The following is a 341,442-nucleotide window of genomic DNA, read 5'->3' on the forward strand; positions in this document are numbered from 1 at the left end:
TTTTCATCCTCAGGCGCTGTATCCATTCTCAGCTTAGGCTTGACTTCATTAATATCATTGGCAATCATAACAAGATCGCGTACAAACGTATCATTTTGTACACTTCCTCTTGCTTTAATCCACATACCTTTTTTTATAGCAGTCAGCAGCGCTGCATCTTCTTTATCGCGGGCAAACATTTTGACAAGCATTGAGCTCGTGTAGTCGGTAATTTTTATCGTAGCGAGAGTCCGGCCGCTTCTTAATTCTTTTGTTTCTGCATCAAACACGTATCCTTGGATCGTTGTCCTTCTCTCTTCATCCACAATCGTTTCCATAGGAACAACTTCCTCATCGTCTTTAATTTGATATCCGATGACGATTGGACCTGATGGAATTTCTCCTGCCTTGTCCTCTTCCTCTTTCTTCTGCATCTCCGTTAGGGCAGCAAGGGCGCGCTCCTGATCCTCAAGAAGCTTTTGTTCATTGAATTTCTGAAGGTCCGCTTCAGAAAACGTAACATCCGTATCGACTTGAAAAAGCGGAAAACCAAAAGATTGAAGACTTTCCTGGATTAGAGACGTGTATTTTCTTTTAATCGTAGCGGCTTCTGTATCATTTCTTGCGCAGATTATCAGTTTCGTCCCTGTTAATTTTGGAATCTGTTCGGACAGAAGGGATAAAACAGGAGGTGAAATTCCCTCAATCTCTTTTAAACTTGCCATCCAGTATTCCTGAAGAAGCGCTTCACTTGCTTCCGGATTTAGCACACTGATTGAAAACGTGACGGATGCTATGTGAGAGAATGCCTTAGCAAGACTCGAATGAAAAAGCTGGTACACTTCAAAAGGTAAAATAGTTGAAAGCTCAAAATTAAAATGCCACCTTTTTTGCTGCTTATGGACGGTAAGTTTCACGATCGAAGCATGCTGAAAATAAGGGACAATTTGATCATCCGTTAGCTGAAGCTGCTGGAGCAGCAGCTGAAATCTCTTACGTTGTTCAGATTGTATTTCTTCCACGTCTCCCGCTCCTTCCCTATCAAAATGGAAGGGTCTGACCGCTAGGCAGCCAAACCCTTCTTTATCTTTGTAGCTCAATTAAACCTGGATGTTGATTGCAGCTGGCAGGCGTTCGCTTATCCTTGGGCGGGCGGTGAGCCCCCTCCTCGCTTCACGACTGCAGGGTCTCACCTGTCCGGCTGCTCTAAAGCTCAAGTCTCACGTCTTTCGCACCAATCAACAGGTGTTAATAATCAACATCAGGCTTTAACATAGCCATAAATGTTTGTCTTCTGATTTTTTACAATTTGTATCATAGCCAGCTAAGTTTTTTAAAAGCCGGGAATTATTTGCCTAACAGACGGCTAATGGTCTCCGCAAGCTCGTCCATAGGAACATCCAGTTTCTCACCGGTTTTCCGTACTTTCAACTCAACGATATTCTCTTCCGCAAGCTTGCCCGCAGTAATACGGATTGGAAGTCCGATCAAATCTGAATCGGCAAACTTCACTCCCGCTCGTTCAGCACGGTCATCAAACAGGATGCTGTAATTCTTCCCAAGCTCCGTATAAACTCTTTCAGCCAATGCCACCTGGGCATCCGATTTCATATTGGCAGGAACAACATGCAGCTGGAATGGAGCAATCTGCTCAGGCCATACAATGCCATTTTCATCGTTGTACTGCTCTACGATCGCAGCAAGCGTTCTGGATACTCCAATTCCGTAGCAGCCCATGATCATCGGCTGGGAACGGCCGTTTTCATCCAGGTAGGAAGCGCCCATATCGACGGAATAGCGGGTACCCAATTTAAAAATGTGGCCGACTTCGATTCCGCGTGCAAATTTAATGGTCCCTTTTCCGTCAGGAGATGCGTCCCCTTCTTGAATAAAGCGCAGATCTGCGTATTGGCCAACCTGCAAATCACGCTCAGCATCCACAGATACATAGTGGAAACCCTCTTCATTTGCACCGCAAATGCCATTTACAATGGACTTAACAGCAGCATCAGCGACAACCTCTATTCCTTCTGGAACACCGATTGGACCTACAAATCCAATCGGACAGTTCAAGGCCTCTTTTGTTTCTTCAGGCGAAGCAAGTTCAACATTGCGTGCATCAAAAAGGTTTTTCACTTTAATATCATTAATCTCATGGTCTCCTCTTGCAAGAACGAGAACCAAACGATCATCTGCTTTGAATAGAAGAGATTTGATACATTTTTCCTTCTCCACTTCAAAGAATGCGGCCACTTCCTCAATGGTTTTTTGAGAAGGTGTTTCTCTTTTTTCCAAATCCCCGCAATCTTCATCGGAACGGATGTAATCGGCAGCTACAGGAGCCATCTCCACATTTGCAGCATAGCCTGATTGATCTGAGTATGCAATGGTATCTTCTCCAACTTCGGACAGGACCATGAATTCATGTGTATCTTTTCCGCCCATAGCTCCTGAGTCGGCAATTACGGCGCGGAAATTCAGTCCGCAGCGTTCGAAGATATTGCTGTAGGCTGTATACATTTTGTCATACATTACATCCAAACTCTCATAGGAGGAGTGGAAGGAATAAGCATCCTTCATAATAAACTCACGGCCTCGGAGAATTCCGAATCTAGGGCGTTTTTCATCCCTGAATTTCGACTGGATCTGGTAAAGAGCAAGAGGCAGTCTCTTGTAGGATTTCACTTCATCTCTTACAAGACTTGTAATCACCTCTTCATGAGTTGCTCCCAGAGCAAACTCCCGGCCATGTCTGTCTTTAAGCCTCATTAGCTCCGGTCCATATGAGTACCATCTTCCCGACTCCTGCCATAGCTCAGATTGCTGCATAGCCGGCATCAAAAGTTCGGACGCACCTGCTTTATTCATCTCATCCCTTACGATTTCCTGAATGTTTTGCAGCACCTTCTGCGCAAGCGGCAGATAGCTGTATATGCCGCTTGTGTTTTGACGGATGTAGCCTGCTCTCAGCAGCAGCTGATGGCTCTTAATGTCGGCATCAGCCGGAACTTCTCTCAATGTAGGAATAAACGTCAAACTTTGTTTCATCTAATTGCACCCCGTTTTAATAGATCGGCTAATTTTTATAAAAAGAATCTTTGAATATCATTCCACGTTACTACAAGCATAAGCAGCATGAGAAGGGCAAATCCGATAAAGTGAACGATGCCTTCCTTCTGACGGTCAATCGGCTTCCCGCGTACCGCTTCAACAAGGAAAAACATAAGCCGGCCTCCATCCAGTGCTGGAATGGGCAGCAGGTTCATAATCCCGAGATTGATGCTCAGAAGCGCTGTCCACCTTAAAAGGTTTTCAAAGCCGGATTGAGCAACCTGATCCGTCACATCGTAAATGCCTACAGGCCCTGATAGCATGTCAATAGAAAATTGACCGGTTACAAGCTTCCCAAGGCTCACAAGAATTTCTTTCGTATAAAACACGGTTTGGCTTGCCCCATTCTCAAGAGCTGTCAAAAAGCCCTTTTCCATAGGTGCGTAGGAACCTACACGGCCAATGACCTGCTCTCCGGCCTTTTCAGCTTTAGGAACGACCTGAATGGTTTGCGGCTTTCCATCTCTTTCAATGGCAAAAGACAGCTCCTTTTCAGGACTTGCACTAATGATTTTCGTTACATCTGTCCAAGTGGTAACAGGCTTGTCATTGATTGTTTTTATGACGTCCCCCTGCTTAATTCCAGATTGAATCGCAGCACCGTCTTTGGTCAGCTCGCCGAAAATCGGCTTATCCATAGGCGACCCCTGGATGAGTCCTAACCCAAATAAAACAACAAATGCAAGGACAAAATTCATTAATGGTCCGGCGATAATCGCTGCCGTTCTCTGTCCAAGCGTCTTGGAGCCGAATTGCCGGTCATAAGGAGCAATTTGGCTTTCCTGGCCATCTGCTACGAAGAAAGATTTCTCTGCGACAGTAAAATGCTGCAGCCGTTCCTCTTCACCCTGTTCATACCCTGTAATTTTCATCGCTTTTTCAACGTCCGCATGCTCTACTTCAATGATTCTTGCTTTCGGAAATTTTTCTTTATTGTTTAAAATAATTTTTTCGACTTCGTCTTTTTCATTGAATAGCAGTCCAATATGGTGGCCTGGTTTTACTTCAATCATTTCAGGATCTTCACCGGCCATTCTTACATAGCCTCCTATTGGAAGAAGACGGATCGTATAGAGTGTTTCATTTTTCCTATAAGAAAAGATCTTTGGTCCGAATCCGATTGCAAACTCACGGCATAAAATTCCGGCACGCTTGGCAAAAACCAAGTGGCCCAGTTCATGGAAAAATACTAGAGCTCCAAAAATCAGAATAAACGCGATGACCGTATTCACCTGCATACCACCTTTAGTTTAATAGGGACCGCACAAAAGCTCTGGCTTCCTGATCCGCATGCTGAATGGCTTCAAGATCCGGATTTCCAATCAGGCTGTGGGCCTCCAAAGTCCTCTCAATCCTATCCTCAATATCCAGAAATTCTATTCTTCCTGCTAGAAATTGAGCTACGGCTTCCTCGTTGGCCGCATTTAAAACGGTCGGCATTGTCCCTCCCATTTTACCTGATTCATAAGCAAAATGTAAGCATTTGAAGCGTGCGAAGTCAGGCTTTTCAAAATGAAGCTTTCCATGATCCCAAAGATTTAAGCGTTTTGTATTTTGTAATGGAAGCCGCGATGGATGTGTGAGAGCGTATTGAATAGGCACTTTCATATCCGGTGTACCAAGCTGGGCTTTTACGCTGCCGTCTTCAAATTCAACCATAGAGTGGATGATGCTTTCTTTATGGAGCAGTACGTCAATATTTGAATATGGAATTCCAAACAGCCAAAACGCTTCAATTACCTCAAGACCCTTATTCATCATTGTAGCCGAATCAATCGTGATTTTAGCCCCCATTGACCAGTTTGGGTGATTTAGCGCTTCTTCAACCGTAACCCCTCTTAATTCTTCTCTGGAGCGCTCACGAAAGCTCCCTCCAGAAGCTGTAAGGATCAGTCTGGTCACATCAGATAAATTTTCCCCTTGCAGACACTGAAAAATGGCGGAATGTTCACTATCCACCGGCAAAAGTGCCGTACCGTTTTTTCTGGCTGCCTCTGTAACGATATGTCCGGCTGTAACAAGGGTTTCTTTATTAGCCAAAGCAACGGTCTTTTTTGATTCAATCGCCTTTAATGTCGGTACCAATCCAATGCTTCCAAGAAGGGCATTGACTGTAATATCCGACTCCGTATACACAGCTGCTTCAATGTTTCCCTCTTCCCCGTAAGAAAACGATATGGCTTCTCCGCTGAATTCATCCTTCAGCCGGATGTAATCTTCTTTTTCTTTTACAGAGACAAACTTCGGCTTAAATTCTTTAATAGCTTCTCTTCCGGCTTCCAAGTTGGATCCAAATGTAATAGCCGATAACTCGAACTCTTCCGGATGCTCCCGGATCACTTCCAGGGTTTGAGTTCCGATTGATCCTGTAGCGCCTAAAAGACTGATTCTTTTCATGTTCGCTCACTCTCCAGTAGATCTCTTTTGTGTAATCGAAATTAAAATAGGACTAGCATGAAATGAAGGAGAGGAAGGACAAATAATAGACTGTCAAAGCGATCCAATATACCTCCGTGACCAGGAAGGATCTGTCCGGAGTCCTTCACATGATAATGCCTTTTTAGTGCTGACTCGACTAAATCGCCCACTTGTCCAAAAACAGACAAAAATACGGTGATTAAAGCGACAATGACATAGGAATGCACAATTGGCATTACCGCCTCAAAAATAATTGAAACAATCAGCGCGCAGAAAATACCTCCAAAAAAGCCCTCAATCGTTTTATTTGGACTTATTTCCGGCCACAGTTTGTGTTTTCCAATCGATTTCCCTATAAAATAAGCACCTGTGTCCGTAGCCCAGATAACTAGAAGAGCAAAAACGATAAATTCCAGCCCCAAAGCTCTTGTCTCGATAAAATAGTAAAATCCGATTCCGATATACATAACCGAGAGAAGTGAAAATCCTACATCATCAAATGAAAAGCGGTTTTTCGTTATGACGGTATATGTCAAAAAGAGCAGCACCCCTAGAAGGGCAACCTCTAATTTTGAAATATGTATGTTCCCAAGTACAATTATATGACTCGATGGAATGAGCAAGATCCACAAAAGCAGGACGCTGATAAGCCCCGGTATGCTTACCAGGTGAATTTTTTTCATCTTCAGCAGTTCGTACAGGCTGATTGTGCTTAAAATATAAATAGCAAAACTAAACGGGATGCCCCCCAGTATGACAAATGGCAGGAAAAGCGCTAGTGCCAGTACTGCTGTTATTATTCGCTGTATCATTTCTCTTCACCTTCTATACTCCGCCAAATCTGCGGCCCCTTTGCTGATATTCAGCGATTGCGTGGATTAAGTCTTCTTCTTTAAAATCAGGCCACAGGACATTTGTAAACCAAAATTCAGTATACGCGAGCTGCCATAGCATAAAGTTGCTGAGACGTATTTCTCCGCTCGTCCGAATCAGCAAATCCGGATCCTGCAGTGATTCTGTCATTAAATAAGAAGAAAAAAGCTCTTCGTTAATATCTTCTGTTCGTAACCTGCCATTTTTCGAGTCTTCGACAAGGTTTTGAATTCCTTTGACTATCTCTGTCCGGCTTCCGTAATTAAGAGCAAAATTTAAAACAAGACCTGTATTAGCCGAGGTTTCCCGAATCGCTTTCTCAACAGCACTTAGCGTGTGCTTTGGAAGACGGCTGGTTTCTCCCATAATCTTTACTTGGACGTTCTCTTCAATTAATTCAGGCAGAAATGTCGTTAAGAACTCCTCTGGCAGCTTCATTAAGTAATCCACTTCAATTTTAGGCCTTTTCCAATTTTCTGTTGAAAAAGCATAAAGTGTTAAAGCGCTCACACCAAGCCCGCTGGCAAGTTTAGTGATTTTTCTGACCACCTTCATCCCTTCATGATGGCCAGCCATTCTGGGAAGTGCCCGGTTTTTAGCCCATCTGCCATTCCCATCCATTATAATAGCGATGTGAGAAGGAATTGGTCCATCAATCACATCTTTTTTTGTGTATGTATGATTGGCGGAAGGCGAAACAGTCCTTCTGCCCCTTCTGAAAAAGTTAAGCATGTGATTCCTCCATCACCCGGCAGCTAATGGTTCTTAGCGATCCCTAGCCGTGTTAACAGTATTAACAAAAAAACCCCCTGTAAACGTTAGAGGGTCTTTTGCACACTTCTATTTTACATAGAAAAACGTTAAACTTCCATGATTTCTTTATCTTTGTCTTTAGCGATTTGATCCAGTTTGCTAATATAGCTGTCTGTAAGCTTTTGAACTTCATCAGAAAGACCGCGCAATTCATCTTCCGTCATGTCGCCATTTTTTTCTGCCTTTTTCAAATCATCATTTGCATCACGGCGGATATTGCGAATTCCAACCTTTGCTTCCTCTGCATACTTTTTAACAAGTTTGCCAAGCTCACGGCGTCTTTCTTCTGTAAGAGCGGGAATGGCAATACGTACAATCGTCCCGTCGTTAGTTGGATTCAGACCAAGATCTGCTTTCTGAATTGCTTTTTCAATGTCGCCAAGTGCGGATTTATCATAAGGAGTAATGATAAGCATGCGAGCTTCCGGAACACTGATTGAAGCAAGCTGGTTCACAGGTGTTGGTGCTCCGTAATATTCTACCGTAACTTTATCAAGCAGCGATGCACTTGCACGTCCTGCACGAACAGTAGCAAGCTCGCGCTGAAATGCAGAAACTGCTTTTTCCATTCTGTCTTTCGCCTGATTAATATGCTGGTTTGCCATATTATTTCCCCCTCACAATCGTTCCGATGTTTTCGCCAAGTACGGCTCTTTTAATATTTCCCTCTTCCATTATAGAGAAAACGATTAGTGCTATATCGTTATCCATGCAAAGAGATGATGCTGTAGAATCCATGACAGCAAGTCCGTCTTTCAGTACATCTAAGTAAGAAAGCTCTTCATACTTAACAGCACTTGCATCTTTAAGCGGATCTGCATTATATACGCCATCCACATTGTTTTTCGCCATAAGAATCACGTCTGCTTCAATTTCAGCTGCACGCAGCGCTGCTGTCGTATCGGTTGAAAAATACGGATTTCCTGTACCGGCTGCAAAAATGACAACACGCTTCTTCTCGAGGTGGCGGATGGCTTTTCTTCTGATATAAGGTTCTGCAACCTGTCTCATTTCAATGGAGGTTTGAACTCTAGTCTGAATGCCGAGATTTTCAAGGCTGTCCTGCAGCGCCAGGGAGTTCATGACGGTCGCAAGCATTCCCATATAATCCGCTGTCGCGCGGTCCATGCCCATTTCACTGCCGACTTTACCGCGCCAGATGTTTCCGCCGCCAACGACAACAGCTACTTCCACATCCATCTCTGCAATTTCCTTTACCTGTGTGGCAATGGATTTAATAACGCTCGGATTGATGCCAAACCCTTGAGGGCCTGCTAAAGCTTCTCCGCTTAATTTTAAGACGATGCGCTTATATTTAGGATTATTCATAATAGCCTCCAAATCATTTCATTAAAATTCCATTAAATAAGACAAGATGCTGATTTGCCAATCCCCCTCGCATTCAAGCTTAGGGGTGACAAAGAGTTCCTGTCTTGAAAAAACGGGAACACTGTCGTGTTCCCATTTTCATTACTTGTATAAATTCATTAAAGCAAAAGGATTATTTGCGGACTTGGTTCATAACTTCTTCAGCAAAGTTATCCTGGCGCTTTTCAATACCTTCTCCAACTTCGAAGCGGATGAAAGTTTTAACTTGAGCGTTATAAGAAGCAACAAATTGCTTCACTTTTTGATCTGGGTTTTTAACGAAGCTTTGGTCAAGAAGGCAGATATCTTCAAAGTACTTTCCAAGACGGCCTTCAACCATTTTAGCAACGATGTTTTCAGGTTTTCCTTCGTTAAGAGCCTGTTGAGTCAATACTTCGCGCTCGCGGTCAGCTTCTTCTTGAGAAACCTGGTCACGGCTGATGTATTTAGGGTTAACGGCAGCAACGTGCATAGCAACGTCTTTTGCAGCTCCCTCGTCTGTTGTTCCTTCAAGAACAGTTAGAACCGCAATACGGCCGCCCATGTGAAGGTATGCTCCGAAAGCATCACTGTCTGTTTTTGTAACAACTTCAAAGCGGCGAAGAGAGATTCTTTCACCGATTGTTGCTACAGCAGAATGAATGCGCTCTTCTACAGATGAACCATTGTCCATTTTGGAAGCAAGAGCTTCTTCAAGAGTAGCTGGTTTAGCAGTTAGAAGGTGTGATGCAAGCTCGCTGATAAGCGCTTTAAAGCCTTCGTTTTTCGCAACAAAATCTGTTTCCGAGTTTACTTCAAGAATAACAGCTTCGTTTCCTTCTGTTTTAACAGCAGCAAGACCTTCTGCCGCGATGCGGTCAGATTTTTTTGCAGCTTTCGCAATTCCTTTTTCACGAAGGTAATCAATTGCCTTGTCCAAATCACCGTTAGTTTCTGTCAGCGCTTTTTTGCAATCCATCATTCCTGCGCCAGTTTTTTCACGAAGTTCCTTAACCATTTGAGCAGTAACTGCCATGGGGAATTCCTCCTTAGAATTTAAAGTTATGTAAAGCAATACTTTTTCTTTTTAAAAAAAGGTGATAAAAGGCCTTACCCTCTTATCACCTTTTTGTTAGCTCATTAAGCAGTTGTTGTTTCTTCTTCAGCAGCTTCTTCGCCTTCGTTGCCTTGTTTAGCTTCAAGGATTGCGTCAGCCATTTTACCAGTAAGAAGTTTCACTGCACGGATTGCGTCATCATTTGCAGGGATAACGTGGTCAATCTCGTCTGGATCACAGTTAGTATCAACGATGCCAATGATCGGAATGTTCAATTTGTGTGCTTCTGCAACAGCGATGCGCTCTTTGCGAGGATCGATGATGAACAGAGCATCCGGAAGGGATTTCATATCTTTAATTCCGCCTAGGAATTTTTCAAGACGCTCAAGCTCTTTTTTAAGCTGAACAACTTCTTTTTTAGGCAGAACTTCGAAAGTACCGTCTTCCTGCATTTTTTCAATGTCTTTTAGACGCTTAATACGCTTTTGGATTGTTTCGAAGTTTGTTAGCGTTCCACCCAACCAGCGTTGGTTTACATAGTACATGCCTGAACGTTGAGCTTCTTCTTTAACAGAATCCTGAGCTTGTTTTTTTGTACCAACGAAAAGAATTTTACCGCCGTTAGCAGCCAATTCTTTTGTTACGTTGTACGCTTCTTCAACCTTTTTAACTGTCTTTTGAAGGTCGATGATGTAGATGCCGTTACGCTCTGTGAAGATGTAACGTTTCATTTTTGGGTTCCAGCGGCGTGTTTGGTGACCGAAGTGAACACCAGCTTCAAGCAATTGTTTCATTGAAATTACTGACATGTTAATTTTCCTCCTAATGGTTTTTCTCCTCCGCTTTACATCATTTCCAAGCAAAACTGACTGAACAGCACCGATGCTTGAATCTGTAAGCGTGTGTATTAACACCAAGAGAAAATATACCATAGTCAGAGATCTTAATCAAGCTTTTAATCACTAATTTTGCCGAAATTTAAGAAGAAGCTCGACCTCTGTTTTGCCTTTATTCGTTTTTTTTGCAATTTCTTCTATAGAATATCCTTTTTCATGCAGGGTGACAACCTCATCAGCATTTTTTAAGGCTGGTGAAGTCCACTCAATGGAATCTTCCATAACTTCAGCATGTTTAAGGTGTTCAGGAAGGAGTTCAACAGGGTCGGGTTCTTTACGGTCATGTTTCTTTTGATCAGGCTCTTCCTTTTTTTCAGTAATCGTTCCGGTTTTTCCTGGCGCAGAAGTTCGGTCCAGTTCTTTTAAAAAACGGTCATGCTCTTCCTTTTGTTCCAGCATGAAGGCTGCCAGCAGCTGTTCTGTCTCTTCAAGAATCGACTCCTGTTCATTCTTTGTCTGCTTCAAGGATGAGATTTTTGTAAATAGCAGCAAGATAAGATAAAAGGAAATGATATGAAGAAGGATGCTTGTGAAAGTAAGAATACCGTTCATGGTGACCCTCTTTCCGTCAATTTTCATAAAAAAATGAGGCGCTGCTGACATTTCTCCGAATTGAATGGAAATAAAATGTCTGTAACGCCCTGGTGTTTAATTCATGAATTTTTCCATAATTCTTCTTAATTTAAATAAAGCTTTGGAGTGAATCTGCGATATTCTCGATGTAGACAGGCCCATAACTTGTCCAATTTCTGTCAAGGTGAGTTCATCTTTATAAAATAAGGAAACGACCAGCTGTTCTTTTTCTGACAGCTCACTGATAACGTCTGAAAGCTGGCCGATCATCTCCTGTTTCAGTATGCTGTCCTCCGGTGTTTCGCTTCTGTCATCCTTAATGGCAATGCCCAAATAATCCCCATCATCATGGTCAGGCAGATACTCATCAATCGATAAAACATTTGCAAAAAAACCTTCATTGACGGCTGTAAGCACCTCGTCCTCTGAAATTCCCATTTCATGCGCAATTTCTAAAGGAGTCACATTTCTTAAATATTTTTGCTCCAATTTTTCGATGACGGTTTCTACCCGCTTCGCTTTTTCGCGCGAGCTTCTCGGCAGCCAGTCTTCTTTTCGAAGCCCATCAATAATTGCTCCCCTGATTCGAAAAGAAGCATAGGTGTCGAATTTCAAATCTCTTCCAGGATCGAATTTTTCAAGTGCATCATATAACCCATACAGGCCGAGACTCATCAAATCATCCCTGCTGACTGTCTTTGGAAGCCCTACAGAAATCCTTTGAACATGAAATGTAACAAGCGGTGTATACCTCCGGATCAGCGCATCTCCAGCTAAAGGATCTCTATTACTCACCCATTTTTTCCATATCTGCTGTTCTTCTTTGCCTGTCAATTGAGTCACAACCTTTCCCCCTAGTGTCTATGGCCTTTCTTACCCGCTTATATAATGGTTGTTCCTAAATTTACAGTGCGTATAGTCAGCAAAGAAGTAGCAGGATCAAATTCAATGGTTCTCCCGCTCGATCCGCCTGTTTCTGAGGAGATAAGCGGTATGGAATGGCAGGATAAAAGCTCTTTAACGGCTTCTATATTCCTTGGACCAATCCTCATCGTTTCATTTTGTGTTTTAAACGCGAACATCTGGGCACCGCCTGCCATTTTTGCTTTCAGCCGCGAACTGGGAGAACCCATTTTCTCAAGCTTCTTCAGCAAATCAAAGAAGGCGGTATCTGCATACTTATACCGGTTAAACTGTTCGTTCCTGGCCAAATCGGATGTCGGCAGCATAATGTGGGCCATTCCCGCATTTTTTCTGTCCTGGTCATAAAGCACAAGCCCCACACAGGAACCGAGCCCTGAAGTACGGAGCTTTATAGGAGATGCTGCAGCATTCATGTCAGCGATGCCGACTTTTATGATATTTGCTGTTTCAAGCTTCATCGCTTACACCAAGTGCACGGTAAAAGTGGTCAAATGATTCATAATCCGGCAGAAGGAAAAGATGTCCCTGAAATGAATGGCCATCCTGCCGGTCCTCCTCCCGGATCACAGTTTGAATCGATACCGCAAAGTCAGCCGCCTTCGAGAGTTCAATCAATCCCTCGCTAATTACAGCACCAAACATATCGATGGAAAAATCCGGGACCTCAGGTATAAATGAGAGCTTTGTCAAATCTGACAAAGAGGTTAAATAGGAGCCTATTAAAATATTGCCCAGTTCTATTAATGCAGATTTTCCGTATTCGCTATATGGGGGGATACTCAGATTTAATGAAGGTTTGCCGGTAATTTCCCGGACAAATTTCTCCGCCTGGGCAACCTCCATAATAAAGTACAGTGAACCTGAAATCTCTCCGGCTGCTTTTAAAAAAATACAAGCTACTTCTTTTTCAGCCCCGCCCATCACTTCCGTAAGTTCATTAAACGTTACTGTTTTAACATCCGGGACGTCCATGCCAATCTTTCGGCCAAGCATGAGGGATAGGGCTGTAGCAGAATGAGCCGCGCCTATATTCGCCATTTCTTTTAAGACATCTAGCTGTTCAAATTTAAGACTCATTCCCATCACGCTCCGCTGGATGCGGGCAATGAAGGTGAATGGAGTACTTCCTCCAGGTCGAGCATAATAATTAAACGTTTATCAACCTTGACAACTCCGCTGATATAATCCGTTTTAATGATACCCGCTACTTCCGGAGAAGGCTCAATCTGCTCAGCTCTTATATCAATGACGTCATTAGCTGCGTCAGCGATTAGACCGGCTTCTGTGTCATGAATCGAAACGACGATCATCCGTGTAAATTCCGTCGGTTCATACGAACCAAGTTCAAATCTTTCACGCAGATCAATAACAGGAGTTATGACTCCTCTTAAATTTAGCACTCCCGTAATATAAGAGGCTGTTCCAGGCACTCTTGTAATCGATTGCACCTTCTCAATCGATTTTACAAGCTCTACAGGAATACCGAATTCTTCCTCGCCTAACCGGAAAATAATGATTTTTTTTTCGATCGATTCATTTGTCTGCATGCTCAAAACATCCCCCGTCCTTATTTAATAAGTGCATTGCAGTCAACAATTAACGCCACTTCCCCATCTCCAAGGATGGTTGCTCCTGAAATAGCAAAGACTCCATTTAAATAGCTTCCCAGAGGTTTCAGAACAACTTCAAGCTGGCCGATAAACGAGTCTACAACGAGACCTGCAAGACGCTCGCCTTTTTTCACGACCACCATGGAAAGATATTCAGATTCCTCCGCTTCATCCTGAGGGACATCAAAAATCTGTTTTAAGAAAACAAGCGGAACAATTTTCCCTCTAAAATCAATGACCTTTTGGTTATGGGCATTCATAATATCTTCTTTCCGGATGACTGCCGTTTCAATGACAGATGAAATTGGAATCGCAAATTTCTCTTTTTCCAATTCGACGAGCAGGACTGAAATGATACTCAATGTTAATGGCAGCTGAACTGAGAACAAAGAGCCTTTGCCTTCCTCAGAGTCAACAGTTACGGAACCGCCTAAGGCTTCGATTGCACTTTTCACAACATCCAGTCCTACACCTCTTCCGGAGATATCTGAGATCTGTTCGGCAGTGGAAAAACCGGGAGCAAAAATCAGTTCATTAATTTGGCGCTCAGTCATCTCAAGGGATGATGCTTCTGTCACAATTCCTCTCTCTATTGCTCTGCGCAATACTTTTTCACGATTGATTCCCGCTCCGTCATCTGAAACTTCGATGAATACGTGATTTCCGCTATGGTATGCTTTTAGCTCAACTCGGCCTGTTTCAGATTTCGCTTTTCCTGCTCTTATTTCAGGAGCCTCGATTCCATGATCCATTGAATTGCGGATTAAATGGACAAGCGGATCCCCAATTTCATCAATAACGGTGCGATCCAGTTCCGTTTCTGCACCGGAGATATGAAGATCGATTTTTTTATTCAAATCCTTCGCAAGCTGTCTGACCATTCTCGGAAAGCGATTAAATACCGTTTCAATCGGTACCATTCTCATATTGAGAATGATGCTTTGCAAATCACCCGAGATTCTTGTCATCCTCTCAACTGTCTCCTGAAGTTCAGCATTTTTCAAATCCTTTGATATGGTTTCAAGCCGGCCTCTGTCGATGACCAATTCTTCAAATAAATTCATTAATATATCAAGACGGTCGATGTTGACCCGGATTGTTTTGGAACTTGATTTTGCCTTTTGTGCAGCTTCAGGTACAGCTTCAGGCACAGCGGCAAGCTCTGCTGATGCTCCCGCAGCTTCCTGTAATGCCGCGGCTGTTTCCTCTTGTGCTGCAAGATACTCTAAATTAATGGGCAGTGCTTCTGCCTTCTCTATCTCTGAAACTTTTAAAATACGGCTCTCGAGCTCTTCTTTGCTCATTTGCGTTAATATTGCCACAGAAAATTCATTTTCAAAGTTTTCTTCTTCCAGCTGATCGACAGAAGGAACACTTTTTACAATTTCACCGGCTTGATCAAGGATTTCAAATACCATGAATGCCCTGACAGCTTTTAGAAGACACCCTTCACGAAGCTGGACGGTCAGTTCAAATGCATGAAAGCCCTGCTCATTGGATTGCATAATTATGGTTTTTTGAAAATCATCATAGGACCCAAGTTTATTCTCACCTGAAACGGATGGTGAAAGAGCAATCTTCTCAGGAACATCTGAGCCATTCTCAATTGCCTTCAAACGGCTGACAACATGTTCCACATCTTTTTTTCCATCACCGCCATCAGCGATCGAGAAAACCATTTCTTCCAATAAATCAACGGCCGCAAAAACTGTATCAAGAAGAACAGGCGTCACTGAATTTTTTCCGTTGCGGATCGCATCCAGCACGTTCTCCATTTGATGAGTCAAATTTGCAAGATCTTCATAACCCATTGTGGCGCTCATTCCTTTTAGAGTATGAGCGGACCGGAAAATATCGTTTACAATGGATAAATTTTCAGGGCTTTTCTCAAGTTCGAGCAGCTTCTCGTTGCATGCCTGAAGATGCTCCTTGCTTTCTTCGATGAATATTTCTAAATATTGACTCATTTCCATCTGCTTTCGCCCCTTACGATTGTATATAGTGCATAATTTTTTCCGCTATATGGTCTACATGATCAATCGAATCTATCAATTTAGCACCAATTGCGCTCTTCGGCATTCCGAATACAACTGAAGTCTGTTCCGATTCCGCGATGGAAAGTGTATTTCCTTTTTCTTTTAATGAAGAAAGACCCTTTGTTCCATCGCTGCCCATCCCCGTCATAATGACGGCGATGTTCTTATGATGCTCGATTTCGCTTATTGACTCAAAAAGTACATCCACGGATGGGCGGTGGCCGTTCCGGATCGGTGTTTCCTCCACTTTTACATAAAGGCTTGTCCCCTTTTTAATTACGGTCAAATGGGAGCCTCCGGGAGCTATATACGCCGTTCCATTTTCTGCTTTTTCCCCATCAGCTGCTTCTTTCACTTGAATCTTGCTCATTTTATTCAGCCGGTCTGCAAGAGAAGCTGTAAATCCTTTAGGCATATGCTGGACAATAAAGACCGGTGCATTCAATTCAGAAGGGAGCTCCGGCAGAACCCTTTGGAGCGCTCTTGGTCCTCCAGTAGATGTACCAATGCAAATGATTTGATCATAATGTCGAAATTTGCTGTCAAAACTAGGATTTTTATCCCTTACAGTGGATATTTTACTATATTTTTCAAGGTAAAGGGGGGGATTTTGATTTTTTTTAGGGTCTAACGGCACAAATATTTTTGCATTCTTGGATTGAAGTACTTTTTCCCTCAGCTCGTCTCTGATTTTATGCAAATCCAGTGAGATTGAACCCGATGGCTTGGCAACAAAATCTACGGCACCGGTCTCTAATGCCCGGATTGTCGACTCAGCGCCTGACTGAGTCGTGGATGAGAGCATAATCACGGGTCTTGGAAATTTCTCCATGATTTCTTTTAATGCAGCCATACCGTCCATAACAGGCATTTCTACGTCCATTGTTACGACATCCGGTGAAAGCTTCTCGACCAGATTTAAAGCCTCCCTCCCGTTTTTTGCCGTTCCAATGACTTCAATGCCCTGAAAACCGTGCAGAAAATCTGAAATCATTTTTCTCATAAATGCCGAATCGTCAACAATTAATACCTTCATGTTATCCACCTTTTCCTGCCGTGCTGCTAAAAAGCGTTTTTAAGCGATCCATGAATAAGCTTGGCCGGCTTGTATTTTCAATGAAACCCTCATTCACTGCTAAAAATGATGCCGCTGCCTGGCGAATGGACCTCGAGTACTTGGCCTTAGGAAAGGACTGTGTAATAGGATTTCGTTTGATTACCGCTTGCATGACAGCAGGATCATCCGGTAAAATTCCAAGAAGCTTTGGCTCCTTTGAAAGAAATTTACTAAGGACTGACGAAATCCGTCCGTATGCATTTGCCCCCTCTTTTTCCGTCTTCGTTTTATTCATCATAATAGACATTCTTGTCTCAGGGCTGCTTAATAAAATGTGCTTTGCAGCAGAATAAGCATCCATTAAAGATGTTGGCTCAGGAGTTACGATTAAGAATACTTCATCGGCAGCAAGCAGAAATTGCAGACTCTCCTTTGTCATTCCCGCCCCCATGTCAAAGAATATAAAATCATACACTTTCGTGAGCTCATCCAATTCAAGAATAAAAGCATCCAGATGAGTGCCTTTTAGCTCAAAGAATTCATTAAATGCCCTTCCTCCGGGAATATAGTCGAAGCCGGAGGGGCTTTTTTCAATAATTTCATTAAAAGAAAGGTTTTTCTTCCAAAAATCCAAAATAGAATGCTCGGGACTTTCACCTAGAAGAATATCTACATTTCCCATTCCAATATCTAAATCAAACAGTAAAACCTTTTGCTCCAATCGAGACAGCTCCAAGCAAAAATTCACGGTAAAGCTGGATTTGCCTGTACCGCCTTTTCCGCTTGCAATCCCAATTGTTTTAGCACGGTTCGGCGTATCTTCTTTGGCTTTGGCTATCATTTGTCTGAGTCTCTCAGCCTGATCGTTCATGCTTGCCCCCCAGAATCATATCAACTAGTAAAGTTTCTTTAGCCGGTAATAGGTCATCAGGAACATTCTGGCCGGCCGTTATGCAGGCAATGCCCTTGTTTGATAATTTTGCAGCTTCATATAATGCCCCGAATGTATCTGTTTCATCAAGCTTTGTAAAAATCAGCTTATTTATTTGGAGGGGTTCAAATTGCTCGATAATATCCCGCATGTCTTTTTTCTTTGATGTTGCTGATAGCGTTAAAAAGATGTCCATATCCTGATCCATACCAATTAACGAGTGTAAATCTTGAATGTATTGGCCGTTCTTATAGTTTCTGCCGGCAGTATCAACAAAAACATGATCAATTTGTTCGAATTTCTTTTTTGCCTCTTCAAAATCTTCCCGGTTATAGCAAACCTCGATTTGGATATCCAGAATTTTCGCATAGGTTTTCAGCTGGTCGATCGCTGAAATACGATACGTATCTGTCGTAATAAACGCAACCGATTTCTGTCTGTTAATTAAGCAATCGGCTGCAAGCTTCGCAATGGTCGTCGTTTTACCGACACCTGTAGGTCCTGCAATCACGATAAACCGGCTTTGATACTCCATTCCATTAAAAGGCAAATCTCTCAGTCCATTGATCAGAATTTGACCCGCCTCTTTGCGGCATGCCTCTTCATTTTGATGATCCTTTGACTGGAACCAAAATGTTAGAAGCTCCTGGACTGTGTCATCCAGAATCTCAGAGCCGATTTCCTGCTCCTCCAATTCCTTGTAAATAACTTCAATGGGTTCAGGAAGTTTTAATGAGGAGCCTCCTGATGCAATTTTGCGGTACTCCAGCTTACCATCCCGAAGGTCTTTGCCGAGCAGCTGATCTTTCTCCCCCGGTAAAGGGGCAGCATTTTCTTTTTGAACCGGCTTTGTCTGCTCCTCTGTATCAGGATCTGCAGCAGCGAACACTTCAATTTGCTTTTTTGTAAATAAGCCAAGGAACCCGCCTTTTTCTACCGCTTTTGAATGGAGAATAACCGCATCCTGCCCGAGATCTTCCTTCACTCTTTTCATGGCTTCCTGCATCGTATCTGCTGTATATTTTTTTACTTTCATGCTACATTCACCACTCCTACGCTCTGGACTTCAACGTTCGATTCGAGTTCATTATAGGAAAGAACCGGTACAGCCGGAAAATACCGTTCCAGTAATTGCTTTACATACATTCTTACAGCCGGTGAACAAAGCAGCACAGGTGAGTTACCCTGTAAAGATAGCGATTCAATCTCTTTAGCTACCGACTCGATGATCGCCTGGGAAACTGAAGGGTCAAGAGATAGATAGTTTCCGTGTTCCGTTTGCTGAACACCCTCAGCGACCAGCTTTTCAACTCTTCCGGAAAGCGTCACGACTTTCAGCACTTGGCCATCTCCTGAAAATGCCTGAGTAATCTGTTTTGCCAGGGCCTGTCTGGCATACTCTGTTAAAATATCGCTGTCAGACGTCATTTTCCCATAGTCAGCCAGCGTTTCAAATATAACCGGCAAATTGCGAATGGACACATTCTCTTTCAAAAGATTGGATAATACTTTCTGAATATCACCAATTGATAGCGGGGAAGGCGTCACTTCGTCTACCAGTATTGGGTACGCTTCTTTTAAATGGTCAATAAGCTGCTTTGTTTCCTGCCGTCCCAGTAGCTCAGATGCATGTTTTTTTATGGTTTCTGTTATATGAGTGGAAACAACTGACGGCGGGTCCACTACTGTGTATCCATAAAGCTCTGCCTGATCTTTCATCGCTTCAGAGATCCATTTAGCAGGAAGGCCGAACGAAGGCTCAATCGTATCAATTCCTTCGATCGCATCTTCATCCGCTCCTGGTGCCATCGCAAGATAATGCTCAAGCAGCAAATCTCCCCTGGCTGCTTCGCTACCTTTAATTTTCAGCCTGTATTCATTTGGCTGGAGCTGGATGTTGTCTCTTATTCTCACAACTGGAATGACAATGCCCAGTTCGATGGCAAGCTGTCTTCTGATCATCACGATCCTGTCGAGCAAATCCCCTCCCTGCGAGCTATCTGCAAGCGGGATTAGTCCATAGCCGAACTCAAATTCTATCGGATCCATACTAAGAAGCTGTACGATGCTTTCCGGGCTTTTCATCTCTTCCGGATCAGGCTGCATCTCAAGCTCTGATTCAGGTACTTCTTTTAGCTTTTTCTGACTCTGCTGCATAACATAGGCTCCGAAGGCGAGCGCTCCCCCGATCGGCGCAGTAACCAAAAGGCCGATTGGAGTAAAGAGGCCGAGCATCATCATCGAACCTGCTGCCACATACATCATTTGCGGGTAGGCAAATAGCTGTTTGCTGATGTCTCCGCCAAGATTTCCTTCCGAAGCTGCTCTAGTAACAACAATTCCTGTAGCAGTGGAAATCAGCAGTGCTGGAATTTGGCTGACAATTCCATCCCCTACAGATAGCATCGTAAAATGGCTTGCTGCCTCTGCAAAAGGCATTCCCTGCTGGACGACACCAACAATCATACCGAAGATTAAGTTAATGATGACAATGATGATTCCCGCGATCGCATCTCCTTTTACGAACTTGCTCGCACCATCCATTGCTCCGTAAAAATCCGCTTCATTCCCTACTTTTTCTCTGCGGACTCTTGCTTCCTGCTCCGATATCATTCCTGCATTTAAATCAGCGTCAATACTCATTTGCTTACCAGGCATGGCATCAAGCGTAAACCGTGCTGCAACCTCGGAAACCCGCTCAGAGCCCTTTGTAATAACAACGAATTGGATAATCACCAAAATAATAAACACAACAAACCCTACAAGAACGTTTCCCCCGACTACAAATGTTCCGAAGGTCTCGACTACTTTTCCGCCTTCTCCATTTGAAAGAATGGCTCTCGTCGTGGAAACATTAAGCCCGAGTCTAAATAGAGTTAAGAGCAAAAGCAAAGAAGGAAATATGGAAAACTCAAGCGGTTCTCTCATATTCATGGTTGTTAGGAGCACCAGCAGTGCCAGAGAGATATTGCAAATAATCAGAAGGCTCAACAGCCATGTTGGAAACGGGATGATCAGCATGGCGACAATGAGCACAACGCTAAAAAGTACGGATAAATCTCTTGTTGACATGTTCCTTCCTCGCTTTCAATCTCACGAATTACATTTTATTTTTAAGCCTGTAAATATAGGCCAGTATTTCTGCTATGGTTTTGAAAAATTCCTCAGGAACCGCTTGTCCGATTTCAACCTGTGCATAAAGAGCTCTTGCCAGCGGCTTGTTTTCAATGGCTACTATATTGTGGCTTTTGGCAATTTCTTTAATTTTCTGTGCAACGAGATCCGCTCCTTTCGCTACAACAAAGGGGGCATCCATTTTTGATTCGTCATACTTCAGCGCAATCGCAAAATGTGTTGGATTCGTAATAATTACATCAGCGTCAGGAACGTCCTGCATCATTCTCCGCATGGCCATCTCTCTTTGTTTTTGCTTAATTTTTGATTTAATGAGCGGGTCGCCTTCGGATTTTTTGTATTCATCTTTTATATCCTGTTTCGACATCCGGATATTTTTCTCAAAATCGTATTTTTGATATAAATAGTCTAATAACGAAAGGAATAAAAGGGCTCCCCCTGCTGCCAGACCCATCTGTACGGTTAAGCTGCCAAGGAACTGCAGTGATTGTTCCACTGTCAGGTATGGCAATCGCAATATGTCACCCAGCCTAAGCCATATTACTGCCGCAGTAACCCCGCCTGTAAACAGGATCTTCAGGATTGATTTAAGAAATTCTACTAGTGCCCGGATTGAGTATATCCGTTTGAATCCTTTAAGCGGATCTATTTTTTCCAGTTTTGGCTGAATGCTTTCGGTTGAAAAAAGAAAGCCAACCTGTATATAGTTGCTGATTATACCTGCAGCAAGGGCGGCTCCCATAACCGGAGCGAGCAAAATGGCCGCTTCCATTGTGACGGACCCAAGCAGATTTTGAACACTTTCCTCTGTTACTTCGAGCATCATATAGTCATTAATGCTGCCGCGAACAAAACCTATGAGACGATCTCTGTAAAAAGCTCCGGCTACCATCAAGGTGAAAAATACGGCGAGCAAATTCACGGCCATATTTACATCGGCACTTTTGGCAACCTGTCCCTTTTTCCTTGAGTCCTGTCTTTTTTTCGGAGTGGCTTTCTCAGTTTTCTCACCTGAAAAAAACTGTATATCAAGTTTTATTAGCATTTTCCACTCCCCCAAGAAGCCTGACCAAATCTCTCATGGTTTCTGCCATCGTCTCAAAAAGTCCTTCCATCGTAAAAAACAAGGCCCCCATCACAATAATCAGTAAAATAAATGCACTCAGCATTTTCACAGGAAGCCCGACAACAAATATATTCATCTGCGGCACTGTCTTTGCTACAATCCCGAGTGCAATATCAATGATAAATAATGAACCGACGATCGGAAGTGACATTTGGAAAGCAATTAAAAACATCAGAGAAAAAGATTTGATGATGAATTCAGGAATGGCTTCGCTGTTTAAAGAAAAAGATACTGTTTCCGGCGGGATATATTGAAAACTGTAGTAAACCCCGTCCAAAAGCATATGATGAGCATTCAGGCTAAGCATGAACAGTAAAGCAAGTGTATTCAGAAGCTGTGCGATTAAAGGGCTCTGCGTTCCTGTTTGCGGATCGATAATATTGGCAATGGCAAATCCAATCTGAAAATCCATAAAACTGCCGGCAATCGTGATTCCAGAGAATATAAGGTATGCTATAAAACCAATCATCAATCCTGTAAAGACTTCTTTCAAAAGCAGCTGAAAATAAAACCCGTTGATTTCAAGCTCCTGCGGCTTCAATGTTTCATACATGATCAGTGCCAGAAAAAATGAAAAACCTGCTTTATGAAATGCCGGAATTGTCCGATATGAAAAGAGAGGCAGTGTAATCATAAAAGCAGACATTCTGGCAAATAATAATAGAAAAAAAGGATAATGGCTTATAAGTGACATATTAGCCTACAAACCGATCCAGATTGCCAAAAATACTGGATGCATAGGATACCAGTGTTGTGAGCATCCATGGTCCAAAAAAAATCAGTCCGACCATCACAGCTACTATTTTTGGAATAAATGCAAGAGTCTGTTCCTGAATTTGAGTAGTTGCCTGAAAAATACTGACCGCAAGACCAATAACCAATGCGACAAGCAGCAGCGGCCCGCAAATCAGCAGGGTAGTATAAACCGCTTTTTCAGCAATGGAAATGACCATCTCCGAACTCATTGATATTCCTCCTTAAAAACTTTGAAGCAGTGACTTAATCACCAAATACCAGCCATCAACGAGTACAAAGAGCAAAATCTTAAATGGCAGTGAAATCATAACGGGAGGAAGCATCATCATCCCCATCGACATTAGAATACTTGCTACGACCATGTCAATGACAAGGAATGGGATGAAGATCATAAAACCGATTTGAAAGGCTGTTTTAATTTCACTAATGGCATAGGCCGGAACCAGCGCAGTTATGGGGATGTCATCGACTGTTTTAGGTTTTTCGATGTTTGCATAATTTAAGAACAATTCCAGGTCTTTTTGTCTTGTATGTTTGCTCATGAATTCCTTAAATGGTTTTTCCGCTTTCACATACGCTTCTTCCAGCGTGATTTTCTCTTCCAATAATGGCGTGAGCGCCTGCTCGTTAGCCTCAGATAAAACAGGTCCCATAATAAAAAAAGTTAAAAACAGGGAAAGTCCAATCAGTACTTGATTTGGAGGCATTTGCTGCGTTGCAAGGGAAGTTCTGACAAAAGACAGGACAATGACAATCCTTGTAAAGCACGTAAACAGGATTAAGATGCTTGGTGCCAGAGATAACACGGTCAGCAATAGCAGCAGCTGAACGGAGGTGCTTACACTTTCGGCTTCCCCTGAACCCAATATCCCCATAAGCTCATTCATTTCTTCCAGTCCCTTTCCTGATCCACTCTTGTTCCTTTTGCTTTCTTTCTGATCCAAGTTCTTCAAGCTGCTTTTGAAGAGCTTGCTTAAAGGATGAACGATTCTTTTCTTCAGATTTAACTCCGATCGATTGAACTGCCTTTGATACGATCGTTTTTGCTCCCTGCAAATCGACACCTTTATCTTCATACTGACGAATAATCCGTTCCACTTCTTCTTCGTTTTCAATCACTTTAAGAAGCTGAATGGAATCCCCTACACCAACTAGAAGAATCTCTTCACCCGCTTTTACAAGCTGAATCGATCGGTTTTGACCTAAAGATGTTCCTCCCAGTGTCTGAAGATAATTCACTGGTTTCATCAGCTTGTTTCTTGATGAAATCAGCCTGAAAAGAATATAGATAAGACCGACTACGAAAAGAGTTGCAAAAATCATTTTTATGAAGTCCCACGCGGTAACCCCAGGCTTGTTTTCCACCTGGGGAGCAGGGACAGATTTCTCACTCTTTTTCTCCGAATCAGTCGTTTTATCCTTTTGCTGAAGATAATCCTGGACCGTGCCGTCTTTTTCGGCTGCCGCAGATATATGGTGTTGAAAAGGAGAAAAAACTGAGATTAGAAAAATAAGAGCGGCTGCTGTAATTTTCATCATTTTTTGCACGCTGCACACCGGCTTAGCTAAGTGATTTTTGAATAGCTTCAATTACGCGATCCGCTTGAAAGGGTTTAACGATAAAATCCTTCGCTCCAGCTTGAATGGCGTCGATTACCATAGCCTGCTGCCCCATTGCGGAACACATAATTACTTTGGCATTCGGATTTAATTTTTTAATTTCTTTCAAGGCTGTGATGCCGTCCATTTCAGGCATGGTGATATCCATCGTAACTAAATCAGGCTGATGTTCTTTATATTTTTCAACTGCCTGTGCACCATCCGCTGCTTCTCCTACTACATCAAATCCATTTTTAGAAAGAATATCCTTAATCATCATTCTCATAAATGCTGCATCGTCTACGATTAAAATTCTCTTTGCCATGTTTGCCACTCCCGTTTACTTAAGTTTATTTAGTCTGTCTTGCTGGCTGATAATATCTGTTACTCGAACTCCGAAGTTCTCGTCGATGACAACAACTTCGCCTTTTGCTACGATTTTACGGTTAATTAGTATGTCTACTGGCTCACCTGCAAGTTTATCAAGCTCAATAATGGAGCCTGAAGACAGCTCGAGGATTTCTTTAATGGACCGCTTAGTACGGCCAAGCTCTACGGTCACTTGCAGAGGTATATCCATCAGCAGGTCCAGATTTCTGCGATCACCGCTTAAAGATTGCATCGGCTCAAAGCTTGCAAATTCTGCCGGCTTCACATCATACTCAGGCTTAGGCGGATTGTAGGCAGGCTCAGGCTGCTTCGCATATTCCTGATAAGCGGCTCCGTTTGCGGCCTGATGTACAGGCTCTTTTTCAGGAGCAGGCGTCTGGACTTTCGGTTCAGCGGGTGCTGCCGGTGCCGGAGGATTCATCAATTCAAAAATAAGATCTTTTGCAAATTGCAGAGGAAGAACCTGCATTATGCTTGAGTCAATCAAGTTGCCCACCTTTAGCCGGAAAGACACCTTAATAATTAATTCTGAATCAGGAATGGCATCCGTTCCCTCTCCTGCGTTGATGTTCAATAGTTCAAGTTTAGGCGGACTGATATCTACTTTTTTGTTAAAAATGGTAGACATGCTTGTTGCAGCCGAACCCATCATTTGATTCATTGCTTCCTGAACGGCACTGATATGAATATCGCCTAGTGAGGGATCTGGATTAATTCCATCTCCTCCAATCATCAGGTCTGCAATAATCGCCGCATCATTTTGTTCAATTACAAGCAGATTACTGCCAGAGAATCCTTCCGTGTAAGTGACTTCGATGGCCACATAAGGCTGAGGAAACTCATGAGCAAGCTTGTTTTTTTCAATAATTGATACTTCTGGTGTGGTGATATCCACTTTTTGATTCAGTAAAGTGGATAAAGCGGTAGCAGAGCTCCCAAATGATATATTTCCAATTTCGCCGAGCGCATCAGCTTCCATTTCATCCAGATAATCTCCAACCTCTTTACCTTTAGCCGGTTCTTCTTCTAATCCAGTACCTTTAAGCAATGCATCGATTTCATCTTGTGATAGCATTTCATTACTCCCCATCTTCGTCACCCCCAAAATAGTGGTCAAGAATCTGCACAGCTAATTTGCGGTTTAATTTTCCAGGCTGTCCTGTATATTTTGGTTTGTCTCCTATTTTAATCAGGAGCGGCTGATCAATGGATTGATCCATTTGAATGATGTCTCCGGATTGCAGCTCCATAAATTCGTGAATGGTAATTTCAGAGGAACCTAATTCAGCTGAAACCGTAATATCTGTCAATTCAATCCGCTTTTGAAGAGCTTCTGTTTCCGCAGGGTTCCGTTCTTTCCTGTCTGACTGCATCCAGTAGTGAACGGATAGCTTTGGAATAATTGGCTCAAGAACGACATGCGGGATGCATAAATTAATCATTCCGCTGGTGTCTCCTACTTGGGCTGTCAGAGAGATGACAATAACCGTTTCATTTGGAGAAACCATTTGAATAAATTGCGGATTCACTTCAAATTCCTGCATCTCCGGCTCAATACTTGTAATTGAACTCCATGCCTCCCTGTAATTATCAAGGGATTTTTCGAAAAGATTGGACATAATTCTTGTTTCAATCTCTGTCAATGTATCAATCTTATTAAAACCAGATCCAATTCCGCCCATTACTCGATCCATCATTGCATAGGCGATGTTCGGGTTGACTTCCATGACAATCCGGCCTTCAAGAGGCTGAACTTGAAAAATATTCAAAATCGTCATCTTAGGCATCGAACGCACGAACTCTTCATATGGAACCTGATCAACGGATGCCACAGTAATCTGGATGTACGTTCTCAGCTGTGCAGAGAAATACGTAGTAAGAAGCCGGGCAAAGTTTTCATGGATCCGGGTAAGGCTTCTGATCTGATCTTTGGAAAAGCGCAGAGCTCTTTTAAAATCATACGTTTTGATTTTTTTCTCCGCTTCTTCTCTTTTAAGCTCTTCTGCATCCATTTCTCCTGTAGTAATGGCTGATAGAAGTGCATCAATTTCATTTTGCGATAATATTTCACCGGACATGACGTTACCTCCTTAAACAAATATTCATCATTGCAGGATGAAGGAGGTAGTGTAGACCTTCTCAACTTTTCCTTCTTGCATCAGATTGTTAATGCTTCCCATGATCGTTTTCTTTAACGATTCCTTGCCATTCTTTCCTGCAAGCTGTTTAGCGTTCATATTGCTTAATTCCGAGATGATGACATCCTTTACCTGAAACTCTCTTTTTTCAAGCTCTTCCTTTGCTTTCTTTGAATCTGTTTCTAACTTTAGGGAGATCCGGACGATATTCCCGCTTGCAAGATTTGTCGTAAGCTCAGGAACTTCAACAGAAGCCTCCACTATTTCATCAATGGTTGGCGCTCCTGATGTGTCTTTCTCAAAAAAATTAGTCATTACCGCTAATGCCGCAACTCCAATCAGCGTAATAGAGGTAATAATGATAAACATAATGGATAATAGCTTTTTATTCATTTTCCTGCTCCTTTAGCTTGTTCGTCATGGCTAAAAGGCCAATTTCCCGATAAAAATTTGTCATCCGCTCAATCACTTCTTCTTCTTTTTCTTTCACAATGAATTTTCTGCCGTTGGTTAAGGTAATAGCTGTATCAGGGAATGACTCTACTAACTCAATCTGTAAAGCATTTAAGTAAAATGGCTGTCCGGTTAAACGGGTCACTTTAATCATTAAGTTCAGGAACAGCTTAAAGAAGCTGTTCCCTGCCCCCATTCTTATCGTTTTAGATTCATAAGCTCCTGGAGAATTTCATCTGATGTCGTAATGATTTTCGTATTAGATTGAAATCCTCTTTGGGCAACAATCATTTCAGTGAATTCTTCTGAGAGATCTACGTTTGACATTTCAAGAGATCCAGCTTGTACTAAGCCGATTCCTGATTGACCAGGAGCAGCTACAACAGCTGTGCCTGAATTGGTAGTGGCGATATAAAGGTTGGAACCTGATTTTTCCAGACCTCCAACATTCGGGAATTTTGCTAACTCAATCGTTCCAGCAGTTTGTATGGCACCAGTTGAATCAACATATGAAACATTTCCATCTTGTCCAACACTCATGCTTTTGGCAGTAGTAGGAATCGTAATTTTTCCACCGCCCGTACTTTTTAGATATAACCCTTCGGACGTAACAATATCGCCCTTATTGTCTAAATAAAAGTTACCTGCTCTCGTATATAAAGGTGCACCGAATTTCCCAGTTTCAGCAACCTGAAAAAATCCATCCCCGGAAATAGCCAAATCTAAATTCCTTCCCGTCGTCTGCAGGCTTCCACCTGTGTGAATGGTATCGATTGAAGCAAGCTGTGAACCAAGTCCTACCTGACTTGGGTTTGTCCCTCCCATTGTTCCTGCTGGTGCACTCGCCCCAGTGATCGACTGGCTGTAAAGATCCTGAAATATCGTTCTGCCCTTCTTAAAACCGTAAGTATTCACATTTGAAATGTTATTCCCAATAACATCAAGCTTTGTCTGAAAGTTTTTCATTCCGCTTATTCCTGAATATAAAGATCTTAGCATTTTCAATTCCCCCATTTTTTTGTGGATGACTGCTTCAATCAGTCGGCAGCCAGGCTTCCCTTGACGGGTCCAGCCGTTAATCCAATAAGATTGTTCCGTTAATATTCGTAAAAATCTGAGACGCTGCTTCTTTTCGATTCATGGCAGTAATCAGCGTGGAATTTTTCACACTGATGATGAAGGCTCCTTCATTTGATAGAAAAAGCGCATCCTGAATACCCTTTTGCTTTGCTTCGGAAAGCCTGTCCTCCATCAAATTCCATTTTTCATCTGAGATGACAATGTTTCGCTCATCTAATCGTGCTCTAGCATGCTTGCTAATGGTCAGTTTTTCTTGAAAAAGAGTTTGAAAACTTGTGTCGTTTTGCTTTTTTTGAATGGGTCTGTATAGAGACAGCGGAAGGTGTTTGAGTTTTTCAATTCCATTTTCCATCCTTACTCGCTGCCTTTATCAGACACCTTAACGATTTCATCTTTATAAATGATCGTTCCATCCATCAGTTCGAGTGTCACTTCATTGTTTTTCTGACTGATTGCTTTAACAGTTTGTTTGCCTTCTTTAACAGCTGTATTTCCGTCATTGTCTGTTTCCTTGTATGAATAGGTAATTTCTTTTCCAATCAGTGTGCTGTACTGAAGTATGGAACTTCCTGACTGAGAGGTGATGAAATCCTGCATTGTTTTATTCATGTTGGTCATCTGTTCCAGGGATGAAAAGGAGGCCATTTGAGAGATAAATTCCTTGTCTTCCATTGGATTTAAAGGATCCTGGTTTTGAAGCTGACTCATCAGAATTTTCAGGAAATCATCCTTGCCAAGTACATCTGATGGTTTTCTTTCTTCCTTTTTGATACTTGAAAGCATAGAGGATGAATCAATTTTCGTTTCCAATTTTGTCACCTGCCATTATTCATTGTTTAATTCTTCTTTCAGGGAGTCCTCAAAAGATCGTTCGAGAGAATCGTCTTTAGGATTTTCACGATTTGAGTGCCCGCTGTGTCTGCCGCGTTCCCCTTGATCCTGAGGAAGATCTCTGCTTGGAGAAGTAAAGGATTGCAGCACTTCAATTTTTTCCATTTGTATATGCTGAGCTGTGAGGCCTTGTTTGAGTTGATGAAGATGGCTTTCAATCACTTCTTTGACCATTAAGCTTCCAGCGGTGAATTTAGCCATCCATTTCCCGTCGGACTGCATAATTTCAATTCGCAGTTCGCCTAAATGCTCAGGGTACAATTTAAGAAAAAGCTTCTCGGAACCATTTACAGCAATAAATTTACTTCTTGTAAGAAGCTGCTGAATCTGCTGAATCATATCTTCCTGATTAACCCTGTTTCCAGTAGGATCAGTTTTTATAAATAGCAAGAGCTGCTCGGGCTTGGCTAAAGGTGATTGAGTGGTGAAATTTGCGGTTTCATTGGATAAAGGATTGATTTTTTCAATTGTTGAAGATAAATGAGCGCCTGTTTCTGCTCCAGATGATAAGTGAACGCTTTTTCCTGATGCAGCAGATAATGGATAGGCTTTATTAATAGTTGAAGAAACGATATCAGCTGCAGAAGCCGCCGATTGCTGATGGACAGATCCTGTTTTTTTCAAAGCGCTCTGCATGAAAGCAGCAGCTGTATCAGGACCCGTTTTTTTCTCAGCAAGGCTTGTGAGCAAAGCTTTAAGCCCTGCCGGCAGCTGTCCTTCTTTTTCAAGTGAAGTCAAAACTTCAATTAGATGTCCTGCCTTGACTGGAGTCAGCCATTCGCTTAAATGGTGCTGTTTGTGATTGGCCCCGTTCTGCTGCAGCTCTGCATTGACTTTCAGGTTGCTATTCATAGCCGGAGCATTTTCCTGCGTTAAAAAAGCAAAGAGTTCTGAAGCAATGTTTTCCAGCTCATCGATCTTGTCTTCTTCCAGACTTCCTTCTTTCAATAAAGTATGAATCTGTTTCTGAAGCCCTTCCAAAAGAAGCAAAAGGGTTTCTTTTGTGATCGGAGCAATCGTTTGTTTATCAGCAGAATCGGGCAGCTGACTGCTCTCTGTTATTGCCCCTTCCATATTGGGAGGAGGAAATGCTCCGATTAACATTTGCTGAAATGAAAGACCGTTCAATGGATTGCTTCCGTTCATTTGAGCTGCAGGAGCAGCCATTTGGTTAATGGAACGAATCAACAATTATTCACCTCCTTTAGAATCAGCAAGCTTTCCAGTGTATAAAGCGGCGTTCTCTGGGCTCATTTTTTCAAGAATGGATGTTACTTGATCATCTTTTAAGGTATTGAGAATCTTCATCGCATCGTCTTCTCCAAGAAGCGGCAGGATGTTTGCTGCTTTACTGGCTGACATTCCTTCATAAAGTTTTGCAATATCCTTTTGATCTGCTTTCACTGAAGCTTTCTGTTCCAGCTGTGCTTTTAAGTCCTCTACTTCTTTAGAAAGACTTGCAATCTTTTTTTCTTTAAGCAATACGTCATTTTCCATCGCTTTTATTTCCTGTTTATGTGCAGAAATGGAAGCTGCCAGTTCTTTATTATCTTTTTCTGCCTTTTTCAGTTCACCGTTCGCAGGTACAGATTGGGAAGCCTGTCCTTCATTTTTTTGTGAAGTACCTGTTAGGCTCGATATCCATTCTGCGGCTGTTCCCGCTACATTAATTCCTGCAACAGATAGGATGATTGCTGCAAGTGTGACTGTGAAGAATAGAGGGATGAGGATGACGAAAAGAAACCACTGAAATTTACCGTATTCTTTTTTATTATTTTCCAACTTCCTTCACCTAGATTTCCCGGTACATGAACGATCGAATCGATAGGTCATCCATGCTCCTTGTATCGTTTTGTTTCTCCATTTCTTTATTCATTTCAATATGGCGTTCTTTCATTTTTTCGAACTTTCGGACTTCTGAGTTGCTTTCCATGAGTACTTCCTGCTTTTCCTGCATCTTGTTCCTGCTGACGATCACCAGTTTTTGATAGTGTTCAATCGCACGGTCCAGGTTTGTTACAAATTGCTGATAATGCCGGATTTCCTGCACAGCCATTCCGCTTGTTAATCGTTTCTTTGTGTTTTCTTCAAGAACTTCCTTTTTTTTCATAGAGTCATACAGCTTTTCTGCGGCTGTTTCAAAGTCCTGAACTGAGCGGTTGTATTCCGAAAGCCGCTGCTCTTTTTCGTTCTCCTTTAACTCAAGTATTTTTTGGAAACGAAATGTATATCCCATTAGTTAGTACTCATCTCCATTTTCGTAAATAGTTCATGCACACTTTCGTTAAGAGAAACATTTTCATGAACTTCCTGTTTTAAAAAAGCGAGAATCTCTGGGTACAGCCGAATTGCTTCATCAATTTCTGCTGATGAACCTCTTTTGTAGGCACCAATATTTATCAAATCCTCTGAATTCAGGTAAGTAGAAAGATATTCCCGAAGTTTACTTGCTGCATGTCTATGTTCGGATGGCACGAGCTGATTCATCACCCTGCTAATGCTTTTCAGGACATTAATCGCTGGAAACTGGCCCTTATTTGCAAGAGCCCGGTCAAGCACAAAGTGTCCGTCCAAGATTCCCCTGACCGTATCAGCAATAGGTTCATTCATGTCGTCCCCATCAACAAGCACGGTATAGAAAGCTGTAATCGATCCATTTTCATTTGTTCCTGTTCGTTCTAAAAGCTTTGGCAAGATAGCGAAAACAGAAGGTGTATACCCTTTAGTCGTAGGCGGCTCTCCGATAGCCAGTCCAATTTCACGCTGTGCCATCGCCACCCTTGTAACAGAATCCATCATAAGCATTACGTCTCTTCCTGTATCGCGGAAGTACTCAGCAATAGCTGTAGCTGTATAGGCAGCCTTCATCCTCATTAAAGCCGGCTGATCCGATGTCGCTACGACGACAATGGATCGCTTTAAGCCCTCAGGTCCCAGGTCACGTTCAATAAATTCCCGTACTTCCCGCCCGCGCTCCCCAACGAGTGCGATAACGTTTAAATCTGCTTTCGTATTTCGAGCAATCATTCCCATCAGGGTGCTTTTTCCAACCCCGCTCCCCGCAAAGATCCCTACCCGCTGGCCCTTGCCTACCGTTAAAAGTGAGTCAATAACTTTAACCCCCACCTCCATCGGCTCATGGATCGGCGGTCTTTTCATTGGATTGGGAGGTGATTGGTCGGACGCCACATAAGAAAGGCCTTTTGGAAGTGAGGCATCGTCCAGAGGCTTCCCGAGAGCATCCAGTACAGATCCGATCAGCGGAATCCCCGCCATTACACGAAGAGGTTCTTTTGTTGCCTCTACAATACTGCCCGGCGAAATATCTGATACGGGTGAGAATGGCATCAGCAAAACATTCTCATCTTTGAAACCAACTACTTCAGCCGGAATTCTTTTCGTCTTTCCCGCCCCTGTATGGATGTAGCATAAGTCCCCAATCGAACTTGCAGGACCTCTGGACTCAATCATTAAGCCGACCACTCTTTTAACCTTGCCGAATCGTTTATATGAATCAAGCATTTCCACAACGTTTAGCAGATCAGCCGCTTTCATGAAGTCTCCGCCTCTCCCAGTCTTTCCAGAAGCTGCTTTTCAAGCTGTTTAAGCTGAGTATCCACAGAAGCATCAATTCTGCCGAAGGACGTTTCTACGAAACAATCAAAAGGTGATAACCCGTCATCCATGTACAAAAACAATTCCTGCTCATTTGTGAGAAGCTGTTTTAACTCACCTTTCTGGGAGCGTACATATTCATATCGTTCCGGGTGTACAAAAATTTTGATTTCATCATAATCCTTTACTTCCTTTAGAAGCTGCTTCACGATATCAATCATTTGATCAGGCTGTTCATTTAAGTAGGTTCCGATGATTTTTTCCGCCATCTTCACAGCCAGTGCAACAATTGTTTCTTCTGCTGATTCTACTTTTTCCAGGTAATCTGCACGGGACAGCTCAACCAGTTGGTTTGCCTGATTTATAGCTTGGGAAACTTGTTGGTATCCATCTTCTCTGCCGTAAGCAAGACCTTCCTGGTAGCCTGACTGCCTTGCCTCTTCTTCTAAAGCCATTTTTTCATGTTCCCAATTTTGTTTTGCCATTTCAATTGATTGGAGCAGAGATTCTTCTTCAGCACGTGCATCCCTGATGATTTGCTCGCTTAATCTTTTCGCACGTTTGATTTGTTCAGATTCTTCTATCTCTTCCTGAAGTAAATGGGGATTCTCCATTTTCATAATTGGAACAATGGCAGCAGAGTCTGTCTGCTGGCTTGAGAATCGGGACTTGATAAGCTTAGACAATGATATCGTCTCCTCCGCCTCGGGCAACTACGATTTCACCATTCTCTTCCAGTCTGCGGATTACCCCAACAATTCTTGATTGAGATTCTTCAACATCTCTCAAACGGACAGGCCCCATATATTCCATCTCTTCCCTGAACGTTTCAGCCATTCTCGCAGACATGTTCTTAAAGACAATTTCTCTGACTTCTTCACTCGCCACTTTAAGTGACAGCTTAAGATCTTCATTATCAACATCACGTATTACACGCTGTATAGCGCGATTATCAAGTGTAACGATGTCTTCAAATACAAACATTCGTTTCTTTATTTCTTCCGCAAGTTCAGGATCCTGAATTTCAAGAGCATCCAGAATGGTTCTTTCCGTGCTTCGATCTACTCCATTCAGTACCTCAACCACCGCTTCGACTCCGCCTGTCTGGGTGTAGTCCTGGGTAAAGGCTGAAGACAATTTCTTCTCCAGTATTTGTTCCACCTCATAAATGATCTCAGGAGAAGTCCGATCCATTACAGCAATCCTCCTTGCTATGTCTGCCTGAACCTCTTGAGGAAGTTCGGAAAGAATTTGCCCTGCCTGAACCGGGTCCAGATAGGACAAAATCAATGAGATGGTTTGAGGGTGTTCATTTTGGATAAAATTAAGAATTTGAGTCGGTTCTGCTTTTCTTGCAAAGTCAAATGGCTTAACTTGAAGAGTGGAAGTTAGCCTGCTGATAATTGATGTTGCTCTCTCTTCACCAAGCGCCCGCTCCAGCACTTCCTTCGCATAGGCAATCCCACCTGAAGATATAAAGTCCTGAGCCATTGCAATTTCATGGAATTCTTCTAAAATATCTTCTTTCTTAATGGAATCAACGGTCCTTACTCCTGAGATTTCAAGAGTCAGCCGTTCAATTTCTTCCTCCGATAAATGTTTGTAAACAGAAGCAGACACATCCGGTCCAAGTGAGATTAAGAGAATGGCCGCTTTTTGTTTTCCTGATAGTTTTGTTTGATCCCGCCTTGCCACGTATCACATTCCTCCTTACTCTTCAGAGAGCCAGGTTCTGAGGAGCTTCGCAAAGTCTTCCGGCTTCTCTTTTGCCAGCTTTTCAAGCTGCTTTCTTCTTACCGTTGCTTCTGATTCCGATTCTTCGTTCACATCAGGTACATTAATTGGAATCGTAACCAGTTCTTCTTCATACTCGTACTCATCTTCTTTTCTTCTTTTTCGGAAGAGAAGGAAAATAAGCAATAGTATGACAGCCAGGAGCGCACCTCCGGCAATATATACCCACATAGGAATGGCGGGTGATGATGCATTATCAAGTGCTTGCATCTTTCCTGCGAATGGCTGAACAGATACAACAATCTTGCTTTCGATATCCTGATCTGAAATTGGATTCGCATTTGCATCTTTATTAATAGAAGTACGGACGATTGTAGACAGCATCTGCCTTATATCATCTACTCTTTCCTGTGGTATGGATCCGGGATTTTTAGGATTGGGAGGTTCAACCATTACCTGAATCCCCAAATCTCTTATTTTATATGGGCTTTCAACAATCTGTTTTTTTATTCTGTTAACCTCATTGTTGATCCGTTCTTCAGTCCGCTCGTAATTTCCATTACCGTTTTGAGCAGATTGTTCATAATTCGGAACGTCCCCTTCATTTGTTCCTGCTGTACCTCCGGCTGCCTGCGCACCGTCTCCGGTATAGGCTTCTGAAATACGCTCTGCGCTAACCTGGATTCCAGCCATATTCTCTTTATCCACAGGCTCGACTAAATTCTCTTCCCGGTTTTCCTGGGTAAAGTCAAGATCTGTTGTTACAGAAACAACTACTTTATCTTGACCGATCATCGTTCCAAGCATTTTCTGCACCTGCTGCTGCAAATCCCGCTCGATCCCCATCTTGATATCATGCTGGCTGGCATAATTGCTTACGGTTGGATCATTTTCCTTATTTTGGTCGAAATAGTTAAAATTATCGTCCATTATGACGATATTATCAGCAGGGAGATTCGGTACACTTTTAGATACGAGATGATAAAGAGCGTCCACTCTTGTCTGATCCAATTTATTCCCGGGCTTCATCGTCACTACTATGGAAGCAGAGGCTTGTTCTGCTTCCTCACCGACAAAGACAGTTTCCTGGGGGAGATTGATCATGACACTCGCATCCTTCACTCCCTCAATCCCTTTAATGAGGTTTGCAAGCTCTGTTTGGGTTGCCTTCAGTTTCAATACATCGAATTCATTGTCTGTCATCCCGAACCCGACATTTTGTCCAAAGAACGAATAGTCGATCGTACCGCTCTCCGGAAGTCCTTCGGCAGCAAGATCCACTTTCAAGCTGTTTACCATTTCAGCCGGTACGAGAATCGTCGTTCCGCTGTCTGCAATTTCAGATTGAACCCCTCTTCCGTCAAGTGTTTCTTTAATCTGCCCGGATTCTTCAAGTGTTAGTTCTTTATATAAAGGCACCAGATTCGGCCTGGATAAAAAGAAGGCCAGAACGGAAATCAGGATAACTGCTGCGAGGAAACTCCCAATCACCATTCCTTTTTGACCTTTTGATTTCCCCCTCCAGAACAGGAGGATTTTTTCACCTATTTCTTTAAGCTTTTGATTCATTCTTTCCGTTCCCCCGGTTCTGATGACGACTCAATGGCAGGCAGTGAAAGTCATCTTACATTTGCATGCGCATTACTTCCTGATAGGCTTCAATCGCTTTATTTCTCATTTCAATTGCTGATAATAAGGTTACACTTGCCTTTTCAGCGGCTATCATTACATCCTGCAATTCAACATTTTGTCCTTTTGCCAGTGCCCCAGTCATTTTATCCGACTCAAGCTGTGCACGGTTTACTTCATTCATAGCATTTTTCAGCATGTCTCCGAATTGGCCTGCCTGTGTTTGAGCCGGTGCCGCTGCCTTTGCCGCACCGTCCAAATTTTGAAGGGATATAGGAGTAATACCATTGATCATGAATTTTCACCTTACTTTCCAATTTCTAATGCCTTTAAAAGCATGTTTTTAGAGGCATTGAACACGGTTACGTTTGCCTCGTAAGAACGAGTACTGCTGATTAAATCCGTCATTTCTTTAAGCGGATCAACATTCGGCATCTTAACATAACCTTGCGCATCTGCATCCGGGTGCCCGGGATCATAAACTAATTTAAATGGTGATGAGTCATCACTGATTTTTGTAACCTGCACTCCGCTTCCGGCCTGGCCGGTTCCCGCTCTGGACAGCATAGAGGAAAAGCTGTCCTTCTCTTTTATTTCAACCATTTTCCGTTGGTAAGGCTGCCATTCCCCATCAACAAATTTTCCTCTTGTAGTCTCTGCATTCGCAATGTTTGAGGAAACAACATCCATTCTTAATCGCTGCGCAGTTAAAGCTGAGGCAGAGGTATTCAAGCTGTTAAAAATGGTCATCGATTATCTCCCTCCCGTCAAAACTGTCTGAAGCGATTTGAACTTCCCGTTTAATCTGTCAACAAGAGCGTTGTACTGAATTTGGTTTTTCGCAAGATCGGACATTTCCTGATCAATGTCCACACTATTGCCGTTCGAATGATAGGAGCTGTTTTTATTTTTAACTACAGCTCCTATTGTGGAGGCATTTGTAAATTCCAGGTGTCTTTGATCTGTCCTGGTTGCTTTTATAGAAGCCATCTCACTGTTTAAAACATTTTGAAAAGATACCTTTTTGGCTTTATATCCAGGGGTATCTGCATTGGCAATATTATTTGAAATCACTTTTTGCTGTATATTGGACGTTTTCAAGGCATTCTCAAGAGAAGTAATGGTATTTGAAAAGAGCAAAATTAAAACCCCCACAATAGTTCTAAGTCATTCGTATCTTATTCATGTCGAATTATGTTAAATCCATACTGTTATTGTAAATTTATATAGGCTCAAAGTCTATGAACTTCTTGTAAATTTTCGTCCTCATATTGTTCTATTTTTTGAACAGGACTTTAAACCTACATTTTGTAATTAAATTGAACTACAAAAATAAAAAGGCACCCGGAGAACGGGTGCCTTTTTACATCAATTTGATTTCAATCGCTCTAATTCAATGAGGAATTTGTCGTTAAGTACTTTAATGTATGTTCCTTTCATACCAAGGGAACGTGATTCGATTACTCCAGCACTTTCAAGCTTGCGAAGCGCATTTACGATTACAGATCGGGTAATTCCTACGCGGTCAGCAATTTTACTCGCTACCAGCAGTCCTTCATTTCCATTTAATTCCTCGAAAATGTGCTCGATTGCTTCAAGCTCACTGTATGATAGGGAGCTAATCGCCATTTGAACAACTGCCTTGCTTCTTGCTTCTACTTCAATTTCGTCAGCTTTCTCGCGAAGAATTTCCATTCCGACTACTGTTGCGCCATATTCAGCAAGAATCAGATCATCATCTTCAAATTGTGCTTCAAGACGGGCAAGAATCAATGTGCCCAGGCGCTCCCCGCCGCCAATGATTGGAACGATTGTCGTTAAACCATTTTTGAACAGATCACGGTTTTCAACTGGGAATGCCGTATATTCACTGAATACATCCAGATTGGAGGAAGTCTCAGAGACTTTGAATAAGTTTTTTGTGTACTCTTCAGGAAATTGGCGGTCTTCAAGCATTTGTTTCATACGTTCATGTTCAATCTGCTGATTGATGGCAAATCCAAGCAGCTTCCCTCTTCTGCTGACAATAAAGATATTCGCCTCGATTACTTCACTCAAAATTTCGGACATTTCTTTAAAGTTAACAGGCTTTCCTGCAGCTTTCTGCAGCATTGCATTGATCGTTCTCGTTTTCTCTAGTAAAGCCATGATTGGGTTTCCTCCTAAAAATAATCAATCTCTATAAGATAAATTGGCTTAAATCTTTATTGCTTGCGATTTTCCCCAGCTTTTCTTCAACATATTGCGGTGTAATCGTTATTTTGTCCATTGTTACATCCGGAGCTTCGAAGGATAGATCCTCCAGCAGCCGCTCGAGTATGGTATGTAGTCTGCGTGCACCAATATTATCTGTGTCCTGATTCACTTGAAAAGCAACCTCGGCAATCTTACGAATAGCTTCGTCTGAAAATTCAAGTTTTATACCTTCAGTTTCCAGCAGTGCTGTATATTGTTTTAAAAGTGCGTTATCCGGCTCAACAAGAATCCGGACAAAATCCTCTGTACTTAACTTTGAAAGCTCCACGCGGATTGGAAATCTCCCTTGCAGCTCCGGAATTAAGTCAGATGGCTTAGCCATATGAAAAGCACCTGCAGCGATAAATAGAACATGATCTGTTTTGACCGATCCATATTTCGTTACAACGGTTGATCCTTCAACAATTGGAAGGATATCGCGCTGTACGCCCTCTCTTGAAACATCAGCTGAGCCTCCGCCGCTGTTTTTCTTGGCAATTTTATCGATTTCATCAATAAATATGATTCCGGATTGTTCCGCACGGGTTACTGCCTCCTGTGTAGCTTCATCCATATCAATCAGCTTCTGTGCCTCTTCATTTTGAAGAACCTTTCGAGCTTCTTTTACAGTCAGCTTACGCTTTTTCGTTTTCTTAGGCATAAAACTGCTGAAGGCATCCTGCATGTTCATGCCCATCTGTTCCATACCCGACCCCTGAAGCATATCAAACATGGATGGCTGCTGTTCCTCAACGTCCACGGTTACATACTGATCCTCAAGTTCTCCGAGCTCCAGCTGATGAGCGATTTTTTTCCTTCTTTCATTCAAATTCGAATCGTCATCATTGGATGAAGGATGGTCCTGTTCTTGCGTTCCGCCAAAAAGCATTTCAAAAGGATTTTTAGTGGACTGATTTTTTCTGGATGAAGGAACGAGCAGCTCGACAAGCCTCCTGTTGGCATTTTCTGCGGCCGTACCCTTCACTTCGCTCATCTTTTCTTCTTTCACGATGCGAATAGAGCTCTCCATCAAATCTCTGACCATCGATTCGACATCACGGCCTACATAACCGACTTCGGTAAATTTTGTCGCTTCTATTTTGATGAAAGGCGCTCCGACAAGTTTGGCAATCCGTCTTGCAATTTCGGTTTTCCCGACTCCCGTAGGCCCAATCATCAAAATATTCTTCGGCACCACTTCATCCTTAAGTGATTCATCAAGAAGACTTCTGCGGTAACGGTTTCTTAATGCAACCGCTACAGCACGTTTCGCATCGTTTTGACCGACAATATACTGATCCAGACGCTCAACAATCTGACGGGGGGTTAATTGGTTTTTCATGGGTACCAATCCTTTCCTACAGCTCTTCTACAATCACATTGTCATTCGTATATACGCAGATTTCTCCTGCGATTCGGAGTGCTCCTTCAGCAATTTCTTTAGCTGACAAGCTTTCCCCGCTGTAGCGCTTTAAGGCTCTTCCTGCTGAAAGAGCATAGTTGCCTCCGGAACCGATAGCAAGGATGCCGTCATCAGGTTCGATGACTTCCCCTGTTCCTGAAATTAGGAGTAAATCTTCCTTGTTCATAACAATAAGCATCGCTTCAAGCCTTCTGAGAACTTTATCGCTTCTCCATTCCTTAGCAAGCTCTACTGCTGCGCGCTGAAGGTTGCCATTATATTCTTCGAGCCTGCCTTCAAACATCTCAAACAGAGTAAACGCATCTGCTACAGATCCTGCAAAACCGGCGATTACTTTTCCGTTAAATAATCTGCGGACTTTTCTTGCTGTATGCTTCATGACGACAGCATTGCCGAACGTTACCTGGCCGTCGCCTGCCATCGCATACCCGTCTTTATGGTGAATGGCAAATATTGTGGTTGCATGGAATTCACTCATGATCCATTCCTCCTCTAGTCAACAATTTACGCTCTAGGATGATGAGACATATATGTCTTCTTCAGCTGATCCTTAGAAACATGTGTATAAATTTGTGTGGAGGACAGGTGGGAATGACCCAGCAGCTCCTGAACACTTCGCAGGTCGGCACCTTCATTTAGCAGATGTGTGGCAAACGTATGGCGGAACATGTGCGGATGAATATGTAAGTTTGCTGCAGACTTTTTAACCAGCTCATTTAAGATATGCCGGATGCCTCCAGCTTTTAACGGATTTCCGCGATTGTTCAAAAAGATTGCATCATTCGGTGCGGCCTTTTGTATGAGCTGCTCGCGTCCATCTTTTAAATACAGCTCCAGAGCATCCTGGGCATAGCTGCCGAACGGGACATAGCGCTGCTTATTTCCCTTGCCGTTTACAAGAACTGTTCCCATATAAAGATCCGCATCCTGTTTTTTTAACCCTGCACACTCGCTCACCCTTATTCCCGTGCCATAAAGCATTTCGAGAAGGGCCTGATTCCTTTGGCCAAGCGGTGTGGAAAGGTCGGAAACTGAGAATAGCAGCTCCAGCTCTTTTTCATAAAGAAAAGTTGGAATCCTTCCCTCTTTTTTCGGAAGAGAAACAAGTGAAAACGGGTTATCATTCAGAAGTTTTTCACGGTTAAGAAACTTATAGAAGCTTCGGAGACTGGAAATCTTCTTAGAAATTGTTCGTCTTGCCAGTTTCATCTGATGAAGCTTTGTCAAATACAGTCTAATATCCTGGTAGGTCACAACATCAAGACCCGCAATTCCCTCTTCTTGCATAAAAAGGGCAAATTCTTCAATATTTGCAGAGTAATTCACAATTGTATATTGTGAATAGTTTTTCTCAATTTGTAAATATTCTACGAACAAAATTAAACTTTTCTTAACAATATCCATTTCTTCACCTCACAAGGGCGATTAAATGTTATCACATTGTAACCGCCCTTGCAATGAATATCAAATTGTTTTCGAAATTTTTTGAATTGTTTCCAGCGCTCTATTTGCATAAGCCTCGTAACGATCTTTCTTCACTTTGATTCTTTTAGGAAGTTCGGGAAAGATTCCAAAGTTAGCATTCATTGGCTGGAAATTGTCCGGATTAGCTGAAGTAATGTAGTTAGCCATACTTCCTAATGCCGTTTCAGCAGGAAGCACAGCAAGTTCTTTGCCCAGCACAAGATTTGCGGCGTTTATGCCGGCCAGAAGCCCTGAAGCCGCTGATTCTACATACCCTTCAACACCTGTCATTTGACCTGCAAAGAATAAATCTTCACGGTGTTTGGACTGGTAAGTAGGCTTTAACAGTTTTGGAGAATTAATAAATGTATTGCGGTGCATTACGCCATAGCGGACAATTTCTGCATTTTCAAGACCTGGGATGAGCTTTAGCACTTCTTTTTGAGGTCCCCATTTTAAATGTGTCTGAAAACCGACAATATTATATAGTGTTCCCGCTGCATCATCCTGTCTAAGCTGAACTACTGCATATGGACGCTTCCCTGTTTTCGGGTCTTCCAGTCCAACAGGCTTCATCGGTCCAAACAGCATGGTCTTCTTTCCGCGCTTAGCCATTACTTCGATCGGCATGCAGCCCTCAAAAAAGATTTCTTTTTCAAATTCCTTCAATGGAACGGTTTCAGCCTCAATGAGAGCTTCATAGAAACGGTCAAATTCTTCTTCTGTCATCGGACAATTTAAATATGCCGCTTCGCCCTTGTCATAGCGGGACTTTAAATACACTTTGTCCATATCAATGCTGTCTTTTTCGAGAATGGGTGCTGCCGCATCATAAAAATAGAAATAATCTTCTCCTGTGAGTTTTTGCAGCTCATCTGACAGTGCCTTTGAAGTAAGCGGGCCTGTTGCGATGATTGTTGGTCCCTCAGGGATATGAGTAACCTCTTCATTCATCACAGTCACATTTGGATGATTCTTAACCCGTTCCGTAACCAGCCCTGCAAATTCATGGCGATCGACGGCAAGTGCTCCTCCGGCAGGAACCGCACAATCATCTGCGGATTTAATAATAACCGAGTTTAACTGTCTCATTTCTTCTTTAAGCACTCCAACAGCATTTGTCAGTGCATTGCCTCTAAGTGAATTGCTGCATACAAGCTCAGCAAATTTGTCCGTATGATGAGCAGGTGTCTGCTTTACCGGCCTCATTTCATATAAGTTAACACGCACTCCTCTTTCTGCAAGCTGCCATGCTGCTTCGCTTCCGGCAAGACCTGCACCTATCACATTAACAGTAGATGGTTGACTCATATTGATTTTCCTCCTCGTGGGGTTTAGATAAAAGATCTGTTAAACCTGGGATGTTGATTTCCGCTGCTCAAAGGAGTCTCGCGCCTTCCGCTCCATTCAACAGGTATTAAAGCTTTAACAGAGCCTAAATAAAAAGAAGGTGAGCGAAAAGGCTCACCGTTACTTTTGCTGCTCTTCTTTGTAATCACAGGCTGTACATTGAACCTGAACACCTTTTTTCAGCTTCTTCTCAACCAGCATCGCTTCACAGCGCGGGCAGTTCCTTGCTATCGGCTTATCCCATGACAGGAAATCACACTCAGGATATCTGTCGCAGCCGTAAAATAGACGTTTCTTCTTGGATTTGCGTTCAACGACATTTCCTTTATCGCATTTAGGACAAGGAACTCCGATCTCTTTCACAATAGGCTTCGTATTGCGGCAGTCCGGGAAATTGGAGCATGCCATGAATTTACCGTAGCGGCCCATCTTGATAACCATTGGGTTGCCGCACTCTTCACAATCTACACCTGCATATTCCGGCTTGATTTCTACTTCTTCCATCTCGGTTTCGGCAATGATTATCCGTTTTTCAAAATCTTTGTAGAAATCATCTATAATTTTTACCCATTGGATATGGCCGTCTTCCACTTCATCCAGACTGTTTTCCATACGGGCTGTAAATTCGACATCAATAATTTCCGGAAAAAATTCCATAATCAGTTCAAGGACAATTTCTCCAAGCTCTGTCGGAATAAAGCGCTTGTTATCAAGTGATACATACCCTCTTTTTTGGATCGTATCCAGTGTAGGCGCATAGGTGGACGGTCTTCCGATTCCCTGCTCTTCAAGCGTTTTAACCAAACGTGCTTCCGTATACCTTGGAGGCGGCTGGGTAAAATGCTGAGCGGGCTCCGTATCTTTTGAAAATACTTCGTCACCTGCTGCAAGCTCCGGCAAGTAGCGGTCCTTTTCTTCTACCTGATCATCATTTCCTTCAACATATACTTTCATGAAGCCAGGAAATTTAACCTTTGACCCTGTAGCTCTGAAGACAACTCCATTATTATCTAAGTCTACGCTCATTGTGTCAAGTACAGCTGAAGCCATTTGGCTTGCTAAAAAGCGCTCCCAAATCAATTTGTATAGTCGGAGCTGGTCACGGCTCAAGTATTCCTTCATGGAGGATGGGTCTCTTAATGTAGATGTCGGACGAATGGCTTCATGGGCGTCCTGCGAATTGGAATTTTTCTTCGCGGCTTTCTTAACACCCAGATAGTCTTGTCCGTACTGCTGTTCAATGTATCCTGCTGCTTCAGTTTGAGCGGTTTCAGAAATTCTTGTGGAATCCGTTCTCATATATGTGATTAACCCGACGGTCCCCTCTTTGCCAAGATCAATTCCTTCATATAATTGCTGAGCAATCATCATCGTTTTCTTGGCTCTGAAATTCAGCTTCCGGGCAGCTTCCTGCTGTAAGGTGGATGTTGTAAACGGCACCGCAGGGTTGCGCTTTCTCTCTTTCTTTGTCACATTCGTCACGTTAAACGAATTACCCTTGATGCGGGATGTTACTTCTTTTACATCCTCTTCCGTTTTAAGCTCGCGTTTTTTACCGTCAATTCCGTAAAAAGATCCTTCGAATTGATCCTTGCCTTTGAAAAATTGGCTTTCTATTGTCCAGTACTCTTCAGGTATAAATGCATGGATCTCTTTTTCCCTGTCGATGATCAGCCGGAGAGCAACCGATTGAACCCGTCCTGCACTAAGACCTTTTTTAACTTTTTTCCAAAGAATCGGACTTATTTTATAGCCTACAAGCCGATCCAGTATTCTTCTCGCCTGCTGGGCATCCACCAAGTCCATATTAATCGCTCTTGGATGTTTAAAGGACTCTTTAATTGCGTCCTTTGTAATCTCATTGAATACAACCCGGCAGTCCGAATGGACATCAAGATCAAGGCTGTGGGCCAGATGCCAGGCAATTGCTTCCCCTTCGCGATCCGGGTCAGCCGCGAGATAGACTTTCTTTGCTTTTTTTGCAGCAGATTTTAATTCTTTTAATACATCGCCTTTTCCTCTGATCGTAATATATTTAGGCGCAAAGTTTTGTGTTACGTCCACACCAATTTGACTTTTCGGCAAATCGCGGACGTGTCCCATAGATGCTTTCACTTTAAATTTTTTCCCTAAATACTTCTCAATTGTTTTCGCTTTTGCTGGTGATTCTACAATAACCAGGTAATCCGACATCCTTATGTCCCCCTCAAGAGGTATTCTCTCTCTTTATCTAAAAATGAACCTTTCATTATTGGCTGTTACCCCAATAACGGGCAGGAGCTAAGTCTTGCTTCCGGGCAGTTACAGGCAGTGCTGCATCCTTTATTTCTACAGATGACAAGGAAGGATTTCCCTGCTCGTTAACGCCGGGTATACGTGTATAAAAGCTTTTTGAAAGCATTTTTATCTTTTCAAGTTAAATCCCCACTATTATTAAATATATATCATGCGTTTGTCAAACAGTAATTTCCCGCTTAATGGAATTTTATTCCTCATAGCTGCCGGATGCTCTTAATCCAATTCCGTAAAATTCTTCTAAAATATCCTCTGCAGTCATCACAAGTTTTGCCCCATCTTTAATCAATTCATTCGTCCCATCCGAGTTTCTATCCAAAATGCGGCCCGGAATAGCGAAAACATCCTTCCCCTGCTCCATAGCAAGCTGCGCTGTTATAAGGGAGCCGCTCCTTTGCTTAGCCTCTGCAATCAGCGTCCCGCTGCTTAATCCGCTGATTAGTCGGTTTCGTTCTGGAAAATGCCATTTTTGGGGCCTGATATGGGGAGCGTATTCTGAGATCAGGAGATGGTGATTGCTGATTTCATTTGCCAGACCCCGGTTGGAGGAGGGATAAATATGCTGAAATCCTCCCCCAAGCACTGCAATCGTTTTCCCTCCATTAACAATCGACACAGCGTGTGCCGCTGTATCAATGCCTTCAGCAAGCCCGCTGACTATGACGAATCCTTGTTTGATAAGAGGAATAAGAACCCTTTCCAGTGCTTCTCTGCCGTACTGCGTGGATTGTCTTGCTCCCGCAACTCCCAGTGATCTGCGATGCTGAAAAAGCCCAAGATCTCCTTTACAAAATAAGAATAGAGGCGGATCGGGTAGTTCTTTTAGAAGATCGGGATATAACGGGTCGAGAATGGTAAGGAAGCGGGTTTCTTGTTTTTCAAGGCTTGTTTGGATGTCTGGTATTTTTAATGAAGTAAAATCTTTGGAGAAGGCAGAATAATAGGAGGGGGTAACCAGTCCTAACGACTGGTACTCAGAGGGTTTCAGGCTTTGGAGAAGGCTGAAAGACCGGTCGAATGCATAGAGTTTTCTAAGCTTCGCAGCACGAATACCCCTGCAGTGAGAAATCAGGAGCAGTGTGTTTTGTATGCTGTTCACAAAAGCACCCTTTCTTTTTTTGCATACTAATAGAAACGGATGCTAAAGCACCCGTTTCTACTATTTAATTATTAGTGTGTTTTGCAGTTCTCATAAATGCCTTTTTCTTTCAGAACAGAAATCAGGGTTTCACCCATTACTGAAGGTGTATCCGCTACTTGAATGCCGCAAGCATTCATCGTTTTGACTTTTTCTTCAGCCGTTCCTTTTCCTCCAGAAATGATCGCACCTGCGTGGCCCATACGTTTTCCAGGAGGCGCTGTTTTTCCTCCGATGAAACCGACTACAGGTTTAGTCATGTTGGCCTTTACCCATTCAGCAGCTTCTTCCTCAGCTGTACCGCCGATTTCACCAATCATGATCACAGCATACGTTTCAGGATCTTCATTGAATGCTTTTAGAACATCGATAAAGTTTGTGCCGTTGACTGGATCTCCGCCGATTCCAACTGCTGAAGACTGCCCGATACCTGCCTGGGAAAGCTGGTGCACTGCTTCATATGTAAGCGTTCCTGAACGGGAAACAACTCCTACATGGCCTTTTGTATGAATGTAGCCTGGCATGATGCCGATTTTGCACTCGCCTGGTGTAATGACACCCGGGCAGTTAGGTCCTACAAGGCGTGTTTTTTTGCCTTCCATGTAGCGTTTAACCTTTACCATATCCATTACCGGGATATGCTCTGTAATACAAATAACAAGATCAAGCTCTGCGTCTACTGCTTCCATGATGGAGTCAGCTGCAAAAGGCGCAGGAACGTAAATGACGGATGCATTTGCACCTGTTTCATTTTTTGCGTCAATAACCGTATTGAAAACCGGCACTCCTTCAACCTCTGTGCCGCCTTTTCCAGGTGTCACGCCGCCGACAATTTTCGTGCCGTACTCAAGCATTTGCTTTGTATGGAAAAGAGCTGTTGAACCTGTAATACCCTGAACAATAACTTTTGTGTCTTTATTAACGAAAACACTCATTTTTATCCCCCGCCTTTCTTAGCCTACTAAAGAAACGATTTTTTGAGCTCCATCCGCCATGGACTCAGCTGCCGTAATATTCAATCCTGAATCTTTTAAAATCTGTTTGCCCAATTCTACGTTCGTGCCTTCCAGACGCACAACCAATGGAATTTCAAGGCCAACTTGCTTTGTTGCTTCCACTACTCCTTCAGCAATGATGTCGCATTTCATGATTCCGCCGAAAATGTTAACGAAAATGCCTTTTACATTTTGGTCGGACAAAATGATTTTGAAGGCTTCCGTAACTTTCTCAGCCGTCGCGCCGCCCCCAACATCAAGGAAGTTTGCGGGTTCTCCGCCGTAGTAGTTGATAATATCCATTGTAGCCATCGCAAGTCCGGCTCCGTTAACCATGCATCCGATCTTTCCATCTAATGAGATGTAGCTTAGGTCGTATTTGGATGCTTCAATTTCTTTAGCATCCTCTTCATCAAGATCTCTGTACTCCAGAACATCTTTTTGACGGTACAAAGAATTTGCATCGAAGTTCAGCTTAGCGTCAAGCGCCATGACTTTTCCGTCGCCTGTTACAACCAATGGGTTGATTTCTGCGATCGAACAATCTTTTTCTGTGAACGCTTTATATAGGCTCATCATAAATTTAGCCGCCTGTCCTACAAGCTCACGCGGGATGTTAATGTTGAATGCAATGCGGCGCGCCTGATACATTTGAAGGCCGACTGCCGGATCAACGGATTCTTTAAAAATTTTCTCTGGCGTTTTTTCAGCCACTTCTTCAATTTCTGTTCCGCCTTCTTCAGAAGCCATCAGAACGACTCTGGAGGAATCACGGTCCAGAACAAGGCCCACGTAATATTCCTTCTTAATGTCGCAGCCTTCCTCGATAAGCAAACGCTTAACTTCTTTACCTTCAGGACCTGTCTGATGGGTAATCAGTGTTTTCCCCAAGATTTCGCTTGCATATTCTTTTACCTCATCCAGATTTTTCGCAACCTTTACCCCGCCTGCTTTTCCGCGGCCGCCTGCATGAATCTGTGCTTTTACCACAGTTACCTGTGTTCCTAGTTCTTTTGCTGCTTCAACTGCTTCTTCAACAGTGAACGCGACTTTCCCGTTAGGCACTGCAACCCCATATTTTCTGAGGATTTCTTTTCCCTGGTACTCATGGATATTCATATCCCATCCTCCTAACCTATGTATCAGTTAAATTAGACTGCGCTTTCATTTTATAAAATAGTTGATTGGTTGTCTACCATTCCACTCAAAATCTTTAAATCCTTCGAAAAATTCGTAATCTTTCACCCTGAATTGTTTTTGTGAAAATATAAAAAATGTGACATCTAAGCCATACCAGTCCAGTCAATTTTTCTCCTTTAATTTGTCCAGCCTATAGATGTATGCAAAAATTTCGGCAACCACTGCATATAGGTCTTCCGGAATTTCCTGTTGAATTTCAAGGGATTGGAGGAGTGCTGCCAGGGAAGGATCTTCTTTGACAGGAACTCCGGCCTCCCTCGCCCTTAAGAGGATTTCATCCGCAATCAGCCCCTGCCCTTTAGCTGTTACCTTCGGAGCGCTCGCCCCGTTTCCCTCATACTTCAGAGCAATTGCCTTGCGCAGCTCCCTGTCCTTCATATTTTAAAATCAAATCCTTTCTTGGGAGTTTGATAGAGATCTGGTTCAGGAACTTTGCTCTTCTCTGTTCTTTTAAAGGAAATCCCTGAAAATTGATAGGGCAGATTTTGAAATTGAGCCTTTAACTCAGCAGCTGCACCGGCGGCCAGAGGACCCAGATCATGCTTTGAATGCACAACCGCTGTTACGATTCGGTTTTGAATTTGAACATCAGCCATAATGGAGCCAAGATTGGCAAGTTCCAGATAAAAAACGAGCTTGCAGAAGGCGGGGTCAATTTTCCCCTCAGAATCTTTCCTGAGCTGAAACTGAATCGATACATCAGAGAGGATGCGCTCATCCTGTATCGGAAAATGATGCCAGATTGTTGTTACTCCAGGCTGCTCTGTCTGAGAAAGCTGGATTCCATTCAGCTTCCGGGACAGCTTCTCTGCACTTTCTCCTGCAGCACCTTCCAAATCGGCGGCATCTGCCAGGAGGGATCTGAAGGCTGCATCCTTCAGCAAAGCGTCCTTTGAATGATCCTGTATCATGGTTAGGGATTTTTCAAGCATGGAAAACAGCCGGACGAGTTCTTTCGGCTGAGCCAGGACTTCAATCTCTTTGCCTTTATTCACCAGCCAGCTGCTTTCTTCTGAAGACAGCAATGTTTCTTGATCCACACCCCCCGTAAAAATAGTCCTGAGCATTTCTTCAGGATTGGGAGCGGTATTCAACTTTTTCAGAATTCCTGAGGCGTTTACATGGTCAGCCGACAGCGGCTCATCATTCCATTGGATGAGCTGATCCATCATCAGAGAGGCTTTTCGCTGTACGGGAGCGGCAAGAATGGCCTCAATGACCTGCCTTAATGCCTTGGGCTTCTCTTTGTGCAAATCCTGTCCTGCTAACTCTGAAGCCAGCAGCTGAAGATCATTTTTCAATGTTCCCCCTGTCAATGCTTCAAATAAAGCTGAAAGAGTATTACCAGTAATGGGAAGTCCGCGTTCAAATGCAGCCGTAACGGTTTTGAACCCATCAGCTTTCAAGCTCTCCGGCACGCTTTTAAGCCATTCTGCAGCTTCAGGCAGTTCATCTGCAGAAAAAGGAATATTTGCTCTTAGAAGGCGTTCTGCCAGCTGTGAATGCTCTTTGCCTGCAGAAGGAAGTCCCAGGCTGCGGTTAATGACTGCGGTTAGACGGTCCATATTTCCAGAGGTATCCAACTGTTCCCGTAATCTAAGCTTCGGAACTCCCGTTTTTGACAGAACTGCTGCCTCAAAAAGATATTCTGCCCCTTTTATCAGCGGCGCTTCAACAACAGCTAAAGCCTTGTTTGCACCAATCTGAATGAGTGCACGCTGATTTGGGTAGAGTTCACTTATCTTTCCGATGACGAGCTGGCCGTCTTTAAGCTGAAATGAGCCTGTCCCTTTAGCGGTTAATGTAGGCAGCAGAGCTGAGGTGATTCGATCCAACTGTTTTCACTCCTAATTTAAATGTTCTTTTACCGGACTGAACGTTTTTCGGTGATGGGGTGTGATGCCGAGAAGTCTTAAAGATTCCAGATGCACTGATGTTCCATAGCCCATATTCTGATCAAATCCATAGCCTGGATAAGCAATGGCGAGATCCTTCATGATCCTGTCCCTGGTCACTTTTGCCACAATCGAACCCGCCGCAATGGAAATGCTTCGTGCATCTCCTTTAATAATTTTTTCCTGCGGAATATCAAGCTCTACCTCCATCGCATCAATCAGAAGATAGTCAGGACTCAATTTCAGGTCATGTATGGCAAGCTTCATGGCCTTCTTAGCTGCCTGATAAATATTGATCTCGTCAATTTCATCCGCATCTACAATTCCCACACCAATCGCAAGTGCTTCTTTTTGAATGACGTCAAAAAAGAAATCTCTTTTCGCTTCCGATAGTTTCTTTGAATCGTTCAGTCCCTCCAAATAAAAATCTTCCGGAAGGATGACGGCACCCGCTACAACAGGACCCGCCAAGGGCCCTCTCCCTGCTTCGTCAATTCCCGCTATCGATGTAAATCCTTTGGAACGTGCTTCATATTCAAAGCTCTTTAACTCCTCAAAGGTTTCTTTCATTTTTGCTTTTTTTACAAGCCTTGCTTTATGACTTTCAGCAAGCTTTCTTACAGAGGCTCGGTCATCCCTGCTATATGTCTGAATAAGCGGGTCTTCAAAATTACGCACAGCAGAAAGAATGGCTTGAATTTCTTTAACGGTTTGCTTCATTTCATAAACTTCCTTCTTGATAGTATCGGTTTTTCGGCAAAAAAATAAAGACTCGCATCATGCAAGTCTCTTTATCATATCTCTTCTCCCGGTCTTTCGAAAGACAGGGGACCCAATTTTTCGGAACGGATTTCCCGCAGGACCAGCTCTGAGGTTTTGTCATAGTCGACTATGCCCCCGCTCATCATACAGCCTCTGCGATTGGCGATTTCATCAAACACCGCAACGATTTCCTCCGGAATTTCCTCAAATCCATAGCGCTCCTTAAGTCTCTCAGGATAATTCTCTCTTAAAAAATTCAGGGCATAGACTGTAATATCCTGAAGATTTAAAATGGTATCCTTAATTGCTCCAGTAACCGCAAGCTTATAGCCGACAAGCTGGTCCTCGAATTTCGGCCATAAAATACCCGGTGTATCCAGAAGCTCGATTTCTTTGCCAACCTTTACCCATTGCTGAGCTGTTGTAACACCTGGACGATCTCCTGTTTTGGCCATATTTTTCTTGGCCAGTCGATTAATCAGCGTCGATTTCCCTACATTGGGAATTCCGATAATGAGCGCTCTGATGGCGCGGGGCCGAACACCTTTTGCTTCAAGACGGTCCAGCTTCTCTTTTAAAACCAGCTTGGAAAGCGGAAGTATGTCCTTCAACCCTTTTCCAGACTGGGCATCCAGAGGAAGGGCATGCATTCCTTTTTCTTTAAAATAGCTGAGCCATTCTTTCGTTATTCTTGGATCCGCCATATCTGCTTTGTTGAGCAAAATGATACGAGGTTTGACTGAAACAATTTCATCAATCATCGGATTTCTAGATGAAAGAGGCAGCCTTGCATCCACCAATTCATAAACAATATCAATCAGCTTTAATTTTTCTGTTACCTGCCTCCTGGCTTTCGCCATATGGCCGGGAAACCATTGTATAGCCATTTTAACACCTTCCTTTACTTCACAATACGCATTTCAGGAAGCGGCCAGTAAACAACCCTTGCCTCTCCCATAATCTCCGACACCGGCACTGTGCCGATATGACGGCTGTCTTTGCTGATCCTTCGATTGTCCCCCATGACGAACACTTGCCCGTTTGGCACCTTTTTACGCCCTGTTATTTCTTCGAGAGTAAAGTTTTCAGTCAGCGGCGGGTCAATCAGCTCAGCTTTATACTCGTTTAAATAGGGTTCAGCTACCGGCCTGCCATTTATGTATAGCTGATCATACTTATATTCAACCGTATCTCCGGGAAGTCCAATGATTCTTTTAATATAATCCTCATCCTCTGAGGCATGAAACACAACAATGTCAAATCTCTTAGGGCCTGAAAGAGAGAAGCCCGCTTTGTTTACGATCATCCGGTCATACGAGTTAAGAGTAGGAAGCATGGATTCACCATCCACCACGACCGTGGAAAACAAAAAATGACGAATAATAAATGCGATGATAATGGCCAGTCCAATCGCTTTGAGCCATTCAAATATCTCTTTTCTTTCTTTAGTCAAACAGCTCACCATCCCAATCTTCAGCTAATTCTATTTTTGCACATCAGCGGTAAGTTAAAACCTCGATATTTGATGGGAACGGCAGAGCGCTTCAGTTTTTTTGCTTTTTAATGATGGATTTACCTTTATTATCTCATAAAAAAAGAGCTTGTTGCTTTAACAAGCTCTTTCTCTAATTTATCGGATTTCTTTAATACGGGCTTTCTTACCACGCAATTCACGCAAGTAGTAAAGCTTAGCACGGCGTACTTTACCGCGGCGAACGATTTCAAGATTAGCGATTTTAGGCGTGTGTACAGGGAATGTACGCTCAACACCAACACCGTAAGAAACTTTACGGACTGTGAATGTTTCGCTGATTCCACCACCACGACGCTTAATCACAACACCTTCAAAAAGCTGGATACGTTCACGTGTTCCCTCAACAACCTTAACGTGTACACGAACAGTGTCACCAGGACGGAACGCCGGAAGATCAGTTTTAAGCTGTTCTTTTGTGATTTCTTCAATTAGTTTTTGCATCGTATTCAACTCCTTCCAACAGATGCTCATTCCAATCTTATGCATTGCAGCGGAACATCTTAATAAGATTCACAGAAAATCAAAGATCTCTGCAAACCACAAAAGATATCTTATCATATTCTATCTTTCTTTTGCAACTGGAATTTCAGCGTTTTTTAAGCTTTTCTATATATTTCTGCTGCTTCTCAGACAGTTCATAGGTTTCAAGCAAATCCGGTCTCCGTTCGAAGGTCCGCTTCAAGGATTCCTGTTCGCGCCACTCATCAATCAGCTTATGATTGCCTGATATGAGAGTATCCGGCACTCTCATTCCTCTAAAATCCGCCGGACGGGTGTAATGGGGATGTTCAAGCAGGCCTGAGCTGAATGAATCAAGGACAGGGGAATCTTCATTGCCAAGTACTCCCGGCAGCAAACGGACAACACTGTCAGCAATCGTCATGGACGGAAGCTCTCCTCCTGTAAGGACAAAATCGCCGATTGAAATTTCATCTGTTACAAGATGCTGACGGATCCGCTCATCATATCCCTCGTAGTGCCCGCAAATAAAGACAAGGTGTTCCGCTTCAGCCAATTCTTCTGCTTTCTGCTGATTAAACCGCTCTCCCTGCGGACAGACAAGTATAACCCTCGGCTCGGCAGCCGACGTATCTTTAATTGCCTGCACCGCGTCGAAAATCGGCTGCGGCTTCAGAACCATTCCGGCACCGCCGCCGTATGGATAATCATCCACCGTTTGATGTTTGTTGTCTGCATAATCCCTGAAATTAATCACATTAAATTTTACTGCTTCTTTTTCCTGTGCTTTTTTCATGATGGAGTGATGGAGCACCCCTTCAAACATTTCAGGAAAAATAGACAGAAAATCAATCCTCATCATCAATCAAACCTTCCATCGGAGTGATGATAATTTTCTTTTCCGAAGGGTTAATCTCTTTAACGACTTGTTTAATATATGGAATCAGCAAATCTTTTTTACGGGGTCTTTTTATAACCCAAACATCATTAGCGCCAGGGGTTAGAATTTCTTTTACTTTTCCAATCTCTTTCCCATCATCCGTGAATACGATGCAATCGATGATTTCATGGAAATAGAATTCATTTTCATCCAGCTCTGAAAGTTCAGACTCCGGAATCTTGATTACCATTCCTTTATAGCCTTCTACATCATTTATGTTCGGATGTCCTTTAAAGGTCAGCAAGTCAAAGTTTTTATGCTTGCGGTAACTTTCGATTTCAACTTCTTTAGGGATCGTCGTCTGTTCGCCGAAAATAAAAATCTTTTTCCCCGGCTGGTAGCGCTCATCTGCAAAATCTGTGACAGAAATGACTCTCACTTCTCCGCGGATTCCATGGGTATTCACAATCTTTCCAACATTAAACCATTTACCTTCCATTATGTCACCTCAGCGTATTTCAGTAATGATTCCATCTGTAATAATGATGCTTCTTTCAGTGATAGAGCTTGTCCAGGAATTACCCACTTCAAGCTCGACAATTGCCTGTACTTCTTTTTCTTTCAGCTCGCTGCCGAGCGGCAGGGTATTCAGCTGATCAATTTGAAAGTCGACCATCTTTATTTTATCCTTGCGCTTTTCGATTTCTTTCTTATATTGCTGGCGCATTTCATTGCTTATGTTCGTTTTCTCGAGTTTTTTCAGCTGAAAATAAAGCTGATCGCACTCTCTCAGCAGCTGCTCCCGGTTTGAATTAAACCCGTCCTGCAATTTATTTCTGCTGTTCTCTGTCAAAACCTGCATAACCGATACCGTTTGCATGATCTTCACACGCCATCCACCCTTCAAACACACTCTCTCCATTTTATCATTTTTCGTATGTAAGAAGAAAGAGCGGACAAAAAGCTTAGAGCATAAAAAAAGACGGGGTTAATCCCCCGCCTTTTTCAAGTTAATCGTTTATTTCAAGCTGAATTCGTTTAGAGGATCTTGTCCCCGCTGCATACACAACGGAACGAACGGCTCTTGCAATTCTTCCCTGCTTGCCAATGACTTTTCCGACATCATCTCGGCTGACGGTGAGCCGGTACACAATGACCTTGCTCTGAACTTCCTCTTCAACCGAAACCGCAGCCGGATCATCCACAAGCGGCTTAACAATTGTTTCGATTAACCCGATCATCTGATTCATCTTACTTGTTCAATTTAGAATTATGGAATTTTTCCATGATTCCTTGTGCTGAGAACAGGTTACGAACTGTGTCAGATGGTTTTGCACCGTTTTGCATCCATTGAAGAGCCAAAGCTTCATCAATTTTCACTTCTGCAGGCTGAGCTACAGGATTGTAAGTTCCAACTGTTTCAATGAAACGTCCATCACGAGGAGAACGGGAATCTGCTACTACGATACGATAAAAAGGAGATTTTTTTGCTCCCATGCGTTTCAAACGAATTTTTACTGCCATTATTAAAGCACCTCCGAAAATAGTTCACAAGATAGTATATTATCAATGTTGCATTGGTTTGTAAAGTGTTTTTTCTTAACAGACCTAAAATTTACATGAATGGAAACTTCATGCCGCCTTTTCTCTTGCCTTTTGACATGCTTGTCATCTGTTTCATCATCTTTTTCATGTCTTCAAATTGCTTAAGCAGGCGGTTTACTTCAGGAACCGACGTGCCGCTTCCCTTCGCAATCCGCTTTCTGCGTCCGGCATTGATGACCTCCGGATGCTGCTTCTCTTCTTTTGTCATGGACTTGATAATCGCCTCAACATGACCGATTTGCTTTTCATCGACCTGAACGTTCTTAAGTCCCTTCATCTTTCCGGCACCAGGAATCATTCCAAGAAGTTCATCAAGCGGTCCCATGCTGCGGACCTGCCCAAGCTGTTCAAGAAAATCATCAAACGTAAAGCTCGCTGTTCTCATTTTCTGTTCAAGCTCTTTCGCCTTGTCTTCATCAACATTGGCCTGAGCCTTTTCAATCAGGGTGAGAACATCCCCCATTCCAAGGATCCTCGAAGCCATCCGTTCAGGGTGAAACGCCTCAATCGCATCGAGCTTTTCACCGAGACCCACATATTTAATAGGTGTTTCGGTTACCGCACGAATAGACAGGGCAGCACCGCCGCGCGTATCGCCGTCAAGCTTCGTTAGCACAACTCCGGTAAGTCCGAGGCGCTCGTTAAAGCTTTGGGCAACATTGACAGCATCCTGTCCGGTCATGGCATCAACCACAAGGAAAATTTCATCGGGATTTGCCAGTTCTTTTACCTGAGTCAGTTCGTCCATCAGATTTTCGTCAACATGAAGACGGCCGGCTGTATCAATCAGCACGTAATCATGGTGTTCCTGCCTCGCATGAGCGATTGCCTGCTTGGCAATTTCAACAGGACTAATCTGATCTCCAAGTGAAAAAACATCCATATTCAGCTGTTTACCAAGGGTTTCCAGCTGTTTAATTGCAGCCGGACGGTATATATCTGCAGCGACCAAAAGCGGTTTGCGGTTATGCTTCTTTCTAAGAAGATTAGCAAGTTTCCCCGTCGTCGTTGTCTTACCTGCCCCTTGCAGACCGACCATCATAATGACAGTCGGAGGTTTTTTCGCAACAGCAATTTTGCTTTGCTCTCCGCCCATCAATGCCGTTAATTCTTCCTTAACGACTTTAATAACCTGCTGTCCGGGAGTAAGACTCTGCATGACCTCCTGGCCTACAGCCCGCTCGCTTACGCGTTTGACAAAGTCTTTAACGACCTTGAAATTAACATCCGCTTCAAGCAGAGCAAGTCGGACTTCCCGCATCATTTCTTTTACATCGGCCTCGGAAACTTTTCCTTTGCCGCGAATCTTCGTTATGGTCTGCTGAAGCCGGTCGGCCAATCCTTCGAAAGCCATCTATACCGCCTCCTTATTCCAAATTATCCAGCGCTTCAAAAAGATCCAGCAGCTGTCCTTCGCGTTCCGTTTCAGACGCAAGTTCCTTAAGCTGTTTCATAATTGCATTGCGCTTCTGAAACTTATGAAGCAGCAGCAGCTTTTCTTCGTATTGCTCAAGCATCGCTTCCGTCCGTTTAATGTTATCATAAACGGCTTGTCTGCTGACGCTGTATTCTTCGGCAATTTCACCGAGGGAATAATCATCGAGATAATAAAGAGACATATAGCTCTTCTGCTTCGATGTAAGCAGTGACTGATAAAAATCAAAGAGGTAATTCATCCGCGTCGTTTTTTCTAAAATCACGGCTCTCTCCCCTTTTGTTAAGTGAAATGCCTTTACAACAATTACAGTTTACCGAGATTAAGACACCATGTCAAGTTTTTATCTTGACGAAAAGAAAAGCGGAGGCGGCTTGCCCAGCCGTGAGAGACGGTGGAGCCGGAACTGACAAAGTCGCTCTTTGACTTTGACAGGGCTGGCGAAGCAGCCGAACGGCTAGCCGCCGGAGCTGGACACAGAAACCAAGTTCGATAAGCCGCTTGATTATGCCCTGATCGTGGGAGGCCCATTATTCCGCTCAATATACTTTTTTATAACTCAGCAATTATCTTCCAATAGTCAGCAATTAATAAGCAAAAGTCAGCAATTAACTGCTTGATGTCAGCAATTATCCGCTAAATGTAAGAAATTCCCTTCAATAAGTCAGCGATTATTTAAAAACAGCCGTCATTGACCCCCAGACGAATGTAATTCTCCTCCTTGCAGACAACATATCGTGAAAAAACTGATCCTCTTTCTTATTTTTCACATTTGCTACCCTAAATTTAATCAGTTTACCCGTCTAATTAAAAAAGAAAGCCTGGCAGCCAGGCTTTCTTTACATAGTTAAGCTTCCTCTACCAAATCCGCGAACAGACCATATACATATTGCTGTGCGTTGAATTCCTGGAGGTCGTCTATTTTTTCTCCCAGACCTACGAACTTGACGGGAATGTCCAGTTCGTTGCGGATGGCGAGGACGATACCTCCTTTTGCGGTTCCATCGAGCTTGGTCAGGACAATTCCGGTTACGTTGGTGGATTGTGAAAATTGCTTGGCCTGGCTCATGGCGTTTTGTCCGGTTGTAGCATCAAGGACGAGCAGGACCTCGTGAGGGGCGCCTGGAATTTCACGTTCAATTACGCGTTTTACTTTTTCGAGCTCGCTCATTAAGTTCACTTTGTTTTGCAGCCTTCCAGCTGTATCACAAATCAGAACATCCGCTTTTCTCGCTTTGGCCGCCTGTACGGCATCAAACATGACTGCTGCGGGATCAGATCCTGCTGATTGCTTGATGACTGCAGTTCCTGTTCGCTGTCCCCACACTTCAAGCTGCTCGATCGCTCCGGCACGGAACGTATCTCCAGCTGCAAGGACGACGGATTTTCCTTCACTTTTGAATTTATTGGCGAGCTTTCCGATTGTCGTTGTTTTCCCTACTCCGTTAACGCCTACAACTAAAATAACATTCAGCTGGTTTTCTTTTATATTCAGCGCGGTAGAGGATTCTTTTCCATCATCATATATTTCAACAAGCTTTTCAGAAATGACGTCACGAACCTCGAGAGGATCCTGAATGTTGCGGAGCTTGACTTCAGTCTTAAGCTCTTCAATTAAATCCATGACGGTTGTGACGCCTACGTCAGCACTGATCAGAATTTCCTCAAGTTCTTCAAAGAATTCCTCATCTACTTTTCTAAAGCGTGAAACCAGTTCATTTACTCTTGAGGAAAAATTGGACCTTGTTTTCGTCAGGCCATCTTTAAATTTATTTGAAACGGAATCAGACTGCTTCGTTATGCTTTCTTTTAATTTTTTAAAAAAGCTCATTGGTTTTCTCCCCTTCACTTTGTTGTGGCAAATTCTTTGGAGTCTTCCAATCGGACTGATACGAGCTTGGATACTCCTGACTCCTGCATCGTAACTCCATACAGCACATCACATTCCTCCATCGTTCCTTTACGATGGGTTATGACAATGAATTGAGTCTGTTCGCTGAATTGTTTCAAGTACTGGGCAAACCGGTATACATTTGCTTCATCAAGGGCTGCTTCCACCTCATCAAGAATACAGAAAGGCACTGGTCTAACTTTTAGGATGGAGAATAAAAGCGCGATCGCAGTGAGCGCTCGCTCTCCGCCTGAAAGCAGGCTGAGATGCTGCAGTTTTTTCCCCGGAGGCTGGGCCACAATATCCACACCAGTATTCAATAAATCTTCAGGGTCCGACAGCCTAAGCTCAGCCCTTCCCCCTCCAAACAATGCTTGGAAGACAGACTCGAAATGGGATCGGATCTGCTCGAAGGTTGTGGAAAACCTTCGTTTCATCTCCCCATCCATTTCATCAATAACCTGGTGAAGCGTATTCTTAGCTTCAAGGAGGTCTTCCCGCTGATCATGGAGAAATTGATAGCGCTCTGAGACCCGCTCATACTCATCGATTGCACCGAGATTTACCGTGCCGAGCTCTTCAATGCCGCGCTTGATGAGTTTTACTTTTCTTCTTGCTTCTTCAGGCTCAAGAGTTAGCTCGTATCTCTCTTTTGCACGTTCAAATGTAAGCAGGTATTCCTGGCGCAGATGGTTCAGCTTCGTATCAAGCTCGATATCAAGGCGTGTAATTTTCAATTCTTCATCTTTGAGCCAATCCGAAATCTGCTTATAAATGCGCGAGCTTTCCTTCAGCTCATGCTCCATGCTTTCGAGCCTTTGCTGCAGGTTTGTACGCTCGGATTTTTTTTCAGCGATCATTTCGATCGTTTTATTCTTTTCGTTGAGTTTCTCTGTTGAAGCATTCGCAAGGGTTTGCTCCCCGCTCGTATTTGAGCTGACTTCAGTTGTCAAAAGCGACAGATCTTCCTCTGCTTCCTTCAGCCTTCTCAAGTTCTCGTCATGCTCTTCTTTTAAACGGCCGGCTTTTTCTGACACGTTTTCATAGGATTGCTGCTTGCCCGCCAGAATAATCTTCAGTTCAGTCAGTTCCTGCTGAAGCCCGGCCCTGGACTCCTGCTGCGTGCTTTTCAATGATGACAGTTTGCTTATTTCTGTATCCATTTGCTTAAGCTGAGCTGCCGTCTTCTCGATTAAGGCATTAAGTTCAGTTAAACGCGCTTCATTTTTTTGCCATTCGTGGTCGAATGATTCTTTTTCGGCATCGTAGATAGAAAGATGGTCATTTACATTTTTCACTTTCCATTCCGCTTCTTTTACGGCCGTTTGGAGCGTATTCAAATTGATCCGGAGCGCATCTCCTGCTTTTCTCAGCTCCTCAACTTGCTGTTCTTGCTCCTGCAATGAGGATTTTCGTTTTTTCACATCGGCTTCCAGCTCGGCTGTTTGGGTTTCCATTTCCTTCAGCTGAACAGCGATGGCTTCAAGCTCGCGGTTCCGGCTCAGCAAAGATCCGGTCTTTTGCTTTACAGCCCCGCCTGTCATCGACCCGCCAGGATTGACAACGTCTCCATCTAGCGTAACGATCCGGTACCTGAATTGAAGGATTTTTGACAGTTCATTAGCTCCTTTTAAATCCCTCGCTACGATGACAGCGCCAAGAAGGTTTTCCATGACTGCCGAATACCGGGAATCGAATACAGCAAGTTCTGATGCAATTCCTATAAAAGAAGAATGTTCGGAAAGCTTCATTTTGTCTGAAGTGCCGATTTTCCTGCTTTTCATGATTGAAAGCGGCAGGAATGTAGCCCGTCCGAAAGAGTTTTGCTTAAGATAGGCTATAGCGGACCTGGCTACTTTTTCATCCTCTGTCACAATGTGCTGCGAGGCGGCACCAAGCGCTATTTCTATAGCCGTTTCATATTCTTTTTCCGTTTTTAAAAGCTCGGCGATCGCTCCATGAATGCCGCTGAATCGTTCCCTTGACTTCAAAATCTCTTTTACTCCCTGGAAAAATCCGGAATAATCCTCCTGCATTGCTTCCAGCATTTCTTTGCGAGAGCGGATTTGCTGCAGGTATTGGTAGGCCTTATACAGCGCAGATTCGTTTTTGCTGTAAGAATCACGATCGGTTTCAAGCCTATTAAGTGCTCGCCGGAAAGCAGTGACTTGCTCATTCATGGCTTTCTCTGCCTCGGCAAATTCTTTTTGCAGTTTTTCTTTTTCCTCAGATAAGAGGCGGCGTTCCTGGAGATACTTGCTGTTGCCGTCCGAAAGTCTCTCATTTTTCACAGACTGCTGTCTAAGCTGCTCTGTTATGTAGGATGTTTCATTTTTTGCAGATGTTTGCTGGTTCAGTATATCGAAGTATTCGCTTTTTAGCCGTTCAATATCATGTTCGATATTACCATTCTGAGCATCAAGAAGGCTTTGCTTTTCTTTTACAAGCTGCTTTGCTTCTTTCATCTCCGCAGAAAGAAGAGCCACTTTTTCCGCTTCCAAATCCCTGTCCCTCGCGAGAAGTTCAATTTTCCCGCTCAACTCATCAATTAGCTGTTCTAGCTGGCCGCGGTTTGCCTGTGCGTTTTTTCTTCTCTCTTTTAAGACTTCTTTTCTCCCCTCGAGTTTTTCAAGCTCTTCGCTCGTTTGAAGGAGAATTTGCTGAAGGCTGTCAAGTGTCCCATCCAGCTCAGAAACTCTGCTGCGGGAATCACTGATGGCCATTTCCTGTTTTTGGACAGAAGCTGCAAGCTCGGTTTCTTTTTCCCGGGTGCTTTCAGCCGTTTTGGTCAAACTTGTCCACTTCTGGTGGAGCTCCTCAATATCATGTACCGTTAAGGCAACCTCAATCTGCTCGAGCTCCTCCTTTTTTTCCAAGTAATCTTTCGCAATCGATGCCTGAACTTTTAAAGGCTCTACCTGTCCTTCCAATTCGTGAAGAATATCCTGGACGCGATTCAGGTTATCATGTGTTTCGGATAATTTATGTTCGGCTTTCTTTTTTCTTGTTTTGTATTTCAGTACCCCGGCAGCTTCTTCAAAAATGCTTCGGCGCTCTTCTGCTTTGCTGCTCAGGATTTCTTCTACCTTCCCTTGGCTTATAATCGAAAAGGCTTCTTTCCCCAGTCCTGAATCCATAAATAAATCGACAATATCTTTTAGGCGGCAGGACTGCTTGTTGATGTAATATTCACTTTCTCCGGAACGGAATACTTTCCTCGTAATACTTACTTCATGAAAATCAATTGGCAAAAAATGATCTTCATTATCAAGGGTTAGTGTAACTTCTGCCAAATTGAGACCTCTTCTTGAGTCACTTCCTGCAAAAATGATATCCTCCATTTTACCGCCGCGGAGTGATTTTGCGGATTGCTCACCAAGAACCCAGCGGACCGCATCTGTAATATTGCTTTTACCGCTTCCGTTCGGTCCAACGACTGCTGTAACCCCTTTTACAAAATCAACACTTGCCCGATCTGCAAAGGATTTGAATCCTGCTATGTCCAATCGTTTGAGGAACATGTTGGGTCCTCCTTACCATCAGTAAATTCAAACATATTTTAACACAATCCTTTAGTTAAAAATATTAGTAACGCATCAAAAGCGGCCAGTATAATCCGCGGAATAAAGCATTCTAAACGATGATCCGAACATAAAAAAAAGCCGGCCCAGTACCAGGTCCCCTCCTGCCTTATCTTATCCGGCAGGCGGAGTCTGTCAAGCTGGGTCAGCCCATTTAAGGTTTCGTTTGCATTTTGGAGAGTGCTTCCTGAGCAGCATGCTGTTCTGCTTCTTTTTTGGAGCGGCCATTGCCAGTGCCCAGCACTTCGCCATCAAGAGAAACTACCGCCTCAAATTCCCTGTTGTGGGCAGGTCCTTTTTCGGTAAGTATTTTATACTCCAACGGTCCTTTTCCGTCTCTTTGCACAAGCTCCTGCAGCTGGCTTTTAAAATCCATCACATGAGAAAAAGCACCTTCGTTCACCTTAGGAAAAACATATTTTTCAAGAAAGACAACAACAGGATCGAGTCCTTTATCTAAATAAAGAGCTCCGATAAATGCCTCAAAAACATCAGCTAGAAGGGCAGGTCTTGCACGTCCACCAGTCATTTCTTCCCCTTTTCCAAGCAGGATAAGATTGCCGAATGACAGGTCATTTGCAAATGAAACGAGAGACGGTTCACATACAATGGCTGCCCGAAGCTTCGTCAAATCTCCCTCAGACATGGTTGGGTACTTTTTATAAAGAAATTGGGAAACGGTCAGTTCCAGCACGGCGTCTCCTAAAAATTCCAGTCGTTCATTGTCTTCATAAGGTTTTTTTCGATGCTCATTCACATACGATGAATGGGTGAAAGCTTGATAGAGCAGCTTTTCATTGGTAAACGTCTGTCCGACGCTTTCCTGAAACTGTTTAAATTCTTCCGCTTTTTTCGCGAAATTTCTTCTCTCTTTATAATGCGTATGCTTCTGCATAACTACCTCCATCATTACCAAAACAATTGGGCGGCTCCCTCCCTAAATAAAGGGAGAAAGCCCCGCTGCTGTGAGCGGGACTTCAACATACTTTACTGCTGGTTCTGTATGTAGTTAACAGCGTCACCCACTGTAGCGATTTTCTCTGCATCTTCATCAGAAATCTCCATATCGAACTCATCTTCAAGTTCCATTACAAGCTCAACTACATCCAGGGAATCAGCTCCGAGGTCATCTTTAAAAGAAGACTCCATCTTAATTTCAGAAGCATCGACTCCAAGGCGGTCAACGATGATCTTAGTTACACGATCTAAAACGTCTGCCATTACATTCACCTCCCCTCAAGTATTATAGTCAATTCAAGCTAAAAACACCAGTTTGATTTTAGAAATGTTCTACATGAACATTCCGCCGTTTACATGAAACGTTTGTCCGGTAATATAAGCGCTTTTTCCACTGGCAAGGAATGTAACTAAATCGGCGATATCCTGTCCCTCTCCGAATTTCGCAAGAGGAATTTGCTTAAGCATTTCTTCTTTTATTTCATCGGTAAGTTTTTCAGTCATATCCGTGGATATAAACCCTGGCGCTACGGCATTCACCGTAATATTTCTGGCGGCGAGCTCTTTTGCCGATGTTTTCGTAAGACCGATTACACCCGCTTTTGCCGCTACGTAATTGGCTTGCCCGGGATTGCCGGTTTCCCCTACCACTGACGTAATGTTAATGATGCGCCCGCTTCTTTGCTTCATCATTTGTCTGGTGACAGCCTTTGTGCAAAGAAATACACCTTTAAGATTGGTGTCCACTACATCGTCCCACTCATCCTCTTTCATTCTCATAAGCAGGTTATCTCTTGTGATACCGGCGTTATTAACAAGGATATCGAGGGTTCCGAAGCGGTCTGTAACTTCTTTCATCATATCTTTTACCGCATCCGCACTGGAAACATCCGCTTTAATAGCAATGGCTTCTCTGCCAAGAGCAGCAATTTCCTCTACCGTTTCCTTTGCTTTTGCTTCATTACCCGCAAAATTGACTGCTACGTTCGCTCCGTTTTTTGCAAGATCCAAAGCGATTGCCCGGCCTATTCCCCGGGAGGCGCCTGTTACTAGTGCTGTTTTGCCCGTTAGCATTATGCTTCCTCCTTAAGTGCTTCAATTGCAGCCTGAAGCGTATCCATATCGGATACAGACAGGGTTTTTACACTCCGGTCTATTTTTCTGATCAAGCCTGAAAGAACTTTGCCGGGACCAATTTCAACAAAGGTGTCCGCCCCTTGTTGAATCAATGTTTTAATTGATTCTTCCCAGCGCACGGGAGAATACAGCTGTCTAATTAATAGATCTTTAATCTGATTACCTTCCGTCTCCGGCTGTGCGGTTACGTTGGCGATTACAGGAACGGCTGTGTCTGATAGTGTCATGCCGTCAAGTACGTCTTTCAGTTTCTCTGCTGCCGGTTTCATTAATTGGGAATGAAACGGCCCGCTTACTTCAAGAGGAATCGCTCTTTTCGCTCCGGCTTCTTTTGCTTTCGCGGAAGCAAGCTCTACTCCTTTAGCTGTTCCGGAGATGACAATTTGACCTGGGCAATTTAAATTAGCGAGCTGAACGGAGTGCCCTTCATCCGTGACAGACTGCGTAATCTCTTCAAGAGGTCCCGCTTCCATACCCATGATTGCCGCCATAGCCCCCTGTCCGGAAGGAACGGCTTCATTCATAAACTCCCCGCGTTTCCGAACAGCAAGTACAGCATCTTCAAACGAAAGAACACCCGATGCTACAAGAGCGGAATACTCACCAAGGCTGTGCCCGGCTGTGAAATCAGGGGTAATCCCCTCTTTATCGAGAAGCTTCCAAGCAGCAATGCTTGCTGTAACAAGAGCAGGCTGTGCATTATATGTAAGAGTTAATTCTTCTTGCGGACCTTGAAGCATGATTTTGCTGAGCTGATCTTTCAATATTTCATCAGCTTTTTGAAAAATTTCTTTTCCTTCAGGGGTTTGTTCAGCGAAGTCCTGCCCCATCCCCACTGTTTGAGATCCCTGCCCGGGAAACACGAATGCAATTTTAGACATACTCTTCCCCTCCGTTGGTTATTCAGGATTTTGACGGCCGGCCATTGCGGCTCTGATCGTCCCTGATACATCATTTGAAATCATATCTCTTGTCTGGCGGACAGCGTTATAAACGGCATTTGCATCAGAAGATCCGTGCGCCTTTACTACTGGAGCATTTAATCCAAATAGAGCAGCACCGCCGTATTCCGAGTAATCCATTTGTGAACGGATCCCCTTCAATTTCGGTTTAAGAACCGCAGCTGCAAGCTTTGACGGCAAGTTACTGGTTAAAGCAGACTTAAGCATGGTGAAAACAGAAAGAGCGGTTCCTTCAATTGTTTTTAACGTGACGTTTCCAGTAAAACCATCGGTTACGACAACGTCAGCGGCACCTTCAAGAAGGTCTCTCGCTTCCACATTGCCTTTAAAATGAAGTCCGGAATCCTTCAGCTTGATAAAAGCCTGCTTCGTCAATTCATTTCCTTTTTTGTCTTCTGTTCCGACATTCAGAAGACCGACGGAAGGATTTTTTACGCCGCGGACTTTCTCTGCATAAACCGAGCCCATAATGGCATATTGCAGCAAATGCTCCGGCTTCGCATCGACGTTTGCACCCGCGTCCAGGAAAAGAAAGCCTTTCCCGTCCATAGTTGGAAGAGTTGGAGCAAGTGCGGGACGGTCAATACCGTCAATTCTGCCGACAATAAATAATCCCGCTGTCATTAGGGCACCTGTGTTGCCGGCAGAAATGCACGCATCCGCTCTTCCTTCCTTCACTTCATTGGCCATCAAAACCATTGAAGCATTTTTCTTTCTGCGAACCGCTCTGACCGGTTCATCTTCAGATTCGATGACCTCAGTTGTATGGATGACCTTGATTCGGTCATGCTCTGATAGATACTTGCTGATTTCGGCTTCATCACCAATCAGCGTTATCTCAATATCCGAGAAAGTATTTGCAGCCTTTAAAGCTCCTTCACAAAGAGACTGCGGGGCATTGTCGCCGCCCATTGCATCAATAGCGATTTTCATCAGTGAATCATCCTTTATCTAATGGTTGATTAGAGCGGTACATTTCAAAATCACCTGAAAACACCAGCTCGTTCCCTACATAGCTGCTAACACTCACCAACGTTCGTCCATTCAATCCGTTTACGCTCGCTACTCTTGCTTTCGATACTACGCGTTCCCCTTCCATTACCTGTCTGGTAAACCGGATATCCGCTTTTGCTGTCAACGCCAGTTCATCATTAATTACGGCAACGGCAAGGGAATTGGCCTGGGCAAATAAATGATGTCCCCTCGCAATTTGATTGCGCCGGAAAACATGCTCTTTTTTCACTTCAAAAATGGAAATAGCACTATGATCAAGTTCCAGGTCAATGATGTCTCCAATAATTTCTTCAGGAGGCAAAGCTTTTATTTCGTCCTCCAAAGAAGCTTGAGCTACTGATCGAATTCTCTCACGAAGCTCAGGTATACTCAGCTCCAGCCGGTCTAGACGAATTGTTTGAATACTAACTTGAAATTTATCTGAAAGCTCTTCATCCGTAATAAAAGGAGTATCATTTATCGTTTCCAGCAGCTGCTGCTGTCTGTCCTTTTTTGTTCTTTTCATGTTATAGGTTACACCATCCGCACTATTATGACTAGGTACTAATAGTAGTATATAATCTTAATAATCGGATTGCAAGAATGTTTTAATCCAGTTTTTCTCCCTCAAGAACCCCTGTTGATTCCAAGTATTTTCTAAGCCATTCATACTCAGGCTCATGCCAGAAGGCGTTGGAATTGATCAATTTTGCTGCATCGCCTCTTGCGGTTTCAAGAGCCCGGTAATCATGAACCATATCCGCCACTCTGAATTCCGGGACACCGCTTTGTTTTTTCCCAAAGAAATCACCTGGTCCGCGGAGTTCAAGATCCTTTTCTGACAGCACAAAGCCGTCATTCGTTTCCGTCATAATCTTCATGCGCTCTTTGCCCGTTTCTGATTTCGGATCAGCGAGCAAAATGCAATAGGATTGCTCACTCCCCCTGCCTACGCGTCCTCTCAGCTGATGGAGCTGTGACAATCCAAAGCGCTCTGCATCATAGATCACCATAATTGTAGCATTCGGGACATTGACCCCTACTTCCACGACGGTTGTTGAGACGAGAATTTGTGTCTGATTTTCACTGAATTCCCTCATCACAGCTTCCTTCTCATTTGGATGAAGACGGCCGTGCATGAGACCGACATTCCACGTTGGTGAAAAAGAATGAACAAGCATCGCATGTACGTCAATTGCATTCTGAACATCAAGCGTCTCTGATTCTTCAATCAACGGGCAGATCACATAAGCCTGTCTCCCTTTTTTCACCTCTTTATCTATAAAACCCAATATCCGGTCCAATAAGTTATGCTTTACCCAATACGTTTCAATCGTTTTTCTTCCTGCAGGCAGCTGGTCGATTACCGAAACATCCATTTCACCGAATGCGGTAATGGCAAGGGTCCTTGGGATAGGGGTTGCCGTCATAAAAAGGACATCCGGCGATTCCCCTTTTTCTCTCAGCACCCTCCTCTGATTCACTCCGAACCGATGCTGCTCATCCGTAATGACAAGCCCCAGATTCCGGAAGTTCACTTCATCCTGGATCAGGGCATGAGTTCCTACCAGTATTTGAATCTCTCCGACTGAGAGACGCTCCAGAAGTTCTCTTCTTTTTTTCCCTTTAACAGAGCTTGTTAAAAGAGCAACCGTGATATTGAGCGGCTCAAAGAGGGCGGCAAGGGAATTCGCATGCTGTTCGGCAAGGATCTCAGTCGGCACCATCAGCGCACTCTGATAGCCTGATAGAATGGCGGCATACATAGAAATAGCCGCTACTACGGTTTTCCCTGAACCGACATCTCCTTGAAGCAGGCGATTCATCCGATAAGGCGATTTCATATCCCCAAGAATCTCGTCCAGCACTTTCGCTTGAGCTTCCGTCAGTTTAAATGGAAGAGCTTCTGTAAAGACAGAGAGTCCTGCATCTGTGAATACATGTTCAATTCCTTTAGAGTTCTCTCTCTGGACTTTTCGCAATGCCTGCATTTTCAGCTGAAACATTAAAAATTCCTCATAAACAAATCTCCTTCTTGCATGCTTTAAATCAGCATGGCTAAGAGGCAAATGAATGGTTTTGATTGCTTCATGCTTCGGCATCAGCCTGTAGGCATCCCGAATTTGGGCAGGCAGGTTTTCCGGTATCTCCTCCCCGAAGTCTTTCAGCGCATTGACCACATGCTTCCTGAGCTGTTTGATCGTGACGGAGCCCTTAACCGTATATACCGGTTCTAAATCCTGCTTGGATACATGCGGGGAAAAGGAGATGTCCTGCAGGGTAATGGTTTGGCGGTTCTTGTCCCATTTTCCGCTCACCGTAACAACTTGATTGATCGAAAGCTGTTTTTTGTAAAAAGGACGGTTAAAACAGACAACACTTACCAGGTATCTTCCTGAAAGCAGCCTGAAGGTAAGCCTTGACTTTTTCTTCCCGTAATAAGCAAGAGAAGGCTCGCTATGAACCTTCCCCTCAACTGTAACTCTTTCATCATGCTGAACTTCAGCCAGGTCCCTCAGCCGGTAATCTTCATAGCGGTAAGGAAAATATTCAAGCAGGTCCTCGATGGTCCTGATCCCCATTTCAAGCAAAACGGATGCTGTCTCCTCTCCGATTCCTTTCAATACGGATACAGGCTGTTTGAGATTATGGCTCACGGCGATCCAAAGGGATGCCAAAGATTTTCGCCTCAAGTTCACGTCCCGTAGGTGTGGCAGCGAGACCTCCCTGTGCGGTTTCCCTTAATGCACTTGGCATGGATTGTCCAATTCTGTACATCGCATCAATAACCTCATCACATGGAATCCTGCTTGTTATTCCAGCAAGGGCCATATCTGCTGCGACCATCGCATTCGCTGCACCCATTGCATTTCTTTTGACGCATGGAACCTCCACAAGTCCGGCAACCGGATCACAGACAAGACCAAGCATATTTTTAAGCGTTATGGCCATTGCCTCTGCTGCCTGAGCCGGTGTCCCCCCCGCCATTTCTGTAATGGCAGCAGCAGCCATTCCGGCAGCAGAACCCACCTCGGCCTGACAGCCGCCAGCTGCACCTGAGATGGAGGCGTTGTTTGCTACGACAAACCCAAACGCTCCAGATGTAAATAGAAACTCAATCATTTCTTCTCTGGTCGGATGCAATTTATGTTTAACGGCAAAGAGCGTACCAGGTACAACCCCTGCAGAACCTGCGGTTGGCGTCGCACAGATCGTTCCCATTGCAGCGTTTACCTCATTCGTTGCTACCGCTTTGCTTACTGCATCTAAAATGGTTTCACCAGATAGAAAATTGCCTTTCTCAATATAAGCTTGCATCAGCACTGCGTCTCCCCCAGTTAGACCTGAATGGGATTTCACTCCTGCAAGACCTTTTTCTACTGCCTGTTCCATTACCTCAAGATTACGGTCCATCATGGAAAATACTTCATCACGGGTCTTTCCGGTTACTTCCATCTCCTGCTGAATCATGACTTCAGCAATTTTGCTATTCCTGCTCATTGCAAGCTCCACGAGCTCAGCTACATTTCGAAACATGATATTTCCTCCAATTTTCCAAAAGCGTAATATCCTAATCTGCTATTTTTGTAACCTGCAGAATATTTGGCAGCGTTTTCAATTCCTCAATAACCCCTATTTCAATATTCTGGTCCACTTCAATGGTCATAAGAGCAAGCTGGCCTTTTTCTTTTCTTGATACATTCATATGTCCAATATTAATGGCATGCTTCGCCAGAACGTTCGCAACACCTGCAATGGCACCATAGCGATCATTATGCATGACCAGAATGGCTGGATGGTTTCCTGACAGCTGCAGCAAAAAGCCGTTCAGTTCAGTTATTTCAATCTTGCCTCCGCCGATTGAGATGCCAACCAGTTCAAGCTGTCCGTGGTCATCGCCGATAATCACTCTAGCTGTATTTGGATGGTCAGTTACAGCTTCCTCTTCTAGAAAAGTGACTTTCATTCCATTTTCATCAGCTATTTGAAGAGATGTTTTGATGCGTTCATCAAAGGTATCGAAATCCAAAATGCCTCCGATTATGGCTACATCTGTTCCATGGCCTCGGTACGTCTTAGCAAAAGAACCGTAAAACGACACAGTCGCCCACTTCGGCTCCCTCCCAAACAAACTCCGGGCCACTCTGCCAATTCTTGCAGCTCCAGCTGTATGAGAGCTTGAAGGTCCAATCATAATCGGACCTATAATATCAAATACACTGCGATATTTCATGCATGGGTACCCCTCTCTTATGAAAGAAAACATCCTGTTACAGTTTGCTTTCAGTTTACCAGATTTCTTTTAAACCTGTATATGGCCGAATTCCGCTTGAACTGCCCGTTCCTTAAATTTTTTGTGTAACTCTAAGCAGGTACACAGCGGTCTTATACGGAATTTTCTCTGCGAAAATAATAAATAGGACCGCCTGTTACACAGACGGTCCTTTAAGCTGGATAACAGCTTTTTACTCGACAGAGAAAATGTAGGAGTATAGCGGCTGTTTGCCGTTATGCACTTCCACTTCAATATCACTGAAAATCGTTTCAACCTGCTTTACGAGCTCACTTACTTCCTCGTCGCTTGATTCACTTCCATAAAGAATGGTCAGAATGTCGTCTTCCTCACTGATCATTTCTTTAAGAAGGTTTAAAGCAGCTTGAACCTGTACTTTATCCTTCGTCACAATCTTTCCGTTCAAGATCCCCATAAAATCATTTTTGGAAATATCCATTCCATCAATTTGAGTATCACGAACGGCATAGGTGACTTGACCCGATTTAACATTTCCAAGAGCTTCAGTCATGACTTCTTCGTTTTCCTCAGGTTTAACACCAGGATTGAAAGAAAGCAGAGCAGACATTCCTTGAGGAACCGTTTTAGAAGGGATGACCAGCACATTTTCTTCCACAACTGATGCTGCCTGGCGCGCTGCCATGACAATATTTGAGTTGTTTGGAAGGATGATGATGTTTTCTGCATTTACTTTTTCAATGGCAGAAACAATATCCTCCGTGCTTGGATTCATCGTCTGGCCGCCTTCAATGACCTCATGGGCACCTATGCTTTTAAACAAGTCTGCAATTCCGGAACCCATAGAAACTGTGATGATGCCGTATTTTTCCTTCTGCTTTTTCGGTTTGGATGGCTGTGCTTTAGCTGATTCCCCTACAAGGCTGCTGTGCTGTTCACGCATATTTTCAATTTTCATGCTGATCAGACTTCCATACTTTTGTCCATATGACAGCACCTCGCCCGGGTGCTCCGCATGAATATGTATTTTCGCTACCTCATCGTCAGAAATCACAAGCAATGAATCTCCAAATTTGCTTAGATCATTACGGAACTGATCCTCTGAGAAGACTTTCTTCCCATCTTCAAAGCGAACCATGAACTCTGTGCAGTATCCGAACTCAATGTCTTCCGTATTGATATGAGCGTGAACATTTTTATGATGTTCGGCATTGACAAGATCATTCATAGACGGCAAAGCCATTGGAGTTCCAGGTACTTTCTCGCCTTTCAGTTCAGCAAGGAAGCCTTCATACACCAATACAAGACCTTGACCGCCGCTGTCTACGACACCCACTTCTTTCAATACAGGCAGCAAGTCCGGCGTCCGGTTCAATGAGGCCTTAGCTTCATCAAGAATCGCTTCCATCAGTTTGATCAGATCATCTTCATTTTTAGCTTCAGATACGGCTTTTCTTGCTGCATCCTTCGCTACAGTTAGGATCGTCCCCTCTACAGGCTTCATGACAGCTTTGTAGGCTGTATCCACACCGGTTTGAAGCGCCTGGGCAAAATCCTTCGCTGTAATCGTGCTTTTGCCCTCAATCGACTTCGAAAAGCCCCTGAACAGCTGGGAAAGGATGACCCCTGAATTTCCCCGTGCACCCATGAGCAGTCCTCTTGAGAGGGCTGTCCCTACTTTGCCAATATGGGCTTGGACATTTTTATGTACTTCCTTTGCTCCTGATGTCATAGACAGGTTCATATTAGTGCCTGTATCTCCATCTGGAACTGGAAAAACATTTAAGGCATCCACCATTTTGGCATTATTGGATAGATGGCTTGCACCTTGAGAAATCATTTCAGCAAAGCGCTCGCCGTCCAAATTTTTGATTGACACGATTTTTCCTCCTTACTACGGGTTCGTTACACGAACTCCCTGAACGAAAATATTTACTGAGTCTACAGCTAATCCAACCGTGTGATCAAGCGTATATTTCACTTTGGTCTGTACGTTGTGTGCTACCTCTGAAATTTTCGTTCCGTAGCTTACAATGATATACATATCGATGTGAATGCTGTCTTCTGCCTGACGCACGATGACACCCCTGCTGAAGTTTTCCTTGCGCAGGATGTCTGTAATTCCATCTTTAATCTGATTTTTGGAGGCCATTCCTACAATACCGTAGCAATCAATGGCGGCGCCGCCTGCTACCGTTCCAATTACTTCATTGGAGATATCGATTTGTCCGTATTTGGTGGTAAGTTCGATGGACATGCTATTTCCTCCCTTGTTTATCGGTCTATGAATTTCCTTCACTTTTCATGATGGCGTGTTCACAGTCTTGATGACCATACGCATGATAAAGCTATTTTACTATAGGCCGCGAAAATTTTAAAGGCATTGCTTAACAAGACGGCATAAAAGGCTCTTATTATTATAGAGCATAGCATCATCAGGTATGTCAAGGTGTTTTTCTTGAAGGAACGTATTTTTTAAATGATCCGGTTCCTGCCGCAAGGGAGCGGGTCCCATTATCCTTCTATTTATACCTTCCCCTAACGCCCCCATTCATAACCTCATTGAAAAATGTCCGCAAAGGAAAAAAACTTGACAAAGAATAGTTGCAATTCAAAAGGGGGTTATGGTAAATTATTAAGGTATCTCGTGAATAGAGACGTTTTTAACCGTATGAGCAATCATCAAAGATGGGCGTCTTTTATAAAAAGACAAACGGAACTGAAACGATAGCTTGCTACAAAAGAGGTTTTGCAAGGTGAGGAGGGAATATTATGGCACGTAAATGTGTAATTACAGGCAGAAAAACCCGCTCTGGCAATACACGTTCCCACGCAATGAACGCTAACAAGCGTACATGGGGAGCCAACGTTCAAAAAGTGCGCATCCTGGTTAACGGGAAGCCAAAACGTGTATACGTTTCAGCTCGCGCCCTTAAATCCGGTAAAGTGGAACGCGTATAATTGGAACGCCAATAAGATAGCCGTTCACGGCTGCAAAGAGGAAATGGCAGGTTAACCTGCATTTCCTCTTTTTTGGTTCCAAAAGAAAAAGATGCCCTCTTAAGAGCATCGTTCTGTTGGTTTGCACTTTAGAAAACAAGCGGATTTGCCTGTAAGTTTATGAGTCCTTTTTAAAAGAACCAAGCATTGCCCGAACTATTCCTCCCAAAAACTTTGGCAGTTTAATCGTATAGAACTTCATAGTTTCCCTCCTCAGCCCTTTCAATGATCTTTGAAATGGCCCCGCTCTTGCTGGCCTTATGTTTAGCATTCATCACTTTATATTCGTTTCATCCCGGCTTCTCACCATCATTAATATGCCGCTTTTAAACGAAACAGTACCGGTGTGATGAATCAGTTCATTACTAATACATAGTGTAGAACCAAAAGGAATATGCCGATTTTCAAGAGGATATTTAAAACCTTTTAATGTTAGTCCTTCTACATCTGACGCAACAGGGACAAACGACAGATATGGATAGGTTTCGCTTGCCTTGATTTCCTGGATTCCGGGAGGCAAAAGCTTAATAAAATTGAATCTGTCTTCCAATTCAATCGGAATGGAGCAATCAAATTCTTTCATTAATAAATAAATGTTTGCAAAAAAGTGGTCCAGTCTGCCGCCGGTTGCACCGTAGATGCGGATTCGTTCGGGCTGTTTGCTGATCGCCCAGTCAAGTGCAAGTTCTGTATCCGTTTTATCTTTTTCTGAAGGATAAATCTTAAGATTTTTATGTTTTGACTCCAGCTCCTCCCTTTCTCTGCCCGTTATGGAATCAAAATCTCCGATTGCTTCTTCCATTTTTAATCCTCTATCAGCGAGATAGACGACCCCTCTGTCCACTCCAACCCACGATACATCATGATGGTCGGCAGCCGTGAGGTCAGGAATCAGTCTCTCAGGCCCACCTGCAACTATGTATATGTATTTCAATTCCAATTCCCCCACTCTAATTTACATAATATTATTATTTAAATCTTATAAAAAGCGGCTTTCTATACCTTCATTTCCATTCAAATCGGACTGACTTTGGCCTGATTTCCGCTGCAGGTTGCAGGGCCGGCGGTGAGCCCAGCTTTGCCGCTGCGGAGTCTCACCTGTCCCGCTGGTCCCGCAGGCGTCTCTTGCCACTTCAATCAACAGGTGTTAAAAACAACAGCATCCTAAAAAATAGCCATTATAAAAAAACCCGGGAGGCTCATAAAGCGTCCCAGGCGGCAATTTCAATCATTTACTCTCAGGAGGACTATTTAAGTAGCATCCCGTATATCACGTATTGCTTTTTTCCGGTCAGGAAACCCATAGACTGCAGAACCGGCTACCAAAACATTAGCCCCTGCCTCCATGCAGGCTTTCGCATTGCCGGCATTTACACCGCCGTCAATTTGGATAAGGACAGATAAACCTTCCGCTTTAATCATGTCGGACAAAGCCTCAATTTTAGCGAGCATTTCCGGAATGAATACCTGTCCGCCAAACCCGGGATTAACCGTCATTAGCAATACATAATCCAGATCCTTTAATACATAGTCAAGCACATGGAGGGGTGTATGCGGGTTCAGCACCACTCCCGCTTTAACTCCCTTTGATTTAATATGCTGAATGGTCCGGTGAAGATGTGTACAGGCTTCTGCATGAACAGATATTAAATCTGCCCCAGCTTCAGCAAACTCATCAATGTATGAATCCGGATTCTCAATCATCAAATGCACATCTAAAGGGAGCTGCGTAACAGGGCGAACTGCTCTCACAATAAGCGGCCCAATTGTAATGTTCGGGACAAAATGCCCGTCCATTACATCGATATGAATCCAATCCGCCCCACCATGCTCAACATCCTCAATTTCTTCTTTAAGCTTTGAAAAATCCGCAGATAAAATAGATGGAGCGATATAAACCAACGTCAATACCTCGGCTTTCTGTCTTTAATTTCCTCTAGAAAACTTAAATAATGCTCATATCTGTAATCCTTGATTTCTCCGCTGTCAAGAGCGGCTTTCACCGCACACTTAGGTTCAGATACATGTGTGCAGCCTCTGAATTTGCAATCGCCGGCTCTCTCCCTCATTTCGGGAAAGCATTGGCTCAGGTCCTGGGCTTCAATATCTGTAAAATCAAGGGAACTGAATCCAGGTGTATCTGCCACAAGCCCATTATCTATTGTAATCAGTTCAACATGTCTCGTTGTATGCTTTCCCCGGCCAAGATGACTCGAAATGTCATCTGTCTTTAAAGCAAGATCCGGTTTAATCGCATTAAGCAATGATGATTTTCCAACTCCTGACTGACCTGCAAAAACCGATATTTTATTGTCGAACAGCGGTCCGAGAGAGGCAATGCCATCCATGCTTTCCGTGGAAGTCTGGAATACCTGGTATCCAGCTTCTTTATAATCCGCAGCAAACGAAAGAATTTCTTCTCTTTGAGCGGGATTGGAAATTAAATCAGTTTTGCTGATGCAAATAACCGGCTCAATAGAATTAGCTTCAACTAATACTAAGAAGCGATCCAGCAAAAGGGTACTGAAGGCTGGCTCAATGGCCGAAAAAACAAGAATGGCCTGATCCACATTCGAAATCGGAGGCCTGACCAGCTCGTTTTTTCTGGGCATGACCTCGAGAATCGTTCCTTCCAAATCATTATCCGCCTGATAAATGACTTCATCGCCGACCAGCGGGGTGATTTTGTTTTTTCTGAATAGCCCTCTGCCTCTGCACTGAACAAAACGATCTCCGTCTAAAACATAGTAAAAGCCGGCTAAAGCCTTCACAATCTTTCCTTCCGGCATACATTCCCTCCTTTAGTTTGGATAAGGTATCGTATCGTTATCAACGATTCGGCTGTTAACGGTTACTTGATAGTACGCATTCTGTCCAGGAGCGATTTTAAATTGGATCGTTCTCTTTTCAGGTGCTTTAATTTTAAACGTCGCTTCCGGTTCTGAGAAAGACCGCTCCGCATCATTAATCCAAATTTGAACTTCCTGTTCTTCCCCGGGTACAGCAGGCTCATACGGAATCTCAATTTCCTTGGATACCGTTGCTACTTCCTGCTGTTCTTTGCCAAGTGAAAAAACGACTTCGAGCCTTTCACCAGGCTTCAGCTTTTCTCCGGCTGCCGGGGTTTGGGAAATAACCTTGCCTGCGGGAACGGTATCAGAATACTCTTCCTTTTCTTTTAAAAGGATCCCTTTTTCCTGCGTATAGCTGTTTACATCATTCTGAGAGTAGCCATTTAAATCTTCCAGTAAAATTTCCTCCGGCCCTTTGCTGACTGTGAGCTTCACTTCATCCTCTGAAGGAATGACCTCCGTACCTGCCGAAGGCTCCTGGTCAATGACAAGTCCTGCCTCCTGGTCATCATTCATTTCCTCCACGATTACGTTCTTATAGCCTTTTCGTTCAAGCAATTCTTTTGCTGTATCAATATCCCGGCCCTTCAAATCTTCAAGTTCAGTCATTTTTTTTCCGGTACTTTGATAGATTGTAACCATGGAGCCTTCCTTGGCCATTTTCCCACTCTCTGGATCTGTTTTCACGACATAATTTTCTGGAACGTCATCACTTGCCATCGATCTTTCCGTTACCCTGAAACCTGCTTCGCTTAACGTGTTGACCGCATCCCCGTATTCTTCACCTGAAACATCGGGGACTGAGACATCTTCAGGAAGCAGCAATGAGGGCACAATGGTGATGGCACTGACTCCTGCTGCCAGCAAAATAATAAAGACTGTAATGATAAAAACGGCAAATTTACTTTTTTTCTTCTTAGTCTTTTTAGGTTTTCCATCCTGTTTTGCTTCTTCATTCGCTTTACCGGGAGGCTGAGAATGATTGATCGTTTCGCTTTTATCTGAAAGATATTGATCTGTAATGACGGGAATAGCCTTTGTGGCTTCATCGTCTACAGGGATTTCATATCTCTTTTCATTGAGTCTGTCTGCATGTAAGGCTGTCCTTAAATCCTCTTCCATCTCTTCGGCAGAATCGTATCGATGAAAGGGATCCTTCGCCATAGCTTTTAATATGATATTAATCATGCTTTGGGGAATAGATGGATTCCAGCGCTCGGGTGATGGAGTTTCAGATTGCAGATGCTTTAGAGCGATTGAAACAGCCGATTCTCCATCATACGGAACCCTTCCTGTCAGCATTTCATATAGCACAATACCGAGTGAATAAAGATCTGATTTTTTAGTTGCCAAACCGCCCCGCGCCTGCTCCGGGGAAAGGTAGTGAACTGAACCAAGCACGGAGTTTGTATGTGTAATTGTCGCTGAACTAAGCGCCATGGCAATGCCAAAGTCCGTCACTTTCGCTCTTCCATCATGATCGATTAATATATTGTGCGGCTTTATGTCTCTGTGAACGATAAAATTCTCATGCGCATGTTCAATCGCTGATACAACCTGCACCATAATATCCAATGCCTCGGATGGGTGAAGAGGAGCATGATTTTGTATGTATTGTTTAAGGGTTGTACCCGCCACATATTCCATGACAATATAATAAATTCCGTTCTCTTCGCCCACATCGTATATACTCACAATGTTCGGATGATCCAGACTCGTCGTTGACTGTGCCTCACGCCGGAATCTTCTGATGAAATCCTCATCATTTGCAAAATCAAATCTCAGTACTTTAACCGCAACTTTTCGTTCCAGAATGACGTCCTGAGCAAGGTAGACATTCGCCATTCCTCCTCCGCCAATCACTTCAAGAATGCGATAGCGGCCGCTGATTCTCTTTCCGATTAGCAAGAAAGATCACCTTCCCCATCCCCGGAAGGCATAAGGACCATGGCAACCGAAATATTATCTTCTCCGCCATTTTCATTTGCAAGCCGAATCAGCTTGTCAGCAGAATCATTCAGAGCTGCACCTGATACGAGGATGTTTTCCATTTCAGTTTCACTTACTTTATTAGAAAGTCCATCTGAGCAAAGCAGCAGTGCATCTCCTTCTTCTGTGCAAAAGGATTTGATTTCCACCTGTACCCTAAGCTCAGTTCCCATCGCTCTCATCAGCACATTTTTACGGGGATGATGCTCAGCATCTTCCTTCGTAATTTCTCCGGAGCGGACGAGTTCATTGACAAGAGAGTGATCCTCGGTAATCTGTTTAAAACCGCTTGCATTAAAAAGGTAGCAGCGGCTGTCGCCGATATGCCCAATGGTGGCAAATGACCGGGTACAAATTGCACCGACAAATGTCGTTCCCATTCCGCTGCATTCAGGATGATGCAAGGCATGGTCAAACAGAAGCCGGTTGACTTCTTCAATTTTTCCTCTCAGCCACTTTTCCGCATCATCCGGTGTATGAATCCCTTCGGATTTTTCCCAAAATTCGCGGAATGCGGAAACGGCCATCGAGCTTGCTACATCGCCCGCTAAATGGCCTCCCATTCCGTCTGCTACTACGGCAAAAGCCGCTTGTTCCCTGTTAAAGAAAATACCTGTACAATCCTCATTATGAGAACGGACTTTACCTATGTCCGATCGAAAAGCAGTCTCCAAAAAAGGTCACCTCGTCTCTTCTTTCCGCTCCTTCGCCCTTAGCTGGCCGCATGCTGCGTCAATGTCGGAACCTTGCTCACGTCGAATCGTTACGTTTACACCGCGGTCTTTCAATGCTTTTTCAAACGCAAAAATTTGATCTCGAGGTGTCCGCACATAATCACGTTCCGGCACATAGTTCACAGGAATAAGGTTTACGTGGCATTTGATGCCTTTAATAAGGTCAGCCAATTCTTCTGCATGCTCCACCTGGTCGTTCACGCCGCCGAATAATCCATACTCAAATGAGATTCTGCGTCCCGTTTTGTTTACGTAATAACGAATGGATTCAATAAGATCAGGAAGCTTATAAGCCTTGTTGATCGGCATTAGACGGCTTCTGATTTCATTGTTTGGAGCGTGCAGGGAAAGGGCAAAGTTAATTTGCAGCTGTTCATCTGCAAATTTGTAGATTTTAGGAATAATTCCGCTTGTGGAAACAGTAATATGGCGTGCTCCAATGTTCAATCCTTTATCATGGTTGATGATTTTCAGGAAAGACATCATTGCATCATAGTTATCAAACGGTTCGCCGATTCCCATTATGACGACGGAGCTTACGCGTTCGCCAAGTTCATCAAGAGCCTTCTGTACTTTTACGACCTGAGCAACGATTTCTCCTGCTTCAAGGTTTCTTTTTAATCCGCCAATGGTTGATGCGCAGAACGTACAGCCGATCCGGCAGCCTACCTGAGTGGTAACACAGATGGAGTTTCCATACTCATGCTTCATCAATACCGTTTCAATTGAAGAACCGTCATGCAGCTCGAAAAGAAACTTCATTGTACCGTCGCCGGACGTTTGCTGGATTAGCGTCTTTAATGTGGTTAATGTGAATTGCTGTTCCAGTTTTTGACGCAGTTCTTTTGAGAGGTTCGACATCTCTTCAAAAGAAGTAACCCTTTTTATAAATAGCCAGTCGAAAATCTGCTGTGCACGGAACGCCTTCTCGCCATTTTCCTCGAGCCAGGTTTTAATTTCATGAAGTTCAAGGGAATAAATGGACGGCTTAGCAGCCGTTACTCCCTTTTTACCTTGTTGTGTTGTTGTTTTATTCAATGATTACACCTTCTTTTTTAATCTTGTGATGAAAAATCCATCTGTTTCAAAATAATGCGGAAGAATTTGCAGTTTTCCGCCGTTGATATATGGGTGAACCTTCTCAGGAAGGAGCTGTTTTAAGGAATGATCTTCTTCAAATTCAGGATGGGACGCCAGGAAATCAGCGATAACCTCTTCATTTTCTTCCTTATCAATTGTACAAGTACTATAGACCAGTGTACCACCTTTTTTAAGTAAACGCGAAACCGAATCCAGCAGCTCCTGCTGAATGGCAGAAAGCCTGTTAACATCATTGGCATTTTTTGCATATTTTATATCTGGCTTTCTTCTAATGACACCAAAGCCCGAGCATGGCGCATCCACTAAAATTTTGTCAAATTGAATACCACTGAGTTCTAGTGGAGCCTCCCTCGCATCCATGACTTGAGGAGAAATGTTGAGGAGCCCGGCTCTTTCAGCCTGTTCCTCAATTAGCTTCACTTTGTGTTTGTGAAGATCCAGTGAAACAATCTCACCAGTCCCTTCCATCAATTCAGCCATATGCAAAGACTTGCCCCCAGGTGCAGCACAAGCATCAAGGACTACTTCATTTTTGGCTGGACTTACAGCTCTTGCAGTAAGCATGGAGCTTTCATCCTGAATGGACAGTTTCCCTGCTTTATAAAGTCTGCTTTTAGAAATATTGCCTCTTTTCAGGATTACCGCATCTTCTGAAAGAACTCCTCGTGCTGCGTCGAAGGATTCTTCTGCCAGACCAGCAACTGCCTCTTCAACGGTAAGGTGCATCCGATTTACCCTTGCGGAAGCGACAGGAGGCTTCATATGAACTTCGCACATTTTCTGTGTATCATCCAGTCCATACTGATCCGCCCATTTTTTCACGAGCCAAACCGGGTGGCTTGTTTCAAGCGCCAAACGTTCAATAGGATCTTCAATTTCATTGAGTGAAGGCACTCCTTCTCTTTGAACAGCACGAAGGACTCCATTTACAAATCCGGCAATTCCTTTATGCCCTTTTTTCTTGGAGATTTCGACTGCCTCAAAAAAGATCGCCCTTTCCGGAATGCGGTCAAGATAGATCATTTGATAAAGGGACACTCTAAGCAAAATACGTACCCATAATTCCATTTTTTTTGCTTTCGAAGTAAAAGGCTCCAAATAATAATCAAGCGTTATTTTTCTTTGAAGTGTTCCATATACAAGCTCTGTGAATAAAGAAACGTCCTTAGATGACAAATTGCTTTTCTGGATGGTGGTGTTAAGCAGCAGGTTGCTATATGCCTGATTTTTCTCAATGGACATCAAGGCATCTACTGCCAATTCTCGTACATTTGCTGTTTTCATTTATTCACCAAGTTTCGTTCCGGGGGCAATCTGGCTGCCGCGCAAAAAGTCTTCCCCGCTCATTTTTTTCTTGCCTGCCGGCTGAAGCTCTACTATTTTTACGGCAGTGCCGTTTCCAGAAGCCACGACAAAACCATCTGAATCGATTCCAATCACCGTGCCCGGCTCAGATGGATTGGTGCTTTTCATTTTTTCTCCGCGCCAAATCTTCACTGTTTGTCCCTCTAAAGAGGTGAAAGCTACCGGCCAGGGATTTAAACCGCGAATATGGTTGTAAATTTCTTCGCCTGTTCTAGTCCAGTCGATCTTTTCCTGCTCGCGTTTAATATTGGATGCAAAAGTCGCCTTTGAATCATCCTGCTTTATCGGCTTCAGTTTGCCTTCCAGAAGCATCGGGAGTGTTTCAGCCAGTAGTTCTGTTCCGGCTTTGCTTAGTTTATCGTGCAATGTACCGACGTTATCTTCTTCTGTAATCACAACCTCAGCTTGTGTGAGGATATCACCCGCATCAAGTTTTTCGGCCATATACATAATTGTTATTCCCGTTTTTTCTTTCCCCTGTAAAATGGAATAATGAATGGGGGCGCCGCCGCGAAGTTCCGGCAGCAAGGAAGCATGGACGTTAATACAGCCGTGCTTTGGCGCTTCCAGCAGCTCATTCGGTAAAATTTGTCCGAATGCCGCTGTTACAACTAAATCCGGTTTCAGTGCCAGTACTTTGTCAAGATCCTTTTGATGGCGGATTTTTTCCGGCTGCAGGACCTCAATGCCATGCTTTAGCGCCTCTGTTTTGACTGGGGGAGGCGTCAGTTCTTTTTTGCGGCCTTTCGGACGGTCCGGCTGGGTGACAACACCGACTACATTATACCCTTCATCAACAAGCCTTCTTAAAACAGGAACAGAAAAATCAGGGGTTCCCATGAATACGATTCTAGTCATTTCATTCATCCTTCCATTTCCTCAAGCTCTCCGTCTTCATAATAGCGAAGAACTTTAGCAGTAAAAAGAGTGCCATCCAGATGATCGATTTCATGCTGAAGAGCTCTTGCCAAAAAACCATCTGCTTCAACAGTGAAAGGTTTTCCTTTCCGATTGAGCGCATGTACTTTCACATAATCCGCACGCTTGACTTCACCAAACAGTCCAGGGAAGCTCAAGCAGCCTTCAGGTCCAGTCTGTTCTCCGCGTGAGTTCATAATTTTTGGGTTGATTAATTCGATTTTTCCATAATCATCGCCAATGTCTACTACAGCGATTCGTTTTGCAATCCCCACTTGAGGGGCGGCTAATCCTACCCCATCTGCAGCGATCATTGTTTCATACATATCTTTAAGCAGCCTTGTAAGCTCCCTATCAAAAACCGTTACTTTCTCACAGGACTGCTCAAGAATTGGATCCGGGTGCTCTGCAATTTTCAGTATAGCCATAAAAGGTTCCTCCCTCACATTTTGAAGTGTTTACTCGGTGCCGCAGGGTTTCCTAGCTTTTGATGAAATATACGTAAGCCCTGATTACATATATAAAACCGGCAACGGCCGGTCTTAGGATGCTACATTAAAGTTGTTGGGTTCAAATCAATTGAAATAACGAGCTCATCTCTTGCCATTTCCTGCTGATAGCGATCCATCACTTTTTTCAGCGCAGGGATTAATTTTTCATCCCGCTTGTATTTTATCATGCATTGATAACGATATCTATTCTTGATCCTGGGTATCGGTGATGCAACAGGACCCAGCACTTTTGTATGGGAATCAAGGTTTTGTATAAGAAACTGTGCGATTGTTTCCATTACTGATGACGTTTTAAGCAAATCGGGATGTGATACATTGACAACCGCCACATAATAAAAAGGCGGATAGGCATGCTGCTTTCTTTCCATCATTTCCCTCTCATAAAACCCATCATAATCGTGATCTTTAGCGAGCTGGATACTGTAGTGATCCGGTGTATAGGATTGGATGACCACTTCACCGGTTAATTCATGCCTGCCCGCTCTGCCGCTTACCTGCGTTAGCAGCTGAAAGGTTTTCTCTGCAGCCCTGAAGTCCGGCAGGTGAAGCATCGTATCTGCGGCAAGAACTCCTACAAGCGTAACATTGGGAAAATCAAGACCCTTGGCAATCATTTGCGTTCCAAGCAGGATATCTGCTTTTCCTTCGCCAAATTGCCCCAGAAGCCGTTCATGGGCTCCTTTTCTTGAAGTTGTATCTACGTCCATTCGAATTACCCGTGCTTCCGGCAAGACCTTTGCAAGTTCTTCCTCCACCTTTTGAGTACCCGTTCCAAAAAAGCGGATATGCTCGCTGCTGCACTCTGGACATAAAGAAGGCATTGGTGCTTCATGTGCACAGTAGTGGCATTTTAGTTTATTTCCCTGACGGTGATAGGTCATGGAAATATCGCAGTTAGGACATTGAATGACATAGCCGCAATCCCTGCACATGACAAAGGCAGAAAAGCCCCTTCTGTTTAAAAACAGAACCGTTTGCTCTTTTCGGTCCAGCCTGAGCTGCAGCTGCTCGAAAAGATCGGAAGAAAACATCGAACGATTTCCATTTCGCAGCTCTTCTCTCATATCAACAACATTCACCTCAGGCAGTGCCCGGCTGTTGACCCGCTCCCTTAATGGAAGAAGATGATAAACCCCTTTGCTTGCCCTAGCAAACGATTCAAGGGATGGAGTCGCACTGCCTAATACAACCGGACAGCGGTAGCTTTCAGCTCTGTGAATTGCGACGTCACGGGCATGATATCTTGGGTTTTCTTCCTGTTTATAGCTTGATTCATGCTCCTCGTCAATTACAATGATTCCAAGGTTCTCAAAAGGGGCAAAAATAGCCGAGCGGGCACCGACGGCGAGCTGGACTTCCTTGCGCTGAATTTTCCGCCATTCATCGTATTTTTCTCCCGTCGACAACCCGCTGTGCAATACGGCGACTTTTGAACCGAACCGTCCTTTGAACCGATCTACCATTTGCGGGGTAAGAGAAATTTCAGGAACGAGCACAATGGCTTCCTTTCCTTCTTTCATGACGCGGTCGATGGCTTGAAGATACACTTCTGTTTTCCCGCTTCCGGTCACACCGTACATCATAAAGACATCATGCCTGGAAGCTTCAATTGAATCCAGAATTGGAGCAATAGCACTTTGCTGTTCACTGGTAAGCGCCATATTTTCTGTTGCCTTAAAGGTGCGATGCTCAAATGGATCACGATATACTTCCAGCCATTCTTCAGCCAGTATGCCTTTTTGAACAAGAGCTTTAATGGAAGAATCGCTTGCGTTCGCTCCGCTTTTCAAATCGGCTGCAGAGATCTCACTTTTTTGGGATGCAATAATATAATCAAGAGCAGCCTTTTGCCTGCCGGCTTTTGCAGGCATTTCCTCTGCAGTTTTTTTTAATGCTTCAAGATCTGCTGCAGGTTTCAAATACCGGACTTTTTTTTGCTTCCCCTTTTGTGCTACCTGGTAGACGACTTCTAAGCTGCCTTTTTTTATTTCCTTCTGCAACTCTGCAAAGAGATTGTGAGCTTCAGCCTCTTTCCAGGATATATCCCTGGTATTTTCAAATAACACAGCAAGTTCCGGGGGCAATTCACTGCTATTCCGGGTCAGGCAAATCCGTTTTTCATATTTTGCTTTCATGGCTGCAGGAAGCATGGCTTGAAAAGCAGAAATCTGGAAGCACAGGGTTTTTTCTGTAAGCCACTTTCCAAGTTCAAGCAATTCATCCGTTAATGCCGGCGTCAAATCAAAAATCTCTGAAATTTTTTTGAGCTTGTTTACCTCAGATGCTGATGCCACCTCGATAACAAAGCCCTGTACTTTACGCGGGCCAAACGGTACGATCACTCTGATTCCCGGTACAATGACATCCTCCCACTCTTCCGGAACTAAATAATCAAAAGGCCTGTCTGTCTGCATGGCAGGGACATCGACCACTACCCTTGCAATTTTCATTCTTCTTTCTCCAAACGCAGCATTGCAGCAGCCTCCAGCAAAATACTCTCAGCTACCTTATTCTTAGACATTAAAGGGAGCTCCTTACTGGTTCCATCTTTGCGGTGGATTGTGACCAGATTGGTATCAGCAGCAAAACCGGCTCCCTCAATCGTCACATTATTCGAGATGATCAAATCGAGATTTTTCTTCACAAGCTTATGCATCGCATATTCATGAACATTGTCTGTTTCAGCAGCAAAACCAACAAGAAGCTGATGCTGTTTTTTCTCACCGAGGGTTTTTAAAATATCAGCTGTACGTTCCATTTCAACGGATAGCGGACCTTCTTGTTTTTTCATTTTATGGGGCATAGGGTGTGCAGGCCTGTAATCAGCCACAGCAGCAGATTTAATGACAGCATCCTGCTGATCAAATCGTTCCATTACCTCGTTCAGCATTTCCTCAGCCGTTTGAACCCTTATCACAGCTGCTCCGTATGGATCCTCCAAATGGGATGGTCCGGTGACAAGCGTTACATCCGCCCCCATTTCCGCAGCCTTTTCAGCAAGTGCAAATCCCATCTTGCCCGTCGACCGGTTTGAGAAATACCTTACAGGATCAATGGGTTCCACGGTTGGACCGGCTGTAATTAAAACTTTTTTGCCTTTTAATGGTCCTCGTCCATCTATACGAAAGTAGCTTTGAATAAGGCGGACAATTTTTTCAGGCTCTTCAAGCCTGCCGCGTCCTACATATCCGCACGCTAAATATCCTTCGCTCGGTTCAATAAATCGAAATCCATCCTCATACAGCGTCTGGATATTTCTTTTTACTGCAGGGTGATCATACATATGTACGTTCATGGCCGGTGCAATCCATACTGGTGCCGTGGCAGCGAGCAGTGTTGTAGTCAGCATATCATCTGCCAGACCATTGGCAAGCTTTCCGATCACATTGGCGGTTGCCGGAGCGAGGACAATCAAATCCGCCCAGTCTGCTAAATCAATATGAGCAATAACGCTTGATTCTTTTTCATCAAACGTATCTGTATACACATCATGTCTTGAGAGCGCCTGAAAGGTCAGCGGTGCAACAAATTCACATGCCGAGGCAGTCATGATTACTTTTACATCATAACCAGCCTGGGTAAGCTTGCTTGTCAAGGCAGCTGCTTTGTATACGGCAATGCCTCCGCTTACTCCAAGCAGGATCTTTTTCTTATCTCCCATTGTAAACCCCCGCCATCATTGTTATTTGTCTATCATTTTACCAATGTTTCAAGGAATGCCAAAGCAGAAGACTTCATTAAATTTCTCTCCATAAAAAGAGGCCGCCCCATTGCAACCAGGCTGCCTTAAGCAGTTCGCCCTTCATAAAAGGGAGAAGAGCAAATGGCTTTCAGATTGAATGGGTCAGCCTTTCATAACGGCATATCAAGCAGGATCAGTTCTCTTCCTTATCGTAAAAAAGCAAGCCTGCATCGATTTCTTCCAAAGCTTTTCCTACAAATTTATGAGAAATCGGCTTTGTAATCTGCTGATCTTTGTAGATCTGCATTTCTCTTGCACGTTTGGATGCTACGGTTACAAGTGTGTATTTTGAATCAAGCTTATTCATTAACGAGTCAATAGAAGGATTTAACATAGGGTTTATTCGACCTCCGAAATTTTCTTTTTATACCATGGAGCAACACGTTCGCGGCGGCAATGCTCGGCCGTAACGATTGCTTTAATTCTGTCGCATGCCAGATTTACGTGATCATTTTCAACTACATAATCATAGGCATCCATCAGAAGGATTTCTTCTTTCGCTGCAAGCAGGCGGTTTTCAATAATATCCGCCGATTCCGTTCCGCGCGTCACAATCCGATTTTTTAATTCATCAAGGGAAGGCGGCATAAGGAAGATAAATAGTCCTTCCGGAAATGCTTTTCGCACCTGAAGGGCGCCCTGCACTTCAATTTCCAGGAAAACGTCTTTCCCTTCGCTAAGCGTCTTTTCAACATAATCCACAGGTGTTCCGTAGTAATTCCCTACGAATTCTGCCCATTCGAGCAGCTTATCATTCTTGATCATCTCTTCAAATTCCTCACGGGACTTAAAGAAATAATCGATGCCGTCAACTTCGCCGGTACGCGGCTTTCTTGTTGTTACGGATATGGAATAATGAAATTTTGTATCATCCTGAGAAAAAATCTCTTTTCTGACTGTCCCTTTTCCGACTCCCGAAGGACCTGAAAGGACAATGAGCAGTCCTCTTTCTTTCATAGCTTTCAATAACCCCTACCCTTCATCTGATAACTCTTCTTTATTTGAAAGTCTGTGTGCGACAGTTTCAGGCTGAACAGCAGATAGAATAATATGATCGCTGTCCATTACGACAACGGCCCTCGTTCTGCGTCCATACGTGGCGTCAATGAGCATGCCGCGGTCCCGGGCATCCTGGATAATTCTTTTAATAGGTGCAGATTCAGGACTGACAATGGAGATGATTCGATTAGCTGATACAATATTTCCAAAACCGATATTAATGAGTTTAATGTTCAACGTTTGCTCCCCCTATATGATACCAGCTCTAGTCTAGCCTGAAAAATGGCGGTCTAAACAGGCTCCTATTCTACGTTTTGGACCTGTTCCTTTATTTTTTCAATGGTACTTTTCAGCTCCACTGCAAATGCTGCAATTCGGCTGTCATTAGCTTTCGAACCAATGGTGTTGGCTTCCCGGTTCAGCTCCTGCACGATAAAATCGAGCTTTCTGCCAATTGCTTCACCTGAATGGAGTGCCTGGCTGAATTGCTGAAGATGACTGTATATTCGGGTGACTTCTTCCGTAATATCGGCTTTTTCGGCAAATATGGCTGCTTCAGTTAAAATTCTTGATTCATCCGCCTCTGTCTGCAGTAAATCCTTAAGCTTAGTGGAAAGCTTCTCCATATGGCTCTTTTGAACAGCCGGCGCAATTGCTTCGATTTGTTCTGCAGCCGCCCTTACATCATCCAGCCTTATTTCAATATCTTTAAGCAGATGCCGGCCTTCGCTCAGCCTCATCCCGCTAAGCTCAATAACCGCGGACTCAACTGTATCCAGAATTGCTTCAAGCAAACGGCTCTGGTCCCCGTGTTCTTCCTGTACTTGTACCACATCTTCTATTTTCAATAGACCATCCAATGTAAGCTGGTCATTAAAACCGTACCGTTCTTTCATTTTCGCTGCAGCCTCTGTCAGCTGATCGAGCAGATCCCAGTCAACACTGACAGTACGCTTAGCAATCGGCTCTCCGTCGATTGTTATGTATGCTTCTAATCGGCCCCTGCGTATCCGGCCGGAGATCACTTTTTTGATTTTATCCTCTACAGACATTAGTTGTCTAGGCATTTTTACACTAATCTCACAGAATCGATGGTTTACCGATTTCATTTCAACTGAGATCGTCCGCCCATCCTTTTCTTGAACGGCCCTTCCGAACCCTGTCATACTCGCAATCATGATTATCACTTCCATTTTCCAAGAGTGAATTGGAAATATATGATGTCCCTGCAAAACCTCGCTGCTGAAAGTTGTATGGGATAACGGTAAACAGCAGATGGATACAGAAAAAATAAAAAGGTAATAGGCGCGCTATTACCTTGTGAATTATATCATAACAAATTAGGATTTTCTTGTTAAAAGTGAGCCGGCCAGTAAAAATGTAGGAAGTGAGGCCATTCCAAGGATAAGAATCCAATCCCTAGGGATGATGGATACCGTTTTGAAGATCGGCTGAAGCGGCGGATAATAGATGACGACAAGCATAAGCAGGATGGATGAGGCAACCGCTCCCAGCAGGTATAAATTTTCAAATGGATTTCGGTCAAAAATGGATTTCTCACTGCGGCAGTCGAATACATGAATGAGCTGAGCCATAACGAGAGTTGAAAAAGCAACCGTCTGGGCATATGCCAGATTTTCAGGATCACGGTTATAGATAAACATGAAGGCAGCAAGCGTTGCTGCTCCAATTAAGAATCCCCTTGAAATCACTTTCCATCCAAGCTTTCTCGCAAATACCCCTTCTTTAGGATGACGAGGCTTGCGATTCATCAAATTCCCTTCAGGCTGATCCAGGCCGAGCGCCATTGCCGGCAGTCCGTCCGTCACCAAATTCACCCATAGGATTTGGATAGGCACTAAAGGAAGGGGAAGAGCAAGAATCATCGCAAACAGCATAACCAAGATTTCTCCTACATTGGATGCGAGCAGGTAACGGATGAATTTCCGGATGTTCTCGTATATGTTTCTTCCTTCACGGATCGCGGATTTAATAGTGGCAAAGTTGTCATCTGCCAGAACAAGCGCTGATGCTTCCTTCGCAACATCTGTCCCTGTAATGCCCATTGATATACCAATGTCTGCAGCTTTAATGGCAGGGGCATCATTCACACCGTCTCCTGTCATTGCCACGATATGGCCGCGTTTTTGAAAGGCTTTCACAATTTTAAGCTTATGTTCAGGTGAAACCCTTGCAAAAACATAGACATCCTCTACCACTTTCTCTAATTCATCAGAAGAAAGCTTGTTCAGTGCCGCCCCGTCCATAACCTTTCCGTTGTGAGGCAGAAGGTCAAGCTGCTTGGCTATAGCCCGTGCGGTAATAACATGATCGCCCGTAATCATGATCGTTTTGATGCCAGCAGCCCGGCATTCTTTAATTGCCTGCTTGACCTCAGGCCTTGGCGGATCAATCATTCCCTGAAGCCCGACAAATACTAAATCCTTTTCGGCATCCTCCTGCTTATACACCCGGTCCTTGCCTATTGGCTTGTAGGCAATGGCAATCGTTCTTAGCGCTTTGGACGCCATGCTCTCAATCGACTCTTTAATGCGCTGTTCATATTGTGAAGTCATAGATTGCTGACGGTCTTCCCAAAGAACCTGCCCTGCGATGCCAAGAAGGACGTCAGGTGCACCTTTTGTTACAACAAAACGCTTCCCCGCAGAGTCCTCTGCAATGACACTCATCATTTTCCTTGTGGAATCAAATGGGAACTCCTCGACAATCGTAAATTTCTTATTAAGCGATTCTCTTGTCATTCCAGCCTTCATTCCGGCAATCAGCAAAGCGCCTTCTGTCGGGTCCCCGTCAATCCTCTTTTCAGCTTCCGTTTCAGAAAATTCAGCTGTATTGCAAAGCATTCCGAACGTTAATATTTGCTGCAGCGCTTTTTCTTCTTTCAGGGCAACCGTTCTTTCCTTATACGTAAATTCCCCATTCACATCAAATCCCGTTCCTGATACCTTCCACTGCTTCCCGCCTGACCATATATCGGTTACGGTCATTTTATTTTGAGTCATCGTTCCGGTTTTATCTGAACAGATGACCGAAGCACACCCAAGCGTTTCCACCGCCGGCAGCTTCCGGACGATGGAACGCTGCTTAATCATCCGCTGTACACCAAGGGATAAAGCAACGGTGACAATAGCCGGCAAGCCCTCCGGTATGGCCGCTACCGCCAGGGAAACCCCTGCAAGGAACATGGAATATAAGCTGTGTCCTTGAATGACGCCCACGCCCACTACAAGAGCAGTCAATATAAGAGCGACCACGATCAAAATCTTTCCAAGCTGTTCAAGCCGTTTCTGCAGCGGCGTGTCCAAGGATTCAGCCGTCTGCAGCAAATCAGCAATTTGCCCCATTGCCGTTTTCATCCCTGTTGCTACGACCATCCCGATTCCGCTGCCTCTTGTTACAAGCGTCCCCATAAAGGCCATATTCGTTAAATCCCCGAGACCCGCTTCTTTTACCTGTAATGCTCCATTTGTTTTTTGCACGGGTACCGATTCTCCCGTCAATGCAGACTCCTCAATTTCCAGACTTTTTACGGATAATAGTCTCAGGTCGGCTCCAATTCTGTCCCCTGAAGTAAATTTTATAATATCTCCCGGCACTAATTCTCTGGAAGGAATCCTTCCCCACTCCCCATCCCTAAGACAGCTTACCTGTGGAGCAGAAAGCTGTTTCAGAGCTTCAAGAGATTTTTCAGCCCGCCTTTCCTGGAAATACCCCAGAATCCCATTCATAAGGACGATCGCCACAATCGCAACGGCATCAATGTATTCTCCTAAAAATGCAGAAATAATGGTAGCTCCAAGCAGGACGAGCACCATAAAATCTTTAAACTGACCCAAAAATAATAAAAGCGCGGAAGTCTTTTCCGCCTCCTGCAGCTCATTGTAGCCAAATTTACCATAGCGGGAATGGACCTCTCTGTCCGAAAGGCCTGTGTCCCGGTCGGTGTTAACGGACTCCGCCACATCCTGAATCTCCATCTCATGCCATTTCATGATCTGCATATGCACCCCTTGCTCCAATTTGGTCAAGCCCTTCTCTATCACCATCTTATTCAGACAAGCACAGAAAAATGACTTTTAAAAAAGGGGAGCCTTTTTATGCAGGACATTAGGCAGTAAAGGTATTTATAGTGAAAGATACCAGTCTAACACGTTATAATAGAGAGAAGCTTCCATAAGCAGCGTTATTTGCAGCAGCAAATACGGATCATTCATGGAAATGCAACTAGAGGGACAATCCTCTAAATCTTTACGAAACAGAGCAGGTGAAGGACATGTCGTTTGACGGAATATTTACATATGCCATGACAAAAGAGCTTCAGGGAAAGCTCGGGAATGGCAGAATCTCTAAAATATATCAGCCTTATAAAAATGAACTGATTCTTCAAATACGTTCAGGGGGCACCAATTATAAATTGCTGATTTCTGCGCATCCGAGTTATGCGAGGATTCACTTAACCAATGAAAATTATGATAACCCCTCCTCTCCTCCCATGTTTTGCATGCTGCTGAGAAAGCACCTGGAGGGCAGTGTCATTGAACAAATTGAGCAAAAGGATATGGAGCGGATCATTATTTTCCGTGTAAAAGCCCGCAGTGAACTGGGGGATGTCACCCATAAGGAACTGATTGTTGAAATCATGGGCCGCCACAGCAATATGGTGCTTGTTGATTCAGAACGGCAAATTATACTCGACAGCATTAAGCATCTCCCCCCTGCCGTCAACAGCTATCGTACCGTATTGCCTGGACATCCTTATGTGTTTCCTCCTAGCCAGGACAAAACGCCGCCTTTTGGTTTGGACGAGGAAACGATCTTAAAAAAGCTTGATTTCTATGGAGGTAAACTTGACAAACAGCTTGTAGAGCATTTTGCAGGTATTTCCCCGCTGCTGGCACGCGAGATTACTGAACGTTCAGGCATGGTCAATCGGGAAACCCTTCCTAAGGCATTTATAGAGACAATGAATCGTCTTCAGCAGGGCAGCTTGAATCCTGTCATGATTACAGGAAATGAAAAAGAAGCCTTTTATTTAACGGACCTCACCCATTTAAAAGGAGAAAGAAAATTTTTCGATTCCTTAAGCGGGCTTTTGGACAGATATTATTTCGGGAAAGCAGACCGCGACCGTGTTAAACAGCAGGGAAATGATCTGGAGCGGTTTCTTTCCAACGAACTGAAAAAAAATAAGTCAAAGATCAAAAAACTTCAACGGTCTCTAGTCGATGCGGAGGATGCAGAGAAATTCCAGCTATACGGGGAGCTGCTGACCGCCAATTTGTATTCTATGAAACGCGGAGATAGGCAAGCTGAAGTGTTGAATTATTATGATGAGAACGGAAGCACTATAACCATTGCACTGAGTCCTCAGAAAACCCCGTCTGAAAATGCTCAGAGCTATTTTACTAAGTATCAGAAGGCTAAAAAATCCATTGCCCATATCCATGAGCAATTAAGATTGGCAGGAGAGGAAATTGACTACTTGAATAATCTTCTGCAGCAAATAGAGTCTGCTTCCCCAAAAGATTTAGAAGAAATCCGCGAAGAGCTTCAGGATGGCGGTTATATGAAGAAGAAGATTTTGAAAAAGGGCAAGAAACCGAAAGTGGTCCTCCCCGTCCTAGAGCAGTATGCTGCATCAGACGGCACCGTCATCCTTGTCGGGAAAAACAACAAACAAAATGAATACTTAACCAACCGTGCTGCAGCGAGAGATGATACGTGGCTTCATACGAAGGACATTCCAGGCTCTCACGTTGTCATTAAATCCAAGGATCCAGCTGAGGAAACCATACTGGAAGCAGCCAATATTGCTTCCTATTACAGTAAGGCGAGAAGCTCCGCATCTGTTCCAGTTGACTTCACTCTCGTCCGCCATGTAAAAAAACCGAGCGGTTCAAAACCCGGCTTTGTGATCTATGACCATCAGCAAACCGTTTTTGTTACACCGGATCCCGATTTGGTGAAGCGGCTTAAACAATAGGCTAAGTTAAAGGATGATGTTGATTTTTTAAACCTGTTGATTGGACCTGCAAGTGATCGCCCGAAGAGGAAACCAAAAACCAAGCTTAACACCTAAACACTAAAAAAAGGAGCCTTCCCGGCTCCTTTTCCTGTTATTGATGATATACGCGTCTGCGCTTCACCAGCTGATAAATTTTTCTAATTGCATATAGTAAGATAAAGATTCCTATCACATTGATAAGAAATCCGATGATTGAACCGAAGATCCCCATGTTCGCAAGCAAGCTCCCGAACAGAAGACCCGCTAATCCGCCTGCTATCAGACCCTTCATGAGTGAACGGTTCTTCGCTTTAGAAACAGCAGAATTTTTACTGTTATTGTATTTGTTCACCTGCGGTTTTTTATCTAAAATGGAGGATCGGTTTCCAAATCCCCCGCTCTTCTTAAATCCTTTCGCTTCAACGGTTTTGACACCCTGATCTGGAATCAGGTTTGTTACCGGGGTAAAAAGCAGTGCAGCGGCTGTCATGGCTGCAATCAATTTCTTCATCATTCGTCATCTTCTCCTATCGGTCTGCAGACTGGGTATATGTTTCTTGCTTTTTCTGGATATACGACCGTATACCGGTCTTCAATTCTTTCTTCTAGCTTTTCCATTAAATCAGCATTGCTTGTCAGCTCCTGCTTATTCCTGCGGATAAATTCTTCCATTGAATATCTGACTGGTTTTCTCATAGCGATCCATTCCTTTCATTTCATCAAAATCAAAAGGGCGCCTTTACCATGCCGGTAAAAGCGCCCTGAATACAAAAATGCCTTTACCAACAATTTGGCAAAGGTCTCGCAAACAACAATATGCTGCCAATAAAGCCGGAGACGGTTATCTCGTAATGACGACTTTATTTGAACTGCTACTCCCCTTTGGAGTTCATATGAACTTATAAATCTATCATATAGGACTTCTGCCATTTTGTCAACTTGAGTATGGAAACAGTCAAAAAAGAGGGCTGTCCACATAGTCAGTTTTCAAAGCTCTGTTCGCATTCAAAGGCAGATTGATTTGGGCTGATTTCCGCTGCAGGTGCTTGCTTTGCGGGGGTCTCACCTTTTCCGCTGCTCTTAGCAAGGAGTCGCGCACCTTCCCCTCCAATCAGCCTATACAATAATTGTTCGAAAATGCTAAGTAAAAACCAAAACCCCCTGTATGCTCATTCAAAGCATTCAGGGGGTTTCATTCAATCCTATCCTCTTAGCAGGGGTTATTGGACAGCCCCCTCATATTTCTTGATTCGTTTTACGCTTTTGTCTTACCAGGTAACTCTGTTCAAGCAATTCAAAGGTTTCATCCTCTATACTGCCAATGAGCTTTGAACAGATTTCTTTAGCCATAGCCGGACTGGAACCGCCTGTATGTACGGAAACGGTCAGTTTTCCTTTAGAGGCACGCATGGGTACTTCAACATTTCCATCCTTCGCTTCATCAGCAATGTTCACTAGCTGCAGTGGATGAGTCTGTTCGGCTATGCATTTGTTTGCCAACCGGTCATCTGTTGCGGCAATGATTAAAAAGTAGCCATCCAAGTCTTCCTTTCTTATCTTCCGCTTAATCCACTGAATTTCCCCCGACAAATGAAGATCCCTTATTTCGCTCACTGCTTCAGGACTGATGACCGTGATGGCGGCCTCTTCCTTTAGAAATATCATAAGCCTGCGGTACGCGATTTTCCCGCCTCCGGCAATAAGGATAGGTTTTTCAGAAAAATTAATCATTAAAGGAATCACAGTCTCACCTCTGCTTCAGCAGAAGACGCCAGCAGCTTTTCTAACGCTTCTTGTACTCTCTTTATAAAAGCAGCTTGTACATGCTTTGAAAAACCTACGTATGAGCAAAGAATGATTTGTTTATCGGTTTTAAGCAAACTGATTTCTTTTTCAATTCCGTTCATGAGAAGACCGGTAAACAGCAAATAAGGGACAATATAGATTTTTTTTTCGGGAAACTCCTGAATCCTTTTTAAAACCTCTGAAAAAGAAGGCTCAGCCGCTGTTAAGTAGCATATGTTGACTTCGAGCCCCTCTGTCCGCTCCTCTACGCCTTTCGCTATTGCCCCTAAGTCCTTTTTTACATCCGGATCGGAGCTGCCTCTTCCTACAAGCAGAGCTCTGGCGTTTTCATGAGCAGGGAGCGGACTCAAGCGTTCAAGAATTGCTTCGGACATTTCCCCTTGAACGCCGATTGGCGCGCCATAGGAAACAGCTATATTAGGATGTTCTTTCATGACTGCTTCAAGCTCTTCGGGTATATCGGATTTCGCGTGGGCGGCTGTAAGCAGAAGTACAGGAATAACCGCTATAGAGTCTGCGCCTTTATTCAGGCACAATTCAAACCCGGTTTTTATATCCGGTTCTGCAAGTTCCAGAAAACAAATTTCCTGGATGGGTGCTTGCACGTGCTTTTTACATGCTGAAATAAATTCTATAGCCTCATCACGCGCTTTTTTCACGCGGCTTCCGTGGCATATATACAAAACAGCCTGCTTCATTTAGAGCGCCTCACTTACTTGAGAATCTGTCCTGTCCTCTTTGAACCATTTGAGCTGCTCACGGTATGTAACCACTTCTCCAATGATAATCATGCTCGGATTGGATATACCGCCCTGCTTTACAGCTTCATGGATGTCAGCCAGTGTTCCGGTTACGGTTCTTTGCTCATCCGTGCTCCCCCAGTGGATCACCGCTGCCGGAGTTTTAGCAGGCTTCCCATGGGCCAGGAGCTGTTCCTGTATATATGGCAGCTGACTGATCCCCATGTAAATGGCAAGGGTATCTACTCCCCCGGCTAAGCTTTTCCAGCGGCTGCTTTCTTCCTCCCCCTCTTTTCGGTGGCCGGTGATGAATGCAACACTTCCGCTCGCTTCCCTGTGGGTTACTGGAATTCCTGCATAGGCAGCAGCAGCAATTCCGGATGTAATTCCCGGAACCACTTCAAATTCGACTCCATGTTTGACAAGAGCTTCCGCTTCTTCTCCGCCGCGGCCGAAAACAAATGGATCTCCGCCCTTAAGCCTTGTTACTACATGGCCGCCTTTAGCAAATTTTATGAGGAACCGGTTAATGGTTTCCTGTTTCATTGTATGATAATCCGGCAGCTTTCCGCAGTAAATGAGGTCAGCGCCTTCTTTTGCGTGCTTTAGCAATTCTTTGTTTACAAGCCGGTCATATAAAATGGTATCGGCCTCCTGGATGCATCGCAGCCCTTTTACTGTAATCAGGTCTGGATCTCCCGGGCCTGCTCCCACGAGGTACACCTTCGACATTATCATCCCTCCCTTGAATGATTATACCGTACAAGGGGTTTCAAGTCCTTACTCGGAAATAGCCTTATGCATTTTTTAAGCTGACAAACTGTTTATCTTTTAAATAGTGGAGAACCTGATCTGCGCATTCAGAAGGATTGAATTCCCCGCTGTCGAGCACAATTTCCGGATGATCCGGTTTCTCGTAAGGGGAATCGATTCCTGTAAATCCTTTGATTTCTCCATTCCTTGCTTTTTTATATAGTCCTTTAGGATCCCGTTCTTCGCATTTTTCAAGTGAGCAATCTGTAAACACTTCAATAAATTCATCTGCGTCAAGAAGGTCACGCACCTGACTCCGGTCTTCCTTAAAAGGCGAAATGAAGGCTGTAATGACGACACTTCCAGCATCAGTAAACAGCTTGGATACTTCTCCGATTCTCCTAATATTTTCGCGGCGGTCACTGTCTGAAAACCCGAGATCCCCATTGAGGCCATGGCGGACATTGTCCCCGTCCAGCACATAAACCTGCACACCGTTTTCATAAAGCTTCCGCGCCAGTTCATTAGCAACTGTTGATTTGCCTGACCCCGATAACCCCGTAAACCAGATAACAAAACTATGATGGCCGTTCCGTTCTCTCCGCTCCTCTTTGGAAATAGACTGCTGGTGCCATGTAACATTAGCAGATTGTGTCATCGAACTTCCTCCGCTTCCGTCTGTGTCTCTCTCATTCCCTCAATCAGCACTTTGATGACCTCAGGCCTGCTGAATGTGCTTGGGGGAACTTCTCCCTTACGGAGCATCTCTCTTACTTTAGTACCAGAAAGAATCACCCGATGCTCCGGAGCGTGCGGACATGATTTGGTCGTCGCCATACCTTCGCATTTGCTGCAGTAAAAGCTGTGCTCAAAACGGAGCGGTGTAATGCCGATTTCTTCAGGTTTAAATTCGTCAAATATATACTGGGCATCATACGTACCGTAATAATCGCCGACACCTGCATGATCTCTTCCGACGATAAAATGAGTGCATCCATAATTTTTTCGTACCAATGCATGGAAAATCGCTTCTCTTGGACCCGCATATCTCATTGCAGCAGGGAACACCCCAAGAAATACCCGTTCCTTCGGATAGTATTCATCAAGAAGAACTCCATAGCTTTTCATTCTGATGGAGGCTGAAATGTCATCAGATTTGGTTTCCCCTACCAGCGGGTTTAAGTAGAGGCCATCGACGGTCTCAAGAGCCGTTTTCTGAATGTATTCATGCGCCCTGTGGACCGGGTTTCTCGTTTGGAATCCAACAATCGTTTTCCAGCCTTTTTGTTCAAACGCTGCTCTTGTTTCAGCCGGGACAAAATAGTGATCTGGAAAATCAGGCTGCGTCCGCTTTATGAGTGTGATATCTCCGCTAACGTAAAACTCTCCTCTTGAGAATAATTTTTTCACCCCAGGATGGTTCCGGTCAGAGGTTCTGTAGACGTTAATGGCTTCTTTTTCTTTATCCGGTTTGTAAATCTCCCCAATATCTATAAAACCATATTCTTCTCCCTCAAAAACAAGCTTTGCCTGATCTCCGCTGTTAAGTTCTGTAGCCTTCTTTTCAGAGATTGGAAGCGTAATAGGGATGGACCATACCGTTCCATCTGAGAGTTTCATTGTTTCTACTACACTGAGATAATCTTTTTCAGATAAAAATCCTGACAGCGGGCTATACCCTCCTATAGCGATAAGCTCCAAGTCACTTAATGCCATAGCATCCAGTTCGATCGTTTTCTCTAAAGATCCCACATCCATGCCCAAATCGGTTCGCTGTATTAGCTTTCCTCCATGCGGTGTTAAACTCATCTATAACTCCTCCTATTCAGATAAAACTACTTGGTTTCGAATTTAAATTCCTCCGCCTTGTTCATGCACAGAGCGCTTTTCTTTTTTTATTGCTTTCATTAAAGAGAGAACTCCAAGCGTTGCAACCATAATCGCAACGGCTGAAAATGTGGAATAAAAATCGGATTGTACAAACAGCTTAACCATGACGTACGAGATCGCCAGGCTCACCAGTGGCGAAACAATCCATACTTTTACGATTTTTTTCACGATGCCCTTTTGAAAAACAATTGCACCATTTTTAGCAGCCCCGGACGCCATGATGGATGTGGATGTCACCTGGGTTAAAGGCACGGGAAGACCGAATAGCGAGCTGATGGTGACAAGCAGAGCACCCGTACCCGAAATAACTATACCTTCTGTTTTCGAAAGTCTTGTTATTTTCTTCCCATTCGTCTCAAGGACCCGTCCGCCCAGAAGGACAGCACCCGCTGCTACGAAAAAGCCCCCAATCCATACCCCTTTGTTTACAGAAATAACTCCCGCCGCTACCAGCGGGCCGACAGCGTTGGCAACATTATTCATTCCAGCTGAGAATGCTTCAAAAAATCCTGCTGCAATCAAAAGATAAATCAGCAGCTTTCCCCCTCGGGCCTCTAGCCTGGAAAAAAGCGGCTTACATGCTCTGCATATAAAATAGGTAATAAAAAAGGCTGCCACTGGAATGATGACCCAGAACATCATGATGATTAGAACAGATTGGACATATAAAGCATGATAGGCGACCCCAACCCCGACTACCGCTCCAACTGTAACTTCACTTGTAGACAGCGGAATCCCCATCAAATTGGCCATAAATAACGAAATCGCAGCGGAGCCGATAACGACAAGCACAATTTGCATGGTGATCATCGACTGCGGAATAATGCCGGAGCTGATCGTTTTAACGACTTCTCCTCCCCCCAGTACAGCTCCCAGAATAACGCCTGCTCCGCATAGAAGGAGGGCTGCCATTCTGCGATTAATTGCCCCTGACCCGTATGCCACACCCATGGAAGCAGCCGCCCCGCTTGCCCCAATGTTCATCGCAAAAAACAAGCTGAGGATGATTGCGGCAGCTTCCATCATAATTGAGCCCTCAACCGTGCAGACCGCATTCTGTCTTTTGGCTGCCGTTCCAGCGGCCGGATCTTGCATCATTTACATTGATGGCAGGCTGGGTGCATGGCTTGCAACCGATGCTCGGGTATCCTTGATCATGGAGAACATTGTAGTCCAAGTCATTTTTGTGGGCATACCGCCATACATCTTTCCACGTCCAGTGAATAAGCGGGCAAATTTTAACATTTTCAAACTTATCATCCCGGTTCAGGAACTGGGTGTTTTTTCTTGAAGGGGATTGCTCTCTGCGCAATCCGGATATCCATGCCTTTTCGGTGCTCATTACCTCTCTGAGAGGAAGCACTTTCCTGATTCTGCAGCATTCATTCGGATTTCGCTTCCATAGTTCGTCCCCATGCTTTGCCGCCTGTTCAGCTACAGTTAAAGGCGGTTTTTTCAATAAAATATTTAAAGCAGGATACCGTGCCTTTACACGGCCAATCAAATCATAGGTTTCTTTGAAATGGAGCTCAGTATCTAAAAATACAATTCTCGCATCCTTTTTTATTTTCGATATGAGATCGATCAGAACAATCCCTTCAATACCGAAGCTGCATGCATAAACTAAATCGTCCTGATAATGAGAATACGCCCATTCCAGAACGTTAAGCGCTTCGACCGTTTTGTCATCATTTTCGAATTCTGGAGCGGTTTCTGTCCAATTTTCGAATGTCAGCATAAATTTACACTCCTCTTTTTTAAAACCAACGCAAAAAGGCAGGAACGCGCCGCTGCATAAACAAAGAGCAGGCAAACCGTTCCCGCCTCTAGTTTGTCTAGTCAGCGTACTCATATTGGATTTTTATTTCAGTCTGACTTTTTCATTTTTCTCAAGCTGAATGATCTTACCATCCTGGACAACCAGGGTGATGGATCCGTATTTCATTGCCTGAAGCATTTCTTTTAGCTTTCCGATAACTTCTTCAAGCTGATCCTGCTCCCCCACGGACAGCCCCTCCCCAATACAAAAATAAAAAGCCTTCCATTTTAGAAAGACTTGTGAGGTGTATTCCCCTTATCTCCCAAAATGGATTCCATTTTGCTGGATTTAGCACCTTGCTTTCAAGCAGGTTGCCGGGTTTCAAAGGGCCAGGTCCCTCCACCGCTCTGGATAAGTATGATGTGTTATTGATTTCAAATTTTAGCACAATTCGAACGATTGTCAACCCGAGTTATCGGGTAGGTTTTATAAAAAATCAAAATAGGTGCAAATTACCCAGTAATTTCTGCTGCTTAGAAATATCTTTGGCAGTAGGATACAATTAGCTTAAGAGGTGAAATGTATTGAAAAAGACGATTGTTTCATGGAGCGGAGGAAAAGACAGCACCATGATGCTTCACAGGCTTTTGCAAAACCCGGAATATCCTATCTCTGGACTTTTTACATCGATCAACCGGGTTGCCCGCAGCGTTCCTTTTCATGGAATCGGAGAGGATTTACTAAAAGATCAGGCAGCAAGCCTCCGCCTTCCTATTCAATTCTTAGAACTCTCACCATCTCCATCTAATAATGAATATGAGGAGAGCCTGGGCGAATTTCTAAAAAACTGTAAAGAAAATGAAATAACTCATGTTGCATTTGGGGACATCTTTTTAAAGGATCTTCGTAAATATAGAGAAGATCTGGTCACGGCCTGCGGTTTACAGGCTATTTTTCCTCTATGGGGAGAACAGACTGAATCTCTAGCCCGTCAGTTTATAAAGGATGGCTATAAAGCTTCCATTTGCGGAATAGATAAATCAAAGCTTCCATATTCTTTACTGGGACATCAATACAATAAATCATTTATTCAAACTATCGAAAAATCAGCCGATTCATGCGGAGAAAACGGGGAGTTTCATACCTTTGTGTACGGCGGACCGATTTTCAGCAGAGAGCTTTCATTTGGGACAGCCGGCACAGAAAACACATTTCCTGGTTTCCGGACACTTTTGCTGCAGCGGGAGGATAACACATGATTGGTAAAGCGTTCTTGTCACTGATTGGTTTTATGATGGCAGCAATCGGGTTTTCCTTTTCCATTTCATCAAAATGGAGCAAAGAGGAGCTGAATGAAATAAGAATAACCGCAGCTGGCGGCTTTAAGTTATTTGCTGCTGGCGGCTTATTATATTGGTCCATTCTGGAGAAGACCGTTCCTGAAAAACAAACGGCCCTTTTGTTTCACCTTAGCTTTCTTTTGATCGGCCTTGCCGGTTTTGCATTATCTGTCTTCATTTGGTTCGGTTAATGCAATAGGGAATTCCATGTAAAAGGATGTCCCTTCCTTATTGCTGACAACCCGAAGTTCACCATGATGATTTTCAATGATCTTTCTTGAAATAGAGAGACCCAGCCCTGTTCCATCATCCTTCATTGTAAAAAATGGATCGAATATATGAACGAGAACCTCAGGCTCAATTCCGCTCCCGTTATCCGAAAAAGATATTTGCACTACATCTCCGTATATGGCTGCTTTCACATCAACCTTTAGTTTTTTATTTATGGTCTTTGCCTGCTGGGCGTTAGCAAACAGATTCATAAATACTTGCAGAAGCTCCTCCTTGTTTCCGAGGATCGCTGTTTCAGGCAGTACCTTTTTACAGTCAATGATTAGATCCGTGTCATGAAGGAACGCTTCACTGTGCAGAAACTTTCCTAAATATCCCTTGAGAAAGTCTGACACATATAGAGTCTCAAATGGCAGCGCCTCCGTTTTTGATAACCTCAAAAAATCCGTAATAATACCGTTCGCACGATCGATCTCAGGAATAAGCAAAGCCGAAAACAGCCGGTTCATATCTGGACCGAGCTGTCCGCTGAGAAGCTGGAGATACCCCCGGACAGTTGTAAGGGGATTTCTGATCTCATGCGCGATTCCTGCTGCAATTCTCCCTGACATCGCCATTTTTTCAGCATCCTTCAAGTTATTCAGGAAATGAAATAATCCTGCTACCCTGCTTATACTCCCATCGTGCCTTCGTATGATATATGTATTAACGATTCCATAATTACGGTCCCATAATTCCCGATTGCGGATAGCCTGTCCGGTCTGGAGCGTTTCCAATATGGCAATCTGCTGATCAGGTATACGCAGCAGCTCCCTTATATGTGTACCGATCACGGCTTCAGGATCAGCCTTTAAATCGGCAGCCGACTGTCTGTTGCACAGTGTAATCTTTCCATCAGCATCAGTGATAACTAGATGATGCGGTATCAAATCAGCCAGCGGCGCAAGCTTCTCTTCCAGCTTTTCCAGCAGCTCTCCTTCTAAAGATGCAATGGTAAACGAACCTTCTTGTTCTGCTGCAGGCTGATGCCGATAAAATCTGCCTGATTCAGAATCCTTATACTCAAAAGCAAAAGGTATCGAATCTATTAGACGCTTATAAAATAAAAGTTCTTGTTGATCCTCGAATTCTTTCATTTCTTCCTCCAGCTTACATCATTCATCTTTTCCCATTATAAGGGAGGATCTCAGATCGTTCCAATGCTTTTTTCCAATCCCTGCAAAAAGAAAACCTCCTTCTATACCAAAAGGAGGCCTCCCCTGTTAAACAATTGAAATCGAAAGGTTTTCTCTAACACGAAACGCGGCTTCTGCCATATTGCGGAGGGATTGTATCGCCTCCTCTTCAGATCTCGTTTTCAGACCGCAGTCCGGATTAATCCAAAACCGGCCGGCCGGCAGAACGACGAGGCACTGCTCAATCACCTTTTCCATCTCAGCGGCTGAAGGAATTCGCGGGCTGTGTATATCATACACTCCTAGTCCGATCATTTTATCATAGCTGAACTCTTTAAAGGTGCTGATCATTTCGCCGCCGCCCCTTGATGTTTCAATGGATAGGACGTCAGCATCCATATCGGATATTGCGTCAATCATTTCTGAGAAATCACTATAGCACATATGAGTGTGAATCTGCGTATCAGCCCTCACATCCCAATGAGTCGCTCTGAATGCATTCACTGCCCATTCTGTATAAGCCGCCTGTTTGCTTTTTTTAAGCGGGAGACCCTCTCTAAACGCTGGTTCATCTATTTGAATCATGGAGATCCCGGCTTTTTCAAGCTCCAGCACTTCTTTTCTTAGAGCTGCTGCAATAAAGCTTGCAAGAACTTCGCTGCTTTGATCATCACGCGGGAAGGACCAGTTCAGAATCGTCACGGGACCTGTCAGCATCCCTTTTACAGGCTTATCCGACAGGGACTGCGAGTACAAAGCAAGCCCGGAGGTAATGGGTCCTCTCCAGCCGATGTCCCCAAAAATGATGGGTGGCTTTACCCCCCTGGAGCCGTAAGACTGGACCCAGCCATGTTTAGTAAAGGCAAAACCATCCAGGTTTTCACCGAAGTACTCAACCATATCATTCCGCTCGAATTCTCCATGCACGAGAACGTCCAGGCCTGCTTCCTCCTGAATCCCGATCCACCGCTTTGTTTCCCTTTTTACAAACACATCATATTCCTGTTTTGAAAGAAGGCCGTCCCGGAATCTCTTCCGCTGCTTTCTCACCTCTTTCGTCTGCGGAAAACTGCCGATTGTTGTCAACGGAAGCAATGGGAGCTGAAAGGCCTTTCTTTGAATTTCCTCTCTCTCGGAAAATGGCTGCTTCCTCTTGAAGGATTGAACCTGATCAGAGAGATTTTCAGATTTCCGATAGTTTGTTAAATCCTGATAGGCGTGATCCCATTCAAGAATTTTATTTTTAGCTTCCAAATCGCTGCTCCCTGCTAGGAGGACGCATTCCTCAAGTTTTTCTTTTGCGAAAGACAGATTGTTATAAAGACCTGCCGGAAGGCTGACTTCACCTTCTAGTGTCTCCGGTACATGAATGAGGCTGCAGGAGGGCTGGATCCATAGCTCGCAAGGCTTGATTTTATTTTGCAGAAACTCCATTAGTTTTAGTGATTCCGTCCCTTTAGCCCGCCATATGTTTCGCCCGTCAATCATTCCTGCTGCCAAAATTTTATCTGACGGAAATCTGTGCTTTTCCATTATGTCAATCGTATTTCCTCTTGTAAAATCAAGACCCCATCCGCTGACAGGCAAGGTCATTAACTGCTGATAAGCTTCAGGAGATTCAAAATACGTTTGTATGCAAATCTTAAGGCTGCTCACTTTCCCGTCCAAATCAGAATACATGGTCTGAATAATCGGGAAATCTTCGGAGGTTTCTTCATAAACAAATGCCGGTTCATCCACTTGAACGATTTGCGCGCCGTGTTCTTCCAGCTGCTGGAGAAGCTGGGCATATAGAGGCAGCAGCTTCTCTGCAGCCTTTTCAAGAGATTCATAGCCCTTAGAAAGCCGGATAAAGGTATAAGGACCGATGATGACAGGTTTTCCATCCGTCCATTCTTTTGCTTCAAGATAATGCTCAAGGGGTTTGTTAAAATTGAGCTTCGGCTCTGAGCCTTCCCACTCTGGTACGAGATAATGGTAATTCGTGTCAAACCACTTCGTCATCGCGCACGCTGTTGCGCGCTTCGATCCCCTTGCCATGGAAAAATAGCAGTCAATGGAGGACGGATTTTCTGTCCGGTGCCTTTCAGGAATCAGGTTAAACATCCAGGCCATATCAAGCATCGCATCGTAGAACGTAAAATCACCGACCGGGACAAGATCAATGCCCGCTTCTTTTTGCTTGCGGACGTTTTCAATCCTGAGTTCTTTCATTTTTGACAGGAAGACAGGCTCACTTATTTCTTTTTTCCAGAAAGACTCAAGCACCTTTTTCCATTCTCTATTCTGTCCTAAACGCGGATATCCTTGATTGCTGCTTTTCAGCTTCATTCAAATCTCTCTCCTTTCGTATTAAACAAAAAAAAAGACTGATCCTGATCTCCCTGTCTGCTCCATATACACTGGCACAGACAGGTCTGACTCGGTTCAGTCTAAAACGATCGATGACAAACATGAAAAAGAAACGGTAGCATCATGATCGTTTCCGCATCTCACCCCCCGAAGACAGAAAACTCCAAGGAATACAGGCAGGTCTCCTGGCTTATGCTTCAGTCTTTTCTGCGCCTTCCCATCCATTATGACAGTGGCTTTTTAGCAGAATCGTCAGCACGTACAGTTGCGGGGACAGCTCCGGATTAAAACCGGATTCCCTATTAAACCGCTAAAAGCGGTACCTGGTATTCCTCTACAATATGAAATTGATAGTTTCTTTTATAGCATATAAGGTTTCACAATTGCAAGAGTAATCTTTCTATTCAGACAGAGGTTTCCGCTCTCCATTCAATCGAGGAAGGATTCTTTCTCCATTGCTCAAGCTTTTTAAGATCCTCTTCTTTAATACGGCTTTCCTCCCTGGCTATCTGAATGAGGGTGGAATAGTCTGTCAATGTCCTGCAGGAAATCAGCTCTTCGCTGAAATTCTGATCAGCTGCGTCAAACTCATAGGTGAAAATAGCAGCAACACCCAATACATCCGCTCCTGCATCACGAAGTGCTTTGACGGTATGAATGGAGCTTCCGCCGGTTGAAATCAGGTCTTCAATGACGACTGCCCGGTCGTTCTCTCCAGCTATTCCCTCAATCATGTTGCCTTTCCCGTGTCCTTTGGCACTTCCGCGCACATAGCACATCGGCAGCCCGAGAATATCGCTGACAAGAGCGGCATGGGCAATCCCAGCCGTTGCCGTTCCGGCAATCAGGATAGCATCCGGATAATTTACCCGGATCACTTGTGCGAGACCTTCTGCTATCTCTTTTCGAATTTCCGGAAATGAAAGTGTTAATCGATTATCGCAGTAAATCGGGGATAGCATGCCGCTTGACCATGTAAACGGCTCATTTGGCTTCAGTGTGACCGCACCTATTTCCAGCAATGATTTTGCCATTTTCTCTTTCATATTTTTACACCCTCCCAGTCCATTTGCATCTTTATGTACGCATTCAGCGGATGTTCTTTTTGAGTAATGCTTCTTCCGGCAACTAAATAGGTTGAATTTTCATTGCGGGCCATCTCTGGTGTTGCGACTCTGGATTGATCCCCTTCCGCATCTCCTGACAGCCGGATCCCAGGCGTAATGGTCATAAAATCGGGGCCAAATTCCTTCTTGATCTGTTTTGACTCCCATACGCTGCATACAACGCCATCCAGGCCTGCTTGTTTAACAAGTGCTGAATAATGATGAACGGCCTCATCCACACTGCCATTAATAAGAAGCTCCTCGTTCATCACCCTCTGTGATGTACTGGTTAACTGAGTAACTCCGATCAAATGCGGCCGCTTCTGTCCTGCAGGAGTTCCTGAAATCAAGCCTTCCATCGCAGCCTCCATCATAGCGCGTCCTCCTGCAGCATGGACATTGACCATGTCCGGCTGAAGCGAAGCAAGTACCTTCATTGCTCTCTTTACGGTATTCGGTATATCATGAAGCTTTAAATCCAAAAAGACTTGATGGCCTTCCTCCTTCAGCCATTCAATCACAGCTGGACCTTCCTTATAAAAAAGCTCCATTCCGGTTTTTACATACAGCTTTTCACTGCCCATTCCCTTCAAAAAGCGGTCTGCTTCTGCTTTATTTTCAAAATCAAGCGCGATGATAATCGGGTTCCGGTGCATCCTCATGACTCCTTCCAATACACTCCCGAATATGGTTGAAACCATATTTTTTCAGCATTTCCGGAAGTTCGTCAATGATTTCTGAACAGATAAACGGATTGACAAAGTTCGCCGTTCCAACAGCAACCGCACTTGCACCGGCATATAAAAACTCTACTGCATCCTCTGCTGACTGAATGCCGCCCATTCCAATGATTGGGATGGACACAGCACGGCTGACCTCATAAATCATCCGGATCGCCACCGGCTTGATGGCAGGACCTGAAAGCCCCCCCGTTTTGTTAGCCAAAACGGGTCTGCCGGTTTTCAGGTCGAGCCGCATTCCAAGAAGTGTATTGATCATCGTTAAGCCGTCTGCTCCAGCCTGTTCCACTGCGATCGCAATCTCAGTAATACTCGTAACATTCGGAGACAGCTTGACATACACAGGCACGCTGGAAACACGTTTTACTGCCGCGGTCAAGTCAGCCGCCATCTTAGGGTCTGTACCAAATGCAATCCCCCCGGTTTTTACATTCGGGCAGGAAATATTCAATTCCAGTGCTGCTACATTTGGAGCCTGGCTGATTCTTTCCGCTACTTCCATGTAATCCTCCGTGCTTGATCCAGCTACATTAGCAATAATCGGTACATCAAAGGATTCAAGCCTTGGCAGCTCGTCCTGGATCACTCCCGCGAGACCGGGATTTTGAAGCCCGATTGCGTTCAGCATCCCGCCCGGCGTCTCTGCTACGCGCGGTGTTTCATTGCCGAATCTTGCTTCAGGTGTCGCTGCTTTTATCATGATGGCACCGAGCTTATTCAAATCATACAGAATGGAGAACTCCTTGCCGAAACCGAAGCACCCGGAAGCAGGCATGACTGGATTTTTCAGCGATAATCCCGGAAGTGTGATGTTCAGCATGAAAGAACCACCTCCCCCGCTCTAAATACCGGCCCGTCACAGCATACCTTTTTGTAGCCGTCGGGGTCATTCGGAACATGGCATACACAGGCAAAGCATGCCCCTATCCCGCACCCCATTCTCTCTTCAAGGGAAAGGTATACGTCCTTGTCTGAATACCTCGTTTCAAGAGCCTTAAGCATCGGTGTCGGACCGCAGGCGTATAAACGTTCAAACTGGATTTCGTGATAGCTGATGGCGTCTGTTACGAATCCTTTCACTCCCAAGCTGCCATCCGTTGTGGAAAAATAGGTATCTCCCAGTCTGGCAAACTCTTCTTTATAAAAGGACGCCTCTATGTTTTCAAAGCCTAATACATGGACAGGCACTGCTCCTATGGCTTTCAGCTGGCGCGAAAGTTCATACAGGGGAGGAACGCCGATGCCGCCTCCTGTAAGCAAAACCTTTTTTCCTTTTAAAGAACTGTCAATAGGAAACCCGTTTCCGAGCGGCCCGATGATGTCTGCTTTTTCTCCAGGTTTTTTTAAAGAAAGAAGTGCCGTGCCTTCCCCGCTTTTTCTGTAGATGATGGTAAATGTCTTGTCCTCACGGCTGATTCTGGCAATGCTGATTGGTCTTCTAAGAAGAGGGACAAATGTTTCCGATACTTTTACATGGACAAACTGGCCGGGCTTCGTCATTTGAAGGGTCAATTCTCCCTGAAGAACCAGTTCAAAAATATTTGCGGCAATTTCTCTATGCGAAACAATCAGCATGTCTTCTTTTCCGGTCATGAATAAACAGCCTCCCGTCCGGGATTCAGCTCCTGCATCGCTTCTGTCGAAAAGCTCATGGATTCAAGAACCTTTAATATCGCTTTCGCTGTATCCAGTGATGTCAGGCACGGCACACCGTTTTCAACGGATTCACGTCGGATTTTGAAGCCGTCTCTTGCCGGCTGTTTGCCTTTTGTCAATGTGTTGATGACAAATTGCGCTTCTCCGTTCCGGATCACATCCAGCAGGTTCGGCTGCTCACTGATTTTATTGACAATTTTTGAAGGAATGCCCGCTTCCTGCAGGTATTCGGCTGTTCCGCTTGTTGCAAGGATCTGGTAGCCGATCCGGTTAAACCGTCTTGCAATTTCCAGGCCTTCCGTTTTGTCTTTATCTGCTACGGTCAGAAGAACAGATCCATATTTATGAATTTGTATTCCGGATGCAACCAAACCTTTATACAAAGCCTTTTCAAGAGTGACGTCTTTCCCCATTACTTCCCCGGTGGATTTCATTTCCGGTCCAAGGGTAATGTCGACCATCCTTAGTTTTGCAAAGGAGAACACAGGCACCTTTACATATACACCAGCCTTCTCTTCAATCAGGCCCGTTTCATATCCCATGTCCCTTAGCTTGTGGCCTAAAACCACTTTCGTTGCAAGATTCGCCATAGGCACGCCGGTAATTTTGCTTAAAAACGGGACCGTTCTGCTTGACCGCGGGTTTACTTCCAGGACGAACACATCTTCTTTATAAATAACAAACTGGATATTCAGGAGGCCGGAGATATTCAGTCCTTTCGCAAGTGCGATCGTATGCTCAATGATTTTGTTTTTGCAGTCATCCGAAAGGGTTTGAGGAGGATATACCGCAATTGAGTCTCCGGAATGGACACCGGCTCTTTCAATATGCTCCATAATTCCCGGTATCACGATCGTCTCCCCGTCAGAGATCGCATCCACTTCAATTTCCTTGCCCGTTAAGTATTTGTCGATCAGGACGGGATGAGCTGGATTTACTTTCACCGCATTCTCCATGTAATAAAGCAATTCTTCTTCCCGATAGACAATTTCCATCGCTCTTCCTCCTAATACATAGGAAGGGCGGACGAGGACCGGGTAGCCAATTTCATTTGCAATGACAGCAGCTTCACGAGCCGATACAGCTGTTTTTCCTAGGGGCTGAGGAATCCCCAGGGTATTCAGTGTTTGCTCAAATTTATCCCGGTTTTCCGCCCGGTCCAAATCCTCCAAAGATGTTCCAAGAATTTTCACACCGCGTGCAGAGAGCTCATCGGCTAGATTAATGGCCGTCTGGCCCCCAAACTGCACGACCACACCGATCGGTTTTTCAAGTTCAATGACATGCATAACATCTTCAGCAGTGAGCGGTTCAAAGTAAAGCTTATCGGAGATGCTGAAATCGGTTGAAACCGTCTCTGGATTATTGTTAATAATAATTGCCTCATAGCCTGCTTCTTTTATCGCCCAGACCGAGTGAACCGTCGCATAGTCAAATTCTACTCCCTGACCGATGCGGATCGGGCCTGAGCCAAGAACGAGAACGCTCTCCCTGGTTGTTACCGCGGACTCATTTTCTTCTTCGTACGTACCGTAAAAATACGGTGTGGACGATTCAAATTCGGCAGCACACGTATCAACCATTTTATAAACAGGCAGGAGTCCCGATTGTTTTCTGAGCTCATAGATTTCTCTCTCATCCGTTGACCATAGATTTGCTATTGCCAGATCAGAGAAGCCATTTGCTTTAGCTTCGTAAAGAACGTCCAGATCATATGGGCGGTTCGCCACATGCTTTTCCAGAGCAATAATTCCGGTTAGCTTATTCAGGAAAAATAAATCAATCCGGCTCCACTCGTGCAGTGTTTCTGCTGAAACTTCTCTCCGAAGTGCTTCTGCAAGATAAAAGAGACGCTCATCTCCCGCTTTGCGGATTCTTTTTTCGATATGAAGGTCGTCAAGCTCTGCTGCACTTTTCAATTCAAGATGATGAACATCTGCTTCGAGTGAACGGACCGCTTTCAGCAGCGATTCCTCAAATGTTCTTCCAATCGCCATTACTTCACCTGTAGCCTTCATTTGGGTACCAAGCCATCTGTTGGCAGATTCGAATTTATCAAATGGCCAGCGCGGAATTTTTGTAACGATATAATCCAAGGCCGGTTCAAAGCAAGCGTATGTTTTGCCGGTAACCGGGTTCATCATTTCATCGAGTGTAAGACCCACGGCAATTTTCGCTGCCAGTTTCGCAATCGGATAGCCTGTTGCCTTAGAGGCAAGAGCAGATGACCGGCTTACCCTCGGGTTGACTTCGATAATGTAATATTGAAAGCTGTCCGGATCGAGTGCGAGCTGAACGTTGCAGCCGCCTTCTATTCCAAGGGCCCTGATAATTTTCAGCGAGACATTTCTTAACAGCTGATATTCCCTGTCGCTCAGCGTCTGTGAAGGTGCCACTACAATGCTGTCTCCAGTATGGATTCCGACAGGATCGAAGTTCTCCATGTTGCAGACGACAATCGCATGGTCCCCGCTGTCCCTCATGACTTCATATTCGATTTCCTTAAAGCCTGCGATGCTTTTTTCAAGAAGGCATTGTGTAACCGGACTTGCTTTTAATCCGTAAGCTACGATTTCGGCAAGCTCTTCCTCATTGCCGCAAATACCGCCGCCTGTGCCGCCTAGGGTAAATGCAGGCCGGACGATAATCGGATAGCCGATTACTTCAGCAAATGCGAAGGCTTCATCAATCGTATGAACAATTTCGCTATCCGGCACCGGCTCATTCAGTTCATTCATTAATCTTCGGAACAGGTCCCTGTCCTCTGCCTTTTGAATGGCCTCCAGACTCGTTCCGAGAATTTCCACGCCGCATTCCTCTAGAACACCGGATTGTGCAAGCTCAACCGCAAGATTCAGGCCGGTTTGACCGCCAAGTGTCGGAACGAGTGCATCCGGTCTCTCTTTGCGGATGATGTTGCTGACAAACTCTGCTGTTAAAGGTTCAATATAAACTTTATCGGCGATTTCCGTATCCGTCATGATTGTGGCAGGATTGGAATTGACGAGAACGACTTCATATCCTTCTTCCTTTAGTGCGATGCACGCCTGAGTCCCTGCATAATCAAATTCTGCAGCCTGGCCAATGACGATCGGTCCAGATCCAATAACTAGTATCTTCTTAATATCTACACGTTTTGGCATAGTCGGTTTCCTGCCTTTCCTGCTGATTCAATCAGTTCCATGAATTGGTCGAACAATCCGTTTGCGTCTTCCGGCCCAGGTGATGCCTCCGGGTGGTACTGCACTGTAAAGGCGGCATGCTGATTATGTTTTAAGCCTTCAATCGTCCGGTCATTTAATGCAATATGAGTAACAGCTAATTCCGTTTGTGCAAGTGAACTATCTCTTACTGTGTAGCCATGGTTTTGAGAAGTAATGGCTACTTTACCCGTTTCCAGATCCTTTACCGGGTGATTGGATCCCCTATGTCCGAATTTCATCTTTTCGGTATCTGCTCCGCATGCCAGAGCAAAAAGCTGATGTCCGAGGCAAATCCCGAATAAAGGGACTTTCCCTAAAACTCCCCTGATCATTTCAATGCCCTCTGGAACATCCTTTGGATCCCCAGGACCGTTTGAAAGCATGATGCCATCAGGATTAAGCTGAAGAATTTCTTCTGCAGAGGTATTAAACGGGACAACAACGACATCGCAATGCCTTTTATTTAATTCCCGGAGGATGCCGTGCTTCATCCCATAATCAACCAGCACGACTCTTCTGCCTCTTCCGGGACTTGCATAAGGGGTTTTCGCTGATACTCTTTCCACCTGGTTCACAGGCAGGCGCACAGCCCTTAACTTCTCTAAAATCGTATGAGGATCTGATTCACTTGAGCAAAGCGCTCCTTTTAGTGTCCCGTGGCTGCGGATGATTCTTGTGAGCCTTCTCGTATCAATCCCGGCAAGACCCGGGATATTTTTCATTTTCAAATACTCGTCTAGCGAATACTCGCTTCTCCAGTTAGATGGGTGGACCGCATGCTCTTTCACAATAAATCCTCCGGTAAATGGAGTGATTGTTTCAAAATCATCGCGGTTGATTCCGTAATTCCCAATCAGCGGATAGGTCATCGTTACAATCTGCCCGCAATAGGATGGGTCAGACAGAATCTCCTGATAACCGGTCATTCCGGTGTTGAACACGATTTCTCCAATTGATTCCCGTTCGCTTCCGAAGCCTTTTCCTGTAAAAATCGTTCCATCTTCAAGTATAAGCAATCGCTTCATGCCCGGACTCCCCTTTCATCGAATACCACGTTACCATTTGCAATGGTGAGAACCGGCCAGCCTGTGCAGCTCCAGCCTGCAAACGGTGTATTTTTCCCCTTTGAAACAAAGGTTTCAGGATCAATTTGCCTTTCGTCCGAGATGTTAATCATCACCAGATCTGCCGGCGCCCCCTCCTTCAAAGTTCCATAAGGCAATCCGAACGTTTTGGACGGCAGGATGGTCAGCCAGTTTAAAAGCTGCTGGAGCGTTGCCATTCCCGTTTTCACAAGGCTGGTATAAAGGAGCGGAAACGCCGTTTCCAGTCCTGTAATACCGAAGGGTGAGAGCTTCATCCCCTCCGCTTTTTCCTCAATCGTATGAGGAGCATGGTCTGTCGCGATAAAATCAATCGTTCCATCCAGCAGACCTTCAATTAATGCCTCTCGATCCTCTCTCCCCCTGAGCGGCGGATTCATTTTGAAATTCGGATCAAGGCCGGGAATATCTTCATCACACAAGATTAAATGATGAGGTGTAACTTCTGCGGTTACATTAATGCCTGCTCTCTTCGCATCTCTCACTGTGCGTACAGATTCCTTCGTGCTGATATGGCACACGTGATAATGGCAGCCAGCTGCTTCAGCGAGCAGAATATCTCTTGCAATATGTACAGATTCACAAACAGATGGAATCCCGTTTATCTGATATTTTTCGGAAAAAACACCTTCGTGGACCGATCCTTTATTAATGAGCGAATTATCCTCGCAGTGCGCCACAATGCTCATCCCCGCTTTAGCCGCCTCTTTCATCGCCTGCAGCATCATTCCTGCTTCCTGAACTCCGACGCCATCATCCGTGAGGGCAAATGCACCTGCTGCTTTTAATTCGCTAAAGCTGGTTAACTTTTTCCCAGCCTGCCTTTCTGTAATCGATGCATAAGGCAAAACTCTTACAGAGGCATTCTCGCGGATTTTCTCCATTAATGCTTCCATCTGCTCTTTATGATCTGGAACGGGGCGGGTATTTGGCATCGCTGCAATGGTTGTAAAACCTCCTTTTGCTGCTGCTTTCGTTCCCGTTTCAATCGTTTCTTTGTGTTCTCCCCCAGGCTCCCTTAAATGAACGTGAACATCAACAAAACCTGCTGACACAATGTGACCGGATGCATCGATTATTTCTTTCCCGCCTCTATGAATGGAATCGTCTATTTTTGCAATCTTTCCTTCTTCAATGAGAAGATCCTGAATATGAAACTTGCCTTCGCTGTTAAGTATGTTTGCCTGTTTAAGAATATAAGACATGGTGATCCTCTCCTCTTTTCAGCATTTTAGATTCAAGCGCTCTTGCCAGAACGGCCATCCTTACATATACTCCGTTTTCCATCTGTTTAAAAATTCTGGAGCGGCTGCACTCCACAAGACTGCTTTCGATTTCAACTCCCCGGTTAATTGGGGCAGGATGCATAATGATTCCGTGATCCTTCATATTTTTTTCCCTTTCAGCTGTTAATCCGTACCGGTCAAGGTAGGATTCCGTATCTGCTGCAGCAGTCGAAGCATGACGCTCATGCTGAATTCTTAAGAGCATCACAACATCCGAATTCTCTATTGCCTCATCAACAGAGACGCTGTGTCCGAAAGCATTAAGCGGATCCTGCCATTCAGGCGGGCCAGAGAAAAGAACATTCGCTCCAAGCCTTGTGAGCGTTTCAGCATTCGACCGGGCCACACGGCTGTGGCGGATGTCTCCGTGGATGCTTACGGTTAACCCTTTGAATCCGCCGAATTCTTCATGGATGGTCATCAGATCCAGCAGAGACTGTGTCGGATGATTTCCGCAGCCGTCCCCCGCATTTAGAATGGGAATGCCAACGTGTTCCTTTAAGCTTTCAAAATAACGGTCCATTGGATGTCTGATAATGACTGCGTCCGCTCCGATCGCCTCCAGTGTCCGGACTGTGTCATACAGAGTCTCGCCTTTCTGAACACTCGAGCTTTCGGCCTGAAAGTTCAGCACTTGAATTCCCAGTCTTTTTTCGGCAACCTCAAAACTAAACCGTGTCCTCGTACTGGGTTCAAAAAACAGATTTGCAGCAAATACCGGGTTTTCCTTCGGCGAAGGCAGATCCCCTGCTTTCATGCACTTTGCGTTATGAATGATTTCAAAGATTTCATCAATTCCGAGCTCAGACATGGTTAAAAGATGCTTCATCGTTCCATCCCCCTTTTGTTAGATCCTGTTTTCATTCAGCCAAAGAAACTGGTTCAAACAGACATGTTTAAAAGACCTAATAAAAACACCCTGAACAATCCGGTTCAGGGTGCAGGAAAACAGAAGGGCCATCAGGCCTTTCTTTACACCCTTTCAAGTCTCTCTGGACTTTATTTAAAAGGCGGTATATTAAGAGACAGCCGATTTCTTTTCCGTCTCGTTTTCAACTTTGCTTTCTGCATCAGGCTCATTGCCAGGCAAAACCATATTAAGGATCACTCCGATGATGGCGGCAAGCGCCATTCCGTGTAGCTCGAAGTTCTGGCCGATTTTTATCACAGCTCCACCGATTCCAATGACAAGGATAACAGATGAAATAATTAAATTCCGTTTGTCCCCAAGATCAATCTGGCTGTCAATCAGCATGCGCAGCCCTGATGAAGCGATAATTCCGAAAAGCAGGATGGAAACGCCCCCCATAACCGGGGTAGGAATTGAACTGATTAGTGCTGAAATTTTCCCGATAAATCCGAACGTAATGGCAAGAACAGCTGCCCCTCCCAGAACAAATACGCTGTATACTCTCGTGATCGCCAAAACTCCGATGTTTTCACCATATGTCGTGTTTGGAGGTCCCCCAATAAGGGCGGCGGCAAATGTAGCGAGCCCATCTCCCATGATGGAGCGGTGCAGCCCGGGCTTTTGAACCAAATCCCTTCCTACGACATTGCTTAGAACCATTTGATGTCCGATATGTTCAGAGAGCGTGACAAGCGCAACAGGCGCCATCAAGAGAAGAATCTGCCATGAAAACTGAGGCTGATAATCCACAAATGGAATGGTAAAGTTTGGAACCTGCAGCCAGCTTGCCTGGGCAACTTTGCTGAAATCCACTATGCCGATTGCCAGTGCATATAAGTAACCTGTAAAAATTCCAATCAGCACCGGAATCAGATTGAAAAACCCTTTGAAGTAAATCGAGCAGATAATCGTAACAGCTAGTGTAATGAGAGCAGCCGAGAAGTGAAGCAGACTATATTCACCAGCTGGGTTATTCGCAGCCATTCCGACCGCTGTACCTGCAAGACTAAGGCCGATAACAATGATCACCGGACCGACCACCACCGGCGGCATCAACCTTAAAATCCAGCGGTGTCCCGTCCCTTTAATGATCAAGGCGACTAGCGCATAGACAGCTCCTGCAAGCATACTGCCCACCATTGCTGCTCCAGGTCCTCCGCCGGTTTGTGCTGCTATTAGCGGGGCGATAAAGGCAAAAGAAGAACCAAGATAAGCCGGCACTTGAAATTTCGTAATCAGCAGGAAAATTAAGGTTCCAACTCCGCTTGAGATCAATGCGACGGCAGGATCCATCTTAACAAGGAATGGGACAAGGATCGTAGCCCCAAACATCGCAAACAAATGCTGGAAGCTAAGTGTGAGCCAAGTAGCCGGGTTGGGTTTATCGTGTATATCAAGAACAATTTTTTCGTTTTCTTTCATCATTTTCCCTCCTATTAAAAAACCTCTTTGCCTGAGAGCAAAGAGGTACACAGAAAGACAGGCATCCCTGTAAAGGAAGCATCTGTTTCCGGTTCTCTTTGCGGTCTCACGGGACTGCATTAAAAAGAACTAGCTATTTTTTTCAAAAATGGAGACTTGATCGCACTCATCAACCTCTGCCATCTCAACGACAATCTTCTCAGAGCTTGAGGTCGGAATGTTTTTCCCGACAAAATCAGCGCGGATCGGAAGCTCACGATGGCCTCTGTCAACCAATACCGCAAGCTGGATGGCTGCCGGCCTCCCGATATCAACAAGCGCATCCATGGCCGCACGTACCGTCCGCCCGGTATACAGCACATCATCCACAAGAATCACCTTTTTATCACGAATGGACTGCGGAATATCCGAGCCCCTGACAAGCGGCTCCTGACTGCTTGTTTTTTTCGTTAAATCATCCCGGTAAAGCGTAATATCGAGTTCCCCGATTGGAATATCCTTGCCTTCAATCTGGCGGATTTTTTCTGCAAGCCGGTTAGCGATATAGATTCCTCTTGTTTTAATCCCGATCAGCAGGCAGTCATCAATTCCTTTATTGCGTTCAATAATTTCATGGGCAATTCGGGTTAATGCTCTCCTGATTGCCTGTTCATCCAATACGACTGCTTTTTTTGACATTCTTACCTGCCTCCCTTCATTTAGGGCAAAAATAAAGCCCTCCTATCCTGCTGGGATAAGAGGGCATAGAAATTCATTGTATCATTACATCTGCCGTACCCTTCCCAGCCTCACAGGACTGCACTTAAAGGTTCTATTCAACTAATAGATATTATGGCAAATGCATGGCTTTCTGTCAATGCTTTATTTGTCGATTTGTGTTAAAAGCTTGCTAAAATACTCTGGAAGCGGTGCTTCAAATTCCAAATACTCACCGGACCTTGGATGAACGAATCCAAGAATTCCTGCATGAAGAGCCTGTCCTCCGATTGAAAGGGTTTTTCTTGGTCCGTATTTCGGGTCACCTGCCAGCGGGTAGCCAATGTACTTCATGTGAACGCGGATTTGATGAGTTCTTCCGGTTTCAAGCTGGCACTCGATGAAAGTATAATCTTTAAATCGTTCGAGAACTTTAAAGTGAGTAACAGCGTCACGGCTGTTTTCTCGTGTTACCGTCATACTTTGGCGATCCTGCTTATCACGGCCGATCGGGGCATCTACTGTTCCCTGGTCATGGGAGATGTTCCCGTGGACAAGCGCTTTATACCGTCTTGTAACGGTTTTTGCAACAAGCTGACTGACAAGTGATTCATGCGCTAAATCATTTTTGGCCACCATCAGCAGTCCTGAAGTGTCTTTGTCAATACGATGGACAATCCCCGGTCTTAAAACCCCGTTGATTCCTGATAAATCTTTGCAATGAGCCATCAGACCATTTACAAGTGTTCCAGTCAGATGACCTGGAGCCGGGTGAACAACCATCCCTTTTGGTTTGTTTACTACAAGAACATCACTGTCCTCATAAAATATTTCCAAATCCATTTCTTCCGCCTGAATATTTAATTCTTCAGGCTCTGGAATTTCAACTGTTATAAGATCGCCTTCTGCGCCTTTATAATTTGTTTTTACTGCATTGCCATTAACAAGAACCAGCCCGCTCTTCATCATCGACTGAATCTGCGTGCGGGACCATTCCTGATTTAACACGGAAAGTGTTTTATCAAGCCTGTCCCCGGCATGTTCATTTACTATCGTATATTCATGGATGTCCATTACAAGATTTGCCCCTCTTTTTTCTCATTTTTACTGTCAATCATCATTTGAATAAACAGCAGTGCGACTCCTACGCAAAGAGCAGAATCTGCAATATTGAAAATTGGGAAATTGTACGAGAAGATAAAAGTTTGCACAAAATCAACAACCTCCTGGTGGCGAACACGGTCAATAAAATTCCCAATGGCCCCGCCAAGCATTAATCCTAATGCAGCTCCCAGCAAGAGCGCTTTCGCTGCGAATTTTTGGATATAATACACAATCGCACCAATCACAACAAGCGTTACAATATAGAAGAACCACATCTGTCCCTGAAGAATTCCCCATGCCGCCCCTTCATTTCGATGGGACGTGATATAAAAGAAATTTTCGATGACAGGTATGCTTTCTCCAATTTCTAAGTTTTGAACAACCAGCCATTTTGTCAGCTGATCCAAACAAATAATAGCAATCGCAAGTATGTAGCTCACTAAACGCACGTACGTTCCCCCAACCATTCAAATTAGATACATTGAATTTTATCACAAAAAAATAAAAAGAGTAAGGAATAGCGGAAAAAACCGTTCAAATTCATGAACGGTTCTAAAACACCATCTCTCCTGTGCTTTGATCTTCATAATCGATTACTCCCGTATAGTCAAATGGAAGCGACTTTTTTTCATATTGGTCCTTATAAGAAAAATCATGAATGCTCCTTGCTGTCGGCAAAAACTTAAGACTGGCCAGAGGCAGCACTGCTCCCGTCTCTTCACAAATGCCATATAACCCGCTGTTCATTTTGTTCAGCGCATGCTCCACATCATGAAGCTCTTCTTTCACATGATACATGAGCGTTCCAGATAACGCCTCTGAATTCCCGTTATCAAAAAATGAATGGTGAAACAATCGCTCCTGAAGCTCCTCCCGCATTAATTCAAGCTCTTTTCTAATCGCAAAAAAATCATTGCTCAATGCGGCTCAACTCCTGCTGTAAGGTTTGTAAAAATAGTTTATCCTTTCAGCCGAACCTCACCCTGTTCATTTTTTTCCACGGATTTTTTATTGGGTTTGTCTGAGTGATTTGTCTGGCAAACCGTGGTTTTTTTGCCTGACTATTTGTCAGACAATCCGGTTTTTTTTGTTTGTCTGACTATTTTGTCAGACAAACCCATGTTTTCTTCGTTTGTCTGACTATTTTGTCTGACAAACCCATGTTTTCTCCGTTTGTCTGACTATTTTGTCTGACAAACCCATGTTTTCTCCGTTTGTCTGACTATTTTGTCTGACAAACCCAGTATTGCTTCGTTTGTCTGACTATTTTGTCTGACAAACCCAGTATTGCTTCGTTTGTCGACGATTTTGACTGACAAACCCAGTATTGCTTCGTTTGTCTGACTATTTTGTCTGACTACCCGTGGTTTTCTCCGTTTGTCTGACATATTTGTACCCTTCCTGCACCAGCGTCTTCGTCCCGCACACCATAATAAAAAGACCCGAATCAAATTCGGGTCTTTCACTTCAATTAGTTAGAGGCATATTCTTTTTCTACAATGCCAGCACAGCGGACGCAAAGTCCCGGGTGGTTTTGATCCTGACCAACCTCTGGTGTTACGATCCAGCAGCGTTCGCACGTTTCGCCTTCTGCTGCTTCAACTGTAATTTTTACGTTGCTGAATTCCTGAGCGTTTTCCGGTGCAGCACTTATATCTCCGCCAAGTTCAAAACCGGAGACGATAAAGAGCTGTTTAAGATCTTCTTCTACCGATTCAAGCAGGGATTTTGCTTTTTGGTCCGGATAAAGAGTAATTTTAGCCGTCAGGGATTTTCCGATGACTTTTTCATTCCTTGCTGTTTCAAGGGCTTTTAGTACATCGTCGCGAAGAGCCATGAATGCATCCCATTTCTCTTCCAGTGCTTCTGACTGTTCAATCTTGGTGCTTTCAGGCATATCCGTAAGCTGAACGCTTTCTGCTTTTTCAGACTCAATATGCTCCCAAACTTCATCTGCAGTATGCGGAAGAATTGGCGCCGTTAATTTGGTCAGAGCCATCAGGGTTTGATGGAGAACCGTTTGAATGGCGCGGCGGTCCGGATGATCCTTGCCCTCGATGTAAAGAACATCTTTCGCAAAATCCAGATAGAATGCACTCAATTCAATTGTGCAGAAGTTATGGACTGCATGATAGATAACGGCAAATTCATATTCATCATATGCTTTCTTTACTTTATCAATCAGTTTATTGAGTTTAACAAGCATGTATCTGTCAACATCCCGAAGGTTTTCCCATTCTACAGCATCCGCTGGAGTAAAGTCTGCAAGGTTTCCTAACAAGAAACGGAATGTGTTGCGGATTTTGCGGTACACCTCAGCCACTTGCTTCAGAATAGCATCGGATACCCGGACATCGGCCTGGTAGTCAACAGATGCTACCCATAGGCGAAGGATATCTCCGCCGAGCTGGTTCATGACTTTCGAAGGAACAACGACGTTCCCTACAGATTTACTCATTTTGCGGCCTTGGCCATCAAGAGCGAAGCCATGGCTTAACACTCCTTTATAAGGCGCTTTGCCTGTTACAGCTACAGCTGTGGATAAGGATGAGTTGAACCAGCCTCTATACTGATCCGATCCCTCAAGGTACAAGTCAGCTGGACGCTGCAGGTCGTCTCGTTCCTGCAGAACGGCTTGATGAGAAGATCCGGAATCAAACCATACATCCATAATATCCGTTTCACGTGTGAAAAGACCGTTCGGGCTTCCTTCATGAGAGAATCCTTCAGGCAGCAAATCCTTTGTTTCGCGCTCGAACCAAATATTCGATCCGTGCTGGCGGAACAAATCAGATACATGGCTGATCGTTTCATCCGTGATAATTGGTTCCCCGTTTTCAGCATAGAACACTGGAATTGGAACACCCCATGCGCGCTGTCTTGAAATACACCAGTCTCCGCGGTCTCTGACCATATTGAACAATCTTGTTTCACCCCAGGCCGGAACCCATTTCGTTTCTTTAACGGCATCAAGGAGTTCGCTGCGGAAATCTTTAATAGAAGCAAACCACTGTGCTGTCGCTCTGAAAATGACCGGTTTTTTCGTTCTCCAGTCATGCGGATAGGAGTGGGTGAAGAACTGAAGCTTGAGCAGAGCTCCGTTTTCCTGAAGCTTTTCAGTGATTGGCTTATTTGCTTCATCATAAAATAACCCTTCAAATCCTGGAGCTTCGCTTGTCATAACACCTTTTTCATCCACTGGGCAAAGAACATCCAGTCCGTACTTCTGACCTACGATGAAGTCATCCTCCCCATGCCCTGGAGCGGTATGAACGCAGCCTGTTCCTGCATCAGTCGTAATGTGGTCGCCGAGCACAACGAGGGATTCTCTTCCGTAAATCGGATGCTTTGCAGAGATTCTTTCCATCTCTTTCCCTTTAATCGTACGTACAAGTTCATGATTTTCCCATTCCAGCTCTTTTGCTACGGAATGAAGAAGCTCTGATGCGATGACATATTTTGATCCGTTTGCACGGACTACACTGTACTCCAGGTCAGGATGGACAGCGATTCCCAGGTTTGCCGGAATGGTCCAAGGAGTTGTTGTCCAGATGATGATCTTTTCATCTTCTTCAAGCACGCCTTTTCCATCTGCTACGTCAAAAGCAACAAAGATGGAAGGAGATTTTTTATCCTGATATTCAATCTCAGCTTCAGCAAGAGCTGATTCGCTGGACGGAGACCAGTATACTGGCTTTTTGCCTTTATAGATGTACCCTTTTTTAGCCATTTCGCCAAATACAAGGATTTGCTGTGCTTCATATTCAGGTTGCAGGGTTACGTATGGATTATCCCAATCTCCCCTTACTCCTAAACGTTTAAATTGCTCCCGCTGGCCATTGATCTGCTCCCATGCATACTCTTCGCAAAGCTTGCGGAATTCGGCAACAGACATTTCCTTGCGGTTTACTTTTTTATTTTTCGTCAATGCTGTTTCAATTGGAAGACCGTGCGTGTCCCAGCCGGGTACATAAGGGGCATTGTAGCCGCTCATGGATTTGTAGCGGACGATAAAATCCTTAAGGATTTTATTTAGAGCGTGGCCCATGTGGATATCTCCGTTTGCATATGGAGGTCCATCGTGCAGGATGAAGAGCGGGCGGTCTTTTGTATGCTCCTGAACCATTTTATAAATATTCATCTTTTCCCATTTTTCCTGCATTTCAGGTTCACGCTTTGGTAAATTTCCGCGCATCGGAAATTCTGTTTTAGGCATGAGCAGCGTATCTTTGTAATCCATTCTTTTTCCTCCTATGTGTAGGCACTTTTTAATAACCTTGACAAGCGGTTTGTATTGAAAAATCAAAATTGAATCTGAAAAATACAAAAAAGCCTTCTCATCCCTGGAAAGGGACGAGAAGGCTTGCTTCACGCGGTACCACCCTTATAGATGCAAAAACACATCCACTTAAGCATTCTTATCGGGAATGAGGCGCCCTCCTTACTCGTTCATTTCAGGAAGGAACTCAAGGGTGATCTTCATCTGAATTCTTTAGCCGGGCTCCCACCATCCCCGGTTCGCTTCGTAAAGGGTTCATTCAGACTACTTTCCCTGTCATCGTCGAGTCATATTTTGATTGTGCTCAAATTATATGCGAATTGCCATGAAAAAGTCAAGAACGGTATTTAGCTTCTTCTTCTTCACCTGTATAAATGCTGTCCACTTCATACTCAAGAAGATGATCCCAATCATCATTTTTCAAAAGATCCAGCTGTGCTTCAATCAGCATTTGGAATCGCGTCCGGAACACTTTGGACTGTTTTTTCAGCTCTTCAATTTCCATCGCTACCTTGCGGGATTTTGAAAGAGATTCATTGATGATGCGGTCAGCATTCTTTTCTGCTTCTTTAATTATAAGCTTTGATTCCTTTTGAGCGTTGCGCTTTACTTCTTCAGCGGTTTCCTGTGCAATCAGGATCGATTTATTTAATGTCTCTTCGATGACCGTATAGTGGCTCAGCCTTTCTTCCATCTCTGCAACACGGGTTTCGAATTCCTTTTTATCACGGAGCACCATTTCATAATCTTTAATAACCTGATCCAAAAATTCGTTTACTTCATCTTCGTCATAACCGCGGAATCCTTTATTAAATTCCTTATTATGAATATCAAGCGGTGTTAAAGGCACAAAGGCCACCTCCATATGTATCGTTTGCACTCCTGCATACCATTATAATTTATTATTCGGCAATTATGGGGCAAATCCTCCAAAATTCAAGATTATTTTTGCCTGCCGTAAAGAAGTCTGATTTTATCTTTTTTCGTGCGTCCTAAAATCTCTGTCACTTTGCTGCGGCCGAACCCTCTTACTGAAATTCTGTCGCCTTCCTGGCATTCCATCGATCCCTGCTCCGCAGTACGCCAATTTACTTTAACTTGTCCTGCCTGCAAAAGCGGCTGCACTTTCTGTCTTGAGATTCCATATATAGCCGCTATCACCGCATCCAGTCTGAGTGAGCTAACGGTAGAAGAGAATTCACTCCACTCATCATACTTGATGATCGCCTTTGAAAAATCAATTTTCTTCAGCTCAACCTTTGCTTTCCCAATCTCAGTCAGCTGCAGTCTTAAGAAATCGTCCATTTCTTCTGCAGCGACAAGCTGAATGTTCTCACCCTCGATCAATATATCTCCATATTTTGATCGTTTAAGGCCGATAGACATGAGAGCGCCGAGCACTTGCCTGTGTTCCAGGGTAATAAATTTTGAAGGGTAGCCTATTTGGAATAAGCTTAATGCAAAGTCTTCATGCTCCGGCTCCAAATACTCTGGATAAAGCAGGGCCCGTTTTCTTTCCGACTGAGGGGTACCTCCTTGAAAAGCCGCCTTTACTTCCTTTTGATCACCGATAAGAGAACGGACAATTTCCTGTTCCCTCGGGTCCAGAAAGTCAGTCAGCTTCGGGCTGTATGAGGAAAGAACATAATCCCTCCAGCCAATCACTTTCTCAATAAAATCACGTTCATCTTCTCTAAAATGCTGAAATAAATCTGTCATTTGCATCACCGCTTCATTAATTGGAAAAAGGGACTATGACGTCCCTTTCATTACGCAATCATATAGTATAGAGACCTCAATCCGCCTTGTGCCAGGTTTAGTACAAGGATCGCCGCTATTGGAGAGAGATCAATCATGCCTAGAGAAGGAATTATTCTGCGAAACGGTTCTAAAAAGGGTTCGCAAACCGACTCTAGAATTTGTCCGAATCTGCTCTCCTTGGCATTAGGAAACCAGGACATGAGAATATAAATGATGATGGCATACGAATATACCTGAAGCAAAGATCCTAATACTGAAAACACGATGTCCATTGTCCATTACCACCTTTGAGGTTCATCTTCAACTGCCAGTTCGGAGATGGTTCCTGATACGTCCACATTATCTGGAGTACAAAGAAAAATATTCATTCCGATTTTTTGGATATCTCCGCCAATTGCATATACAGTCCCGCTCAGGAAATCAACGATCCGTTTTGCCTGATCATGCTGAATACGCTGAAGATTAACAACAATCGCTCGGCGGTTTTTAAGCTGATCAGCTATATCCTGGGCTTCAGAGTATGCGCGAGGCTCACATAGGACTACTTTAGAGGATTTTTGAAGACTTTGCAAACTTACTACGTTTTGCTTTCCTTCTTTTCTTAGAGCTTGCGGATCGGGAGTCAAATATTCCTCCTCCTCCTCATAGCTTTGTTTATCATTATATTCATATTCCTCTTCATCAAGAGCAAAAAAATTCTTGAAGCGGTTTTTTATACTCATTTTGACACCTCCTGTAAATTATCCTACAAGAGAAGAGCCGATTCGGATGAAAGTAGCTCCCTCTTCAATGGCAATTATATAATCGTTTGACATTCCCATAGAAAGCTCTGTGCATGGTGCATAGGCCAGACCCAGGCCTTGCACTTCTTCCTTAAGCTCTCTCAGGCGCTGAAAAGTCCGGCGGATCGCTGAGGTGTCGTCAGTGTTGGGAGCCATCGTCATCAAACCGGCAATCTGAATGGACGGATATTCGCTGCATGCTCTGATAAATGAAATGGTTTCTTCCGGCTTCATTCCATGCTTGGATTCTTCACCGGATGTATTGACCTGAACAAAACATCGAACGGGTGCTTCTGCACGCTTATCGATCTCTTTAGCGAGGGAAAGGCGATCCAGTGAATGTATGTATGAAACCTTATCGATTATTTGTTTTACTTTTCTTGATTGCAGGGAACCGATAAAATGCCAAATTGCTTTATGGCCAATGAGTTCGTATTTCTCTGAAAGACCCTCATCCCGATTTTCTCCCAAATGAAGAATACCGGCTTCAATGGCCTCCTGGGCCCGCTCAGCTGTAACGTATTTGGTTACGGCAACGAGGTGGACTTCCTCAGGATTCCGGCCCGCCTGTCTGCAAGCTTTGATGATGTTCTCTTTGATGACAGACAGATTTTCTTTTACTTCCAATCAGGAGCCCTCCTCTTTCAATCCTATAAAGCCAATCATTCTGCCTGTCTTTCCATTGTCCCTGCGGTGTGAGAAAAACAATTGATCCTCACAGCTTGTACAACGGCCTGATACGGCAATATTTTCTCTATTTAATCCGGCTTTCACCAGCAACGCTTCGTTAAGTGCTTTCAGGTCAAGGAAATATTGACCTGCCCCCGCTTCCTTGTAAGGAACCTCTTCAACTGGGTCGAAATGCTTGTTGACTTCTTCGATTACACGTTCATCTACCTTGTAGCAGCATGAACCAATAGACGGCCCGATAACCGCATGAATCCGGTCTAATCGGGCACCTTCCGCTTCTATCCACCTGCTGATCATGGCTTGGCCAATGTTGAGGACGCTTCCTTTCCATCCGGCATGAGCCACTCCGATAAGATTCGCTGCCTCTTCATAAAAAAAGATTGGCACACAATCTGCGAAGGCAAGTGCAAGCATCGTATCTGCTTTATCTGTATAGATCCCGTCGGCAGCATGTATCGCAGCTTCGTATTCGAAAGCGCCGTCTCCACGATTTTCTTTCTCCGCTTTCACGATCCGGCTCCTGTGAACCTGATCTGCAAAGACCCAGTTCCGGAGCGGAATGGACGTTTCTAATGCACAGATTTTTCTATTAGCCACTACATCTGCGGGATCATCGTTTACATGAAGCCCCATATTTAAAGTGGAAAAATGAGAGGTGCTGACGCCTCCGTTTTTTACCGTAAATCCTGCAATGATAGAAGAATTGATTGTCGTAAAGCCGTCCAGGCTCAAAAAAGTCTCTCGATCCTTTATAAATGGCTCCATCATAATATCAATCTCCTTTTCGACAAAATCCCTAGATGAATGCTTTTATTTTACCACATCTTTCCCTTCAAGTTCATAAAATAAAGGGCAAAATTAATCATTTATGGCATTATTTCATGAGCTTTATTAAAGCGGAGTATCCTGAGAAGACATTCTTACTAAAATTACATCTTCCCCAATCTTTACTATGTTTCGCCATGGGATAACAAATTCCTCTTCTCTGCCGAAGAAACCCATCATTTTGCCCGGTCCGGTTATGATAATAGCCTGTATTTTTCCAGTTGTAACATTAATGTCGAAGTCTCCAATGCTTCCAAGTTTTTTCCCGTCTGACACATTTACAATATCCTTTGTTTGAAACTCGGAAATGTTCATCATGTTTACCGCTCCTCTCAAACAAGTCTTTTACTATTCAATGTATGAAAGGATTCGGTTAGTATTCGCACACAATCATTAGCAGGAGATTGGGTTTTAAAAAAAGCTTTGTTAAACCAGGCTGTTGATTGAGCATCTGCGGGGTCTCACCAGTCCCGTTGCTCTCAGCTCGGAGTCCAGCGCCCTCCACTCCAATCAACACTTGTTGTAAAATCAGCATAAATGTATAACATTGCCTAAATAAAAGGGGATCCTCCGTTTCCGGCAGGATCCCTCAGGCTTGTCCAGCTTACTGCTGAATATTTTTATTCATTTGCTTGATTGCTGCTTTTTCCAGCCTCGATACCTGTGCTTGGGAGATTCCTATTTCATCAGCAACCTCCATTTGTGTTTTACCTTGAAAAAACCGCTTTCTTAAAATGAGTTTTTCCCTATCGTTAAGTCGCCTCATTCCTTCCTTTAAGGCGAGCTCTTCGATCCACTGGATATCCCGGTTCCGCTCATCACTCAGCTGATCCATTACATAAATTGGATCGCCTCCGTCATTGTAAATCGGCTCGAATAATGAAACTGGATCCTGAATAGCATCAAGCGCGAAAACAATTTCTTCGTGGGGAACCTCAAGCACTTTTGCTATTTCTTCTGCGGATGGTTCTCTTGATGTCTGAGTCATCAGCTTTTCCCTCACCTGCAGGGCTTTATAGGCGATGTCCCTTAATGACCTGGAAACCCTAATCGGATTATTATCGCGCAAATAGCGTCTGATTTCCCCTATAATCATAGGCACAGCATAGGTTGAAAATTTCACATTCTGTCCCAGGTCGAAATTATCAATGGATTTCATAAGGCCAATACAGCCAACCTGAAACAAGTCATCGACAAATTCTCCTCTGTTGTTAAAACGCTGGATGACACTCAAGACAAGCCTGAGGTTTCCATTTACGAGTTTTTCTCTTGCTGAACTTTCCCCGCTTTGCATCTCTCTGAAGAGAATTCGCATTTCTTCATTTTTTAATACGGGAAGCTTTGACGTGTCTACTCCGCAAATCTCTACTTTATTTCGTGTCACATCTTTCCCTCCAGTCAGGAGCTGCTGTACAAAAAACAGTATTTCCTGGAGTTGGAAAAATATGCACATAGAAAAGACGCTAAAATTTCAAGAAAACTATTTTCCCCAAATAAAAAAAGGGTTTTTCGACCCTTTTTATTTAAAAATTTTTACACCATTTTATTAAATTCTTTTCTTAACCGTTTGATAATGCGCTTTTCCAGCCTCGAAATATACGATTGAGAGATCCCCAGCATATCGGCTACATCCTTTTGCGTTTTTTCTTCGCCGCCCTGTAAGCCAAACCGCAGCTCCATAATTTGCTTTTCCCTGTCGTTCAGCTGCTGAAGAGCTTTTAGGAGAAGCTTACGGTCAACATTTGCTTCGAGATCCTTCGTAATAATATCATCATCTGTTCCGAGAACATCCGATAGGAGAAGCTCATTTCCGTCCCAGTCAATATTGAGCGGTTCATCAAAAGAAACTTCGGATCGGATTTTATTGTTTCTTCTCAAATACATGAGGATTTCATTTTCGATGCATCTGGATGCATATGTAGCCAGTTTGATTTTCTTCTCAGGATTAAATGTGTTGACTGCCTTAATCAGACCAATCGTGCCGATGCTGATCAAGTCCTCGATATTAATACCTGTATTCTCAAATTTTCTGGCAATATAAACGACTAGCCGCAAGTTTCTTTCAATGAGGATTGCTCTGGCAGCCTGGTCTCCTGTTGGAAGCTTCTTTAGAAGGATTTCTTCCTCATCTTTATTAAGGGGGGGAGGCAGAGCCTCACTTCCTCCAATGTAATAAATCTCATCTGTCTTAAAGCCCAGCTTCGTTAATAATTTGTACCACCAATACGTCATTCTCAGCCTAAGGTTTTTCATCTTATTCCCCCTTCTAAAAGTCCAAAACGCGAGTAAACTTATTTAAGACACATGTGCAGATGATGGCCCCTGGAGCATTTGAGGATGAACAATGCAAGTGAAATCTCCATCAGCTGATAGCTGTGAGGAGCTTAAGCCGATAATGGCTTTTTTCACGTTTACTTCTTCTTTTTCTGTTTGAATTTTTAAAGAGTCCGGCTTTAGGCCGATAAGAAATTGATTTTGCTGTCCGACTCCCCTGTAAGGAATAATCCGTATTCTTAGCTGCCAATGATCATCCAGCTCAGGAGTATCGTCCAGAATATTTCCTGACATCACTTTGTCTGTTAAAGCTTTAGGGAGCAGCCCGGCAAGTTTGTCCGTATCTGCAATCATGACAGGCGTTCTTGTGATGGGATCAAATAGTTGATTTCCGCTGTCGATCAGTCCGGTCATTGGGAGAATTGTTTCTCCAAAGACGGCTGTTACCTTTACGATTTCATGATACTGGAGTTTTTTAACTTGCACGTCCTTTCCGCGCCCTGCTGAAAACAGCCAAAGCAGAGGAAAGCCAATAACAACAAAAATCCACGTAATCGGATCACCGAAGCCTGTTGTCTGGGTCATTAATATCCCATTGGTTAAATAGCTGTCTTGCTGCAGAAAATAATGGGCTCCAATAATTCCGCCTCCAAGAGCGAACGTTGAAAAGTAAAACATAAACCAGTTCTGCAAAAAGTATTTAAACCTTACAAAGCCAAAAGCAGACCAAACCATAAGGACAGAGATGAAAAGCTTTCCTGCAGGATGACTGAAGAACGGCCCAAGGGGTGTAAACATAAAAAGAATGATAGCTGAACCTATGAAACCGCCCAATAAAAGCCTATACCAAACTTTTGGCCTCTTCAGTAAGGAAGCAGTAAGCATCAGAAGAAACAGATCAAAAAGGAAATTAAGCATCCATATGACATCTAAATATACGGACAATGTCTAACCCTCTTCCATGACAGGTTCCAGATTGTCTAAATAGCAGGATATAGCCCTAAGTATAATGAGATCGTCCGAGGAAGTCTGTCAATTCATGAAGGGGAAAACAGTGTTTTTTTAAGGGGTTTTGTCGGAAGGGAAGGGTTCTTAGTTTAATCGTTTTATTCCTTTCTACAGGCGCAGGCTGGCTGGGTTGGCCTTTATTTTGGCTTATTTTATTTCATGCAAAAAGAGCCAGGCAGGTATGCCAGGCTCTTTTTAAAGGAATATTATCGTCTTCTGTTCCGGTTTCTAAGAAAAGTCGGAATATCCAGAGCATCATCAGGCTGCTGCTGGCGGGTATTTTCATTATAAGGTGATGGCTCCTCACGCTTCATATCGCGTTCCCGTTCACGCTTTTGGGGCATAGCCGGTTTAGGAGTTTGAGGTGCTTGCGTGCTTCCTCCAAAGCGAGGCTGTTTGCCAGGGTTAATTTCCTGTTCGCTGAACCCTGTTGCAATAACCGTTACGACGATTTCATCTTTCAGGTTTTCGTTAATAACAGATCCAAAGATCATGTTGACTTCCTGATCAGATGCGGATGCTACGATGTCTGCAGCTTCCTGAACTTCATAAAGACTTAGGTTTGTTCCGCCTGTGATGTTCATAAGAACGCCTTGTGCCCCATCAATGGACGTTTCAAGAAGCGGACTGGAAATCGCTTTTTTAGCAGCCTCTGCCGCTCTGCTTTCACCAGTTGCTACACCGATTCCCATTAGTGCGGACCCTCTGTTGGACATAATCGTTTTCACATCTGCGAAGTCAAGGTTAATTAGACCAGGAACCGCAATCAGGTCAGATATACCCTGTACACCCTGACGGAGAACGTTATCCGCTTCACGGAACGCTTCAAGCATTGGTGTATTCTTATCTACTATTTCAAGCAAGCGGTCATTTGGAATAACAATCAGCGTGTCTACTGATTCTTTCATTGAAGAAATTCCGCCTGATGCCTGCATCGCACGCTTTCTTCCCTCAAATGTGAATGGACGTGTAACAACACCAACTGTTAGTGCTCCTAGATCCTTGGCAATTTGAGCAATAACCGGAGCCGCTCCAGTTCCGGTTCCGCCGCCCATCCCTGCAGTAACAAAGACCATATCCGCACCGCGAAGTGCTTCTTCAATCTGCTCTTTGCTTTCTTCTGCAGCTTTTTTGCCTACTTCAGGGTTTGCACCTGCACCAAGCCCTCTTGTAAGCTTGGAACCTATTTGCATCTTCACTTCCGCTTTTGATAGATTTAATGCTTGTGCATCCGTATTAACGGCAATAAATTCTACCCCTTGAACACCATGTTCAATCATTCGGTTTACAGCGTTGTTTCCGCCTCCGCCTACCCCAATTACTTTTATGGTTGCAAGACCGTCAATATTCGTTTCAAACTCTAACATGCTTAATCCTCCTAATCCATCAATCACTTCTTGTTGATCTTTTTATTCAAAGAAGTAGCCGAAAAACTTTTTCACTTTGCTTTGTTTTTTTTCTTCATTTGTTTTTGGTTTGCTGCTGTTTCGCTGAGTCGGTTCCTCCCGGACAGCGGCTGCCTGTTCAGTATAGACTTCCTGTGAAACATTGGAGCCAATTCTTCTGCCTTGAATTTTAGCATTTTTATAAGCGAATTGTATGAGCCCGACTCCTGTCATATATCGGGGTTCTCTTACCCCGATATAATCAGGGCTTGCAATTCTCACACTGCTTTGCAGCATATCCTGGGCAAGTTCAAGAACTCCGGGCATGCTTACTGTTCCGCCAGTCAATACGAAACCTCCTGGAAGGTCTCTCACACCCAGCCTCATAAGCTCATGCTGGACCATCTCAAATAATTCTTCAAGTCTCGCTTCAATAATATCAGAGATTTCCAGTTGATTAAATTGCTGTTTTTGATCGGTTCCAATAATGGACACTTCGAATACTTCATCAGGTGAAGCAAGATCATAAAAAGCATGTCCATGTTTGACTTTAATTCTTTCCGCCTCTTCTGTTGCTGTACGAAGCCCGATGGAAAGATCTTTTGTCAAATGCTCCCCTCCGATTGGAAGGACGGAAGCAGTACGCAAATGCCCCTGCTCAAATAAAGCAATGGTTGTAGAGCCGCCGCCAATATCAATCATGGCAACTCCAAGATTTTTCTCGTCACGAGACAATGCTACAGAACCGGCAGCCAAAGGCTGAAGGCAGATGTCTGTTATTTCAAGCCCCGCCCTTTCAACACAGCGGAGCAGATTATGTAAGATTGTTTTGGAACCGGTAATGATTGTCCCTTCCATTTCAAGACGAACCCCGAGCATTCCGCGGGGATCATTTATCTCATCCAGACCGTCAACGATGAACTGACGGGGAATAACGTCAATAATTTCTCGTTCAGGAGGAATGGACATCACCTGAGCCGCTTCAATCACACGGCGGACATCTTCATTCGCTATTTCTCTGTTTTCACTTGAAACAGCAACCACTCCATGACAGTCCTGAAGATGTACATGGTTGCCTGCAACTCCCACAACCACTCTTTTCAGGGGAATTCCTACCATGCGTTCCGCTTGTTCCACGGCTTTTTTAATAGAATGAACGGTTTCGTCTATATCAACGATTGAACCTTTTTTTAATCCTTCTGATTTTACATTCCCCACACCGATTACGTTTAAAGCATCGTCGGCCATTTCCCCGATTATGACTTTAACACTGGATGTACCGATGTCGAGACTCACGAAGATTTCACTGTTGTTCATTCTATGGCACCTCCTTCTCTCTCTACATTTCCTATTCTATTATTTGATGGACAACTTTACAATCTGCAGCATGAACATTTTGAGACCGCGCATTGAACAGCTCGCTTCGCAGCCTTTAGAGCCCATGCCTATTGAATTTAAATTGGGTATTTCTTATGCACCCTGCTTGAATTCACTTTTTTCTTAGACATAAATGATGCTATAAGAAATTATTCGTCAAAAGATGCATTTTTCCCTCTACTTTAATCAACTTTTTTCACCTTTTGTCTGGAATCACTCCACTTTGAGATTAAAATCCTTCTGATGACCGCAATGTTTTGGAACAATCTTACTCCAAAGGCAAAAATCGCCACCAGATATAAGTCTACACCAAGATGGACACCTAGAAAAGCTAAAGCTGCAGCTAAGAGAATATTAAAGAAAAACCCAGATACGAATACCAGCTCATCATATATATTCTGCAGCTGGGCGCGTATTCCGCCAAGCAATGTATCAAGAGCAGCCAGGATCGCTATGGACAGGTAATTCGAATACTCAGCAGGGATTTTAAATTCTGTGGAAAAGCCCAGAGCAATTCCTAAAATCAGCCCAAGTACAGGCAGCCACATCAATTTCCTCCCCCTTTGCCGCTCTCATAGGGCTTCAATTCCCCCGTACGAATTTTCTTGTCGCTGCCGGGAACGACTATGTCTTCCCTGGGTTTCTCCGCTGTCAGCTTAATATTATCGACTGCAAACAAATCATGTGTGCTTGACACTTTAACTCTGTCAAAAAGCTTATTTGCATCCTTTGCGATGACTTTGATTTCAATTGGCAGTGTATCCAATTCATAGCCGTCCATCTTTGTCACTCCATTAATGTCTCTGATAACGGTTGTACTAGACACCCTGTGTCCATTAATGGAAATATGCTCTGCATCATATGTGTTTAGTTCGTTAATCAGTTTTCTAAGTAAATCAGGTGAGACAGATATCGTATTTTCCCCAATTAGGTCCTGGCTAAACAATGGCTCAAGACGGAGGTTCATTCCCTCCCCTTTTACTTCGGTTAAACCAGCTTGTATTTTGAGCTCATCCAGCGTTTTTTTTAAGGCTTGCTCCCGTTCTTCTCCTCCCATGGTGTCGTACGTATTCAGAAGCTTATCGTATTTCCTGATTTCCTCCAGAAGGTCTGATTGCTGCTTTTGCTCCTCTTTAAGCTGCTCTCTGATTTCCCACAGGTCTCTTGTATCCCTTGTAACAGGTTCCTTTATGGATAAAAATTGGACGGATAGCATAAATCCGAATAGACCCATGATGACGGTGTAGCCCATTATTTTCTTCCTGCCTGACACATTCTTTACTCCTTACTTTACATGAAAGATCAGGATTTCCTGTCACCCTGAAGTATTGAATTCATGGTAATCTCACTTTTCTTTTCCGATTTCACAACGATATTGTCATAAACAAGCTGTTCTGAAATGCCGCCGGATATCGTAAAAGCGCTGATCATGACGTCCGGATCTCCAATTGCTGAGATGACAAACGGTGCCGGAAACTGATTTCCGTCAACATTAATAACCGGCCCATTGCAGAAAATATACGAGTCTGCTGAAATTCGCTGGCCATTAATGGAAACAGCAGAAGCACCCGAAATAAGGAGCTCGTTGATGACTTTGAAAATATGGCTCTCATGAACGATGTAATTGTTGGCGTTTTCGTCCGCAGGTATGTATGAGGAATCTTCAAGGGTAATTTGAACACCTTCCCCTTTGACTCCAGTTTCGCCAACATACATTCTCAAGTTTTCAATTTGTTCAACTAGACCGCTGGCAGCCTGTTTATCCTTTTTAAGCTTTTTCTCATAATCCTGAACATTCTTTTGCTTTTTCTGCAGTGCTGCCTGAAGCTTCAGGTTTTTCTCTTCCTGTTCAATGAGGAGCTGTCTGGATTCATACTCTTTATCCCATTGTTCAGCTGACATGCTACCAGGCTTCTTCTCATTTGTCAGCTGATAAGAAAATGAAATTAGATAGCCTAGAACAAGCATGACAATGGAAAGCAGAACATACTTACTCTTGGGCTTCATTTAATTCTTCTCCCTGATCTTTTTTATCTTTGCTGTCTGAAGGTTTTTCAAAGGACTCGAAGTATGTCCCTACTTCCATATGAATGATCCCTTTAGTACCTGGTTTCAGCTGAGATACAATCGAAGGGTAGGCCTTAATTTTGTCTGCAATATTCCTAACAGATCCGCTGATTACATAGCCCTCGTTCATATAAAGCGTGATATGCCATGAATCATTCTTTTCCGGAGCATGATAGATTTCAGAAATGGATGATGCAATCGGCTTTGGGATTTGAAGCAGAGCGGAAGCCATTTCCTGAATTTGATCGGCATCCTTCCAATTGATTAAAATTGGAGCATCCGACGGAAGAGATTTTTCATCTGACTTCAATACAACTCCGTTTTCAAGGATTGGCATAAAGGAGCCGTTCTTTTCCGCATAAGCCACCCGTTTATACTCTTCGACCTGAAGTGTCACTTTATTGGGGAACGTCTTCAAAACCCGGGCAGATTTTATTTCTTTCATTTTTTTGATCTCTCTCTCTGCCTGCTCCCCGTTTAAATTCCAAAAGCCTGTCCCAATGGAAACCCCGCTCTGTTTTAAAATGGATTCACCGGTGGCATGAGCATTTCCGGCCACTTCAATAGCCGAAATTTTACTTAGGGGCGATTGGAAATAGACGACGAGAAGAATCAAAATAAAGAAAAGACAAAGAAATAAAGTAAGCCGCTTATTTGTTTTTTGTTTGCGCTGCTGTTTCAATTTAGGTATGCGGTCTTCGATCGAAACAATTTTTTCCTGTTCCATTCGATTATTCAAATTCCCAGTCACCCTTCATGAAATATTCACTCAAAACAGAATGGGAAATATAAACAAACGGCATACAAGGATGCCGTTTTACAATTTTCCTATATTAGTCATTATAGCACAATAGGCGGATATTTAAGAACATTCTTCAGGAATTTCGCCCGATAATTTCAACCTCGGTTTCAAGCTCTGTTCCGTACTGCTCCATAATCGTTTTTTTAATAAAAGCAATCAGATTCAATACATCCTCAGCAGTTGCCCCGCCTGCATTCACAATAAAATTGCCATGCATATCCGAAACCTGAGCTCCGCCGAGTTTATATCCTTTAAGGCCTGCTTTTTCCACCAATGCTCCTGCATATTCCGGAAGCGGGTTGCGGAATATGCTCCCTGCGCACGGGAAATTCCACGGCTGAGTATCTCTGCGGTAATCCTTATTTTTTTGCATGACTTTCACGATGTCCTCTTTAACTCCTGCTTCAAGCTTTAGAACAGCCTCCAGGCAAATCCCCGGTCGTTCCTTTTGAAGCAAAGAGGTCCGATAGGAAAAATTCAGTTCTTCATTCGTCAGCCAGTCCATTGTTCCGTCTTCAAACAGCACACGTGCTTTCACCAGGATTTTGCTCATATCAGAACCATGTGCTCCCGCATTCATATAAACAGCTCCGCCGATCGACCCGGGAATACCGCTTGCGAATTCAAGGCCGGAAAGCCCCTTTTTACTGATAATCGTAGCAAGCTTTATGACGGAGTAACCGCCGCCGACGGTCAGGATATCCCCATCAATTTCCATATGGTCCAGTCCATCTCCAAGCTTTATTACGACCCCTTCAATTCCTTGATCGGCTACCAGAAGGTTTGAGCCCCTTCCGATTGCCCGCCATTTTACGCCATGTTTTTTCACAATGCGTATAATGGTTTCAATACTCTCAATATCCTTCGGCTGCACCAAACAGTCTGCCGGTCCTCCAATTTTCATCGTCGTATGTTTGGATAAAGGCTCATTGACTAATACTTTCCCGATATCTGCCTGTTCCAGTTCTTTGATGACGTTTTCCATAATACCCTCCTATAAACAAAAAGAATCTTATTTTTTTACAGAAACTTCTTCAAGCAATTCCGCCAGTCTTGATGCTGCATCAGGCATCCCAATTTCTGAAGAAGCCGTTCTCATTGCAATAAGAATGGATTCCTCATTCATAATCTTATCCATTTCACGCAGAAGCGCCTTTCCATTCAGGTCTTTTTCCAGCATGAGTACAGCCGCACCCTTATCACTCAAGGACCTTGCGTTAACCTCCTGATGATTGGCTGTCACATAAGGACTTGGAATGAGAATGCTAGGCAGTCCCAGTGCAGTGATCTCAGCAATAGACGTGGCACCTGCACGCCCTACGATTAAATCCGTTCCAGCAAGGACTTCAGGCATGTTATGAATAAATGGCTTGATTATAACATTATCCGGCGAGCCAAGTGCTTTCGCTTCTTCCGCCACTTGGCTGTAATGGACCTCTCCTGTAACGTAGAGAACCTGGTAATCTCTTTTTCCAATCTCCGGAAGCACTTCGAGAATCGCTTTATTAATGGGTCTTGCACCCCGGCTTCCGCCAAAGACGAGTACAGATTTCCTTCCCGGCTGTAATCCGGCTGAAAGCTTGCCCTTCTCTCCGTTTACTCCAGCTACCTCTGAAGCCCGGGGATTGCCTGTCATGACGGCTTTATCAGCAGGAAAATAGCTTCTCGCTTCCTCAAAGCAAATGGCAACCTTATCAGCGTACCTTGAAAGAAATTTATTCGTTAAACCAGGCAGGCTATTCTGCTCATGAATGACCGCAGGAATTTTCATTTTCGCCGCTGCGTAAACGACAGGCCCGCATACATATCCGCCTGTTCCAATGATAACATCCGGTTTAAATTCCTTTAAATAACGCTTACTCGTTTGAACACCCTTTAAGAACCTCATTACGGTCTTAACATTATCCATGGAAATCTTCCGTTTAAATCCTGTAATTTCAATGGCTTTAAAAGGAATGTTTTCTCGTTCAACGATCCTTTTTTCAAGACCTTTTTCTGTGCCTATATATAGAAATTCCGCATTCGGGTTTTTCTTTTTCATTTCCTTGATCAGAGCAAGTGCAGGATATATATGTCCTCCAGTACCGCCGCCGCTCACAGCTACCTTCATTTATGTTCCTCCTCACCCCGTTAAAAAAGGGGAAAATGGGATGGGCTGGCCCTATAGCTAAAGAATGCTCACACAGGAGCCATTCGTTTAAGCAGGGTCAGCCTCATCAAGTTTATATTCTATTTAATATTTTGCATATCTGCTGATATTTAGCAAGACCCCGATTCCCATCAGCATGAGCGTCAGGGAAGAACCGCCGTAGCTTAGAAACGGAAGGGTGATTCCGGTTACAGGCATCATTCCAGTGACCACCCCTATATTAATCATCACCTGAATGGCGACCATTGCAATGATTCCCACTGCCAGGAATGCTCCATATAAGTCAGGAGCGCCAAGTGCAATTCGGATTCCTCTCCATAACAGCAGGCAGAATAGAAGCAAGACCAGTGATCCGCCGATAAAACCTAATTCTTCAGATAAAATGGCAAAGATAAAATCTGTTTGCGGCTCAGGCAAGTAAAAAAACTTTTGCCTGCTTTGGCCCAGACCCATTCCGAACAATCCGCCAGGTCCAATGGCGTAAAGCGACTGAATGATTTGAAAACCGCTGCCCAATGGGTCCTGCCATGGATCCAGAAAAGACGTGATCCTTTTCATTCGGTAAGGAGCGGAAAGGACCAGAGCAGTAAATCCGCCAACACCAAGCAGTCCAAGAAATCCAAAGTGCCATATTCTCGCACCTGCCGTAAAGATCATGACAATACACGTTCCTACCATTACGGTTCCAGTACCAAGATCCGGCTGCAGCATGATCATGCCAAATGCAATAAACACAAGTCCTAATGAAGGAATCAAACCTTTTTTGAAGGACGTTATTTTTTTTTGATGTTCTGATAGATATTTAGCCAAAAAGATAATCATGGCAAACTTCATAAATTCAGAAGGCTGAATCGAAAATGCACCTACACCTATCCAGCTCCTGGATCCATTCCGTTCCATTCCAATCCCTGGAACCAAGACCGCAATCAGCAGTACAAAACAGATTAAAAGAATGATTTTTGCCCACGTTCTCCACGTCCAGTAGTCCACATTCATAATGAAGAACATCCCGGCAATACCTACTCCGGCAAAAAGGAGCTGCCTTTTTGCAAAGAAAAAGGAATCATCAAATTTATAATCTGCCCAGATTGCACTTGCACTGTAAACCATAATGAGACCAACCGTCAGAAGCAAAAGCGTCACAATAATCAATATAAAATCCGGAGTCGTCCTTTTCGCCGTCAAAGCCGCACACCTCTATTTCCTCTAAAGGTCAGGCTCTAACTGGTACGAGCCCTTATTCTAGCTTATGCACGGCGCGGACAAACATGTCTCCTCTTTGTTCAAATGTCTTATACTGATCCCAGCTTGCACATGCAGGAGAAAGCAAAACCACATCCCCCGCTTCAGAAAGTTCATAAGCCGCGCCGGCTGCCTGTTCCACATTATCGACACGATTAATCACTTCTATTCCGAGTTCTCTGCAAGTCTTCTCGAGCTTAGGGGCTGTCTCACCAAAGCTTATCAATGCCCGGACGTTTTTCATAGCCGGTTTGAGCTCATCAAACTCATTTCCCCTGTCCAGTCCGCCGGCAAGCAGAATGACAGGCTGATCAAATGCTTCCAGAGCTTTTGAGGTCGCAAGGATATTCGTTGCTTTGGAGTCATTATAAAATTTACGGTCTTTCAAGGTACGTACAAACTGCAATCTGTGAACAACACCTGAAAAAGAAGTAAGGACGCTGCAGATTGCCTCATTTGAACAGCCTCTTGTTTTCACCAGCGAAACCGCAGCAAGGATATTCTCCAGATTGTGTTTCCCTGGAAGGACCACCTCGTTGACAGCGATAATACGCTCCTCGTTGTACCAAATTGCATCCTCATGAATAAACGCACCATGATCCAGCTTTTGTTTTACCGAAAAATAAAATTTAGTTCCCTGCGTCTCCTCAGAAAGTCTGCACACTTCCTTATCATCTGCATTTATGACTGCAGCATCTGCGGAGGTTAAATTTTCGTAGATCTTGCCTTTTGCCTGAGCGTAGGCATCTCTCGTTCCATGGTAATCCAAATGAGCATCAAATAAGTTCAAGATGACAGCTGCAGAAGGCTTGAATGAAAGGGTGCCCTGAAGCTGAAAAGATGAAAGCTCCATTACGATGACCTGATCAGACTTCGCTTTTTCTGCGACTTCACAGGCAACCGTACCAATATTTCCGGCAATAAGGGGGTTCTTTCCGTCTTTCTTCAGCATTTCATAAACGAGCGTAGTTGTCGTTGTTTTTCCATTTGATCCTGTTATTCCAAGGATGTCAGCTTCTGAAATCTCATATGCCAGCTCCACCTCTGTAATAACCGGAATGCCCTGATCCGCTGCCTGAAGCAGGATCGGATTTGAATAAGGAATACCAGGATTTTTCACAATCATCTCAATCTGCCGGTCGGCAAGCAAGTTTTGAGGATGGCTGCCGCATACAACATGTATTCCCAGCTCATGTAATTCCTTCGCTGCTTCATTTTCTTCAAACGGCTTCATATCATTTACCGTCACTGCAGCTCCGAGTTTATTAAGCAGTTTCGCTGCAGCAAGGCCGCTTTTAGCCAGCCCTAATACAAGTACAGGTTTCTTTTGATAGGATTCAATGGTTTTCACTTACATCCACACCTCAATATATATTCCGATCATGGCAAAAATTAATCCTACAGTCCAAAATGTCACAACCACACGCCATTCCGACCATCCGGAAAGTTCATAGTGATGGTGAAGCGGACTCATTTTAAATACTCTTTTTCCTGTTGTTTTAAAACTAATAACCTGAATGATGACTGACAGTGTCTCAAGAACAAAGATTCCGCCAATCAGAACAAGCAGAATTTCAAGCTTCGTCAAAATGGCCACGGTCACAATCGCACCGCCTAAAGCAAGCGATCCCGTGTCACCCATAAACACTTTCGCAGGATGGGCATTAAAAACAAGGAATCCAAGTACTGCCCCTGCAACAGCGACTGAAAAAATCGCCACATCATACTGAGACTGATTCCAGGCTAAAATGGCAAATGCACCAAATGCAATCGCAGCCGTTCCTGAAAGAAGTCCGTCAAGTCCGTCTGTAAGATTAACTGCATTAGATCCGCCGACAAGCATGAATACGATTAATAAAACATAGGCCCAGCCAAGATCGAATCCAAATTCTGTTCCCGGGACTCTAATTTCTGTTGAAAAGTTGTATTGCCTGAATACAAGATAAAAAACAATGGCAATCATGATCTGGCCAATAAGCTTCTGCTTGGAGGTCAGACCCAAATTGCGCTTCATGACCACTTTTATAAAATCATCGAGAAAGCCCAGGACGCCATATCCGAAGGTAACAAAAATCAGAAGCCACATTTCTACACTTGGCTCTGAAAATTTCCCAGTCATAACCAGCGTCGTCACGATAATGGATAGAATAATCATAATTCCGCCCATCGTCGGCGTCCCTGATTTTTTCATATGGGATTTCGGTCCTTCATCCCTTATGCTTTGTCCAAATTTCAATCTTCTTAAAAATGGAATAAAGATAGGAGAAAGCAGGACGCTTATTAAAAACCCCATCATAATGGTAAATAAAATGACTTGCTCAAGCACTGCGTTTTCCTCCTTCAAGCTCCATCCTTGTCTCTTTGAGACCATCATATGCTTCTGCTGATCTAATATGTTTACAACGATTTAACATTTCCATTTTCTTCACTGCTCTCTTTCATGATCTTGCGCTGCGCTCTGACTGATTTTCAGGGTGCTGATGGCTTTCAGTGCCACTTCCCTGTCATCAAAATCATAAATTTTGTCACCTATTTGCTGATACGTTTCATGCCCTTTTCCTGCGATGAGGACTACATCACCAGGACGTGCATTTGCAGCAGCGAAATAAATCGCCTGCTCTCTGTTAGCGATAGAATGGTAATAGGAATTCCGAACCCCATTTTCCATATCGGCCAGAATCGCAAGGGCATCCTCGCTTCTTGGATTATCCGATGTAAAGATTGGTTCGTCTGCATATTTCACAGCAATCTGAGCCATGATGGGCCTCTTCGTTTTGTCGCGTTCCCCGCCGCAGCCTACAACAACAAAAGTACGCCCGGAAGAAAACTGCTGGATGGTTGTCAGCACATTTTCAAGACTGTCCGGGGTATGTGCATAATCAACAATAACCGTAAATGGCTGACCGGCATCTACAAGCTCAAATCTCCCTCTTACACCATCTGCTTTCTCAAGAGCAGCAGCCGCTGTTTCTAGTGAGATGCCAGATGCTAAGCAAGCACCGATTGCAGCAAGGACATTGTACACACTGAATTTACCGATGAGTTTCAGTTTCATCGTTCGCGAACCGTATGGAGTTTGCAGGAGAAAAGCCGTTCCGCTTGACGTCATTTTTATATCAGAAGCCATAATATCCGCCTTCTGATCAATACCATAGGTAAGAATATGGGCTGCCGTCATGCTTTTGTATTCCTCAGTAGCAGGGTCATCCTGATTTAGAACCGCAAATTTAGGGTTTTGATGGTTAAAAGTATTTCCAAGCTGGGAAAACAGCAGACCTTTCGCCTGTTTATAAGCATCCATCGTTCCATGATAATCAAGGTGATCCTGTGTAAGATTTGTAAATACAGCCACATCATAGTCGCACCCATGGGCTCTGCCCATATGAAGGGCATGAGAGGATACTTCCATTACGGCATTCGATACCCCTGAATCTGCCATTCTTTTAAAAGTCTTTTGCAGAGTCAGACTTTCCGGGGTAGTGTTTCTAACTTCCAGGGTTTCATCCCCGATTTTTATGTACATCGTGCCAATCATACCGGTTTTCTTTCCGGCAGACTGCATAACCATATCAATTAAATGGGCGGTTGTTGTTTTCCCATTTGTGCCGGTCACTCCAATTAAATGAAGTTTCTGGGTCGGCTGTCCGTAAAATGCATCTGCAAGTACAGCCATCGCTCTGCTTGAATCAGGTACGATGATGACAGGTACAGGAAGATCCAGCTCTCTCTCTGCGATAACAGCGGCGGCTCCCATGTCTACTGCCTGCCTTGCGAAATGATGGCCATCTACCGTGTATCCTTTAATACAGATAAACAGGCTTCCTTTTCCTGCATTTCTAGAATCCATCTCTATCGATTCAATGTCAGGATCCTCGCTTACATTTATTTTTCCAAAATGCAAACGGGAAAGCAAATCAGTCAACTTCATCCTTATCAAACCTCTCAATTCACACTCTTTAAGATAACATTATGCGTTTTATGCATACAGTTCATATTTTATCTCACTTCCTAGAAAAGAGCCATGATTAATTTAGAAAAGCAGTGTACCCTTTGGAATCGCAGGATATAATGCAAGTACCATTCTGATTAAACTAACCAAATGCCCCTCCGTACAGGTTCCTGACAGGAGCCATCCTTTATCGGAACGCAGACTCTGGCTGATCAAACCAAAAAAATCAGTCCGGCAAAGCTTTGACTGCGCTCAACCAGACTGATTCGCCTTTAGACAACAGCTAATCCACTATTTAAGGATTGATATGAAAAAGTGCCGCTTTAGGATATCCGCTTATCCATGGACGAGCGGCATTGCTCCAAGGTGGGCTTCACTTGCGGGTGTTTTTTAAATAAAACCGGATTATGGGTTTCCCATAAATACACGTATAGACGAACCCTCTTTAACCTTCGTTCCAGCTGCCGGTGATTGCTGGACTACAACCTCGCCGTTGCCCGCTACATCAAATTTGACATTCAAAAGCTGTTCTCTCAGTTCATCCATTTCCATCCCTAAAAGATTCGGAACCTCAACGGACTTTATGTCTCCCCATTTGTATACTTTATCCATCTGATCTTTACGCGGCTTAACACCCATTTCAGGAAGGCTGTCTCTCATAATATTGCCGACAATCGGAGCTGCCACCGTTCCCCCGAATTGAACAGTTCCTTTTGGATTATCAACGGCTACATAGACGACAAGTTCTGGATCATCTGCTGGAGCAAAGCCAATGAAGGAAACGATGAAATTGTTTTTTAAATAAACTCCATTGCTTACCTTCTGGGCTGTTCCTGTTTTCCCTCCTACCCTGTACCCTTCTACAAAAGCATTTTTACCTGTCCCGCCAGCTACTACGCTTTCCAGCGCGTATCGGATTTTCTTGGAGGTTTCTTCAGAAATGACTCTGCGCTTCTCTACTGGAGCTTTTTTGCTCGTTACTTTTCCGGTCACTGGGTCAACCAGCTCTTTTGCTACGTACGGAGTATATAAAATCCCTCCATTAACCGCAGCTGAAACAGCGGCTACCTGCTGAATCGGGGTTACCGAAACTCCCTGTCCAAATGCTGTTGTTGCCTGTTCCACTGGTCCGACTCTGTCAAGATTAAAAAGAATTCCTCTTCCCTCACCTTGCAGATCAATTCCCGTTTTTTGGCCAAATCCGAAATCCTTAATATATTTGAACAGCTTTTCTTTCCCTAAGCGCTGACCCAATGCAACAAATCCTGGGTTGCAGGAATTCTGAACAACTTCCAAAAAACTCTGCGAACCGTGTCCGCCCCTCTTCCAGCACTTCAGTCTGGCTCCCGCTACCTCAATCGATCCAGGATCATGAAAATGATCGTGCTCCAAATCGACCTTTTGTTCCTCTAATGCTGCAGCGAGAGTAATAATTTTAAATGTAGATCCGGGCTCATATGTGCTCCATACAGGCAAATTGCGGTTGTATACAATTGGTTTTACATCTTGATAATGAGCGGGATCAAAATCCGGCCTTGAAGACATCCCCAGAATTTCACCATTTTTCGGATTCATGGCAATTGCAATCATTCCATCGGGGTTATATTGTGCCTGAGCAAGATCAAGCTCCCTCTCCATGATTGTCTGCACCTTGGAATCAATTGTAAGTTTCAGAGTCTGGCCGTCTGTTGGGGATTTATAATCATCCGCTTCATTCGGCATTCGTTTTCCTTTTGCATCTGAATAAAATTTAACAAAACCCTTTTCGCCTTTAAGCTCTTTATCATATACTGCTTCAAGTCCAAGCAGCCCCTGGTTATCAATCCCTGCGAATCCGAGTACATGAGATAGGTAGCTGCCATTCGGATAATATCGTTTACTGTCCTCTCCTATATAAACACCCTTAATGCCAAGAGCTCTGACCTCTCCCGCTTTTTCATGGGAAATTTTCCGGCCTTCCGGCTTCAGCGTGACAATCATTTCATTTTTTGTCAGAAAATCATACGCTTTCTTCGCAGTCATATTCAATACCGGCGCAAGCTTTTCTGCCGCTTCTGCAGGATTCTCCACCTGTCTTGGCACGGCATATACCGTAGGCGCACTGATATTTGTAGCAAGCTTTACACCATTCCTGTCCAAAATTTCTCCCCGTTCAGGTTCAAATGGAAGATTACGGCTCCACAAATCCTTTGCTCCTGCAGTCAGCTTATCACCGAGTATGAATTGGACATATCCGAGCCTTACATCTATCACAGCAAATACAAGCACACCTATCAGCAAAACAGCGGCAAGCCTTTTTCTGACGGTAACCTGAGATACCCGCACCAAACATCACTCCTTGTCTATGCTCCTCCCACTATATGCTTGTACAAAGGACAATAGAACAGGCCGGGGACTGCATCAGGAAAGCAATCAGTATCTCTTCATAAAAAGAGAGGCGTTTAATAAGTCGTGCTGAGAGGAAATGCTTGAACCAAAAACCCCCTGAACGCTTTGTGAGCATTCCGGGGGTTTTGGTTTTGACATAGGTACTATGAACAATTATGGGTTAGGCTGATTGGAGCGGAAGGTGCGCGACTCCTTGCTAAGAGCAGCGGGACAGGTGAGACCCCACAGGCGCTTGCGCCGCGGAGGCTCACCGCCCGCCCCGCTAAAGCTTGAGCATCCTGCAGCGGAAATTAGCCAAAACACATCCAATCTAAAAATGTGAGAGGAGCTATAAAACTGACTTTCCTGAACAGTACATCCCGTTTTATGAAGGCGGCTTTAATTCAACGGTTAAAAGAGTTTCCTTACTGACAATTGTCCCTTTAGGTATACTCTGCTTGGCTGAAAAACCCTGTCCGGAAAATGAAACTCTTAACTGAAGCAAGTCAGCCAGTTTCATAATATCCCGCTTGGACCATCCGGAAAGATCCGGCATTTTTACTTTTCCGCCCGTTTGCAGAAATACTCTTTCCCCTTTTGAAATCACAGTCCGCTCTGAAGGGGATTGGGCCTCAACAGAAGGACCGGAGCCAAGAATAAGTGGTTGATACGCACTTGATTCAAGAAGTTTGGCAGCATCCTTTGCGTTTTTCCCAATATAAGATTCCATCACTGGATCCTGCGCTTTAGGTGCAGAATCATTCTCTTTTCCTTTACCTTCTTCAGGCTGAATCTGCAAATACTGCAAACTGTTCTGCATAACTGTTTTAAAAATAGAGGAAACAGGCATCGATCCGATTTCAGTCGGCTCAAGCTCAGGCTGCTGGACAGCTACGTACACGAGCAGCTCCGGATCATCTTTTGGCGCCATTCCCATGAAGGAGAAAATGAAGTTTTCTTTTCCGCTCATATAGCGTCCGTTATCTCCAGGAATTTGTGCTGTACCCGTTTTCCCCGCTACATCATAGCCTTCAATCGCAAAAGGCTTACCGGTACCGTTTTTAGAAGTTACGACCTTCCCCATCAAATCGCGGACCTGAGCAGCCGTTGCTTCTGAAATAGGCCGGCTAATCTGCTTTGGTTCATTCTTTTTTATTACTTTATTAGCGTCGGCATCCACGATCTGATCAATCAGATATGGCTTCATCAGCTTGCCTCCATTGGCAATAGCGGTTGCAGCCTGAATTTGTTCAATGACCGTAGCTGTAGAACCCTGGCCGAATGAGGCGGTTGCCAATGAAATTTTACTGTCACTATTGATCGTACCGGCTTTCTCACCCGGCAGATCAATTCCTGTCTTTTGTCCAAAACCGAATTTCTTCATATAGCTGCTATAAGCATCCGGACCGAGTTTCATTGCCAGATTGATCATCGCTACATTTGATGAGCGCTCAAAGCCCTCATCATAGGTGATTGATCCCCAGCCGGTTTTATTATGGTCTTTAATAACCTTGCTGCCGATTTTATAGCTGCCGGATTTATAGGTTGAACTGCCTTTATACACACCCTGCTCTATAGCAGATGCCACAGTATACATTTTCATTGTTGATCCCGGCTCAATCGGGTATCCGATTATATCATTATTAAAATTGGAAATGTCTCTCGTGTTGGGATTAAAGCTGGGACGCTGGCTCATCGCTAAGATTTTGCCTGTCTTTGGATCTGCTACAACAGCCATAATTTTTTTCGGACTGTATTCTTTTACAGTCTGATTCATTGCATCCTCAAGGAAGGTCTGAATCTTTTGATCAAGCGTCAGATAAATATCGCTTCCATTATCGGGAGGTGTAATTTCATCACGTGTCCCAGGAAGCTTCCAGCCATAATGATCACTATTGTATTTTATGGATCCGTCCCTTTCCTGAAGGTAACTGTCCAGGCTTTTTTCAAGCCCCAGCATTCCAGTGGTAACGCCGTTCTCTTCATTTTTTTGAGCGTAGCCAATAATGTCAGAAGCGAAAACACCATTCGGATAAAAACGCTTTTGATTCTTCATAAAGGCAATACCTGGCAGCTTTAACTTTTCGATTTTAAGCTTTTCAGTTTGGCTTAAATTTCTTCCATCCGCACCAAACTCCACCTGCTTTGCATCTTTGTGAAGAATTTCAAGAGCTTTAGACGTGTCAATATCCAGAATCGGAGCAAGCTTTTCTGCTGTGGTTTCTTTATCTACCACATGCTGGGGCTTTTTGGGATCCGATGTCAATGACTCGTCAAGGATCGCTACGAGCGTATATGCTGACGTATCTTCCGCAATGGCTTCTCCGTTTCGATCGAGGATCGAGCCTCTCGACGCTTCCAGAATCTGCTTTTTTTCATATTTTTGTGCTGCGCGCGCAGCAAGCACCTGCCCATCAACTTGTCCAGTCAGCTGAATGTACAAAAATCTGCCTGTAATGATAAAGAAGAGCACCGCAAAAAATGTTGCTAATACGGCTGCTCCTCTATTCATGTTTTTATTCTTTTTCAGCATGCTCTAGTCCTGAACAACCTTTACGTTGTTTTTGTTAAGAGTCAGTCCAAGCTCTTTCGCTCTTTCCCAAATTCTCTCATAATTGCTCAATTCTTTCACTTGGATCTGCAGATCGGCATTTGTCTTGCCTTGAGCATCAACCTGTGCCTCCAGCTTTTGGATATCCATGCTGGCTTTATAGGAGGCCACACTGTTTGCGATAAGATGAATGCTCGCTGCTGCCAGTCCAAGGACAAAAAGGACAATCAGGACCTTTTCCCCTAGCGTAATCGGCAGTCTTCTTTTGACCGGCATTGCTTTTGGCTGAGACTGGGGCTGCGATTGGCGTGTCGTTTGTTCCTGTGCGCGCTGATTAACTTTAACAGCTAAATTACTCATGGCTGGACCTCCTCTTCTACCTTCTCATATTTTACTTTTGCTGATTTTCCATCAAAGGCTTTTCTCTCTATTTATCGGCCGATTATTTTATTTTTTCTGCAATTCTAAGTTTGGCGGAACGTGACCGGTTATTATCGGTCAGCTCCTCTTCAGCTGGCAGAATCGGCTTTCTCGTGACAAGTTTAATTTTCGGCTCAAATTCTTTTGGAATAACCGGCAGTCCTGGCGGAAGCTGCGGAAGCTCAGCCGCCTGTTTGAATGTCGTTTTGCAAATTCTGTCTTCAAGGGAATGGAACGTGATGACACTTATTCTCCCTTTCGGATTCAGAAGCTCAATAGACTGTTCAATCGCCTCTTCAAACACCTTCAGTTCATCATTGACAGCAATGCGGATCGCCTGGAAAATTCGTTTAGCCGGATGTCCTCCCGTACGTCTTGCAGGAGCTGGAATGCCATCCTTAATCAGTTCCACAAGCTCGCCCGTCGTTTTTATGGGTTCCTTTTCACGTCTTGCTTCAATTTTCCTGGCAATTTGCTTGGAAAATTTCTCTTCCCCATATCTGAAGAAGATTCTAACAAGATCTTCATAGCTCCAATGATTCACAACATCGTATGCGGACAAGTCAGATTGCTGATCCATTCTCATATCAAGGGGTGCATCATGGTGATAGCTGAAGCCCCTTTCAGGAGTATCCAGCTGCGGAGAGGAAACGCCTAAATCGAAGAGAATCCCGTCTACCTTTTCCACGCCTTGCTCTGCAAGCTTTTCTCTAATGTGCCTGAAATTGCTTTTGATGAGGATGGCCTGTCCTTCATATTCCGCAAGTTTGTGTTTTGCATTTTCAATGGCTGTGTCATCCTGGTCAAAAGCGAACAATCTGCCTTCTGAAGATAATTGTGAAAGCAGGTATTCACTGTGGCCTGCACCGCCAAGAGTGCAATCAACGTATGTACCGTTACGTTTAATATTCAGACCATCTACCGTTTCTTTCAGTAATACTGTTTTATGTTCAAACATGGATGAACCCACCTTTTTATCAAATTCGAATGATACAATATGCAGCCCGATTCGTATCCTTCGCAGCACATGCACAATGATTCATTATATATCAAAATCAATCATGTTTTCAGCAATTTCTGCGAAAGAGTCTTCCTGCTGGTCTATATAGTCTTCCCAAATCGGCTTGCTCCATAGTTCAATTCGATTTGATACCCCAATGACAACGCAATCTTTTTCAAGCTTAGCGTAATTCAGCAGAGGGGATGCAATATTAATCCGCCCCTGTTTATCCAGTTCACATTCAACTGCACCTGAAAAGAAGAATCGTGTAAACGCCCGAGCGTCTTTTTTAGTAAGCGGCAGAGTTTTGAGTTTATCTTCCATGATGATCCACTCTGTCATGGGATAGCCGAATAGACATTGGTCCAGCCCTCTTGTTAGGACAAATGACTCACCTAACCCATCACGGAATTTTGCTGGGACGATCATGCGGCCTTTTGCATCGATTGTGTGCTGATATTCCCCCATGAACATGCCTTGTCCCCACTCTCTCTCCCAAACTCACCACTTTCCCCCACTTATCTCCACTTCCCATTCTACACGTTTTGAAAACAAAAAAAAACCCTGTACAGCACAGGATTTTTAAAAAAATTACGTTAAATTTTGACAACCTTATGTTGATTATTAAAGGAATATGACAAACCTGCAAGATTTTGCGGGAATTGACTTCCGTACTTGTTTAAATAGTAATATATGTTCCAGATTCTTTCCTGCAGACTGCCTTCCGGAGAAATAGCCCATTCTGCCCTGTCAAATTTCGCTAAAATGTGATGGTGTTTCAATTCAATGTTCTTCTTGGTTTCTTTCTTCAACAGGTCTATTTGCCTAACGATGAACTGCTTGTTCTTATGAGAGTAAGCTTCCATACCGGGATATTCTCCAGCAATTTTATTTGTAAGCTGATCATGAATTCGGGTAATTTCACGAATAGCATCATCTGCCAGCCCATCAACTTCAATCTCCTGATTATTAATCAGCCACTGTTCCTTCATTTTAGCAAGGTTTCCGTTTAATGCTTCAGGGATGCCCACTTGAATATCCTTCAAGTCAGTTTCGATTGAACGCTCCAGAATGGTTACATTTAATCTTGGCACGACCGGCGGCATTTTAATATCCATTGTTTCAAAGGCGAGCTTCAATTCCGCCCAGTAGGAAAGCTCACCTGGACCCGCAATAAAAGCCAGAGTAGGGAGAACAAGCTCCTGCATAATCGGTCTTGTCACAACATTGTTGCTGAATTTCTCTGGACAGGCAGCTAACTCGCCCAAAAACTCCTGCTTTGTGAAGGAGATTCGATTTTCTTTATCTGCAAATCCGCCTGATTCGAGGCGCTGCATAAGAAGCCGCTCATCATCCGCTTCATAAAACAGGTTGGCACTTTCAAAAACCGTTTCGATAATGGGCGAGAATCCATTTTCTCTGATTATTTGCTGCTGATCCATTACACCCCGCGCAAGTTTATCATTTTTATGAATCATAGCAGAGAAATACTCTGTTTCAAGCTCACGAAGACCTGCGTCTGCAGACTGAATCAGCACAATCCCCTCTGAGCCAAATAGATCCATAATCAGCCATTCGAAAAATTCGGTATAAGTAGAGGACTTCTCCATATACATAGTGAGTTTCTTTAAAAGCCCTTTTGTATGCTGTGTTTCTCCAAAGGACTGAATGACTTCTTCCATCCACCTTTTACAGGCTGCGTGATCGAGTTCCGCATAGGCTACAGACCGCTTATTCAAATACCGCTGACTGATGGCTTTCTTTTTCACCCGATCATTTTTTTGAATATAAACATGATTGATTTCATCAAAATCATGGTCCTCACCCGCTACCCAAAACACGGGGATAACCGGAGATCCAATCTTCTCCTCCTGCTGTTTGGCCAAAGCAAGGATGGATATGACCTTATGAATGGTATATAGCGGACCGGTTAACAACCCAGCCTGCTGCCCGCCTACTACAACGGTGCTTTTCTCATCAAGCAGCCGTTCAATATTCCTCATTGCGGCAGGAGCCTGAAATTTTTCATTGTAGGATTTTAAATAAGAGCATAATTCTTCCCGGTTAAATGACCGCTTTAAAAGGTCATCACGCCTCTTCGTATAGACATCTTCCTGGCTGATGTCATAGTCAAAATATGTATGAATATCTAACGTTTTCTCAATCATTGCATTGACAAACGGATTCGCCGATTGCAGGGAGAACTCAAATATCTCCATGATGTACTTCCTTTCTCGGTTAAAAATGCATTCCGTCAAAAAGTATAGCACTTATTGATGGCTTTGTTAAAAAATACGTTTCGGTAAGCTAGTTGAGTTCATTCAGGATATAAAGACCGGCGCCATAAAACAATAAAATAAAGGACGCTATGAAATATACTAAGAAGGATAGTCTCCACATCTTTTTCAAAGCTTTCCTTGGCCTTTTCCATTTAGCCATCGCAAAGAATAGTATGAACACGAGGAACCAGCCAACCAAACTCCAGTACAAATAGATTAAGGAAGACATCTCCCAGATTGTGGTCATTTTTATATATACTGAGAAGAAAAAGAGGAACACACTTAAATCAGATGCAGCGAGCAAAGCCTTTTTCCCATTTCCAGTCACAGCTTTCAAAGTGAAGATTAACAGCACAAAGCATATAGCAGGTGCAAACGCTGCAGCACCGAGTAATACTGAAACTAGTCCCTTCACCAGCATCCGCTCCCCTTTAGTTGTTTTCCATTCCTTTTATTGCGTTCGTTAAGAACGAAAGAATTGGAGCCGTTATGTTTTTATCTGATGCCAAATCCAGGACATAGCCTGCTATTGCATCAATCTCAGTTTTTCTGCCCATACGCAAATCCTGAAGCATTGACGACACGTTATTGGATGTTGCTCTGCATATATCCTCTATTGTTTTCCACTGAGCGGCTTCATCCCCAAGTTCCAAAACCGGGAAAACCTCATCAAAAACTTGTTTTAGCAAAAGATGATAATGAGGATCTTCTATGAGCTGGCCATTACGGACATTGAGCAGCCCTGTAAGCGGATTAATGCATGCATTTACGAGCAGCTTTCCGGCAAGAATTTCATACCAGCCAGAACGATAGACAAACGGAAAATCCGCTGTGCTGAGAGATTCAATCATTTCACTGCCGGTTCCTTCTGGAAAGGGTGAGAAGATTGTAGTTCCGATGCCGTTTTCCTGAACTTCCCTTTCTCCTTTTTTTTCGGCGCCATGACTAACCGAGCCAGTGTAAATGGTGTGTCCTTTTAAATTAGACAAACTCTTAATGTGCCCCATTCCATTTTGTAAAAAGAGAAGGGTTTTTGGTTCTTCGGGGAAAAGATGATTGAGGATGCAAGGGAGGTGAAATTGCTTGACAGTCACAATCAGCAGATTCTCTTCATAATGCCTGGCAGAAGAAGCATGAGGATAACTGATTTCAGTTTTTCCATCTTTAATAACCGCAATCCCCTGATTTCGTATTTCGGCTGCCTGCGCTTCTGTATTTGTATAGACGGTAAGCTGATGATTCCGATTTAAATAGGCTGCAAATAATAAGCCAATCGCTCCGCCGCCAATTATTCCGACTTTCATATGGCAAGCCCCCTTTTTCCCTAATCATACCAAAAATTAATACAGCGAAACATCCGTTTGGTGCACTTCATGAAAAAAAGATGACCTGCCCTGCACACTAGCTGCAGGCAGCTTACTTGTGCAAGTATACAGGTCATCTCTTCCTAGTTAGACCGGATAAACCGGGTGCTTACGGTAAGGCAGCGGTTCTTCCTTTGATTCATATTGTTTAAACCGGATAATCAATTCCTGTCGCAGATCATCCGCTCCAACAATATGGTCAATAATCATTTCTGATGCAAGCCTGTATATATCGATTGTTTCTTTGTATTCCTGCTGCTTTTCCATCACATATTTCAGTCGTTCTTTTGGATCCTCTATTTCATTAATCTTATTGGAGTAAACCGCATTGACAGCGGCTTCAGGTCCCATTACGGCAATTTGCGCTGACGGAAGCGCAATGCAGCAATCCGGTTCAAATGCCGGACCTGACATCGCATATAACCCTGCTCCATATGCTTTCCTTACAATAACAGAAATTCTCGGCACGGTGGCAGAACTCATGGCTGCAATCATTTTTGCCCCGTGGCGGATGATTCCCGCTCTTTCCACTTTCGTTCCAATCATGAAACCTGGTACATCTGCAAGGAAAAGCAGCGGAATTTGAAAGGCATCACATAATGCAACAAACTTTGCCGCTTTATCAGCTGAATCCACGAAAAGCACCCCGCCTTTAACACGCGGCTGATTGGCAACAATGCCTACAGGCTTTCCGTCAATCCTGGCAAGTCCCGTGATTAACTCCTGTGCGAACAGCTTTTTAATTTCAAAAAAGCTGCCCCCATCGATCAATGAATCAATTGCGTCATACATATCAAATGGAGCATTTTGATTTTCCGGAATAATCGAAGACAGCAATTTTTCACTTACCGGAGCCGCCGGTTCTGTTTCGGTTGGCCTGTTTTTAAAATTAGCCGGAAAATACGTCAAGTATGTCCGGGCTTCAGCAATTGCTTCTTCCTCAGTAGATACGAGCACATCACCGCAGCCGCTTATACTGCAATGCATTCTGGCTCCTCCCATTTCCTCAAGCGATACCTTCTCCCCAATGACCTTCTCTGCCATGCGCGGCGAACCAAGATACATGGAAGCATTTCCTTCCACCATAATCACAATGTCACAGAATGCAGGAATATAAGCTCCTCCAGCTGCAGAAGGGCCAAATAGCAAACAAATCTGCGGAATCATTCCGGATAGCCTGACCTGATTATGAAAAATCTTTCCTGCGCCTCTCCGGTTTGGGAACATATCCAGCTGATCCGTAATTCTTGCTCCGGCTGAATCCACTAAGTACAGGAGCGGCACCATTAATTTTTCTGCCGTCTCCTGGATCCGGATAATTTTTTCGACAGTTCTTGCTCCCCAGGAACCTGCCTTAACTGTTGAATCGTTAGCCATCACACATACGGTTTGCCCGTGTATCTGTCCAATCGCCGTTACCACTCCATCAGCCGGAAGATCTCCTGCAAGGTGATTCGCAAACTTGCCGTCCTCCGAATACTGGCCATTATCAAAAAGCTGTTTCAGCCGGTCCCGGACAAAAAGTTTCCCCTGTTCTCGGGATTTATCATGATATTTTTGATGACCGCCTGCTTCTGCTTGAGCAATTTTTTGCTTTAATTGATCGTTCAGCTCTACCATTTTCATTGCAAAGCCCCCCTTAATCCTCTAGTAAAACGAGGACATCCCCTTCGTTTACGAAATCGCCCATTTGAACTTTTATTTCCTTAACTGTTCCTGAATAAGCAGACTCAACAGGAATCTCCATTTTCATTGATTCAAGCATCAGTAAATCCTGTCCCGATGCCACGGCTGCACCTGCTTCAACTAATACGTTTAATACTGTACCTGCCATGCTTGCTGTAACTTCTTTCATGTTTGTCCCATCCTTTACCCGACGATTTTTGATTTTTTTAATAATGATGTAGTGTACTGGCCTGATTTAAACTCTTCGTCCTTTATCACCTTTACAAACAAAGGCAAATTGGATTTAACCCCTTCGATTTGCATTCCTTTAAAAACTTCGGCCGCTTTTTCCATAGCTGCTTCACGAGTTTCACCATATACAACCGCTTTTGCGATTAGGGGATCATAAAATGGCGTAATTTGATTTCCTTCTGTATAGGTCCGGTCCAAAATGAAACCTGATGGCTCAGGGTATGTAAACACATTCAATTTTCCAGGTGACGGAATGAATTTTTCCGGGTCCTCTGCATAAAGTCTGAATTCAAATGCATGGCCAATTTTACGGATCTCACCCTGATTGAGGGGAAGAGTTTCTCCTCTGGCAGCCAGAATCTGCCACTTTACCAAATCCAGCCCTGTAATCATTTCAGTCACACGGTGCTCCACCTGCAGGCGGGTATTCATTTCAAGAAAATAAAATTGCTCCTGATCATCCATTATGAATTCGACGGTCCCCGCGTTCCTATAGCCCACATGGAGAGCTGCCTGAACGGCTGCTTTGCATATTTTTCCGCGTGTTTCTTCTGAAATACTTGGAGACGGCGCTTCTTCAATTACCTTTTGATTTCTGCGCTGAACCGAGCACTCCCTTTCATACAAGTGAACGATATTCCCATGCATATCCCCGAATATTTGAACTTCAATATGGCGGGACTCAGCAATATACTTTTCAATAAAAACCTCGTCATTACCGAAGTAAGCTTTTGCTCTGTTTTTGGCGGATGCATAGACTTTTTCAAGATCTGATTTTTCCTGGCAAAGATGCATGCCAATTCCGCCTCCGCCCCCGCTAGCTTTCAGCATCACAGGATAGCCGATTTGTTCTGCTTTCTCAGCAGCCTGCTCCAATGTGTCCAAACTAAGCTCACTGCCCGGCACTACGGGTATTCCTGCTTCCATCATGGTTTTTCTTGCAAGAACCTTATCGCCCATTTTTTCAATCACATCAGACGATGGTCCAATAAACAGTAATCCAAGTTCCTCTGTTTTTCGGACAAAATCACTATTCTCCGAGAGAAATCCATAACCCGGATGGATGGCATCTGCCCCTTCTCTCACCGCTAATTCCAAAATAGAATCTGCGAGAAGATATGATTTCCCTACAGGCGCCTCACCAATGCGGAAGGAATAATCCGCTTCCTTTACATACGGCAGGTCCTGATCCGCATCTGAAAAAATAGCAATCGTCTCAATCCCCATCTGCTTGCACGTTTCAATGATCCGCGAGGCAATTTCTCCCCTGTTTGCAATCAATACTTTTTTCAACGATTCCCACCCCCAGTTTAAAAAAGACCATCTTCAAATATATGTTTCTACAATATAATGCAATATCCTTTATTTTTTTGAAAGCGTTTCCTAACCCTTTGTGAAAAGTACTGAATACATGGTATAATGGGATTAGTCAATAAATTTAAAATTTTATTACTTTTCATCTGCATCAAGGGGGAAAAAATATGCATAAGGTTGAACGCCTTCTTATTAACTACAAAACACTTGAAGAGTTTAAAAGATTTAAAGAATACGGACTTCAAGAGCTATCCATGCTTGAGGATCTTGAAGGAAACATCATTGAGAATGACAGTGACTCCCCGTTTTACGGAATCTATTTCGGAGAAAAACTGGTTGCACGGATGAGTCTTTACAGAGTTGATAAAAAATTTGATCAATATTTTTCTCCACAGCAGGATTATTTAGAGCTTTGGAAGCTTGAGGTTCTTCCCGATTATCAGCGGGAGGGATATGGCCAATCCCTGGTGGAATTCGCAAAATCATTTAAGCTTCCGATCAAAACGAATCCACGTGTCAAATCCGCAGATTTCTGGAGTAAAATGAATTTCGAAGCTGTTAAATACGATATGGACCGGGATAAAGGGGAAAACCCGCTTCTCTGGTCGCCGGACGCCTCCCGCCATTCCTCTGAATCCGCTTAAACGAACAGGACCGCTCTCAACGAGCGGTCCTGTTCGTTAGTCCTGGCTATTTTTCTATTCTCTCAAGGTTCCCGTTTCGATCCATCTGAAACTTCACTTTACGGTTCCGTTCATCTTCCTGCGAAATGGCCATCTTTCTGGCACGATCCATAATTTCAATAAGCGACTGATAGTCTTCCTCCACTAGCAAGAGCTGATTCTGCAGAATCTGCTTTTCCTTCTCCAGAATCGTAACCTGCTGCTCAAGCTTCTGCACTTTATCCGAAAGAAGCTGGTTGCTTTCCTTTAAAACTCTCGCATCCTCTGAATCATCATAGGCTTCTAAAAATTTCACAATCTCTTTTATCGTCAGCCCGTTTTTGTCATCCGAAACGGACGTAATCTCCTTCGCTTCCTTAACAGGTTCCAATTTCCCTCTAGACTCCTTGCGAAGCCTTTTCGCATGATCAATTCCGGACTTATACTGTTTTCTCACATATGAATTCCACCTGAATCCGCACGCTGCGGCCGTCCTGGACAAATGTCTGCCCACCTCTTCAAAAGCAGCCAGCTGGGTCCCGCCCTCTCTAATATGGCGAAGCACCACTTCAGCAAGCAAAAGATCCTCATCCTGCGTCCAAGCATCCTGTCTTGTAGCCGTCATCCCCATTTCCCCCCAATATCGTTTTCATATACATATGCTGATGATAGATTCGATAGACTATGTACTAAAACAAAAGCGGAGTTGATATGGTGTGGACGTCAGGCTGCGGATCCAAAGGTTATTAAGAGACGAAGGAAATCCATTTTGCTAATGAACATCTCCAGGTTACAATTTTCCGGCCATAAAGGAGCATTCCCAAGCCTCCTTAATGCGGGAACTGAAAAATTCTTATTTCCTTTTAAAAAACAGATCCACCGCATGATGATGCTCTTCTTTTCCCCATAATCTTGCACATTGGCGAATTTCTTCTTCCATCCTCTCCCACAGCTGACTGCTTTTCAGCTTTCGTACTTGAATCGTTTTATAAGCCCTTGTAACAGCTGGATTTTTCGCTAGCATGGTTTTTATGTATTGCACTCCTTCTTCCTGGAAAATGGGTTCCGGCAATATTTCATCCAGGACTCCTTTTTGAAGGAGCTCATGAGCACCATATATGTTCGCTGAACATAGAAGACCGATGGCTTTGGATGAATCCACTCTTTCCATTAATAAAGAGCCGCCGCCCCAGCCGGTAGTAATCGATAGCGTTCCTTGAATAAAGCCCATACGGATTCCCTTTTTTGCATATCGGATATCCGCTGCCATTGCAAGCTCGCAGCCTCCACCTACAGCCGTTCCATTTATAAGAGCACAAACAGGTGCCGGGAACATAGCAAAACGGTAAAGAATCTTTCCCATTCTATGAAGCATCCTAAATGATTCCTCTTCTGTTTTTAAAGAATGGAACGCTGAAAGATCACCTCCTGAACAAAAGGCTGCGTCTCCGGATCCTGTCAGAATAAGCCCCCGCACTTGATCATCCTGTTCATACTGATCCAAAAAAGCTTCCAGTTCCTCCATTACACCAAAATCTATTGCATTCCGCTTCTCAGCACGATTAAGTCTTACTTCGATCATCCCATCTCCAACATCTGAAACAAGTACCTTGTTTTCCACGATAACCACCCCTGTTATGTATATAAAACTATTATATCACCGGGATTATGAAAACGGATTCATTTTGGTGCTTACCCTTTTGTATTGCAGGACAGAAACTGTGGTTTAACTGGCAGGCTGCTCCTGTCCTCGTTTGTCTGACTACTTTGTCTGACAAACCGCTCTTTGTCTCGTTCGTCTGACAATTTTGTCTGACAAGCTGCTCTTTTCCTCATTTGTCTGACTACTTTGTCTGACAAACCGCTCTTTTCCTCGTTTGTCTGACAACTTCGTCTGACAAACCGCTCTTTTCCTCGTTTGTCTGACTACTTTGTCTGACAAACCGCTCTTTTCATCGTTTGTCTGACTACTTTGTCTGACAAACCGCTCTTTTCCTCGTTTGTCTGACTACTTTGTCTGACAAACCGCTCTTTGTCTCGTTCGTCTGACAACTTCGTCTGACTAGCCACTCTTTTCCTCGTTTGTCTGACAACATCGTCTGACAAATCGCTCTTACCCTCGTTTGTCTGACTACTTTGTCTGACAAACCGCTCTTTTCATCGTTTGTCTGACTACTTTGTCTGACAAACCGTTCTTACCCTCGTTTGTCTGACAACTTCGTCTGACAAACCGCTCTTACCCTAGTTTGTCTGACAACTTCGTCTGACAATCCGCTCTTTTCCTCGTTTGTCTGACAACTTCTTCTGACAAGCCGCTCTTTTCCTCGTTTGTCTGACAACTTCGTCTGACAAGCCGCTCTTTTCCTCGTTTGTCTGACAACACAAATTCCAGACAACAAAAAACCCGCTCCGAAGCACTGGGCTTTGAGCGGGTTCTTTATGGTCTTATTTTTCCACTACTTCTTTTCCTTTGTATGTTCCGCAAGCTTTGCAGACACGGTGAGACAATTTCATATCACCGCAGTTAGGGCATACTACCATACCAGGCACTTGCAATTTGAAGTGTGTACGACGCAATCTTTTTCTTGTTTTAGAAGTTCTTCTAAAAGGTACAGCCATTCTTCCCACCTCCTTAAAGAGTGTTAAACTTACATGTACTGGATGAAGACGGCGTAAATCCGATCATCTGGTTTAAAGCTAAAAATCAGCCTTTAGCTTTCATTATTGTTATCGAAGAATTTGGCCAGTTCAGCCATTCTTGGATCCACTTTGTTTTTGTTTTCCTCTTCAGACACGACCTTCCAGTCCTTGCCTTCCTGAGGGGCGGCTCCTTCTTCGTTAACGCTGTCGCTGAAGACCTGCATTGGAATTTCGAGAAGAATCAATTCTTTAATTGCTGGAATTAAATCAACTTCATCGCTATCAAGCGTATGAATTTCTCCTTCAAGTTCCTCGTCATAGTCTGTCGGTTTCAATAGGTATACTTCAGTCGTCTCAATATGAAAAGGGAATCGAACATCTACAAGCGTTCTGGCACATGGAAGAGTCAAGACCCCTGTTACAGTCAGCTGAAACGTTGCTTTATCCGATTGGATCGCGGCTCTGCCGGTTACATGGACAGGCGAAATATCTCTCACGTCTTTATGCTCATTGATGAGCTCGGTGAGATCGATTTTCTCGTCCAATTCCAATCCTTTGCTTTGATATTGATATAACTGGTTGATTAACCATTTCATTAGGTATCACCTCAAGGCAACAAAGGTAATTATAGCTTTCACTATTCCATTTGTCAATATTTTTTCTTTACACTATAATATAGTCATTCAAGCCGTCTTTCCATACATGCCGGGCACAATATTCAGCATTATATCACACTTTCGCAGAAGTGTGTTTTATGTTGGATATACTGTATGAATACTCTACCATATGAATGACCCGGAATTCAAAATAAAGGAGCCACTCTAATTGAATATTTTAGGGCTTATTGTTGAATACAATCCTTTTCACAACGGACATTTATATCATATGCAGGAAGCAAAAAAGGCGGCTCAAGCCGATGTTACAATTGCCGTCATGAGCGGAACCTTCCTCCAACGAGGCGAGCCTGCTCTTTTGCCTAAATGGGAGCGTGCAAGAATGGCTCTGGAGGCAGGTGCTGACTTAGCAGTAGAGCTGCCTTACGTTTATTCTTCTCAAAAAGCAAGTACGTTCGCAAACGGGGCTGTTTCAATTTTGGATATGCTCGGTGCTTCTCATCTGTGCTTTGGCAGCGAGGATGGAAAAATTGAGCCTTTTTTCAATTCAATCAATCAAATCTCTCAACATGAAGAAAAATACAGGTCGAGCATTAAAGAATACATGAAACAGGGTCTGAGCTATCCAAAGGCTCTCTCCCTTTCATTTGAGGCCATCAATGGCTCTAAAGGAGATCTGGCTGATCTGACGAAACCGAACAATATACTTGGCTTTCAGTATGTTACCTCTATTCTTGAGCAAGGAAGTCCGATGAGGGCTCAAACCATCCAGCGGACTTCAGCGGGCTATCACGATGAAGAGCTTCCGTCAGGAAAAATCGCGAGTGCTACCAGTCTCCGCAAAGCCATTTTCAGCGGAAATGGAACGATAAATGAAATAAAGCCATTTGTTCCGGAATCCACGTATCGCATTCTATCCGGCTGGTCAAATGAGGGCAATCCATTCCTCAGCTGGGATCGATACTTTCCATATCTGCAATATAACGCTTTATCCATGACGGGTAAGGAGCTTTCTGAAATATATGAGGTCGAGGAAGGTTTGGAAAATCGTCTAAGGTCCGCCCTCAAAGAAAGCTCATCATTTCAGGAATTTATGGAACAGCTAAAAACTAAGCGGTATACATGGACAAGACTTCAGCGAATGTGTGTTCATGTGTTAATGAGAACGACAAATAGGCAGATGGAAGAAGCCGTAAATGGAGAACGAAGTCCTTATATTAGAGTTTTGGGGATGAACCCAACCGGGCAGCGTTATTTAGGAAGCATAAAAAAGAATGTGAAAGTGCCGTTAATCACGAATGTTCATTCATTTGAGCATCCAGCCCTCTCACTGGATATAAAAGCAGCAAATCTCTATGCAATGGGTTTTCCAAAACAAAGCAGGATCTCACGATTAAAAGCAGAGTATGCAACACCGCCTGTAAGAATTGGGTTTGACAAATAAACAGCCGCCAGTAAATGGCGGCTGTTATCTATTTAACCTTAAGCTGATCAAGGTAACTTACGGCATCGCTGAACCGGTCAACTGGAACAATTTTCATTTTGGTTTTGATGTCTTTCGCGGTTTTGACGGCTTCTTCATAATTCGAGCCTTTTTTACCGTTCTCGCTTGGAGCAAAAAAGATTTCGGCTCCTGATTTATCAGCTGCGACAATCTTTTGTGAAATCCCTCCAATTGGACCTACCTCGCCAGTTTCAGCGATCGTTCCTGTTCCGGCAATCTGATATCCTTTCGTATAATCCTCTTTCGTCAGCTGATCGTATATTTCAAGGCTCATCATAAGGCCAGCTGAAGGTCCGCCTATGTCCTCTGTATCGAGCTTAATGTCGGGATTCACGGTTACTTCTCTGTCTGTCATAAGGGTAATCCCTATACCCGCTCTAGATTGACCGCCTTTTGTTAAGCTTTCAGGAAATTTCGCAATGGCAACGGTGACGGTTCTTTTGCTGCCGCGGCGCTCGAAGGTAATCGAAACTTGATCTCCTTCTTTTTTCTTTTCTACATAACTGACGAATTCTTCTGAACTTTTTAGTACTTTTCCATCAACTTCGTATACTCTGTCTCCCGCCTTCAAGCTTTTTGCAGCTGGCATGCCTTTGATAAGCGAGTTTACATACACTCCGTTAAATTTGCTTGTCACTTCTTTCCCTGCCTTATGGTAGGCAAGGATCAGCGCAGATTCCTGGGAGCCTTCCATCAGCTTAAGCTGTCTATTCAAGTATTCCTCATCGGATTCTTCCGGTGCTTTGACCTGATTCATCGGGAGAATTTCAGCGTATTCATCGAATTGGGCTGCGAGATAGCCTAAAATGCTTGCCCTTCCTATACTTACAGTGGTAAGAGAAAAACTGCCTGCTGAATCGTATCCTCCATCCACTTTAATAATGGGTTCAAGAGCTGAAGCATTTCCGGGCTTTGTTACGTAATACGGTAATTTTATGTAGGAAATCGCCATGGCTATAATAATGCCGATGACAAAAGCCCGGATTGCCCCTTTTCGTTTATTCCTCATTCTGAGACTCCTTCCAATTGTCAATCAAAGAACGGATCGCCGGGAGGTTTTTTTGAGCCTCCACTTCTCCGCTTAAAATAATCTCTTGTATGTTCGTAAAAGACCTGGAGCTGAATTTCTCTACTTGGGGCCGTATCATGATGTCGGAGGCAACTGCACGGTGATGAACCAGTTCATCCTGCATAATATCAAGACTTTGAAGGATTACATCAAAAATCGATGTGATCGCTGCCTGTCTTTTTACAACGGAGACATCAACTGAAATAACCAGATCCGCTCCCATATCCCTTACAACGGATACCGGAACCCGGTCGACTACTCCCCCGTCAACAAGCATTCGGCCATCGATGATTTCCGGAACAAAAATTCCCGGAATGGCAATGCTCGCGCGGACGGCTTCTGCAACCGGACCTTTCGTGAATACTACTTTTTCACCTTTGCATAGGTCCGTAGCCACGATGGAAAGCGGGATATTCAAATCTTCAATATTATTGCCCTTTGTAAAAGCACGTATCAATCCTTTCACTTTTTCACCAGCAATAAAACCCATTTTAGGGATGGTCAGATCTAAATAATAGCTTCTTTTAAAGGCAGCAGCGATTTGATACAGACTTTTTATATCAAGCCCCGCTGCATAAAAGCTTCCAACAAGTGCTCCCATGCTGCTCCCGGCTATCATGTGAACCGGAATTCCCTCGTCCTTCAATACTTTCAATACACCGAGATGTGCAAATCCTCTCGCTCCCCCGGATCCGAGCGCCAAACCGATTTTAGGTTCCATGTTCACCAGCCCTCCTTAATCATTTAAAGGCAGATACTGAATCTTATGGTCTAAAATAGAAGGCTATTCTCGTATATTAAGGTAATGAAGAGGTACATGCCTGACAACTATTTTATCATTACACGGTTCTCGTTGTATAGAACATAGAGAGGGGGAGCCTGATGGGCCGTGAAAAGTGGAATACCCTGCTGATCGCATTTTTATTGCTTACGCTCACCGCTTCAATTATCTTGCATCCAAAGGCTTCTCTGGAGGCCTCAAGGGGCGGGCTGGAAGTTTGGTGGACCATAGTATTTCCTTCCCTGCTCCCTTTCTTTATCATTTCCGAGCTGCTCATAGGCTTCGGTGTTGTCCGGTTTGCCGGCGTTCTTCTTGAGCCAGTCATGAGGCCGCTGTTTAAGGTCCCTGGGTCGGGCGGATTTGTTTGGGCAATGGGAATTGCTTCTGGTTTTCCTGCAGGTGCAAAACTTACTTCCCGGCTGCGTAAAGAAAAGCAGCTAACCAGTATTGAAGCAGAACGGCTCGTATCCTTCACGAATTGTTCAAGTCCCCTTTTTATGTTTGCTGCCGTTTCTGTTGGAATATTTAAAAACCCGGCATTGGGCATTTTGCTCGCATCCGCTCATTATTTATCAAACCTGCTGGTAGGCATCCTCATGCAATTTCATGGAAGCCAAACAGAATCGAAAGATGAAGCAAGGGTCAAGAAACTCCCTTTCCCTTCATTTTCAGAGGCCTTTTCAGCACTTCATGAGACCCGGTTAAAAAATAAAAAGCCAATTGGAAAGATGCTTGGGGATGCTGTACTTGGATCTGTTCAAACGCTGCTAGTCATTGGCGGCTTTATCATACTCTTCTCCGTATTAACAAAAATTCTGGATATTGTTGGGTTTTCAAATATGGCTGCTGGGATTTTAAACCAGCTTTTCACTATATTCTCCCTCCCGGAAAGCCTTACAAAGCCACTGATAGCAGGTATTTTTGAAATTACACAAGGAAATATGGAGACAAGCAAGGCGAGTGCGGGACTGTTATCAAAAGTCATCATGGCGTCCTTTATTTTGGGATTCAGCGGTTTATCTGTTCAAGCTCAGGTTGCAAGCATTCTCGCCGAAACCGACATTCGCTTTTTTCCGTTTTTCATAGCCAGGATCATGCAGGGATTTCTGGCAGCCATTCTTACCTGGCTGCTATGGAAGCCGCTATATGTAAACCGGGGAGGCGTTTCATTAACGTATGCACCTTCACAAGGAACTGAAGGTCTGGAGCCATTTAGCCTTTTATTTTCATCCGGTCCGCTCATTACATTATTTTTCCTTGGCTTGTATATTTGGCTTTACTGGCGAAAACATGGGGCTTATTAAGAGTAGCGTGTCCTGCCGCAGCGCAGAAGTGACCCGCATCCTGCGGGCCCCCGGCACCTCAGATTGGACCAGGCGCTGAAGCGGGATAAATCAATTTATACAAAGAAAGAGGATACAGTAGTAAATAAGGGCAGAGAAAATCCTCCGCCCTCATTCTGCTTTATTGAATTTTTCCTTAAGGGCTTCTTCAACACACGGGGGGACAAGGTCCGAAATATCTCCGTTGTATTTTGCCACTTCCTTGACAATGCTTGAACTTAAGAATGAATATTGGTTGTTTGTCATCATAAAGAAGGTTTCAATTTTATCATCGAGCACCCTGTTCATGGATGTAATCTGCATTTCGTATTCAAAATCCGATACGGCTCTTAACCCTCTTAGAATCGCATTGGCATTCTTGCTTCTGGCGTAATCAATCAGTAAACCTTGAGAGGACTCTACCGTAACATTGGGAATATCCTTGGTTACTTCTTTTAATAACGCGCATCTCTCATCCACACTGAACAAAGAATTTTTAGATGAGTTGTTTAATACACAAACGTAAACCGTATCGAATATATTGGCTCCCCGTCTGATAATATCCATATGTCCAAGAGTAACCGGATCAAAACTACCTGAACAAACTGCTACACTTGCCATTACATTTCCCCCATTCTCCCATCGCCGTGTCTATAAATACTGACAGCAGCCATCCCATACTTCTCAAACTTTACTAATTCGAAGCTTCCAATTTGACCGGGCAATTCAACCTCCGTCCCATGCTCTGCAACGACAAAGCCGCCCTCTGTAAGAAGCTGTTCATCACTAATCTGTTCGATAAGCGCTTTCAATTTTTGTTGCTTATACGGCGGATCCAAAAACACCAATTGAAACTGCAGCTCTCTCTTAATAATCGCTTTAAGCGCCCGCTCTGCATCATTGCGATAAACCTCGGACTGATCCTGCAGCCTGCACGCCTCTAGATTGCTATGTATGGTTTGGATGGCTTTTGCGTCCCGGTCCACAAATATGCACCGTTCTGTGCCTCTGCTTAACGCTTCAATTCCGAGGCCGCCGCTTCCTCCAAAGAGATCAAGCGCGAGTCCTCCATCAAAATAAGGTCCGATCATATTAAAGATTGCTTCTTTGACCTTATCAGTCGTCGGTCTGGTCGACATCCCCGGAACTGCTTTTAAAGGTCTCCCTTTTAATGAACCTGATACAACTCTCATTTTCTATTCACCACTGCTTTACAAATTTCCTGTTTTTTCGCAAAGTCATCGTACCATAAAATAATGGGAGAGAAAAGGCAAGCCTTTTTAAGCATAAAAAAAAACCCCGCAGTAAAACCGCAGGGTCCCTCTAAACCAAAAGGCTAGAAGGAAAAGGGAGAGGAGAAACCGGAGGAAGAACTTATGGGGAAACGTAAGTCTTCTCCGCGGTTGGCAACAACATCATGAACGAGATGCTGTTAATAGAGAGTATGGCCTGCCTTTTACATTCCTATACATTTATTTCCTTCAATGGCGCAACTTTCAGATTCATGCTACATTTGATATGAAACCCATCTGCAAAAAAGGAGAGTATGTAATGGTACAGCGTTTTATCGAGCTTGGCGAAGGCTATTCAGATTTATATGAATTACTGGAAATTATCCGGTCCAATAAACATAGAATTACCTCATTTCTTGATCTATCAACGGTACATAATAATAAAAAGGTAACGACTGCAGGAGTTATCATGTCTCCAACAGATCCCGGAAATTTTCAGGCCATCTATATTTGCCGCGAAGGAATTATTGATCCCAGTGAAAAAGATACACAGCGCTACCGGCTTTTTCGTGATGCGGCTGAAGAATCCGGAAAGCCCGTCTACCAATTTGCTGTAAAATCTTCTTCTGTATTTCATGAACCCATTTTATATTATCAATACCTTACGGGAATTCTTCGGTTAAACCATATCCTTCCCCCATTAAAATAAAAAACGCAATCCGGGTTACTGGATTGCGTTTGGATTATAAACCCATTTTGTAATCATATTCCTTCGCTTTATCTTGCTTTTTCTCGAATTCGAGCTTGAGAAATGGCTTGTAAGAGGGTTCAACATGCTTTACAAAAGAGTAAGATGCGATTTTCTCTTTAAGCGCCTCATTTTGCTCCATATCACAGTACAGAACAACATATTTGAGCCTTCTGGAAATATAGTGAACGTTTCCAAAACGGCGAAGCATTTTAACCTGCTTCAATGAGTGCATCCATACAATTAGACCTTGTCTTTTTCCATCCATTTTTTCTCACCCTTTTTCACATGTCCAAGAAAAGTTTATCAAAGTTCTCACTCTTTCACAATATGCATCTGAAGGAGGAAAAAAAATTGCCAGCTGAACTTGACCTGATTTGGAAGGATTTTTTGGATCATATGTCTTCTGCGTCTGTTTTATCTTCAATACGTAAGGCAGTCATAACTGGAATCCCATTCCTATATATTACAGAAAATTCCTCATCAAGCAAAGAGCTGCTCAGGAGCCTGATTGATCAGGCTGCCAAAAAAGCCATGCTCCATAAAAAAGTTACGTACAAATCAGTTTTTGTACGTAATGATGGTCCTCTTTGGGTATATCGTCATCGTTTTTACGTCCCTCAGGAAAAAATGTTCTGCTGCGGAAATTTATGTACTGATTGTATCTTGAAAAATAAATAATAGGGGCGGATAACTTCCGCCCCTATGATCAGGAAACTTTGCAGCCGCAGCCTCCGCCAGAACCGCAGCCCCCGCCGCATGCTGAAAGGCTGTCAAAAAACGGATTTCCAGTCGGAACTTTCACATGTTCTGAAACTGCACTTCCCAGCTGGATGCTAATCTCATCCAGAAGGGTTTGGAGCTCAGTCTCAGCCCGTCTGAACGCAGCTACTTTCTCGTTTAAATCAAGTTCTCTTTTGATCTCCCGCATATCTTTTGAGATCTGTCTATAGTCAGGATGGTATTTTCCAAATCGCTGGACATCCTCGTATATGTCTTTTACTTTTACAAACCTGCTGACAATATCCTGTGCCGTTTGATCATTCTTCAAGTCTGCCAGACGCATGCGATAGGCTTCCGCAAGGTCCGACTGCAGGATCATTTCACTAATCTCGTCAGCCTGATCCAATATTTGCACACTCTCCATTGTTGCATAAACCAATGACAGCACCTCCAATGACCATTTTACCATGAAAAAGGCTGGAAGAGAACTATCCCCCTTTTGCAGCTAATCGACTTTAACCGTCAAGCTGCGAGGCTTATGGCTGATATCAGGCCTGTTATATGCATGAACATTCAGCAATATTTCATGATATCCTGTCTTTAAACCGGAAATTGAAAACGCAGGGGTCATGTATCGCTTCTCTTCATTCCCATCAATTGAAACGGTCACAAAAAGCTCTCCTTCTTTCATTTTTTGATCCGGCACGCCAAAATTTCCTTTAGGAACAAAACACTCTACATAGACGGTATCGCCTTTAACAAAATGATGAATAGAGTAACTTCCCTGCCTCAGTTCCAGAGCTTTTGCCTCAGCTCCTCCCGCGAAACCCTTCGGCCTGGGCTTATCATTTGTACAGCCAGCTGCCAAGAGTATGAGCATAAGAATAAGGATGGTCCTTGTCATAGGTGCACCTCCTTTTCTTACTAGGCTTTGCAATCTTGGACAAAACATGTAAAAAAAAGCTTAAGCGTTTTTGCTTAAGCTTTAATCCTGCTGCTTCATAGACTGAAACATACCAAGCATCATAGAAGCCATCTGAATGGAATTTGAGAATTGCGCTACCTTATGGGGAATGGTTTTCTGGTAATAATTCATCATAGCAAGATTCATTTCTTCCAGCGCTTGAGGATTGCGGGAAAGCTTTCGGTACCATTGAGGCTGTTCCCTGATAAATTTTGTGATTTCAGGCTTTGATTGGATGTACTCCTGGATTTCTTGTCTCATAGTTTAGTCCTTTCTGAAGGAAAAGGGTCTGCTCCCTCCGCTTGAAGATGAGCTCCCCGATCCTTTAGCAACCCCCAATGTTTCCAGCAGGTTCTGAACCGTCGAAACAGCATTGCTCATTTTGCTCAAGCTGATGTTCATTTCGTTTGCATCCATTTTTTTCACAGCGGAAAAAAGCTGTGTGACGAATCCTTTTCCATCATCCGTTTCTTTTTCTTCCTGAGTAGCGTCTTTATAATCGTTCCAATAAGCATCATTTTCGCCAAGCAAATACCAATTCTCATAGTATTCCTGCCATGTTTTTGTCCCTTTTTTCGCTTCTTCAATCATTTTAGGATGCTTTCGGACAAATTCCTTAAACTCCTCAACTTTCGGATGCAGCTTTTTCGTAGCCATTTGCCTCACCCCTTTTACTTACGCCTAGTATAATTTAAGCAAAAGGCACCCAATTGGTTCGCCTAAATTTTTCACACAGCCTTGTCATTCTGATAATATAAAAAGAAAACACCGAAAGGGATGCAGCAATGAACAAAGAACAGATGAAGCAGCAAACATTCGAGCTTATTGATCAGCTATCCCCCAATGAAACAGATGATTTTCTTCTGCTTCTTGAGGCAATGAAACGAAAAAATCAAAAAATCAGCAGTACATATATCGGGGCCCTTCTTCAGGCAGAAGGTCAAGATGGCGACGACGAATTTTCCGTAACCATACCGAATACAGCATTAATCCAAAACTCCCTGGATATAGTACATGGAGGAATCACAGCGACACTCGCTGATTCAGCCATGGGTACCCTTGCACATAAACTTTTACCCGCACATCTTGCAGCCGTCACTTCAGAGCTTAAAATCAATTATACAGCTCCAGGAATCGGTTCTTTCCTGACATGCAAAGCAAAGCTAATTCATAAAGGAACGAAAACACTGCTAATGGAATCGAGCATTTACAGGGAAGATGGGAAACTGATCGCATACAGCACGGCTACCTTTTTTATTATAGAAAGAAAAAAATGATAACCCGATGCGGTTATCATTTTTTACTTCCCTATGAAATCCTGTGTATAGTAATCTTTATAAACTCCGACTCCAAGATGGGTGAACTCTTTATTGAGCAATGCTTTCCTGTGACCTTCACTGTTCAGCCAGCCTTCTACAGAAGAAATACTGTCACTGTAGTGGGCAGCAATATTTTCACCTGCCGTTTGATAAGGAATTCGGTCCCGCTTTAACCGGTCAGCAAGAGTCCCCTGTGTGGGTGAATCATGAGCAAAATATTGCTGGTCTGCCATATCTTTGCTATGTGAAAACGCTGTTCGGGCCGTATTCGGGTCCCAGCTTAAAGGGGCCAATTCATGACGGTTTCGTATGACATTGGTAATATCTAATATTTGCCTCTCCTGCGCACGCTGAATATCCTTCTCCTCTTCTTCAGACACAGTCTTGGCATTAATCAGCTTTCCTCTGTAAACGACTTCATAGGGACGCTGTTTTATAAAGGTTTCTTTGTCGGTCGCGCGAATACTTGACAGTGTCCCATCAAACTTATCAATATAAAGCTGAATGATTGTCCCATCAGCTTCAATGGCAGGACGCGTATTCATATCTTCCTCTGATAGTTCGAATCGATATGAATTTCCATCATGCTCCATTGATAGCGAGGAAGAAATCGGTGCAGTCTGATAAACCTCGCTCAGCGGCTCACCCAGCTTATAAGGATTCATATTCACACCATTTCCGATCGCATAGACAGAAACCACTTTATCCGCCAGAACACCAATCTGTACGTATTGATTGTTTCCTCCATTGTAGATCCACCATTGATAATCATATTGTGATGGATCTTTCCTGGAAGGTTCCCCGAGTTCTTTAAGAACCTGTCCTGATGACTGGCCCATTAAAGAAAGCAGTCCTTTATCGGGCAGGTCAATAGCTTGATTGGGGGTATCTTCTTCATTTGAAAGCTGTAAATCTTTCTTTTCTTCTATTCGGTTAGGAGGCTGTTCTGCAAACTTAATAAATACGGTATAGGTACTTATAATAATGGCAATGACCAAAATGGATTTAAACAAACGTCTCAGCTAAATTACCCCCGCTTTTCATTTTAAATTAATCCTGCTGTTACAAGTCATTTAATCAGAAAAGACTTCCAATTTCAATAAATAAGGCGAAACTGTCATGTTATGGTTAAATAGTATGTCTAAAATGCTTGCATTTAATACCGATTTTCCCAAATGGACCCATATCCGGATTGAAAGTCTGACTGTTTCATACTATTATAAGAATATGGGATGAAAAGCGTTTACATAAGGGTGGAAGGGAGAATACGGTCTTATGAAATTCGAAGGAACAGGGCTTGACCAGCAAACCGCAGAATTAAGCAGGCTTGATTTTTTAATGGAGCAGCATGGATTAATTCGCGCCGGACAGTGGGACTATGAACGCGTTACCTATGATAAGAAAATGGAACAGCTGGGGGAAATTTATTATTTTAGGATTCAAGGCTATATTACAGAAGGTGAAGTGGGTGGAAGACACGCGGTTGTAAAATTATTAACACCCCTTCTGGGAAAGCATTATTATCCCCATGGCGTGGAATATGGCGAGGGAGAAGATTTTCCCGAACCGATTGTCCAATCCTGCGAAAACACCATTAAGCGTTTAAAAAAAGACTTGGAAGCGATTACGCTTTAAAAAGACAGAAGCCTTGCTTTTGTCTTTTTTACTTTGACAGGCTCCAGCTTAAATAGGATTTCTCCTTCCTATTACATATGAGACCGAGCCTGCTAAGAATGCCAATCGTCTTTACCTGTTCAATATGGCATTCTGTAGAAATGCATTTCACCCCTTTTTGTTCAAAAAGCCAATCAAAAAAATGGCTTACTGCCTCAAATCCATTCTCTTTTCGATAGTCAGGGTGAATACGAAAGTCAAAGTCTACAGTGCCATCTTGATCCGGCTTTGAATAAATGTAAAAATCTCCGATCATCTTCTTTTCCCTGTGGTGAATAATCAGCCAAATGCCCCAACCATACTCAGACCGGTCCTTCTCCAGTCTTTCTATGTAAAAAGGCAAAATTCCTTGACTCATTGATGAAGGCCAGTCCTCTGGAATGACAATAGGAGATCGCTTGGCCAGTTCCTTTTTATGCAGAATGAGCGACTTCGCCAAATCCAAGGAGCAGGGAATGAGCAGCAGCTCATCTGTTAGAATTTCCATCGCTTTCCCTCCTTTGCATTTAACCAAATAAAAAAGGGTTACAGAATTATATTCTGCACCCCCCTTGTATTATGTTAAAAGCCAGTAATTGCCTTAATGACGGGAACTGTTTCTCCCCCGCCATAAATAATGTATAAAAGCATATAAACAGTGACTCCTGTTATTGCTGTCGAAAACCAGATAATGCTTGTGATTGGTCCAAGCCTTCTATGGCGGATTATTTTTCGTTTGTAGCCGGACCAGATCGAGATAATTCCAAAAACTCCCCCTGAAGCTGCAAGAAAGATATGAAAGATTAAAAAGATTAAATAAAAAACTTTAACACTCGGGGGTCCTCCAAAGGCCGTATTTCCGTCGAAAACAGTTCTGGAAACGTAAACGATAAAAAAAACAAGCGCAAAAACACCGGCCCATGTCATCGCTTTACGATGAGCCTCTACACGGCGTTTAGCAATCAAATACCAGCCAATGGCAACAAATACGGCACTGATTACAATAAAGGCTGTGCTGATCGTTGGAAGAAGAGGCAAGTACATATGCAAAGACTCCTTTTATTTGAATGATGTCACAATCAAATGCGATGCTCTTTTTCTGAGAGGATTGCCTGCAGCTCCCGATTATCCTTTTCTCTTTCGATTCTTACCCACTTAAAGAAAATATATCCAAGAATCGTGCCGTAAACAGCCTCCTGGATGATTTTCATTAATATGCCCCCGAGCTGCTGATCCTCGGTTAACGGCATAGAAGTAAAAACTTCCGGGCCTGACAGGTTTAGCCCCGATAACATGTTTCCAGGTACACAGAGCGCCATTGCGTTCATCCAGGAAGCAGGATCGGAATAAGCTGCATAAAGCGGATCCTTTGCAAAAATGATCAGCGCACACGCAGGTGTCAGGAGAACACCATTAGCAAAAATATACCCTATTTTCATAAGGCTGGACATCTCGTCCGAATTTCCGCGTTTTCTAAATACAGGCCACCACATACATATGGATGTCAAAAAAATAAGACTCGTAGCGGCAGCGTGATAGACAGGATTAGTTTTGACAATATCGAATACGAGGGGTGTATGATACAAGGAAAAAATGCCATTAAACAAAATTAATGCCAGGATCGGCTGAGTCAAAAACATAAAAATCTGCCTGACTGGCGAACGCAGTAAAATCACATTCCAAATCCAGCCTGGTATCCCAATGATAAGCAGCGGTGTAACAACTAAATATACCAAGGCCATCTGAGTCATATGCACACTAAAAAGGATATGGCCCAGCAGATCAAGAGGACTTCCTTTCAAAATGTAAAGAAGTGCTAGTCCTCCATAAAATGAAGCTTTCTGCTGCCAGGATACTTCCTCAGAGTACTTAAACCATTTGTTTCGATGCCTGACTGCTGAAAAATACAATGCTGCAAGGATTCCTAATATAGCGAGATAATAAGGACTCCATAACGCCTCAAATCCGAACAATGCCAAATTTCCCAAAGATGTCTCCTCCTCCCGGCTGCCCGCAGAAGGCAATTAGTCCATCGAAGCGGCCGAACTTAGCAGCTTACAGCTAAGGAAAAATAGGATTTCTTCCTGCTAATTAGCCAGTAATCCATTCAGATGCAAATAAAACAAGATAAAGGCCTTCGGAGCAGCGGCAGGACGCCGCGCTTTTAGCATACATTACTAGAAGCGCCCTCCGCTTTTCTGCTTTGTACAGCTCCAGGCGCTAGCGCTTCGGCCGCTTCGCTCTCTCGGGCACGCAGGATGCGGGTCAGTTCTGCGTTGCGACAGGACGTCGCGCTCTTAGCAGAACATCCCCTTATTTGAACGCCTTTCGGTCGAGAGCTCCACCGTCTCTCAGCGCTGGGCAAGCGCCCTCCGCTTTTCTTTTTACCACCAGACGATTGTCATAAATGTGAGTACTGTTAGGGCGGCGACGAAGACTCCTGAGTATAGGAAAAGGGCAGGTGCTTCGTGGCCTTTGTGATTCATGTGCATGAAATAGTAGAGCTGGAAAGCGACCTGCACTAAGGCCAAAAGGATAATGAATGGTACGGTGAACCAATGCTCGATACCCTTATAACCAACTGCCATAAATGCCAGTACGGTTAAAAAGAGCATCATTCCAAATGATACAAGCTGATATTTCATGTCTTCAGCGTTTTTCCTTTTACGATAGGCAAGATCTACCTTTGGGTTACCTGAATTTTGATGTTGAGCCATTTACCCCACCATCCCCATTAAGTATACGACTGTGAAAATGAATACCCAGACTACATCAATGAAATGCCAGTAAAGACTGGCTACATAGAATTTAGGTGCGTTATATAGGCTTAATCCTCTCTTGCTGTTTCTTATGATAAGGGTCGCAATCCACAAAAGTCCAAAAGTTACGTGGGCTCCGTGCGTTCCTACAAGAGTGTAAAAGGCTGATCCAAAAGCATTTGTTGTAATGGTAAAATCCTTCTCGTGAACATAGTGATTAAATTCGTAAATTTCAAGTCCAAGGAACCCCGCACCAAGAAGCAACGTAATACCAAGCCAAATCTGCATTTGTTTAAAGTTAAAATTTTTCATATGGTACATTGCATAAACACTCGTCAAACTGCTTGTCAACAACAGCATGGTTGCGATAAATACAATAGGCAGTTCAAACAGTTCTTCCGGCGGCCCGCCTTTAGGTGATTGCCTAAGTGCCAGAAAAGTAGCAAACAGAGAGGCAAACAGGACAGTTTCTCCTCCTAGGAAAAGCCAAAAGCCCACAAATTTATTTTTTCCTTCAAGGGTTGCTTTTTCAGGAGATTCCGGGAAAGTTTCAGCTGTTAGCTTTTCTTCAGCATGCATTATGCCTTCACCCCTTTATCATCATCTTCAAGATCCTCTTTATGAATATGGAACCCGTGGTCATCCTTAACAGAACGCAGGAACATTGATGCAAGCGTTATCGAGAAGCCAATAAACAGGACAATAATTGCCCATGGCTCTTCCGTGCGGTACATGAGACCGAATGCTGCAACAAAAAGCCCGAATGCCATAATCAGCGGAACAATTGATGAGTTTGGCATATGGATATCTGACACAGGTTCAGCAGGTGTCATTCCTTTTTTCCCTGCCATTTTTTCAACCCACAAAGCGTCAAGACCGCGAACAAGCGGTGTTTGCTTGAAATTGTACTCAGGAGTCGGCGCTTCAACCGCCCATTCGAGTGTACGGCCATCTACCCAAGGATCTTTACCTGCCGCTTTTCCATTTATCGCCGTTATAACGATATTGTAGAGCATGACGATAACAGCTGCTGCCATGAATATAGCGCCCAGGGAGCTGACAAGGTTTCCTGTCTCCCAGCCTTGATTCGGCAGGAAGGTAAACACCCTTCTTGGCATTCCATAAAGACCTAGAAAATGCTGAATAAAAAACGTTAAGTGGAAGCCGAAAACAAATAGAACAAACGTAATTTTTCCGAGCGTTTCATTAAGAATTTTATTAAACATTAGCGGCCACCAGTAATGAACACCGGCAAAGAGAGCAAACACAACTCCGCCAACAATTACGTAATGAAAATGGGCCACTACAAAGTAACTGTCATGGTACTGGTAATCAGCTGCTGCACTTGCAAGCATAACCCCTGTTACTCCTCCAAGAACAAAGGAAGGAATGAAAGCTACTGACCAGAGCATTGCAGTTGTGTAGCGAATGATTCCGCCCCACATCGTGAAAAGCCAGTTGAATATCTTAATGCCGGTCGGAACGGCAATGGCCATCGTAGCTACAGCAAAAATCGCGTTGGCAATTGGCCCTAAACCCGTTGTAAACATATGATGGGCCCAAACCATAAATCCTAAAAATCCGATTAATACGGTCGCAAAAACCATAGAAGAATATCCAAACAATCTTTTCTTGGAGAAAACCGGAATGATATCAGAAAACATACCGAACGCAGGAAGAATTAATATGTATACTTCCGGGTGCCCGAAGATCCAGAACAAATGCTCCCAGATGACTGTATTTCCTCCTTTTTCTGCGGCAAAGAAGCTTGTGTCAAACAGACGGTCCATCATCATCAGAGCAAGCCCGACAGTAAGTGCTGGAAAGGCAAATAATATAAGTGCAGATGCAACAAAAGTAGTCCAGGTAAAAAGCGGCATTCTCATAAATGTCATTCCCGGGGCTCTCATGTTGATAATTGTTACAAGAAAGTTAATTCCGGCTGTTAATGTACCAATCCCGGATATTTGCAGCCCAAGTACATAAAAATCAATGCCATGCCCTGGAGAATAGAGAGATAAAGACGCGTAAGATGTCCATCCCGCATCAGGAGCTCCTCCTAAAAACCAGCTTAGATTCAAAAAAAGGCCGCCAAATAAGAAAAGCCAGAATCCCAGTGCATTTAAAAACGGGAATGCAACGTCGCGTGCTCCGATTTGCAGCGGCACGACCGCATTCATAAAAGCGAAAAGCAAAGGCATTGAAGCAAGAAAGATCATTGTCGTCCCATGCATCGTAATAATTTCATTGTATAATCCCGCCTGCAGAAAATCATTGCCGGGAACAGCCAGCTGAATACGAATCAGCAGCGCTTCAAGTCCCCCTATTAAAAAGAATAATCCACCTGCTGCAAGATACAATATTGCAATTTTTTTATGGTCAACAGTCGTTAAATAATCCCAAACTGTTGCACCGAACCCCTTCTTTTGAGCGATTGTACTCAAGTCAAACCCTCCCCTTTATTGCAGATTATTCAACCTTTAAACCCTTCATATATGCTGTAAGCGCTTCAATTTCTTGTCCGGATAATTTAGGGTATTTACCGGTCATCTTGTTGCCGGGCTTGTATTTTTCAGGATTTTCAAGCCATTTTTTTATGTTTTCATCCGTATGAGGCAAGATACCGGCCACTTTAGTTCGTTCACCAAAGTTGCCAAGATTAGGAGCTGTTCGCACTTCTTCTGGTCTCTCATCAGCAGGTGCTACAGCATGGCAGCCGATGCAGCTCTTTTCCTCAAAAAGCTGTTCCCCTTGTTTAGCAAGAGCAGTCGCAGCCTGAGGCTTGGCAGCTTTCATTTTATTTGTCCATTGATTAAATTCTTCCCGCGGTACCGCTTTCACTTTGAAGTCCATTAATGCGTGTGAAGGTCCGCAAAGCTCGGCACACTTGCCATACAAATACTCTCCAGCCTTATTGACTTTATCTGAATCAAATGTAAGCCAGAATTTGTTGACATTTTCCGTGTTCGTATCAATTTTCCCACCTGCAGAAGGAATCCAGAAAGAATGTTTTACATCGGATGCTTTTACACTGAAGTAAACCTTTTCATCTGTCGGTACGACTAAATCCTGACTCGTAATGATTTTGTAGTCAGGGTATTCAAATTCCCACCAGTATAGATTGGCGCGTACATTTACGACTAATGCATCCTCCGGCTTGCGGTTTTTCTCTTCCATTGGCTTTACATTCGCCAATTCAAAAGTTGCAGCAACAACCGGTACAGCTAATACAAGCAGAAGCAAAATCGGAATAACAGTCCATATAATTTCTAATCGCTGATTTCCCTCTACTTGTTCAGGTATTTTCTTTTCGTCCCCTTTTCGATGTCTGAAACGCACGATGACATAAAAGAATATAACAGTAACGACTGCAACGACCACTACCATAATAATAGTGCTTAAACTCATAATCCAAAATTGGTTCTCCGCTACCTCTCCAGCTGGCCGCAATGTTGAAAGGAACGGTTCTCCGCATCCGGTCATGACAAACGCTGCTAAGATGAACAAAGTCATCAGACGCCATGTTGTCCGCCATTTTTTCATAGCCAAATCAAACCCCTCTTCCAGTAATTTGGTTGTGTGACGTTTTAAACCTTTTGAATATTGCAAAAAATTTATTTATGGAAAATCCTTTTAAATAAAAGAATTTTTTACAGGGATAGGTATGAATAATGCGTGGCGGATACATACCGCCACGCCTATTCATTTATTAAACGATCGTGAAGAGGATCATAGATACGAAGAGGATCGTTAAATAGTTGAGTGAGTAAATAAACATCCATTTAGCCCAAACGAGGTCATCTTTTATTTTGAAGCCTGATAGTGCTAAAGCAATCCAGCCTACATTCAGCACGGTAGCCAAAATCAGAAATCCAATGCCAAGATCATAAAGATAGAATGGCAGCGGGAGAAGACAAGCTACCCAGACCATCATCTGTATTTTCGTCATAGCAAATCCGCGTACTACTGGAAGCATTGGTATATTAGCTGCCCGGTATTCTTCCACTCTTTTCATAGCAAGAGCCAGAAAATGCGGCGGCTGCCAGATAAACATAATCATGAACAGGACCATAGCCTGAACTGTAATATGCGGATCAACTGCCGTCCATCCAATCAGCGGCGGAACCGCGCCTGGTATGCTTCCAATTACAGTGTTGATTGTGTAGCGTCTTTTCGACCACATTGTATAGAGAAATACATACGAGAATACTCCAATTGCTCCGATAAATGCTGCCATCATCGTTGTCATGAGCAGGGCAGCCATTCCAAGTACAATTAGAAAAATCCCAATCCAAAGCGCTTGGTTTGGTTCATATTTACCGGTAACAGTCGGACGGTTTTTCGTCCTTTCCATGATCGGATCAATATCCCTGTCATAATAGTTATTTACTGCACATGAACCTGCCATGACAAGCGCAGATCCTACGAGCGCAAACACCACAGTATCAAGCGAAGCCAAAAAGCTTTGTCCGCTGAAATAAAAAGCGAGCCATAGCCCGGCAAAGGCTGTGATCATATTGGAATTAACAATTCCTATTTTTATGAGAGCCAGGAAGTCCTTCCAGGCGGAAGCCTTAGTGATCTCATGAGGACCTTGTTCGCTCATCGCTGTCTCGCCAGCTGTCCTCGAATTCGGCATAATACATCCTCCTTTGCTTATGGTGCCTTTGTGAAAAGCACCTCAAACCTGTTTCAACACAAACAATACAAGCCTGAATCTACTCATAATGATACAGGAAGTGTAACTGGAACAAAATGCTCTAAATGATTTAAACAAGAATTCGACAAATATTTATGGCTAATTTGTGAACATTTTGTGTCATTACCGTGAAAATTTGTGTGAATTTGAACAGGATCCAAGCCATTTTATTTTACCATAAAATGCGGAGGAATAAAGTTGGGCATTTCTTTTCGAAAAAAACCTTCTTTATTATTTCTAGCAAACTCTTTTCCATTTATCAACCTTTTTTCAAGTAATAGGTAAAATGACCGCTGTTTTTAAGCGTTTTGTGAACAATGTTCCGCTCTGGTTGTATTTTCCGCCTCTTTTTCTTACAATCAAAAGCGTATTATGTCAAAATACTATTAGGTCCATAATTGAATTGACTAGAAGAATAAGAAGGTGAATCATTTGAAGCGTGTTATCGCGTTGAAATGGCTGGCTGTCGTCACGACACTAGTTATGCTAGTTGTGCTGCTTGGCGGTGCATTAGTTACAAAAACCGGTTCAGGAATGGGCTGCGGGCGGTCCTGGCCCCTATGCCATGGGAAATTCGTTCTTCTTCCCAGTGACATCACTCCTCAGCTGTTAATAGAGTTAAGTCACAGAGCAGCAAGTGCAACTGCGGGTATTCTTGTTTTGGCCCTTGCCATTGCTTCCTGGAGGCTCATTGGACATATAAGGGAGACAAAGTTTTTAGCTGTCCTGTCTGTCGTTTTTCTTTTGCTTCAGGCACTGCTTGGTGCAGGAGCGGTCGTATGGGGGCAATCCAGTGCAATGAAAGCCATTCACTTCGGGGTGTCGCTTATTTCTTTTGCATCCGTTTTGATTCTCGCACTCCTCATTTTTGAGGTTGACAGAAAGTTTGACGCCAATCGTCTAATCATCGACAGGAAAATGAAATTTCATATGATTGGCGTACTTATTTACAGTTATATTGTCGTCTATACAGGGGCCTATGTCCGCCATAGGGGGGCAAGCCTTTCCTGTTCCAGCTGGCCTCTATGCAATGATGGTTCCGCTATGCCTATGCGATTCCAGGAATGGGTGCAGATGGGCCATAGGTTTGCTGCGGGACTGATATTTGTTTGGATTGCCTATGCAGCCTGGCAGGCAATCAAGCATTACAAGCATCAAAAGGTTGTATACTGGGGATGGATTATTTGCTTCATTCTCGTATCCCTCCAGGCCACTTCAGGTGCTCTTATCGTCCTGACTCAGCTAAATCTTGCCATTGCTTTGGCACATGCTGTTTTCATATCATGTTTGTTCGGGGTATTAAGCTACTTCCTCCTGCTTGTATCAAGAAGCAATGCAAACATAAAAAAACAATAAGCAAAGGGATGCCCCGAAAAGGCATCCCTCTTATTTTTCATTTTTAAATAGATTAATTACTTTTTTCCTCTGCTCCTGATGATCAACGGCCGGAGCAGGGTAATCTTTTCCTATCATGCAGGAACTCTTACTTTGTTCTTCCTCAGACATTTTCCATGGCTCATGTATATATGATGACGGAACCTCTCTGAGTTCACTCACATATTTGCGTATGTATTCCCCATCACGATCAAACCTCTTAGACTGGGTAACAGGGTTGAATACTCTGAAATATGGAACAGCATCCGTTCCAACAGAAGCCGCCCATTGCCAGCCGCCAATGTTCGATCCGGGATCATAATCCACGAGCTTGGCAGCAAAGTATTCTTCTCCAAGACGCCAGTCAATCATTAAATCCTTCGTCAAAAAGGACGCAGTAATCATCCGCAGCCGATTATGCATCCAGCCCTCCTGATTGAGCTGTCTCATCCCTGCATCCACAATCGGGTACCCTGTATTGCCCTCTTTCCAGGCTTGCAGCATCCGGTCATCCTGATTCCATTGAATAGATCTGTATGCTTCCAGAAACTCCTGATTCTTCGTTTCGGGATGGCGAGCGTAAATCATTTGGTAAAAGTCCCTGAATGCCAGCTCTCTAATATATGCTTCTTTACTGTCCTCCTCCCCATCTGCTTGAGCGATGGCCGTGAAAACCGTTCTTGGTGAAATTGTACCTGTCTTTAAATACCTGGACATAAGGCTTGTGCCCTTTACAAATGGAATATTCCGACCATCAGGGTAATTCGCAAGCGCCTGCTCGATAAAATGTTTCAGCTGGGATCGGGCAGCTTTTTCTCCAATCTTCCAATCCATGCTTTCTGAACCGCCTGAAAGCTTTTCAATTTCTGATGCTGCCCTTTTTGAAATCTGTTTGGTTTTACGGACGTATTTACCAAGTTCATCGAAGGAGAGCTTTTTCACACCGGGCTTGTCCTTTTGCTTCCAAGCCTTGTAATAGGGCGCAAACACTTTATAAATGGAGCCATCCTTTTTCAATACTTCGTTTGGACCATGTATGTATGCATCCTGAAATGAATGAACACTAATCTCTCTATCTTTAAACCAATCTCTCATCTTCTGATCTCTTTCTTTCCCATATCCCGCTTCATCCAGATTAAAGAATACGGCCTCAGCATCAGCATGCTCTTTCAGCACCTGCTGAAACGCCTCATCTGTGTCCCCCTCTACAATCAGCAGCTCCGTTCCTAGCTTGCGGCATCTTTCACCAAAATCCTTGACTGTAGCCATAAAATACTGGAGCCTGAGGCTATTTTCCGATTCCTGAAAAAACCGGCGGTTCAGCTGGAACACAAATACAAGCTCACTTTTATTTTTCTTGCAATAAGTCAGCGCTTCTGAAAGCGCAAGGTGATCCTGCAAGCGAAAGTCTCTCCGGAACCATACAAGCACACTTCCCATCCTTAAAGCCTCCTCTCCCTCTATCCATTCCCTTTTGGAGACGATTGTAACGGAGCAATAGGGATTGCGTACAGAACGGATGTGCTGACATAGAAAAAGCAGCCAAATTGGCTGCTTTTCAAATTAATTGGATAGCTCTATTAATAAATCACCTGTTTGAATCGCTTCACCGTTGCTTACGTGGATCCCCTTTACAACACCGGTATAAGGCGCCTGTACAGTCGTTTCCATCTTCATCGCTTCCGTGATCATTAAATGGTCGCCTTTATTGACTTTTTCTCCGTTTTCAACAAGAACTTTAATAACTGTCCCCGGCATTGAAGCACCGATATGCTCCGGATTGGCATGGTCTGCTTTTGCCTTTGCGGCAACCGCAGATTTAATGCTCTCATCCTTAATTACGACTTCACGCGGCTGGCCATTCAGTTCGAAATAAACCACTCTTGTCCCATCTGCATGAGGCTCACCGATGGAGACAAGCTTAACGATCAAGGTCTTCCCTTGTTCAATTACCACTTCAACCTCTTCACCAAGCCTCATTCCATAAAGGAAGGTCGGTGTGTCCAAAACAGATACATCCCCGAATTGTTCGAACGTTTTTGCATAATCCAGGAACACTTTCGGATAAAGGGCATGGGCAATTGCTTCAAAGCTTGTTACAGGCCTATTCAATATCTGGAACAGCTCTTCCTTGCTCTTATCAAAGTCCACCGGTTTGAGAAGCTCCCCTGGACGCACTGTAATCGGCTCTTTGCCTTTCAGTATAATACGCTGCAATTCTTTCGGGAATCCGCCGTGAGGCTGTCCAAGATATCCTTCAAACAATTCAACGACAGAATCAGGGAAGTCAAGGGTATCTCCGCGCTCATAAATATCATCCTCTGTTAAATTGTTTTGGACCATAAATAGAGCAAGATCTCCAACTACCTTGGAGGATGGGGTAACTTTTACAATATCTCCGAAAAGTGCATTTACACGCTGATACATTTCTTTCACTTCGCCCCAGCGGTCTCCTAGGCCGACTGCCTTTGCCTGCTGCTGAAGATTGCTGTACTGTCCGCCCGGCATTTCATGCTGGTACACCTCTGTGTGCGGGGCAATCATGCCGCTTTCGAAGTCCTGATAATACTTGCGGGCACCTTCCCAGTAGTGGGACAGCTGCTCTAAAACTTCTACATTTAATTTAGGCTGGCGCTCCATGCCCGACAGCGCGTAATAAAATGTGCTGGCGCTTGGCTGAGAAGTTAATCCAGCCATTGAACTGACAGCTACATCCACAATGTCAACGCCTGCCTCTGCAGCCTTAGCATACATGAATGTACCGTTTCCGCTCGTGTCATGTGTATGCAAATGGATAGGAATATCTACAGTTTCCTTCAAAGCAGAGATCAAGTCATAGGCAGCCTGAGGCTTTAAAAGACCTGCCATATCTTTAATTGCAAGAATATGCGCTCCAGATTCTTCAAGCTCCTTCGCCAAATGCTTATAATAAGTCAAATCATACTTTCGGCGGGATGGATCCAGAATGTCACCTGTATAGCAAATTGCGGCTTCTGCAAGCTTTCCGCTGTCACGAACTGCATCAATGGCAAGCGTCATCCCTTTTACCCAGTTCAAACTGTCAAATATTCTGAATACATCGATTCCTGCATTTGATGATTTTTCAACAAATTCTTTGATAACGTTATCCGGATAGTTTTTGTAGCCAACTGCATTTGAAGCACGCAGCAGCATTTGCAGCAGGACATTCGGAACCTGCTTCCTAACTGTCAGCAAACGGTCCCAAGGATCTTCTTTCAGAAAGCGGTAGGCAACATCAAAAGTCGCTCCTCCCCACATTTCAAGAGAAAACAGCTCAGGAGCAAGCTTTGCAGTCGGCTCTGCAATTTTCTTAATATCAATTGTTCTTAGACGGGTTGCCAGCAGGGACTGATGTGCATCACGGAATGTCGTATCAGTAAGAAGAACTTGCGGCTGTTCCTTAATCCAGTTGACAAGGCCGTCTGCCCCGCGCTCTTCCAGAATATTTTTCGTTCCGGAAGGAAATTGCTCCAGACGGGAAATGTTAGGAATCGGAGGAGTTTCAAAAACCGGTTTCTTTTTCTTCCCGATACCTGGAAAGCCGTTAACTGTTACATTTCCAATATAGCTCAGCATCTTGGTTCCACGGTCTTTTCTTTTTGGGAAAATAAACAATTCTGGAGAGCTGTCAATAAACGTCGTATTGTATTCTCCGCTTAGAAACTGTTCATGCTTCACTACATTTTCCAGAAACGGAATGTTCGTTTTAATTCCGCGAATCCTGAATTCCTTCAAATTACGGACCATTTTTGAAGCAGCCTGTTCAAACGTTAATGCCCAAGTAGAAACCTTTACCAAAAGGGAATCATAGTATGGCGTAATGACCGCTCCCTGAAATCCATTTCCCGCATCAAGCCGGACGCCGAAACCTCCGCCTGAACGGTATACCATAATTTTTCCTGTATCCGGCATAAAGTTGTTTAATGGATCCTCTGTAGTTACACGGGATTGAATAGCGTAGCCGTTTGTATGTATATCCTCTTGTGATGGAATGCCAATCTCGCTGCTATTCAGAGCCAGGCCCTCAGCAACCATAAGCTGGGTTTGGACGATATCGATCCCAGTAATCATCTCTGTGATGGTATGTTCAACCTGGACTCGGGGATTAACCTCGATAAAATAAAATTCGCCGCCTGAAACAAGAAATTCAACAGTGCCAGCGTTCACGTATTCTACTTTTTTCATAAGTTTGACTGCTGCCTCACAAATGGACAGCCTGAAATCTTCGCTTAAGGAAACACTAGGTGCAACTTCAACAACTTTTTGATGACGTCTTTGGATAGAGCAGTCGCGCTCATATAAATGGACGATATTCCCATTCCGGTCACCAATAATCTGGACTTCAATATGTTTAGGATTTTCAATAAGCTTTTCAACATAGACTTCATCATTTCCGAAAGCAGCCTTCGCTTCGGACTTAGCGCGTTCAAATGATTCCTTCACGCTTGCTTTGGAACGGACAATCCTCATCCCGCGTCCGCCACCGCCTAGAGAGGCTTTAATAATGAAAGGATACCCGTGCTCTTCCCCGAATTTTACAACATCCTCTACATGGTCAACCGGCCCGTCGCTTCCAGGAATTACAGGTATGCCTGCTGCTTCAGCCTGGCTTCTTGCCTTAACTTTATCTCCAAACATATCTAAGTGCTTTGAATCAGGTCCTACAAAAATAATGCCTTCCTGCTCGCATCTTCTTGCAAAATGAATGTTTTCAGATAGAAAACCGTATCCGGGGTGAATCGCATCTACGTCATTAGCTTTTGCAATTTCAATAATCCCATCAATGTCCAGGTAGGCATCGATTGGTTTTTTCCCTTCTCCGATGAGATAAGCTTCATCCGCCTTGTACCGATGATAGGCCCCTGCATCCTCTTTTGAATAAATGGCAACGGTTCTAATATTCAACTCTGTACAAGCCCTGAAAACACGAATTGCAATTTCTCCCCTGTTAGCTACAAGCACTTTTTGGATTGTTTGCATGAGATATTTCTCCTCCTAAGGCAAAAATATTAGTATGTCACATAATTAAATAGTATATCACATTCTGTTATGCATCGGCTTCTGAATGTTTTGCTGTTTTTTCTTACTAACTGCTTTTTCAGCGCCTGTTTTGTATTTTTCTCTATAGTTTGTGAACATTGATACATTTACCAGTAATCCGGCTGAAATCATCAGAACAAGCATCGATGAGCCTCCATAGCTGATAAAAGGCAGTGTGACTCCTGTAATTGGAATTAAACCCGTCATCCCGCCAAGATTGATGCCAGCCTGAATGGCAATCATACTTGAAATCCCTATAGCCAATAACGTTCCAAATGCATCCTCGCATTTTCTTGCCACGTAAAACCCTTTAAAGATGAGCACCCCGAGCAGACTCAACACAAAGAGAACTCCAAATATCCCCAGCTCTTCAGCCACAATAGACATGATAAAATCCGTATGGGACTCCGGAAGATAGCCGTATTTTTGTACACTGTTTCCAAGGCCAAGACCGGTTATTCCGCCGGAACCGATGGCATAAAGGGAATTGGCAAGGTGATAACCCGCGTCCTTCTCCGTTCCAAACGGATCCGTAAATCCTTCAAATCTGGAGACACGCTCTTCGGTGATAAACTTGTCCGAATTCAAGAGAATAATAGGGCTGATCAAGGCTAGAAAAAGTAAGGCCAAAAGCACTAGCCCAATGATGCTTTTCCAGTTCATACCTGATGAAAATACCATGGTCATCATAATCAGAGCAATGATCATAGCCGTCCCCAGGTCGGGCTGAATCACAATTAATCCGCATATAAATGTTGTAAAAAAGAGCGGAGGCATAACCGCTTTTTTAAAGTTGTTTATGTATGCCTGTTTTTTCTCGTAAACCGCTGCAAGATAGATGATGACACTTAGTTTCACAAACTCAGCAGGCTGCATGGTGAAACCCGCAATTTTTATCCAGCTCTTTGCATTACCGGCTGTATGCCCATAGACAAATAGGATCAAAAGGAGCCCGACTGAAACAAACATTATGCCTTTTAGTAGTTTTTTAGTCAGTAAGATCCGATACGGGATCACAGCGACTGCAAGAAACGCGAGACCGCCGATGCAGACAAAAATAAGCTGTTTGTTAAAAAAATAAGCGCTATCCGAATTAAATCTGGTGACTGCTGAGATCATGCTGGAACTGTATACCATGACCAGACCAAACATACAAAGCAGAAAAACAGAAAAAATCAGAGTATAATCATATGATTTTAGGATTTTTTTAATCATAAACTCTCTTCCCTACTTTTTCAATTAATTCTTCTAAAAATTTTGTATTTTCGATTTATTTACCGGCGGAGAGAATGTTTCTCCCCTGTCTATCGTATCAGGGTAATCTACATCGCACAACGAACGAATGGAGCAAAAACAAGAGGAAAAGCATGGATTGGACCTGATACAAAAGTAATCCTTTAAAAGCTAAAAAAACCCAAACTATTGTCATCCAATCAGTTTGAGTTCTAGGTTTTATTTTTTCGTAAATGCCTCATGCAGAACAGATAACTCACGTTCAAGGGAATCCAGCAAAACTTTTCCTTCATGCTCAAACACCAGTCCAAGACGGACAGCGAAGTCAATTTCTCTGGATAAACCAAACATTTGTGTATCTAAAACCTCTTCATAAAGAGGGCATTGGGGCATGGTTAAATTGTCCATCTGAACCTTGATCAACTTCATGATTTTATCAGCGTCAGCTTTCAGCAGCGCAAGTGCCTTTTCACGATGATCAATCGCAATCTCAGAAGCCAAATGAATCCCTCCGTTCCCGAGCGATTACCTCTAATCTACCTATTAATATTAAAGGGAAAAAAGGAAAAAAGCAAGGTATAAGTGAAGGACAAAACATGCTTGCCTTCGCCAATTTCCAACATCGATCGGATTCATCTCATGACAAGCATAAAATAAGCGCTTATAATGTCAAATAGAGGAGTGATTAAATGACAGATATCATCCAAATTTCAGGGAAGGTTAAGTTCCCGATCACCATTGACCCAAGCGTCTGGATTTTCGATGACCGCAAAGCAGATCTTACCAGTTTCTTCTTAAAAACAGGAGAAACCCAAAATGAACAGGATGAATATACAAAGCAAATTTCAAAGCATTGGGACAGGGAAATTAAAGAAGGAAATGAAGCTCCCGCAGAACCTTTAAAAAACATTTTTAAGAAGCAGGAACTGGTTAATGGAACATTCGGGATCAGGTTCGCTCCTTTTCTATCTAACGCCGAGCTGGACGAAACCGCTTCAGCCGTTCAGATTATTGCTGAAGAGGATATAGTTGTCTTACCGCTGGAAAAAGCCAGAGAACTGATAGCTGCATTCAGTGAGGATGGAAAACCGCTAAAGAATGACGGCCCCATGCATTTGTATTACGGAGACGGTTCAAATCGGGACCGCCCGATTAAAGCAGTCCGTGAGATAATTATATTGTAAAAGGAAGGTGCCGGATGCAGGCACCTTCCTTTCTTTTAGGCTCTGTTAAAAGCCTGATGATGATTTTTAACACCTGTTGATTGGAGTGGAAGGCGCGAGACTCCGGGCTTTAGAGCAGCGGGACAGGTGAGACTCTGCAGGCGCATTGCGGCGACGAGGCTCACCGCCCGCCCAAGGATAAGCGAGCGCCTGCCAACTGAAATCACAGGCCAAGTTTAACAGAGCTTTCTCTTAAAGAAGATCTGCAGCAAGCTGTGCAAGTCCTGAGCGTTCACCTTTGACAAGTTTCACATGACCGGCGATTTGCTGCTCTTTAAATTTTTCGACCACATAAGTGAGACCGTTATTATACTCATCCAGGTACGGGTGATCAATTTGCTCCGGATCACCCATCAGCACAATTTTGCTTCTTTCCCCCACACGGGTAAGAATAGTCTTGACCTCATGCTTCGTAAGATTCTGCGCTTCGTCAATTATAATGTATTGATCCGGTATACTTCGGCCTCTTATATAAGTGAGAGCCTCCACTTCAATCGAACCCATACCAGCTAGAATAGCATCCAGCTCTCCAGGTTTTTTCGTATTAAATAGAAACTCAAGATTATCGTAAATTGGCTGCATCCAAGGGCGGAGCTTTTCTTCTTTTTCACCCGGCAAAAACCCGATGTCTTTTCCAACAGGAACAATTGGCCTCGCAACAAGGAGTTTCTTGAAGGTTCCCATATCCTCCGTTTGCAGAAGTCCGGCTGCAAGAGCAAGCAATGTCTTTCCTGTACCCGCCTTTCCAACGAGGGTTACGAGAGGCAGGTCATTTCTTAAAAGCAATTCAAGAGCCATTGTCTGCTGAACATTTCTAGGCCGGATCCCCCAAATATGATCATGATCCGTAAATAGTCTCTTTACTTTTTTACCAGTTTTATCCACCATACCAACCGCAGAAGCAGATCCGCCTAATGCATCCTTCATGACGACAAACTGATTCGGGTAAAACGGGTGATTGGTCACTTCCGTGAGTGTCAGTTCATTCTTTTCATAAAACCTGTCCAAATTTCCCCGGTCTATATACAAATCGAGGAAACCTGTATAGATATGATCAACCTCAACGACCCTGTCACTCAAAAAATCTTCAGCAATCAGTCCGAGTGCATCTGCTTTCACGCGAACCAATGTATCCTTGCTGACAATAATGACAGGCCGGCCATTTTCTTTTAATTTTTCCTCATTTGAGAGGTTATTGGCAACAGCCAATATCCGATTATCATTCGTCTTTTCAACAAATATATCCTGAAGTTCGTGAAAGGATCGATGATTTAATTCGATTCTTAGTGCTCCCCCATTGCGGAGCGGTATTTTTTCATGCAGTTTTCCCTGCTCACGCAGTCCGTCAATGAGCTTTGAAACCTGACGGGCATTTCGTCCAACTTCATCCATATAGCGTTTTTTGGAGTCTACTTCCTCCAGCACGACGGCTGGGATGACCACTTCATTGTCATCAAAAGAAAAAATTGAATTCGGATCTTGCAGCAAAACATTTGTGTCCAATACATAAACCTTATTCAATATTCCGCCTCCTAGTCCGCATATGGCGGCAACCGCCGCCTTCTCTCTCACCACTGCCTGTTCATAATCGATGCTAAAATATATGATTTTGTGAATAAAGATAGAAGGTTATTTAGACAATAAACTTAAAAGCCATTAAGAAGGAGTGCTCGTATGCTGAGATCCATACTATTTTTCGTTATTTCCGGCCTTTTCATGCTTACTGCATGCTCGGCCAATGAAAATTCACAAGGTGAAACATCCACTGATTATAAAACCAAACCCATCACAGTCAAAAACAGCATTGAAAGGCCCGTGGACCGCAAAACCGGCCAGCAAATTTCCAAGCATTTAGTTGAAATCGCCAACCGCGTTCCAGACGTAAATGATGCCACCGCTGTCGTCCTTGGCAAATATGCCATTGTCGGAATTGATGTAGAATCAGAACTAGACCGAAGCAAAGTGGAGTCAGTCAAATATTCAGTAACGGAAAGCCTGAAAAACGACCCTTACGGTGCAAATGCTGTCGTTGTGGCAGATGCAGACACAAACCAGCGAATCCGGCACTTAGCAAAAGAAATCCAGCAGGGCCGCCCTATTGGCGGGCTCTTGGACGAACTAGCTGCAATCGTCGGCCGGATAATGCCGGATGTACCTAATGATACGATGGATAACCAAGAAAAAGAACCAACTGAACAGGACAATGATCAACTGCCTAAAGATCAGCAGGATGAGCTGGATAAACACCAGAACGATGAATCCAATAAGGAATTGAAAAAGAACTAAATGGATAAAAGCTTAGCCAGAAAATTCTGACTAAGCTTTTTTCATGGCATCCATCACCTGCTGATCAAGGCGGGCCGCTGCTTTTTCATCATACGTCTTGGCATACTGAGGCTCATTTGAAATTCTTGAACCGTAAAACATCACATCCCGAACCTCCGAAATCTCAAGCTCAACCAGCGACAGCTTAAGCGGAACCCCCTCAAGCTTTTCAATTTTCACATGGGCATTCCCAATAATTGAGTATGCCGACTCATTTGCCAGAAGATTAATAACCGCAGCAGGATGCTTATGTATGTTCTCCAAAATGCGCGAACGCGTATCCAATGCGAAATAAAGCCTTTGGCGATCTGGAGCAAGCACCCATGAGATTGCATTTACATTCGGAGCCCCAGTCTCATGATCAATTGTTGATATGGTCACAAATCTTTCTTTTTGCAAAGCATCAAACAGCGGGTCAATCAGCTGAAGCTCTATCTTATTTGCCATATCCATCCCTCCAATGCCGCAGTATACCTCTATCATAACGATTTTTCATAAATGTTCCAATAAAAACAGTCCTTACAAAGAAACTTTTTCAGCCTGTGGTATAATCGGTTTATACAAACAGTTTAGAGGTGTTATCCATGAGAGTAAAATGCGTAATATGCGACCAAGTACACACAATAAATGACGAAACGCTGCTGGCTAAAAGGCTGCGGAACAGACCCATCCACACTTACACCTGCCCCGAATGCTACGAACGTATCGAAACTAAAACAAAAGAAAGACTAAGCACAGGAAACTTCAGGCTTTATCGCGACAAACAAACCGGAGATTTCCTGTCATGATCCTTCGCGGCGGACTCTCCGGTCTTGCCGGCGGCCTGGCTCTCGGCTTTTTTTTGAAATGGATTCAGATCGTCACAGGATTGAAAGTTTATACTCTGTTGCTTAATGTTGATTTTGTCTACTCTAACCCATTGCCAGAGTGGGTGGAATTTGTAATACACCTGATTGTAGCTATTTTTATAGGGATGGGATTTGGATTTGCAATAGAGAAGCTGCGGGTGATTGGCTTCTTGAAAACATACGGGGTTGCGCTGCTCATAACATTACCGGCTCTATTTTTATATTTCCCTCTTTCTATGCTGGCACGCAAGGAAGTTCCTTCTGTTTTTGATTTGGAGGCTTTTGGGTGGTGGGGGGTTGGGCATTTGGTGTTTGCGGGTGTAATGGCAGGAGTTAAGCGCGCAATGAAGAATACCAGCTAAATTTTGATTTGCATTTCGTTTTTAAAATAGTTAGAATCTAACATATAGCTTCTCCCTTTTGTATCTCCATTCTTTTTTAGCGCTGATTTGCTAAGCAGCTTACTTGCAGTAGAAACAGATGCCAATCCAGTGAATTCTCTGAATTGCCGATTGGTAATACAATAATCTTTCAGAAGGTAAAAATCCATAAGTGCAATTCTATGTGCATCCACTGATCGATCGAGACATATAGAGCAAACCCACGCTTTCCGCATACGCTTCATAGTCAACATTCTGCACCTTGAACATTCAACTCCGGACAAAATTTCGCTTTTGTTTATCTTGTAATATTCCAGCACTTCAAAATCTTTCTCTGCATGACTTTTTAATAGCATATCAATTATTGTCTGCTTACTTGTATTCATCCTTCCTGATAAAGCAGTTTCGAGCTCCTTAACCTTCGATAAAATCCCTCCAGCGTGAATAACTCGGTCTTCTACTATGTGATGCTCTTTACTTGTTTTTATAGCAGTTGTTGGGTTACTGATGATGACAATAGGAAATATCACAGGTTGTGATATTCTCTGATTTTTTAAAAATTGAATAAGAGCATTTTTCTGCCTTTCCACCTGCAAAATAGGGTCTGGAAAGCATTCCTCCATACCCTGTGAAATTCTAAGCAACTGTTTAAAAGATTGGTCAAAAATTAGTGTTCCCGAGAAGTTTTTCACCTCGAGTATAAAGATGCAATGATCCGAGATAATTAGGGTGTCCATCTGTAAGGAGGATGTATAAAAAGGAATATTGATATTATGCAGAATACTATATTTTTCAGAGGGTAATTGCTGCAGAAAATAATCAATGGACTCCTCACCTTTATATCCTGCTAAGCATTTTGCAAAATCTTCCTGAATCTGCTTCCGTTTTGAATGATTTTTATTCAGCCTCCTCAATAACGACTGTAATTTTAGTATTCGAATTGGGGTTCCTCTTTCTTTTACTACCACATCTTCCCTCCTGTTCACTATTATCACTCTTTATTAAAAAGTATATCTTAAACAATATGTTTAGACGAAACACCACTAAGCAGCTTTCTGAATGAAAAATGCGATTTTGCAGCGAGGCGGGGTAAAAATAACTCATTATTTAATTTGAATGAAGAATTTTTATGTAAATTGATATTTTTACTACCCTCCATAATATGTCGAGTGCCACCTGCTTTTTAGCCAATCTCTTACTCTATTTAGCCGTTCCATTTTTCTGTCCATTCGCATCGGTTATTTAGCCATTCCCCGCCATATTCTGGCCAGTGCCCCCTGCAATCTAGCCGTTCGCCCACTCTATTTAGCCGTTCCATTTTTTCTGTCCATTCGCATCGGTAATTTAGCCGTTCCCCTCCATTTTCTGTCCAGTGCCCCCTGCTTTTTAGCCGTTCTCGCTCTCTGTTTAGCCGTTCCATTTTTCTGTCCGTTCGAAGCTGTTATCCGGCCATTACCGGCCATATTCTGTCCATCGAATATAGTTCAAATAACAAAAAACCCCCCACTCCAAGAGTAAGGGGTCACAAATCACCGATAATTCCGAAACCGCTCCGGTTCTCTGCGCATTTGATCCTTCATGACGTCGATCAGTTCTTGCGGGAAACGGGTGCGGTATTCTTCTCCATGCTGAAGACAGGATATCCAGTACATTTCATCTTCGGTATGGAATGTAAGCTGTTCGATTCCGTGATCTTCCTGCAGGACGTTTTCAAAGAGTGCTGCGGTTTCGAGCGCTGATTGGTCGTCAGGACGGTCGAGGGCTACTACTTTTATAGTGAGCCAGTTGTAGAGGGCATCCTGGAGGGATCTCATGTAGATTGCTCCATCTTTTTGTGCCGATTGAGGCGGATTTTATAGATGATGAGGATGAGCGCTGCGATAATCAGACCTTCTGCAATGGGAAGAAATATAGCGAAGAAGGTTAGGAAGCTGCATCCTAAAAAGAGAAAGAAGTAAATAAGTGCTGCTTTGAGCGGCGGCAGTTTTTTGGAGAAGCCTAGTTTGAAGACGAGTATGGATAGCAGCAATATGACAGTAAACATGGCTTGTCCTCCACCAACGGGATCCATTGTTGTGTAGATGAATTTAGCCACGGGCCACATGCTGTTGTATACTTCGCTTGATTCCATTGCTGTTGCCCCCTTTTTACAGGATTTTCAAATATAAAAAATTGGTTTCTTTCAGAGTAGCAAAGAAACCAATTTCGGACAAGCATTTATTTAGTTTACAGACCAGAGAGTTTCTTTTTCTTTGCTGCTCTTTCACGTTCGTTTTTGTCGAGAATTTTCTTTCTCAAACGAATGGATTCAGGTGTAACTTCACAGTATTCATCATCATTCAGGTACTCAAGGGATTCCTCAAGTGTCATGATGCGAGGTTTTTTCATGGTTGTTGTTTGATCTTTTGTTGCTGAACGGACGTTTGTTTGCTGCTTCATTCTGCAGATGTTTACAACAAGGTCGCTGTCACGGTTATGTTCGCCGACGATCATTCCTTCGTAAACGTCTGTTCCTGGCTCAACAAAGATTACGCCGCGGTCTTCGATACCCATGATCCCGTAGCCTGATGATTTACCGTTCTCCATGGATACTAGAACACCTTGACGGCGTCCGCCAACCTGGCCAGTAGCCATTGGCTGGTAGCTGTCAAACGTGTGGTTGATGATTCCGTAACCGCGAGTCAGAGAAAGGAACTCAGTGGAGTATCCAATCAATCCGCGCGAAGGAACCATGAAGATCATTCTTACTTGGCCGTTACCGTTGTTGATCATGTCCTGCATTTCACCTTTGCGGGCACCGATGGATTCCATTACTGCGCCGGTGTAATCTTCAGGAACGTCGATTTGAACGCGTTCCACAGGCTCGCAGCGGACACCGTCAATTTCACGTACGATAACTTCAGGTTTAGACACTTGAAGCTCGTAGTTTTCACGGCGCATGTTTTCGATCAGGATGGAAAGGTGAAGCTCTCCGCGTCCTGAAACGGTCCATGCATCTGGAGAATCTGTGTTTTCTACGCGCAAGCTTACATCTGTTTGCAGCTGCTGCATGAGGCGCTCTTCAATTTTACGTGAAGTAACGAATTTACCTTCGCGTCCTGCAAACGGGCTGTTGTTTACAAGGAATGTCATTTGAAGAGTAGGCTCATCAATCCGCAGTACTGGAAGTGCTTCCTGGTGTTCAACCGGGCAGACCGTTTCACCTACGTTGATGTCTTCCATACCGGAAACAGCAACAAGGTCTCCAGCGCGTGCTTCTTCGATTTCGACACGCTTCAATCCTTGGAAACCAAAGATTTTCGTTACGCGGAAGTTTTTCGCTGTTCCGTCAAGCTTCATTAGGGAAACTTGCTGGCCAACTTGCATAGTCCCTCTGAAAACACGTCCAATTCCGATACGTCCAACATAGTCGTTGTAGTCCAGAAGAGCTACTTGGAATTGAAGAGGATCTTCACTATTATCAACCGGTGATGGGATGGTTTCCATGATGGATTCAAAGATGCACTCCATGTTTTCTTCCTGTTCAGCAGGATCCGGGTTCATGCTTGCGGTTCCGTTTACTGCGGATGCAAAGACAACCGGGAATTCAAGCTGATCTTCTGTAGCATCCAATTCGATGAACAAGTCGATAACTTCGTCTACAACTTCCTGCGGGCGGGCAGAGTCTTTATCGATTTTGTTTACTACTACGATTGGAGTCAGTTTTTGCTCCAAAGCTTTTTTCAAAACAAAGCGTGTTTGAGGCATACATCCTTCATATGCGTCGACAACAAGCAGAACGCCGTCAACCATTTTCATGATCCGCTCTACTTCACCGCCGAAATCAGCATGTCCTGGAGTGTCCAGGATGTTGATGCGAGTGTCTTTATATTGAATAGCCGTATTTTTGGCCAAGATTGTTATTCCGCGTTCACGTTCCAAATCATTGGAGTCCATGGCACGTTCAGCAACCTGCTCGTTTGCACGGAATGTTCCAGCTTGATGAAGCAGTTTGTCTACCAGCGTCGTTTTTCCATGGTCAACGTGGGCAATAATCGCAATATTGCGAAGATCGTTTCGAAGTTTCACAATTTCATCTCCTATAAATTCAAAATACCCTCGATATTATAACACACACTGCTGGTAAAATAGAAAGTTTTTAAGTAAACTTAGTTTGAAATCTTTTTTTATACGTTAGGGGATGCAGGAAATGAAGTCGGGAAAATGGATTTTTTTAGTACTGGCAGTGCTCGCTGCCGTTATGATGATGCTGATCGGAGTTTCTGTCGGATTCAGAAGTATACTCGGTGTGATTGCATCTATTATTGGATTATGTGCTGTAATGGGCTTCGGTTTTGCCAGGAAAAAGAAGATGCGTGAAAAAGGTCTGATTTAAAATAGGAAGGCCGCGGAACATATAGGTTCCGCGGCCTTTTTTCTATAACGGGAAAATCAGAATGGTGTAGTCTTCACCTTCGTTTTTCTCCATTTTAAATTGTTCAAACCCTGCTTTGCTTAAAAATTGAATCCAAGCCAAACGTTCAGCGGGGACTCCTGCAAAGAGCACTTTATGACCCTTTTCCTTCAATTCAGCTGCAATCATGCGAATGACTCGTTCACCTATTCCCTGACTTCTTTTGGATGGATGTACCAAAATGGTGCCAAGCCATGGCTTTTCATTAGATGGTGACCATTCGATTGAAAAGGTTATGGCTACAGGCTCTCCATTTGATTCCCAGATTCGCCATTCACCCTGATACATCTCGTATTTTTTCAAATACTCTTCAAGAAGACCCGGTTCCGTTTCTTCGCTGATCCATTCAGGACTCTCCTTTACGCATTGAAGCAAAAAAGAAAAATCTTCCTCCTGGTACATTCTTGCCGTCAGCATATTATGCTTTGTTCAAATAGGAATTCAGTATTTCTTCATGCAGCCCCGGTCTTGAGGCAAATACACTGTTCCGTTCTAATATGCTGATTGGCTCCCCGCTGACTGTAGTTGCTATGCCTCCCACTTCATGGAGTAAAACTAGACCGCCTGCGAAATCCCATGGGGCAAGCCTCATTGTGATGTAGCAATCCAGTCTTCCTGAAACAACATAGGCGAATTCCAGTGCTGCAGATCCGTATGAACGGGTACCTCTTGCATTCCTAACCAGGGGAGCCAAAACGGATGGATCAATTCTTTTGTTTTCCGTAACCCAGGTCGCATTCAGACCAATAATCGCTTCCTTCACTTCTCTGTGTTCAAGCTTTGGCAAAGGAGTGTCATCCATAAAAGCTCCTTCCCCTTTAAAAGCATGGTACAGTTCATCATGGACTACATCATAAATGAGACCAATCATTCCGGTTCCCTCTTCGTAAATACCGATCGAGATGGCAAAATTCCGCTGCTGATGCACGAAATTCATTGTTCCGTCTATTGGATCAATAATCCAGATGATCCCTTTGGAGTCCTCGATTTCATGTCCATATCCCTCTTCCCCCAGGATACGGTGATCGGGGTAGGTTTCTTTGATCCTGCTGATGAAAAATTGCTCTGTTTCTTTGTCCATGTTGGTAACGAGGTCGTTCGGATTGGATTTAGTTTGAATTGAAAGAGACGTTGCAAAGGAACCGCGGATTCTTTCTCCCGCTTCTCTAATCCAGCTTTTTGCATGATGATCAATATCTTTCCAATTAGTCATGATTAGCCTCTTTTCTATTGGGACTTAACGGTTACAGGCATTTTGGGCCTGTCCAAAATATGTATAGGTATGTAATAAAGGATACTGCAAGAAAAACACGAATTCAAGCCGAAAGGGGAGCATGCAAAGAGCCGGGCGCAGATAAAAACGAACCTTCTTAAGGTTCGTTTAACATCCTCAGGCTATGCCTGCAGCTTAAGCCATTCTCTTCTGAGTTTTTCAAGTCTTTGTTTGCTTTCTGATTTTTGATCTTCGTTGTTATCCTGCATCGCATCAAACAATGTAGCCAGTTCATAATCCAATTCAAGCTGGATTACACTGATACGATTTTTCAATTCTCTGGGCTGTGCGGCTTTAATGACCTGTTTCATCGAAAAACTCCCCTTTCATATCTTACTTATTTTATGAATAGCTTTCGAAAACCTGGGACCGATGAGATTTTGTATATCTTATGTTCATTAATAATGACAGGGAACATGGTGAAAAAAATTGTGTATCTACCTATATATAAAGCTTGTTTACAATACTTTACCACTTTGCAGTTACGATGAAACGTGCAACTTTATTGGAGCGCGCTGCCGGTTATGCTACAATATTTTTACTTATATTCAGGAGGTTTCTCACAGCTATGAAATTCACGGGTTTCACTCAAAAAGATTTTGAAGTATTCACGATAGATGGACTGGATCAGCGAATGGAGAAATTAATCGAGCAAGTACGCCCGAAGCTTGAAAGCCTTGGCGAGCATTTCAGTACAGAATTGTCCAGCTGGACAGGAGATGAAATGTTTCCGTATGTAGCAAAGCATGCACGGCGTTCCGTAAACCCGCCTGATGATACGTGGGTTGCTTTCGCCAGCAGCAAAAGAGGTTACAAAATGCTTCCCCATTTTCAGATCGGTTTATGGGAAACCCATATTTTCATCTGGTTTGCCATGATTTATGAAGCTCCCGCCAAAGTAAGCTTCGGAAAAGCGGCTGAAAAAAATCTTAATCAGATTTTACATGACATTCCGGAAAACTTTGTATGGTCCTCAGATCATACGAAGCCTGGAGCAGTTTCACAAAAAGAGCTTGGGAAAAAAGGGCTGAAAGAGATGGCTAAAAGGCTTCAGACGGTTAAAAAGGCTGAAATGCTCTGTGGTGTTCATTTCAGCAAGGAGGAAGCAGAATCCATGAATCCGGAAGAATTTCTGGATAAAGCAGAGCAATCATTAAAAACACTGCTGCCGCTCTATCAGCTGGCTCAAAAATCGTCTAACTAACAAAATCCCGGGTGCCCCCCGGGATTTTGTTTAAGGCATTTTTATTCGATTTCCATCTTCACTGTCTTTTGCTTTCTTTACAGTACGGTACGAAGAATAACCGCTTACCTCTTCAAATTCATCACAAAGGTTCTTCTCCTCTGCTTTACCTGGAACGATCTCCTTGAATCTGCGATAGCTGTTCATAAAATCTTCCCTGCTGATTCCCTGTTCATAGGCTTTTTCAACATTTTCGAAAAATTGAACGGCATCAATTATTTCTTCTGTGGACCAATCTGCAGAAAGCGGATATTGATAATCCATGTTCTCACCTCAATCTCTTTTGCCATTCCCCCATTGATTGCGGATGATTTCTCCCTCTTTCAACATTCTATCAAATAATTCCTGTACAGTGGGAATGTCGTATATTAGACCTGCGGACTGTCCGCTCCAGCCGAAACCTTCTGATCGATTTCCCTCATATATGTATTTTTTATTTGCCCGGCCATCAATATACTCTTTTAATCCTTCATAGCCTGATTTTAGTTCTTCAAGCTGGATAATATGGTCTGTCCATTCGTTCGCCAAGGCTCTGGCAGGAGCTCCAATGCTCTTTTTTATAAGCACTGTGTCTGTTTCACTGGAAGAAATTAAATCCTGCTTGTAGTGATGATGGGCATGGACACATTCTTTTACAGCAATAAATCTTGTCCCCATTTCAATTCCCTCTGCTCCAAAAGCAAGGGAGGCCATTAGCCCTCTTCCGTCGGCGATTCCCCCGGATGCAATAACTGGAATTGAGACCGCCCTTACAATTTGCGGAATCAGGACAAAGGTTCCGGTATCATTTCTCCCTAAATGACCGCCCCCTTCCTGTCCAACGGCTATAACTGCATCTGCCCCCATTTCTTCCGCTTTTTCCGCCTGCCTTCGCGCTGCAACCAATACAAGTTTTTTTATTGATGTTCCTTTTAGCTGTTCAAAAATAGGAGCCGGATTTCCTCCCGTCATGGAAATGACCTTTACTCCCTCTTGGATCGCTGCTTCAAGCATGCTGGAAAACGGCCTGCCATGCTGACCTATGGCAAAGTTCACACCAAACGGCTTGTCTGTTTTCAATCTCGTTTTACGAATTTCTTCCTTAAGTTCTTCTGGAGATCCTAGAGACATGGCTGTAATCTGGCCGAGGCCCCCGGCATTGGAGACAGCGGCTGCCAAATCAGAATATGCGAGATACGCTAGCCCCCCTTGAATGATCGGATATTTGATGCCGAGCAATTCCGTTACTTTCGTTTTCCAAATCATTTTCATCCCCCCTTTTATTCTTTTCGATAGAGAAGATTCGATTTCCTTTGACAAAGCCAGTCAAAATTTACTTTATAAAAATTCTCCCTAATGATATAATTCATGTGTTTTTATTAAGGACGTATTTCAGAAAAAGAAGGTGGAATGAACCATTGAACCAAAACCTGACACCGCTTTATACCGGGTTAAAAAAACACATTGACCGGAATCCCATTCAATTTCATATACCTGGGCACAAAAAAGGTGCCGGAATTGATCCAGATTTCAGAGAATACATCGGCGAAAACGCCCTTAAAATGGATCTGATTAATATAGGACCTCTTGATGATTTGCATTCTCCGAAGGGTATTATTAAAGAAGCCCAGGAGCTTGCTGCAGATGCATTTGGAGCTGATTTCACATTTTTCTCCGTTCAAGGAACGAGTGGAGCAATTATGACAATGGTTATGGCTGTCTGCAAGCCTGGAGATAAAATTATCGTCCCGAGAAACGTTCATAAATCCGTAATGACCGCTATTGTTTTCTCAGGTGCGGTTCCCGTTTTTATTCATCCTGAGGTTGATAAAGAGCTCGGTATATCTCACGGAATTACCACTGACTCTGTGCAGACGGCTCTGGATCAGCATCCTGATGCTAAGGGGGTCCTTGTCATAAACCCGACGTATTTTGGAATATCGGCAGACTTGAAAAAAATCGTCGAAATTGCCCATTCCTGCCATGTACCGGTTTTAGTAGATGAAGCACACGGTGTTCACATCCACTTCCACGAAGAGCTTCCAATGTCAGCGATGCAGGCAGGGGCTGACATGGCTGCAACAAGTGTTCATAAGCTAGGAGGGTCTATGACCCAAAGCTCGGTCCTAAACGTCAGAGAGGGGCTTGTGTCCGCTCAGAGGGTACAGTCGATTTTAAGTATGATGACAACAACCTCAACCTCCTACTTGCTGCTCGCTTCGCTTGATGTAGCCCGTAAGCGCCTGGCCATGGAGGGCAGAGAACTGATTGACCAAACCATTCAGCTTGCTCAAAAAGTGCGTCAGCAGTTAAACGCTATAGAAGATATTTATTGTGTAGGCAGCGAAATTCTCGGAACGAAGTCAACTTATGATTACGATCCGACAAAATTGATTATTTCAGTGAAGGAGCTTGGATTGACAGGCTATGACGTGGAGAAGTGGCTTCGGGAGAAATACAGAATTGAGGTTGAACTTTCCGATCTATATAATATCCTGTGCATCGTTACTCCTGGTGACACTGTAAAGGAAACAGATTTGCTCGTCGAAGCATTGACTGAACTATCAGACCGGTTCAAACACCGAGATCCGGGTCAAATCGAAGAAACCGCCGTGCTGCTGCCTGATATACCAGTGCTTGCCCTTACACCAAGGGATGCTTTTTATTCCGAAACAGAAATCGTGGACTTTAATGAATCCGCAGGCCGGATCATCGCTGAGTTTATTATGGTTTATCCTCCCGGGATCCCAATCTTTATTCCCGGTGAGATTATTACTGAAGATAATCTTGCCTATATTCAAAAAAACATGGAAGTCGGGCTGCCTGTTCAGGGACCTGAGGATCCTAACTTAAATTCTCTTCGGGTTATTAAAGAGCATAAAGCAATACGATAAGAGAACGAATCGAATCAATCGTGATAAATAAAAGCATGCGCCAGATTCAGCGCATGCTTTTCCCTTTTTATCTTAACCCCTTGTCATGTTTACCGTTTGATTTCTGTTTTTTCACACTCACAATTTAAGCATCTTCCGTACAAAGTGGAGACTTTTTCATCCTCAAAATGGCTGATTGTGCTGTTGCAATCCTGACAAACGATTGTTCCCATCTTCCCATCTCCTTTTCTTAAATGTAAGCGGTTTTAATAATTTGTTAGTTTTATATTATTATGTCACATTATATTCGTCAAGCATAAAAAGTATGTCACATTAATTTTATTTTGAGTGCCCTTTTTTCTCAATCAGTTCGATTGTTTCTCCATCGGGTCCCTCATAGAAAACTGTTTTCCATTCGTTCGGCAGCTTGAACGGTCCAAGAGCAGGCAGGAGTCTATTCTTTTCAAGCCGGTCAAGCCAATATTGGATAGACTCAACCTCCCACGCCAGATGAATGGCTTTTTCATTAAAAACGGCACTCTTATCCTCGATCAGTTCAAGCATTCCATTTGCACCATGCAGAAATACAAGGTTATCATCCAAAAAAGAGAACTCCGTTTCTTTATTTAAATCGAAGAAAAAGGTATAAAAATTCGTGGAAGCTTCCAGGTTTCGAACATTCAGCCCAATATGATGCACTTTCATCTTTTCCCCTTCTCTCATGGCAAAATAAGATTCATATCACCAAATTCATGCCATAAATAATTTTTCATTAAAGCTTCCTTATAGGCTTCTCCCAATAGATTTGGTTTAATGAAGGCACTCAGCATATCTAAATGGCTTGCTTCCGGTTCGTGAAAGCCTGTAAGCAGTCCGTCTACAGCCTTCCGGGCAAAGTTACGGGTAACATAAAGATTTGTAACCCCTTCCGTTCCATTTGGCAAACCCCCGTTTTCAGCTGCCGTTTCCAGTGCCCTTACAACTGTGGTTCCAACTGCTATAACCCTTCCCCCTTTAAGCTTTGTATCCAATACAGCTTTAGCCGTTTCCTCTGGCACTCGATAAGACTCGAAGTGTTTGGCAGGATCTGGCCATATGTCACCTCCAAAATAGCTTAAACCTGCATGAAGCTGCAAAAAGGCTATTTGAACTCCTTGAGACTTGAGCTGCTGCAGAAGCTTCCAGGTAAACGCTCTGCCTGCAGAAGGCATCTCAACTGAACCGGGCACAGAGGCATAAACCGTTTGATAGCTTTCCAGAGGCCATGGGTGCTGGATGTATTCGTAATCAACCGCTTTGCCAATTAAGTAGATTTCCTGGAGAAGCTCCACCCCGCTTTTTGAGAACTTCAACAGAATCAGCGGCCGTTCTATTCCTCTCCCGTAAATCACTGCTTCAAGTCTGTCATTAAATGTAATCGTATCTCCGATATTTGCTAATCCATCATATATGATTGCTTCCCAAATATGATCCGATACCTTCCTGCTCAGCCTGACCTCAACCTCTCCCTTCCTAAAGGTTCCCTTTAATACAGCAGGAATGGTTCGGCTGTTATTGAACACCAGTAGATCACCGGGCTTCAAAAAAGAGCCAATCTCCCTTAAAGATGAATGCCTTCTCATGCCGCTTTCCGCTTCGAGAACCAATAAACGGACTGCGTCTCTGCTCCCGGTTCTCTGTTCAGCCGGTTCTGCTGCATGGAGACTGTCTGGTATATGAAATGCCTGATGCTGAATAGTCATGCTCTTCCCTCCTTATAGCTGAAGGACTGGGCTTCAAATCGCTGTCCATTTATGAGTGCTGACTGATTTGATGCAAGATATAAGAAGATATCTAGATGATCCAGCGGATTGGCTAAATCATAATCACAATCAGGGACCGCTGTCCGGTGCATTTCCGTATCCATTTCACCGGGATCTACCATATTCATTCTTACCCCAGTATCTTTTAACTCATCAGCCCAGGTCTGTGTCATGCCTTCTACAGCGAATTTAGATATTCCATAGGCTCCCCACTCAGCAAAGCCTGTCTTTCCTGCTTCCGAAGTTAAGTTAATAATGCTGCCCTGCTGGCGGATCAGCATACCTGAGAGCACCCTTTTTGTCATTAAAAAGGGATTTAGTATGTTTACTTCAAGAACTTCTTTAAAGGCATTTTCTGTATAGTCTGCCAGTTGTAAAGGACCTGGTCCGAAAATAGAGGCATTATTGATAAGAACATCAATGTACCCGTAAGCCTCCTCTGCTAGGGATACGAAACGATCGGCTTCTTCAGCAATGGAGATATTCGCCTGGACGGCAAGAACTTCCCCTCCTAACTCAATTATTTCCCTTTCCAGTAAATTAAGCTCATGTTTCCCCCTCGCACACACTGCAATGCGTGCCCCTTTTTTCGCAAAAGTCAGCGCGAGTGCTCTTCCCAAACCTTTAGAGCCTCCAGTAATCATCACAGTCTTTTTCATAGTGATCTTTCCCCTCTTTATTTGATATAACTTTATTGTATTGGAATTAGAAGGGGATCACATCAGAATCAAGGTGCATCCATCTCTCATAAATTAGAACGGGAATTTCTCGGTCTTTTGATTGAGTCAATTTTAATTGTAAATATCAGATTATTTAGAATACAATGGAATAAACAGAGGATAGGGAGGACTGAAAGTGGGACAACATGCGAGCATCGTTATGAATGACAGGGAGCCAATCTCTTTAGAAATCATTTATAAATATATTGACTACTATAAAGGAATTACAGCCAAAACAGGGGAACAGCTTGGGTGGGAATACAGTGAGACTGCATTCCCATATGAAATCTGCCAGGAACATGAACGCTTGCTAATTTTAAGAAGTGTCCAGCCTGGCTTCAATCATATTTATATAGGAATCATCCAATCAGAAGATGAGTCTGCTGAAGCGGTGCAGATCTACCTGCCAGCCTCTTCTGCACATGGGGACAAAGGAAAGGCCAATGAATTGTGCAAATTCCTGGCAAAAAAAATGAAAGGTGAGCTGCATTTGTTTAATGGGAAGGTTATGCGGTTTACATAATGGTCTGCTGAATACAGGAAGCCTCCTGATGCGCACAGTGTCTTAGGAAAATCATCGTTCAATTGCTATAATTAAATTGACCTGGTATGTATGAAGGACAATGATAAAATACTTATGCAAAGGTTTTTATAAAACTTCCAATAAAACGAAACTTTTTTCCAGTTACTCCCGTTTATATTAATGAGAGTAACTTTTTTTAATTGAAAATCCCATTTTTCAATTCGGTAACATTTTGATGACATTTAAAGGAATGAGATGGGATTATGATAAAATGGGATTAATTTGAGACCGGAAATAGGACTGGGGAGGGATAAATCGTGTTTGCAGATAAAATGAATAAGTTCGATCGAATGTTTTTAGCAGTGATGATTGGGCCTGTTTTGTTTCTCTCTTCCTGCACGTTCCCGGGATTAATGTCCCAGACCTCAGGCACTTCCATCCAAACAAAAGATAAAGTGATTGTCTTTTTTTCAGACGGGGACAAAATTGAGGATGAAAAACAGTATTATGATGCGCTGCTGGCAATTAAAGAAAAATACCCGGTTGATTCCAAAAACTTCAAGGTGTATCAGGAGGAACAAAATAATCCTTTTGGCGTCCGTAAATATCCTTCCCTGCTTGTTATGGACAATAAAAAAGTAGTGATTCACATTGAAGGAATGGTCCAAACTAAAGAAGAAATATTAAAGCCGCTTCGAAAAGTTTTGAAGCATTAAAAAGACCTCCGCTTACGCAGAGGTCTTTTTGATGCAATTTATTTAATGATATGAATTGGGCTGCCAAGAGCGACCTCAGCAGCTTCCATCGTAATCTCTCCCAATGTTGGGTGAGCATGGATCGTCATTGCGATATCTTCCGCGGTCATTCCGGATTCGATTGCAAGTCCAAGTTCAGAAATCATGTCAGAAGCGTTCGCACCAGCGATTTGAGCTCCGATTACGATTCCGTCTTCTTTCGTTGTGATTAGCTTCATGAAGCCGTCTGTTTCATTAAGAGACAGAGCACGCCCATTAGCAGCGAATGGGAATTTGGCAGCTGTTACTTCAAGACCCTCTTCCTTCGCTTGAGCTTCTGTATATCCAACAGTAGCAAGTTCAGGCTCTGAGAATACAACTGCTGGAATTCCAAGATAGTCGATCTCAGAAGTTTCGCCAGCGATTACTTCTGCAGCAATTTTACCTTCATAAGAAGCTTTGTGCGCAAGAGGCGGTCCTTCAACAATATCACCAATTGCGAAAATGTTGGAAACGCTTGTGCGGCACTGTTTATCAATTTTGATAACGCCGCGGTCGCTCATTTCAACGCCTACTTGCTCAAGACCAAGTTCATCAGTGTTTGGACGGCGTCCTACTGTTACCAGTACGTAATCCGCTTCAACTGTTTGTTCTTCGCCTTTCACTTCAAATGTTACTTTCACGCCATTTTCTGTTTCTTCAACAGATTTAGCCATTGCTTTCGTATGGATGTCAACGTTCCCTTTTTTCTTCAGGTTGCGTTTAACTAGTGAGCTCATTTGTTTCTCGAAGCCCATTAAAATATCATCCAAAGCTTCAATAATCGTAACTTCAGTACCGAAGTTAGCATACGCCGTTCCAAGCTCAGTTCCGATGTAGCCTCCGCCGATTACAACCAATTTCTTCGGAACATCTTTAAGAGCAAGAGCGCCGGTAGAATGGATGACACGGTCAGAGTATTTGAATGCTGGTAGTTCGATCGGACGGGAACCCGTCGCAATGATTGCATTTTTAAATTTATAAGTTTGAGAAGAATTTTCATCCATTACTTTAATGGATTCGCCATCTACGAAGTATGCTTCTCCGCGGACGATTTCTACTTTGTTTCCTTTTAGAAGGCCTTCAACACCGCTCGTAAGCTTGTTGACAACACTGCCTTTCCATTCCTGAACCTTTGTAAAATCAACTTTTACGTTTTCAGCCGTGATTCCCATATCTTCGGAATGCTTAGCATTTTCGAAGCGGTGACCAGCTGAAATTAATGCTTTGGAAGGAATACATCCAACGTTTAGGCAAACTCCGCCTAGAGTTCCTTTTTCAACAATTGTTACTTTTTGTCCTAGCTGTGCAGCGCGGATGGCGGCTACATAGCCGCCAGGTCCCGCACCAATGACAAGAGTGTCAGTCTCAATAGGGAAATCTCCTACTACCATAGATTACGCCTCCATTAAAATAAGTTGTGGGTCGTTAAGCAAACGCTTGATGTGGTTCATTGCATTTTGTGCAGTAGCACCATCAATCATACGGTGGTCGAAGCTCAAGGAAAGAGCAAGAACTGGAGCTACAACAATTTCACCATCGCGTACAACAGCCTTTTCAGCAATACGGCCAATTCCAAGGATTGCTACCTCAGGATGGTTGATTACTGGAGTAAACCATTGTCCGCCGGCAGAACCGATGTTAGAGATTGTGCAGGATGCACCTTTCATTTCGGCACCGGAAAGTTTACCATCACGCGCTTTAACTGCAAGCTGATTGATCTCATCAGAGATTTCGAATACAGATTTGCGGTCAGCGTTCTTAACAACAGGTACTAGAAGACCTTTTTCAGTATCTGCAGCGATACCGATGTTGTAGTAGTGCTTTTGAACAATTTCGTCTGTGCTGTCATCAAGAGATGTATTAAGCACTGGGAACTTTTTCAGCGCAGAAGTAAGAGCTTTCACAACGTACGGTAAATATGTTAACTTAATACCCTGGTCTGCCGCAACACCTTTGAATTTTTTACGGTGTGCAACAAGCTCAGTAACATCAATTTCATCCATAAGCGTAACGTGAGGAGCCGTATGCTTGGAGTTTACCATTGCTTTAGCAATCGCTCTTCTCATGCCGGACATTTTTTCACGTGTTTCAGGAAGCTCGCCTTCCGGAATTGCTTGTGCAGCCGGTTTTGAATCTTGTTTAGATTCTTGTTTGCTTTCTTCTGCTGCTGGAGCTTCTGTTGGTTGCGCAGCTCCGCCTTTGCCGAATGCATCGATATCTTCTTTAGATACGCGTCCGTTTTTGCCGGATCCGTTTACTTGACGGATATCAATACCTTGCTCGCGTGCATATTTACGCACAGATGGCATAGCTACAATGCGTTTATTAGGGTCAGCTTCAACCTGATCCTGGCTTCCTGCACCTGTTTCAGCAGCAGGTTCTTGCTTAGGAGCTTCTTCTTTTTTCACATCTTGACCCGCTTCGCCTGTTGATTGAACCTGAGCCTCAGTTTTTTCTTCTTTTTTCTCATCGCTTCCATGATCGTCACCCTTGAATTTAAGGTTCTCGTAGCCTGGAGCGTCAAAAGTGATTAGAGTTTGTCCAACTGTTGCAACTGTTCCCTCATCAACTTTAAGTTCTAATACTTTTCCTTTTACAGGAGAAGGAATTTCAACGACTGCTTTATCGTTTTGCACTTCAGCTAGTACGTCGTCCTCTTCAATTTCGTCACCTGGCTTAACAAACCATTTTACGATCTCGCCTTCATGGATTCCTTCACCGATATCCGGCATTTTAAATTCGAATGACACGGTTTTTCAACCTCCCAGTTTTGTGTGATTTGCTATGAACGAAAAGAAACCAGCTTCACTGATTTCTTTTCGATTGCTGTTTCGTCCTGTTTGATTAAAATTCCAAAACTTTTTTAGCTGTTTCAATTACGTCTTTGTGGTTAGGCAGCCATACACCCTCTGCTTGAGAGAAAGGGAATACTGTATCAGAAGCTGTAACACGAAGAACAGGAGCTTCAAGGCTTAGGATAGCGCGGTCATTAATTTCAGCAACAACGTTTGCACCAACTCCAGCTTGCTTTTGAGCTTCTTGAACAACGATTGCACGGCCTGTTTTTTCAACAGAAGCAATAATTGTATCGATATCCAGCGGCTGAACTGTACGAAGGTCAATAACCTCTACGGATTTACCTTCTTTTTCAAGCTCTTCAGCTGCTTTAAGAGATTCATGAACCATTGCACCGTAAGTGATGATGGAAAGATCTGATCCTTCGCGTTTCACTTCAGCTTTTCCAAGTTCAATTGTGTACTCTTCTTCAGGAACTTCCTGACGGAAAGAGCGGTAAAGCTTCATGTGCTCAAGGAAGATAACCGGATCGTTATCACGAATAGCGGCAATTAAAAGTCCTTTTGCATCATAAGGCGTTGAAGGAATAACTACTTTTAGTCCAGGCTGTTGAGTCATAAGACCTTCCAGGCTGTCCGCATGCATTTCTGGAGTATGTACTCCTCCTCCAAACGGGGAACGGATTGTGACAGGAGATGTCCATCTTCCGCCAGAACGGTAACGCATACGTGCCATTTGGCCGGAAATGGAATCCATTACTTCATACACGAATCCGAAGAACTGAATTTCAGGTACTGGACGGTAGCCTTGAAGACCAAGTCCAAGTGCAAGACCTCCGATTCCAGATTCTGCAAGCGGAGTATCGAATACACGGTCTTCGCCAAATTCCTTCTGCAATCCTTCAGTCGCGCGGAAAACCCCGCCGTTTACGCCAACGTCTTCTCCAAATACTAGAACGTTTTCGTCATTTTTTAGTTCTGTGCGTAACGCATCAGTGATTGCCTGAATCATTGTCATTTGCGCCATGGCTTACTTCGACTCCTTCGCTTTATAAATTTCAAACTGCTCCTTGAGATTATTAGGCATTTCTTCGTACATAATGCCCATAAGGTCAGTTACTTTTTGTTTTGGATAATCGTCGGCTTTTTTGATTGCCTCTTTAATTTCTTCTTTTGCCTGTTCGATTACTTTATTTTCTTCCTCTTCGCTCCAAAGCTTTTTGCCTTCAAGGAACTTGCGGAAACGAACAAGCGGATCTTTTTCTTCCCACTCGTTTTCAATATCTTTTGTGCGGTAGCGTGTCGGGTCATCCCCAGCCATTGTATGTGGTCCATAACGGAACGTAAGGGTTTCAATCAATGTCGGGCCTTCTCCGCCGATTGCGCGTTTGCGTGCTTCAGCTGTAGCAGCGTAAACTGCAAGCGGGTCCATACCGTCAACTTGAATTCCTACAATTCCAGCCGCAACTGCTTTTTGAGCAATTGTACGTGCAGCAGATTGTTTTTCAACTGGAGTAGAAATTGCATAGCGGTTGTTTTGCACTACGAAAATTGCAGGAGCCTTAAATGCTCCGGCAAAGTTAATTCCTTCATAGAAATCACCTTGTGAAGCTCCGCCGTCCCCTGTATAAGTGATGGCAACTGCTTCTTTTCCACGCTTTTTCATTCCAAGCGCTACGCCGGCAGTCTGGATGTATTGAGCTCCAATGATAATTTGAGGAGACAATGCATATACATCTTCAGGCATTTGGTTGCCGTGGAAATGTCCGCGGGAGAATAGGAACGCTTGATAAAGCGGAAGACCATGCCAGATAATTTGAGGCACATCACGATAACCAGGAAGAATAAAGTCATCTTTTTCCAAGGCAAAATGGGAAGCGATCTGAGAAGCTTCCTGTCCGGCAGTCGGAGCATAGAAACCAAGACGTCCTTGACGGTTTAGAGAGATAGAACGCTGATCAAGAATACGCGTATAAACCATACGGCGCATAAGCTCTTTCAATTGATCATCAGATAGATCCGGCATTGCCGCTTCATTCACGACTTCGCCTTTTTCATTTAAAATTTGTAACGTTTGGAACTGCTCAGCAATCGCATCAAATTGCTTTTTGCCGTCTACAAGTGCAGATTTAGTTTTAGCAGCCATCTAAGTCACCTCTTCCTTTCATTTAGACAATTTTGATAGCAGAATGATTCCAGTCATATACAGATTTAGGATACCCTAAATTAAATCACAGACACATTTTTTTCAAACACATTCCACTACCATTTACCACATTAGAGCAACTTAAAACTTCAGGATATGTAAAGATTTAAGCTACGGAAACTGTATTAATTTTTTCAGAAGCAAAAATAATACAATACTAATAATACAAACATAGTTTACACCTCATAAAAACTGAAGTCAATCTGTTTACACAAGGTTTATTAAAGGAATTTGGCAAACTTTATTTTTACAAATAAATCCCATTTCAACAAACTGTATTAGTACAAATAAATAACCTGTACTACAATAGTAGCGTTTTCATTTTAAAAATATTCAGCTGTTGATTTACTCTGCAGACAATCTCTTGTCCTTGAAGTGCAGTGAGCTTCCTGTGCGCTTTGCATATGCGGGGTCTCACCTGTCACGCTGCCCCAGCATGAGTCTCGTACCTTCCGCTCCAATCAATCAGGTGTTAAAAAATGGTATCCATCTTAACCATGATCTTTCCCCAGACTTTTCTTTGGTTGTTGATTTGCGTTGCAGGCGCTCGCTTATCCTTGAACGGGCTGCTTGAGCCTCCTCGCCGCTATGCGCCTGCGGGGTCTCACCTGTCCCGCTGCTCCCGCAGTCTCGCGCCTTCCACTCCAATCAACAGGTGTTATAAATCCACACGGGGCTTTAACAGAGCCTAATAAAAAATGGACACTGTTGATAATTGCTGTTTGCACTCTGGGGACAAAACAGGATTTTGCCCTTTAAACCTATGTAAGGAAAGCGTTTCTACTATATACAGACAAAAACAAAGACTGTACAAATAAGGACGGCAGCCCCCGGATTTTGTTAACTTCCGGTGGCTTCCCTTCCATTCGCATCAGTCTCTTTATTGATCGACTTTAATATCAGCAGCCTTATAAAAAGCCTTTTTGGCTGTATTATACTGCTCTGTGTACTCATTGAACTTTTTATTCAATTCCATAACTTCTTTATAAGAGGCATTGATCTTACTGATATGCGCTTCCAGATCTTCAAGCTTCAGCTCTTTATTCTGGAACATCTTATACAGTTCTTCATCAAGTGCAATTGCCGATTTGTAGGATTTTGCAAGCTCGTTGTATGAATTATAACGGTCGTGCATGAGCTTTTTTAACTCATCTGCCTCTTTTTCAGCTTTGCCATCCTCAATTTTCCCAAGTGCTTCTTCTGCATCTTTAAATGCCTTTTCCGATTCTGCAATGCTTTTTTGCTCTGTTTCAATCCGGTCTTTTCGATCCGCCACTAATTTAAGCGCATCTCCGGAAAGTGTTTTAATTTTTTCAAAATCTTTCATGCCAAGAGCGATAATTTGGTTGTAAATCTTATTCTCCTTCTGTTCAAGTTCAAGAAGAGGTTGTTGCTCCTTCTTAAACGGGCTCTCTTTAGAGACTACATTTTCAAGCGCCTCATATGCCTGCTCGGATGGTGACGGCCCCATACAGCCTGTGAGAATGGAGCCTGATAAGGCCGCACTCATGCCAAACATTAGCCATTTATTCTTTTTCCGCACATTTAATCCCCCTTACTCTACAACTACTAACTATAAAATCTCTGTGCAAAGAACACAATACATCTCTGTAAAGTAATTGGCGAAAGCCTGCAAAAACAGGTAATTCGGCTGTCCTTTTCCTTTCATGGGTGGGACAAAACCCAAAAAGAAAAAAGAACTGGGCTAATGACTATACACATTTACCCCGCAAGCATATGTTATATCAGACGCTCAAGCAAGAGCGCTATTTTAAAGGAGGTTGTCAATATGTATTGTTATCCTGCTTACCCTGCATACGGCTGCGGTGGCTACGGCTACGGACGCACATTTGCTCTAATCGTTGTATTGTTTATCCTTTTAATCATCGTCGGTGCAGCATACCTCGGCGGAGGCTGCTAATTAGAAAAGCGGAAGGCGCTTGCTCAGCCCTGAAAGACGGTGGAGCTCTCGACCGAGGGGCCGCTTTTCAAAGGAAGTTCTGCTAAGAGCGCGGCGTCCTGCCGCAACGCAGAACTGACCCGCGTCCTGCGGGACCGAGAGAGCGAAGCGGCCGAAGGGCTAGCGCCTGGAGCTGGCAAAATAAACACCAAAGCACTCCTATTAAGGGGTGCTTATTCTAATGTATACGTGCAGACAATTAAACGGTGCTTGCTTAAAACGATCCCGAGGAATGGACAGCCCCCGCGCCTGAGCAAAACCACATACATGGAAAATTCAATCCTGCAATGGATTAATGTTCTTATGAAACGGTGTTAAAAATACAATAGAATCATCTTTCATTCAAAAAGCGGTTTCTATATAATGAAAAAGATACGGGTTGAAACGATGAAAGGAAGTGCTTGCAATGCTTACAAGCAAAGACATCATTAGAGAAGGCCATCCGACTTTGCGGGAGGCGGCAAAGGAAGTGTCGCTGCCTGCTTCTCAGGAAGATCGCCAAATACTTCAGGAGATGCTTGATTACTTAAAAAACAGCCAGAATCCTGAGATTGCCGAGAAACATGATCTCCGTCCTGGAGTCGGGCTTGCCGCCCCTCAGATAAATGTGGGAAAACGAATGATTGCCGTTCATTTTTCAGATGAAAACATTCAATACAGCTATGGACTGTTTAATCCGAAAATTATCAGCCATTCGGTTCAGCAAAGTTTTCTTGCAGAGGGAGAAGGCTGCCTTTCCGTTGACAGACCGGTTCCTGGGTATGTACCCCGATATGCAAAAGTAAGAGTAAAGGCCACGGCTTTAGATGGCAGCGAAGTGGATTTGCGGTTAAAAGGTCTGGCTGCGATTGTTTTTCAGCATGAGATTGATCATTTAAATGGTGTTATGTTCTATGATCACATGAACAGCAGCGAGCCATTTTCCATTCCAGAAGGTGCCATAGCTGTAGAAAGATAAAAGGGAGCCACATGCGGCTCCCCTTTGCATTATCCTTAATTTTTTTCCGGCGCAGATGATAGAAGGCCGAGTTCGTGAACAGCATACTGAATGCCGTCTTCATCCACAGGCTTTGTGATAAAATCCGCGATTTCCTTCAGTTTAGGATTGGCATTTCCCATCGCTACACCTGTTCCAACATATTTGATCATTTCCAGATCATTTAACTCGTCACCAAATGCATATATATCTTCTCTTTCAAATTTAAGACGTTCAACTAATTTTTTAATCCCTTCTGCCTTCGAGCCGCCCATCGGCAGAATATCAGTCGCCAGGTCATGCCAGCGAATGAAATGCAAATCCTTATATTGCTTGTATGCCTCTTCCTCTCCTGCCTTGCAGAAAAGCAGTGTCTGGTAGATTTCAGATTCTGTAAAAAAATCCGGATTTACTTCTGGATGGTCAAACTTTAAGGAGCCCATGCTTTCGCGAATAAAAGGATGATCTCCCTCCGATGCCATCATGGTTTCATGATTCATAAAAACAAGCGGATGTTTTGTTTGGGACGAGTAAGCCAAAACTTTCTCCAGCGTCTCCGTTTTCAGAGGATTTTTATAAATCACTTCCCCTTCAAATACCACAAATTGACCATTAAATGAAACAAAGGAATCGATTCCAAGTTCCTCCCGCAAATCTTTAAACATAAATGGAGCCCGTCCTGTAGCAATTGCTACATGGTGTCCTGCCCGGCGCAAATCATCAATCGTCTGTCTGGTTGATGCAGGTATTTTTTTATCATGGTCAAGCAGTGTCCCGTCAATATCAAAAAAAATCACTTTTTCATTCATCATCAGACTCTCCTCTTCCTGCTGCAATAAGCTTAATAAATGTCAGATATACTATAACAAAGTTTGCATATGCGGCAAAACAATAATTTCCGAGAAAAAACTTATCTTTTAATTTCCACGAATACCCATGAAAAAAAACCCGATTATCTCATATAATATAAGTAACAGAGATAAAGCACCGGATTGATGGATGATGGACAAGTTTTATGAAAAGGGGTGTTAAAATGCTTAGAAGACTCAGGAATAAACTCAAAGATCAGTGGAAACATTTGCTAAGAAAAAAGACAATCGCGTAGGGGTCAGACCTTTAAAGGGGTTCGGCCCCCTTTTCTTACGCGCCCGTTTCGAATATAATGTTAGAAGGCAATCTAACAAACGGTATCTAAGGAGAGATTTGGCAAATGATTTACAAAGTATACTTTCAGGAATCTGTACTAGAGGTACCTGTTCGGGAAAAGACACAAACACTCTACGTGCAAGGTGATTCTGAGCGCGATGTCCGACTTAAGCTTAAAGATCGGAATTATAATATTGAGTTTGTACAGCTGGTTGACAATTCTTATCTTCAATATGAAGAGAAGAGTGAAAATTATAAAGTATTGGAGCTATGATCAATGAAATTCGTTAAAAACGACCAAGTTGCCGTTTTTGCCCTCGGAGGTTTGGGTGAAATCGGAAAGAACACGTACGGTGTTCAATTTCAGGATGAAATCATTCTGATTGATGCAGGAATTAAATTCCCTGAAGAAGAGCTTCTCGGAATTGACTATGTTATTCCTGACTACACATATCTAGTAAAGAACGAAGACAAAATTAAAGGCTTATTTATTACGCACGGACACGAAGACCATATAGGCGGAATTCCATACCTTTTAAGACAGTTAAATATTCCGATATATGGCGGGAAGCTTGCACTTGGCCTAATTCGCAACAAATTAGAAGAGCACGGTTTGCTTAGAACTGCAAAGCTTCATGAAATTCAGGAAGAAGACGTGATTAAATTCAGAAAAACGTCTGTTACGTTCTTCCGCACAACTCACAGTATTCCGGATTCTTATGGAGTGGTTGTAAAAACACCTCCTGGAAGCATTGTACATACTGGAGATTTTAAGTTTGACTTTACTCCGGTAGGTGAACCTGCCAACTTAACGAAAATGGCTGAAATCGGCAAGGATGGCGTGCTTTGCCTCCTATCCGACAGTACAAACAGTGAAGTGCCTCATTTCACGATGTCGGAGCGCAAGGTTGGAGACAGCATCAACGAAATCTTCAGAAAAATTGATGGCCGTCTTATTTTTGCTACCTTCGCATCTAACATCCATCGCCTTCAGCAGGTGGTAGAGGCAGCGGTGATCAACAACCGTAAAGTGGCGGTATTCGGGCGCAGCATGGAAGCTGCCATTCAAATCGGACAAGATCTCGGCTATATCCAATGCCCTAAAGATACATTTATTGAACCAAATGCGATTAACCGGATGCCGGCTAACCGCGTCGTTATCCTGTGTACAGGAAGCCAGGGTGAACCAATGGCTGCCCTTTCCAGAATTGCGAACGGTACTCACCGTCAAATTCAGATCATCCAGGGAGATACGGTTGTCTTCTCATCTTCCCCTATTCCGGGTAATACAGTGAGCGTCAGCCGGACGATCAATAAGCTGTTCCGTGCGGGAGCAGAAGTCATTCACGGACCATTGAATGATATTCACACATCCGGACACGGCGGTCAGGAAGAGCAGAAATTAATGCTTCGCCTTATGAAGCCTAAATATTTCATGCCGATTCACGGGGAGCACCGCATGCAGAAAATGCATATGAAGCATGCTATGGATTGCGGTGTACCAGCTGAAAATTGCTTTATCATGGATAATGGTGAAGTATTGGCTCTTGGCGGAAGTGATGCCGGAGTAACAGGCAAAATTCCTTCGGGCTCCGTCTACATTGACGGAAGCGGAATTGGCGATATTGGGAACATTGTGCTTAGAGACCGCCGTATTCTATCCGAAGAAGGTCTTGTCATAGTCGTAGTAAGCATTAATATGAAAGACTTCAAAATCGCTGCAGGTCCAGATTTAATTTCCAGAGGATTCGTCTACATGAGAGAGTCCGGAGATTTGATTAACGATGCGCAGGATCTGATCACGAAACATCTTTCAAAAATTATGGACCGAAGAACAACTCAATGGTCTGAAATTAAAAATGAAATTACGGATACTCTTGCACCGTTCCTTTATGAAAAAACAAAACGCCGTCCGATGATCCTTCCGATCATTATGGAAGTTTAAAGAACATACGTGCATAACGAAAAAGCGGCCGCTCAATTGAGCGGCCGCTTTTTATTAATTTGCAGCAGAAGGTATGTCTTCGATAATCTTTTCAGAATCTCTTTTGACTCTTCCCTTACCTACCGAGAGAGCAAACAGAATTCCGGCCAGGACGAAAACCAATCCCGTTAAAAACGTAATGGAAAACGACGAAACCCACATATCTTTAATTGCTCCGATAAAGGCATTTTTTTGAGCCTCAGGAATCTTCAGTAATTCAGGATGAATCAAAATTCCAAATAACGCATTCGAATCAGGCGCCTGCCCTGAGCCCATTGAGAATTTCTGCTCCGCAATGGACTCCTGCAATGAGTGATTCATCACAGCATTGAGTACCGTTACACCAATGGTTCCTCCAATTGAACGGAAGAATGTTGAAGCGGATGTTACGGTTCCTAGCTGATGCTTAGGGAACTCATTCTGAACAGCGATCATGATGGTCGGCATCACAAGACCCATTCCCAGTCCTAGTACGACCATAAAAGTATAGGCAACCCACTGAGGTGTTCCTGTTCCCATTGTGCTCATCAAGAAAAATCCAATGGTTGTAATTGCCATTCCGGAAGTTAATACAGCGCGGAATGTCCATTTAAGCAATAGCCTTCCGCCAATGACGCTTGCCGCAATCAACGCGATCATCATCGGCGTCATTGTCGAGCCAGCTACTGTTGGCGAGACACCCATTATTCCCTGCATGAACATCGGTACAAACATGATGGCACCAAACATACCTAAGCCAAGCAGAAATCCAATCATATTCGTTGTAAAGAAAACTCGGTTCTTAAAAAGAGATAGTTCTAGAATCGGCTCCTCTGCTCGCTTCTCTGCAGCGATGAATAACCCTGTAAAAAGAATGGCCCCTGCAATTAACGCGATACTTGGAGCTGATATCCATTCAAACTTATCTCCGCCGAGAGAAAGCTCAAGCAATAAACAGACAAGCGCTGGAATGAGAGTCGCAATTCCAAGAAAATCAATTTTCGCCTTGCCTTTTCCTCTTATTACTTCGTGCTTCATTCCTGCAAAAATAAGAATAGCTGAAAGCAATCCGAACGGTACGTTAATAAGGAAAATCCAATGCCAGCTGATCGTATCAACGAGCAGCCCTCCAATAAACGGGCCAATAACTGAGCTTAATCCAAAAATTGCTCCAAATACACCTTGCCACTTTGCTCTTTGTTCAGCTGTAAAGATATCACCAATGATGGTTTGAGAGAGCGGCATGATCATTCCGCCGCCGATTCCCTGAAGGCCTCTGTATACAATCAGCTGTTCCATTGTTTCAGCTGTCGCACACAGGGCAGAAGCTATGATAAAAAGAATCGTACCAATTAAATAAAGCTTTCTTCTTCCAAATAAATCAGAAAGCTTTCCTGTTATTGGAATGACCGTTGTGGATGTAATTAGATAAGCCGTGGTAACCCATGCGAAAATTGAAAATCCATTAAGTTCGCCAATAATCGTCGGCATAGCCGTTCCGACAATTGTTTGTTCGAGCGCACTGAAAAACATTCCAATAATTAACCCTGTTAAAACTAACTTTCTATTAATGGCTGGCTCCATATATGTTCCTCCTATAGCGGCATAAGAATTTGATCCCGCGAATCTTCGATTGTTCCTATTTCATCTCTTATATGCTCCATCTTTTGGTCCAATAATTGAACCGCCATGGCAGCTTCATACAAATCCTGCTTTAAATAATCTGGTATCTCCCGTTCGAATTTATAAAAAATTTTATGTTCCAGACTTGCCCAAAAATCCATCGCTAAGGTCCTTAGCTGAATTTCAACTTTTACTTTTTTTACACCCTGCTTTAATGTAACGGGCACCTCTGCAATGTAGTGCATGCTTTGGTATCCATTTGGCTTCGGATTTTGGATATAGTCTTTTTTTTCAAGAATGGACATGTCCGTTCTTTCTTCGATCTGCTGCGCGACTAAGTATATGTCCTTAACGAAGGAACAGACAATCCGGACACCTGCAACATCCTGCAAATGGTCCGCTGCATTCATCAAGGTCGGCTCAATCCCTTTTCTTTTCAGCTTTCTGAAAATGCTATCCGGCTGCTTGATTCTTGCTTTGACATGCTCAATAGGATGATAGCTGCCTGAGATAAAAGCCTCTTCCTTAATCATGTTTATTTTTAATTTGCATTCATCAAGAGCGAATTTATATGGCATGAGAAAATCCCGCCACTGAGCCATTTCTGAATTCATTATTCTCTCTCCCGGCTGTTGAATTTTTTGAACGGAAGGTCTATAATTCATTTATACTGACCATCCAGTCATATTTTATATGACGGACGAGTTTCCGTCAATTACTTATCGATAAAATTGATTTATAATCATACTATGGTATAGCGAATTCCTGCTTTTCACCCTATTCTATATCAAGCTCATGCCCCACATGATAAGAATACCCAAACGGGACGCCTGATGAGGAAAAGACTGATGCTGGGTACATGAAACGTAAATCAGAAGCGATGTAAAGCAGTGTAAAACCATAAAAGGAGCCGGTTATGGAGCAGACAATTGATCGAATAAGAAATCTAGTAAAAACGCTACAGTCCTATGGAGTCAAAGCAGAACTTGTTCACCTCTCAAAAAACGGCAGCAAGCTTCCTGCTCCAGCTCCATTTAAAAACCTGAGTCCACTCGAGAAAGGTGTAAATGTCATTGAAGGATCGTGAGAAAATTATCATAAACAGCGCAATTAAATGCTTTTCTCAAAATGGTTATCATCAAACCTCTATTCAGGAGATTGCAGATGCTGCCGGAGTAGCAAAAGGCTCGATTTACAATTATTTTGGTTCAAAAGAGGATCTTCTGTTTTCGATTTTTCAGCATCACTTTGAAACTCTTTTCGAGAAAATGGATGAGCTGCATGAACCTGATGGAGATTACAGAGCAAGCTTTGAAAAGCAGCTATCAAGTATCTTTTATATCAATTCAACTCATAAAGAGGTACTCCATATGCAGATTAGGGAACAAATTATGAAGGAAAACAGCGAGCTGTTCCATTACATAAAAACGGTCAGACTGCGTCTGTTTGCCTGGTATTCTGAAAGGCTTGGAGAAGTATATGGGGCAGAGATTAAACCCTTTTTATATGATTTGGTTATTTTGCTTGAGGGAATGGTAAAAGAATTTTTGGTGCTGATGATCAAAGGAAAACAAACATTTCCGATTCCGGAGATGGGGCCGTATCTTCTGAAAAGAATGGATTACTTAATAAAGAGCTTCAATGAAACTGGAGATCAGCCTCTTATCCAGGAGGAAGAAGCAAAAATCATATTATCCGAGCTTAAATTAGCGGAAAACAAGCCAAAGCAGCGGATCAGCGACCTCCTCTCTTTATGGATTGGAGAGATTAAGGATGATGAAGATAAATTAAAGACTGCACTTGTCTCCTTAAAAGACGAATTAAATAAAAGCTCTGTAAATGAAATCATTATTGAAAGTCTGTATATGTACATCAATCAAATAGAAAACAAATCATGCCATTCTTATAAAAACGAACTGGATAAATGGTATGGATTATACAAAAAAACGAACTGACTGGTCAGTTCGTTTTTTTAAATCAAATCTTAACATGTTCAAATTTAGTAACATCAAATAGTCCGTTTACTGTAAGCTTAATTTCGGGAATGACAGGCAAGGCAAGAAAGGAAAGCATAACGAATGGGTTAAACGGTTCGTTAAAGCCAGTCTTCTTTAAAGCATGATGAATGTCTGTCATTCTTACAATGACTTCCTCAAAAGGCCTGTCTGACATCAGCCCGCCAATAGGAAGAGACAATTCAGCTAAAACCCTGCCTTCTTCATCCGCCACAACCATCCCGCCTTGAAGTTCCTCCAATCGGCTAATCGCTGCAAAAAGGGTTTTATCATTCGTTCCTGTCGCCATAATATGATGGGAGTCGTGAGAAATGGACACTGCGATGGATCCTGTTTTTAATTTAAATCCTTTCACTATGCCTACTCCGGCTTTCCCTGATGAGCGGTGACGCTCCACACAAACCAGCTTTAAATGATCGAGTTCAACGCTTGCATGAAAAACTCCCTCTGCTCCAGATGTTTCTTCCATTCGTTTTTTGGTGATTAGCTGATTGGGCAGGATTTCTATAATAGGTACTTTCTGATTTTTTTGAAGAGGCAAGGCGAGTTGTTCCTGATTAAAGGCACCGATATGAACCGTGTTTAACAGGCTCTCTTCATACGGCTCAGGAACCGGCCAGTCTTGGGAAATGAGGTTTCCATCTGATGCCCGCTCTTTTCCCAGTCTAAAGACATTCTTAATAGGCAGGCTTGTTAAATCATCCGTTAAAATGAAATCAGCCTCAAACCCTGGAGCAATTGCTCCCTTTTTCTGAAGACCGTAGCATTCCGCTGCGTTGATGGATGCCATTTGAATCGCCGTTAGCGGATCGATTCCTTTTTCAATTGCAAGTCTCACAAGATGGTCGATGCTTCCTTCTTCTTTTAACTCATCAAGATGTTTATCATCCGTACAAAGAATAAATCTTCTTGAATTCAGCGGAGTAACTGCCTGAATGACAGCAGGGAGATTTTGTGCTACAGATCCCTGTCTGATTTGAACATACATCCCTCTTCGAATTCTGTTTACCGCTTCCTCTGCAGAATTAACTTCATGATCGGTTTTTACACCCGCCGTCCTGTATAGATCAATAAGTTCGGAAGGCAATCCGGCAAGATGACCATCAATCGGCATTGAACGGCTTGAGGCCATATGGATTTTTTCCAGCATATCCTTATCGCCATTTACCAATGAAGGATAATCCATTACTTCCGCAAGACCTAATACCCTCGGATGATCTGCGAAAGGGACCAAATCAGGCATATGAAGGGTGGCTCCGCTCTCTTCAAAGCTTGCTGCCGGAACTGAAGATGGAAGCATGATCCTTACATCAAGCGGCAGATTTTCTGATTGTTCGAGCATAAACCGAATTCCATCTGTTCCAGATACATTCGCGATTTCATGAGGGTCAGCAATTACCGTCGTAACGCCATGCGGAAGAACAGCCTTTGCAAATTCAGAGGGAGTGACCATTGAGGATTCAATATGCACATGTGAATCTATAAACGAAGGAATCATATACATCCCTTTACCATCGATTATTTCTTTAGCAGCCCTGCGGCCGCAGCTAACAAATTCACCATTTTTTACCGCTACATCCATCTTTACAAGCTCGTGGTTGAAGACATCTGCTACAATGACATTCGTTATAAGCAGGTCCGCCATTTCTTTGCCTGAAGCAGCATCGTTTCTTTCTTTCATGTTTTCGATCGACATAAAAAAACCCCTCTCACAGATGAAATGACCGGGAGAAGAGCAGAATTTTGCCTCTATTCTTCTCGTAGTCAAACTCTTTACGGCAGTTTGGTAGAAACTTATGGACCTTATCTCCAAGATTATACGAGTATACATATTTTCATGAATATTTTGTTTTATGTTAATGGATTCACATAAGCGAGTCAATCATTTTTTTAATAAGCTCTGTTAAACTTGGCTGTTGATTGAAGCTAGCAGGCGCTGAGCTTTCCTTAGGGGGGGGGGCGGTTATAGCCTCCTCTTCGGTTCGCGGCTGCGGGGTCTCACCTGTCCTGCTGCTCCCACAGGAGTCTCGCCCTTCCACTCCAATCTACAGGTGTTAAAAATCAACTCCAGGTTTAACAGAGCCTTTCGAAAAAAAAACGCCCTTCAAATAGAGCGTTCGTTTGATTCTTATACATCCAATACTTTTCGTTCAAAACGGTCTATGTCGGAATCCGCTCCAATGACAATGAGAATATCATTGAGCTCGATTGCTTCCTCTGCTTGAGGCGAAACGATTATATCTTTGTTTCTTTTTATTGCTACTATATTGATTCCATAGTTAGCACGGATATCAAGGTTGATCAGTGTATTGCCTGCGAGCTTTTTGTTTGCAACAATCTCAACAATACTATGTTCATCTGAAAGTTCGAGGTAGTCCAGCACGTTATTGGAAATGATATTATGGGCAATCCTTCTTCCCATATCCCGTTCAGGATGGACAATTTTGTCTGCGCCGATTTTAGCGAGTACTTTTTCGTGATAATCATTTTGCGCTTTCACGGTAATGTTTTTTACACCCAGGTCTTTTAAAATCAAAGTTGTGAGAATACTCGCCTGAATATTTTCCCCGATGGCGACTATTACGTGGTCAAAATTACGGATTCCAAGGCTTTTCAATACCGCTTCATCTGTAGTGTCTCCCACTACTGCATGGGAGGCAATATTTGCGAATTCATTGACACGGTCTTCATCATTATCTATGGCCATCACTTCCATGCCTTCTTCACTTAATGCACGGCAAATACTGCCGCCAAAACGACCAAGCCCAATTACTGCAAATTCCTTTTTCATATGTATAGTCCCCTTTATGTAGGCATTGTAAAAAAGTTTATCATTCCGATTATTGAACTCCGCCACTTAATTTACTGGAGAAACTTTATTGTGGGGCCTTCTCGCTGTAAGGATAAATTCCAGCCTAACTGCCGTACAGCTTCAGCAAACGTGAAGCTATTTTTATAGTTATCCCCTTTTCCCCTGAGCTTACTAACCATATACCATTATCATAGCAAAAATTTGATGTCCTTTTATCAATAAACAAAATTATTAACAAACAATTTCAGTCTCAGTTTCCACCGCTGTCTTTAGCTTTCTCTGCATCTCTCCAATTCCCTTTGAACCCTTTAAGGGAAATTGCACCGATTTTCCAAAAACCTCTGATAGAATCCGGTCAAATTTCTTCCCGCCCAGCATAAAAATTTGATCTACATTATCCAATTTCTTTTTGTCCAGCTGATTTCGCAGATCTCGGATACTAATAATCTCAGGATGCTTCATCTGAAAAGCGAGATCGTAATTTCCCGGAACTAGTTCTTCTGGTTTTAAAAATCCATGCTTTGCAGAGAGGATAACCCAGGAAGAAAAAAAGGTGCGGGCATATGCTTGGCAGAGAGTGTGAAAAACACCGGTATAAGCGTACTGAGCCTGAACGGGTCCAAGTCCAGGCTGTTTATCCCAAATTTTCCGTTTCCCGCATGGAATAATGCATAATCTATTCATCCACTATAAGTCTCCTTCTTATTCTCAAGGTACTTCATCACTTCTGGAATCATATCCGAAATATCACTTGCAGTCATGGAGCGGGCTCCATATTTGCTTACCCACAGATCTGCCGTCTTTCCATGGATAAATACGGCATTTGCAGCTGCCTCTTTAACGTTTTGATGGGTGCACAAACAAGCGGTTAAAATTCCGGTAAGGGTATCCCCAGTTCCGCCTTTTGCAAGTGCAGAATTACCTGTCAGGTTCACTATCGCTTCACCATCAGGAAAGGCAATGATTGTATGCTCTCCCTTTAACAATAGGATAACATCATGTTCATCTGCATATTGAAGGGCAGCCTGGATCCGGCTGCTCTGAATTTCATTTACATTCAATCCTGTCATCCTGCTGAACTCACCTGGATGGGGAGTAAGAATTGGAGGTACTTCTCTTTTTTTATACTCCCGCTTTTGCAGAGCACCTGCGTCCAAAACTACTGGAAAATCTTCTTTCAGCAAGTTTTGGACTGCTTGTTCAATATAATTCTTGTTCTCTAATCCCGGTCCAATAGCGGCTGCTTTCAACTTTTCAGGGACAAACCCGCTAGCCGTTTTTTCAAGTCCGTCAAACTCGTATGTGGTTTCAGGGACTTCACCTGCCAATATTGCTGAAGCAAATTGGCTTGTCCCCATAATCAGCTTTCCAATACCGCTTCTCAGCGCTCCCTTCGCTGCGAGCATGGCGCTGCCGGGCATATGGTCACTCCCGGCTATGATATAGCCTGTACCGAAGCTTCCTTTATGAGCAAAGGGTGAAAAGGATGGCCATGCGTTCATTGCATCTTCCTCAGTCCATATCTTTAATTTGCTATCCTGGGGAAGTCCAATGGATACTGTCGACACTTTCCCATAATATGCTGTTGATGGAATCAAAATAGCGGATGGCTTGTATCCATGTAAACAAAATGTATAGTCCGCCCGGAACGCTTCACTTACCGAACCATGGTCAGCTTCCACTCCGGATGGTATGTCTATTGAAATTTTAAGTGCGTGCTTTTCGTTTAATCGTCTGACCCATACCTTTGCTTCTTCTCTCAAGGGCTGCTGGAAGCCAATACCAAAAAGCGCGTCAACGATAACATCACCTTCAATTGCATCCGCAAAGGGTGAAAAACCGCAGGCAGTTAAATAACGGAGATGCCGGCCTGCTGTTCCATCCTCTGCAGGAAGACCAAATGGAAAGAATAGCTTTGTCTGATAGCCGTTGAGAAGCAGGTACCTGGCCAAAACAATTCCATCACCGCCATTATTGCCTTTTCCTGCAGCAATGCAAATCTCCTGCTGCTTAGTAATCAGGGTGGAAATTTCTCTATACAGTCCAGCACCCGCATTTTCCATTAATGTAAATTCGCTTATTCCTCTTTCTTCTGCCTGCCTGTCTATAAGACGTATATTCTCTTTCGTATAGATAAACATGAACGAGCATCCCCTTCATGACAAAATATAGGTAACAACCAGCTTACATAAACTCTCGCTTTCTTGACCGCTGTAAGATCCTTTGCATGTTCAATCCAAGATATTTAAGTTCTCAAATTAAGCCGGCAGATGGTATTTTTAACTTCTTGCATCCTTGTATGATCATAGGACTATGCATGAGGATTATCTTATTAAAAGATATTATAGACTGCACCCGCTTTCTCCATAACAGTTCTATTCCCATATCCTGATTTAAAAAAACTGGTCCCAGCAGGGAACCAGTTAGTGAGACTAATCTAATTTAATTTTTTCAAGACCAAATTCTTCAAAATATTGATGATACTTTTCTTCTATTTCCATGAGCCGTTCAAAACGCTGTTCAGGGCTGTATGTATTCATCACCGTTTCTTCTTTCATTAAATCGCGGCGGGCGAGCAGAGCGCAAAGTTTATCCCAGAAGACTTCTTCCTCATAATCAGCAATAATGTCTTCCAGCTCCTCATCCAGCTGGCGGGAAGCATAGTATTCATCTTCCAGAGAATCATAATCTACTAAATGCTCCACACCGTATGATTTGGCAAAGGACAGGACATAATTTTCCAAATCGAAAAATTCATCCGCCTGCTCCTCGTGCTCTTCTCTTGCCCCAACCCAGGTTGAGAGGTAAAGCATCTTCAAAAGCGTATGATACTGCTGTTTCGTAAAGTTAATTTTCATAACGGATCCTCCCCCGAACCATAATGCTTTTATACCCTCATTAAATCACAATTGAGTGCTAAAAAGAAGTCAGACTGATGAAAAAACCTGTCCAGTTTATGGAATAAATTTTGGGTCACCTTACCAAGGCATATCCGTTCCGAACATTTCTGCCATTTTTTCAAATTCCTGCTTTCTATTCCTTCTTGCTTGGGCTCGTGCTTTTGCCGTTTCATTCAGCTGTTTTTCCATCTCCGTTTGAGGAATCACCTGAGGAACAGGCGTTGGCTTATTATTTGCATCTACAGCGACAAAGGTCAGGAAGCTTAACGCGCAGACATTGCGGTCACCTGAGAGCATATCCTCCGCGACCACTTTGACAAAGATCTCCATGGATGTTCTTCCGGTATAGGTCACGAATGCTTCCAAGCAAACAGAATGACCGACCATGATCGGATGCAAAAAATCAACAGAATCGGTGGAAGCCGTTACCACGAGCGTTCTTGAATGCCTTGTAGCAGCAATCGCAGCTACATCATCAATATAAGCCATCAGCCTTCCGCCAAAAAGAGTGCCATGATTGTTAGTATCCGGAGGCAGTACCATAGATGTTTTAACCACAAAAGATTCTTTACAGGTTTTAGTCGGAGTGTTCATATTTCATTCCCCTTTATTATAAAAAAATTTATCCAAATTTTATTATATCACTGTAAAAGCAATTCATACGATTTGACGGATTATTCAGCGTCCTGCCATTCTACTGATGGCGTTCTTATTTGGCATTGCACCTTTTTTTGCAATGCCTGGCATTCTTCCCTGGCATTCCACTATTTTTTTGCAATGCCTGGCATCCTTCCCTGGCATTCCACATTTTCTCTGCAATGCCTGGCATTCTTCCCTGGCATTCCACTTTCTCTCTGCAATGCCTGGCATTCTTCCCTGGCATTCCACTTTCTCTCTGCAATGCCTGGCATTCTTCCCTGGCATTCCACTTTTTCTCTGCAATGCCTGGCATTCTTCCCTGGCATTGCACCCTTTTCACGCAATGCCTGGCATCCTCCCCTGGCATTCCTTCTTTTTCACCCAATGCCTGGCATCCTTCCCTGGCATTGCACCCTTCTTATGCAATGCCTGGCATCCTTCCCTGGCATTCCTTCTTTTTCACCCAATGCCTGGCATCCTTCCCTGGCATTCCACTTTTTCTCCGTGATGCCTGCCATTTCATCATTTACTTCAATGTCAGTTTTTTTATGTATACATTTCTAGCAGCCTTACCTCAACATACTCACCAGCCAAAAACCAGGTCATTATACTCATTTTTTGTCGTAATTTGAAAAAAGCTTACTAAATCAGCTACCATATACAAATGGAGTGAAAGTTGAGGAATTGATATGAAAAGATGGATGGTCCTGTTTCTTTTAAATGGATTGATTTATTCTATGCTGATTTTATCAGTCATTCAGATTGGACATTTTCCCCAAAAGCCGTTTACCGTTCTTTCTGAATGGGTTGGGGCATTTTTAATAATCGCTGCTGCCGGTTCCGTTCTCAGATGGTTTAACCCTCGTGAGAAACAGCTTTTTTGGATTATGTTCTTAATTATGTTTACAGTGATAGGAATTGTTTTGTTTTTCCTTTTTTAGGACAAAGAGCGGGCTTAACCTCATAAGGTTAAGCCCGCTTTTATTCAACGATAATTTTCTTCCCTTGTTTTTTAGGAAAGCGTACACTTAGAATTCCACTGCGGTATTGTGCTTTCATGTCCTGTAAAATCGCGTTGCCGGGCAGCTCGATGGTCCGGATTGCCCCTTCCCATTTTGCTCCGTCTTTATTCTTCGGATCTGGGAAAAGCCTTATGATTAAATCCTGATTCTCTAGTTCCAAATCGATTTCCTCTTTTGATATACCGGGAATTTCCGCCTTAATGATATAGTGGGTCATCGTTTCTGTCATGTCCACTCCAAAGTACATCTTGTTTGGGTTTCGTGTAAAGATATCATCGATCGTATCAAGCAGAGATTTGGAGGGGCGGTTTTCGAAGAAATCATTGATCATCCTCATTGGTCCTGCATTCGGTCTATTTTTATCTTCCGGCATGACTTTAGCAGCTCCTATCCAATTGGTTTCTGCTATAGCCTATGCACTCTCCCCTTCATTTGCCCTTTTAATAAATCGTGATAATGCCAAAAGCGGATATACAAAGTCATAGCTTTCATAGTGTATATAAAATTGGCCGGCAAAGCCCTGTCCCTTAGGATAGTATGACGTCCAATCCGTTTTCCTTATATGGCTGATAAGGTAGCGAATTCCCCTTTCCACAGAAGGTGTTATCTTCTTGCTGCAGCAAAGGAGAGCTTCAATCGCCCAGGCGGTTTGGGTCAGGGTACTTGTTCCAAGCGGGACATAGTGATTCATGATATCGCTTTTACAGGATTCTCCCCAGCCGCCATCAGAATTCTGATGCTGCTCAAGCCATTGTTTTGCACGCTGGATGGGTGGAGAATCTTCTGAATATCCGGCTGCCGCAAGCCCTGTTACTGCAGCCCATGTTCCATATATATAGCAGATTCCCCATCTGGAATTCCATGACCCGTCCGTTTCCTGGTGTTTAAGGATCCACCTTATTCCTTTTTGAACAGCTGAATTCTCAGGATTAAGATTGGCAAACGTGCAAAGAAATTCAATTGTCCGCCCTGTTAAATCCGCTGATGATTCATCTGAAATGATGAATTCCGCTTTTTCAATTGGGACGAAGTGGACATATGGAGGGGCAGCATTTCGTTCAAAAGAGGCCCATCCCCCATCGCCATTCTGCATGGACAGCAGCCATTGCAGCCCTTTGTTCCATGCTTCCCGGCTTTGGAAATTTTCCGCTGCCTCTATTTTAATCGCCCTTAAAGAAGCTGTCGTATCATCTATATCCGGGTTCATTGTATTGATATCCGAAAAGCCCCAGCCTCCTGGTGCAGCTTTCGGATTGTGAATGACCCAGTCCCCATACTGTATATGCTGTTTTGAGCGCAAATACCGGTTTGCCTTTTGAATAATGGAGCCGCTTACGCCTGCTTCTTGAAGGGCATAGGAAAGAAGGGATGTATTCCATACGTGGGCTGTCGTATATTGCATATGCAGCCCTTCTGGAGTGACGGCCGCCATATTAATCAAACCTTGTACTGCCTTCGTAATTACAGGGTGCTCACGATCATATCCGAGTGACATGAGGGCAAATATCATTAAAAAGGTGCAGCTGAAATAGCTGTAAAGGGTTCCATCCGGTTCCAGCCTGTGAAGCATGTAGGTTTCCGCTTTTTTTAAAGCATCCTTCCTTAAGCGCCCTGGTCCGCCCGCCATTAGCTGAACACCGGAACCTACCATACCGAATAATCCCCTCCACTCGCTTGAACGGTAGGTCTCAAGCGGCTCCTCCCTGTTACCTTCCATAGCAGTTAGATCTGGGGATCCCTCTATTTTAATCTTAAATTTATTCGCAGCAGCTGTAAGAATAGGAATAAGATTAGCGCGTCCATATACAGAAAGGTCATAAATATTCACCGGGAAATTTTTTGGAAGAAGGATCGCTTCAATCGGTACGGACAACAGAGACGGCCATTCTGCCTGGGAGGTAAGGGCAAGCATTATTCTTGTAAAAAGTCCTGCTTTTCTTATCCCTCCCTTAGATATGATGTATCTTTTTGCCGCTATCATCTGAGGAGCCGTCTCCTCATAGTATCCTGAAAGCAGAAGAGCGTAATAGGCTTCAATAGCTGTTGATACATCTCCTTCTTCCTGATCATGGAACAGTCTCCATGATCCATCCCTCTCTTGTTTCCTTGCGATTCTTTCAGATAGGGAGTTCAATAGATCCGGTTTATATAGACGGAGTGCCTTTATAAGAACAATCATAAAACAATCCGTTTTGATTCCAGTTTCAAATAGATAGGACCAGGAACCGTTAGGCAGCTGCTCATTTTTCAGTTTTTCTGTCAGATATAACAGTTCAAGTTCCGCTTCCCGCTTCATGGCTACACACCTCTCCAATAGTCTATGTACATGTATATAAAGACCGCAAAAAATTTATGCATATCTGCACATAATGGATTAGTATTTTTTTCACAAATCTAATAAAATAAGGATAACCAAGCCAAAGGGGGCGGGAAAATGAAGGATTCAATAATGGGCGAAAATTCGCACAACCTATTACACTACTATTTCAATCAAACGAACGAAGCAATCGTTATTACGGAACTCACATCATTGGTACCCCTTGCTGCAAAATTCTATGATTTTAATGACAAGTCATGCAGCCTTCTTGGATACACAAGAGAAGAAATGAAAAAGCTTAACCCCATTACATTGTTCTTTGGGCATATTGATTCAGAAATTTTCCGCTCTATACAGAATCGCTTCGCCATTGAACGGGAAATTACGGTTGAAATGGAGCTGCTGACGAAACTCCAAACCAAAATCCCCGTTGAAGCGAATTGCTTCCTCATCAAAATGGACGGTAAAACGTTCATTTATTCTTCCATCAAAAAAATTTCAAGAAGGAAAAAGGAATTTGATCAACTGCTCTCAGAAAAGGAATTTTCTCATTCTATTTTAGATACGATTCAGGCATTCGTCGTTCTCCTGGAACCTGATGGAAGGATTGCGGATTGGAACCGCCATTGCACGTTTCACACAGGATATGCCTTTGAGGAAGCTGCAGGAAAATATATTTGGGATGTCATGCTTGAGAAGGAGGAGAGCAGGAATGCAAAGGATTTCTTTTCTCGGTCCGTTACCCCCTTCCCTGCCTTTCACGAAAATAACTGGGTGGGAAAAACAGGCGAAAAGATGATGATTCGGTGGTCTAATAAAGAAATTTTTGACCAAAATGGACAGGTTCAATATATTGTTTGTACAGGTATAGATTTGACTGAAAATAAGCTTTATGAGGAAAAATTGAAGGAAAGCAATGAGAAATTCAAGCGTCTTGTAGAACATAATCCAGATGGAATTATCATTTACCAGAATGCCAAGCTTACCTATATGAATTTAGAGGCTGAGAAAATGCTGGGGATGAATTGTATGCAGGCAGGCGGTTCTATATCCAATCTTCTTCACCCATCAGATCAAATAGTGGCACATGAAGCTCTGCATTCACTTATAAATCACGAGCAGGATGTCGCCGGTCCTATTGAACTCACCCTTACAAGAAGAGATGGAAGTTCAATTTCTATAGAAGCAAAAGGCATTTCTGACTGGAATCAGAACGATACTTCCGTCATCGTGGTTATGAGGGATATTTCGCCCCGCAAAAAAGCGGAACAGGAATTTCAGCACGCCTTTAACCAAATGCAGGATATCCTTTCCTCTTCAGTTGAGGGATTGCTCGGTATTGATGAACATCATCACGTCATCTTTGTTAATCAAGCCATGTTAAGCGCGATAAATATGAACCGGTCCGATATAATAGGGCAGTCAATCAAACCCTTGCTTCTGAAGTATACGGATTCTGCTTCAATTCATTCTCTCCTCGAAGAGAACCGCACAATCGAGGTGAAGATTGGGGATGGCCGAAAAAAGAGGCACTTGGAGCTGTCTGCTAATCCAATGAAAAATGAGCGCGGCCAGGTTATCACTTTTTATGACCAAACAGACAGGGTGCTTCTAGAAACGGCAAAAAACCGCTATTATGATGCAATAGCCTGCGGAATCACAGTGCAAAATTCGAATGGAACGATTGTTTTTGCTAATCAATGCGCTTCAGAAATATTAGGGTATGAAAGCTCTGATTTACTAAATATGAGTTCGTTAAATATTGAATGGAATGCAAAAGACGAAAATGGACGAGATTTAACCGGACAGGAGCATCCTTCCATGACAACGCTCTTAACGAAAAAAGAAATCTCACATTTCGTTATGGGAGTGTACAATCCGATTAGAGAAGAAAACCGCTGGATCCTAATTGATACCCGGATTTTATACGCCGATCAAAGTCAGGACATCGAATACATCATTGCTACTTTTCAGGATATTACAGAAAAAATCGAATTGGACAAGATGGTAAAAAGTCAGGAAAAGCTTGCTTTAGCAGGACGAATGGCTACTGCTGTAGCCCATGAAGTGAGAAACCCCCTGACCTCGGTTCTAGGATTTCTTCAGTTAATGGAAACCTCAGATGAGCTGAACAAAGACTATTTAAGAATCATGAAAAAAGATCTTGAACGCATTAAGCTTGTGACGAATGAATTCTTATCATTGGCTAAACCTGAGAGTATGGAGACTGTCAAGCTTGAATTAAAGGATGATATCCTCGTGCCTGTCGTTCACATTTTGATGCAGGACTTAAATGACCGGAACATAACATTTGAATTTTTTGAGGAGGAGAATGGTCCTTATTATGTTGAAGGGAAGCAGGAGTCTCTAAAACAAGTATTTTTAAATTTCCTTACGAATGCCATGGATGCGATTCCGAAAGAGGGCAGCATCCACCTTATCCTTTCCCATTTTGGTGAACATGTCCTCATCACCATTGAAGACACAGGCATTGGCATTGACCCAGAGCGCCTCCCTTTCCTTGGAGAGCCTTTCTATTCATTGAAAGAGAAAGGTACAGGACTTGGCCTTCTTATTTGCCGAAAAATTCTTGAAGAGCACAGGGGCCATTTCAGCATAGTGAGCAGCCCTGGTGAAGGTACAAAGGTAACGATTTTCATTCCTGCAGCCTCACAATCGGATTCGGAAACTGCATAATGAAAAAACAGGTCCGGCTCAAGTCCGGACCTGTTTTTTAAATTGTCTGAAGCGGTTCTTGGTCCCCTTTGCTGTTTTTCCTTTTTACGGCTGCCGCAGCCAGAAAAATACTTGCTTCAAATAAAAATGCCATTGGAATCAGCACAAATAACTGCGAGCTGAAATCAGGCGGAGTTATGACCGCCGACAAAATGGCCAAGACAAAGTAAACATATTTACGGTACTTTCTCATCATTCCTGGCGTGATCAGTCCAAGATTGGTTAAAAAGACGACGGCTGCCGGCAGTTCAAATAAAAAACCAAACGGCAAAACAATTTGAAAGAGAAAACCAAAATATTTTTCAGTTGTGAATAACGCGGTAAACAGACCATCCGACATATTTAAAAGAAAACCTAAGGCAGAAGGAAATACAACAAAGTATCCAAAACAAATACCTCCGGCAAATAAGATTCCAATTGCCGGTACAAACGCATAGACAGCTTTTTTCTCTTCAGTCGTTAAGGCTGGTCCAACGAATGCCCAGAGCTGATGGGCTGCTACCGGAAATACAGCAGCTATTGCCATTATGTTCGCCATACTAAAGTAAACCCACATAATTTCAGAAGGACCCAGTACAGTCAGCTTAATGTCCGTATCGATTAAAAACCAGCGATACAAATCATCTGCAAGAAAGAATCCGATTCCTAAAAAAACGGCATAAGCAATGCCTGTCAGGAGGAGCCTTTTTCTCAGTTCCTCCAAATGCCTTTGCCAGAAGGTCATTTGAGACATGGTGTTTTCCCTCCCTCCATAGGATGAGGCAATCCAATCAGACCTCCCCCTGATTACTCATTAACTTTTTATTTCATCACTCTTTTTAGAATCTTCATCTCTAATTGCTTCTCTCGTTCCATTCTTAAATTCCTTGAGTGCAGAACCAAAGGATCTTCCAATCTCAGGAAGTTTGGAAGGACCAAAAACAATCAGAGCAATAACCAATATTAAAATAAGACCTGGAACTCCAATATTTTGAATCATTTTGAATTTCCTCCCTAGAATAGACTATTATTTTCATGAATTACGAGTTCTGCCTTTCCATTTGGCACTTCACATTGCCAGAGCAATTCCTTCTTAGATGTTTCTTTTTCAATATTGTCTACCTTGTAAGCTGTCCACATTGATTTTTCTTTTGTTACTTCCAAAACGGCATATCCGTGGGCTGTGCTGTCAAAAAGTTTAATCCATGGATTTTCAATTTTGACGATGTTTTGGAGTTCCTTGAATAACACTTCTGCTGTTATTGTGCTGAGATCGGTCAGCTTTGTTCTTAAAAGGCTGATTAGCTCGCTAATGGCGTTCGCAGGCATAGGACTTGATGGATCCGGGATTTTATTCAGGATATTTCGGATCGACTCCCTCAGGTTGCTGGACGTCACTGAGCCTACCATTAGTTCAACCCCTATCTGTTTCTCATCCTTAAACAGACCGTAGTTGTCTCTCATTACTGATGCTTCAAATGTATGGAAGTCTCCCGTTAGGGCAATTAAATTGGAGATTCTGTTATCCGTAATGGTTTTGGCAATGACATCACGTTCATACGTATATCCATCCCACGCATCCAGATTAGCGAGTTTCCCAAGGATCTTTAACTGGGTAAGCTGCACTTCGTTTCCCCACAGCTTCCATTGCTGATTTGAAGTTTTCAGTTCATTTAAAAACCAGTCCAGCTGCGAAGCTCCAAGCATCGTTCTTTCAGAGCTGGATACATTTTCACAGCCTCTGGTTAAATAACGGTCCAGCGTTTCCTCTCCGCAAGGATGAGAACTTCTGTATAACCGCTGATCGGTCATTATAATTTTTGCCAGGTTTCCATAGGTAAACGAACGATAGATGCGGATGGACTCTTCAAAATTCTTTTCAGGATTAAACGGAACTCGAGCCGGCATATATTCATACCATGCCTGATTGGCTACCAGTCTCCGCTCCGGGTTTGAATTGGGATCATCGTCCGGTGCGACGGCGGGATAGTAAGTATCGTTTGCAAATTCATGGTCATCCCATGTTGCAATCATCGCATGCCGGCTGTGCAGTTTTTGAAGATTTGGATCCGTACGATATTTTTTATATAGCGTTCTGTAATCCTCCAGTGAGGATGCTTTAGGCTGACCGCTTGGCAAATCGATTTTTCTCGATGCCAGATTTCCCTGATATGCGGCATCTCCAACAGATTCATATATATAATCGCCAACATGGAGGAAAAATGCCAGGTCTTCATCTGCCAAATGCCCAAGGGCAGTAAAATGACCGTTTGTATAATCCTGGCAGGAAACATAGCCTAATTTTACACGCTGGATATCCGCCTGATTTTTTGGCAGTGTTTGAAAACGTCCTGTCTGGCTGACGTAGCCGTTCTTCGTAATAAAGCGGTAGTAGTAGATTTCAGAAGACTCTAGAAATCCGTCTAAGTCCACCCTCACGACTTGATCGTGTTCCTTCCAAATCGGTGAAAACCCTCTCGCATCCAAATTAGAAAAATCCTCTTGGCGGCTTACTTCAAACATGACAAAATTTCCTGCTTCAATAGCGGCGGAGAGATTTTCATTGCCTGCATTCTCTTTTTCCAGCCAATAAATTACATTCTCGCCAATTTGATTGTCTGTATAGCCCGTTTCTTTAACCGGGTCCACTCGGGTCCATATCATCGCCCCGGATTCAGTAGGATCACCAGATAATACAGCCTGTGGAAAACCTTCTCCAGCTTGATAAACAGGGACATATGGCGATGTTTCCGCTGCATGGGCTCTGGAAAGGATTCCAGTTAACCGGCCGGCACCTGATGCCTCTACTGCCACTACGGCTGAACCAGCTAAAAAGTATTTTAGAAATTTTCTTCTGTCCTGATCATAATCTCCATTAGAATCTTCAAACTTGTCCCGCATCATCGTGCCTCCTATAGCATTTTTCAATACTTCTTTATTCTGGATAGGAATCATGAAGGAGGCTTTACAAATAAATAACAAGCCTTTTAAAAGCTTGTTAAGGAAGGTAAATTTTTTGGTAAATAATTGAACAAGAGTAAAATAAAAACGGACAGCATCAGCTGTCCGTTCTATGTAAGCATGAATTATAATTTAGCCGAATCCTCTGCTTTTACAGATTGGCTCGGAATGGATGAATCGAAATTGACCGTGCTTGCAGAAGATGTACGGGTGTCATGTTCAGCAGTTATCGGATCTGTCAGCCCGGATCCGGCATCGGCTACTTTTGCTCCAACGTCCTTCATATCTCCTGCTGCTTCCTTAACATTGTTAAGAGCTTCCTGTGAGGTTGATGCGACTTCTGTTATTTTTTTAAACACACCGTTGTTCAAGCTTTCGTAAATATTTTGTGCATCACGGATAGCGGATTCCAGTGTGTTTCTTGCATTGTTAAATTGAGAAACAAATTGCTCTTTAACTTCGCCTGGATTGTCCTTGACATTTTGGACAATGCCAACTGTCGAATCTTTAATTCCGGCAGCACCTTTCGTTACCTTGCTTCGAGTTGTAGAATCCAGCATTGAAACAGCTCCACCTATAATAGCACCTAAAATCATTCCTCTGACTAGCTTGCTGTTCTTATCCTTTTGTCTTTTGCTATCCTGAATCGTAACTTGTGTCATTGCTTGAACTCCTCCTCTTAATCAATTTGTGTATTTTATACCCCTGGCCGCTAAACGATAAACAAGTAAAATTACTACATTTTATAAAAAGACGCAATAAAGTCTGGCCTAAGGTACCAGATGCCTGTCACCGGAGTCCAAGAGATACGTATTTCACTTCTAAATACTCTTCAATCCCTTGCCTGCCGCCCTCTCGGCCAAGACCGCTCTCCTTCATGCCTCCAAAGGGAGCCTGCGCAGTTGATGGAAGTCCATCGTTTAAGCCTACGATGCCGTATTGAAGAGCTTCTACGATCCGGATGCCCCTGGATATATTCTCGGTAAATACATAGGCAGCTAAACCGAAGGAAGAATTGTTTGCTCTCCTGATTGCTTCCTCCATATTCTTTACCCGGGTAACAGGTGCGACCGGACCAAACGTTTCTTCGTTCATGCAGAGCATTTCATCTGTAGCATCACTAATAATAACCGGCTCCATAAAATACCCTTTTAAATCTGGCAGGCTTTGAGGACTTTTTATTAGAGTTCCGCCTTTATTTTCAGCGTCATGCAGATGCTCTTTTACTTTATTAACTCCATCATCATCAATAAGAGGACCGATTGCAATCTCTTCATCCAGTCCGTTCCCAACCTTTAGGCTGAACACAGCCTGCTTAAACTTTTCCATAAACTCATCATAAACAGCCTCATGGACATAAGCCCGGTTGGTACAAATGCACGTTTGGCCTGAGTTGCGGAATTTTGAGGCAGCCATAGCCTGAGCAGCGCTATCGAGATCCGCATCATCCATTACAATGAACGGCGCATGTCCGCCAAGCTCAAGCGAGATTTTTTTCATCGTATCAGCTGAGCCTTTCATGAGCGTTTTCCCTACTTCGGTAGACCCGGTAAACGACAATTTTTTGACTCTTTCATCTGCCATCCAGGCTTCGGAAATTTCTTTAGATGAACCGGTGATAACATTTAAAACTCCTTTTGGGATTCCTGCTTCTTCTGCTAATTCAGCCAGTCTTAACGCTGTAAGCGGAGTAGAGGAAGCTGGCTTGACAACAGCTGTACAGCCTGCCGCCAGTGCTGGACCCACCTTTCTTGTAATCATTGCAGCCGGGAAATTCCACGGCGTGATTGCTGCAATGACCCCAACAGGCTGTTTGATAACAAATAAACGTTTATTAGCAGCAGACGCCGGAATGGTTTCTCCGTAAATTCGTTTTCCTTCCTCTGCATACCACTTTACAAAACTATTGGCATAGCCCACTTCTCCTATTGCTTCTTTAAGAGGTTTTCCTTGCTCCTTCGTCATGATTTCACCAATCTCATTCTGATGCTCTTTAATTAATGCGTGCCACTTTTCCAGGTATTCTGCCCTTTCATAGGCAGTTAGCGAAGACCATTCTGTAAGAGCATGATATGCTGCATCAACTGCCGCTTTTGCTTCCTTTTCGCCGCCTTTTGGTACAGATGCAATGATGTCTTTAGTTGCAGGATTTTCAACTTTTATCGTTTCCTCTGTATAAATCCACTCGCCATTTATGTATACCGGCCACTTTTTCAAATGAAACCCTCCCATGTATAATTGGACTTTCTATCTTTCTTCCACTAACCTGTATAATATTAAACATACATGCTGGTTATGACAAAGGAGGTGGCAAATCATAATGAAGCAATTTAAACTATGGAAAGCAGCTGGTGCTGTTGGCTTGATGGGGTTTCTTGCATGGAATGAATTTAGGAGATTCAAAAAAGAGCTGGGAAAATCCAGCTTATCTGAAAGAAATGCAAAGGTAAATATGAAGGATGAAGAAACCAATCCAAATCAAGATCGCTGAGGACCAATTATTAAATGATTACTCCATTTTCAGGAGAAAAGGCATTATATTTGAGAGATTTGTTCTGCTGAATGCTGATCAGCATTGTTTAGCTGGGCTGGTGTCAATTGGGTGATTTCTGCAAGCTTGGCCATGGTTTCAATTAACCTTTCCATTTGCAGTTTTATAGAGGCGGCGTGGTAGGAAATATCCAGCTGTTCGATGTTAGGATAATGGGAAGATGCTTTATAATAGGAATGATCGAAGCCCTTTTGTACTTCCTGCAGCTCACGCTCTCTTTCTTTCAGGCGGCTGCTTAATGAGAGCAATTCATTCACATTGATGCTAATTTCGAAAGGTAGGTTTGACGTGTTCATTGAAGTGATTCTCTCGCTTTCTCTTCTAGTTGGGCGGCAAGCTCGGCTAAACGGACTTCCTCATGCTGGAGTCCGGTGATCATTTGATTCATATGGTCGTATATTGTCGTAAATGCATCTGATGCTTCCTCCATGACCCGATTAAAACTTTCAGCGCTCTTCCCTTTCCAGTCATGGGCAGCCTCGGATACATGGTTCGTCGTCTGGTGAATGATACCAGTGAACTGGTCCATAATCTGAACTAATTCTCCCCTGAGCTGCTGCACCGCGTAGCAATCACCCTCTGTATTCATGACACTCCGCATTAGCTGATTGAAGCGATCCATCTCACTCACTGCCATTCACCTTCCATCTTCTTCTTTCTTCAAGTATAGGAGAAATTTTCAAGTTTGCACAACGGAAATTTGGATTATTATCTTTGATTACGTTAGAGAAGTTTTTGTCGAATGACGTCGAATTTATAGGTCTGCATTTCAATTACTGTGTATCTTACCTTATATTTATTAAGAGACCTATGTCCTATTTTGTATTTCCAAGCAAATTCAGGAGGGATCTCACAGGCTTGAATGTAAAACCACGGACTGATTATCATGTCTTTAATCCTACTATTTTTCCATATAAAGGAATTTATGTTTTGATTTCTTGAAAGCGAATTTGATCCTTTTTAGGAGTAATCGGCAGGTCTCTGACCAAAAAATCACCGTAAGACCGGGGAATTTCTGCATACATGATGACACGGTTTCCTTTTACGAAAACAATGATATTCATGTCTTCTCTTTGTTCCAGATTGCTTTCATTCTTGAATGGCATTCCAAGTTCTTTTTCTATTTCATCTTCTGTTGTATAAGGTCCAAATATATAGGCCTTTTCCCATGAAAAATCAGCTGCATGACTCAGCCTAAACTCTGATTTATGCAGATTCATCTCTGATCGTATGTCCTTTTTCAAAGATTGACTTTCTTTTACATTTTGGCTGCAGCCGGACACCGCTATGAAAAATAGAATTAGTAACGCTGTGACCCATTTCATATTAGATTCATTCCCCTCCCCTGCAGTCTAAACCCTATCGTACTATGATCTAGACGATTTTTCATTGGGGCGAAAGGGGGGAATTAATTTATGAGGCCTTAAGAGTTTTTTGTACGCCTCTCCCTAGAGAGTGCGGGATATCTTTTAGAACGGCTTATAGCATTTTCGGCAAATCTGCTCATGAAACTGGCGTTTATTTTTCGTACCGCAGCTGGTGCAGAAGATGACAAAAGAGTCAAAAGAACCAGTAAAGGCTAATCTCTCTCCCCGCTTCAATGCTTTAATACTAAATAGAATATCACCAGCAAGCATCAGTCCTGACAAGAATATCAATAAGGCTATCAACATAAGAGAACCCTCCCAAATGCAATTCACAAATCCATTTACCTTCTATATTTTACCATAAAATAAAGATGAACGAGCTATGAAAATAGCGTCTCTCATTCATTTATTTCTTTGCCAGCAAGTATCTGGAAAAGAAATTTCACGTAAACGATCATGCTCTTTCTGCAAACTTCCCCACCTACCGTTTAGACATTTCAGGTCGTCTGCGAATATACTGCAAGAGGCTCAAAAAGAAGGTGATAACATGGCAGCATATGAAGTGATTTTAGAAATAACAGGTGCCTGGATCCAAACGGCCGGGACAGCCATTGCAGCAATTGGGGAAACACTTGTGGCAGGGGAGGAGCCGGGATATAGCACAGGGGAAAAATTAGTCGTAATAGGAAACGGTGTCGAAGCTGCAGGCAATGCGCTTCAAGCAATAGCCCTGTCTTCCGATCTAAACCGCACGATGTCAAGCTTAGGTGCGTGGCTGCAGGCGGCTGGAAATACTGCAAATGCGGCAGCTGGAATCATTATTTTAAATGGAGATGAAAAGGCTGGATTGAAGCTTGATATTTTAGGCGATTCTGTCCAATCAGCCGGAGCTGCAATCGAAGCAAATTTTGTTGATGGAAGTCTTCCATTTGCTGGTTCGATTGTTATTGGTGAATATCTTATTTCCATTGGAGCAGCCCTTGAGGCCATAGGAGCTTATTATCTTCTAAAGGGAAAAAAGGTAAGCGGCGATGCATTCCAAGCATTCGCAAGCTATCTTGAATTTGCAGGTGCAGGAACTGTTGCTGCAGCGTTAACAAAAGGATTCGTATGGACGCAAAGGGACTATGGAGATGAAATTCTATATCGTTATCCCCCTACCTGACATTCAAGGAATCAGAATTTTTCATTATCTACCAGATCTTTCTTGATTTAAAAAATGCTGCTAAAATAGGACCTGACTAGGAAAGGGGTTCTATATGCAATCGAATAATGGATACCATGAAGAATTATTCCTCACCGGAAAGGAATATCCGGAAGCACATGTAATCCAGCGGCTCTCTCCAAAAGAATACATAGAGGTTCTTGTACTGCATGCTGCCAGGAGATTAAGCGAAAAATTCACGAGTTTAATAGAAAATGATCAATATAGCGAAATGACAAGGTTAGCTTCGGAATTATCCAGCCTCCTCAAGGATGTCGGGGATCAATTTTCGCTTCCGCTTTCCATGGTTACATACAATCGTGACGGAAAAGAAATGCCTTATTTTCAGGATTTCTTTCTTTCCCGCCTGAATTTACTGCATAACGAAAAACATTCAATTAAAAACTTCTTTAAAACCTTGAAATTTGAAATGCTTACAGCAGATTCTGCAGAGTTTATGGTTAGTTTTATCCGGATGTCCGGTCTTCAGCTCCTCATACAGCCGCTGCTTGAACTGGAACAAAGAGGAATTCCGGTACGAATTATTACATCAACTTATTTGGGGATTACAGAGGCAAAAGCATTACGAAGGTTACAGGGTTTCTCCAATGTAACAGTTCGGGTGCTTCCTTCGCAAACCGAGTCATTTCACACAAAAGCCTATTTGTTCCACCGGCATTCCGGTTTCCATAACGTCATCATCGGTTCATCCAACCTGTCTCATTCGGCCCTTATTAATGGGCATGAACTAAATGTAAAAATTCCTGATTCACCCTATTTCCCTGTTTTTGACCAAACAAAAAAGGTCTTTGATTCCACCTGGCAGGATCCGAAGTGTCTTCCTCTAACTGACGATTTGATTACAGAATACGAGTCCTATCAAAGAGCAAGAAATGATTACGAACAATTTGCCTATAAACAGGCTGCCGCTGCTGCAGAGGCTCCTGCTATATATACAACTGGCATCATACCGAATTCCATGCAAAAAAAAGCCCTGGAAAATTTGGTGAAGACCCGCAGCTCAGGCAACAGAAAAGGAGTCATTATTGCAGCAACCGGAACGGGTAAAACATACTTATCTGCGTTTGACGTAAAGGCAGTAAAACCAAACAGGCTGTTATTCATCGCCCACCGGGAAGAACTGCTTGATAATGCCATCTCTGCTTTTCAGAAGGTCATTCCCGATGCCTCGCTATATGGGAAAGTAACGGGAACACAGAAGCAATTTGATCACCGTTATGTTTTCAGTACTGTGCAATCCCTCCACCGGGAAAATAACTTGGTCCGATTCCATTCAGACTCTTTCGATTACATCATTATTGATGAATTTCATCATGCAGAAGCTCCTTCGTATAAAAGGGTGCTTGAATACTTTGAACCTGATTTTTTATTAGGTTTGACTGCAACACCAGAACGTCTGGACGGGAAAGATGTACTGGCCATTTGCGACCACAATGTTGTATATGAAATCAGGCTTCGTGACGCCCTGGAATCTGAATTGCTTGCACCCTTTCACTATTTTGGCGTTTCGGATCAAACAATCGATTATTCTTCCATTCCTCTTCGGAACGGACTGTATCAGGAGGATGCTCTAGTTAAAGCGTTAAGTACCAATCGCCGTACTGATTTTATTATTGAAATGATGGAACATTACGGATATGACGGTGACCGCCTGACTGGGCTTGGTTTCTGTACAAATATAGCCCATGCCAAATATATGAGTACAGAATTTAATGCAAGAGGATACGTGACTTCATTTCTCACAGGTGAGCACTCCATATCCTATCGGAAAGAAATGGTCAGTAAGCTGGAAGATGATCATCATCCGCTTCAGCTCATTTTTACAGTTGATATTTTCAATGAGGGAATTGATATACCAAAACTAAACTTGCTTTTATTCTTGCGGCCCACTGAATCATCTGCAATCTTCATTCAGCAGCTTGGACGCGGATTAAGGAAAGTACCAAGAAAAGAGTTTGTAACGGTGCTTGATTTTATCGGAAACTACCAGAAATCCTTCGTTGTTCCTCTTGCTCTTTCCGGCCAGATGAATCAGAGAGGATTTGACAAGGATTCGCTGAGAGTTGCCATCACCCATGAGTTTGCTGATCTTCCTGGCGGTTCGTACGTGGACCTTGATCCAATCACAAGAAAAGAAGTTCTCGATCGAATTGATTCCATCAAGATGAATTCTTCTGAAATGCTGAAAATGCTTTATCATCAATTCCGAAATGAACTGGGACGATCACCAGAAATTCTGGACTTTCTCTATTCTGAACAATCACCTAGCTTTGGGTACTTTGTACATAAATATGGGAAGTGGGTCAAGGTCAAGGAAAAAATGCAGGATCTTTCCCCATTTGACGAGGAGATTCTGAATGATCGCACCTTATTGTTCCTAATAGAGCGCCTTGAAAAAATGGTTCCCGTTAAATGGCCATATGAGCTGATTGCCTTGGAGCTCGCTTTCCTGCAAAAGGATGTACTGGCTGAGGATGTTACGAGGCACATGGAGAAAAGATTTGGAGTGCCTGTAAAATTTGCATCCCATCAGACGATCATCCAGCAGTCATTTTTAAGATTGAGCACACCGGATAAAAAAACAAAGCTCGTTATAGGGGAATCAGACGGTTCTGTTTTGAGGCTGAGAGAAGAGATTTTATCTCTATCAGAGAATCCCTATGTATATCAATACATTAAGGACCGTATTGATTATGGAATTATTGAATTTAGACGAATGTATCATCCTGAAAAGTTTTTAAAAGGAGACAAGCTCTCTCTTTATCAAAATTATACGAGAAACGATTTGATCTTTTTATTTGAAGCGGGAGTCGCGGAAGGAACATGGCGCGAGGGTGTAAGCAAAACAGGCTGCCATTACCTGCTGTTTATCAATTTGAACAAGTCTGACCGAGTGGAAAAGCACCTTCACTATCAAGACTATTTTATTGATCAAAAGCATTTCCACTGGCAAAGCCAAAACCAAACATCCCATTCTTCAACTGTAGGACAAAATTACATCCATCATAAAGAGCGAGGCATTCACATCCATTTGTTCGTAAGGAAATTTACTGAAATGCACGGTATGACTCTCCCATTTTCTTATCTTGGAGAAGTGGATTATGTCTCAAGTCATGGCGACAAGCCAATGAGCATTCGATGGCAGCTTCATCATGCCATTCCAGAAGATTTGTTTATGGACCTCGTCCGCTAAATTTTTTGAGTGTAACGTCTATTCCCTCTAACGGAGATTGGCACCCATTGTTGCCCCTATTAAAACAGGAAAACGACCCATATCATCTTATGGGCCGTTTTGCCTTTAAGTTCATATTCTTAAATTTTAATTTCTACCTTAGCTGTTTTCTTAAGCTCTTCTACCTTTTTTCCCAGTGCTTCGTTTTGCTTTTGCTGGGTCAGCTGCTGCTGGATTTGCGGTTTAACTTCCTCAAGCTTAGGCGGTTTTTGTCCGCCTTGTCCGCCCTGCTGTGCAAACTGGTTATAATATTCTTCAATCTCTTTGTCTGTTACTTTAGGGGCAGGAATTTCTTTTGATACATACTGGTTCATTTTAATGCTTTGAGCCACTTGCTCATTAAGCTGCTTTTCGTCCATTCCCTGCATCTTAAGTGCTTCCTGGAACTTTTTATCATCATTATTGTATTGTTTTTTAATTTCATCTATCTGCTTCTTTACTTCATCAGCAGATGCTTTGTAGCCTTTTTTATCAGCTTCCTGCATCAGGATATTCTGACCGACCAGCGTATTAACGGTCTGATCTTTAACTTGCTTTTCCGCTTCTTTTGAAGTTGGATCCTGGCCCATTTGCTGCATTTGCATTTGAGTGGAAGACAGAACACTATTGTAGTCGCTTCCTGTTATTGCCTTACCGTTCACTGTAGCGACTGTTTTCTTTTCATCTACTTTTTGAGCTTCCATTTTCTTCTGCATTTCTTCCATTTGCTTTTGCTGTTCTTTTTGGCTTGGCTGATCTGCTTTAGCCTGTTCTTCTGTTTTCTTAGGTTCTTCCTTTTTTGCCTGATCCTGAGCTCCGCATGCCGCCAAAACCATACTCATTAATCCTATGGTGAGAGGATACATTATTTTTTTCATCTTTTCTCCTCCTGCTGCGATAATATTTGAAAATAGCTTCATTTCGCATTGTATCGAACAGGCAATGAAAAAGAAACCATTTCCGTCCAAATGTTATCTCTTTGAAACGTTCTGTAATCTTGTAACAGTTTGCATGACAGAATAAGAGGCGGAATACATATTCCCGGCTCTGCCTTTTAGTTCCTATTGTTCAAGTGAAGGACGGTGGGAATATCTGCCGGCGCCCATTCCAATTCATTAAGCGCCTCCACAGCCGTCCATCTTAATTCTGCATGCTCCTTCGCTTCAGGATTTCCTGAAACAATGGATGCATGATAGGTTAATAAATTCACAATAACCTTGTCGTATTCGTGTAAAACATCCACAATTTTTTCTTTTACATGTATTCTGCACCCAAGCTCTTCTTCTATTTCACGAACAAGACTTTCTTCCGGGCTTTCCCCATCTTCAATTTTCCCGCCAGGAAACTCCCAATAGTCAGGCAGTGACATTTCAGGAGAACGCAGAGCGCATAGAATTTGGTTTTGATCATTATGTATGACCGCTCCTACGACTTTTACGGTTTTTTTCATTAAAAACTACCACCTTCAGTATTTTTTCTATTGAACACCTGTAAATATGAAAAATTTAAGTAATGGGCATTCCGGCAATGGTCCGGTTTTACTTTCATTTTATCATAATCTGTTTCTTCCAAATCGATGTATTCTATGAATGGTTAAGAGAAATCCTGTCTTGAATTCACATGAAAAGGCCGCCATATTCTCAATAGCTGCCTTCCTGCTTTTCTTCAATGAAAATCTTATAAAGCTGCCGGGGCCGGCCTTTTGTTTTCAGCTTTTCTTCCCCTGCCGCTGCTGCAATGCCTGCTTCTGTCCATTGCAGCAAGATCCGATGGGCCGTTCGTATTGTAACATTTAAAATGGAAGACATGTCCTGGGCTGTGTAAAATTCTTTTTCTGTACGATGCATTTTAGCGAGCATCCGCTCCAGATGGACGGCTGACATCCCTGCTCTTTTCGCTCTGTTTATCATTTCAGCATCGGAAGAGGAAAGCTGATACACCAGAGGACTTGCCATCTCAATTGGTCCAACTGCACTTTTATCCTCCCGTACAATAAAACATTGATTCATTCCATACTCTGATGCCTGTCTTAAAGCAATTCTCGAATGCTCACCAGCCTCGCTTGCCGTATACCCAAAGCCAATCCCCATTGAGAGCATCCTTTCGTACTTTTGTTTAGCTTCTTCAAGAATCGGAATAAATTTATAGCCTTCTGTTACACGTTCAAATGCTCCTCGTGTTGTGACAAAAACATAATGCTCTCCCCCTAAATAAGTAAGATGAGCCTCAAGGCTTTCTGCATAGTCCAAAATGTCAGCGTGGAGCTTAAGCTTTTCACGCTGATAATCGTGCTCTGATGAAGCACCTTCCCTAACACGTTTAAAATCACTAATTCGAATCGTGCCGATCACAATTTGGGCTTCAAGGCTTTTTCTTTTTTCCGAAGAGAGCAATGCACGCTCCAGTGCTACCACAATGTCTCCCTTTGTAGGTGTAACCCACTCTGCATGGATTCCTGCCATTTCAAGCTCCTCGGCAACTGACTTAATCCCTGTCAAAACCCCGGTGCACAATCCTGAATCTACATTATTTTTGTGTGTTTCAGCATTCGGGAGGTCTATCACTTTAATGATACTTGATGTTTCATCCAGTTCATGAAGCACAGACTCCACCTGTTGAGAGGATAAAGTATCAATTGATAGCTTTGACAGATCACCTGTTTTATTTTTCAACCTGTGCAGCGAACGATATAGACCTGAGCCTTTTAAAGGAATATAGTGAACTGGCAAATTAAATTTATATTCCTTGAATGCTTGCAGATACGGTTTTTTTCCAGAGAATAAAAGAATGTCTGTTTTCTCCATCAGTTCAGCTGCAAAAAGAGAAACATCCTCGACCCGGTCAGACAGTCTAAATATAGGCTTCAGGGAAGGGAAGTCTTTTATCGCTTTTCTAATATTCTCACCGACTTCATGCGGACCGATAATGCCAATGATTATTGGCTGTTTCAAATCTCTTTCCCCCTACTTAGCCGCAGTCCATTCGTTCAGCTGAGAATGAACGAATCGATCGTCATTTAAATGAGGATAGCTGATATAGACCCGGCTGATTTCTTCTGATTGTCCCGGACTTAGCTGTTCGGATTCATTCAGGCACCAGTTTCCCTTCAGTAATCCCTGTCGTTTCAAAACCTCATTAATTCCAGCAATACATCCGCTGAATTGATGGGCAGGATCAAAGAACGCGGCATTTGCATCCGTGATTTGTGTTCCCAGAGCAAATAGGTCTTTAAATCCCTCACCCGTTCGCCTTGCAATTTTGATCCTCTCAAGAAGCCCAACTGCCTGTTTTGTCCATACTGCCCAATGTCCGAGTAAGCCTCCGGCCACTTCCTTCTCTACGATTTGCCCATCTATATTGAAACGAAACAAGGTAAGCAGATCTGTCACAATACTGTCATCATTTCCGGTATAAAGAGCAATGTCTTTACACCTGCTTGAATGACAAACAGCACGTGCTACATCAAGTGTTTGATATCTGTTAAACGGAGCCATTTTTATTGCTGCCACTCCGGGAATCTCAGCCATTTCTCTCCAGAATTCGTATGAAAATATACGTCCCCCTACTGAAGGCTGCAGATAGAATCCGAATACAGGAAGAATTTCGCTAATTTGTCTAGTCCTCTCCATCAATTCGATTTCCGATTGATGAATCAATCCCCCGTTGCTTACAAGGACAAGATCGTAGCCAAGGCTCTTCGCTAGCTCTGCTTCATACAAAGCCTGCTCTGTAGGACCGCAAACACCAGCAATTTTCAAAAAAGGCCGGCTGATTTTTTCTGCTTCTTCAGCTGCCATCCGAAGAACTGGCTCAAGCAAATTGATACCGGGTTCACGGATTTCAAATTGAGTTGTATGAACTCCTACAGCGATTCCCCCTGCTCCGCTGGCCATATAATAGCGGGTAAGGGCTCGCTGGTGTTCTTCGTCAAGCTTCCGGTCAGCTGTTAACGCAAGTGGATGAGCCGGAATAACCGTTCCTTCCCTTAATAATGTCCATTTTGACTGATCCAAATTAATAGGCCCCCTGACGTTCCTGAAAATGAGTAGGTTTATTGATCGTTTCACCATTTGATTTCACCCATTCCGCAGTCCAATTGATCATTTGCAGCAGCGTCACACTTGGATAACCGAATAGCTGATGAGCTTTAGAAGCATTGCTGATTAACGCGGTCGTTTGTTCTTCCCCTATAAAAAGCGGCTTTTCATTAAATCTTTTCCCAAACTCCCCGGCAAGCCAGCGGATGCTGACCGTTTCCGGACCAGTCACATTAAGAATACAAGGGGGTGACTGACAGATGGATAAAGAACGGATTGCCATTTCGTTGGCATCCCCCTGCCATATTACATTAACCTGGCCCATCGTCACATCAATGGCTTTCCCAGATTTCACCGCTTTTGCTATTTCGAGTAAAACCCCATAACGCAGATCAATTGCATAATTCAAGCGAAAATGCACCATTGGAATCCCATATTGGTGGGAAAAATAAGTAAAAATCCGTTCTCTTCCCAGACTTGATTGCGCATATTCACCAACAGGTCCCGGATCATGTTCCTCTGTAGGTCCGCCTTTAAAAATTTCTGTAAGCGGATAAACATTTCCTGTTGAAAAGGAAACAATTCTTGAATTCCTATAGTGCTCGGCGATCCTGCCAGGCAAATAAGTATTCATAGCCCATGTAAAATGCTCATTCCCTTTCGTCCCAAATTTATTGCCCGCCATATAAATCACATTTTCTGATAAGGGCAATCCCTTTAGCTGCTCATCCTTCAAAAGATCAGCGGAAATTGTCTCCACTCCGTTCTTTTCAAGATCTGCTCTGACTTCACTCCCAGAAAAACGGGATACAGCAATGACCCGCTGCTTGCCTCCTCCGTCTTTGATTGCGTTTTTTGCAAGTTTAGCAAGCGTTGGCCCCATCTTTCCTCCTGCCCCGAGGATGATTACGTCCCCCTTCATTTTTTTCATTTCCTGCACGAGAGCGCCGGATGGACTTGTCATTCTCTCCTCAAGCTGCTGAATGGTTTTCATAGCTTTCCCTCCTCGACATTCACGAAATTTTCTGATTTATATACAGTTTACTATTTAGAGACATGTCTTTAATAGGTCTTTAATTCCAATATTCAATACTGGAATAGAGCATAAAAAAAACTGACCCAAAAGCCAGTCAATTCTTATCTCTTTTGACTGTTCGCTTCTGAGAGCAGTTTTTTTACAGTATTCAGTTTCGACCGGTAATGAATGATATTGGCATCCATTTGTTCTTTAAGGTGTTCAATAGAGTCGGTCGATGTCAAATGGCTGTCAGGATAATCAGAATCAAACATCGCATTAAGAATCCTCGTAGCTTCGGTAGCGGATACTTCTGCTTTTTCCACTTCGAGCTGAAGTCTTGAAAGCTCTTGATCTTTTTTCTTCATCCTATCCTCTCCAGGACCTTAAGGGATTTATTCATTTCCTGTTTAAGTTCAAGCCCGAGTTTTTTTAATTCTCTCTCTGTATGCTCGAGGTCTAATGCTGCCTTTTTTAATTGTATGGAAAAACGAGTATCAGCAAGGTCAGTTTTTGGAAAAATTAAACTTGTTTCCGGAAAAATATTTAGAAATTCCCCAACCTTGTCTGTTTTATAGAGAAGTACAGCAGCCTCCGCCGTCATTGGACTGCTTTGATTATTCGTTTCACCAATCATATCTGCCCCTCCTCCATTACAGCCTGCGGCGATTTTAATCTGCTGATTATCAATGTGTATTTATAGATACGATACCCTGTTTAATCAATAGGTCAAACAGGCTTTTTTAAGCTATTTTCAGTTTTGTTTGATATTTGTTTATTAAATGCCAATAACATCACACCTGCTGCAATAAAGCCAACGGCACCTATCAAGCCCAGGATTCGATTAGGGATCCACTCTAAAAGCATGCCTGCTCCAAACATAGAAATCCCTAAAATGGTGTTAGATAGTGTTGCAAGCAAGCCGAAAATGAGCCCCTGATGCATTTTCGGACATTCCTTCATAACCATGGAGTCAAAACAGGTATTCCCAATGCCTGAAGCAAATCCCATCATGATGAATAAGATAACAGCTGCAGCAGCGGATGCAGTACTGCTTAATAACCCAAGAAAAATTCCTTCTGCTATAAGGGCGCCCAATCCAATCTCAATATGGCGGCAATAGATCCGGGGACTCACGAGAAAGCTGAGCATAAGTCCTGCTCCGAGTGATCCGTAGAAGAGTCCTACACCAAACTCTCCAAGCCTATATTCCTTAATAGCGTAAACACTGATTAGTACATTATCGATCCCATTAAATAAAGGAATCGTTATTTCGAAGAGAAAAATGACTGCTAAAACCGGGGAAGTGTAGAGGAGCGTTCGATCGTTATTTCTCTGCTGAAAAGTTCAATATCAAATTTAATTTTATCGTAATCAGCTGACAGTCCTAGAATTTTGCAGGATTGCAGCCACCCCTATTTTTTTCTCAAGTACAGCTTCAACCAGCACATCAGCACAAAAAAGACCTGCTGACGATCAGCAGGTCTTCGTAAGTTTTACCGGGAACACAAATCATCGTACTGGTCTTTGTAAGAGTCTGGAAGCTGCTCCAGAATACTGCATATTCTTTTCTTTGAGCTGAAATCAACTTGTATCAGAAGGGGATCATGATCACTTGCTCGGCCTTGCTGTTCCATGAAAGAGGAGTTAATGTGAACAATATCCGCTTTAGTCGTTGCAGCAAGGTGCTTAGAAACCAGGATGTGATCTAGCACTTGAGAATTCCCTTGATACGTATAAGAATATCTTTCTTCAGGTTTGATTTTTTCTACCATGTTGCTAAGTTCAGATCCTTTTAAAATCTCGAACGTTTTTGAGAACTCAAAATCATTAAAGTCTCCAAGAGCAATTACGCTGGCTTGCGGATCCTTCTTTTTAATATCTTTAACGAAAGAATTAACAATTCCCGCAATTTGATGCCGTTGAGCTTCACTCTTTAGCAGCGGCGGCTGATTTTTACCGAACAGCGGCTCATCTCCGCCTTTTGAGTTGAAATGATTAGCAATGACGATGACATTTTCACCGCCGAATTTAAATTGTGCTGCAAGCGGTTTTCTGCTTGATTCGAATGCTTTGTTCATAGGATCAATACGTCCAGGATTTAATGTAAGTTTTCCTTTTTCATAACCAACAGCCTGCGTAGCTGTACCCTTTGTTCCAGGTGCCAGGGTAACACGTTTTTTGTTATAGAGAAAACCTACACGAATGTTTCCTCCCGGCTGTCCGCCATCTTTTTTATCTTCGGGAGCAATATCTGTAAAAGCGTATTCCGGACCGCCAAGAGCTTTAATTTTATCAATAAGCTTTTTGAAGCTTTCGTCAGCTGCTGTCGTTCCTGTATCTGCTGGTCCATCATTATCCTGCATTTCAGTTAATCCCACAATGTCAGGATTCTTTAGGTTTTTAACAATTGCTTGTGCTAACTTCGTTACTTTTTCATCACTGTCCGCCGGAGAGAAATTTTCTACATTATAGGAAGCAACAGTAAGTTCATCTTTTTTGCTTTTAATAGAAGTCGTTTCTCTTTCCGTTTTACCAGAAATAAATTTAGGAAGGTCACTGCTTGGGCTTAACATTTTGTAGTTGCTGAAACCGTAGCTCATCACCCCATTTATTGTTCCCTCAAAATAATCTCCAGTTTTAGCAAGGAACGATTCATCATTGATGTCAATATGAAGGCGTTCAGGATTAAAATCTGTTTTTTCTGCCCGAAGCCCGCCGCTTTTCGTATTTGTTTTCACATTTCCCGGCACAACGACAAGTTCACCATAGTTTTGAGGAGCCACCACTTTAGGATTTTCAACGGCTACTCTCATTCCCTCAAGACTTTCGTAAAAATCAATACCGTCTTCATCCGGATCGAAGGCTGCAAATTGATCGTTGTCAATGACTTCTGCAGGAGCGACGCGGTCTTTACCGATTACAACCGGTTCCGGCAAAGCGCTTCCTGAGGAAACTTTTGTGATTGCAGAGGCATTGATTTCTGTCATAGCTAAATCCGTTTGAAGCTTTTCGCTGTAGCCTTCCAATACCCACTCTTTTACCTGTCCGCTTGCCTTAACTACGTCTCCGGCTTTTAATCCATGGGACTTTTTGTAAACAAGAATTCCCTCTGATGTATTTTTATTATCATCCGGCTTCAAATCCTGCATGTAAAAATTACTGCTGTCTGCAACGTGTGTGACAATTCCTTCCACATCGGCTACGGTTTGTCCGTTAAAAGGAGATGTATGGCTCTCACTCTGTATATCATGAATTCTTACCGCATCTTTTTGAATTCTATAGTCAAATTCTGCTGCTTCACTGGAATTCAATCCAGTTTTCATAGCGATTGCTTTCACAACCGTATCTTTCTCAATCTTGATTGCTTCAGTGTATTTTGCGGATTGAGCGGTCGGCTGGCTGCCGTCCAATGTGTAATGGATCGCTGCTCCCTGTGTTTCTGTTGAGAGCGTTACTTCAGTGCCTTTTTTCACAAAACCGGATGCAGGGTTCGCAGTAACTGGACGAACAGCTGAAGCATCCTCTATAATATCCTCTGCACTTCTTGGAACAAGCTTGTATTCGTTAAAATTATAATCAATCACTCCAGTGATCGAATCATAAGACTTCCCGGATTCTAACAAAGAGCTGTCAGCAGGCTTGATGACAAATTTACCTATAGAGTCCGAGGCAGCAATGTTTCCATTGCTATCTTTTGTACCAGCGGATATATTCTTTACTGTTACAATTTCTCCCTCTGTTTCCTCATTCAAATCCTGTGAAGAAATAATCTGCGGAGCTGGAACGCCAGCATTTGCCTGTACAATCTCTACCGATTCAAGATTAGCCGGTTCAAGCTGCGGCATTCCGAAATAATCATTAACAGGCCCAGCAGCTTTGATTTTATCTCCAATCTTTACTTTTGAGTCCAAACTTGCCGCTCTTACAACAAGTCCGGCAGTAGCATCTTGAATGAACACATTGTTTTTGCCGCCTGCTGTAAATATAGCGGTTACCGTTCCAATAACGGATGCAGATGTACCTTTAGGCAGTACACGCGCACTTGCAATGGTCTTTTCTTCAGCTCCGGGAGGTACACTGGTGTCATCAGAAAATACCATGCTGCTGGCATTTTTTATTCCTGGCATTCCATTATAAGCAAGAAGTTCGCCTGTTATTTGAATCTTTTTTCCAATGTTTGCTGGATTGGTTTGAAGACCAAACTTTGCCCGGAAGCTTGCTGGCAGCTGGACAGAGACCATTTTGTTTACATCTTTCTCTGTGCTGCTGTCCGCAATCGCAACATTGTAATCGTTACCAAAAGGCGGGTCATATTTTACTGATTTTGCACCTGTTGTGTGAGCTACAATATACCCCTCAACAGCCGCTGTCTGACCATTGTTGTTGGCGATGGCATCTGCTACGGTTAAGGTATCTGCTGCTTTGGAGACACTTATAGAACCCGGTGCAAGCAAACTTAAAATCATTGCAAATACGATCGTTAATTGAACGAACCACTTCGAATTCCTTTTCATTATTTATCCTCCTTTGGTAAAATCCTCGTAAAAAATATATATCAATGTTCCTGGTTTTTCTATGTAATTCTTGTAAATTTTACACGCTTCAGTGTAAATAAAATGACGATTTGATTAATCACGCCTATGAATATCTATACAAAATTAGATCTTTTGATACATTTTTTTCTAATTCCGATTCAATTTTCCTTAGCCATTTATCTTGAATTTCAGAATTCGACAAATCCTGATAAAGGATGTTTCCATCTATCCTTCCGAAGAAATTCCTGGATAAGAAAGGTTGCATGAGCCTTTTTTACATAGATCATGTGAATTAGTTCTAAAGTAATGTTTTTTCCTTCTATTAAATTTACATTCATTTTATTGAATATTGCTTGCATTTATCATATAAACTCGTCTTTCCAATTTCTAATAGCTTTGCTGCTGCCACTTTATTTCCCTGCGTCTTATTTAAAGCATGAATAATGGCTAATTTCTCTGCGTGCAAAACCGTCTCTTTTAAAGGAATTACTTGAGAGGGCTGGCCGGAAAATAATGAAGAATCAGGAGGGACAGAGGACACCGGTCTTTCTTCTCCTCTTAAATAAAGAGGCAAATGCTTCGGCAAAATAATGGGTCCATCCAGCACATTCACTGCGCGCTCCAGAACGTTTTCCAGTTCACGGATGTTACCTGGCCAGCTATGCTGTTCGAGACAGCGGGTAGCCTCTTCGGAAAGCTCGAGACCTTGACGGTGAAACTTTCCTTCCAGCTTTTTGAGCAGAACGGCACTGACAGGCGCTATGTCCTCTCTTCTCTCCCTTAATGATGGAATATCAATTTTTATTACATTAAGGCGGTAATAGAGATCCTGGCGAAACAATCCCTTTTCGACCATTTCTTCCAGGTTCCGGTGCGTGGCTGCAATGATGCGCACATCAATCCTGACAGGTGCTCTTGCTCCAATTCTTTCAATCTCTTTCTCCTGAAGCACCCTTAATAATTTACTTTGCATTTGCAGAGGGAGATCCCCTATTTCATCCAGAAAAATCGTGCCTTTATTCGCAAGCTCAAACTTCCCTTTCTTTCCTCCCTTTTTGGCACCTGTAAAAGAACCTTCTTCATATCCGAAAATTTCAGATTCAAATAAATGTTCTGGAATTGAAGCGCAGTTCAATCTCATAAACGGTGCGTATCTTCTTCCGCTTGAATGATGGATAGCATGGGCAAATAATTCTTTACCGGTTCCTGATTCACCGAGCAGAAGAACAGCTGAATGACTGTCCGAAACTCGCTCTGCAAGAATCTTTGCTTCTCTAAATTTCCCGCTCTCTCCAATCAGATCCCCAAAATGATATTTACTATGAAGTTCTTTTTCAAATCGATTTTTATAATAGTTCAGTTCTTCCATTAACGGCTGCAGCTTCCTTGAGTAGTCCAGCCACTCCTTGGGATTCCGGAACATCACGGTCCCCACTGCTCCCACAAGTTCCCCTCCAACAAAAAGGGGATAACGATTAGCCACCATTTCACTTCCATTAATCGGATGGATTGATGCAACTTCAGCCTTCCCGGATTTTGCGACAATCTGCATCCTGGAATTTTCAATTATATCCTGGACGGGTTTTCCAATCGCTTCCTCGGCTGATACATGAAGAAATTCGCAGTATGCATTGTTTATGTAAAGAATGATTCCGTTATGATCCACAACGACCGTGCACTCCGCAGCCAGATTGATTACTTCTTCAAGCCATTCCGATGGGATCAGTTCGATAAGTCCCTTCATTTTTCTGCCCCTCCATTTGTTAACGCTTTCAATATATTGAATCTATCATACTTACATAAGCCTGGGGAAATCAATAAAAACAGCTAATAAAATCTCTTCCCATTTTGTTTCAAATTTTTCTGCTGCTAAAATAAAATGGTGCTATACTATTTCAGTAACAGATAGCACCTGTTACTAGTTTCTCAGTTTGAAAGGAAGGATTTTCACTTTTGAAAAAAATCATCCAATATTTGCTTGCTGCCATTCTTCTAATCGCCGCTCTCTCATTACTCAGCACGACTCCTTTGGCATCCGCTATTACCCAATACAGCAGCGCATCTGTTCAAGGTGAAAAGCTCAAAAAAGCAACAGAGCATTTTAATTCACTTATCGCTGCAGGTGATCTTAATTTAATAAACGCAAACTATGATTCCTTTACACTCCAGCTTAAACAGACAGAAGCAGCGATAGGCCGCGTCCCTGGCAGACTAAATCGCTCAAATTTGAGTGCCCAATATGTACGGCCGGCTAAAATTGCGAAGGAGCGGACAATTTATGAGGTCTCGCAATATAGGCTGATGAATATGATTGATAACCGCTTTAAGCAGGCCAGTCTTGAAAATGCCGGTCCTGATTTTGCAAAATTGTCTCGTCTCGAGGAACGGAGCAGGGCAATTAAAGCCGCAGGAAACTATCAGCTATTAAGTGTCAAAACCACTCAAACTTTAATTGAGAAGCGAATTCAGCTAGAAAATGACTATTCAAAACTGAAAAAAACCTTCAATGCCAATGAACCAGCTTTCCTTTTTCCTAAACTCACAGAACTTAAAACAAATTGGGCTGTACTAAGTGAAGGAGAAAAGAAAGAATTTATCCGCAAGGATCCCTGGACTCTTGCCGGGAACACAAAATACTTAGGGTATCTTCCTAAACATTTAGGATTTCTTTATCATTTGACAGGTGAGCAGGATTATAAAAAAATGGTTCAGGATATGCTGCCTTTATATGAAAGGTACTATTTTAAAAAGGGGCGGTTTCAATCTCCAGAATATCAAAATACAGGCTGGTGGTACCGCGATCAGTTTGCGAGAGATGGCCGAGGTTTGCTGGAAGCCTATCAATATACGCAGCTGCCTGAAGTATTAAGATTCGTTGACAGCCAGGCAGAAAAATGGATGCAGCAGGTCCCGCGCGGCAAAAATCTTGGATTTACAGTATTTCCATATGGAATATCAGATAAAGGTGAAACAGGACCGCTGGAAATTAATCCGAATCAAAATTTACAGGTGGCATCCCTGTTTTCTGAATTATACTGGGAGCCAAAGTCCAGATTTTATCAAAGTCCGCTGGCAAAGGACATTGTTATGAATGAGGTTGGAGCTGTTCTTGCTTTGCAAAAGAAAAATGGATCCCTTCCATTGACTCAAAACCTTCCTCTTGTGGAAGATACGAATTACGGCGGTTATTCAGGCAATATGCTCTACCAGCTCGCACAGGTCTGGGGCAATGAAAAATGGATGAAAGCTGACGTGGAAATTGGAAAGTGGCTTTATAATGAGTACACCATGGAACATCCGTGGAACACTCCGGCTGACGCCCCTAATTATGCAATAGACCGGATTGGCAGCTTTAATCTCATCAGCCGTGTTCAGCCGTTTTACGCAGCAGGAATACCTGATGAAAAAGTGCAAGCATGGATTCAATTTTCTGAGACGCGTTTTCCAAATGAAAAATTGTATCTAATGGAGAGATGGTACATCTCCCAATCTATTCCCAGAGATTATTTAGATAAAAATATCACACGAAAAAACCAGCTGCCTCCTAAACTCTACACGGAAGCAGCGGATCGAAGGGTTTCCGCGAGAATGATAGCAGAAGAGATAACAGGTGTTAAAATAACCGTCGTTGATACTGACGATTCATCTGTTCCATTCAGTTATTCAGAAATAGAGGATTTGAAAAAGGAGATTCCATTAAAGTCCGGTAAGTATAAGTTCAATTTTGACGTACACGAAGCAAATGGAAGCATTACACAGGCCAGCAAAGAACTTGTCCTTACAGCAGATCATTCAGTCCAGTTGGAGGTCAAGCTATTCGACAGAAACCACCGTTTTTACGAGAAACTTGAGCATTGACTAAAATTTATTCACCATAGAAAAAGGAACTCCATCGACGGAGTTCCTTTTTTTCATTGCACCGTATAGCCGCCATCTAATACAACAGCCTGACCAGTTACTCCTTTTGCCTTTTCACTTGCAAGAAATACGGCATAATCGGCGATTTCCTGGACATCGAGCAGCCTTTTTTGCGGGACAAGCGGATAGATGACTTCTTCAAGCACCTTCTCCAGTTCTACATTTCTCGTTCTAGCGAGATCCGAGAGCTGATTGCGTACAAGAGGTGTATCCACATATCCGGGGCAAATAGCATTAACAGTAATTCCATGCTCTGCGCCTTCAAGAGCGGATACTTTTGTCAGGCCGATTACTCCATGCTTGGCACTGTTGTATGCAGCTTTGCCTGCAAAGCCAATCAGCCCATTTATGGATGCCATATTGATGATCCGGCCAAACCTTTGCTTTTTCATAATTGGAAATGCGTGCTTCGTAGCGATGAAAGGAGCTGTCAGCATCACCTTAATCAAAAATTCAAATCGATCTGTCGGAAATTCTTCAATCGGAGAAACATACTGCAGCCCTGCATTATTTATGAGAATATCGAGACGGCCGTACGTTTCCATAACCGTTTCAATGGCTGCAGCAATATGCTCTTCTTTTGTTACATCACACACAGCAGAAATTGCTTCTCCGCCTGCCTCTCTTAATTGACTAGCTGCCTTTTCTGCTGATTCTGCCTTTAGATCAGATACGATTACTGCTGCACCCTGGGAAGCGAATTCTTTCGCAATTTCAAATCCGATCCCGCTCGCTGCACCTGTGATCAGGGCCACTTTCTTTTCTAGTAAGCGTTCCATGCCTGGCTCCTTTTCCATGTGATTTTAGTGGGCCGTCAATAAATTTTGGCTGATGGTAAAAGAGGCTTCTGTTTTTTCCTTCACCTCTTCAATCGAAATCCCTTCCTGAAGTTCCACCAGTTCCATTCTTCCTGAATGGAAATCAAAAACAGCCAAATCTGTAATAAGTCGATGTACGACTTGCTTTCCTGTCAAAGGCAGAGTACATGCTGATTTCACTTTGGACTCGCCATGTTTATTTACATGCTCCATAATGACGATAATTCTTTTCGCACCATTCACCAAATCCATGGCGCCGCCCATTCCTTTAATCATTTTCCCCGGGATCATCCAGTTAGCCAGATCCCCTTCCTCGGATACCTCCATGCCTCCAAGTATGGCCAGATCGATGTGGCCGCCGCGTATCATGGCGAAGGATTCTGCACTATCAAAATAAGAGGAGCCAGGGACGGCCGTTACCGTTTCTTTACCGGCATTAATCAAGTCAGGATCTTCTGCTCCTTCAACAGGATATGGTCCAATTCCGAGAAGTCCATTTTCTGACTGAAGCAAAACATTATAATCAGCAGGGATTTCATTGGCTACAAGTGTCGGCATGCCAATCCCCAGGTTTACGTTCATGCCGTCTCTGATTTCTTTTACGGCTCTCTTGACCATTTTTTGGCGATTTTCCATCATTGCATTCTGCCTCCCTTTACTGTGCCTGTAGTACGGTTCGCCGCTCGATGCGCTTTTCGTAATTTTCCCCAAGGAGTACGTGCTGGACGTAAATTCCCGGCGTATGGATTTCATCCGGGTCAAGCTCGCCAGCTTCTACAATCTCTTCAACCTCGGCAATGGTAATCTTTCCAGCCATAGCAGCAACAGGATTAAAGTTCCTCGAGGTTTTTCTAAACACGAGATTTCCTAGAGAATCTGCCTTCCATGCTTTAACTAGAGCAAAATCCCCGATGATACCGCGTTCGAGAATATACGTTTTCCCGTCAAACTCCTTATGTTCTTTTCCTTCCGCTACTTTTGTTCCAACACCTGTAGCTGTGTAGAAGCCGGGAATTCCGGCTCCTCCAGCTCGCATTCTCTCAGCCAGTGTTCCTTGAGGAATAAGTTCAACCTCCAGCTCTCCGCTTAAAAACTGGCGTTCGAATATCTTGTTTTCTCCTACATAGGAAGACATCATCTTTTTTATTTGATTATTGGCCAGGAGCAAACCAAGTCCCCAGTCATCCACCCCGCAATTGTTGCTGACGACAGTCAGGTTTTTCACTCCTTTTTCCTGCAAGGCAAGAATGCTTTTTTCAGGAATACCGCATAGACCGAATCCACCAACAATCAATGTTGCGCCATCCTGTATCGGTTCAATCGCTTCTTCAAAAGATGTAAGAATTTTTCCTTTACCCATGAGTTTCCCCTTTCCTGATGCTGTTTGTTAGACTAAACCAGTTAAACTGTAAAGACCGATGATGACAAAAACGGCAAGGGTCTTAATAATCGTGATCGCAAAGATATCTCGATAGGACTGGCGATGTGTTAACCCTGTAACAGCAAGCAAGGTAATAACCGCTCCGTTGTGCGGCAGCGTATCCATACCGCCGGAAGCCATAGAAATGACCCTGTGCATGACCTCAGGCGGAATATTGTACTTTTCAATTGCTTGCAGGTACGTCTCTGACATTGCACTCAGCGCAATTCCCATACCGCCCGATGCAGAACCCGTGATACCTGCTAATGTGGTGGTTGTAACCGCACCGTTCACAAGCGGATCGGTAAATGTGCTGGAAATACCAGAACTAACGGTTTTGAATCCAGGCAATGCGGAGATCACTCCTCCAAACCCATACTCTGCTCCAGTATTCATGGCTGCAAGAAGGGCTCCGCCAATTCCAGCATTCAGACCTTCCTGAATATTGGATGTAACAGCTTTCCAATTAAATGCAAAGGTCGCAAGAATTCCGATGAGCAAGGCAAGTTCAACAGACCAGATCGCTACAACGGATGAAAGCTCGATTTTTCCGAATGCCTCAAGACCAATGGCCGTAAAATCAAAACCATCCGGATACCACATAGGAAAGGAAACCGTGAAAAATTTGTTCATCACGCCAACAAGAATAAGCGGGACAAATGCAAGAATCTGCCTTGCCGTTGAAGAATCTGTATTGGCAGACACTGCGGCCGCCTCTTTTTCAAGAGCAAGATCAGATTCAGATCCAGCAGCCAGCTCGGACGCAAATCCTGCATAGCCTTCGCCAGCCTTTTCCGCTTTTTTACGGCGGGATTCCAAATAAAGCATACCAAGTGTCAAAACAAAAACAGCTCCAACAATCCCCAGAACAGGTGCTGCATAAATGTCCGTTTTGAAGAAAGTTGTTGGGATAACGTTTTGAATCTGAGGTGTTCCCGGAAGTGCATCCATCGTGAAAGTAAATGCACCAAGTGCAATCGTACCGGGAATAAGACGTTTTGGAATGTCTGCTTGAATGAACAGGTTCTTAGCAAACGGATAGACAGCAAATACAACTACAAACAGGCTGACACCGCTGTAAGTAAGAATTGCCCCCATCAGCACGATGGCAAGAATTGCTCTTTTCGCTCCTACCAGCTTCACGATTGTCTTAGCTATCGTTTCAGCCAAGCCGGACATCTCCACGACTTTTCCAAAAATCGCCCCTAATAAAAAGACCGGGAAATACAGTTTGATAAAACCAACCATCTTTTCCATAAAAATGTTTGAGAAAAATGGAAGTACGAAGCTTGGATCTGTTAGCAATACGGCAAAAAGTGCACAAATCGGAGCAAACAAAATGACTGAAAATCCTCTGTACGCTACAAACATAAGCAAACTTAAAGACAATAAAATAATAACGATTTCCACATATATCCCCCTTTTCCTTCTATGTCGCCGGTTGGAAAGAAAGCGCTTTCAACCAACTTATAAACTATAGTAGCAAGAAGCGTGCCAACCAATCACATTTGGACAACTATTCAAAAAAAAGCCATAAACCATAGACAGAGTGCATGGTTAAAAAAGCTTTGTAAAAAAAGAACCCACAACAAATTCCGAAATTCCGGAAAAAACAATACCCCCCTTCCGGAAAAACGGAATTTTCCGTTTTTCCGGAATTTCCATTTCCTTTCTCCTTACCCTCTTCAACAATCTGCCATATATATGAGTGCTTACTTGCCTTGCAATAACTTTTGAAATAAAGAAATTCTTTTTAAGAAGTAGGGTTTTCCTTGATTTTTGTCGAATAAGCAGACAGGAAAGGGAGGAGAGCGCCTTAATGATTTTAGAACGAAAGGCTTCCAAAAAAAATAGTTTATGATTCTTTTTTATCAAGGACTGGTTTGGTTTGTGCTTTGTTTACTGGCATTTTACGGTATTTCACATTGGATTTGGGAGGATCGGGTAAAGAAAGCTTCTGAATCAATCCGGAAGACATGGTATGTGCTATTCTTGCTGGGAGCTGCCGTATTCTGGACAGCGCACCCTGCATCCTTATTCTCCGATTGGAAAAACTATCTGATTGTCTTTGGAGTTTTTGTTTTAATTGATGCTTTCCTGTTTCTCGGTATGTATATTAAAAAGCTTGGAGTGAACGAACTTGAACGGCATACAGAGGTATTAGAGGAGAACGTCAGGCTTGTCCAAGAGAACAACCATCGCCTGAAAACATTTGCAAACCTCCTCCAGCATGTTTCCATCAATCTCTATCAAGGGGGTATTGCGGAATACATGCAGGGGCTGGATGAACTGATTCAATTATTTGCAGAAAAGAATGATTTGACCGCTTCCTTCCATTCGTTTGATACAGATCAGGAAAAGGAACAGCTACTGGGTGTGATTGAAAGAAAAGGAAGCATTCGTTCCGCACTTGAGCGAAATGAAATTGTCTATCGGCCTGAAGAAAAGACAGCTTTAATCCCGATTGAAATTCAGGGAGTTACATTTGTATTAAAGATTAAAGCTGCTGCTGATGAAGTGAATGAATCGGATTGTCTCCTTTTTCTTTCTTTAATTCATATGTATGATATAATTTATTAAAAGAACCTAAAAGGCGGTGGTTCATAATGAATCCAAAAACCATTGAGCACGACTTCGGGGACAACAGGATGAAACGTGTGAAAAAATCAAGCATTAAAGCACCTTCTGTTACGATGTCACCCCAGACTAAACGCCTGCTTGAAGCCAACAGCAAATTGCTCTCCGAGTATAAGAAAACGCGATTTTCTTCATAATATAGACGCTGGGATTATTTCCTAAGCGTCTTTTTTTATGCTTAAAGCATATAGTGATAATAATGGGTGAGTCCTCCCAACATGGCGCTGACAGCCCTCCAGCCTTTCCTAAAACAAGAAAAAGCGGTGATGATATGCAAAAACGTACAGTTTCTTCCTCTATTAAATCTCCTTGGGTAACCGAGTCCCCAGGAACTAAAAACCTGCTGTTAAAAAATAAGGAAGCGTTAAGATTTTTAAACGAACTGAAGAATAAATGGCTGATAGGCAGTTAAATTCTGTTAATGAATTCTCTTTCTGTTTCAGGCATTCATTGATTTTCCATCTATCTGCCAGCAAAAATAATGTTTTATCTATTTATTTTTGCATCGTCACTTTTCTAACGGCTTCTTCAATGGCTTTTTCCTTAATCGAATGAGTGGCTCTTGCATACTTGTTTCTTTTGATGGGATGCTGCGCTACGGCTGAATAGGATTTGCTTTTTTTTGTTACCTTCACCCAAATGGTAAGCATATCATTGTAATTATAGGCCATGGTTTCTGTATGCAAGGCTAACATCTTATTTCCTCCGATATAAAATTAATTGATGTATTTTAAATATCGGTTTTATTCAAAGAAAATTCCATAGACCTAAATCACTGATTTTTCAAAGGTCAAAAGCACAAAAAAATATGGTAAATGCATCCTTTACATACCAAAAGTCCATGCACCCTCCAACTTAAGTAAGTGAAAAGAACCAAAAAAAGACTCCCGGATCCGGGAGTCTTTCTCATTATTCTTTTATGCTTGCGATTGCCTGATGCAGGCTTGAGAAGGATTGCACTTCAAAGTTCACACCTAACTGAGTCATTGTAATGGCAAGCTCAGGACGAATGCCGCTGATTTTGCTGGTTACTCCTGATATCCTAAGAGCTTCCAGAACCTGGAATATTTGCTGTGCCACCATTGTATCGATAACCGGAACTCCTGAAAGATCAAGAATTAAATACTCCAGTTTAAATTCTGCACTCTTCTCAAGAGCTGTAACCATTAATAGCTGGGCTCTTCTTGTGTCAATGTCTCCAATAACGGGCAGAATTCCAATTCCTTCTTCAATTTTCACTACAGGAATGGAAAGCTCATCTACTGCATGCTGGGCAGAAGAAATTTTTTCATCATGCGCTTTCATATAACAAATGGAAACAAGCTCAACCGATTGGTCTACTACTCTATCAAAAATGGAATAGATTGAATGATATTCATTAATCGTCAGCTCTTGCTTGTTTGCTTCTTCTTTAAGGAGTTCCCCAATATTCTGCTTGGCAGTCCTCATCTCAACAATCGCTGCATCAAGCGGCAAGCCAAGTTCTACCAGCTTGTTCGCAAATTCCTTCCCCCATTTCTTAACTTCATCTGCTGATTTGTCTGATGACAGGGTTAATGAATTTGCATAGATCTCAATTAGTTTCTTCCTCCAGTTCGTCAAATCCTGTTTATTTCCCCTAAATGAAATAAAGCTTTGATCGCTGTATGCCTTCTGAAGGACTAAATCCTTGAAATTATCTAAATTAATATTCGCTGAAGTGGCCACTTGTCTTCCTCCTTGCCGGTATATACAAGTAAAAATCTTCTACTATTTTAACGCAAAATCTTAAAAGAGCCAACCCATACATCCAATGTTCCATTATTGCCCAGAGTCATTTTTCCAAAACGTTCGATTTACCCGGCATTTGGTCATTGTGTTTGAAGGTATCTGAAGCAGCAGATAAACCATTAGCAAATCTGTACATGAACCTGCAGTATTTAATAGGATCAGCATTTTCAATTCCGTATTTAGCATCCGATTACTACCAGCAATAATTGGAACTGCGAGTGAAATCAAGGTATAGGGTGCGGAAAGGAGGATAATTAGCCTGGTTCTGGATAATTTGTTTTTCCAAGTATATAAATGCGCCTAGAAAGGACAGACCTGCATACGTACTTGAGGATCTTTTAAAATACGGAACTAGCAGAAGGTGCAAGGTCTCATGTATCCCCATTAATAATAGTATGCCAGCTAAAAAGGAGACGGATAGCTTACCTGTTATTCCACTATCGCTAAATCCAAATTCTTTAAAAGAAAACGGGTCAAACAGATTCATGATGAAAAAGGAAACGATCGTGCCCGCTGCCATAAATGGAAGGGAGGATATTAGAGCAGCTCCAATCGAAGAAGGTTCTTTAAGGGGTTTCCAGCCTTCCTGTATGAATATTTTATGATCATGCTGATTTGACTTCGGCAATCCAAATACAAATTTCATAGCTGACCCCTCCTAAGTTTTTCCTTCCTGTATAGTTCTATTTCCTAATCCTTCTTCCTCCCCCCTTTACATTCCATTTTTACTTCTTCACCAGAAAATACTTTCTTAATTTTCTCAATTTTAATATAATTGCAACTATACCTAAAAGGGATGGAGGATGTATGAATGATTATACAGGCAGAAGACCGCAAAAAAGTGATTAGCTGGAGAAGGCATCTTCACATGCATCCAGAGCTTTCCTATCAGGAAACAAAAACGGCTCAATATATCTATGACGAACTGCAGAGTATGAATGGTTTAGAGTTATCCAGGCCAACTTCAACTTCTGTTTTAGCTAGGCTTAATAAAGGGAAAGCGGGAAAAGTTCTAGCAATCAGAGCGGATATCGATGCACTTCCGATAGAGGAAGAAAATGATTTTGAGTTCGCCTCCCAAAACCCGGGAGTTATGCATGCCTGCGGACACGATGGACATACCGCAATGCTTTTAGGAGCAGCAAAAATATTATCTGAGCATAAGGAAAAGCTGAATGGAGAGGTACGGTTCATCTTTCAGCATGCGGAAGAACATCCTCCCGGAGGTGCAGAGGAACTGGTAAAAGCAGGAGTCATGGATGATGTTGATTTCGTGATTGGGACCCATTTATGGTCCCCCCTTGAAACAGGAAAAATCGGAATTGTTTATGGTCCGATGATGGCTGCTCCTGACACATTTAAGGTACGGGTAATTGGAAATGGAGGACATGCGGGAGTGCCTCATGAAACAGTGGACAGCATCGCGGTATCTGCCCAAATCATTTCCAGCCTGCAGCAGATCGTTTCGAGGGTAACGGATGCTTCCGAACAGCTTGTCCTTTCAGTCACGCAAATTTCGGGAGGATCGGCGGACAATGTGATCCCCGGGTTTGTTGAATTTGGAGGAACCGTTCGGAGTTTCAATGAAGAATTGCGAAACCGAATTCCCGGGCAAATTGAGAGGATTGTTAAAGGGCTTACGGATGCGCATCAGGCTTCTTATGAATTTGATTATTCGTTCGGCTATCGCCCTGTCATTAATGAAGAACACACAACAAAACTTCTTCATGCAGCGGCTGAACACCTATACGGTCAAGAGGCTGTTGAAATCATGAAGCCCAGCATGGTCGGTGAGGATTTTTCTGCTTATCAGCAAAAAGCGCCCGGATGCTTTTTCTTTACAGGGGCAGGGAACCGAGTAAAAGGAATCACCTATCCCCACCATCATTCGAAATTCACCATCGATGAGGATGCGTTGGAAATCGGTGTAAGCATGTTTGCTGAAGCAGCCAAGGTTATGCTTTCCGGTAAGGGGGACAAAGAATGAGACCCCTTTATTTGCTGGCATTTCTCCCTGTCATAGGATTTTTTGGCGGTCTCTCATTTGCCAACCGTGTGGAACCATACGTATTAGGCCTTCCTTTTTTATTTTTCTGGATTATTTTATGGGTGGCACTGACATCCGTTATTATGGCTGTCATCTACCGATTTGACCCTGCAAACAAGGAGGAGTTGTAATGGTTGTATCACTGCTGATTGTAGGTGCCTTTTTGCTTTTCTCCCTCTTTCTTGGACTCAGAGCAAAACGCGGCAAAGATATGGATTTGGAGCAGTGGACGGTCGGCGGCCGGGGATTTGGAACGATGTTCGTATTCTTGCTGATGGCTGGTGAGATTTATACAACGTTCACGTTCCTCGGCGGCAGCGGCTGGGCATATGGCAAAGGCGGACCTGCCCTCTATATTCTTGTCTATGGCACGCTTGCCTATGTTTTATCCTATTGGCTCCTTCCACCAATCTGGACATACGCCAAGGAGAAAAATCTGATGTCTCAATCGGACTTTTTCGTCAGTAAATATAAGAGCCCGATGCTCGGTGTTCTTGTCTCCCTGGTAGGAATAGCTGCGCTCATTCCATACCTGGTTCTGCAGCTGAAGGGTCTTGGAATTATCGTATCAGAAGCTTCCTACGGAGCTATTTCTCCCGTCATCTCCGTTTGGATTGGCTTAATTACCGTAACGGTCTATGTTATGCTGTCAGGTATTCATGGCTCAGCCTGGACTGCCGTCGTGAAGGATCTATTAATTCTCGTCATGGTCGTTTTTCTTGGGATTTACTTGCCCATTCATTATTACGGAGGGTTTCAGCCGATGTTTGAATCCATTGAAGCGGCAAAACCAGGATTCCTTACTCTTCCTGATTCAGGCATGAGCATCAGCTGGTTTATCTCAACAATCGTTCTGACGGTATTTGGATATTACATGTGGCCTCATACTTTCGCATCGGCCTACACGGCTCAAAATGCAAAAGTTTTCAAGAAAAACGCCTTTCTTATGCCCCTATATTCGGTTGTATTGATTTTCGTGCTATTTGTCGGATTTGCGGCGATATTGAAAGTACCAGGCTTAGAAGGTGCAGATAGCGACCTTTCTCTATTCAGACTTTCCATTCAAACATTTGATCCCTGGATGATTGGCTTGATTGGTGCAGCAGGCCTCCTGACTGCCCTCGTGCCAGGCTCGATGATGCTGATGGCAGCCGCAACTTTATTTGCAAAAAATGTGTACAAAGCTGCTGTTCCTTCTGCTACCGATCAGCAGGTGGCTAAGCTCGCAAAATATCTCGTTCCGGTCATAGCTTTAATTGCCGCTTTTTTCACCTTTAACGGCGGTAATACAATTGTCACGCTTCTTTTAATGGGATACAGCCTAGTCACTCAGTTATTCCCTGCTTTACTGTTCAGTCTGTTCCGCAGCAGATTTGCTACAAAGCAGGGAGCAATGGCAGGAATCATTGCAGGAGTATTCATCGTCGCTTATACAACTCTTGCGGGAACGACTATAGGAGGCTTATTTCCAGTACTTCCACAGGCAGTTAAAGATTTAAATGTAGGAATTGCTGCTTTATTATTTAACTTACTTTTCATGCTTGGTGTGAGTATCGTGACGCGTTCCAGCGATGTGAATAACGCTGCCGATGAAGAGCGGACTGCATAATTAGCATAAGAAAACCCGGACCTGTTATGCCAGGTACCGGGTTTTTATAGAATTTAATTAAATACGGTTTTTGAATAACAAATCAGAGCTTTGGCTGTTTTCTTTTTTTATATATTCCAAAGCGTGCTTTACAGCTGGAAACACTTTAACCGCGTTCAGTTCCTCACAGTCCTCAAGAACTGTAATGGCCATACGGGGGTATATACCTGTAATCAAGAGCTCTGTACCCAGAAGCTTAAGCCATCCATTTAAGTTTACAATATAGTTCGAAAGCGCACGGTCGAAAACGGAAAGTCCTGAAACATCAAGGATTAAATATTTATCCCTCGTTTTATCTTTATGCTCCATAATATTTCTCATTAAGATGGTAAGCCTCTCACTTGGAAATGAGCCAATCAGCGGAAGAACAGAAATCTGATCTTCAATGGAAATAATGGGGGTTGATCTTTTATCCGCCTCCATTTTCGCCTGTTCCATTAAAGATTGATAATGTTTTTCCATTGTGACATCTTTTTGGACGCCAATAAAATAATAGCGATTTTCTTCTTCTATATAGAATGGGTCAATATTCAGCTGATTTAAAAAAAGAGTTCCATCTTTGCGGTAGTTTAGCAATGTTACAGAAACAGACTTCTTTTCCTGGACAGCCTCTCTGATTTTATCTACTTCTTTTTGATCTGTTTTTTCCCCTTGGAGGAACCTGCAGTTTTTTCCAAGAACCTCTTCTTCCGTATAGCCCGTTACTTCCGTAAATCCCCTGGACATATAGACGATGGGATTTTCTTTTTTAGATGGGTCGGTGATAATAATTCCTGTTTGAGAAGAATCCAATGCTTTAAACAGCAATTTCAGCTGAGGATGATCTATATTTTTTTCAAAAATCATTTTCTCCCTTCCCCCTTCCTGCAATGGTCTCTTCTTTTCCATTCCCTTACTTTTCTTGACTTACTATATCAATCCAGTTAATCGTGAACAAATATGGATGTGCCCGGCGTGTTCTTTGATGACCGCAAAAAGAAAAATGATCCCCGGTTTCAGGAATCATTTTTCTTTTTCAGCATTCAAGAGGATTTTCCCCATAACGTTCCCATAACTTAGGGAAACGGAGCATTAAACCTTCTTCATCATCCTCATCCCAGTCAAGCACAATATTGGGCTCTACTACTGATTCAAGCACAATTTGATCATATAACTCATAAAAGCTGTTATCATCCTGCCCTGTCTTTTCTTCGAATGCGAGGGCTCCAATGTACGTTAAATCCTCGAATTGCGGAATCTCGTCATTTTCTTCCAGCTTTTTTAGAGAAGGAATCAAGCTCTCAGGATCACGAATAGCTGCTTCATATACCTCTTTACCCTGATAAAGAAGCCATGCTCGAAAATAATCAAAGCTATCATCAGAACAGCCGCCCATTATAATAAAAGCTGCTGCCCATAGGTGTGAGGTGTAGGATCGCACAAAATAACGGGAGAAGATTTCATCAAATTTAATAATGTCCTGAACCGGCTTTTTTGCTAAATGATCTACAAGCCATTCCAGCTGTTCCTCCTGCTCATCTCCCTTTGTTTTAGCCTGCTCGAATATTGACCAGAATACAGCCTCTGTCATCCCGCTTTTTTTTATCATCTGCAGCGATGACCTGCCTGGCCTGTACCCCTTTTTGAGTTTTGATTGAATCAGCCGTTCAGCCTCCTGGCGGCATTCACGTGCACTTTCAAACTTTTTGGAACGAACCGTTCCGGTTGTACCCGCTTTACCAAAAGTAACGATATATGCGGTTCCGGTAACATTGATTTTCCAAAATTTTTTTGATGAATCATCCTGAAAATGTAATATAGTCTCCACACTAATCTCCTCGCGGCCAATTTTTCTTTCTATTCGGTTAGTCCTATTTTGTAACATTTTATGGGGAATGGCAACTTGTCATGCAAATTATTTCAATGAGGATAATAGCTAGTAAGAAAAGGGATTGTCTAAAACGTCGTGCTGAGAGAACATGATAGAAACCCCCGGAACGCAGCGAGCATTCCGAGGGTCTTTTTTTTACATATTTGGAAGAAGTATGAGTTAGGCTGATTGAATCGGAAGGTGTTAGACTCCAGCCGGTGCAGCAGGCACCCGCAGGCGCTGGCGCCGCGAAAAGGGAACATCCTGCAGCGGAAATCAGCCAAAACCTATATCATATAAAAATACTTCCTTCCTGCACAGCGCTTAAAGGCGGTCATCCTGATCATTTGTTTGTTCTTCAGCAGATTTCTTTTTAGCGTTTTTAACCGACTTAACGATCACGACTCCCATCATAACGAAAATGGCCGCTAATACGATGGCCAAACCAGCAACTAAAATCATAAACAATAAATTTCCCGAACCCATTACAAAACTCCTTCGGCACCTTAATATTAGCCATTATACCCTTATCAAAACACCGCCACAATGAATAGCTTTACAAAACAGGTGACAGAGTTATGAAAGCTTACTGCAAACAGTACGTATTCATCATCTAAAGATGGGAATGATATTCGCGGCATAGGGCGTTCAATGGAGTTCCTTGCTTCTTTGCCCCAACCATGCTTTTGCTGCAAGTTGGACAGCAGGGCTGCTCCGGATGATTAGAATAGTCCTTTAATGAAACAGACAGCCTTTTGTACCGGCTGCCTGCTTCCTATCATTCAGCTTGACCTGCCCAGGAATCTATTTCATCCAGCACAGCTATAATCGGGATGCTGAAGCCGATTGTTCCCTGATCTGTCGCTGCAGAATTTATACCAATTGCCTTCCCTGTTTTCTTATCTACGAGAGGACCTCCGCTGTTACCCGGGGCAATCGGAGCAGAAATTTGATAAGCATCCTTGTAGTAGGTTTGCTCAATATTCACTTCTCTGTCCACACCGCTGATAATCCCGTCTGTAACTGTGTTTTGAAGGCCAAGCGGGCTTCCCAATGCCAGCACTTCATCTCCTATAGCTGATTTCTTCTTGCGTTCAACTGGAAGCGGATCATTCCCCTCCAAATCCTTTACTCGGACAAGTGCGATATCTCTCGTAGGATTTACTCCTATGACTTGCCCTTTCATCTCACGTGAATCCTTTGTTAAAACCACTACCTCATTCTCATCGGCTACAACGTGGGCATTGGTGATAACATCTCCTTTTTCATTGTACTGAAATCCAGAGCCAAGAGACCCATCATCAAGCTGAATTGTGACAACATGCTTTTGGGAATCTTCAATGATCTTTTTCACAGCATCCTCGCTGTTGGTGCTTGCAGCCTTTGCACTATCAAGCTCAATAATTTGCGAGGAAAGCTTTAGCTCCTTAGGAATGTTGTTCTGTACTAAAAAAATCCCTGTAACACCAGCTGCCCAAATAAGAACCGTTGCAATACCGCTCCAAATCCACTTTTTCAATTTTTTTCACCCGCTCCTCTATTTTCTGTAAACTACCTGATCAATTACAATTTTTACTTCCTTTCCATATTCCTTATCCAGGAAAAAGAAAAATTCTGCTTCCTTGCCGCTTTTTATGGACACTTCCTTTGACGAAACATCTTCGTTGAATAGGAACTTTCCTTTTTTGTCGTAAACTTTTAAATAAAGGGTTGGATTATTTAAAGTAGATCTCGTCATGCTCTTAAGTTTTCCTGTTACAACATAAGTGAATTGGTCTTCTTCAAAAGTCACTTTTTCAATCTTAAGGGGCGGTTTTTTTGAACGCATCGCTTTAGAATTAATGACAGACCAGTGCCTTTCCAAAAATACAGGAAGAGAACCTGAATAGCTTAATTTTTCATCTTCAATCTCACTAAGCCTGCTTGTGAGCTCTGCATTCTCATAATTCGTGTATTTAAGGCCGGACCTCAGGGCCCCGATAGCTGCATCAAAATTCTTCTTGCTCATGTATTCCTCTGAAGTCTTCTGAGATATTGAAACAATCTTCTTTATAAGCTGGCCTTTTACCTCCTCTGCTGCCGCTGTCTTCAAACTGATAATTTTTTTTAGCTGCTCCCCGATTTCATCCACTGTATCCATCTCTGCGGATTCTGTTTTAACCATTTCAACCACTAACTCTGTTTCCTGGTCAGATGTTTTCGTCTCAAGTGGAGCAAAAATTGGACTTTTTCTCGTTTGGATATCATTGCGGACGCTGTTCAGTGCATCCTTCGCCTCACCGAATTCTTTTTTATCAATCTTCTGTTCTATGGATAATAAATGATTATCTACCTTTAATGCAGACTCTACCTCTGCCTTAACGCGTTTAATAACGGAGTTGTCCGGTCTAATTTTTGATGCTTCAGTTAATTTATTAATTGCTTTTTCATAGCTGCCATCAAGAGCATACTCTTCTGCTTCATAATGAAGTGCTTCTGCCTTTTGATTGGCGTTTTTCTCACTCGATTGGACGGCAAGTGCTGTACCGGTAAAAAGGAGAAGGCTTGCTGCTGGAATTCCGATCGTTAATAACCATTCTTTTTTCGTCGTTTTCCTTTTTAGTTGTGAGGTACTTTGGCTAACCTCTGAAGTCGGAGCGAACTCCGTAGTTTGATCATTGTTTTCCTCAGCGTACGGATCATATTGAGGTTCTTCAGGGTATGGAACATTGCCAGTTGAATGAGGATTGGGTACCTCATGGTGAGTATTCAAGTTGTCATCTGCCACAGGAGATTCCTGCTGATGATCATTTTCGTAAATCGGAGTCACAGGGAAGTCTTCTGCATCTTTTTCAGCTTTGTTTTCTTCCTGAAAAGGGCTTTCCATCCCGATAAATGAATCTTTATTCTGCTGGTTATTTTGCAAGTGAATAGATTCTGGAGCATCCTGGACTTGTTCAATTTCATAGTCTGTTTTCTCTTCATATCCGTCAGCCGTTTTCTTATGTAAAGGCTCCTCCTGATCGTCACTGTGTACGAATCCTTGGTCTTTTATGACTTTTGTCCCGCACATTGGACAAAAATCTTCACTGCCATTTAATTTTCTCCCGCATTCCCTGCAATACAAGCAAATGACCTCCCTATTAAAAGTTAAATTAGCACGACCATCATAGTCATAAGTAACAGTAATCTTTAACCATTTCCACACATTTCGAAACATATATTGGAAAAAATGTTGAATAGCAGGGTAAATCGTCACAAAAAAATAAAAAAAAAGAGACCCAGGAATTTCCCTGCGTCTATATGCTTAATAAATTATTTCGGCTGCTGAATATTTCTCTGAATAAAAAAGTTTGATAAGGCAAGATATTCTCTTATGTAAGACTTCAATATTATTACTGAAGGAGTTTTAGCAGCCAGTCCTGAAACTTCGAGTCCATGGTCTTTTGCAATCATAATCGAACGGTACAGATGAAAATCATTTGTAACAATGATTCCTGCTTTCGCATTCTTTGGAAGGAGAAATTTTGAATTCCGGATATTTTCATTGGTACTTGTTGATTGATCCTCCATCATAATTCGCGCTGAATCAATCCCAAGATTCAGCAAACCTTCTTTCATAGCATCCGCTTCTGTGCGGTTCTCTCCCGGTCCCATCCCTCCCGAGACAATAGCCATAGTTTTTCGATTTTCTCTCAAATATTGAGCTGCTGCTTCAATTCGGTATTTTAAAGCTAGAGATGGGACACTTCCATTTACCTTAGCCCCAAGCACAATTAAATAATCTGCATTTGCAGGCGGTTTGGCTTGAGCATACTGCTGTATTTTCACGTTCAAAAAAATAAAATAAATAAACCCTGTTAACAGCAGCCCTGCAATCAGCCATAAAGACCATTTCTTTTTTTTCATTCTCTACCTCTCTCAACAAACGATACTCTTTAAAATACCTGGAAGCATGCGCCCAGGTGATTCTTCCATTATAAAACAACGGCACCAAGACGTAAATATGCCTGAAATCAAAGAAAACCGGCAAGCGCCGGTGCTTTAAAAAATGGAAAAAATGAGAATGGATATAAGCAAATACGCGATTATGATCCCCGCGGCGATTAATACACCGATCCAATTTGTTCCCCCTTTTGAGAGAAGCAGCTGACGTTTTTCCTCCCAAGAACCTTGAGAAGACAGAACTCTGTCCATTGTTTCTTTCGCATGACTGAGATAAATACGGTTCGCAAAAAAACCGATCATCAGCATACATAACGGCACCGCTATAATTGCAAGCCAGGCCATCCCTGAAGCCGCGATTGCCAACCCTGCCAGAATAAAAGAACCAGCTGAAATCACCATAGGAGCAAACAGCTTTCGATAGCCCATCCAAAAAATCGTGAGGAAAAAAGCTGCCCAGTTCATACTATATTGTTTTTTCCAGCTGGACAGGTAGTACTCACTGTTAGGACCAGCAAACACCCTCAAAAGCTCAGCCTCCTGCGGATCAAGAGGATGTGAACCTGCATTTTTGCTTAGCTCCGGGCGTCCATGCGCCTGCTGAACAGCGCCAGTACCGGTGAAGTCATTTCCCGGGACATAGAGATGGGACTCATTAACAGTTTCTTGTACAGCAGAGTGCGATGTAAATCGCGTGGATTCTGTTCCAGTTTTTTTAATTTGAAGGGTTTTATTCCTGACCTTATCTTCTCCCACTATATTCCTGGAGTCATTCACCATAATTTCAGCGGGCTGCGTGCTTTGTACATTTCCAGAAGAGTCCATATGGGAATTTGACTTAGTCTCCGTAAAAAGCCCGGCATACGCCAATTCCGGCGATTCATGGCTCACTTCCTGATTAGGATCAAAAGGAGCTGAATTGCTTTTATGGACCGCATTAGGGCGGACTGCAGATTCGTTAAATTGGGCTCGGATGGGCCCTTGGTCAACATGGTCTTCGATGTTTGAATTCTGCTCCTTAACGTTGTTTCGTATAGTCTGATTTTCCATGCTGATTTTCGGGATTTTTATAGTCCCCATAGGAACAGCTTCTGCACGATCCTGCATATCCTGGACAGCGGCCGCATGCTCGTTGTAAGCAGGTTCATAAGGTTGCTCTTCTCTGATAATAGCATTGCCGCATCTCACGCAGAATTTGTCTTCTGCTCTAAGCTTCGTTCCGCATTTCGTACAAAACATGATACAGGCTCCTCTCAGGTATATGGTCTTATGTACAGGATGTTTTTTCTGGGTGAACATATCTCACATACCCTCACCCAGTGTTTCTAAAACATTCCTTTTATGTTAATTTTAGTATGTTTATCTCATAAAGGCACAGAGGGCAGATTTCGTTCATGCTCCGTTCGGCGAAAATCGCAGACTAGAGTCAGGTAAATTAAAAAAGCCCCCTGTTAAGAGGACTATTTCCGTTACATTTGAGCAGAGGGGCTGTTTTTTATTTCCATATGATACCCTATACTATTTAAAACTCTTTTGAAAGCCTTTTGAGCGGCTTCTAATTTAATGGGATCATGTTTGTTTTCCTCCAGCATGGCACGGTAATCATGTTTCAGAGCCTGCAGCTGATAGGGATGCAGCTGCTGAGGAATATAATGATCTTGGATAATTGTAAAATGAATCTCGTTTGCATAGAATTCTGGCACCTTAATCCCTCCTGGACTGGCAGATTATAGGTCGTTATTCCCTCCTAAGCAATCTCTGAAACCTATATTAGAAACCATGAATTGTCATTCCGCCATCTATAAATAACGTTTGTCCTGTCACATAATTTCCCGCCTCAGATGCAAGAAAAACAGCAGGTCCGACGAGTTCCGGCAGCTGACCAATCCGGTTTAGCGGTGTAACTGACAGAAGCTTTTGAACGTATTTTTCATCCTGCAGAAGTTTTTCTGTCAGCGGTGTTTCAAAATACCATGGACCCAAAGCATTTACATGAATGTTATGTTTACCCCATTCATAAGCAAGAATTTTGGTCATTTGGATAAGAGCTGCTTTCGTTGCTCCATATACCACTCCTGTAGGAAGAGCGGTATGCCCCGCTACTGATGCAATGTTAATAATTCTTCCTCCGCTTTCTATCATCATCTTTGCAGCTTCCTGAGAAGCCATAAAAGCAGATTTCAAATTCGTATTAACAATCTGATCCCATTCCGCATCCGTAACCTCTGCTGCAGGTGTCCGAATATTCATTCCTGCATTGTTGACGAGAATATCCAGCTTACCGGCCTTTTCCTGAATTGATTTGAAGGCAGAAACGATGTCTTCCCTAACGGTTACATCCGCTTTAATAGCATAGGCTTTTCTGCCAAAGTCCTTCTCAATCACATTTTTCACTTCATCTAAATCCTGCTGAGTCCTTGCGATAAGTCCCACATCGGCACCAGCTTCTGCAAACCCAATGGCAATGGCACGTCCAATTCCTTTTCCTGCTCCAGTTACAATCGCTGTTTTTCCTTCAAGGCTGAAAGACGGCAAAAACATAGTTTTCTCCCCTTTATATGTAAGATTCCTTTTAACTGTAAGCAAAAAGGGTGAGGAAGTAAACTGAGCAGGCTTTTGAATAGCAAGCTCTGTTAAACTTGGAAGTTGATTGCAGCTTACGAATGCTGCACCAATCAAAAGTTGTTAAAAAGCAAGCATCATACTTAAATATGGGAAAAAAAGAGAATCCGGTAATTGCTGCACCCGGATTCTAACTGGTTTTGCCGAAAAGCCGATTTATCTTTATTATTATTTTGATCGAGAGAAAGATTCAATTCCTGGCACAGCATGCGCAGGAAAATGAGGCAATACTTCTTCTCCCAGCTCCTGGATCACTTCATCTGCCGGGCGTTCTCCGTCAAATAATGCAAAGAATAGGTGATTAACCCCGATTTCTCTGTATACCTCAAGCAGTTCGATTAAGGTGTTCCGGCCAGCTCTGAATCCAAGCCTAATCTGGACTGGCATCTCGTTTGGATCTTCAGCTAGATCAAGATGCATAGGCTGGCTGAACGGTTTAAACACACCAGGATGGAATTTGGCTGAAAGCTCCCTCCACTGCTTGATCGATTCTTCCTGCAAATGCGGGGTGCGCGGATAATACATCCATCCATCACCATACTTCGCAAACCACTCCATATCCTGCTGGCTGTAGCCTGTAATCATGGTTGGAATCCTTTTATCCGGTTTCGGAACCAGATTAGCTCCATTGATTGATCCCAGGGATCCGGAAAGTTCCGGAAATTCATTATATAAGACATTATTCATATAATGGAAGGCTTCAGCAAAGCGCTCTCCTCTGGTGGCATGAGTTACACCCAATGCCTGAAAATCGGCGCGCCGGTCTCCAGAAGAAACCCCCAGAATCAGTCTTTCTGGAAAAAGCGCTTCTAATGTGGCCGCTTCTTTAGCAATCCTTAACGGATGCCTCAACGAAAGAACGGCAGCGGAAGTTCCTAGAGCAATTTCTTTCGTTTTACTTGCCAGGTAGGTTAAATAAATCATCATGTCATAAATCTGCCCTGTGGCAGGATCGCCAAATTGAGGATCCTGCAGCAGAACATCTCTGAACCAAAGACTGGTAAAACCGTACTCTTCTGCCTTTTGTGAAAGCTCCACCTGTTTTTCCATGGTCGGTGCTTCAAAGCGGTAATTTTCAAGCGGGATATGCAGACCTAGAGTCAGCTCTCCCTCTTTATACATCCGATTGTAAGAACGGTGTCCATTAAACAGTGTCATCCGAGCATTCCCCCTTTAAGCAGAACGTGTGTGTTTTTTCTCAATCGCAGAACTCCAGGCGGTTAGAAGAACAGCACCAAATACCATCACGCCGCCGATCCAAGGTGTGTGAATCAATCCAATAGAGTCCACAATCAAACCTCCAACGAATGCACCAATTGCAATACCTACGTTAAATGCTGCTATATTAAGAGCAGAAGCAACGTTTACTGCAGAAGGAACATGGCGTTCAGCCAGCTGAACCACAAATACCTGCAGCCCCGGCACATTCATAAAAGCAAGCAATCCCATTAAGAAAATGGTAATTAAACCTGGTACTTTAAATGGAGCGGTAAAGGTGAGCGCGACTAATACGATGGCTTGTACCAAAAACATCCAGAACAAAGCTTTTAGCGGATTATTATTCGCTACTTTCCCTCCTACTGCATTACCAATAGCAACAGCTACTCCATAAACAAGCAGCAGAACGCTGACTGAGCCGGCAGCAAATCCTGTAATATCTTCAAGAATTGGAGCTAAATAAGTGAACGCTACAAATGTTCCGCCGTACCCTAATGCAGTGATGGCAAAGGAAAGCATAAGCGGACCGTTTCCAAGAATTTTAAAGTTATCGCTGATTTTTGATTCAGGTGCTTTTTTCAAGTTGCCAGGCACTAAAATTGCACTTGCAATGATGGCGATAACTCCTAATGCCGCCACTGCCCAGAATGTTGCTCTCCAGCCGAAAGCCTGGCCGATGAATGTACCAAGAGGCACTCCTGTTACAGTTGCTACTGTTAATCCTGTAAACATAAAGGCAATCGCGCTGGCACGTTTGTTCTCAGGTACCAAGTCCGCAGCGATTGTAGAACCAATGGAGAAAAATACCCCATGTGAGAAGGCTGTAATAAAACGGGCAATTAAAAGCAGGGTGAAGCTTTCGGACAATGCTGCAACTGAGTTTCCTACAATAAAGACAACCATGAGCAGCATAAGCAGCGTTTTTCTGCTCATCTTATTAGTAAGAGCAGTTAACACAGGAGCTCCGATTGCAACTCCCATGGCATAACCGGAAATTAATAGTCCAGCAAGTGTAATCGATATATTTAAATCATCAGCTAAAGATGAAAGCAAACCGACTGGCACAAATTCAGTTGTTCCAATTCCAAAGGCACTAATGGCCAAAGCAAGAAGGGCGAGTGACCCGCCTTTTTTCTCCTTTTGATTGATTGCAGTTGAGCTCATTCGAACTCCTCCTTTTCATATAAATACACATAAATAATTGCGGCTTCAGAAATGCGGGCCCTGCATTCCTGTGACCTTCTGAAGTTATTATGACCCATACTGTTATTTAATAGAAGTACGCACTTTGAAGTGCTGTAGGTACTTAGAAGTTCCTATAGGCTTCGTTCCAAGCAGTATGAGGTAACTGTTAGTCATTATGGGTTATTTCAGTTCATAGGGGAAGTACGCACTTTAATGTACGATAGGTACCTGGAAGTTCCTAATGGAGGGCATAAAAAAAGACCGGATTAGAATGGTCTTTTAGTTAGCTTATGACTGGAATTTTTTCTGCAGGTTTTACATGGAGGGAAGGTTTATTCCAATCCTCATATATTCGTTAGATGATCTTAGTTAATCGTACAGGATTGATTCTCCGCTCTCAAAATAACCTCTTAGTGTAAGAGTACCAGGTTCACGGTCATCAATAGGTTCATCATTTGTAAAAAATGCCTCAATAAGAAATTGTTCCTCGAGAAACTTTTGTTTATCTGTAAACAATACATAAGATCCTTCAAGCTTGTATTCTGCTCCATCTTTATATAGAGGGGATGAGGCATAGATTTTATATTGGCCTGTACTATTATCTGCCTCTACCCCTGCTGTAATCCGTAAAATTTTATATCGATATGGCCCGTTTTTCCCCTGATTCTCAATCGGACCTGTATCTCTCATTTTCATAATGTATGTATATTTCTTATTGTTGCTGTTATAAAGGGCTTCAATTGAAATATCGATATTGTTTATATTGCTGCTTATGGCGTGTTCGGAAGCTGTATATCGGACCAGTTCCTCATTGCCAGTGGCCAAATTCTTTACAGCCATTGTAGATTCCGGAGATTTCGGTACTTTATTTACAACTTCTTTTGAATGTGTAATCTGGCACCCGGCTAAAAGAAGGAAAATGGATGCCAGCAGCAGTGCCCGGAGCATATGACGTTTTCCTTTTATATGCTGCATATGGATACACCATTCGGATCCTTCACGGGAACTATTCCATTTATTACGACCTGCTGCACGTTTATTTCTTCATCCAATACAGAGAAAACCCGAACATCCCTATTGAATAAACGATGCAAATCTTTTTCCAAGCCTTCCTTACGTATACTAAGAATCATTTTTTCTATAGCTGCATCGCCAGCAGCCAGGACATCAGGATGGATTTGAAGCTCAATGCGAAAACCATATGGAGTAGAAATAAAGGTTCTCCTTTCATCTTCCTCTACCTTCCACCCAAGATTCCTTGCCTTTTCGCACACTATTCCATGTTCCTCTTTTGAAACGAAGAAACCAATGTGATCAAATATCACCTTTTTCCCATATCCAACCGTAACGTTGATTTTCCCCATTTTCATTTCGATAATCCGGAACATCGGCAGGTTATCCCGGAAGTCTTTCCATGCCAGCGGCGGATTAAAGGATTGAAATGACCCGTCCAGTCTGCCGATCCTCTGATGAACTGTGAACCCGAGTTCTGTGTAAAACTTTTCTGTCTCTTCTAAATAAGGTGTCCAGTAATGGTAATGAAAAAGCATCGTGATCTCCCCTTCCCCTATATCATACAGGATTATTTTACCATTTAAATATATTAATTTCCGAAATACTTTGTTTTGCTTGACTGTGAATTTTGTCTGGAGGTGTGGGCGCCAAGATGGCAGGTTTTTAGCCGTTCCGCTTGCTTATTTAGCCGTTCCTGAACTTTTTTTGGCCGGTCGGAACTGGATTTTGTCCGATGCATTTTATTTGTCCGTTGGCACCTGTTATCTAGCCGTTCCGTTTGCTTATTTAGCCGTTCCTGAACCTTTTTTGGCCGGTTGGAACTGGATTTTGTCCGATGCATTTTATTTGTCCGTTGTCACCCGTTATCTAGCCGTTCCGCTTGCTTATTTAGCCGTTCCTGAACTTTTTTTGGCCGGTCGGAACTGGAATTGTCCGATGCATTTTATTTGTCCCTTGTCACCCGCTATCTAGCCGTTCAGCTTGCTTATTTAGCCGTTTCTGAACCTTTTTTGGCCGATCGAAGCTGGAATTTGTCCGATGCATTTTATTTGTCCGTTGGCACCTGTTATCTACCCGTTCCTGAAGCCGTTCGGAACTGGAATTTGTCCTCTGAGTACTATTTGTCTGACCGCTGCAATTCAAGAAAAAAAGGAGTGCTCTTATGATCAGAGCACTCCCTCCTGCAGCTATTAATGATGCTGCAGGTGTTTTTTATATGTTTACTTTCCCGTATGAGCTATTCCATGGTGCATTATAAAGAAATAGATCCAGGACCAGCCAATGCAAGTACTAATGCAGCAGCAATAATCAGCAGATTGTATTCAAATCCGCCCTTCCCATTCCAATATCCATTTTTTCCATGAACCGTTGCTATTGCAACGACCATAGTTAGGATAATCAGTGCTGCTCCAATTCCAGTCCATAATCCAAGTACAAGCAGCAGGCCCCCTAATAGTTCAGATGCTCCCGCTCCTACCGCAGCAACTTTCCCCGGCTTCATTCCAAGCGACTCCATCCATTGAGCTGTTCCATTTAGTCCATATCCTCCGAACCACCCAAAAAGTTTCTGGCTTCCATAAGCCATAAATGTTAATCCGATAACAAGACGTAAAATAAGCAGTGCAATATCCATAATGATTCCTCCTATTTACTTTGAAATAAAATATCTTGATTTAAAGATAATACATTCCGAATCTAGAGTCAATGATTTATTTTGAATTCGAGATATTTATTTGATTTCCAATATCTTCTTTTTCCTATATAATGCATGTAGATTACATAGTTAGGAGACTTACTCATGCATCTCATTACAGAGAGAGTTATATTCATTTCTGTTTTCCTGCTGATTATAACAACTGTTGAAACACTTGCGTATTCTGCAAGGATTTCAGGCGCCCGGGTTAAATTGATTGCGACTGCCCTTTCCTTATTCAGTACAATGGTTCTCGTCTCCCGTTTCTCTGTCATGATTCAGCAGCCTATGACAGCAAAGCTTATTTCAGATGCTGCAAAGCTTGAAAACAAAATGGTCATTATTGAAGAACAATACAGAATTTTAATTGCCGTTACGACGATAGGAGTTCTTTTGGGCATTCTTTTGTTTCCAACATTTATTGCCCTCTTTTCAAGAGCGATTATCCAGTTATCCAGAGAAAGAGGTTCTGTCGTTTCACTATTAACAAAAAATTTCAATCGGAACGGTTTCAGGAAAATGATCAGCTGTTTTCATTTACCTAAATGGTCTCATTTAAACGGCATAACATTCAAAACGATTCCCAAACGGATTTTTGTCATAAACATACTCATTTCAGCAGTATTCACAGTTGGAGTGCTATCTTCTATTTATGCTTCGGAGCTGGTTCCTGAAAAATATTCACAGGCTGCCCTTATGTCTTCAGGAATTATCAACGGTGTGGCAACCATCCTGCTCACTCTTTTTATTGATCCTAAAGCTTCCGTTCTTGCAGACCGTGTCTCCAAAAAGCAGGAAGGCTATATTTACTTGAAAAGCTATTCCTTGACCATGGTCAGCTCGAAGCTTATCGGAACGGTAGCTGCACAGGCGCTGTTCTTGCCCGCGGCATGGTATGTTGCGTGGTTTGCTAAGTGGATTTAAGCAAAGAAACCGCCATTATTGGCGGGTTCTTTATGAAGGGATCAGCGTGGATGCTTGTTTGGAAAAAATGACAGTCAAAGAATGGAGCGCCCTTGTACAGCCTACATATAATAGCTTCGCATCGGAAGCGGCATGCTGATAATTGTAAGTATCTGCATCTACTATCAGCACAGCGTCAAATTCAAGTCCTTTTGTTAAATAGATTGGAATAATAGAAATACCGCCCTGATATCCTTCCTGGCCTTCACGGACAAGATGAACATCCACTCCATCCTCCTGCAATTCAGAAAAGTATTCCTCTCCATCTTTAGCCGTTCGGCAGACAATTGCAAGACTGCTTGCACTAGCGGCTTTTCGCTCAGAAATCCAATTTTTCACAAAAGCGATTGGGTCATCTTCCTGTGTTACAGTCACCTCTTCACCGCTCCTGAAGACCGGTTTTGCCAATACAGCAGGTTTATAGGCAGCTGAGAGCACCCGATTGGCAAACTCAATGATTTCCATAGTGGATCTGTAGCTTCTCTCCAATTCCCTGTATGCGAGCTTGCCTTCTGAAAATACCGGCATGATTTCCTCCCATGCATTGATGCCGATGTTGCTGTGAATGCCTTGGGAAAGATCCCCAAGAATCGTAAAAGAATTTTTCAGCGATAGCTTTTGAAGCATGGCAATTTGATAAGGGGAAAAATCCTGTGCTTCGTCAATGACAATGTGGTGATATCGCTCGCCTCTTTCAAGTCCATTCAATGTTAGATGAATATGAATAAGCGGGGCCAAGTCTTCATGGGCAGCTACTCTTTTCCTTAAATAGTTAAAGGTTTGCTCAAGAATTTCATCCGATAATTGAGCACTTATAGACTCTGATGAGAGCAGCTGTCTGTATACCGAAAGCGGGTCAAGCTCCGGCCACGATTTCATATATGCACGAAGTCTTTGTCCTGCCTTTGTTTTCATTTCTTTCTGGACTTTTTTCTCCCAGATCTTCTCGAGCTCATTGCTTAGCCACTGTTTAATCTTTATGGAGATCAGTTCCCGCTTTTTCACGGCAGGATAATCCCTGAACTCTTCTGCATACCAATTTTCAATAACCTTCTTTTTCAAAACCATACCATCCCATGGCTCGAAATCCTTTTGGGGAAGTCCGTTTTGTATAAAAAGCTGAAGCGCTTCGTCCATTGCCTTCAAAAAAGCGAGTGAACCCTTTACCCTTCCAGGCTCTTTGCTTCCGCTCTCCGCTCTATTCGCCCCAGTTTCAAACCACTGCTGCCAATCTGCTGTTTGGACCTTTAAACGGCCGCCGAGCTTAAGAAGAGCCCATTTTGAAAAGGTGGTTTGCTGTATATCACCGACCCCAAGTTCCGGCAGAACGTTAGAAATATAATCCAAAAACATCGCATTCGGAGCGAAAATAATCATTTGATCTGCAAGCATCTTTTCTCTGTACTCATATATAAGAAAGGCAAGGCGGTGAAGGGCAACTGTCGTTTTCCCGCTCCCTGCGACTCCTTGAATAATAAGGGCTGTATCACGGGATGCCCGGATCATATCATTCTGCTCGGCCTGAATGGTTGAAACAATGTCCCGAAGGCGGTTATCCTTGCGATCCCCCAGCCTGTACAGCAAAAATTCATCGGCAGCTCCAGCGTTTTCTTGTCCCTGCTCATAGGTATCGACGACCCGCTGAAGATCTCCTTCACGAATAACGAGGTTTCTCTTTAAGAAGATGTCCCCTTCAATCATACCTTCCGGAGCCATGTAATAGACTTCCTCTTCCCCGCCGGTAAAGGAATAGAAAAGGCTCGCGACAGGAGCCCGCCAGTCGATAATCATTGCCTTACCGCTCTCCCCTTCTGAAACACCGGCCTTGCCGATGTATAGAGAAGCTGCTTCTTCTTGATCCGTCTCTTTAAAATCCATTCGGCCAAAATACGGTTCTTTTGCAGCGATGGCTAAATTTTTTCGATTCCGTTCCCTTGAATCCTCCAGTGCCTGCTCCGTTAAATCCTCACCTCTATACTTCGGAACAGAATGTAAACGGGTACGCTGGCGATTGATCTCGGCAGCAAATATTTTGAGCTGCTGCGACTCGAATTGAAAGGCACTTTGAACATTTTTTTCCATGAGTCAGTTACCTCCTCCTATGAGATTGTACGCCTGAATATTCAGATAGAGAATGATTTTACCATAATGGACCAGGCAATACCAGTCATATAATGAACGAATATCCCAGAGAGGCAGATGACTATGACTCCTTCAAAAATTGTCCTGCTGCGTCATGCAGAAAAACCGGATGAGCCCTCGAATCATAACTTGTCCGCTGAAGGAAAAACCCGTTCCCAACTGCTTGTCCAATTGCTTTTATTCCTCTACCCAAGTATCGCCGGCATTTATGCAGCCGGGACAGGACAAAACGATCCAAGCAAAAGAAAAATTCAAACTGTGATTCCTTTGATCAATTATTTGCTTCATGATGATCATCAGCCCATTGCTATAAATACGGTCCGCTTAGCTAAAGAAACGGAACAGACAGCTAATGAGATCCTTTCAAACGCTCTTTATCTTACAAAGACTGTCATTGTTTGCTGGTCCCATCAAAAATTGCCATCATTGGCAAAAAAATTAAACGCAAAACACGTACCTGAAAAATGGCCGGAAGACCGATATGATGTGCTATGGGAGATAGATGGACAAAGCGGGAAACTAAAACAAATTCCCCAGCTGCTTATGCCCGGAGATTCTTTGTATGGAATTGGGGAATGATGTGTTTTCAATAGACAAAAATGAAACCTGCTCCGTCACGCCCCGAAAAATCAGGTTACGCCGGCAGCAGGTTCGTTAGAGGCTATTTAACATTTCCGCTACACCATGTTCATCATTTGTACCGAAAATGGTGTCGCTTATGTCCTTAATTTCAATTCTTGCATTTCCCATTGCGTATCCTTTTCCCGCCGTTCTTATCATCGATTCATCATTCATGCTGTCTCCTATTGCTGCTGTTTCTGATAGCGGGATCGAAAGTCTTTTTGCAAGCTTTGTCAAAGCCAAGCCTTTTGATGCTTTTTCATGTTCAAGCTCGAAATTATGATTGGCTGATGTTACGATCGTCAATCCTTCTCTTTCTTTGAATTCGTTCCAGCCGGTTTTTCTTTTTTCTTCATCAAAAGAAAACGCAAGTATATTATAGATTTCGGCCTCTCCAGGAATGTCCGTAAAGGATTCAATAAATGAAAATCCGGATTGGCTGTATTGCTTGGATGCAGCTTGCTGCAATTCCTGAATGGATACTTCGGGATTTGAACTGCTGATCCGGTCCATTTCAATTTGAAGCAGCTCACGCCCTCTTTGGGGTGTATAGATGAAATGGCTGCTGAAAACTTCATAATAAAAATCATTTTCCTCAAGCCAAGCCATTATTCCATCGGCCTCTTCCCTATCTATAGGAACAGAATGGAAAAGGGTTCCATCAGGATGGTGAATGGTAGCACCGTTTGCTGCTATTATCCAAGGATTAAGACCGGTGCCGGTAAATATTTTCTGTACATCGAAATGGGCCCTGCCTGTTGCAATAACAACCTGAATGCCTCTTTCTTCAGCCTTTTTAATCGCTGATACGTTTTCTTCACTAATTTGGTTTTTGCTGTTCAAGAGGGTTCCATCCAAATCAATAGCTGCGAGCTTAATCATCCTGTTTCCTCCGTATCTGCTATTAATAGTTCTACATGGTTTTTTTCTAATACGGTCATCATGTTCTCAGAAGGTTCTCTATCCGTGATAACAATATCGATTTCTGACAGATCGGCGAACTTAAAAAAGTCTGTAATCTCCATCTTAGAGTGGTCCGCTAGAATGATTACCTGTTCTGCCTGCTTCAGCATTCTTCTTTTCACCATTCCATCCTCTTCATGTGCAATGGTCAATCCATGTTCGGAAATCCCGACGAGACCGATAAAAGCCTTTTCGACGTGATAGTTCGCTAATTTATCCAGTACAGCAGATCCGTATAAAAAACCGTGCTCCTTTTGCAATTCTCCCCCAAGAAGATGGATTTGAATGCCTCTCTTTCCAGCAAGGATTCCCGCTTGGTGGATGGAGTTTGTAATGACCGTGCAATCCTCTTCAGACAGAGATTCGGCACATGCCTGAACAGTGGTGGAAGAATCAAGAATGACACGGTCTCCCGATAAGATGAGTGAAGCGGCTTTTTTACCAATTCTCTCTTTTTCAGCCGATACGTGCTTTAAACGATTGGTATAGTCTCTTATTTTGTGGTGAGCTGATGGCAGAATAGCTCCGCCTCGTGTCCGGATTACCGCCTTTATTTCTTCGAGCTTGACTAAGTCTCTTCTGGCAGTATCCCTCGATACTTGATATATAGAACAGATTTGCTCTATAGATATTCTTTTTTCAGTTCTTAAATAATCTATGATTGCCTCAAGTCGCTCTTCTTGATACATTAATATCCGCCTTCGTAAGTAATAATAAGTAATACATAAGTTATTATAAGCAATTAACATATTTGATGCAACCGCACAAAAAACTTTTTCGGTTTACATATTTTTAATCATTTAAGGGTATTGATTTGAAAGAAAGATATTTTGCGAGGAGAGCTGAAAATGAGAGAAACGACAATCCAGGTTAAAGAGCCGCTGAATGAAGAGAGAATTCAAATGATTGAATCACGTCTTGCTCAAACGGAAGGAATTGAGAGGGCTTTAGTGGATATTGAGTCTGGAAGCATTTGGATTTCGTATAATGAAATGCAAATAGCTCCAGAACTGATTATGAAAGCTTTAAGTGAGCATGGCATGCAATCAGAAGAGATTCAAAACGCTTAAAAGCCCAGCCAGGTTTTAACCTGGCTGGGCTTTTTTTTGCTACCTTAATTCAAGATAGTGGAGACTGAACAGCCTGTTTTGATCTGTCCAGAATTTTCTTGCTGCAAAACCGCTCTTTGATGCAAGGTTGTGAAATTCCTCCACTTCATACTTATAGGAATTTTCCGTATGGATCGTTTCTCCTCTTTGAATAACAATCTCTTCTGATTGAATGGTCACTTTCTGATCTTTCTGGCTAATAATATGCATTTCTATTCTGCCTTTTTCCTCGTTGTAAAAAGCATGATGGCGGTATGCATCCAATGCGAAGTCCGCACCGAGCTCACGGTTCATCCTTCTCAGCAGATTCAGATTAAACTCTGCAGTAATCCCTCTGGCATCATTATAAGCTGAATGTAAAATATGGCTCTCCTTTTTCAAATCTACCCCTACTAAAAACCCGTCCCCTTTTTCAAGCATGGCTGCAACCGTATCTAAAAAAGCACCGGCTTCGCGGGGTTCAAAATTTCCAATTGTCGATCCAGGGAAAAAGGCGGCTTTTTTCCGGCAATTCAAATCAGGCAAGGTCATTGGAGCCGTATAATCCCCCGAGACTGCATGAATATGAAGGGTGGGATAATCGTGAGCAAGCTTCAAGCTGGAAGCATATAAAAATTCCTTGGAAATATCAATCGGCACATAGACGGATAAATCTTTAAGGGACTGCAGCAGGATTTGAATTTTACGGCTGCTGCCGCTTCCGAACTCTATAAGTGCAGCTTCCGGACCAATCAGCAGTGCTATTTCATTCTTCACACTTTCCAAAATATCAATTTCAGTTCTAGTAGGGTAGTACTCAGCTAGATTCGTAATTTCCTCAAATAACTCAGAGCCTCTTTCATCATAAAGGAATTTTGCAGGCAGGGTTTTCGGCACACGCTTTAAACCATCTAACACCTCTGTTAAAAAACTGGAATATTCAACTCCGTTATCCGTAAACTGTATGGCCTGCTTCAATGTTGTCATTCCGCATCCTCCGCAAGACGAAATCCGCTGAACTGCCAGCGTTTTTCAGGCTGAAAGAAATTCCGGTAAGAAGATCGTATGTGAGAAGAAGACGTTGCGCAAGAGCCTCCTCGCAGAACCATCTGGTTACACATGAATTTGGCGTTGTATTCACCCAGGGCTCCTTCAAGAGGTTTGCTGCCCGGATAAGGAGAATAAGCACTTGCCGTCCATTCCCATACATCTCCATACGCCTGATGGAATTTGCCGTTCCCGCTTTTTGCCGGACAGGGATGAAAATTGCGGCTTTCAACAAAATTCCCTTCGCAGTCGGTATTTTCAAGAGCGTGTTCCCATTCAGCTTCAGTCGGAAGGCGCTTTCCTGCCCATCTGGCATAGGCATCCGCTTCATAGAAACTCACATGGCATACTGGCTCATCGAGGCTGATTTTTTTCTGTCCTCCAAGTGTGAAGGTATTCCATCCGTCATCTGCCATAAACCAGTACATAGGAGCAGTCCATGCCTCTTTTTTAATGTAAGCCCAGCCATCGGAGAGCCAATATTCAGGCTTTTGATAGCCGCCGGCCTCTATGAATTTCAAATAATCGCCATTTGTAACTGGATGGGATGCCAGGGAAAATGGCTGTAAATAAACTTTGTGTCTTGGAGATTCATTGTCAAAACAAAAATCGCCTCCGCTGTGTCCAATTTCGGCCAGCCCTCCATCTACTGGGATCATCGTACATTCACTGCTATTCAATCCAGAAGATTCAGAAGGCTCTGAGTAGACAGGGAGCAGCGGGTTTTGGGAGAAATTATATTTAATATCTGTCAGCAGCAGCTCCTGATGCTGCTGTTCGTGCTGCAGACCGATTTCAAGCAAATCCAGTACAAGCTCTGCTTTGCTTTCAGGCAGATTATTAAGAAGCTTCTCTATATGTGCGTTCACGTAATTCCGGTAAGAAAAAACCTCTCTCGCTGTGGGCCTTGTCAGTAAACCCCTCTGGTTCCTTGGGTGAAAAGGTCCGATCGTCTCATAATAGGAATTAAACAAATAATCAAACTGAGGATTAAGCTCCTCATACTGGGGCAAATGATCTTTAAGAATGAAGCGTTCAAAGAACCAGGTAGTATGGGCAAGATGCCATTTCGGAGGGCTCGCATCTGCCATACCCTGTACAACAAAATCCTCGGTTTCAAGCGGCTCCGTTAAATGCTCTGATAAGTACCGAATCTCTTTAAAGCGCTTTAGCATTTGTTTTTGATCATTTTGAAGCAGCATGATTTTCCTCCCTGATATGGACAGACCCTTTCCGTCCAAAAATAAAATCAACAGCTTTACTCATAATCTGAGTTTTACCACGAATAAGAAAGGCGAAACCTTGGAATGTTTTCTTGTAATATTTCCAGTATAGACGATGCCTGAATCGAGAAGAGTAAAAATTTTGTTAATTTTCATCCTTGAAAAATTAACAAAAAAAAGACAGCAGAAAAGCTGTCTTTTTTTATTTAACAGAAAATGTCCATTTCGTCTCTGCCTGGTATTTTTCGCCCTTTTTCAGAATAATGGACGGGAATGAATCTTGGTGGACGGCATCAGGGGGAAATTGCGTCTCAAGGCAAACGGCCATATGCTTCTCTGCAGTCTTTCCTTCCTGCAGCACAATATCATCACCCATTGAATTGCTTGTATACACAATGACAGCAGGCTGATCTGTTTCCACTGTAAGAAGGCGTCCGCTGTTAGCTTCATAAAGGATCATCTCCTTCCCTTCATCAAGCAGGAACGGATGATCATAACCACCGCCGGCAATTTTTATTTGTTCGTGATCGGAGAAGATTCCATCCTTCAGTTTCCTGCCTTGCCGGAAGTCAAAGACCGTTCCTTCTGTTTCAAGCTCTCTCCCTGTAGGCAATGATTCATCATCGAGCTCCAGGTAATGGACGCTTGGAAGGGTCAGCTCATGTTCAGCTATCGAATCTTTGACAGAACCGCTCAAATTAAAATAGGTATGATTCGTCATATTCAGAACAGTATCCCGATCCGTTCTTCCTTCATAGGTCAAAATTAATTCGTTTTTCTCCGTTAACCTGTAAGTTACTTTCACCTCAAGATTTCCTGGAAACCCTTCTTCTCCATCTGGACTAAAGTAAGTAAATACAACTGCTGCATCTTGCTCAGATTCAATTGCATGTGAAGACCAAACCCTGTGACTGAATCCTTTTTCTCCGCCATGCAGGTGATTGCCTTCCTGGTTCGCAGTTACCTGATAGGTTTTTCTGTTTACAGGCAGATGCCCTTTTCCGATTCTTCCTCCTACACGCCCGACTACCGCCCCAAAATAAGGAACTCTATGTATATAATCCTCCAGCTCCCTGCAGCCGAGTACGATATTTTCAACCCTTCCATCCCTGTCAGGCGTTACAATTCTGGTTATCGCACAGCCGTATTCCATGCATTCAACCTCTACTCCATTGCTGTTTCTTATTCTGTAGCCATAAACATCCTGACCGTCCAATTGACCAAATATCTTTTTTTCTGCCTTCATAACGGACTCCTTCCAGCCTTTATCTGATTCTATTAAATTGAGCATAATCTTAATGCTATACGTTGTAAAGTTTCACGAGAGGAAGCTTTTGGCATATTTTTCGATCCAATCGGATTACAAGATGTTAAAAGGGGAAAAGAACAGGAGTGTGACAATATATAACTAGGAGTGTGAATAATGAGAGCAGTTACTTATCAAGGCAGTGAGAAGATCGAAGTAAAACAGGTGGAGGATCCAAGGATTCAGGAGAACAGCGATATGATCGTTAAAATTACCTCTACCGCAATTTGCGGATCAGACCTTCACCTCTATCAAGGAAATATGCCTATAAATAAGGATTATGTAATTGGCCATGAACCGATGGGAATCGTTGAAGAGGTCGGTTCTGAGGTTACAAAGGTAAAAAAAGGCGACCGGGTAGTTATCCCATTTAATATTGGGTGCGGAACATGCTTCTACTGCAGCAATCAGATGGAAAGCCAATGCGACAACTCCAATCCTATGGGAGATCAGGGAGGACTTTTTGGATTCACTGAAATGTTCGGAGGTCACCCTGGGGGACAGGCTGAATACCTGCGCGTACCTTATGCTGACTTTACCTCTTTTGTAGTGCCAGAATCCTGTGAACGCGAAGATGAAGACCTTCTTTTCATGTCTGATGTACTTCCTACCGCATACTGGAGTGTAGAAAACGCAGGAGTTAAAGCCGGAGATACAGTGATTGTCCTTGGCTGCGGACCTGTTGGTCTAATGGCGCAAAAGTTTGCAGCAATGGCTGGAGCAGAGCGGGTTATTGCTGTCGATCAGCTCGATTATCGATTAAATAAAGCGAAAAAGATGAATTCAGTTGAAACATTTGATTTTACCAGTACGGATGACCCCGGCTCTTATCTGCACGAATTTACAAAGGGCGGAGCAGATGTTGTAATCGATTGTGTAGGAATGGATGGAAGAATGACGGCTATGGAAAAAATCGGCCAGAAGTTTAAGCTTCATGGCGGAAGTCTTGGTCCAATCCGAATCGCTTCTGAAGCCGTCCGTAAATTCGGAACCATTCAGCTGACAGGTGTTTATGGAGAATCCTATAACGACTTTCCGCTTGGAGATATTTTTTCCAGAAATATCACCGTCAAAACAGGACAGGCACCTGTCATCCACTTTATGCCAAAACTGTTTGACATGATTCAATCCAATCAAATCGTTCCTTCCGAGATTGTCTCGCACAAAATCTCGCTGGACGAAGCTTCCCATGCATATAACATTTTCAATGATCATGAAGATGAGTGTGTAAAAGTTGTTTTGAAACCATAAAAACAGGGCGATCCTCATTTGGATCGCCCTATTTTTATTAAGAGGCTGAAAAGCAGATAGCCAAAAACTCCGCCTGCTGTATTAAGAAGCAGGTCATCCACATCAAAGACACCGAGAGCTAATGAAAGCTGAATGATTTCCAAAGCGAGACTGAAAAGAAAAGAAAGCAAAAGCATAAGCCAGCTATTTCTTAATTTTTTAACCATTACCGGTATGAGCAAGCCAAATGGAATAAATCCGGCCAAATTTCCTAAAAGATTTGGAATGCTTAATCCCGGCCTGCTATGAGCTACCATCATATAACGCTTTACGGTAGCAAAAGGCGTCATATTGCTGTATGCAAAATTTTGTTTTATCAAATCTCCGCTCAAAGCTGCAACATGTTCCGGAGACTCATGCAGTGGAATTTGTTTGAATAATACCAGTTTTAGCAGAAATGCGAGATAGATAATCAATGTCCCTGCTGCAACTGTTTTTAGCTGTTTCTTTACCATTATCATTCCATCTTTCATTGACAAAACTTTTTTTCATATCATCAATACTTCCCTTAATCTTTCTTCTCATAACCTTAATTCCTTTTCCAGACTAACTGTATCAAATTCTTATGTGAAATGATAGGCAAAAAAGAGTGCTAAAACTCACGATAGAGGATAAATAATTGCCTTCCACAACATTCCATTGAAACCTACCCCCATAAATCGACATAATGAATAGAAGCCATATATAAGACTAGAATTCTATAAAGAATGGGTGAAAACATGTTTTCTAACACTGAAATCGGGATTGATCTTGGAACCGCCAATATATTGGTTTATACAAAAAACAAAGGAATCGTTCTAAACGAGCCTTCTGTAGTGGCAATTGATACAGAAACTAAAACAGTGCTCGCTGTCGGTGCTGAAGCGAAAAGCATGATTGGAAAAACACCAGGTAAAATCGTGGCAATCCGTCCGCTGAAAGATGGCGTAATAGCGGACTACGATGTAACCACTGAAATGCTGAAACAAATTATGAAAAAAGCCGGCAAGCAGCTTGGATTTTCCATTAGAAAACCAAGTGTTGTCGTTTGTACACCTTCAGGATCTACATCGGTTGAACGCCGTGCCATCCATGATGCAGTTAAAAACTGCGGTGCAAAGCATGTGCACTTGATTGAGGAACCTGTAGCTGCAGCCATTGGGGCAGACCTGCCTGTAGCAGAACCGGTAGCAAACGTTGTAGTGGACATTGGCGGAGGAACGACGGAAGTCGCCATTATTTCCTTTGGAGGAGTAGTTTCCTGCCACTCCATCCGAATTGGCGGAGATCAGCTTGACGAGGATATTGTTACATATGTCCGAAAAAAATATAATCTTCTTGTAGGAGAACGGACTGCTGAACAAATTAAAATAGAAATTGGATATGCATTGGTCGATCACGAAGAATTGACAATGGATGTACGCGGACGTGATTTAGTAACCGGACTCCCTAAAACCATCCAGCTTCGTTCTAATGAAATTCAGCAGGCGATGAAAGAATCGCTTTCTCATATTCTTGAAGCAATCCGTGCAACATTAGAAGATTGCCCGCCGGAGCTCAGCGGGGATATTGTGGACCGCGGAGTCATTCTTACTGGAGGAGGAGCGCTTCTGAACGGCATGCAGGATTGGCTGAGTAAAGAAATTGTGGTGCCTGTCCATCTGGCACCTAACCCGCTTGAATCAGTCGCAATCGGAACCGGACGCTCTCTCGGTGTCATTCATAAACTTCAAAAAGCAGCAAAATAAACGATTACTTCCGAAAAAGCCTGGAGGCAAACTTCCAGGCTTTTTTAATGGTCAAATTGCGGCACTCTATTCAAAGAACCTCTGCTTGAGTGCAAAGGGTCTGAAAATGCAGGAGGAGCAGGATTCCAATAAGACTCCCCCGATTTCCGTAACAGGGAAAGAAAAAGCATATGCACCACTGAAGAGAGTGCATCCTGAAGCAAAAACAAGTGCACCGAAGGTTTTTATTCAGTAAATCATGTTAGATAGAGAAAATTTAGAGCTTTTGAAAAAGGGAATAATTCTTATAGAAAATTGACCGGGAGGAACCTTTTTGACGAATAAGATGCTGAGTGATGAATTATTTAAAAAGACACTGGATTCTACTCATGTTGGAATTACCATAACTGATCCGTCCCTGCCGGATAATCCGCTCATTTATGTAAATAAAGGATTTGCAGAGATGACAGGCTATTCCTATGAAGAGGTTCTGGGAAAAAACTGCCGTTTTCTTCAAGGCAGGAATACAAGTTATGAGACGGTTGGGAGGATTAAAATGGCGCTGAAAGAAAATAAGCCAATCCTCACTGACATTATGAATTACAGGAAAGACGGCTCCTCCTTTTGGAACGAATTACATATCGAACCTGCCTTTGTGGAAAGTGAACATAAAACTTATTTTATCGGTATTCAAAAGAATGTAACAAAACAAAAAGAATACCTTGAAAGAATTACTGAGCTTTCCACTCCAATTGTTCCCATCAGTGACAATCTTTCCGTTCTTCCGTTAATAGGAGAGCTTAGCAACAAAAGATCCGAAGAACTCATGAATTCCGTTTCTGCCTATGCTTCCACTATTAAAAATCATGCCATCATAGTGGACCTGTCAGGACTGATTAAGGTAGAAAAAGATGAGGTTGCAAGTTTGCTGAAGCTTTTTAATGTATTGAATATGATGGGGACAGAATTGATATTAACAGGTGTCACTCCTATGCTCATACTGCAAACGAGCACTGAATTGATTGAGGAGCTTTCCATTATTCGGACGTATATGAACGTGAAACAGGCCATTGATGCGTTTAATTAAAACAGCCCCTTGCTGAAATCTGCAGGGGCTGTTTTCTTATTGGTCAATAACCGTCAATCCGTTCATTTCAATGCCGGAGGTTTCTTTTCCATTGACAGTAATGGATTTATAGCCAGTTCCTTTGATCATAAGAGTCGCGCTTCGCATAATGGTTTTAGCCGGCAGAATGATGGTCAGCTTCTCACCACCTGCCAGGACTTTCACAGGAAGGTCCCGGCAGCTTTTCACCTTGCTTTTATCAAATGCGATCCTCCCTGCGAAAAGTCCGCCTGCTTCCGTTTCCGGATTGGCAATTATACAGGCTGCTTCATTCCCATCCTCTATTTGGATAACGTATTCGTCAAACCAGCTTGCGCTGAATTCCATCTCTCCTGCACCAAAAATGTTAACAAAGCGCGCTTTCTCCCCTTTTTGCCGCTGAAAAAGAACGGAATAGGTTTTTTCGGGTTCTGAAGAAGGTCCGGGGCCCATAGCCTCAGCAACTTCCTTCAGTCCTGTTCCCAGTGAAATCATACGGAGCGTTTTATTATGAAGCTTCCATTGAGAATGAAACGAATCCTTTACAAAAGCGCTTTTTGGATCCTTAAGAAATTGATATCCATTCTGGGTTCCGAGTGGAGAATGGCGTTCAGAAAAATTCAGATTGGTTGAGAAGTCACCAAGACCATGGAACACCCAATCATATTGTCTGATTTCTCCAAGGCTTGACGCTTCCATCCAGTCCAAGGCAAAACGATCCCACATCAAGACTGTCCGTTTTGCTTCAACACCCGGGAAGGCATCTCCCCCCTCCGCCTTCATGACCTGCAAATTCTTGCCCAAAGCAAAATGTTCTAGTTTCCCCTCTGCCGCTTTTTGGGAAGTTCCATCTACAGTCAGCGTATTATGGCTGACTGTTTGCTTATACCATCCAGTGTACAGGACGTGCCCATAGCTTGGGGTTCCAAAATCGGGCGCAAATGCTTCTCCTTCAGCAAACAAATCCATATGCAGTTTATCAGGGTGTCCGTGGGAGCCCCCGTATGGGCCATAGTCCATGAGGGCATACATGCTGCCGGTTCGAAGTAAACTTTGGCCCGCTCCTTCGAAATTCCGGCTCTTCCATTCATAGGAACCGGTATCCGGAATCGTCGGGATTCCTTTAAATAGAGCGTATTCGCCTTCACGCGGAATTTTCTTGTATTTTGTATCCAGCAGCCAGGCAAAGCCAGGAGTCTTATATGCCGAATAGGCCGGTTCATAATCAAAATTCCCTTTTTTACTCACTGGGTCCATCAATGAGCTTCCGTATATTCCTCCATCATTATTGAAAGGGAGCCCAAAATTCGGGTAGGCATAATCCAGTGGAACCTCATACATTTTTTTTAGTTCAGGACTGCTGTACAAATCATAGCCCCAGCTTTTAGCCCCATCTGCCAGATTCTGCAGAGCCCTAAGCGCATATAAATGATAGGCCATGGACCCCTCCCACCAAAATCCGTCTGAAAGGACACTCTCCTTCATCAAGTAATAAAATCCATGCTCCCCGTTGATGGCAAATTCCATGTATTCCCGGTCTCCAAGAACAAAACCAATCATGCCCACAGCAGCATTATGCCATGCCTGCCAGTTGGACCGTCCCATATCATACTCACTGATGGCAACAGCTGATGGCCGGAGCATATTCAGCTCGATGTTCGCTTTATCCTGCTCTGACAACAATCCGCTGTCATAAAGCAGATCATACGTGTAAGCAAGATCAACCATGCTTACCGATTCATCAAGCGTTTGCCAATAAAGTCTTCCTCCCCTCGCCTGCTTAGAGTAATTTGGATAATAATTTGCGTATTTGATTATCAGATCTGCAGCTTTTCTGCCATAACGCACATCGCCGCTCAGTTTGTAGGAGGATGCAAGCGTGCGGGCAGCTTTGATGATTTCATTGTGGCGGTAATAACGCCAGCCTGCATCATAAGAATCCCCTGTATAAAATTTATCCTCTGATGGGCAGTAGTGTTTATTGGGGCTCGCCGGGTCATATTGAAGGGGTGAGCTGTCATCACATAGGAACCACATTCCATGGCCGCCTGCCTGGTCCGGAACATCCAGGTTTGAAATGAGCTGCTGGTCAGCTTCCTTTCTCAATTTCTTAAAATAATCTGCTGCCCACGGTTCTTCCGCGATCCTTTTCTTCGCTTCTGACAGCTCATTAGCGTTTATAAAAGATTTCGGCCTTGTATGGCTGACTTCCTTCCACTGATAGGGCTTGGATTTAAGCTTCACTTGAAAACTTGCCCCAAGCTTTAAGCGGGACAAAATAGATATCGTCATTGTCTGTTCCTCTCCTGCCTGCGTTTCCTTTGGCCATTTCCATTGAACGGTCAGAATTTTGGATTTTCCCGGCTGCAGGTCTCCTGATTTCTCACTTAGAGTAACAGCATCTGAAAACTCTTCCGGAATACTGACGTCAAAATGGTCCGCCTGATTGGCTTTATTCAAGATCGTCACAAAGTATGTTTGCTCGGTTCCAGGCATTCCTTCCTTGGAAATGGATTTAGGAGAAACCTGAAACGATTCTCGCACAAGCTTCATATCATCCAAATACACAACTGTCTCCGGATCTGGTGGCTGATTGCTGTACCAGAAGGAGTGGAATGTCAGCTTTTTCACAGTATGAAGCCCCAGCGGCTGCCTGGATGGAGTAAAATCTTTTAAATCAATGGACACCTGCTTCCATCCTGTCCAGTCTATTTTCAGACCTGCAAGGAAATAATCAAATCCTTCTGTTGCCGGATCATCAGAGTCCAGTATAGGATAAATCATCGTACCGGTTGCCTTTTCAGAGTACATCCAAAAATCAAGCTTGTCATACCGTGACCAGTCCCTTGGGATTGCAGTAGACTGAACCGCTTTTTTAGAGGGCATTTGATCCCATTTTCCGCTGAAAAGTCCTTCTTTCACATATTTGGTGTTCTCTGTAATCGATGTCCATTTCTTCGAATCCTCGAATCCGTCTATAGGCAGAATATCAGATTCTTTCGTATCGTCCAGTGTCATTTGATCCAGGATTAAACGGGTATCTGGATTAGGGGTTTCCCCGTACCATGAGGCATGAAGTCTTAGCTGATCAATTTTGCTGAAACCGGCAGGCGTATATCCTGCCCGGAAGGAATAGTAGGGCAGCCTGACTTTTTGCCAGCCCTGCCATGTAATTTGTATAGAGGTGATATAGTAATCAAGCTGAGCGGTAGCAGAATTATCTGAGTAGAGGACTACGTAGATTCGGTCGTTTGTTGATTTTTCGGAGTGGATCCAAAGATTCAATGAATCATAGGAGGTCCAGTCATTGGGGATGGAATTGGTTTCAATGGCTTTTGTCAGTTTTCCGGTGTTTTTATCTGTAATCATCCATTTCCCTGCAGAGCTGCCTTCATGTATGGTTTCAGTTTCCCTTATCAGCCCCTTCCAGTCGGCTAGATCTTCAAAGTCCTGAATGACAAGCTGCTCTTCTTCTCTATTTTCTCCAGCAGGCGGATCATCAGCTTTTGCAATATCTGGACAGATTGGCATTAATAGCATCAAAGACAGTAAGATTAGTATCCCTCTCTTGATTACCATCCATTTCCCCCGGTTAAAGCCCGCTCACATGCTCTTATCCTGGCAGAAAGCAAGTGAATCCATCTCCATGAAAATGAGCCGAACCGAATTTTAAAAGCGCTTGCCTTTCTCTTTTTAATGCTCTGTTAAACTTAGCTGTTGATTGCAGCCAGCAGGCGTTCGCTCCAATCTACAGATGTTAATAAATCAACATAATTAATGCTTTAACACAGCCAATCTTAAAAGAAGCAGCTGTTAGACAGCTGCTCTTACCAATACAGATTCCAGTTTTTCTTCAGACGGACGAGGCCTTCCATATAATAATAGTCACCCCACAAATTCCCTTCGTCCACTCCCAGTTGTTCAGGCTTTGCATATACTCCATGCAAGATGAGAGCATTTGATTCAGGATGATTTCTTGTTGAGTAGCCCTCATAAAGATCTCTCAGCATCGCGGAAGCAGCCTGGCCATAATAGCTTCTTAATTCTTTGTCCGTTGTGTGCTTTGCCAGTTCGTGCAGTCCGCAGGCCGCAATGGCCGTTGATGAGCTGTCCTTTTCCTCCCCGCTTCCATCTGTAAAGGCAAGGTCCCAATATACGACACCGTCGGCCGGGGTCCGATTCAAAAAATAATGGGCAAGCTTTTCAGTCAATTCCAGGAATTCGAGATTATTGGTATAGACAAAGCTTAACGGGAAGCCATAAATTCCCCAAGCCTGGCCCCTTGCCCAGCAGGAATCATCCCGGTATCCCTGATGTGTTTTTCCATACTTCGCTTCTCCCGTTTCCGTATCAAAGAAATAGGTGTGGTACGTAGATGCATCTTCCCTTACAATCCACTTACAAGCATTGAGTGCGTGCTTTTCCGCAGCCATTTTGTAACGAGAATCTCCCGTAACCTCTGCGGCCCAATACAGTAAAGGAAGATTCATGAGACAATCAATAATAATCCGGCCCCTTTGTTTCGGATCATTCAAGTCTCCCCATGCCTGGATAATACCTGCACTTTCAAAATAACGAGTCATTAAATGATCTGCTGCCAATAGAGCTGCCTTCTTCGCTGTTTCATTTCCTGTCAGCTTATAGCCGCTAACACAGGAAAGCGTATACAGAAACCCAAGGTCGTGATGATCGCAGTCCAGTTTCTGAATAATCCGGTCATAAAAACTTTCAACATGAACTTCTGCTGCTTTCCGGTACTTTTCATCTCCAGTTATTTCATAAGCAAGCCAGATGATACCGGTCCAGAAGCTTGTGGTCCATCCGAAGTTGCCGCCTCTCATTTGATCGCTTTTTTCAGGCTTGCGGGGGTAATACAGGCCCTCTACCGTCGTGTCATCGGGGAAAATATAGGTGAACGGCTCCAGGTTCGCACTGATTTTTTCCAGAGCCTGAGCCAAAGCCTTATCTACGAAATCAGGTGAACCATCTAAAGCTTTGTACCGGGTTATTTTTATTCCTTCATTGACCACATTCAAGAATCCGTTCCCTCCTTATCGCAAATCACTCATCGAGACTTGTTCCATGTCATCAAATGTATAATTTTCACCAGCCATTGCCCAAATAAATGTGTAATTGCTCGTGCCGATACCTGAATGGATCGACCAGCTTGGAGAAATAACAGACTGTTCATTCTTCACAACTAAATGCCTTGTTTCAGAAGGCTCGCCCATGAAATGAAAAACCCTGGTATCGGCTTCCATATCAAAATATAAATATACTTCAGAGCGGCGGTCATGAATATGTGCTGGCATTGTGTTCCACATGCAATTGGGTGCCAAAAGCGTCATCCCCATCATCAGCTGCGAGCTTTGCATGCCTTCCGCATGAATATACTTATAGATCGTCCGTTTATTGGAGTTTTTCTCATCGCCCAAATGTACGGGAGTTGCATCATTGATCCCAATTTTAACCGTCGGATATTCTTTATGCGCCAGAGAAGATAAAATATAAAACCGGGCCGGATTCTTCTGATCTTCACTTGAGAGCACCACTTCATTTTTTCCGAGCCCCACATAAAGACAGTCTTTTTGATCTAAATGATATTCTTCTCCATCCACTTTAATGGAACCCGGTCCGCCTATATTAATGAGTCCGGCTTCTCTTCTTTCAAAAAATGCCTTTGTCTTAATATCAGGCTCGATCAGAGTCAGAGGCTCTCTTACAGGAACAGCTCCGCCAATCAGCATCCTGTCTTCATGGGTATATGTGAGCTTCAGCTGATCATCTTCAAACAGCGACTCAATTAAAAAAGCATTTCTTAGCTCTTCTGTCGTATAACGTTTCGTTTCTTCTTTGCTTGCACAATGTCTCGTTTCCATTTTTCCCTCTCCCTGTTTATTAAAAATTTAGCCATCCTCCATCAACCGCAAGTATGTGACCGCTTACATAATTGGAAGCATCCGATGCAAGAAAAACAACCGGTCCCTTTAAATCTTCTGGCAATCCCCATCTCCCTGCCGGAATCCTGGATTGGATAAATGCGCTGCGCTCCTTATCCTGTCTAAGCGCTTCTGTGTTGTCTGTCTCCATATAACCCGGAGCAATCGCATTTACACAGATTCCCTTTCCTGCCCACTCGTTTGAAAGTGCTCGTGTCAAACCTGCTACCGCATGCTTGCTTGCCGTATAAGCAGGTACGCGGATTCCGCCTTGAAAAGAAAGCATGGAGGCAATATTAATGATTTTACCGGAGCCCCGCTCCAGCATATGCCTTCCTGCTTCGGAGCACAGCTGAAACACCGCATCCATATTCAAATTGTTGACTGCTCTCCAATCCTCCATTGAATAATCCTCAGCAGGAGATCGCCGGATCATACCGGAGTTATTGACAAGAATATCAATTTTCCCTTTTTCCTCAATGGCCTTTTTAATCAGATTGGTCCGCTGTTTTTCATCTGATAGATCCGCTTTGATTCCCATAAATGATCTTCCAAGACTCTCAATCTCTTTTTGCACAAGGGACATATCACTGATTCCAGCACCGATAATGTCTGCACCTGCTTCTGCCAGTCCAAGCGCCATTCCCCTGCCGAGACCGCGGCTTGCCCCTGTCACAAGAGCCACCTTTCCATGTAGAGAAAATTGCGGCAAAAGAACCCCTCCACTTCCTATTCATGTTCATATTTGTATCTTTATGTTCGTTTTTATTAGTTTAGCACACTGGGAAAAAGAGGGATAGTGAATTTTGGAAGTTTTTGAGATTTCCAAATATAGCAGAAAACCTAAAATACCGGCTGACATCCCGTCATATTTTAGGTTCCTAATCGTTTCGCCCTATTTATTTCCCTCATGAGATCTAAGCGATTAACTGATATTTATATGATTACCTGGTTTCTCATCCGGCACCTATTCTCTTCCCTGGAATATCTTCTTGCATCCGTCATTTCAGTTTACAATTCACCTATAGGTGTCCTGATTTAGAGGTCATTTTCCATAACAGACTGGAATGCCCATTCTCCCCAGCTCTTTTTTCCAGGCTTCCGGCAATTCATTATTTGTAATCACTTCATCGAGAATATCAAAATCAGCATATTGAATTAATGCCGTTTGTCCAAATTTTGTATGATCTGTTACGAGAGCAACATGATCCGCAAGCCTGATTATTCTTTTTTTGTACTCTGCCTGAGCATGACTGAAAACAGTAAGGCCGTTTGATAAATCAGCTGCTGTTGTCCCCAGAAACAGCTTTTTAACTCTGAGTTTCTGCATGGCCTCCTCTGCAATGGGCCCAAAAAGACTGGCCGATCCGGGAATTCTTCCTCCACCCGGCATGATCAGCTGAACTTTTTCTGCTCCTAATAGAGTGTGCGCGATTTTGATATCGTTTGTTAGGACGGTTATTTTCCGGTGGATAAGCAGCTTGGCAAGCTCGAGCATCGTGCTCCCGCCATCCAGAAATATGGTATCCTCTTCTTCTATTCTTTCAGCTGCAGCTTTTGCTGCCAGCTTTTTTTCATATAAAAAGCTGGCTTGTCTTTTTTCGACAGGCAGCATTCCCGTACTTTCAGGTAAGATCGCTCCCCCGTAAATCCGTTTGAGCAATCCTTTATTTTCAAGCACAATGAGATCCTGCCGGACGGTTTTTTCCGTTACGTTTAGGCTAATGCTCAGTTCAGTTACCTTCACCATTTTCTCTTTTTCAAGGGTTTGAATGATTTTTTCATGACGTTCTACAAAATGCATGGACTTTTTCGCCCTTTCTCTATCATCTTTCTGCCTCCCGTCCAATAAATATGGTTAGGAAGGGGGTATGCGTATGTATGTACAGTGGCTGTTTCTAATCATGGTCCTCTATTCTGCCGCCGCTATCGTACTTTATATGATAAACAGATCTGTCTACTCTTCCCTGCTGCAGGCCTTAAGAAAATGGCTGTACGCACTATTTTTGCTGTTTCTTTCCGTGTGTTTCTTTTTTCAAATACTATCTATGAAGGATTGGCCTCTTATCCTCCAGCTCGCAGCTGCTGCTGTCTTTATTGATCTTAGCATTTTTCAGACTCCCAATATCCAAAAAATCGGATCAGCCGAATTTAAGCATAGTGAATGGATTGAACAAACCATTCAGCATAATGAGCGGACTCTGGAATATATGAGGAAAAAATCAACTGCGTTTTCGCTCATTATACAGGAGGAAGAGGACTTGATGCCAAAGGAATCGTCCCTCCAAAGCTTTGAAGATTATGAGAGATCCATAACTGCATACGTGGAAATTTACACAGATCAATTTGACTTTCATGTGAAGCTTTATCATCTTGTCGGGGATGATGATTATCATTTTACCCAAAGCATCCACCAGGTGCTGGGACGTCTGGAAACCATTTTTAATATTTCCATCAACGATAAACAGCACGTTACAGACCAGCTGAAACAGGCCCGGGTCCATTCATTTAATGAAGAAACGGTGGCCGTGATCCCCATTTACGGACACTACTCGTATCTGCTTATCCTCTCAGCCAGAGAAAATTCAGTCATGGAAATTGACACCCTGCATGTCATCAATTTAGTTAAGATATTGGAGTGGCGGACACAATCGAAGAAGAGTGAACCTGGAAGTCTAATGGCGGAGTAAGCTTTATATTAGATAAGGTATTTTAGAATATGCTGAGGATCATGCAGCTTAAATCCATTACTTTGATCACCCAGATGACATTTCCGCCTGTAAAAAAGGACAGCTCCTAATGACAAGGGCTGTCCTTTTTGTTATTATACCCACCACATATCAGCAGGTTTTTCTTCAATAAGTACGGATTGCAGATTGGTTACGGCTCGTTTGAAGCCTTCTTGGATACTCATGATCGGGTCTTCGTGCTCGATGCTGACCACGTAATCATATCCGTATGTGATCAGCGTGCTGATCATGCGGCCCCATTCATCATTGCTATGGCCGCAGCCGACAGAGCGGAATGACCAGGCTCTGGAACGGACTTCGCCGTAAGGCTGCATGTCAGTTAAGCCGTACATGTTGACGTTTTCCGGGTCAATATGGGTGTCTTTAGCATGGAAATGGTGAATGGCGTTTTCTTTAGCAAGAATTTTAATCGCTGCTACCGGATCAATTCCCTGCCACCAAAGATGGCTTGGATCCAGGTTTGCGCCAATCGCATCACATGTTTTTTCACGAAGCTTGAGCAGGGTGTACGGTGTGTGAACCAGAAAACCGCCATGAAGCTCGAGTCCGATTTTCACATGATGCTCTTTTGCCAGTTCCCCAACCTCTTTCCAATAAGGAACAAGCTTATTTTCCCACTGCCATGTCAAAACATCGCCGTATTCATTCGGCCATGGAGTCACGGGCCAGTTCGGATATTTTGCGTCTTCGGATTCACCTGCTGTTCCGGAAAAGCAGTTGACAACCGGAACCTCGAGAAGCGAAGCCAGTTTGATTGTTTTTCGAAGAGTTTCATCCGATTCTGCTGCAAAAGCACGGTCAGGAGAAATCGGATTGCCGTGGCAGCTGAAAGCACTGATCGTCAGTCCGCGGCTTTCTACTTTTTCTTTATACTGCTTTCTTGCTTCTTCGCTGGACAAAAGCTCGTCCAAATTGCAGTGAGCATTTCCCGGATAGCAGCCTGTCCCGATTTCGACCGCATGCAAACCCGCTGCTTGGACGGTATCAAGCATTTGCTCGAATTCCATATCGGAAAATAAAACAGTGAAAACGCCTAGTTTCATATCTCCCACTCCTTTTATGCTCTATTCTTTAATGGTAATCTTACCGCTTTCGTAGATCGCATCGATTACTTCAGAAACCTGCATCGCTTCCTCAGGCTGAACAATCAGCTCTTCTTCATTAAAGCAGGCAGCAATAAAATTCTTAGCCTGAAGAATTCCGGGATCCTCTTCTCCAGGAATCCAGGCTGGCTGACTATTGAACAGCATGTTGTATTTAGTTGTGTACAATTCCATTGGAAAAACACTGATCCCGCCATTTACGCCTGAAATGCTGAGATGTTCCTCATCATCACGGATGTTCGTTGCCCAGGACGTTTCAAATAGCATCGACGTACCATTCTCGAAGCGAATATAGGCCGTCACATGATCATCGACGTTAAACCTTTGATGATCATAATGGCCCCACAGGTTTACCTGATTCGGTACTTTGCTTAACGCATTGTAAGTGCTGCCTGTTACATCAATTATTTTCGGATTGCCGATCAGCCAAAGGGCTAGGTCAAGCAGGTGGCAGCCGTAATCAATTAAGCTGCCTCCTCCTTGAAGCTCCTTGTTTGTAAAGACTCCCCAGCCCGGAACTTTTCTGCGCCTTAGAGCTTTTATGCGGACGACTAGAGGTGTACCGATTTCCTCGGTGATCATTACTTTCTTAGCTGCCTGCGATTCCTTCATATACCGGTAATGGTAGGCGATAGCAAGCTTTCTCTGGCATTCTTTAGCCGTTTCAATCATTACTTTGCATTCGGCAGCTGACAGCGCCATCGGCTTCTCGCATAGTACATGAACTCCTGCCCGGAGCGCGGCAATGGAGATCTCTGCATGAAATTTATTCGGTGTACATACGACTACTGCATCTACTTCAGGAAGCATTTCAGTATAGTCCCCAAAAAACTGAGGAATCCCGAACTCTTTTGCTACATCTTCTGCACGATGGACATTAATATCGCTCACAGCTGTAATTTCTGCCTGGTCTGAAAAGTGCTGAAAGGATGGAATATGGCGTCCCGTAGCAATGCCTCCTGCTCCAATGATGCCAATCCTTAGCTTTTTCATGCAATAACGCCCTGGCTTATCGACACAATTTGCTTTGTTTCACTGGATTCCATAGCAGCTAAAATCACTTCAAGCGATTTTTTTCCTTCTTCCCCAGTAACCAGCGGCAGCTTATCCTCGACGATGCAGTCAACGAAATGATTGACAACTTTGGAAATGACTTGACCGCCTTCTTCATTTGACTGAATCTTGCCAAGCTCAAATTTTGCGATTTCACCATTTGAATATTGAATGACCAAGCTGTGAACAGGATCATCCTCCAGGCGGATAATTCCATTTTCACAATAAATGATGGTGGAATTGTCCTCCTTACCTGTATAAGACCAGCTCGCGGTTAATGTACCAAGTATCCCTGATCCTGTTTTCAATACACACACCGCATTATCGTCCACATCTCCGAACGTTTTTGCACTCGTTTGAACGAATGCTCCCACTTCCGTAAATTCTTCTCCAAGCAGGTAGCGCATTAAGTCTGTTTTATGAACACCCAAGTCTCCCATTGCACCAATAAAAGCTTCTTCTTTTTTGAAGAACCAGCTGTCTTTTCCATCGATGCTCCATGCTTCAGGTCCAGGGTGGCCAAATGCTGTACGGAAGCTGTAGATTCTTCCCATTTCACCGGATTCAATCAGCTTGCGTGCTTTTTGATGAGCAGCAGTAAAACGCTGATTGTGAGCGATCATGAGCTTTTTGCCTGATTCCTTTTCAGCAGCAATCATTGCTTCAGCGTCTTCTTTTGATGTGGCCATCGGCTTTTCGCAAAGAACGTGCAATCCGGCTTTAAGCGCTGCAATAGATACAGGAGCATGAAGGTAGTTCGGTGTGCAGACACTGATTGCATCTACCTTGCCGCTGTTAATTAAGTCCTGATAATCAGTATAGGCAGCTGCTCCGTAGATAGATGCCATTTCGTTTGCGCGCTCCTCGACGATGTCGCATACGGCTGTAATTTCTGCAGTATCCAGGACTGCATATTCAGGCAGGTGGCGGTGGATGGCAATGCTTCCGCATCCTACAACACCAATTCTAATTTTTGTCATGTGATGGTTCCTCCTCAAAATGGATAATATTTATTCTGGCTCATTGGAAAAATTGCTTCCGGCAAAGCTTCATGATGCAGGTATTCCTAAGCAGGTTGGGTTCAATAAGCCTATGAATACACAACCGGCTTTTCTACCTTTATTTTACTGTGATTTTTTCAAGCGGCTGTGCATTACCGTATACCGGTTTTTCACGATCGGCAGGGGCTGCCCAGCGTACTGCATTTCCAATTACTTTTTGAATGTCTTTATTGTGATAGGTTGGGTATGTTTCATGGCCCGGACGGAAATAGAATACTTTACCGCTGCCTCTTTTATACGTACAGCCGCTTCTGAATACTTCTCCGCCTTCAAACCAGCTCATGAAAACAAGCTCGTCAGGTGCTGGAATGTCAAAGTGCTCTCCATACATTTCCTCTTTTTCAAGTTCGATGTACTCGCCGATTCCATCTACGATTGGATGGCTTGGCTCAACTACCCACAGACGTTCTTTTTCGTCAGCTTCTCTCCATTTCAGGTCACAGCCTGTACCCATTAGGGATTTGAAGATTTTAGAGAAATGGCCAGAATGAAGAACAATCAGTCCCATTCCGTCTAATACCCTGTTTTTCACTTTTTCTACAATTACACTGTCTACTTCTTCATGCGCAAGATGCCCCCACCAGATCAAGACTTCTGTGCTGCGAAGAACGTCATCTGTTAAACCGTGTTCCGGCTCATCCAATGTGGCTGTCTGGACACGGTGGCCCATTTCTTCAAGAAATCCCGCAATGGTTCCGTGGATTCCGTCTGGATAAATGGATCGCACTTCCGGGTTTTTCTGTTCATGACGATTCTCATTCCATACTGTTACATTCATTTCCTGCACCATCCTTATGTATTTTTCTATCAATTAACCGGCTGGGTTAATCGTTTACGTAATCTGCATAGTTGACTCTCTTATTGCGAGCTCAACCGGAAGGACCTTTTTAGTGAGCCCCTGCTCCTTTTGAAAAAGAGCCGAGAAAATCATTTCAGATGACTGAATTCCTTTTGCCAAAATATCCTGCCTTACTGTGGTCAGACTTGGAGATAGATACTGACTGACATTTAAATCATCAAATCCGACTATTGAAAAGTCCTGAGGAATTCTTTTTCCCATTGAAGCAAATCTTCTCATGATTCCTAGACACACAATATCAGAAGTAGCGAATACCGCCGTAATGGGCTCTGAACTGTCCAGGATGCTTTGTCCGGCATCCAGTGAGGCTTCAAGCGTACTGTTACCGCTCTCAAAAATCAGTTCTTGTTTAAACGGAACGCCAAATTCCTTCAGTGCCCTTTTGTAGCCTTTAAGCCGCTGTTCATCAACCGGGCTGTTTTTTGCTTCTGCAACAACCATGGCAATGGATGTGTGACCAAGTGAAAGCAAATGTGCGGTCGCCTGATAGCCGCCTTCCTCGTCATCGATATTCATCGTGTGATAGCTGCCTTCCGGTACATCATATGTATCTACCAGAACGATTGGAATAGCTATATGGCGGGCCAGCTCCTCTGCGATGGAGCCTGATGCATTCATGACAATCAGTCCATCCAGATTCCTTCTCTGAACCCATTGGCTGCATTCATCTGCCACACCGATTCCTGCCAGGAGAATATCATACCCGTAACCCCGGGCTACACTTTCGACTCCGCTGATAAATTCATTATAATAAAGATTTGTCTGGAATACCGGCAATAAGGAGTCCTGATTTAAAATTTTAAGCAAGCCGATCAGCTTGGATTGCTTTTTAGAAAGACTGATGGCTGTCAAATCGGGAAGATAGTGAAGTTCCTCAATGGCTCTGCGGATCTTTTCCTTCGTTTCTCCCGAGACCTTATTTTTCCCGTTCAGGACATAAGAAACAGCTGCGCTGGAAACGCCGGCATGTTTGGCAACATCCTTAATCGTGACTTTCTTTTTCATAATTCCTCCTAGTTAACCGGTTAACTCCACTTACATACTAAACGATTTATTTTCGAAAAACAATCTTTATTTTTCTAAATATTTAAGTTTTAGAGACCGCTTCCATTCTATTAAACACTTATCCTCATTTCTCTATTTTTAAATAGGCAGAAATCCGGATATTTTTCACGGTGATTGACATATAAATATAACATGATGAGCGGCAAGGGAGAGGTTCGGCTATGGAGCAAAAAAATAAAAAAAACAGCTTTAAAAAAACAAAAAAATTCACGACAGCTGACCTGGGATATAAGGTATCAGAGGAAAATCAGAAGCTTTTGAAGATGCTGAAAAACTTAAAAAAAGCCTGATCATTCTGTGAGGGAAACAGGATGAAACAGACCTTTGCAAACATTCATTAATTCAGTATTATACGCTTTGTCGTATGACATAATGACACAGGACGCAGGCCCGGCCGATTTGTGTATATCAAGCTCGCATTCTATGAACCTGGCATGCGGGCTAAGGATTTTTATCTCATGGACAATCCCTTTTGATCCTGCTGGTATCAGTTCATATACAGCTGGATGTGCCAGCAGCTTGAGAAAAAGGGGAATAGAAATCATTTGATCTTTTCTATCAAGCACTTCAGAACCTACAAGCGGCTGTCCGATCACTGCAAATCCGGCCCCGTTTGGAGTGTGGCCAGTTCTTACATTGGATGCTTTACCAAGAACCATTATTCCAAGTGCCGACTGAATCATCTTCATATTGCTTTCGGTACTGCCTGATATGGACACTTTGCCAATTCCCGCTTCATCCAGCAATTCTCTGCAAGCCCCTTGAATGCGTTCCCATGCTTGCTCTCCGTTAAAGTTATGCAGCATGATGGAAAAAGGATATGCCCCTGCGGACATGCATTCCATCAGTGCTACCCTCAATGTGTGCTTTGCCACCGTTTCCAGGGGGGCATGAACCTGATCCTCTGCCTTTTCGCCGATAGCCCCCGCATTATCTGATGCTGCAACGAGCCACTCATCTTTAGAGAGCTGGAATGTTTCGATATCCCGCATATTCTACATCCTTTCGCCATTCCTTTTATTTCAAAGGGGTTTGAATGCCGTACCAGATCAGATCCGCCTGAACGGACTTCCGCATAATTTCCTGGTAGATCCATCCCGTTACATCTCTCCAAAGCCTGTTTTCCGCTTCAATTGGGACAATTCCCTTTGAAATATCCGAACCGATCAGGACAAGCCTTCTGCCGTGAGCATGTTCTTCCCATTCCAGCCACCTGCTGATTGCAGCCCGCCATTGACCGGAAGTCTCTTTACCCGTTTGAAGGACGTCTTCCCGAATATATTGTTCAAGTCCTTCAATGACCGTAACCTGTCTGAAGTCTTGAATTAAAGGGTCTTTTTTATAGGCACTGATCCATAAACCTTCCTCTTCCTTCCACCAGCTTTGCTCTCTTACCCATTGAGCCTTGCCGTTGCAGGCACCGCCCGTAACGAAGTGCATGGTTCTCGCCTCCTGAATGAATCTTTTGTCCAAATCAATTCATATCCCGCTCCTGGGCTTATCGTCCATTCCCAATAAGGCCGCCCATCCCCGGACAGTAAAGTTAACAGCTGTCTAATCGGGCCGCCATGACTGACGATCGCCGCTGTTTCAGCTTCCTCATCAAGCAAGGATTCACGGACTCTTTCCCACCCATTCATCACCCTTTTTTTAAATACCTGCAAGCTTTCACCTCCTGGAGGAGCGTGTTCTTCCATGTTTTCAAGCCATAGCTGATAGTCTCGATCATCCTTTAATTCCACGTATGTATGACCTTCCCAGCTGCCGAAGTGATATTCCTTTAAATCATCGATCACCCTTTGCTTTAGTCCCGGAAAGAGCAGGCTTGCCGTCTCATTTGTCCGGAGCATTCCGCTTGTAAACAATGCGGCAGGTTCAGGGAGGCTGACTGCAGCCAAGGCGGATTGCCCTTCCCAGGATAAGGAATCGTCAGTCCAGCCAATATAGGCATTCCGGCTGTTTTTTTCAGTCAAGCCATGGCGAAGTAATGTAACAGCCACAAACCCATCCATAACCACGTTTCCCCTCCTTCAGCTGAAGCTCCGAGCAAATCTCCGGTCACACCGCCGAATTCTTTTTTAAAAAAAGCTTTTGCTGCAATCGTAAAACCTAGAATCAGGGCAGCAAGCATAGCAAGATACAGAGATAATAAAGGCTCGGCCATATAAAAAACTGCGGCCGCCGCCAGTAAAGCCGTGAAGTACGTCCGCAATACCTTATTTCTTTTCAAATCCTTTTGAAAGAAATAGGCTAACCCCTCTGACTTTACGGATGGAACGGCCGCGAGGAGTGCCCCCATTCCCATTCGGGATAGCATTGGAATAGCTGACATCAGGAAATAGTCTCTCCACTGCAGTCCTTCAATCACTTCATAAATAAAAAGAAATCGTGCTGCCAGTAAAATGATAACAGATAGAACTCCGAAGGCTCCTGTCCGGGGGTCCTTCATAATTTCCAGCCGCTTTTCCCTGTCTCTATATGAAAAATAAGCATCACTCGAGTCCATCCAGCCGTCAAGATGCAATCCTCCGGTCAGTAAAATGGCTGCCATCCAAATGATGAATGCGGCAGCGGGCATTGAAAATGGAGTGAACGTCAGGACAAGCCATAGCAATCCAGACAGGACAGCACCGATTAACAGACCTACGAACGGAAGCCATTGAACGGCATAAAGGACTCTTTTTTCATCCAGCTCAAAGGATCTTTTTACTGGAACAGCCGTAAAAAATTGGATAGCGATCAGTATGCCTTCTGTTCTCTTCTTCACTGCTCACACCCGCCTTCAGCCATGCACATCAATTTCTCCATGTCCAAGTGCTTTTCAACTTGCTCTGCAAGCAGATTGTAGCGTAGATCCTTCACCGCTTCCAGATTCAGTTCCGCAGCTGGTTTCAGCCCTTTAGCCTTGCGAAGCCTGTTGAGCCATGCGGTGCGGAAGCTGTCGTTGTAAAACAGATGATGCATATAGGTTCCAATGATCGAACCGGACACCGTTCCTGCATCGCCATTGCCACCTGGAAACTCAAGAAATGGATAGATGCTTTCGCTCTTTGTTACCCCCATATGTATTTCGTACCCGTCCACCGGTATTCTCCCGAGGCCGCAGTTCTCAGCTGTAAATCCTTTTCTGCGGGTCGTCTCTTTAATCATCCCGAATTCAGTAGATACTGGCAAAAGCCTCAAGCCAACTGCGCTCTCTCCTTGTTTTCCAGTATCGGTTCCATAAGGATCTGCCAGCTTTTCACCAAGCATTTGATAGCCCCCGCAAATTCCAAGCACCGCTTTTCCTGCATCAGCATGGGCCTTAATCGACTCGCCAAGTCCGTTGTCCTGAATCGTTTTTAAATCTGCCAGTGTGCTTTTGGTGCCTGGCAGGATGACAGCATCGGGATTCCCAAAATCAGAAGCTTTCGCGACGAATCGGATTCGTACATCCTTTTCATATAAAAATGGTTCAAAATCCGTGTAATTAGAAATGCTGGGAAGATGGATCACAGCTATATCCACGCTATAGACGGTTTTTTCAGGGAAAATGGAGGCTATAGAAAGGGAATCTTCTCCTTCAATCATATGACCATGCAGAAAAGGAATAATTCCGAGTACCGGCAGACCCGTCTGTTCTTCAAGCCAGTCCGCACCATCCTGAAATAGTTCGAGATCTCCTCTGAACTTATTAATAATCAGCCCTTTTACCCGATTCCGGTCATCCGGACTAAGAAGCGCAAGCGTACCGACGATGCTTGCAAAAACACCGCCCCGCTCAATATCGGCTACCAAAATAACCGGCAATTCAGCAAGCTCGGCAACCTTCATATTAACAAGCTCCCGGTCATTTAAATTCACCTCTGCCGGAGAGCCTGCTCCTTCTGCAATAATATAGGAATGTCTTTTACTCAGTTCATCCAGTGACGTCCGAATCGCCTGCAAACCCTTTTGGTAGTAGTCGGTACGGTATGCCATACCTGATAAAACACAATCCCTCTTTCCAAACAGGACGACTTCTGCCTGCATGTCACTCGAAGGCTTGAGCAAAATTGGATTCATATATACAGTTGCTTCCTGGCCCGCAGCCTCAGCCTGGACTCCCTGGGCCCTGCCAATCTCCATCCCATCTGCTGTTACATATGAATTATTGGACATATTCTGGGATTTGAATGGAGCCGTGTTCAGCCCTTTGTTGAAAAAAATCCGGCAAAGGGCGGCAGTAAGCAGGCTTTTGCCTGCATCGGAGGAGGTTCCTTGAAGCATTATCCCTTTCACTCTTTTTCCCCCTTTTTCAAAATGGGCACCCCGTTTTCCACCATGTATGCCTCATCCGCTTCCTTCACAGCAGCCTGATGAAGTCTTCCGAGAACTTTTATGTATTCCAAAACAGCCCCCTCATAAAGATGGGCATCATATGACAGCTCATTTGAAACAGCAATCAGCATACCGCACGATTGGCGGAGCCTGCGAATTCCCATCATCATATGATTTACTGGATCTTCTGGGGGATCGGGGGCAAACATTTCATTATTCAGCCAAGTTGTGAGGCAATCCAGGACAAGGATATCATCACGGCTGAAGTGAGGAGCAAGCTCATGAAGATTCCGCGGCTTCTCAAACGTCTCCCATGATTTCTGATAGTCATTGCGCTTTAATTGATGCATGGCAATCCTAAGCTCCATTTCCTTGTCTGTAGCCCGTCCTGCGGCAATATAATTTAATTTCCCATTGCCTGCTGCAGCTTCCTCTGCAATCCGTTCAGCAAATGATGACTTGCCGCTCCTTACTCCTCCTGATATAAAAATCAGCATCCCTTCCACTCCTTAAGCGCCGCAATAAGCGCTTGATTCTCATTGGGCAGCTTCACGGCAATCCGGAGATAGTTTCCGTCCAATCCGGCAAAATTTTCTGTATGCCTTGTGACGATGCCTTTTTTCAGCAGATAGGGGTAAAGTTCTTTTTCCTTTGGCGCTGCAATCAAATAATAGTTGGTTGAGCTCGGGTAAACGGTCATTCCAATGGAAAGAAGCTCATGTTTCACTTTTTCCCGTTCAGAAGCGATCCATCCTCTCGTCTTCTCAGCATGATCTGTATCCTTTGCACAGGAAATCCCCATTCTCTGCGCCAGTGCATTCACACTCCAGTGCGGCTGTCTTTTCTTTAGCTTTTTAATTATAGGAGCGGATGCCATCACATAGCCAAGCCTGATTCCAGCAAGAGCATACATTTTGGTTACGGATCGTAAAATAATCAAATTCGAAAAACGGCAGAGGTCCCCTGCAAGTGAATGACTTTCCGCAGTGAAATCGTAAAATGCCTCATCACAGATAATAAGGGTTTCTGTTTTTTCTGCCTGTTTGATTACCTCAAGGAGCAGAGCGCGGCTGTAGACTCTTCCAGTCGGGTTACTTGGATTGCAGATAAAGACAGCTTTTTTTCCTTGCATCTTCTTAAAAATACGTTCATCAAGGTCCCAGCCATTCTCCTCTCTCAAAACAAGTGAGTCGATGACTGCACCTTGCACCTCCAATGCCTGGCGGTATTCCGAAAAAGCTGGTTCTGTAATCAGCACCTGTTCATCCTTTAACAGCTGGGCCAAAATAAAAATAAGTTCTGCCGCACCGTTCCCGGGCAGGATGCACTCTGCCGGGAGCTGCTCTTTTTCAGAAAGTGCCTGCACCAAAGCCGCTGCTTCAGGATCAGGATAATCGTAAATATCCTGCAAATAATCCAGCCAGTTTTCTTTTATAAAAGGCGGCGGACCAAGGGGGTTGATATTTACGCTAAAGTCTATGATTTTATCCGGAGGAATCATATGGAGACGATGATACACATGCTGCGGATTAGAACCATGATGGGGTAAATTCAACAAGCATTCCTCCTATCCATAACAAAACAATAAAGGCAGCTACCGTCCTTTCCATAATCTCAACAGACTGAATGATATGGATCCTTTTCAATGGCCTTTCCGGCTTTCCCATTCTTGCTCTGTCTGATTGGACACCTTGATAAAAGTTGATGCCGCCAAGCTCAATATGAAGCATAAATGCAACAGCTGCTTCCCCCCATCCGCTATTTGGGCTTGGATGTTTTTTTGCATCCAGGGATACTTGATTCCAAAACCCAAGCTTACCGTGAACCAGCAGCATCATAAAGGCCGTTATTCTTGCAGGTATCCAATTCAATCCATCATCGAGCTTTGCGGAAGCCCAGCCAAATTCATGATACCGCTCATTTTTATAACCGACCATTGAATCAAGTGTGTTAGCAAGCCGATAAAAAATGGCCAAGGGAGCTCCGCCGGCTGCCGCCCAAAATAGCGGTGCTGTCACTCCATCACTTGTATTTTCTGCAACCGTTTCGACCGCTCCTCTCACGATTTCGCTTTCGTGAAGGTCTTCTGTATCTCTGCCTACAATATAGGACAGTTTCATCCGGGCTTCGTCAATCAAACCGGACCTTAATGGTTTTTCCACTTCCAATGCTGCTTCCTTTAAGCTTCGCTCTGCGATTGCAGTAAAGATAACCGCTGCTTCGAAAAGAACACCTGCCGCAGGATGAAGAGTGTAGCACAATTCTTGTAAAACAATCACCGCAGCGACGACCGCCGCTGAGAGAATCAGCACCATCATAATCCCTTTTATCTTCCTGTATTCCCCTTTATTCAGCCTCTTTTCCAATAAAGCAATCATTGTACCGAACCACCTGACAGGGTGGGGCATCTTTGGGGGATCTCCAAGGAGCCGATCAAGGAGATATGCAATACTTAAGGCAAGCAGATGATTAAGCATGTCTTTTTTTCTCCAAATACCGGCCGACGGAATCGATTGTACAATCATACACGCTTTTTCCAATAGCCCTGCCAAGCTCTGTTGCAGGACCGCCGTAAGGCAATTCCTGTCCCTGCTGGGTAGCGGCAATCAGAACACTGTCCGTCGTTGTTCCAGTAGCCAGGGTTTTCGTTACAGGGTCTTGAATAAACCGGTCTGCCAAAGCCCTCGTTTTCGCTTCTGTCGCTGTAATTACAGCTTGGATGAATGCTTCCTCTGAGCAGATTCCATTTACAAATACCCATGTGTTGATCGTACCTTGGGAAGCACTCAGTCTGTCCATTCCACTCGAAGCATCTGCCGCATTGCCTGTTCCGGCAGTCACGACTGTCAATATGGAAAAGCCCGCGAGCTCGGTCATTTTTACACTGACATCCTCCAGCTGAACCGCCGTCATCATCCCAGCCGTTTCATTCGGATCAAAGCCTTTTGACTGAATGAAACGGATTAAATCCACCTGTGCATGATCGGTGCTGTAATTTAGATCTACATGTCTGTTTAAAAAGGTCGTATACCAGCCAATACCAGCATGAACAACAGCAGAAGACAGCGTTTTTAACGGAATTGGTGATTTTAAAGCGATGTATTCAGGGTGAATAGACAGCCATTCCTCTGTAATCCTGACTTGCTTTTCCGGGCTTCCCGGGGAATCCAGAATGACCTGCGGGCTTTGATGGGACGGATGATAATGGCGTTTAACCTCTGCGCTGTATACCTTTTTTAATGTTCGCTCCTGCAGCGCTTCATAAGGTGTCCCGATATCTGAAATGGCTCCTTCGCTCAAAAGCATCACTCTGTCGCAATACAGGCTGGCCATATTCAAATCGTGGAAAATAGAAACAATCGTTAAGTTCCGTTTTTTTGTCCAGCTCTTTAAACGTGAAAGAAGACTTTGCTGGAATGCAAGATCTAAATGATTCGTCGGCTCATCCAAAAGCAAAATATCCGGATCCTGGGCAAGTGCCTGAGCCAAAAAGACGCGCTGCTGTTCTCCACCGCTTAAGCTCTGGATTGAACGCCCGGCAAATCCGGCGACCCCTGTATCCTTCATCGCAAGCTCCACAAGCTCTTCATCCTCAACTGTCCACCTTGGAAGAATCCTTGCCTGATGGGGGTAGCGTCCAATACTGACCGCTTCCTTTACCGTCATGTCAAACGCTGTCTGGGTAAGCTGGGGCAGAACAGCCATCACCTTCGCCAGTTCTTTGCTGGAGTATGCCGTTACGTTCTTATTTTTTATCATGATTTGTCCTTTTGTCACCGGCAGAATGCCTGATAGCATCTTCATCAATGTCGTTTTCCCGCTGCCATTAGGTCCGAGAATACCGAAGAACTCCCCTTCCTGGACGGAGAAACAGATGTTATTCAATATGTTTTTTTGATGATATCCGCCAGCAATATTTTGAACTGAAATCATATATTAACCTCCTTTCCTACGAACTTCTTTTCTTAGCTGCCAGAATAGCGGCAAAAACCGGGGCTCCGGCAATTGCGGTGATAATCCCAATTGGAAGCTCTACCGGTGAAATCACCGTCCTTGCCAGCAAATCAGTCAAAATCAGAAATCCTGCTCCGAATATCATCGATAATGGAAGCAAATGGCGGTGATCACTTCCGCACAGGAGCCTCGTCATATGAGGAATAACAAGTCCGACAAAACCAATCGTCCCGGAAACAGCAACCGCAGAACCCGTCAGCATTGAAGCGGAAATAATGATAAGAAATTGCTTCCGTTTCACATTAACTCCAATATGGCGCGCCCGGTCCTCTCCGAAGGCAAATGCATTCAATTCTCTGCTGTGCATAAGAAGCAGAAATGCACCAGCAGCTGTAAACGGCAAAATCATATGTACATATGGCCAGCCTCTCATCGAAACACTGCCAAGAAGCCAGTTCATTACCTGCCTGAGCTCCTCTCCGCTCAAAGCGATGATCAGGGAAATGAAAGAACCTAAAAACGAGTTAAAGATAATCCCTGCTAAGATCATCGTCTCCATTGACGTTCTCCTCTGGGCGAGATAAGCAAATCCAAGGACACCAAACATGGTCAGAAATCCGGAAGCGATGCTGACGATTGGCAGGGAAAAACTGCCGAACGCCTGGAATCCAAAATAAATAACACTAACTGCTCCGAGAGATGCACCCGAGGAAACTCCGAGTGTATAAGGATCGGCTAGCGGATTTCTCAGCAGCCCCTGAAAAGCGGCACCTGATAAAGCAAGTGCCGCCCCTACAAGGCCTGCGAGGAGAACACGCGGAATACGAATCGACATTAATATATTTTCATTTGTCTCAGAAGCCGCATTTCCGCCTAATAGAACAGAAACAATTTCAGCTGGAGAAATAGCTGCAGTACCAATAGAAACGGCAGCTAAAAAGGCGACCGCTAAAAAAAGGATCGCCAAAGTATATTGAAAGATACGGTTATTTTGTAAAAACGTCCGGATAGATTGAGTGCGCAAGTTCTTCTACTCCTTCAATTAAACGCGGACCCGGTCTTGTAACTTTATCCGAATGCACGTCAAAAACTGCTTTATTTTTGATTGCGGCAACACTCTCCCAGCCTTTCCGGCTCATCACCTGTTTAATGGGATCCGGACTATAATAGCCATAGGTCGTCACAATGGTATCTGGATTCAATTTAACAATTGCTTCTTCGGTCATTTTCGGCCATCCGCTTTGTGCTGCCGCAGCATTTTCAGCTCCGACCGTCGTTAATATGTCATTAAGGAACGTGTCTTTGCCTGCTGTATAGATTTCGGGTGAAGGAGAAACCTCTACGAACACCCTTTTTCTTCGATCATCCGGGATGCTCGCTGCTTTTTCTTCGATATTGGCAAGATCCTTTTTCATTCCATCAATCATTTTCTCAGACTTCTCACCTTCTCCCGTTGCCTTCCCGATCATTTCCATAGACTCATAAACTTCTTCGAAACTTTGTGCCTCATTGACCACCACTACATCAATTCCTGCATCCTTCAGCTGTTTCAGTCCATCAGCGGAATTATGCGCCCCTGATTCATGTGCCAGCACCAAATCAGGCTGAAGGCCAATAATTTTCTCAACATTAAAATCCATTCCGCCGACTTTTTCTTTCCTAAGAGCTTCTTCCGGATAGTTATCGTTATCGGTTACGCCAACAACTTTATCTCCCAAACCCATAGAAAAGATAATTTCCGTATTGCTCGGAATTAGAGAAACAATTTTCTTCGGCTCATCTTCAATTGTCACTTCTGAATTGGATGCATCTTTTATTTTAATTGGAAATTCTGTTTTGTTTTCCTGTGATGCCTGCTGTTCCTTTGTTTTCTCAGGTGCTGCAGAATCAGATGCGCAGCCTCCTAAGACGCCCGCTGTCAAAAGCAGCGCTGTTAAAGCAGATAAGTACTTATTCATTTTTTTATCCCCCGTAATCATTCTTCAATTGCGTTGCCGTCACCAGCTCAAGCTTGGCTGGATTTCCTGAAAAACAAAAAACACCTCCCTGGCAAAAGGAGATGACGGTTCATGTTATGTAGACTGCATAAGCCAATAAGAGACTTTCCTGTCAACGTTAACACCATCCTATCCTCGTAGGTATGCGGTGACGAGGTGTGAGGCAGGTCTCCTGGCTCATGATCATCGCTCCCCGCTCCTTCCCATGCATTGCCGCACAGTGGATTAAGCAGGTCACTCCCATTTACAGTGGCGGGACCGCGCCGGAGTTTAACCGGCTTCCCTTTTAAGCTGACAAAAAAATCAGCACCTACACCTTATCGATATGAATATTTCGTACACGAAGTATTATACACAACCTTAAGCCTCATGTCAGTCGCTTTCTATTAACTTATGAAAAGGAAAAAGCAGCAGACAGCTGCTTTTCACAGTCGTTAATCAAAGTACACCTGTTTTTCTGCATCCCATCCATACTCAAACAAAATTCTAATCTGGCTTTCTGTAATTCTGCCAACAGAAAGTTCAGGAAGTTCATCCAGTCCAAAAAAACCTGCATCCAATGTCTCAAAACCAGTTGTGAGCTTGCCCCCTATTTCTTCACACAAAAAGAAAAGCTTATAAATATGATAGGCTCCAGGCGGATGAGGATGGCACTTCTTGTCCATCACCGCAATCAGCCTTACTGGCTTAACTTCTAACCCAGACTCCTCAAATGCCTCCTTTGCTGCATTTTCCGAAGGACTTACCCCGATATCCGCCCATCCTCCAGGCAGGGACCAGCGACCATCCATCATCTCCCGAACGAGAAGGATCTTGTTGTCTCTAAAAACAACTGCTCTAACATCCACTTTAGGCGTCTGATAGCCTGTTTCGTTTGCGAACAATTCTGGAAGCTTTTCCATCGGCACTTCGGTATATTGGGCCATAATCTCCTGACTCAGCTCCCTCAGACGCTCAAACCGCTCTATATCAAATTGGTCCTTTGAATAAGCAAGACCCGCCTGTGAAAGAGACTGAATCTCCTTTGCCCATGTTACCCACTTTGGCTCCATGATTCTCCTCCTATCCCTATCCTCTATTTGCATTGTATCCTATGTAAGGATGACATGCATAGACACGGCTTTTGATGAAGGGCTTAGCGGAATATCATCACCAAACCATTTCTCTCGTTGAGTAATTTTTATAGATTGAGTAACCGCCTTCTTATGGGACCTAGTTTCAGTTCGGAACAGGTATATTTCCCCATTTTTCAAAAAGAAGAGGTTTATCCCTTTCCAAACAGCTTGTCCCCGCTTTATATTGGTGAAGGATTTCCTATTAATGAGCGGAGGGTTCAAAAGATGAGAGATATGGGCAGAAGAATAGTGATTAGTCTGGTGCTGGCAGGGATTATACTGGGGGGAATGAGTGTATCGTTTGCCAATTTGCCGGACGAAGATCAGCGGGAAGAAAATTTAATTGTCCGCCCTTAAGTCGGTTCTCAAACTAAAAAGAGCAGCCGGGATCCTGATCCCGAACTGCCTTCTTCCTTTAAGTTAACGTAACAATCAGGCTGCACTGACAGATACCCGCTTTTTCTTACTTTCCATTATATAATCCCTTTTGAATCCTTTGGCCCCTGTTCAAGAAGGGGATCATTTTGGATGATAAGATGGGCTGTTTTTTTGGGCTCATCAATGGTTTCGTGTATTTTCTGTGCTCCGGATTTCCACTCAATGTTAACCTGGCCGTCTGCGTATTCCCGTTCCTTCGCTGTGTGTTCAGTGCAGTCTACCCAGATGGACGTGTCGAATAAATGGTGAAGTGTATTTTTCAGCAAAAATGCACCGCTTATAATAACGATATCTAGCTCTTTATGAAGCTTTGCTTTATTAATAGCCGTCTTTCCTTTACAATAGGGCATGGATTGTTCGTACCAGCTTTTGGCCGGATTTTCAGGATCAATATCCACCGGCTCCTCCGTTAATTCCTCTAAATGAACGAGAATCCCCTGTTTTACAAGTTCCCCCTGAAGTACCCGGGCCTGTGTCTCAAATCCTGATCCGGCCGTTCCGCTAACCGCAATGATCACCGGTTTTTGATTTGGTAAAATTCCCATCACCCGTTCGACAATTGTTTCCATATTCATCCCCCGCTATTTTCGGACATGCTTATTGAATCGATTGTACCATTAGGATCGAACAATGTCTTACTTCACCTATTGTTTAGGTCTTTTTTTCTGCTCATAAGCAGCTTAAAGCTATTATCGAGCTCTGCATACTCCGGATCTCCCGGCTGCAGCAGGCTTAGCTTCCCAAGTACGGCAGAAAGTTCGGTCTCAAGAATCAGAAGCTGTTCCTTATCATCCTGGGATTCGTTTAAAGAATCTTTTTTCTCCCATTCATTTAAAGTCATTTCATATCTGCGAATTACCTGATCCTCTTCGATGACCAGCAGACAATCAGAGAGCTTCTCCAAAAAGTAATAATCATGGGAGACAAGGAGTAATGTCCCAGAAAACAGACGGAGTGTTTCCTCCAGCTGCTCTCTTGACGGAAGATCGAGGTGATTAGTCGGTTCATCTAAAATGAGCATATCAAGTTCCTGCAAAAGGAGCCCGATTAATTTCACCTTTGTTCTTTGTCCAAGACTGAGCTCTTCAATTTTTCGGTCCATCATCTCCGCTAATCCCAGATGGGCACTCATGTCCATTGCCCGGCTTATTAGATACCGTTCCGTTAAACCGAGGGCTTGAATCGGAGTCAAATTTGCGTTTAAGTCTTCTACCTCCTGGCTCAAATTGCCGATTTTAAGAGAATGGCTGAACCATATTCGGCCTTCAGAGAGCTCCTCTTTTCCTAATAAAATGTTTAGAAAAGTCGTTTTTCCGCTTCCATTCGGTCCGATTAGTGCTGCTCTTTCTCCATGTTTCAAATAAAAGTGACTTTGATGAAACAGCGTTCTTGAACCAAATGCTTTTGCCGCTCCAGTCCCTTCAAGAACTCGTTTCCCGCGCTTTTGGGAAGCAGAAAAATCAAAATAAACGCTCGTATCTTCTTTAGGCTTTTCTACTTTATTCTTTTCCATTTCGGCATTCAGCCGTTTCATTTTGGATCGGATTTGGATGTCCATTTTCTTTGCTTTCACTCTTTGAGTTTCTTTATAGCCCATAGGAAGCTTCTCATTCGTCTTGCTCTTGGTGGAATCCCTGTGAGCCTTCTCGGACCAGCTCTTTAAGTTCTCCATCTGGCCTTCAATCCGTTTTTTATATCGCTGCTGCTTTTCATAATCCCTCTCTTGAATCTCAAACCTGCGCTGCTTCTCTTTCCTGTAAGCTGAGTAGTTCCCCTCATAGGAAATGAGCTTTCCATCGTCGAGCTCTTCAATTCTCGTTACGGTTTGATCAAGAAAATAACGATCATGAGAAATAATCAGGACCGTCCCGCTGAATTGCTGCAGTTCTGACGTCAGCCATTTGATTCCCCGCAGATCCATATGATTCGTCGGTTCATCCAGGATAAGCAAATCCGGATTCCCTTGAAGCACATTGGTCAACGCGACCTTTAATTTTTCTCCGCCGCTTAAATGCCGCCTTTCACGATGCCCTTCCAGTGAACCAATTCCGAGCATTTTTGCGGATTTCAGCCATTCCTTAGAATGCTCCTGAACCTTTAAACTATCATCCGTATAATCAACAGACTGCTGCAGATAACCGATTTTTACTTTTTTGCTGAATCCATCTATATAGCCTTCATCCATTGGGAGGATACCGGCAAGAATTTTTGCAAACGTTGTTTTTCCCGTCCCGTTGTACCCGGCAAGACCAATCCTGTCCCCCAAAGCTATATCTAAATCTAAACCCTTTAAAACATCCCGTTCTCCAAAGCTTTTATTTATATTTCTTATTTTCATCAATAGCATACGCAGCACATCCCACTCTTTTTTGAATACAAAAAAACCTCTCAGGAACCTGAAGAGGATGACGAATGCCGTATTCAAAAAAAGCCTATGCCAAAAAAACTTTTGACGGCTTTTGAATGAAAAATGGGCGCACGAATCCTACTCTCTTTTGGTTCCTTTTTATTAAAGAAACGTCAGAAAATAAGATTACAGCTTCATTGGCCCAAATTCATTCCCTTCTGCAAATAGTACATTTAGTATATTCAGAAATCACTTTAACTGTCAACCATCATTTACAAAGAGATTGCAAATGATGGCGGACAACTCTGCTCATTTTTCTAGGACTGCACTCATCCGGTCTGATCACACCATGAATAGCTAATCCATCAATTAAAGCAAACAGACGCTCAATCTCTATTTCTGGATCCAGGTTTTCCTTTGCCAAACCTAATGTCATTAGCCCTGTAATGATCAGGGTAACTCCTCTCTTTATTTCATCATATAATTCAGCGCTATGCGGAGCCAGCTCACGGTCAGTAAAAGCTTTTGCGATAAACGCAAACCAAACCTCCGTTTCCGTTCTCCTTTCATCATTCAGCGGAAGGGCTTCTTCCAGCAGCATGGCCATATCTTCCATATGGTCACCTGAAAATACAGCTCCTTCTGCTCTTTTTCTTATTTTTTCTGATATAAACTTCATCGTAAACACAATCAATTCTGATTGAGTGGAAAAATAATGCCGCATCGATCCTGGTGAAAGACCGGCTTCTTTTGCCACATTCCGGACTGAAACCTGCTCCATTCCATCTCTCGCAACAATTCTCCATACTGCTTCGGCTATTTTTTCTTTTTGTTTTTCATGATCTACAAATTTAGGCATAGTTCAAGTTTATCACATATTGCCTTTTTAATACAGTTGTGTTAATATGTTTTTAACACACATGTACGAAAAAGGAGAATGATTCATGATTGGCTGGCTTATTATAGGATGCGAAATTGGATTCTGGTTCTTTGTAATTGCAGGGTTGGGTGCACGGTATTTGCTTCGAATGAAAAAAACCGGAGCAGTATTGCTTCTATGTACACCTGTCATTGATCTGATTTTAATTGCTGCGGCGGTAATCGATTTAAGCTCTGGAAAAGAAGCTGAATTTGTACACGCAATTGCAGCCATTTATATTGGCTCAACGATTGCTTTCGGACATAAAATGATTCAATGGGCAGACGTTCGCTTCGCTCACCGATATGCCGGCGGTCCGGCACCGGTGAAACCTGCGAAGCTTGGCAAAGAGCATGCTAAAAATGAGCGATTAGGCTGGTACCGGCATCTATTAGCATGGACAATAGGCTGCGGTCTGCTAATTGGAATGATCGTAATGATTGGCGATGGTTCCAGAACGGCTGAACTTCTAAACGCCATTCGCTACTGGTCTTTAATTTTAGCTGCAGATTTTGTCTATAGCTTTAGCTATACGCTATGGCCTAGAAAAGGAAAGGAATCAGAGTTTTCCAGCTAACACACTCTATGAATTCGCAAAAAACCAGCAGATTTTACTCTGCTGGTTTTTTCGGTCTTTCTTCAAATAGGATTTTCACAACGTCCTGAACCGGCTTATAGCCGATTTCTCTGTAGATCTTGTTGGATGTTGGATTAGCCAAATCTGTAAATAGACTGGTTGTCTCATATCCGCTATTAAGCATTTGTTCGGTAAGGACCGTCACACAGTCTGTTGCATACCCCTTTTTTCGATGGACGGGAGGTGTGTATACATAGTTAATGTTTACATTTGTTTTCGTCGGGCGCGACCAATTAGCCATCGATACGATGCTGCCTTCCGTAACCCAGCCGTATAAACTTTTCTTTCGGATTAATTCGTCTGCTTTTTCATCGGCTTCAAACATGGAAGCATGCTCCCCTACTTCTTCACAAAAGTCAAAAACCCACTGGCTGATTAACGGGCGGTGTTCGGCAGTCAAGAGCATCATGTTACCGGTGTTTGCTGCCGGTTTTTCAATATGTTCAAGCTTATGTAAACGCTGATTCATGAAAAGCCGGGCTGATTTTCCGGTTAGGCCGGCGATCCTTTTAGCCAGAATTTCGGTTATCCGCTTTTCTCCAAGAAGCCCTGGAACAGATCGGTAAACCTGTGCAATTCTCTTTCCGGCAAGCAAAAGGTCTTCTTCCTCTAAGCTGGATTTTGCCGCGACGAGCACCTGTTTAGGATGGGTTTGAAGAAGGACCACAATGGGCTCCCCGTCTTTCCGGATCATGCTCATATGTATAGGCTGCAGGCTGGAGGATTGTTTGTCCAGCAGGATGCCCAGAGCAACGTTGTTTTCGATTTCCTGTGTTTCCAGGAAGGATAATGCTGCTTTTTTAAAAAAATCAATATCATAGTATGCTTGAATATCAATCATTATGGTCACCTCGATTCCTTATTGATTCTATACGAATATTGGATTTCCTTCAAAAATAAAGGAAATCCGTTTAAAAAGACGAATAACTTCCTTATTGTGAAAGGAGGATTCTATATGATACGTTTAGAACCGTTTACTATGGGGGATGCCGCGGAACTGATTGAATGGATTCCGTCTGCAGAGTTTCTGATGCAGTGGGGAGGTCCGGAATTTTTATTTCCCTTGACATTTGAACAGATCGAGGGATATGTACATGGATCTGATCAAAGAGTGTTTAAAGCAGTCGAAGAAGAGTCAGGTGCTGCAGCCGGTCATATCTGCCTTTCAAAGATTGACCTGAAAAATGAATCCTGCCGCATCAGCCGTGTTCTCATTAATCCGGCCACGAGAGGACAGGGCTATGGTTTTACTCTTGTTCAGCAAGCGCTGAATTTTGCTTTTCTTGAGTTGAATGTTCATAGGGTTACTCTTGGTGTATTTGATTTTAACAAGGCAGCGATAGCTTGCTATAAAAAAGCAGGTTTTACCATTGAAGGTCACTTTAAAGACTCCCGAAAAATGAAAGATTCATTCTGGAGTATATATGAAATGGCGATATTAAAGCACGAGTGGGAAGAAGTTCGTTCAATTACCGGTGAAAGCAGCTTAATAAAGTAATCCTGGATCTATATGAGAAAATTCAACCCGCTAAAAAGCCGGCCTGTATTTCACCTTCAAGCCGGCTTTTTTTATTTCGCGCTTTCCGGCAATTCCTTCTTACCATACTTCGTTTGGAAAGCAGCAATTTCTTCAAATTCTGTTTCGTACAACCGGGCTAAACGGATGTAGATCGGGATGATTTCCTTGTACACTTCTGATGTTTCCTGATTTGGAAGCAGTCGGATGTTGGAGCTGACGAACCGCTTCGCAGCCGTTAAGCTGTCAATTTCACCAAGGGCATACATGCCGAGAATGACTGCGCCAAGGCAGGAGCTTTCATAGCTCTCTGGAATGAGAACCTCCTGGTCCAGCACATCAGCGAGCATCTGGCGCCAAAATTCAGATTGAGCGAAGCCTCCTGTTGCGTGAATTTTTTCCGGAATTCCAATCAGTTCTTTCAGTGCAAGCAGGACCGTATAAAGGTTGTAATTGATCCCTTCAAGAACAGCCCTGATCATGTGTTCTTTTTTATGGTGAAGCCCAAGGCCGAAAAATGCTCCTCTTGCATGAGCATTCCAAATCGGCGCCCGTTCCCCTGCCAAATACGGATGGAAAATCAGTCCTTCTGCTCCCGGCCTGATTTCCGCTGCGATATCAGTCAAATATGTATAGGGATCCTGTCCCAGTCTTTCCGCCGTTTCCACTTCAGAATGGCAGAGTTCATCTTTCATCCATTGGAAAATCATTCCTCCATTATTCACAGGACCGCCAATGACCCAGTGCTCTTCTGTCAGCGCATAGCAAAAGATCCGCCCCTTCGGATCCGTAACCGGACGGTTTGTAACAGCCCGGATGGCCCCGCTTGTACCGATAGTGAGAGCAACGACACCAGGATCAATGGCATTGACCCCTAAGTTGGACAGAACGCCGTCACTTACGCCTACTATGAACGGGATGGCTGCAGGCAGCCCCGTTTCAGCAGCTGCTTCAGAATGGAATCCTTGCATCTGGAAAGTGGTCGGGACGAGTTTTGAAAGCTTGTCCTCAGTAATTCCGGCAATTTCCATCGCCCCCCTATCCCAGTCCTTCTTTTCAAGGTTAAACAAGCCTGTAGCAGAAGCAATTGAATGATCGATTATGTATTCACCGAAAAAGCGGAAAAAAACGTATTCTTTAATGGAAATGAATTTAGCTGTTTTACTGAAAATTTCAGGATGGTCTTCCCGCAGCCAAATAATTTTGGATAACGGGGACATCGGATGAATGGGAGTACCTGTACGGAGATAAATATCATGTCCGCTCCATTCTTTCTTTAGCTTTTTTGTCCAAGCCTCACTCCGCTGATCTGCCCAAGTAATACTGCGTGTCAGCGGTTTGCCGCTTGCATCCATGGCAATAAGACTGTGCATGGCGGAGCTGAAGCTGACAAAGCCGATTTCCTCTGATGGAACTTCTGCTTCCTTGATGGTTTCACGAATCGCACTCACGACAGCAGTGAAAATCTCTTCCGGGCTCTGCTCGGCCTCCCCCGGCGCTTCAGTGTAAAGGGGGTATCCTGAATTATGCTTCGCAATGACCGCACCGCCGCGGTCAAAAAGAACGGCCTTCGTACTTGTGGTTCCAATATCTACACCCATCATATATTCTTTCATCTGCACAACCTCCAGAAACTCATTAAGCATCTATCCTTACGTTACACTAATTCCAGCTCATTCGAAACCTTATTCTTCTTCAGAAAAGGCTCTGTCTGCCATAATTTTAACCGTAATATCGTCTGAAGGCGGATTATGGAGCCCTGCCCTGACATCCCGGTAAAATCGTTCGAGCGGTTTGTTCCTGAAAAGACTTTGGCCACCTTCTATTCTCATGGCTAGGTCCACGACTTCGATGGCGATATTAGTCGCAGTATATTTGGCTGCGGCTAGCTCGGTTTGGAGCTCTGAACGCTCATCAGGTTTGGTATCCCACTTTTCAGCTGTCGCGTACATCAGCTGTCTTGCGGTCAGCAGTTTAATATCCATTTCCGCTACTTTTCTTCTAACCTCCGGCACTTCCATAATCGGATGGGGAAGGCTATTCGGATGATAATTCCGGGCAAAGCGGACGGCTTCATTACGGGCTGCAATGGCAATGCCAAGATAGCATGCAGGAATATGCAGCAGCCAGCCCTGCGCCATGGGCTTGGCAGGCTTGCTTCGATTTGCAATTAATGCAGAAGCATCCAGCACAACTTCATCAAGAATTAAATCATCGCTTCTTGTACCCCTCATTCCCATTGTGTCCCATGTTTCTTCAATACGAACGCCTGCCGCTTCCCTTGGGACTAGAAATTCACCGATATCACCTGTTTCTGCAATCGTAGCTGTCACGATGAAGTAGTCCAAAATAGGTGCCAGAGAGGCGAAAATTTTTCTGCCGCTGATTAGCCAGCGGTCTCCTTTTTTAACAGCTGTTGTCTCAGGCTTTCCGCCTCGAGCCGGACTTCCGGTCTTAGCCTCGCTTGCAGCACTGTTGACAAGCTTTCCGGAATCAATGACTTCACGGGTTATTTTTTTAAATAATGCAGGATCCCATTTCCCTGTTTCCCTAAGGCTGAGAAATAACCCCAGATGCCAGCCCGCTGACAAAGCCGTTGCGGCATCCCCTTCAGCAAGCTTTTCCTGCAGAAGCAGGAACGTATATAACGATATTCCCTGACCTCCATGCGACTCTGGTATAGTGAGAGACAAAAAGCCTTCATTTTTCAGATCAGCAAAGTTGTCGAACGGGAAGGTAGCTTCGCGGTCATGCTTTTCAGCACGTTCAAAGAATTTTTCTGACAGGTTTTTTGCTTTTATGAAAAGCTGCTTCTCAGCTTCATTACGGATAAATTGCGTTTCAAGAAATCTCACGTTCGTCACCTCTGCTACTAGTCTTTTTCTATTGTAACTCTTGAGAGCTCTATTCTTAAAGTAATCCGATTGGTATAACGCTCTATGACTATTTCGTTTGAAGATTCGCATAAGTCTGCTAAAATAATGGAGAATAAGAATATAAGGGGGCATTTCTATGTCTAACTTTCAGCAGAACTTAGAGAAGTATGCAGATTTAGCCGTTAAAGTCGGCGTCAATATTCAAAAAGGGCAAACACTTGCTGTATATGCAGCCATCGACACAGCCGAGTTTACTCGCTTAGTAGTAAAAAAAGCATACGAAGCCGGAGCAAAAAATGTCATCGTTGACTGGATGGATGATAAGGTTGCAAGACTCAAATATGATATGGCTCCAGACGAAGTATTTAATGAATATCCTATGCACAGGGCAAAGGAACGCGAAGAGCTCGCTGAAAACAATGCAGCATTTATGAGCATCGTATCAGCAAATCCAGATCTTCTTAAAGGGGTAGACACTAAAAGAATAGCCGCTGCAAATAAAGCAGCCGGCAAAGCGCTTAATCGCTATCGCCAATACGTTCAATCTGATAAAATGAGCTGGACTGTCATCGCAGCACCTTCTAAAGACTGGGCATTAAAGGTGTTTCCTGATTCTGAAGAAAATGAAGCGGTTGAAAAGCTCTGGGATGCTATCTTCAAATCAGTAAGAGTATATGAGGAGAACCCGGTTCAGGCCTGGAAAGAGCATAATGCTTCCTTACATAAGAAAGTTGATTATCTGAATAGCAAAAAGTATAAGGCCCTCCACTATACAGCAAAAGGGACTGATTTAACGATTGAACTGCACGAAAAACACCAGTGGGTCGGAGCAGGAAGTGAAAATGAGCAAGGCACTCCTTTTATGGCAAATATGCCGACTGAAGAAGTTTTCACAGTCCCCCTTAAAACCGGAGTAAATGGCGTAGTTTCAAGCACCAAGCCTTTAAGCTATGGCGGAAATCTGATTGATGAATTTCAGATTACCTTTGAAAACGGCAAGATCACGAAAGCTGAAGCAAAAGCCGGCGAAGAAATCCTGCAAACTCTGATAGAAACGGATGAAGGGTCCCAGTATCTTGGAGAAGTGGCTCTTGTGCCTTACGATTCACCGATCTCCAAGTCCGGCGTTTTATTTTACAATACATTGTTTGATGAAAATGCATCGAACCATTTGGCAATCGGCAGCGGCTATGCCTTTAATATTGAAGGCGGAAAGAAAATGGACCGCGAAGAGCTTGCTAAGCATGGAGTCAACAGCAGCATGACGCATGTTGATTTCATGATTGGCTCACAGGATATGGACATTGATGGAATATTAGAAGATGGTACACGGGAGCCGGTATTCAGAAACGGCGATTGGGCGTTTTAATCCATTAACTACCACCATAAAAGGACTGGCAGTTTTACCGCCAGTCCTTTTATTATCCCACTGCTTCCTTTGAAACACGGTCCAGCTCATCCATTTGCTTTTGGGTTAACGTAAAATTCATTGCAGTGATATTTTCTTCTGCATGTCTTACTTTTGATGCACCTGGAATGGCCACAACCGTATCCCCATGAAAGCGGACAAGCCAGTTCAATGCGATTTGACTTGGTTGTACCTCATATTCCATTGCATATTTTTCGAGCAGGTCAATCAGCGGCTTCGTTCGCATTAATCCGTTTTTCTTAAACCCTGACAAATGTTTTCTTGGTCCCTTAAGCTGTTTCAGGAGCTCTGGATTTTTATGAAACTTTCCGCTTAAAATCCCTTGTTCCAGCGGAGAGTAGGCAATAATGGTAATCCCCAGATTTTTTGCCGCATCCATGACCCCGTTCCGCTCTATCCTCCGGTCGAGGAGGCTGTATTTCACCTGATTGGAGACAATGAAATGGCCTTGGTCCTGCATCACACCTGCTGCTTTAGACATTTGTGCGGCATTGAAATTGCTGACACCTGCTGTTCTGATTTTTCCCTCATCAAGAAGCTTGGCCATTTCAATCATTTGTTCGGTAATGCCGGAAAAGGAAAGTGGCTGATGGATCTGGTAAAGATCGATTGCTCTGCCCTTCAAATGCTTCAAGCGCTGGTCGATTGTGCCGGTTAGTGAAGAGGCTGTCCGGAATAACGGCCACCATTTAGTCGCAATTAACGCTTCTTCAGCTTGATCCCCAAGCTCAATCAAAGCTTCTGCCAATGCTTCTTCCGATTTTCCTTTTCCATATGCCTCAGCTGTGTCAAACCAGTTAATGCCCCCTGCCAGGCTCACCTGTAAAATTTCATTAATATCCATCTGGTCTATTACTGACCAATATTTCCCTACCAGGCCGCTGCCTTTGCTGAACTGCCAGCATCCGAGTCCAAGTGGAGAAATGGATAGATTCGAATTGCCAAGTTTTCGATATGGGATGGCACTCATATGTATCAGCTCTTTTCGGATTTTTTTGCAGGTCGAGATGAGAGTCTTATAGCAATGCAGACTCTCATCCTTTTCTGCCATCTTTATATTTCTTTTTTAAAACTTTTGCCGTCTGGATCTTCACTGGTAGAAACGGAGACTTTCTAACCTCAAACTCATCATTTGCTATTTTTTCTTTCAGCTGCTTAACCGTATGGAAAGGTTCATTAAAATGATTATAAACCGCGCCAATCTGGCTGTAGTGATGGGTATCGCTTCCCGCTGTCACTGTTTTACCATGGACACTGGCCATTCTTTCAAGCTTTGGCCTTAAACCTATTCCCTGTTTTGCTGCATCCTTTGCATTCAATTCAAACGCGTCCAGTTTAGCAAGCTGACTTTCGGAGAGAGCGGTAAGCGGATTTTTTTCTCGAAAGGGATGAGCGCCAATTTTCAGCATGTTTTCCATTCCGTGAAACGACATGAGCTGGTCAAATGGCATATAGTTATCTTTGTTTTTATACCTCTCGAGCCGTTTAGTCATTCTGATGATGTCTGACCTGGAGCCAATTAAAAGAATATGCCCGCCTTCCGCAATGTCTACTTCCATTCCCGGGAATACTTTAATTCCGGCAACATCATAATAGGTACTCTGATAAGGATAGTGGCGGTCGAGTGTTTGATAGATTTGCACATAATCCATTGCGTTAAAATGTTCAGTCAATGCAATGGCATCAAGCCCGTTCCACTTTGCTTCTTCCATCATTTTTGTAAATTCCTTTAACGAGAAAGGAACTTTTTTTCCTAATTTCGCATGCACATGGAAGTCAATTTTCACGAAGATTCCTCTCTATCCATTCATTCTACTACTACTATAATCGAAAAAGATACTTTTCGGACCGGCTGTTTTAACGGTGCGGCCGCCCTTTTTTCATTGACGGTGCCCCTTCCCTTTCAGTAAGATGAGGGAAACAATTAGAATTGGAGAAAATCATGAACCAAACGGAAGTATATATTTTAGGCGGATTTTTAGGAGCCGGAAAAACAACCCTTCTTAAAAATCTATTGCAAGAGGAAAAGAAAGCCGGCAGGAAGGTGGCTGTCGTTATGAATGAGCTTGGAAAAGAATCAATCGACAGCAGTGCGGTTTCAGAAGACATCCCTCTAAAAGAGCTGTTAAACGGATGTGTTTGCTGCACTATGCAGGGGCAATTTGAAGCTCAACTGCATGCCCTGCTGGCAGAGAATGAACTTGATGTCATCTACATAGAAACAACAGGTGCAGCCCACCCTGTTGAAGTATTGGATTCCTGCCTTTCCCCTCTCTTTGCAGACAGGCTATTAGTAAGAGGGATTATATCACTTGCCGATGGCTCAAGGTGGCAGGATCAGGATCGTCTGAGCATCCCAGTAAGAAGGCTGCTTCATGAACAGATCAAGCATGCCGATCTTGTCCTTTTAAATAAGACCGACTTGCTGACCGAAACGGAGCAGGCTGAGGTTGTCAGGGACATTCAGGCGATGCAGGCCAATGGAAAGGTCCTGATGACAGCCCATGCCCGCGTCAAGCTGGAGGATATTCGAAAGCTTACTGCCTCTCCAAAAGGAGCTGTGCTAAAGTCCGGCATCAATGAACAGCTTCATATGAAAACATACGTGCATAAGTTTACAGGCTCTGTAGATCTTGAGGGGTTTGAGCAGTTTTTAAGAGACATGCCGGATACGATTTACCGTATAAAAGGATATGTTTCCTTTGCTGATTCCAACGGCTGTTTTTCTGTGCAGTATTCCTATGGAATGCCCATGTACATGAAGGAACCTGTTAAAATGAAGCCATTGCTCGTGTTTATTGGCGAGAATCTGGATCACAGCTGGATTCACAGCAAAATGGAAGAGATCACAAAATAGGAAAAGCCGGCTTGCCCTCGGGCAGCCGGCTTTCTTTCGCTTCTTTATCTTCTTTTTCCAGGCTTTAGATTTTGTGTAATCCGATCAAGAATAATGGCAAGAATTACGATGGCAAGGCCTGATTCAAATCCAAGCCCTACTTCGATACGCTGAACAGCTCTATATACTTCCACCCCAAGCCCTGGCGCTCCAACGAGGGAGGCGATAACAACCATAGACAGGGCAAGCATGATGCTTTGATTAATTCCCGCCATAATGGTCCCCATGGCCAGAGGAAGCTGAACTTTAAACAGCTTTTGGGACGTTGTAGATCCAAATGCGTTTGCCGCCTCTACTAGATCCTCCGGAACCTGTCTGATACCAAGGTTCGTTAAACGAATGGTTGGAGGCATGGCAAAAATAACAGAAGCGATAATTCCAGGTACAACTCCGATTCCGAAGAAAAGGATAGAAGGAATCAAATATACAAAGGCAGGCATAGTCTGCATAAAGTCCAGTACGGGTGAGATAATTCCGGAAGCCCTGTCGCTTTGTGAAGACCAGATGCCAAGCGGTATTCCAAGAATAATCGATATAATAACGGCCGTTAAAACGAGTGCAAGCGTGTCAATTGTCTGCTCCCAGAAGCCAAGGTTAATAATGAGCAGCAATCCTAGAAGGGTGAAGATAGTTAACCCCCATTTTCTGCTAACCCAATAGGCGAGGCCGGCAACAATTACCGCGAAGATGACCGCTGGAATAAGAAGCATTAAATTTACGAGAACATCATTAAACGTTTCGATGATATTGCCGATCCAGTTAAAAAACCCTAATAGTTTATCATTTAAAAATTCCACGAACATATCGACATACTTGCCAATAGGGAGCTTAGGTATGTTCAATGGTGTTCACCTCTCTCCCGGCCAACGCCTGAATCACACGTTCCCGCTTCACAACACCGCGGATCCGGTTGTCTTCGTCAAGAACTGGCAGCGGATACCGCGTATCTGCCATCTTTTCGTACATCTCTTCAATCGTTGTATCCAGTCTTACAACAGGGACATTTGTATGAAGATAAGCTGAAATTGGCTGATCAAGCCTAACAGCCTGAGAAACATCGTCTGCTGTTACTAGACCCATATAGGATTTTCTTTTATCCACTGCATATATACTTGACATCCCGGCATCGCGCATGATTTTAAGGGCAACACGCGGGCCTCTGTCCACCTGGATGGTTTCTGCGCGGGACATAACAGATTCGGCTGTCAGCACCTTTGCCAAATTTACATCCTCAACAAACCTCTCAACGTAATCGTTAGCCGGATTCGTCATAATATCCTCAGGTGTGCCGATTTGCACGATCTCCCCATCCTTCATCAATGCAATGCGGTCTCCAATCCTTAGTGCCTCATCAAGATCATGCGTAATAAATATAATCGTTTTTTTCATTTTTTCCTGAAGCTCAATCAGTTCATCCTGCATATCTTTTCTGATTAGAGGATCCAGTGCGCTGAACGCCTCATCCATAAGAAGAATGTCCGGGTCATTTGCAAGGGCTCTGGCAAGTCCAACACGCTGCTGCATCCCTCCGCTAAGTTCGCCGGGATAGCTGTTCTCATATCCTTTCAAGCCTACTAATTCAAGGGAATGCTGTGCTTTTGACTCCCGGTCCTGCTTGGAAACACCCTGTACTTCCAGCCCGTAAGCGGCATTTTCCAATACATTGCGATGAGGAAATAACGCAAACTTTTGAAACACCATGCTCATCTTTTTTCTTCTGACTTCCCGCAGTTCTTCATTCTTCATTTTCACTAAATCTTTTCCATCAATCATGAGTGATCCTGAGGTTGGATCAATCAGCCTGTTAAACATACGGACAAGCGTGGATTTCCCGCTTCCGGAAAGCCCCATAATCACAAATATTTCACCACTATGTACTTCAAAGCTCGCTTCCTTCACACCGACAGTCAGACCAGCTTCTTTTAGAATTTCTGATTTTGTCTTTCCTTTTTTAAGGAGTTCAATTCCTTTTAGAGGATTCTTACCGAAGATTTTGCTAACGTTCTCGGCTTTGATTTTCACATTTTCCATACGTCCACCTCTTTCTACTGCTATTGTTTGTGTGAATGACTGTTAAGATTCATGTTTTCAGGAAAAAATAGAAATGAGTTCATGAATGAGGGTATTTTTCATTTACCCTTTTCATCACTTTGTAAACATATTCACATATTATTTTATTGAAAAAACGTTTTATCCAGTGCTGTTTAGGGAATAAAACTATAGCCAACATTAGATGAAGGGAGACATACATATTGAAAAAGTGGAAAGCAGCCGCTATTATTGCCCTATTATTTACCCTCGTACTTGCCTCCTGCAGCAATCCGCTTGGGAACAGCAAAAAGAAAATTAAAATTGGAATGATCAATTGGATCGATAATATTTCTACTGCCTATCTTTGGAAAGTTCTCTTAGAGGAAAAAGGGTATGACGTTGAAATGATGGAGCTTGATAAAGCTGCCAACTGGACTGGAGTAGCCCGGGGGGATATTGATATTCAGGGAAATGTATGGCTGCCAATTACGGACAAGCCTTTTTACGACAAGTATAAGGAGGACGTAGACCTCCACGATGAGTGGTATAAAGGCACTAAGCTCGGTCTTGCGGTTCCCTCTTATATGAAAGATATTAATACAATTGATGATCTTAACAAAAATACAGACCAATTTGGCGGTAAAGTATTTGGGATTGATCCCGGATCCAGCTTAATGCAGCTTACAGATAAGATGAAAAAGGATTACAATCTTGATTATACAATCGTCGAATCATCCGAAGCCGCAATGCTTGTAGAACTTAAAAAGGCGTATGAAAAGAAGAAACCTATCGCTGTTACTCTATGGAGTCCGCACTGGATTTTTTCGGATTTGGAACTAAAGTATTTAGAGGATACAAAAGCTTCCTATGGAAAACCGGATAACATTCAATATATGACAAGAAAAGGCTTTGCAAAAGAACATCCTGAAATCATTAAATGGATGGATAATTGGGAGCTTAACGACAATCAAATGTCCGAGCTCATTAAATATGTGAATGAAGCTGCTGAATCCGATGAAGGGTACTATCCTGAACGGGGAGCAAAAAAGTGGGTGGAGAAAAACCGAGAGCTCACTGACAGCTGGTTTGAAGAAAAATAACCCTCCTGGCGGAGGGTTATTTTTTATGTGATCTGGTCAAACCCCGATACCACGATTTTGCCGATTGTTTTTCCGGACTCAAGCTTTTCATGTGCTTTTTTCAAACTCAAAGCATTAAAAGGCTCGATCGTTTCAGTTAAGGTGGACGTTAGTTTTTGTTCATCAAAAAGCTTCGCCATTTCCGTCAGGATCTCATGCTGGGTCTGCATGTCCTTTGTTCCAAAAAGAGCTTTCGTAAACATAAACTCCATTACGAACGTGACACTTTTCTGCTGAAGCAGACTAATATTAACAGGAGTGCCGGTTTCAACGATTGAACAGATCTTCCCTTGCGGCGCAATCACTTCCATCATTGCTTCCCAGTGCTGATCCGTACTGTTTAAACAAAAGATATAGTCTGGCTGATCCAATCCTTTTTCCTCCAGCTGTTTCTTAAATGACTCATAATGGCTGATTGTCTCATCTGCTCCATTATCTCTCGCCCATTTTTCAGTTTCAGGTCTTGAAGCCGTTCCAATGACACGCAGACCGGCCCATTTGGCGAGCTGGATAGCAATCGAGCCTACTCCTCCAGCCGCTCCAATGATCAGAATGGATTTCGATGCATTCGCTTCAGCATCTCTGCTGATTCCAAGCCTTTCAAACATCCCTTCCCAAGCTGTCAGGCCGGTTAAAGGCATAGCTGCTGCCTGTTCAAATGTTAAACGATCAGGTTTGAAGGCTGCTATCCTTTCATCGACGACGTGATATTCACTGTTCGTTCCCTGCCTCGCGATTGAACCGGCATAATACACTTCGTCACCCGGTTTAAATTTCGTCACTCCGGATCCGGTTTCTTCAACAACACCCGCTGCATCCCAGCCTAATATTTTCAGTTCCTCTTCTTCGCCTTCTTTTGGTCCGCGTACTTTAGTGTCAACCGGATTAACAGAAACAGCCCGGATTTTTACCAGTATGTCTCTTTCTCCTGGCGCAGGTTTATTCACTGTTTCATCTACCAGGCTCTCGTCTTTTTCAATTGGCAAATAGTGATGCAGCCCTACTGCTTTCATCTTTTCGTTCATTTTCATCATCCTTTCTCTTTTGTATGTTCCCCTTCTAAAAATGAAAAAAACTTTCAGATGCTCTCATTTTCTCTTATAATCAAGAGAGCTGGAAAGGAGCGGTTCAGTTGGAATTTGCACTCGTATTGTATATCCTGCCATTTGCGGTGATGATTTTATCGCTCGCCGGCTCATGGTTTATCAGAAAAATTTGGGTTATGCCTGTATTTTGCCTAGTTGTATTAATCGCATTAACCATTACTGTATTTAATAGTACTTTTACAATTTGGGTTTCTGTTTATACAGTTCTATCAATCCTTGTATCTTATTTCGGAAAGACAGGACGTGAATTATATGAGAAAAATAAAAAGGAGAAAAGGCGTTAGCCTTTTCTCCTTTTTATTCATTATTAAGATGCGTACATTTCCTGAAGCTGTTTTTGAATCTCTGCATTTTCAAGGAATTCATCATATGTCATTTGTTTGTCAATCATTCCGTTAGGTGTAAGCTCGATGATGCGATTCGCAATCGTTTGAACGAACTGGTGATCATGGGAAGCAAACAGCATGGATCCTTTAAAGTTGATCATGCCGTTATTTAAGGCCGTAATCGATTCAAGATCCAAGTGGTTCGTTGGTTCATCCATAATCAGAACGTTTGACCCGCTAAGCATCATTTTTGAAAGCATGCAGCGGACTTTCTCTCCTCCGGATAGAACGCTGGACTTCTTCAGCACTTCTTCACCTGAGAACAGCATTCTGCCAAGGAAGCCGCGAAGGAAGCTTTCACTTTGATCATTTGGGGAGTACTGTCTTAGCCAATCAACAAGATTTTGATCGTTGTTATCAAAATACTCGTTATTGTCTTTTGGGAAATAAGATTGAGACGTTGTAACTCCCCATTTATATGTGCCGCTGTCCGCTTCCATTTCACCCATCAGAATTTTAAACAGCGTCGTTTTCGCTACTTCATCTGCACCGGTGAATGCAATTTTATCATCTTTATTCATAATAAAGCTTATGTTGTCCAGGACTTTTACGCCATCGATCGTTTTTGAAATGCCCTCAACGCGAAGCAGATCATTCCCAATTTCACGCTCTGGTGTAAAGTGAACGTAAGGATATTTCCTTGAGGAAGGACGAATATCATCAAGTGAAATTTTATCAAGCAATTTCTTACGTGAGGTTGCTTGCTTTGATTTCGACGCATTGGCGCTGAATCGCGCGACAAACGCTTGAAGTTCTTTAATTTTTTCTTCTTTTTTCTTATTGGCATCAGAAGCCATACGCTGTGCAAGCTGGCTTGATTCGTACCAGAAATCATAGTTTCCTACGTAAAGCTGGATTTTACCGAAATCCAAATCGGCAATGTGTGTACAAACCTTATTAAGGAAATGCCTGTCATGCGATACGACAATGACAGTGTTTTCAAAGTTAATGAGGAACTCTTCAAGCCAGTTGATCGCTTTTAGATCCAAGTGGTTGGTAGGCTCATCCAGAAGAAGAACGTCCGGCTTGCCGAACAGAGCCTGAGCCAGAAGCACTTTAACCTTGTCTCCGCCTGTCAGTTCAGCCATCGTTTTTGTGTGCTGATCTTCTGTAATTCCAAGGCCTTTAAGCAAAATGGCTGCTTCACTCTCAGCTTCCCAACCGTTAAGCTCGGCAAATTCGCCTTCAAGCTCAGCAGCTTTCATACCGTCTTCATCAGAAAAATCAGCCTTCATGTAGATGGCATCCTTTTCTTCCATGACCGCATACAGACGTTCATGTCCCATAATGACAACCTTTAATACTTCGTGCTCTTCATATTCAAAGTGGTTTTGCTTTAATACGGCCAGACGTTCGCCCGGTCCCATATGAACATCTCCGCTTTGCGCTTCAATCTCACCGGAAAGGATTTTAAGAAACGTCGATTTTCCGGCCCCGTTCGCTCCAATAAGACCGTAGCAGTTGCCAGGGGTAAATTTTATGTTAACATCTTCAAACAGTTTGCGGTCACCATAGCGCAAACCGACATTATTTACGGTAATCATAGTCTAAATCCTCCAATTAATAAGCATCCTTAACATTATAGCATGAATCAGGAGGTTATAGACAATTGGAATAACTGCCTATGCCGTCGGTTTAGTCTGAGCGCCTCTTCCTCCAAAAGTAATAAACAGCGCCCCCCGCCGCGAGTAATAGAATCCACACCGGCAAATTGCCTGCAAAAAATATGATGAGCGCTGAGCCTGCATAAAGAAGTGCATTCACGCTGTTCATGAATTGCTTTTGTGTCTTCTCCCACGTATTTAAATCGTGATTGTTCACTCCTGGAACGACGACTTTGGTTTCACTCAGCTGAATGGTTATCGTTGATAGATCCGTTTGGTTCTGTAAATATTTCATTCTTCCTTTGAGCTGTTCGATTTCTTCCTGAACCGCAGAAAGGTCCTTTGAAATGGCGAGGAGATCCTCTGTCTTTCCTGCTCCCTTCATAAATTCCAGCAAACGTGCTTCAACCGCTTCTTTCGCTTTAAGCCGTGATTCCAAATCTACAAATTCCTCTGTTACATCCTGACCTGAAATATTCTTCTGGAGAATCTTATATGCTCCCTTTTCCATGGAACTTAAAAACCCGCTGAATTTTTCCTGTGGAATACGGAGGGTCATCGTCCCCTCATTCAGCCCGCTTTCTTCTCCGCTCACATTGGAATTTGTACTGACCACATATCCCCCAGCGGATTGAGCCTCATTCTGTATGTTCTGATAGGCTTTATCAAAATCTTTCACTTCGATAACCATATCGGCAGTGTATATGATTTTCCTGTTCGAAGGCGTCTGGAGAGCCTGTTCCTTATTATCACTTGCCGCCTGTTCCGTTTCTGCTTTCCCTCCGCTCTTGGAAGAGCTTTCAGATGCTGTATCACTGCTATCTTTTTTTGATTCACTCGCCCCTCCTAAACAGCCAGTCAGTATGAGCATTAAAAATATCAATGCTGCCGCCGCCTTCATAAAACCGCCTCATTTCCTATTTATGTAAACAGACGGATAGGCTGTAATAAATGTTACATAAAAAAAGCCGGATTAGGAAATTCCTTGAAAGTCTTTTAAGCCGCCAAACAAAAAAACAGCCGGTCCATTAACGGCCGGCGTTTTTACTTTTATTAATTTGTTGCGCGAATTTTATTAAAAGGAAGCATGACAAACTCTGATTTCCCAATGACTCGATCCGCTTCAATTAAGCCAAGGCCTGTCCGGCTGTCCATGCTGACAAGTCGGTTGTCGCCCATGACAAAATATTTATTTTTTGGAACTTTTACTTCCTGGAAGTCGTTGGTGAGCTGAAGGCCTGATGCCTGGGCAGCTTTTCGATTGGAGTTTAAGTAAGGCTCTTTAACTTCTTTCCCGTTTACATACAGGACATCGTTTTTCACTTCAACAGTGTCCCCCGGAAGCCCGATAATCCGTTTAACATAATGCTCTTTATTTTCTTTTCCATTGATGATGACGATGTCTCCTCTGTCAAACTTGCCAATGTAGTGAATTGCTTTGTTCACGAAAAGTTTTTCAGTGTTTTTTAATGTTGGATCCATGGAATCTCCATCTACTACATACGGTTCGAAAATAAAGATTCGGATGCTTACCGCAAGCAGTACGGCTACTGCAATGGCAATGATCCATTCCAGTACAGGACTTTTTTTCTTTTTTGGGGCTGACTTATCCGACACAGGTGTTCCTCCTCTATGTACTGCTCCTAAAGTTGCTGTAAAATAGCATATGCTTCCCTATTTTATCACATAATCATCAAATTAACTCAAGTTTATTGGTCTGTTAAATCCGTGTCAATGAAATGTATCCTCTGCCCCCTGGCTGCATCCTTCCTTCTGCTACCCCCCAGTAGAATCGACTATTCCTCCGCTTCAATCATTAAGGTTTCCCTTCTCCGCCTTTGCCTTTAACAGAGACCACCATGCTAATCTAATTCGCACCATGGCGCATGAAAATGGTTTATTCCGCCTATAACGGTAAGGCAATGATTATTACCAGAGGTCGGTTGAGCTTGATGTTTCGAACTCGTAACAGAGACGGACCGCGGTAAGCAAGTGTACCATGTTTTGTCGCTC

The 341,442-nt window shown here is 43.4% G+C and carries 351 protein-coding genes, 4 riboswitches and 1 other annotated feature (1 of these 356 running past the window's edge); of the genes, 52 read left to right on the plus strand and 299 right to left on the minus strand.

The annotated features are described in order from the left end of the window. The 78 genes from AS29_RS18665 to AS29_RS19050 form a co-directional block, all read right to left on the minus strand. A protein-coding gene (locus AS29_RS18665) for a PolC-type DNA polymerase III (RefSeq protein WP_442854551.1) crosses the window boundary here: on the minus strand, positions 1–992 show its 5' end (the start). The gene continues 3,316 nt to the left of window position 1, outside the view; only the first 992 of its 4,308 coding nucleotides appear in the window; the start codon lies at positions 990–992; its stop codon lies beyond the left edge, outside the window. Between the two features lie 334 nt (positions 993–1,326). Continuing rightward, positions 1,327–3,027, minus strand: coding sequence for a proline--tRNA ligase (locus AS29_RS18670; protein WP_035411839.1), 1,701 nt, complete (start codon positions 3,025–3,027; stop codon positions 1,327–1,329). Between the two features lie 35 nt (positions 3,028–3,062). After that, positions 3,063–4,322 carry an RIP metalloprotease RseP gene (gene rseP, locus AS29_RS18675; protein ID WP_035411842.1) on the minus strand — a complete coding sequence of 420 codons (1,260 nt, stop codon included), beginning with the start codon at positions 4,320–4,322 and terminating at the stop codon, positions 3,063–3,065. A gap of 13 nt (positions 4,323–4,335) precedes the next feature. Further along, positions 4,336–5,487, minus strand: a complete 1,152-nt coding sequence (locus AS29_RS18680) for a 1-deoxy-D-xylulose-5-phosphate reductoisomerase (protein WP_035411846.1) — start codon at positions 5,485–5,487, stop codon at positions 4,336–4,338. A 41-nt stretch (positions 5,488–5,528) separates the two neighbouring features. Then, entirely contained in the window at positions 5,529–6,320 is a 792-nt protein-coding gene (locus AS29_RS18685; protein WP_035411849.1) for a phosphatidate cytidylyltransferase, read from the minus strand. A gap of 13 nt (positions 6,321–6,333) precedes the next feature. Then, the gene (locus tag AS29_RS18690) at positions 6,334–7,113 is read right to left on the minus strand and encodes an isoprenyl transferase (protein WP_035411852.1); all 780 of its coding nucleotides are present in this window, start codon (positions 7,111–7,113) and stop codon (positions 6,334–6,336) included. 128 nt (positions 7,114–7,241) lie between these two features. Continuing rightward, complete coding sequence (gene frr / locus AS29_RS18695) at positions 7,242–7,799, minus strand: ribosome recycling factor (protein WP_035411855.1); 558 nt, start codon at positions 7,797–7,799, stop codon at positions 7,242–7,244. A gap of 1 nt (position 7,800) precedes the next feature. After that, positions 7,801–8,523, minus strand: coding sequence for a UMP kinase (gene pyrH / locus AS29_RS18700; RefSeq protein WP_035411860.1), 723 nt, complete (start codon positions 8,521–8,523; stop codon positions 7,801–7,803). A 172-nt stretch (positions 8,524–8,695) separates the two neighbouring features. Next, positions 8,696–9,577, minus strand: a complete 882-nt coding sequence (gene tsf, locus AS29_RS18705) for a translation elongation factor Ts (protein WP_035411863.1) — start codon at positions 9,575–9,577, stop codon at positions 8,696–8,698. 104 nt (positions 9,578–9,681) lie between these two features. Further along, positions 9,682–10,407, minus strand: a complete 726-nt coding sequence (gene rpsB, locus AS29_RS18710; protein WP_035411866.1) for a 30S ribosomal protein S2 — start codon at positions 10,405–10,407, stop codon at positions 9,682–9,684. A 153-nt stretch (positions 10,408–10,560) separates the two neighbouring features. Further along, positions 10,561–11,046, minus strand: a complete 486-nt coding sequence (locus AS29_RS18715; RefSeq protein WP_035411869.1) for a DUF6115 domain-containing protein — start codon at positions 11,044–11,046, stop codon at positions 10,561–10,563. A gap of 96 nt (positions 11,047–11,142) precedes the next feature. Further along, positions 11,143–11,910, minus strand: a complete 768-nt coding sequence (locus tag AS29_RS18720; protein ID WP_082883914.1) for a FliA/WhiG family RNA polymerase sigma factor — start codon at positions 11,908–11,910, stop codon at positions 11,143–11,145. A 38-nt stretch (positions 11,911–11,948) separates the two neighbouring features. Next, on the minus strand, positions 11,949–12,449 hold the full coding sequence (locus tag AS29_RS18725; RefSeq protein WP_035411872.1) for a chemotaxis protein CheD: 501 nt from the start codon (positions 12,447–12,449) through the stop codon (positions 11,949–11,951). After that, positions 12,439–13,068, minus strand: coding sequence for a chemotaxis protein CheC (locus AS29_RS18730; RefSeq protein WP_035412087.1), 630 nt, complete (start codon positions 13,066–13,068; stop codon positions 12,439–12,441). The genes AS29_RS18725 and AS29_RS18730 overlap by 11 nt, the downstream gene beginning before the upstream one ends. Before the next feature lie 5 nt (positions 13,069–13,073). After that, positions 13,074–13,538 carry a chemotaxis protein CheW gene (locus tag AS29_RS18735; RefSeq protein ID WP_035411876.1) on the minus strand — a complete coding sequence of 155 codons (465 nt, stop codon included), beginning with the start codon at positions 13,536–13,538 and terminating at the stop codon, positions 13,074–13,076. A gap of 20 nt (positions 13,539–13,558) precedes the next feature. Then, on the minus strand, positions 13,559–15,574 hold the full coding sequence (locus AS29_RS18740; protein WP_035411879.1) for a chemotaxis protein CheA: 2,016 nt from the start codon (positions 15,572–15,574) through the stop codon (positions 13,559–13,561). Positions 15,575–15,587: 13 nt separating this feature from the next. After that, the gene (locus AS29_RS18745; protein ID WP_156505984.1) at positions 15,588–16,682 is read right to left on the minus strand and encodes a protein-glutamate methylesterase/protein-glutamine glutaminase; all 1,095 of its coding nucleotides are present in this window, start codon (positions 16,680–16,682) and stop codon (positions 15,588–15,590) included. After that, the gene (locus AS29_RS18750) at positions 16,675–17,565 is read right to left on the minus strand and encodes a MinD/ParA family protein (RefSeq protein WP_035411884.1); all 891 of its coding nucleotides are present in this window, start codon (positions 17,563–17,565) and stop codon (positions 16,675–16,677) included. The genes AS29_RS18745 and AS29_RS18750 overlap by 8 nt, the downstream gene beginning before the upstream one ends. Continuing rightward, positions 17,549–18,661, minus strand: a complete 1,113-nt coding sequence (gene flhF / locus AS29_RS18755) for a flagellar biosynthesis protein FlhF (protein WP_035411887.1) — start codon at positions 18,659–18,661, stop codon at positions 17,549–17,551. The genes AS29_RS18750 and flhF overlap by 17 nt, the downstream gene beginning before the upstream one ends. Then, complete coding sequence (gene flhA / locus AS29_RS18760) at positions 18,658–20,697, minus strand: flagellar biosynthesis protein FlhA (RefSeq protein ID WP_035411890.1); 2,040 nt, start codon at positions 20,695–20,697, stop codon at positions 18,658–18,660. Before flhA ends, flhF begins: the two co-directional genes overlap by 4 nt. 28 nt (positions 20,698–20,725) lie before the next feature. Beyond that, positions 20,726–21,805, minus strand: a complete 1,080-nt coding sequence (flhB, locus tag AS29_RS18765; protein ID WP_035411894.1) for a flagellar biosynthesis protein FlhB — start codon at positions 21,803–21,805, stop codon at positions 20,726–20,728. Then, on the minus strand, positions 21,789–22,580 hold the full coding sequence (gene fliR / locus AS29_RS18770) for a flagellar biosynthetic protein FliR (RefSeq protein WP_035411897.1): 792 nt from the start codon (positions 22,578–22,580) through the stop codon (positions 21,789–21,791). The genes flhB and fliR overlap by 17 nt, the downstream gene beginning before the upstream one ends. Position 22,581: 1 nt before the next feature. After that, positions 22,582–22,851 (minus strand): flagellar biosynthesis protein FliQ, encoded by a 270-nt coding sequence (fliQ, locus tag AS29_RS18775; protein WP_035411900.1) that lies wholly within the window; start codon positions 22,849–22,851, stop codon positions 22,582–22,584. Between the two features lie 12 nt (positions 22,852–22,863). Further along, positions 22,864–23,529 carry a flagellar type III secretion system pore protein FliP gene (fliP, locus tag AS29_RS18780; RefSeq protein WP_035411902.1) on the minus strand — a complete coding sequence of 222 codons (666 nt, stop codon included), beginning with the start codon at positions 23,527–23,529 and terminating at the stop codon, positions 22,864–22,866. Continuing rightward, positions 23,522–24,181 carry a flagellar biosynthetic protein FliO gene (locus AS29_RS18785; RefSeq protein WP_156505985.1) on the minus strand — a complete coding sequence of 220 codons (660 nt, stop codon included), beginning with the start codon at positions 24,179–24,181 and terminating at the stop codon, positions 23,522–23,524. The genes fliP and AS29_RS18785 overlap by 8 nt, the downstream gene beginning before the upstream one ends. A 22-nt stretch (positions 24,182–24,203) precedes the next feature. Beyond that, a complete protein-coding gene (locus AS29_RS18790; protein WP_035411905.1) occupies positions 24,204–24,566 on the minus strand; it encodes a response regulator in 363 nt (120 codons plus the stop codon). A gap of 15 nt (positions 24,567–24,581) precedes the next feature. After that, positions 24,582–25,721 carry a flagellar motor switch phosphatase FliY gene (fliY, locus tag AS29_RS18795; protein ID WP_035411907.1) on the minus strand — a complete coding sequence of 380 codons (1,140 nt, stop codon included), beginning with the start codon at positions 25,719–25,721 and terminating at the stop codon, positions 24,582–24,584. Further along, the gene (gene fliM / locus AS29_RS18800; RefSeq protein WP_035411910.1) at positions 25,711–26,709 is read right to left on the minus strand and encodes a flagellar motor switch protein FliM; all 999 of its coding nucleotides are present in this window, start codon (positions 26,707–26,709) and stop codon (positions 25,711–25,713) included. The genes fliY and fliM overlap by 11 nt, the downstream gene beginning before the upstream one ends. A gap of 27 nt (positions 26,710–26,736) precedes the next feature. Then, entirely contained in the window at positions 26,737–27,162 is a 426-nt protein-coding gene (gene fliL / locus AS29_RS18805; protein ID WP_035411913.1) for a flagellar basal body-associated protein FliL, read from the minus strand. After that, positions 27,155–27,376 (minus strand): flagellar FlbD family protein, encoded by a 222-nt coding sequence (locus AS29_RS18810; RefSeq protein WP_035412093.1) that lies wholly within the window; start codon positions 27,374–27,376, stop codon positions 27,155–27,157. Before AS29_RS18810 ends, fliL begins: the two co-directional genes overlap by 8 nt. Before the next feature lie 44 nt (positions 27,377–27,420). After that, a complete protein-coding gene (flgG, locus tag AS29_RS18815; protein ID WP_035411915.1) occupies positions 27,421–28,221 on the minus strand; it encodes a flagellar basal body rod protein FlgG in 801 nt (266 codons plus the stop codon). Between the two features lie 76 nt (positions 28,222–28,297). Next, positions 28,298–28,654, minus strand: a complete 357-nt coding sequence (locus AS29_RS18820) for a TIGR02530 family flagellar biosynthesis protein (RefSeq protein WP_035411918.1) — start codon at positions 28,652–28,654, stop codon at positions 28,298–28,300. Positions 28,655–28,656: 2 nt separating this feature from the next. Next, positions 28,657–29,121 (minus strand): flagellar hook assembly protein FlgD, encoded by a 465-nt coding sequence (flgD, locus tag AS29_RS18825; protein ID WP_231889987.1) that lies wholly within the window; start codon positions 29,119–29,121, stop codon positions 28,657–28,659. Positions 29,122–29,127: 6 nt separating this feature from the next. Continuing rightward, positions 29,128–30,381 carry a flagellar hook-length control protein FliK gene (locus AS29_RS18830; protein WP_156505986.1) on the minus strand — a complete coding sequence of 418 codons (1,254 nt, stop codon included), beginning with the start codon at positions 30,379–30,381 and terminating at the stop codon, positions 29,128–29,130. A 3-nt stretch (positions 30,382–30,384) separates the two neighbouring features. Then, complete coding sequence (locus AS29_RS18835) at positions 30,385–30,975, minus strand: MotE family protein (protein WP_035411924.1); 591 nt, start codon at positions 30,973–30,975, stop codon at positions 30,385–30,387. A gap of 10 nt (positions 30,976–30,985) precedes the next feature. Then, positions 30,986–31,429 (minus strand): flagellar export protein FliJ, encoded by a 444-nt coding sequence (gene fliJ / locus AS29_RS18840; protein ID WP_035411927.1) that lies wholly within the window; start codon positions 31,427–31,429, stop codon positions 30,986–30,988. Continuing rightward, complete coding sequence (gene fliI, locus AS29_RS18845) at positions 31,429–32,748, minus strand: flagellar protein export ATPase FliI (protein ID WP_035411930.1); 1,320 nt, start codon at positions 32,746–32,748, stop codon at positions 31,429–31,431. The genes fliJ and fliI overlap by 1 nt, the downstream gene beginning before the upstream one ends. Then, complete coding sequence (fliH, locus tag AS29_RS18850; protein WP_051860822.1) at positions 32,745–33,494, minus strand: flagellar assembly protein FliH; 750 nt, start codon at positions 33,492–33,494, stop codon at positions 32,745–32,747. The genes fliI and fliH overlap by 4 nt, the downstream gene beginning before the upstream one ends. Next, on the minus strand, positions 33,487–34,503 hold the full coding sequence (fliG, locus tag AS29_RS18855) for a flagellar motor switch protein FliG (RefSeq protein WP_035411933.1): 1,017 nt from the start codon (positions 34,501–34,503) through the stop codon (positions 33,487–33,489). The genes fliH and fliG overlap by 8 nt, the downstream gene beginning before the upstream one ends. Before the next feature lie 15 nt (positions 34,504–34,518). After that, on the minus strand, positions 34,519–36,111 hold the full coding sequence (gene fliF / locus AS29_RS18860) for a flagellar basal-body MS-ring/collar protein FliF (protein ID WP_035411936.1): 1,593 nt from the start codon (positions 36,109–36,111) through the stop codon (positions 34,519–34,521). A 55-nt stretch (positions 36,112–36,166) separates the two neighbouring features. After that, positions 36,167–36,466 carry a flagellar hook-basal body complex protein FliE gene (gene fliE / locus AS29_RS18865; protein ID WP_035411938.1) on the minus strand — a complete coding sequence of 100 codons (300 nt, stop codon included), beginning with the start codon at positions 36,464–36,466 and terminating at the stop codon, positions 36,167–36,169. A gap of 11 nt (positions 36,467–36,477) precedes the next feature. Further along, on the minus strand, positions 36,478–36,921 hold the full coding sequence (gene flgC, locus AS29_RS18870; RefSeq protein WP_035411941.1) for a flagellar basal body rod protein FlgC: 444 nt from the start codon (positions 36,919–36,921) through the stop codon (positions 36,478–36,480). Between the two features lie 3 nt (positions 36,922–36,924). Further along, positions 36,925–37,314 (minus strand): flagellar basal body rod protein FlgB, encoded by a 390-nt coding sequence (gene flgB, locus AS29_RS18875; RefSeq protein ID WP_035412100.1) that lies wholly within the window; start codon positions 37,312–37,314, stop codon positions 36,925–36,927. Between the two features lie 225 nt (positions 37,315–37,539). After that, positions 37,540–38,319, minus strand: coding sequence for a GTP-sensing pleiotropic transcriptional regulator CodY (gene codY, locus AS29_RS18880; protein WP_035411944.1), 780 nt, complete (start codon positions 38,317–38,319; stop codon positions 37,540–37,542). A 31-nt stretch (positions 38,320–38,350) separates the two neighbouring features. Next, complete coding sequence (gene hslU / locus AS29_RS18885) at positions 38,351–39,748, minus strand: HslU--HslV peptidase ATPase subunit (protein WP_035411947.1); 1,398 nt, start codon at positions 39,746–39,748, stop codon at positions 38,351–38,353. A 16-nt stretch (positions 39,749–39,764) separates the two neighbouring features. Further along, positions 39,765–40,307 (minus strand): ATP-dependent protease subunit HslV, encoded by a 543-nt coding sequence (gene hslV, locus AS29_RS18890; protein WP_035411950.1) that lies wholly within the window; start codon positions 40,305–40,307, stop codon positions 39,765–39,767. Between the two features lie 26 nt (positions 40,308–40,333). Continuing rightward, positions 40,334–41,233, minus strand: coding sequence for a tyrosine recombinase XerC (gene xerC / locus AS29_RS18895; protein WP_035411952.1), 900 nt, complete (start codon positions 41,231–41,233; stop codon positions 40,334–40,336). A gap of 60 nt (positions 41,234–41,293) precedes the next feature. Further along, positions 41,294–42,604 (minus strand): FADH(2)-oxidizing methylenetetrahydrofolate--tRNA-(uracil(54)-C(5))-methyltransferase TrmFO, encoded by a 1,311-nt coding sequence (gene trmFO, locus AS29_RS18900; RefSeq protein WP_035411956.1) that lies wholly within the window; start codon positions 42,602–42,604, stop codon positions 41,294–41,296. 159 nt (positions 42,605–42,763) lie between these two features. After that, the gene (gene topA / locus AS29_RS18905; RefSeq protein WP_035411959.1) at positions 42,764–44,836 is read right to left on the minus strand and encodes a type I DNA topoisomerase; all 2,073 of its coding nucleotides are present in this window, start codon (positions 44,834–44,836) and stop codon (positions 42,764–42,766) included. A gap of 292 nt (positions 44,837–45,128) precedes the next feature. Then, positions 45,129–46,037, minus strand: a complete 909-nt coding sequence (gene dprA, locus AS29_RS18910) for a DNA-processing protein DprA (RefSeq protein WP_051860823.1) — start codon at positions 46,035–46,037, stop codon at positions 45,129–45,131. A gap of 71 nt (positions 46,038–46,108) precedes the next feature. Beyond that, positions 46,109–47,011: a succinate--CoA ligase subunit alpha gene (gene sucD, locus AS29_RS18915; RefSeq protein WP_035411961.1), complete on the minus strand. Its 903-nt coding sequence runs from the start codon at positions 47,009–47,011 to the stop codon at positions 46,109–46,111. Between the two features lie 18 nt (positions 47,012–47,029). After that, on the minus strand, positions 47,030–48,190 hold the full coding sequence (sucC, locus tag AS29_RS18920; RefSeq protein ID WP_035411964.1) for an ADP-forming succinate--CoA ligase subunit beta: 1,161 nt from the start codon (positions 48,188–48,190) through the stop codon (positions 47,030–47,032). A gap of 183 nt (positions 48,191–48,373) precedes the next feature. Next, a complete protein-coding gene (locus AS29_RS18925; RefSeq protein ID WP_035411967.1) occupies positions 48,374–48,649 on the minus strand; it encodes an EscU/YscU/HrcU family type III secretion system export apparatus switch protein in 276 nt (91 codons plus the stop codon). After that, positions 48,646–50,106 (minus strand): GTPase-associated protein 1-related protein, encoded by a 1,461-nt coding sequence (locus tag AS29_RS18930; RefSeq protein WP_035411969.1) that lies wholly within the window; start codon positions 50,104–50,106, stop codon positions 48,646–48,648. The genes AS29_RS18925 and AS29_RS18930 overlap by 4 nt, the downstream gene beginning before the upstream one ends. A 12-nt stretch (positions 50,107–50,118) precedes the next feature. Then, positions 50,119–50,886 carry a ribonuclease HII gene (locus tag AS29_RS18935; protein WP_035411972.1) on the minus strand — a complete coding sequence of 256 codons (768 nt, stop codon included), beginning with the start codon at positions 50,884–50,886 and terminating at the stop codon, positions 50,119–50,121. A 74-nt stretch (positions 50,887–50,960) separates the two neighbouring features. After that, a complete protein-coding gene (ylqF, locus tag AS29_RS18940) occupies positions 50,961–51,815 on the minus strand; it encodes a ribosome biogenesis GTPase YlqF (protein ID WP_035411975.1) in 855 nt (284 codons plus the stop codon). Positions 51,816–51,829: 14 nt separating this feature from the next. Beyond that, on the minus strand, positions 51,830–52,381 hold the full coding sequence (gene lepB, locus AS29_RS18945; protein ID WP_035411978.1) for a signal peptidase I: 552 nt from the start codon (positions 52,379–52,381) through the stop codon (positions 51,830–51,832). A 177-nt stretch (positions 52,382–52,558) separates the two neighbouring features. After that, complete coding sequence (gene rplS, locus AS29_RS18950) at positions 52,559–52,903, minus strand: 50S ribosomal protein L19 (RefSeq protein ID WP_035411981.1); 345 nt, start codon at positions 52,901–52,903, stop codon at positions 52,559–52,561. 145 nt (positions 52,904–53,048) lie between these two features. Next, a complete protein-coding gene (gene trmD, locus AS29_RS18955; protein ID WP_035412104.1) occupies positions 53,049–53,780 on the minus strand; it encodes a tRNA (guanosine(37)-N1)-methyltransferase TrmD in 732 nt (243 codons plus the stop codon). Beyond that, positions 53,770–54,300, minus strand: coding sequence for a ribosome maturation factor RimM (gene rimM / locus AS29_RS18960; RefSeq protein ID WP_035411984.1), 531 nt, complete (start codon positions 54,298–54,300; stop codon positions 53,770–53,772). The genes trmD and rimM overlap by 11 nt, the downstream gene beginning before the upstream one ends. Positions 54,301–54,309: 9 nt before the next feature. Continuing rightward, a complete protein-coding gene (locus AS29_RS18965) occupies positions 54,310–54,690 on the minus strand; it encodes a YlqD family protein (RefSeq protein ID WP_035412107.1) in 381 nt (126 codons plus the stop codon). Positions 54,691–54,811: 121 nt separating this feature from the next. Further along, on the minus strand, positions 54,812–55,042 hold the full coding sequence (locus AS29_RS18970; protein WP_035411988.1) for a KH domain-containing protein: 231 nt from the start codon (positions 55,040–55,042) through the stop codon (positions 54,812–54,814). Between the two features lie 10 nt (positions 55,043–55,052). Beyond that, the gene (gene rpsP / locus AS29_RS18975) at positions 55,053–55,325 is read right to left on the minus strand and encodes a 30S ribosomal protein S16 (RefSeq protein ID WP_035411990.1); all 273 of its coding nucleotides are present in this window, start codon (positions 55,323–55,325) and stop codon (positions 55,053–55,055) included. A gap of 91 nt (positions 55,326–55,416) precedes the next feature. Further along, a complete protein-coding gene (gene ffh / locus AS29_RS18980) occupies positions 55,417–56,760 on the minus strand; it encodes a signal recognition particle protein (RefSeq protein ID WP_035411992.1) in 1,344 nt (447 codons plus the stop codon). 13 nt (positions 56,761–56,773) lie between these two features. Beyond that, a complete protein-coding gene (locus tag AS29_RS18985) occupies positions 56,774–57,106 on the minus strand; it encodes a putative DNA-binding protein (protein ID WP_035411995.1) in 333 nt (110 codons plus the stop codon). A gap of 582 nt (positions 57,107–57,688) precedes the next feature. Beyond that, entirely contained in the window at positions 57,689–58,672 is a 984-nt protein-coding gene (gene ftsY, locus AS29_RS18990) for a signal recognition particle-docking protein FtsY (RefSeq protein WP_035412761.1), read from the minus strand. Positions 58,673–58,686: 14 nt separating this feature from the next. After that, complete coding sequence (gene smc / locus AS29_RS18995) at positions 58,687–62,253, minus strand: chromosome segregation protein SMC (RefSeq protein ID WP_035412764.1); 3,567 nt, start codon at positions 62,251–62,253, stop codon at positions 58,687–58,689. A 214-nt stretch (positions 62,254–62,467) separates the two neighbouring features. Beyond that, on the minus strand, positions 62,468–63,208 hold the full coding sequence (gene rnc / locus AS29_RS19000) for a ribonuclease III (protein WP_035412767.1): 741 nt from the start codon (positions 63,206–63,208) through the stop codon (positions 62,468–62,470). 92 nt (positions 63,209–63,300) lie between these two features. Continuing rightward, positions 63,301–63,534 (minus strand): acyl carrier protein, encoded by a 234-nt coding sequence (acpP, locus tag AS29_RS19005; RefSeq protein ID WP_035412770.1) that lies wholly within the window; start codon positions 63,532–63,534, stop codon positions 63,301–63,303. Positions 63,535–63,603: 69 nt separating this feature from the next. Continuing rightward, the gene (gene fabG, locus AS29_RS19010) at positions 63,604–64,344 is read right to left on the minus strand and encodes a 3-oxoacyl-[acyl-carrier-protein] reductase (protein ID WP_035412773.1); all 741 of its coding nucleotides are present in this window, start codon (positions 64,342–64,344) and stop codon (positions 63,604–63,606) included. Continuing rightward, the gene (gene fabD / locus AS29_RS19015) at positions 64,344–65,288 is read right to left on the minus strand and encodes an ACP S-malonyltransferase (RefSeq protein ID WP_035412776.1); all 945 of its coding nucleotides are present in this window, start codon (positions 65,286–65,288) and stop codon (positions 64,344–64,346) included. Before fabD ends, fabG begins: the two co-directional genes overlap by 1 nt. 18 nt (positions 65,289–65,306) lie before the next feature. After that, positions 65,307–66,302, minus strand: a complete 996-nt coding sequence (gene plsX / locus AS29_RS19020) for a phosphate acyltransferase PlsX (RefSeq protein ID WP_035412779.1) — start codon at positions 66,300–66,302, stop codon at positions 65,307–65,309. 7 nt (positions 66,303–66,309) lie between these two features. After that, entirely contained in the window at positions 66,310–66,888 is a 579-nt protein-coding gene (gene fapR, locus AS29_RS19025) for a transcription factor FapR (RefSeq protein ID WP_035412781.1), read from the minus strand. Between the two features lie 82 nt (positions 66,889–66,970). Then, on the minus strand, positions 66,971–69,019 hold the full coding sequence (recG, locus tag AS29_RS19030; protein WP_035413368.1) for an ATP-dependent DNA helicase RecG: 2,049 nt from the start codon (positions 69,017–69,019) through the stop codon (positions 66,971–66,973). Then, complete coding sequence (gene sdaAA / locus AS29_RS19035) at positions 69,009–69,899, minus strand: L-serine ammonia-lyase, iron-sulfur-dependent, subunit alpha (RefSeq protein WP_035412784.1); 891 nt, start codon at positions 69,897–69,899, stop codon at positions 69,009–69,011. The genes recG and sdaAA overlap by 11 nt, the downstream gene beginning before the upstream one ends. Before the next feature lie 34 nt (positions 69,900–69,933). Next, positions 69,934–70,596 (minus strand): L-serine ammonia-lyase, iron-sulfur-dependent subunit beta, encoded by a 663-nt coding sequence (gene sdaAB, locus AS29_RS19040; RefSeq protein WP_035412788.1) that lies wholly within the window; start codon positions 70,594–70,596, stop codon positions 69,934–69,936. A gap of 232 nt (positions 70,597–70,828) precedes the next feature. After that, the gene (locus tag AS29_RS19045; RefSeq protein WP_035412791.1) at positions 70,829–72,493 is read right to left on the minus strand and encodes a DAK2 domain-containing protein; all 1,665 of its coding nucleotides are present in this window, start codon (positions 72,491–72,493) and stop codon (positions 70,829–70,831) included. Positions 72,494–72,508: 15 nt separating this feature from the next. Further along, positions 72,509–72,871: an Asp23/Gls24 family envelope stress response protein gene (locus AS29_RS19050; protein WP_035412793.1), complete on the minus strand. Its 363-nt coding sequence runs from the start codon at positions 72,869–72,871 to the stop codon at positions 72,509–72,511. A gap of 515 nt (positions 72,872–73,386) precedes the next feature. Between AS29_RS19050 and rpmB the strand changes: the two genes are divergently transcribed. Then, entirely contained in the window at positions 73,387–73,575 is a 189-nt protein-coding gene (gene rpmB / locus AS29_RS19055; protein WP_035412795.1) for a 50S ribosomal protein L28, read from the plus strand. A 157-nt stretch (positions 73,576–73,732) separates the two neighbouring features. Here rpmB and spoVM read toward each other — a convergent pair whose 3' ends face one another. From spoVM to AS29_RS19140, 17 genes are all read right to left on the minus strand, one after another. Continuing rightward, on the minus strand, positions 73,733–73,816 hold the full coding sequence (spoVM, locus tag AS29_RS19060; RefSeq protein ID WP_035412797.1) for a stage V sporulation protein SpoVM: 84 nt from the start codon (positions 73,814–73,816) through the stop codon (positions 73,733–73,735). Between the two features lie 72 nt (positions 73,817–73,888). Further along, complete coding sequence (locus AS29_RS19065; RefSeq protein WP_035412799.1) at positions 73,889–74,548, minus strand: thiamine diphosphokinase; 660 nt, start codon at positions 74,546–74,548, stop codon at positions 73,889–73,891. 317 nt (positions 74,549–74,865) lie between these two features. Next, positions 74,866–75,516, minus strand: a complete 651-nt coding sequence (gene rpe, locus AS29_RS19070) for a ribulose-phosphate 3-epimerase (protein WP_035413370.1) — start codon at positions 75,514–75,516, stop codon at positions 74,866–74,868. Between the two features lie 2 nt (positions 75,517–75,518). Beyond that, positions 75,519–76,403, minus strand: coding sequence for a ribosome small subunit-dependent GTPase A (gene rsgA / locus AS29_RS19075; protein WP_035412801.1), 885 nt, complete (start codon positions 76,401–76,403; stop codon positions 75,519–75,521). Positions 76,404–76,415: 12 nt separating this feature from the next. Beyond that, positions 76,416–78,374 carry a Stk1 family PASTA domain-containing Ser/Thr kinase gene (gene pknB / locus AS29_RS19080; RefSeq protein ID WP_035412803.1) on the minus strand — a complete coding sequence of 653 codons (1,959 nt, stop codon included), beginning with the start codon at positions 78,372–78,374 and terminating at the stop codon, positions 76,416–76,418. Then, on the minus strand, positions 78,368–79,129 hold the full coding sequence (locus AS29_RS19085; protein WP_035412805.1) for a Stp1/IreP family PP2C-type Ser/Thr phosphatase: 762 nt from the start codon (positions 79,127–79,129) through the stop codon (positions 78,368–78,370). Before AS29_RS19085 ends, pknB begins: the two co-directional genes overlap by 7 nt. Before the next feature lie 6 nt (positions 79,130–79,135). Further along, positions 79,136–80,227, minus strand: a complete 1,092-nt coding sequence (gene rlmN / locus AS29_RS19090) for a 23S rRNA (adenine(2503)-C(2))-methyltransferase RlmN (protein WP_035412808.1) — start codon at positions 80,225–80,227, stop codon at positions 79,136–79,138. A gap of 3 nt (positions 80,228–80,230) precedes the next feature. Then, positions 80,231–81,574 (minus strand): 16S rRNA (cytosine(967)-C(5))-methyltransferase RsmB, encoded by a 1,344-nt coding sequence (rsmB, locus tag AS29_RS19095; RefSeq protein ID WP_035412811.1) that lies wholly within the window; start codon positions 81,572–81,574, stop codon positions 80,231–80,233. Continuing rightward, on the minus strand, positions 81,575–82,513 hold the full coding sequence (gene fmt, locus AS29_RS19100; protein ID WP_035413372.1) for a methionyl-tRNA formyltransferase: 939 nt from the start codon (positions 82,511–82,513) through the stop codon (positions 81,575–81,577). It lies immediately after the preceding gene. Between the two features lie 5 nt (positions 82,514–82,518). Then, entirely contained in the window at positions 82,519–83,001 is a 483-nt protein-coding gene (def, locus tag AS29_RS19105; protein WP_035412814.1) for a peptide deformylase, read from the minus strand. A gap of 122 nt (positions 83,002–83,123) precedes the next feature. Then, positions 83,124–85,535 (minus strand): primosomal protein N', encoded by a 2,412-nt coding sequence (priA, locus tag AS29_RS19110; protein ID WP_035412817.1) that lies wholly within the window; start codon positions 85,533–85,535, stop codon positions 83,124–83,126. Continuing rightward, complete coding sequence (coaBC, locus tag AS29_RS19115) at positions 85,532–86,746, minus strand: bifunctional phosphopantothenoylcysteine decarboxylase/phosphopantothenate--cysteine ligase CoaBC (RefSeq protein WP_035412820.1); 1,215 nt, start codon at positions 86,744–86,746, stop codon at positions 85,532–85,534. The genes priA and coaBC overlap by 4 nt, the downstream gene beginning before the upstream one ends. Before the next feature lie 214 nt (positions 86,747–86,960). Beyond that, a complete protein-coding gene (rpoZ, locus tag AS29_RS19120) occupies positions 86,961–87,161 on the minus strand; it encodes a DNA-directed RNA polymerase subunit omega (protein ID WP_035412823.1) in 201 nt (66 codons plus the stop codon). Positions 87,162–87,166: 5 nt separating this feature from the next. Then, positions 87,167–87,784 (minus strand): guanylate kinase, encoded by a 618-nt coding sequence (gene gmk / locus AS29_RS19125; RefSeq protein ID WP_035412826.1) that lies wholly within the window; start codon positions 87,782–87,784, stop codon positions 87,167–87,169. Between the two features lie 15 nt (positions 87,785–87,799). Beyond that, positions 87,800–88,063 (minus strand): extracellular matrix/biofilm regulator RemA, encoded by a 264-nt coding sequence (gene remA / locus AS29_RS19130; protein ID WP_035412829.1) that lies wholly within the window; start codon positions 88,061–88,063, stop codon positions 87,800–87,802. Positions 88,064–88,128: 65 nt separating this feature from the next. After that, entirely contained in the window at positions 88,129–89,004 is an 876-nt protein-coding gene (locus AS29_RS19135) for a YicC/YloC family endoribonuclease (protein WP_035412832.1), read from the minus strand. Positions 89,005–89,166: 162 nt separating this feature from the next. Beyond that, positions 89,167–91,839 (minus strand): cation-translocating P-type ATPase, encoded by a 2,673-nt coding sequence (locus AS29_RS19140; RefSeq protein WP_035413374.1) that lies wholly within the window; start codon positions 91,837–91,839, stop codon positions 89,167–89,169. A 281-nt stretch (positions 91,840–92,120) separates the two neighbouring features. Here AS29_RS19140 and AS29_RS19145 point away from each other — a divergent pair, with 281 nt between their 5' ends. Then, positions 92,121–93,830 (plus strand): Rqc2 family fibronectin-binding protein, encoded by a 1,710-nt coding sequence (locus AS29_RS19145; protein ID WP_035412835.1) that lies wholly within the window; start codon positions 92,121–92,123, stop codon positions 93,828–93,830. 133 nt (positions 93,831–93,963) lie between these two features. On the opposite strand, the gene AS29_RS19150 is transcribed toward AS29_RS19145, so the two are convergent. The 10 genes from AS29_RS19150 to AS29_RS19195 form a co-directional block, all read right to left on the minus strand. Further along, the gene (locus AS29_RS19150) at positions 93,964–94,365 is read right to left on the minus strand and encodes a hypothetical protein (RefSeq protein ID WP_082883917.1); all 402 of its coding nucleotides are present in this window, start codon (positions 94,363–94,365) and stop codon (positions 93,964–93,966) included. Next, positions 94,362–94,547: an FbpB family small basic protein gene (locus AS29_RS19155; RefSeq protein ID WP_035412839.1), complete on the minus strand. Its 186-nt coding sequence runs from the start codon at positions 94,545–94,547 to the stop codon at positions 94,362–94,364. Before AS29_RS19155 ends, AS29_RS19150 begins: the two co-directional genes overlap by 4 nt. Positions 94,548–95,087: 540 nt before the next feature. Continuing rightward, the gene (locus tag AS29_RS19160) at positions 95,088–95,594 is read right to left on the minus strand and encodes a precorrin-2 dehydrogenase/sirohydrochlorin ferrochelatase family protein (protein WP_035412842.1); all 507 of its coding nucleotides are present in this window, start codon (positions 95,592–95,594) and stop codon (positions 95,088–95,090) included. Then, positions 95,591–96,355 carry a sirohydrochlorin chelatase gene (locus tag AS29_RS19165; RefSeq protein WP_051860847.1) on the minus strand — a complete coding sequence of 255 codons (765 nt, stop codon included), beginning with the start codon at positions 96,353–96,355 and terminating at the stop codon, positions 95,591–95,593. Before AS29_RS19165 ends, AS29_RS19160 begins: the two co-directional genes overlap by 4 nt. Then, a complete protein-coding gene (gene cobA / locus AS29_RS19170; RefSeq protein ID WP_035412845.1) occupies positions 96,356–97,129 on the minus strand; it encodes a uroporphyrinogen-III C-methyltransferase in 774 nt (257 codons plus the stop codon). A 64-nt stretch (positions 97,130–97,193) separates the two neighbouring features. Then, positions 97,194–97,808 (minus strand): adenylyl-sulfate kinase, encoded by a 615-nt coding sequence (cysC, locus tag AS29_RS19175; RefSeq protein ID WP_035412848.1) that lies wholly within the window; start codon positions 97,806–97,808, stop codon positions 97,194–97,196. Next, entirely contained in the window at positions 97,805–98,959 is a 1,155-nt protein-coding gene (gene sat / locus AS29_RS19180) for a sulfate adenylyltransferase (protein ID WP_035412852.1), read from the minus strand. Before sat ends, cysC begins: the two co-directional genes overlap by 4 nt. A 42-nt stretch (positions 98,960–99,001) precedes the next feature. Continuing rightward, positions 99,002–100,063: an inorganic phosphate transporter gene (locus AS29_RS19185; RefSeq protein WP_035413380.1), complete on the minus strand. Its 1,062-nt coding sequence runs from the start codon at positions 100,061–100,063 to the stop codon at positions 99,002–99,004. 13 nt (positions 100,064–100,076) lie between these two features. After that, positions 100,077–100,778, minus strand: a complete 702-nt coding sequence (locus tag AS29_RS19190; RefSeq protein WP_035412855.1) for a phosphoadenylyl-sulfate reductase — start codon at positions 100,776–100,778, stop codon at positions 100,077–100,079. 123 nt (positions 100,779–100,901) lie between these two features. Continuing rightward, positions 100,902–101,015, minus strand: a complete 114-nt coding sequence (locus AS29_RS19195; RefSeq protein ID WP_431190701.1) for a YezD family protein — start codon at positions 101,013–101,015, stop codon at positions 100,902–100,904. Between the two features lie 96 nt (positions 101,016–101,111). Further along, positions 101,112–101,217, minus strand: a riboswitch (SAM riboswitch). A gap of 166 nt (positions 101,218–101,383) precedes the next feature. Between AS29_RS19195 and AS29_RS19200 the strand changes: the two genes are divergently transcribed. Then, positions 101,384–102,058, plus strand: a complete 675-nt coding sequence (locus AS29_RS19200; RefSeq protein WP_051860848.1) for a hypothetical protein — start codon at positions 101,384–101,386, stop codon at positions 102,056–102,058. After that, positions 102,055–102,330 carry a hypothetical protein gene (locus tag AS29_RS19205; protein ID WP_035412858.1) on the plus strand — a complete coding sequence of 92 codons (276 nt, stop codon included), beginning with the start codon at positions 102,055–102,057 and terminating at the stop codon, positions 102,328–102,330. The genes AS29_RS19200 and AS29_RS19205 overlap by 4 nt, the downstream gene beginning before the upstream one ends. On the opposite strand, the gene AS29_RS19210 is transcribed toward AS29_RS19205, so the two are convergent. The 50 genes from AS29_RS19210 to AS29_RS19455 form a co-directional block, all read right to left on the minus strand. Continuing rightward, positions 102,304–103,506 (minus strand): two-component system sensor histidine kinase NtrB, encoded by a 1,203-nt coding sequence (locus AS29_RS19210; RefSeq protein WP_035412861.1) that lies wholly within the window; start codon positions 103,504–103,506, stop codon positions 102,304–102,306. The genes AS29_RS19205 and AS29_RS19210 overlap by 27 nt on opposite strands. 126 nt (positions 103,507–103,632) lie before the next feature. Further along, entirely contained in the window at positions 103,633–105,876 is a 2,244-nt protein-coding gene (gene metE, locus AS29_RS19215) for a 5-methyltetrahydropteroyltriglutamate--homocysteine S-methyltransferase (RefSeq protein WP_156505988.1), read from the minus strand. Between the two features lie 179 nt (positions 105,877–106,055). After that, a riboswitch (cobalamin riboswitch) is annotated at positions 106,056–106,240 on the minus strand. Positions 106,241–106,301: 61 nt separating this feature from the next. Continuing rightward, positions 106,302–106,943 carry an orotate phosphoribosyltransferase gene (gene pyrE / locus AS29_RS19220; RefSeq protein WP_035412862.1) on the minus strand — a complete coding sequence of 214 codons (642 nt, stop codon included), beginning with the start codon at positions 106,941–106,943 and terminating at the stop codon, positions 106,302–106,304. Beyond that, positions 106,940–107,659 carry an orotidine-5'-phosphate decarboxylase gene (pyrF, locus tag AS29_RS19225; RefSeq protein ID WP_035412864.1) on the minus strand — a complete coding sequence of 240 codons (720 nt, stop codon included), beginning with the start codon at positions 107,657–107,659 and terminating at the stop codon, positions 106,940–106,942. Before pyrF ends, pyrE begins: the two co-directional genes overlap by 4 nt. Beyond that, positions 107,628–108,563: a dihydroorotate dehydrogenase gene (locus AS29_RS19230; RefSeq protein WP_035412866.1), complete on the minus strand. Its 936-nt coding sequence runs from the start codon at positions 108,561–108,563 to the stop codon at positions 107,628–107,630. The genes pyrF and AS29_RS19230 overlap by 32 nt, the downstream gene beginning before the upstream one ends. Beyond that, complete coding sequence (locus tag AS29_RS19235; RefSeq protein WP_035412868.1) at positions 108,557–109,336, minus strand: dihydroorotate dehydrogenase electron transfer subunit; 780 nt, start codon at positions 109,334–109,336, stop codon at positions 108,557–108,559. The genes AS29_RS19230 and AS29_RS19235 overlap by 7 nt, the downstream gene beginning before the upstream one ends. After that, complete coding sequence (carB, locus tag AS29_RS19240) at positions 109,333–112,542, minus strand: carbamoyl-phosphate synthase large subunit (RefSeq protein WP_035412871.1); 3,210 nt, start codon at positions 112,540–112,542, stop codon at positions 109,333–109,335. Before carB ends, AS29_RS19235 begins: the two co-directional genes overlap by 4 nt. Beyond that, positions 112,527–113,627 (minus strand): carbamoyl phosphate synthase small subunit, encoded by a 1,101-nt coding sequence (locus tag AS29_RS19245; RefSeq protein ID WP_035412874.1) that lies wholly within the window; start codon positions 113,625–113,627, stop codon positions 112,527–112,529. Before AS29_RS19245 ends, carB begins: the two co-directional genes overlap by 16 nt. After that, entirely contained in the window at positions 113,624–114,910 is a 1,287-nt protein-coding gene (locus AS29_RS19250; RefSeq protein ID WP_035412875.1) for a dihydroorotase, read from the minus strand. The genes AS29_RS19245 and AS29_RS19250 overlap by 4 nt, the downstream gene beginning before the upstream one ends. Continuing rightward, entirely contained in the window at positions 114,894–115,820 is a 927-nt protein-coding gene (locus AS29_RS19255; protein ID WP_035412876.1) for an aspartate carbamoyltransferase catalytic subunit, read from the minus strand. Before AS29_RS19255 ends, AS29_RS19250 begins: the two co-directional genes overlap by 17 nt. Positions 115,821–116,009: 189 nt before the next feature. Beyond that, positions 116,010–117,323 (minus strand): uracil permease, encoded by a 1,314-nt coding sequence (gene uraA, locus AS29_RS19260; RefSeq protein ID WP_231889988.1) that lies wholly within the window; start codon positions 117,321–117,323, stop codon positions 116,010–116,012. 129 nt (positions 117,324–117,452) lie between these two features. Continuing rightward, a complete protein-coding gene (pyrR, locus tag AS29_RS19265) occupies positions 117,453–118,001 on the minus strand; it encodes a bifunctional pyr operon transcriptional regulator/uracil phosphoribosyltransferase PyrR (protein WP_035412881.1) in 549 nt (182 codons plus the stop codon). A gap of 183 nt (positions 118,002–118,184) precedes the next feature. Further along, a complete protein-coding gene (locus tag AS29_RS19270; RefSeq protein WP_035412883.1) occupies positions 118,185–119,093 on the minus strand; it encodes an RluA family pseudouridine synthase in 909 nt (302 codons plus the stop codon). Continuing rightward, entirely contained in the window at positions 119,093–119,563 is a 471-nt protein-coding gene (lspA, locus tag AS29_RS19275; protein WP_442854552.1) for a signal peptidase II, read from the minus strand. Before lspA ends, AS29_RS19270 begins: the two co-directional genes overlap by 1 nt. Before the next feature lie 112 nt (positions 119,564–119,675). After that, positions 119,676–120,044 carry a TraR/DksA family transcriptional regulator gene (locus AS29_RS19280; protein WP_035412888.1) on the minus strand — a complete coding sequence of 123 codons (369 nt, stop codon included), beginning with the start codon at positions 120,042–120,044 and terminating at the stop codon, positions 119,676–119,678. A 260-nt stretch (positions 120,045–120,304) separates the two neighbouring features. After that, complete coding sequence (locus AS29_RS19285) at positions 120,305–120,511, minus strand: hypothetical protein (RefSeq protein WP_035412889.1); 207 nt, start codon at positions 120,509–120,511, stop codon at positions 120,305–120,307. An 83-nt stretch (positions 120,512–120,594) separates the two neighbouring features. Beyond that, positions 120,595–123,363, minus strand: a complete 2,769-nt coding sequence (gene ileS / locus AS29_RS19290; protein ID WP_035412891.1) for an isoleucine--tRNA ligase — start codon at positions 123,361–123,363, stop codon at positions 120,595–120,597. Between the two features lie 106 nt (positions 123,364–123,469). Then, positions 123,470–123,691: a binding site (T-box leader), on the minus strand. 45 nt (positions 123,692–123,736) lie between these two features. Further along, complete coding sequence (locus tag AS29_RS19295; protein ID WP_035413387.1) at positions 123,737–124,252, minus strand: DivIVA domain-containing protein; 516 nt, start codon at positions 124,250–124,252, stop codon at positions 123,737–123,739. Positions 124,253–124,344: 92 nt separating this feature from the next. Then, entirely contained in the window at positions 124,345–125,121 is a 777-nt protein-coding gene (locus tag AS29_RS19300) for a YlmH family RNA-binding protein (RefSeq protein WP_035412894.1), read from the minus strand. 50 nt (positions 125,122–125,171) lie between these two features. After that, complete coding sequence (locus tag AS29_RS19305) at positions 125,172–125,435, minus strand: YggT family protein (protein ID WP_035412897.1); 264 nt, start codon at positions 125,433–125,435, stop codon at positions 125,172–125,174. 6 nt (positions 125,436–125,441) lie between these two features. Beyond that, positions 125,442–125,885 (minus strand): cell division protein SepF, encoded by a 444-nt coding sequence (locus AS29_RS19310; RefSeq protein WP_035412900.1) that lies wholly within the window; start codon positions 125,883–125,885, stop codon positions 125,442–125,444. Between the two features lie 18 nt (positions 125,886–125,903). Continuing rightward, positions 125,904–126,572: a YggS family pyridoxal phosphate-dependent enzyme gene (locus tag AS29_RS19315; RefSeq protein ID WP_035412903.1), complete on the minus strand. Its 669-nt coding sequence runs from the start codon at positions 126,570–126,572 to the stop codon at positions 125,904–125,906. Next, positions 126,573–127,400 carry a peptidoglycan editing factor PgeF gene (gene pgeF, locus AS29_RS19320; RefSeq protein WP_442854553.1) on the minus strand — a complete coding sequence of 276 codons (828 nt, stop codon included), beginning with the start codon at positions 127,398–127,400 and terminating at the stop codon, positions 126,573–126,575. A gap of 126 nt (positions 127,401–127,526) precedes the next feature. Then, complete coding sequence (locus AS29_RS19325; protein WP_035412908.1) at positions 127,527–127,778, minus strand: YlmC/YmxH family sporulation protein; 252 nt, start codon at positions 127,776–127,778, stop codon at positions 127,527–127,529. Between the two features lie 286 nt (positions 127,779–128,064). Beyond that, positions 128,065–128,844 carry an RNA polymerase sporulation sigma factor SigG gene (gene sigG / locus AS29_RS19330; RefSeq protein ID WP_035412911.1) on the minus strand — a complete coding sequence of 260 codons (780 nt, stop codon included), beginning with the start codon at positions 128,842–128,844 and terminating at the stop codon, positions 128,065–128,067. A 149-nt stretch (positions 128,845–128,993) separates the two neighbouring features. Further along, positions 128,994–129,713 (minus strand): RNA polymerase sporulation sigma factor SigE, encoded by a 720-nt coding sequence (sigE, locus tag AS29_RS19335; RefSeq protein WP_035412913.1) that lies wholly within the window; start codon positions 129,711–129,713, stop codon positions 128,994–128,996. A 42-nt stretch (positions 129,714–129,755) separates the two neighbouring features. Continuing rightward, entirely contained in the window at positions 129,756–130,679 is a 924-nt protein-coding gene (gene spoIIGA, locus AS29_RS19340) for a sigma-E processing peptidase SpoIIGA (RefSeq protein ID WP_035412916.1), read from the minus strand. A gap of 269 nt (positions 130,680–130,948) precedes the next feature. Then, positions 130,949–132,109: a cell division protein FtsZ gene (ftsZ, locus tag AS29_RS19345; protein WP_035412918.1), complete on the minus strand. Its 1,161-nt coding sequence runs from the start codon at positions 132,107–132,109 to the stop codon at positions 130,949–130,951. Positions 132,110–132,151: 42 nt separating this feature from the next. Continuing rightward, positions 132,152–133,444: a cell division protein FtsA gene (gene ftsA / locus AS29_RS19350; RefSeq protein WP_035412920.1), complete on the minus strand. Its 1,293-nt coding sequence runs from the start codon at positions 133,442–133,444 to the stop codon at positions 132,152–132,154. Positions 133,445–133,686: 242 nt separating this feature from the next. Further along, entirely contained in the window at positions 133,687–134,052 is a 366-nt protein-coding gene (locus AS29_RS19355) for a small basic family protein (RefSeq protein WP_035412922.1), read from the minus strand. Further along, on the minus strand, positions 134,052–134,777 hold the full coding sequence (locus AS29_RS19360) for a DUF881 domain-containing protein (RefSeq protein ID WP_231889990.1): 726 nt from the start codon (positions 134,775–134,777) through the stop codon (positions 134,052–134,054). The genes AS29_RS19355 and AS29_RS19360 overlap by 1 nt, the downstream gene beginning before the upstream one ends. A gap of 29 nt (positions 134,778–134,806) precedes the next feature. Further along, the gene (locus AS29_RS19365) at positions 134,807–135,511 is read right to left on the minus strand and encodes a DUF881 domain-containing protein (RefSeq protein WP_035412926.1); all 705 of its coding nucleotides are present in this window, start codon (positions 135,509–135,511) and stop codon (positions 134,807–134,809) included. Beyond that, a complete protein-coding gene (locus AS29_RS19370) occupies positions 135,495–136,310 on the minus strand; it encodes a cell division protein FtsQ/DivIB (RefSeq protein WP_051860849.1) in 816 nt (271 codons plus the stop codon). Before AS29_RS19370 ends, AS29_RS19365 begins: the two co-directional genes overlap by 17 nt. A 136-nt stretch (positions 136,311–136,446) precedes the next feature. Then, a complete protein-coding gene (gene murB / locus AS29_RS19375) occupies positions 136,447–137,358 on the minus strand; it encodes a UDP-N-acetylmuramate dehydrogenase (RefSeq protein ID WP_035412932.1) in 912 nt (303 codons plus the stop codon). Positions 137,359–137,385: 27 nt separating this feature from the next. Then, complete coding sequence (murG, locus tag AS29_RS19380) at positions 137,386–138,483, minus strand: undecaprenyldiphospho-muramoylpentapeptide beta-N-acetylglucosaminyltransferase (RefSeq protein WP_035412934.1); 1,098 nt, start codon at positions 138,481–138,483, stop codon at positions 137,386–137,388. A 123-nt stretch (positions 138,484–138,606) separates the two neighbouring features. After that, positions 138,607–139,707: a stage V sporulation protein E gene (spoVE, locus tag AS29_RS19385; protein WP_035412936.1), complete on the minus strand. Its 1,101-nt coding sequence runs from the start codon at positions 139,705–139,707 to the stop codon at positions 138,607–138,609. A 52-nt stretch (positions 139,708–139,759) separates the two neighbouring features. Then, positions 139,760–141,115 (minus strand): UDP-N-acetylmuramoyl-L-alanine--D-glutamate ligase, encoded by a 1,356-nt coding sequence (murD, locus tag AS29_RS19390; RefSeq protein ID WP_035412938.1) that lies wholly within the window; start codon positions 141,113–141,115, stop codon positions 139,760–139,762. Next, positions 141,116–142,090, minus strand: a complete 975-nt coding sequence (gene mraY, locus AS29_RS19395) for a phospho-N-acetylmuramoyl-pentapeptide-transferase (RefSeq protein ID WP_035412941.1) — start codon at positions 142,088–142,090, stop codon at positions 141,116–141,118. Positions 142,091–142,189: 99 nt separating this feature from the next. Then, positions 142,190–143,692, minus strand: a complete 1,503-nt coding sequence (locus AS29_RS19400; protein WP_035412942.1) for a UDP-N-acetylmuramoyl-L-alanyl-D-glutamate--2,6-diaminopimelate ligase — start codon at positions 143,690–143,692, stop codon at positions 142,190–142,192. 426 nt (positions 143,693–144,118) lie between these two features. Beyond that, positions 144,119–146,038 (minus strand): stage V sporulation protein D, encoded by a 1,920-nt coding sequence (locus AS29_RS19405; protein WP_035412945.1) that lies wholly within the window; start codon positions 146,036–146,038, stop codon positions 144,119–144,121. 427 nt (positions 146,039–146,465) lie between these two features. After that, the gene (locus AS29_RS19410) at positions 146,466–148,613 is read right to left on the minus strand and encodes a penicillin-binding protein (protein WP_035412949.1); all 2,148 of its coding nucleotides are present in this window, start codon (positions 148,611–148,613) and stop codon (positions 146,466–146,468) included. Positions 148,614–148,616: 3 nt separating this feature from the next. Next, positions 148,617–148,991 carry a cell division protein FtsL gene (gene ftsL / locus AS29_RS21675; RefSeq protein WP_035412952.1) on the minus strand — a complete coding sequence of 125 codons (375 nt, stop codon included), beginning with the start codon at positions 148,989–148,991 and terminating at the stop codon, positions 148,617–148,619. A gap of 82 nt (positions 148,992–149,073) precedes the next feature. Next, positions 149,074–150,009, minus strand: a complete 936-nt coding sequence (gene rsmH, locus AS29_RS19420) for a 16S rRNA (cytosine(1402)-N(4))-methyltransferase RsmH (RefSeq protein WP_035412955.1) — start codon at positions 150,007–150,009, stop codon at positions 149,074–149,076. Positions 150,010–150,093: 84 nt separating this feature from the next. Next, entirely contained in the window at positions 150,094–150,525 is a 432-nt protein-coding gene (gene mraZ, locus AS29_RS19425; protein ID WP_035412961.1) for a division/cell wall cluster transcriptional repressor MraZ, read from the minus strand. A 122-nt stretch (positions 150,526–150,647) separates the two neighbouring features. Then, on the minus strand, positions 150,648–152,270 hold the full coding sequence (bshC, locus tag AS29_RS19430; RefSeq protein ID WP_035412964.1) for a bacillithiol biosynthesis cysteine-adding enzyme BshC: 1,623 nt from the start codon (positions 152,268–152,270) through the stop codon (positions 150,648–150,650). Positions 152,271–152,358: 88 nt separating this feature from the next. Further along, the gene (locus AS29_RS19435) at positions 152,359–152,745 is read right to left on the minus strand and encodes a DUF3397 family protein (protein ID WP_197491631.1); all 387 of its coding nucleotides are present in this window, start codon (positions 152,743–152,745) and stop codon (positions 152,359–152,361) included. A gap of 16 nt (positions 152,746–152,761) precedes the next feature. Continuing rightward, entirely contained in the window at positions 152,762–153,634 is an 873-nt protein-coding gene (locus tag AS29_RS19440) for a 2-dehydropantoate 2-reductase (RefSeq protein ID WP_035412969.1), read from the minus strand. Between the two features lie 147 nt (positions 153,635–153,781). Continuing rightward, on the minus strand, positions 153,782–155,320 hold the full coding sequence (locus AS29_RS19445) for an acyl-CoA carboxylase subunit beta (protein ID WP_035412972.1): 1,539 nt from the start codon (positions 155,318–155,320) through the stop codon (positions 153,782–153,784). A gap of 13 nt (positions 155,321–155,333) precedes the next feature. After that, positions 155,334–155,549, minus strand: a complete 216-nt coding sequence (locus AS29_RS19450) for an acetyl-CoA carboxylase biotin carboxyl carrier protein subunit (protein WP_035412975.1) — start codon at positions 155,547–155,549, stop codon at positions 155,334–155,336. A gap of 14 nt (positions 155,550–155,563) precedes the next feature. Further along, on the minus strand, positions 155,564–156,904 hold the full coding sequence (locus AS29_RS19455) for an acetyl-CoA carboxylase biotin carboxylase subunit (RefSeq protein WP_035412977.1): 1,341 nt from the start codon (positions 156,902–156,904) through the stop codon (positions 155,564–155,566). Positions 156,905–157,092: 188 nt separating this feature from the next. On the opposite strand from AS29_RS19455, the gene AS29_RS19460 reads away from it, so the two are divergent. Then, positions 157,093–157,569: an N-acetyltransferase gene (locus AS29_RS19460; protein WP_035412980.1), complete on the plus strand. Its 477-nt coding sequence runs from the start codon at positions 157,093–157,095 to the stop codon at positions 157,567–157,569. A 46-nt stretch (positions 157,570–157,615) separates the two neighbouring features. On the opposite strand, the gene AS29_RS19465 is transcribed toward AS29_RS19460, so the two are convergent. The 5 genes from AS29_RS19465 to AS29_RS19480 all read right to left on the minus strand — a co-directional run bounded on the left by AS29_RS19465 (position 157,616) and on the right by AS29_RS19480 (position 160,823). Next, a complete protein-coding gene (locus AS29_RS19465; RefSeq protein WP_035412982.1) occupies positions 157,616–158,212 on the minus strand; it encodes an RsfA family transcriptional regulator in 597 nt (198 codons plus the stop codon). A gap of 228 nt (positions 158,213–158,440) precedes the next feature. Then, entirely contained in the window at positions 158,441–159,208 is a 768-nt protein-coding gene (locus AS29_RS19470; protein ID WP_051860850.1) for an enoyl-CoA hydratase/isomerase family protein, read from the minus strand. Between the two features lie 305 nt (positions 159,209–159,513). Further along, positions 159,514–159,693, minus strand: a complete 180-nt coding sequence (locus tag AS29_RS21455) for a hypothetical protein (RefSeq protein WP_197491632.1) — start codon at positions 159,691–159,693, stop codon at positions 159,514–159,516. Positions 159,694–160,032: 339 nt separating this feature from the next. Continuing rightward, entirely contained in the window at positions 160,033–160,206 is a 174-nt protein-coding gene (gene rpmF / locus AS29_RS19475; RefSeq protein ID WP_035412984.1) for a 50S ribosomal protein L32, read from the minus strand. A gap of 92 nt (positions 160,207–160,298) precedes the next feature. Continuing rightward, positions 160,299–160,823 (minus strand): YceD family protein, encoded by a 525-nt coding sequence (locus tag AS29_RS19480; protein WP_035412985.1) that lies wholly within the window; start codon positions 160,821–160,823, stop codon positions 160,299–160,301. 229 nt (positions 160,824–161,052) lie between these two features. Between AS29_RS19480 and AS29_RS19485 the strand changes: the two genes are divergently transcribed. Next, entirely contained in the window at positions 161,053–162,285 is a 1,233-nt protein-coding gene (locus AS29_RS19485) for a nucleotidyltransferase (RefSeq protein WP_035412988.1), read from the plus strand. A gap of 28 nt (positions 162,286–162,313) precedes the next feature. Here the strand turns inward: AS29_RS19485 and AS29_RS19490 are convergent, their stop codons facing one another. Together AS29_RS19490 and AS29_RS19495 are read right to left on the minus strand one after the other, a co-directional pair. Next, complete coding sequence (locus AS29_RS19490; RefSeq protein ID WP_035412989.1) at positions 162,314–163,354, minus strand: SepM family pheromone-processing serine protease; 1,041 nt, start codon at positions 163,352–163,354, stop codon at positions 162,314–162,316. After that, on the minus strand, positions 163,344–164,135 hold the full coding sequence (locus AS29_RS19495; protein WP_035412990.1) for a patatin-like phospholipase family protein: 792 nt from the start codon (positions 164,133–164,135) through the stop codon (positions 163,344–163,346). Before AS29_RS19495 ends, AS29_RS19490 begins: the two co-directional genes overlap by 11 nt. A 161-nt stretch (positions 164,136–164,296) precedes the next feature. Between AS29_RS19495 and ylbJ the strand changes: the two genes are divergently transcribed. Next, entirely contained in the window at positions 164,297–165,499 is a 1,203-nt protein-coding gene (gene ylbJ / locus AS29_RS19500; RefSeq protein WP_035412991.1) for a sporulation integral membrane protein YlbJ, read from the plus strand. Positions 165,500–165,649: 150 nt separating this feature from the next. Here ylbJ and coaD read toward each other — a convergent pair whose 3' ends face one another. Both coaD and rsmD read right to left on the minus strand, forming a co-directional pair. Then, complete coding sequence (gene coaD, locus AS29_RS19505) at positions 165,650–166,138, minus strand: pantetheine-phosphate adenylyltransferase (RefSeq protein ID WP_035412992.1); 489 nt, start codon at positions 166,136–166,138, stop codon at positions 165,650–165,652. Then, the gene (rsmD, locus tag AS29_RS19510; RefSeq protein ID WP_035412994.1) at positions 166,138–166,710 is read right to left on the minus strand and encodes a 16S rRNA (guanine(966)-N(2))-methyltransferase RsmD; all 573 of its coding nucleotides are present in this window, start codon (positions 166,708–166,710) and stop codon (positions 166,138–166,140) included. The genes coaD and rsmD overlap by 1 nt, the downstream gene beginning before the upstream one ends. Positions 166,711–167,068: 358 nt before the next feature. Here rsmD and AS29_RS19515 point away from each other — a divergent pair, with 358 nt between their 5' ends. Continuing rightward, entirely contained in the window at positions 167,069–167,458 is a 390-nt protein-coding gene (locus AS29_RS19515) for a DUF7147 family protein (protein ID WP_035412996.1), read from the plus strand. A 34-nt stretch (positions 167,459–167,492) separates the two neighbouring features. Here AS29_RS19515 and AS29_RS19520 read toward each other — a convergent pair whose 3' ends face one another. Further along, positions 167,493–167,765, minus strand: a complete 273-nt coding sequence (locus AS29_RS19520; protein ID WP_035412999.1) for a YlbG family protein — start codon at positions 167,763–167,765, stop codon at positions 167,493–167,495. Positions 167,766–167,851: 86 nt separating this feature from the next. Between AS29_RS19520 and AS29_RS19525 the strand changes: the two genes are divergently transcribed. Further along, positions 167,852–168,178, plus strand: coding sequence for a hypothetical protein (locus AS29_RS19525; RefSeq protein WP_035413002.1), 327 nt, complete (start codon positions 167,852–167,854; stop codon positions 168,176–168,178). A 28-nt stretch (positions 168,179–168,206) separates the two neighbouring features. Here AS29_RS19525 and AS29_RS19530 read toward each other — a convergent pair whose 3' ends face one another. The 4 genes from AS29_RS19530 to ylbD all read right to left on the minus strand — a co-directional run bounded on the left by AS29_RS19530 (position 168,207) and on the right by ylbD (position 169,841). Further along, positions 168,207–168,689: a YlbF family regulator gene (locus AS29_RS19530; RefSeq protein ID WP_051860851.1), complete on the minus strand. Its 483-nt coding sequence runs from the start codon at positions 168,687–168,689 to the stop codon at positions 168,207–168,209. Positions 168,690–168,725: 36 nt separating this feature from the next. After that, positions 168,726–169,124 (minus strand): hypothetical protein, encoded by a 399-nt coding sequence (locus AS29_RS19535; RefSeq protein ID WP_035413005.1) that lies wholly within the window; start codon positions 169,122–169,124, stop codon positions 168,726–168,728. Between the two features lie 81 nt (positions 169,125–169,205). Further along, positions 169,206–169,445: a YlbE-like family protein gene (locus AS29_RS19540; protein WP_035413007.1), complete on the minus strand. Its 240-nt coding sequence runs from the start codon at positions 169,443–169,445 to the stop codon at positions 169,206–169,208. Between the two features lie 3 nt (positions 169,446–169,448). Then, entirely contained in the window at positions 169,449–169,841 is a 393-nt protein-coding gene (gene ylbD / locus AS29_RS19545; RefSeq protein ID WP_035413009.1) for a YlbD family protein, read from the minus strand. Between the two features lie 128 nt (positions 169,842–169,969). Between ylbD and AS29_RS19550 the strand changes: the two genes are divergently transcribed. Continuing rightward, on the plus strand, positions 169,970–170,461 hold the full coding sequence (locus AS29_RS19550) for a PaaI family thioesterase (RefSeq protein WP_051860852.1): 492 nt from the start codon (positions 169,970–169,972) through the stop codon (positions 170,459–170,461). 23 nt (positions 170,462–170,484) lie between these two features. Here the strand turns inward: AS29_RS19550 and AS29_RS19555 are convergent, their stop codons facing one another. Next, entirely contained in the window at positions 170,485–171,525 is a 1,041-nt protein-coding gene (locus tag AS29_RS19555) for a CAP domain-containing protein (RefSeq protein WP_035413011.1), read from the minus strand. A gap of 253 nt (positions 171,526–171,778) precedes the next feature. Between AS29_RS19555 and AS29_RS19560 the strand changes: the two genes are divergently transcribed. Continuing rightward, positions 171,779–172,138, plus strand: a complete 360-nt coding sequence (locus AS29_RS19560) for a YugN family protein (protein WP_035413013.1) — start codon at positions 171,779–171,781, stop codon at positions 172,136–172,138. A 28-nt stretch (positions 172,139–172,166) separates the two neighbouring features. Here AS29_RS19560 and AS29_RS19565 read toward each other — a convergent pair whose 3' ends face one another. The 8 genes from AS29_RS19565 to cyoE form a co-directional block, all read right to left on the minus strand. After that, positions 172,167–172,664, minus strand: a complete 498-nt coding sequence (locus tag AS29_RS19565) for a GNAT family N-acetyltransferase (RefSeq protein ID WP_051860853.1) — start codon at positions 172,662–172,664, stop codon at positions 172,167–172,169. Positions 172,665–172,738: 74 nt separating this feature from the next. Then, positions 172,739–173,200, minus strand: coding sequence for a DUF420 domain-containing protein (locus tag AS29_RS19570; protein ID WP_035413015.1), 462 nt, complete (start codon positions 173,198–173,200; stop codon positions 172,739–172,741). 35 nt (positions 173,201–173,235) lie between these two features. Further along, positions 173,236–174,144, minus strand: a complete 909-nt coding sequence (gene ctaG / locus AS29_RS19575; protein WP_035413017.1) for a cytochrome c oxidase assembly factor CtaG — start codon at positions 174,142–174,144, stop codon at positions 173,236–173,238. Between the two features lie 396 nt (positions 174,145–174,540). Further along, positions 174,541–174,873: a cytochrome c oxidase subunit IVB gene (gene ctaF / locus AS29_RS19580; protein WP_035413019.1), complete on the minus strand. Its 333-nt coding sequence runs from the start codon at positions 174,871–174,873 to the stop codon at positions 174,541–174,543. Next, a complete protein-coding gene (ctaE, locus tag AS29_RS19585) occupies positions 174,874–175,494 on the minus strand; it encodes a cytochrome c oxidase subunit III (RefSeq protein WP_035413021.1) in 621 nt (206 codons plus the stop codon). Then, a complete protein-coding gene (ctaD, locus tag AS29_RS19590; RefSeq protein WP_035413023.1) occupies positions 175,494–177,359 on the minus strand; it encodes a cytochrome c oxidase subunit I in 1,866 nt (621 codons plus the stop codon). Before ctaD ends, ctaE begins: the two co-directional genes overlap by 1 nt. A gap of 25 nt (positions 177,360–177,384) precedes the next feature. Further along, complete coding sequence (gene coxB, locus AS29_RS19595; protein ID WP_035413397.1) at positions 177,385–178,458, minus strand: cytochrome c oxidase subunit II; 1,074 nt, start codon at positions 178,456–178,458, stop codon at positions 177,385–177,387. Positions 178,459–178,624: 166 nt separating this feature from the next. Continuing rightward, positions 178,625–179,554 (minus strand): heme o synthase, encoded by a 930-nt coding sequence (gene cyoE, locus AS29_RS19600; RefSeq protein WP_035413025.1) that lies wholly within the window; start codon positions 179,552–179,554, stop codon positions 178,625–178,627. A gap of 483 nt (positions 179,555–180,037) precedes the next feature. Here cyoE and AS29_RS19605 point away from each other — a divergent pair, with 483 nt between their 5' ends. Next, positions 180,038–180,970, plus strand: coding sequence for a COX15/CtaA family protein (locus AS29_RS19605; protein WP_051860854.1), 933 nt, complete (start codon positions 180,038–180,040; stop codon positions 180,968–180,970). Between the two features lie 30 nt (positions 180,971–181,000). Here AS29_RS19605 and AS29_RS19610 read toward each other — a convergent pair whose 3' ends face one another. The 4 genes from AS29_RS19610 to AS29_RS19625 form a co-directional block, all read right to left on the minus strand. After that, positions 181,001–182,428, minus strand: a complete 1,428-nt coding sequence (locus AS29_RS19610; protein ID WP_035413029.1) for a cryptochrome/photolyase family protein — start codon at positions 182,426–182,428, stop codon at positions 181,001–181,003. A gap of 123 nt (positions 182,429–182,551) precedes the next feature. After that, positions 182,552–185,989: a pyruvate carboxylase gene (gene pyc, locus AS29_RS19615; RefSeq protein WP_035413031.1), complete on the minus strand. Its 3,438-nt coding sequence runs from the start codon at positions 185,987–185,989 to the stop codon at positions 182,552–182,554. Between the two features lie 57 nt (positions 185,990–186,046). Further along, positions 186,047–187,264, minus strand: a complete 1,218-nt coding sequence (gene ftsW / locus AS29_RS19620; RefSeq protein ID WP_035413033.1) for a putative lipid II flippase FtsW — start codon at positions 187,262–187,264, stop codon at positions 186,047–186,049. 237 nt (positions 187,265–187,501) lie between these two features. Further along, complete coding sequence (locus tag AS29_RS19625) at positions 187,502–187,783, minus strand: YlaN family protein (RefSeq protein WP_035413036.1); 282 nt, start codon at positions 187,781–187,783, stop codon at positions 187,502–187,504. Between the two features lie 188 nt (positions 187,784–187,971). Between AS29_RS19625 and AS29_RS19630 the strand changes: the two genes are divergently transcribed. After that, a complete protein-coding gene (locus AS29_RS19630) occupies positions 187,972–188,466 on the plus strand; it encodes a hypothetical protein (protein WP_035413039.1) in 495 nt (164 codons plus the stop codon). Between the two features lie 231 nt (positions 188,467–188,697). Here the strand turns inward: AS29_RS19630 and AS29_RS19635 are convergent, their stop codons facing one another. Continuing rightward, complete coding sequence (locus AS29_RS19635; RefSeq protein WP_035413042.1) at positions 188,698–190,026, minus strand: PhoH family protein; 1,329 nt, start codon at positions 190,024–190,026, stop codon at positions 188,698–188,700. A gap of 153 nt (positions 190,027–190,179) precedes the next feature. Here AS29_RS19635 and AS29_RS19640 point away from each other — a divergent pair, with 153 nt between their 5' ends. Then, positions 190,180–190,791 (plus strand): YhcN/YlaJ family sporulation lipoprotein, encoded by a 612-nt coding sequence (locus AS29_RS19640; protein ID WP_035413045.1) that lies wholly within the window; start codon positions 190,180–190,182, stop codon positions 190,789–190,791. Positions 190,792–190,821: 30 nt separating this feature from the next. Here the strand turns inward: AS29_RS19640 and AS29_RS19645 are convergent, their stop codons facing one another. After that, complete coding sequence (locus AS29_RS19645; protein WP_035413046.1) at positions 190,822–191,277, minus strand: pyridoxamine 5'-phosphate oxidase family protein; 456 nt, start codon at positions 191,275–191,277, stop codon at positions 190,822–190,824. A 137-nt stretch (positions 191,278–191,414) separates the two neighbouring features. On the opposite strand from AS29_RS19645, the gene AS29_RS21160 reads away from it, so the two are divergent. Both AS29_RS21160 and AS29_RS19650 read left to right on the plus strand, forming a co-directional pair. Beyond that, positions 191,415–191,618, plus strand: a complete 204-nt coding sequence (locus tag AS29_RS21160) for a YlaI family protein (RefSeq protein WP_082883920.1) — start codon at positions 191,415–191,417, stop codon at positions 191,616–191,618. Next, positions 191,615–192,040, plus strand: a complete 426-nt coding sequence (locus AS29_RS19650; RefSeq protein WP_051860855.1) for a hypothetical protein — start codon at positions 191,615–191,617, stop codon at positions 192,038–192,040. Before AS29_RS21160 ends, AS29_RS19650 begins: the two co-directional genes overlap by 4 nt. Here the strand turns inward: AS29_RS19650 and AS29_RS19655 are convergent. The 5 genes from AS29_RS19655 to typA form a co-directional block, all read right to left on the minus strand. Continuing rightward, positions 192,037–193,026: a nuclease-related domain-containing protein gene (locus AS29_RS19655; RefSeq protein ID WP_051860856.1), complete on the minus strand. Its 990-nt coding sequence runs from the start codon at positions 193,024–193,026 to the stop codon at positions 192,037–192,039. The two genes, AS29_RS19650 and AS29_RS19655, sit on opposite strands and share 4 nt — an antisense overlap. A 333-nt stretch (positions 193,027–193,359) precedes the next feature. Beyond that, positions 193,360–193,521, minus strand: coding sequence for a hypothetical protein (locus AS29_RS21460; protein ID WP_156505990.1), 162 nt, complete (start codon positions 193,519–193,521; stop codon positions 193,360–193,362). Between the two features lie 66 nt (positions 193,522–193,587). Then, the gene (locus AS29_RS19660; RefSeq protein WP_035413049.1) at positions 193,588–193,872 is read right to left on the minus strand and encodes a hypothetical protein; all 285 of its coding nucleotides are present in this window, start codon (positions 193,870–193,872) and stop codon (positions 193,588–193,590) included. Continuing rightward, positions 193,869–194,129 (minus strand): YlaH-like family protein, encoded by a 261-nt coding sequence (locus AS29_RS19665; protein WP_442854554.1) that lies wholly within the window; start codon positions 194,127–194,129, stop codon positions 193,869–193,871. The genes AS29_RS19660 and AS29_RS19665 overlap by 4 nt, the downstream gene beginning before the upstream one ends. Positions 194,130–194,284: 155 nt before the next feature. After that, positions 194,285–196,126 (minus strand): translational GTPase TypA, encoded by a 1,842-nt coding sequence (gene typA, locus AS29_RS19670; protein ID WP_035413052.1) that lies wholly within the window; start codon positions 196,124–196,126, stop codon positions 194,285–194,287. A 121-nt stretch (positions 196,127–196,247) separates the two neighbouring features. Between typA and AS29_RS19675 the strand changes: the two genes are divergently transcribed. Then, entirely contained in the window at positions 196,248–196,433 is a 186-nt protein-coding gene (locus AS29_RS19675; protein ID WP_035413055.1) for a YlaF family protein, read from the plus strand. A 42-nt stretch (positions 196,434–196,475) separates the two neighbouring features. Here AS29_RS19675 and AS29_RS19680 read toward each other — a convergent pair whose 3' ends face one another. The 3 genes from AS29_RS19680 to AS29_RS19690 form a co-directional block, all read right to left on the minus strand. Continuing rightward, positions 196,476–196,928: a GNAT family N-acetyltransferase gene (locus AS29_RS19680; RefSeq protein ID WP_035413058.1), complete on the minus strand. Its 453-nt coding sequence runs from the start codon at positions 196,926–196,928 to the stop codon at positions 196,476–196,478. Between the two features lies 1 nt (position 196,929). After that, positions 196,930–197,724: an inositol monophosphatase family protein gene (locus AS29_RS19685; protein WP_035413061.1), complete on the minus strand. Its 795-nt coding sequence runs from the start codon at positions 197,722–197,724 to the stop codon at positions 196,930–196,932. Positions 197,725–197,906: 182 nt separating this feature from the next. Beyond that, entirely contained in the window at positions 197,907–198,095 is a 189-nt protein-coding gene (locus AS29_RS19690; protein ID WP_035413064.1) for a hypothetical protein, read from the minus strand. 257 nt (positions 198,096–198,352) lie between these two features. On the opposite strand from AS29_RS19690, the gene AS29_RS19695 reads away from it, so the two are divergent. After that, positions 198,353–198,988: a YktB family protein gene (locus AS29_RS19695; protein WP_035413075.1), complete on the plus strand. Its 636-nt coding sequence runs from the start codon at positions 198,353–198,355 to the stop codon at positions 198,986–198,988. 30 nt (positions 198,989–199,018) lie between these two features. Here the strand turns inward: AS29_RS19695 and AS29_RS19700 are convergent, their stop codons facing one another. Both AS29_RS19700 and AS29_RS19705 read right to left on the minus strand, forming a co-directional pair. Next, on the minus strand, positions 199,019–199,291 hold the full coding sequence (locus tag AS29_RS19700) for a UPF0223 family protein (protein ID WP_035413078.1): 273 nt from the start codon (positions 199,289–199,291) through the stop codon (positions 199,019–199,021). A 9-nt stretch (positions 199,292–199,300) separates the two neighbouring features. After that, entirely contained in the window at positions 199,301–200,272 is a 972-nt protein-coding gene (locus tag AS29_RS19705; RefSeq protein ID WP_035413080.1) for an NAD(P)H-dependent flavin oxidoreductase, read from the minus strand. Positions 200,273–200,424: 152 nt separating this feature from the next. Here AS29_RS19705 and AS29_RS19710 point away from each other — a divergent pair, with 152 nt between their 5' ends. Further along, on the plus strand, positions 200,425–201,900 hold the full coding sequence (locus tag AS29_RS19710) for an aminotransferase class I/II-fold pyridoxal phosphate-dependent enzyme (protein ID WP_035413082.1): 1,476 nt from the start codon (positions 200,425–200,427) through the stop codon (positions 201,898–201,900). An 89-nt stretch (positions 201,901–201,989) separates the two neighbouring features. On the opposite strand, the gene AS29_RS19715 is transcribed toward AS29_RS19710, so the two are convergent. From AS29_RS19715 to AS29_RS19730, 4 genes are all read right to left on the minus strand, one after another. Then, positions 201,990–202,112, minus strand: a complete 123-nt coding sequence (locus AS29_RS19715; protein ID WP_035413085.1) for a GapA-binding peptide SR1P — start codon at positions 202,110–202,112, stop codon at positions 201,990–201,992. Between the two features lie 106 nt (positions 202,113–202,218). Beyond that, positions 202,219–202,584 (minus strand): VOC family protein, encoded by a 366-nt coding sequence (locus AS29_RS19720; protein WP_035413087.1) that lies wholly within the window; start codon positions 202,582–202,584, stop codon positions 202,219–202,221. Between the two features lie 14 nt (positions 202,585–202,598). After that, on the minus strand, positions 202,599–203,621 hold the full coding sequence (locus AS29_RS19725; protein WP_035413089.1) for an S-adenosylmethionine:tRNA ribosyltransferase-isomerase: 1,023 nt from the start codon (positions 203,619–203,621) through the stop codon (positions 202,599–202,601). Continuing rightward, on the minus strand, positions 203,618–204,340 hold the full coding sequence (locus AS29_RS19730) for an SDR family NAD(P)-dependent oxidoreductase (RefSeq protein WP_035413090.1): 723 nt from the start codon (positions 204,338–204,340) through the stop codon (positions 203,618–203,620). The genes AS29_RS19725 and AS29_RS19730 overlap by 4 nt, the downstream gene beginning before the upstream one ends. 196 nt (positions 204,341–204,536) lie before the next feature. Here AS29_RS19730 and AS29_RS19735 point away from each other — a divergent pair, with 196 nt between their 5' ends. Both AS29_RS19735 and AS29_RS19740 read left to right on the plus strand, forming a co-directional pair. Continuing rightward, the gene (locus AS29_RS19735; protein ID WP_051860857.1) at positions 204,537–204,923 is read left to right on the plus strand and encodes a DUF1885 family protein; all 387 of its coding nucleotides are present in this window, start codon (positions 204,537–204,539) and stop codon (positions 204,921–204,923) included. A gap of 317 nt (positions 204,924–205,240) precedes the next feature. After that, positions 205,241–205,639 carry a hypothetical protein gene (locus AS29_RS19740; protein ID WP_051860858.1) on the plus strand — a complete coding sequence of 133 codons (399 nt, stop codon included), beginning with the start codon at positions 205,241–205,243 and terminating at the stop codon, positions 205,637–205,639. 38 nt (positions 205,640–205,677) lie between these two features. On the opposite strand, the gene lpdA is transcribed toward AS29_RS19740, so the two are convergent. From lpdA to AS29_RS19765, 5 genes are all read right to left on the minus strand, one after another. Next, positions 205,678–207,090 (minus strand): dihydrolipoyl dehydrogenase, encoded by a 1,413-nt coding sequence (gene lpdA, locus AS29_RS19745; RefSeq protein WP_035413092.1) that lies wholly within the window; start codon positions 207,088–207,090, stop codon positions 205,678–205,680. A gap of 3 nt (positions 207,091–207,093) precedes the next feature. Beyond that, complete coding sequence (locus AS29_RS19750) at positions 207,094–208,449, minus strand: dihydrolipoamide acetyltransferase family protein (protein WP_035413095.1); 1,356 nt, start codon at positions 208,447–208,449, stop codon at positions 207,094–207,096. Positions 208,450–208,543: 94 nt separating this feature from the next. Then, positions 208,544–209,521, minus strand: coding sequence for an alpha-ketoacid dehydrogenase subunit beta (locus AS29_RS19755; protein WP_035413098.1), 978 nt, complete (start codon positions 209,519–209,521; stop codon positions 208,544–208,546). A gap of 3 nt (positions 209,522–209,524) precedes the next feature. Then, positions 209,525–210,640, minus strand: a complete 1,116-nt coding sequence (gene pdhA, locus AS29_RS19760) for a pyruvate dehydrogenase (acetyl-transferring) E1 component subunit alpha (RefSeq protein ID WP_035413099.1) — start codon at positions 210,638–210,640, stop codon at positions 209,525–209,527. Between the two features lie 940 nt (positions 210,641–211,580). Further along, the gene (locus AS29_RS19765; protein WP_035413101.1) at positions 211,581–212,243 is read right to left on the minus strand and encodes a YkyA family protein; all 663 of its coding nucleotides are present in this window, start codon (positions 212,241–212,243) and stop codon (positions 211,581–211,583) included. A 246-nt stretch (positions 212,244–212,489) separates the two neighbouring features. Here AS29_RS19765 and AS29_RS19770 point away from each other — a divergent pair, with 246 nt between their 5' ends. Then, positions 212,490–212,621 carry a YjcZ family sporulation protein gene (locus tag AS29_RS19770; protein ID WP_035413103.1) on the plus strand — a complete coding sequence of 44 codons (132 nt, stop codon included), beginning with the start codon at positions 212,490–212,492 and terminating at the stop codon, positions 212,619–212,621. Between the two features lie 445 nt (positions 212,622–213,066). Continuing rightward, a complete protein-coding gene (gene def, locus AS29_RS19775) occupies positions 213,067–213,618 on the plus strand; it encodes a peptide deformylase (protein WP_035413105.1) in 552 nt (183 codons plus the stop codon). A 35-nt stretch (positions 213,619–213,653) separates the two neighbouring features. Here the strand turns inward: def (AS29_RS19775) and AS29_RS19780 are convergent, their stop codons facing one another. Beyond that, on the minus strand, positions 213,654–214,445 hold the full coding sequence (locus AS29_RS19780) for a Cof-type HAD-IIB family hydrolase (RefSeq protein ID WP_035413409.1): 792 nt from the start codon (positions 214,443–214,445) through the stop codon (positions 213,654–213,656). Between the two features lie 401 nt (positions 214,446–214,846). Here AS29_RS19780 and AS29_RS19785 point away from each other — a divergent pair, with 401 nt between their 5' ends. Together AS29_RS19785 and rnjA are read left to right on the plus strand one after the other, a co-directional pair. Continuing rightward, positions 214,847–215,056 (plus strand): DNA-dependent RNA polymerase subunit epsilon, encoded by a 210-nt coding sequence (locus tag AS29_RS19785; RefSeq protein ID WP_035413108.1) that lies wholly within the window; start codon positions 214,847–214,849, stop codon positions 215,054–215,056. Positions 215,057–215,059: 3 nt separating this feature from the next. After that, positions 215,060–216,727 carry a ribonuclease J1 gene (gene rnjA, locus AS29_RS19790; RefSeq protein WP_035413110.1) on the plus strand — a complete coding sequence of 556 codons (1,668 nt, stop codon included), beginning with the start codon at positions 215,060–215,062 and terminating at the stop codon, positions 216,725–216,727. A gap of 54 nt (positions 216,728–216,781) precedes the next feature. Here the strand turns inward: rnjA and AS29_RS19795 are convergent, their stop codons facing one another. Together AS29_RS19795 and AS29_RS19800 are read right to left on the minus strand one after the other, a co-directional pair. Then, complete coding sequence (locus tag AS29_RS19795; protein WP_035413111.1) at positions 216,782–218,329, minus strand: MDR family MFS transporter; 1,548 nt, start codon at positions 218,327–218,329, stop codon at positions 216,782–216,784. An 11-nt stretch (positions 218,330–218,340) separates the two neighbouring features. Then, the gene (locus AS29_RS19800; RefSeq protein WP_035413113.1) at positions 218,341–218,982 is read right to left on the minus strand and encodes a GTP pyrophosphokinase; all 642 of its coding nucleotides are present in this window, start codon (positions 218,980–218,982) and stop codon (positions 218,341–218,343) included. Positions 218,983–219,284: 302 nt separating this feature from the next. Here AS29_RS19800 and AS29_RS21465 point away from each other — a divergent pair, with 302 nt between their 5' ends. After that, positions 219,285–219,455, plus strand: a complete 171-nt coding sequence (locus AS29_RS21465; protein WP_156505993.1) for a hypothetical protein — start codon at positions 219,285–219,287, stop codon at positions 219,453–219,455. After that, positions 219,442–220,323 carry a TetR/AcrR family transcriptional regulator gene (locus AS29_RS19805; protein WP_035413115.1) on the plus strand — a complete coding sequence of 294 codons (882 nt, stop codon included), beginning with the start codon at positions 219,442–219,444 and terminating at the stop codon, positions 220,321–220,323. The genes AS29_RS21465 and AS29_RS19805 overlap by 14 nt, the downstream gene beginning before the upstream one ends. Before the next feature lie 22 nt (positions 220,324–220,345). Here AS29_RS19805 and ade read toward each other — a convergent pair whose 3' ends face one another. From ade to AS29_RS19840, 7 genes are all read right to left on the minus strand, one after another. Continuing rightward, positions 220,346–222,079: an adenine deaminase gene (ade, locus tag AS29_RS19810; protein ID WP_231889992.1), complete on the minus strand. Its 1,734-nt coding sequence runs from the start codon at positions 222,077–222,079 to the stop codon at positions 220,346–220,348. 45 nt (positions 222,080–222,124) lie between these two features. After that, a riboswitch (purine riboswitch) is annotated at positions 222,125–222,226 on the minus strand. 285 nt (positions 222,227–222,511) lie between these two features. Beyond that, positions 222,512–223,174, minus strand: coding sequence for a potassium channel family protein (locus AS29_RS19815; RefSeq protein WP_035413116.1), 663 nt, complete (start codon positions 223,172–223,174; stop codon positions 222,512–222,514). A gap of 252 nt (positions 223,175–223,426) precedes the next feature. Continuing rightward, positions 223,427–223,879: a DUF6884 domain-containing protein gene (locus tag AS29_RS19820; RefSeq protein WP_035413119.1), complete on the minus strand. Its 453-nt coding sequence runs from the start codon at positions 223,877–223,879 to the stop codon at positions 223,427–223,429. Beyond that, a complete protein-coding gene (locus AS29_RS19825) occupies positions 223,876–225,336 on the minus strand; it encodes a bifunctional ADP-dependent NAD(P)H-hydrate dehydratase/NAD(P)H-hydrate epimerase (RefSeq protein WP_066099103.1) in 1,461 nt (486 codons plus the stop codon). The genes AS29_RS19820 and AS29_RS19825 overlap by 4 nt, the downstream gene beginning before the upstream one ends. Positions 225,337–225,627: 291 nt before the next feature. Then, positions 225,628–226,053 (minus strand): hypothetical protein, encoded by a 426-nt coding sequence (locus AS29_RS19830; RefSeq protein WP_035413122.1) that lies wholly within the window; start codon positions 226,051–226,053, stop codon positions 225,628–225,630. Between the two features lie 120 nt (positions 226,054–226,173). Next, positions 226,174–226,689 carry an acyl-CoA thioesterase gene (locus AS29_RS19835; protein WP_035413126.1) on the minus strand — a complete coding sequence of 172 codons (516 nt, stop codon included), beginning with the start codon at positions 226,687–226,689 and terminating at the stop codon, positions 226,174–226,176. A 115-nt stretch (positions 226,690–226,804) separates the two neighbouring features. Then, positions 226,805–227,119, minus strand: coding sequence for a hypothetical protein (locus AS29_RS19840; protein WP_035413129.1), 315 nt, complete (start codon positions 227,117–227,119; stop codon positions 226,805–226,807). A 304-nt stretch (positions 227,120–227,423) separates the two neighbouring features. Between AS29_RS19840 and AS29_RS19845 the strand changes: the two genes are divergently transcribed. Further along, on the plus strand, positions 227,424–227,675 hold the full coding sequence (locus tag AS29_RS19845) for a hypothetical protein (protein WP_035413132.1): 252 nt from the start codon (positions 227,424–227,426) through the stop codon (positions 227,673–227,675). Positions 227,676–227,715: 40 nt separating this feature from the next. Here the strand turns inward: AS29_RS19845 and AS29_RS19850 are convergent, their stop codons facing one another. After that, positions 227,716–228,129, minus strand: a complete 414-nt coding sequence (locus AS29_RS19850; RefSeq protein WP_035413135.1) for an Hsp20/alpha crystallin family protein — start codon at positions 228,127–228,129, stop codon at positions 227,716–227,718. A gap of 39 nt (positions 228,130–228,168) precedes the next feature. Continuing rightward, on the minus strand, positions 228,169–230,052 hold the full coding sequence (locus AS29_RS19855) for a terpene cyclase/mutase family protein (RefSeq protein ID WP_035413138.1): 1,884 nt from the start codon (positions 230,050–230,052) through the stop codon (positions 228,169–228,171). A 138-nt stretch (positions 230,053–230,190) separates the two neighbouring features. Between AS29_RS19855 and AS29_RS19860 the strand changes: the two genes are divergently transcribed. Then, on the plus strand, positions 230,191–232,770 hold the full coding sequence (locus AS29_RS19860) for a PAS domain S-box protein (protein WP_051860859.1): 2,580 nt from the start codon (positions 230,191–230,193) through the stop codon (positions 232,768–232,770). Positions 232,771–232,807: 37 nt separating this feature from the next. Here the strand turns inward: AS29_RS19860 and tatC are convergent, their stop codons facing one another. The 5 genes from tatC to AS29_RS19885 all read right to left on the minus strand — a co-directional run bounded on the left by tatC (position 232,808) and on the right by AS29_RS19885 (position 237,966). Next, positions 232,808–233,542 (minus strand): twin-arginine translocase subunit TatC, encoded by a 735-nt coding sequence (gene tatC / locus AS29_RS19865; RefSeq protein ID WP_035413141.1) that lies wholly within the window; start codon positions 233,540–233,542, stop codon positions 232,808–232,810. A gap of 60 nt (positions 233,543–233,602) precedes the next feature. Beyond that, entirely contained in the window at positions 233,603–233,788 is a 186-nt protein-coding gene (gene tatA / locus AS29_RS19870; protein WP_035413143.1) for a twin-arginine translocase TatA/TatE family subunit, read from the minus strand. Between the two features lie 14 nt (positions 233,789–233,802). Then, positions 233,803–235,689 carry an alkaline phosphatase D family protein gene (locus tag AS29_RS19875; protein ID WP_035413146.1) on the minus strand — a complete coding sequence of 629 codons (1,887 nt, stop codon included), beginning with the start codon at positions 235,687–235,689 and terminating at the stop codon, positions 233,803–233,805. A 185-nt stretch (positions 235,690–235,874) separates the two neighbouring features. Then, on the minus strand, positions 235,875–236,411 hold the full coding sequence (locus AS29_RS19880; RefSeq protein ID WP_051860860.1) for a YtxH domain-containing protein: 537 nt from the start codon (positions 236,409–236,411) through the stop codon (positions 235,875–235,877). 127 nt (positions 236,412–236,538) lie between these two features. Further along, the gene (locus AS29_RS19885; protein ID WP_442854545.1) at positions 236,539–237,966 is read right to left on the minus strand and encodes an NAD-dependent succinate-semialdehyde dehydrogenase; all 1,428 of its coding nucleotides are present in this window, start codon (positions 237,964–237,966) and stop codon (positions 236,539–236,541) included. 103 nt (positions 237,967–238,069) lie between these two features. Here AS29_RS19885 and AS29_RS21475 point away from each other — a divergent pair, with 103 nt between their 5' ends. Then, entirely contained in the window at positions 238,070–238,240 is a 171-nt protein-coding gene (locus AS29_RS21475; RefSeq protein WP_156505995.1) for a hypothetical protein, read from the plus strand. 44 nt (positions 238,241–238,284) lie between these two features. Here AS29_RS21475 and AS29_RS19890 read toward each other — a convergent pair whose 3' ends face one another. From AS29_RS19890 to AS29_RS19905, 4 genes are all read right to left on the minus strand, one after another. Next, positions 238,285–238,596 (minus strand): hypothetical protein, encoded by a 312-nt coding sequence (locus AS29_RS19890; protein ID WP_035413151.1) that lies wholly within the window; start codon positions 238,594–238,596, stop codon positions 238,285–238,287. Then, entirely contained in the window at positions 238,593–238,937 is a 345-nt protein-coding gene (locus AS29_RS19895) for a WXG100 family type VII secretion target (RefSeq protein ID WP_035413154.1), read from the minus strand. The genes AS29_RS19890 and AS29_RS19895 overlap by 4 nt, the downstream gene beginning before the upstream one ends. Positions 238,938–239,223: 286 nt before the next feature. Beyond that, entirely contained in the window at positions 239,224–239,625 is a 402-nt protein-coding gene (locus AS29_RS19900; RefSeq protein ID WP_051860861.1) for a hypothetical protein, read from the minus strand. Between the two features lie 144 nt (positions 239,626–239,769). Beyond that, a complete protein-coding gene (locus AS29_RS19905) occupies positions 239,770–239,973 on the minus strand; it encodes a hypothetical protein (RefSeq protein WP_035413158.1) in 204 nt (67 codons plus the stop codon). A 241-nt stretch (positions 239,974–240,214) separates the two neighbouring features. Here AS29_RS19905 and AS29_RS19910 point away from each other — a divergent pair, with 241 nt between their 5' ends. Together AS29_RS19910 and AS29_RS19915 are read left to right on the plus strand one after the other, a co-directional pair. Continuing rightward, the gene (locus AS29_RS19910) at positions 240,215–240,832 is read left to right on the plus strand and encodes a DUF6944 family repetitive protein (RefSeq protein ID WP_035413161.1); all 618 of its coding nucleotides are present in this window, start codon (positions 240,215–240,217) and stop codon (positions 240,830–240,832) included. 94 nt (positions 240,833–240,926) lie between these two features. Continuing rightward, a complete protein-coding gene (locus AS29_RS19915) occupies positions 240,927–244,085 on the plus strand; it encodes a DUF3427 domain-containing protein (protein ID WP_035413164.1) in 3,159 nt (1,052 codons plus the stop codon). A gap of 119 nt (positions 244,086–244,204) precedes the next feature. Here the strand turns inward: AS29_RS19915 and AS29_RS19920 are convergent, their stop codons facing one another. The 10 genes from AS29_RS19920 to AS29_RS19965 all read right to left on the minus strand — a co-directional run bounded on the left by AS29_RS19920 (position 244,205) and on the right by AS29_RS19965 (position 255,437). Next, entirely contained in the window at positions 244,205–244,981 is a 777-nt protein-coding gene (locus AS29_RS19920; protein WP_035413421.1) for a SurA N-terminal domain-containing protein, read from the minus strand. 176 nt (positions 244,982–245,157) lie between these two features. Continuing rightward, positions 245,158–245,553, minus strand: a complete 396-nt coding sequence (locus AS29_RS19925; protein WP_035413167.1) for a (deoxy)nucleoside triphosphate pyrophosphohydrolase — start codon at positions 245,551–245,553, stop codon at positions 245,158–245,160. Positions 245,554–245,743: 190 nt separating this feature from the next. Further along, the gene (locus AS29_RS19930) at positions 245,744–247,054 is read right to left on the minus strand and encodes a hypothetical protein (protein WP_035413169.1); all 1,311 of its coding nucleotides are present in this window, start codon (positions 247,052–247,054) and stop codon (positions 245,744–245,746) included. Positions 247,055–247,066: 12 nt separating this feature from the next. After that, the gene (locus tag AS29_RS19935) at positions 247,067–248,173 is read right to left on the minus strand and encodes a dihydrodipicolinate synthase family protein (protein WP_442854546.1); all 1,107 of its coding nucleotides are present in this window, start codon (positions 248,171–248,173) and stop codon (positions 247,067–247,069) included. Beyond that, entirely contained in the window at positions 248,118–249,134 is a 1,017-nt protein-coding gene (locus AS29_RS19940; RefSeq protein ID WP_035413173.1) for an NAD-dependent epimerase/dehydratase family protein, read from the minus strand. Before AS29_RS19940 ends, AS29_RS19935 begins: the two co-directional genes overlap by 56 nt. A 143-nt stretch (positions 249,135–249,277) precedes the next feature. Continuing rightward, positions 249,278–249,523, minus strand: coding sequence for a hypothetical protein (locus AS29_RS19945; RefSeq protein WP_035413176.1), 246 nt, complete (start codon positions 249,521–249,523; stop codon positions 249,278–249,280). Then, positions 249,520–249,792, minus strand: coding sequence for a hypothetical protein (locus tag AS29_RS19950; RefSeq protein ID WP_035413179.1), 273 nt, complete (start codon positions 249,790–249,792; stop codon positions 249,520–249,522). The genes AS29_RS19945 and AS29_RS19950 overlap by 4 nt, the downstream gene beginning before the upstream one ends. A 92-nt stretch (positions 249,793–249,884) precedes the next feature. Further along, the gene (locus AS29_RS19955) at positions 249,885–250,307 is read right to left on the minus strand and encodes a hypothetical protein (protein WP_051860862.1); all 423 of its coding nucleotides are present in this window, start codon (positions 250,305–250,307) and stop codon (positions 249,885–249,887) included. A 344-nt stretch (positions 250,308–250,651) separates the two neighbouring features. Then, a complete protein-coding gene (locus tag AS29_RS19960) occupies positions 250,652–253,672 on the minus strand; it encodes a DUF6359 domain-containing protein (protein ID WP_051860863.1) in 3,021 nt (1,006 codons plus the stop codon). 355 nt (positions 253,673–254,027) lie between these two features. Next, positions 254,028–255,437 (minus strand): sigma-54 interaction domain-containing protein, encoded by a 1,410-nt coding sequence (locus tag AS29_RS19965; protein WP_035413183.1) that lies wholly within the window; start codon positions 255,435–255,437, stop codon positions 254,028–254,030. A gap of 209 nt (positions 255,438–255,646) precedes the next feature. Here AS29_RS19965 and AS29_RS19970 point away from each other — a divergent pair, with 209 nt between their 5' ends. After that, a complete protein-coding gene (locus tag AS29_RS19970; RefSeq protein ID WP_035413185.1) occupies positions 255,647–257,551 on the plus strand; it encodes a hypothetical protein in 1,905 nt (634 codons plus the stop codon). Positions 257,552–257,604: 53 nt separating this feature from the next. Here the strand turns inward: AS29_RS19970 and AS29_RS19975 are convergent, their stop codons facing one another. Genes AS29_RS19975 through AS29_RS19990 form a run of 4 tightly spaced genes read right to left on the minus strand, consistent with a single transcriptional unit; the run spans position 257,605 to position 261,259 of the window. Then, positions 257,605–258,390: a 3-hydroxybutyrate dehydrogenase gene (locus AS29_RS19975; protein ID WP_035413188.1), complete on the minus strand. Its 786-nt coding sequence runs from the start codon at positions 258,388–258,390 to the stop codon at positions 257,605–257,607. A 24-nt stretch (positions 258,391–258,414) separates the two neighbouring features. Continuing rightward, the gene (locus AS29_RS19980; protein ID WP_035413191.1) at positions 258,415–259,068 is read right to left on the minus strand and encodes a 3-oxoacid CoA-transferase subunit B; all 654 of its coding nucleotides are present in this window, start codon (positions 259,066–259,068) and stop codon (positions 258,415–258,417) included. 16 nt (positions 259,069–259,084) lie between these two features. Continuing rightward, entirely contained in the window at positions 259,085–259,789 is a 705-nt protein-coding gene (locus AS29_RS19985) for a CoA transferase subunit A (protein WP_035413193.1), read from the minus strand. A 27-nt stretch (positions 259,790–259,816) separates the two neighbouring features. Next, positions 259,817–261,259, minus strand: coding sequence for a GntP family permease (locus AS29_RS19990; RefSeq protein WP_035413194.1), 1,443 nt, complete (start codon positions 261,257–261,259; stop codon positions 259,817–259,819). A 447-nt stretch (positions 261,260–261,706) separates the two neighbouring features. On the opposite strand from AS29_RS19990, the gene AS29_RS19995 reads away from it, so the two are divergent. Together AS29_RS19995 and AS29_RS21480 are read left to right on the plus strand one after the other, a co-directional pair. Then, entirely contained in the window at positions 261,707–262,429 is a 723-nt protein-coding gene (locus AS29_RS19995; RefSeq protein ID WP_035413197.1) for a type II toxin-antitoxin system SpoIISA family toxin, read from the plus strand. Between the two features lie 26 nt (positions 262,430–262,455). Next, positions 262,456–262,623, plus strand: coding sequence for a hypothetical protein (locus tag AS29_RS21480; protein ID WP_156505996.1), 168 nt, complete (start codon positions 262,456–262,458; stop codon positions 262,621–262,623). Between the two features lie 357 nt (positions 262,624–262,980). Here the strand turns inward: AS29_RS21480 and AS29_RS20005 are convergent, their stop codons facing one another. From AS29_RS20005 to AS29_RS20015, 4 genes are all read right to left on the minus strand, one after another. Beyond that, a complete protein-coding gene (locus AS29_RS20005; protein ID WP_035413203.1) occupies positions 262,981–263,181 on the minus strand; it encodes a hypothetical protein in 201 nt (66 codons plus the stop codon). Positions 263,182–263,395: 214 nt separating this feature from the next. Continuing rightward, positions 263,396–264,193: an STAS domain-containing protein gene (locus AS29_RS20010; protein WP_051860864.1), complete on the minus strand. Its 798-nt coding sequence runs from the start codon at positions 264,191–264,193 to the stop codon at positions 263,396–263,398. 93 nt (positions 264,194–264,286) lie between these two features. Beyond that, positions 264,287–264,484, minus strand: coding sequence for a hypothetical protein (locus AS29_RS22115; RefSeq protein WP_442854547.1), 198 nt, complete (start codon positions 264,482–264,484; stop codon positions 264,287–264,289). Continuing rightward, complete coding sequence (locus AS29_RS20015) at positions 264,450–264,902, minus strand: hypothetical protein (protein ID WP_035413206.1); 453 nt, start codon at positions 264,900–264,902, stop codon at positions 264,450–264,452. Before AS29_RS20015 ends, AS29_RS22115 begins: the two co-directional genes overlap by 35 nt. A gap of 165 nt (positions 264,903–265,067) precedes the next feature. Between AS29_RS20015 and AS29_RS20020 the strand changes: the two genes are divergently transcribed. From AS29_RS20020 to AS29_RS20030, 3 genes are read left to right on the plus strand one after another with little or no spacing between them, the layout of a single operon-like run. Then, positions 265,068–266,243 (plus strand): M20 family metallopeptidase, encoded by a 1,176-nt coding sequence (locus AS29_RS20020; protein WP_156505997.1) that lies wholly within the window; start codon positions 265,068–265,070, stop codon positions 266,241–266,243. After that, positions 266,240–266,434 (plus strand): DUF3311 domain-containing protein, encoded by a 195-nt coding sequence (locus AS29_RS20025; RefSeq protein WP_035413210.1) that lies wholly within the window; start codon positions 266,240–266,242, stop codon positions 266,432–266,434. The genes AS29_RS20020 and AS29_RS20025 overlap by 4 nt, the downstream gene beginning before the upstream one ends. Then, a complete protein-coding gene (locus AS29_RS20030) occupies positions 266,434–267,912 on the plus strand; it encodes a sodium:solute symporter family protein (protein ID WP_035413213.1) in 1,479 nt (492 codons plus the stop codon). The genes AS29_RS20025 and AS29_RS20030 overlap by 1 nt, the downstream gene beginning before the upstream one ends. A 57-nt stretch (positions 267,913–267,969) precedes the next feature. On the opposite strand, the gene AS29_RS20035 is transcribed toward AS29_RS20030, so the two are convergent. The 14 genes from AS29_RS20035 to AS29_RS20095 form a co-directional block, all read right to left on the minus strand. Continuing rightward, complete coding sequence (locus AS29_RS20035; RefSeq protein WP_051860865.1) at positions 267,970–268,797, minus strand: PAS domain-containing protein; 828 nt, start codon at positions 268,795–268,797, stop codon at positions 267,970–267,972. Positions 268,798–268,966: 169 nt separating this feature from the next. Then, a complete protein-coding gene (locus tag AS29_RS20040) occupies positions 268,967–269,758 on the minus strand; it encodes a DUF4240 domain-containing protein (RefSeq protein ID WP_035413216.1) in 792 nt (263 codons plus the stop codon). Positions 269,759–270,124: 366 nt separating this feature from the next. Continuing rightward, entirely contained in the window at positions 270,125–270,286 is a 162-nt protein-coding gene (locus tag AS29_RS21485; protein WP_156505998.1) for a hypothetical protein, read from the minus strand. Positions 270,287–270,578: 292 nt separating this feature from the next. Further along, a complete protein-coding gene (locus tag AS29_RS20045) occupies positions 270,579–271,319 on the minus strand; it encodes a S1C family serine protease (RefSeq protein ID WP_051860866.1) in 741 nt (246 codons plus the stop codon). A gap of 18 nt (positions 271,320–271,337) precedes the next feature. Beyond that, entirely contained in the window at positions 271,338–272,906 is a 1,569-nt protein-coding gene (locus AS29_RS20050; protein WP_051860867.1) for a zinc ribbon domain-containing protein, read from the minus strand. A gap of 188 nt (positions 272,907–273,094) precedes the next feature. Continuing rightward, entirely contained in the window at positions 273,095–273,688 is a 594-nt protein-coding gene (locus AS29_RS20055) for a YdcF family protein (protein WP_035413221.1), read from the minus strand. A gap of 135 nt (positions 273,689–273,823) precedes the next feature. Next, positions 273,824–274,963: a DUF2628 domain-containing protein gene (locus AS29_RS20060; RefSeq protein ID WP_035413224.1), complete on the minus strand. Its 1,140-nt coding sequence runs from the start codon at positions 274,961–274,963 to the stop codon at positions 273,824–273,826. Between the two features lie 230 nt (positions 274,964–275,193). Continuing rightward, complete coding sequence (locus AS29_RS20065; RefSeq protein WP_035413225.1) at positions 275,194–275,427, minus strand: hypothetical protein; 234 nt, start codon at positions 275,425–275,427, stop codon at positions 275,194–275,196. Between the two features lie 67 nt (positions 275,428–275,494). Continuing rightward, positions 275,495–276,265 carry an SDR family NAD(P)-dependent oxidoreductase gene (locus AS29_RS20070; protein WP_035413229.1) on the minus strand — a complete coding sequence of 257 codons (771 nt, stop codon included), beginning with the start codon at positions 276,263–276,265 and terminating at the stop codon, positions 275,495–275,497. A 249-nt stretch (positions 276,266–276,514) separates the two neighbouring features. Beyond that, positions 276,515–277,504 (minus strand): LLM class oxidoreductase, encoded by a 990-nt coding sequence (locus AS29_RS20075; protein WP_051860868.1) that lies wholly within the window; start codon positions 277,502–277,504, stop codon positions 276,515–276,517. Between the two features lie 15 nt (positions 277,505–277,519). Continuing rightward, a complete protein-coding gene (locus AS29_RS20080; RefSeq protein ID WP_035413232.1) occupies positions 277,520–278,728 on the minus strand; it encodes an MFS transporter in 1,209 nt (402 codons plus the stop codon). 390 nt (positions 278,729–279,118) lie between these two features. Beyond that, entirely contained in the window at positions 279,119–279,724 is a 606-nt protein-coding gene (locus AS29_RS20085; RefSeq protein ID WP_035413237.1) for a hypothetical protein, read from the minus strand. Continuing rightward, positions 279,712–280,299: a VOC family protein gene (locus AS29_RS20090; protein WP_035413240.1), complete on the minus strand. Its 588-nt coding sequence runs from the start codon at positions 280,297–280,299 to the stop codon at positions 279,712–279,714. The genes AS29_RS20085 and AS29_RS20090 overlap by 13 nt, the downstream gene beginning before the upstream one ends. Before the next feature lie 716 nt (positions 280,300–281,015). Next, positions 281,016–281,399, minus strand: a complete 384-nt coding sequence (locus AS29_RS20095; RefSeq protein ID WP_035413244.1) for a DoxX family protein — start codon at positions 281,397–281,399, stop codon at positions 281,016–281,018. Positions 281,400–281,561: 162 nt separating this feature from the next. Here AS29_RS20095 and AS29_RS20100 point away from each other — a divergent pair, with 162 nt between their 5' ends. After that, positions 281,562–282,380 carry a lipid II flippase Amj family protein gene (locus tag AS29_RS20100; protein WP_035413248.1) on the plus strand — a complete coding sequence of 273 codons (819 nt, stop codon included), beginning with the start codon at positions 281,562–281,564 and terminating at the stop codon, positions 282,378–282,380. 30 nt (positions 282,381–282,410) lie between these two features. Here the strand turns inward: AS29_RS20100 and AS29_RS20105 are convergent, their stop codons facing one another. Next, complete coding sequence (locus AS29_RS20105; protein WP_035413251.1) at positions 282,411–284,501, minus strand: HelD family protein; 2,091 nt, start codon at positions 284,499–284,501, stop codon at positions 282,411–282,413. A 123-nt stretch (positions 284,502–284,624) separates the two neighbouring features. Here AS29_RS20105 and AS29_RS20110 point away from each other — a divergent pair, with 123 nt between their 5' ends. Next, positions 284,625–285,140: a hypothetical protein gene (locus tag AS29_RS20110; protein ID WP_035413255.1), complete on the plus strand. Its 516-nt coding sequence runs from the start codon at positions 284,625–284,627 to the stop codon at positions 285,138–285,140. 75 nt (positions 285,141–285,215) lie between these two features. Here AS29_RS20110 and AS29_RS20115 read toward each other — a convergent pair whose 3' ends face one another. Together AS29_RS20115 and AS29_RS20120 are read right to left on the minus strand one after the other, a co-directional pair. Beyond that, positions 285,216–286,061 carry a Cof-type HAD-IIB family hydrolase gene (locus tag AS29_RS20115; protein WP_035413433.1) on the minus strand — a complete coding sequence of 282 codons (846 nt, stop codon included), beginning with the start codon at positions 286,059–286,061 and terminating at the stop codon, positions 285,216–285,218. After that, positions 286,061–286,834: a DeoR/GlpR family DNA-binding transcription regulator gene (locus tag AS29_RS20120; protein ID WP_035413257.1), complete on the minus strand. Its 774-nt coding sequence runs from the start codon at positions 286,832–286,834 to the stop codon at positions 286,061–286,063. Before AS29_RS20120 ends, AS29_RS20115 begins: the two co-directional genes overlap by 1 nt. Before the next feature lie 159 nt (positions 286,835–286,993). Here AS29_RS20120 and AS29_RS20125 point away from each other — a divergent pair, with 159 nt between their 5' ends. After that, entirely contained in the window at positions 286,994–287,215 is a 222-nt protein-coding gene (locus AS29_RS20125; protein ID WP_035413260.1) for a hypothetical protein, read from the plus strand. Between the two features lie 39 nt (positions 287,216–287,254). Here AS29_RS20125 and egtD read toward each other — a convergent pair whose 3' ends face one another. The 3 genes from egtD to AS29_RS20140 all read right to left on the minus strand — a co-directional run bounded on the left by egtD (position 287,255) and on the right by AS29_RS20140 (position 290,749). Then, entirely contained in the window at positions 287,255–288,220 is a 966-nt protein-coding gene (egtD, locus tag AS29_RS20130) for an L-histidine N(alpha)-methyltransferase (RefSeq protein WP_035413263.1), read from the minus strand. After that, a complete protein-coding gene (gene egtB, locus AS29_RS20135; protein WP_035413266.1) occupies positions 288,217–289,482 on the minus strand; it encodes an ergothioneine biosynthesis protein EgtB in 1,266 nt (421 codons plus the stop codon). Before egtB ends, egtD begins: the two co-directional genes overlap by 4 nt. A 223-nt stretch (positions 289,483–289,705) precedes the next feature. Further along, the gene (locus AS29_RS20140; RefSeq protein ID WP_035413269.1) at positions 289,706–290,749 is read right to left on the minus strand and encodes an aldose epimerase family protein; all 1,044 of its coding nucleotides are present in this window, start codon (positions 290,747–290,749) and stop codon (positions 289,706–289,708) included. A 177-nt stretch (positions 290,750–290,926) separates the two neighbouring features. On the opposite strand from AS29_RS20140, the gene AS29_RS20145 reads away from it, so the two are divergent. Beyond that, on the plus strand, positions 290,927–292,060 hold the full coding sequence (locus AS29_RS20145; RefSeq protein ID WP_035413272.1) for a zinc-dependent alcohol dehydrogenase: 1,134 nt from the start codon (positions 290,927–290,929) through the stop codon (positions 292,058–292,060). Between the two features lie 14 nt (positions 292,061–292,074). Here the strand turns inward: AS29_RS20145 and AS29_RS20150 are convergent, their stop codons facing one another. Continuing rightward, positions 292,075–292,554, minus strand: a complete 480-nt coding sequence (locus tag AS29_RS20150; RefSeq protein WP_197491634.1) for a VanZ family protein — start codon at positions 292,552–292,554, stop codon at positions 292,075–292,077. Between the two features lie 264 nt (positions 292,555–292,818). Here AS29_RS20150 and mreBH point away from each other — a divergent pair, with 264 nt between their 5' ends. Both mreBH and AS29_RS20165 read left to right on the plus strand, forming a co-directional pair. Further along, the gene (mreBH, locus tag AS29_RS20155; RefSeq protein ID WP_035413275.1) at positions 292,819–293,826 is read left to right on the plus strand and encodes a rod-share determining protein MreBH; all 1,008 of its coding nucleotides are present in this window, start codon (positions 292,819–292,821) and stop codon (positions 293,824–293,826) included. Positions 293,827–294,139: 313 nt separating this feature from the next. Beyond that, the gene (locus AS29_RS20165) at positions 294,140–294,892 is read left to right on the plus strand and encodes an STAS domain-containing protein (RefSeq protein WP_051860870.1); all 753 of its coding nucleotides are present in this window, start codon (positions 294,140–294,142) and stop codon (positions 294,890–294,892) included. Positions 294,893–294,928: 36 nt separating this feature from the next. On the opposite strand, the gene AS29_RS20170 is transcribed toward AS29_RS20165, so the two are convergent. The 5 genes from AS29_RS20170 to AS29_RS20190 form a co-directional block, all read right to left on the minus strand. Beyond that, positions 294,929–298,489 carry a heparinase II/III domain-containing protein gene (locus AS29_RS20170; protein WP_035413280.1) on the minus strand — a complete coding sequence of 1,187 codons (3,561 nt, stop codon included), beginning with the start codon at positions 298,487–298,489 and terminating at the stop codon, positions 294,929–294,931. Positions 298,490–298,737: 248 nt separating this feature from the next. After that, complete coding sequence (locus AS29_RS20175; protein ID WP_231889999.1) at positions 298,738–299,940, minus strand: glycoside hydrolase family 88 protein; 1,203 nt, start codon at positions 299,938–299,940, stop codon at positions 298,738–298,740. Between the two features lie 21 nt (positions 299,941–299,961). After that, the gene (kduI, locus tag AS29_RS20180) at positions 299,962–300,789 is read right to left on the minus strand and encodes a 5-dehydro-4-deoxy-D-glucuronate isomerase (protein WP_035413286.1); all 828 of its coding nucleotides are present in this window, start codon (positions 300,787–300,789) and stop codon (positions 299,962–299,964) included. Between the two features lie 19 nt (positions 300,790–300,808). Further along, positions 300,809–301,561, minus strand: a complete 753-nt coding sequence (kduD, locus tag AS29_RS20185; RefSeq protein ID WP_051860871.1) for a 2-dehydro-3-deoxy-D-gluconate 5-dehydrogenase KduD — start codon at positions 301,559–301,561, stop codon at positions 300,809–300,811. Between the two features lie 333 nt (positions 301,562–301,894). Next, positions 301,895–302,653 (minus strand): DeoR/GlpR family DNA-binding transcription regulator, encoded by a 759-nt coding sequence (locus AS29_RS20190; protein WP_035413292.1) that lies wholly within the window; start codon positions 302,651–302,653, stop codon positions 301,895–301,897. Positions 302,654–302,726: 73 nt separating this feature from the next. Here AS29_RS20190 and AS29_RS20195 point away from each other — a divergent pair, with 73 nt between their 5' ends. Next, positions 302,727–303,539, plus strand: a complete 813-nt coding sequence (locus AS29_RS20195) for a type II toxin-antitoxin system SpoIISA family toxin (RefSeq protein WP_035413295.1) — start codon at positions 302,727–302,729, stop codon at positions 303,537–303,539. 134 nt (positions 303,540–303,673) lie between these two features. Here AS29_RS20195 and AS29_RS20200 read toward each other — a convergent pair whose 3' ends face one another. From AS29_RS20200 to AS29_RS20280, 17 genes are all read right to left on the minus strand, one after another. Continuing rightward, positions 303,674–304,642 (minus strand): sugar phosphate isomerase/epimerase family protein, encoded by a 969-nt coding sequence (locus AS29_RS20200; protein WP_035413297.1) that lies wholly within the window; start codon positions 304,640–304,642, stop codon positions 303,674–303,676. A 21-nt stretch (positions 304,643–304,663) separates the two neighbouring features. Continuing rightward, the gene (locus AS29_RS20205; protein WP_035413299.1) at positions 304,664–305,695 is read right to left on the minus strand and encodes a Gfo/Idh/MocA family protein; all 1,032 of its coding nucleotides are present in this window, start codon (positions 305,693–305,695) and stop codon (positions 304,664–304,666) included. Next, the gene (locus AS29_RS20210; protein ID WP_035413302.1) at positions 305,692–306,735 is read right to left on the minus strand and encodes a Gfo/Idh/MocA family protein; all 1,044 of its coding nucleotides are present in this window, start codon (positions 306,733–306,735) and stop codon (positions 305,692–305,694) included. The genes AS29_RS20205 and AS29_RS20210 overlap by 4 nt, the downstream gene beginning before the upstream one ends. Before the next feature lie 139 nt (positions 306,736–306,874). Next, positions 306,875–307,594, minus strand: a complete 720-nt coding sequence (locus AS29_RS20215) for a ThuA domain-containing protein (protein WP_035413304.1) — start codon at positions 307,592–307,594, stop codon at positions 306,875–306,877. A gap of 54 nt (positions 307,595–307,648) precedes the next feature. After that, complete coding sequence (locus AS29_RS20220) at positions 307,649–308,680, minus strand: LacI family DNA-binding transcriptional regulator (protein ID WP_035413306.1); 1,032 nt, start codon at positions 308,678–308,680, stop codon at positions 307,649–307,651. Positions 308,681–309,030: 350 nt separating this feature from the next. Beyond that, positions 309,031–309,732, minus strand: a complete 702-nt coding sequence (locus AS29_RS20225; RefSeq protein WP_035413309.1) for a hypothetical protein — start codon at positions 309,730–309,732, stop codon at positions 309,031–309,033. 25 nt (positions 309,733–309,757) lie between these two features. Beyond that, entirely contained in the window at positions 309,758–310,180 is a 423-nt protein-coding gene (locus tag AS29_RS20230; protein WP_035413310.1) for a bifunctional adenosylcobinamide kinase/adenosylcobinamide-phosphate guanylyltransferase, read from the minus strand. Next, entirely contained in the window at positions 310,132–310,752 is a 621-nt protein-coding gene (locus tag AS29_RS20235; protein ID WP_035413312.1) for a histidine phosphatase family protein, read from the minus strand. The genes AS29_RS20230 and AS29_RS20235 overlap by 49 nt, the downstream gene beginning before the upstream one ends. Next, positions 310,710–311,507 carry an adenosylcobinamide-GDP ribazoletransferase gene (gene cobS / locus AS29_RS20240; protein ID WP_035413314.1) on the minus strand — a complete coding sequence of 266 codons (798 nt, stop codon included), beginning with the start codon at positions 311,505–311,507 and terminating at the stop codon, positions 310,710–310,712. Before cobS ends, AS29_RS20235 begins: the two co-directional genes overlap by 43 nt. Beyond that, positions 311,504–313,000 (minus strand): cobyric acid synthase, encoded by a 1,497-nt coding sequence (locus tag AS29_RS20245; RefSeq protein WP_035413316.1) that lies wholly within the window; start codon positions 312,998–313,000, stop codon positions 311,504–311,506. Before AS29_RS20245 ends, cobS begins: the two co-directional genes overlap by 4 nt. Next, positions 312,997–313,536, minus strand: coding sequence for a bifunctional adenosylcobinamide kinase/adenosylcobinamide-phosphate guanylyltransferase (locus tag AS29_RS20250; protein WP_035413318.1), 540 nt, complete (start codon positions 313,534–313,536; stop codon positions 312,997–312,999). Before AS29_RS20250 ends, AS29_RS20245 begins: the two co-directional genes overlap by 4 nt. After that, on the minus strand, positions 313,530–314,594 hold the full coding sequence (cobD, locus tag AS29_RS20255; protein ID WP_035413321.1) for a threonine-phosphate decarboxylase CobD: 1,065 nt from the start codon (positions 314,592–314,594) through the stop codon (positions 313,530–313,532). The genes AS29_RS20250 and cobD overlap by 7 nt, the downstream gene beginning before the upstream one ends. After that, positions 314,569–315,516, minus strand: coding sequence for an adenosylcobinamide-phosphate synthase CbiB (cbiB, locus tag AS29_RS20260; RefSeq protein WP_035413323.1), 948 nt, complete (start codon positions 315,514–315,516; stop codon positions 314,569–314,571). Before cbiB ends, cobD begins: the two co-directional genes overlap by 26 nt. After that, positions 315,509–316,972 carry an adenosylcobinamide amidohydrolase gene (locus AS29_RS20265; protein ID WP_035413325.1) on the minus strand — a complete coding sequence of 488 codons (1,464 nt, stop codon included), beginning with the start codon at positions 316,970–316,972 and terminating at the stop codon, positions 315,509–315,511. The genes cbiB and AS29_RS20265 overlap by 8 nt, the downstream gene beginning before the upstream one ends. 16 nt (positions 316,973–316,988) lie before the next feature. Next, positions 316,989–318,017: a FecCD family ABC transporter permease gene (locus tag AS29_RS20270; protein WP_035413327.1), complete on the minus strand. Its 1,029-nt coding sequence runs from the start codon at positions 318,015–318,017 to the stop codon at positions 316,989–316,991. Beyond that, positions 317,980–318,951: an ABC transporter substrate-binding protein gene (locus tag AS29_RS20275; protein ID WP_035413328.1), complete on the minus strand. Its 972-nt coding sequence runs from the start codon at positions 318,949–318,951 to the stop codon at positions 317,980–317,982. The genes AS29_RS20270 and AS29_RS20275 overlap by 38 nt, the downstream gene beginning before the upstream one ends. 183 nt (positions 318,952–319,134) lie before the next feature. Further along, a riboswitch (cobalamin riboswitch) is annotated at positions 319,135–319,319 on the minus strand. Between the two features lie 105 nt (positions 319,320–319,424). Further along, complete coding sequence (locus AS29_RS20280; RefSeq protein WP_035413330.1) at positions 319,425–320,042, minus strand: NUDIX hydrolase; 618 nt, start codon at positions 320,040–320,042, stop codon at positions 319,425–319,427. 288 nt (positions 320,043–320,330) lie between these two features. Between AS29_RS20280 and AS29_RS21855 the strand changes: the two genes are divergently transcribed. After that, positions 320,331–320,462, plus strand: a complete 132-nt coding sequence (locus AS29_RS21855; protein ID WP_231889994.1) for a protein YkpC — start codon at positions 320,331–320,333, stop codon at positions 320,460–320,462. A 116-nt stretch (positions 320,463–320,578) separates the two neighbouring features. Here AS29_RS21855 and AS29_RS20290 read toward each other — a convergent pair whose 3' ends face one another. The 3 genes from AS29_RS20290 to AS29_RS20300 form a co-directional block, all read right to left on the minus strand. Further along, positions 320,579–321,112, minus strand: a complete 534-nt coding sequence (locus AS29_RS20290) for a hypothetical protein (RefSeq protein WP_035413334.1) — start codon at positions 321,110–321,112, stop codon at positions 320,579–320,581. Positions 321,113–321,183: 71 nt separating this feature from the next. Continuing rightward, complete coding sequence (gene abc-f / locus AS29_RS20295) at positions 321,184–322,890, minus strand: ribosomal protection-like ABC-F family protein (RefSeq protein WP_035413336.1); 1,707 nt, start codon at positions 322,888–322,890, stop codon at positions 321,184–321,186. Positions 322,891–323,158: 268 nt separating this feature from the next. Further along, complete coding sequence (locus AS29_RS20300) at positions 323,159–323,749, minus strand: TetR/AcrR family transcriptional regulator (RefSeq protein ID WP_035413338.1); 591 nt, start codon at positions 323,747–323,749, stop codon at positions 323,159–323,161. Between the two features lie 85 nt (positions 323,750–323,834). Here AS29_RS20300 and AS29_RS20305 point away from each other — a divergent pair, with 85 nt between their 5' ends. Continuing rightward, a complete protein-coding gene (locus tag AS29_RS20305) occupies positions 323,835–324,386 on the plus strand; it encodes a hypothetical protein (protein ID WP_035413340.1) in 552 nt (183 codons plus the stop codon). Positions 324,387–324,420: 34 nt separating this feature from the next. Here AS29_RS20305 and AS29_RS20310 read toward each other — a convergent pair whose 3' ends face one another. Next, a complete protein-coding gene (locus tag AS29_RS20310) occupies positions 324,421–325,287 on the minus strand; it encodes a GNAT family N-acetyltransferase (protein ID WP_035413342.1) in 867 nt (288 codons plus the stop codon). 114 nt (positions 325,288–325,401) lie between these two features. On the opposite strand from AS29_RS20310, the gene AS29_RS20315 reads away from it, so the two are divergent. Beyond that, positions 325,402–325,944, plus strand: a complete 543-nt coding sequence (locus AS29_RS20315) for a GNAT family N-acetyltransferase (protein WP_035413344.1) — start codon at positions 325,402–325,404, stop codon at positions 325,942–325,944. Positions 325,945–326,015: 71 nt separating this feature from the next. Here AS29_RS20315 and gntK read toward each other — a convergent pair whose 3' ends face one another. Beyond that, positions 326,016–327,578 (minus strand): gluconokinase, encoded by a 1,563-nt coding sequence (gene gntK, locus AS29_RS20320; RefSeq protein WP_035413346.1) that lies wholly within the window; start codon positions 327,576–327,578, stop codon positions 326,016–326,018. A gap of 69 nt (positions 327,579–327,647) precedes the next feature. Next, entirely contained in the window at positions 327,648–328,817 is a 1,170-nt protein-coding gene (locus AS29_RS20325) for an acyl-CoA dehydrogenase family protein (RefSeq protein ID WP_035413348.1), read from the minus strand. A gap of 157 nt (positions 328,818–328,974) precedes the next feature. On the opposite strand from AS29_RS20325, the gene AS29_RS20330 reads away from it, so the two are divergent. Further along, positions 328,975–330,207, plus strand: coding sequence for an aminopeptidase (locus tag AS29_RS20330; protein WP_035413350.1), 1,233 nt, complete (start codon positions 328,975–328,977; stop codon positions 330,205–330,207). Between the two features lie 52 nt (positions 330,208–330,259). Here the strand turns inward: AS29_RS20330 and AS29_RS20335 are convergent, their stop codons facing one another. Both AS29_RS20335 and AS29_RS20340 read right to left on the minus strand, forming a co-directional pair. Continuing rightward, a complete protein-coding gene (locus AS29_RS20335) occupies positions 330,260–331,237 on the minus strand; it encodes an aldo/keto reductase (protein WP_035413439.1) in 978 nt (325 codons plus the stop codon). Positions 331,238–331,301: 64 nt separating this feature from the next. Beyond that, positions 331,302–332,054, minus strand: a complete 753-nt coding sequence (locus AS29_RS20340) for a PHP domain-containing protein (RefSeq protein WP_035413352.1) — start codon at positions 332,052–332,054, stop codon at positions 331,302–331,304. A gap of 155 nt (positions 332,055–332,209) precedes the next feature. Between AS29_RS20340 and AS29_RS20345 the strand changes: the two genes are divergently transcribed. Continuing rightward, entirely contained in the window at positions 332,210–333,124 is a 915-nt protein-coding gene (locus tag AS29_RS20345) for a CobW family GTP-binding protein (RefSeq protein ID WP_035413354.1), read from the plus strand. 44 nt (positions 333,125–333,168) lie between these two features. On the opposite strand, the gene AS29_RS20350 is transcribed toward AS29_RS20345, so the two are convergent. Both AS29_RS20350 and AS29_RS20355 read right to left on the minus strand, forming a co-directional pair. Further along, positions 333,169–333,966, minus strand: coding sequence for an ABC transporter permease (locus AS29_RS20350; protein ID WP_197491637.1), 798 nt, complete (start codon positions 333,964–333,966; stop codon positions 333,169–333,171). 25 nt (positions 333,967–333,991) lie between these two features. Beyond that, positions 333,992–335,194: a quaternary amine ABC transporter ATP-binding protein gene (locus AS29_RS20355; RefSeq protein ID WP_035413357.1), complete on the minus strand. Its 1,203-nt coding sequence runs from the start codon at positions 335,192–335,194 to the stop codon at positions 333,992–333,994. A 221-nt stretch (positions 335,195–335,415) separates the two neighbouring features. Between AS29_RS20355 and AS29_RS20360 the strand changes: the two genes are divergently transcribed. After that, complete coding sequence (locus AS29_RS20360) at positions 335,416–336,294, plus strand: glycine betaine ABC transporter substrate-binding protein (RefSeq protein WP_035413359.1); 879 nt, start codon at positions 335,416–335,418, stop codon at positions 336,292–336,294. Between the two features lie 23 nt (positions 336,295–336,317). On the opposite strand, the gene AS29_RS20365 is transcribed toward AS29_RS20360, so the two are convergent. Further along, complete coding sequence (locus AS29_RS20365; protein WP_035413441.1) at positions 336,318–337,346, minus strand: zinc-binding alcohol dehydrogenase family protein; 1,029 nt, start codon at positions 337,344–337,346, stop codon at positions 336,318–336,320. Between the two features lie 119 nt (positions 337,347–337,465). On the opposite strand from AS29_RS20365, the gene AS29_RS20370 reads away from it, so the two are divergent. Continuing rightward, a complete protein-coding gene (locus AS29_RS20370) occupies positions 337,466–337,723 on the plus strand; it encodes a DUF2651 family protein (RefSeq protein WP_035413361.1) in 258 nt (85 codons plus the stop codon). Positions 337,724–337,746: 23 nt separating this feature from the next. Here the strand turns inward: AS29_RS20370 and AS29_RS20375 are convergent, their stop codons facing one another. The 3 genes from AS29_RS20375 to lepB (AS29_RS20385) form a co-directional block, all read right to left on the minus strand. Further along, entirely contained in the window at positions 337,747–339,369 is a 1,623-nt protein-coding gene (locus AS29_RS20375; RefSeq protein WP_035413362.1) for an ABC-F family ATP-binding cassette domain-containing protein, read from the minus strand. 91 nt (positions 339,370–339,460) lie between these two features. Continuing rightward, positions 339,461–340,330, minus strand: coding sequence for a DUF4349 domain-containing protein (locus AS29_RS20380; RefSeq protein WP_035413364.1), 870 nt, complete (start codon positions 340,328–340,330; stop codon positions 339,461–339,463). 152 nt (positions 340,331–340,482) lie between these two features. Next, positions 340,483–341,046 (minus strand): signal peptidase I, encoded by a 564-nt coding sequence (lepB, locus tag AS29_RS20385; protein WP_035413366.1) that lies wholly within the window; start codon positions 341,044–341,046, stop codon positions 340,483–340,485. Between the last annotated feature and the right edge of the window lie 396 nt (positions 341,047–341,442).

Origin of the sequence: Bacillus sp. SJS, from assembly GCF_000732485.2 — a bacterium.
Lineage (GTDB): Bacteria > Bacillota > Bacilli > Bacillales > Bacillaceae > Metabacillus_B > Metabacillus_B sediminis.

Bases quoted from the DNA above. Each gene is read 5' to 3' on its own strand.
- AS29_RS18670 (WP_035411839.1), bottom strand. From the start codon at position 3,027: ATGAAACAAAGTTTGACGTTTATTCCTACATTGAGAGAAGTTCCGGCT.
- AS29_RS18680 (WP_035411846.1), bottom strand. From the start codon at position 5,487: ATGAAAAGAATCAGTCTTTTAGGCGCTACAGGATCAATCGGAACTCAA.
- AS29_RS18685 (WP_035411849.1), bottom strand. From the start codon at position 6,320: ATGATACAGCGAATAATAACAGCAGTACTGGCACTAGCGCTTTTCCTG.
- AS29_RS18690 (WP_035411852.1), bottom strand. From the start codon at position 7,113: ATGCTTAACTTTTTCAGAAGGGGCAGAAGGACTGTTTCGCCTTCCGCC.
- frr (WP_035411855.1), bottom strand. From the start codon at position 7,799: ATGGCAAACCAGCATATTAATCAGGCGAAAGACAGAATGGAAAAAGCA.
- pyrH (WP_035411860.1), bottom strand. From the start codon at position 8,523: ATGAATAATCCTAAATATAAGCGCATCGTCTTAAAATTAAGCGGAGAA.
- tsf (WP_035411863.1), bottom strand. From the start codon at position 9,577: ATGGCAGTTACTGCTCAAATGGTTAAGGAACTTCGTGAAAAAACTGGC.
- rpsB (WP_035411866.1), bottom strand. From the start codon at position 10,407: ATGTCAGTAATTTCAATGAAACAATTGCTTGAAGCTGGTGTTCACTTC.
- AS29_RS18715 (WP_035411869.1), bottom strand. From the start codon at position 11,046: ATGAACGGTATTCTTACTTTCACAAGCATCCTTCTTCATATCATTTCC.
- AS29_RS18725 (WP_035411872.1), bottom strand. From the start codon at position 12,449: ATGAAGCTTGAAACAGCAAATATCATAAAAGTCGGCATCGCTGACATG.
- AS29_RS18730 (WP_035412087.1), bottom strand. From the start codon at position 13,068: ATGAGTCTTAAATTTGAACAGCTAGATGTCTTAAAAGAAATGGCGAAT.
- AS29_RS18735 (WP_035411876.1), bottom strand. From the start codon at position 13,538: ATGCAGACAAATGAATCGATCGAAAAAAAAATCATTATTTTCCGGTTA.
- AS29_RS18740 (WP_035411879.1), bottom strand. From the start codon at position 15,574: ATGGAAATGAGTCAATATTTAGAAATATTCATCGAAGAAAGCAAGGAG.
- AS29_RS18750 (WP_035411884.1), bottom strand. From the start codon at position 17,565: ATGAACGATCAGGCTGAGAGACTCAGACAAATGATAGCCAAAGCCAAA.
- flhF (WP_035411887.1), bottom strand. From the start codon at position 18,661: ATGAAAGTAAAAAAATATACAGCAGATACGATGCAGGAAGCCATGAAA.
- flhA (WP_035411890.1), bottom strand. From the start codon at position 20,697: ATGTCAACAAGAGATTTATCCGTACTTTTTAGCGTTGTGCTCATTGTC.
- flhB (WP_035411894.1), bottom strand. From the start codon at position 21,805: ATGCTAATAAAACTTGATATACAGTTTTTTTCAGGTGAGAAAACTGAG.
- fliR (WP_035411897.1), bottom strand. From the start codon at position 22,580: ATGTCACTTATAAGCCATTATCCTTTTTTTCTATTATTATTTGCCAGA.
- fliQ (WP_035411900.1), bottom strand. From the start codon at position 22,851: ATGAGTTCGGAGATGGTCATTTCCATTGCTGAAAAAGCGGTTTATACT.
- fliP (WP_035411902.1), bottom strand. From the start codon at position 23,529: ATGAATGAGCTTATGGGGATATTGGGTTCAGGGGAAGCCGAAAGTGTA.
- AS29_RS18785 (WP_156505985.1), bottom strand. From the start codon at position 24,181: ATGATGAAAATTACAGCAGCCGCTCTTATTTTTCTAATCTCAGTTTTT.
- AS29_RS18790 (WP_035411905.1), bottom strand. From the start codon at position 24,566: ATGGCAAAGAGAATTTTAATCGTAGACGATGCAGCATTTATGAGAATG.
- fliY (WP_035411907.1), bottom strand. From the start codon at position 25,721: ATGGGGAGTAATGAAATGCTATCACAAGATGAAATCGATGCATTGCTT.
- fliM (WP_035411910.1), bottom strand. From the start codon at position 26,709: ATGTCCGGTGAAATATTATCGCAAAATGAAATTGATGCACTTCTATCA.
- fliL (WP_035411913.1), bottom strand. From the start codon at position 27,162: ATGAATAAAAAGCTATTATCCATTATGTTTATCATTATTACCTCTATT.
- AS29_RS18810 (WP_035412093.1), bottom strand. From the start codon at position 27,376: ATGATTAAAGTGACCCGTTTAACCGGACAGCCATTTTACTTAAATGCT.
- flgG (WP_035411915.1), bottom strand. From the start codon at position 28,221: ATGCTAAGATCTTTATATTCAGGAATAAGCGGAATGAAAAACTTTCAG.
- AS29_RS18820 (WP_035411918.1), bottom strand. From the start codon at position 28,654: ATGGAAAATGGAATTGAAAAACTCAAACACCTTCCGCTGTCTCTATAC.
- fliJ (WP_035411927.1), bottom strand. From the start codon at position 31,429: ATGGGATATACATTTCGTTTCCAAAAAATACTTGAGTTAAAGGAGAAC.
- fliI (WP_035411930.1), bottom strand. From the start codon at position 32,748: ATGAAAGCGGCTGATCTGCTAAACGTTGTGGAAATGCTTGATTCATAT.
- fliF (WP_035411936.1), bottom strand. From the start codon at position 36,111: ATGAATCAAAAGCTTAAAGAAATAGGTGAAAAAATCCTCCTGTTCTGG.
- fliE (WP_035411938.1), bottom strand. From the start codon at position 36,466: ATGATCAATGGTATTACTCCTATATCCCTTCAAAATTTGGACGGTGCG.
- flgC (WP_035411941.1), bottom strand. From the start codon at position 36,921: ATGACCATTTTTAACAGCTTGAATACCTCTGCCTCAGCTTTAACTGCG.
- codY (WP_035411944.1), bottom strand. From the start codon at position 38,319: ATGGCTTTACTAGAGAAAACGAGAACGATCAATGCAATGCTGCAGAAA.
- hslU (WP_035411947.1), bottom strand. From the start codon at position 39,748: ATGAAAAACCAATTAACCCCCCGTCAGATTGTTGAGCGTCTGGATCAG.
- hslV (WP_035411950.1), bottom strand. From the start codon at position 40,307: ATGAGTGAATTCCATGCAACCACAATATTTGCCATTCACCATAAAGAC.
- xerC (WP_035411952.1), bottom strand. From the start codon at position 41,233: ATGGATATTGTTAAGAAAAGTTTAATTTTGTTCGTAGAATATTTACAA.
- trmFO (WP_035411956.1), bottom strand. From the start codon at position 42,604: ATGAGTCAACCATCTACTGTTAATGTGATAGGTGCAGGTCTTGCCGGA.
- topA (WP_035411959.1), bottom strand. From the start codon at position 44,836: ATGTCGGATTACCTGGTTATTGTAGAATCACCAGCAAAAGCGAAAACA.
- sucD (WP_035411961.1), bottom strand. From the start codon at position 47,011: ATGAGTGTTTTCGTTAATAAAGACACAAAAGTTATTGTTCAGGGTATT.
- sucC (WP_035411964.1), bottom strand. From the start codon at position 48,190: ATGAATATCCATGAGTACCAGGGAAAAGAAATCCTCAGAAAATATGGG.
- AS29_RS18925 (WP_035411967.1), bottom strand. From the start codon at position 48,649: ATGAAGGACAGGGAGCTGCGCAAGGCAATTGCTCTGAAGTATGAGGGA.
- AS29_RS18935 (WP_035411972.1), bottom strand. From the start codon at position 50,886: ATGAAGCAAACCGTTAAAGAAATTCAAGCCATTCTTTCTGCTGTGCGT.
- ylqF (WP_035411975.1), bottom strand. From the start codon at position 51,815: ATGGCTATACAATGGTTTCCCGGCCATATGGCGAAAGCCAGGAGGCAG.
- rplS (WP_035411981.1), bottom strand. From the start codon at position 52,903: ATGCAAAAACTAATTGAAGAAATCACAAAAGAACAGCTTAAAACTGAT.
- trmD (WP_035412104.1), bottom strand. From the start codon at position 53,780: ATGAGGATTGATTTTCTGTCTATTTTTCCTGAAATGTTTGAAGGGGTG.
- rimM (WP_035411984.1), bottom strand. From the start codon at position 54,300: ATGGAAGGTAAATGGTTTAATGTTGGAAAGATTGTGAATACCCATGGA.
- AS29_RS18970 (WP_035411988.1), bottom strand. From the start codon at position 55,042: ATGATCGGGTTAATCGAAACAATTGTTAAGCCGCTTGTGGATGATCCG.
- rpsP (WP_035411990.1), bottom strand. From the start codon at position 55,325: ATGGCAGTAAAAATTCGTTTGAAACGCATGGGAGCAAAAAAATCTCCT.
- ffh (WP_035411992.1), bottom strand. From the start codon at position 56,760: ATGGCTTTCGAAGGATTGGCCGACCGGCTTCAGCAGACCATAACGAAG.
- ftsY (WP_035412761.1), bottom strand. From the start codon at position 58,672: ATGAGCTTTTTTAAAAAATTAAAAGAAAGCATAACGAAGCAGTCTGAT.
- smc (WP_035412764.1), bottom strand. From the start codon at position 62,253: ATGTTCCTCAAACGATTGGACATAGCAGGATTCAAATCCTTTGCAGAT.
- rnc (WP_035412767.1), bottom strand. From the start codon at position 63,208: ATGCAGAAGCATACGCATTATAAAGAGAGAAGAAATTTCGCGAAAAAA.
- acpP (WP_035412770.1), bottom strand. From the start codon at position 63,534: ATGGCAGACGTTTTAGATCGTGTAACTAAGATCATCGTTGACCGCCTT.
- fabG (WP_035412773.1), bottom strand. From the start codon at position 64,344: ATGCTAACGGGCAAAACAGCACTAGTAACAGGCGCCTCCCGGGGAATA.
- fabD (WP_035412776.1), bottom strand. From the start codon at position 65,288: ATGTCTAAAATTGCATTCGTGTTTCCCGGGCAGGGATCTCAAACAGTG.
- plsX (WP_035412779.1), bottom strand. From the start codon at position 66,302: ATGAAAATCGCTATTGATGCAATGGGCGGCGACAATGCCCCGCAGTCT.
- fapR (WP_035412781.1), bottom strand. From the start codon at position 66,888: ATGAAAAGAACAAAAAAGGACAGACAGCAGCAGCTGCTGGAAACGATA.
- sdaAA (WP_035412784.1), bottom strand. From the start codon at position 69,899: ATGTTTCGAAATGTAGCTGAGCTCGTGGAGCTTGCAATGAGCAGGAAT.
- sdaAB (WP_035412788.1), bottom strand. From the start codon at position 70,596: ATGAAATATCGCAGTGTATTTGATATTATAGGTCCGATTATGATTGGA.
- AS29_RS19050 (WP_035412793.1), bottom strand. From the start codon at position 72,871: ATGTCCATCGAACTTACCACCAAATACGGACAAATCGATATCTCCAAT.
- rpmB (WP_035412795.1), top strand. From the start codon at position 73,387: ATGGCACGTAAATGTGTAATTACAGGCAGAAAAACCCGCTCTGGCAAT.
- spoVM (WP_035412797.1), bottom strand. From the start codon at position 73,816: ATGAAGTTCTATACGATTAAACTGCCAAAGTTTTTGGGAGGAATAGTT.
- rsgA (WP_035412801.1), bottom strand. From the start codon at position 76,403: ATGCCGGAAGGAAAGATTGTGAAGGCTTTAGCCGGCTTTTACTATGTT.
- rsmB (WP_035412811.1), bottom strand. From the start codon at position 81,574: ATGAAAACAGCAAATGTACGAGAATTGGCAGTAGATGCCTTGATGTCC.
- fmt (WP_035413372.1), bottom strand. From the start codon at position 82,513: ATGACTAGAATCGTATTCATGGGAACCCCTGATTTTTCTGTTCCTGTT.
- def (WP_035412814.1), bottom strand. From the start codon at position 83,001: ATGGCTATACTGAAAATTGCAGAGCACCCGGATCCAATTCTTGAGCAG.
- priA (WP_035412817.1), bottom strand. From the start codon at position 85,535: ATGAAAATTGCAAGGGTAGTGGTCGATGTCCCTGCCATGCAGACAGAC.
- coaBC (WP_035412820.1), bottom strand. From the start codon at position 86,746: ATGGGAGATAAGAAAAAGATCCTGCTTGGAGTAAGCGGAGGCATTGCC.
- rpoZ (WP_035412823.1), bottom strand. From the start codon at position 87,161: ATGTTAAATCCTTCTATTGACTCGTTAATGAATAAGCTTGATTCAAAA.
- gmk (WP_035412826.1), bottom strand. From the start codon at position 87,784: ATGAAAGAAAGAGGACTGCTCATTGTCCTTTCAGGTCCTTCGGGAGTC.
- AS29_RS19135 (WP_035412832.1), bottom strand. From the start codon at position 89,004: ATGATTGCGAGTATGACAGGGTTCGGAAGGGCCGTTCAAGAAAAGGAT.
- AS29_RS19140 (WP_035413374.1), bottom strand. From the start codon at position 91,839: ATGAAATGGCATGAGATGGAGATTCAGGATGTGGCGGAGTCCGTTAAC.
- AS29_RS19145 (WP_035412835.1), top strand. From the start codon at position 92,121: ATGTCGTTTGACGGAATATTTACATATGCCATGACAAAAGAGCTTCAG.
- AS29_RS19150 (WP_082883917.1), bottom strand. From the start codon at position 94,365: ATGATGAAGAAATTGATTGCAGCCATGACAGCCGCTGCACTGCTTTTT.
- AS29_RS19155 (WP_035412839.1), bottom strand. From the start codon at position 94,547: ATGAGAAAACCAGTCAGATATTCAATGGAAGAATTTATCCGCAGGAAT.
- AS29_RS19165 (WP_051860847.1), bottom strand. From the start codon at position 96,355: ATGAAGCAGGCTGTTTTGTATATATGCCACGGAAGCCGCGTGAAAAAA.
- cobA (WP_035412845.1), bottom strand. From the start codon at position 97,129: ATGTCGAAGGTGTACCTCGTGGGAGCAGGCCCGGGAGATCCAGACCTG.
- cysC (WP_035412848.1), bottom strand. From the start codon at position 97,808: ATGACACAATCTGCTAATGTTACATGGCACCAGCAGTCTATTTCCAAA.
- sat (WP_035412852.1), bottom strand. From the start codon at position 98,959: ATGAGTTTAACACCGCATGGAGGAAAGCTAATACAGCGAACCGATTTG.
- AS29_RS19185 (WP_035413380.1), bottom strand. From the start codon at position 100,063: ATGGAAGCTGCCGCAATCATCCTCAGCTTGTTTTTTGCGATGAACATT.
- AS29_RS19190 (WP_035412855.1), bottom strand. From the start codon at position 100,778: ATGCTGACATTCGAAAATTGGACAGAAACCGCTCCAGAATTCGAAAAT.
- AS29_RS19205 (WP_035412858.1), top strand. From the start codon at position 102,055: ATGATTGGTAAAGCGTTCTTGTCACTGATTGGTTTTATGATGGCAGCA.
- AS29_RS19210 (WP_035412861.1), bottom strand. From the start codon at position 103,506: ATGAAAGAATTCGAGGATCAACAAGAACTTTTATTTTATAAGCGTCTA.
- metE (WP_156505988.1), bottom strand. From the start codon at position 105,876: ATGAAGCTGAAAAGCAGCAATCAAGGATATCCGCGTTTAGGACAGAAT.
- pyrE (WP_035412862.1), bottom strand. From the start codon at position 106,943: ATGAAAGAGAAAATGGCAAAATCATTGCTGGAAATAGGTGCGGTCACA.
- pyrF (WP_035412864.1), bottom strand. From the start codon at position 107,659: ATGCACCGGAACCCGATTATCATCGCGCTTGATTTTGAAAATAAAGCA.
- AS29_RS19230 (WP_035412866.1), bottom strand. From the start codon at position 108,563: ATGCTGAACATCACACTTCCGGGATTATCGCTGAAAAATCCAGTCATG.
- AS29_RS19235 (WP_035412868.1), bottom strand. From the start codon at position 109,336: ATGACCGGAAAAGAAGACATGCTGATTGTTTCGCATAGAGAAATTGCC.
- carB (WP_035412871.1), bottom strand. From the start codon at position 112,542: ATGCCAAAACGTGTAGATATTAAGAAGATACTAGTTATTGGATCTGGA.
- AS29_RS19245 (WP_035412874.1), bottom strand. From the start codon at position 113,627: ATGAAGCGATTGCTTATACTTGAAGATGGAACGATTTTTACAGGAAAA.
- AS29_RS19250 (WP_035412875.1), bottom strand. From the start codon at position 114,910: ATGTCTTATATTCTTAAACAGGCAAACATACTTAACAGCGAAGGCAAG.
- AS29_RS19255 (WP_035412876.1), bottom strand. From the start codon at position 115,820: ATGAAGCATCTTTTAACCATGTCTGAGCTCGGAATTGATGAAATCTTT.
- uraA (WP_231889988.1), bottom strand. From the start codon at position 117,323: ATGAAAGAAAACGAAAAAATTGTTCTTGATATACACGATAAACCCAAC.
- pyrR (WP_035412881.1), bottom strand. From the start codon at position 118,001: ATGTCAAAAAAAGCAGTCGTATTGGATGAACAGGCAATCAGGAGAGCA.
- AS29_RS19270 (WP_035412883.1), bottom strand. From the start codon at position 119,093: ATGGACATCCATGAATATACGATAGTAAATGAACATGCCGGGGACAGG.
- AS29_RS19285 (WP_035412889.1), bottom strand. From the start codon at position 120,511: ATGTCAGACAAACGGAGAAAACCACGGGTAGTCAGACAAAATAGTCAG.
- ileS (WP_035412891.1), bottom strand. From the start codon at position 123,363: ATGGATTACAAAGATACGCTGCTCATGCCTAAAACAGAATTTCCGATG.
- AS29_RS19300 (WP_035412894.1), bottom strand. From the start codon at position 125,121: ATGACAGATTTATTTCAGCATTTTAGAGAAGATGAACGTGATTTTATT.
- AS29_RS19305 (WP_035412897.1), bottom strand. From the start codon at position 125,435: ATGGACATCGTGTTTTCAGTATTAGGATCTTTGCTTCAGGTATATTCG.
- AS29_RS19310 (WP_035412900.1), bottom strand. From the start codon at position 125,885: ATGAGTATAAAAAACCGCTTCAAGAATTTTTTTGCTCTTGATGAAGAG.
- pgeF (WP_442854553.1), bottom strand. From the start codon at position 127,400: ATGGAGCCATTTATAAAGGATCGAGAGACTTTTTTGAGCCTGGACGGC.
- AS29_RS19325 (WP_035412908.1), bottom strand. From the start codon at position 127,778: ATGATGAACATTTCCGAGTTTCAAACAAAGGATATTGTAAATGTGTCA.
- sigE (WP_035412913.1), bottom strand. From the start codon at position 129,713: ATGAAAAACCTTAGGCTGAGAATGACGTATTGGTGGTACAAATTATTA.
- ftsZ (WP_035412918.1), bottom strand. From the start codon at position 132,109: ATGTTAGAGTTTGAAACGAATATTGACGGTCTTGCAACCATAAAAGTA.
- ftsA (WP_035412920.1), bottom strand. From the start codon at position 133,444: ATGAACAACAGTGAAATCTTCGTGAGTCTCGACATCGGTACATCCAGT.
- AS29_RS19355 (WP_035412922.1), bottom strand. From the start codon at position 134,052: ATGTGGCTGCCTGTACTTGGGCTGATTTTAGGAATTGCTCTGGGCTTT.
- AS29_RS19365 (WP_035412926.1), bottom strand. From the start codon at position 135,511: ATGAAGCCCAAGAGTAAGTATGTTCTGCTTTCCATTGTCATGCTTGTT.
- murB (WP_035412932.1), bottom strand. From the start codon at position 137,358: ATGGAAAACGTCATCAAAGAACTGGAACAGGCAGATATCGGGAAAGTA.
- murG (WP_035412934.1), bottom strand. From the start codon at position 138,483: ATGAAGGTAGCTGTGAGCGGCGGCGGTACTGGAGGACATATATATCCT.
- AS29_RS19400 (WP_035412942.1), bottom strand. From the start codon at position 143,692: ATGAAGTTGACTGATTTGCTTTCCCGTTTGCATTTTGGAAAAATAAAT.
- AS29_RS19410 (WP_035412949.1), bottom strand. From the start codon at position 148,613: ATGCTGAAAAAGAATAAAAACATGAATAGAGGAGCAGCCGTATTAGCA.
- ftsL (WP_035412952.1), bottom strand. From the start codon at position 148,991: ATGAGTAATTTAGCTGTTAAAGTTAATCAGCGCGCACAGGAACAAACG.
- rsmH (WP_035412955.1), bottom strand. From the start codon at position 150,009: ATGTTTGAACATAAAACAGTATTACTGAAAGAAACGGTAGATGGTCTG.
- mraZ (WP_035412961.1), bottom strand. From the start codon at position 150,525: ATGTTCATGGGGGAATATCAGCACACAATCGATGCAAAAGGCCGCATG.
- bshC (WP_035412964.1), bottom strand. From the start codon at position 152,270: ATGGAGATATTTGAGTTCTCCCTGCAATCGGCGAATCCGTTTGTCAAT.
- AS29_RS19440 (WP_035412969.1), bottom strand. From the start codon at position 153,634: ATGAAAGTCGGAATAATTGGCGGCGGAGCGATTGGCTTATTATTTGCA.
- AS29_RS19445 (WP_035412972.1), bottom strand. From the start codon at position 155,320: ATGAAAATGGTAGAGCTGAACGATCAATTAAAGCAAAAAATTGCTCAA.
- AS29_RS19450 (WP_035412975.1), bottom strand. From the start codon at position 155,549: ATGAAAGAAGTTACAGCAAGCATGGCAGGTACAGTATTAAACGTATTA.
- AS29_RS19460 (WP_035412980.1), top strand. From the start codon at position 157,093: ATGCATAAGGTTGAACGCCTTCTTATTAACTACAAAACACTTGAAGAG.
- AS29_RS19465 (WP_035412982.1), bottom strand. From the start codon at position 158,212: ATGACGGCTACAAGACAGGATGCTTGGACGCAGGATGAGGATCTTTTG.
- rpmF (WP_035412984.1), bottom strand. From the start codon at position 160,206: ATGGCTGTACCTTTTAGAAGAACTTCTAAAACAAGAAAAAGATTGCGT.
- AS29_RS19480 (WP_035412985.1), bottom strand. From the start codon at position 160,823: ATGAAATGGTTAATCAACCAGTTATATCAATATCAAAGCAAAGGATTG.
- AS29_RS19490 (WP_035412989.1), bottom strand. From the start codon at position 163,354: ATGAGGAATAAACGAAAAGGGGCAATCCGGGCTTTTGTCATCGGCATT.
- AS29_RS19495 (WP_035412990.1), bottom strand. From the start codon at position 164,135: ATGGAACCTAAAATCGGTTTGGCGCTCGGATCCGGGGGAGCGAGAGGA.
- ylbJ (WP_035412991.1), top strand. From the start codon at position 164,297: ATGGGCCGTGAAAAGTGGAATACCCTGCTGATCGCATTTTTATTGCTT.
- coaD (WP_035412992.1), bottom strand. From the start codon at position 166,138: ATGGCAAGTGTAGCAGTTTGTTCAGGTAGTTTTGATCCGGTTACTCTT.
- rsmD (WP_035412994.1), bottom strand. From the start codon at position 166,710: ATGAGAGTTGTATCAGGTTCATTAAAAGGGAGACCTTTAAAAGCAGTT.
- AS29_RS19515 (WP_035412996.1), top strand. From the start codon at position 167,069: ATGGTACAGCGTTTTATCGAGCTTGGCGAAGGCTATTCAGATTTATAT.
- AS29_RS19520 (WP_035412999.1), bottom strand. From the start codon at position 167,765: ATGGATGGAAAAAGACAAGGTCTAATTGTATGGATGCACTCATTGAAG.
- AS29_RS19530 (WP_051860851.1), bottom strand. From the start codon at position 168,689: ATGGTAAAATGGTCATTGGAGGTGCTGTCATTGGTTTATGCAACAATG.
- AS29_RS19535 (WP_035413005.1), bottom strand. From the start codon at position 169,124: ATGACAAGGACCATCCTTATTCTTATGCTCATACTCTTGGCAGCTGGC.
- AS29_RS19540 (WP_035413007.1), bottom strand. From the start codon at position 169,445: ATGAGACAAGAAATCCAGGAGTACATCCAATCAAAGCCTGAAATCACA.
- ylbD (WP_035413009.1), bottom strand. From the start codon at position 169,841: ATGGCTACGAAAAAGCTGCATCCGAAAGTTGAGGAGTTTAAGGAATTT.
- AS29_RS19550 (WP_051860852.1), top strand. From the start codon at position 169,970: ATGAACAAAGAACAGATGAAGCAGCAAACATTCGAGCTTATTGATCAG.
- AS29_RS19560 (WP_035413013.1), top strand. From the start codon at position 171,779: ATGAAATTCGAAGGAACAGGGCTTGACCAGCAAACCGCAGAATTAAGC.
- AS29_RS19565 (WP_051860853.1), bottom strand. From the start codon at position 172,664: ATGGAAATTCTAACAGATGAGCTGCTGCTCATTCCCTGCTCCTTGGAT.
- AS29_RS19570 (WP_035413015.1), bottom strand. From the start codon at position 173,200: ATGTACTTGCCTCTTCTTCCAACGATCAGCACAGCCTTTATTGTAATC.
- ctaF (WP_035413019.1), bottom strand. From the start codon at position 174,873: ATGGCTCAACATCAAAATTCAGGTAACCCAAAGGTAGATCTTGCCTAT.
- ctaE (WP_035413021.1), bottom strand. From the start codon at position 175,494: ATGCATGCTGAAGAAAAGCTAACAGCTGAAACTTTCCCGGAATCTCCT.
- coxB (WP_035413397.1), bottom strand. From the start codon at position 178,458: ATGAAAAAATGGCGGACAACATGGCGTCTGATGACTTTGTTCATCTTA.
- cyoE (WP_035413025.1), bottom strand. From the start codon at position 179,554: ATGCCGAATTCGAGGACAGCTGGCGAGACAGCGATGAGCGAACAAGGT.
- AS29_RS19610 (WP_035413029.1), bottom strand. From the start codon at position 182,428: ATGGGAAGTGTGCTTGTATGGTTCCGGAGAGACTTTCGCTTGCAGGAT.
- pyc (WP_035413031.1), bottom strand. From the start codon at position 185,989: ATGCAAACAATCCAAAAAGTGCTTGTAGCTAACAGGGGAGAAATTGCA.
- ftsW (WP_035413033.1), bottom strand. From the start codon at position 187,264: ATGATTAAAAAAATCCTAAAATCATATGATTATACTCTGATTTTTTCT.
- AS29_RS19630 (WP_035413039.1), top strand. From the start codon at position 187,972: ATGACAGATATCATCCAAATTTCAGGGAAGGTTAAGTTCCCGATCACC.
- AS29_RS19640 (WP_035413045.1), top strand. From the start codon at position 190,180: ATGCTGAGATCCATACTATTTTTCGTTATTTCCGGCCTTTTCATGCTT.
- AS29_RS19645 (WP_035413046.1), bottom strand. From the start codon at position 191,277: ATGGCAAATAAGATAGAGCTTCAGCTGATTGACCCGCTGTTTGATGCT.
- AS29_RS21160 (WP_082883920.1), top strand. From the start codon at position 191,415: ATGAGAGTAAAATGCGTAATATGCGACCAAGTACACACAATAAATGAC.
- AS29_RS19650 (WP_051860855.1), top strand. From the start codon at position 191,615: ATGATCCTTCGCGGCGGACTCTCCGGTCTTGCCGGCGGCCTGGCTCTC.
- AS29_RS21460 (WP_156505990.1), bottom strand. From the start codon at position 193,521: ATGGCCGGTAATGGCCGGATAACAGCTTCGAACGGACAGAAAAATGGA.
- AS29_RS19660 (WP_035413049.1), bottom strand. From the start codon at position 193,872: ATGAGATCCCTCCAGGATGCCCTCTACAACTGGCTCACTATAAAAGTA.
- AS29_RS19665 (WP_442854554.1), bottom strand. From the start codon at position 194,129: ATGGATCCCGTTGGTGGAGGACAAGCCATGTTTACTGTCATATTGCTG.
- AS29_RS19675 (WP_035413055.1), top strand. From the start codon at position 196,248: ATGAAGTCGGGAAAATGGATTTTTTTAGTACTGGCAGTGCTCGCTGCC.
- AS29_RS19680 (WP_035413058.1), bottom strand. From the start codon at position 196,928: ATGCTGACGGCAAGAATGTACCAGGAGGAAGATTTTTCTTTTTTGCTT.
- AS29_RS19685 (WP_035413061.1), bottom strand. From the start codon at position 197,724: ATGACTAATTGGAAAGATATTGATCATCATGCAAAAAGCTGGATTAGA.
- AS29_RS19690 (WP_035413064.1), bottom strand. From the start codon at position 198,095: ATGAAACAGGTCATTAAAGCCGCACAGCCCAGAGAATTGAAAAATCGT.
- AS29_RS19695 (WP_035413075.1), top strand. From the start codon at position 198,353: ATGAAATTCACGGGTTTCACTCAAAAAGATTTTGAAGTATTCACGATA.
- AS29_RS19700 (WP_035413078.1), bottom strand. From the start codon at position 199,291: ATGGATTATCAATATCCGCTTTCTGCAGATTGGTCCACAGAAGAAATA.
- AS29_RS19705 (WP_035413080.1), bottom strand. From the start codon at position 200,272: ATGATTTGGAAAACGAAAGTAACGGAATTGCTCGGCATCAAATATCCG.
- AS29_RS19715 (WP_035413085.1), bottom strand. From the start codon at position 202,112: ATGGGAACAATCGTTTGTCAGGATTGCAACAGCACAATCAGCCATTTT.
- AS29_RS19720 (WP_035413087.1), bottom strand. From the start codon at position 202,584: ATGAAAGTGCATCATATTGGGCTGAATGTTCGAAACCTGGAAGCTTCC.
- AS29_RS19725 (WP_035413089.1), bottom strand. From the start codon at position 203,621: ATGACTATTCAGCATCAGGCATTTCATATACCAGACAGTCTCCATGCA.
- AS29_RS19730 (WP_035413090.1), bottom strand. From the start codon at position 204,340: ATGAAAAAGACTGTGATGATTACTGGAGGCTCTAAAGGTTTGGGAAGA.
- lpdA (WP_035413092.1), bottom strand. From the start codon at position 207,090: ATGGTAGTAGGAGATTTCCCTATTGAGACTGACACTCTTGTCATTGGT.
- AS29_RS19755 (WP_035413098.1), bottom strand. From the start codon at position 209,521: ATGGCGCAAATGACAATGATTCAGGCAATCACTGATGCGTTACGCACA.
- pdhA (WP_035413099.1), bottom strand. From the start codon at position 210,640: ATGGCTGCTAAAACTAAATCTGCACTTGTAGACGGCAAAAAGCAATTT.
- AS29_RS19770 (WP_035413103.1), top strand. From the start codon at position 212,490: ATGTATTGTTATCCTGCTTACCCTGCATACGGCTGCGGTGGCTACGGC.
- def (WP_035413105.1), top strand. From the start codon at position 213,067: ATGCTTACAAGCAAAGACATCATTAGAGAAGGCCATCCGACTTTGCGG.
- AS29_RS19780 (WP_035413409.1), bottom strand. From the start codon at position 214,445: ATGAATGAAAAAGTGATTTTTTTTGATATTGACGGGACACTGCTTGAC.
- AS29_RS19785 (WP_035413108.1), top strand. From the start codon at position 214,847: ATGATTTACAAAGTATACTTTCAGGAATCTGTACTAGAGGTACCTGTT.
- rnjA (WP_035413110.1), top strand. From the start codon at position 215,060: ATGAAATTCGTTAAAAACGACCAAGTTGCCGTTTTTGCCCTCGGAGGT.
- AS29_RS19795 (WP_035413111.1), bottom strand. From the start codon at position 218,329: ATGGAGCCAGCCATTAATAGAAAGTTAGTTTTAACAGGGTTAATTATT.
- AS29_RS19800 (WP_035413113.1), bottom strand. From the start codon at position 218,982: ATGAATTCAGAAATGGCTCAGTGGCGGGATTTTCTCATGCCATATAAA.
- AS29_RS21465 (WP_156505993.1), top strand. From the start codon at position 219,285: ATGGAGCAGACAATTGATCGAATAAGAAATCTAGTAAAAACGCTACAG.
- ade (WP_231889992.1), bottom strand. From the start codon at position 222,079: ATGTCGATCGAAAACATGAAAGAAAGAAACGATGCTGCTTCAGGCAAA.
- AS29_RS19815 (WP_035413116.1), bottom strand. From the start codon at position 223,174: ATGAAAAAGGAATTTGCAGTAATTGGGCTTGGTCGTTTTGGCGGCAGT.
- AS29_RS19820 (WP_035413119.1), bottom strand. From the start codon at position 223,879: ATGAATAGATTATGCATTATTCCATGCGGGAAACGGAAAATTTGGGAT.
- AS29_RS19825 (WP_066099103.1), bottom strand. From the start codon at position 225,336: ATGTTTATCTATACGAAAGAGAATATACGTCTTATAGACAGGCAGGCA.
- AS29_RS19830 (WP_035413122.1), bottom strand. From the start codon at position 226,053: ATGAAAATTAACTTTACGAAACAGCAGTATCATACGCTTTTGAAGATG.
- AS29_RS19835 (WP_035413126.1), bottom strand. From the start codon at position 226,689: ATGAACACTCCGACTAAAACCTGTAAAGAATCTTTTGTGGTTAAAACA.
- AS29_RS19845 (WP_035413132.1), top strand. From the start codon at position 227,424: ATGAAAAGATGGATGGTCCTGTTTCTTTTAAATGGATTGATTTATTCT.
- AS29_RS19850 (WP_035413135.1), bottom strand. From the start codon at position 228,129: ATGCCGGAAGATAAAAATAGACCGAATGCAGGACCAATGAGGATGATC.
- AS29_RS19855 (WP_035413138.1), bottom strand. From the start codon at position 230,052: ATGAAGCGGGAAGCGGAACTTGAACTGTTATATCTGACAGAAAAACTG.
- AS29_RS19860 (WP_051860859.1), top strand. From the start codon at position 230,191: ATGAAGGATTCAATAATGGGCGAAAATTCGCACAACCTATTACACTAC.
- tatC (WP_035413141.1), bottom strand. From the start codon at position 233,542: ATGTCTCAAATGACCTTCTGGCAAAGGCATTTGGAGGAACTGAGAAAA.
- tatA (WP_035413143.1), bottom strand. From the start codon at position 233,788: ATGATTCAAAATATTGGAGTTCCAGGTCTTATTTTAATATTGGTTATT.
- AS29_RS19875 (WP_035413146.1), bottom strand. From the start codon at position 235,689: ATGCGGGACAAGTTTGAAGATTCTAATGGAGATTATGATCAGGACAGA.
- AS29_RS19880 (WP_051860860.1), bottom strand. From the start codon at position 236,411: ATGACACAAGTTACGATTCAGGATAGCAAAAGACAAAAGGATAAGAAC.
- AS29_RS21475 (WP_156505995.1), top strand. From the start codon at position 238,070: ATGAAGCAATTTAAACTATGGAAAGCAGCTGGTGCTGTTGGCTTGATG.
- AS29_RS19890 (WP_035413151.1), bottom strand. From the start codon at position 238,596: ATGAACACGTCAAACCTACCTTTCGAAATTAGCATCAATGTGAATGAA.
- AS29_RS19895 (WP_035413154.1), bottom strand. From the start codon at position 238,937: ATGGCAGTGAGTGAGATGGATCGCTTCAATCAGCTAATGCGGAGTGTC.
- AS29_RS19900 (WP_051860861.1), bottom strand. From the start codon at position 239,625: ATGAAATGGGTCACAGCGTTACTAATTCTATTTTTCATAGCGGTGTCC.
- AS29_RS19905 (WP_035413158.1), bottom strand. From the start codon at position 239,973: ATGTTGATAGCCTTATTGATATTCTTGTCAGGACTGATGCTTGCTGGT.
- AS29_RS19910 (WP_035413161.1), top strand. From the start codon at position 240,215: ATGGCAGCATATGAAGTGATTTTAGAAATAACAGGTGCCTGGATCCAA.
- AS29_RS19915 (WP_035413164.1), top strand. From the start codon at position 240,927: ATGCAATCGAATAATGGATACCATGAAGAATTATTCCTCACCGGAAAG.
- AS29_RS19920 (WP_035413421.1), bottom strand. From the start codon at position 244,981: ATGAAAAAAATAATGTATCCTCTCACCATAGGATTAATGAGTATGGTT.
- AS29_RS19925 (WP_035413167.1), bottom strand. From the start codon at position 245,553: ATGAAAAAAACCGTAAAAGTCGTAGGAGCGGTCATACATAATGATCAA.
- AS29_RS19935 (WP_442854546.1), bottom strand. From the start codon at position 248,173: ATGGTGAAACGATCAATAAACCTACTCATTTTCAGGAACGTCAGGGGG.
- AS29_RS19940 (WP_035413173.1), bottom strand. From the start codon at position 249,134: ATGAAAACCATTCAGCAGCTTGAGGAGAGAATGACAAGTCCATCCGGC.
- AS29_RS19945 (WP_035413176.1), bottom strand. From the start codon at position 249,523: ATGAAGAAAAAAGATCAAGAGCTTTCAAGACTTCAGCTCGAAGTGGAA.
- AS29_RS19950 (WP_035413179.1), bottom strand. From the start codon at position 249,792: ATGATTGGTGAAACGAATAATCAAAGCAGTCCAATGACGGCGGAGGCT.
- AS29_RS19955 (WP_051860862.1), bottom strand. From the start codon at position 250,307: ATGCTCAGCTTTCTCGTGAGTCCCCGGATCTATTGCCGCCATATTGAG.
- AS29_RS19960 (WP_051860863.1), bottom strand. From the start codon at position 253,672: ATGAAAAGGAATTCGAAGTGGTTCGTTCAATTAACGATCGTATTTGCA.
- AS29_RS19965 (WP_035413183.1), bottom strand. From the start codon at position 255,437: ATGAAGGGACTTATCGAACTGATCCCATCGGAATGGCTTGAAGAAGTA.
- AS29_RS19975 (WP_035413188.1), bottom strand. From the start codon at position 258,390: ATGGAACGCTTACTAGAAAAGAAAGTGGCCCTGATCACAGGTGCAGCG.
- AS29_RS19980 (WP_035413191.1), bottom strand. From the start codon at position 259,068: ATGATGGAAAATCGCCAAAAAATGGTCAAGAGAGCCGTAAAAGAAATC.
- AS29_RS19985 (WP_035413193.1), bottom strand. From the start codon at position 259,789: ATGGGTAAAGGAAAAATTCTTACATCTTTTGAAGAAGCGATTGAACCG.
- AS29_RS19995 (WP_035413197.1), top strand. From the start codon at position 261,707: ATGATTCTTTTTTATCAAGGACTGGTTTGGTTTGTGCTTTGTTTACTG.
- AS29_RS21480 (WP_156505996.1), top strand. From the start codon at position 262,456: ATGAATCCAAAAACCATTGAGCACGACTTCGGGGACAACAGGATGAAA.
- AS29_RS20005 (WP_035413203.1), bottom strand. From the start codon at position 263,181: ATGTTAGCCTTGCATACAGAAACCATGGCCTATAATTACAATGATATG.
- AS29_RS20015 (WP_035413206.1), bottom strand. From the start codon at position 264,902: ATGAAATTTGTATTTGGATTGCCGAAGTCAAATCAGCATGATCATAAA.
- AS29_RS20020 (WP_156505997.1), top strand. From the start codon at position 265,068: ATGATTATACAGGCAGAAGACCGCAAAAAAGTGATTAGCTGGAGAAGG.
- AS29_RS20025 (WP_035413210.1), top strand. From the start codon at position 266,240: ATGAGACCCCTTTATTTGCTGGCATTTCTCCCTGTCATAGGATTTTTT.
- AS29_RS20030 (WP_035413213.1), top strand. From the start codon at position 266,434: ATGGTTGTATCACTGCTGATTGTAGGTGCCTTTTTGCTTTTCTCCCTC.
- AS29_RS20035 (WP_051860865.1), bottom strand. From the start codon at position 268,797: ATGATTTTTGAAAAAAATATAGATCATCCTCAGCTGAAATTGCTGTTT.
- AS29_RS21485 (WP_156505998.1), bottom strand. From the start codon at position 270,286: ATGGGTTCGGGAAATTTATTGTTTATGATTTTAGTTGCTGGTTTGGCC.
- AS29_RS20055 (WP_035413221.1), bottom strand. From the start codon at position 273,688: ATGAAAAAAAAGAAATGGTCTTTATGGCTGATTGCAGGGCTGCTGTTA.
- AS29_RS20060 (WP_035413224.1), bottom strand. From the start codon at position 274,963: ATGTTTTGTACGAAATGCGGAACGAAGCTTAGAGCAGAAGACAAATTC.
- AS29_RS20070 (WP_035413229.1), bottom strand. From the start codon at position 276,265: ATGTTTTTGCCGTCTTTCAGCCTTGAAGGAAAAACAGCGATTGTAACT.
- AS29_RS20075 (WP_051860868.1), bottom strand. From the start codon at position 277,504: ATGACACTGTTTAATGGACACCGTTCTTACAATCGGATGTATAAAGAG.
- AS29_RS20080 (WP_035413232.1), bottom strand. From the start codon at position 278,728: ATGAGCTCAACTGCAATCAATCAAAAGGAGAAAAAAGGCGGGTCACTC.
- AS29_RS20085 (WP_035413237.1), bottom strand. From the start codon at position 279,724: ATGCAGCATATAAAAGGAAAACGTCATATGCTCCGGGCACTGCTGCTG.
- AS29_RS20090 (WP_035413240.1), bottom strand. From the start codon at position 280,299: ATGCTTTTTCATTACCATTACTGGACACCTTATTTAGAAGAGACAGAA.
- AS29_RS20100 (WP_035413248.1), top strand. From the start codon at position 281,562: ATGCATCTCATTACAGAGAGAGTTATATTCATTTCTGTTTTCCTGCTG.
- AS29_RS20105 (WP_035413251.1), bottom strand. From the start codon at position 284,501: ATGGAAAAAAATGTTCAAAGTGCCTTTCAATTCGAGTCGCAGCAGCTC.
- AS29_RS20110 (WP_035413255.1), top strand. From the start codon at position 284,625: ATGACTCCTTCAAAAATTGTCCTGCTGCGTCATGCAGAAAAACCGGAT.
- AS29_RS20120 (WP_035413257.1), bottom strand. From the start codon at position 286,834: ATGTATCAAGAAGAGCGACTTGAGGCAATCATAGATTATTTAAGAACT.
- AS29_RS20125 (WP_035413260.1), top strand. From the start codon at position 286,994: ATGAGAGAAACGACAATCCAGGTTAAAGAGCCGCTGAATGAAGAGAGA.
- egtD (WP_035413263.1), bottom strand. From the start codon at position 288,220: ATGACAACATTGAAGCAGGCCATACAGTTTACGGATAACGGAGTTGAA.
- egtB (WP_035413266.1), bottom strand. From the start codon at position 289,482: ATGCTGCTTCAAAATGATCAAAAACAAATGCTAAAGCGCTTTAAAGAG.
- AS29_RS20140 (WP_035413269.1), bottom strand. From the start codon at position 290,749: ATGAAGGCAGAAAAAAAGATATTTGGTCAATTGGACGGTCAGGATGTT.
- AS29_RS20145 (WP_035413272.1), top strand. From the start codon at position 290,927: ATGAGAGCAGTTACTTATCAAGGCAGTGAGAAGATCGAAGTAAAACAG.
- AS29_RS20150 (WP_197491634.1), bottom strand. From the start codon at position 292,554: ATGGTAAAGAAACAGCTAAAAACAGTTGCAGCAGGGACATTGATTATC.
- mreBH (WP_035413275.1), top strand. From the start codon at position 292,819: ATGTTTTCTAACACTGAAATCGGGATTGATCTTGGAACCGCCAATATA.
- AS29_RS20170 (WP_035413280.1), bottom strand. From the start codon at position 298,489: ATGGTAATCAAGAGAGGGATACTAATCTTACTGTCTTTGATGCTATTA.
- kduI (WP_035413286.1), bottom strand. From the start codon at position 300,789: ATGGAAACGAGACATTGTGCAAGCAAAGAAGAAACGAAACGTTATACG.
- AS29_RS20190 (WP_035413292.1), bottom strand. From the start codon at position 302,653: ATGCATTTTGTAGAACGTCATGAAAAAATCATTCAAACCCTTGAAAAA.
- AS29_RS20195 (WP_035413295.1), top strand. From the start codon at position 302,727: ATGTATGTACAGTGGCTGTTTCTAATCATGGTCCTCTATTCTGCCGCC.
- AS29_RS20200 (WP_035413297.1), bottom strand. From the start codon at position 304,642: ATGAAACTAGGCGTTTTCACTGTTTTATTTTCCGATATGGAATTCGAG.
- AS29_RS20205 (WP_035413299.1), bottom strand. From the start codon at position 305,695: ATGAAAAAGCTAAGGATTGGCATCATTGGAGCAGGAGGCATTGCTACG.
- AS29_RS20210 (WP_035413302.1), bottom strand. From the start codon at position 306,735: ATGACAAAAATTAGAATTGGTGTTGTAGGATGCGGAAGCATTGCCATC.
- AS29_RS20215 (WP_035413304.1), bottom strand. From the start codon at position 307,594: ATGAATGTAACAGTATGGAATGAGAATCGTCATGAACAGAAAAACCCG.
- AS29_RS20220 (WP_035413306.1), bottom strand. From the start codon at position 308,680: ATGAAAAAGAAAGTCACGATTAAGGATGTTGCCAAACATGCCGGCGTT.
- AS29_RS20225 (WP_035413309.1), bottom strand. From the start codon at position 309,732: ATGCGGGATATCGAAACATTCCAGCTCTCTAAAGATGAGTGGCTCGTT.
- AS29_RS20230 (WP_035413310.1), bottom strand. From the start codon at position 310,180: ATGCACTTCGTTACGGGCGGTGCCTGCAACGGCAAGGCTCAATGGGTA.
- AS29_RS20235 (WP_035413312.1), bottom strand. From the start codon at position 310,752: ATGGATGGGTTTGTGGCTGTTACATTACTTCGCCATGGCTTGACTGAA.
- AS29_RS20250 (WP_035413318.1), bottom strand. From the start codon at position 313,536: ATGCTGATTTTTATATCAGGAGGAGTAAGGAGCGGCAAGTCATCATTT.
- cbiB (WP_035413323.1), bottom strand. From the start codon at position 315,516: ATGCTTAATCATCTGCTTGCCTTAAGTATTGCATATCTCCTTGATCGG.
- AS29_RS20265 (WP_035413325.1), bottom strand. From the start codon at position 316,972: ATGATTTCAGTTCAAAATATTGCTGGCGGATATCATCAAAAAAACATA.
- AS29_RS20275 (WP_035413328.1), bottom strand. From the start codon at position 318,951: ATGAATAAGTACTTATCTGCTTTAACAGCGCTGCTTTTGACAGCGGGC.
- AS29_RS20280 (WP_035413330.1), bottom strand. From the start codon at position 320,042: ATGGAGCCAAAGTGGGTAACATGGGCAAAGGAGATTCAGTCTCTTTCA.
- AS29_RS21855 (WP_231889994.1), top strand. From the start codon at position 320,331: ATGAGAGATATGGGCAGAAGAATAGTGATTAGTCTGGTGCTGGCAGGG.
- AS29_RS20290 (WP_035413334.1), bottom strand. From the start codon at position 321,112: ATGGAAACAATTGTCGAACGGGTGATGGGAATTTTACCAAATCAAAAA.
- abc-f (WP_035413336.1), bottom strand. From the start codon at position 322,890: ATGCTATTGATGAAAATAAGAAATATAAATAAAAGCTTTGGAGAACGG.
- AS29_RS20300 (WP_035413338.1), bottom strand. From the start codon at position 323,749: ATGCCTAAATTTGTAGATCATGAAAAACAAAAAGAAAAAATAGCCGAA.
- AS29_RS20305 (WP_035413340.1), top strand. From the start codon at position 323,835: ATGATTGGCTGGCTTATTATAGGATGCGAAATTGGATTCTGGTTCTTT.
- AS29_RS20310 (WP_035413342.1), bottom strand. From the start codon at position 325,287: ATGATTGATATTCAAGCATACTATGATATTGATTTTTTTAAAAAAGCA.
- AS29_RS20315 (WP_035413344.1), top strand. From the start codon at position 325,402: ATGATACGTTTAGAACCGTTTACTATGGGGGATGCCGCGGAACTGATT.
- gntK (WP_035413346.1), bottom strand. From the start codon at position 327,578: ATGAAAGAATATATGATGGGTGTAGATATTGGAACCACAAGTACGAAG.
- AS29_RS20330 (WP_035413350.1), top strand. From the start codon at position 328,975: ATGTCTAACTTTCAGCAGAACTTAGAGAAGTATGCAGATTTAGCCGTT.
- AS29_RS20335 (WP_035413439.1), bottom strand. From the start codon at position 331,237: ATGAGTGCCATCCCATATCGAAAACTTGGCAATTCGAATCTATCCATT.
- AS29_RS20345 (WP_035413354.1), top strand. From the start codon at position 332,210: ATGAACCAAACGGAAGTATATATTTTAGGCGGATTTTTAGGAGCCGGA.
- AS29_RS20350 (WP_197491637.1), bottom strand. From the start codon at position 333,966: ATGTTCGTGGAATTTTTAAATGATAAACTATTAGGGTTTTTTAACTGG.
- AS29_RS20355 (WP_035413357.1), bottom strand. From the start codon at position 335,194: ATGGAAAATGTGAAAATCAAAGCCGAGAACGTTAGCAAAATCTTCGGT.
- AS29_RS20365 (WP_035413441.1), bottom strand. From the start codon at position 337,346: ATGAAAGCAGTAGGGCTGCATCACTATTTGCCAATTGAAAAAGACGAG.
- AS29_RS20375 (WP_035413362.1), bottom strand. From the start codon at position 339,369: ATGATTACCGTAAATAATGTCGGTTTGCGCTATGGTGACCGCAAACTG.
- AS29_RS20380 (WP_035413364.1), bottom strand. From the start codon at position 340,330: ATGAAGGCGGCGGCAGCATTGATATTTTTAATGCTCATACTGACTGGC.